This is a genomic window from Nocardia aurantia (assembly GCF_009604425.1).
GTDB classification, from domain to species: domain Bacteria; phylum Actinomycetota; class Actinomycetes; order Mycobacteriales; family Mycobacteriaceae; genus Nocardia; species Nocardia aurantia.
Genome location: NZ_WEGI01000013.1, coordinates 1 through 342,107, shown reverse-complemented (window position 1 = coordinate 342,107; position 342,107 = coordinate 1). Strand labels below are relative to the sequence as shown.

287 protein-coding genes, 4 tRNA genes, 1 rRNA gene, 2 pseudogenes and 1 riboswitch are annotated in these 342,107 nt (G+C 69.4%); of the genes and pseudogenes, 107 read left to right on the top strand and 187 right to left on the bottom strand.

What is annotated here, in order from left to right; genetic code table 11:
- The 3 genes from NRB56_RS29710 to NRB56_RS29700 form a co-directional block, all read right to left on the bottom strand.
- Positions 1–1,735 (bottom strand): condensation domain-containing protein (locus NRB56_RS29710; RefSeq protein WP_153347588.1); only part of this gene is annotated, 1,735 nt, incomplete at its 3' end.
- A gap of 379 nt (positions 1,736–2,114) precedes the next feature.
- On the bottom strand, positions 2,115–2,873 hold the full coding sequence (gene cobM, locus NRB56_RS29705) for a precorrin-4 C(11)-methyltransferase (protein WP_153347587.1): 759 nt from the start codon (positions 2,871–2,873) through the stop codon (positions 2,115–2,117).
- 68 nt (positions 2,874–2,941) lie between these two features.
- Entirely contained in the window at positions 2,942–3,367 is a 426-nt protein-coding gene (locus NRB56_RS29700) for a PPOX class F420-dependent oxidoreductase (protein WP_153347586.1), read from the bottom strand.
- A gap of 258 nt (positions 3,368–3,625) precedes the next feature.
- Here NRB56_RS29700 and NRB56_RS29695 point away from each other — a divergent pair, with 258 nt between their 5' ends.
- The 6 genes from NRB56_RS29695 to NRB56_RS29670 all read left to right on the top strand — a co-directional run bounded on the left by NRB56_RS29695 (position 3,626) and on the right by NRB56_RS29670 (position 8,228).
- A complete protein-coding gene (locus NRB56_RS29695; RefSeq protein WP_227838433.1) occupies positions 3,626–3,787 on the top strand; it encodes a hypothetical protein in 162 nt (53 codons plus the stop codon).
- A 74-nt stretch (positions 3,788–3,861) separates the two neighbouring features.
- Positions 3,862–4,224, top strand: coding sequence for a DoxX family protein (locus tag NRB56_RS29690; RefSeq protein ID WP_319943728.1), 363 nt, complete (start codon positions 3,862–3,864; stop codon positions 4,222–4,224).
- Between the two features lie 31 nt (positions 4,225–4,255).
- A complete protein-coding gene (locus tag NRB56_RS29685; protein ID WP_153347585.1) occupies positions 4,256–5,152 on the top strand; it encodes an RNA polymerase sigma-70 factor in 897 nt (298 codons plus the stop codon).
- Between the two features lie 134 nt (positions 5,153–5,286).
- A complete protein-coding gene (locus tag NRB56_RS29680; protein ID WP_153347584.1) occupies positions 5,287–6,258 on the top strand; it encodes an ABC-three component system protein in 972 nt (323 codons plus the stop codon).
- Entirely contained in the window at positions 6,242–6,496 is a 255-nt protein-coding gene (locus NRB56_RS29675) for an ABC-three component system middle component 6 (protein ID WP_153347583.1), read from the top strand. The genes NRB56_RS29680 and NRB56_RS29675 overlap by 17 nt, the downstream gene beginning before the upstream one ends.
- Positions 6,483–8,228, top strand: a complete 1,746-nt coding sequence (locus tag NRB56_RS29670) for an ABC-three component system protein (RefSeq protein ID WP_153347582.1) — start codon at positions 6,483–6,485, stop codon at positions 8,226–8,228. The genes NRB56_RS29675 and NRB56_RS29670 overlap by 14 nt, the downstream gene beginning before the upstream one ends.
- 58 nt (positions 8,229–8,286) lie before the next feature.
- Here NRB56_RS29670 and NRB56_RS29665 read toward each other — a convergent pair whose 3' ends face one another.
- Together NRB56_RS29665 and NRB56_RS29660 are read right to left on the bottom strand one after the other, a co-directional pair.
- Positions 8,287–8,904, bottom strand: a complete 618-nt coding sequence (locus NRB56_RS29665) for a LuxR C-terminal-related transcriptional regulator (RefSeq protein WP_153347581.1) — start codon at positions 8,902–8,904, stop codon at positions 8,287–8,289.
- Positions 8,901–10,055 (bottom strand): sensor histidine kinase, encoded by a 1,155-nt coding sequence (locus NRB56_RS29660; protein ID WP_319943727.1) that lies wholly within the window; start codon positions 10,053–10,055, stop codon positions 8,901–8,903. Before NRB56_RS29660 ends, NRB56_RS29665 begins: the two co-directional genes overlap by 4 nt.
- Before the next feature lie 151 nt (positions 10,056–10,206).
- Here NRB56_RS29660 and NRB56_RS29655 point away from each other — a divergent pair, with 151 nt between their 5' ends.
- Together NRB56_RS29655 and NRB56_RS29650 are read left to right on the top strand one after the other, a co-directional pair.
- Positions 10,207–11,253, top strand: coding sequence for an ABC transporter permease (locus tag NRB56_RS29655; protein WP_153347580.1), 1,047 nt, complete (start codon positions 10,207–10,209; stop codon positions 11,251–11,253).
- Positions 11,254–11,325: 72 nt separating this feature from the next.
- Entirely contained in the window at positions 11,326–12,042 is a 717-nt protein-coding gene (locus NRB56_RS29650) for an ABC transporter ATP-binding protein (RefSeq protein WP_153347579.1), read from the top strand.
- A gap of 304 nt (positions 12,043–12,346) precedes the next feature.
- On the opposite strand, the gene NRB56_RS29645 is transcribed toward NRB56_RS29650, so the two are convergent.
- The 6 genes from NRB56_RS29645 to NRB56_RS29620 form a co-directional block, all read right to left on the bottom strand.
- On the bottom strand, positions 12,347–14,401 hold the full coding sequence (locus NRB56_RS29645) for an acetoacetate--CoA ligase (protein ID WP_153347578.1): 2,055 nt from the start codon (positions 14,399–14,401) through the stop codon (positions 12,347–12,349).
- Between the two features lie 407 nt (positions 14,402–14,808).
- On the bottom strand, positions 14,809–15,630 hold the full coding sequence (locus NRB56_RS29640) for an HpcH/HpaI aldolase/citrate lyase family protein (protein ID WP_153347577.1): 822 nt from the start codon (positions 15,628–15,630) through the stop codon (positions 14,809–14,811).
- A gap of 57 nt (positions 15,631–15,687) precedes the next feature.
- Complete coding sequence (locus tag NRB56_RS29635; protein WP_319943726.1) at positions 15,688–16,203, bottom strand: MaoC family dehydratase; 516 nt, start codon at positions 16,201–16,203, stop codon at positions 15,688–15,690.
- The gene (locus NRB56_RS29630; protein ID WP_153347576.1) at positions 16,200–17,360 is read right to left on the bottom strand and encodes an acyl-CoA dehydrogenase family protein; all 1,161 of its coding nucleotides are present in this window, start codon (positions 17,358–17,360) and stop codon (positions 16,200–16,202) included. The genes NRB56_RS29635 and NRB56_RS29630 overlap by 4 nt, the downstream gene beginning before the upstream one ends.
- The gene (locus tag NRB56_RS29625; RefSeq protein ID WP_153347575.1) at positions 17,357–19,438 is read right to left on the bottom strand and encodes an acetyl/propionyl/methylcrotonyl-CoA carboxylase subunit alpha; all 2,082 of its coding nucleotides are present in this window, start codon (positions 19,436–19,438) and stop codon (positions 17,357–17,359) included. Before NRB56_RS29625 ends, NRB56_RS29630 begins: the two co-directional genes overlap by 4 nt.
- Positions 19,439–19,443: 5 nt before the next feature.
- On the bottom strand, positions 19,444–21,021 hold the full coding sequence (locus NRB56_RS29620) for a carboxyl transferase domain-containing protein (RefSeq protein ID WP_153347574.1): 1,578 nt from the start codon (positions 21,019–21,021) through the stop codon (positions 19,444–19,446).
- A 95-nt stretch (positions 21,022–21,116) separates the two neighbouring features.
- Between NRB56_RS29620 and NRB56_RS29615 the strand changes: the two genes are divergently transcribed.
- Positions 21,117–21,710: an SACE_7040 family transcriptional regulator gene (locus tag NRB56_RS29615; protein WP_153347573.1), complete on the top strand. Its 594-nt coding sequence runs from the start codon at positions 21,117–21,119 to the stop codon at positions 21,708–21,710.
- 11 nt (positions 21,711–21,721) lie between these two features.
- Here NRB56_RS29615 and NRB56_RS29610 read toward each other — a convergent pair whose 3' ends face one another.
- On the bottom strand, positions 21,722–22,165 hold the full coding sequence (locus NRB56_RS29610) for an SRPBCC family protein (RefSeq protein ID WP_153347572.1): 444 nt from the start codon (positions 22,163–22,165) through the stop codon (positions 21,722–21,724).
- 291 nt (positions 22,166–22,456) lie between these two features.
- On the opposite strand from NRB56_RS29610, the gene NRB56_RS29605 reads away from it, so the two are divergent.
- The gene (locus NRB56_RS29605) at positions 22,457–23,740 is read left to right on the top strand and encodes a TetR/AcrR family transcriptional regulator (protein WP_319943725.1); all 1,284 of its coding nucleotides are present in this window, start codon (positions 22,457–22,459) and stop codon (positions 23,738–23,740) included.
- A 67-nt stretch (positions 23,741–23,807) separates the two neighbouring features.
- Here NRB56_RS29605 and NRB56_RS29600 read toward each other — a convergent pair whose 3' ends face one another.
- The 7 genes from NRB56_RS29600 to mftF form a co-directional block, all read right to left on the bottom strand.
- Positions 23,808–25,865 carry an ArnT family glycosyltransferase gene (locus NRB56_RS29600; protein ID WP_153347571.1) on the bottom strand — a complete coding sequence of 686 codons (2,058 nt, stop codon included), beginning with the start codon at positions 25,863–25,865 and terminating at the stop codon, positions 23,808–23,810.
- 260 nt (positions 25,866–26,125) lie between these two features.
- Positions 26,126–26,836 (bottom strand): NUDIX hydrolase, encoded by a 711-nt coding sequence (locus tag NRB56_RS29595; protein ID WP_153347570.1) that lies wholly within the window; start codon positions 26,834–26,836, stop codon positions 26,126–26,128.
- A 135-nt stretch (positions 26,837–26,971) separates the two neighbouring features.
- Positions 26,972–27,112 carry a hypothetical protein gene (locus tag NRB56_RS29590; protein ID WP_153347569.1) on the bottom strand — a complete coding sequence of 47 codons (141 nt, stop codon included), beginning with the start codon at positions 27,110–27,112 and terminating at the stop codon, positions 26,972–26,974.
- 235 nt (positions 27,113–27,347) lie between these two features.
- Positions 27,348–52,184, bottom strand: coding sequence for a non-ribosomal peptide synthase/polyketide synthase (locus tag NRB56_RS29585; RefSeq protein WP_153347568.1), 24,837 nt, complete (start codon positions 52,182–52,184; stop codon positions 27,348–27,350).
- The gene (locus NRB56_RS29580) at positions 52,184–70,258 is read right to left on the bottom strand and encodes a non-ribosomal peptide synthase/polyketide synthase (RefSeq protein WP_227838452.1); all 18,075 of its coding nucleotides are present in this window, start codon (positions 70,256–70,258) and stop codon (positions 52,184–52,186) included. Before NRB56_RS29580 ends, NRB56_RS29585 begins: the two co-directional genes overlap by 1 nt.
- A gap of 583 nt (positions 70,259–70,841) precedes the next feature.
- A complete protein-coding gene (locus NRB56_RS29575; RefSeq protein ID WP_153347566.1) occupies positions 70,842–72,224 on the bottom strand; it encodes a GAF domain-containing protein in 1,383 nt (460 codons plus the stop codon).
- Positions 72,225–72,309: 85 nt separating this feature from the next.
- Positions 72,310–73,707: a mycofactocin biosynthesis glycosyltransferase MftF gene (gene mftF / locus NRB56_RS29570; protein ID WP_153347565.1), complete on the bottom strand. Its 1,398-nt coding sequence runs from the start codon at positions 73,705–73,707 to the stop codon at positions 72,310–72,312.
- 241 nt (positions 73,708–73,948) lie between these two features.
- Here mftF and mftR2 point away from each other — a divergent pair, with 241 nt between their 5' ends.
- Both mftR2 and NRB56_RS29560 read left to right on the top strand, forming a co-directional pair.
- The gene (gene mftR2, locus NRB56_RS29565; RefSeq protein ID WP_227838432.1) at positions 73,949–74,590 is read left to right on the top strand and encodes a mycofactocin system transcriptional regulator MftR2; all 642 of its coding nucleotides are present in this window, start codon (positions 73,949–73,951) and stop codon (positions 74,588–74,590) included.
- A 55-nt stretch (positions 74,591–74,645) separates the two neighbouring features.
- Positions 74,646–75,701, top strand: coding sequence for a ferredoxin--NADP reductase (locus NRB56_RS29560; protein ID WP_153347664.1), 1,056 nt, complete (start codon positions 74,646–74,648; stop codon positions 75,699–75,701).
- Between the two features lie 93 nt (positions 75,702–75,794).
- Here NRB56_RS29560 and NRB56_RS29555 read toward each other — a convergent pair whose 3' ends face one another.
- Both NRB56_RS29555 and NRB56_RS29550 read right to left on the bottom strand, forming a co-directional pair.
- Positions 75,795–76,592 (bottom strand): glutamate racemase, encoded by a 798-nt coding sequence (locus NRB56_RS29555; RefSeq protein ID WP_319943724.1) that lies wholly within the window; start codon positions 76,590–76,592, stop codon positions 75,795–75,797.
- A 30-nt stretch (positions 76,593–76,622) separates the two neighbouring features.
- A complete protein-coding gene (locus NRB56_RS29550) occupies positions 76,623–77,816 on the bottom strand; it encodes an NAD(P)/FAD-dependent oxidoreductase (protein ID WP_153347564.1) in 1,194 nt (397 codons plus the stop codon).
- A 157-nt stretch (positions 77,817–77,973) separates the two neighbouring features.
- On the opposite strand from NRB56_RS29550, the gene NRB56_RS29545 reads away from it, so the two are divergent.
- The 5 genes from NRB56_RS29545 (at position 77,974) to NRB56_RS29525 (ending at position 83,827) form a co-directional block, all read left to right on the top strand.
- Positions 77,974–78,321: an SPW repeat domain-containing protein gene (locus NRB56_RS29545; protein ID WP_153347563.1), complete on the top strand. Its 348-nt coding sequence runs from the start codon at positions 77,974–77,976 to the stop codon at positions 78,319–78,321.
- Positions 78,321–78,950 (top strand): TetR/AcrR family transcriptional regulator, encoded by a 630-nt coding sequence (locus tag NRB56_RS29540; protein ID WP_153347562.1) that lies wholly within the window; start codon positions 78,321–78,323, stop codon positions 78,948–78,950. The genes NRB56_RS29545 and NRB56_RS29540 overlap by 1 nt, the downstream gene beginning before the upstream one ends.
- A gap of 292 nt (positions 78,951–79,242) precedes the next feature.
- Positions 79,243–80,436, top strand: a complete 1,194-nt coding sequence (locus tag NRB56_RS29535) for a lipase family protein (protein ID WP_153347561.1) — start codon at positions 79,243–79,245, stop codon at positions 80,434–80,436.
- Between the two features lie 83 nt (positions 80,437–80,519).
- On the top strand, positions 80,520–81,467 hold the full coding sequence (locus NRB56_RS29530; protein ID WP_153347560.1) for a type IV toxin-antitoxin system AbiEi family antitoxin domain-containing protein: 948 nt from the start codon (positions 80,520–80,522) through the stop codon (positions 81,465–81,467).
- Between the two features lie 140 nt (positions 81,468–81,607).
- Complete coding sequence (locus NRB56_RS29525; RefSeq protein ID WP_153347559.1) at positions 81,608–83,827, top strand: hypothetical protein; 2,220 nt, start codon at positions 81,608–81,610, stop codon at positions 83,825–83,827.
- A 1-nt stretch (position 83,828) separates the two neighbouring features.
- Here NRB56_RS29525 and NRB56_RS29520 read toward each other — a convergent pair whose 3' ends face one another.
- The 9 genes from NRB56_RS29520 to hppD all read right to left on the bottom strand — a co-directional run bounded on the left by NRB56_RS29520 (position 83,829) and on the right by hppD (position 91,643).
- Positions 83,829–84,164: a DUF5615 family PIN-like protein gene (locus NRB56_RS29520; protein WP_319943723.1), complete on the bottom strand. Its 336-nt coding sequence runs from the start codon at positions 84,162–84,164 to the stop codon at positions 83,829–83,831.
- On the bottom strand, positions 84,161–84,376 hold the full coding sequence (locus tag NRB56_RS29515) for a DUF433 domain-containing protein (RefSeq protein WP_153347558.1): 216 nt from the start codon (positions 84,374–84,376) through the stop codon (positions 84,161–84,163). Before NRB56_RS29515 ends, NRB56_RS29520 begins: the two co-directional genes overlap by 4 nt.
- A 131-nt stretch (positions 84,377–84,507) precedes the next feature.
- On the bottom strand, positions 84,508–85,698 hold the full coding sequence (gene tuf, locus NRB56_RS29510) for an elongation factor Tu (protein ID WP_319943722.1): 1,191 nt from the start codon (positions 85,696–85,698) through the stop codon (positions 84,508–84,510).
- A 141-nt stretch (positions 85,699–85,839) separates the two neighbouring features.
- Complete coding sequence (fusA, locus tag NRB56_RS29505) at positions 85,840–87,942, bottom strand: elongation factor G (protein ID WP_319943721.1); 2,103 nt, start codon at positions 87,940–87,942, stop codon at positions 85,840–85,842.
- Between the two features lie 247 nt (positions 87,943–88,189).
- Positions 88,190–88,660, bottom strand: a complete 471-nt coding sequence (rpsG, locus tag NRB56_RS29500) for a 30S ribosomal protein S7 (protein ID WP_019932692.1) — start codon at positions 88,658–88,660, stop codon at positions 88,190–88,192.
- Positions 88,660–89,034, bottom strand: a complete 375-nt coding sequence (gene rpsL / locus NRB56_RS29495; RefSeq protein ID WP_153347557.1) for a 30S ribosomal protein S12 — start codon at positions 89,032–89,034, stop codon at positions 88,660–88,662. Before rpsL ends, rpsG begins: the two co-directional genes overlap by 1 nt.
- Positions 89,035–89,296: 262 nt before the next feature.
- Complete coding sequence (locus NRB56_RS29490; RefSeq protein WP_153347556.1) at positions 89,297–89,836, bottom strand: DUF3558 domain-containing protein; 540 nt, start codon at positions 89,834–89,836, stop codon at positions 89,297–89,299.
- 8 nt (positions 89,837–89,844) lie between these two features.
- Complete coding sequence (locus NRB56_RS29485) at positions 89,845–90,378, bottom strand: DUF3558 domain-containing protein (protein WP_153347555.1); 534 nt, start codon at positions 90,376–90,378, stop codon at positions 89,845–89,847.
- Between the two features lie 77 nt (positions 90,379–90,455).
- Positions 90,456–91,643 carry a 4-hydroxyphenylpyruvate dioxygenase gene (hppD, locus tag NRB56_RS29480; protein WP_153347554.1) on the bottom strand — a complete coding sequence of 396 codons (1,188 nt, stop codon included), beginning with the start codon at positions 91,641–91,643 and terminating at the stop codon, positions 90,456–90,458.
- A gap of 129 nt (positions 91,644–91,772) precedes the next feature.
- Between hppD and NRB56_RS29475 the strand changes: the two genes are divergently transcribed.
- From NRB56_RS29475 to NRB56_RS29460, 4 genes are read left to right on the top strand one after another with little or no spacing between them, the layout of a single operon-like run.
- Positions 91,773–92,288 (top strand): Lrp/AsnC family transcriptional regulator, encoded by a 516-nt coding sequence (locus tag NRB56_RS29475; RefSeq protein ID WP_153347553.1) that lies wholly within the window; start codon positions 91,773–91,775, stop codon positions 92,286–92,288.
- Between the two features lie 57 nt (positions 92,289–92,345).
- The gene (locus NRB56_RS29470; protein ID WP_153347552.1) at positions 92,346–94,199 is read left to right on the top strand and encodes a serine/threonine-protein kinase; all 1,854 of its coding nucleotides are present in this window, start codon (positions 92,346–92,348) and stop codon (positions 94,197–94,199) included.
- Entirely contained in the window at positions 94,199–96,109 is a 1,911-nt protein-coding gene (locus NRB56_RS29465; protein WP_194291031.1) for a serine/threonine-protein kinase, read from the top strand. The genes NRB56_RS29470 and NRB56_RS29465 overlap by 1 nt, the downstream gene beginning before the upstream one ends.
- A 5-nt stretch (positions 96,110–96,114) precedes the next feature.
- Positions 96,115–97,323: a DUF7373 family lipoprotein gene (locus NRB56_RS29460; protein WP_153347550.1), complete on the top strand. Its 1,209-nt coding sequence runs from the start codon at positions 96,115–96,117 to the stop codon at positions 97,321–97,323.
- A gap of 6 nt (positions 97,324–97,329) precedes the next feature.
- Here NRB56_RS29460 and NRB56_RS29455 read toward each other — a convergent pair whose 3' ends face one another.
- Positions 97,330–98,520, bottom strand: coding sequence for a transglycosylase SLT domain-containing protein (locus NRB56_RS29455; RefSeq protein ID WP_153347549.1), 1,191 nt, complete (start codon positions 98,518–98,520; stop codon positions 97,330–97,332).
- Positions 98,517–98,834, bottom strand: coding sequence for a WXG100 family type VII secretion target (locus tag NRB56_RS29450; protein ID WP_153347548.1), 318 nt, complete (start codon positions 98,832–98,834; stop codon positions 98,517–98,519). The genes NRB56_RS29455 and NRB56_RS29450 overlap by 4 nt, the downstream gene beginning before the upstream one ends.
- Before the next feature lie 185 nt (positions 98,835–99,019).
- Between NRB56_RS29450 and NRB56_RS29445 the strand changes: the two genes are divergently transcribed.
- From NRB56_RS29445 to NRB56_RS29420, 6 genes are all read left to right on the top strand, one after another.
- Entirely contained in the window at positions 99,020–99,994 is a 975-nt protein-coding gene (locus NRB56_RS29445) for an NADPH:quinone oxidoreductase family protein (RefSeq protein ID WP_153347547.1), read from the top strand.
- 33 nt (positions 99,995–100,027) lie between these two features.
- On the top strand, positions 100,028–101,140 hold the full coding sequence (locus tag NRB56_RS29440) for a winged helix DNA-binding domain-containing protein (protein ID WP_153347546.1): 1,113 nt from the start codon (positions 100,028–100,030) through the stop codon (positions 101,138–101,140).
- Positions 101,141–101,379: 239 nt separating this feature from the next.
- Positions 101,380–102,372, top strand: a complete 993-nt coding sequence (locus NRB56_RS29435; RefSeq protein ID WP_153347545.1) for an isopenicillin N synthase family dioxygenase — start codon at positions 101,380–101,382, stop codon at positions 102,370–102,372.
- Positions 102,369–103,007, top strand: a complete 639-nt coding sequence (locus NRB56_RS29430; protein WP_319943720.1) for a GntR family transcriptional regulator — start codon at positions 102,369–102,371, stop codon at positions 103,005–103,007. Before NRB56_RS29435 ends, NRB56_RS29430 begins: the two co-directional genes overlap by 4 nt.
- Before the next feature lie 94 nt (positions 103,008–103,101).
- Positions 103,102–103,878: an acyl-[acyl-carrier-protein] thioesterase gene (locus NRB56_RS29425; RefSeq protein ID WP_319943719.1), complete on the top strand. Its 777-nt coding sequence runs from the start codon at positions 103,102–103,104 to the stop codon at positions 103,876–103,878.
- An 87-nt stretch (positions 103,879–103,965) separates the two neighbouring features.
- Positions 103,966–104,358: a hypothetical protein gene (locus tag NRB56_RS29420; RefSeq protein WP_153347543.1), complete on the top strand. Its 393-nt coding sequence runs from the start codon at positions 103,966–103,968 to the stop codon at positions 104,356–104,358.
- 63 nt (positions 104,359–104,421) lie between these two features.
- On the opposite strand, the gene NRB56_RS29415 is transcribed toward NRB56_RS29420, so the two are convergent.
- Positions 104,422–106,092 (bottom strand): FAD-dependent oxidoreductase, encoded by a 1,671-nt coding sequence (locus NRB56_RS29415; protein WP_153347542.1) that lies wholly within the window; start codon positions 106,090–106,092, stop codon positions 104,422–104,424.
- A gap of 154 nt (positions 106,093–106,246) precedes the next feature.
- Here NRB56_RS29415 and NRB56_RS29410 point away from each other — a divergent pair, with 154 nt between their 5' ends.
- Positions 106,247–106,738, top strand: a complete 492-nt coding sequence (locus NRB56_RS29410) for a SixA phosphatase family protein (protein ID WP_153347541.1) — start codon at positions 106,247–106,249, stop codon at positions 106,736–106,738.
- A gap of 24 nt (positions 106,739–106,762) precedes the next feature.
- On the opposite strand, the gene NRB56_RS29405 is transcribed toward NRB56_RS29410, so the two are convergent.
- From NRB56_RS29405 to NRB56_RS29395, 3 genes are all read right to left on the bottom strand, one after another.
- Positions 106,763–106,963 (bottom strand): hypothetical protein, encoded by a 201-nt coding sequence (locus NRB56_RS29405; RefSeq protein ID WP_153347540.1) that lies wholly within the window; start codon positions 106,961–106,963, stop codon positions 106,763–106,765.
- Positions 106,964–107,040: 77 nt separating this feature from the next.
- Positions 107,041–107,805: a dioxygenase family protein gene (locus NRB56_RS29400; RefSeq protein ID WP_153347539.1), complete on the bottom strand. Its 765-nt coding sequence runs from the start codon at positions 107,803–107,805 to the stop codon at positions 107,041–107,043.
- 13 nt (positions 107,806–107,818) lie between these two features.
- Positions 107,819–108,439, bottom strand: a complete 621-nt coding sequence (locus NRB56_RS29395) for a GTP cyclohydrolase II (protein WP_153347538.1) — start codon at positions 108,437–108,439, stop codon at positions 107,819–107,821.
- A gap of 96 nt (positions 108,440–108,535) precedes the next feature.
- On the opposite strand from NRB56_RS29395, the gene NRB56_RS29390 reads away from it, so the two are divergent.
- The 3 genes from NRB56_RS29390 to NRB56_RS29380 all read left to right on the top strand — a co-directional run bounded on the left by NRB56_RS29390 (position 108,536) and on the right by NRB56_RS29380 (position 110,535).
- Positions 108,536–109,000, top strand: a complete 465-nt coding sequence (locus NRB56_RS29390) for a MarR family winged helix-turn-helix transcriptional regulator (RefSeq protein WP_153347537.1) — start codon at positions 108,536–108,538, stop codon at positions 108,998–109,000.
- A gap of 249 nt (positions 109,001–109,249) precedes the next feature.
- Positions 109,250–109,561, top strand: coding sequence for a GNAT family N-acetyltransferase (locus tag NRB56_RS29385; protein ID WP_153347536.1), 312 nt, complete (start codon positions 109,250–109,252; stop codon positions 109,559–109,561).
- Complete coding sequence (locus NRB56_RS29380; protein ID WP_319943718.1) at positions 109,558–110,535, top strand: pirin family protein; 978 nt, start codon at positions 109,558–109,560, stop codon at positions 110,533–110,535. Before NRB56_RS29385 ends, NRB56_RS29380 begins: the two co-directional genes overlap by 4 nt.
- 168 nt (positions 110,536–110,703) lie before the next feature.
- Here the strand turns inward: NRB56_RS29380 and NRB56_RS29375 are convergent, their stop codons facing one another.
- Positions 110,704–111,573 carry a helix-turn-helix transcriptional regulator gene (locus tag NRB56_RS29375; protein ID WP_153347535.1) on the bottom strand — a complete coding sequence of 290 codons (870 nt, stop codon included), beginning with the start codon at positions 111,571–111,573 and terminating at the stop codon, positions 110,704–110,706.
- Positions 111,574–111,933: 360 nt separating this feature from the next.
- Here NRB56_RS29375 and NRB56_RS29370 point away from each other — a divergent pair, with 360 nt between their 5' ends.
- Positions 111,934–112,929, top strand: coding sequence for an aldo/keto reductase (locus NRB56_RS29370; RefSeq protein WP_194291034.1), 996 nt, complete (start codon positions 111,934–111,936; stop codon positions 112,927–112,929).
- 50 nt (positions 112,930–112,979) lie between these two features.
- Here the strand turns inward: NRB56_RS29370 and NRB56_RS29365 are convergent, their stop codons facing one another.
- The 3 genes from NRB56_RS29365 to NRB56_RS29355 form a co-directional block, all read right to left on the bottom strand.
- Positions 112,980–113,450, bottom strand: coding sequence for a PaaI family thioesterase (locus NRB56_RS29365; protein WP_153347533.1), 471 nt, complete (start codon positions 113,448–113,450; stop codon positions 112,980–112,982).
- A 562-nt stretch (positions 113,451–114,012) separates the two neighbouring features.
- The gene (locus tag NRB56_RS38485) at positions 114,013–114,957 is read right to left on the bottom strand and encodes a hypothetical protein (protein ID WP_194291030.1); all 945 of its coding nucleotides are present in this window, start codon (positions 114,955–114,957) and stop codon (positions 114,013–114,015) included.
- A 32-nt stretch (positions 114,958–114,989) separates the two neighbouring features.
- Positions 114,990–115,751 carry a bestrophin-like domain gene (locus NRB56_RS29355; RefSeq protein ID WP_153347532.1) on the bottom strand — a complete coding sequence of 254 codons (762 nt, stop codon included), beginning with the start codon at positions 115,749–115,751 and terminating at the stop codon, positions 114,990–114,992.
- A 181-nt stretch (positions 115,752–115,932) separates the two neighbouring features.
- Here NRB56_RS29355 and NRB56_RS29350 point away from each other — a divergent pair, with 181 nt between their 5' ends.
- On the top strand, positions 115,933–116,286 hold the full coding sequence (locus NRB56_RS29350; protein ID WP_153347531.1) for a YrdB family protein: 354 nt from the start codon (positions 115,933–115,935) through the stop codon (positions 116,284–116,286).
- 69 nt (positions 116,287–116,355) lie between these two features.
- Here the strand turns inward: NRB56_RS29350 and NRB56_RS29345 are convergent, their stop codons facing one another.
- The 26 genes from NRB56_RS29345 to NRB56_RS29220 form a co-directional block, all read right to left on the bottom strand.
- Positions 116,356–116,817: a hypothetical protein gene (locus NRB56_RS29345; protein ID WP_153347530.1), complete on the bottom strand. Its 462-nt coding sequence runs from the start codon at positions 116,815–116,817 to the stop codon at positions 116,356–116,358.
- Positions 116,818–117,158: 341 nt separating this feature from the next.
- The gene (locus NRB56_RS29340; RefSeq protein ID WP_319943717.1) at positions 117,159–121,112 is read right to left on the bottom strand and encodes a DNA-directed RNA polymerase subunit beta'; all 3,954 of its coding nucleotides are present in this window, start codon (positions 121,110–121,112) and stop codon (positions 117,159–117,161) included.
- 109 nt (positions 121,113–121,221) lie between these two features.
- Positions 121,222–124,722, bottom strand: coding sequence for a DNA-directed RNA polymerase subunit beta (gene rpoB, locus NRB56_RS29335; protein ID WP_319943733.1), 3,501 nt, complete (start codon positions 124,720–124,722; stop codon positions 121,222–121,224).
- Positions 124,723–125,227: 505 nt separating this feature from the next.
- Positions 125,228–125,968 carry a hypothetical protein gene (locus tag NRB56_RS29330; protein WP_153347527.1) on the bottom strand — a complete coding sequence of 247 codons (741 nt, stop codon included), beginning with the start codon at positions 125,966–125,968 and terminating at the stop codon, positions 125,228–125,230.
- Between the two features lie 9 nt (positions 125,969–125,977).
- A complete protein-coding gene (locus NRB56_RS29325; RefSeq protein WP_153347526.1) occupies positions 125,978–126,865 on the bottom strand; it encodes a hypothetical protein in 888 nt (295 codons plus the stop codon).
- Between the two features lie 51 nt (positions 126,866–126,916).
- On the bottom strand, positions 126,917–128,158 hold the full coding sequence (locus NRB56_RS29320; RefSeq protein ID WP_153347525.1) for an MCE family protein: 1,242 nt from the start codon (positions 128,156–128,158) through the stop codon (positions 126,917–126,919).
- Positions 128,155–129,408: an MCE family protein gene (locus tag NRB56_RS29315; protein WP_153347524.1), complete on the bottom strand. Its 1,254-nt coding sequence runs from the start codon at positions 129,406–129,408 to the stop codon at positions 128,155–128,157. The genes NRB56_RS29320 and NRB56_RS29315 overlap by 4 nt, the downstream gene beginning before the upstream one ends.
- Positions 129,405–130,685: an MCE family protein gene (locus NRB56_RS29310; protein WP_194291029.1), complete on the bottom strand. Its 1,281-nt coding sequence runs from the start codon at positions 130,683–130,685 to the stop codon at positions 129,405–129,407. The genes NRB56_RS29315 and NRB56_RS29310 overlap by 4 nt, the downstream gene beginning before the upstream one ends.
- Positions 130,685–131,695, bottom strand: coding sequence for an MCE family protein (locus NRB56_RS29305; RefSeq protein WP_194291028.1), 1,011 nt, complete (start codon positions 131,693–131,695; stop codon positions 130,685–130,687). The genes NRB56_RS29310 and NRB56_RS29305 overlap by 1 nt, the downstream gene beginning before the upstream one ends.
- A complete protein-coding gene (locus NRB56_RS29300; RefSeq protein ID WP_194291027.1) occupies positions 131,695–132,765 on the bottom strand; it encodes an MCE family protein in 1,071 nt (356 codons plus the stop codon). Before NRB56_RS29300 ends, NRB56_RS29305 begins: the two co-directional genes overlap by 1 nt.
- The gene (locus NRB56_RS29295; protein ID WP_153347523.1) at positions 132,762–134,111 is read right to left on the bottom strand and encodes an MCE family protein; all 1,350 of its coding nucleotides are present in this window, start codon (positions 134,109–134,111) and stop codon (positions 132,762–132,764) included. Before NRB56_RS29295 ends, NRB56_RS29300 begins: the two co-directional genes overlap by 4 nt.
- Positions 134,108–134,947, bottom strand: a complete 840-nt coding sequence (locus NRB56_RS29290) for an MlaE family ABC transporter permease (protein WP_153347656.1) — start codon at positions 134,945–134,947, stop codon at positions 134,108–134,110. The genes NRB56_RS29295 and NRB56_RS29290 overlap by 4 nt, the downstream gene beginning before the upstream one ends.
- Before the next feature lie 29 nt (positions 134,948–134,976).
- The gene (locus NRB56_RS29285) at positions 134,977–135,771 is read right to left on the bottom strand and encodes an MlaE family ABC transporter permease (RefSeq protein WP_319943716.1); all 795 of its coding nucleotides are present in this window, start codon (positions 135,769–135,771) and stop codon (positions 134,977–134,979) included.
- A 46-nt stretch (positions 135,772–135,817) separates the two neighbouring features.
- Positions 135,818–136,858 carry an ABC transporter ATP-binding protein gene (locus NRB56_RS29280; RefSeq protein WP_319943715.1) on the bottom strand — a complete coding sequence of 347 codons (1,041 nt, stop codon included), beginning with the start codon at positions 136,856–136,858 and terminating at the stop codon, positions 135,818–135,820.
- Positions 136,859–137,253: 395 nt separating this feature from the next.
- Positions 137,254–137,640: a 50S ribosomal protein L7/L12 gene (gene rplL, locus NRB56_RS29275; protein ID WP_153347522.1), complete on the bottom strand. Its 387-nt coding sequence runs from the start codon at positions 137,638–137,640 to the stop codon at positions 137,254–137,256.
- 63 nt (positions 137,641–137,703) lie between these two features.
- Complete coding sequence (gene rplJ, locus NRB56_RS29270; RefSeq protein ID WP_153347521.1) at positions 137,704–138,264, bottom strand: 50S ribosomal protein L10; 561 nt, start codon at positions 138,262–138,264, stop codon at positions 137,704–137,706.
- Positions 138,265–138,685: 421 nt separating this feature from the next.
- Entirely contained in the window at positions 138,686–139,399 is a 714-nt protein-coding gene (rplA, locus tag NRB56_RS29265) for a 50S ribosomal protein L1 (RefSeq protein WP_153347520.1), read from the bottom strand.
- 76 nt (positions 139,400–139,475) lie between these two features.
- On the bottom strand, positions 139,476–139,910 hold the full coding sequence (rplK, locus tag NRB56_RS29260) for a 50S ribosomal protein L11 (RefSeq protein ID WP_019932645.1): 435 nt from the start codon (positions 139,908–139,910) through the stop codon (positions 139,476–139,478).
- 169 nt (positions 139,911–140,079) lie between these two features.
- A complete protein-coding gene (nusG, locus tag NRB56_RS29255) occupies positions 140,080–140,835 on the bottom strand; it encodes a transcription termination/antitermination protein NusG (RefSeq protein WP_319943714.1) in 756 nt (251 codons plus the stop codon).
- 112 nt (positions 140,836–140,947) lie between these two features.
- Positions 140,948–141,373 carry a preprotein translocase subunit SecE gene (gene secE, locus NRB56_RS38480; protein ID WP_319943713.1) on the bottom strand — a complete coding sequence of 142 codons (426 nt, stop codon included), beginning with the start codon at positions 141,371–141,373 and terminating at the stop codon, positions 140,948–140,950.
- Between the two features lie 31 nt (positions 141,374–141,404).
- Positions 141,405–141,477: transfer RNA gene (locus tag NRB56_RS29245), tRNA-Trp, on the bottom strand.
- Between the two features lie 250 nt (positions 141,478–141,727).
- Positions 141,728–142,771 (bottom strand): fused (3R)-hydroxyacyl-ACP dehydratase subunits HadA/HadB, encoded by a 1,044-nt coding sequence (locus NRB56_RS29240; protein ID WP_153347519.1) that lies wholly within the window; start codon positions 142,769–142,771, stop codon positions 141,728–141,730.
- Between the two features lie 210 nt (positions 142,772–142,981).
- A complete protein-coding gene (rpmG, locus tag NRB56_RS29235) occupies positions 142,982–143,152 on the bottom strand; it encodes a 50S ribosomal protein L33 (protein ID WP_019932641.1) in 171 nt (56 codons plus the stop codon).
- 59 nt (positions 143,153–143,211) lie between these two features.
- Positions 143,212–143,284: transfer RNA gene (locus tag NRB56_RS29230), tRNA-Met, on the bottom strand.
- A 93-nt stretch (positions 143,285–143,377) separates the two neighbouring features.
- A tRNA-Thr gene (locus NRB56_RS29225) sits at positions 143,378–143,450 on the bottom strand.
- 174 nt (positions 143,451–143,624) lie between these two features.
- A tRNA-Tyr gene (locus tag NRB56_RS29220) sits at positions 143,625–143,705 on the bottom strand.
- Positions 143,706–143,871: 166 nt separating this feature from the next.
- Between NRB56_RS29220 and NRB56_RS29215 the strand changes: the two genes are divergently transcribed.
- On the top strand, positions 143,872–144,363 hold the full coding sequence (locus NRB56_RS29215) for a YajQ family cyclic di-GMP-binding protein (protein ID WP_319943712.1): 492 nt from the start codon (positions 143,872–143,874) through the stop codon (positions 144,361–144,363).
- On the opposite strand, the gene htpX is transcribed toward NRB56_RS29215, so the two are convergent.
- Complete coding sequence (gene htpX / locus NRB56_RS29210) at positions 144,360–145,244, bottom strand: zinc metalloprotease HtpX (RefSeq protein ID WP_153347518.1); 885 nt, start codon at positions 145,242–145,244, stop codon at positions 144,360–144,362. The two genes, NRB56_RS29215 and htpX, sit on opposite strands and share 4 nt — an antisense overlap.
- A 144-nt stretch (positions 145,245–145,388) precedes the next feature.
- Complete coding sequence (locus NRB56_RS29205; RefSeq protein ID WP_153347517.1) at positions 145,389–146,411, bottom strand: polyprenyl synthetase family protein; 1,023 nt, start codon at positions 146,409–146,411, stop codon at positions 145,389–145,391.
- Between the two features lie 226 nt (positions 146,412–146,637).
- Between NRB56_RS29205 and NRB56_RS29200 the strand changes: the two genes are divergently transcribed.
- From NRB56_RS29200 to NRB56_RS29190, 3 genes are all read left to right on the top strand, one after another.
- The gene (locus tag NRB56_RS29200) at positions 146,638–147,915 is read left to right on the top strand and encodes a geranylgeranyl reductase family protein (RefSeq protein WP_227838431.1); all 1,278 of its coding nucleotides are present in this window, start codon (positions 146,638–146,640) and stop codon (positions 147,913–147,915) included.
- A 108-nt stretch (positions 147,916–148,023) separates the two neighbouring features.
- Positions 148,024–148,464 carry a helix-turn-helix transcriptional regulator gene (locus NRB56_RS29195; protein WP_319943711.1) on the top strand — a complete coding sequence of 147 codons (441 nt, stop codon included), beginning with the start codon at positions 148,024–148,026 and terminating at the stop codon, positions 148,462–148,464.
- Between the two features lie 59 nt (positions 148,465–148,523).
- A complete protein-coding gene (locus tag NRB56_RS29190) occupies positions 148,524–148,976 on the top strand; it encodes a VOC family protein (protein ID WP_319943732.1) in 453 nt (150 codons plus the stop codon).
- A 76-nt stretch (positions 148,977–149,052) separates the two neighbouring features.
- Here NRB56_RS29190 and NRB56_RS29185 read toward each other — a convergent pair whose 3' ends face one another.
- Positions 149,053–149,535, bottom strand: a complete 483-nt coding sequence (locus NRB56_RS29185; RefSeq protein ID WP_319943710.1) for a DUF2505 domain-containing protein — start codon at positions 149,533–149,535, stop codon at positions 149,053–149,055.
- A gap of 64 nt (positions 149,536–149,599) precedes the next feature.
- Between NRB56_RS29185 and NRB56_RS29180 the strand changes: the two genes are divergently transcribed.
- Both NRB56_RS29180 and NRB56_RS29175 read left to right on the top strand, forming a co-directional pair.
- On the top strand, positions 149,600–150,100 hold the full coding sequence (locus NRB56_RS29180; protein ID WP_406603544.1) for a DUF3592 domain-containing protein: 501 nt from the start codon (positions 149,600–149,602) through the stop codon (positions 150,098–150,100).
- A 91-nt stretch (positions 150,101–150,191) separates the two neighbouring features.
- Positions 150,192–151,334, top strand: a complete 1,143-nt coding sequence (locus NRB56_RS29175; RefSeq protein WP_319943708.1) for a glycosyltransferase family 4 protein — start codon at positions 150,192–150,194, stop codon at positions 151,332–151,334.
- A 534-nt stretch (positions 151,335–151,868) separates the two neighbouring features.
- Here the strand turns inward: NRB56_RS29175 and NRB56_RS29170 are convergent.
- Together NRB56_RS29170 and NRB56_RS29165 are read right to left on the bottom strand one after the other, a co-directional pair.
- On the bottom strand, positions 151,869–152,336 hold the full coding sequence (locus NRB56_RS29170; RefSeq protein ID WP_227838449.1) for a DUF4254 domain-containing protein: 468 nt from the start codon (positions 152,334–152,336) through the stop codon (positions 151,869–151,871).
- A 2-nt stretch (positions 152,337–152,338) separates the two neighbouring features.
- Positions 152,339–152,692, bottom strand: a complete 354-nt coding sequence (locus NRB56_RS29165) for a hypothetical protein (protein ID WP_153347513.1) — start codon at positions 152,690–152,692, stop codon at positions 152,339–152,341.
- 355 nt (positions 152,693–153,047) lie between these two features.
- Here NRB56_RS29165 and NRB56_RS29160 point away from each other — a divergent pair, with 355 nt between their 5' ends.
- A complete protein-coding gene (locus NRB56_RS29160) occupies positions 153,048–153,950 on the top strand; it encodes a helix-turn-helix domain-containing protein (RefSeq protein ID WP_194291026.1) in 903 nt (300 codons plus the stop codon).
- Entirely contained in the window at positions 153,940–154,134 is a 195-nt protein-coding gene (locus NRB56_RS29155) for a DUF397 domain-containing protein (protein WP_153347511.1), read from the top strand. The genes NRB56_RS29160 and NRB56_RS29155 overlap by 11 nt, the downstream gene beginning before the upstream one ends.
- 122 nt (positions 154,135–154,256) lie before the next feature.
- Here NRB56_RS29155 and NRB56_RS29150 read toward each other — a convergent pair whose 3' ends face one another.
- From NRB56_RS29150 to NRB56_RS29135, 3 genes are all read right to left on the bottom strand, one after another.
- Positions 154,257–154,754: a DoxX family protein gene (locus NRB56_RS29150; RefSeq protein WP_319943707.1), complete on the bottom strand. Its 498-nt coding sequence runs from the start codon at positions 154,752–154,754 to the stop codon at positions 154,257–154,259.
- A gap of 167 nt (positions 154,755–154,921) precedes the next feature.
- Positions 154,922–159,961, bottom strand: coding sequence for a molybdopterin-dependent oxidoreductase (locus NRB56_RS39370; RefSeq protein WP_227838430.1), 5,040 nt, complete (start codon positions 159,959–159,961; stop codon positions 154,922–154,924).
- A 144-nt stretch (positions 159,962–160,105) separates the two neighbouring features.
- The gene (locus tag NRB56_RS29135; protein ID WP_319943705.1) at positions 160,106–160,810 is read right to left on the bottom strand and encodes a demethylmenaquinone methyltransferase; all 705 of its coding nucleotides are present in this window, start codon (positions 160,808–160,810) and stop codon (positions 160,106–160,108) included.
- A 177-nt stretch (positions 160,811–160,987) separates the two neighbouring features.
- Here NRB56_RS29135 and NRB56_RS29130 point away from each other — a divergent pair, with 177 nt between their 5' ends.
- The 3 genes from NRB56_RS29130 to NRB56_RS29120 all read left to right on the top strand — a co-directional run bounded on the left by NRB56_RS29130 (position 160,988) and on the right by NRB56_RS29120 (position 162,774).
- Positions 160,988–162,004, top strand: a complete 1,017-nt coding sequence (locus NRB56_RS29130; protein ID WP_227838429.1) for an alpha/beta hydrolase — start codon at positions 160,988–160,990, stop codon at positions 162,002–162,004.
- A gap of 80 nt (positions 162,005–162,084) precedes the next feature.
- On the top strand, positions 162,085–162,351 hold the full coding sequence (locus tag NRB56_RS29125; protein WP_319943704.1) for a hypothetical protein: 267 nt from the start codon (positions 162,085–162,087) through the stop codon (positions 162,349–162,351).
- A 114-nt stretch (positions 162,352–162,465) separates the two neighbouring features.
- Positions 162,466–162,774, top strand: a complete 309-nt coding sequence (locus tag NRB56_RS29120) for a hypothetical protein (protein ID WP_227838428.1) — start codon at positions 162,466–162,468, stop codon at positions 162,772–162,774.
- Between the two features lie 121 nt (positions 162,775–162,895).
- Here the strand turns inward: NRB56_RS29120 and menD are convergent, their stop codons facing one another.
- The 3 genes from menD to NRB56_RS29105 form a co-directional block, all read right to left on the bottom strand.
- Positions 162,896–164,566 (bottom strand): 2-succinyl-5-enolpyruvyl-6-hydroxy-3-cyclohexene-1-carboxylic-acid synthase, encoded by a 1,671-nt coding sequence (gene menD, locus NRB56_RS29115; RefSeq protein ID WP_319943703.1) that lies wholly within the window; start codon positions 164,564–164,566, stop codon positions 162,896–162,898.
- Between the two features lie 244 nt (positions 164,567–164,810).
- Positions 164,811–165,257, bottom strand: a complete 447-nt coding sequence (locus NRB56_RS29110; protein ID WP_319943702.1) for a DUF6918 family protein — start codon at positions 165,255–165,257, stop codon at positions 164,811–164,813.
- Positions 165,258–165,344: 87 nt separating this feature from the next.
- On the bottom strand, positions 165,345–166,001 hold the full coding sequence (locus NRB56_RS29105) for a PaaI family thioesterase (RefSeq protein ID WP_153347509.1): 657 nt from the start codon (positions 165,999–166,001) through the stop codon (positions 165,345–165,347).
- 116 nt (positions 166,002–166,117) lie between these two features.
- Here NRB56_RS29105 and NRB56_RS29100 point away from each other — a divergent pair, with 116 nt between their 5' ends.
- The 8 genes from NRB56_RS29100 to NRB56_RS29065 all read left to right on the top strand — a co-directional run bounded on the left by NRB56_RS29100 (position 166,118) and on the right by NRB56_RS29065 (position 173,131).
- Entirely contained in the window at positions 166,118–167,017 is a 900-nt protein-coding gene (locus tag NRB56_RS29100) for a 1,4-dihydroxy-2-naphthoyl-CoA synthase (RefSeq protein WP_153347508.1), read from the top strand.
- 116 nt (positions 167,018–167,133) lie between these two features.
- On the top strand, positions 167,134–167,529 hold the full coding sequence (locus tag NRB56_RS29095; RefSeq protein ID WP_319943701.1) for a VOC family protein: 396 nt from the start codon (positions 167,134–167,136) through the stop codon (positions 167,527–167,529).
- A gap of 72 nt (positions 167,530–167,601) precedes the next feature.
- Positions 167,602–168,807 (top strand): inorganic phosphate transporter, encoded by a 1,206-nt coding sequence (locus NRB56_RS29090; RefSeq protein WP_319943700.1) that lies wholly within the window; start codon positions 167,602–167,604, stop codon positions 168,805–168,807.
- Between the two features lie 9 nt (positions 168,808–168,816).
- A complete protein-coding gene (locus tag NRB56_RS29085; protein WP_319943699.1) occupies positions 168,817–169,092 on the top strand; it encodes a hypothetical protein in 276 nt (91 codons plus the stop codon).
- 317 nt (positions 169,093–169,409) lie between these two features.
- A complete protein-coding gene (locus NRB56_RS29080) occupies positions 169,410–169,790 on the top strand; it encodes a DUF3349 domain-containing protein (protein ID WP_153347641.1) in 381 nt (126 codons plus the stop codon).
- A 62-nt stretch (positions 169,791–169,852) separates the two neighbouring features.
- The gene (menE, locus tag NRB56_RS29075) at positions 169,853–170,986 is read left to right on the top strand and encodes an o-succinylbenzoate--CoA ligase (protein WP_153347640.1); all 1,134 of its coding nucleotides are present in this window, start codon (positions 169,853–169,855) and stop codon (positions 170,984–170,986) included.
- A gap of 301 nt (positions 170,987–171,287) precedes the next feature.
- Complete coding sequence (locus NRB56_RS29070) at positions 171,288–172,295, top strand: ATP-binding cassette domain-containing protein (protein WP_153347506.1); 1,008 nt, start codon at positions 171,288–171,290, stop codon at positions 172,293–172,295.
- A complete protein-coding gene (locus NRB56_RS29065) occupies positions 172,292–173,131 on the top strand; it encodes an ABC transporter permease (RefSeq protein WP_153347505.1) in 840 nt (279 codons plus the stop codon). The genes NRB56_RS29070 and NRB56_RS29065 overlap by 4 nt, the downstream gene beginning before the upstream one ends.
- Before the next feature lie 96 nt (positions 173,132–173,227).
- Here the strand turns inward: NRB56_RS29065 and NRB56_RS29060 are convergent, their stop codons facing one another.
- Positions 173,228–176,578, bottom strand: a complete 3,351-nt coding sequence (locus NRB56_RS29060; protein WP_319943698.1) for a BTAD domain-containing putative transcriptional regulator — start codon at positions 176,576–176,578, stop codon at positions 173,228–173,230.
- 745 nt (positions 176,579–177,323) lie between these two features.
- Between NRB56_RS29060 and NRB56_RS29055 the strand changes: the two genes are divergently transcribed.
- Positions 177,324–178,193 carry a 1,4-dihydroxy-2-naphthoate polyprenyltransferase gene (locus NRB56_RS29055; protein ID WP_153347504.1) on the top strand — a complete coding sequence of 290 codons (870 nt, stop codon included), beginning with the start codon at positions 177,324–177,326 and terminating at the stop codon, positions 178,191–178,193.
- Positions 178,194–178,291: 98 nt separating this feature from the next.
- Here NRB56_RS29055 and NRB56_RS29050 read toward each other — a convergent pair whose 3' ends face one another.
- From NRB56_RS29050 to NRB56_RS29030, 5 genes are all read right to left on the bottom strand, one after another.
- Complete coding sequence (locus tag NRB56_RS29050) at positions 178,292–178,681, bottom strand: phage holin family protein (RefSeq protein ID WP_153347503.1); 390 nt, start codon at positions 178,679–178,681, stop codon at positions 178,292–178,294.
- A gap of 80 nt (positions 178,682–178,761) precedes the next feature.
- Positions 178,762–179,343, bottom strand: a complete 582-nt coding sequence (locus tag NRB56_RS29045) for a Clp protease N-terminal domain-containing protein (protein WP_153347502.1) — start codon at positions 179,341–179,343, stop codon at positions 178,762–178,764.
- The gene (locus NRB56_RS29040) at positions 179,343–179,564 is read right to left on the bottom strand and encodes a helix-turn-helix domain-containing protein (protein WP_153347501.1); all 222 of its coding nucleotides are present in this window, start codon (positions 179,562–179,564) and stop codon (positions 179,343–179,345) included. The genes NRB56_RS29045 and NRB56_RS29040 overlap by 1 nt, the downstream gene beginning before the upstream one ends.
- An 87-nt stretch (positions 179,565–179,651) precedes the next feature.
- Positions 179,652–180,737, bottom strand: a complete 1,086-nt coding sequence (cds1, locus tag NRB56_RS29035) for an L-cysteine desulfhydrase Cds1 (RefSeq protein WP_319943697.1) — start codon at positions 180,735–180,737, stop codon at positions 179,652–179,654.
- Complete coding sequence (locus tag NRB56_RS29030; protein ID WP_319943696.1) at positions 180,734–181,072, bottom strand: DUF4229 domain-containing protein; 339 nt, start codon at positions 181,070–181,072, stop codon at positions 180,734–180,736. Before NRB56_RS29030 ends, cds1 begins: the two co-directional genes overlap by 4 nt.
- Before the next feature lie 233 nt (positions 181,073–181,305).
- On the opposite strand from NRB56_RS29030, the gene NRB56_RS29025 reads away from it, so the two are divergent.
- Both NRB56_RS29025 and NRB56_RS39365 read left to right on the top strand, forming a co-directional pair.
- Entirely contained in the window at positions 181,306–181,545 is a 240-nt protein-coding gene (locus NRB56_RS29025) for a BldC family transcriptional regulator (RefSeq protein WP_019932599.1), read from the top strand.
- Positions 181,546–181,614: 69 nt separating this feature from the next.
- A complete protein-coding gene (locus NRB56_RS39365; RefSeq protein ID WP_319943695.1) occupies positions 181,615–181,818 on the top strand; it encodes a hypothetical protein in 204 nt (67 codons plus the stop codon).
- On the opposite strand, the gene NRB56_RS39845 is transcribed toward NRB56_RS39365, so the two are convergent.
- Positions 181,812–181,943, bottom strand: coding sequence for a hypothetical protein (locus tag NRB56_RS39845; RefSeq protein WP_264767074.1), 132 nt, complete (start codon positions 181,941–181,943; stop codon positions 181,812–181,814). The genes NRB56_RS39365 and NRB56_RS39845 overlap by 7 nt on opposite strands.
- On the opposite strand from NRB56_RS39845, the gene NRB56_RS29020 reads away from it, so the two are divergent.
- Both NRB56_RS29020 and NRB56_RS29015 read left to right on the top strand, forming a co-directional pair.
- Positions 181,935–182,291, top strand: coding sequence for an MFS transporter (locus NRB56_RS29020; RefSeq protein ID WP_153347500.1), 357 nt, complete (start codon positions 181,935–181,937; stop codon positions 182,289–182,291). The genes NRB56_RS39845 and NRB56_RS29020 overlap by 9 nt on opposite strands.
- 126 nt (positions 182,292–182,417) lie before the next feature.
- A complete protein-coding gene (locus NRB56_RS29015; RefSeq protein WP_153347499.1) occupies positions 182,418–182,732 on the top strand; it encodes a hypothetical protein in 315 nt (104 codons plus the stop codon).
- Here NRB56_RS29015 and dapA read toward each other — a convergent pair.
- Complete coding sequence (dapA, locus tag NRB56_RS29010; RefSeq protein ID WP_153347498.1) at positions 182,725–183,675, bottom strand: 4-hydroxy-tetrahydrodipicolinate synthase; 951 nt, start codon at positions 183,673–183,675, stop codon at positions 182,725–182,727. The genes NRB56_RS29015 and dapA overlap by 8 nt on opposite strands.
- A gap of 70 nt (positions 183,676–183,745) precedes the next feature.
- On the opposite strand from dapA, the gene NRB56_RS29005 reads away from it, so the two are divergent.
- Together NRB56_RS29005 and NRB56_RS29000 are read left to right on the top strand one after the other, a co-directional pair.
- Positions 183,746–184,633 carry a LysR family transcriptional regulator gene (locus NRB56_RS29005; protein ID WP_153347497.1) on the top strand — a complete coding sequence of 296 codons (888 nt, stop codon included), beginning with the start codon at positions 183,746–183,748 and terminating at the stop codon, positions 184,631–184,633.
- Between the two features lie 43 nt (positions 184,634–184,676).
- Positions 184,677–184,958 carry a hypothetical protein gene (locus tag NRB56_RS29000; protein WP_153347496.1) on the top strand — a complete coding sequence of 94 codons (282 nt, stop codon included), beginning with the start codon at positions 184,677–184,679 and terminating at the stop codon, positions 184,956–184,958.
- 49 nt (positions 184,959–185,007) lie between these two features.
- Here NRB56_RS29000 and NRB56_RS28995 read toward each other — a convergent pair whose 3' ends face one another.
- Positions 185,008–185,631, bottom strand: a complete 624-nt coding sequence (locus NRB56_RS28995; protein WP_319943694.1) for a hypothetical protein — start codon at positions 185,629–185,631, stop codon at positions 185,008–185,010.
- Positions 185,632–186,202: 571 nt separating this feature from the next.
- Between NRB56_RS28995 and NRB56_RS28990 the strand changes: the two genes are divergently transcribed.
- Entirely contained in the window at positions 186,203–186,847 is a 645-nt protein-coding gene (locus NRB56_RS28990; protein ID WP_153347495.1) for an SRPBCC family protein, read from the top strand.
- Between the two features lie 110 nt (positions 186,848–186,957).
- Complete coding sequence (locus NRB56_RS28985; RefSeq protein ID WP_153347494.1) at positions 186,958–188,607, top strand: thiamine pyrophosphate-binding protein; 1,650 nt, start codon at positions 186,958–186,960, stop codon at positions 188,605–188,607.
- 45 nt (positions 188,608–188,652) lie between these two features.
- Here the strand turns inward: NRB56_RS28985 and NRB56_RS28980 are convergent, their stop codons facing one another.
- The 14 genes from NRB56_RS28980 to hemL all read right to left on the bottom strand — a co-directional run bounded on the left by NRB56_RS28980 (position 188,653) and on the right by hemL (position 204,126).
- Positions 188,653–189,690, bottom strand: coding sequence for a pyridoxal phosphate-dependent aminotransferase (locus tag NRB56_RS28980; RefSeq protein WP_227838427.1), 1,038 nt, complete (start codon positions 189,688–189,690; stop codon positions 188,653–188,655).
- Entirely contained in the window at positions 189,684–190,730 is a 1,047-nt protein-coding gene (locus NRB56_RS28975) for a 3-oxoacyl-ACP synthase III family protein (protein WP_153347493.1), read from the bottom strand. Before NRB56_RS28975 ends, NRB56_RS28980 begins: the two co-directional genes overlap by 7 nt.
- A gap of 27 nt (positions 190,731–190,757) precedes the next feature.
- Complete coding sequence (locus tag NRB56_RS28970; protein ID WP_456320182.1) at positions 190,758–191,351, bottom strand: GTP-binding protein; 594 nt, start codon at positions 191,349–191,351, stop codon at positions 190,758–190,760.
- Entirely contained in the window at positions 191,332–191,724 is a 393-nt protein-coding gene (locus NRB56_RS28965; protein WP_153347491.1) for a DUF742 domain-containing protein, read from the bottom strand. The genes NRB56_RS28970 and NRB56_RS28965 overlap by 20 nt, the downstream gene beginning before the upstream one ends.
- A 9-nt stretch (positions 191,725–191,733) precedes the next feature.
- Positions 191,734–192,138 (bottom strand): roadblock/LC7 domain-containing protein, encoded by a 405-nt coding sequence (locus NRB56_RS28960; RefSeq protein WP_153347490.1) that lies wholly within the window; start codon positions 192,136–192,138, stop codon positions 191,734–191,736.
- Positions 192,131–195,193, bottom strand: coding sequence for a sensor histidine kinase (locus tag NRB56_RS28955; protein ID WP_153347489.1), 3,063 nt, complete (start codon positions 195,191–195,193; stop codon positions 192,131–192,133). Before NRB56_RS28955 ends, NRB56_RS28960 begins: the two co-directional genes overlap by 8 nt.
- Positions 195,168–195,809: a hemerythrin domain-containing protein gene (locus tag NRB56_RS28950; protein ID WP_319943693.1), complete on the bottom strand. Its 642-nt coding sequence runs from the start codon at positions 195,807–195,809 to the stop codon at positions 195,168–195,170. Before NRB56_RS28950 ends, NRB56_RS28955 begins: the two co-directional genes overlap by 26 nt.
- 1,339 nt (positions 195,810–197,148) lie before the next feature.
- Positions 197,149–198,108: a c-type cytochrome biogenesis protein CcsB gene (gene ccsB / locus NRB56_RS28945; protein ID WP_153347488.1), complete on the bottom strand. Its 960-nt coding sequence runs from the start codon at positions 198,106–198,108 to the stop codon at positions 197,149–197,151.
- 2 nt (positions 198,109–198,110) lie between these two features.
- Positions 198,111–199,754 (bottom strand): cytochrome c biogenesis protein ResB, encoded by a 1,644-nt coding sequence (resB, locus tag NRB56_RS28940; RefSeq protein WP_153347487.1) that lies wholly within the window; start codon positions 199,752–199,754, stop codon positions 198,111–198,113.
- Positions 199,751–200,578, bottom strand: a complete 828-nt coding sequence (locus NRB56_RS28935; RefSeq protein ID WP_153347486.1) for a cytochrome c biogenesis CcdA family protein — start codon at positions 200,576–200,578, stop codon at positions 199,751–199,753. The genes resB and NRB56_RS28935 overlap by 4 nt, the downstream gene beginning before the upstream one ends.
- A complete protein-coding gene (locus NRB56_RS28930; protein ID WP_153347485.1) occupies positions 200,575–200,856 on the bottom strand; it encodes a hypothetical protein in 282 nt (93 codons plus the stop codon). Before NRB56_RS28930 ends, NRB56_RS28935 begins: the two co-directional genes overlap by 4 nt.
- Before the next feature lie 530 nt (positions 200,857–201,386).
- A complete protein-coding gene (locus tag NRB56_RS28925; RefSeq protein WP_153347633.1) occupies positions 201,387–201,974 on the bottom strand; it encodes a TlpA disulfide reductase family protein in 588 nt (195 codons plus the stop codon).
- Between the two features lie 59 nt (positions 201,975–202,033).
- Positions 202,034–202,639, bottom strand: a complete 606-nt coding sequence (locus tag NRB56_RS28920) for a histidine phosphatase family protein (protein WP_153347632.1) — start codon at positions 202,637–202,639, stop codon at positions 202,034–202,036.
- A 149-nt stretch (positions 202,640–202,788) separates the two neighbouring features.
- On the bottom strand, positions 202,789–204,126 hold the full coding sequence (gene hemL / locus NRB56_RS28915) for a glutamate-1-semialdehyde 2,1-aminomutase (RefSeq protein WP_319943692.1): 1,338 nt from the start codon (positions 204,124–204,126) through the stop codon (positions 202,789–202,791).
- Between the two features lie 176 nt (positions 204,127–204,302).
- On the opposite strand from hemL, the gene NRB56_RS28910 reads away from it, so the two are divergent.
- The gene (locus NRB56_RS28910; protein ID WP_227838426.1) at positions 204,303–204,689 is read left to right on the top strand and encodes a hypothetical protein; all 387 of its coding nucleotides are present in this window, start codon (positions 204,303–204,305) and stop codon (positions 204,687–204,689) included.
- Here NRB56_RS28910 and NRB56_RS28905 read toward each other — a convergent pair.
- From NRB56_RS28905 to hemB, 4 genes are all read right to left on the bottom strand, one after another.
- Entirely contained in the window at positions 204,671–204,937 is a 267-nt protein-coding gene (locus NRB56_RS28905; RefSeq protein WP_153347484.1) for a hypothetical protein, read from the bottom strand. The genes NRB56_RS28910 and NRB56_RS28905 overlap by 19 nt on opposite strands.
- Positions 204,934–205,458 (bottom strand): hypothetical protein, encoded by a 525-nt coding sequence (locus NRB56_RS28900; protein ID WP_319943691.1) that lies wholly within the window; start codon positions 205,456–205,458, stop codon positions 204,934–204,936. Before NRB56_RS28900 ends, NRB56_RS28905 begins: the two co-directional genes overlap by 4 nt.
- Before the next feature lie 268 nt (positions 205,459–205,726).
- The gene (locus NRB56_RS28895) at positions 205,727–206,323 is read right to left on the bottom strand and encodes a hypothetical protein (protein ID WP_194291025.1); all 597 of its coding nucleotides are present in this window, start codon (positions 206,321–206,323) and stop codon (positions 205,727–205,729) included.
- A complete protein-coding gene (hemB, locus tag NRB56_RS28890; RefSeq protein WP_153347483.1) occupies positions 206,320–207,297 on the bottom strand; it encodes a porphobilinogen synthase in 978 nt (325 codons plus the stop codon). The genes NRB56_RS28895 and hemB overlap by 4 nt, the downstream gene beginning before the upstream one ends.
- Positions 207,298–207,499: 202 nt before the next feature.
- On the opposite strand from hemB, the gene NRB56_RS28885 reads away from it, so the two are divergent.
- Together NRB56_RS28885 and NRB56_RS28880 are read left to right on the top strand one after the other, a co-directional pair.
- Positions 207,500–208,294, top strand: coding sequence for a tetratricopeptide repeat protein (locus tag NRB56_RS28885; protein WP_153347482.1), 795 nt, complete (start codon positions 207,500–207,502; stop codon positions 208,292–208,294).
- A 274-nt stretch (positions 208,295–208,568) separates the two neighbouring features.
- On the top strand, positions 208,569–208,895 hold the full coding sequence (locus NRB56_RS28880) for a hypothetical protein (protein ID WP_319943690.1): 327 nt from the start codon (positions 208,569–208,571) through the stop codon (positions 208,893–208,895).
- 88 nt (positions 208,896–208,983) lie between these two features.
- Here NRB56_RS28880 and NRB56_RS28875 read toward each other — a convergent pair whose 3' ends face one another.
- The 5 genes from NRB56_RS28875 to NRB56_RS28855 all read right to left on the bottom strand — a co-directional run bounded on the left by NRB56_RS28875 (position 208,984) and on the right by NRB56_RS28855 (position 214,729).
- Positions 208,984–210,552 (bottom strand): bifunctional uroporphyrinogen-III C-methyltransferase/uroporphyrinogen-III synthase, encoded by a 1,569-nt coding sequence (locus NRB56_RS28875; RefSeq protein ID WP_153347481.1) that lies wholly within the window; start codon positions 210,550–210,552, stop codon positions 208,984–208,986.
- The gene (gene hemC, locus NRB56_RS28870) at positions 210,549–211,709 is read right to left on the bottom strand and encodes a hydroxymethylbilane synthase (protein WP_227838425.1); all 1,161 of its coding nucleotides are present in this window, start codon (positions 211,707–211,709) and stop codon (positions 210,549–210,551) included. The genes NRB56_RS28875 and hemC overlap by 4 nt, the downstream gene beginning before the upstream one ends.
- Before the next feature lie 141 nt (positions 211,710–211,850).
- Entirely contained in the window at positions 211,851–213,224 is a 1,374-nt protein-coding gene (locus tag NRB56_RS28865; RefSeq protein ID WP_153347480.1) for a glutamyl-tRNA reductase, read from the bottom strand.
- Positions 213,221–214,093, bottom strand: coding sequence for a redox-sensing transcriptional repressor Rex (locus NRB56_RS28860; protein WP_319943689.1), 873 nt, complete (start codon positions 214,091–214,093; stop codon positions 213,221–213,223). The genes NRB56_RS28865 and NRB56_RS28860 overlap by 4 nt, the downstream gene beginning before the upstream one ends.
- A gap of 375 nt (positions 214,094–214,468) precedes the next feature.
- Positions 214,469–214,729, bottom strand: coding sequence for a glutaredoxin family protein (locus tag NRB56_RS28855; RefSeq protein ID WP_153347479.1), 261 nt, complete (start codon positions 214,727–214,729; stop codon positions 214,469–214,471).
- A 60-nt stretch (positions 214,730–214,789) separates the two neighbouring features.
- Between NRB56_RS28855 and NRB56_RS28850 the strand changes: the two genes are divergently transcribed.
- Positions 214,790–215,803 carry an HAD family hydrolase gene (locus tag NRB56_RS28850; RefSeq protein ID WP_406603543.1) on the top strand — a complete coding sequence of 338 codons (1,014 nt, stop codon included), beginning with the start codon at positions 214,790–214,792 and terminating at the stop codon, positions 215,801–215,803.
- Between the two features lie 51 nt (positions 215,804–215,854).
- Here NRB56_RS28850 and NRB56_RS28845 read toward each other — a convergent pair whose 3' ends face one another.
- The 9 genes and pseudogenes from NRB56_RS28845 to NRB56_RS28800 form a co-directional block, all read right to left on the bottom strand.
- A complete protein-coding gene (locus NRB56_RS28845; protein WP_153347477.1) occupies positions 215,855–216,877 on the bottom strand; it encodes a lysophospholipid acyltransferase family protein in 1,023 nt (340 codons plus the stop codon).
- On the bottom strand, positions 216,874–217,947 hold the full coding sequence (locus NRB56_RS28840; RefSeq protein ID WP_153347476.1) for an NAD-dependent epimerase/dehydratase family protein: 1,074 nt from the start codon (positions 217,945–217,947) through the stop codon (positions 216,874–216,876). The genes NRB56_RS28845 and NRB56_RS28840 overlap by 4 nt, the downstream gene beginning before the upstream one ends.
- A gap of 205 nt (positions 217,948–218,152) precedes the next feature.
- On the bottom strand, positions 218,153–218,254 hold the full coding sequence (locus tag NRB56_RS28835; RefSeq protein WP_003402602.1) for a 30S ribosomal protein bS22: 102 nt from the start codon (positions 218,252–218,254) through the stop codon (positions 218,153–218,155).
- Positions 218,255–218,452: 198 nt separating this feature from the next.
- Positions 218,453–218,674, bottom strand: coding sequence for a helix-turn-helix domain-containing protein (locus tag NRB56_RS28830; RefSeq protein WP_153347475.1), 222 nt, complete (start codon positions 218,672–218,674; stop codon positions 218,453–218,455).
- A gap of 134 nt (positions 218,675–218,808) precedes the next feature.
- Positions 218,809–219,627, bottom strand: coding sequence for a pyrroline-5-carboxylate reductase (gene proC / locus NRB56_RS28825; RefSeq protein ID WP_153347474.1), 819 nt, complete (start codon positions 219,625–219,627; stop codon positions 218,809–218,811).
- A 19-nt stretch (positions 219,628–219,646) separates the two neighbouring features.
- Positions 219,647–220,546: a thioesterase family protein gene (locus NRB56_RS28820; RefSeq protein WP_406603542.1), complete on the bottom strand. Its 900-nt coding sequence runs from the start codon at positions 220,544–220,546 to the stop codon at positions 219,647–219,649.
- A 751-nt stretch (positions 220,547–221,297) separates the two neighbouring features.
- Positions 221,298–222,167 (bottom strand): sugar phosphate isomerase/epimerase family protein, encoded by an 870-nt coding sequence (locus NRB56_RS28815; protein WP_319943687.1) that lies wholly within the window; start codon positions 222,165–222,167, stop codon positions 221,298–221,300.
- 27 nt (positions 222,168–222,194) lie between these two features.
- Positions 222,195–222,449: pseudogene (locus NRB56_RS40560) on the bottom strand (hypothetical protein); the annotation flags it as partial.
- Positions 222,450–224,074: 1,625 nt separating this feature from the next.
- On the bottom strand, positions 224,075–225,070 hold the full coding sequence (locus NRB56_RS28800) for a Ppx/GppA phosphatase family protein (RefSeq protein ID WP_319943686.1): 996 nt from the start codon (positions 225,068–225,070) through the stop codon (positions 224,075–224,077).
- A 97-nt stretch (positions 225,071–225,167) separates the two neighbouring features.
- Between NRB56_RS28800 and NRB56_RS28795 the strand changes: the two genes are divergently transcribed.
- Together NRB56_RS28795 and NRB56_RS28790 are read left to right on the top strand one after the other, a co-directional pair.
- Positions 225,168–226,025 (top strand): hypothetical protein, encoded by an 858-nt coding sequence (locus tag NRB56_RS28795; protein WP_406603541.1) that lies wholly within the window; start codon positions 225,168–225,170, stop codon positions 226,023–226,025.
- A gap of 92 nt (positions 226,026–226,117) precedes the next feature.
- Complete coding sequence (locus NRB56_RS28790) at positions 226,118–226,681, top strand: NADPH-dependent FMN reductase (protein WP_319943685.1); 564 nt, start codon at positions 226,118–226,120, stop codon at positions 226,679–226,681.
- A gap of 108 nt (positions 226,682–226,789) precedes the next feature.
- On the opposite strand, the gene NRB56_RS28785 is transcribed toward NRB56_RS28790, so the two are convergent.
- The 12 genes from NRB56_RS28785 to NRB56_RS28730 form a co-directional block, all read right to left on the bottom strand.
- Positions 226,790–227,479, bottom strand: coding sequence for a response regulator transcription factor (locus tag NRB56_RS28785; protein WP_019932549.1), 690 nt, complete (start codon positions 227,477–227,479; stop codon positions 226,790–226,792).
- The gene (locus tag NRB56_RS28780; protein ID WP_319943684.1) at positions 227,476–228,732 is read right to left on the bottom strand and encodes a sensor histidine kinase; all 1,257 of its coding nucleotides are present in this window, start codon (positions 228,730–228,732) and stop codon (positions 227,476–227,478) included. Before NRB56_RS28780 ends, NRB56_RS28785 begins: the two co-directional genes overlap by 4 nt.
- 295 nt (positions 228,733–229,027) lie before the next feature.
- Positions 229,028–231,064 carry a CocE/NonD family hydrolase gene (locus NRB56_RS28775; RefSeq protein WP_153347472.1) on the bottom strand — a complete coding sequence of 679 codons (2,037 nt, stop codon included), beginning with the start codon at positions 231,062–231,064 and terminating at the stop codon, positions 229,028–229,030.
- Between the two features lie 285 nt (positions 231,065–231,349).
- Positions 231,350–233,416, bottom strand: coding sequence for a CocE/NonD family hydrolase (locus NRB56_RS28770; protein WP_153347471.1), 2,067 nt, complete (start codon positions 233,414–233,416; stop codon positions 231,350–231,352).
- A 253-nt stretch (positions 233,417–233,669) separates the two neighbouring features.
- Positions 233,670–234,416: a S1 family peptidase gene (locus NRB56_RS28765; protein WP_153347470.1), complete on the bottom strand. Its 747-nt coding sequence runs from the start codon at positions 234,414–234,416 to the stop codon at positions 233,670–233,672.
- A gap of 233 nt (positions 234,417–234,649) precedes the next feature.
- Positions 234,650–235,387 carry a phosphoglyceromutase gene (locus NRB56_RS28760; RefSeq protein WP_153347469.1) on the bottom strand — a complete coding sequence of 246 codons (738 nt, stop codon included), beginning with the start codon at positions 235,385–235,387 and terminating at the stop codon, positions 234,650–234,652.
- Between the two features lie 136 nt (positions 235,388–235,523).
- Positions 235,524–236,414, bottom strand: a complete 891-nt coding sequence (locus NRB56_RS28755; protein ID WP_319943683.1) for an ROK family protein — start codon at positions 236,412–236,414, stop codon at positions 235,524–235,526.
- 261 nt (positions 236,415–236,675) lie between these two features.
- Positions 236,676–237,347 (bottom strand): nitroreductase family protein, encoded by a 672-nt coding sequence (locus NRB56_RS28750; RefSeq protein WP_153347468.1) that lies wholly within the window; start codon positions 237,345–237,347, stop codon positions 236,676–236,678.
- Positions 237,348–237,386: 39 nt separating this feature from the next.
- Positions 237,387–237,908, bottom strand: a complete 522-nt coding sequence (locus NRB56_RS28745; RefSeq protein ID WP_153347467.1) for a type III secretion system chaperone family protein — start codon at positions 237,906–237,908, stop codon at positions 237,387–237,389.
- A complete protein-coding gene (mshA, locus tag NRB56_RS28740; protein ID WP_319943682.1) occupies positions 237,908–239,251 on the bottom strand; it encodes a D-inositol-3-phosphate glycosyltransferase in 1,344 nt (447 codons plus the stop codon). Before mshA ends, NRB56_RS28745 begins: the two co-directional genes overlap by 1 nt.
- A gap of 242 nt (positions 239,252–239,493) precedes the next feature.
- Positions 239,494–240,225: a nitrilase-related carbon-nitrogen hydrolase gene (locus tag NRB56_RS28735; protein ID WP_319943681.1), complete on the bottom strand. Its 732-nt coding sequence runs from the start codon at positions 240,223–240,225 to the stop codon at positions 239,494–239,496.
- Positions 240,226–240,335: 110 nt separating this feature from the next.
- Complete coding sequence (locus NRB56_RS28730) at positions 240,336–241,166, bottom strand: alpha/beta fold hydrolase (RefSeq protein ID WP_153347466.1); 831 nt, start codon at positions 241,164–241,166, stop codon at positions 240,336–240,338.
- An 83-nt stretch (positions 241,167–241,249) separates the two neighbouring features.
- On the opposite strand from NRB56_RS28730, the gene NRB56_RS28725 reads away from it, so the two are divergent.
- Positions 241,250–241,984, top strand: a complete 735-nt coding sequence (locus NRB56_RS28725; RefSeq protein WP_153347465.1) for an SDR family NAD(P)-dependent oxidoreductase — start codon at positions 241,250–241,252, stop codon at positions 241,982–241,984.
- A gap of 58 nt (positions 241,985–242,042) precedes the next feature.
- Complete coding sequence (locus NRB56_RS28720; RefSeq protein WP_319943680.1) at positions 242,043–242,891, top strand: LLM class flavin-dependent oxidoreductase; 849 nt, start codon at positions 242,043–242,045, stop codon at positions 242,889–242,891.
- Positions 242,892–242,955: 64 nt separating this feature from the next.
- Here the strand turns inward: NRB56_RS28720 and NRB56_RS28715 are convergent, their stop codons facing one another.
- Positions 242,956–244,206 (bottom strand): L,D-transpeptidase, encoded by a 1,251-nt coding sequence (locus NRB56_RS28715; protein WP_153347464.1) that lies wholly within the window; start codon positions 244,204–244,206, stop codon positions 242,956–242,958.
- Between the two features lie 65 nt (positions 244,207–244,271).
- Entirely contained in the window at positions 244,272–245,363 is a 1,092-nt protein-coding gene (locus NRB56_RS28710) for a UDP-N-acetylmuramate dehydrogenase (protein ID WP_319943730.1), read from the bottom strand.
- A 41-nt stretch (positions 245,364–245,404) separates the two neighbouring features.
- On the opposite strand from NRB56_RS28710, the gene NRB56_RS28705 reads away from it, so the two are divergent.
- From NRB56_RS28705 to NRB56_RS28695, 3 genes are all read left to right on the top strand, one after another.
- The gene (locus NRB56_RS28705) at positions 245,405–245,896 is read left to right on the top strand and encodes a DUF2505 domain-containing protein (protein WP_153347463.1); all 492 of its coding nucleotides are present in this window, start codon (positions 245,405–245,407) and stop codon (positions 245,894–245,896) included.
- 97 nt (positions 245,897–245,993) lie between these two features.
- A complete protein-coding gene (locus NRB56_RS28700) occupies positions 245,994–246,512 on the top strand; it encodes a DUF2505 domain-containing protein (RefSeq protein ID WP_153347462.1) in 519 nt (172 codons plus the stop codon).
- Positions 246,509–247,339: a class I SAM-dependent methyltransferase gene (locus NRB56_RS28695; protein WP_153347616.1), complete on the top strand. Its 831-nt coding sequence runs from the start codon at positions 246,509–246,511 to the stop codon at positions 247,337–247,339. The genes NRB56_RS28700 and NRB56_RS28695 overlap by 4 nt, the downstream gene beginning before the upstream one ends.
- Here the strand turns inward: NRB56_RS28695 and NRB56_RS28690 are convergent.
- Positions 247,313–247,921: a hypothetical protein gene (locus tag NRB56_RS28690; protein WP_153347461.1), complete on the bottom strand. Its 609-nt coding sequence runs from the start codon at positions 247,919–247,921 to the stop codon at positions 247,313–247,315. The genes NRB56_RS28695 and NRB56_RS28690 overlap by 27 nt on opposite strands.
- A 121-nt stretch (positions 247,922–248,042) precedes the next feature.
- On the opposite strand from NRB56_RS28690, the gene NRB56_RS28685 reads away from it, so the two are divergent.
- Complete coding sequence (locus tag NRB56_RS28685; protein ID WP_227838424.1) at positions 248,043–248,795, top strand: LmeA family phospholipid-binding protein; 753 nt, start codon at positions 248,043–248,045, stop codon at positions 248,793–248,795.
- 284 nt (positions 248,796–249,079) lie between these two features.
- Here the strand turns inward: NRB56_RS28685 and deoC are convergent, their stop codons facing one another.
- Entirely contained in the window at positions 249,080–249,715 is a 636-nt protein-coding gene (deoC, locus tag NRB56_RS28680) for a deoxyribose-phosphate aldolase (protein ID WP_406603545.1), read from the bottom strand.
- 160 nt (positions 249,716–249,875) lie between these two features.
- On the opposite strand from deoC, the gene NRB56_RS28675 reads away from it, so the two are divergent.
- Positions 249,876–250,502 (top strand): GNAT family N-acetyltransferase, encoded by a 627-nt coding sequence (locus NRB56_RS28675; RefSeq protein WP_319943678.1) that lies wholly within the window; start codon positions 249,876–249,878, stop codon positions 250,500–250,502.
- 24 nt (positions 250,503–250,526) lie between these two features.
- A complete protein-coding gene (gene purU, locus NRB56_RS28670; RefSeq protein WP_153347459.1) occupies positions 250,527–251,408 on the top strand; it encodes a formyltetrahydrofolate deformylase in 882 nt (293 codons plus the stop codon).
- A 170-nt stretch (positions 251,409–251,578) separates the two neighbouring features.
- Here the strand turns inward: purU and NRB56_RS28665 are convergent, their stop codons facing one another.
- The 5 genes from NRB56_RS28665 to NRB56_RS28645 form a co-directional block, all read right to left on the bottom strand.
- Positions 251,579–252,586, bottom strand: a complete 1,008-nt coding sequence (locus NRB56_RS28665; RefSeq protein ID WP_153347458.1) for an alpha/beta fold hydrolase — start codon at positions 252,584–252,586, stop codon at positions 251,579–251,581.
- A gap of 158 nt (positions 252,587–252,744) precedes the next feature.
- The gene (locus NRB56_RS28660; protein WP_153347457.1) at positions 252,745–253,038 is read right to left on the bottom strand and encodes a DUF2516 family protein; all 294 of its coding nucleotides are present in this window, start codon (positions 253,036–253,038) and stop codon (positions 252,745–252,747) included.
- Positions 253,039–253,118: 80 nt separating this feature from the next.
- On the bottom strand, positions 253,119–253,883 hold the full coding sequence (locus tag NRB56_RS28655) for a heparin-binding hemagglutinin (RefSeq protein ID WP_153347456.1): 765 nt from the start codon (positions 253,881–253,883) through the stop codon (positions 253,119–253,121).
- Complete coding sequence (locus NRB56_RS28650) at positions 253,880–254,386, bottom strand: helix-turn-helix domain-containing protein (RefSeq protein WP_153347455.1); 507 nt, start codon at positions 254,384–254,386, stop codon at positions 253,880–253,882. The genes NRB56_RS28655 and NRB56_RS28650 overlap by 4 nt, the downstream gene beginning before the upstream one ends.
- Positions 254,387–254,487: 101 nt before the next feature.
- Complete coding sequence (locus NRB56_RS28645) at positions 254,488–255,702, bottom strand: DUF445 domain-containing protein (RefSeq protein WP_153347613.1); 1,215 nt, start codon at positions 255,700–255,702, stop codon at positions 254,488–254,490.
- 326 nt (positions 255,703–256,028) lie between these two features.
- Here NRB56_RS28645 and NRB56_RS28640 point away from each other — a divergent pair, with 326 nt between their 5' ends.
- The 9 genes from NRB56_RS28640 (at position 256,029) to NRB56_RS28600 (ending at position 264,251) form a co-directional block, all read left to right on the top strand.
- On the top strand, positions 256,029–256,730 hold the full coding sequence (locus tag NRB56_RS28640) for a TetR/AcrR family transcriptional regulator (protein WP_319943677.1): 702 nt from the start codon (positions 256,029–256,031) through the stop codon (positions 256,728–256,730).
- Between the two features lie 106 nt (positions 256,731–256,836).
- On the top strand, positions 256,837–258,252 hold the full coding sequence (locus NRB56_RS28635) for an ABC1 kinase family protein (RefSeq protein ID WP_319943676.1): 1,416 nt from the start codon (positions 256,837–256,839) through the stop codon (positions 258,250–258,252).
- A gap of 75 nt (positions 258,253–258,327) precedes the next feature.
- Positions 258,328–259,569, top strand: coding sequence for a saccharopine dehydrogenase family protein (locus tag NRB56_RS28630; protein ID WP_153347453.1), 1,242 nt, complete (start codon positions 258,328–258,330; stop codon positions 259,567–259,569).
- A 273-nt stretch (positions 259,570–259,842) separates the two neighbouring features.
- Complete coding sequence (locus tag NRB56_RS28625) at positions 259,843–260,238, top strand: hypothetical protein (RefSeq protein ID WP_319943675.1); 396 nt, start codon at positions 259,843–259,845, stop codon at positions 260,236–260,238.
- Positions 260,239–260,298: 60 nt separating this feature from the next.
- The gene (locus tag NRB56_RS28620) at positions 260,299–260,889 is read left to right on the top strand and encodes a hypothetical protein (protein WP_153347452.1); all 591 of its coding nucleotides are present in this window, start codon (positions 260,299–260,301) and stop codon (positions 260,887–260,889) included.
- Positions 260,886–261,611, top strand: coding sequence for an ESX secretion-associated protein EspG (locus tag NRB56_RS28615; RefSeq protein WP_319943674.1), 726 nt, complete (start codon positions 260,886–260,888; stop codon positions 261,609–261,611). The genes NRB56_RS28620 and NRB56_RS28615 overlap by 4 nt, the downstream gene beginning before the upstream one ends.
- Positions 261,612–261,829: 218 nt before the next feature.
- Entirely contained in the window at positions 261,830–262,693 is an 864-nt protein-coding gene (locus tag NRB56_RS28610; RefSeq protein WP_153347451.1) for a PPK2 family polyphosphate kinase, read from the top strand.
- Positions 262,694–262,889: 196 nt separating this feature from the next.
- Positions 262,890–263,672: a DsbA family protein gene (locus NRB56_RS28605; protein ID WP_319943673.1), complete on the top strand. Its 783-nt coding sequence runs from the start codon at positions 262,890–262,892 to the stop codon at positions 263,670–263,672.
- Positions 263,673–263,675: 3 nt separating this feature from the next.
- Positions 263,676–264,251 carry a vitamin K epoxide reductase family protein gene (locus NRB56_RS28600; protein ID WP_153347450.1) on the top strand — a complete coding sequence of 192 codons (576 nt, stop codon included), beginning with the start codon at positions 263,676–263,678 and terminating at the stop codon, positions 264,249–264,251.
- A 6-nt stretch (positions 264,252–264,257) separates the two neighbouring features.
- Here NRB56_RS28600 and NRB56_RS28595 read toward each other — a convergent pair whose 3' ends face one another.
- Together NRB56_RS28595 and NRB56_RS28590 are read right to left on the bottom strand one after the other, a co-directional pair.
- Positions 264,258–265,379, bottom strand: coding sequence for a S1C family serine protease (locus NRB56_RS28595; protein ID WP_153347449.1), 1,122 nt, complete (start codon positions 265,377–265,379; stop codon positions 264,258–264,260).
- Between the two features lie 133 nt (positions 265,380–265,512).
- Positions 265,513–266,946 (bottom strand): DUF1254 domain-containing protein, encoded by a 1,434-nt coding sequence (locus NRB56_RS28590; RefSeq protein WP_153347448.1) that lies wholly within the window; start codon positions 266,944–266,946, stop codon positions 265,513–265,515.
- A 169-nt stretch (positions 266,947–267,115) separates the two neighbouring features.
- On the opposite strand from NRB56_RS28590, the gene NRB56_RS28585 reads away from it, so the two are divergent.
- Positions 267,116–268,168, top strand: coding sequence for an NAD(P)-dependent alcohol dehydrogenase (locus tag NRB56_RS28585; protein ID WP_153347447.1), 1,053 nt, complete (start codon positions 267,116–267,118; stop codon positions 268,166–268,168).
- A 699-nt stretch (positions 268,169–268,867) separates the two neighbouring features.
- On the opposite strand, the gene NRB56_RS28580 is transcribed toward NRB56_RS28585, so the two are convergent.
- From NRB56_RS28580 to aceA, 4 genes are all read right to left on the bottom strand, one after another.
- Entirely contained in the window at positions 268,868–270,127 is a 1,260-nt protein-coding gene (locus NRB56_RS28580; RefSeq protein ID WP_319943672.1) for a glutamine synthetase family protein, read from the bottom strand.
- 236 nt (positions 270,128–270,363) lie between these two features.
- Positions 270,364–272,679 (bottom strand): 5-methyltetrahydropteroyltriglutamate--homocysteine S-methyltransferase, encoded by a 2,316-nt coding sequence (metE, locus tag NRB56_RS28575; protein WP_153347446.1) that lies wholly within the window; start codon positions 272,677–272,679, stop codon positions 270,364–270,366.
- Positions 272,680–272,846: 167 nt separating this feature from the next.
- Entirely contained in the window at positions 272,847–273,707 is an 861-nt protein-coding gene (locus tag NRB56_RS28570; protein WP_153347445.1) for a 3-hydroxybutyryl-CoA dehydrogenase, read from the bottom strand.
- Between the two features lie 155 nt (positions 273,708–273,862).
- Entirely contained in the window at positions 273,863–275,149 is a 1,287-nt protein-coding gene (aceA, locus tag NRB56_RS28565) for an isocitrate lyase (protein WP_153347444.1), read from the bottom strand.
- 556 nt (positions 275,150–275,705) lie between these two features.
- Between aceA and NRB56_RS28560 the strand changes: the two genes are divergently transcribed.
- A complete protein-coding gene (locus NRB56_RS28560) occupies positions 275,706–276,953 on the top strand; it encodes an alpha/beta hydrolase family protein (RefSeq protein WP_153347443.1) in 1,248 nt (415 codons plus the stop codon).
- Positions 276,954–277,214: 261 nt separating this feature from the next.
- On the opposite strand, the gene NRB56_RS28555 is transcribed toward NRB56_RS28560, so the two are convergent.
- Both NRB56_RS28555 and NRB56_RS39355 read right to left on the bottom strand, forming a co-directional pair.
- Positions 277,215–279,929 (bottom strand): molybdopterin-dependent oxidoreductase, encoded by a 2,715-nt coding sequence (locus NRB56_RS28555; RefSeq protein WP_319943671.1) that lies wholly within the window; start codon positions 279,927–279,929, stop codon positions 277,215–277,217.
- On the bottom strand, positions 279,926–281,224 hold the full coding sequence (locus NRB56_RS39355) for an FAD binding domain-containing protein (protein ID WP_319943670.1): 1,299 nt from the start codon (positions 281,222–281,224) through the stop codon (positions 279,926–279,928). The genes NRB56_RS28555 and NRB56_RS39355 overlap by 4 nt, the downstream gene beginning before the upstream one ends.
- 238 nt (positions 281,225–281,462) lie before the next feature.
- On the opposite strand from NRB56_RS39355, the gene NRB56_RS28540 reads away from it, so the two are divergent.
- Complete coding sequence (locus NRB56_RS28540; protein WP_153347441.1) at positions 281,463–281,939, top strand: DUF1772 domain-containing protein; 477 nt, start codon at positions 281,463–281,465, stop codon at positions 281,937–281,939.
- A gap of 250 nt (positions 281,940–282,189) precedes the next feature.
- Here NRB56_RS28540 and mtnK read toward each other — a convergent pair whose 3' ends face one another.
- From mtnK to NRB56_RS28520, 4 genes are read right to left on the bottom strand one after another with little or no spacing between them, the layout of a single operon-like run.
- Complete coding sequence (gene mtnK, locus NRB56_RS28535) at positions 282,190–283,377, bottom strand: S-methyl-5-thioribose kinase (RefSeq protein ID WP_153347440.1); 1,188 nt, start codon at positions 283,375–283,377, stop codon at positions 282,190–282,192.
- Complete coding sequence (locus NRB56_RS28530; protein ID WP_153347439.1) at positions 283,374–284,408, bottom strand: ABC transporter permease; 1,035 nt, start codon at positions 284,406–284,408, stop codon at positions 283,374–283,376. The genes mtnK and NRB56_RS28530 overlap by 4 nt, the downstream gene beginning before the upstream one ends.
- Before the next feature lie 52 nt (positions 284,409–284,460).
- Complete coding sequence (locus NRB56_RS39350; RefSeq protein WP_227838423.1) at positions 284,461–286,098, bottom strand: sugar ABC transporter ATP-binding protein; 1,638 nt, start codon at positions 286,096–286,098, stop codon at positions 284,461–284,463.
- 16 nt (positions 286,099–286,114) lie between these two features.
- Positions 286,115–287,206, bottom strand: a complete 1,092-nt coding sequence (locus NRB56_RS28520) for a substrate-binding domain-containing protein (RefSeq protein WP_153347438.1) — start codon at positions 287,204–287,206, stop codon at positions 286,115–286,117.
- Positions 287,207–287,442: 236 nt separating this feature from the next.
- On the opposite strand from NRB56_RS28520, the gene NRB56_RS28515 reads away from it, so the two are divergent.
- Together NRB56_RS28515 and NRB56_RS28510 are read left to right on the top strand one after the other, a co-directional pair.
- Positions 287,443–288,075, top strand: coding sequence for a sulfite oxidase-like oxidoreductase (locus NRB56_RS28515; RefSeq protein WP_153347437.1), 633 nt, complete (start codon positions 287,443–287,445; stop codon positions 288,073–288,075).
- Positions 288,062–288,787 carry a ferredoxin reductase gene (locus NRB56_RS28510; protein WP_153347436.1) on the top strand — a complete coding sequence of 242 codons (726 nt, stop codon included), beginning with the start codon at positions 288,062–288,064 and terminating at the stop codon, positions 288,785–288,787. The genes NRB56_RS28515 and NRB56_RS28510 overlap by 14 nt, the downstream gene beginning before the upstream one ends.
- A gap of 15 nt (positions 288,788–288,802) precedes the next feature.
- On the opposite strand, the gene NRB56_RS40555 is transcribed toward NRB56_RS28510, so the two are convergent.
- Together NRB56_RS40555 and uraD are read right to left on the bottom strand one after the other, a co-directional pair.
- Positions 288,803–289,339, bottom strand: a complete 537-nt coding sequence (locus NRB56_RS40555) for a hydroxyisourate hydrolase (protein WP_194291024.1) — start codon at positions 289,337–289,339, stop codon at positions 288,803–288,805.
- On the bottom strand, positions 289,336–289,851 hold the full coding sequence (uraD, locus tag NRB56_RS28495; protein WP_319943669.1) for a 2-oxo-4-hydroxy-4-carboxy-5-ureidoimidazoline decarboxylase: 516 nt from the start codon (positions 289,849–289,851) through the stop codon (positions 289,336–289,338). Before uraD ends, NRB56_RS40555 begins: the two co-directional genes overlap by 4 nt.
- A gap of 78 nt (positions 289,852–289,929) precedes the next feature.
- On the opposite strand from uraD, the gene NRB56_RS28490 reads away from it, so the two are divergent.
- Both NRB56_RS28490 and NRB56_RS28485 read left to right on the top strand, forming a co-directional pair.
- Positions 289,930–290,553: a nucleotidyltransferase family protein gene (locus tag NRB56_RS28490; RefSeq protein ID WP_153347434.1), complete on the top strand. Its 624-nt coding sequence runs from the start codon at positions 289,930–289,932 to the stop codon at positions 290,551–290,553.
- A gap of 13 nt (positions 290,554–290,566) precedes the next feature.
- Positions 290,567–291,550 (top strand): XdhC family protein, encoded by a 984-nt coding sequence (locus tag NRB56_RS28485; RefSeq protein ID WP_153347605.1) that lies wholly within the window; start codon positions 290,567–290,569, stop codon positions 291,548–291,550.
- Here NRB56_RS28485 and NRB56_RS28480 read toward each other — a convergent pair whose 3' ends face one another.
- The 13 genes and pseudogenes from NRB56_RS28480 to NRB56_RS28420 form a co-directional block, all read right to left on the bottom strand.
- Complete coding sequence (locus tag NRB56_RS28480) at positions 291,551–291,928, bottom strand: hypothetical protein (RefSeq protein ID WP_194291023.1); 378 nt, start codon at positions 291,926–291,928, stop codon at positions 291,551–291,553.
- Positions 291,925–293,106: an aminotransferase-like domain-containing protein gene (locus NRB56_RS28475; RefSeq protein ID WP_319943668.1), complete on the bottom strand. Its 1,182-nt coding sequence runs from the start codon at positions 293,104–293,106 to the stop codon at positions 291,925–291,927. The genes NRB56_RS28480 and NRB56_RS28475 overlap by 4 nt, the downstream gene beginning before the upstream one ends.
- Positions 293,103–293,549 carry a cupin domain-containing protein gene (locus tag NRB56_RS28470; protein ID WP_194291022.1) on the bottom strand — a complete coding sequence of 149 codons (447 nt, stop codon included), beginning with the start codon at positions 293,547–293,549 and terminating at the stop codon, positions 293,103–293,105. The genes NRB56_RS28475 and NRB56_RS28470 overlap by 4 nt, the downstream gene beginning before the upstream one ends.
- 232 nt (positions 293,550–293,781) lie before the next feature.
- Positions 293,782–294,882, bottom strand: a complete 1,101-nt coding sequence (locus tag NRB56_RS28465) for an ABC transporter substrate-binding protein (RefSeq protein WP_153347432.1) — start codon at positions 294,880–294,882, stop codon at positions 293,782–293,784.
- A gap of 112 nt (positions 294,883–294,994) precedes the next feature.
- The gene (locus NRB56_RS28460) at positions 294,995–295,792 is read right to left on the bottom strand and encodes an ABC transporter permease (protein ID WP_319943667.1); all 798 of its coding nucleotides are present in this window, start codon (positions 295,790–295,792) and stop codon (positions 294,995–294,997) included.
- Positions 295,789–296,553, bottom strand: coding sequence for an ABC transporter permease (locus tag NRB56_RS28455; RefSeq protein ID WP_319943666.1), 765 nt, complete (start codon positions 296,551–296,553; stop codon positions 295,789–295,791). Before NRB56_RS28455 ends, NRB56_RS28460 begins: the two co-directional genes overlap by 4 nt.
- A gap of 188 nt (positions 296,554–296,741) precedes the next feature.
- Positions 296,742–297,527: pseudogene (locus tag NRB56_RS28450) on the bottom strand (ABC transporter ATP-binding protein); the annotation flags it as partial.
- Between the two features lie 87 nt (positions 297,528–297,614).
- Positions 297,615–298,016 (bottom strand): hypothetical protein, encoded by a 402-nt coding sequence (locus NRB56_RS28445; RefSeq protein ID WP_153347431.1) that lies wholly within the window; start codon positions 298,014–298,016, stop codon positions 297,615–297,617.
- A gap of 365 nt (positions 298,017–298,381) precedes the next feature.
- Positions 298,382–299,638: an MFS transporter gene (locus tag NRB56_RS28440; protein WP_153347430.1), complete on the bottom strand. Its 1,257-nt coding sequence runs from the start codon at positions 299,636–299,638 to the stop codon at positions 298,382–298,384.
- Positions 299,639–299,809: 171 nt separating this feature from the next.
- A complete protein-coding gene (locus NRB56_RS28435; protein WP_153347429.1) occupies positions 299,810–300,595 on the bottom strand; it encodes a DeoR/GlpR family DNA-binding transcription regulator in 786 nt (261 codons plus the stop codon).
- Positions 300,592–301,437: a carbohydrate ABC transporter permease gene (locus NRB56_RS28430; RefSeq protein ID WP_319943664.1), complete on the bottom strand. Its 846-nt coding sequence runs from the start codon at positions 301,435–301,437 to the stop codon at positions 300,592–300,594. The genes NRB56_RS28435 and NRB56_RS28430 overlap by 4 nt, the downstream gene beginning before the upstream one ends.
- Positions 301,434–302,330 carry a carbohydrate ABC transporter permease gene (locus tag NRB56_RS28425; protein WP_227838422.1) on the bottom strand — a complete coding sequence of 299 codons (897 nt, stop codon included), beginning with the start codon at positions 302,328–302,330 and terminating at the stop codon, positions 301,434–301,436. Before NRB56_RS28425 ends, NRB56_RS28430 begins: the two co-directional genes overlap by 4 nt.
- Positions 302,327–303,571 (bottom strand): extracellular solute-binding protein, encoded by a 1,245-nt coding sequence (locus NRB56_RS28420; protein WP_319943663.1) that lies wholly within the window; start codon positions 303,569–303,571, stop codon positions 302,327–302,329. The genes NRB56_RS28425 and NRB56_RS28420 overlap by 4 nt, the downstream gene beginning before the upstream one ends.
- A gap of 153 nt (positions 303,572–303,724) precedes the next feature.
- Here NRB56_RS28420 and NRB56_RS28415 point away from each other — a divergent pair, with 153 nt between their 5' ends.
- From NRB56_RS28415 to NRB56_RS28385, 7 genes are all read left to right on the top strand, one after another.
- Positions 303,725–304,633 carry an SIS domain-containing protein gene (locus NRB56_RS28415; RefSeq protein ID WP_319943662.1) on the top strand — a complete coding sequence of 303 codons (909 nt, stop codon included), beginning with the start codon at positions 303,725–303,727 and terminating at the stop codon, positions 304,631–304,633.
- Positions 304,630–305,553, top strand: coding sequence for an ROK family protein (locus tag NRB56_RS28410; protein ID WP_319943661.1), 924 nt, complete (start codon positions 304,630–304,632; stop codon positions 305,551–305,553). Before NRB56_RS28415 ends, NRB56_RS28410 begins: the two co-directional genes overlap by 4 nt.
- 259 nt (positions 305,554–305,812) lie before the next feature.
- On the top strand, positions 305,813–306,973 hold the full coding sequence (locus tag NRB56_RS28405; protein ID WP_153347427.1) for an N-acetylglucosamine-6-phosphate deacetylase: 1,161 nt from the start codon (positions 305,813–305,815) through the stop codon (positions 306,971–306,973).
- Positions 306,970–307,923: a hexose kinase gene (locus NRB56_RS28400; RefSeq protein WP_319943660.1), complete on the top strand. Its 954-nt coding sequence runs from the start codon at positions 306,970–306,972 to the stop codon at positions 307,921–307,923. Before NRB56_RS28405 ends, NRB56_RS28400 begins: the two co-directional genes overlap by 4 nt.
- The gene (locus tag NRB56_RS28395) at positions 307,920–308,765 is read left to right on the top strand and encodes a class II fructose-bisphosphate aldolase (RefSeq protein WP_319943659.1); all 846 of its coding nucleotides are present in this window, start codon (positions 307,920–307,922) and stop codon (positions 308,763–308,765) included. Before NRB56_RS28400 ends, NRB56_RS28395 begins: the two co-directional genes overlap by 4 nt.
- A 98-nt stretch (positions 308,766–308,863) precedes the next feature.
- Positions 308,864–309,067: a hypothetical protein gene (locus NRB56_RS28390; RefSeq protein WP_153347426.1), complete on the top strand. Its 204-nt coding sequence runs from the start codon at positions 308,864–308,866 to the stop codon at positions 309,065–309,067.
- A gap of 63 nt (positions 309,068–309,130) precedes the next feature.
- A complete protein-coding gene (locus NRB56_RS28385) occupies positions 309,131–309,607 on the top strand; it encodes a DUF4254 domain-containing protein (RefSeq protein WP_319943658.1) in 477 nt (158 codons plus the stop codon).
- Positions 309,608–309,844: 237 nt separating this feature from the next.
- On the opposite strand, the gene NRB56_RS28380 is transcribed toward NRB56_RS28385, so the two are convergent.
- A complete protein-coding gene (locus NRB56_RS28380) occupies positions 309,845–311,419 on the bottom strand; it encodes an ATP-dependent DNA ligase (RefSeq protein ID WP_153347424.1) in 1,575 nt (524 codons plus the stop codon).
- A 142-nt stretch (positions 311,420–311,561) separates the two neighbouring features.
- Here NRB56_RS28380 and ramB point away from each other — a divergent pair, with 142 nt between their 5' ends.
- Positions 311,562–312,971 (top strand): acetate metabolism transcriptional regulator RamB, encoded by a 1,410-nt coding sequence (gene ramB / locus NRB56_RS28375; RefSeq protein ID WP_153347423.1) that lies wholly within the window; start codon positions 311,562–311,564, stop codon positions 312,969–312,971.
- Positions 312,972–313,010: 39 nt separating this feature from the next.
- On the opposite strand, the gene NRB56_RS28370 is transcribed toward ramB, so the two are convergent.
- From NRB56_RS28370 to urtA, 6 genes are all read right to left on the bottom strand, one after another.
- Positions 313,011–313,703, bottom strand: coding sequence for a GntR family transcriptional regulator (locus NRB56_RS28370; RefSeq protein ID WP_153347422.1), 693 nt, complete (start codon positions 313,701–313,703; stop codon positions 313,011–313,013).
- A gap of 13 nt (positions 313,704–313,716) precedes the next feature.
- The gene (gene urtE / locus NRB56_RS28365; RefSeq protein WP_153347421.1) at positions 313,717–314,424 is read right to left on the bottom strand and encodes an urea ABC transporter ATP-binding subunit UrtE; all 708 of its coding nucleotides are present in this window, start codon (positions 314,422–314,424) and stop codon (positions 313,717–313,719) included.
- Complete coding sequence (gene urtD, locus NRB56_RS28360) at positions 314,408–315,196, bottom strand: urea ABC transporter ATP-binding protein UrtD (RefSeq protein ID WP_153347595.1); 789 nt, start codon at positions 315,194–315,196, stop codon at positions 314,408–314,410. Before urtD ends, urtE begins: the two co-directional genes overlap by 17 nt.
- A 317-nt stretch (positions 315,197–315,513) precedes the next feature.
- Positions 315,514–316,656: an urea ABC transporter permease subunit UrtC gene (gene urtC, locus NRB56_RS28355; protein ID WP_153347594.1), complete on the bottom strand. Its 1,143-nt coding sequence runs from the start codon at positions 316,654–316,656 to the stop codon at positions 315,514–315,516.
- 11 nt (positions 316,657–316,667) lie between these two features.
- A complete protein-coding gene (gene urtB, locus NRB56_RS28350) occupies positions 316,668–317,552 on the bottom strand; it encodes an urea ABC transporter permease subunit UrtB (RefSeq protein WP_153347420.1) in 885 nt (294 codons plus the stop codon).
- 87 nt (positions 317,553–317,639) lie between these two features.
- Entirely contained in the window at positions 317,640–318,917 is a 1,278-nt protein-coding gene (gene urtA, locus NRB56_RS28345; RefSeq protein ID WP_153347419.1) for an urea ABC transporter substrate-binding protein, read from the bottom strand.
- A 344-nt stretch (positions 318,918–319,261) separates the two neighbouring features.
- Between urtA and NRB56_RS28340 the strand changes: the two genes are divergently transcribed.
- Entirely contained in the window at positions 319,262–319,801 is a 540-nt protein-coding gene (locus NRB56_RS28340; protein WP_153347418.1) for a carboxymuconolactone decarboxylase family protein, read from the top strand.
- Here NRB56_RS28340 and NRB56_RS28335 read toward each other — a convergent pair.
- Positions 319,795–320,199, bottom strand: coding sequence for a nuclear transport factor 2 family protein (locus NRB56_RS28335; RefSeq protein ID WP_153347417.1), 405 nt, complete (start codon positions 320,197–320,199; stop codon positions 319,795–319,797). The genes NRB56_RS28340 and NRB56_RS28335 overlap by 7 nt on opposite strands.
- 108 nt (positions 320,200–320,307) lie before the next feature.
- Here NRB56_RS28335 and NRB56_RS28330 point away from each other — a divergent pair, with 108 nt between their 5' ends.
- A complete protein-coding gene (locus NRB56_RS28330; RefSeq protein ID WP_319943657.1) occupies positions 320,308–320,868 on the top strand; it encodes a TetR/AcrR family transcriptional regulator in 561 nt (186 codons plus the stop codon).
- A gap of 125 nt (positions 320,869–320,993) precedes the next feature.
- Here the strand turns inward: NRB56_RS28330 and NRB56_RS28325 are convergent, their stop codons facing one another.
- The gene (locus tag NRB56_RS28325) at positions 320,994–321,524 is read right to left on the bottom strand and encodes a MarR family winged helix-turn-helix transcriptional regulator (protein WP_153347415.1); all 531 of its coding nucleotides are present in this window, start codon (positions 321,522–321,524) and stop codon (positions 320,994–320,996) included.
- 151 nt (positions 321,525–321,675) lie between these two features.
- Here NRB56_RS28325 and NRB56_RS28320 point away from each other — a divergent pair, with 151 nt between their 5' ends.
- A complete protein-coding gene (locus NRB56_RS28320; protein ID WP_153347414.1) occupies positions 321,676–322,608 on the top strand; it encodes an NADP-dependent oxidoreductase in 933 nt (310 codons plus the stop codon).
- Between the two features lie 214 nt (positions 322,609–322,822).
- Here the strand turns inward: NRB56_RS28320 and NRB56_RS28315 are convergent, their stop codons facing one another.
- The gene (locus NRB56_RS28315; protein ID WP_153347413.1) at positions 322,823–323,677 is read right to left on the bottom strand and encodes an SDR family oxidoreductase; all 855 of its coding nucleotides are present in this window, start codon (positions 323,675–323,677) and stop codon (positions 322,823–322,825) included.
- 96 nt (positions 323,678–323,773) lie between these two features.
- Between NRB56_RS28315 and NRB56_RS28310 the strand changes: the two genes are divergently transcribed.
- Positions 323,774–324,172: a winged helix-turn-helix transcriptional regulator gene (locus tag NRB56_RS28310; protein ID WP_153347412.1), complete on the top strand. Its 399-nt coding sequence runs from the start codon at positions 323,774–323,776 to the stop codon at positions 324,170–324,172.
- A gap of 101 nt (positions 324,173–324,273) precedes the next feature.
- A complete protein-coding gene (locus NRB56_RS28305) occupies positions 324,274–326,001 on the top strand; it encodes an ATP-binding protein (RefSeq protein WP_227838421.1) in 1,728 nt (575 codons plus the stop codon).
- A gap of 98 nt (positions 326,002–326,099) precedes the next feature.
- Here the strand turns inward: NRB56_RS28305 and NRB56_RS28300 are convergent, their stop codons facing one another.
- Positions 326,100–326,969: a hypothetical protein gene (locus tag NRB56_RS28300; protein ID WP_153347411.1), complete on the bottom strand. Its 870-nt coding sequence runs from the start codon at positions 326,967–326,969 to the stop codon at positions 326,100–326,102.
- A 117-nt stretch (positions 326,970–327,086) separates the two neighbouring features.
- Here NRB56_RS28300 and sigI point away from each other — a divergent pair, with 117 nt between their 5' ends.
- Positions 327,087–327,938 (top strand): RNA polymerase sigma factor SigI, encoded by an 852-nt coding sequence (sigI, locus tag NRB56_RS28295; protein WP_153347410.1) that lies wholly within the window; start codon positions 327,087–327,089, stop codon positions 327,936–327,938.
- Positions 327,939–327,989: 51 nt separating this feature from the next.
- Here the strand turns inward: sigI and lpdA are convergent, their stop codons facing one another.
- Complete coding sequence (gene lpdA / locus NRB56_RS28290) at positions 327,990–329,393, bottom strand: dihydrolipoyl dehydrogenase (protein WP_319943656.1); 1,404 nt, start codon at positions 329,391–329,393, stop codon at positions 327,990–327,992.
- Positions 329,394–329,514: 121 nt separating this feature from the next.
- Between lpdA and NRB56_RS28285 the strand changes: the two genes are divergently transcribed.
- Entirely contained in the window at positions 329,515–331,602 is a 2,088-nt protein-coding gene (locus NRB56_RS28285; protein ID WP_153347408.1) for a prolyl oligopeptidase family serine peptidase, read from the top strand.
- 13 nt (positions 331,603–331,615) lie between these two features.
- On the opposite strand, the gene NRB56_RS28280 is transcribed toward NRB56_RS28285, so the two are convergent.
- The 5 genes from NRB56_RS28280 to NRB56_RS28260 form a co-directional block, all read right to left on the bottom strand.
- On the bottom strand, positions 331,616–332,476 hold the full coding sequence (locus tag NRB56_RS28280) for an alpha/beta hydrolase family protein (RefSeq protein ID WP_153347407.1): 861 nt from the start codon (positions 332,474–332,476) through the stop codon (positions 331,616–331,618).
- 120 nt (positions 332,477–332,596) lie between these two features.
- Complete coding sequence (locus NRB56_RS28275) at positions 332,597–334,837, bottom strand: NAD-binding protein (protein ID WP_153347406.1); 2,241 nt, start codon at positions 334,835–334,837, stop codon at positions 332,597–332,599.
- Between the two features lie 21 nt (positions 334,838–334,858).
- A complete protein-coding gene (locus NRB56_RS28270) occupies positions 334,859–335,491 on the bottom strand; it encodes a TetR/AcrR family transcriptional regulator (RefSeq protein ID WP_227838420.1) in 633 nt (210 codons plus the stop codon).
- A 421-nt stretch (positions 335,492–335,912) separates the two neighbouring features.
- On the bottom strand, positions 335,913–336,704 hold the full coding sequence (locus tag NRB56_RS28265; protein ID WP_153347405.1) for an HAD-IIA family hydrolase: 792 nt from the start codon (positions 336,702–336,704) through the stop codon (positions 335,913–335,915).
- 61 nt (positions 336,705–336,765) lie between these two features.
- Positions 336,766–337,800, bottom strand: coding sequence for a putative FMN-dependent luciferase-like monooxygenase (locus NRB56_RS28260; protein WP_319943655.1), 1,035 nt, complete (start codon positions 337,798–337,800; stop codon positions 336,766–336,768).
- Between the two features lie 298 nt (positions 337,801–338,098).
- On the opposite strand from NRB56_RS28260, the gene NRB56_RS28255 reads away from it, so the two are divergent.
- On the top strand, positions 338,099–338,641 hold the full coding sequence (locus NRB56_RS28255) for an SLOG cluster 4 domain-containing protein (RefSeq protein ID WP_153347404.1): 543 nt from the start codon (positions 338,099–338,101) through the stop codon (positions 338,639–338,641).
- Here NRB56_RS28255 and NRB56_RS28250 read toward each other — a convergent pair.
- The 4 genes from NRB56_RS28250 to rrf form a co-directional block, all read right to left on the bottom strand.
- A complete protein-coding gene (locus NRB56_RS28250; protein ID WP_153347403.1) occupies positions 338,635–339,018 on the bottom strand; it encodes a hypothetical protein in 384 nt (127 codons plus the stop codon). The two genes, NRB56_RS28255 and NRB56_RS28250, sit on opposite strands and share 7 nt — an antisense overlap.
- A gap of 95 nt (positions 339,019–339,113) precedes the next feature.
- Positions 339,114–340,520, bottom strand: a complete 1,407-nt coding sequence (locus tag NRB56_RS28245) for a glycine hydroxymethyltransferase (protein WP_319943654.1) — start codon at positions 340,518–340,520, stop codon at positions 339,114–339,116.
- A 16-nt stretch (positions 340,521–340,536) separates the two neighbouring features.
- Positions 340,537–340,620, bottom strand: a riboswitch (ZMP/ZTP riboswitch).
- A gap of 102 nt (positions 340,621–340,722) precedes the next feature.
- A complete protein-coding gene (locus NRB56_RS28240; protein ID WP_319943653.1) occupies positions 340,723–341,682 on the bottom strand; it encodes an NAD(P)H-dependent flavin oxidoreductase in 960 nt (319 codons plus the stop codon).
- A 302-nt stretch (positions 341,683–341,984) separates the two neighbouring features.
- Positions 341,985–342,101, bottom strand: a 5S ribosomal RNA gene (gene rrf / locus NRB56_RS28235).
- Positions 342,102–342,107: the final 6 nt, after the last annotated feature.

The following is a 342,107-nucleotide window of genomic DNA, read 5'->3' as shown; positions in this document are numbered from 1 at the left end:
TGAGCACACACACCGGATCGGCGCTGTCGAGAATGTAGGCGGTGCGCTCGACCGGGTGATCCGGATCGATCGGCACATACGCGCCACCGGCCCGCAACACCGCGTGCATACCGATCACCAGGTCCAGCGATCGCCGCATACCCAGGGCGACAAGCGATTCCGGCCCCACACCATCAGCGATCAACCGCCGCGCCAGCCGGTTGACCCGCGCACCGAACTCCGCGTAGGTGAGCGTGTCGTCCTCGAACGCCAGCGCGACATGCTTCGGAGTGGCCTTGATCTGCCGATCCAGCAACACCGGCAACGTGGTGACAGGAACGTCGTGCTCCGCGTCGTTCCACGCCGCGAGAGTCCGATCGAGTTCGCTCTCAGTGGTGATCGGCAACGACCACACGGCCGTCGCGGCGTCGGCGGCGGCGAAGCGCTGGAAGAATTCGAGGAACCGCGCGTGGTGGTCGCGCGTCTCGGCGTCGGTGTAGAGGTTCGGGTTGGTCTCGAAGTCGATGCGGGTGTGGGTGCCGCCCTCGGTCTGGTAGAAGTTGACGCCCAGATCCTCGATCGACCCGGTCGACAGCACATGCATCTGTCCCGACAGGTCACCCAGGGTGAGCTGGTCGTGGAACAGCATGATGTTCACCCACGGACCGAAGAACTCGGTCGACACCACCCCGTCCCCGGCGGCGTCGCGGCGGATGTCCTCGTGCCGGTACCGCTGATGCCGCAACGCCCCCGACACCTCGACCGTCACCTGCGCCAGCAACTGCGCGATCGTCGTCTCATGACCGACCCGCAACCGCAACGGCACGATATTCGACGTGGCGCCACCCGCGCGGCGCATCGCCGCCGTGACGCGCCCGGTCACCGGCAGGCTCAGGATGACCTCGTCGGTTCCGGTCCACTGCGCCAGATACGTCGCGAACGCCGCGAGCAGCAGGCCCGCCGGCGACGAGTCGAACCGGGCCACCGCGGCGTCCAGTTCCGCGTGCCGGTCCTCGGACAGCGCTGCCGAGACCACCCGATTGGCCGCGGCCGGCGGGGCCGACCGCCCGGTCAGCCCGGATCCGGCCTCGAGCCCGGCGACCTTCTGCGCCCAGTACTCGCGGTCCGACCGGAATCGGGGCGAGTCGCGGTAGGCGAGTTCGTTCTCGACCAGGGACCGCAGTCCGGAGATCTTCGCATCCGGAACCTCTGCCCCGGATACGTAGGCGGTGTAGCGCTCGGCGATCCGCTGCATGTTCACCATCGCGCCGAAGCCGTCCATCGCGATGTGATGCGCCCGCACGTACCAGAACCAGCGCTCATCGGACAGCTGCAATGCCACCGAGCGGATCAGCCGATCCGACAACACATCCAGCGGGCGCCCGTACTCCGCGCGCATCCACGCCACGGCCGCGGCCTCCGGATCCGACTCCCCGCGCAGATCCACATAGCCGACCCGGTCGTCGAAGTCGATGTCGACGTACTGCCGGGGCTCACCGTCGCGCTCGACGATCCGCAACAGACCGGACCCGAGCTCGCGGGAGGCCTCCAGCGCCGCGCGGCTCAGGAGCTCCACATCGAGGGCGCCACGCAGATCCACGTACTGCGCGATCGTGATCGGCACCTCGGGATCCAGATGCTGGGCATACCAGATACCGAGCTGCGCCGGCGACAGCGGGAAGAGGTCCGCCTCCGAAACCGGCCTGGTTACCTCGTTGCCAGCTTCGCCGTTTCCGCCGAAATCCAGCCGGTCCAACCGTCAACCTCGCTTCCGGAACACCCGCGTGGCGCTCCCCAATGGCACACCGACAGCGACGCTCACCTGTACCAGCGTGGCGCCCGCGTTCGGGACACACTTCGAATTTCAATCAGACAAAAACGCTCACAGGACGTATCCGCCCCATGGGCCGGTGCTGTTACATCGGACCGACCATGCCCGACGGCCACGGATAGACCACTCGCTGAACGTTGCTGCTGACCACCGGACCAATCTACCGTCCCCACACGGGCTTCGAGGCGGAAGGTTCATAGCCGACGTGCATCATAGCTGGACTTCGCGCCGAGATAGCCGAAACTCCGAGTACGGCAACCGTTTCGGACACTTCGGCCATACCCTCCGACCTGGACCGATCGAGTCATCCGGAGAGGGTGTGACGTTCGCGGGCCGGGTCGTACAGATGGGATTCGGCGCACACCGGCGCAGTCGCCAGCGCCCGGCCCACGAGTATCACCGCCGCCTGCCGCAATCCGGCCGTCTCCACCCGATCGGCGATATCGGCCAGGGTGCCGCGCAGGACCAGCTCCTCGGGCTGACTGGCCCGGTACACGACGACCGCGGGACAGTCGGCGCCGTACTCGGCGACGAGTTCGGTCGCGAGCACCCGGATCCGCGTGATCGCCAGATGGAGCACCAGCGTGGCTCGGGTGCGGGCGAAGCCGGCCAGCGCCTCCGACTCCGGCATCGCGGTGGACCGGGCCCGGGTGCGGGTCAGCACGACCGATTGCACGAGTTCCGGCACGGTGAGTTCGGCGCCGAGCCGGGCGGCGGCGGCCGCGTAGGCGGGCACGCCCGGGGTGACGTCCCACGGCACGCCCCGCGCGTCCAGGCGGCGGGTCTGCTCGGTCAGGGCGGAGTACAGCGACGGGTCGCCGGAACACAACCGCGCCACATCCTTACCCTCGGCGTGCGCCCGCACCAGCAGTTCGGTGATCCGATCCAGGTCCAGGTGCTGCGTATCGATCAGCTCGGCGCCCGGGGCACAGTGCGCGAGCACCTCCGGATCGAGGTAGGTGCCCGCGTACAGGCAGACCGGCGAATTCGCGAGCAAGCGCACCGCCCGCACGGTCAGCAGGTCGGCGGCGCCCGGGCCCGCCCCGATGAAATGCACGGTCATGATGGGTCCTTTCCGCAGCCGGGCCGGCGTCGTCGCAGTGTATGCACCGCACCGGCCCGGCCGATCCGCTACCCGGTCATGTTGAAACCGCCGAGGATCTTGCCGGGCCGCACCCGGACCACCAGCTCACCCGGCACCGCGTTGCGGCGGCCGAACTCCTCGGCCCGCCCCGCCCCCATGTAGCGGCCGCCGATCGCGGTGGCGGTGCGCAGCAGCTCCCCGGGATCCTCGGAGAGCGTGGCGACACCCTGTACCTGGAGATAGGCGTACGGCGGCGCCTCCAGGTCGACGCAGAGCGCGACCCGCGGATCCCGCATGATCGCCCGCCCTTTCGCCGTGCCTTTGCCGGTGTTGAACACCAGATCGTCGCCGTCGAGGAAGAACCAGACCGGATTGATCAGCGGCCGCCCGTCGGAAGACGTCACCGCAAGCTTGGCGGTGCGGGTGCCCTCGGTGAGGAACGCGCGCACCTTCGGATCGCTGATGGTGAACATGTTTCCTACCGTACGACGCCACTTCGCGTATTTCCGGCAACCCGGTCGTTTCGGGCGACCGGCGCGCGATCACCTCCGCCGCGCCGGACCGGACATGATGTCCGCCCCGGCGGTTGCGCGGAATTCTCTTGTGGCGCAGATTTTTTCAACGATCGGCAGCCGGATACACTGTGTTCCCACCCCGCCACCCAGGACCCGGGATACGCGGCCGCCCTACAGCGACAGGCGAAAGAGATTCTGGATCAACGGGATTCGCCGGTGTTCGATCCGGTGGACCGCGACCGGGTGGGCCGCGTGGCCGGCCTGGACCCGGTCGGCCTCGACCCGTTCGTGGGCGCCGGCCCGGACCACGTCACAGACCTGCGCACCAGGGTGGAGACGTACACACCCGCACTGCGCCCGGACCTACCCACACGGTGATCCCCGTCACAGGCTGTTACGGCCCCAGCGGCGGCGGTGTCTTCACGACGAACCGCTGAAACAAGGAGAACATCGTGAACATCGCCCTGTGGATCGTCACCGGACTGCTGGCCGTCGTGGCCCTGGCCGGCGGCATCACCAAGACGTTCCTGCCCAAGGAGAAGCTGGCCGCGGCACACGGCGGGGAATGGACCGCCCACGCCGCGACCGGCTTCGTCCGCACCCTGGGCGTCCTCGAACTGCTCGCCACCGCGGGCCTGATCCTGCCCCGGGCGCTGGACATCGCGCCGGTCCTGGTGCCGATAACGGCCCTGTGCTGGGTGGCACTGATGATCGGCGCGATGATCACCCACGGCCGGCTCGGCCAGTACGCGCTGGTCGTGCTCAACCTAGGCTATCTCGTGCTCGCGGCGTTCATCGCCTGGGGCCGGTTCTGACCGGAAGGGCACGCGGAGCGAGGATCGAGACATGCTCGACCATCCCGCGGACCCGGCGACCGAGACCTTCCTCGCCCACCGCAACCTGCTGTTCACCGTGGCCTACGAGATGCTCGGCTCCGCCGCCGACGCCGAGGACGTGCTGCAGGAGACCTGGTTGCGGTGGACCGGGGTCGATCTCGGCGAGGTGCGCGACCACCGCGCGTACCTGGTCCGGATGACCACCCGCCAGTCCTTGAACCGCCTCCGCACCCTGCAACGCCGTAAGGAGTCCTACGTGGGCCCCTGGCTCCCGGAACCGATGCTCACCACCCCCGACGTCGCCGAGGACGTCGAACTGGCCGAGAGCGTCTCGATGGCCCTGATGCTGGTGCTGGAAACGCTCGCACCGACCGAGCGCGCGGTGTTCGTCCTGCGCGAGGCCTTCGGCATCGACTACGACGAGATCGCCGAAACCCTCGGCAAGACCCCCGCGGCGGTCCGCCAGATCGCCTACCGCGCCCGCAACCACGTCGACGCCCGCCGCCCCCGCGCCGCGGTCACCCCCGCCGAGACCAGGGCCGCCCTGGACTCGTTCCGGCACGCCCTGGAGACCCGCGACTTCCGGAGCCTGCTCGACGTCCTCGCCCCCGACGTGGTCGTCCTCAGCGACGGCGGCGGCCGCAAACAGGCCGCCCTGCGCCCCGTCGTCGGCGCCGAGCGCGTCCTGCGCTTCCTCACCGGCGGCCTGACCCGCACCGCCGAAACCCTCACCACCGAACCCGTTGTCATCAACGGCAATCCGGCCCTGGCCCTCCGCCTGAACGGCGAACTCGACGGCATCATGATCGCCCGAATCGAGGACGCCCGAATCGCCGGCCTGTACTACATCCGCAACCCGGACAAGCTGACCCACCTCACCGCAGCGGTCCCACTGACCCGGCACTGAGAAACCCGTTGCGCGCGTTCAGATCACGGCAGTTCACTCGCCTACGCCGCGTTGATACCCAAGTGCTATTTCACCTGGTTTGCCGGTAACCTGGCTGCGGCGAACCGCACACGGAGGGCATGAGGGGGACTGCGATGGAGATACCGGTGTTACCGACCGCCAACTGGCTCGACTGGTACCGCAGTCGCCATCAGCAGGAATGCACCAGATCCGGCACCCTCTTCGAGAGCTACGTCGAGAAAGTGCTCGCCCGCTTTCACGACGACTTCGTCAACCCGGCCCCGACGGGCCGATTCGGCGATGGCGGATGCGACGGGCTGGCCGAGGCCGGGACGATCGCGTATGCCTGCTACGGACAACGGCCCGGCCGCGATGCGGAGCGCGAGCTCGCCAAGAAGATCGGCAAGGACTTCGCGCGGGCACTCGACCAGTGGCCGTCCTTCCATACCTGGCGATTCGTGACCAACGCGCCGATCGGCCCGAGGGCATCGGCCGTCATCATCGACCTTCAGCAAGCGCATGGCCCGGCCTCCCCGCGTCCACTGACAATTCGGCGCTTCGACACGGACAAGTTGTGGCTCGACATTGTCGCCGGACTGGGAGCGACAGTCCTCGACGAACTGTTTCCAGGAGCACCCGGCATCGCGAACATCGAACTCGCCGACCTGATCCCCCTGCTCGACTCGCTCGGCACCGCAAGTGCCACAGTCTCATCCGTACATCCTGTGCTGCCTGTTCCGGCAAGCAAAATGGATTTCAACGCACTACCCGAGGCCAGCCGTGCCGAGTTCAACTACGGTCGGCGTCTGGCGACCCGGATCGATCGGTGGTATGAGGACGCGTCGGACCCTGGACTGTACGACGCGCACGGCGACCGGTTCCGAGCCCTGTACTCGGAAGCACGAGCCGTCACATCGAATCCGGCCGAGATCCTCGAACGGCTGTACGTGGCGATCGCCGGACCGAATGTACGCATGGACGGCACACGGGCCAATGCCGCTTTCTCGGTGGTGTCCTACTTTTTCGACTCGTGCCATATCTTCGAGATGCCGGCCGTCACAGCGACGGCGTCGGAGGCGGAGGTGTCCGATGCTCTTGCCCACTAAGGGAGTATCGCCGGAGCGCGCCCTGATCACGGTCGGTTCCGAACTGCTCGAAGAACTCCACGCACCGATGTCGGTGTCAGCCCTGTGGGAGCGCTATCGTGTTCGGCGGCGGTCGTCGAGGACACCACGGCGGATCACCTTCGACTGGTTCGCACTGGCGCTCGCATCCCTCTACGCGATGAAGCTGATCGAGACCTCCGATGACGGGTACTTGAGGCGCGCCGATGTTTCTCAGTGAACTCTCCGCCTCCGACCGGCGATTCAAGACCCTGAGCTTTCATCCGGGACTGAACATCCTGCTCGCCGATCGCACTGCGGCGTCGGAACACGGGGAGACCAGGAACAGCAGCGGCAAGACAAGCTTCGTCAAGATCCTGCGCTATCTCCTCGGCGGAGACCTTCCCCCGGAGTTCAAGGCCACCGAACTGTCGGAACACCGCTTCACCGCACGGGTCGTACTCCCGGGACACAACCACGGCGATGCGGAGGAGGTATCCATTGCTCGCACAGTGTCCGCGAGCAACAAGGTTGAACTTTCCGGCTGGCCGGAAGTCGAGACGAATAATCCCCTACGCCTCGACGATTGGAAGGACTTGTTGTCGCGCAGCGTCTTCCATATCCCCGGAGACGTCACGCGCCCGACGAACGGCCAGCTGTGGGCCCAATTGATTCGGACGTACTTCGGTAACCCGATCAAGGGACACCATGCCGAATCCGATTGGGAATCCGGCGTCAAGTTGGGGTTCATGCTGGGCCTGTCACCGGAAATTCTCAGCCGGGCCGGTGATCTCGATCGGCTCGACAAACAGCGGAAGGCGATCCGGAAGGCGATCCAAGAAGGTGCCCTTGCGCATCTCTCTCTGGATGAGTCCTCCCTCCGCGCCCAACTTGCGACTGCTCGGCGGCAACGCGATCGGATGCGAGATGATCTCCGCGCGTTCAAGGTCGACGAGCGCTATGCGGATCATCAGCGAGAAGCCGATCGTCTTTCCGGCGCAATCCGGCTCCTCAACGATGAAGGACTCTCGCTGCAAAGGCGGGTGCGGGAGCTGGAGGAAACGCTGCAGGACGAGGTGACTTCGACCGCAAGCGACGACCTGACCGCTCGGCTCGGGCGTGTCTACGCTGAAATCGGACTGGTCCTGCCTGATACGGTCACGCGGCGCTACGAGGACGTAGCCGCTTTCCACGAATCCGTCGTGCGTAATCGACGACTGTTCCTCGAACAGGAATTGATCGCGGTACGGTCTCGGCTCACCACGATCGACCAGGAACGTCGACGACTGGACCAGCAGAGATCACAGGTCATGCAATTGCTGAGCGAAACCGTCGCACTCGATACGTTCCTGAGCGCGCAGCGCGATCTCGCTCAGCGTGAAGCCGACGCCGCCGATCTGGAACGACGACTCGATGCGGCTCAGTCGATCAGTATGATCAGCGACACGATCAAGCTGAAAACGGCTCAGCTCGTCGCTGCGATTCGAGCCGAGATGCACGAACGCGAGGAGCAACTCTACGAGTCGATCTCACTCTTCGGCGAGCTGGGTGCGGAGATCTATACCGATCGCGAGGCTTCGTTGCTCGTTTCCGCCGGCCCTAAGGGCATCCTCGCCGTCGAACCGCAGATCTCGGGTGACGCGAGTTCAGGAGTTCGCAGCGTCGAAACGTTCATGCTGGACATCGTCTGCACGATATCCGCGATCAAAGCGCAGCGAGCACCGCGGATTCTGGTTCACGACAGTCACTTGTTCGATGCCATCGATGGCCGGCAAGTCGCGTCCTGCCTGCACATCGGAGCAAGGCTCGCCGAAAAGTACGGGTTCCAGTACATCGTGACTCTCAACTCCGACTTCCTGGCTAGTGTCGAACTCCAGAGCAATGGAACCTTCGATCCACGACCGTATGTCCTCGACAGCCGCCTGACCGATGAGTCGGAGACCGGCGGACTCTTCGGCTTCCGTTTCGGATGAGCCCGGACTCGTTCCGCGGCGGTTCCACTGACCCGGCGATGAGATGCGTTGTGCGGGTTCAGATTACGCCGAGTTCGCGAGCGCGGGCCACGGCGGAGGTGCGGGACTTGACGCCCAGTTTCGAATAGATGTGCACCAGATGGGATTTCACCGTCGTCTCGCTGAGGAACAGGCGGCGGCCGATCTCGCGGTTCGAGTGGCCGTCGGCGACCAGGGCGAGGACCTCGATCTCGCGGGGGCTCAGGGTGGTGTCCGGCTTGCGGACGCGGGTCATGAGTTTGGAGGCCACCGAGGGTGAGAGCACGCTCTCGCCGGTGGCCGCGCCGCGCACGGCGGCCAGCAGTTCCGCGGGCGGGGTGTCCTTGAGGATGTAGCCGCAGGCTCCGGCCTCGATGGCGCCGAGGATGTCGGCGTCGGTGTCGTAGTTGGTGACCACCAGGACGTGCGGCGGTTCCGGGAGGGCGCGCAGCGCGGCGGTGGCGTCGACACCCGATTTGCCGGGGCCGAAGCGCAGGTCCATCAGCACGAGATCGATTCCGCCGGCGCCACATCCGGCCACCGCTTCCTCGGCGGTGGCGGCCTCCCCCGCGACGACGACATCGGGTGCGGATTCGAGCAGTGCGCGCAGGCCGGCGCGGACGATCGCGTGATCGTCGGCGAGCAGCAGCCGGATCATGCCGAATCCTCCAGCGGGAACGTCACCGTCACCGCCGTGTGGCCGGGTTCGGATTCCACATCCATACTGCCACCCTGCTGTTCGACCCGGCCGCGCATCGCGTTCAGGCCGAAGGTGCTGCGCGCGAACACCTCCGGTGCGATCCCGATACCGTCGTCGACCACGTCGAGGTGCACCGCGTCGTCGGCGTAGGTGAGGGTGATGCGCATGCGTTCGGCCCGCGCGTGCCGGACCACGTTCGACACCGCGCCCTGGGCCACCCGGACCAGCGCCGCCTCGATCGGCATCGGCAACCGCTCCGGGGTGCCCTCCACCAGGACCTGACCGTGCAGGCCCGGCGCGTCGGCCCGCTGCGCGATGCGTTCCAGCGCCTCGCTGAGGGACTGGCCGTCCAGCGCGGCCGGCGTGAGTTCGGCGATCAGCTGCCGGGTTTCGGCGAGATTGTCCGCGGCGGTCTCGCGGGCCAGCCGGATCTGTTGCAGCGCGGGATGATCCGGTGCGGACTGCTCGGCCGCGTGCAGCAGCAGCTTGATACTGGACAGTCCCTGGGCCACCGTGTCGTGAATCTCCCGGGCCAGCCGCTCCCGCTCGGCCAGCTTGCCGGCGGTGCGTTCGCGTTCGGCGAGAGTGGCCCGGGTGGTGAGCAATTCATCGATCAGCCGCTGCCGGTCGTCGGCCTCCCGGACCAGGGCACGGTAGCCGAGGCCGATGGCGACGGCGATCACCGCGGCGAGGACCGGGCCGATCACCCCGTCGACGGTCCAGCCGCGCTTCACCGCGAACCCGACCACCGCCGCGACGGTCGCGGCGACGACGGCGACGACACCCCAGAACCGCGGCAGCAGATGCAAATACAGGAAGAACAGGCCGAACACCAGATACACCGCGTCCGGAACCAGCGCCACCATGCCGAGCCACAGCAGCGTGAGCACACCCAGCCAGACCCGCGCGGCGGCGGGCCGTCCGCGGAGCGTGGCGCCTCCGGCGAAGTAGACGACGAGGAACGCGACGATCAGCGCCACGATCCCGAGCCGATGCGGCGTCCCGGGCACCAGCGCCAGCCCGGCCGCCACCGCCGTGAGCGCCACGACGAGCACATGCAGGCCGACCTGCAGGGCGGCGAAGACGGGAGCCAACGGGGACTGGTGCACCGTGCCAGCTTATGCGGGGTTATCGGCACGGCATCCATCGAAAGTCGGAACGGTCTCCACCGGTGGGACGGCGAGCGGTCCTGCCTCGGGACGACGGACAACCGTGCGGTGGGCCGATGACCGGCCGGGGCGTCAGCGGCAGGCTCGGGTCATGTACGTCGCATTGCGAGATCTGCGGGCCGCCAAGGGCCGATTTCTGCTCATCACCGCGGTGGTGATCCTGGTCGCGCTGCTGGTGACCTTCCTCAGCGGACTGACCGCCGGGCTCGCGCACCGGAACATCGCGGCGGTGCAGCGGCTGCGCGGCGATGCCGTGGTGTTCGCCGACACGGGCGCGGCGCCGTCGTTCGACTCCTCCGCGCTCGGCGGGGAGCAGCTCGCGGTCTGGCAACGGGCCGGCGGCCACGTCGATCCGGTCGGCATCGTCCGGGCACCGGCGGCTCGCAGCGGTACGGCCCCGGTGCCGGTGGCGCTGTTCGGGGTCGACGGGCCGAGCTTCGGCAATCGTCTCGCTACTTCGGGGACGGTGGTGCTGAGCACGGCCGCCGCCGGACAGTTGCGGGCGGCGGAAGGCGACACCGTATACATCGGCACGGCGGCGTTCACCGTGGCGGCGATCGAAGGGGACGACTGGTACAGCCACAGTCCGGTCGTGTGGTCGACCCTGTCCGATTGGCGGACAGTGGATCCGCGCGGAGGTGTGGCGACGGTGCTGGTGGTGTCCGGCGTCGGGGACCGGGCGGCCGCGAACGCCGCGGCGCACACCCGGACGACCACCGTGCCCGGCGCCCTCTCGGCGTTGAGTGCCTATCAGGCCGAACATGATTCGCTGACCCTGATGACGGTCCTGCTGTTCGTGATCTCGGCATTGGTGATCGGGGCGTTCTTCACGGTGTGGACGATGCAGCGCATCCCCGACGTCGCGACGCTGAAGGCGCTGGGCGCCACGACCGGATCGCTGGTGCGGGATGCTTTGGGGCAGTCGCTGTTCGTGCTGCTGGCCGGTGTCGGTACCGGCTCGGCCCTGACCGCCGCGGTGAGTGAATTCGTCGGAGCGCGAGTGCCTTTCACGCTGTCGACGACGACCACCCTGGTACCGGGCGCGGCACTGGTCGGCCTGGGACTGCTGGGAGCGGCAGTGGCACTGCGCTTCCTGGTGACAGCCGATCCGCTGGTCGCCCTACAGCGCGCACGCTGATCCAGGCGAAATGCCCGACCCACAGCGCATTCCGAACGAACTCACGACAACGATCGCTCGACAGGAGTTGCGATGACCTCGCTCACCGTATCCGACCTCACGCTCACCTACCCGGACGGTTCCGGACGCGTCACCGCGCTGGATCGGGTGAGCCTGCGAGTGGCCGGCGGCGAGATCGCCGCCGTCACCGGTCCGTCGGGTTCGGGGAAATCCAGTCTGCTGGCGGCGGTGGCGACCCTGGTGCGCCCCGAGTCCGGCCATGTGTGGCTCGAAACCGACAGCTCCACAATGGATCTCACATCGCTGAGCCGCCGTGCGGCAGCGACGCTGCGCCGCCGGTCGATCGGCATTGTGTTCCAGCAGCCGAATCTGATCCCCGCGCTCACCGCCGCCGAACAACTCGAGGTGACGGCCCACCTCGGCGACCGGCTGCTCATTCTGCCTCGGAGACGACGCGAAATACGCGACAGGGCAGCGGATCTGCTGCATCGCGTCGGCTTGGCCGGACACGAACACAAGCGGCCCGATCAGCTGTCGGGCGGTCAGCGGCAGCGCGTGAACATCGCCCGCGCCCTGATGCGCGAACCGGCCCTGCTGATCGTCGACGAACCGACGAGTGCGTTGGACACCCAGCGCGGCGCCGCGATCATCGATCTACTGGTGGAGATGGTCCGCGGCCGGCGCGCCGCGACCCTGCTGGTCACCCACGACCGCGATCACCTGGCCCGCATGGACACGGTCTACCGGATGACCGACGGCCGGCTCGAGGACACGACCGGGACCGACTGAAGGCGATTCCGCCGCCACGGCGCGGTCTAGGCGATTCCGCCAGGCCGGCGACCGTCCCACGACCAGGCCGGCGACCGTTCCACCACCAACCCAGCGACCGTTCCACCACCAACCCAGCGACCATTCCACCACCGGACCGGCGGCGACTCCACGATGGCCGGGCGATCGGTGCACTGTGCGCGGTCCGGTATCCCGAGCGATGGTCGTTGCCGATCTGGTCGCATATTCGATGGCAGACATTGCAGCACAACATAATTCGTCGTAGTTCGATTCTGTGCGTGATCGGCGGCACGGATCTCGGATCTCAACGAGTTTCGGGCGCGGCACCCGGATCACCGGGTGTCCGGAGTGCGGCGTACCAGTCGAGTAGGTCGGGGGCATCGACGGCGGTGCGGGCCACCACTTTCGACGGGTCGCCGCCCTGGATCAGTTTCTTGATCGGGACTTCCAGCTTCTTGCCGGTGCGGGTGTGGGGTATGCCGGGCGCGACGATGATGTCGTCGGGGACGTGGCGGGGTGAGACGTCCGTGCGGATCGCGGTGGCGATCTTATGGCGGAGTTCGTCGGTGAGTTCGATTCCGGGGGCCAGAGTGACGAACAAGGGCATCCAGTAGCCGCCGTCGGGTTGTTCGGCGCCGATGACCAGGGCCTCCGTCACTTCCGGAAGTTTCTCCACCGCCTGGTAGATGTCCGCGGAGCCCATTCGGACGCCGTGCCGGTTCAGGGTCGAATCGGAGCGGCCGTGGACGACGACGCTGCCGCGCTCGGTGATCGTGATCCAGTCGCCGTGCCGCCAGACGCCGGGGTACTTGTCGAAATAGGCTTCCCGGTAACGGGTTCCGTCGGGATCGTCCCAGAACGACACCGGCATCGATGGCATCGGGGCGGTGACCACCAGTTCGCCGACCTCGCCCCGCACGGGCTCGCCTGACTCGTCCCAGCAGTCGAGTGCCACGCCCAGGCAGGGGGCCGAGAGTTCGCCGGGCCACACCGGGACGGTCGGGGCGCCGCCCATGAACGCCGCCACCACGTCGGTGCCGCCGCTGACCGAATTCACCTGGACGCGTTCGCCGGCCGCGTCGCGCAGCCACAACGCCGACGACGGCGGCAGGGCCGAGCCGGTGACGCCCACGCTCCGCAGCGCCGACAGGTCGTGATCCCGGCGCGGCACCGCACCCGCCTTGATACAGCCGAGGAGGTAGCCCGGGCTGAGGCCGAGCACGGTCGTGCCGGTGCGGGCGGCGGCCGCCCACAACGCATCCGGCGCCGGATAGGCCGGACTGCCGTCGTAGGTGACGATGGTCGCACCGGCCAGCAGGCCGGCGACCTGGAAGTTCCACATCATCCAGGACGGGCTGGTATACCAGAAGAAGGTATCGTCCGGGCCGATGTTCGATTGCAGGACAACGGCTTTCAAATTCTCGATCAGGATGCCGCCGTGGCCGTGCACGATCCCCTTCGGCCTGCCCGTGGTGCCCGAGGAGTACAGGACCCACAGCGGGTGGTCGAAGGGTACCGGCTCGGTACGGAATCCGGCAGGGACAGAAAAGGTTTCGGTACCGATCGGATCGCCGGGCGCGGGGTCCGAGCGAGGGGGGTTCGCAACGTCTGCGATACGGTCGCCGGCCGGGGCCGGGGCGACGGTCGCCCAATCGAGGGTTTCCGGTATCTCGGCGCCCAGTCGGCGCACCAGTACGGTGGCCGTGAGGTTCGGCATTCCCGCGCGCAGCGCCGCGATGTCGTCGCGTTTGTCGTGGGCCTTCCCGCCGTAGTGGTAGCCGTCGGCGGTGACCAGCACGGACGGTTCCAGCTGGCCCAGCCGGTCCAGCGCCGCCTTCGCCGTGTAGTCCTGGCCGCAGACGCTCCAGATCGCGCCGAGGCTCGCGGTCGCGAGGAAGGCGATCACCGCCTCCGGGATGTCGGGGAGGTATCCGACCACTCGGTCGCCCACGGACACACCGAGTTCGCGCAGTGTGTGGGCGAACGACGCTGTCCTGCTGAGCATTTCGGCCCAGGACAGCTCGATCAGCGAACCGTCCTCGGACACGTGCACGATCGCCGGGCGATCGCTGCGGGCCTGCCGCAGCACCCGGTCCACGTAGTTCAGTCGGACACCCGGAAACCATTGCGCGCCGGGCATCTCCGTGGAGGCCAGCACGGTGTCCGGTTCCGGGCCGAGGTCGAAATACGCCCACACCGCGCCCCAGAAGGCGGCCGGGTCGGCGACCGACCATCGCCACAATGCGTCGTAGTCCGGGAACGCGGATCCGGTTCGCGCGGTCGCGAACCGCGCGAAATCCGTCACCTTCGCCCCGGCGACCTCCCGCTCCGACGGTACCCACTGCGGTTCCACGCCCATCGCACACTCACCTCCGGTCGGCACGGGCCCGGTCATCGATGGCGACACGCGACGGGCCCGGGGCAGCACACGCCCGGTCCCATTTTCCGTTAAACCAGCGTGATCGACACGGCTCGGCGGAAAACGACCGGCCACCCGAGCCGAGCGGACACGGCCAGAAACGACCGGCTACCGCACCGGAAACGGACACCTCAGAATCTGACGGGCACCAGGGCCGCGCGGAAACGTCAGGAACCGACGAAGTACCCGGGCCGCGAGGAACAGCAGAAACCGACGAGATGCCTGGGCAGCCACGAACGTCAGCGACCGACGAAACGCCGGGCCACCACGAACGTCAGGAACCGACGAAACGCCGGGCAGCCAGGATCGTCAGGGACAGACGAAACACCGGGGGCCGCGCGGAAACGTCAGGAAGCGACCGATGCCTCCGAGCGGCGCACGATGCGCTGGGCGTGTGCGACGACCGGGCCGTCCACCATGCGGCCCTCGTAGGTGAAGACGCCGCGGTGGTTCGGCACCTCGGCGAGAACCCGGCGGGCCCAGTCCAATTCGTCGGCGGCGGGGGTGTATGCCTCGCGTACTACGGCCACCTGGCTGGGATGGATCGAGACCTTCGCGTCGAAACCGCTGGCCACGCCGTCCTCGGCCTCGGCCCGCAGCCCGTCGAGATCGCGGATGTTCAGGTACACGAGGTCGAGGGCGAACCGGCCGTATGCCTTGGCCGCCAGCAGCACAGTCGAACGCAGCTGGACCGCGACGTCGCGGTAACTGCCGTCGGCACGCCGGCTGCCGGTGCCGCCCAGGCCGGCGACCAGATCCTCCGCGCCGGGCATCGCGCCGATCGCGTTGTCGGCCCGGATCGCGTCGGCGATGGTCAGCACGCCCAGGGGCGATTCCACCAGCGCGATCACCTGGTACGGAGCCAGCGCCGAGATCTGTTCCGCCGATTCACATTTCGGCAACATGACGTGGCGGTAGCCGGTGCGCGCGAGCGCCTCGAGGTCGAGGGCGTGGTCGGCGGTGGTGGCGCCGTTGACCCGGACCACCGTGCGTTCCGGGTCCAGCGGCGTGGACACCAGGGCGGCGCGGGCGGCCTCCTTGTCGGCCGCGGCGACCGCGTCCTCCAAGTCGATGATCACCACATCGGCCGCGGCGGCGGCCTTCGCATACCGTTCCGGCCGGTCCGCCGGGCAGAACAACCAGGCCGGGCCGGGCAGCTCCCACGTCATCGCGATTCTCCGTTCCCGAAAACTAGGTTCTCGGTTTTCGACCATAACATTCTCAAGCTATTCGGAGTCGGCCGGCCGCTTGCGGACCAGGGTCTTGCGGACCGCGGTGGCCACGATGTCACCGTGCTGGTTGCGACCGGTGTGCGCGAAGGTCAGGATGCCCTCGCCGGGGCGGCTCTTCGATTCCCGCTTGTCGGTGATGAGCGTTTCGGCGTAGAGCGTGTCGCCGTGGAACAGCGGCTTGGGGAACGCGATCTCCGAGAAGCCGAGGTTGGCGACGATGGTGCCCTGGGTCAGCTGCGCCACCGACAGGCCGACCACGGTGGACAGCGTGAACATCGAGTTGACCAGCCGCTGGTTGAACGGCGGCAGGGCGTCGGCGAAGGCCGCGTCCAGGTGCAGCGCCTGAGTGTTCATCGTCAGCGTGGTGAACAGCACGTTGTCGGCCTCGGTGATGGTCCGGCCGGGCCGGTGCTCGTACACCACGCCCGTCTCGAACTCCTCGAACCACAACCCACGCTGCACCACCCGGCGCGGCCCGGCGGACTCGCCCGGTGCCTTCGGTTCGCTCACAATCCCAGCTCCCGTCCGATCAGCAGCAGCTGCACCTCGGTGGTGCCCTCGCCGATCTCCAGAATCTTGCTGTCCCGGTAATGCCGGGCGACAGCGTATTCGTTCATGAACCCGTAGCCGCCGAAGATCTGGGTGGCGTCCCGGGCGTTGTCCATCGCCGCCTCGCTGGCGACCAGCTTCGCGATCGAGGCCTGCTTCTTGAAGGGCTTGCCGGACAACATCAATGCGGCCGCGTCGTAGTAGGCGGTGCGCGCGGCATGCGCGCGCGCCTCCATCCGGGCGATCTTGAAGGCGATGGCCTGGTTGCGAACGATGGCCTGCCCGAACGCCTCTCGTTCCCGCGCGTAGCGCACGCTCTCGTCGACGCAGCCCTGGGCGGCGCCCACCGACAGCGCCGCGATCGCGATCCGGCCCTCGTCGAGGATGCGCAGGAAGTTCGCGTAGCCGCGGCCGCGCTCGCCGAGCAGATTCTCCTCCGGCACACGGACATCGGTGAAACTCAGCGGATGGGTGTCGGAGGCGTTCCAGCCGACCTTGTTGTAGGCCGGTTCGGCGACGAATCCCGGAGTGTCGGCCGGCACCAGGATCGTCGAGATCTCCTTCTTGCCGTTGGAGACTCCGGTCACCGCCGTCACCGTCACCAGCCGGGTGATGTCGGTACCGGAGTTGGTGATGAACTGCTTGCTGCCGTTGATGAGCCACTCGCCGCCGTCGAGCACGGCCGTGGTGCGGGTGCCGCCCGCGTCACTGCCCGCACCCGGCTCGGTGAGCCCGAAGGCGCCCAGCGCGCGCCCGGATGCCAACTGCGGCAGCCATTCCAGCTTCTGCTTCTCGTTGCCGAAGCGGTACACCGGCATAGCGCCGAGCGAGACCCCGGCCTCCAGCGTGATGGCGACGCTCTGATCGACCTTGCCGAGTTCCTCGAGGGCCAGGCACAGGGCGAAGTAGTCGCCGCCCATGCCGCCGTACTCCTCCGGGAACGGCAGCCCGAACAGGCCCATCTCGGCCATCCCGGCGACCACCTCGTACGGGAAGCTGTGCTCCGCATCGTGTTTCGCGGAGACCGGGGCGACGACCTTCTGCGCGAAATCACGCACGGTCAGCGCCAGATCGCGGTACTCGTCGGGCAGTGTGCCCGTGGACAGGAAATCGGTCATGACTGGGATTCCTTCCCGTCGGCCCCGGCAGCGTCCGGACCGGCGCCGGACTCCGCGGGGGCGGGTGATTCGTCGGTGGCCGACGCGGCGGCCGGCACGATCCGGGCCAGCACCTGGTCGACCTGCACCTGTGCGCCCGTATTCACCAGCAACTCCACGGTTCCGGCGATCGGGGCGGTGAGCGTGTGCTCCATCTTCATGGCCTCGACCACGACCACCGGAGCGCCGGCGGCGACCTCGGTGCCGGCGGCGGCCGCCACCGCGATCACCGAACCCGGCATGGGACTGCGGATCTCGGCGTCGCCGACCTGTTCGGCGCCGGCGCGCACGCTCACCTCGGCGACCTCGCGCACGGCCACCACACCGGTGCCGTCGGCGATCCACAGCTGGCCGTCGTGCGCGGCCACCCGGTAGCCGCCGCGCACCCCGTCGATGGTGAGAGTCAGTGTGTCGCCGATGAATTCGGCACGCAGGGGACGCGGATCACCGTCGTCGAGCCGCACCGCGGCGCGATCGGGCCGGCCGGTGATCGCGACGTGCACGGTCCGGTCGCCGACCGTCAGCCGCGCCGTCACCGGCGCGGCGACGCCGAGCCGCCAGCCGCTGGGCTGCGCCCAGGGGTCCTGGGCCGTGCGCGGCCAGCGGTTCAACCAGTCGAAGACCGCCGCGGCGACGAACTGCGCGTCGGTGACCGCGGCCGCGCGGAAGTCGACCGCGCGCCGATCCAGCAGCCCGGTGTCCAGCCGGCCGGCCAGCACGTCGGGATCGGCGAGCAGGAATCGCAGGAAGTCGGTGTTGGTCCGCACGCCGAGCACGAGCGTCTCGGCCAGTGCCTGATCGAGTTTCGCGATCGCGCCGGCCCGCTCGGGGGCGTAGGCGATGACCTTCGACAACATCGGGTCGTAGTCGCTGCCGACCACGCTGCCGGTCCGCAGGCCCGAATCCACCCGCACCCCAGGGCCGGTCGGCTCCGAGAGCGCCAGAACCGTTCCGCCGGTGGGGAGGAAGTCGCGGCCGGGGTCCTCGGCGTACACGCGGGCCTCGACCGCGTGCCCGGTGAGCAGGATGTCCTCCTGCGCGGCGGCGAGCTGCTGCCCGGCCGCCACCCGGACCTGGCACTCCACCAGATCGACGCCGGTGATCAGCTCGGTCACCGGATGTTCCACCTGCAGGCGGGTGTTCATCTCCATGAAGAAGAACTCGTCGGGCCGGTCGGCGGACACGATGAACTCCACCGTGCCGACGCCGACGTAGTCGACGCTGCGCGCGGTGTTGCAGGCCGCGGCGCCGATGCGGGCCCGGGTGGCCGCGTCCAGCAGCGGTGAGGGGGCCTCCTCGATCACCTTCTGGTGGCGGCGTTGCAGACTGCACTCGCGCTCGCCGAGGTGCAGCACGTGGCCGTGCTGATCGGCGAGGACCTGCACCTCGATGTGCCGAGGGCGGCTGACGAACCGCTCCAGGAACAGCGTGTCGTCACCGAAGGAGGCCGCCGCCTCGCGGCGCGCGCTGACCAGCGCGGCGGGCAGATCCTCGGCGCGCTCGACCCGGCGCATCCCCTTGCCGCCGCCACCGGCGGACGGCTTCACCAGCACCGGGAAGCCGATTTCCGGTGCGGCGGTGATCAATTCGTCGTCGGTGAGACCGGGCCGGGCGATGCCCGGCACCACCGGCACACCGAACTTCGCGACCGCGTTCTTGGCCGCGATCTTGTCGCCCATGATCTCGATGGCGTGGGTCGGCGGGCCGAGGAAGACTATGCCGGCCTTGGCGAGTGCGGCCGCGAAGGCCGGATTCTCGGACAGGAAGCCGTAACCCGGATGCACCGCCTGCGCACCGGCGCGCACGGCGGCGTCGACGACCCGATCGATGTCGAGGTAGCTCTCCCGTGCGGGGGCCGGGCCCAGCCGCACGGCGGCATCGGCCTCGTGCACGTGCCGGGCGTCGACATCGGCGTCGCTGTAGACCGCGACCGAGCGAATTCCCATGTCGCGCAGGGTCCGGATGACCCGGACCGCGATCTCGCCGCGATTGGCGATCAGCACGGTGTCGAACGGGACGGGGTGGGATTTGTGCAGCATGCTCATCACATCCGGAAAACGCCGTAGGAGACCGGGTCCAAGGGAGCCTGCGCGCAGACCGACAGCGCCAGGCCCAGCACGGTACGGGTATCGGCCGGGTCGATGACGCCGTCGTCCCACAATCGCGCGGTCGAGTAGTACGGATTACCTTGCAGCTCGTACTGTTCCCGGATCGGCGCCTTGAACGCCTCCTGATCTTCCGGGCTCCACTCGTCGCGCAGCGATTCGGCGCGCACGGTGGCCAGCACCGAGGCGGCCTGCTCGCCGCCCATCACGGAGATCCGCGCGTTCGGCCACATCCACAGGAAGCGCGGCGAATACGCGCGGCCGCACATCGAGTAGTTGCCGGCGCCGTACGAACCGCCGATCACCACCGTGAGTTTCGGGACCCGGGCGCAGGCGACCGCGGTCACCATCTTCGCGCCGTGCTTGGCGATGCCACCGGCCTCGTAGTCCCGGCCCACCATGAAACCGGTGATGTTCTGCAGGAACACCAGGGGGATCTGCCGCTTGTCGCACAGTTCGATGAAATGCGCTCCCTTGACGGCGGATTCGCCGAACAGCACGCCGTTGTTGGCCACGATGCCGACGGGATGACCGTGGATCCGCGCGAAGGCGGTGACCAGGGTGCGGCCGTATTCGGCCTTGAACTCCTGGAATTCGCCGCCATCCACCGTCCGGATGATCACCTCGCGCACGTCGTAGGGCGTGCGCAGGTCGACCGGGACGACGTCGTAGAGCTCCTCCGGCGGCGCGGGCGGTTCCACCACCGGCCGAATCTCCCAGGGGGTGGGCGACTTCGGGCCCAGGGTGGCGACGATGCGCCGGACGATTCGCAGCGCGTCCTCGTCGTCCTCGGCCAGATGATCGGTGACACCCGAAACGCGTGAATGCAATTCGCCGCCACCGAGTTCCTCCGCGGTGACCACCTCACCGGTGGCGGCCTTCACCAGCGGCGGGCCGCCGAGGAAGATCGTGCCCTGATTGCGGACGATCACCGCCTCGTCGCTCATCGCCGGCACGTACGCGCCGCCGGCGGTGCAGGAACCGAGGACCGCGGCGATCTGCGCGATGCCCTGGGCGCTCATGGTGGCCTGGTTGTAGAAGATCCGGCCGAAGTGCTCGCGATCGGGGAACACGTCGTCCTGCCGGGGCAGGAAGGCGCCGCCGGAGTCGACGAGGTAGAGGCAGGGCAGCCGGTTCTGGAGTGCGACCTCCTGCGCCCGCAGATGCTTCTTGACCGTCATCGGGTAGTAGGTGCCGCCCTTGACCGTCGCGTCGTTGGCGACGATCACACATTCCCGGCCGGACACCCGGCCGATGCCGGTGATGATGCCCGCACCCGGCGAGTCGTCGTCGTACATGCCGGTGGCCGCCAGTGGCGACAGCTCCAGGAACGGGCTGCCCGGATCGAGCAGCCGATCGACCCGCTGCCGGGGCAGCAGTTTGCCGCGGGCCACATGCCGCTCGCGTGCCCGCGCCGGACCGCCGAGCGCCACCGCGGCCAGCCGCGCGCGGAGATCGTCCACCAATTCCAGGTGCGCCGGCCGGTAGCCGGCTCGGACCTCCTGCGAAACCGTCATCACGCCACCTTGCTGGGATCGGTTAGTCGCCAATAACTGGAATCCAAGATAATCTTGACTAACCGAGATGTCCAGATTTATCGCGAGGAGGAGCGATGACCAGCAGTGATGCTGTCGCCCCCACGCGCCGGGAGCAGTTGAAGGCACAGCGCCGGCAACAATTGCTGGAGGCGGGTGCCCGATTGATCGCCGACCGCGGCTTCCCCGGGGTCCGGCTCGACGACCTGGGCGCCGCGGCCGGGATCAGCGGCCCGGCGGTGTACCGGCACTTCCCGAACAAGGAGGCGCTGCTGGTCGAGTTGCTGGTGGGGATCAGCGAGCGGCTGCTCGCCGGTGGCCGGGCCGTGGTGGACCGGGCCGCGTCACCGCTGGAGGCGCTGTCCGGTCTGATCGACTTCCATCTGGACTTCGCCCTCGGCGAGCCGGAACTGATCCGGATCCAGGACCGCGATCTGAAGAATCTGCCCGAGCCGGCCGAGCGTCAGGTGCGCCGGACCCAGCGGCAATACGTGGAGGTCTGGGTTTCGGTGCTGCGCGACCTGCATCCGGGCCTGTCGGAGGCGGCCGCCCGGGTGCAGGCGCACGCCGCCTTCGGGCTGATCAACTCGACGCCGCACAGCGCGCCGGCCACTTCGGCCACCCGGGCGCGGCCGATCCTGCGCCACATGGCCTGGGCCGCCCTGGCCTGAGCCGGGCGCGGTCAGATGCCGCGCAGCTCGCGATCCGCGGTACCGAGCACCAGCCGCAGTCCCATCGCGAAGCCGGCCACCAGCAGCAGGGTGTACACGGGCCCGAATATCGGTGTGCTGACCTCGAATTCGGTGTGCCAGCGCACCCGGGTGCCGTCGGGCAGTTCGGTGAAGGTCAGATTGCCGTCCTGATGGAACTGCGGCGGAAAGGAATCGAGATTGCGGTAGCGCACCCACTTGGGCGGATCGTATTCGGTGATCTCCTGGGTGACCCGCCAGGCCGGAGTGACGATCAGCCGTACCGCGCCGACACCGTGTTCGGCGACGGAGCCGGGCCGGACCAGGGTGACGCGGCGGATGAACGGCACGCGCTGATAGTTGGTGACATCGCTGAGCCAATCGAACACGTCGTCGATGGGGGCGGCTATGGTGCGCTCGATGTCCATCGTGCGCATCGGCACTCCGTTCCGGCAGGGTGAGGGTGATCCGCAGCAGACTACGGCGCGGCACCCGTACCGCGACCGCACAACGAACCGAAACGATGCCGATTCGATATCCGCGGGCCGGCCGTACCGATTTCGAATACGCTTGCCACAGTTGATCTTTCACAGGGAGCATACAGACCGCTGCCACGGGCCCGGGGAAGGGCCGGCGCGGGCGGCCCGCCGGGCGCCGGCGGTGGCGCGCGGCGGCGGCGTCGTAGCCGCTGGCTACCATGACATGGACATGAGCGACAGGTCAGTATCGTGAGCCGCGCACAGCGCGACGTCAACCCGCGCAGCGACCCGCCCGGCAGCGATCCGCCGGAGCGGGTGATCCGCCGCCGCCCGAAGAATCGGCGCGCCCAGATCGCCGCCACCTCGGCGGCCGCCTTCGGCTCGCTGGGCTACCACGGCGTCAGCATGGAGGACATCGCCGCCCGGGTCGGCATCTCCTCGGCGGCCCTGTACCGGCACTATCCCAGCAAGTACGCGCTGTTCCGCGAGGAGCTGCTGCGGCTGGGCGCGGCGACCAGCGCGGCGGTGACGCTGCCCGAGGAGGCGGCCGACCGGCCGGCCCGGGAACGTCTGGAGCTGGTGGTCGACGCCGTCATCGCCGACACGATCGGCAACCGGCCCACGGTGGCGCTGGCCCGCTGGGAGCGGCGCTATCTGGACGACACCGACCGTGGGGTGCTCGACAAGCAGTTCGCCGGCGCGGTGACCGTGCTGCGCGATCTGCTCGGTGAGCTGCGTCCCGGCCTGGCGCGCCGGGACCGGACCGTGCGCGCGGTGGCCGCGATGAGCGTGATCTCCAGCATCGGCGATCACCATGCCGCCCTGCCGGTGAAATCGTTGACGGCCGTGCTGAATTCGGCCGTCTGGGCCCTGTTCGAGGCCGAACTCCCGGATGCCGCGGCCGATCACCGGCCGCCCCGCGCGGTGGAGATTCCGCAGTCGTTCAAACACGAACTGCTGCTGAAGAAATCGGTCGACCTGTTCCACGAGCGCGGCTACCCGAACGTCAGCGTGGAGGACATCGCGCAGGCGGCGGATCTGTCGGCGGCTTCGGCGGTGTACCGCTACTACCGCAGCAAGAGCGACCTACTGGCGGCCGCGTTCCGGCGCGCCGCCGACCGGATGTCCGCGGCCATCGGCCCGGCGACCGCCTCGACGCGCACCCCGGCCGAGGCGCTGGCGATGCTGATCGACCTGTACGTGTCCGGATGCTTCGCCGAACGCGCGCTGACCTATGTGTACTACGCCGAATTCGGCCACGTCCCGGCCGAGGAGCGGACGATGCTGCGCAACGTCCAGCGGCTGATCGTGGCCGAGTGGGTGCGCCTGCTGGTCGTGGTGCGGCCGGACCTGTCCGAGGCGCAGGCCCGCATCCTGGTGCAAGCCGGATTCGCGCTGGTGGTCGACCTGGGCCGATACTTCGGCGAGGACGACGCGGGCGGCTGCCCGCAGGAGCGCGTGGTGCAGTTGATGGAGGTCATCCTCTTCGGGCACCCGCTCCCCCGCGACGCCGGTGGCGCCGTCCTGCCCTGATCTCGTCCGACACACAGCCGGACCGGCGTTGATCGGAGTCCCGGCCGCCGGACCGCAGCGCCGCAGGTCACGGCCGGGGCGCGACGGTCAGGTCGTATACCTCGATTTCGTCGATCCGGCTCGCGGAGTAGTGGTTTCGCACCCACTCGGTGATCTGCGCGCCGGAAGTGGCCGGATCGCCGGTCCGGCCCTGCCGATCCGTCCGCGACCGGTACAGGAAATACCGAACCTGCCCGTCTGCGACGTACTGGCGAAATTGCGCCAGGGTAGGTGAATCGTCCCGCCCACTGAATCCGCCGATCGCCAAAAGCGATGCGCCTGTGCGCAATTCGATTGTACTGACGTCGGATGAGCCGACTGCCGCTGCGGCCCAGCGACTTTCAACCGCCGTGGCGAGTAGTGCATCCAATTGCGGTGCGTCCGGCGCCATCGTGCGGCCACCGGCGCCCGGCCGGACCGGACCGGAGTACGGACTGCCGCCGACGTGCGGTAGCGCGACGGTCCGCACGGTGTGGAACGCCGGACCCGCGAGCACGGAAAGCACTGCGGTGCAGGCGATCACAGGCATCAGATAACGGCGCCGATCGATGCCGACATGATCGACGTCGCGGCCGTCCGGCCGGTCGGCACCGGAGTGGGTTCGGTCGCCGGAGGTGCCATCGCGGGTCGAGGAATCCTCTTCGCGGACCGTGCCGTCCCCATCGCGGCCCGAGTGAGCGACCGGCACCAGCATCACGCCGGCCCATACGGCGACGATCAGTACCGTCCAGCGCAACCACGGGAGCCAGTGCGGCGTGTGGTCGAGCAGGACGAAACTCCAGGCGGCGCCGGTGACGGCCATCGCGGCCAGGGTCAGGCGGGCGGCCCATCGGTCGCGGGCGCGCCACAGGAGCACGACGCCGATCCCGGCGAGCGCCGCTACGGCCGGGACGAGTTCGACGGTGTAGTAGGTGTGGAAGGACTGCTTCATGAAGCTGAGCACCGCGCCCGCGCCGAGCAACCAGCCGCCCCACAGCAGCCGGCCGGCCCGATCCGGGTCGGTGCGTGGCGCGCGGCGGGTCAGCCACAGACCGGCGATCAGGCCCAGCACCGCGACCGGCAGCAGCCAGCCGAATTCGGTGGCCAGGCCGTCGCGCAGCAGACGGGTGGGCCCGGATTCGCCACCGGACATGGCGGCGAAATGCGACTGGGTGTGCTGGGCCGCCTGGCCGCCGTGGGTGGTCGTGGCGGCGCGGCCGTGGTGACCGAGCAGGCGGCCCAGGCCGTTGTAGCCGACCGCGAGCTGCCACAGCGAATTGTCCGTGGAGCCACCGATGTACGGGCGGGAGTCCGCGGGCCACAGTTGCACCAGCGCGACGTACCAGCCCGCCGAGACGACCACCGCGACGCCGGCGGTGAGCAGCCGCGCCACGCGTGCGCCGAGGCCCACCGGCGCCGCCACCAGTACGGCCAGCGCCAGCGCGGGCAGCACCAGGAACGCCTGCATCATCTTGGTGAGGAAACCGAATCCGATTGCGGCGCCGGACAGTACGAGCCAGCCGCTGCCCGTGGACCACCAGCGCGGATTCGCCGAGCTCAGCGACCGGACCACGCCGTAGGCGGCGAGTACCACCAGCAGGGTGAGCAGCGCGTCCGGATTGTTGTAGCGGAACATCAACGCCGCCACCGGGGTTACCGCCAGCGCCGCTCCGGCCAGCAGTCCGGCCGCCGGGCCGCCGCAACGCCGGACCGTGGCGTACAGCAGTGCCACCGTCGCGACGCCGAGCAGCGCCTGCGGCGCGAGCATCGACCAGGCGCCGAAGCCGAAGATCCTGCCGGACAACGCCATCAGCCACAGGGCGGCCGGTGGCTTGTCGACGGTGATGGCGTTGCCGGGATCGAGCGCGGCGAACAACAGCGCCTTCCAGCTGCGGGTGCCGGCCTGCACGGCCGCGGCGTAGTAGGGGTTCGCCCAGCCCGCGCCGCGCAGCCCCCACAGGTACAGCACGGCCGTCGCCGACAGCAGCCCGGCGAGGCCCAGCCGGGCCCAGCGCGGCTCGGCGCCGATCGGGATCGCCCGCTCGATCCGGACCGTCCGATCGACGGACCGATCCACCTCGCCGGCGACGCCGGAGATCGACACCATGGCCTGCCCTCTCTCCCATCCGATTCACCCGTACCGGCTGAGCGTATGGGGCACTGCCTGAACGGTCGCTGGGCCGACACTGTGAATATGCTGTGCGCCGAGCTCATCTCGCGCCGATCACGGTGATCGCCGCCGATCACGGCGCTGCGCCGGGTCATCTCGGATACGCACCGGGTCGTTCGGGACTCGCTCCCGGCACGATCGGGCCGGAACATCGGCGAGGCCGGAACGCGGACCGGCGGAGTCTGCGATACGGCCGGTCAGGAGGGCCGCATCATCGGCGGGTGCAGCGCGCGGGCCGGGCCGGCGCGGTACAGCCGGGCCGGGCGACCACCGTCGCGGCTGGTGGAGCGGCCGGTGGCCTCCACGAAACCGGGGGTGGTGGTCACCTTGCGGTGGAAGTTGCGCGGGTCGATATCGGTGCCCCACACCACCTCGTACACCCGGCGCAGGTCGGCGACGGTGAATTCGCGGCCGCAGAACGCGGTCGCCAGCGGCGAGTACTCCAGTTTGGCGCGGGCCCGCTCCACCCCGTCGGTGAGGATGCGGTGATGGTCGAACGCCAGCCGGCCCCGGTCCGCGAGCACCTGCTCGACGGACCAGATCGCCGCCGCACTGACCTCGGACCCGGCCGACGGCGCCGGCAGATTCGGGATCAGGGCCAGATAGGCCACGCCGATCACCCGCCCGCGCGAATCACGACCCGGCTCACCGTAAGTGGCCAGTTGTTCCAGGTGGATCCGGTCGGCCCGGATGTTGGTCTCCTCGCGAAGTGCCCGGACCGCGGCCCCGGAAAGGCTCTCGTCGGGCTCCACGAAGCCGCCGGGCAGCGCCCATCGGCCCCGGAACGGGGCATACAGCCGCTGGACGAGCAGCGCGCAGAGAGTATCGTTCGGGATGGTACGTGTACCGAGTGTCAGTACCACCAGCTCGACCGACACCGCGGCGTTCAGGCGAAAAGCATTGCCCATGGCCGCGATTGTAATCGTCAGCCTGACGATAAGGGAGCCCGGGGAGCACCGCGACGTGCCGGGTACGCAATCGTGGCAGGCACGTCGCGGTGCGAATGCGCGGGGTCGGGCCGCGAATTCCGCAGGCCCGCAGGCTCAGCCGATCCCTATCGAGGATCCCGTGGCGATGACGTTCGCGAGTGCCGTGAGGACCGAGGAGAATCCGGCACTTCCGGTGGCACTACCGGTGAAGATGCTGGAGAAGGCGGAGGCGAGGGCTTCGGCGCTACCGGTCATGATTCGTTGTCCTTTGCTGTCGTCGAATTGGTCGGAGTGGGTGGGGTTTACGGGGTGTACTTGATGCTCGAACCGGTCGCGAGCAGCGCGGTGATGATCGAGATGATGTCGGCTGCGGTCATATTTCCTTCTCCTTCTCGGGATGCGGCGGGCCGCGGTGAGGTCCACCGGGCTGCCGTGCGGGGCACGAGACGGCCCCGAGTTCGGATGCCGGGTGCGCTGCCCGGCGGGTGAATCAGTCCTGGCCGGAACGGTTCTCCCGGCGCTCCAGGTGGGCCGTGACGACCCGGCCGATGCGGGCGAGGGCCGCGTCGGCGGTCATCCGCCAGTGCGTCGCCTGCACCGCGTGGTTGCGCACGACCCCGTCGACGGCCTCGGCCCAGCCGGCCGCGCCGCTGGCGCCGGTCGGATCGTCCAGGGCGGCGGTGAAATACAGCAGCGTGCCCTTGAAGGGGCGCGGGCGGTAGTCGCCGAGCAGGCGCAGCGACTCGGTCGCCGCGCCGACCAGCCGCGTGAGTCGCCCGGCGCCCAGCGATGCGAACGGTTCCGGCAGGGCGGCGAGGTGTTCGGCCAGATCCGTGACATCCGTGTCCTGTTCCGGGTCCGGGCCGGGATCGTCGGCGTCGCCGAGCAATCCGCCGAGCAGTTCGCCGAGCGGCAGCGCGGCCGGTTCCCCGGCGGCGCCGAGCGTGCTGTCCAGGACGCCCAGCAGGGCCACCGACTGTCCCTCGGCCTGTAGCCGCACCGCCATCGCATGGGCGAGCACGCCACCGAGCGACCAGCCGAGCAGGTGATACGGGCCCTCCGGTTGCACCGCGCGGATCTCCCGGACGTAGCGCTCCGCCCACTCCTCGACGGAATCCGGCATCGACGACGCGGGATCCAGCGCGGGCGACTGCAATCCGTACAGCGGCCGGTCCGATTCGAGATGTGCGGCCAGACCCGCGAAGGACCAGGCGACACCGCTCACCGGGTGTACGCAGAACAGCGGCTCCCGGCCCGCGATCACACCGCGCGCGGTGATCGGCCGCAGCGGCAGCAGCACATCGAACGCGGCGCCGGTGCCGACCCGGCCGCGCTCGTCGCGCCATCGGGTCAGCTGCCCGGCGAGCCCGTCGGGCGTGGGCGCGGCGAACAGCCACGGCACCGGGATCTGTTCGCCCAGCAGCTCGGTCAGGCGCGCGGCCAGCCGGGTCGCCAGCAGCGAGTTACCGCCCAGTTCGAAGAAGCTGTCGTCCAGCCCGATTCGCTCGACGTCCAGTGCCTCGGCGAACGCGACACACACGGTCAGTTCGAGATCCGTGACCGGAGCGCGGAATTCCCGTCGCGGCGGCTGCGGCGCGGGCAGGGCCGCGCGGTCCACCTTGCCGTTGACGTTGCGGGGCAACGACTCCAGCTGTATCAGCACCTGCGGCACCATGTAGCCGGGCAGCGTCGCGGCCAGTGCGGCACGCAGTCCGGCCGGATCGATCGGGTCGGTGGCGGTCAGATAGCCGACCAGCATCGTGCCCCGCGGGGCCGTGACGACCGCGTCGGTCACCGCCGGCCGGGCCCGCAGCGCGTGCTCGATCTCGGCGAGTTCGATGCGGTGACCACGGATCTTGACCTGGAAGTCCCGGCGTTCGACGTAGCCGAGATCGCCGGTGACGGTGCGGTACACCAAATCGCCGGTGCGATAGAGCCGTTCGCCGGGCCGGTCGAACGGGTCGGCGATGAATCGCTCGGCCGTGAGATCGGGCCGGCCGAGGTAACCGCGCGCCAGCTGCACGCCGCCGAGATAGAGCTCGCCGACCACGCCGATCGGGACCGGGTGCAGGCGATCGTCGAGTACGTGGGCGCGCACACCGGGTTCCGGCGTGCCGATCGGGACGACCGGCCGCCGCTCGCCGGTTCCGATGCGGTAGCGGGTCACCGAGACCGCCGCCTCGGTCGGCCCGTACAGGTTGTCCAGCCGGGCCGTGGTGCGGGCGCGGGCCCGCTCGGCGGTGCCGGCGGGCAACGCCTCGCCGATCACCAGCAGCCGCCGTAGTGATCGCGGCAGCCGGTCGCCGGTGCCCTCGGTCAGCATCGCCAGCAGGGAGGGCACCAGGGTCAGCGTGGTCGCCTCGGCCGACTCCAGCAGCCGGAGCAGTGCGGCCGGATCGGTCCCGAGATCCGTTGGGGCGAGCACGATCCGGGCGCCGGCTCGCAGCGCCCACCAGATCTCCCACACCGACAGATCGAAGGCGGCCGAGGTGTGCCACAGCACCGCGTCGTCCGCGCGCAGGCCGTATTCGCTTTGCAGCCAGTCGATCTGATGTGCCACCGCGGCGTGCGGGACCGCTACGCCCTTCGGCGTGCCGGTCGATCCGGAGGTGAAGATCGCGTACGCCGGGTGTCCCGGACGCAGCGGGCGGACCCGTTCCGCATCGGTGACCGGGCCGTCCGGGATTGCGGGATCGATAGTCGAGATGTCCAGTACCGCCGCCCGATTCGCGGGCAGGGCCATCGGCGCGGTTCGCGAGGTGAGGATCAGACGCGGTGCGGCGGCGGCGAGTACGGCGGCCGTTCGCTCGGCGGGATGCGCCGGATCCAGCGGGATGTAGTATCCGCCCGCGGTCGGCACCGCGTACAGCGCGACCAGCAGATCGATGCCGCGCGGCAGTGCGAGCGCCACCGGCGTCTCCGGCCCGACGCCGTGCCCGATCAGGGCCCGGGCCAGCCGATGGACGCGAGCGGCGAACTCGCCGTAGCGAACCGCCGCACCGTCGGCGACGATCGCGACGGCATCGGGCGTGCGGGCGGCGCGCGCGTCGAACGCGGCGACGAGCGTGTCCGGCGCCGACACCGGTCCGGTGGCGTGCCATTCCCGCAGGCGCCGCACCTCGGCGCGGTCGAGCAGCGGCAGATCACCCACGGGCGTCCGGGGATTCGCGCAGACGGCGGCCAGCAGCCGGTGCAGCCGGCCCGCGAATCCGGCGACGGTCGACTCGTCGAACAGCGCCGCGGCATAGGTGAACGTGGCGGCCGCGCCCAGCGGCTCGCCCGCGCCGTCGTAGCGATCCGTCACCACCAGGTGCAGATCGAATTGCGACACCTCGGTTTCCACGTCGACGGTGGTGATGGTCAGGCCGGGCAGCGCGAAATCCGCCTCGGCCTGGTTGTGGAACGAGTAACCGACCTGGAACAGCGGATGGCGAGCGGTGGACCGTTCCGGCCGCAGGGTTTCCACCAGCCGGTCGAACGGCAGCTCCGCGTGCTCGAAGGCCGCCACGTCGGCGCGCCGCACCCGATCCAGCAGCGCCGGGAAATCGGCCGCCGGGTCGACGGTCGTGCGCAGGACGAGGGTGTTCACGAACATGCCCACCACGTCGTCCAGGTCGCTGTCGCCGCGGCCGGCGACCGGGGTGCCCACGGCGATGTCGGAGGTCCCGGACAGCCGGGCCAGCAGCACCGCGAACACGGCCTGCACCACCATGAACAGGGTGGCGCCGTGCTCGCGGCCGAGCGCGGTCAGCCGGGCGTGCAGCGCGGGGTCGATGGTGAAATCGACATGGCCGCCGCGAGTGTCGGCGATCGGTGGCCGTGGCCGATCGGCGGGCAGCACGAGCTGGTCGGGCAGGCCCGCCAACGTCTCGGTCCAGAACCGCACTTGCCGCGACAACACCGATTCCGGATCGTCCTCGGCGCCGAGCAGTTCGCGCTGCCAGCGGCTGTAGTCGGCGTATCGGACCGGCAGCGGCGGCCACTGCGGCGCCGAGCCGAGCCGGTGCGCGACATACGCGGCGGCGAGATCACGGGCCAGCGGCACCAGGGACGAGCCGTCGACCGCGATGTGGTGGATCACCACCACCAGTACGTGTTCGGTCGCCGATACGCGGAACAGTCTGGCGCGCACGGGAACCGATCGGGTCACGTCGAATCCGTCGCCGAGGAAATCGCCGATCGCGAGGGTCAGGTGCGCGGCGGACACGTCGACGGTGGCGAGGACGGGGGCCGGTGCCGCGTCCGGCGGCAGGATCACTTGCACCGGACCGGATTCCGACAGCGGATACCGCGTGCGCAGCGTCTCGTGCCGGGCGATCACGGCCGCGACCGCGGCCCGCAGGGCCGCCGGATCCAGTTCTCCGCTCAGTCGCACGGTGAGCGGGATGTTGTAGGCGGTGGACTGGCGGTCGAAGCGGTTGAGGAACCACATGCGCTGCTGCGCCGGTGACAGCGGGATCGGGCCCGCATCGGGCCGCGCGGTGAGCACGGGCCGGGACGATCCGGAACCCGCCGAATCCGCTGCCGCGAGCGCGGCGGCCGCCAGCGTCGCCACCGTGGGGTGTTCGAAGACGGTGCGGACCCCGACGGTCGCCGACAGCCGTGCGCTCAGGCGCGTCGCCAGCTGGGTCGCGGTCAGCGAATTACCGCCCAGGACGAAGAAATCGTCGTCGAGGCCGAGCCGGGCGCCGTCGAGGCCCAGCAGGGCCGAGATCGTCTCGGCCACCGCGCGTTCGGCCGGCGTGACCGGCGGCCGGAAGTCCGCCGAGCGGAAGACCGGTTCCGGCAACGCCTTCCGGTCCAGCTTGCCGACCGGGGTCAGCGGGACCCGGTCCAGCACGGTCACCGCGGCGGGCACCATGTAGGCGGGCAGCGACCGGGCGGCGTGGGCGAGCAGATCCGCCGGAACCACCGAACGGTTCGGTGCCGCGACGACATACGAGACCAGCCGAACGACCCCGGTCGAGTCGGTGTGGCCCACGGTCACCGCGAAGCCGACCGACGCGTGCCCGGTGAGGGCGGCGTCGATCTCGCCGAGTTCGATGCGCAGCCCGCGCACCTTCACCTGCTGATCGCCGCGCCCGACGTATTCCGGGACCGGACCGGCCGGACCGGCGGCCCAGCGCACCAGATCGCCGGTGCGGTAGAGCCGTTCGCCCGCCGGCCCGTACGGATCGGCCACGAACCGCCCGGCGGTCAGGCCCGGCCGGGCATGGTAGCCACGGGCCAGACCCGGTCCCCGCAGGTACAGTTCCCCGGTCACACCCGGGGGCACCGGTTGCAGCCGGGCGTCCAGCACGAGCGCCGACATGCCGTGGATCGGCGTACCCAGCAGGACCGGATCGCCCGGTTGCAGTGCCGGTCCGATGTGGGTGATGACGGTCGTCTCGGTGGGTCCGTAGGTGTTGTGGAAGTTCCGGTCGGCCCCCCACCGCCGCACCAGATCGGGACCGTAGCTCTCGCCGCCGACGGTCAGCTGCCGCAGGTCGGGTAGCCGCTCCGGGTCGAGGGTCCGCAGTACCGCCGGGGTGAGGAAGGTGTGGGTGATCCGCTCGGCGCGCATCAGCTCGGTCAGTTCGGCGCCGCCGTACACCCCGGCGGGCGCGACCACCAGGGTCGCGCCGGCGGCGAGCGCCAGCAGCAGTTCCAGCATGGCGGCGTCGAAACTCGGTGAGGCCACGTGCAATACCCGGGCGCCGGCGGTCACGGCATAGCGTTCCCGTTGCGCCACGGCCACTCCCGCGAGGCCGGCATGGGTGGCGACCACACCCTTCGGTACGCCGGTGGAGCCGGAGGTGTAGATCATCCACGCGGGGTTGGTGATCCGCACCGGCCGCGGCCGTTCGGCGGGTTCGAGCGCGCCGCCGGGGATGCCGTGCAGGCGGGTCGCCGTCGCGGCGGAGTCCAGGGCGAGCCAGGCGGCGTCGCCGGGCAGCCCGGCACGGTGCCGGTCCAGGGTCAGGCCGATCGTGGCGCCGGAATCGGTGAGCATGTGGCGGATCCGGTCGGCGGGATAGGCCGGGTCGACCGGCACGAAGGCGGCGCCGGTCTTGGCGACCGCCCACACCGCCAGCAGCCATTCCGCGCTGCGCGGGATCGCGATGGCGACGAAATCCTCCGCGCCGACACCGGATTCGAGCAGCAGCCGGGCCAGCCGGTTGGACTGTTCGTCGACGGCGCGGTAGCCGAGTTCCCGGCCGCCGCAGACGATCGCGACGGCGTCCGGATCGGGCGCGACCGCCGCGGCCATCAGATCGGCGAGGGTGAATCCCGGAACCGGCCGGGGGGCGTGCGGGCGCAGCAGCCGGGCCCGCTCGGCGGGGCCCAGGATGTCGATCGTGCCGATCGGCCGGTCCGCATCGGTGGTCACCGCGCCGAGGATCCGGCCGAACCGGCGCAGCAGGTCGGCCGCGGCGGATTCGTCGAACAGATCGGTGGCGTAGTTCACTTCGATCGGCAGGTACCCCTCGTCGTCGATCTCGCCGCCGACGGTGAACTGCAGATCGAACCGGGCCACCGGCTCGTCGAACGCGACCGGCTCCAGGACCAGGCCGGGAACCGCGTGGGTGGGTGAAACCCGTTGTGCGGTCAGGTTACTCAGCGTCACCGTGAACAGCGGATGCCGGGCCCGGGTGCGCGGCACCCCGAGATCGTCGACGAGCCGTTCGAACGGGAGCGCCGCGTGTTCGAAGGCGGCCAGATCCACCTCGCGGGTCTCGGCGAGCAGCGCGGCGAAATCGCGGTCCGCGGCGGGCCGGGTGCGCAGCGCGACGGTGTTCACGAACATGCCGACCAGGTCGTCGAGTACGGCCGCACCGCGCCCGGCGACCGGCGTCCCGATCACGACATCGTCGGTGCCGGACAGCCGGGCCAGCAGTACGGCCAGGGCGGCGTGCAGCACCATGAACTCGGTCGCGTTGTGCCGTGCGGCCGTCCGGGCCAGCCGGACGCCGATGCCGTCGCCGAGGCGGGCGCGGACCGTCGCCCCGCGCTTGGAGGCGATCGCCGGCCGGGGGTGGGTGGTGGGCAGGGCCGGATCGTCGGGCAGGTCGCGCAGCGCCTCACGCCAGTAGCCCAGGTGCTCGTCGGCGGTCTCGGCGAGGCGGCGGTGCTGCCACAGCGCGTAGTCGGCGTACTGGATCGGCAACGGCGCCCACGCCGGTGCGGTGCCCGCGCGGCGGGCGACGTAGGCCGTGATCAGATCGCGCAGCAGCGGATTCATCGACAGCCCGTCCGCGGCGATGTGATGCAGCACCACGACCAGGACATGGGTGTCCGCCGATTCCCGCAGCAGCAGCGCACGGACCGGGGCCTCGGCGGTCACGTCGAAGCCGGTGGAGATGAAGGCGGCCAGCCGTTGCGGCACCGGCGACTCGATGTCCACGTCGAACCGTGGCGAGACCGAATCAGGTTGCGGCACCACCTGATACGGCGCGCCGCCGGTGTCGGCGGGGTACCGGGTGCGCAGCGGTTCGTGCCGGGTGGCGACATCCCGGAAGGCGATCCGCATCGCGTCGTGGTCGAGTTCACCGAGGATCCGGACCGCGACCGGGATGTTGTGCGCGGGCGACGCCGGATCCAGCCGGTTCACCAGCCACATCGCCTGCTGCACCGGAGACAGCGGAATCCGCTCCGGCCGTTCGGAAATCGGCACCGGTGCGTCGTCGCCGGCGGCATCGGCGCCGCCGGCCAGCGCCGCGGCCAGATCGCGTACCACGGGGGTGTCGAACAGGTGCCGGACCGCGACCCGACGGCTCAGCCGATCGGCGAGACGCGCGGCGACACGAGTGGCCACCAGCGAGTTTCCGCCCAGGGCGAAGAAATCGTCGGACGCGCCGACCCGGTCCCGGCCGAGCACCTCCCGGTACACCTCGGCGATGTCGCGCTCGAAACCCGTTCCCGGCGCGGCGTATTCGACGACCCGCCCGGTGGGATCGCCGCCGATCCGGTCGATCGCGGGCGGCTCGGCGAGAATCGTTGTGCCGCCACTGTTCTGCCATCGCGCCCGGATCCCGGTCCGGAACATGCGGGCACCGGACGGATCGAACGGATCGGGCAGGAACCGCGCGGCCGTGGCACCGGGGCGGTCGTGATAGCCGCGCGCCAGGCGGCCACCGGCCAGGTACAGCTCCCCCACCGCGCCGGGCAGGACCGGATGCAATCGGGCATCGAGGAGGTAGGCCCGGCTGTTGGCCGTGGGGCGGCCCAGCGCGCCGCTGTCGCTTGCCGCGAGCCGGTGGGTCAGGGCCGCCGGCGCCTCGGGCCGCGGGTAGAACGCGTCGACCGGCGGTTCGCCGCGGACGGCACCCGTGGCCGGCAGGCCGGTGCGGATCACCCGCCGCAGCGACGTGCCGCGGTCGTCGTCCGGTATCGCGCCGGTGTATCCGGACGGCAGATCCAGCACGGAGACTTCGTGTTCCGTGATCAGGCGCGCCAGCGCGGCGGTGTCGGACCACGGGTTCGAATCGCCGGTCAGCACGATCGTGCCGCCCACCCGCGGTACCGCCAGCAGTCCGCAGAACGAGTCCGGATGCGGCAGATGGACATCCGTCGCGCCGAGCTCGAATTCGCGTTGCGACAACGACAGATGGTCGACCAGTGCCGCGTGGGTCAGCACGGTGGCCCGCTGCTCACCGGTGGCCGGCTCGGCCTGCACCACCAGCGCGGGATGACCCGGACGCAGTGCGGCCGTCCGATCGGTGTCGCCGAGCGGTTCCGCCGAGAACCGGGAGAGGTCGTGCGCCGCGAGTCCGATGTCGGACCCGGGTCCGGCCTCGCGGGTCACCACCCGCGCCGCCGCGAGGTGCGCATCGGCGGCGCTCGGCAGCACTACCGCGGCACCGGCTTTGAGAATCGCGTACACGGTGACGACCAGCTCCGGACCCCGGCCGACCCGTGGCAGCACCAGGGTTTCGGGGCCGACACCGAGCGAGACCAGCAGGCGCGCCAGCCGATTGGACCTGCCGTCGAGTTCGGCGTAACTCAGATCGGCATGATCGTCGCCCGTAGCGCAGCGGACCGCGATCCGATCGGGAGTGCTCGCCGCCTGCGCCTCGAACTCGTCCGGGACCAGTTCCGGGGGGAACACCTCGTGCCGTGCCGCGATGCCCGCGGCGATCAGCGCGGCGTGCTCGGCCACGTCCAGCAGGGCCGCATCGCCGACCGGCCGGGCCGGATCCGCGGTCACCGCCTCGACCAGCCGGACGAAGCGGGTCGCCAGCGCGGTGATCGTCCCCTCGTCGAAAAGATCGGTGGCATAACTCAATCGAAGATCGGCGCCGGTGACGGTGAGTTGCAGGTCGAACTGCCCGGACGCGACCTCCAGGCCGGTCTCGGACACCGTCAGGCCGGGCAGTTCGAGCGTGATCGGCGCGAGGTTCTGGAACACCAGCAGCACCTGCACGAGCGGATGCCGCCCCGCCGATCGCGGCGGGTCCAGCGCTTCCACCAGTCGTTCGAACGGTATGTCGGCGTGGGCGAAGGCCTCGAGCGCCTCGGCGCGGACCCGATCCACCAGCGCCGCGAAGGATTCGGCGGCATCGACGCGGGTGCGCAGCACCAGGGTGTTGACGAACATGCCGACGAGGTCGTCCACCTCGCGGCGGCCGCGGCCCGCGACCGCGGTGCCGATCACGATGTCGGCGCTGCCGGTCCACCGGGCCAGCAGCGCCGCGAACGCGGCCTGCGTGACCATGAACGGTGTTGCCTCGTAACGGTTCCCGATGCCGTCCAGCGCCGTGCGCAGGCGCGGCTCGATCGGGATCGCGACGTGCGCGACGCGATGCGACGGCGCGGCCGGCCTGGGCCGGTCGGTGGGCAGCCCGATGTCGGCGGGCATTCCGTGCAACCGCCGGCGCCAGTACCCGAGTTGCCGCGCGGCGAGCGACGCCGGATCGGCCTCGTCACCGAGCAGTTCGCGCTGCCAGTGCGCGTAATCGGCGTATTGGACGGCGAGTTCCGGGTGGTCGGCCGGGCCGCCGGCGTGCCGGGCCGCGTAGGCGACCGCCAGGTCGCGGGCGAGCGGGTTCAGCGAGAAACCGTCGGCGGCGATGTGGTGGATCACCAGGGCGAGCAGATGCTCCGCGCCGCCGACCGGTGCGAGGCCGATCCGCATCGGTACGCCGGCGGTGACATCGAAAGGCGCGCCGAGAAATTCGGGTATCGCGTCCGCGCCGGCGAGGTCCGCCAGGGCGACTCCCCCGGCGCCGACGCGCTGATATCCGATGCCGTCCACCTCGGGATACACCGTGCGCAGGGTGTCGTGCCGGGCCACCACATCGGCCCAGGCCCGGGCCAGGGCCGCGGTGTCCGGCACGCCGCGCAGCCGCAGGACCACCGCGATGTGGTGGGCGGAATCGGCGGGGTCGAATCGGTTGAGGAACCAGAGTCGTTGCTGCGCCGGGGACAACGGTTCGAGTTCCGCCCGCGGCCGGGCCACCAGCGGTGGCCGGACATCGGTCCCGGCTCGCGCCGCGACCGCGCGGGCCAGGGCCGCGACGGTACTGTGCTCGAACAGCATTCGCGGCGGGATGTCCGCGTCCCAGTCGTCGGCCAGCCGGGCCGCAGCGCGGGTAGCGAGCAGCGAGTTGCCGCCCGATTCGAAGAAGTCGTCGTCGGCGCCGATCCGCTCCAGGCCCAGCAGTTCGGCGAAGACGGCCGCGACCGCCGACTCCGCCGCGGTGCCCGGCGCCCGGAACCGGCGCGCCGCGAAGACCGGGGCGGGGAGCGCACGGCGGTCCAGTTTGCCGGAGCCGTTCAGCGGCAACCGTTCCAGCACGGTCACCACCGAGGGCACCATGTAGGCGGGCAGTCGCCGGGCCGCCTCGGCGGTGACGTCGCCGACGGCGAGTCCGGCGCCGGCGGCGGCCACCACGTAGGCCACGAGGTGCTCGCCGGTGTGCGGATCGGCGTGCACGACCACGGCCGCCTGTGCGACGGAATCCATTGCGGTGAGCACGGATTCGATCTCGCCGAGTTCGATCCGCAGGCCGCGCAGTTTCACCTGGAAGTCGGTGCGGCCCAGATATTCCAGTGCACCGGCCGGCGTCCACGCCGCCAGATCGCCGGTGCGGTAGAGGCGTTCGCCGGTGCCGAAGGGGTCGGCGACGAACCGTCCGGCGGTGGTACCCGGTCGCGCGACGTAGCCGCGCGCCAATTGCACACCGGCCAGGTACAACTCGCCGGGCACCCCGAGCGGCACCGGACGCAGCCGTGCGTCCAGGACGTACACCCGAGTGTTGAACACGGGCCGTCCGATCGGGACGGACACCGTGTCGGCGCCGGTCACCTCGTGCGCGGTGACGTCGACGGCGGCCTCGGTGGGGCCGTACAGGTTGTGGACCTGCGCGTCGCCGGCGGCCCGCAGCCGCTGCGCCACCGCGGCGGGCAGGGCCTCGCCGGAACAGAACACGTGGCGCAGGCTCGGGCATCGCGCGGCCGCCTCGTCGGCGAGGAACATCGCGAGCATCGACGGCACGAAGTGCACGGCCGTGACCCGCTCGGCGGCGATCACCTCGGCCAGATAACGCGGATCACGGTGGCCGTCCGGTGCGGCGATCACCAGTCGCGCGCCGATCTGCAAGGGCCAGAAGAACTCCCAGACCGAGACGTCGAAGGTGGCGGGCGTCTTCTGCAGCACCACATCGTCCTCGTCGAGGACGTACTCGTCCTGCATCCAGACCAGGCGGTTGACGATCGCCTCGTGGGTCACCGCCACCCCCTTGGGGCGACCGGTGGATCCCGAGGTGAACAGCACGTAGGCCGTGTGGCCGCCGCGCAGCGGGGCCCGGCGGTCGGCGTCGGACACCGGTCCCGGGTCGAGACCCGAGATGTCGAGTTCGTCGACGCGGATCGCGGGGACGCCGAGATCGGCGGCGTCGGCGGAGGTGGTCAGCACACAGACCGGATCGGCCACGTCCAGCACGTATTCGGTCCGGTCCCGGGGATGGTCCGGATCCAGCGGCAGGTAGCCGCCGCCGGCCACGGTCACCGCGTACATGGCGACCACGAGCTCCACCGAGCGGCGAATATGCAATGCCACCAGAGCGTCCGGGCCGACACCCAGGCCGATCAGGTGACGGGCCAGCCGATTCACCCGCCCGGCGAACTCCGCGTAGGACAGACTCGTGCCGTCGAATGTCACCGCCGGCGCCGCCGGGGTGTGCCCGGCTCGGTCGGTGAACATCGAGGCGAGGGTCAGTTCCCTGGTCCCGGCGGCCTTGCCGAGCACCAGCCGGTTCACGTCGTAGCCGGTGGCGTTCCAATTGGCCAGCACCAGTAGACGTTCGGCCGGGTCGAACAGGTCGATGTCACCCACGGCGATCGACGCGTCGGCGACGGCCGCGGCCAGGATCCGGCGATACCGCGCGGCGAACGCGTCGACCGTGGCCTCGTCGAAGAGGTCGGTGGCGTAACCGAGTACCGCGTGCACCACCGTGTCCGCGCCGGCGGCGAGCTCGGTCAGCGCCAGCGACAGATCGAATTGCGCGGTGGCGATAGGTAATTCGTAGGCGTCGACCTGGAGGCCGGGCAGCCGCAGGACCGTGTCGTCCCGGTGCTCGTAGGTCAGCAGGGTCTGCACGACCGGCGAATGTGCCTGCGAGCGAACGGGATCGAGCTCGTCGACGAGCAGCTCGAACGGCACGTCCGCGTGGGCGAAGGCGCGGACGTCGGCCTCGCGCACCGTGGCGAGCAGGTCCGCGAAGGTGTCCTCGCCGCGTACCGGGGTGCGCAGCACCAGGGTGTTGACGAACATGCCGACCAGATCGTCCAGTTCGGCGTGCGCGCGTCCCGCGATCGGGGTGCCGACGACGATGTCGCCGGTGCCGGACAGGCGGGACAGCAGTGCGGCGAAGGCGGCGTGCGCCACCATGAACGGCGACACCCCGTGCGCGCGGGCCAGTTCCGTGATCGCCCGGGTGGTCGGGGCATCGAGGTCGAATTCGACGGCCGCGCCCCGCCCGGAGGCGACGGGCGGGCGGGGCCGGTCGGCCGGCAGTTCCAATACCGGTGCGGCGCCCGCGAGCTCGGTCCGCCAGTGCGCCAACTGCCGCGACAGCACCGAGTCCGGATCGCCGGGATCACCGAGGATGTCCCGCTGCCACAGGGCGAAATCGGCGTACTGCACGGGCAGCGGCGACCACGCGGGCGCCGATCCGGCCACCCGGGCGCTGTACGCCACCATCAGGTCGCGGGCCAGCGGCCCGGCCGATACACCGTCGGCCGCGATGTGATGCACGACGACGGCCAGTACGTGATCCACCGGTGTGATCCGGAACAACCGGATCCGCAGCGGAATCTCGGTGCGCAGATCGAAACCGATCGCGGCGGTGTCGGATACGGCGGTCCGCACCGAGTCCGCCGCGATCTCGACCACCTCGAGCAGCTCCGATGCCCGCCCGTCCAGGGGAAGTACCAGCTGGGCCGGACCCGCCGCATCGGCCGGATAGCGGGTGCGGAGCGTCTCGTGCCGGTCGATCACGTAGGTGACGGCCGCGCGCAGCGCCGCGAGGTCGAGGTCACCGGTCAGCCGCATGGTGATCGGGATGTTGTAGACGGCGGAGTCCGGATCGAGCCGGTTCAGCAGCCACATCCGGCTCTGGGCCGCCGACAACGGGATTCGGCCGGGACGCGGCACCGCGCGCGGGCCCGCCGGACGGTCCGCGGCGAGGACAGCCCGGGCGGCGAGCCCGGCCACCGTCGGCGCCTCGAACACCTCGCGCACGGTCAACGCGCAGCCCAGCGCGGCATTCGCGCGCGCGACCAGTCGCATGGCCAGCAGCGAGTTGCCACCGCGGCCGAAGAAGTCGTCGTCCGCGCCGAACGGCGCGTCCGTCGCCAGCAGGTCGGTGGCGAGCGCGGCCAGTACAGCTTCGGCGCCTTCCCCGGGTGCGCGGAACGCGACTGTGGGAGCGTCGAATTCGACCGGCGGCAGCGCCCGGCGATCCAGTTTGCCCACCGTGGTGAGCGGCATGGCGTCCAGCACCACCAGATGCGCCGGAATCATCGCCGACGGCAACCGGTCCCGGAGCGCGGCCGAGACGGCCGTCGCGGACAGGTCCGCGCCGGTGACGTATCCGACGAGCGCGTCGGTGCCCGCCCGGTCCCGTGCCACCACCACGGCCGCGTTCGCGACACCGGGCAGTCCGGTCAGCGCCGCCTCGATCTCGCCGAGTTCGATGCGCTGACCGCGCAGTTTGATCTGGAAGTCGTTGCGGCCCAAATAGACGATGTCGCCGGCGGAGTTCCAGCGGGCGAGATCGCCGGTGCGGTACATCCGGGTTCCCGCGCCGCCGAACGGGTCTGCCACGAAGCGCTCGGCGGTCGGGCCGCCCTGCCCGTGATAGCCCCGCGCCAGCTGCACGCCCGCGAGATACAACTCGCCGGTGACGCCCGGTGGCACCGGATGCAGCCGGGCGTCGAGGATGTACGCCCGGGTGTTCCAGCAGGGGCGGCCGATGGCGACCTCGAATTCACCGTCGTCGTCGGTGAATTCGTGGAACACGGTGGAAATCGCGGCCTCGGTGGGGCCGTACGCGTTGTGCACCGAGCCGCCGACCGACTCCCGCAGTGCGGACCGCAATTCGGGGGTGAGCGCCTCACCGCCGGTGTGCAGGTGCCGGAACGATCGCAACGCCTCCGCCCGGCCCTCGGCGACCAGCGCCGCGAGCACCGAGGGTACGTGCTCCGCGATGGTGATCCGGTGTTCGGCGATCAGATCGGCGAGGTAGCTCAGATCCAGGTGCCCGTCGGGCCGCGGCAGGACCAGTGGCGCGCCGACGGTCGCGGGCAGGAAGCATTCCCACACCGACACGTCGAAGGTGAGCGGCGCGCGCTGCATGATGCGGTCGGCGTCGGTCACCTCGTATCTGTGTTCCAGCCAGCGCAATTGGTTCACGATCGCGCGATGATCGGTCGCCACGCCCTTCGGCTGACCGGTCGATCCGGAGGTGAACAGCACATAGGCGAGGTTGTCCGGCCGCAGGGGGCCGAGCCGGTCACTGTCGCGCACCGTGGCGCCGGACAGTCCGGCCACCGCCGGATCGCTCGCGTCGAGTCGCCGGATATGTTCCGGCAGTATGGTTTCCGCGCCACCGGCGGTCAGCACCAGCCGCGCTCCGGCGGCGGTGAGGGTGCGCGCCACCCGATCGGCGGGATGGCCGGGGTCGATCGGCAGGTAGGCGCCGCCGGCTCGCACGATCGCGTGCACCGCGACCACCATGTCGAAGCCGCGCCACGCCACCAGCCCGACGACGGTGTCGGGACCGACGCCCGCGCGGATCAGCGCGCGGGCCAACCGGTTCGACCGGCTGTCGAGTTCGCCGTAGCTGATCGAGTCGCCCTCGAACAGCAGCGCGGTGGCCGCCGGGGTGGCGGCCGCGCGGCGATCCAGCAGGTCCGCAAGGGTTTCCGGGGCCAGTTCGCGGTCCGTGGCGTTGCGCTGCTCGAGCAGCAACCGGCGTTGCGCCGCGCTCAGGAGATCCACATCGGCGGCCGCCGTGCGGGTGTCGGCCACCATCGCGGCCAGTACCCGCTCGAACATCGCGAGCAGGTTCGCGGCGGTGGCCGGGTCGAACAGGTCGGCCGCGTAATGCAGGTGGATGTCGATGCCCGCGGGAGCGCCGGTGTCGTCGTGCGCGGCGGCCAGCGTCCAGTCCAGGTCCGGATCGATGGGCGCGAGCGCCGCGTCGATCGGTTCGACGGCGAGCCCCGGCAGGCGCAGTTCGGCCGTCGCCTGGTTCTGCAGGGTCAGCATCACCTGGTACAGCGGCGAATGTGCCCGGGAGCGCGCGGGATTCACCGCGTCGACGACCTGTTCGAAGGGCAGGGCCGCGTGGTCGAAGGCCGCGAGGTCGGTCTCGCGCACGAGTTCCAGCGTCTCGGCGACGGTGGCGCCCGGTCGAATTCCGGTGCGCAGCACCAGGGTGTTGACGAACATGCCGACCAGGTCGTCGAGGGCCTCTTCGCCGCGACCGGCCACCGGGGTGCCGATCACGATGTCCTCGGTGCCGGACAGTCGCGCGAGCAGGATCGCCAGCGCGGTGTGCACCACCATGAACGGCGTCACCCGATGGGTGTCCGCCAGCGCGAGGACGGCGCGGTGCAGCTCACGGTCGAGCCGCCCGCTGGTCGCGCCGGCGCGCTGGGTGGCCACCGGCGGCCGGGGCCGATCCGACGGCAGCTCCAGCACATCCGGTATCCCGCGCAGTGTGCGGGTCCAGAAGTCCAACTGCCCGGCCAGGATCGAGGCCGGGTCGTCGGCGCGGCCCAGGACCGTGCGCTGCCACACCGCGAAATCGGCGTACTGGATCGGCAATTCGGCCCAGCCGGGCGACGTGCCGGCGCTGCGCGCGGCGTACGCGGCGAGCAGGTCGCGGGTCAGCGGACCGGCGGACCAGCCGTCGGCGGCGATGTGGTGCAGGACGACGAGCAGGATGTGCTCGCGGTCCGCGTCGGAGGGCCGGACCAGCGCGACGCGCAGCGGCACCTCACGAGTGACGTCGAAGCCGCGTCGTACCACCGCTTCCAGTACCGCGGGCACCTCGGCGGCGGGGACGGACGAGAATTCCAGTGGGACCGGGTAATCGGCGGCGGGCAGGATCTCCTGCACGGCGGCGCCGTCCCGTTCCGGATAGCGGGTGCGCAGCGTCTCGTGCCGCGCGATCAGGTCGCCGAGTGCGGCGCGCAGCGTGGCGACGTCCAGGTCACCGGTCAGGCGCAACGCGAACGGGATGCTGTACCCCGCGCCGCCGGCATCGAACCGGTTGAGGAACCACAGGCGCTGCTGGGCGATCGACACCGGAATCGCCGTATCGCGTGGCACCGGAGTCAGAGCCGGGATCGGCGTACGGACGTCGTTGTCCGGCAGCGTGATCCGGGCGGCCAGCGTACGGACGGTCGAGGCGTCGAACACCGTCCGCACCGGGACCACGGACCCGGTGGCGCGTGCGAGCCGAGCCGAGACCTGCGTCGCGGACAGCGAATTGCCACCCAGCACGAAGAAGTCGTCGTCGGCGCCGACACGTTCCACCGCCAGCACCGCCGCGAAGACCTCGGCCACCAGGATCTGCGCCGGGCCCACCGGCGGGCGGTACTCGGCGACCGTCACCACGGGCTCCGGCAGCGCCCGGCGGTCGAGCTTGCCGACCGGGGTCAGCGGGATCTTGTCCAGGATCACGATTCCCGACGGGACCAGATGTGAGGGCAGGCTGCGCGCGGCGAATTCGGTCAGTTCGGCCGGCTCCGGCGCGGCACCCGGGCGCGGCAGCACATAGGACACGAGAATCGCTGCCCCCGAGCTGTGTTCGCGGCCCAGCGTGGTCACGAAATCCACCTCGGGATGTGCGGCGAGGACCGCGTCTATCTCGCCGAGTTCGATCCGGACGCCGCGGATCTTCACCTGGAAGTCGGTGCGCCCCAGGTATTCCAGTTCCCGGCGGCCGCCGAACTCGAGCCACCGGACCACATCGCCGGTGCGATACATCCGGTCACCGGGCGCTCCCCACGGATCGGGCACGAAGCGCTCGGCGGTCAGGCCGGGCCGATTCCGATATCCGCGCGCCACACCGGGTCCCGCGACGTACAGCTCACCGGCCACACCGATCGGCGCCGGATGCAGGCGGGCGTCGAGGACCAGCGCCGTGACCCCCGGCAGCGGTGTGCCGACGGTCAGCGGCCGCCCCGGGGTCAGGTGTGCGCTGGAGACCGCGACGGTCGCCTCGGTCGGCCCGTAGGTGTTCAGGTAGCGGCGGCCGGAGTGCCACTTGGCCAGCAACTCCGGCGTGGTGACGTCGCCGCCGACGATGGCCACCTCGAGCTGCCGCTGATCCGCCGGATCGACCGTGCTGAGCACGGCGGGGGTGAAGATCGCGTGGGTGACGGCCTCGGTGCGCAGCAGCGCGGCCAGTTCCGGTCCGCCGATGATCCGCGGCGGCACGATCACCAGCGCGGCACCGGCCGACAGCGCCGAGATCCACTCCAGCACCGAGGGATCGAAGCTGGGTGAGCACAGTTGCAGGAACCGGTGTTCCGGACGCAGTCCGTAGGTGGTCCGCGCGTATTCCGCCAGCGCGGCCAGGCCGGTGTGCGTCACGGTCACGCCCTTCGGCGTACCCGTCGAGCCGGACGTGTAGATGACGTAGGCCGGATGCGTGGCCCGCACCGGCGCAAGGCGTTCGGCGTCCCGGACGGGAACGGACGCGGCCGCCTCGCATTCCCGCCGGGTGCCGGGCGCGTCGAGCGCCAGCCACGGCACCTCGTCCGGCAGCCGATCGGCGTAGGCGGACATGGTGAGGCCGAGCACGGCGGCGGCGTCGGTGACCATGTGCCGCAGGCGATCCACGGGATGGGTCGGATCGACCGGTACGTGCGCGCCGCCGGCCTTGGCGACGGCCAGGACCGCGATCACCAGTTCGGCCGAACGCGGCAGGGCGACGGCGACCAGCCGTTCCGGGCCGACGCCGCGATCGATCAATACCCGTGCCAGTCGCGAGGATTGCTCGTCGAGCTCGCCGTAGGTGATCGAGCGGCCCTCGGCGCGGATCGCGATCCGGTCGCGGCCCGCGGCGAGGCCGCCCGTGAGCAGGTCCGGCAGCAGTGCGCCGGGGGGCGGTCCGGCGACGCGATCGGCGGTCAGCGACCGGTACTCCGCCGACTCGATCAGTCGCAGATCACCCACGGGCGCATCGGGTTCGGCGACGATGCCGGCGAGCAGGCGCCGCAGTCGCGCGGCGAACGCCTCGATCGTGGTCGCGTCGAACAGGTCCCGGGCATAGGTGAATTCGGCGTCCAGCCCGGTGCCGGATTCCCGGACGGTGAGGAACAGGTCCACCTTGGTGGCGCCGACGGCGAGATCGACCGGGCCCGCGGTGATTCCGGGCAGTTCGACGGCGGGCCTCGGCAGGTCGTCGACGGCGAGCGCGACCTGGAAGACCGGATGACGCGCGGTGGAGCGCGGCACGTCCAGCAGTTCCACGAGTCGTTCGAACGGCAGATCGGCGTGGGCGAACGCCCGCAGGTCCGTGGCTCTCGTGTCGGCCAGCACCTGCCGGAAGCTCGCGGCGCCGGACACCCGGGTGCGCAGCACCAGGGTGTTGACGAACATGCCCACGAGATCGTCGAGTTCGGCCTCACCGCGGCCGGCCACCGCGGAGCCGATCACGACATCCTCGGTGGCGGCCAGCCGCGACAGCAGGACCGCCAGGGCGGCGTGCAGGGTCATGAACAGCGTGGCCTGCCCGTCGGCGGCCACCTGCCGCAACCGGTCCCGCACCTCGCCGGGCACGGTAAACCGGACCCGGTCGCCACCGAAGGAGGGCCGCGCCGGTCGTGGCCGATCCGCCGGGAGGACCAATTCGTCCGGGATGCCGGTCAATTCGGTGCGCCAGAACGCCGCCTGTGCGGCGATCACGCTGTCCACATCGTCCTCGCCGCCGAGCACCGCATGTTGCCAGAGCGCGTAATCCGCGTACTGGACCGGGAGTTCGGCCCAGCCGGGTGCGGTTCCGGCCGATCGGGCGGCGTAGGCGGTCATCAGGTCGCGGACGAGCGGGCCCGTCGACCAGCCGTCGGAGGCGATGTGATGGGCGACCAGCACGAGCACGTGATCACGGGCGTCGAGCTCGAAAAGACCGATCCGCAGCGGGATCTCGCGGGTGACGTCGAATCCGGCGGCGACCAGGCGTTCGATCCGTTGTGACAGTTCGGCCGCGGTCACGGTGGTGACGGTGATCTCCGCCGCGGTGCCCGGTCCGGGATGGATCACCTGATACGGCACCCCGTCCCGGTCCGGATATGAGGTGCGCAGGATCTCGTGTCGCGTCACGACATCGCCGACGGCCCGGCGCAGCGCCGGAAGGTCGAGGGCGCCGGTGAGCCGCACCGCCATCGGAATGTGATAGGCGGCAGCGGTTTCGGCGCGGCCGCCGAGCTCGAATCGGTTGAGGAACCACATCCGTTGCTGAGCCATCGACAGCGGAATCGACTCGGGCCGGGTCTGTCCGGTCAGGGCGAGACGGGCCGGTGCGGCGTCGGCGGCAGCGGCGGCCAGCCCGGCCACCGTCGGCGTTTCGAACAGCGCGCGGACCGGGACCGTCGCCCCGAGCATCCGGCCCAGCCGGGCGGTGACCTGGGTGGCGGCCAGCGAGTTGCCGCCGAGCGCGAAGAAGTCGTCGTCGCGGCCGATCGGCTCGCGTCGCAGGATCTCCGAGAATACCTGTGCCACAGCAATTTCGGCGCGGCTCCGCGGCGGCCGGTAGTCACCGGCGGTGACCTGCGGGATCGGCAGCGCCGCCCGGTCCAGCTTTCCGCTGCTGTTCAGCGGGAATTCGGTGCGGATCGTGACGGTCGTCGGGACCAGCCCTGACGGCAACCGGCCGGCCAGCGCGGCACGCAGCGCCTCCGCGTCCAGGTCCTGGCCCGGCGTCGGCACCACGTAGGCGGCGAGCCGGTCACCGTCCTCCCCGTGGATCAGCCGGGCGGCGGCCTGGCCGACACCGCGATCGGCGAGCAGGGCCGTCTCGATCTCGGCGAGTTCGAGGCGCTGGCCGCGGAACTTCACCTGGAAATCGGTGCGCCCGAGATACACCAGTTCACCGTCGGCGGTCCAGCGGGCCAGATCGCCGGTCCGATAGAGCCGTTCGCCGCGTCCCGAGAACGGGTCGGCGACGAATCGATCGGCGGTCAGGTCGGCGCGGCCGTGGTAGCCGCGCGCCAATTGCACACCGCCGAGGTACAACTCGCCGGGCACCCCGATCGGAGCGGGATGCAGCCGCTCGTCCAGCACGTAGACCCGGCTGTTCCACCCTGGTTCACCGATCGGCACCACCCGGAGGTCGGCCTCGGTGACCTCCCGGGAGGTGATCGAGACCGCGGCCTCGGTCGGGCCGTACAGATTGTGCAGTCGCGCGCCGCACACCGCGCGGACCGCGGCCGCGGTCTCCGGCGGGAACGCCTCGCCGATCACGAAGATGTCGCGCAGCGAGGCCAATTCGCCGGGCCGTGCGTGTGCCGCGAAAACCGCGAGCACGGAGGGCACGAAGTCGGTGACGGTGACCCGGTGGCGCGCGGTCAGTTCGGCCAGGTGCCGCGGATCGCGGTGCCCGTCCGGGCCGGCCAGCACCAGCGTCGCGCCGGCGCGCAGCGGGAGGAACCAGCCCCACTGCGAGACGTCGAAGGTGGTGGCAGTCTTCTGCAGGTACACGTCGGACGCGTGCAAGCCGTATTCGTCCTGCATCCACGCCATTTGGTTCACGATCGCCCGATGGGTGACGGTGACGCCCTTCGGCCGGCCGGTCGAGCCGGACGTGAACAGCACGTAGGCGGGATGATCGGGCTGCGGCGGCGCGGCGAGTTCGCCGTCCCGGATCCGGGCCCCGGAGTAGGTCGCGAGGACGGTCTCGTCCCACTCCTCGATCGGAACGCCCGGCAGCGCGGGCAGTCCGGAGCCCCGGGCGGTCAAAATCAGGCACGGCCGGGCAGTGCCGACCACATGCCGGATCCGCTCGGCCGGATGATCCGGATCGACCGGCACGTAGGCGCCGCCGGCGCGCAGCACCGCGTACAGGGCGACCACCAGCTCGATCGAGCGCGGAAGGGCCAGCACCACCAGGCTTTCCGGGCCGACCCCGCGCTCGACGAGCCGGCGCGCGAGCCGGTTCGCCCGCTCCGACAGCTCGCCGTAGGTCACCTCGGTATCGCCGGAGACCAGGGCCCGGGCGTCCGGATCGCGCCGCACCTGGGCGTCGAATCCCTCGTGCAGCAGCCGATCGGGTACCCGGTGCCCGCTGGCGTTCCAGCTCTCGGTGACGTAATCCGTTTCACCGGGATCCAGCAGGTTCACGTCGCCGACCGGCCGATCCGGATCGGTCGTGACGGCCGCGAGCAGCCGGATCAGCTTGGCCGCGAACTCCCGCACGGTCGCCTGCTCGAACAGGTCCGTCGCATAGGTGAATTCGGCCCGGTAGCCAGCGCCGGCCGTCGGCTCCGAGATCGTCAGTTGCAGATCGAATTTGGCGACCGTGACGGGCGCGTCCACCAGTTCCGCGGTGAGATCCGGGAAGTCGGGCGCGGCCACCGGGAGGTTCTGCAGGAACAGCGCCACCTGGAACAGCGGATGCCTGCCCCGGGAGCGCGGCGGGTCCAGAACCTCCACGATCCGCTCGAACGGCACGTCCCGGTGCGCGAAGGCCCGCACGGCGGCCGCGCGGGTGTCGGCGACCAGTTCGGCGAACGATCGATGCGCGGACACCCGGGTGCGCAGCACCAGGGTGTTGACGAACATCCCGACCAGATCGTCGAGGCCACGATCACCACGCCCGGCATCCGGTGAGCCGACGGCGATGTCGGAGGTGCCGGACAGGCGGGCCAGCAGGGCGGCCAGCGCGGCGTGCAGCACCATGAACGGCGTCGCGCGGTACCGGGCGGCCAGCCGGTCGACCGCGGACCGCAGCCCGCCGTCGATCCCGAAGGCCACGGCGGCGCCGCGATACGAGGACTCCACCGGGCGCGGCCGATCCGCCGGCAGGTCGAGCTGAACGGGCAGATCGGCGAGTTCGTTACGCCAGAAGGCGATCTGGCGCGCGGCCTCCGACCCGGGATCGATGTCCGCGCCCAGCCGGGCCTGCTGCCACACCGCGTAGTCGGCGTACTGCCACGGCAGGATCGGCCACGCCGGCGCGGTGCCGGTCCGGTGCGCGCGATACGCGGCGATCAGGTCGCGCAACAGGATTCCCATCGACAGCCCGTCGGCGGCGATGTGATGTACCACCATGACCAGCGTGTGATCGTCGGAAGCGCTGCGCAACAGTACGATTCGCACCGGTGCGGCCACCGTGACATCGAATCCGGCGGCGGCGAGTTCCCGGACGGCCACCGGGAGGTCGTCCACGGCCACCGGGATCGGATCACCGTGCACGGCGCGGACGGGCGCGATCCGCTGATGAGCGCCCTCGGCATCCTGCGGATAGCTCGTCCGCAGCACCTCGTGCCGGTCGAGCACGGCCGTGACGGCGGCGGACAGCGCGGCGACGTCGAGCGCGCCGCGCAGGCGCAGCGCCACCGGGATGTTGTCCACCGCGGCCGGATCGAACGCTCCGGTGCCGTCGAAACCGCTGCGGGCCAATCGGTTCAGGAACCACATTCGGCGCTGCGCCGGCGACAGCGGAATCCGGTCCGGGCGGGCGCCCGGTGCGGCCGGGACCCGGCCGCCGCGACCCGTGAGTGCCGCCAGCGCGGCCGGGGTCGGCCGGTCGAAGAAGTCACGGACGTCGACCGCCGTACCGAGCGCTTCGCCGATCCGGGCGATGGCTCGGGTGGCGATCAGCGAATTGCCGCCGAGGGCGAAGAAATCCGAGTCGGCGCCGACCCGTTCGACGTCGAGCAGGCCGGCGAAGATCTCCGCGACCGCGCGTTCGGCGGCGGTGCCGGGCACCCGGAATTCCGTTTCGGCGTCGCCGAATTCGGGCTCGGGCAGCGCACGGCGGTCCAGCTTCCCGTTGGCGCTCAACGGCATCCGGTCCAGGATCACCAGCCGCGCGGGCACCATGTAGGCGGGCAGCCGTTCGCGCAGTCCGGCGAGGACGGTCGCGGATTCGAGTGCGGCGCCGGCGACCACGTAGCCGATGAGATGGTCTCCGGAGGTCCGGCGGTGCAGGGTCACCGCGGCCTGCCGGATTCCCTCGTGCCGTAGCAGCGCGGCCTCCACCTCGCCGAGTTCGATACGCAGGCCGCGCAGCTTCACCTGAAAGTCAGTGCGGCCCAGGTATTCCAGCTCGCGCGGGCCCCCGTGCGGGGCGGGCAGCCGGCGCGCCAGATCGCCGGTGCGGTACATCCGATCGCCGGGCGCCCCGTCCGGTGCCGCGACGAAGCGTTCTGCGGTGAGCGCCGGCCGGGCGAGATAGCCGCGGGCGAGCTGGACCCCGGCCAGATACAGTTCGCCGACCACGCCGTCGGGCACCGGCCGCAGCGCGTCGTCGAGGACCAGCAGTTCGGTGTCGTCGGCCGCGGCGCCGATCGGGACGCCGGCGTGATCCGCGGCCGTGACCTCGTGCCCCGTCACGTCGACGGCGGCCTCCGTCGGGCCGTACAGGTTGTGCAGGAACGCGCCGCTGAGATCGCGGAAGGCCGCGGCGGTCGCGGCGGGCAGCGCCTCACCGGAGGCGAACACCAGCCGGAGGCTGTCGAGTTCCGCGCCCCCGCCCGAATCGGCCGCGGCCGAGACGAATTCGGCCAGCATCGAGGGCACGAAATGAGCCACGGTGACCCGGTTCCCGGCGATCGCCGACCGCAGGTATCCGGGGTCGCGGTGCCCCTCGGGCTCGGCGATCACCAGGCGGGCACCGACCTGCAACGGCCAGAACAACTCCCAGACCGAGACATCGAACGTGCACGGCGTCTTCTGGAGCACGACATCGGTGTCGCGCAGCGGGTAACGCCGCTGCCGCCAGCGCAGATTGGCGACGATCGAGCGATGCGACACGGCGACGCCCTTCGGGCGGCCCGTCGACCCCGAGGTGAAGATCACGTAGGCCAGGTGGTCCGGGCGGACGACCGGGTACGGGCCGGGTCGCTCCGAACCCGTTGCGTCCGTGCCGATATCGTCCAGGCACAGCACCGGCGCCGCCGGATCGAACGCGGGCCGGTCGGCGGCCGTGGTGAGCACCAACGCCGGAGCGGCCACGTCGAGCATGTATTCCAGGCGCTCGGCCGGGTGGTCGACGTCGAGCGGGACATAGGCGCCACCCGCCTTGTGGACGGCGTAGACGGCGACCAGCAGGTCGATCGAACGCCGGATCGCGATGCCCACCAGCGTATCCGGACCGACGCCGAGTGCCGTGAGATGCCGTGCCGTTCGCTCCGCGCGCCGGTCCAATTCGGCGTAGGTCAGGACCTCACCGCGGAATTCCACGGCCGGCGCCTCGGGCGTCCGGGACACCTGCTCCGAGAACAGGCTGGCGAGGGTCTCGGCCGGGGCCAGATCAGGTGACAGCACGTCCGCGGCGGCGTCGAGAGCATCCTCCAGCAGCGCCGCCAGCGCGGCGGCCAGCGCACCGTGATCCGAATCCAGCAGGCCGGGCAGCCGGTTCGCGACGGCGAGCTGTACGAGCGCGTCCGGGGTCAGCATGCCGCCGGTCGCGTCGGCGAGCGTGGCCACCTCGGTGGCGAGCGTGGCGTAGTCGACCTCGGAGTCGTTGTCCCGCACGGCGATCCGGCCCGGGGCCAGGCCGGCCACCGTGTCGATCAGATCGGGGAGGTCGGCGATGCCGTAGGCGGCGCGCAGGGCCGCCCGGTCGGCGGAACGGGTGAAGGCAACCGATTCGGCGTGGGACATCAGTGGTTTCCTTCCGAGGTGATCAACCCGTGGGCGCGATCGCCCAGGGTCCGCAGGATTTCCGCGAGTCCGGCGGCGCCGACGGCCGCCTGGATGCCGGGCAGCAAGCCGGCGAGCGCGATGTTGATCAGTGCCACGGGCGCGGCGGCGCCACCCATGGCCCGGCCGACGGCCTCGAGTTTGCGGTGCAGCACCGCGAATTCGACATCGTGGCCGCCGTGCGAGACGGCGACGGCGGACGGTGCGATCGCCGCCGCGGCGGCGATCAGATCCGGCAACCCGGCCGCGTCGGGTGCCGGCCCGGCGGACGCACCGGTGCGAGCGGAACCGCCGGCGGCACGCTCCTCGTCGGTGCGGATGTCGACGGCGCGGACCGTGATATCGGGATCGGCCGCCACCGCGGCCAATACGGCGAGCAGCCGCCGGGCATGGCGCTCGATCGTATCCGCGTCGAAAATGTCGGTGGCGTAATCGAATCGCAGATCCAGGCCCGGGTCCGCCGGGTGCTCGGCGACCGTGAGCTGCAGGTCGTACTTGGCCTCCGGCATCGCGGCGTCCAGCACCTCGACCGTCGCGCCGGGCAGTTCGATCACCGCGGGCCGCGCGTGCGCGAAGCTGAACAGCACCTGGAAAACCGGGGTGTGGCTGCTGGTCCGGCTGCGGCCGAGGGCCTCCACCACCCGATCGAAGGGCACATCGGCGCGTCCGAACGCGGCGAGGTCCTCGTCCCGGGTCCGGCGCAGCAGATCCCCGAACCGCTGCCGTGGATCGATATCACTGTGCAGGGCAACGGTATTGACGAACATGCCGATCAGGTCGTCGAGCGCGCGGTCACCGCGGCCGGAGACCGGGACACCGACGACGACGTCGCGGACCCCCGCCAGTTTCGCGAGCAGCACCGCGAAGGCGGTGTGCAGCACCGTGAACGGCGTTGTCGCGAACCGGCCCGCAACCTCGGCCAGCCGTGCGCCGAGTTCGGCGCCGACCGCCGCGGTCACCGTCGCGCCGCGCATATTCCGGCGCGCGGGGCGCGGCCGATCGGTGGGCACGGGCAACAGGTCCGGGACATCCGCGAGGCGGCGGGCCCAGTAGCCGAGCTGATCGGCCGCGAGACTACCCGGATCGGTATCGGCGCCGAGCACCTCGTTCTGCCAGGCGCTGTAATCGGCGTACTGCACCGGGAGTTCCGGCCAGGCGGGCGCGGCGCCGCCGAGGCGGCCGGTGTAGGCGGTGATCAGGTCCGCCGTCAGCGGGCCGAGCGAGAACCCGTCCCCGCTGATGTGGTGCACCACCACGACGAGGACGTGTTCGTCCGCCTCGACCCGCAGCAGTGCGGCCCGGATCGGCGGCGCGGCCGTGACATCGAATCCGGCGGCGGCGAATTCGGCTGTCCGGGCCGATATCTCGTCCCGGCGCACGGAAACCGGGCGCAGTTCGGGCAGGACCCGCTCGGCGGGCAGCACCTCCTGCACCGGTCCGTGCCCGGTGTCCGGGTACCGGGTGCGCAGGGATTCGTGGCGGCGCAGCACATCCCGGATCGCGGTGTCGAGTGCCACGAGGTCGACGGCGCCGGTCAGCCGCAACGCCACCGGCACGTTGTAGGCCGGCGAGCCGGGATCGAGGCGGTTCAGTACCCACATCCGCGCCTGGGCCGGCGACAGCGCGGCCGGTTCGCTCGACTCGCGGCGGCGCAGCGGCGGCCGGTCGACGGCCGGTTCGGCGGATTCGGCCCAGCGGGCCAGCAGTTCCACCGTCGGCGCCTCGAATACGGCGGCGACCGGCAGGTGTACCCGCAGCCGGGCACCGAGCCGGGCCGTGAGCCGGGTGGCCAGCAGCGAGTTGCCGCCGAGCCGGAAGAAGTCGTCGTCGAGCCCAGGTTCGGGGATGCCGAGCAGATCGGTGAAGCCGGCCGCCACCAGGCGTTGCGCCGGGGTCTCCGGGGCGCGGTATTCCGTCTGCGGCCGAGGCGGATCCGGCAATCGGCCGCGATCCACCTTGCCGTTCGCGGTGAGCGGCAACGCGTCCACGACCACGACGGCCGCGGGCAGCAGATATCGCGGCAACTCGCGCGCCAGCTCACGCAGCAGCGTCGTCTCGGTGCGCGCATTCGATTCGGGCACAGCGACATACGCGACGAGCCGGTCGTCCCGCAGCGCCGCCACCGCGGCGGTGACACCGGGCCGGCGCAGCAACGCTGCCTCGACATCACCGAGTTCGATGCGGAATCCGCCGATCTTCACCTGGAAATCCGCCCGGTCCAGGTACTCCAGGGTGCCGTCGGCCCGCCACCGGACGATGTCACCGGAGCGGTACATCCGCTCACCGGCCCGGAACGGGTCGGCGACGAACCGTTGCGCGGTCGTCCCCGCGCGGTCGCGATAGCCGCGGGCGAGCTGATCGCCGGACAGGTACAGCTCGCCGGGCACCCCGATCGGCACCGGCCGCAACCGGCCGTCGAGCACGTGAACCCGGCTGTTCCACACCGGTGCGCCGATCGGCACGGTGTGCTCGTGATCCTGGATCACCTCGTGCGAGGTGATCGACACCGCGGTCTCGGTGGGGCCGTACAGGTTGAACAGTCGGGCGGTGCCGCGGGCCCGGAATTCGGCGGCGGTGGCGGGCGGCAACGCCTCGCCGATGGCGAGGACGGCGCGCAGCGTCGGCGGCAGCGGTTCCGGCGACACCAGCAGCATGTTCACCAGGGACGGCACCGCGTGCAGCAGGGTCACCCCGTGCCGATTCATGTTCTCGCGCAGCAGATCCGGATCCCGCACGGCGGTGGGCGGGGTGACGATCAGGGCGCCGCCGGTGGTGAGCACCGACCAGAGCTCCCACACCGACAGATCGAAGGTCGCGGGCGTCTCCAGCAGTACCCGATCGTCCGAGTTCAGCGTGAATTCGGCCCGCAGCCACTGCAATTGGTTGACGACGGCGGTATGCGGAACCGCCACGCCCTTCGGCGTCCCGGTGGAACCGGAGGTGAAGATCAGGTACGCGGTGTTCGCGGGCCGCAGCGGGGCGAGCCGTTCACCGTCGGATATCGGCGCGGCCGCATATCCGGACAGCTCCAGCCGATCCAGCGGCACGTCCGCGGAGCCCGAATCGGGCACCGCGGCAACGTCTCCGGCGCGCAGTACGCAGACCGGCCGCGCCGCGGCCAGGACGGCGGCGATGCGCTCCGCCGGATGATCGGGATCGATCGGCACGTAGGCGCCGCCGGCCGCGGCGACCGCGTACATCGCCACCACGAGGTCCACCGATCGCCGAATCGCCAGGGCCACTGTGGTTTCCGGGCCGACGCCGAGGGTGATCAGGTGCCGGGCCAGTCGATTGACCCGGGCGTCGAGCTCGGCGTAGCGGAGTTGCCGCGCGGGCTCGCTCACGGCGTCGATCAGGGCCACCGCGTCCGGGTTTCGCCGCGCCCGGTCACCGAACAGGTCGGGCAGGGTCGCCGCGGGGACCGGATGATCGGTGCGGTTCCACTGGTGCAGCAGTTCGGTGTACGCCGGACCGAGCAGGTCGATATCGCCGATCACCGGATCGCCCTCGTCGGCGATCGTCGTCAGCACGCGCAGCAGCTGCTCCCCGATCCGTCGCGCGGTCGCGGCGGTGAACAGATCCTCGGCGTATCCGAGCGCGAGCTCGATGCCGGCCGCCTCGCCGGAGTCGGTGTAGTGGTCGACGGCGAACAGGTGCAGGTCGAATTGCGCGGTGCCCGTGTCCCATTCGAACTCCGACACCGACAACCCGGGTAGCCGCAGCCGCGCCCGTTCGTGATTCTGGAACGACAGGCCCACCTGCACCAGCGGGTGCCGGGCGGTCGACCGCACCGGATTCAGGGCCTCCACCAGCATTTCGAACGGCACGTCGGCGTGCGAGAAGGCCGCCACGTCCGCCGCGCGCACCCGGGTCAGCAGTTCGCCGAACCGTTGTCCGGGACGGACCTCGGCCCGCAGGACGAGGGTGTTGACGAACATTCCGATGACATCGTCGAGTTGGGCGTCGCCGCGGCCCGCGATCGGTGTTCCCACGGCGATGTCGGCGCTGCCCGACAGCCGGGCCAGCAGCGCCGCGTACGCGGCGTGCACGACCATGAACACTGTGGCGCCCGCTGCCCGGCCCACTCGCCGGAGGCGAGCGTGCACGTCGGGAGCGACGGCGAGCGCAACCCGGCTCCCGCGCAGGCTCTGCCGGGCCGGGCGCGGACGGTCCCCGGGCAGATCCCATTGTTCCGGCAGTCCCGCGAGCGCGGCGCGCCAGTGCGCGATCTGCTCGGCCGCCGTCGACTGCGGATCGGTTTCGTCACCCAGCAGCGCCCGTTGCCACACCGCGTAATCGGCGTACTGCACCGGCAGCGGCGGCCACGACGGCGCGCCGCCGTCGAGCCGGGCGCGGTAGGCGGCCATCAGGTCCCGGGCGAACGGTCCCACCGAGGAGCCGTCGGCCGAGATGTGGTGCAACACCGCGACGAGCAGATATTCGCCCGGCGCCGTGCCGAGTTCGTAGAGTCGTACCCGCACCGGCGGTTCGGCGGTCACATCGAAGGGGGTCGCGACGTCCTGCCGGATACGTTGTGCGACCTCCGCTTCCGTGATCCGTTCGGGGCCGCGCAGCAGCGGCGCGCCGACCGCCCGGATCACCTGTGCCGGACCGGAACCGGTGTCCGGGTAGACGGTGCGCAGCGACTCGTGCCGACCGGCGACGTCGTCCACGGCCGCCCGCAACGCCGCCACGTCGAGGGTTCCGGACAGGCGCAGGATCAGCGGAATGTGATAGGCGGCAGCGGCATCGCCCGACGCGGTGGTGGTGTCGAACCGGTTGAGGAACCACATCCGTTGCTGCGCGGGCGACAACGGGATCGAGGCCGGCCGCGCGCCTGCCCGCAGTGCCGGGCGGGCCCGCCCGGACTCGGCCGCGAGCGCCGCCAGATCGGCCACCCGCGGTGACTCGAACAGGCTGCGCACCGGGACGATCACGCCGAGCGCGGCGCCGATGCGCGCGACGGCGCGGGCCGCGGCCAGCGAACCGCCGCCGAGCCGGAAGAAGTCGTCGTCGGCGCCGACCGTTTCCACTCCGAGGATCTCGGCGTAGACGCCGGCCACCACTTCCTCGGCGGGGGTGCCGGGCCGGCGGTGCGCGGCGGTCTCGAACCGTGGCGCCGGGAGCGCGGCGCGGTCCAGTTTTCCGTTGACCGTCAACGGGATTCGCTCGACCACCACGATCGCCACCGGCACCATGTGTTCCGGCAGCCGGGCGGCGGCCGTGCGCCGCAACGCCTCCGGATCCACCGCGCCCGTGGCCACCACGTAGCCCACCAGCCGCTCGTCCTCGACCGCCGGGTCGCGCCGGACGATCACCACGGCCTCGCGCACCCGGTCGTCGGACAGCAGCACGGCCTCGATCTCACCCGGCTCGATCCGGAATCCGCGCAGGTTGACCTGCTGATCCGCCCGGCCGAGATACTCCAGGTTCCCGTCGGCCGTCCAGCGCGCCACATCGCCGGAGCGATACGCGACCGACCCGGCCGGGCCGTACGGATCGGCGACGAACCGGCCCGCGGTGAGCGCCGAGCGGCCGAGATAACCGCGGGCCGCCTGTCCACCGGATACGTAGATCTCGCCCGGCGCTCCGACCGGGACGGGCCGCAGCCGCGAATCCAGCAGGCGCACGGCCAGTCCCGCGAGCGCGCTGCCGATCGCCCCGGCCGGACCGGTCCCGGGATCGAGCACGTGCCGGGTGACATGCACGGTGGTCTCGGTGATCCCGTACATGTTCACCAATTCCGTTGTGCGCCCGTACCGCTCGAACCAACCGGCCAGCCGGGCCGGCTCCAGCGCCTCGCCGCCGAAGATCACCCGGCGCAGCCGGTACGGCGCCGGCGGTTCGGCGAGATCCGCGGCGACGAGCTGATAGAACGCCGACGGTGTCTGGTTCAGCACGGTGACGCGTTCGTCGATCAGCAACTGCCGGAACTGTCGCGGGGATCGGGTCACGAGGTGGTCGACGATCACCACCAGTCCGCCGGTCAACAGCGGTCCCCACAGTTCCCAGACGGAGAAGTCGAAGGCGTACGAATGGAACATCGTCCAGACGTCGTCGGGCCCGAACCCGAAGTGCCCGCGGGTGTTGTCGAGAAGGCGGATCACGTTGCGGTGCGGGATCACCACGCCCTTGGGCGTGCCGGTGGAACCCGAGGTGTAGATGACGTAGGCGGGATGCGCCGGACGCAACGCCCGGCGCCGATCACCGTCGGTGATCGGTCCCGAGTCCAGCCGATCCCAGGCGATCGTGTCGAGATCGATCACCGGGCCGCCGAACCAGCCGCGCGGCAACGCGGTCCCGCCGCTGGACAGCGCGCACACCGGACGCGCGTCGGCCAGCAGCCATTCGATGCGATCGGCCGGATACGCGGGGTCGACCGGAAGATAGGCGGCGCCGCTCTTGAGCACCGCGAGCAGCGCGGCGACCAGTTCCGCGGAGCGCGGCAACGCCACCGCCACCAGCGATTCCGGTTGCACCCCGGTGGCGATCAGCCTTCGGGCCAGCCGGTTGGACCAGGCATCCAGCTCCGCGTAGGTCAGTGAGGTCTCGCCGTCGCGGACCGCCACCGCATCCGGATCGAGAGCCGCAGCGGCCGCGAATCGTGTTGCGATCGTGGTGATCTCGGCGTGGTCCGCGTCGGTGATCGGCCACTCGTAGAGCGCGCGGCGCTGTTCCTCCGCGCTCAGCAACTGGATGTCGCCGACCACCACGGTCCGGTCGGCGGCGACGGCCGCCAGTACCTGTTCGAAGCGCCGGGCCAGGACGGCCACCGTCGGGGCGTCGAAAAGGTCTGCGGCATAGGTGATCTCGATGTCGAGCCCGCCGGCGCGGCCGTCCGAGCCGAACTGCTCGACCACCGTGAACTGCAGGTCGAACTTGGCCGCCGGCGCGTCCAGCGGTACCGGGCGGATATCCAGACCGGCCGCGTCGAACGCCGGGACGGTGAAGTTCTGGAAGGTCAGTGCCACCTGGAACAGCGGATGGCGGTGCGCGACCCGGGCCGGGGCGAGCAGCTCCACCAGCTGGTCGAACGGCGCGTCCGCGTGTGACAGCGCCGCGAGATCGTCGGCGCGTACCGCGTCCAGCACGGTCTCGAAGCGGCTGCGGACGTCGACCTCGGTGCGCAGCACCAGCGTGTTGACCACCATGCCGACCAGCTCGTCCAGGGCGGCGTCACCCCGGCCGGCGACCGGTGTGCCGATCGCGATGTCGCCGGTTCCGGACAGCCGGGCCAGCAGCACCGCCAGCGCCGCGTGCAGCGTGCTGAACAGGGTGGTCTCGTGCTTGCGCGCGAGTTCGCCCAGCTCGCTGTGCAGATCGGAATCGATGCCGAGGCGGTGGGTGCCGCCCCGGTGCGAAGGTGTCTGCGGGCGTGGGCGATCCGCCGGAAGGTCCAGTTGCTCGGGCAGGCCCGTCAGCCGGTCCCGCCAGTAGTCCAGCTGCCGGTGCAGTTCGGAGCCGGGATCGTCGGCGGCGCCCAGGGTGTCGCGCAGCCACAGGGTGTAGTCGGCGTACTGCGCGGGCAGCGGCGACCAGGCCGGCGCGTGCCCGGCCCGGCGGGCGGTGTAGGCGACGACCAGATCGCGCGCCAGCGGACCGAGCGAGAAACCGTCGGCGGCAATGTGATGCACGGTGATCGCGAGCACATGATCGTCCTCGGCGAGCCGGAACAGGATCGCGCGCAACGGTATTCCGGCGGACAGATCGAAGGCCGCCGTTGCGTGCGCGGCGAGCCGGTCCGCCAGTGCCGCCGAATCCACCTGCTCGACCGGCAGCGCGACGGGAACGCCGGTGAGCACGAGCTGCTCGGGACCCTCCGGACCGTCGGGATAGGTCGTGCGCAGCGACTCGTGCCGGGTGATCACATCGGTGAGGGCGGCGGTGAGCGCGTCCGTGTCGAGGGCACCACGCAGGCGCAGGGCCAGCGGAATGTTGTCCGCCGCCGCGGCCGGGCCCGGTTCCGTACCGGCCCGGTAGCGGTCCAGGAACCACATGCGCTGCTGGCCCGGCGACAACGGCACGCGAGGCGGCCGGGGGCGTGCGGTCAACGGCGGCCGGACGCCCGCCTCGGGGTGCTCCCGCAGCCGGGCGGCCAGCGCCGCGACGGTCGGAGCCTCGAACAGCATCCGCACCGGGACATGGGTGCGCAGCGCCGCACCGAGCCGGGCCGCCGCCCGGGTGGCGACCAGCGAGTTGCCACCGAGGCCGAAGAAGTCGTCGTCGCGGCCGATTCCGCTGCGCCCGTGCGGGATCGCGCCCAGCACCTCGGCGAACACGGCGGCCACGAGGCGCTGCTCCGCGGTCTCCGGCGCCCGGAACACCCGCTCCTCGATCGCGGGCGCGGGCAGTGCCGCACGATCCAGCTTGCCGGAGGCGTTGACCGGCAGGGCGTCGAGTACGACGAACGTCTCCGGGACCATGTACGACGGCAACCGCTGGGCGACAACGCTTCGCACCGCATCGAGATCGACCGCGGCACCGGCGGCCGGTACCAGATACGCGACCAGCCGGTCACCGGTGTGCTCCTCGGTGCGTACCGCGGCCACCGCGCGGGCCACCCCGGCGGCGCTCGTCACGGCCGCCTCCACCTCGGCGAGTTCGATCCGCAGTCCGCGCAGTTTGACCTGGAAATCGTTGCGGCCCAGATATTCCAGTTCGCCGTCGGCGGTCCACCGGGCCAGGTCGCCGGTGCGGTACATCCGGGTGCCCGCCCGGCCGTCCGGCGCGTACGGATCGGCCACGAACCGGTCGGCGGTCAGGTCCGCGCGGTTCACGTAGCCCCGAGCCAATTGCGCACCGGCGAGATACAACTCGCCGGTGACCCCCGGTGGCACCGGACGCAGCCGATCGTCCAGCACATAGCCGCGACTGTTGAGGACCGGGCGGCCGATCGGGACGAGATCCGGATCGGCATCGGTCACCTCGTGCCCGGTGATGTCGACGGCCGCCTCCGTCGGGCCGTACAGATTGTGCACCGCCGCACCGGTCGCCGCCCGAAGCCGTTGCGCCGGTGCGGCGGACAGCGCCTCACCGGAGGCGAACACCAGGCGCAGCGACGCACAGCGCGCGAGATCGACCGACTCCAGGAAGGCGGTCAGCATGGACGGCACGAAATGCGCCACAGTGACCCCGGATTCGGCGATCAGCATGCTCAACGCGACCGGGTCGCGGTGCGCGTCCGGCGGCGCGACGAGCAGCCGCGCGCCGACCTGCAGGGGCCAGAAGAACTCCCACACCGACACGTCGAACGTCGCGGGGGTCTTCTGCAGGACGACATCGGTTCCGGCGAGCCGATATTCGCGCTGCATCCAGACCAGGCGGTTGACGATCGCGGCATGCGGGACCGCCACGCCCTTGGGCCGGCCGGTCGAGCCGGAGGTGAAGATCACATACGCGGTGTCGGCCGGGCGCAGCGGCCCCCGGCGATCCGCGTCCGTCACGGGCGCACCGGAGTACTCGGACAGATCGAGCAGATCGAGCCGCACCGCGGTGATGTCCGGCAGCTCGCCCTCCGCACCGGCGACCAGCACACACACCGGATTCACGGTGTCGAGGATGTGCCGGATGCGTTCGGCCGGCTGGTCCGGATCCAGCGGCACATAGGCGCCGCCCGCCGCGACCACCGCGTGGATGCCGATCACCAGGTCCAGCGACCGCCGCAGGCACAGCGCGACCGGTGATTCCGGGCCGACGCCGCGATCGATCAGCCAGCGGGCCAGCCGCCGGACCCGGCCGGCGAATACGCCGTAGGACAGGGTGGTCCCCTGGAACGTCACCGCCGGCTGCCAGGGATCGCAGGCCACCCGGGCCTCCAGCAGCGCGGGCAGGGTCGCGCCCGCGTCATCGATGCCCGGCGCAACCGCGGCCAGCGGCCGATCGGTGTCGTTCCAGCGGCGCAGCACCAGTTCGGCTTCCGCGCCGGTCAGGATGTCCAGCGTGCCGATGCGTCGATCCGGTTCGGCGGCAACGGTTTCCAGTAGCCGGCACAGTCGGCGCGCGAAGACGTCCACGGTCGCGGCGTCGAACAGGTCGGTGGCGTACTCGAAGGTCGCGGCCAGGCCGTCGCCCTGTTCGGCCAGGGTGAGTTGCAGGTCGAATTTGGCCGTGCCGGTGTCGATGTCAAGCCAATGACCGGTCAGGCCGGGTAGTCGCAGCGGGGTGCGATCGATGGCCGGCAGATCGAGCATCACCTGGAACAGTGGGTGCCGGGCCGCGGAACGCGGCGGATCCAGTATCTCGACCAGTCGTTCGAAGGGCAGATCGGACCGTTCGAACGCACGCAGATCGCGGTCGCGGACGGCGGCGAGCTGGTCGGCGAAGGTGCGCTCCGGGGCGATCTCGGTGCGCAGCACCACGGTGTTGACGAACATCCCGATCATGTCATCGAGCAGCGGGTTCCCACGACCGGAAACTGGTGTGCCGAGGGCGATGTCGCGCTGCCCGGACAGCTTCGCCAGCAGGACGGCGAAGGCCGTGTGCACCACCATGAACAGCGTCGCCCGGGACTCCCGCGCCAGCGAACGCAGCCCCCGGACCTGTTCGGGGTCGAGTGCGAAGTGCCGCCGGGCACCGTGTCCCGAGGCCGTCGCCGGTCGCGGACGGTCCAGCGGCAGTGGCAGCAGATCCGGCAGCCCGTCGAGTTCGGCGGTCCAGAAGGCGATCTCCCGGCCGATCCGGGAATCCGGATCGTCCTCGGCGCCGAGCAGTTCCCGCTGCCACAGCGTGTAGTCGGCGTACTGCACCGGCAGCGGATCCGGCGCCACGACCTCGCCCTCGACCCGTCGCCCGTACGCCCGCAACAGATCCCGGACCAGCGGTGCGATCGACCAGCCGTCAGCGGCCAGGTGATGCAGCGCCACGGCCAGCACATTCCGATCGGCGCCGGAAAACCCCTCGGCGGCAACGGCTTCCGTCTCGACCCGCCACAGCGCGAACCGCAGCGGTACAGCGGCGGTGACATCGAAGCCGGGACAGGCGAATTTCGCTACGGCAGCGTCGATTTCGCTCTCCCGGACGGACCCGGTCCGGAATTCGACCTCGGCCTCGGGCAGCACCTGCTGGTGACCCACGCCGTCGCGGGCCGGATAGATCGTCCGCAGCGACTCGTGCCGGACGACCAGATCGGCGACGGCGCCCCGCAACGCGGCCTCGTCCAGCCGTCCGTCCAGCCGGATCGCGGCCACCAGCGAGTTGACCGCCGATCCGGCGTCGAACTGCTCCAGGAACCACATCCGCTGCTGCGCATAGGACAACGGCACGAACTCCGGCCGCGGTCCGGCCGCGAGCAGCGGCCGGGCCGATGCCGGCCCGGCTTCGAGGCGCGCCGCCAGGGCCGCCACGGTCGGCTGCTCGAACAGCGCGCGCAACGGCACATCGGTGCCGGACCAGGCCGACAGCCGAGCCGAAATCCTGGTCGCCACCAGCGAATTGCCGCCGAGGGCGAAGAAGTCGTCGTCGGCCCCGACCCGCGCCACCCCGAGGACCTGCTCGAAGACGGCCGCCACCGCGCGCTCGGCCGGGGTAACCGGCGGCCGGTGGGCGGCGGCCGCCACCACGGGATCCGGCAGCGCGGCGCGGTCGAGTTTGCCCGAGGCGGACAGTGGCATCGCGTCCAGCCGGATGTACACGGCGGGCACCATGTACGACGGCAGCTGGGCGCGCAATTGTTGCGGCAGAGCGGTTTCCGGCTCCGCAAGAGCGGTGACGAGATAAGCGACGAGCAGCTCGCCGGTGTCGTGGCGATGCAGCCGCACCGCCGCCGCGCGCACCCCCGGCTGTGCCGCGAGCGCCGACTCGATCTCGCCGAGCTCGACCCGCTGGCCACGCAGTTTGACCTGGAAATCGCTGCGGCCCAGATACTCCAGCACCCCGTCGCGACGACGCCGGACCAGGTCACCGGTCCGGTACAGGCGCGCGCCGGCCGTGCCGAACGGATCGGCCACGAATCGCTCCGCGGTCAGGCCCGCTCGCCCGTGATATCCACGGGCCAGCTGGATTCCGGACAGATACAACTCCCCCGCGACCAGATCCGGCACCACGCGCAATCGCGAATCGAGCACGTGGACGGCGCCCCCGCGCACCGGCCGCCCGATCGGCACCGGACCGGCGGCCGCCACCACCGGCGCATGCGTCGCGTGCACAGTGAATTCGGTGGGCCCGTACAGATTGTGCAGCTCGGCGCCGGACACTCGCGCGAACGCGGCCGCCACCTCACCGGACAACGCCTCGCCGGCGACGAGAACCGCACGCAGCGAGGCGATCTCGGCACCGGTCGCGCCCTCGGCGAACATCGCCAACTGTGACGGTACGAACGAGGTCAGCGTCACCCGATGAGCCGCGACGAGTTCGGCCAGCTGCCGGACATCTCGATGCGCCTCGTGCGGCGCGACAACCAACCGGCCGCCACCGCACAACGGCGCGAACAACTCCCACACCGACACGTCGAAGGTCGCCGGTGTGCGGAACAGCACCACATCCGCGGGCCCGATGCCGTATTCGGCGGAGATCCAGGAGATCTGGTTCGCCACCGCGGCATGCGTCACCGTCACCCCCTTCGGCCGGCCCGTGGATCCCGAGGTGAAGATCACATACGCCGGATGTTCGGGCCGCAGTCGGGCGAGCCGTTCCTCGTCCGTGACCGCCGTCGCCGTGCGCCGCCGGGCTGCCGGGCCGTCCACCGCAAGCACCGGCACGTCCCAACCGGCCACGTCGTCCTGGTCCGGTGCCGTCGCCGGACCGTCCGACCCGACCAGCACACACACCGGCCGCGCGGTGTCCACCACGTAGCGATTGCGCTCGGCCGGATGCTCCGGATCCAGCGGCACATACGCACCGCCCGCGGCGAGCACAGCGTAGACGCCGACGACCAGATCCAGCGAACGCCGAATATGCAGCGCCACCGTCTTTTCCGGGCCGACGCCCAGCGAGATGAGCTCGCGTGCCAGTCGATTCACCCGCGCCGAGAATTCCGCGTACGACAGCTCCACGCCCTCGTACACGACCGCGATCGTCTCCGGCGCCCGAGCCGCCTGTGCCGTGAAAGCCGCGACGACACTGGGCCGTTGGGGCCGGACCTCGGCTCGGACCGGCGACGGTGGCTCGCCTGCCGATGTCCGGCCCGGCGCCACGGCGGCAATCCCGCGCCCGTTGCCCGGCGTGCCGGTCGCATCCGAGTCCGCGTCGGCTGTGCCCGCACCGCTCGTGGCCGGGGTGGATCCGATCACCACCGAATCGGCTACCGCGTTCCCCGGCGCGGCGATGTTCACGGCGGCATCCACCGCTTCCACCACGGTCGTAACCAGGCCACTCGTGTTCTCGGCCGGCGCCGACGCGATTGCGATCGCAGCAACCTTCGGACCCGCACCGAGGTCGGCGCGCAGGTCGGCCGTCGCTGTGGCGGCTGTCGTGCCCGTCCCGGCGGCGGCCGCCGTGGTCGCGGTAGCCACGGCAGTCGTCCCCACGATGACTGGGGTAACTGCGGTGGCCGTCGTGGCCGTCGCGAGGATGCGGGCCAGCTCGGCGCTGTCCAGCAACGGCAGGTCGGCGATCGGGGTCGTGTCGTCGGTGACGGCGGCGCGCAGCAGGCGGACGAACCAGCCCGCGTAGCCGGCAATGGTGGCGGGGTCGAAAAGGTCTGTGGCGTAGGTGAATTCGGTGCGGATCCCCGCCGGTGCCGGACCTTCCCCGGGAGCGGCACCGGCGAAGCGCTCGGCGACCGTGAGTTGCAGGTCGAACTTGGTCGTCCCGGTGTCCAGGGTACTCGTGCGCACCGACACGTCGGGCAGGTCCAGCGGGTCCGGTTCCGGCCCGGCCGCCGACAGCAACACCTGGAACAGCGGATGCCGGGCCTGGGAACGTATCGGGTTCAGCGCCTCGACCAGCTGCTCGAACGGCAAATCGGCATGGGCGAAGGCGGCCAGATCCGTGGTGCGCGCGCGTTCCAGCAGCGCGGCGAACGGCTGCGCCGCGTCCACGGGGGTACGCAGCACCAGCGTGTTGACGAACATGCCGATCAGATCGTCGAGCGCGCGGTCCCCGCGACCGGCGACCGGTGTGCCGATCACGATGTCGTCGCCGCCGGACACCCGGGCCAGCAGCGCGGCCAGCGCGGCGTGCAGCACCATGAACACGGACACCGACCGGGTCCGCGCGTAGGCCGTGACGGCCGCGTGCAGGTCGGCCGGGATCTCGTGTTCCAGCACACCACCGCGTCCGCTCGCCACCGCGCGCCGGAGACGGTCCGCGGGCAGGTCGAGCTGGTCCGGGGCGCCGCCGAGTGTCTCGGTCCAGTAGCGCAGTTGCCGGGCCGCGAGGGAATCCGCGTCGTCCGGCGAACCGAGCCGATCCCGGTGCCACACCGCGTAATCCGCGTATTGCAGGGGCAGGGGCGACCATTCGGGCTCGGCGCCGGTCCGGCGCGCCCGGTAGGCCCGGCTCACATCCCGCGCGAGCACCGGCAGCGACAGCCCGTCGGCGGCGATGTGATGCAGCACGACCGCCAGCACCACCTCGGCGCCGGTATCGAACACCCGGGCCCGCAGCGGCTGCTCGTGCTCCAGATCGAAATCGGCCGTGGCGAATTCGGTCAGTTCGGCCGGCAGCGCGGTCGGCTCCATCCGGACCGCCTCGACCGGGGCGGCGGGCCGCGGCTGCTGGCGGGCGATACCGTCGGTGTCACAGGGGAATACGGTCCGCAGCACCTCGTGCCGCCACGCGACGTCCGTGACGGCCGCGCACAGCCCGGGTACCGACACCGCTCCGGTCAGGCGCACCACGAACGGCAGGTGGTAGGCAGCGCCGCGCTCGAGCCGGTTCAGGAACCAGATCCGTTGCTGCGCCGGCGACAACGGCACCAGCGCCGGACGCGGCCGGAGCACCAACCCGGTGTCCGCCGCCGCATCGGCCCGATCCCGCTCGATCAGATCCGCCAACTGCGCCACGGTGCCGGCGTCGAACAGGTCGCGCACGGTCAGGCGGCAACCCAGTTCCGCGTTCAGGTGCGCCGAAACCTGCGTCGCCACCAGCGAATTGCCACCGAGCGCCAGGAATTCGTCGTCCAGGCCCACCGGTTCGCGGCCGAGCACCTCGGCGAACACCCCGGCGACGGCCCGCTGGGCCGCCGTCTCGGGCGCGCGGTGGTCGCCGCCGCGCCGGGTAGGCGCGGGCAGCGCGGAGCGATCCAGCTTCCCGGACCCGTTGACCGGCAGGGCTTCCAGCACCTCGACGGCGGTGGGCACCATGTAGCCGGGCAACTCGCGAGCCGCGGCCGCCCGCAGTCGCGCGACATCGACTGCGCCGGGACCGGTTTCGACGACGTAGGCCACCAGCTGTTCGATGGCGGCCTCGGCGCGGACGACGACCACGGCCCGCGCCACCCCGGGGACCGCGCCGAGCACGGCCTCGATCTCGCCCAGTTCGATCCGCAGTCCGCGCAGCTTCACCTGGAAGTCGGTGCGCCCCAGATATTCCAGCTCACCGTGCGGGGTCCAGCGGACCAGATCGCCGGTGCGGTACAGCCGGGCCCCTCGCGCCCCGAACGGATCCGCGACGAACCGTTCGGCGGTCAGGTCGGGCCGGGCGATGTATCCCCGGGCGAGCTGTACCCCCGACAGATACAGCTCGCCCGGAGCGCCCACGGGCACCGGCCGAAGCCGGGAATCCAGCACGTAGAGCCGGGTGTTGAACACCGGAGCCCCGATCGGGACGCCGGCGCGGTCCGCCGCCGTCACCTCGTGGGCGGTGACGTCCACGGCGGCCTCGGTGGGACCGTACAGATTGTGCAGGGTCGCGCGGCTCGACGCGAGCAGACGCTGCGCCAGCGGCGCGGTCAATGCCTCCCCGGAGGCGAAAACGAGACGTACCGAGTCCGGCACCGCCTCGGCCGCGGGCACCCCGGACAGGAATGCCGCCAGCATCGACGGCACGAAATGCACGACGGTGACGCCGAATCGGGCGACGGTCGCGCGCAGCACGCCGGGCTCCCGATGCCCGTCCGGCTGGGCGAGGACCAGCGTGGCGCCGATCTGCAAGGGCCAGAACAACTCCCACACCGAGACGTCGAAGGTGGCGGGGGTCTTCTGCAAGACCACGTCCTGCTCGTGCAACCGGTAGGCGGCCTGCATCCAGAGCAGCCGGTTGACCACGGCGGCGTGCGAGATCACCACGCCCTTGGGCCGTCCGGTCGATCCTGAGGTGAAGATCACATAGGCCGGATGGGCCGGGCGCAGCGGCGTGGCTCGTTCGCGGTCCCACACCGGGCCGCCGGGCAGCGCCGAGAGGTCGAGCTCGTCGAGGTACACCGTGTCGCCGGCCGGATCGGCGGGAGCGTCGGCGGTGGTGGTCAGGACGCACGCGGGCCGCGCGGTCGCCAGCACGTACCGGTTGCGTTCGCCCGGGTGGTCCGGGTCCAGCGGCACGTAGGCCGCGCCGGCCGCCAGCACCGCGTACATCGCGATCACCAGCCGCGGCGACCGGCGCAGGTACAGCGCCACCCGGTCCTCGGGGCCGATCCCGCGCGAGATCAGGTGCCGCGCAAGTCTGTTCACCGCTTCGGCCAGTTGCCCGTAGCTCAGTGCCGGGGCGCCGTCGAAGCACAGCGCGACCGCGTCCGGGGTGCGGGCCGCCTGCGCGGCGAACAGCGCGGGCAGCGTCGGCACCGGCCCGCCCGCCGGGAGCAGATCGACGTCGGTGGCGTTCCAGGTCCGGACGCTGACCTCGCGCTCCAGCGCGGTGGCCACCTCGACCGAGGCCAGCGTGCGTCCCGGATCGAGTTCGACCAGCCGCCCCAGGAATCCGACGAATCTGGCGTGGTGCCGGGCGATCTCGTCGGCGCCGTACAGATTCGGATTGGCCTCGAGGTCGATGTGCACGCTGTCGCCGGCGCCGTAGTACACGTTGAGGCTGAGATCCTCGACGGGTCCGGTGGACAGCACGTGATACCGCCCGGCGGCGTCGCCGAGGGCCAGATCGCTTCGGAACAGCATGATGTTGGCGATCGGGCCGAACAGCGCGCGCCGCGCGGTGTGGGTGTCCCGGCCGGTGCCGCGGCGGATGTCCTCGTAGCGATACCGCTGCCGGCGCAGGGCCCCGGCCACTTCGACGCGGGTCGCTTGCAGCAGTTGGGCCCACGTCACGTCGCCGACCACCAGTCGCAGCGGCACGATGTTGGACAGCATGCCCGCGGATCGCCGGGCGACCGCGGTGGTGCGGGCCGTGACCGGCAGGCTGAGCACCACCTCGTCGCGATCGGTCAGCCGGGCGAGATAACCGGCGAAGGCCGCCAGCACCACCACCGCCGCGGTCGAATCGTGCGCGGCGGCAAGGTCGTTGAGATGTTGCACCAGGGCGTCGGGCAGGGCCCGGCCGAACACCAGATTGCCGGCGGCGCGCGGCGCGTTGCGCCCGTTGAGCGTGGTGGCGCCGTCGAGTCCGCGCATCCGTTCGGCCCAGTACTCGCGATCGCGCTCGAAGCGGGTGCTGTCGCGGTAGGCGTGCTCGGCCTCGGCCAGTTCCCGGAGCGCGCCCGGCGCCACCGGTTCCGGCTCGACGCCACGCAGGCGCGCGGTGTACCGCTGCGCCACCCGCATGGTGTTGGTGAGTGCCCCGTATCCGTCGAGAACCAGGTGGTGGGCCCGCAGATACCAGAACCAGCGCCGTTCCCCGACGCGCAGCACCGCGCCCGCGAACAGCCGATCGGTGAGCGGGTTCACCGGTGCGGTGTAGTCGGCCCGCATCCACTCGTGCGCGGCCGCAACGGGATCGCGTCGCGATCGCAGGTCGATCAGCGGAATGTCCACCGGCAGTGCCGGATCCACCACCTGGTGCGGCAGGCCGCCGCTCTCCTCCAGGCGCACCACCGTGGATTCGTACTCGCGGGCGGAGTCGATCGAAACCTCTTGCAACACAGCAGGATCGAGGTCGCCGTCGACATCCACGTACTGCGCGATGTTGACCGGCACGTCCGGGTCGAGCAGCTGGGCGTACCACACCCCGAGCTGCGCCGGCGCCAGCGGGAACGGAACGGACTCCGGCATGCCGTCGCCCGGCCCCCCGGCCGTGATCCCACCCAACTCCGAATCCTGCACCGGTGCCTCCTCGATGGCGAAATCGACTGTCGCCGAATCGATTTCAGGCAGCACGAATAAGGCCCCGGTACCTGTGACGGGCACCGGCAGCAGCGGACGCACTACCTCATACGCTTCGGCTCCACTCGCGTGCATCCACCCCGGAACCCGATCCGGGACAAGTGGATACGCGGCGAAACTGATCGTGGGTATACGAACTCGGTGACCCGTGGTCACCGATGTGGTGCGGACCGGTGCAGCCGGCGCGGTGGCTCAACCAGCTCCTGCGGAAAGCGGTATCAGCCCTGTGATCGTCCTCCAACGTGGTGGCCGGCGGAGTTCCTGACCCGGCCCGTGGTTCCTGCATCGCGTGGGTCCGGGACGTACCCGCCTCCACGCACAGCGAAGACTAGGCCCTGCAGAAATAAAACGGGAGGTTTTCATTCAAATCGGACTCGGTCAATTGTCCAGAATGTTTTGTGGTTCCACCACGACGTGCATGCGATCAGACGCGCGGCCCGGATCGGGCCGTCGCACGGTACGGTCGCGAAGCCTAGGAGCCGAAACGTTGCATCTGCGTTGCATCCGCGCCGAGGCGCCGGTCGAGCACCCGGATCTTGGCCTCGATCTGGGCATACAGCGGTGAATCGCGGTCCACGGCCGCCCGGTAGGCCACCCACGCCGGGGTGTCGTCGCGGCCCTCGGCGCCGGCGGTCCAACGGCTGAGCACCGCCGCGTCGCCGGAGCGCAACACCGCCGTACGCAGCCGGACCCGCAGCTCGTCGCGGATGTCCACGACCCCCGGCGCGGTCGAGCGCGGCAGCACCGGTCCGGTGTACAGCCGGACCGCGGCGTCCACATCGCCGGAATCGAGCGCCGCGCGCAGCGCCTCCACATCGGTGACCAGATGCACCCGCAGCCGGTACGGCCGGGACTCGAACACGTGCGGGCCGACCACCGCCCGCAGCCGCGACATCGCGGCGCGGATGGTGGCGTTGTCCAGATCGGTGTCGTCGAGCAGCAGGGCCAGATGATCGGCCGACAGGCCCTCCGCGTGCTCGGCCAGCAGCAGCAGGATCTCGGCCTGCCGTTGCGACACCGGCATTCGGTCGCCGTCCGAGATCAGTTGCGGCTGGCCCAATCCGAGCACATCGAGGCCGATCCTGGTCGGCGCCCGCTCCGCGAGCGCCGCGCCGCCGCGCGGCTCGCGGCTGTTGCCGCGATGCGGCTCGGCTCGGCTCGCGGTCAGTGCCAGGTCCAGTTCCGCGGCGATCGCGGCCGCCTTCACCAGGGCCAGGATCTCGGGGCGGGCCACCCGCGAACCGCCCGCGATCATCAGCACCCCGACCAGCCGGCCGTCCGGATCGTGCACGGGCGCGGCGGCGCCGGTGAGCTGATGCATCCGCTGCAGGAAGTGCTCCGGTCCGTGCACCCACACCGGCCGGCCGGTGCGCACCACCAGGCCGACCGCGTTGGTCCCGACCCGGCGCTCGCTGAGGTCGTCGCCCTCGCGCAAGCCGGTCTCGCCCGCCGCGGCCACCCGATCCGGCGTGCCGTGCACCGACAGCACCCGGCCGAACTGGTCCGCCACCACGACGATCAACCCGATCCGGGCGATGTCCTGCAACAACAGTTTGCCGATCAGCGGCATCACCGTGGTGATCGGATGACCGTCGCGGTACCGCTGCAGATCGCCGCCGCGCAACCCGCGACCGTCCAGATCGTCCAGCGGATCGACGCCGCCGCGCACGCTGCGCAACCAGGATTCGAGGATCACCGGCCGGAGCAGGCCGGCCAGTTGATTGAGCCGATCGCCGCCGAGGGCGAGGTAGCCGTGGGCTTGTGCTGCATAGGTTTCCAGCGCACCGAGCTGGGATCGCGGCTCGGCCCCGTGTTGCTCGTGCTCGGCCTCGCCGCCGATTGGATTGCTGACCATTTGCCTTTTCTCCCCCCTGCACTGTACCGGCGAAGCGAAACCGGGCACCCCCGAAGTGCCGCGTTTGTTCGCCAGGTCACAGCGGCTACAGCGGCGGCGCGGCCGAGCGTAGCGCCGAAACCTTCCGGGCGCGGACCGCCCCCCACCACAATCCGGTGCCGTAGGCCAGATCGTCGAGCCGCTTACAGGCCAGATACCGCACCGGGTCCAGGCCGCCGACATCGCGATGAGTGAACCAGTCGGCCAGTCCGTCGGCCACCGCCAGCGTCACGGCCGTGCGGCGGATCCGCCGGGAGAACACCATCGCCAGCGCGGTGATCGGCCAATAATGCCGGCACGACGCCGAAACCAGACGCCAGAGCCCGGCCCCGCAGCCGCGAGCGGTCTGGATGGCGGCGACCCGCGTCGGATTGTCCAGTTCGGCGAACGCCCGGCGTAGCCGGATCAGCGCCGTGACCACCGTGATCACCCCGCCGATCAGGCCCCAGCGGGACAGACTGGCCAGCAGCGCCGTGGCCACCACCAGCCACAGCGGCACCGCCAGCGGCGCCACCATCCCGCCGTGCCGGCGCGCCAGTGGCGCCACCCCGGCGCCCTGGGAAACCTTGCGCCGCAACCATTCCCGCAGAGAGACCGGATGGTCGCCGGATACCTGCGCCGCCGGTTCGTAGCGCAGCCGCCAGCCGGAACGTTCCAGCCGCCAGCACAGGTCGACGTCGGCGGCCGAGCGCATCGCCTCGTCGAAACCGCCCTCGGCCAGCAGTGCGCGCCGGCGCACCAGCAGCGCCGCGCCCGGCACGTACGGGACCGCGCCGTCCGGGGTCACCGCGGCCTCGCGGCGGCCGTGGTCCAGGGAGAACCGGGTGCGGTCGTACCGGCCGAGCACGCCGGCGTCGGGCTCGCGCGGGACGATCCGCGGCGCGACCAACGCCACCTGCGGATCGCTGAAATGCCCGAGCATCACCTCGAGCCAGCCCGCGCGCGGCACCATGTCCGAATCCAGGAAAGCCACGAATTCGGTGGTGGCCGCGCGCAATCCGGCATTCCGGGCGGCGGCAGCGCCCTTGCGGCGATCGTGCCGCAACACCGTCACCCGGCAGCGGCCGCGGCTGTCCGGAATGCGCACCGGACGGTCCGATCCGTCGTCGACGACCACCACGCTGTGCCCCCGCAGCGTCGCGAGCAGCCGATGCAGACCGGCGCCGTCGTTGTGCAGCGGCACGACCACGGTCACGTCGTCCAGGGCGGGCAGCAATCGCGGGCGGGGATTGCCCACACCGGAATCGAGCAGTCTTCTGGCGACCACGGCGGATTCGGTGTCGGTGACCTCGAGATATCCATCGCCGATGAGGGCCGCCGCCTCCGGCGCCAGGCGCAGCAATCGCGTCGGCGAACCACCGACGAGAAACCGGCCGCCGGAGTAGGCGCGCACCCGGGGATCGATGCGTACCCCGAACCCGTCGGGCAGTCGATCATGGCGCATTCCGGAGATGCTAAGCGCTGATTGCCGTTCGGAGTGCGCACGATCGAAAGCCACCACGAATTCGCGCCCCCACCTCGGCAACGCTCGCGACATGCCGGGCAGGCCCCCTACGGCCGTGGGCCGTACCACACCGGCCCGCGGGAAATACCCACGCTCTAGACTTCGGGGGAAACAGCCGGGTGAACAGTGGTCGTTTGTCGGCGACCGGGCCGATCGGACCCGGCCGCACATCAGAGGTGGCATGGGAGCGGGACATATGCAGACCAGCGGGGGCGGTAATACGCTGTCCGAATCCGAGATCGTCGAGGCCGCACTGCGAGTGGTGCGTGCCGACGGTGTCGAGAAGTTGTCCATGCGCCGGTTGTCCCGGGAACTCGGGGTTTCGCCGATGGCGCCGTATTACTATGTCGCCGACAAACGCGAACTGCTCGATCTCGTGGTCACCGCGGCGCTCTCCGGAGTTCGCCGGCCCGCGCCGGATTCCGGCCCTTGGCAGCAGCGGCTGCGCGAACTCATCGATCAGATCGACGAGAAATTGCGCAAACATCCGGGCCTCGGCGATGTGCTGCTCGACCAGATGTTGGGCAAACAGCTGGATCTCATCGCCGCGGTGATGGAAATCCTGTTCGACGCCGGATTCGACGACCGGAACGTGCTGTCCGCGTACGCGACCGTGCACACCTATCTGTTCGGCCGCGCCCGGGTGAACCCGCGTGATCGCTCCACCGCCGGGGTCACCCTGCCCGATCCGGTCGAACGGGCCATGCGGCACATCGGTGACCTGCGCGGCAAGTACACCTACGACTTCGGGATGGACGTGCTGGTGGCCGGTCTGGAGGCCCAGCTTGTCCGGCAGCGCGACGGCCACGTATCATCAAAATAGAACAGGTTCTAGTTTTTACCTGTCGCCGCGCACCGGCCCGCCCCGAGAGGACACCATGACGACCGTCGACGTACCGCACAGCTCGCGCTCGGCCGTGCTGCGGATCTCCGCGGTGATCCCCGAGACCGCCGACGCCTGCTCGGTGGTCTTCGAGGTGCCCGAGGAACTGCGGGAGCGGTTCGCCTACCAGTGCGGGCAGTTCCTCACCCTGCGCATTCCCAGCGAACTGACCGGATCGGTGGCGCGCTGCTATTCACTGGCGAGTTCGCCGCACACCGACGATCGGCCGAAGGTGACCGTCAAGCGGACCGCCGGCGGATATGCCTCGAATTGGGTGTGCGACAACCTGAGAGCGGGCGACACGCTCGAGGTGCTGCCGCCCTCGGGCACCTTCACCGTCAAGGATTTCGACGAGAATCTGCTGTTGTTCGCCGCCGGCAGCGGTATCACGCCGGTGATCTCGATCCTGAAATCCGCGCTCGATCGCGGCAACGGCCGCGTGGTGCTCGTCTACGCCAACCGCGACCCGGAATCGGTGATCTTCGCCGGCGAATTGCGGGAATTGGCGGCGAAACACCCACAGCGCCTGACGATCGTGCACTGGCTGGAAACCCTGCAAGGGCTGCCGAACGCGGAAGCCCTGGCCCGGCTGGCCGCCCCGTACGCCGATCATCGCGCCTACATGTGCGGGCCGAAACCGTTCATGGACGGCGTGCACGACGCGCTCGCGCAATTGGGCTTGCCGCGCAACCGAACCCACGCCGAGGTGTTCAATTCGCTGTCGGGCGACCCGTTCTCGACCGATTCACCGGTCGAGGTCAGCGACGAGGAAGCGGCCGACGCGGCGACCGTAGAGGTGGAACTCGACGGGCAGGTGCACAATCTGCGCTGGCCGCGCCGGCAAACCCTGGTGGACCTCATGCTGTCCAAGGGAATCGACGTGCCGTATTCCTGTCAGGAAGGCGAATGTGGTTCGTGCGCCTGCACTGTCGTGTCGGGCAAGGTGGAGATGGACAGCTGCGAAATCCTGGACCCCGAGGATATCGAGGCCGGATACATCCTCGGCTGCCAGGCGCACCCGGTCACCGATCACCTGAAAATCCAGTTCTGACCAACGGGATGCCGCGGCCGGTCACGGCGTCGTTGAACGCCCACGGTCACAGCGTCGTTGAACGCTCCTGGTCACAGCGCCGATGAACCGCGGTTACGTGGTCGGCGACCGCACGCCGCCGACCACGGTCCCCGCGCGGGCACCGAGTGCCCGGCCCGGTTCGAAGGCCGCCGCGCTGTCGGGCAGCGTACCCGGGCGGCCGCTGTTGAAGACGGTCACCGCGCCGGTGCCGCCGGCCGGGCGGCCGAGTGCGTCGATGCGCCGGATGGTTTGCGCCGCAACGGCTTCCGCACTGTCGAACAGGCGTACGCCCGGCGGCAGCGCCGCGAGGATCGCGGCCGTCACCAGCGGGTAGTGGGTGCAGCCGAGCACGATACCCTCGGTGCCGGCCGGGGTCTGCGCGACGGCCCGGACGATCGCGTCCTCGACGGCGGGCAGATCGCCACGGTCGATGGCGTCGGCGAGACCGTGGCAGGCGACGCCGACCACCTCGGCATCACCGGCGAAGCGGGCGATCAGGTCGGCCTGATACCGGCTGGCCGTGGTCGCGGCGGTCGCCCAGACCGCGACCGTCCGGCACGCGGCGGCGGCGGGCTTGATGGCCGGGACGGTGCCGATCACCGGCACGTGCGGGCCGACCTCGGCGCGCACGTGTTCCAGCGCGGTCACGCTGGCCGTGTTGCACGGCAGCACGATCACCTCCGCGCCGAGTCGCAGCGCGCGGCGGGTGGCCTCCAGCACCCGGTCGGTGACCCACTGCTCCGGCTTGGGGCCCCAGGGCGCGCCGTCCGGATCCAACTGCAACAGCAGGTCGAGTTCCGGCCGTAGCCGCCGCAGCCACGCTCCCGTGGAGAGCAATCCCAGCCCCGAGTCGATGAGCGAGACGATCACCCCGCGAGCCTATCGCCCCGGTGTGACGGTTCAGCGCACGGGGACGGCGGCCTTCGCGTTCTCCACCAGCTGGGCCCGTGTCTTCATCACCTGAGCGGGACGGCCGGCGCCGACCACCGCGGTGAGGACACCGTCGACGAAATAGTGCGCCAGGAATTTGCGGCCGTCGTCCTCGATGATCCGGACCTCGTCGGCGCCACGGGTGCTGCCCAGCACCTGGATCTTGACGTCGTACTGGTCGCTCCACACGTAGGGCACCCGCGGCCCGGCCGGAACCTCGCCGCCGAGCAACGCCGCGGCCAGCAGCCGGGCCTGTTCGCCGGCGTTGGTCCAGTGCTCGATGCGGCGGTGCGGGCCACCATCGTGCTGCCACGCCGCGACATCGCCGAGCGCCCAGACGCCCTCGGTCGTGGAGCGGCCAACGGCGTCGGCGAGCACGCCGCCACCGGAACGCGGATCCGCAAGCGGCACACCGGAATCCGTGAGCCAATCGGTCGCCGGCACGGAGCCGACGCCGACCACCACCAGATCCGCGTCGACGGTCTCGCCGTCGGAGAGCCGGGCGCCGCGCACGGCGCCACCCTCGGTGATCAGTTCCGTGACGCCCACACCCGCGCGCACATCGACGCCCTCGGCGCGGTGCATCCGCGCCACGAGCGCGCCCACCTGCTCGCCCAGGGCGGCGGCCAGCGGTTCGGGCTGGGGTTCCACCAGGACCACGTCCAGGCCGGCGGCGCGGAAGCTCGCGGTCAGTTCGCAGCCGATGAAGCCGGCGCCGACGATCAGCGCGCGGGTGGCGGCCGGGATCGCGGCGCGCAGGCGGGCCGCGTCGTCGTACTTGCGCAGCACGTGCACGCCCGGAATCGGCCCCTCGGCCAGGCCGAGGATCAACCGGGGCCGCAGACCGGTGGCGATGATCAGATCGTCGTAGCCCAGGACCTCGCCGTCGGACAGGGTCAACCGGCGGGCGGCCGAGTCCAGGGCGGTGGCGGTGACGCCGAGGCGCAGCCGGATGTCCTGTTCGGCGAAGAATTCGGCCGGTTTGAAGGTGGTGTCGTCGACCTCACCGCGGACGAACTGCTTGGACAGCGGAGGCCGATCATAGGGCAGCCGATCCTCGTCGCCGACCAGTACCACTTCGCCGGTGAACCCGGCCCGTCGCAGTTCTTCGGCGACGCGAAGGCCGGCCAGCCCCGCTCCGACGATCACGATCGCACGCTGCATGAAACCTCACTTTAATCCAAAGAGAGTGGCGTTCTCTCCGTGACGCCCACCATATCCGACATCGGTGCATAATCTTTCCCGCCGGAACTATTGATCGGGCGGTCAATCAGAGTTATACCGAAGGAGGCATCATTCGCCATCCTCGAGGAGGTACTGGATGTTCACCGAGAGTCGCGCGCAGGACTTCGTAGCCGTCGTGCTCGGCGTCTTCACCGCGCTGTCACCGATCTGGGTAGACCACAACAACCGGGCATTGTGGACCCTCATCGTCCTGGGTGTCCTGATCGCCCTGACGGGTCTGGCCCAACTCGCGAACCCGGCCCAGGCGGGGGCGGACTACGCGATGGGCCTGCTCGGCGTGCTGCTGTTCATCTCCCCCTGGGTGATGAACTTCCATGCGTTCAACGGCGCTTCGTGGACCGCATGGATCGTGGGCGTGCTGACCGTGGTCGTTGCGGTCGCAGCTCTTCCGCAGGTCACGGCGCGACGGCATACTGCCCTTTGATGCATGTGCCGAAGCCCGACCGAGCGGGGCGTCGCCGCAGCCGCAAGGTTGACGGCGACGCCCGTCAGCTCATTCTCGACGCCGCCGAAAACCTGTTCGCCGCACACGGATTCGACGCGACGGCGACGGCGGCGATCGCCGGGGCCGCCGGCGTGCCGAAAGGCCTGGTCTTCTACTACTTCCCGACGAAGGATTCGATCCTGTCGGCGCTGATGGCCGAGCGGGTTCCGCCGCATCCGCTCGCCGACATCAATTCCGTGATCAGCCCGGGCGATCCGGCCACCAGCCTGGTGAACCTGGACGCCGCGCTGAATCTGCGCGATCACCATTCCTCGGTGCTGCGGGTCATCATGTGGCGCGAGGCCGACACCCACCCCGACGTCCGGAAGCAGTTGCGCCGCATGCGCGATCAGCTGCTCGACGTCACCGCGCGGGTGTTGCAGGCCAGCGCGCCCGGGCCGGTGCAGCCCGGCACCCTGCGGGCATGCGCGGCCGCGTGGGTCTCGGCGATGCTCGCCGTCGCCACCACCGATCGGCTGCACACCCTCGACGGACTCAGCCTGCCCACGGCCGACGAGATGCTCGGCATCTCCCGGGTCGTCGCGGCCGGGATGACACATCTCGGGTGAGTCAGTGTTGCTAAATATTTGCTATATTCACGTTACGAGGATCTGAAACGCCATCCGCGAACATGGACACGCCGATGAATACCCTCGGCGTGTCGGCTGTTTGCGGCGTGTCCAGCTAGTTTTTACGGAGTTTCCGGACACCAGAGCGGCGTGTCGCACGGAAAACCTCGCGGTTGCTACTTGAATGCGGACTGCCCGGAGTTCACATTCTGCTTCACTCGCGTGGAGGTCATGGATGAACCGTCAGGCAGAACCCGCTCTACCTTCCCGGTCCCGGAGCACTCGGCGCGGGATGCGCCGCGTGCTGGCGGCGCTCGGCGGCACGGCCGTCGGGCTGGCGATGACCGCCACCGCCGGAGCCTCGCCGCTGTTCCACGCCCCGGATCCGGATCCCTTCTATTCCGCCCCGGCCGATCTGGAGGATCGCCAGCTCGGTGACGTCCTGGACGTGCGGGCGCTGCCCCCGCTGGCCACTTTTCCCGGCAGCACAGTCAATCTGGTGAAGTTCCGCTCCACCAATTCGCGCGGCGAACCGATCGCGGCGACCACGACGGTGGTGACCCCGTTCAACCATCCGGTGGACGGGCCGCTGCTGTCCTATCAGCACATCATCAACGCGCTCGGCGCGGAATGCGCGGTCTCGCACGAGCTCTACAGCAACGACCCCAACCTGGTCATCCGGGAAGCGCCCGCGTTGAACGGGGTGCTGTTGCAGGGCTGGAGCGTGGCGCTGCCCGACCATCTCGGCCCGCAACTCGCCTACGGCGCGGCGCGGCTAGGCGGGCAGATCACGCTCGACGGTATCCGCGCCGTGAAGCAGGTGGCCGCACTCGGCCTGGGCCGCAGCCGGGTCGCGATGGCCGGCTATTCCGGCGGCGGCATGGCGACGGCCTGGGCGGCGGCACTACAACCCACCTACGCACCCGATCTGGACATCGCCGGGGCCGCCTACGGTGGGGTGCCGATGAATCTCGTGACCATGGTGACCGCGCTGGGCGCCGACTCGCATCCGGCGTTCGGACTGGCGATGGCCGCCGCGATCGGGATGGAACGGGAATATCCGGACCGGTTGCCGATCAGCGAGAACATGAATGCCGACGGCCTGGCGGTCGGTAACCGGATGGCCAACAGCTGCACCAACGACATCATCGCCACCGGTGCCGGCCACTCCGTGATGGAATACGCGGCCAGCACGGCTCTGATCGACAGTCCCGATGCACGCGCCGTGCTGGAGGAGAACAGCCTCGAGTACTTCGACGGCATCCCGACCATGCCGATCTTCGAATGGCATTCGCCCGGAGATCCGCTACTGCCGGTGGACGCGATCGACCACACCGATCGACGGTATTGCGACGCCGGGGTGCGGCTACAGGTCGATCCGATCCCGATTCCGGAGCACATGACCACCGCGGTGGTGGGTATGCCGCTGGCGATCGATTGGGTGTCGGCCCGGATGAACGGCGTGCCGGCGCCGCGGAACTGCTGATTGTTTTGCTCACACCCCCGGAGTTGTCCACAGTCGTGACCGGGGGGCTGTAACCCGGATCGCGGGGTGGCCATGATCGGCATATGGCCACCCCGCAATCAATTTCCCGGCGTGACGCCCTCGCCGCCGGTCTGTCGGATACCGATCTGCACCGGCTGTGCCGCCACGGTCTGTGGCATCGGCTGCGGCCCGGGCATTATCTGGCCGTTCCGCCCACCGCGGTGTCACCGGCGCAGCGCCATCGGCTGCTGATCCGGGCCACCGTCGTCACGACCTCCGATTCCGCTGTGGTCAGCCATGTTTCCGCGGCGGTGCTGCACGGCCTGCCGGTCTGGCGGCTGCGGCTGGATCGCGTTCACCTCACCCGTAACCGGCGCAACGGCGGCCGGCGCGGCGCCCATCTCCTGGTGCACTCCGCGCTGCTCGAGCCGGAGGAGATCACGGTCGTGGACGGTATCCGGTGCACCACGGTGGCACGTACCCTCGTCGACCTGGCCCGCACCGAACCGTTCGAACAGTCCGTGGTGTGCGGCGACGGGGCGTTGCGGGGCGGTGGCACGAGCAGAGCCCGGTTGCACGATCAGCTGCACCGACTGGACAACCGGCCCGGTCATCGCAATGCCGCGGCCGTGGTGCGGTTCCTGGACCGGCGCAGCGAGAGCATCGGTGCATCGCGGAGCCGGGTCGCGTTGCGGCAGGCGGGATTTCCGGCGCCGGAGTTGCAAGCGCGCATCCTGTCGCCCGCAGCCGGATTCGTCGCGCGGGCCGACTTCCTCTTCCCGAAGATGGGCGTCGTCGGCGAATTCGACGGTGACCCACCGGGTTATGCGACCGGCGGCTCGCCCGTCGGGGCCACGGCCGCCGCCCGGCAGCGCGAGGCACGGCTGCGTGCTCTCGGCTGGTCGGTGGCCCGCTGGACCTGGGACGATCTCGACGAGCCGGGTGTGGTGGCACGCCGGATGGAGGCGGCAGCGGCGGCGGCCATGGGCAAACCGCGTACGGGCCGCTGGCTTCCGGCGCCGCGATTGTGATGCCGTCCTGCGCTGTCCCTGCGCACCGCGACGGCGAGCCGGTCGGAGCCGCAGTCGTGATCGGCGAGCCGATTCGCGGATCGCCGCAGCGTGTGGCCGTCTGGTCGCCATAATCGGCCGGGCAAGTAAGAATGGCGGCTATGACGGACGCCGATTTCGCAAGTTTCGCCGAACCGCAACGCGGCCGACCGGCGGGATACCGTCTGACCAACTCGGCCGGTGACTCGAACTCGGGATCGACCAACGGGCTCACGGGTTCCGATCCGCAGGGCACGGCCAACGGCTCCGCATACACCACGGGCCGCACCGCCCTCGGCCGCACCGACGGCGTGCAGTGGGGAAGGCCCGAATCCGGCATCGAGTGGAATCTGGCCTCCAGCGTGCCCATCGGGCCGAGCACACCCGCCACGGGGAGTACGCCTGCCACTCCCGACGGGCTGTCCGGCACCCCGGTCTCGAACGGGATGTCGAGCGGGCGGGGCAACTCGTTCGGTACGTCGAGTTCGCCTGCCGAATCTTTCGGTATCCCGGGCTCTTCGTCCGAGTCGTTCGGTACCCCGGGCTCGCCCCCGCCGTTCGGCACCGCCGGCCCGTCCGCCGCGCCGGGTGCACCCGGGCTCTCCGGTATGTCATCATCCGCCACCCAGGGCGCTTCCGGAATGTCTGGAGCGCAGCGCTTGTCGAGCACCCCGGTCATGTCCGGAAGCCAAGGTGCCTCCGGAACCACCGGCACCGCGGCGCCTTCCGCTTCGGGTGACAGCTCCGACAGCTCCGGCCAGCACAGCGCGTCCGTGATGGCGATGCTGGAATCGATCACCGAACGCGCCAAGGCCGAGCTCGCGGCAGCGGCGGCTCAATCCGACAGCACCGCAATCGAACCCGCGCAACACAACGGTTTCACGCCACTGGACTCGACCGCCGGGCACCACAACGGTTTCGGCCCCGGCTCGCCGCCGGATTCACCTGCCGCGCGATACAACGGCTTCACCGCAGGCTCACCGCTCGATTCACCTGCGGCGCAACACAACGGCTTCACCGCAGGCTCACCGCTGGATTCATCTGCGGCGCAACACAACGGCTTCCCTTTCGGCACATCGCTGAACGCACCTGCCTCGCAACACAACAGCTTCGCACCCGGTGCCCCGCTCGACTCGACCGCCGCGCAACCCAACGGTTTCCCGCCCGGAGCACCGTTGGACCTGTCTGCCGCGCAACCGTTTTCGGCCCAGCCGGCAATCGCGCCCGCGCCACCGCAACCCGAACTGCGGCACCGTATCTCGCCGGCGGACAACCCGCGGCACTCGTCCGAGCCGCCCGCCCACGGGCAGCCCGCGGCCCTGCACAATCCGGGTGTCACGCGCGACCCGCTCGCCCCGCCGGATCCACTGCCCAAGCGGCAACCGCTCATCCAGCGAGATCCCTTGGCGCAGCGGGACTCCCTGCCGCAGCGTGCCCCCTCCGCGCAACGCGACTCCCTGGCTCAGCGCGAGCCGCTCGCCGAACGCAAACCACTGGCCCAACGCGAGGCAGCGGCCCACCGCGAGTCCGCAACCCAGGCCGAGGCGGTGGCCCGCCGCGAATCCGTCGCCCAGCGCGAACCGGTCGCCCAGCGCGAACCCATTGCCCAACGCGAGCCCATCGCTCAACGCGAGCCCATCGCTCAACGCGAGCCCATCGCCCAGCGCGAGCCCATTGCTCAACGCGAGCCCATCGCTCAACGCGAGCCCATCGCCCAACGCGAGCCCATTGCTCAGCGCGAACCGGTCGCCCAGCGCGAACCGGTCGCCCAGCGCGAACCCATCGCCCAACGCGAACCAGTTGCCCAACGGGAGCCCATCGCCCAACGCGAGCCTGTTGCCCAGCGCGAACCCGTCGGTCAGCACGAACCGCTCCCCCAGCGCTCACCGATCGCCCAACGGGAGCCCCTCGGCCAGCGGACGCCGAGCACCTCTCGCGAAATATCCACTCCGCGTGAGCAATTCATCCCCACGGATCCGGCCCCGCAGCACTCACGGGAAGACCTGTCCGGGTCGGCCTCGGATCCGATCACCCGCCCCGAACCGATCGTCGGCACCGGATCCGGCGGCCGCCGCCGCGCCCCCGCAGGCGGCTCCGATGCGCTCATCGACACCCCCGCCGCCGTCGACGTGCACCTGGTGATGCAGTTGCTGCTGGCCAGCCACAACCTCGAGAACATCGCCGCGAAGGTCGAATCCGGCGACTACTCCCTGGCCGACTTCGTCCGCGCCGCCCATCGCACCCGCACCGCGGCCGTCGACCTGGTCTCCGCCTGGTTCGGCGGCACCACCCAGATGCGCGCCTTCGCCGAAGCCCTCCTCGCCGCCACCGAGGACTCCTGAATCAGCGCACCTCGATGAACCTCTCGCCGGCCGCCAACATGTGGACGACGGTCGGCAAGATGGGCAGAAACCCTTCCAGCAGAGCCTTTTTCGAACAATTTCCGGCACGTAGCCACACGACGGCAGGCGTCGAATCTCCGCCGCGGGAACGGCTGATCGTCACGAAGTCCTCGTCTTTCGTGACGATCACCGCCTCGAGTCTGGTGGCCTCCTCCCATACGGCGTGGTCGGAGGCCGAGGTCAGCTCGATATCGCAGACATGAATTGCGTCGTGACCTTCGCCGGTAATCGCACGTGCCAGTGCAGGCGGCAGCTGCGCGTCGACGAGAAACTTCACGCGGTTCGTAGGATCGGATGGTCAGCCTCGGCTGCGGCGAATGCCAGGCAGGCGCGGATGTCTTCCCGCTCGAGATAGGGATAATCCTCGAGGATCGAGTCCTCTGTCTCGCCGATGGCCAACAGTTCCAGCACATCCTTCACCCTGATCCGCATATTGCGAATACAGGGCCGACCACCGAGCTGGTTCGCGTCGAAGGTAATCCTGGTCATCGTCACAGCATACCGGCCGGGTGATGCCGCCCGGGCGAACAGCAGAAGGGCCGCTCCCCCTCGGGGAGCGGCCCTCGTGCGATCGTCACGTTCCGGGGAACGTCACTGTCGAGTTACGTTGCGGGGCAACGTCACTTGATGATCTTCGTGACGCGACCGGCGCCGACGGTGCGGCCACCCTCGCGGATCGCGAAGCGCAGGCCCTCTTCCATGGCGACCGGCTGGATGAGCTTGACGCTCATCTCGGTGTTGTCGCCCGGCATGACCATCTCGGTGCCCTCGGGGAGGGTCACGACGCCGGTCACGTCGGTGGTGCGGAAGTAGAACTGCGGGCGGTAGTTGTTGAAGAACGGGGTGTGGCGGCCGCCCTCGTCCTTCGACAGGATGTACGCCTGGCCCTCGAAATCGGTGTGCGGGGTGGTGGTGCCCGGCTTGATGACGACCTGGCCGCGCTCCACGTCCTCGCGCTTGATACCACGGACCAGCAGGCCGACGTTGTCGCCCGCCTGACCCTGGTCGAGCAGCTTGCGGAACATCTCGATGCCGGTGATCGTGGTCTTCGTGGTCTTCGGCTTGATGCCGACGATCTCGACTTCCTCGTTCACGTTGACGATGCCGCGCTCGACACGACCGGTGACGACGGTGCCACGACCGGTGATCGTGAAGACGTCCTCGATCGGCATCAGGAACGGCTTGTCGGTCTCACGGACCGGGTCCGGGATCGACTCGTCGACGGCGTCCATCAGGTCCAGCACGGACTGGGTCCACTGCGGGTCACCCTCGAGGGCCTTCAGGCCGGAGACGCGCACGACCGGCGCGTCCTCGTCGAACTCCTGGGCGGCCAGCAGTTCGCGGACCTCCATCTCGACGAGCTCGAGGATCTCCTCGTCGTCGACCATGTCCGACTTGTTCAGCGCGACCAGGATGTAGGGCACGCCGACCTGACGGGCGAGCAGCACGTGCTCACGGGTCTGCGGCATCGGGCCGTCGGTGGCGGCGACCACGAGGATGGCGCCGTCCATCTGGGCCGCACCGGTGATCATGTTCTTGATGTAGTCGGCGTGGCCCGGGGCGTCGACGTGGGCGTAGTGCCGCTTCTCCGTCTGGTACTCGACGTGGGAGATGTTGATCGTGATACCACGAGCCTTCTCCTCCGGCGCCTTGTCGATCTGGTCGAACGCGAACGCCGCGTTCAGGTTCGGGTACTTGTCAGCCAGAACCTTGGTGATCGCCGCGGTCAGCGTGGTCTTGCCGTGGTCGACGTGACCGATGGTGCCGATGTTGACGTGGGGCTTCGTCCGCTCGAACTTCGCCTTCGCCACTGTTGTCCTCCTGGACTTGTTGTTGCTTGCTTAGCAGCAGTGCGGTTGTTATTTCAGGGGGTCGTGCAAGCGCTCAGAGAGTCGCACGGCGTCCGATCGATCGCCCGCCGCGAACGGCGAACGATCGTTCGTCGGCTGTGATCACTCGCCGGTCGCCTTGGCGATGATCTCCTTCGACACATTGGCCGGAACCTCCGCGTACGAATCGAACACCATGGAGAAGTTCGCCCGGCCCTGGGTCTTCGACCGCAGGTCACCGATGTAACCGAACATCTCCGAGAGCGGAACCAGCGCCTTGACGACACGGGCACCACTGCGTTCCTCCATGGCCTGGATCTGACCACGGCGGGAGTTCAGGTCGCCGATCACGTCGCCCATGTACTCCTCGGGCGTGGTGACCTCGACGGCCATCAGCGGCTCGAGGATCACCGGACCGGCCTTGCGGGCCGCTTCCTTGAGGGCCATCGAACCCGCGATCTTGAACGCCATTTCCGAGGAGTCGACCTCGTGGTAGGCGCCGTCGAGCAGGAGTGCCTTCACATTGACCAGCGGGTAACCGGCGAGGACACCGTACTGCATGGAGTCCTGGATGCCGGCGTCGACCGAGGGGATGTACTCGCGCGGCACGCGGCCACCGGTGACCTTGTTCTCGAACTCGTAGGTCGCGCCGTCCTCGCCCTTGAAGGGCTCCAGGGCGATGATCACGCGAGCGAACTGGCCCGAACCACCGGTCTGCTTCTTGTGCGTGTACTCGAGCTTCTCGACCTTCTTGGTGATGGTCTCGCGGTAGGCCACCTGCGGCTTGCCGATGTTGGCCTCGACCTTGAACTCGCGCTTCATCCGGTCGACGTAGATGTCGAGCTGGAGCTCGCCCATGCCGCCGATGACGGTCTGGCCGGTCTCCTGATCCAGCTTCACGTTGAAGGTGGGGTCCTCCTCCGCGAACTTCTGGATGGCGGTGCCCAGCTTCTCCTGGTCGGCCTTCGTCTTCGGCTCGATGGCCACCTCGATGACCGGATCCGGGAAGGTCATGGACTCCAGCACGATCTGGTTCTGCGGATCGCACAGGGTGTCGCCGGTGGTCGTGTCCTTCAGGCCGATGACCGCGTAGATGTGGCCGGCCTGGGCCTCGGTGACCGGGTTCTCCTTGTTGGAGTGCATCTGGAACAGCTTGCCCAGACGCTCCTTCTTGCCCTTGGTCGAGTTGATGACCTGGGCGCCGGAGTCGACCTTGCCCGAGTACACCCGGACGTAGGTCAGCTTGCCGAAGAAGGGGTGCGTCGCGATCTTGAACGCCAGCGCCGAGAACGGCTCGGAGACGCTCGCGTCGCGGTGCAGGACCTCTTCCTCCTTGCCCGGGACGTGGCCGTCGGTGCCACCGTCGTCCAGCGGGTTCGGCAGGTAGTCGATCACGGCGTCGAGCATGGGCTGCACGCCCTTGTTCTTGAACGCCGAGCCACAGAGCACGGGGTAGAGCTCCGAATTGACGGTCAGCTTGCGGATGGCGCCCTTGATCTCCTCGACCGTGAGCTCCTCGCCACCGAAGAACTTCTCCAGCAGCACCTCGTCGGATTCGGCGATGGTCTCCAGCAGTTCCTGCCGGTACTCCTCCGCGCGCTCCGCCAGATCGGCCGGGATCTCGACGACCTCGTACTGCTCGCCGAGCTTCGTCTCACCGCGCCACACCTTGGCGTTCATCTCGACCAGGTCGACGATGCCCTCGAAGGTGTCCTCGGCACCGATCGGCAGCTGGATGACCAGCGGCTTCGCGCCCAGGCGATCCTTGATCGTCTGGACGGTGAAGTAGAAGTCCGCACCGAGCTTGTCCATCTTGTTGACGAAGCAGATGCGCGGGACGTCGTACTTGTCGGCCTGCCGCCAGACCTGCTCGGACTGCGGCTCAACGCCCTCTTTGCCGTCGAAGACCGCGACCGCGCCGTCGAGCACGCGCAGCGACCGCTCCACCTCGACGGTGAAGTCGACGTGCCCGGGCGTGTCGATGATGTTGATCTGGTTGTCTTTCCAGAAGCAGGTGGTCGCGGCGGAGGTGATGGTGATCCCCCGCTCCTGCTCCTGTGCCATCCAGTCCATCGTGGCCGCACCGTCGTGGACCTCACCGATCTTGTAGGTGATGCCGGTGTAGAAGAGGATGCGTTCGGTTGTCGTGGTCTTACCGGCATCGATGTGTGCCATGATGCCGATGTTGCGGACCTTGTTGAGGTCGGTGAGCACGTCCTGTGCCACGGAAATCTTCCCCGCTCTGTGTTTGGGCGTTCAGCTGTGTAGGGATCATCGGGAACGACCCTGACCATGACGTCCGGCCGGGTATCGGCTTTCGGTCATAGCCCGAGGCCATCACTTGTTCAACGTCGGGCGCGGCGTGGTAGTGCCCTGCCTTGCAGCGACACACGCTGCGATTCGGGCGACTGCGCCGCGGTGCCCGACTGTGACTCGCCTCCCGGTGCCGTTACTCGGCGATCCGGGAGCCGACTCACCAGCGGTAGTGCGCGAAGGCCCGGTTCGACTCGGCCATCTTGTGGGTGTCCTCGCGACGCTTCACCGACGCGCCCAGGCCGTTGCTGGCATCCAGCAACTCGTTGGCCAGACGCTCGACCATGGTCTTCTCACGGCGCTGCCGGGCGAAATTCACCAGCCAGCGCAGCGCGAGGGTGTTGGCGCGGCCCGGCCGCACCTCGATCGGCACCTGGTAGGTGGCGCCACCGACACGCCGGGGCTTGACCTCCAGCGACGGCTTGACGTTGTCCAGCGCGCGCTTCAGGGTGACCACCGGATCGGTGCCGGTCTTGTCGCGGGCCTGTTCCAGGGCGCCGTAGACGATGCGCTCCGCGGTCGACTTCTTGCCGTCGAGCAGGATCTTGTTGACCAGCTGGGTGACCAGCGGCGATCCGTAGACCGGATCGTTGATCAGGGGACGCTTGGGAGCGGGACCCTTGCGCGGCATTAGCTCTTCTCCTTCTTGGCGCCATAGCGGCTGCGGGCCTGCTTGCGGTTCTTGACACCCTGAGTGTCGAGCGAGCCACGAATGATCTTGTAGCGCACACCCGGGAGGTCCTTCACACGGCCGCCACGCACGAGCACCATCGAGTGCTCCTGCAGGTTGTGACCCTCGCCCGGAATGTAGGCGGTGACCTCCACCTGGCTGGTCAGGCGAACACGCGCGACCTTACGCAGCGCAGAGTTCGGCTTCTTCGGGGTCGTGGTGTACACGCGAGTGCACACGCCACGACGCTGCGGGCTCCCCTTCAGGGCCGCAGTCTTGGTCTTGGCGACCTTGTCGCTACGACCCTTGCGGACCAGCTGGTTGATGGTTGGCATAGACCGGCTTTCCTTATTAGTAACCAGGTGTCTGGAACTTCATGTCTGTGTTCAGTTGCCGCGTTCCTCGCGCCCCGAGGTCGGGCGTGTCGCGCGCAGTTCAGGACCCTTTTCCGGGGCACGCTGAAACCGTCGGCCGCTCTCGCTGGCTTATGTCCTGCTCACAACTTGCCCGCACGCATCCGGGCACAGCGGTCCACGATACCTGTCGGCGCGGCGGGGGGCAAAAAGGGGGTCCCCGTGCTACGCCGCCGGCGGATCGTCATCGGGCCAGGTTCAAGGTCAATTCCGCCAACTTCTTCGCCGCGTCGCACGGGTCCGGATGGCCGCCGCCGGGACGGTAGTTCACCCACCAGCCGATGATCCCGGTATCGGCCGCCGGCGCCATCACACCACAGGAGTCCGGATCGTTGGGGCGCCGGACCTGCAGCGACCGGCGGCCCTGCACATTGATGTCCGAGGTCTGATAGCCGAGCCGGTCGTTGTTCTGCTTCTCGTTGGCGAGTGAGCCCATCTCGTACCAGTTCAGCGTGGCCATGCCGTCGCCGCCCGGCGCGCCGGTCAGATCCCACATGCACACCGCGCCGTTGAAGGACGAATCGGCGCTGGCGGACCCGGTGGCCTTCGCGATCTCGTCCAGCTGGACCACCGAGCATTCACGCAACAGCTTGTCGAAGTTCATGTTCACGCTGCCGCTGCCACCGGCCGGTTGCGCGGTACCGGTGACGGTCCGCCCGCAGCCGGCCGTCGACAGTCCCACCACGACCGCCAGCGCCGCGACCACTACGGCCGGAGCTCTCATCGGCTGCCTCACTTCAGTCTCTGCACGGTCAGTTCGGCCAGTTTCCGGTTCTTGTCGCACGGGCTGCCGCCCTGGGACGGGAACAGCCCGGTGGAGGTCGACCACTCGAAGAAATCGTCGCCGAGCTGCACCGCGAGGTCGCAGATGGATCCGTCCGGCGAGGCGTCCTGGAAGCCCTTGTGCCCGCCGACCTCGATATCCTCCGGATTGCGGCCCTGCGCGGTGACCCAGGCGCGCTCGCGCCCGATCGGGCTGCCGCGGTAGGAGGCGAAGGTGACGCTCGGCGAGCCGATCCCGGCGGCCTGCCAATTGCAGCCCACCGAATTCTTGAACGCGCGGGAGACCTGGGTGAGGCCGCCGAGGTTGCGTACCTCGTCGTCCGTGGCATTGCCGCATTCACCGGTGAACGGCCCCAGCGTGGCCACCTTCGCCGGGGGCCGCACCGCGGGGGCGTCACCGCTCGACTTGTCACCCGACCCGCACCCCGCGAGCAATGCCGCCGCGAGGGCTGTCGTCGCGACGATCGCCGACGTGATCCGCATGCCTGGCACTCTACTGGGCGCGGGCACGGAAAGCAGACAGCCGAGTGGGGGCCGGGTAACGGCCCGCCGAACGTCCGTCAGAGGTTGCCGCGGGCCTGCTGTTCCCGTTCGATGGCCTCGAACAGCGCCTTGAAGTTGCCCTTGCCGAATCCCAGCGAACCGTGCCGTTCGATCAGTTCGAAGAACACCGTCGGCCGGTCGGTCAGCGGTTTACAGAAGATCTGCAGCAGATAGCCGTCCTCGTCGCGATCGACCAGGATGCCGCGGGAACGCAACTGCTCCACCGGAACCCGCACGTGCCCGATCCGGGCGCGCAGCTCCGGATCCGAGTAGTAGGCGTCCGGCGTGCCGAGCAACTCCACCCCGGCGGCGCGCAGCGCGTCGACCGCGGTCAGGATGTCATCGGTGGCCAGCGCGATGTGCTGCACCCCCGGACCCCGGTAGAACTGCAGATACTCATCGATCTGGGAACGTTTGCGGCCGGCGGCCGGCTCGTTCAGCGGGAATTTCACCCGATGGTTCCCGCTCGCCACGACCTTGCTCATCAGCGCGGAGTACTCGGTGGCGATGTCGTCGCCGATGAACTCGGCCAGATTGCGGAAACCCATCACCCGGCGGTAGAAGCCGACCCATTCGTCCATCCGGCCGAGTTCCACGTTGCCGACGACGTGGTCGACGGCCTGGAAAAGCCGGGCCGTCGCGTGTCCGGCGATCGGATCCACGGTCGCGTAGCCGGGCAGATACGGGCCCTCGTACCGGGAGCGGTCCACCAGGGTGTGGCGGGTGTCGCCGTAGGTGGCCAGTGCCGCGCTGCGGACGGTGCCGAACTCGTCGCTGTCGTCGTGCGGGGCCACCAGGACCGTCGCACCCTGCGCTCGCGCCCGCGCGACGCAACGGTCCACATCGGGCACCTCGAGGGCGATGTCGGCGATGCCGTCGCCGTGCCGCGCGTGGTGCGCGACCAGGGGACTGTCCGGATCGACGGCGCCGGTGATCACGAACCGCGCACTACCGCTGCGCAGCACGAAACCCTTGTGATCGCGATTGCCGGTCTCCGGTCCCGAATATGCCTCGAGCCGCATGCCGAACGCGGATTGCAGATAGTGTGCGAACACCGTCGCATTGCCGACCACCCAGACCAGCGCGTCCCATCCGATCACCGGGAAGGGATCGTGCGCGGAATCGTGATCGACCAGCCCCACCAGGCGACGCAACTCGCTGTCGCTGGGTACTTCGCCCGTCCTCGGCAGGTTGTCGGTAGTCATGTACCAAGGAAATCTCCGCGGCGCGGACTGGGCAAGACCGCTCGAATTCGCTCGACACGATGGTGAATTACGCCACCTGCACCGGGCTTTTGCTGGACACTTTGAACAGTTCACCGAACGGAGCCGCCGATGCCGCACCAGCCCGCCAAACTGGACGAACTGGACCTCGCGATCCTCACCGCCATGCACGAGTATCAGAAGGCCGGCGTGCTGGAACTGTCCCGCCGCACCCGTGTCGCCCGCGCGACCGTCCAGGCCCGCATCGCGCGGATGGAGGAGTCCGGGGTGATCACCTCCTACGATCCGCAGGTCGACGTGACGGCTGCCGGCTTCGATGTGCAGGCGTTCGTGACCCTGGAGATCGCCCAGGGCGCGCTGGACGCGGTAGCCACCGACCTGACGGCGATACCCGGCGTACTGGAGGCCTACGCCACCACCGGTTCCGGCGACGTGCTCTGCCGGCTGGGCGCCGACTCGCACACCGGTCTGCAATCGGTGCTGCTGAGCATCGACCGGAGTCCCGCGGTGGTCCGGTCGCACAGCGTGGTCGTGCTGTCCACGGTCGTCCCGCGCCGCACCCTGCCCCTACTCCACACCCTCGCCCCGGCGGGCAGTTCCCGGGCGCCGGCGTACCGGAACGGATAGTCGGCACGCATCCGGCAACGGATCGGTACCATAGCGGCAGCAGGGGAGGGCTGAGCCGTGAAACCGTTGGGGCCACACGATTTTCGCACGCTCGGCCACTACCACTTGGTCGCGGTGATCGGGCAGGGCACGATGGGCCGAGTGCTGCTGGGCCGCGCGCCGGACGGCCGGCTCGTGGCGGTCAAGGTGATCCACCGGCACCTCGCACAGACTCCCCGTTTCCGGGATCGCTTCCGGCTCGAGGTGCAGGCTTCACAGCGGGTCACAGGGGCTTATACCGCCGCTGTGATGGATGCGGATCCTGATGCGGGACAGCCATGGTTGGCGTCGGTTTATGTAGCCGGCCCGGCGCTGCGTGACGTGGTCGAGCGATACGGTCCGCTCCCAGTCGGCGGCCTCGGGCTGCTCGCGGGCGGGCTGGCCGCCGCCCTGCGCGAAATTCACCGGGCCGGCATGATCCATCGTGACCTGAAACCCGCCAATATACTGCTCGGCGCCGACGGCCCCCGGGTCATCGACTTCGGCATCGCCCACACGCTCGATACGGATCTTCAGCTGACCGGCGTCGGCACATTGCTCGGTTCGCCCGCCTTCATGTCTCCCGAACAGGCCGAAGGCCGTCCGCTCACTCCTGCGAGCGATATTTTCGCCGCCGGCGCTGTTCTGGCCGCGGCCGCCACCGGACGCAGCCCGTTTCTCGGTCCCTCTGTTCCGCAAACTCTCTTCAACGTCGTCCACCGGCAGGCGGACACCAGCGGAATTCCCGAGGCACTTCGGCCACTTGTGGATGCGTGCCTGGCAAAGGACCCGATGAACCGGCCTACTCCCGAGCAATTGCTGGAGATGATCGAGCGTATTCCGGTGAGTTCCGGATGGAGTCCGGCCGTGAGGCAGGAGATCTCCGCCCATCGGTCGGAGGCGAACCGGTGGGCTCGATCGCCGAACACCCGCAGGTTCGGCCGGCGGATGAGATGGACTGCCGCCGCAGCGGTTTCGGCTGTCGTGATCGGCAGTGCCATTCTCACGGTCGCGACGCACCGGCCGGCCGCCGTACCGGCGGATCCGCTGGCAGGCCGGACCCTCACGATGTCGGATGATCAACTGCGGCTCGTGGATACCTGCGCCTTGCTCGATTCGAACGTCCTCGGCGCACTCGGCCGGCCGAGTGCGCCGGAACCAGTCGATTCCTCGGTCTGCAGCACGAAAATCACGGCTGACGGCGGACGACAGGCGGCCCTCTCGATCGGCGTCGGCACCGCAGTGGCATCCGCAACGCCCGAGACGACCGCCGGGGTGCTCGCCGGTCGAGAGGTTCTCGCGACCTCCGACGCACCTCGGGCATGTGCCCGAACACTTCTCGTGCGTACCGAACCGAAACTCGGAATCGCCACCACTGTCTCCAATTTCGACGGTGATCCCTGCACTCTCGCCATGAAGACGTTGCGTGCGATCGTGCTACGACTGGTCACCGAGCCTCCGCAGGCGGCGCTGCCCCGTCGTTCCGTGGTTCGGATCGATCCCTGTGCTTCGCTGGATTCCTCGGTGCTTTCGTCGGCAGTGGCCGGACCTGCGGTCCGTCCCGCCGAGACGGACATCCACACTTGCACGTGGGCAGGAGACACTGTGGCCGTAACGATCCGGACCACGGAAACCCAACGCATGGACAACGACCCGCAGTATCGGCTGATCCAGGTCGAGGGCAACCCGATGGTCGCCGACTTCACCGCCGCACGGGTCGTCGCGCCGGACGGTACCTGCGCGACCGCCCGGGTCCAACAGGCGACCACCGAGAACCGCGCGGAGATCATCCAGGCGACGGCACAGCCGATCAGCGTGAACGCTCGTGATTCGGCATGTGCGATCACCGAGCGAATCCTGGTCGCCGTCATCGATCGGCTGGAGAACACCTGATGGTGACCCCGCTGGACCCAGGTGATGTCACGCGAATCGGCCGATACCGGCTGCTCGGCCTGCTGGGAAGCGGCGGTATGGGGAGGGTGCTACTCGGAGCCGGACCTGACGGCCGGCTCGTCGCCATCAAGCAGATTCACCCACATCTGGTCGCCGAGGGGGACTTTCGAGCCAGGTTCCGCCGGGAGGTGCAGATCTCGGCGCGGGTGTCCGGCGCCTTCACCGCCGCAGTGGTCGATTTCGAGATCGACTCCGAATTTCCTTGGTTGGCATCGGTTTTCGTTCCCGGACTGTCCTTGGATCGAGCGGTGACGGAGTACGGCCCAATGCCCGAGGAACAACTCCTGACGTTGGCGGTGGGCCTGGCCGCCGCGCTGCAGGCGATCCATCGGGTCGGGCTCGTACATCGAGACCTGAAGCCTGCAAACGTAATCCTGGCCGAGGATGGGCCGCGGGTAATCGACTTCGGCATTGCTCGCGCGGTCGATGAACGATCCGAGCTGACCGGAACCGGCTCGATCATCGGTTCGCCGGCCTACATGTCGCCCGAACAGGCGCAATCCGAAACCCTCACTGCCGCCAGTGATATTTTTTCCTTCGGCGTGGTGCTGGTCATGGCGGCCGCGGGGCGGAGCCCCTTCGCCGGTTCGACAGTGCCGGAGACCTTGTACCGGATTCTGCACGCCGAGCCGGACCTCCGGACGCTCTCACCAACGGTGCGCCGGCTGGTCGAACCGTGCCTGCACAAGGATCCCGGACTCCGGCCGACCACGGCGCTGCTGCTCGATCATCTGGGACCACAGCCGGCCCGCGCACAACCATGGACCAGAAATGTGCACGAGGCAATCCGGAGGAGCGCAGAACTGGCGGCGTCGGCCGCCGATCCTGAAGCCACGCTGGTGGCCGGGGCCGTCGAGAACTCAGGGCAGCCGCAGGCCGAATCGGCTTTCGATGACCCTGCGGCCGCCGGAGAGAGGCGCAAATTGCGCCGGTCGATCGGATGGTCGACCGCGCTGGCAGCCTTGCTCGCCCTCGTGATCACTGCGGGGATCGTGGTGTCGAACAGAGACGAGCCGGCCGCGACGATGCCTCCACCGCCCGGTATGACCCTCACCGCACTGCGGTCGATGGATGTATGCGCGCTCCTCGACGATCCAGTGGTATCCGGTCCGGGCACATGGACCAGGCCGCCGGCCTCCGAACAATGGGGAACATGTACCGCGCAGGACGGTGACCATCGGCTCGACATCGCCGTCGAGCGGACCGACGGCTTTCATGCTTCCGGGCCCGCGACCGGAGGCGTATTGATTTCGGATGCCGCCGACCGGGGCGAAGATTCCTGCACGCGTGGGTTGCGGCCGGCGGGAACCGATCCACAGTTCGGCGTCACGATCCGGATCAGCGGCGGGACCCCGAGAAATCGCTGCGACCTCGCAAGCCGGTTCGCTGCCCGAATCGCATCGCGCATCACCACCGCCTCCCCGCTGTTACCGGATATCCGACGATCGCTGGCCGGGCACGATCCCTGTTCGCTCGTCACCAACGAGACGATCGATACCAGGATCGGTAAACAGGTGGACGGCAGCGCCGTGGCCCTCCATTCCTGCGTCTGGAACGGCATATACACACTGACCGTGGACCTGGCACAGGGAAAGGTGCCGGATACGGGTTCGCGGCCGATCGGGCTCGACGGTTTCCTGCCGGACGAAAAGATATATGTCACCGAGTCCGAATTGAATTCACCCTCATGTACCCGAATGGGTGTTTATCGAATTGTCTCGGGTGGCAGAGCGGAAATGGTGACAGTGCGCGTCGAAAATCCTGCGGAGTCCGCGGTCGCCGGCATCCGTTGTATCATCGCGCAGGAGATCGTTCAAGACATCATGGCGAATCTTCCGGAAGTGAAGTGACCGGAATGAAGATCATCCGGGTCATGAGTTTTTTCGTCAGCATCATCGTTACGGCCGTTCTGCTCACCGGCTGCGCGACACGGATTCCGGGGACCGGCACACCGGCCGAAGTGGACGTCCGCGCTCTGGATACCGGCAGATATTCGTTCCGCGCACCCGAGCTGCCCCGGCTCGTGGATCGGACCGCCCAGCTGCGTATCGAGGCGGCCAGGCTTGCCGGTTCGGTGCTCAGCCCGTACTCGGTCGACCCGGCATATGCCGTCGGCGCCTCCGCAGAGGCGCACACGGACATCGGCAGCGTCACCGACTATCTCTATGAGGCCACTGTTCCGGTGCTGTCCGCGCACGGTTTCATCCTCGGGTTCTCGACCGGTTCCGCCGATACCGTGATGCCCCTCAGAAGGGCCGATTACGGCACCCACAAGCACGAGGGATTGACGGTCACGGTCTTGCGATTCCCGGACCGGGCGGCCGCGTTCGCGGCCGCCGGTGAGATGGATGCGGCAGACTTCGCGGCCGATCGGGAGAATGTCGCCGTAGCGATTCCGGAGTATCCCGGGGCCGCGGCACACTGGCGGCCATCGGTACCCACTATGGGAACAACCCTGGCGCGCGGCGACTTCGTCGTCACCGTCCTGGCGGACTCCCGCACCACCGATAGTGACCGGCTGGTCCGGATGACGCAGCGATACCTGGACGCCGAATTGCCGGAACTGGATCGGTTCGCGCCGACACCGTTGGACCGGCTGGACACCCTGCAACAAGATCCTGATCGGGTGCTGGTCCGGACCCTGCATGCCTCGCCCTACATCCCATCGCCGGACGGACAGGGTGAAGTGGTCTATACGCTGTGGGGCTATTCGAATTATGTTCTCGACCAAGGCAGTCGCCTACCGGTCCTCCAACGGACCGGCGTCGATCGCGTCGCCGTGACGCCCAACGTTCTGCTCTTCCGCACACGTGACGCCGACGCCGCCCGGCAGTTCGTCCGGGATTCGCCGGGCCTGGGCGATCCCGCGAGTCATCGTCCGGTCGACCCACCGGAGAAAGTGCCGGGCTCGGTCTGTATACGCGACCGCACCGCCGCATCGGCCGCCGAATTCCGCTGCTTCGTCTCGTACGGCAGATATGCGGCACTGCTGCTGGGCCAGCGGCTCTGGGAAACCCAGCAACGGACGGCGGCGCAGTACGCACTGCTCGCCGGCAGTTCATGACGACCTTCAGTACCCCCGATACGGGAGCCCCTGTGCGACCGCGACAACGCCCGGGACATTCTGCAACGAACCGTATCGGGCGATCGCATAACGACTTGCCGCGATGATGTTGTCGACCGGATTCCGAATATCGCCGTGACCAGGCGCCATATAGGCATTGAAAGTGCTGCCTATGGTCTGCATCAATCCGATGGACGGATGTCCGGCGGCGGCATTGGAGTCATAATTGTTGATCGCGTTCGGATTACCGCCGGACTCGTACTTGATAATCGTCGCAATCGCATTCTCGTCGATGGCGTCCGGCGGATATCCCATCTCGATGAGTACTTGTTTGGCTTGACGGATCCATTCGGCCTGGGGACCGCCGCTGTGATCGTGGGCGTATGCCACGGTCTGATATTCGGCCCCGGCAGGCGGGTGACCGATACCGCCGCTCTGCAGGCCGGTGCTGCCGCCTTGCAGACCGGCGCCGCCGTGGTGGAGAGCCATTCGCCCGGGCGAGGAACCGTTCACCTCGGCGGCCGGTGGAGGTGGTGCCGTGGGCGCCGCCGCGTCGATGGGAGCGGCCGGAGGTGGGGGTGCGCCGCCGGCGCCGGTGATCGGATCGCCGAGGCCCTCGTAGGCGGCGGCGATCGCCTTGCCTGCCTGGTCGACCGTTGTGATCGCCTGTTCGGCAACGCTTTCCGCCTGTTGCAGGGCGCGCATGATCTTCACCTGCCAGGCCAGTGCCTCGCCGTATTCGGTGCCGATCATGGCCTGCAGCTTCGCCTCGGTGAAGAGGTCCTCGTCGTGTGGGCCCCGGCGACTGCGGCGGATCCACTCGATGCGGGCGTCGGCGGAGACCGCGCCGGTCGGGCTCACCGTGTAGCCCGGAATGCCGGGGCCGGGCGGGTGTTCGGCCTGGTTGCGCAGGTCCAGCACGGTCTGCTTGGTGTGGACCAGGTTGTCGACCTGCTGGGTGAGGGCGGTCTGCAATTGCAGCAATGCCTGGCCGAGCGCCGAGGCCCGGGTCTTCTCGGTGACCAGGCGGTCGCCGGCGGCGGCCGCGGCGGCGCCGTCCCACCTCAGGCTCTGCGTCTTGCCGATGCCGGCCAGGATCGCGCCGTCCAGGTCGCCGGAGAGCTTGCCCACCGCGGCGGCGGTCGTCGAGAGTTCCTCCGGGGCCCACTTCTCGACATCCGGGATGGTCAGCGTCATGGATGCAGTCCGATCGTGGTCAGCTTGGCACGGAACTGCTCGTCGGTGACGTCGATGACCTTGCCGGTGTGCTCGATGCTGTCGGCGACCGTCGACAGGCGTTCGCCGACGCGGCCCAGCGCCTTGTCGATGATGGCGTGCAGCTGCGTGCAGGTGGTCTCCCAGCGGGTGCCGGGTAACGCGCCCGCCGCGTCGGCCAGACCGGAACGCAGGCCCACGATGGTGGCGGCCTCGTCGTGCAGCGTCTTGGCGAACGTATGCAATGCGACGGTGTCGACCCGCAGGGCGGCAGGCGGATCGTTCTTACCGGCCATGACTCCCCCTGAAGCGAAGACAGCGGCACACACGGTGGTGTGCAGGCGGCGACGACTGCGATACGGCTGGCTGAGAATAGCAAGATTCCGCCGGTCGGGGTAACGAAATGTGTTCCCCGGCGACCGTCCCGCACCCGCATCCGCTAACTTGAATCCGACGTCAACTGTGGAAGAGAGGCCGATTCATGCGCGCAGCCCAGGTCAGCAAGCTCGAGGGCCCGGAGTCCATCGAGATCGTCGACATTCCGGAGCCGGCACCGATGCCGGACGGCGTCGTCATCGACGTGCACGCGGCGGGTGTCGCCTTCCCCGACGTGCTGATGAGCCGTGGCCTGTACCAGATCAAGCCGGAGCTGCCGTTCGTGGTGGGCGGCGAGGTGGCGGGCATCGTGCGGGAGGCGCCGGCGGGGGCGCAGGTGCGGCCCGGCGACCGGGTGGTCGCGCTGACGCTGCTGGGTAATGCCCTGGCCGAGGTCGCGGTCGCGCCGGCTTCGCAGGTCTTCGCGCTGCCCGACGCGGTGTCGCTGGAGGCCGGCGCGGGGCTGTTGTTCAACGATCTGACCGTGCACTGTGCGCTGAAGACCCGCGGCCGGCTGGCCGAGGGCGAGACCGTGCTGGTGCACGGCGCCGCGGGCGGCATCGGCACCTCGACGCTGCGGATGGCTTCGGCCTTCGGCGCGGGCCGGGTGGTCGCGGTGGTCAGCAGCGAGGAGAAGGCCGAGGTCGCGCGGGCCAACGGCGCCACCGATGTGGTCCTGACCGACGGCTGGGCGGCCGCGGTGAAGAAGCTCACCGGGGGCCACGGCGTCGACGTGGTGGTCGATCCCGTCGGCGGCGACCGGTTCACCGACAGCCTGCGGTCGCTGGCCCCGGCGGGCCGGCTGCTGGTACTCGGTTTCACCGGCGGTGAGATCCCGACCGTGCGGGTGAACCGGTTGCTGCTCAACAACATCGACGTGATCGGGGTGGGCTGGGGCGCGTGGGTGCTGACGCATCCCGGCTACCTGGCCGAGCAGTGGGCCGAGGTGGAACCGCTGCTGGCGTCCGGGCGGATCGCGCCGCCGCGGCCGGTGCTGTACCCGCTGGACCGGGCCGCGGAAGCCGTTGCCGCCCTGGAGAACCGGGGCGCCCTGGGCAAGGTGGTCGTGACGCTGCGCTGACCTGTCGGTGCCCGGCCGTACAGTGGCCGCACCATGACACTCACCGATCGGATCCTGAACCGCACACTGTTGCGACGCCAGCATCTGCTGCGGCGCAGCGAGTTGCCGGTGCCGCGGATGTGTGAGCACCTGGTCGGCCTACAGGCGCAGGACGTGACACCGCCGTTCATCGGATTGTTCAGCCGGACGGTCGATTTCGATCCGGCGGCGGTGTCGGTGGGGCTCACCGAGCGCAGCCTGGTCCGGATCACGTTGATGCGGGCGACGATTCATCTGGTCACGCCGCCGGACGCGCTGCGGATCGCGCCGCATGTGCAGCCCGAACTGGAGAAGATCCCGTTCCGACGCGGTTTCAACGGCGGCGCGATGGTGGGGCTGGATCCCGAGGAGGTCCGGGCCCGGGGTGAGCGCGCCCTCGGCGCCGAGCCGACGCCGGCCGCTCAGTTGCGGCTCCGGGCCGCGGCCGAGTATCCGGACCGGGATCCGGGGGCGGTGGTGCAGACCTGGCTGTATCAGCTTCCCGTGTTGCAGACGCCGCCACGTGGACTGTGGCGCGACAACAGCCGGCCCACCTGGTCGCGCGTCGAGCCGTGGCTGGGCGAGCCGCTGCGGCCCGGCTATCCGCTCGCCGAGCTGGTACTGCGGTATCTGTACGCCTTCGGCCCCGCGAGCACCATGGACATCCAGACCTGGTCGAGGCTGGTCGGGATCAAGGAGGCCGTGCTGCGACTCGGCGACCGGGTGCGCACCTACACCGACGAGCGCGGCCGCACCCTCTACGACCCGGCCGACGCCGAACTCGCCGACCCGGATCTGCCCGCGCCCGTGCGCTTCCTGGGCTGGTACGACAATGTCTACCTCTCGCATCAGGATCGGCGGCGCATCGTGCCGGACGGGGCCGCACCGCCGTTGCGGCACATGGCCGCTCAGGTCGCGCCGATCCTGGTGGACGGGTATCTGTCCGGGATCTACAAGATCGTCACCGACCGGACCCGGGCCCGGCTGCGGATCTCGCCCCTGCGCGCCTGGACCGCCGCGGAGCGTGCCGAGGTCGAGGAGGAGGGCGCCGCACTGCTCGCGTTCCTGGCGCCCGAGCGGGAGCCGGCGATCGAATTGCTTTCCGCCGGAGCCGATCTCCGAGCCTGAGGCGACGCCCGTGCCTATCCGGAACCGGGTGCGGAGCCCTCGCTGTCCGCCCGGAGAACGGTGACGGGAGTGGCGAATCGGTCGCGAATGGCATCCGGCCGACCCCCGGTTTCGGCCCGGATCACAGCACATGTAATCGGCAGTGATCTTCCCGAAACACCGTTGCGATTGCATGTAATTATCGGCACCCACACTGGACCCGGAAAGCAATCGCACGACCGCACGACTCGGGAGCCCGCATGACCACGGAATACGATCTGTCCGAAGTGGATCGCGAGAAACGGATGGGCGGGCTCGGCGGGGAGACCGGCGACCGGGAGATCCGGGTGATCGATCTCGGCGAATTCAATTCGCGCCGTGCGGAGATCACCGAGGAGCTCTGGACGGCCGCCACCGAGATCGGGTTCTTCCAGCTCTCCGGGCACGGTATCGCGCCGGAACGGGTCGACCGCGCTTTCGCCCTGACCGAGCGGTTCTTCGCGTTACCGGAGCCGATCAAGGCGAAATACGCACTGGTGAAGGCGAAGAACTCGGGGTGGGAGAGTCGCAGTCAGGTGCGGCCGTCGATCGGGGTGCCGGATCGGAAGGAGTCCTATCAGATCACCCGGCCGAATATGGCGGGGTTGTGGCCCGGCGATGCCGAACTACCCGAATTCGCCTCGGAACTGCTCGATTTCGAACGGCAGTGCTGGACGGTGGCGATGCGGGTGCTGTCCTGCTTCGCGGATCGGCTCGGCTTCCCGCGCGACCATTTCACGGCAGCGCACGATCCGAGTTCCGAGCGCTATCAGAGCACGCTGCGGCTGCTGCACTATTTCGCGGTACCGCCGGAACTGTACGGCGTGCCGGGACACTGGCGGGCCGGCGCGCACACCGATTTCGATTGCCTGACACTGCTTTTCCAGCGCGACGGGCAAGGCGGGCTGCAGGTCTGTCCCGGCCGCGAGATGGACGGGCAGCAGTGGACCGCCATCACGCCGTCCTCGGCGCTGATCACCTGCAACATCGGCGACATGCTCACCCGGTGGAGCGACGATCTGCTGCCGTCCAATTTCCATCGGGTGCGGGGACCGGGCGCCGGGGAATATCAGGGCGATCGGTACAGCATCGCGTACTTCGCCCAGGCCGATCGGGATGCGGTGATCCGCGGACCGCGCGGCGGCTATCCGGCGGTGACCGCGGCCGAATTCATCGCCGCTCGGGTGGCGGCGAACTACCGCCCGCGGTCGTGACCGGGGCGGAGCTGCTCGGGCCGGCGGTGCATCGGGAACTGCGGCGGCTGGTGCTGGATGGCGAGCTGGAACCCGGTGCGCCGCTGAGTGTTCCGGCTCTGTCGGGGCGACTCGGAGTGAGCCGCAGTCCGGTTCGGGAGGCGGTGCAGCAGTTGATCGCCGAGGGGCTCGCGGTCGCCACACCCCACGCCGGGGCACGGATCGCGGTCCTCGACGATCGGCGCATCCGGGATGTGCTGGCGGTGCGGTCGGTGCTCGACGGGCTCGCCGCCGCGGCCGCCGCCACCCGGCTCACGGAGGCCGACCTCGGCGTTCTCACCGAGTCGTTGTTCGTGCAGGAAACGAATCTGCGGGCGGCCGCGGACCCGGTCCGGGACACCGCCGCGGATCTCGAATTCCACGCCTTCATCCGGGATCGTTGCGAAAATCCCGTCCTGATCGCAGAACTCGTGCGGCTGGAGGCCCAGACCCATCTGTATCGCGGCGATCTGTGGCGGTCGCCCACGAACCGCCGCAGCGCGCTGCGGGAACACCGGCGGATCGTCGAGGCACTCGAATCCGGCCATCCCACAGCCGCTCGGGAGGCCGCCGAAGCGCATGTTTGCGGGCTGATCACCCGGGTCGGACGGGGGTGAGGCGACCGTGGCGGTGTGACGTGCGCCCCGTAAAGTCATGGGGCAACAGCAACGCATGAAAACGCGGCACACCCGTGCAGCGCGAGGAGCTCCAGTGTCACTCGATCAGCCACTCGCCCCGCTTCCCCAGGAGGGCATGGGTTTCGCCGCGGCGTGGCCTGTCCGGGCTGGTGACGTGGATCCGTACAACCGGCTGCGGTTCGATGCCGTGGCGCGCTATCTGCAGGACATCGCGGAGGAGGAACTCCACTCCGGTTTCTTCGAAAACACCGACCCGAACTGGATCGTCCGGCGCACGGTCATCGATGTGGTCCGCCCGATCGTGTGGCCGGATCGGGTGGAGCTGCGCCGCTGGTGTTCGGCGATGTCGACCCGCTGGACGAATATGCGGGTGCGGGTCACCAGCGCCGGCGGGGGGCTGATCGAGACCGAGGGCTTCTGGATCAACATCAACGAGTCGACCAATATGCCGACCCGGATCAGCGACGAGGGCCTTGCGCTGCTGGCGCGCACCACCGCCGAACACCGGCTGCGCTGGCGGCCCTGGCTGACCGATCCGACCCCGCCGGACTCCGATACCGATCTGCCGTTTCCGGTGCGCGCCACCGATATCGATCAGTACAACCACGTCAACAACGCCGCCTACTGGCAGGCGGTGGAACATTTCCTCGTCGACTTCCCGAAGCTGGTGGCCGGACCGCATCGCGCGGTCGTCGAATACGTCGCGCCGGTGCTGGCCCGTCAGCACATCAGCGTGCGCAGCCGCTTCGAGCCGGGCGATCGCGGCACGGGTCATCCGGTGCTGCGACTGTGGTTCATCGTCGGCGACGCGGTGACCACCACCGTGCGCATCGGCCCGCTGCCGGGCTGACCAAATACCGTTTGCACGAAGTTTGCCTGTCAAGATGGATCCGGCGGCATCGGACCGCCGTGATCCGCGGACGGAGGAGAACTCGGCGTGCAGAAGGCTCAGCTCGTGTTACTGGCCGCGGCGGCGGCAACGGCCCTGACCGCCTGCGGGCACGGTTCCGATTCGACCACGCCGTCCACCTCGGTGACCTCGACGGAGACCGCCGCCGGGCCGCCGGGCACCGTGCCCCCGACCGGTCCCGGCGACGTGAGTTGCGGGCACGTGACCGACACCGGCGGGGTGGCCCGCACGGTCATCGCGGTGAAACGGACCGGCGGCCTGGTCGACTGTGCCGAGGCGATGCGCGTCGCCGGGGCCTACGTAAAACAGCGCGACCTGAAGAAGACGGTCGACGGCTGGGACTGCCGGGCGCAGCCCAGCGCGAAGGTGCCCTCGGTCTGCACCAAGGGCGGTCTGATGATCAACCTGCTGCCGAACTGAGCCCGCGCCCCGGCCGTTTCCGATCGATGCCGGAAACAGCCGGGGCGCGGGGGCTCGGTCGGATCAGCTGCGGGCGGCCTTGAGCAGTTCCTCGAGACTGGTGAACTTGACCCGGGGACGGCCACCGGCCTTGCCGGCGGTCTTCTCCGCGGTGTCGATCGCCTTCCAGCCCTCCCGGTCGACCAGATCCGGCTGCCGCTCGGTCAGCAGCGCCTTCAGCGCCGCCCGATCGCTGCGCGGCGCGGCGAGTTTGCCCTGTACGAAATCGGCCAGCAGATGCTCGACCGTCTCCGTCGCGTCGACCCGGTTGGAACCGATCACGCCGCGCGGGCCGCGCTTGATCCAGCCGGACACGTAGACGCCCGTCAGCGGCTCGCCGTCGGCCAGCACCCGGCCCTGCGCGTTGGGGACCACGCCCTCCCGCTCGTCGAACGGCAGATTCGGCACCGGCCGGCCCTTGTAACCGATCGAGCGCAGCACCAGCGAGGCCGGCAGCGTCTCCAGCCGATCGGTGGCCCGGGCGACCAGGTGCCCGGACGCGTCCGCCACCAGTTCGTTGTGCGCGAACTCGATGGACTCGACCTTGTCGGTCCCGTTGATCGCCGTCGGCGAGGTCAGGTAGCGGAAGACGATGCGCTTGTGCTCCGGATTGCGCGGGGCACCGGCGTACTCCTCCGCCAGCTGGTACTTCAGCTGCAGCGTCGGCTCGACCTCGGGATCGTCGAGCAGGGCCCGGCTCTCCCCGTCGAGCTCCAGATCGCCCGCGTCGACGATGACGTCCACATCCTTCAGGTGGGTCAGCGCCAGGAACTCCGGGGTGGTGTACGCCGCCTGCAGCGGCCCACGCCGGCCCAGCACCACGACCTCGCGGATGTTGCTGCCGCGCAGCGTGTCCAGGGCGTGATCGGCGATGTCGGTCTTCGCCAGCTCGTCGGGGTTCATGGTCAGCACCCGGGCCACGTCGAGGGCGACGTTGCCGTTGCCCACGATGACCGCCCGCTCGCCGGACAGGTCGAAGGTGCGGTCGGCGTAGTCGGGGTGACCGTTGTACCAGGCCACGAACTCGGTCGCGGAGTGGCTGCCGGGCAGATCCTCGCCGGGCACGCCCAGCCGGCGGTCGGTGGAGGCGCCCACGGCGTAGATCACCGCGTGATGATGCGCCACCAGCTCGTCGTGGCTGACGTGCCGCCCCACCTCGACGTTGAGGTAGTACTGCAGGGTGTCGCGACGGAAGGCGCTCTCGAACATGGTCGACACGCGCTTGGTGCCGGCGTGGTCGGGGGCGACGCCGGCCCGGACCAGACCCCAGGGGGTCGGCAGCCGGTCGAACATCTCCACCTCGACGTCGGCGCGCCGCAGCAGCTCGTCGGCGGCGTAGCAGGCCGCGGGGCCGGCTCCGACGATCGCGACCCGCAGGGTGCCCAGTTCCTTGGGCGGGCGGGCCGGGGTGCTGATCGGCTCGAAGTTCGACTCGAGTGGGTGCCGCTGGAAGTAGGCGGCGTTGATGTCGCGGAACCGCGACAGCGAAGCCACCAGATCGTCCTCGGAGAAGATGGCCTCCACCGGGCAGGCATCCACACAGGCACCGCAGTCGATACAGGTGTCGGGGTCGATGTACAGCTGCTCGGTCGTCGCGAACTCGGGTTGCTCCGGAGTGGGACGAATGCAATCGACCGGGCACTCGGGTACGCAGCTCGCGTCGTTGCAACAACGCTGCGTGATCACATAGGCCATATCTCGCAGATCCTCGAAACTTTCAGGGGATGTACCGCACCGGGGCTCGATGCGGAGCATGCTCCACGCTGGTATCCGTTGGGTTCCAGTGTGACGCCACCTTCAGTGTGCCTCGAGAGTGAGATACGTCTCTGTCCGGCATACGGTAGGAACCATGGCACGCACCTTGATCTTGATGCGGCACGGAAAGTCCAGCTACCCGCCGGGTGTCGCCGACCACGACCGGCCGCTGGCGCCGCGCGGCCGCCGGGAGGCGGCACTGGCCGGTGACTGGCTGCGTACCACCCTGCCGGAGATCGACGCGGTACGCTGCTCGACCTCCGTACGGACCAGGGAGACCCTGGCCGCCACCGGCGTCACCGCGCCCGTGCTGTTCGAGTCGTCGATCTACGAGGCGACTCCGCACACGCTCGTCGACCTGATCCAGCTCACCGACGACGACGTGGCCACCCTGCTGCTGGTCGGGCACGCGCCCGGCATGCCGTGGACGGCGTGGGAGCTGGCCGCGAATCGCGACTCCGGGCCCGCCACGGAACTGAGCCGCAAATTCCCGACCTCGGCGCTGGCCGTACTGGAATTCGACCGGCCCTGGGCGCGCGCGGACCCGGGCACCGGGGAACTGATCACGTTCCACATCCCCCGCTGAGCCCGTCCGGGTGCTACGCGCGGATCAGTGCAGCAGCTTGCCCCGCACGACGACGACCGCGCCGAGCAGAACCAGCACGATGAGTGCGACGAACCAGTTGGTCAGCCACCACACCACACCGAGCACCGCGACCACGGGCAGCAACGCGACCGTGGCGATGAACGGACTCTCCTTGACCGTCGCCAGGGCCGAGCGGGCCCTGACGCGGTCGATTTCCTTGGCCATGGCTCCAGAGTAGGGGAAATCGGCGCACCGCCGAGGGGCTGCGGGCCGGCGGAACCGGCCGCTGCCCGAGCGCATGCTCAGCCGAGCTGAACGGAGCGTTTCGCCAGATTCATCCAGAAGCCGTCGATCGTCGAGCGCAGCGTGGCCGAATCGGCTTCGCCCGCACCGAGAGTGACGAACAGGGGCGCGAAATGTTCGGTGCGGGGGTGAGCGACGGACGGGCCGGGCGCGGTGTGCCGGAAGTCGAGCAGCGCGTCGATGTCGCCGGCGGCGATCGTCTCCCGGCCCCACTCGTCGAATTCACGGGACCAGGCGGGGACGTCCGCGGATTGCAGGGCGCGCAGGTTGTGGGTGAAGAAACCGCTGCCGATGATCAGCACCCCTTCCTCGCGCAGGGGAGCCAGTGCGCGGCCGAGGTCGAACAGCCCGGCCGGGTCGAGGGTCGGCATCGACAGTTGCAGCACCGGGATGTCGGCGGCCGGATACATCTCGACCAGTGGGACGTAGGCGCCGTGGTCGAGGCCGCGGTCGGGGGCCTCGTGCACGGTACCGCCGAGCAGCGCACGAACCTTCGCGGCGAGTTCGGGAGCGCCGGGGGCCGGGTAGCGCACCCGGTAGTAGTGCTCCGGGAAACCCCAGAAGTCGTAGACCAACGGCACGGCGGTGGTGGCGCCGAGGGTGACGGGCGCGTCCTCCCAGTGCGCGGAGACCACGAGAATCGCGCGGGGGCGGGGCAGTTCGGCGGACCAGGCGGCGAGCTGGCCGGGCCAGATCGGGTCGTCGGCCAGCGGCGGGGCGCCGTGGCTCAGATACAGCGCCGGCATGCGGGTGGTTTCGGCCATGATGTGCTCTCCTTCAGCCGATCAATCGGATGGTATGCCCGGTGTGCTCCACCTTGGCGCGCAGATAGCGCAGATTGGTCGGGGTGGCGTGGACGCCGGTCGGCACCGCCGTGCGGACCCCGATACCGAGCGCCAGCAGTTGCCGGGGCTTGTCCGGGTTGTTGGTGAGCAGATCGATCTCGGCGAGGCCCAGCGCGGTCAGCATCTGCGCCGCCGGCGTGTAGTCGCGGCCGTCCTCGGGCAGGCCGAGCGCGGCGTTGGCCTGGTAGGTGTCCAGGCCGCTGTCCTGCAGGGCATAGGCGTCGAGTTTGTTGTAGAGACCGATGTCGCGGCCCTCCTGCCGCAGATAGAGCAGCACGCCGCCGATCTCGGCGATCCGCTGCACCGCCTCCCGCAGTTGCGGGCCGCAGTCGCAGCGGGCGGAACCGAAGACGTCACCGGTGAGGCATTCCGAGTGCAGCCGCACCAGCGGCACCCGGCCGGGGCGCGGCTCTCCGAGGAGCAGGGCAAGATGCTCCCTGCCGTCGCTGAGTCCGTCGAAGGTGACCGCCTCGGCGGTGGCCGAGTAGCCGTCACCGAAGGTGAGCGGGATGCGCACCCGGGTGCGGACCTCGGCGCGAGGGGCTGGCTCCATATGACTGCTCCGAGCTGCGAGACCTACCAGTTCAAATTTGAACAACAGGGTATCCGGTGGGGTTATTCCGGTCCGCGGCGACGGTAATCTCGGAATATGGACGGTGATCCGCGTTGGCTCGACGATCGGGAGCGCCGCGCCTGGATCGCCTTCCTCACCGCCGCCGGACTGCTCGGCCGTCGGCTGGACCGGCAGCTGGAACACGATGCCGGGCTCTCGCATCTGCAATACGAGATCCTGGTCCGGCTCTCCGCCGCCACCGGGCACGAGTTGCGGATGACCGAACTGGCCGACTCGCTGGTCGATTCCAAGAGCAAGCTCACCTATCAGATCGACCGGCTGGAACAGGCCGGGCTGGTCCGCCGCCGGTCCTGCCGCAGCGATATGCGCGCGGTGTACGCGGTACTCACCGACGCCGGCCGCCGCAAGCTGGAGCAGGCCGCCCCCGCACACGTCGCCACCGTGCGGGAACTGTTCATCGACGTGCTGACCCCCGAGCAGCTGGATGTGATCGGCACCGCGCTCGACGAGGTCGGCCGGCGGCTGCGCACCGAGCCCTGAATCCGAAACATGGTCACTTCCACCGCTTTCCGCGCGGACCCACGAACTCGGTTGTGCAGCACGCGCGAAACCGCCACACCCATGGTTACTATGCGACGGCCATGCAAGTGCCCGCCGCACCGCTCCCGGCCGCTCTCACCAGCACACCGATCGGCGGAACGGTACCGGCGCGTGAGTATGCTCTTGCGCGGCAACACAAGTCGGGCGACCAGGGGTCGGCAGGGTGGGTACCGGAAGGGGCACGCAGGCATGAGCGAACAGGCGGTGGCGACGACCGTCGTCCGCAACGACGCACAGCACCGCTACGAGGTGTGGTACGGCGACAAGCTGGCCGGTTTCGCCGAGTTCCGTGAGCGAGATCACGACACCGTGTTCGTCCACACCGAGGTCGACACCGAATACAGCGGTAAGGGCCTGGCCAACTCGCTGGTGCGGGAGGCGGTCGACGATGTGATCGGCCGCGGCCGCGGCATCGTGGCGCGCTGCCCGTTCGTCAAGGGGTGGCTGGACAAGCACCCCGACTACGATGCGCACGTGGTGGGCAAGGGAATTCAACGGTGAGCGACCTCGAGGTCGCACCCTCCGAAGCGGTGTGCGAGGCCGCGCCCGCGCCCGGCCCGCGCGCCGACCTGCATCCCGCGCGCGTGGTGCCGCTCGGCGGTGTGCGCGGCGTGAGCGTGGAACGTGTACTGCCGCAACGGGATCTGCCCACCGTCGGGGCGTGGTGCTTCCTCGACCACTTCGGCTCGCTCGCACCCGCCGAGGAGTTGCCACCGGATATCGATCCGCATCCGCACATCGGCCTGCAAACGGTGACCTGGCCGTTCGACGGCCGCATCCGGCATCGCGACAGTCTCGGTTCCGATGTCGAGATCGAGCCCGGGCAACTGAACCTGATGACCTCCGGTCGCGGGATCGCGCATTCCGAGTACACCGTCCCGGGCGCCCCCGCCGGACACGGACTGCAGCTGTGGATCGCCCTGCCCGGCGACCGTACCGGCATCGACCCGCACTTCGAGCAGCATCGCGAACTGCCGGTGTTCGACCTGCCCGGTCTGCGCGCGACCGTGCTGATCGGGACCCTCGGCGGCGTCACCTCCCCGGCCGTCGCCTATACCCCGATCGTCGGCGCCGATCTGACCCTCGAACCGGGTGCGACGGTCGGGCTGCCGCTGGATCCGGGCTTCGAGCACGCTGTCCTGGTGCTCTCCGGCGAACTGGTCGCCGGCGGCGTCACCGTCACGCCCGGACCGCTGCTGTATCTGGGCAGCGGCCGGGAGAGCCTGGAGTTGACCGCCGAGACCGGCGCGCACGCGGTACTGATCGGCGGCGAGCCCTTCGCCGAGGACCTGGTGATGTGGTGGAACTTCGTGGCCCGCAGCCACGACGAGATCGAGGCCGCCCGCACCGCCTGGGAGCGGCACGACACCAGCCGATTCGGCGACGTGCCCGGCCACCTGCCGGAGCAGCGGATCCCGGCACCCCCGCTGCCCAATCTGCGCCTGCGGCCACGAAAACGGCGGATCACCGGCTGAGTCGGGTCGGCGGGGGCGGCGGCCGATCATCCAGCGGGATCGGCGACATCGCCGCGAGCGTGCGGTGCGGTGGTCGGCGGTCCGGGACGATCCCGGCGCTGCGGGGACGGACAGCGCACAAACCGTCCGCGTGGTGCTCGGAACATTCACCGAGACAGCGGTTCTCGACTATCCGTGATCCAGAAGCCGCTCGGCCGAATCGCTTTCGTCCGACAACGACTGAGTTCCGATGACTCGCAACAGATCCAGCTTCTCCTGGGCGTCGCTACCCGGCCGCGGGTAGTACACCAGCAGCTTCTGGGTGGCGTTCGGGGTGACCAGGGTCTCGCAGATCAGATCCAGCATGCCGACCCGGGGATCGTGGATGCGCTTGGCATCGTTGAGCCGCACCCCGACCTCGTGGTCGCTCCACAGCCGCTCGAATTCCGGGCTCGTCGCGCGCAGGCGGCTCACCAGCTCGGTGACGTCGGCGTCGCCCGCCCGGCGGGCCGCGGTGGCGCGCAGGTCCGAGACGTGTTTGCGCGCGAGACGTTCGGCGTCGTCCGGAAATTTGGCGCGCACCTCCGGATCGGTGAACCAGCGCCAGGCGATGTAGCGATCCGGGCCGGTGTGCTGGATCCGCTCACCGGACATGATCATGTGCATCCGGTTCTGGGTCAGCACCTCGCCGAGGTCCGAGATCACGCAGGCGGGCGTGTCGTCGAGCTTGTTCAGCAGGAACAGCAGTCCGGGGCCGACGTGCCGATCGCCGCCGCGCGCGGGCGCGGTGTGCCCGCACAGGTGGAACAGGTGATCGCGTTCGTCGTCGGTGAGCCGCAGCGCCCGGGCAAGCGCGCTGAGCACCTGCACCGACGGCCGGGGGCCGCGGGACTGCTCCAGCCGGGTGTAGTAGTCGGTCGACATCCCCGCCAGCAACGCCACCTCGTCGCGCCGCAACCCCGGGGTGCGGCGGCGCGCGCCCGGCAGCAGGCCCACATCGGCCGGTTGCAGCTGCTCACGGCGGCGGCGCAGGAAATCGGCGAGATCGTCACGGTCCATGTGTTCCACTGTCCTCCCGGGCCGTGGGCGTAGCCAGGGATCCCCGATCCCGGGCAACCGAAGAACCGGGATCGCCGATGTGTACCCGGGGGACCAGCGGTCTGTGCACCTGGGGGATCACCGGTCCTGTGCACCCGGGAACGACCGGTCCTGTGCCGGGATCACCAGCCCTGTGCACGCGGGGAACGACCGGTCCTGTGCACGGGGATCACCGGCCGTGTGCACCCGGGGATCACGGTTCTGTGCATCTTGGGAATCGCCGATCCTGTGCACCCAGGGATTGCCGATCCCCCGATATCCGATCTCTGCCGGATCCCCGGATCGAGGGCCCAGGATGGAAGCATGACCAACTCGACGACGATGGACCGGGTTCAACTGGGTGTCACGGGCCCACTGGTCGGCCGGATCGGCCTCGGCGGCATGAGCATGTCCGGGGCGTACGGCGCCTCCGACGAGGCGCAGTCGATCGCGACCGTGCATGCCGCCCTGGACTCGGGCGCGACACTGATCGATACCGGCGACTTCTACGGCTTCGGCCACAACGAGATGCTGCTCGGCCGGGCCCTGTCCGACCGCCCGCGGGAGGACTACCTGCTCAGCGTCAAATTCGGCGGCCTGCGCGGCCCGGACAACAGCTGGGGCGGGTTCGACGGCCGACCGGCCGCGGTCCGCAACTTCCTCGGATATTCGCTGCAACGGCTCGGCGTCGACTACATCGACGTCTACCGACCGGCCCGGCTCGACCCGAACGTGCCGATCGAGGAGACCATCGGCGCGATCGCCGAGATGGTGGAGGCCGGCTATGTCCGCTACATCGGGCTGTCCGAGGTCGGCGCGGAGACGATCCGGCGCGCCGCGACCATACATCCGATCGCCGATCTGCAGATCGAGTACTCGCTGATCTCCCGCGGGATCGAACGCGAGATTCTGCCGACGACCCGCGAGCTCGGCATCGGCATCACCGCTTACGGAGTGCTGTCGCGCGGCCTGCTCAGCGATTCGCTGCGCACCCGCCCCGACTTCGATCCCGGTGACTTCCGCGCCCACAGCCCGCGGTTCCAGGGCGACAACCTCACCAGCAATCTGCGGCTTGTCGAGGCGCTGGCCGCGATCGCCGAGACACGCGGCGCGACCGTCGCTCAACTCGCGATCGCGTGGGTGCTGTCCCGCGGCGCCGACATCGTGCCCATCATCGGCGCCCGCACTCCCCAGCGCTGGTCGGAAAGCGCCGCAGCGCTGGACATCCGGCTCACCGAGGATGAGATCGCCGAGATCGAGGCAGCCGTGCCGGCCGAGCAGGTGGCCGGCGAACGCTACGCGACCGCGCAGATGGCGATGCTGGACAGCGAGCGCTGAAGCTACTTCCGGTCCCGCCGGACGTGGGTACTTCCGGTGCCGCCGGATGCCTACTTCCGGCGCGGCCGGATCACCGCGGTGAACGATGCCGCGGCCACCGAATTCCCGGTGTTGTCGGTGAGATCCACCGGCACCGCCAACTCGACGGACTGCCCGTCCTCGATCCCGGAGCGGGCCCGATCCAGTTCCGCCGCCGTCAATTCCGAGGCGGCGCGGATCGGGCCCGCTTCGCCCTTCGCACGGGCCAAATACTCGATCCGACCGTCCCTGGCGACGATGAACGCCTCCCCCATCAGATCGACGATCCCGGAGATCGCCGCACCCATGGCCGCCGTCTCGGCCAGCCCGAACAGGATCGCGGCGTGCAGATCACCGTTGTGATTGAGATGTTCCGGCTTCGGTTCGATCGCGACGACGCTGCGGCCCGGGAGATACTCCACCCCCTCGATCCCGGCGAACTGGATGAACCCGAGCTTCCGGAATCCGGCCATCACCAGTTCGCCCATGGTCGCGCTGTCCATACCAACTCCCGCCGCAAATGAAACGTGTTCTATTTTCTTACCCGGCGGGACGGGGATTGTCCACGCGCGGCCGAACCAGACCATGAGCTCGTACTGCGATCGCCGGGCGTGAAATATCCGCCGCCGTGCTCACAGTGAACATGAACAATCGTGCCGCCAGAGCCCTGAATGCCCTGTCGGGGTTCGGGATCGTGAAGCCGCCGGAGGGACTGACCGCCGGTCGGCGAGAACAGGCCGCGCGGGATCGTCCGCCGAGGCGCGGTGGTGACCCCAGGACGACCCGGTTGCCGACGCATCTCGGTTGCCGACGCAGACGAGTAATCAGGACGAACGACGGACGGCGCGGCCCCGGTGGGCAATCAGGCCGGGCGACGGGGCCGCAGCCGGACGGCACGGTCCCGGCGGACGATCAAGCCGGACGGCGGGGGCGCGGGCGGACGGCACGGTCCCGGCGGACGATCAAGCCGGGCGACTGGGGCGCGGGCGGACGGCACGGTCCCGGCGGACGATCAGGCCGAGCGGCGGGGGCGCGGGCGGGCGGACGGCGCGTCCCGGTGGACGATCAGGCTGGACGGCGGGGGCGCGGGTCGGCGGAGCGGACCCGGACGCCGATCAGGACGGTGGAGACCAGGACGACCATCAATTCCATGAGGTCCCAGGCGACGTCGTCCGTGGCCGGCGGTTCGGCGGCGACCGGGCGGGCCTGCCACTTCGGGGTCGGCGGGACGGGAACAGGCGGTGCCGGTGGTGGCGCTGGGGCGGCGGGGACGGGAGCCGGGGGCACGAAGACCGGCAGGATAGGCAGGGGTGGGGGGCCGAGTTGCAGGGGCAGTTCGGGGGCGGGCGGGGGCGCCGGCGGCAGGAGGCAGGTGATGATCGCGCTGCCGGTGATCGCACTGCCCAGGGCGGCGCTGCCGAGGCCGGAACCGCCGGAGCCGGTGCCCACCAGGCTGGAACCCCCAGAACCGAAGCCGACCAGGCTGGAGCCGCCCACGAGGCTGCTGCCGCCGGAGCCACTACCGGTCGCGCTGCCGGTCAGCACGCCGAGCAGGATCAGGCTGAGACCGGTGACCGCGCTTCCGGCACAGGCGGTTTGGACGCTGCCGGAACTCGGGCCGGCCGGTGCGGCGGATTCGACCGGATCGGCGGACTCGGCATGATCGCCGTCGGCCTCGGCCGGGGCGGTGCCCGGGAGGGGCGTGGCATGGGTCGACGGGCGGGACAGGCTTGTCTCCCGGCGGGCGGTCTCGTTCGCTGTGGCCGGTGGGTGCAGGCTCAGGGCGCTGCCGGAGTCGACACCACCGGCGTCGTCGTTGCCGATACCCGAGCCGGTCGCACCGCTGCCCGTACCGCCCGATCCGGTCATGGCGCTGCCGGTCGAGACGCCGGCGATCGGGCCGGGATCGGCCGGGGCGACGCCGCCGGCCGACAGCACCATCGCCACGGCACAGCCGCCGACCACTCGCACCGCACGCGGCCCGGTGCCCGGCACGCTCGCGAAAACCATGTGCATCAACTCGATTCGTCGAGGGAACACGGTCAGCCGATGTGCTGATAGCGCGCCAGCGCGAATTCGAACGCGTCGCGGGGAACGCTGATGGTGTGGGAGAACGGCCGCTCGAAGTTGTGGATCTGGAGCAGGGCCGAGGCGATCACCACACCGAGCAGGGCGGTCATCAGGGTACTGCGCCAGGTGACCCGGGTGCCGGAGAGCACCGGACTGAACAGCAGTAGCACCGTGCCGAATATCAGTGCGACATACAGGAATCCGGGCACGCCCTGGGCCGCGTCGACCCCGCGGTCGGTACGGGCGTCGGCCACTTTGACCAGGGCCGTCTGGGCGGCCGCTCGCGCATCCGTCGTGACCTGATCCTGCGGATGCTGCTGGGCGACGGTGTCGCGCAACGAGTCCAGCATCGACTGCGCGGACGGGCTGAGGCGGCCGTTGCGGCTCATGGTGGTCCACTCCGGGCCGACCACCTGTTCGGTGTAACCGCGGACCAGCGTCTGTACGCGATCCCGGTCGGGCTCGGCCATGTTGTGCGCCGCGAAATAGGTCTCGACCAGGCCCTTGGCCTCGGTGACGGTGTGATTGTGCGCATTCTGGTACTGCTGCCAGCAGATGACCACGATGAACGCGACGACGGCGGTGAAGAACGTCTTGATGACGTCCAGCGCCAGCGTGCCCGAGGCTTCGTCGTTGGTCTGCCGCCATGCGGCCGGGCGCATCCGGTCGCCCGCGACCAGGACCACCACCGCGAGCAGCGCCCCCAACAGGGCAGCGATCAGTTCCTGAACCATGCCGCAACTCCGTTCCGAGCCCCAACCAATTCATCAGGCAGCGTCGATCACCACGTATTCGGAGCCGTAACCCCCACGGATGGAACGAGATTCGCCGCGAGAGCACCGCTCTTGACAAAACAGACACTCATGCGAGAGCATTGCTCTCACAAGAGAACGACTGTCACACTCGGAGGTCCGAATGCTCACCGTTGCCAAGGGGACGAATGCCGCCCTGATGTTCTTCCTCGAGCTGGGCGCCCTCGGCTCGGTCGCCTACTGGGGCTTCACGGTGAGCCCGAACTGGATCCTGAAATTCGTTGCGGGACTCGGCGCTCCGGCGATCCTCGCAGTGCTGTGGGCACTGTTCGCCGCCGGCGGCGGTGAGAACGCCACCTACGCCCTGCACGGCATCGTCCGCGCGGTATTCGAAATCGCCTGGTTCGGCAGCGCCGCCCTCGCCCTCTACTCGGCCACCACCCTCACCCCTGCCCTGATCTTCGCCGGTATCTACGCGATCAACGCCGTGCTCCGCCTGATCTGGAATCAGGTGTGAAAGAAATTAACCACCGTCCACTCGGGTGGCCCAGTTCCACTACGGAGTCGGGCCACCCATGTGCGGGAACTACCTACTCTTCAGCTCATTCATCCCATCGAGGACTTTGTTCAACATCGAGACCACATGCTTATGCCGCACGTCACTGTCGGCTTTGAGCCATTCCAGCTTTCCGGAATGGTCCTCTTGGGTCACCTTGATATCAGAGAGCTCTTTGGTATGCACGGCCTGCACAGCCTTCACCTCGGCGACATCCGTCTTGATATCCGAGATGTCCCGAACATGGATCTCCTGAACGGCCTTGACCTCAGAGATATCCTTGGTCTGGACATCCAATTTGCCAGCGATCTCGGACAAGTCCCGGGAATGGACCGCCTGGACCGCCTTCAGATCAGCCAGTTCGACACTGTGTCCGGCCTGCTTCTCGAAGACATGCCAGAGACGACTGCTGGCCTGATTGACATCTGCTGCCATCGAGCGCACAAACGTTTCGACCGCGCTCAAACGATCCTCGACACCCGCATTGCTCATTCGGCAAAACCTCCATCTTGTTCCGGGTGCCGACTGCGCAATCGGCGATGACCTCCCGGGCATTGCTCACACTAAACGCCACCCGCGCGACGCGCCAAAGAACGACACTCCGCCCAAATTGGATTCGCACCCTTTCCGCGTCGTGCACACATCAATTCCGCCACAGGGTATTTCGACGAATGCTTATTCGATAATCCGGAAACCGAATATTCACGGCCCGGATCGAGGGCCCTCCGCAGTCCCCGCACGAAAGCCTCGCACCCCGAACATGAATCGGCCCCCGCTCCGAAATCCGGAGCGGGGGCCGATCACAGTTCACCCGAGGCAGGGCGATACGCGGACTACCGGTAGTCGCTGAACCCGTAGTCGTCCAGCGGCACCGCAGCACCCGTGGTCTGGCCGAAGCCGTCCGGGGTGTAGTAGGTGTCGTCGTAGGACGGCACGGCGTAGGCGGCCGCGCGGGCCTCCTCGGTCGGCTGGACCTGGATGTTCCGGTAGCGGTTGATGCCGGTACCGGCCGGGATCAGCTTGCCGATGATCACGTTCTCCTTCAGGCCGATGAGCTTGTCGGAGCGGCAGTTGATGGCCGCGTCCGTCAGCACTCGGGTGGTCTCCTGGAAGGAGGCCGCCGACAGCCACGAATCGGTGGCCAGCGACGCCTTGGTGATACCCATCAGCACCGGACGGCCGGCGGCCGGCTCGGCGCCCTCGGACACCACGCGCCGGTTCGAGTTCTCGAACTCGGCACGCTCGACCAGCGAACCGGGCAGGAACTCCGTCGCGCCCGAGTCGATGATCGTGACGCGGCGCAGCATCTGCCGGACGATGACCTCGATGTGCTTGTCGTGGATGGACACACCCTGCGACCGGTACACCTCCTGGACCTCGTGGACCAGGTGGATCTGCACCTGACGCGGACCCATCACACGCAGCACCTCGTGCGGATCGGCCGAGCCCTCGAGCAGCTGCTGACCGACCTCGACGTGGTCGTTGTCGGCGAGCAGGCGCTCACTGCCGTCGTCGTGCTTGAACACCCGCAGCCGCTGACGCTTCGACAGCTTGTCGTAGACCACTTCCTCCGAACCGTCGTCCGGAATGATCGTGATCTTGTAGAAGCGGTCGTCGTCCTCCAGCCGCACCCGGCCGGAGATCTCCGCGATCGGCGCCTTGCCCTTCGGCACCCGAGCCTCGAAGAGCTCCTGCACGCGGGGCAGACCACCCGTGATGTCGTCACCGGCGACACCACCCTGGTGGAAGGTACGCATGGTCAGCTGGGTACCGGGCTCACCGATGGACTGGGCGGCGACGATGCCGACGGCCTCGCCGACGTCGACCAGCTTGCCGGTGGCCATCGAGCGGCCGTAGCACATCGCGCACACGCCGGTGCCCGAGGTGCAGGTCAGCACCGACCGGACCTTGACCTCGGTCACGCCGGCCTCGAGGAGAGCCTCGAGTGCCGGATCGCCGAGGTCGTGGCCCTTCTCGACCACCACGTTGCCCGCGGCGTCGAGGATGTCGGTGGCCGCGGTCCGGGCGTAGGTGCTGGTCTCCACGTGCGCGTCCCGGATCAGCGAGCCGTCCGGCTGCTTCTCCGCGATCCGCACGATGATGCCGCGCTCGGTGGCACAGTCCGTCTCGCGCACGATGACGTCCTGCGACACGTCCACCAGACGACGGGTCAGGTAGCCCGAGTCGGCGGTACGCAGCGCGGTGTCGGCCAGACCCTTACGCGCGCCGTGGGTGTTGATGAAGTACTCCAGCACCGTCAGGCCCTCGCGGAAGGAGGACTTGATCGGCCGCGGGATGAACTCACCCTTCGGGTTGGTCACCAGACCCTTCATGCCCGCGAGGGTACGAGTCTGGGTGAAGTTACCCGTGGCGCCCGAGTCGACGATCGTGATGACCGGGTTGTCCGGCGGGTAGTGCGCACGCAGCGCCTTACCGACCTCTTCCGTGGCCTCCTGCCAGATCTTCACCAGGGCGTTGTTGCGCTCCTGGTGATCGAGCGCACCACGCTGGTACTTCTTCTCGATCTGCTCGGACTGCGCCTCGTAGCGCTCCATGATCTCCGCCTTCTCCGGCGGAACGAGCACGTCCGACATGGAGACGGTGACGCCGGAGCGGGTGGCCCAGTGGAAGCCCGCGTCCTTGAGCTTGTCGACGGTCTGCGCGACCACGATCATCGGGTAGCGCTCGGCGAGATCGTTGATGATCGTCGCCTGCCGCTTCTTCGGCATCTGCTCGTTGATGAACGCGTAGTCGTGCGGGAGCAGCTCGTTGAACAGCACCCGGCCGAGCGTGGTCTTGATCGCCCACGAATCGCCGCGCTGCCAGCCGTCCGGGAACTCCGCCGCCTCGATCTCGCGCGGCGGACGCTGATCGTTCAGGCGGACCTTGATCAGCGAGCGCACGGTGAGCTCGCCACGGTCGACGGCCATCTGGGCCTCGGCCGCGGAGGAGTACACACCGAACTCCGGCTCGTCGGTGCCTGCCTCCCGGTACTCGCCCTTCGCGCCCTCTTCCAGGCGGGTCAGGTAGTACAGGCCGGTCACCATGTCCAGACGGGGCATGGCGAGCGGACGACCCGAGGCCGGCGACAGGATGTTGTTCGAGGACAGCATCAGGATGCGGGCCTCGGCCTGCGCCTCCGCGGACAGCGGCAGGTGCACGGCCATCTGGTCACCGTCGAAGTCGGCGTTGAACGCCTCACACACGAGCGGGTGCAGCTGGATCGCCTTGCCCTCGACCAGCAGCGGTTCGAAGGCCTGGATGCCCAGCCGGTGCAGGGTGGGCGCGCGGTTCAGCAGCACGGGGTGCTCGGCGATGACCTCTTCGAGGACGTCCCACACCTGCGGCCGCTGCCGCTCGACCATCCGCTTGGCGGACTTGATGTTCTGCGCGTGGTTCAGGTCGACCAGCCGCTTCATCACGAACGGCTTGAACAGCTCCAGCGCCATCAACTTCGGCAGACCGCACTGGTGCAGCTTCAGCTGCGGGCCGACGACGATCACGGAACGACCCGAGTAGTCGACGCGCTTGCCGAGCAGGTTCTGGCGGAACCGGCCCTGCTTGCCCTTGAGCAGATCGGACAGCGACTTCAGCGGACGGTTGCCCGGTCCGGTGACCGGGCGGCCGCGGCGGCCGTTGTCGAACAGGGCGTCGACCGACTCCTGCAGCATCCGCTTCTCGTTGTTGACGATGATCTCGGGCGCGCCCAGATCGATCAGTCGCTTGAGGCGGTTGTTGCGGTTGATGACGCGGCGGTACAGGTCGTTCAGGTCGGAGGTCGCGAAGCGGCCACCGTCGAGCTGCACCATCGGGCGCAGTTCCGGCGGGATCACCGGAACGGCGTCGAGGACCATGCCCATCGGCGAGTTGCCGTTGGTCTGGAACGCGGCGACGACCTTCAGGCGCTTGAGGGCGCGCAGCTTCTTCTGGCCCTTACCGGTGCGGATGACCTCACGCAGGTGCTCCGCCTCGGCCGCGATGTCGAAGGTCTCCATCAGCTTCTGGATGGCCTCGGCACCCATCGCGCCGGTGAAGTACTCGCCGTAGCGGTCCTGCAGCTCGCGGTACAGCACCTCGTCCACGATCAGCTGCTTGGTGGACAGCTTGGTGAACGTGGTCCAGATCTCGTCGAGCCGGTCCAGCTCGCGCTGGGCGCGGTCGCGCAGCTGCCGCATCTCGCGCTCGCCGCCGTCCTTGACCTTGCGGCGGACGTCGGACTTGGCGCCCTCGGCCTCGAGTTCGGCGATGTCGGCTTCCAGCTTCTGGGCGCGGGCCTCCAGGTCCGCGTCGCGCTGGTCGGCGACCGCCTTCTTCTCGACCTCCATCTCCGCCTCGAGCGTGGACAGCTCGCTGTGCCGCAGCTCGTCGTCGACACCGACGATCACGTACGCGGCGAAGTAGATGATCTTCTCGAGATCCTTCGGCGCCAGATCGAGCAGGTAGCCCAGGCGCGACGGCACGCCCTTGAAGTACCAGATGTGGGTGACCGGAGCGGCCAGCTCGATATGGCCCATCCGCTCGCGGCGCACCTTGGCGCGCGTGACCTCGACGCCACAGCGCTCACAGATGATGCCCTTGAAGCGGACGCGCTTGTACTTACCGCAGTAGCACTCCCAGTCCCGGGTGGGGCCGAAGATCTTCTCGCAGAACAGGCCGTCCTTCTCCGGCTTGAGCGTGCGGTAGTTGATGGTCTCCGGCTTCTTCACCTCGCCGTAGGACCACTGACGGATGTCTTCGGCGGTGGCCAGGCCGATCCGGAGTTCATCGAAGAAGTTGACGTCTAGCACGTAACTTCCTTTCCCCTGTTCGGGTTCAGTATCGAGCAAAGTTCGCTAGTCCAGTGCGGTCGGCTGACCGCTGTCCCCGGGGGCAATCGCCCCCGGGGACCGAATCGGCTTACTGCGCCAGATCGTCGACCGTGGCAGCCTCGTTGCGCGACAGGTTGATACCCAGGTTCGCCGCGGCCCGCTCCAGGTCCTCGTCCTCGCCCTCACGCAGCTCGATCGCGGCGCCGTCCGAGGACAGCACCTCCACGTTCAGGCACAGCGACTGGAGTTCCTTGAGCAGAACCTTGAACGACTCCGGAATGCCCGGCTCCGGAATGTTCTCGCCCTTGACGATGGCCTCGTAGACCTTCACGCGGCCGACCACGTCGTCGGACTTGATGGTCAGCAGTTCCTGCAGGGTGTAGGCGGCGCCGTAGGCCTGCATGGCCCAGCACTCCATCTCACCGAAGCGCTGACCACCGAACTGCGCCTTACCACCGAGCGGCTGCTGGGTGATCATCGAGTACGGACCGGTCGAGCGCGCGTGGATCTTGTCGTCGACCAGGTGGTGCAGCTTCAGGATGTACATGTAGCCGACCGCGACCGGGTACGGGAACGGCTCGCCGGAGCGGCCGTCGAACAGGGTCGCCTTGCCGTGCTCGTTGACCATGCGCTCACCGTCGCGGTTCGGCAGGGTCACGCCGAGCAGGCCCTGCAGTTCCGCGTCGCGGGCGCCGTCGAACACCGGGGTGGCGACGTTGGTGTCCGACTCCTGGCCCAGCATCTCCTCGGGCAGGGCCGCGGCCCAGTCCGGGACGGTGCCGGTGCCGTCGGTGACGTCCCAGCCCGCCTTGGCGATCCACCCGAGGTGGGTCTCCAGGATCTGGCCGATGTTCATACGACGCGGCACGCCGTGGGTGTTCAGGATGATGTCGACCGGGGTTCCGTCGGGCATGAACGGCATGTCCTCCTTGGGGAGGATCTTGCCGATGACGCCCTTGTTGCCGTGCCGGCCGGCCAGCTTGTCGCCGTCCTGGATCTTGCGCTTCTGGGCCACGTAGACGCGGACCAACTCGTTCACGCCCGGGGGCAGATCGTCGTCGTCGTCGCGGGAGAACACCCGGATGCCGATGACCTTGCCGGACTCGCCGTGCGGCACCTTCAGCGAGGTGTCGCGGACCTCGCGAGCCTTCTCACCGAAGATGGCGCGCAGCAGGCGCTCCTCGGGGGTCAGCTCGGTCTCGCCCTTCGGGGTCACCTTGCCGACGAGGATGTCACCGTCGCGGACCTCCGCACCGATGCGCACGATGCCGCGCTCGTCCAGGTCGGCCAGCACCTCGTCGGAGACGTTCGGGATGTCCCGGGTGATCTCCTCGGCGCCGAGCTTGGTGTCCCGGGCATCGATCTCGTGCTCCTCGATGTGGATCGAGGTGAGCACGTCCTCCTCGACGAGGCGCTGCGACAGGATGATCGCGTCCTCGTAGTTGTGGCCCTCCCACGGCATGACGGCGACGAGCAGGTTCTTGCCCAGCGCCATCTCACCGTTCTCGGTGCACGGACCGTCGGCGAGCACCTGGCCGCGCTCGACCCGCTGGCCCTCGTCCACGATCGGCCGCTGGTTGGCGCAGGTGCCCTGGTTGGAACGCGCGAACTTGCGCATCCGGTAGCTGCGCCGGGTGCCGTCGTCGTGCATGACGGTGATGTAGTCGGCGGAGACCTCCTCGACCACACCCGGCTTGTCGTTGACCACGACATCACCGGCATCAACGGCAGCCCGCAATTCCATTCCCGTGCCGACCAGCGGCGACTCGGAACGGATCAGCGGCACGGCCTGACGCTGCATGTTCGCGCCCATCAGCGCGCGGTTGGCGTCGTCGTGCTCGAGGAACGGGATCATGGCGGTCGCCACCGACACCATCTGGCGCGGCGAGACGTCCATGAAGTCGACCTCGCGGGCCGGGACGTACTCCATCTCCTCGTTGCCGCGACGAGCCAGGACCTTGTCCTCGAGGAAGTTGCCCTCGGCGTCCACCGGCGAGTTGGCCTGCGCACGGATGTGCCGGTCCTCCTCGTCGGCGGTCAGGTACTTGACCTCGTCGGTGACCCGGCCGTTCTCGACCCGCCGGTACGGCGTCTCGATGAAGCCGAACGGGTTGACCCGGGCGTACACCGACAGCGAACCGATCAGGCCGATGTTCGGGCCTTCCGGGGTCTCGATCGGGCACATGCGGCCGTAGTGCGACGGGTGCACGTCGCGGACCTCGAGGCCCGCGCGCTCCCGGGACAGACCACCCGGGCCCAGCGCCGACAGGCGGCGCTTGTGGGTCAGGCCCGACAGCGGGTTGTTCTGGTCCATGAACTGCGACAGCTGCGAGGTGCCGAAGAACTCCTTGATCGCCGCCACCACCGGGCGGATGTTGATCAGGGTCTGCGGCGTGATGGCCTCGACGTCCTGGGTGGTCATGCGCTCGCGCACGACCCGCTCCATGCGGGACAGGCCCACGCGGATCTGGTTCTGGATGAGCTCGCCGACGGTGCGCAGACGGCGGTTGCCGAAGTGGTCGATGTCGTCGACCTCGACCGGAACCTCCACGCCGGCCGGCGCGGTCATGAACTTGTCGCCCTGGTGCAGACGGACCAGGTACTCGATGGTCGAGACGATGTCCTCGCGGGTCAGCACCGAACCCACCACCGGCACACCGGCGTTCAGGCCCAGCTTCTTGTTGACCTTGTAGCGGCCGACGCGGGCCAGGTCGTAGCGCTTCTCCTTGAAGAACAGGTTCTCCAGCAGGGTCTGCGCGGACTCCTTGGTCGGCGGCTCGCCCGGACGCAGCTTGCGGTAGATGTCGAGCAGCGCCTCGTCCTGGCCGGCGGTGTTGTCCTTCTCCAGCGTGGACATCATGATCTCGGAGAAGCCGTACCGCTCGACGATCTCCTCGGCGGTCAGGCCCAGCGCCTTCAGCAGCACGGTGACCGGCTGCCGGCGCTTGCGGTCGATGCGGACGCCGACGGTGTCGCGCTTGTCGACGTCGAACTCCAGCCACGCGCCACGCGACGGAATCACGCGGACGCTGTGCAGCGTCTTCTCCGTGGTCTTGTCGATGCTGTCGTCGAAGTAGACGCCCGGCGAACGGACCAGCTGGGAGACCACGACGCGCTCGGTGCCGTTGATGATGAACGTGCCCTTGTCGGTCATCATCGGGAAGTCGCCCATGAAGACCGTCTGGCTCTTGATCTCACCGGTGTTGTTGTTGATGAACTCCGCGGTGACGAACAGCGGCGCCGCGTAGGTCATGTCCTTGTCCTTGCACTCCTCGATGGAGGCCTTGACCTCTTCGAAGCGCGGATCGGAGAAGGACAGCGACATGGAACCCGAGAAGTCCTCGATCGGGGAAAGCTCCTCGAGCACTTCCTCGAGCCCACCGACCGGATCGACGACGTCGCCACGAGCGATTGCCCGTTCCCGCCAGTCCGGTGAACCGATCAGCCAGGCGAACGATTCGGTTTGTAGATCGAGAAGCCCTGGAACCTCGAGGGGTTCGCGAATCTTCGCGAACGACACCCGCTTCGGGGCTCCGGGAATACCGGCCTTGGTCTGGGTGGAGACTGCCAAGATGCGTCCTTCCAGCACCTCACGCGCGGGCGTGCGGTGCCAGTACGTACGTGGCACCGCGACGAACCGTCGCTTGTCTGCTTGCGTTCAGATTCCGGCTGGATACACCCCGAACGAACCCGAACAGCAGACAACGGAAGTAACACCACATGTTTGAAACGCCGCGTTCGAGGCATTTCAGCGGTGGGACTTTCGTAGTGCGATCAAGGAATGGACAGAGGGCAGCCAGCGCAAAGTCCAAACCTACACCCATACAGAAGGGGTGTCAAAGTACCACCCGGATCGAGTTCCGGCCCCCCGGCGCGCCGTGCCCCTCAGCGCTGGCTGCGATCAGGGCTTCGGCGGTCGCTCGACACACGGATCCTCGACCGCAGTCCCAGCTGCCGCTGTTGTGAATAGCGTGACTGGTCGGACGAAACTCGTCAAGTGGCAGCGCTGCGGCAACCGGCCCCGAACGAGGCCCGGAGCAGCCACAGCAGGGGTTGATCATGCCCTCGAGCTGCGGGAAAGGGAGAACCGAAAATTACCGATCGGTGATTTCAGCAGCCAGCCAGCGCCCGTTGATCTTCTGCATGTGGAGCACGATCGGCCCCGCGGCGCTCTCCTGCGGCACGCCGTTGCGGGCCGCGCTCACGGTCAATTCGATCAACAGTTCGGCTCGATCGCCTGTGAGCAAAGTCACGCCGATCGGGTCGGCCACGGCCGTGGCGGTGGATTGCGCCTGCTGGATCGCCGACACCGTGGTGTCCGCGAACTTGTCGAAATCGGCGAGCATCTTGCCGGTCACGACCTTGTGCACGGCGTCCTTGTACGCCGCCGCGCCCTTGTCGCCGGCGATCGCCTTGGCGTCGTAGGAGTAGACGGTCTTCAGGGCGTCCCCGGCGGCGGCTCGGACCTGCTCGGTCGCCTTCGTGTCGACGAACGCCGCGTTGCCGTCGCCCACTCCCGGCCGGAAGGCCGCGACCACGGCGAACGCGGTGAGAATCGCGGCCGCGAGACCCAGGCCGGTCGGCAGCAGCCAGGACCGGGTGCCGCGAACGGGCCGGACATGGCCCGCCCGGTCGCGGGCATACGCCCGCGCGGCGGCGTCGGGCCGATCGCGCCGGGCGGGTACCGACTTCGACCGGCCGGCCCCGGAGCGGCCGGGACGGCGACCGGCGGGCTCGTTCGGCGAACCGGCGCCGGTGGGCGCGGACGGGGTGGCGGCGCGGCCGGACGGGCGCAGGCGCGGCGAGACACGGTTGACCGGCCGTCGGGGTTCCATCGACATCTCCTACGATCCGGGCTGGGGCGCGGGCGTCGCGGGAGACGCCGGGGGCACGGGGATTCCGGTCGGGGCCGGCTGGGCCGGATTCGGCGAGTCCAGCGGGACCAGTTGTCCCAGCGAATTCGCCTGCTCGGCCTTCCAGCCGTCGCCGACCTTGGCCATGTCCAGCGACCAGGTGGTCCGGAACGACTCCGCGGGCACGCTCGGCGCGGACTGGGTCAGCTGCAGCACCACCAGAGCGGTTGCCTTGTCCCGCTCACTGTTCAGCGTGCTCAGCGAGGCGCCCAGCACCTTCGCATCGATCTTGGTCTTGGACTGCTCGGCGGCCTGTTTGATCCGATCGCGATTCTGGGTCAGCTGATCGAGCATCGAACCGGTCATCGACGACTTCATCAGATCGATGGAGCCGTCGATGTCGTTCGGGTTCATCGAGGACAGGTTGATCGCGGCCTGCCGGGCGGAATCCAGTGCGCTGTCCCGGGCCTCGGCCCGGGGAGCATCGGTGAAGTAGGCCGCCCGGACCCAGCCGACACCGAACCAGCCCGCCGCGACCAGCGCGGCCAGCAACCAGACAGCCAGCACAGTGGTGAGAATCGACCGGATCGGTGATACCGCCCGTTCCGCCGGGAGGTTCGCGGCAGCGTCCGTCGCGTACCCACCGGCGGGCTCGTCCGCGGGGCTCCCGGCGGACTCGTCCCGATCCCGCGTGACGGGTGCGTCGATGGACCGAGAAGCGTTGCCGGACAATGGTTTCGCCGCAGAACCGGTGCCGAGCGCGTCGCCTGCGGCGACCGGTCCCCCGGCCACGGCCTGCTCCGCGGAACCGTCCGGCGCCTCGGCGGGCGACTCGGCGGGGTCGGGCAGATCGGGCTTATCGGGTAGATCAGCGGTCACAGCAACACCCTAGCGTCGTCGTCTCGTCGGCTCCGCCGACTCGCCCTGCGCTCACCGCTTCGGGGTCACCCCCACCAGCGGAGCCAGCTGCTGGGCCAGCGGGGCCAGGTTCAGCTTGTCCGGATCGGTCTTCGGCTTGCCGTCCCACGGCTGGGCGATGTTCGGGTCGGCCAGGTCCGCGCGGTCGCCGCCACGCACATCGGAGATGCTGCCCTGCGGGGCGTGGCAACCGGCGTTCAGATCCAACGGGAAATCGTCGCGGGTGTCGTCGAAATCCGGATTCTGTGCCTTCATCTGCGCCAGGGTGCGCTGCGTGCCCTCGTAACCGAGGGTGCAGGCGGGCGGATCGTTGACCTCCAGCACCAGGCCGAAGTGGCTGGTGTGGTCGCCCGGCGCGGTGGCCGAGCCACCGACCGACAGGATCGGCAGCATCTGCAGCAGCGGCCGCAGCGCGTAGTACTTCGGCGAGACGGCCAGCAACAGCGTGCGCAGATTGGTGAAATCCGTGGTCAGCGCCGGACCGCTGGTGTCGAGCAACTGCCCGAGCTGATTGCCGGCGTCGGTGCCGGTGCCGATCAGCCGGCGGATGTCCGGATCGCTGGTGCGCAGTTGCTGGGCCAGCTGATCCAGGCCGGTGCTGAACTTCCGGATCGCCGGATCCTGATCCACCTGGGTGCCCAGCACCGTCCGCGCGTCGCGGATCAGATCGATGGTCTGCTGCAACGAATCCACGCCGGTCTCGCTGAACTTGTTCAGCGAGTCGACCAGGACGCGGAGATTGTCGCCCTGTCCGTCGAACGCCTTGCCCAGTTCGGTGATGGTGGTCGTGAGCGCCGGCAGATCGGTCGACTTCGCGAAATCGTTCACCTTCGCGAGCAGATCCTCCACCCGCACGGGCGCCTCGGCGCCGTCGATGACCGAGCCGTCGCGCAGGTACGGCCCGCCCGAGGTGGTCGGGAGCAGATCCACGAACTGCTCGCCGATCGCCGAACGGTCGGCCACCACCGCTTTCGCGGTCGCGGGCACCTTCGGCTTGCCGGAATCCATGTCCAGGGTCACCACCGCACTGTCGGCGGTGATGTCCAGTTTGCCGACCCGGCCCACCGGCACCCCGCGGTAGGTCACCTCGGCGCCGGTCGACAGGTTGCCGGTCCAGGCCATCTTGACCTGGACGTGGTACTGGCCGATGCCGACCATGTGATCGAGGTGGATGTACTTGGCACCGACGAACACCACGCCGAGCACGGCGATCAGCGCGAAGGCGACCAACTGGTTGCGTACCAGGCGGCTCATCTCTGCGGCACCCCCAACTGGTCCAGGATCGCGCCGACCAGATCCCTCCGGGCGGCGGGGGCCGTACCGGGCGGCGACGGCACCATGCCGGGCGGCAACACCGGCAGCAGCGACACCGTCGGCCAGCCCGGCCGCGCGCCGTTGCCGTTGTAGTACGGATTGCTCGGATCGACCGGCACGTCCGGGCCGTGCGGCGGCGGGAGGTACACCGGATCCGGTTTGCCCACACCGAGATTCGACAGGGTGTTGCCGATCTGCAGATCCACCGACAGCCAGGTGTTCACCGAACCGCCGAAGGCCGAGTAGATCGCCTCGTCGGAGAACGGGTAGGTCGGGATCAGCGGCAGCGCCGTGATCAGATCCGGCGCCGACCGGCCCAGCTCCTGCAGGGTCGGGCGCAGCGCCTGGAGATCCCGGATCAGGTTGTCCTTGCTGCGGTCCAGAACGTCGAAACCGGCCTTGCCGACCCGGTCCAGCTGGCCCAGCAGCCCGACCAGTTCCGGCCGCTGCTCGTCGAGAATCTTGATGCCGGCGGGCAATTCGTCGAGGATCGCCGCGACCTGGTCGGTCTGCCGGCCGACCCGGATGGACAGCGTGGCCAGACTGTCCAGCGCGTGATTGATGTCCTCGACCTGCTTGTTCAGCCCGTCGATGAGGGTGTTCGCCTGTTCCAGCAGGGAGCGGACCGTCTGCTCGCGGCCGCCGAGGGCCTTGTTCAGTTCGGCCACGATCGGCTGCAACTGCGCGACACCACCACCGTTGAGCAGCAGCGACAGCGCGCCGAGCACCTGCTCGATCTCGGTGGCCGTGCGCGTCCGCTCGACCGGGATGGTGGCCTGGTCGGACAGCGTGCCCTGTGCGGGTTCGGTTGTCGGAGTGGACAATTCGATGAACTTCTCACCCAGCAGATTGGACTGCCGCACCTCGGCGCGCGCGTTCGCGGGCAGCTGCACCGAGGAGTTGACCAGGGTGTGCACGACCGCGTGCCAGCCGTCGGCCGCCACCCCGATGGACTGCACCCGGCCGACGGCCACACCGTCCACCTTCACCGTCGACTGCGGGACCAGATCCAGCACGTCGTCGAAGTTCACGTCGATGTGCATGGGGTGCGCGCCGATGTCCGCGCCACCGGGCAGCGGGATGCTGTAGACCCCGTCGCCCGCACAGGAACTCAGCAACGCCGCGGACACGCTCAGCACGGTGGCCGCGCCGGCGGCCCGGATCGCCCGGCCGTCCTTGCGGAGACTCATCGCTGCCCACCTCCCTGCGACGGCGGGGCCTGATCCGACGGGGTGCCGGGAACCGTGCCCGGTACCGGATTACGCTGCTCGTTCGGTCCGGAAAGGATGCCGAACGGCAGCACCAGCGACGGCGTCTGCACACCCGCGGTGAGCTGATCGGTGATCGTCTTGCACTGATCGAGGACCGGCCGCAACTGGCGGCTGAGCGCGTCGAACTTCGGATCGCCCGGTACCAGCTTGCCCAGATCCATCAGCTGGCACAGGGTGCCGAACGGATCCTGCAGCTGGGTCAGGTTGGCGCGCATGTTCAGCGTGCCGGATTCGGCGTCGTGCACATTGATCAGGTTGCTCAGGGCCAGCGGCAGTACCGGCAGCGCCTTCGCGACGTCACTGCTCTGGTCGGCGAGGGTCTTGGTGAGCGTGGTCAGCGCGTCGGCGTTGCTCGCCACCAGATCCCGGTTGTTGTCGACGAACCGGGCCACATCGCCGAGGGCGAGCGACAACAGGTTCAGCGCCTGGCCCAGATCGGACCGCTCGTCGGAGAGGAATCCGGCCAGACTGGCCAGCTGGCTGTTGAACTGCCGCACCTGATCGTCGTTCACCGCCAGCGTGTGCACGAACACCTGCAGATTCTTGATGGTGTCGAAGATGTCGCCGCGGGCGTCGGAGAGGTAGCGGGCCGCGTGCGACAACTGGGTGAGGCTGTTCGCCAGCGCGTCGCCGTTGCCGGACAGATTCGCCGCACCCGTGCGGACCAGATCGTTGAGCGCGCCGTCCTTGTTGGCGCCGTTGGGGCCCAGCGCGTCCGACAGTTCGGTGATGCTCTTGTACAGCCGGTCCACCTCGACCGGGGTCACGGTGCGGTCCTTGGGGATGGTCGCGTTGCGGCCGAGTTTCTGGCCGCCCTTGTAGACCGGGGCGAGCTGGATGTACCGGTCGGACACCACCGAGGGGGTGATCTGCGCGGCGCGCGCATCAGCCGGCACGTCGTAGCCCCGGTCGACGTGCATGACCACCTTGACCTGCTCGCCCTGCGGCTGCACCGAATCCACCTTGCCCACCGGCACGCCGAGGATCCGGACGTCGGAGCCTTTGTAGATGCCGATCGAGCGGTCGAAGTAGGCGGTGATGGTGGTCCGGTTGTACTGGCCGAAGGCCCACCAGCCCACCCCCGCGAGCACCAGCACCAGCACGATGCCGAGCGCGAGCCCGATCTTCGTGCCCCGGCCGGCTTCCCGGAACGTGCTGCGCAGGTCGCGGCGGAACGGATTGCGCACGGCGGCCATCACCGGCCTCCCAGTTCCCGCACCGGCGGGCGGTCGCCCGGAATCGCCGGCAGCGCAGGCGGATTCAGGTTCACGATCACCGCGTCGAACCACCGGCCGTTACCGAGCACGTCGGCGTACAGGTGATAGAACGGCCCGGCCAGGGTGAGCGTGCGGGAGATGTTCTGCTGGTTGTCGTTGAGCATCTGGATCGACTTCTGCAGGTTGGTCAGGGCGGGGCCGATCTGTTCCTCGTTGTCGTGCACCAGCGTGCTGAGCTCGGCGGACACCGTCTGCGCGCCGGTCAGCAGCTGGGCGATGGCCTGCTGCCGCACGTTCAGTTCGGCGAGCAGCTGACCGCCGCTGGCCAGCAGCCGCTCGAACTGCTCGTTGCGATCGGCGAGCACCTTGGTGGTGGCGTTGGTGGCGGCGAACAGCTTCCGCAACTGGTCGTCGCGCTTGGCCAGCGTCTCCGACAGCCGCGCGACACCGTCGATGGATCCGCGGATCTGCGGCGCCGTCCCGGAGAACGCGTCCGACAGCACCCGCATGCTGGTGGCCAGCTGCTCGGTGTTCGTCTGCTGGATCTGCTTCGCCGCGTCGCTGAACGCGTCCACCACGTCGTACGGGGATATGGTGCGCGACAACGGGATTCGCTTACCGGGGTCGGCGGGCGCGGATCCGCGCGGGTCCAGCGCCACGTACTTCTGGCCGAGCACCGTCTTGATCTGGATCGATGCGGTGGTCTCGTCGCCGATCCAGGCATCGCGGGTGCGGAAATCGACCAGCACCCGATCGTGGTCGAGCCGGACGTCCGACACCGAACCGACCTTGACGCCGGCGATGCGCACCTCGTTGCCCTTCTTCAGGCCGGCGGCCTCGGAGAATTCGGCGGTGTAGTGGGCGCCGGCGCCGATGATCGGCAGCCGGTCCACGAAGAACACCGACATCGTGATCAGCAGGATCAGGATCAGTCCGAGTCCGCCGATGAAGGCGGGGCTGCGGCGGCCCAGCAGTGTGCGGTCGTCCATCAGCGGCCGCCCTTCCCGTGACAGCGCGGCGCCGGATTGGTATAGACCGGCTGGTTGACCGTCGGCAGGGCCGGGGTGTTCACCGTCGTACTGGAACCCGGACCGGCCACGATATCGATACCGCAGAGATAGAACTGGAACCACGAGCCGTAACTGGCCGCACGGCCGAGCTTCTCCATCTTGATCGGCAGATTCGCCAGCGTCTCGTTCACCTCCACCGAACGGTCGTTCAGCGTTCCGGTGAGCTGGTTCAACCCGGCGATCGACCCCTGCAGCGTCGGCACCGTCGGGACCAGCAGATCGGCGGTGGCCGAGGCCAGGTTGCCCAGCGACTGCACCGCCGAGCCGATCGTGCCGCGCTCGGCGTTCAGACCGGAGATCAGCGCCTCGGTGTTGACGATCAGATCGTCCAGTTCGCCCTCGCGGGCGCTGACCGCGTCCAGCACCTGATTCAGATTGGTGACGATCTGGCCGATCACCGCGTCCTTGTCGGCGATCTTGTTGGTCAGGCTCGCGGTGTTGGTCACCAGTTCGGTGATCGTGCCGCTCTCGCCTTGGAAGACCTGGATGATCTCGTACGACAACTTGTTGACGTCGTCGGCGGTGAGCGTCTGGAACAGCGGGCGAAATCCGTTGAACAGCGTGGTCAGGTTCAGCGCCGGATGGGTGCGCTCCAGCGGGATCGTGGCGCCGCGGGAGATGATCCGGCCCTGCTGCCCGGTGCCCTGCTCGAGCGCGATGTAGCGCTGGCCCACCAGGTTCCGGTACCGGATCGTGGCCGTGGTCGAGGCCGGCAGCGAACTGCGGTCGTTGAGTTCGAAGCGCACCTCGGCCTGATCGCGGTCCGCGATCGAGATCTTGGTGACCTTGCCGACCCGGACACCCGCGATCCGGATCTCGTCGCCGGTGTTCAGCGACGTCACATCGCTGAACCGAGCCCGGAACTCGGTGCCGCCGCCGGTGTAGTTGGCGATGCTCAGGCCGAGCACCGCGGTCAGGAACAGTGTCACCACGACGAAGATCGACAGTTTGATCAGCGGACCGCCGAGGCCGCGCAGTCCGCCGCTCATTTGACGCTCACCTCGCTCCCGCGCAAGGCCGGGGCCGCGATCCGGGTGACCCAGCCGGGCACCTGATCGGGCGAAACCCCGTTGGCCGCACCGTAGATCGCGCCCAGCGCGTGCTGCTCCGCCGGCGAACCGGCCGTCGAGACACCCGCGCCGTACACCGAGAACTGGGCCGGCGGCAGCGATCCGCCGTCCTGATCACCCGGGAACCGCGACGGCGGCTGATACGACCCGTCGTTCGCGGGCCCGCCCGGATACTGGCCCGAGTCGGTACCCAGCGGCCATTCCGGGAAGCAGGCCGGACCGCGGTCGTCGAACCAGCGCGGCTCGTCCTGATTGGGCAGGTAGCGGCCGCGCGGATTGACCAGCGAGATCGACACCCGGGAGCCCGGCACGTCGGTGCCCTTGCCGAAGATGTCGTCGATACGCGGCTTCAGCTGGGCGAAGTTCTTCATCGTGCAGGCGTAGGTCGGCGAATAGGTGGCCAGCAGTTCCAGCGCCTCTCGCGAATCGGCGGCGATGTCGATGATGTTGTCGTGGTTGGCGACCAGGAAATCGGCCGTCTTCGACGAGGTCGGCGTCAATACCTGGTACAGGGTGTCGATCTGCGACCGTTTCTGCACCACGGTGGCGTTCAGCGTGCGCAGGTTGTCGAAGGCGTCGACCAGTTCCGGCAGCGCGTCGGCGTAGGTGTCGGCCACCTTCGCGAAGCTGCGCAGATCCTCCTGCAGCGTGGGCAGTTCGCCGTTGAGGCCGCGGAAGATCTTGTCGAGCCGGTCGATGGTGTCGCCGAGTCCGGCGCCCTGCCCGCTCAGCGCCTGCGACAGCGAACCCAGGGTGGACGACAGGTACTGCGGCGGCACCGCTTGCAGCAGCGGCAGAATGCTGTCCAGCAACTGGCTGACCTCGACCGCGTTACCGCTGGCGTCCTGGTACAGGGTGGTGCCGGCGGTCAGCATGCGGTCGCTGGGCCGGTCCGGCCATTCCAGTTCGACATAACGCTCACCGAACAACGTCTTCGGCAGCAGCCGCGCGGTGACGTTGGCCGGGATCTTCGCCGCCTTGTCCGGCTCGATCGCCAGATGCAGCGTGACCTTGCCGTGGGTGGACTCGCTGGACCGCACCTCGCCCACGGTGACGCCGCGGACCTTCACATCGGCGTTGCGGGTCAGCGCGTTCCCGACCGTATCGGTGACCAGGTCGACCTTCGTCGTCTGCGTCCACACCTTGTTGTAGGCCGCGACGGTGACGCTCAGGAACGCGAACACCAGCACGAAGAACAGCACACCCAAGGTCCGGACCCGCAACTTCTCCGTGGCCCGCCACAACCGAACCCCCTCCGCGCTCATCCGGCTACTCGAACGGTGGTGGTGGTGCCCCAGATGGCGAGGCTGAGGAAGAAGTCGAGGATGTTGATCAGCACGATCGAGGCGCGCACCGCGCGGCCGACCGCCACGCCGACACCCGCCGGGCCGCCACTGGCGTTGAAGCCGTAGTAGCAGTGGATCAGGATGATCACGAAGGCGAACACCAGCACCTTCAGGAAGGAATAGAGCACATCCTCCGGTGGCAGGAACAGGCCGAAGTAGTGGTCGTAGGAGCCGCTCGACTGCCCGTTGAACCACACGCTGATCTGCCGCGAGGCCAGGAACGTGCCCAGCAGGCCGACGATGTACAGCGGGATGACCGCCACGAACCCGGCGATGACGCGCGTGGTGACGAGGAACGGCACGCCGGGTACGGCCATCACCTCGAGCGCGTCGATCTCCTCGGAGATCCGCATGGCGCCCAATTGCGCGGTGAAACCGCAGCCGACCGTGGCCGACAAGGCCAGGGCCGCGACCAGCGGCGCGAGCTCACGGGTGTTGATGTAGCCGGTGAGGAAGCCGGTGAGCACCCCGCTGCCGAGCGAGTCGAGGGCCTTGAACCCCTGCAGTCCGACCACGACGCCGACCGACGCCGACATCATGACGACCACGCCGATCGTGCCGCCGATGACCGCCAGCGCGCCGGAACCGAAGGTCACCTCGGCGAGCAGCCGCGTGACCTCCTTGCGGTAGTGCACCAGCGTCCGCGGGATCCACGCGATCGCCTTGGAGTAGAAGGACATCTGATCGCCGGCGCGATCGATGACACCGACCGGGGCGCGCAGGGCGCGGCCGATCCGCCGAGCTCCCCGGACCATCACCGGAGTGCGTTGTGTGACAACCATGTTCAGCCGCCCTTGGCCGGAACGACCTGGAGATACACCAGCGTCAGAACCAGGTTGACGAAGAACAGCACCAGGAAGGTGATCACCACCGACTGGTTCACCGCGTCACCGACTCCTTTCGGTCCGCCTTTCGGATGCAGACCCTTGTAGGCGGCGATGACACCGGCCAGCAGCCCGAAGATGAGGGCTTTGATCTCACCGATCCAGAGGTCCGGCAGCTGCGCGAGCGCCGAGAACGAGGCCAGATAGGCGCCGGGGGTACCGCCCTGCAGCAACACGTTGAAGAAGTAGCCGCCGCAGATGCCGACCACCGACACCAAACCGTTGAGCAGCACGGCGATCAGCATCATGCCCAGCACGCGGGGCACCACCAGCCGCTGCACCGGGTCGATGCCGAGCACCTCCATCGCGTCGATCTCCTCCCGGATGGTGCGCGAGCCGAGATCGGCGGCGACCGCGGAACCCGCGGCGCCCGCGATGATCAGGGCGGTGACCACCGGCGCGGCTTGCTGCACGGTCGCCAGCACGCTCGTGGCGCCCGTGAACGCCTCGGCGCCCAGCTGTTTGATGAGCGAACCTGTCTGCAGTGCGACCACCGCGCCGAACGGAATTGCCACCAGCGCCGCGGGCAGGATCGAGACACTCGCGATGAACCACGACTGTTCGACGAATTCGCGCCACTGGAACGGCCGGCGGAAAACCTTGCGGCCCACATCGAGAAGCAGCGCAAAGATGTTGCCGGCCTGAGCAAGACCCGACTCGACGGGGGTTCGCAGCCGCGTCAGGGTTTTGTTCACGATCGCGTATGTTACCCGCTAGTTGCCCTGTGTCATACAGGGGTTACTAGATCATTCCCGGATAGTCTGAAGGATTGCTCGTATAGGCGGGAAGCACCTGCGTATCGCCGTTCTGTTCCATGGATTCGCGGATCGCGACCTGGGCCGGATGCGGCAGGGTGTGCATGATTTCGAGGACGCGGCTGCGCCGCCGTTCGACGGCCTGCCGGAAGGGCATCCCGGGGGTGGCCTTCATCTGCGGGACGATGCCCTCGATCTCCTCGTGGCCGTTGTCGTAATGGCCGGCGTCGGCGAGCGCCTGCTCGCGCGCCATCTGCGCCTCGTCCTTCTCCTCGGACATACCGATCGGGCCCATCATGCGGCCGTTGAGGAACTGCTTGACCACCGGCTCCTCCGAGGTGAGCAGCACCTCACGCGGACCGAACATCACCAGGCGGCGACGGAACAGCATGCCGATGTTGTCGGGCACGCTCCGGGCCAGGTTGATGTTGTGCGTGACGATCAGGATGGTCGCGTCGATCTGCGCGTTGATATCGATGAGCAACTGGCTCAGATAGGTGGTGCGCACCGGATCCAGACCGGAGTCCGGCTCGTCGACCAGGATGATCTGCGGATCCAGCACCAGCGCGCGGGCCAGGCCGGCCCGCTTGCGCATACCGCCGGAGATCTCGCCGGGCAGTTTGCCCTCGGCGCCGAGCAGACCGGTCAGCTCGAGCTTCTCCATGACGATCTTCTTGATGTCGGATTCGCTCTTCTTGGTGTGCTCGCGCAACGGGAAGGCCACGTTGTCGAAGAGATTCATCGAGCCGAACAGGGCACCGTCCTGGAACAGCACGCCGAACAGCTTGCGGATCTCGTACAGCTCCTTGTTGGAGCAGGTGGTGATGTCGGTGCCGTCGATGTAGATCGAGCCGCGCTCCGGGCGCAGCAGGCCGATCAGGGACTTCAGGAAGACGGACTTACCGGTACCGGAAGGTCCGAGCAGCGCGCTGACCTCCCCCGAGGGCAGGGTCAGCGTGACATCCTGCCAAATTCGCTGCGAACCGAACGACTTGGTCACGCCCTCTGTTCTGACCTCGACGCCCACGCCAACCTCCACACTGTTCCAACGGTCCCCCCGCGGCTTGCCATCGGCATGCTCCGCTCGAGAACGAGGATGTGACGCGCCGCACTGGGTTCGGCCACTGTATCGCATACCGGTCGTCAAGCCTATCCCTACCTGACCGGCGGGTAAGTACTAGGGTTTTGCTCTTTATTATCGGGTCCGCACTGGTGAAAGCCACAAACGAGCATGAACAAGTTCTGTTTTCGACCACGTTGACGCCGGGCCGGAAACCCACCCGGCACCGTCGGCGCCGGAATGCGGACACCGCACCCGAAACCGGAAAACGGGCCGTACGAGAAATATGCCGCACCCCGGAAATGCCGCGGCGGGCGGCTCCCCGAGGGGAACCGCCCGCCGCGAACCGTGCGGGAACCGTCCTACTTGACGGAAACCTTGGCGCCGGCCTCTTCCAGCTTGGCCTTGGCGGCCTCGGCGGCGTCCTTGGCGACCTTCTCCAGGATCGCCTTCGGGGCGCTCTCGACGAGGTCCTTGGCCTCCTTCAGGCCCAGGCCCGAGACGATCTCGCGGACCACCTTGATGACCTGGATCTTCTTGTCGCCGGCGCCCTCGAGCACCACGTCGAACTCGTCCTGCTCCTCGACGGGCTCGGCGGCGACCGGGCCGGCACCGCCGCCGACGACGGCGACCGGGGCAGCGGCGGTGACCTCGAAGGTGTCCTCGAACACCTTCACGAACTCGGCGAGCTCGAGCAGGGTGAGCTCCTTGAACGCGTCGATCAGTTCGTCAGTGGACAGCTTGGCCATGATGTTTCCTTCCGATGTATGCCCCCGCCGCGGCGCGTGCCGGGTGAGGCGAGGTAGTGGGGGTTATTCCGCGTCCGCGGGAGCGTCGGCCTCGGCCGGCGCCGGAGCACCGGCGGCCAGCTTCTCCTGCAGGGCGGCGGCGAGCCGGGCGACCTGCGAGGCGGGCGCGTTGAACAGGCCGGCGGCCTGCGCGGTCTTGGCCTTGAAGGCACCGGCCAGCTTGGCCAGCAGCACCTCGCGCGAGTCGAGATCGGCGATCCGCTCGACCTCGGCCACGGACAGCGCTTTGCCGTCCATGTACCCGCCCTTGATGATCAGGGCCTTGTTGTCCTTGGCGAACTGCTTCAACGTCTTCGCGGCGTCGACCGGCTCACCCTCGATGAAGGTGATGGCGGTCGGGCCGACGAACAGCTCATCCAGGCCTTCCACGCCCGCCTCGGCGGCAGCGCGCTTGACCAGGGTGTTCTTGGCGACGGAGTAGGTGGCGCTCGCGCCCAGCGACCGGCGCAGCTCGGTCATCTTGCCGACCGACAGACCACGGTATTCCGTGACCACGGTGGCGGTGGAGCTGCGGAACTGCTCGGTGATCTCCGCGACCGCGGTGACCTTCTCGGGTTTTGCCATACTTCGCCTCCTCTCTGGATGTGTCGGTACGTATTTCGGCCTACCGGCACCGGAGGAGACTGCCCGGCGACAAAGCAAACGCCCCGGACGCAGGGCGTCCCGGGGCGCAGAAGAAAATACCGTGACCATGCCGCACGGGCACGATCCGCAATTTTCCCGACCTCGGCTCTCCCTGCGTGGGCCGCCGGCAATATCGCCGGACCTTCAGCTGCCTCGCGGCAGCGACCAACGGTCTTCGGTAGAACGATTGGGGTTGGTCATCGAACAGGCCGACGACCGTCAATCAGAATAGCCGAACCCCCGCCCATCTGCCAAAACGGGCCGGCCGCCGCTGCGGGAACACCTCGTGCGGCTCCGGCCGGAGTGCTGAAAAACCAAGGGCCGGTACGGAATTCCGTACCGGCCCTCGAGTTCTTGCGGACTACGCGTCCTCTTCGGTGAGGTTGCGGGTGCGGTTCGGGTCCACCGGGATGCCCGGGCCGGTGTTCGTCGAAATCGTCACCTTCTTGACGTAGCGGCCCTTCGCGGTGGAGGGCTTGACGCGCAGGATCTCGTCCAGCGCGGCGCCGTAGTTCTCCACCAGCTTCTTCTCGTCGAAGGAGGCCTTGCCGATCACGAAGTGCAGGTTGGCCTGCTTGTCGACGCGGAAGTTGATCTTGCCGCCCTTGATGTCGTTGACGGCCTTGACCACGTCGGTGGTCACGGTGCCCGTCTTCGGGTTCGGCATCAGGCCACGCGGGCCCAGCACGCGCGCGATGCGGCCGACCTTGGCCATCTGGTCCGGGGTGGCGATCGCGGCGTCGAAATCGAGCCAGCCGCCCTGGATCCGCTCGATCAGGTCCTCGGCGCCCACGGCGTCCGCACCGGCGGCCTCGGCCTCGGCGGCCTTCTCGCCGGCGGCGAACACGATGACGCGCGCGGTCTTACCGGTGCCGTGCGGCAGGTTCACGGTGCCGCGGACCATCTGGTCGGCCTTGCGGGGGTCGACACCGAGACGGACGGCGACCTCGACGGTCGCGTCGGTCTTGGTGGTCGCGGTCTCCTTGGCGAGCCGCGCGGCCGCGAGCGGCGCGTAGAGCTGATCGCGGTCGACCTTGGCGGCCGCCTCGAGATAAGCCTTGCTTCGTTTTGCCATGATTCTCTGTCCTCGAGTAGTTCAGACGTGGTTGTCGGGCCTGGCCGGCCCTCCCACCTGAGTGAGTCCGGGTGGACTACTCCGCGATGGTGATGCCCATCGAACGAGCGGTGCCGGCGATGATCTTCGCGGCAGCGTCGATATCGTTGGCGTTCAGATCTTCCTGCTTGGTCTTGGCGATCTCCCGGACCTGGTCCATGGTGATCTGCGCGACCTTGTTCCGGTGCGGCTCGGCCGAGCCCTTCTGCACACCGGCGGCCTTCAGGATCAGCCGGGCGGCGGGCGGGGTCTTCAGCTTGAAGTCGAACGAGCGATCTTCGTAGACCGTGATCTCGACCGGGATGACGTTGCCACGCTGCGACTCGGTCGCCGCGTTGTACGCCTTGCAGAACTCCATGATGTTGACACCGTGCTGACCCAGCGCGGGGCCGACCGGCGGAGCCGGGTTGGCCGCACCGGCCTGGATCTGGAGCTTGATGAGCCCGGTGACCTTCTTCTTCTTGGGGGGCATCTTTCTTCCTTGGTTCGGTTCCTCGGTTCGGCTGCTCACGGATTCCCGTAAGCCTGTTCCGGAATGCGCGCCCGCGCTCGCCCGTCCGACGACGAGCGGAGACAGCGGGCGCAACCCGGCAAGTGTAGTCGCAGCGTGCGCACGGACCCGAATCGGGCCGGGCGGCGGACTAGATCTTCGCGACCTGGGTGAACGCGAGCTCGACCGGGGTCTCGCGGCCGAAGATCGACACCAGGACCTTCAGCTTCTGCTGTTCGGCGTTGACCTCGGAGATGCTGGCGGGCAGCGTCGCGAACGGGCCGTCCATGACGGTGACCGACTCGCCGACCTCGAAGTCGACCTCGATGGTCGGCTTGACAATCGGGGTCTCGCCGGTGCCCTCGGCGGCGGCCGCCGCGGTGGTCGGCTTCTTCTGCTGCTGCGAGGCCGGGACCAGGAACTTCACCACGTCGTTGATCGACAGCGGTGAGGGCCGCGAGGTGGCGCCGACGAATCCGGTGACGCCCGGGGTGTTGCGCACCGCGCCCCACGACTCGTCGTTGAGATCCATCCGGACCAGGATGTAGCCGGGCAGCACCTTGCGCTGCACGTTCTTGCGCTGGCCGTTCTTGATCTCGGTGACCTGTTCGGTCGGGACCTCGACCTGGAAGATGTACTCCTCGAGACCCAGGTTCTGCACGCGGGTCTCGAGATTGGTTTTCACCTTGTTCTCGTAACCGGCGTAGGAGTGGATGACGTACCAGTCACCCGGCGCGCGACGCAGGGCGGCCTTCATCGCGGCGACCGGATCCTCGTCGATGTCGGCGGCAGGGGGGGCGGGCTCCTCCGTGGCCTGCTCGGACGCCACGGCGTCGCCGGATTCCTCCTCGACGACCACGTCGTCGGCCTGGAATTCGTCGGGTGTGCCGTTCTCCGGGGTGCTCACTGGGCACTCGCTTCCTGTGTCGTCACGTACATCCTCTGCGTGCCGGTGCGAATCCGGCGGATCGGTCCACCTGTTCGCTCGCGGCGGGACGGTTGCCGGCGCCGACGGTCAGCTAGCCGAACAGCCAGTTGACACCCTTGATGAACGCCACGTCCAACCCGCTGATGTACGAGATCATGAAGACCACGAACACCAGCACCACACTCGTATAGGTGACCATCTGCTTGCGGTTGGGCCAGATCACCTTGCGGAGTTCCGCGACCACTTCGCGCAGGAACTTCACCAGGCGCTTGAGCGGATTGCCCTTGCCGCCCTTCCCCGACTTATCGGTCTTGGTACTCGCCGAGGTGGAGGCCTTCCGCGCGGCCGACTGCGGCCGGCGCTCGAGGGTGGCGACCGAGCCCGTGTCGACGTTCGCGGACGATTGCGTACGAGCCCGCCGAGCGGACCGCTTGCCGCTCGGACGACTCACCGCGGCGGTGCCATCGCCTTCGTCCGGCGCATGCGCGCCGCGGCGAATGTCCCGCTCGTCGCTCACGTCGATCCTTTCTCGTCGCTGGCATCCAGTGCAGGGGCGACAGGACTTGAACCTGCAACCTGCGGTTTTGGAGACCGCTGCTCTGCCAATTGAGCTACGCCCCTTGGGCTGGACATCTCACCGTCGTCCAGCACCGTCTTATCGAGTTGTATTCCCAGTGTTACACAACACACGCGCCGCCCCGGCGGTCGCCGGCCCCGGCAGATCTCGACGAATCGAGTCCCGCCTGGAACCAGCCCCTCTCAGAGCAGCGCGCAGCGGCTGGTAACCCCAGATGCCTCACTCTACGTCACCGCCCCCGCGAAAGGCCAATCGGGCCGGGCCCGGCGGCCTGCCGCAGGTCAGCCGTACGACTCAGCTCAGCTGAACCGTCGCGGTGGCCCGGCCGAAGATCTTGCGGCCCTCCGACTTCGCGACGATCGCCACGACCGCGGTACGGGTCTCCGGATCGACCGACTTCACCTTGCCGGTGTACTCGATCTCCGCGGCCGCGTCGGCGGGCACGTAGACCGGGCTGGTGAAACGGACGTTGTACTCCTTGACCGCGCCGGGATCGCCCAGCCACGAGGTCACGAAGCCGCCGCCGAGGCCCATGGTGAGCATGCCGTGCGCGACACAGTTGTCCAGGCCCACGAGCTTGGCGACGCCGTCGCTCCAGTGGATCGGATTCGGGTCGCCGGAGACGCCGGCGTAGTTGACCAGATCGCCCCGGGTGAGGCGGACGATGCGCGCCGGCAGCTCCTGACCGGCGGCGACGTCCTCGAAGCGCAGCGCGCGGCCGGACGACTTCGCCGCGGGGGCGCGCACATCCTCGAGTTCGTCGGTGACCGGCGGCGCGCTGTGCGGGTCGTCCGGCGCCTCGGGCGTGCCCTGCATGAGCACGTTGCGCACGGCGTCGGTGAGATTCGGGTCGATATCGGTGCCGCTGCGCCCGATCAGGGTGGTGTAGGTGGTGAGCACCAGTTCGCCGCGGGAGGTCACGATGTTCTTGGTGACGATGATGTCGCCGCCGAAGGCCTGCCGGAAGGAGTGCAGGTAGACGTCGCAGAGGAGGCGGTCGCCGACCTGGATCGGCCGGTGGAACTCCAGGATCTGGTCGGTCTGCATGATCTGGCTCAGGTCGTACCCGGTGACCACGTGCTCGAACAGCTTCCGCTGGGCCAGGATGCCGACCAGGGAGATGAAGCTCAGCGGTGCCAGCAGGCCGTCGTAGCCGTACTCGCTCGCGACGCTCTCGTCCCAGTGCACGGGGTGGTAGTCCTGGACAGCGCGGGCGTACTCACGCACCTTCTCCCGGCCCACCTCGTAGTGGTCCTCGACCCGATAGTGATGACCGACCGCGGCTGCCGCGTTCACCGCCGGATCGAACTCTGCGGAAGTGGCCGCCCCGTCGGTCATGACGCCACTTTCCTCGGTGTTGATTGTCACGGAAGGCTGTCCCTATCTGACCCCGCTACCGGGGATCGGCGGAGGATCACTACCGCACTTACACCAAGTGCCGGAGCGGGATCGAACCCTGCTCCGGCACAGATTCTGCGCTCTTCTATGACGACATTCGCGACAGACACACCACGAACGTCGCGTGCGGCAGCAGTTCGCGTGGTGGTCCTAGCGGGATTCGCGATGCGCCCGGTGGCAACCGCAGTTCGGGCAGAACTTCTTCAGCTCCAGCCGATCGGGGTCGTTACGCCGGTTCTTCTTGGTGATGTAGTTGCGGTGCTTGCACTCTTCGCAGGCCAAGGTGATCTTTGGCCGGACATCGGTGGACTTCGCGGCCACGATATGCCTTCTTTCCGGTCAACCTGAGGGTCGAAACCTGAGGGTCGATTCAGTATGGGTAGCGATGGCCGGACTCGAACCGGCGACACAACGATTATGAGTCGTTTGCTCTACCGCCTGAGCTACACCGCCATACATATGCGCGGTAATGCGGCGGTGGTCGTCCCGGCCCTGTGGTTCTTCAGCCTCAGAGTGCCGAGTCGGTCACACACCGGCAATCCGGCGAGCCCCCTAACGGAATCGAACCGTTGACCTTTTCCTTACCATGGAAACGCTCTGCCGACTGAGCTAAGGGGGCATGGTCTCTGGCGCTCCGGTAAAACCGGGGCGCTGAAGCCTTGAACGAGGTTACACACTCCCCGGGCCCTACACCAAACCGAGAGGTCAAGGGGCATTTTCCGAGAGCGTGGCCGTTGATCCGGCCCTCGGAAGCCGAGAGCCCCCGTGGAGAGAACTCCACGGGGGCTCGGGGTGGCAGGTGAAGGATTCGAACCTCCGAAGCTTGCGCGGCTGATTTACAGTCAGCTCCCTTTGGCCGCTCGGGCAACCTGCCGTGCGCTGCGGTAGCGCGCTGAGCAGAATACAACGAACCCCCGGCCGGAATGCAAACCGCCAGGCCAGCGACCACGGCGCCGCCGCATACGGGGTGCCGGGGCGACTGCGGCCGGTGATCGGGGTAGAAATTCTGAGAACGCCGACCGTCAGACAGGAGCCGTACTGTGGCCGATTCCTCATTCGATGTCGTCAGCAAGGTCGATCGCCAGGAGGTCGACAATGCCCTCAACCAAGCGGCGAAGGAGCTCGCCACCCGATACGACTTCCGCGGCACCGGCGCCGGCATCGAATGGTCCGGCGAGGAGAAGATCGTGCTGACCGCCGAATCGGAGGACCGGGTGAAGGCGGCGCTGGACGTGTTCAAGGAGAAGTTGATCCGTCGCGACATCTCGCTGAAGGCGTTCGACGCGGGCGATCCCGCCGCCTCCGGAAAGGTGTACAAAATCACAGGAACCCTCGTGCAGGGCATCTCCACGGAGAACGCCAAGAAGATCGCGAAGAAGATCCGGGACGAGGGCCCCAAGAGCGTGAAGGCGCAGATCCAGGGCGAGGAACTGCGGGTCACCAGCAAGAGCCGGGACGACCTGCAGCAGGTCATCTCGCTGCTCAAAGGCGCGGACTTCGACCTCGCGCTGCAGTTCGTCAACTACCGCTAGTAGCGCCGGGTCCCGCCGGCCATCTCCTCCAGCCGCCGGATCCGGTCGGCCATCGGCGGGTGGGTGGAGAACCAGCGAGCGGCGCGGTCGCCGGCCCGGAACGGGTTGGCGATCATGAGGTGCGACTGGGCGGTCAGCTGCGGCTCCGGCGGCAGCGGGGCCGCCTGGACGCCCCGCTCCAGCTTGCGCAGCGCCGAGGCCAGCGCCAGTGGGTCGCCGGTGATCGAGGCCCCGTCCTGATCGGCCTGGTACTCGCGGGAGCGGGAGACCGCCAGCTTGATCAGAGTGGCCGCGATCGGCCCGAGCAGCGACACCAGCAGCACCCCGATGATGTTCGGGCCCTGCCCGTCGCGGTTGCCGCCGCCGAAGATGCCCGCGAAATAGGCCAGGTTCGCCAGACCGGAGATCACCGAGGCCAGCGCGCCGGCCACCGACGAGATCAGGATGTCGCGGTTGTACACGTGCGACAGCTCGTGCCCGAGGACCGCGCGCAGCTCCCGTTCGTCCAGGATCTGCAGGATGCCGGTGGTGCAGCAGACCGCCGCATGCCGGGGATTGCGGCCGGTGGCGAAGGCGTTGGGGGCGTTGGTGGGGCTGATGTAGAGCCGCGGCATCGGCTGCCGCGCGGCGGTGGCCAGCTCGCGCACGATCTTGTACATCGCCGGCGCCTCCGGTTCCGACACCGGTTGCGCGTGCATCGCCCGCAACGCCAGCCGATCGCTGCTGAAGTACGCGTAGGCGTTCATGCCGACGGCCAGCAGCACCGAGATCCACAGGATGGTGGGACTGCGGAACAGCGCTCCGGCGCACACGATCAGGGCGGACAGGCCCACCATCAGCCCGAAGGTCTTGACGCCGTTACCGAAACCGTGCGTGTGCAAAACGGAACCGCCTCTCTGTCGGCCTCGCGCGCCCCCGTTCGTCGACTTCGTTACACCAGGTCAACGATATGCGCCGACGCATGGTTCCTCGCGCCGGCGAGCGCGATCCGTGATGCCCGGGTGCCGGGACGCCGGACGATCGGCTCAGCCGACCCGTTCGACGGTGAACCGGACCAGCCGGTCCAGCGCCTCGTTGGCCGGGCCCGCGGGCAGCGCGGACAGCTCGGCGTGCGCGATGTCGGCGTAGCCCTGCAACTTCTCCTTCGCCAGCACCATGCCCCGCGACCGGGACAGCAGTTCCAGCGCCTCGGTGACCTCCGCGTCGGTCTCGAGCGGCCGGGCCAGCAGCGTGCGCAGCCGGTCGCCCTCGGCGCCCTCGTCGCGCAGCGCGTAGAGCACGGGCAGGGTGTGCACACCCTCGCGGAGATCGGTGCCGGGCGTCTTGCCGGACTGCTCGGACACCGAGGAGATGTCGATGATGTCGTCGGAGATCTGGAAGGCCGTGCCGACCGCATCGCCGAGCCGGGCCAGCCGCTCCACGTGGTCGAGGCCGGCGCCGGAGAAGGTGCCGCCGAACCGGCCGGAGGTCGCGATCAGCGAACCGGTCTTCTCCCACACCACCCGCAGGTAGTGCTCGACCGGATCCTGCGACTGCTTGGCGCCCACGGTCTCCCGCATCTGCCCGGTGACCAGTTCGGCGAAGGTCTCGGCGATCACCCGCACCGCGTCCGGGCCGAGGGTCGCGACCAGCCGGGAGGCGTGCGCGAACAGGTAGTCGCCCGCCAGGATGGCGATGTTGTTGCCCCACCGGGAGTTCACGCTCGGCGCGCCGCGGCGCATCGACGCCTCGTCCATCACGTCGTCGTGATACAGCGTGGCCAGGTGGACCAGCTCGACGACGGTGGCCGCGGTGATCAGATCCGAGTCGTCCGGCCGCGGGCCCAGCTGCCCGGTGAGGATGGTGAACAGCGGCCGGAACCGCTTGCCACCGGCGCGGGCCAGGTGCAGCGCCGCCTCCTGGAGAAATTCCTCCCCGTCGGACAGCTCGCTGATCAGCAGTTTCTCGACCTCGGCCAAGCCGGTGCGCACGGTCTCGGCGAGCTCGGGTTCGCCGAGATCGACCCCGGCGACCACCGTGCTCTCCTCGCTGACAGCCGATGCAGTCATGTCGTCTCCCAATGCCGCGTCCGTCCCCACACCACAGAACCTAGCGTGTCCCCGCCGACGACCGGTTGAACACCTTGGTGCTGCGACGAATCAGACAGTGCCGGAATCGGCCGAATCGCCGCGATCCGCCGGGCCCCGCGCCCTCGCACACGCTTCACCACGTGGAATGCGCGGATCGGCGCGGGCACGTCGACACCCGCGGGTGGCGGCTGGAAGGATTGGGCGCATGGGTGCCCCGGATGCCGAACGCGAACACGCTGCCAGCCCGGCACGCGCACTGCCCGATCGGGTCGACGTACTGGTGGTCGGCGCCGGTCCGGCCGGATCGGCCGCGGCGGCCTGGGCGGCGCGCGCCGGGCGCGATGTCCTGCTGCTCGATTCGGCGGTGTTCCCGCGCGACAAGACCTGCGGCGACGGCCTGACCCCGCGTGCGGTCGCCGAGCTGGAGCACCTCGGTCTGGGCGAGTGGGTCCGCACCCACACGGTCAACCGCGGGCTGCGGATGTGCGGTTTCGGCGCGGAGACGCTGCTGGACTGGCCGGACGGTTCGTTCCCGCGCTACGGCAGCGCGGTGGCCCGCACCGAACTCGACGACAAACTGCGCGAGACGGCGGTGTCATCCGGCGCCCGGATGATCGACGGCGCCCGGGTCACCGAGGTCGCCCGCGACGGGGACCGGGTCACCGGGGTGACGGTGCAGGCCGACGGTGCGACCCGCCCGGTCGCCTGCCGCGTCCTGATCGTCGCGGACGGGGTGCGGTCGCCGGTGGGTAAACTGCTCGGCCGCACCTGGCACCGGAAGTACGCGTACGGCGTGGCCGCGCGGGCGTACATCGACTCTGGCCGCAGCGACGATGAGTGGATCACCTCGCATCTGGAGCTACGGGATGCCGACGGCGCCCTGGTGCCCGGCTACGGCTGGGTGTTCCCGCTGGGCAACGGCCGGGTGAACATCGGCGTGGGTTCGCTGGCCACCGCGGCCCGGCCCTCCCACATCGCACTGAAACCGCTGTTGCAGCACTACGTTTCGCAACGCCGGACGGAGTGGCAGTTCGAGGGCGAGGCGCGCGAGGTCGCCTCGGCGCTGCTGCCGATGGGCGGGGCGGTGTCGACCGTCGCCGGCCGCAACTGGGCGCTGGTCGGCGATGCGGCCGGCTGCGTGAACCCGCTCAACGGCGAGGGCATCGACTACGGGCTCGAGGGCGGCCACATGTTGTCCGAACTGCTGGACGAGCCGGATCTGTCCCGGGTGTGGCCGCAGACGCTGCGCGCTCGCTACGGCCGCACCTTCTCGGTGGCGCGGCGACTGGCCGCGCTGGCCACCCACCCGCGCGCGGTCCCGGTCGGCGGCCCGCCGGTCATGCGGTCGAAGTTGTTGCAGCGCACAGCCGTTCGCGTGATGGGCAATCTGGTCACCGACGAGGACGCGGATGTCACCGCCCGCGCCTGGCGGGCGGCCGGGCGAGTGTCAATGCGCTTCGACGGATTACCTCCGTTCGCCTGAGCGCGACCGGCCGAATGAGCGAGCGATGAACGCCGAGCACACCATCCGGCCGGGGCGCCGGACGGCTCGGAAAGAGCGGGCAGGCGCGGGTAGTGGACGGGGCGGATCGTGAGTGGCGAGCCACCGCGGAATCTGCTCCCGCACTTGCGGCGAGCGCGCGATCTCGCGGATCGCCACTATGCCGAGGCGTTGGATCTGGCGGAATTGGCTGCGGCGGCGGGGGTCTCGAAGTTCTACTTCCTGCGCTGCTTCGCGGCGGTGTACGGGAAGACGCCCGCGGCGTACCTGGCCGAACGGCGGATCGAGCGGGCCCAGGATCTGTTGCGCGCGACCAACATCACGGTGACCGAGGCCTGCATGCTGGTCGGATATTCCAGCCTGGGGTCGTTCAGCCGCAAGTTCACCGAACTGGTGGGCATGTCGCCCTCCGCGTATCTGGCCAAGTTCTCCGCCGAGGGGGCGCCGCGCATCCCCGGCTGTTTCGTACTCATGCACGGACTGTCGGATCGCAAAACTCCGCCGGGAACCGATCCGGCCGCGGATCGGTGAAGACAGCAATTTCGGAGAAGCCGGTCGGCCGCGCACCCGCCTAGCGTGAACCCATGGCAATCATCACCAACGTGTCCCTGGTCACTGTCTATGTGACCGATCAGACCGCGGCGAAGCAGTGGTACATCGACAAGCTCGGCTTCGTGGAGACCTCCGACGTGACCATGGGCGAGGGCGGGTTCCGCTGGGTCACCGTCGCGCAGCCCGACCATCCGGAGCTGGAGGTGACGCTGATGCTGCCCGGCCCGCCGCTCGACGAGGGCATGGCGACGGCGGTGAGCCGCGCGCTGGCCGACGGCACCATGGGCGGGCTCGGCCTGCGCACCGAGGACTGCCACAAGGCCTACGAGGAATTGACCGCGAAGGGTGTGGAATTCGTGCAGCCGCCGTCGGAGCGCCCGTACGGCGTGGAGGCCGTGGCTCGCGACAACTCCGGAAATTGGCTGGTGCTGGTCGAACGCCGCGAATTCGATCCGGCGACCGCCGACTGGTCCACCCCCGAGGGCGACTGATCGGACAACGCGGTGCCCCCACCGGACAGCGCGAACGCTGTGCGAGGGGGGCCGGGTCGGTCTCGCGGACATGTTCTCAGGCGGTCGCGGCGGCCTCGAACTGCTGCTCGACGAATTTCCGTTCGCTGTTGAGTACCCGGTGCAGCAACTGTTCGGCCAACGGCTCGATCATTCCGCCGACCAACGGCACCGTGACGGCCACCAGACCGGTCACCTCGATCTCGGATCCGGTGGCGGTCGGCCGCAGGACGTAGGCGCCGTCCATCTCGGTCGCGATGCCCTTGGCGGTACCGGTGAAGGTGCCGCTCGCGGTCCCGTCGGCCAGCGGCCCCCAATTGTCGACGCGTTCGAGGACGAGTTCCGTGTTGAGCACCCGTTTGACGACCGAGGGGATCTTGTCCGGCCGGGCCCGTTCGGTCATCTGGATGCGGACGGTGCCAGGACCGTCCGGCCGGGACAGTTCGAGGGTCGCGGTAGGGGCGGTCGCGAATCTCGCGCGCCATAATTCGTCGGTCAGAATCGCCCGGTGCAGCTGTTCGACCGGGACGCGGTAAGACACGGTGAAGCAGAATTTTCGGGACATGGCCGCACACGCTATCGGAGCGATGGAATAGCCTTGTGCAGTGTCGGATACCAGCCAGTCTGATGATCAACAACCGTCCGGCCCGGTGCGTCTGCGCCGGACCCGGATCGGTGTGCTGGTGGCCGCCGTCACGGTGAGCGTGCTCGCGGTGCTGCTGGTGCTGGCGGCCTGGCGTGACGACTATCTGATCAGCTTCGACAAGGGCGTCACCAGCGGTGAGGTGCTGTCGGCGGGCCGGCTGCGCTCGGCGGTCACCTACGTGACCCCCGACGGCGTCACCCACAATCCGAAGACCGGGGTGCTGTACCCGACCCGGCTCACCGCCGGTGAGCGCATCAACGTCGAATACAGCAAGAAGGATCCCGAACTGGTCCGGGTCGCGGGACGCGACGCCCGGGTGGCGATCATCCCGGCCCTGTCGGTGATCGTGGTCTGCTGGGTGGTGGCGCTGCCGTTGTTGTGGGTGTTGCGCCGGTTCGGCCGCCGCGGCGATCCCGCTTCCCGGCTGCCCACACGCCGCCCCGCCGAAGCGGCGGCCTGAGGATCGCGGCGGCGGAATTGTTCGCCGATTTTTCGCGTAGGTGTCACGTCCGTGTGACGTCCCGGCGTGTCTGGTTGATCACACTCGAAGCGTGCGCGTAGCCATCGTTGCGGAGTCGTTCCTGCCCAACATGAACGGTGTCGTGAACTCCGTATTGCAGGTCCTGGATCATCTGGATCGCAACGGGCACGACGCCCTGGTGATCGCACCGGACACCTTGCGTGGCCGGCCGCCCGCGCCCCGCGAGCACGGCCGGTTCCCGGTGATCCGGGTGCCCGCGGTCATGGTCCCGAAGATCAGCTCGCTGCCGGTGGGCCTGCCGCAGCCGGTGATCACCGCGGCGATCAACGAGTTCGACGCCGATGTGGTGCATCTGGCCTCCCCCTTCCTGCTCGGCGCCGGTGGCGTCGGGGCCGCGCTGCGGCTGGACCTGCCGGCCGTCGCGATCTATCAGACCGATGTGGCGGGCTTCGCCCAGAGTTACGGACTCGGCGCGGCGCGGCGGGCGGCCTGGGCCTGGACCCGGCGTATCCACGTGCGCGCGGCGCGCACCCTCGCCCCGTCCTCGGCGGCGGTCGAGGATCTGGAGCGGCACGGCATCCCCCGGGTGCATCGCTGGGCCCGCGGCGTCGACATCGCACGTTTCACTCCCGCGGCGCGCTCGGAGGAGCGACGGGACGCGTGGTCGGCCGGGGACAAACTGGTGGTCGGCTTCGTCGGCCGGCTGGCGCCGGAGAAGCATGTGGAACGGCTCGCGGTCCTCGCCGACGATCCGGATGTGCAACTGGTCATCGTCGGTGACGGCCCGCAGCGCGCCCGGCTGGCCGAGTTGATGCCCTCGGCGATCTTCACCGGCGAACTCGGCGGCGCCGATCTGGCCGCCGCGTACGCGAGCCTGGACGTGATGGTGCACGCGGGCGAACACGAAACGTTCTGTCAGGGAGTGCAGGAGGCGCTCGCCTCGGGCATCCCGGTCATCGGCCCGGACGCCGGCGGCCCGCGGGATCTGATCGCGCACTGCCGCAACGGATATCTGCTGCCGGTGGATCGTTTCACCGAACTGCTGCCGAGCGCGGTAGCCGCCCTGCGTGACCCGGATTTGCGCATCCGATTCGCCGCTGCCGCAAGGAAATCCGTTCTGCATCGAACCTGGCCCGCGATCTGCACCGAACTGGTCGGCCACTACACGGAGGTGATCGGCGGGTCCCGGGCCGGGTTATCCCGGAGCGCCTGACCGACCGCGCGGCGGTCGCCGGGCAAAATCCGGCTATCGGGTGCTACTGGTTCCGGCATAGCCTGTCGCACCACTCGTATGCTGTGCGTCGACGCCTGTCGAGGGGGCGGTCACCCGCGCTCGGGCCGAAGGTGGCACGCAGGGTGCGGTCAGTGGCGAATGTGTTCGGGTCGGCGCTGAACTGCGTGTGGCCGAACTGGATGGAGATGTCGTCGAAGGCGGTCGACGGGACGCCGGGGCTGTACACGGCCGGCATACGCGGTTGCGACACGATCGTTCCGCCGAATGCGGTTTCCGCGAAATCGAATTCGCGGTCGCCCGCAATTCTCTACGCCGCAGCGGATTATCGGAGCTCTGATTCGCGAGGGCAATCCCTTCACTTCGGAACACCGGAGAACGGTTATCGCGATACCTGGGTGCGGAGAATCGAATCGCTCAGTTGGCGGGCGGCTCGAACATGGTTCCAGGGGTGACGACTTCGGCGAGGGGCTGGGCGGGCAGGAAGATCGCGGGGGGTTCCGCGATCCACCAGGGCTACCAGCATCTCGAGCGGGTGGTGTCGGCGGCGGCGAGCTCCCAGGGTTGGGCCGAGGGAAAACGGCGGCGGCCGGATTCGACCTCGGTCACCAGATCGTGGTAGCCGTCGGTGAGTTCGGCGAGAGTGGTCCAGGCGGCGTGCACCGCCAGGTCGGCGGGCGCGGCGGACAGCAGGAGCTGCCAGGCCCAGGCATGGGTTCGGGCCATGCGGTCCACGACGCAACCCAGCGATTCCGTGTGCAGGTAGGCGGCGGGGCGCTGGAATTGCTGGAGCACGACCCAGCGGTCGATCTCGCGGACCAGAGTGGCTCGGGCGCAGTCTATTCCGCGGAGGTCGACGGGGTCGGCGGTGAGCCTGGTCCGGTGCAGGCCGGACAGCCGCGCGATCGCGGGGAGGATCGGGTGGGCGAGATCGGTGCTGCCGCAGCAGGCGGCGATGACCATGTTCTTGCTCGGCAGTCGCATCGTCACCACCCCACCGCGCTGGTGCGGGCCCAGGTCTGGGGCGGGCAGACCGTCACCAGATCGAAGTCGTCGCAGACGAGTTCGGGGCGGTTGTCCACGTGCGCGAGGTCGAAGACGACGATCACCGGGACGTCGAGGCCGGCCGCGAGGCCGAGGGCGTAGCCGATCGGGTCGTCATGGTCGAGCGGGGGCCGCACCGTGTACAGCAGGCGAAAACCGTTGCGCCAGGCGTATCTCTGGATCTCCCGGGCGTGTCGTTCGGCGTCGGGACCGGAGATGTCGGTGCGCACGAATCCGACCGCGGGCTGTCGCGGCGGGATGGCACGGGTCGCGGGCGGCGGAGATAGCGGATCCATTGCGGTGGCAAGCATCATTATTCGAAATCCCCCGTTCTGAATATTCGGCGTCGAAGTGTTCGGTGGCCGGCGGACGGCCGGCTGCGACACGGGAAGTTTTTGGAGAAAACCCTTGGCTCGCAGCCGAAGTTGTCGTACCTTTCGTGGCAGAGGGTGTTTCGAGGCCCCGAACCTGCAGCACCACCCGGCCGCCGGTACCAAGCAGACCATGACCGGGACGAAAAGACCAGTGGAATTGGAAAATAGGTGGAAGTCGTGCGAAACCCCAGGATGCCACTCGATTTGCTGCAGCTAGGGAATGGATATTTATATTGCGGTGAGCCAATTTTCGAATATTCACTTTCCAGGGGGCACCATGGGTACCAAGAGGGACGAGATTCCTACGTCGACGCTGCCCAGGCGGCAGCTGGGACGTTTTCTGCGCGATGCGCGATCGGCCGCGGGACTGACCATCGTCCGGGCTTCCGCCCTGACCGATCTGAGTCCCGCAGGGCTGCAACGGATCGAGTCCGGTCGCGTGCAGAAGGTCCGTAAGCAGGACGTTCGCGCGCTGTGCGAGCTCTACCACATCGGCGCGCGTGACACCCGGCGCGCGGTGACTCTCGCCGAACAGGCGCGGGAAAGAAGCTGGTATTCCGATTTCGGCAATCTCTTCGACGAGACCTTCGGCCTGTATCTGGATCTGGAATCGGCTGCGCAGCAGATGATCTGCTACAACGAGCACATTCCCGGCCTGTTGCAGACCGACGACTACGCCGAGGCGATGATCGGCGCCTGCCACGACCGGGTTCCCGAGGAGGAACTCGAACAGCGGCTGGAACTGCGATTGAAACGGCAGAGTCTGCTCACCCGGAAGAAACTGCCGCTGACTCTCGATGTGCTGCTGCACGAATCGGCGCTGTACCGCCTCGTGGGCAACGCCGAACTGATGGCGGCCCAACTGCGGCATCTCGACAAATTCGCGGCGCTGCCCAACGTGTCGCTGCGCGTCCATCCGTACCGGGCGGGCCTGACGTGGGGAATCCTGCACGGCCCGTTCGTGATCCTGAGCTTTCGTCCCGACCCGAAAGGAGGTTCACCGGAACCCTCGATCGTGTACCGCGAGGGTGCACCCAGTAGCGACATCTACATCGAGCGACCGGATGAGGTGGATCGCTACACCGAGCTGTCCGCGGCCATCCGCGCGATGGCTCTCACGGAATCCGAAACACGAGACCTGCTCCGGCAGGTAGCAAAGGAATACGATCATGAGCACTGATACCTGGTTCAAGAGCTCGTTCAGCGAGACCACCCACTGCGTGGAGGTCTCGTGGCTGCCCGAAGGCGGTGTGGGCGTCCGGGATTCGAAGAATCCGAGCGGCCCGGCGCTGACCTTCTCCGGCGCCGAATGGACGGCCTTCACCGCCGGGGTGAAGGCCGAGGAGTTCGACCGCACGGCGTGATGCCGGCGGCTCGATAGCACGGAAAAAAGCGGTTCCGCCCCGACTCAACCGGGGCGGAGCCGCCCGTTCACGGTACCCGGGGCCACCGCGGCCCGATCACGGTCCCCCGGTATCGCTCGTGGTCAGTTGCGCGTGGCCAGTACCACCGCCGCGACCACGGCGGCGAGGACGATGGCCGCGAGGCCGTAGATCAGCCGCCGCACCCGCAGCACCGGCAGCGCCTGGTCGAGGGCCAGCCGGCCCGGACCGGCCAGCGCCAGGGCGACGGCCGCGGCCGTCAGGGCCAGTTCGTACTCGTACCCCTTCGGGGCGAAGAAGCCGTGTTTGGTGGCGATCGCGTTGATCATCACGCCGATCACCGCGGCCGCCGCGAGCGGGGTCAGCAGTCCGAGGATCAGGCCGAGACCGCCCAGCGCCTCGCTGAGACCGGCGATCACCGCCATGGTCTTCCCGGCCGGATACCCCTGGGCGGTGAAGTAGCGGCCGGTGGCGGTCAGGCCGTTGCCGTGGAACCAGCCGAACAGTTTCTGGGTGCCGTGGGCGGCCATGATGACGCCGATCACCACGCGCAGCACCAGCAATCCGAGATCGGTGGCGATATCGCCGGGTGCGGCGGTCACGGCATATCCCGGCGGGAGGGGCGAAGCGGTAGCCGACATGGTGCCGTCCTTTCGCGACGCGCGGCGGATGCCGCCTGACAGGGGGTCAGAGTAGGCGGGGCAACCCCTGGTCGGACGGAGCGGAATCGGTCCGATGCGAATTCTTTGCCATGAATTCGCCGGGCGGATCAGTAGACGTCGCGGACGTAGCGCTTCTCGGCGACGAGCTGTTTGCGGAAGGCCGCCGCGCCGTCCTCGTCGAGTTTGCCGTGCACACGCGCGATGGTCAGCAGCGCGTCGTCGACATCCTTCGCCATCCGGGCGGCGTCACCACAGACGTACAGATGACCACCGTCGCGCAGCCACGACCACAGCTCCGCGCCGTGCTCGATCATCCGGTGCTGTACATAGATCCGCTCCCGCTGATCCCGGGAGAACGCCAGGTCCAGGCGAGTGAGGAAGCCGCTGCGGAACATGTCCTCGAGTTCCGCGCGATAGTAGAAATTGTCCGCGGCGTGCTGGTCGCCGAAGAACAGCCAGTTCCGGCCGCGGCAGCCGAGCGCCCGGCGCTCGTGCAGGAAACCGCGGAACGGTGCGATCCCGGTGCCCGGTCCGATCATGATCATCGGCGCGTTCGGATCCAGCGGCGGCCGGAAATGCGGTGCGCGCTGGAGGAAGATCGGCACCGGTACGGTGCCGCAACGGTCGGCGAGGAAGGTCGAGCACACCCCGCCGCTCTGCGCGTAACGCACCACACCGACGGTCAACTGCACCTCCGCGGGCGTCACCGCCGGACTCGACGAGATCGAATACTGGCGCGGCTGAAGCTTTTTCAACACGCCGAGCCAGTCGACCGGGTCGGCCTCCACCGGGAAGTCCCGCAGCACGTCCACAGCCTGTTTGTCCCACAGGTAACCGTCGAGTTCGTTGCGATTGTCGCGCCGGAGCAGTTTGGCCAGCCGGGGACTCGGATTGCGGTCGGCGACGAAGCCCAGCAGGTCCGGCCCGGCCCTCGTGATGTCGAAACGGGTGCGCAACGCCTCCGCCAGCGGGACCGCCCGGCCGTCCGGCGCGATGGTCCGGTCGCCGTCCAGCCCGGTCACCTCGAGCCATTCCGCCACCAGCGCTTCGGAATTCGAGGGCCACACCCCGAGCGAGTCCCCCACCTCGTACTGCACGCCCAGCCCGCTCAGATCGAAGCCGAACTGCCGCACCTCTTTCGCCGCGCCAGGGCGGGACAGCAACTCGTTGCGCACGAGCCGCGCGGGCAGCGGCGACTGCCGGGTGAAGGGGGTGGCTGTCTTCCCGGGCCGCGTCGCCGTCGTACCGGCCGGGCTCACTGCCGGTGCGTTCCCGGCCCCGCTCACCGTGCCGACTGTCGCCGCCCCCACCGACCCCTGTGCGCTGGACGCCGAACCATCGGCCACCCACGCCGTTGCCGCCATAGAACCGGCCACACCCATCGCCATCCCGGGTTCGACCGCGTCGAGCACTCCGCCGGACCCACCGCTCAACACTGCCCCAGGCCCAGCGGTGCCCAGTACCGCCCCGGGCCCAGCCGTACCCAACACTGCCCCCCGCCCAGCCGCGCCCAGCACTCCCCCAGGCCCAGCGGTGCCCAGCGCTGCCTCGGGCCCAGCCGTACCCAACGCTGCCCCAGGTCCAGCCGTGCCCAGTACTGCCCTGGCCCCGGCCGTGCCCAACGCTGCCTTAGGTCCAGCCGTGCCCACCGCTGCGCCGAATACAGCTGTGCTCAGCGCGCCGGCAGGATCGCCCGTGCTCACCTCCGCGCCGGTCGGCCTGCTCGCGCTGTTCGACGCCATAGCCGGTCCGGCGGTACCCACTGCTACCGCCGATCCGGCTGCTCGCGGGTCGTCGGCGGCCGTACCACCGTCGGTGCCACCGCCCGCGCCGGGCGGCACGCCGAAGGTTGTCAGTACCTGGGCGAGCCAGTGCTCGGACAGTTCCTCGTGGTCGGGTTCGCTGTCGACTCGGGGCAGCATCCGGGTAGCGCCGAGTTTCGCGAGCGTGTCATCGATCCGGCGGCCGTAGCCGCAGAAGTCGTCGTAGGACGAGTCGCCCAGGGCGAATACCGCGTAGCGCAGACCGGTGAGCCGGATCACGCTGTCGCTCAGGCTTTCCCAGAAGTCTGCGCCGTTGTCCGGTGGGCCTCCGGTGCCGAAGGTGCTGGTGATCACCAGGGTGTCGCCGCTCAATTGCGCCGGATCACAGGAGTTCAGGTCCGACAACCTGGGCTGGAAGCCGGATTCGGCCAGCGCCGCTGCCACCGTCGCCGCGAGTTCCTCAGCGGTGCCGGTCTGCGAGGCCCACAGCACGGTGATCGAACGCTGCTGGACAACCGGCTGTGGGGTTGCTTCCGCCGCATCGACGGCTTGCGCGGGCTCGATCACCGCGGCCCGCGAGTACATCCCGGCGAGCAGCCCGTTCATCCAGACGCGGCGCGAGGGCGACAGCGGCGCCGATTCCGGTAGCACCGGCTGACCCTGCACTGGAATCTCTTGCAGGGCAGCGAGATAGCCGGACAGGTAGACCCGTTCCAGCTCGCTGAACGTCGGCGCGGCCGTGGTCTCGAGGCCGAGTGCGGCGGCCAACGGGTGGATCGGCGGTCGCGAATCCGTATAGGGCAGAGCGGTTCCCGGCCCGGCGGACGCGGCGAAGGGCCCGGCCGGAGAATTCACAGCGCTCGGCCCGGCCGAGACAGGAGCCGCGGCCGACGGCACACCCGCAGCGGCCGACCCGGAAATCGGGTAGCCGGCGAACGGCCCGGCCGCCGTAGAACGCTCGGCCACGGAGTAATTCGCGATCGACGCCGGCGCCGGGACCGCCCCGGTGCCTCCGGCCCCCGAATTGCCCACGAACGAACCGGCCGCCGGAACCTCTGCGGTCCCCGCCACCGGGTAACCCGCGAACGAACCGGCCGCCGGAACCTCTGCGGTCCCCGCCACTGGGTAACCGGCGAACGAACCGGCCGCCTGGACCGTGGCGGTCGGACCGGCTACTCCGGTAGTGGCCGGGACGGCGGGGTCCGACGGCACCGCGGCGACCTTCCGCAGGGCGACCGCGCAGGCCTTGAATTCGGGCTGCAGCGAGGCCGGGTCGACCGCGTCGTTGGTGACCGCGTTCACGGTCAGGTACTCGCCGTGCTCGTCGTTCCAGTGGAAGGGGGCGAAGCAGTTTCCGGGCAGCCCCCTGTCCTCGACGCGCACCGGGAGCACGGCGCGCCCGCGGCGGGAGGCGATCTCGAGTTGATCGCCGGGGCGCACGCCGAGCCGCTCGGCGTCGGCAGGATGGATCTCGACGAACGGATCCCCGGTCAGCTTTGTCAGTTTCGCCACCCGGCCGGTCTTGGTCATGGTGTGCCACTGGTGTTGCAGCCGGCCGGTGTTCAGCACGAACGGGTAGTCGTCGTCCGGCATCTCGGCCGGTGGCAGGTGCGGCCGTGGATGGAACCGGGCACGGCCGTCCGGTGTCGGGAACACCAGTCGCGGCCGGTGCCCGGACTCGTCGGCGAACGGTTCGCTGCCGTCGTTCAGGTAGCGAACCGGGTTGCGGCGCTGCGCCGGATCGGGGCACGGCCACTGCATCGGGCCCTCGCGCAGCGCGGGATAGTCGATACCGCGCAGGTCGTAGCCCGTCGCGGGATTGCTGAAACCACGTATCTCCGTGAAGATCTCGGCGCTGGAGGCGTAGTCGAAGCCCGCGAAGCCCATCGCGGTCGCCACCTGGGCGATCAACTGCCAGTCCGGCCGCGCGTCGCCCACCGGATCGGTGGAGCGCCGCAACAGCGTCAGGGTTCGCTCCGAATTCACCATCACCGCATCGGATTCCGACCACAGCGTGGCCGGCAGCAGCAGGTCCGCGTAGGCGGTGGTCGCGGTGTCGGTGTAGACGTCCTGCACGATCACCAGTTCGGCGGCCTCCAGGCCGGCGATCACGTTGCGCCGGTTGGCCACGCTCGCAACGGGGTTGCTGCAGACGACCCAGCAGGCCTTGATCTCTCCCGCGGCCAGCTCCCGGAACATCTCGATGGTGCCGGGCCCGGACTCGTCGCGGATCGTGCCCGGCGCCAGGTTCCAGGCGGTCTCCGTGAAGGCGCGGTCGGCCGCGGACAGCACGCTGCGCTGCCCGGGCAGCCCGGGGCCCATGTAGCCCATCTCCCGGCCGCCCATGGCATTCGGCTGCCCGGTGAGCGAGAACGGACCGCTGCCGGGACGGCAGATCGCGCCGGTGGCCAGATGCAGATTGCAGAGCGCGTTGGTGTTCCAGGTGCCGTGGGTGGACTGGTTCAGGCCCATGGTCCACAGCGACATCCATTCCCCGGCCTCCCCGATCCACTGTGCGGCCGTGCGGATGTCGGCCTCGGCCAGTCCGGTGGTCTCGGCGACCCGGCCGGGCGGGTAGTCGGCGAGGAATTCCGGCATCGCGGACCAGCCGGTGGTGTGCTCGGCGATGAATTCCTCGTCCAGATGGCCGTTCTCGGCGAGCAGGTACAGCAGCCCGTTCAGCAGGGCGAGGTCGGTGCCGGGGGCGATCTGCAGGAAAAGGTCGGCGCGCGCGGCGGTTTCGGTGCGCCGGGGGTCGACAACGATCAGCCTGGCCCCGGCGTTCAGCCGATCGACCATGCGCAGGAACAGGATCGGGTGGCAGTCGGCCATGTTCGCGCCGCTGACCAGGAACACGTCGGCACGATCGAGGTCGTCGTAGGAGCCGGGCGGGCCGTCGGCGCCGAGCGACTGTTTGTAGCCGGTGCCGGCACTGGCCATGCACAGCCGGGAGTTGGCCTCCAGATGGACGGTCCGCAGGTAGCCCTTGGCCAGTTTGGTCGCCAGGTACTGCGCCTCGATCGACAGCTGCCCGGAGACGTAGAGCGCGATGGCATCCGGGCCGTGTTCGTCGAGGACGGCCCGCAACCGGGCCGCGGCCTCGGCGATCGCGGTGTCGACGGGCACCGGGACCGCCGCCTGACCGCGGGCGTCCCGCCGATGCGCGGTGGTCATCCGGCCGGGTGCGCGCATGAGTTCCGCGTGGGTGGCGCCCTTGGTGCACAACCGGCCGCCGTTGACCGGGTGCAGCTTGTCGCCGCGGACCTTCGCGATGACCGGGGCGCCGTCCGCGCCGGGCCGGGTCTCGACGGTGATGCCACAGCCGACGCCACAGTACGAACACGCCGTGCGGGTGGTGCTCGGGGGCTCGGGTGACTCCGACATGAGTCCGATCATCCCGAGCACCGATTGCGCCGAATTTACCCGACGTTATCGGCACGTGACGATGCCCCTCACGATCGGCATCCGCGGCTGTGAGGTGTGACGAACGACACGAAAGACCTGGTCAACGACCCTTGCCGCGAACGGTCAGCCGAGTTTGTAGCCGCGGTGCAGTGCGACGATACCGCCGGTGAGGTTGCGCCACCGGACCGCCGACCAGCCCGCGTCCGACAGCCGCAACGCCAGCTGCGGCTGATTCGGCCAGGCCCGGATCGACTCGGCCAGATACACATAGGCGTCCGGATTACTGGAGACCGCGCGGGCGATCCGCGGCAGCGCGCGCATCAGGTACTCCATGTAGATCGTGCGGAACCCGGGGATCACCGGCGTGGCGAATTCGCACACCACCAGCCGGCCGCCGGGCTTGGTGACCCGCAACATCTCCCGCAGCGCGAGCCCGGTGTCGGCGACGTTGCGCAGCCCGAAGGAGATGGTCACCGCGTCGAAGACGTCGTCGGCGAACGGCAGCGCCATCGCGTCCCCCGCGACCATCGGCACCTGCCGGGACCGTCCCGCGGACAGCATGCCCTGGGAGAAGTCGGTGGCGACGCACCAGGCGCCGGATTTGCGGAGTTCGGCGGTCGAGACCGCGGTGCCGGCCGCGAGATCGAGCACCCGCTCGCCGGGCCGCAGGGCCAGCGCGGAGCGAGTCGCCCTCCGCCAGAACCGATCCCGGCCGCCGGAGAGCACGGTGTTGGTGATGTCGTACCGGCGCGCGACACCGTCGAACATCGACGCGACCTCTCGCGGCTGCTTGTCCAGCGAGGCTCGGAACGACTCAGTTTTCGCCACGACGAACCACCCTAGCGCGGTAATTCGCGGCCGATGTGCGCGGCGAACTCCCGGACACCGAATCCCCCACTTGCGTAACATAACCGTCTCGGTTTTAGATCACAGTCGCGAGCCGTCAGGGCGGCGGCTCGGCACATCTGTGAGGGTTGGGCGTTGCGACTCGGATTCGGCAGCCTGATGACTTTGGCGGCGACGGTTATAGCGGGCGTTCTGAGCGCGGGCGTTCCCGCCGGGGCCGACCCGGTCGACAGCCCCGGCGTGGTGTTACCCGCCATCAAGTCCCCGGACGGTTCCTACATCGAGAAGATCGAGGTGAAGGACAGCCGCAACGTCACCCTCTCGGTGCATTCCGCCGCGATGAACAAGACCTTCCCCGTGGATGTGCTGCGGCCGACCGACACCTCGTCGCCGCGCCCGTCGCTGTATCTGCTGAACGGGGCCGGCGGCGGCGTCGACGACGCGTCCTGGCAGTTGCGCACCGACGCGCTGCAGTTCCTGTCCGACAAGAACGTCAACGTCGTACAGGTCATCGGCGGCGCGTGGAGTTTCTACACCGACTGGATCGCCACCGATCCGGTGCTCGGGGTCAACAAGTGGCAGACCTACATCGGCGACGAACTGCCCCCGCTGATCGACGCCGCGCTGAACACCAATCAGGTGAATGCCATTGCGGGCCTGTCGATGTCGGGCGTGCCGGTGCTGGATCTGGTGATCGCGCATCCCGGCCTGTTCCGCAGCGCGGCCGTCTACAGCGGCCTGACCCAGACCAGTGACCGCGTCGGTCAGGACATGGTCAAGCTGACCGTGGAGACCTGGGGCGGCGGCGACACCCGCAACATGTGGGGTCCGACCGACAGCCCGCTGTGGGTGGACAACGACCCCTACGTGAACGCCGAGAAGCTGCGCGGCACCAACCTGTTCTTCTCCACCGGCAACGGCATCCCGGGCGTCTACGACCTGCCCGGCGGCAAGTTCCGGCTGGAGGCCCCGTCGGAGACTCCGAAGGTGGTCGCGCTCGGCAGCGTCATCGAGGCGGGCGTGGAATGGGCCAACCAGAACATGGAGAAGAAGCTGGACTCGCTGCACATCCCGGCCACGTTCGTGTACCGGGACAGCGGCACCCACTCCTGGGGTTACTGGCAGGAGGATCTGCACACGTCGTGGCCGGTGCTGGCCGCGGGCCTGGGCATCTGACCGAGCCCCTCGCACCCGCTCCTCGGCCGGTGTACGCGCGAATGTGCGTGCACCGGCCGAACGGTATCGACTCGTGACCGGTGAAAACCCCTGTCGGCGAGGAGAATCGGGTGATGAAGGGCGATCGGGTGGAGATCGTCGTCGACACCGGCGGCGGATCGAACACGTACGAGGTGGCGGCCACGCGCGCGGGCCGGCGGGTCGAGGTGCGCATCGCGCGCGGCATAGTCGAGGTGGCGGAGATCACCCGCAGTGGTTCGGCGGTGCGCACGGCCCGCTTCATGGCGGCTCGCACGCTGGCCCTGGTCGAATATCCGGCCGACGACGGTCCGCTGCCCGGCGAATGAGGGGTGCGGGAACCACGATCGGATCGCCGGGTGGTTGCCAGTCCCGGCCGGGGGGAGCATCCTCGAACTGATGGGCCGCACAAGCCCGTCCGGCCCCGCGGAAAGGAGCACCCGATGACCGATCGCACTCTCGCCGCCGGCACTCTCGGTGAAGTCCCGGAAGCCGATCTGCTGGAGCAGTCCGTCCCGGCCTATCCGGATGCCCCCGACGAGGAGGACACGCCGTCCGACACCACGGTGGCGCCGCAATACCCGCTGCCGGACGCGCACGCGATCCGCGAGGCCGACGACGCGGATGTCCTCGAACAGTCCGTCGCGGTGCCGCTGGCGGACGATTACGACACCGAATCCGGCGGCGACTACGACGACGCGCCGACGGGCTACGACAACCCGCCCACGGGCTACGAGGACACCGAATACTGAAAATCGCGCCCGGTACCCGTCCGCTCCGGCGGACGGGTACCGCCGATTTCGAGCCCGGCCGCCTTTCGGCACGAGGACGCCGATCGCGGGCCTCCCGCACCGCCCGGCGGCCTCCTGGTCCTCAGGAGTCGGCGATGCCCGCTCGGACCAGGGCGTGCAGTTCGCGCAGGCTGGATCGCTCGGTGGCGACCTCCAGCACTCGCATTCCGTGGGCGTGGCCGGTGAGCTCGGTGGCGAGTTGGGCGGGATCGACCTGGCGGTGCGGTACCCGGTAGGCCGCGCACAGCGCCGCCAGATCCATGCCGTGCGGGGTGCCGAACACTCGCTCGAAGACGCCGGCGTACTGCGGGTCGCCCTGTTCGAGCAGTTCGAAGATGCCGCCGCCGTCGTCGTTGGCGACCACGATGGTCAGATCGGCTGGTCGCGGCTCGCCGGGACCGATCAGCAGGCCGGATGCGTCGTGCAGGAACGTGAGATCGCCGATCAGCGAGATGGTCCGGCCGGGATGGCGCAGCGCCGCGCCGACCGCCGTCGACACGGTGCCGTCGATACCCGCCACACCACGATTGGACCGCACCACGACGTCGGGCCGGGGGGCCGAGACCAGTGCCGCGTCCCGGACCGGATTCGACGCTCCCAGTAGCAATTGATCACCGCTGCGCAGTGCGTTCATCACGACCGCCGCCACGTGCAGGCCGGTCGGTTTCGGATGCCGGGCCAGTTGTTCGCGTACCACGCGCTCGGCGGTGGCATCCGCCGCGCGGCACTGTTCGAGCCATTCCGGCCGGGGGGTGCCGCGCACCGCCGCGCGGGTGCCGGTGGCGATCACGTTGCCGGACACGTCGGGCCAGCGCGGGCCGGTGGTCAGCGCGAGGACCCGCACGTCGGGATCGGCGAGCAGCTTCGACACCTGACGATGCAGGGTGGGCCGGCCGGTGATGATCGCCTGTTTCGGCCGCAGCAGCGGCAGCGCCAGCGGATGCAGGGCCGGGCCGGAGCGCGGCGCGGTCGGCTCGGCGACGGTCGGCAGGCCCGCCAGTTCGGGCCGGACACCGCTGCCGTGCCCGGAGATCACCACGGTGTCCGGACCGAGGTCGAGGTCCAGCGGCAGATCGAGGGCGGCGAAATCGGTGGTGGTCCAGGCCGCACCGTTCGGCCGGCCCGCCGGAGCACCGTTCGGCCCGCTCACCGGCGTGCCGGCCGGGTGGCCGACCGGCTCACCGTCCAGCAGCTCCGGTACCAGCGGCTCGCGCAGCGGGATGTCGAAATGTACGGGACCGGCGTTCCCGGAGCGGGCGCCGCTGGCCTGGGCCAGCACCCGGCACACGGCCGAACGCCACACGCTGTTCTGCTGCCGGTAACCCTCCTCGGGCTCGGCCAGACCCAGGCTGATCGCCGCGCGCACCTGGTTGCCGAAGAAGCCGAACTGCTCGACGGTCTGGTTGGCGCCGGTGCCCAACATCTCGTAGGGCCGGTTGGCGCTGAGCACCACCAGCGGCTGCCGGGCGTAGTTGGCCTCCAGGACGGCCGGGCCGAGGTTGGCGACGGCGGTGCCGGAGGTCATCACCACCGGGACCGGGCGGCCGTCTGCGATGGCCAGGCCGAGGGCGAGGAAGCCGGCGGTGCGTTCGTCGACGCGCATGTGCAGCCGGAGCAGTCCGGCGGCATCGGCGGCCTGGAGCGCGAAGGCCAGCGGCGCGTTGCGCGATCCCGGGCACAGCACGACGTCCCGCACGCCCCCGCGCGCCAGCTCGTCGACGATGACCTGAGCCTGGGCTGTCGAGGGATTCACGTACTAGAGCCTTGCAGACCGGGGGCGGTCCCGGGGCGTCGACCCGATCACACCACCCGATAGTTAGGTTTGCTAACCTCTTCGGCAGAGCACCGGCGGCGGTCGGCCGGCAGAGCACCACGGCCGGCTCGCCGCCCAAGGGGATGCGCGAGACGTGAGCACACGCATGCCCGCTGAACGGCGAGCCCCGGATGCCGTGAGAACGTCGCGGCACGGGGTCCGCGACGGGTGACAGCCGCGAAATCTATGCGGCGTGCCGCTGGATCAGGTCACCCAGCCGCGGAAGCGCCTCGATGACATTCTTCTTCGCCGACGAGCGCAGGGCCGAGTAGGCCTTCTTCAGGGCGGGACGGTCGGACTTCTCGGCGCGGGCGTCGGTCACGGCGAGCAGCGACTCGGCGACCTGGTCCTGCTTGGAGACCAGGAGATCCGCGAAGCGGCCCGAGGGGGCGGCCTGGTACTCGGCCCAGTACGGCTCGAGCTGCTCGACGAACTTGGGCGCGAACGACTCCAGCGCGTCCGCGACGATCGTCGGGCTGACCTTCTTGATCGCGGCGTAGCCACCCTTGACGGCCAGACCGGACGCGCCTCCCTTGTCGGACACCTCCGCGTTCAGCACCTCCTGCGCGTCCGCCAGGAATGCGGAGCGCTTGGCGTCGTCCAGCAGGGATTCAGACAGTGCTGCAACCACTTTCAGGTTCCTCCGGTTCAAATTTTCGATGAGCGAGCGCAGGCAACTATACGCACCGGACGAACCCGACACACGGCTACGACCCGGCTACGGTTGCCACGGAAGCAATTCCACCATGAGCCCTTCGCAATCGGCCAGCACAGAGCCGGATTCGTCACGCAGGGTCGCAGTCACGAATGTCTTGCGCCCGTCCACCCGATCCACGGTCCCCTCGACCTCCAGGGGCGTGTGCAGCGGAGTGATCTTGCGGTAGTTGACATGTAGGAAAGCGGTGCGGCTGATCGGGCGGCCGGCGAAGTGCACCAGGAAGCCGAACAGGTCGTCGAACAGCAGCGGCAGCACGCCGCCGTGCACCGCGCCGTTGCCGCCGAGGTGATAGCGGCGGAACTCGCCGCGCATCCGAACCCCGGTGGGTCCGGCGGTCACCACGGTCCACGGCGGCATCAGCAGGCTGCCGCGGCCGGGCAGTTCCGGTACCCGCCCGGCCGGGCCCTGCAGTTCCGGCGCGCGGTAGGGCTCGAGCAGATCGATCAGTTCCTGGGCCTTGGCCCGCGCCTGCCCGAACACCTCGTCGGGTGCGTCGGCGGACACCGCGAGGTCCTGCAGGGTGCGCATGGCCTCGACGAACGGGCCGAAATTCGGGCCGGGCTGCGCGTGCACGACCTTCGGGAATCCGCCGTGCCGGTCGTACTGATCGTCGCCGGTCGCGCTCGCGTCTATAACCGGTTCTACACGTTCGCTCATACTTGCACGTTATCCGCGGGTCTTACGGCGTCAACACGACAGCCCGGAAAGCTCGGAATATCCGATCGAGAATCACAGCCGAGGCGGCGGACGGGCCGGACGGGCGCAGCGGCAGAATGGGTCCGGTGTTCAATCCGAAGCTGTGGGAGCCCGTCACGGGATTCGAGGACCTGACCGACATCACCTATCACCGGCACGTCGAGCAGGGCACCGTCCGGGTGGCCTTCGACCGGCCGGAGGTGCGCAACGCGTTCCGGCCGCACACGGTCGACGAGTTGTATCGCGCGCTGGATCACGCGCGGATGACCTCGGATGTCGGCGCGGTCCTGCTCACCGGCAACGGTCCCAGCCCCAAGGACGGCGGCTGGGCCTTCTGCTCCGGCGGCGACCAGCGCATCCGCGGCCGCAGCGGCTACCAGTACGCCAGCGGCGAGACCGCCGAGACCGTGGACAAGGCCCGGTCCGGGCGGCTGCACATCCTCGAGGTGCAGCGGCTGATCCGGTTCATGCCGAAGGTGGTCATCGCGCTGGTGAACGGCTGGGCCGCCGGCGGCGGGCACAGCCTGCACGTGGTCTGCGATCTCACCCTGGCCAGCCGCGAGCACGCCCGGTTCAAGCAGACCGACGCCGATGTGGGCAGTTTCGACGGCGGTTACGGCAGTGCGTATCTGGCCAAACTGGTCGGCCAGAAGTTCGCCCGCGAGATCTTCTTCCTCGGCCGCACCTACACCGCCGAGGACATGCACCACATGGGCGCGGTGAACGCCGTCGTCGACCACGACCGGCTCGAGGACGAGGCCCTGGAATGGACCGCCGACATCCTCGCGAAATCCCCGCAGGCGCAGCGAATGCTGAAGTACGCCTTCAATCTCGCCGACGACGGCCTGGTCGGCCAGCAGCTGTTCGCGGGCGAGGCCACCCGGCTGGCGTACATGACCGACGAGGCCGTCGAGGGCCGGGACTCCTTCCTGGAGAAGCGCTCCCCGGACTGGTCCCCGTTCCCGTGGTACTTCTGATCGGAAGCATCCCCTCCCCGGCCGGGCCGGATCAATAGGCGCGCCGGGCCGGATCGGTATGCGCGTGTGATCCGTAGCGGTGCCGGAGGGCGGGCCGGTATGCGACGCTCGCTGGTGTGGACATTCTCAGCAGCCGCATAATTCTGCGCCCAGCCAACTACGAGCAAACGGTGGTCTTCTATCGCGACGCCCTCGATCTGGCGATCGCGCGGGAGTATCCGGGCGGCACGGTGTTCTTCGCCGGGCAGTCGCTGATCGAGGTGGCCGGGCACCATCGCGCCGACGACGCCCCCGCGGGATTCGCGGGGGCGCTGTGGTTGCAGGTGCGCGACGTCGGCGACGCGATCGCCGGCCTGTCCGCGCGGCACGTCGAGATCGATCGGCTGCCGCAGCAGGAGTCGTGGGGGCTGATCGAGGCCTGGGTGCACGATCCGGACGGCGTGCCGATCGTGCTCGTGCAGGTACCGGCCGACCATCCGCTGCGGCGCGGACCCGATCCCATCCGGCGCTGACGCCGGCATCGATCCGCCGACAACTCGGTGACGCTTCGACCCCTCAGCTAATCTCTGGGGAACACTTGGGGCGTGTCCGCCGAACTCGTCATCCTGATCATCGTCGTCGTCACCGCCCTCGGCTTCGACTTCACCAACGGCTTCCACGACACCGCCAACGCGATGGCCACCTCGATCGCGACCGGCGCGCTGAAACCGCGTGCGGCCGTGCTGCTGTCGGGAGTGTTGAATCTGGTCGGCGCCTACCTCAGCGTGGCGGTCGCGGCCACCGTCGCGGAGGGCATCGTCCGGCTCGAGCACCTCGGCGGCGCGGATCTGCTGGAGATCGTGTTCGCCGGACTGGTCGGCGGCATCACCTGGAATCTGCTCACCTGGCTGTTCGGCCTGCCGTCGAGTTCCTCGCACGCCCTGTTCGGCGGTCTCATCGGCGCCACCGTGGCGGCGGTGGGCTTCGACGGGGTGATCTGGTCGGCCGGGAAACAGGGCGTGGTCACCAAGATCCTGGTGCCGGCCGTCCTGTCACCGGTGGTGGCGGCGCTGGTGGCCGGGATCGCCACCCGGCTGATCTACCGGATCACCGCGACCAGCGACCGTCGCGTGGTCGACACCGCCTTCCGCTGGGGACAGATCGGGTCGGCGTCGCTGGTGTCGCTGGCGCACGGCACCAACGACGCGCAGAAGACCATGGGGATCATCTTCCTGGCGCTGATCGCCTACGGCAGCCGGAGCCCGGCGGATTCGCTGCCGCTGTGGGTGATCACCGCCTGCGCGATCGCCATCGCCGCCGGCACCGCGCTGGGCGGCTGGCGGATCATCCGCACCCTCGGCAAGGGACTGGTCGACATCGCGCCGCCGCAGGGGCTGGCCGCCGAATCCACCAGCGCGGCCATCATCCTCACCTCCGCGCACTTCGGCATGCCGCTGTCGACCACGCAAACGGTCACCGGCGCCATCCTCGGCACCGGTCTGGGCCGGCCCGGTGCCGAGGTGCGCTGGGGCGTCCTGGGCCGGATGGTGGTGGCCTGGCTGCTGACCCTGCCGGCCGCCGCGCTCACCGGCGCCCTGTGCCGGGCGGGCGCGCACGCGATCGGTGGCCTCGCCGGGGTGCTGGTGGTGTTCACAGTGCTCATCCTGCTGGCCGGATATCTGTTCGCGCGGGCGCGCCGGCATCCGGTGCGCCCGAGCAATGTCAACGACGATTGGCAGGGGCCCGGACCGCCCGCTCCCCCGCCGGGTCCCCCCGCCGGGCCACGTCCGATGACCGAATCGATCGGCTAGGAGCCGCTCGTGCACACCTTGCTGACCGACCTGAAGGATCTCGGCCGGGTCACGCTCGCCGCGCTGCTGCTCGGCGCCGGACTGCCCGCCGTGTTCGCGGTCGGGGTCCGGTGGCAGTCGCGATACCGCGACCCCGCGACGGCGGCCTCGATCCGCCGCGCGGCCGGGGCGGGCGCGCTGCTCTGCTACGCGCTGGTACTCGGGATCGCCGTCGCCGGAGTCCTGTTCGTGGCCAAGGCGTTTCTCGCCACCCGGTTCGGTATCCACCTGTTCGGGCAGTCCTGATCCCGGACCACAGAAAGGTGACCCTCGTGCCCGATCCGACCCCGGCCGACCACGACCCGGCCGCAGGGGACTCCCGCCCGGCGCGGTCGCCCGGCGCGCCCGGTCCCGCACCCGGAAGTCCCGCGGCCGCCGGCACGGTGGAGTCCGGTCCGGGCGATACCGGGACGGAACCCGCGGCGTCCGGCGGCGAACCGGTGAACCGTGACGCTACCGACGCGGCCACGGCCGACTCCGGGAGCGGCGGCGACCGCACGGCGATCGGAGCCGGCGCACCCGGTGTGGTCCGGACGGCCACCACCGCGGCGGATGCCCTGCGCTTGCGCCGGCGGCCCGAGGGGGCGGAATCGCCGTCGGTTCTGGGCAAGGTGCTGTCCTGGCTGCGGGCCGGATATCCGCAGGGCATCCCCCGGACCGACTATGTGGCGCTGCTGGCGGTGCTGCACCGGCGGCTGACCGATTACGAGGTGCACATGATCGTCGAGGAGCTGGTGCACGAACGCGGCGACGACGAGGAGATCGCCCGCCACGAGATCGAGGAGGCGATCGCCCGAGTTGCCAAAGAGCAACCGGGCGAGGACGATATCGCTCGAGTGGCCTCCCGGCTCGCAGCCGGTGGATGGCCGCTGGGGACACCGTCGTCCGATTGGCCGACCTCGATCCATCCCCTTCCCGATAATCCGGAACCACGGACCCGTTGACTGGTGAACCCTCGACACATGACACGATCGCGAACGTGAGCAGCACCCTGCGGACCCTTCCCATGCCCACCGGCGCCGCGGTGGGTGAGGTCCTGCCGCACCTGCGCGAGGCGCTGGACGGCGGCGGTCCGGCCTGGCTCCCCATCCCCACCGGCGACCGCCGCGAGAGCCACCGGCTGTCCAGCGCGCTGCAGCCCGGTGAACCCATCGAGGACGATGTGGCCCTGGTGGTCACCACCTCGGGGACCACCGGCGTGCCGAAGGGCGCGATGCTGTCCGCCGCCGCGCTGCGGGCCAGCGGCGACGCCACCCACGAGCGACTCGGCGGCCCCGGGCAGTGGCTGCTCGCGCTGCCGACCCACCACATCGCCGGCATCCAGGTGTTGCTGCGCAGCATCCTGGCCGGTATCGAACCGGCGGTCCTCGACGTCTCCGATGGTTTCCTGCCCGACGGGCTGGCGTCGGCGGTGTCCGGGATGAAGGGGTCGCGGCGCTACACCTCGCTGGTGCCGACCCAGCTGATCAAGGCCCTGGAGGAACCGGCGGGCGTGGCGGCGCTGGCCGCCCTCGACGCGGTCCTCGTGGGCGGCGCCGCCACGCCGAAGCCGGTGCTGGAACACGCCCGCGAGCTCGGTATCACGATCGTGCGCACCTACGGCATGAGCGAGACCTGCGGCGGCTGCGTCTACGAGGGCGTGCCGCTGCGCGGCACCGAGGTGCGGATCGAGGACGGCCGGGTACTGCTCGGTGGCGCGATGCTGGCCAACGGCTACCGCGGTCTGCCCGACCATCCCGCCTTCGCCGAACCCGGCTGGTTCCGCACCGACGACGCCGGCGTCGTCGAGGACGGCGTCCTCCGGATCACCGGCCGCCTGGACGAGGCCATCATGACCGGCGGCCTGGTGGTGATCCCGCAGGTGGTCGAGGCCGTGCTCGCGAACCATCCCGCGATCTCCGAGGTGGTCGTGCTGGGGCTGCCCGACGATCGGCTGGGCCAGCGGGTCGCGGTCGCCGTCGTGCCGGTCGCCGGGGCCACACCGACCCTGGAGGAACTGCGCGACTACGTGGTGGCCGAACTCGACGCGGTGGCCGCCCCGCGCGAACTGTCCCTGGTCGACGAGATCCCGATGCGCGGTCCGGGCAAGCCCGACCGCGGCCGGCTGCGCGAACGCCTGCTCGCCGACTCCGCCCACTGAGTTCGGCGGCCCTTACGCACGGGCCGCACCCGCACGTCGGCCCGGGCGGCCGTCGTGCCGGTCGCCACACCGCTTTCGGGGAATTACGCGACCACGTGGCGCCCGGGGTCCGCTGCGGGCGGCCCCGTGCACCCGTGCCGGACCGGCCGGCCTCGCGTCTCGGCCAATTTCCGGTCGGACCTGCGCGGATCGCGGCCACTGTCGCCGCTGCCGGTTGGTGCGACAGCATGCAAGAAGACTGTCGCCGGAGCGCCATCACGGTGCAAGAGCCGTGCAAGACGGCCCCCGCACAGTTACTGGCATGACTTCTAACGCACCTGCTGATGTTCTTGCCATCGAGGCGGACGGGCTGGTCAAGGTCTTCGGGGAGCAGCGGGCCGTCGACGGCGTGAGCCTGACGGTGCCGCAGGGCGCCGTGTACGGCGTGCTGGGCCCGAACGGGGCCGGCAAGACCACCACCATCCGCATGCTCGCGACGCTGCTGCGGCCCGACGGCGGCAGTGCCCGCGTCTTCGGCCGCGATGTGCAGCGGGAGCCGACCGCGGTCCGCTCGCTGATCGGCGTCACGGGGCAGTACGCCTCGGTCGACGAGAAGCTCAGCGCCACCGAGAACCTGATCATCTTCTCCCGGCTGCTCGGCCTGAGCCGGGCCGATTCCCGCCGCAAGGCCGCCGAACTGCTGGAGGAGTTCGGCCTGACCGAGGCCGCGAACAAGCCGCTGGAGAACTTCTCCGGTGGTATGCGCCGGCGACTGGATCTGGCCGCCAGCCTGATCGCCGCCCCGCCGCTGCTGTTCCTGGACGAGCCGACCACCGGCCTGGACCCGCGCACCCGCGCCCAGATGTGGGAGACCATCCGCCGCCTGGTCCGCGAGGGCGCGACCGTGCTGCTGACCACCCAGTACCTGGACGAGGCCGACCAACTGGCCGACCGGATCGCGGTCATCGACCACGGCAAGGTGATCGCCGACGGTACCTCCGACGAGTTGAAGGCCTCGGTCGGACTGTCCGCCCTGCAGCTCACCCTGGCCGACCGGGACCTGCTCCCGGCGGCCCGCGAGCTGGTCGGCGAATTCCTGTCCCGCGCGGCCGGCAAGCCGGTCGAAGTCAGCATCAGCCCGGAGGCCGGGCGGATCACCGCACCCCTGCACGACGCCAGCGTGACCGTGGATCTGCTGATCCGGTTGCGGGACCACGACATCCGCATCGACGAGATCAATGTCAGCAAGCCGAGCCTGGACGAGGTGTTCTTCGCACTCACCGGGCACGGCGCCGAAGACCAGAACGAAGACGTGGAGGAAGCAGCATGACCACCACCACCATCGCCGCCCCGGCCCCCGGGCGGCACGCGGCCCGGGCGCTCCCGGCCGCCGTCGACCACATCTCGCTGAAGCAGACCGCGGCCAACTCGCTCACGATGGCGTACCGCGGCCTGCTCAAGATCAAGCACAACCCCGAGCAGCTGTTCGACGTCACCATTCAGCCGATCCTGTTCACCGCGCTGTTCGCGTACATCTTCGGTGGCGCGATCGGCGGCAGCGTGCACAACTATCTGCCCGTGCTGATTCCCGGCATCCTGGTGCAGACCGTCGTGCTGACCTCCGTGGTCACCGGCACCCAGCTGCGTGAGGATATGGACAAGGGCGTCTTCGATCGCTTCAAGTCCCTGCCCATCGCCCGCATCTCGGCCCTGGCCGGGGCGCTGATCGCCGATATGGCGCGGTACGGCATCGCCACGGTTCTCACCATCGTGATGGGCCTGATCCTCGGCTACCGCCCGGCCGGTGGGGTCACCGGTGTGGTGGTCGCCGGACTGGTCGTGGTGTTCTGCTCCTTCGCGGTCAGCTGGATCTGGGCGCTGGTCGGCGTCACCGGTAAGAGCGCGGCCTCGGTGCAGGGCATCTCGATGATGATCATGTTCCCGCTCACGTTCATGTCCGGCGCCTTCGCCCTGGTCAGCACCATGCCGGGCTGGATACAGGGGATCAACAAGGCGAATCCGATCTACTACATGGTGAGCGCCTGCCGGGAACTGATGAACGGCAACCTGTACACCACCAACCTGCTGTGGTCCCTGGTCGGTTCCGCGATCGTGATCGTGATCTTCGCTCCGCTCGCGGTCCGGGCCTACATGCGCCGGGCCTGACCCGCACCGCACTGTGAAATATCGCCCGCCGGACTCGGAAGAGTCCGGCGGGCAACGCTTTTCCCGGACGATCTCGATGACAGACCGGACCGGTTCTCACAGATCGGGGAGCTCGCTCAGTTCCCGCACCAGATCCATGATCCGGCCGGCGGCGGAACGTCGGCCCAATCGTGCTGCGCGCCTGCGCGGTTCGGCCATCGCCCGGTCGGAGGCCGCGTGCGGATGCCGGGCCAGATGCCGTTCGAAGCGCATCGAGGGGCTGTCCTGCCGGCCGGCGACCCGGGGCGCGAGCGCCAGCAGTTCGCGGCCGCGGTCCGGATATCGGTCCACCGCAAGCAGATACGAGCCGAGCGCACAGGCCACCGAGCCGATCTGGGGCAGATCGGGATACTGCGCGAACCGGACGAGCGTCTCGGCCGTCACCTGCCGCGCCAGGTCGGGCACCGCGTCCAGGCGGTCGTACAGGACATGCGCGTCGAGCACGGCGGCGGCCATCATCGCGTCACCGGGACCGGTCGGGGTCACCGGCGTCGGCCAGCCGTACAGCTGCAGGACCTGGCGATACCGTTGGAGACCGGCCTCGACGTCGCCCTCGGCGAGGGCGAGTTCGGCCCGGGCGCCCTGCACCGCGCCGCGCCGATGGTTCGGGCGCAGCACCGGAGCATCGGGATTCATGCCGTCGTCGACGTAACCGGCCGCGATGTCCAGCTCACGCCGGGCGCCGTCCAGATCGCCCATGCCGATCAACGCGATCGCCAGGAAGCTGCGGATCTCGACGGCCTCGTCGTGGGCCCGCAGCCGGTTCAGATTCTCCATGGCACGGCGGTAGTGCTCCGCCGCATCCACATCGCGACCGGATTGCCCCGCCAGCTGACCGAGATGCTGGGAGAGCATGGCCTCGGTCCAGATGTTGCCGGGCGGGTTGGCGGTCATCGCGAGTTGCGTGTCGCGCATGGAAAGTCTTACGTCACCGGCGTTTTCGAAGATATTCGCGCGCAGGTGCCACGCGGAGGAACGGACCGAGGGCTCGCTGTGCCGGGTCGCGGCGATGAGCAGCCGCCCCACCCGCCCGATGGTGGGCGGGCAGGACATCAGCTCGCCGACGAACCGGGTCAGCGGGTCCATCTCGACACCGGATCGCAGCAGCCGGCGCATCCGGATCCGCAGCCAGGCCAGCGGGCGCGGGGCCGGATCCGAGACCAGCAGGTGCATCGCCATCATGACGTAGGACAGCGCCTGCAGATCCGCGCCGATCCGCTCGGTCGGTACCGGTGGGGTCAGGTCGAAAACCCTTCGGCCCCAGGTCATCACCTCCATGTGATGACCGCGCATCATCCACAGCGCGCTCAGCACCGGGAACACCCGGTAGACCGTCTCGACGTCCTCGTGCTCCACCGCGTAGCGCAGCACCGAGGTGAGGTTGTCGAGTTCGGCGCCGACCGACACCACCACCGCGACCTGATCGTCGATCGGATAGCGGATCATCACGTCGACGGCGAAATCGCTTGCCCACTGCGACATCCGGCGCATCGCGAGGTCGAGCTCGCCCGTCCGGACCAGCTGCTCCTCGCCGAATTCCCTGACGGTTTCCAGCATTCGGTAACGGGTGCCGTCGTCCTCGTCGTCGAGCACGGTCAGCAGCGACTGGCTCACCAGACCGTCCACCGCCGAGATCGGATCGTCGAGATCGTCGGCGAGCACGGATTCCGCTGCGGCGAGGGTGAATCCGCCGGGAAAGCGGGACAGCCGGCGCAGCGCGATCCGCTGCGGTTCGTCGAGCAGATTCCAGCTCCAGTCGATCACCGCGTGCAGGGTGCGGTGGCGCTCCGGGGAATTGCGATCGCCGCTGCGCAGCAACGCGAATCGGTGATCCAGACGGGATTCGATCTCGGCGACGCTCATGGTGCGGGTCCGGGCCGCGGCCAGTTCGATGGCCAGCGGCAGGCCGTCCAGGGTGCGGCACAGTCGCACCACCACCTCCGGATCCAGGCGGGCCGAGGGCCGCACCGCGCGGGCCCGGGTGGCGAACAGTTCGGTCGCCGGGGAACCGTGCGCGTCGACCGCCAGCGGCGGCAGCGGATACACCGTCTCCGCGGTGATCTCGAGCGGCGCGCGGCTGGTGGTGAGCACGGTCAGCCGGTCGCAGACGCCGACCAGATCGGCGACCACCGCGGCGGCGGCGCCGATCAGATGTTCGCAGTTGTCCAGGATGAGCAGCATCGGCCGGGTCGCGACGGCGTCGAACAGCCGCCGTCGGGCGTCGATGCGCTGGCCGGGCCGCAGCGTGGTGGTCTCCGGCACGTATTCGGAGACGCCGAGGGTCGCGCTGATCGCGGCCTCCACCTCGGTGCGCGCCGCCTCCGCGTCGTCGGTGTCGGCGCGTACCGAGGCCAGTTCGACCAGGACCACCGGGAAACCACGGGCCGACCGCAGGCCGACCTCGTTGGCGACCCGGGTCTTGCCGGTGCCGCCGGGACCGAGGATCGTCGTGACCCGCGAGCTGTCCAGATGTTCCTGCAACGCGACCAGATCCTGCTCGCGGCCGAGTAGTGGATTCGGCGCCGAGCGCAGGCCGATGGCGGCCGGCGTCGCCGGATCGGGCCGCTCCGGTTCGGGGGCGGCGGGCCGGACCACTTCGCGCGTGGCGGTGGACATCGGCTCACCCCGGAGGATGGCGGTGTGCAGGGCCACCAGCGCCTGCCCCGGATCGGCGCCGAGCCCGTCGGCCAGCCGCACCCGCAGCGCGGCGAACACCTCGAGCGCCTCGTTGGCGCGGCCCGCGGCGGCCAGCAACCGCATCAGCGCGCCGTGCGCGGGTTCGTCCAGGGGCCGGTCGGCCGCGATCCGGCGAGCGATCGCCGCCGCGGTGGCGAGATCGCCGCTCGCCTCCCGGGCGGCGAGTTCCAGCTCGTCGAGTGCGTGCCAGCGGGTGGCGGCCAGTTCGGCCAGTTCCGCGGCGACCGCACCGGACGGCAGGTCCGCACCGGGTTCGCCGCGCCACAGGGACCGCGCCCGCGCGACCAGGGCCAGGCAGCCGGAATCGTCACCGGCGGCATGCAATTCGCGCGCACGGCGTTCCAGGCGGCGGGCCAGCGTGAGATCGACCTGCTCCTCGCTCAGCACCAGCCGGTAGCCCGCCGGGCCGATTTCGAGCACACCGTCCGGCAGCGCCGACCGCAGCCGGGAGACCTGGGTGTGCAGGGCGTTCATCGGGGCCCGCGGCGGCTGCTCGCCCCAGACGTCGTCGATGAGGGCCTGGGCGCTGCGACTGCGGCCGGGATGAGAGGCCAGCGCGGCGACCAACAGCCGGGCGCGGGTGCCCGAGAGCGCGGCCAGTTCGTGGTCGCGACGCACCGCGATCTCACCCAGCACCGCGATCCGCACCGATCCCACCCCCGCGACGCCCGGCCCGGCGGGATCGCGCCCATCACCGGCACCGGTAGCCACCGTGCCCGAATCGTGTCCGTCGCGAACGATCGCGAGCCGCGTGCCGGAACCGGGTTCGGCACCGCTCCCGGTCCCGGCGCGGGAATTGTGGCGGCCGTCACCCGCCGAATCGGTCCCGGGATCGTGCCGGTCGCGGCCCACCGACCCGGCTCCGGAATTGCGCCGGTCGCGGCCCGCCGACCCGGCTCCGGAATTGCGCCGGTCGTGACCCGCCGACCCGGTGGGGGGATCGCGCCGGTCGTCACCGGCCGGCTCGGCGCTCGAATCGGGCCGGTCGTGACCCGCCGGCCCCATTTCGGGATCGCGTCGGTCGCGGCCCGCCGGCCCGGCGCCGATCGGACGCAATCCCGCGCCGGGCGACGAGGGTGGCGTGCCCGCAGTGCCACCCGGCGCGGCCGCGAGTTCGTCCCTCGTCGGGCGCGGGTGTGTTTCCTCCCCGTCCGCGCGTGCCCGGGCCGGGGCATCGGCGCTGGGGGTGCCACGGTGATCTGCAGACATCCTGAAGCCATCGTAAGTGAGCGGACGGGGTGTCATCGGGTGCGTCCTCTCGTGGAACCGGCCCACCTCGGGGTGGACCGCACGGCGGACCGGCATCCCGACACCGGCTGCCATCGCCCCGACAGTGACTTGCCGTCAATTCTGACACTTTTTGATGTCATTGCGACACCTGTTTACCGTCAGTGGGAGCGGCGACGGGCGGCCGCATGCGATTCCCGGATGCCGGACGAGCGTTAGGCTGACGCCCATGGCTAGTGCAGCTCAATGGCTCGAAGGCGCCCGTCCCCGCACCCTCCCGAATGCGATCGCCCCGGTGCTGGTCGGCACAGGTGCGGCCGCATCGATCGACGGCGCGGTCTGGTGGAAGGCGCTGCTGGCGCTGGTGGTGTCGCTGGCGCTGATCGTCGGCGTCAACTATGCCAACGACTATTCCGACGGGATCCGCGGCACCGACGACGAGCGGGTGGGACCGCTGCGGCTGGTCGGGTCGAAGGTGGCGAGCCCGGCGGCGGTGCGCGGCGCGGCCGTGACGAGCCTGACGATCGCCGCGGTGGTCGGCCTCGTGCTGGCGCTGACGACGGCCTGGTGGCTGCTGCTGGTCGGCGCGGCCTGCCTGGCCGGCGCCTGGTTCTACACCGGCGGCCGGAAACCCTACGGCTACAGCGGGTTCGGTGAGATCGCGGTCTTCGTGTTCTTCGGGCTGGTCGCAGTGCTGGGCACCGAATTCGTGCAGGCGGAGCGGGTCGACCGGTCCGGGATCGTCGGCGCGGTGGCGGTCGGCGCGTTCTCCAGCGCGGTGCTGGTCACCAACAACCTGCGCGACATCCCGACCGATACGGTGACCGGGAAGACCACCCTGGCCGTGAAACTCGGCGACCCGCGCACCCGGACGCTGCACCTGGTCCTGATGGTGGTGCCGTTCCTGGCCTCGCTCGGCCTGGTGGCTCGCACGCCGTGGGCGCTGGCCGGGCTGCTGGCGATCCCGCTCGCGATCCGGGCCAACAATCCGGTTCGCGGCGGGGCCGGGGGGCCGGGCCTGATCCCGTCGTTGCGCGACACCGGGCTGGCGATGCTGGTGTGGTCGATCCTCACCGCGCTGGCGCTCTGGCTGGGCTGAACACACCGGCGACTCGGCCGAACACACCGCCCGGCACGGCCGCGGCACGCCGGAGGCCCGGCACCCACGGGGTGCCGGGCCTCCGGGGTATCGTGCGATCAGCTCCGCTCCCGGTCGGGGACGAAGGCGCCCAGCACCCAGTTCACGAGGCTGATGATGATGCTGCCGAAGACCGCCGCCCAGAACCCGTGCACCCGCAGGCCGTAGTCGGTGGTCTCGGTGATCTTCGCGGTCAGCCACAGCATGAGGGCGTTGATCACCAGCAGGAACAGACCCAGGGTGAGCACCACCAGCGGCAGCGACAGCAGCTTGATCGCGGGCCGGACCAGCGCGTTCACCAGAGTGAACACCACCGCCACGGCGATCACGACCAGGATCTTGCCGGTGGTCCCGTTCTCCTCGGGGCTGATGAGTTCGATGTTGTGCACCCAGTGGGCGGCGAGCCAGATCGCGACAGCGGTGATGATCAAGCGGATCACGTGAACCATGGCGCCATGCTACGGCCGAATGCGGCCGCGGATCCGGTGCGAATTTCGCGATCCGCGACGCATACGGGACGACCATGACATCAAACCGTCCGGTCCAGCAAATCTTCTACAGCTTGTCGTAATTGGCGGCTTTCAGCCGTTCCTCCTAGTAGCTCAATTGTTGCTGAATTGGCTGCTCGGAGTACGCCGAGCAGGAGATGCCCGGCCTCGATACGGTTGCTGTGCCGAAGTAAAGTTTCCCGGATCGACAGCTCCAGAGCCTTTTTCGCATCCCTGGCGACCGGCGTGCGAAACCCGGGCCTACCGGACAACCACCCCCACCGGCCGTCCGGCTCCCGCGCCGGGACCCGGTCGAGGGCGTCCTCGCCGAAGGTGGCCGTCAGACTCTCGCGCACCGCGTCGAGGTCGATCCCGATGGAACGCAGTGCGGCAGCGTCCTCTTCACCCAGCGGATTACCCGAACTCCTGCGATACAGGGCTTTTCGGATCTCCTCGGCCTCCAGGCCGTGTTCGGTGAGCACCTCCCGCAGGCCGTCGTCCGCGTTGCGCACGACGCCGAGCAGCAGATGCTCGACATCCAGCGACGGCGACCGCAGCTCGCGCGCCTGCTCCGCCGCCGTCATGACCGATGCCCGGGTCGTCTCCGCGAATCGTTCGAACATCAGCGGATCCCGCCTCTCCGGTTGTACTTCTGATGGACCGCTTGGCGGCTGACCTCGAGGGCATCGGCGATCGCCTGCCAGGACCAGCCCTGCTGCCGGGCATTGGCCACCTGGATCGCCTCCAGCCGCTCGAGCAGCCGCCGTAGTGCCAGGACCGCGCGCAGCCCGACCTGGGGGTCGGGACTGCCGGCGGCGGTCGCCAGCGTGGTTGCTTCGCTCATGAGTGTCAATTTACGTTGACACCTTGGGTGGCGTCAACAAAAATTGACATCCGCGGCGCGCGAACGCCCGGGACGATCGGCGGGGCCTCAGGCCGGCCAGGTCCCGGTACGGGTGAATTCGGTCAGCACGGCCGCGGGCGCGGTCAGGTCCAGGCCCTGTGCGGCGGTCCAGGCATCGTCGAAATACGTTCCGGCGTAACGATCTCCGCCGTCGCAGAGCAGCGTCACGACGCTGCCGGTCCGGGACCGCGCGAGCATCTCGGCGATCAGGGCGAAGGCGCCCCACAGATTGGTCCCGGTGGAACCGCCCACGCGCCGGCCCAGCACGGTGCCGGCGTGCCGGGCCGCGGCGATCGAGGCGGCGTCGGGCACCTCGATCATCCGGTCCACCACCTGGCCGATGAACGACGGCTCGACCCGCGGCCGGCCGATGCCCTCGATCCGCGACGGCATACCGGTCTCGTACCCGGGATCGCCGGTCTCGTAGCCGCCGTAGAAGGCGGAATTCTCCGGATCGACCACCGCCAGCCGGGTGGCGTGCCGGCGATAGCGGATGTAGCGGCCGATGGTGGCGCTGGTGCCGCCCGTGCCCGCGCCGACGACGATCCAGTCGGGCACCGGATGATCCTCCAGCGCCAGCTGCTCGAAGATGGATTCGGCGATGTTGTTGTTGCCGCGCCAGTCGGTGGCGCGCTCGGCGTGGGTGAACTGGTCCATGTAGTGGCCGCCGCACTCGGCCGCCAGACGCGCTGCCTCCGTGTACATTTCGGGCGGGCGCCGGACCAGGTGACAGCGGCCCCCCTGCGCCTCGATCAGCGCGATCTTCTCGGCGGAGGTCCGCTCCGGGACCACCGCGACGAAATCCAGGCCCAGCAATTTCGCGAAGTACGCCTCACTGATCGCCGTCGAGCCCGACGAGGCCTCCACGATGGTGGTGCCCTCGGTCACCCAGCCGTTGCAGATCGCGTACAGGAACAGCGATCTCGCCAGCCGATGCTTGAGACTGCCGGTGGGATGGGTGGATTCGTCCTTCAGGTACAACTGCACGCCCCACTCCGGCGGCAGCGGGTACCGCAGCAGATGAGTGTCGGCACTGCGCTGGCTGTCGGCCTCGATCAGGCGTACCGCGTTGTCGACCCAGTCTCGGGGTGTACTGCGATCGCAGTACTTCACCCCTGTTCCTCGCCGCGCAGCCGCGCGCGCAGCTGGGCCTTGTCGGTGCGGCGCTTCTCGTCGACCGCTGTGATGCTCTCGTTGACGTTGGTCCGCAGTCGCTTGAAGGCCACCATCGAGACCGGCAACGCGATGAGAACCGCGAACAACAGCGCCACGATCAGCGGGATGTCCACCTTCAGCAAACGCCCCACACCAGCGATGAGGGCGGCGATCACGGCCACCAGCAGCAACCGGGCCACCGTGTACAGCGCCAGGTTGCGCGCCAACCGCCGGCCCGCCGATGCCGGGGCCCGGTCGGCGGCGGCGTCCTCGGGTCGGGATGCATCAGTCACGTGACCAGCCTAGGCGACCGCCCGCGGCGGGACCGACCGGCCCGGGGCGCCCACGGCCCCCGTTCGCTGGAATTTAGCTGGTCGATGGAACGTTGCACGGTAATAGCCGTACGTATATCCGATTTGTCTATTACTCCCCCTTTACCAACGTCAGACCGTTCGAACACCTGGGGGTATCGGTGCAACGATGTCGCTATCTGATGAGGGACTGTCGATTACGGAAAGGTTTGCGAATGACTGCGATCACCGCGGCGAGCCGCACTTTGGGTTCCGTCTCCGTCTCCGGCCAGGAGGCCCTTCTGACCCCGGGCCAAGTGGCGGCGCTGTTCCACGTCGATCCGAAGACCGTCACCCGTTGGGCACACGCCGGACGGCTGGGTTCGCTGCGTACGCCGGGCGGGCACCGTCGCTTCCGGGAGTCCGAGGTAATGCAGCTGTTGAAGTCGCTGACCACCGAAGCGACCAGGTCATAGCACTTATTTCGATGTTGCGGTGCCGCGGGTACGCACACGCATTACCCTCGATAACAGGAGGTGAGTGACGTGGCGTACCTGTTGGCACTCATCGCGATCGTGTCCGTCGCGGTGTTGTGCTGGAAAGCATTCGGACCGGAACGAGCGCGCCGCATCGGCGCCGGCCGAGCGCCTTCCCGGCGCAACCGGATAATCGGCCCGGACGACGACCCGGATTTTCTCTGGCGCATCTCGCGCCCGCGCCGTGACGGCGAGCCGGATTCCGATCATTGACCGTCGGTCTTCGAACGGTCCTGTCCCGCCGCGGCGCGCAGCACCGGTAGGTAGATGTCGTCCACGATCTCGACCAGGACCCCGTCCGAGATCGGTTGCGGGGCCAGCAACATCGCGTGCCGCAACAGCGTGATCGGCAGCGCGACGATGCGCGGAGTCGCGGCACCGGTTTCAGCGCCGTCAATCTGGCGGTCATGGCGGGCGCCTACCTCGACATCGCGCCCCGGGACATCCCGCACGCCGGCAGCATCACCCGCATCGTCCAGCAACTCGGTGGCGCGTTCGGGGCGGCGGTGCTCGCGGTGATCCTGCAACGGCAACTGGCAACCCACCTGGCAACCCATCCGGCCGCGTTCGCCCACTCGTTCCTGTGGGCGCTGGTCTTCTCCGCGATCGCCTTCGTCCCCGCCGTCCTGCTGCCCGGGCGATCCCGCGCGGAGACAGCGGCCCCTGCCGTCACGGTGCCGGAGTGATCGCCTCGCCGAGCCCGTGGTTCGGTGGCGACGACCCGCAGCCGTCGGCCGGGCCGCCGGTGCGCGCGGGACGGCCGCCCCTTGCCGCGGTGAACCGCGGACGCGATCGATGGTTTCGTTGTTTCGATGCGAAGGAGTTTCTCGTGCCCGTTCTGGTTGTCGGGACCGGTCGCCCGGCACCGGCGCCCGGCTCGAACAGGCGATCGCGGCGACGGCACGGTCGCGCGGGCGAGGGTCGAGGACCTGCTGCGGCCGGAGGCGCACGGCACGACCTTCGAACTGTACGACGGGCCGGTGATGCCGGAGTGGTACGCGGCGTTCACCGCTCTCACGGTGGACCGGAGTCGCTGCCGCACAGCGTTTCAGGGGCCGGATTCCGTCGTGGTCGTCACACCGCGGATCCGATCCGCGGTGTGCCGAGCCGACAGCATCCTCAACTGAGCGGAACATTCTGCCGCACAACGGAACTGTCGGCATCCGCGCTCGCTCCGCTCCGGATCGGCGCGACGGGATCGAGTTCCGACAGCGCGAAAAGAGCTGCGGTGGTGGCGGTTTCGGTGGCAGGTAGTAGTGGTAGCCGGACCGCGGGGGTGGCAATGCGGCCCTGCGCGGCCAGTACTGCCTTGAGCACCACGGGATTCGGTTCCGCGAACAGCGCCTGCGCGAGGGGGACGAGGCGGTTGCCGAGGGCACGGGCCCGGTCGAGGTCGCCGGTGCGCCAGGCGGCGATCAGGTCGGCGTACTCGGCGGGGGCGACGTTGGCGCAGGCCAGGATTGCGCCGGTGGCGCCGAGGGCCAGCAGTGGTGCGGTGTACAGGTCGTCGCCGGCCAGGATGTCGGTGCCGGTGGCGCGGGCCAGGAAGGCGATCACGGTCTCGTCGATCCCGCCGGCGGCCAGCTTGAATCCGGCGACGTTCGGCAATTCGGCTATCCGGCACAGGGTTTCGGCGCTCAGCGAGCGGCCGGTGCGGTACGGGATGTGGTAGACCACCAGCGGGACCGGGCTCGCGGCGGCCAGGTGCCGGAAGTGCTCGATCACACCCTCCTCCGACGGCCGCAGGTAGTACGGCACCACGCTGAGCACCGCGGACGCGCGCGGATCCACCGCGGCCAGATCGCGGGCCGAATCGGCCGTGCCGTTCGAACCCGCGCCGACGATCAGCGGCACCCCGCGCTCCAGGCAGATGCCCGCGCAGATGTCGAGCACCCGCTGCCGCTCCGCGGCCGTCAGCGTCACGGGTTCGCCGGTGGTGCCGAGGGCGACCAGACCGGCCGCCCCGGCGTCGAGCGCCTCGCCGGCCAGCCGCGCCAACGCCTCGCCGTCGACCTCGTCCGTCGCCGTGAACGGCGTGATCAGCGGAACATACAAACCCGTGAACCTCATGGACCCAGCGTGCGGCCCCGGAAACGGTAGGTCAATTACGCCTTTCTGCATTCGAGCATAAGATGGTCTGATGCTCGATGTCCGGCGGCTGCGCCTGCTCCGCGAACTGGCACACCGTGGCACCATCGCCGCCGTCGCCGAGGCGCTCACCTACACCGCGTCCGCGGTGTCCCAGCAGCTCACGGCGCTGGAGCGGGAGGCCGGTGTCCCGCTGCTGGAACGGACCGGCCGCAGCGTCGCGCTCACCCCCGCCGCGCTGCGCCTGGTGGAGCACACCGAGACCGTGCTCGCGGTGCTGGAACAGGCCGAGGCCGAATTATTCAGTGGCCGTGGCGAACTCGCGGGCACACTGCGCATCGGCGCCTTCGCCACCGCCGCGCACACCATCGTCGCGCCCGCGCTGGTGACGCTGAGCCGGGACCATCCCCGGCTGGAACTGCTCGTCACGGAGCTGGATCCGGCGGACACTCCCGCCGCGTTGCGCGCCGAGGCCCTGGATCTGGCCCTGGTCCAGGAGTACGACTACGTTCCGCGCGGTCCCGAGACCGGTCTGGACTCGGACCCGCTGCTCGAGGAGGTGGTCTATCTCGCCGCCCCGGCCGCCACCGAGGTCGCCGCCCATCGGGACTCCCCGTGGATCGCGGGGACCCCCGGCACGCTCTGCCATCTCATGACGATCCGCGCGTGCGAGGCCGCCGGTTTCACGCCGCGCGTCCGCCATCACACCGACGATTTCGGCACCGTCCTGGCCCTCGTGGCGGCCGGACAGGGCGTCGCCTTCGTGCCCGAACTGGGCGCCACCACGGTTCCCGGAGCGGTGACCCTCACCCCGCTGCCGATCCGCCGCCGTACCCGGCTCGCCTACCGCTCCGGCACGGGCTCTCATCCCGCCATCGCCGCCGCCCGCGCCGCCCTGCACGCCGTGACCGCCCCGGCGGCCCGGCAAACGATCAGCTGACGAGGCGCATACTGAAGAGATCCGTACGCAACCGGAGGTGATCATGCGCAAGCAGCAGAACTTGTCGCAGGACGCGCGCCGCAAGCAGGAGACCGAAGCGGCCGCCGCCCGGCGTCAGCACCGTAACGACCAGGAATCCGATCCAGCGTCCGACTCTCGCGGGATTCCCGGGACCGAACCGCCGCCCCCGCTCCGGGAGCCATTGCAGGGCAAGATCGATCGCGAACGCGCGGCAACCCCCGCCGCCGACCGGCGACTGTCCCACGACGAGGCCGCCGACGCCGCCCGGCTGGCCAATACCGAACTCGAGGAGCACCCGCTCTGACCGTCGGCCCGCCGCCGCCCGGGAGCTTCCCGGGCGACGACCGCCCGGCTCAGATCAGTTCCGGAACCCGCAGGTGGGCCAGCGCCAACTCGAATTCACCGGTATCCAGGATCTCGACCCCGGACCGCATGGTGCTGTTGTCGCGCACGGCGTCGGATATCGGGCGGGTGTGGTCCATCGCCTCGGCGCTGTCGAACGTCTCCGTCGCCACGCCCTTTCCGGCGGCCCGGTCGACCAGCAAACTCGCGCTGCAGAACCCCTCCAGCTGCTGGATCGCGGGCATCGCCTGATAGCTGTAGTTCTCGATGGCGGCGTCGACCCGCGCCGGATCGAGCCGGCCCCACGTCACCCGCACGCGGGCGCCCGGCCGGGAGCGGTGGTCCCGATGCATCATCGCGACCTCCCACTCCTCGATCCGCGCGCGGCCCCGGAACACCTCGTAGGCGGCCCGGTCGCGGATCACGCCGACCTCGCCCTCACTGTTCCGCATGGTTTCCGCGGACTCCCAGGCCGTGGTCGCGATGCACCGGCCCGACTCGCGGTCCACCAGCAGCGACAACCCGATACACCCGGGAATCCGGGTCACCGCGGGCAGTACTTCGTCCTGAACATAGGCGATACCGGCATCGATCGCCGACAGTTGCGCCTCGATGGTCGTCGAACGTGCGAACACGTTTCACCCCTAGTGGTCGGGGCAGCGCCCGGCCGCGCCGCCGGTACTTCCCAGCGTCCTCCGCCGGGTCCGTACCGGCAATACCGCGTTGCCGGGTGGTGACAGGAGCGATGCCGCCCATCCGCGACCCCCGCTCCGACGAATGGCACATCGACACGAAAGGAGGTGACCCATGACTCGGCTCCTCGGCCCCGGCCCCAACGGCCAGTCGAACAACGAGAACTGGAACGAATTCCCGACCGGCGACGGCGGCGACAGCGACGGCAGGAACTGAGCATCCCGATACACGCCGGTGACGCGGCGCCCGGTGCAGGACCGGCCGGGCGCCGGCGTAGACCCGTAGGAGCCCTCGCACCCGGAAGACGAATTCTCCGTTCACAATTCGGAAACAATCGAGGGTCGCGCGCGGCGGTTGCCCGCGATCAGCTGTCCGGAGAAACATTTCCACACAACATGTTTCACAGCACGGGCGGTGGCGGCGCCACCACCGGACAAGCCGATGTTCCACGAATCCGGCAGTGGGAATACTTGGGGTTTGCCGCTTCTCGACTTCCGCGTAGGCTGCGATTTCATGCAGATCGATGATCAACAGCTTGCCGACATTCCCGGTCTGGTCCGGGGAGAGCAGATCGATGTCGGCGAGGTGATGGTGCGCGTCGCGGCGCTCACCAAGCCCTCCTACTCGTACGATGACGTCTACGGCGAGTATTGCACCGTGCAGGGTTACATCGACTGCCCGCCGCAGGCCGCCTACGAATATCTGGCGAATATTCACAGCCTGTCCGAATGGACTTACAGCACCCGCGATTTCGAGCCGACCGAACTGCCCGGCGTGTATCAGGGCATCGATACGCTCGGGATCGATACCAAGATCTTCATGAAGGTCGTCACCAATGCGGAGGCGCTCACCGTCGACTACCACTGCGCCTGGGACCAGGGCAACGAACTCTGGATGATCTACCTGATGCGCGTGATCCCGGCCGAACTGGTCCTCAATCGCCCCGGCTGCGTGGTGACGTGGACCAACTGCCGGCATCCCTACTACAACGAGAACCCCCATCCGGAAATCGCTCCAGCGAACCGTCCGCAGTGGGTGGGCGACATGTGGGGCATTTTCGGGGCGGGCCACACGATGGAGCTGAACAACCTCAAGGCCATTCTCGAGTACCGGCACCGGAACAACCTGGCGTTCGGCCCGCATCTGCTCGACAGCTGACCACGCTTTCACGTTCACCACCCGCCATCGCGACGCCGAAAGCATTGGTGTTCCGTAACTTTCAGCGTCCAGCACTTGTATCAGCGCCCCGGAGGTGGTCGTATACGGGGATGGAAGACTGGCGGGTGGCGGATTATCTCGTGCGAGCGTGTGCCGAACTGGGTGTCCGGTACTTTTTCGGGGTGGACGGCGCGAATATCGAGGATGTCTACGATGCGGCGGCCCGCTCCGTCGCCGACGGCGGCGCCGACGTCCGAGGGGTCGTGGCCAAACACGAATTCGCCGCCGCGACGATGGCCGACGGGTACGCTCGCGCCACCGGGGGCCTCGGTGTGGTGGTCGCGACGTCCGGCGGTGGCGCGATGAATCTCGTTGCCGGGCTGGCGGAATCATTCACCTCGCAGGTGCCGGTGCTCGCGCTGGTCGGACAGCCGCCGCGCAGCCAGGAGGGGCAGGGCGCCTTCCAGGACACCAGCGGCCGGGCGGGCACCATCGACGCGGCGCGGCTGTTCGGCGCGGTGTCGCGGTACTGCGCGCGGGTGGAGCGGGCGGCGGATCTGCCGGAGCAGTTCGCGGCCGCGGTCGAGGCGGCGCGGGGTGGCGGACCGGCGGTCCTGTTGCTACCGAAGGATGTGCAGCGCGCCACGATCACGGCCACGCCACCGCAGACGGCGCCACCACCACCCGCTGTCGATCCGTCCGGTATCGCCGCCGTGGCCGCGGCGCTGGCCACGGCCCGGTCGACCGGCAAGGTCCTGGTGATCGCCGGTGATCAGGTGGGCCGTGACGACGCGCGCGGCGCATTGCGCGACCTGGCAACGGCATTGGATGCCGCGGTCGGGGTGACGCCGGACGGGAAGGACGTGTACGGACCGCGCGAACCCGGTTTCGCCGGTGTCGCGGGCACGATGGGTCACCCGGAACTGGTCCGGGCGGCAGGGTCGGCGGCACTGTGCCTGCTGGTCGGCACTCGATTGCCGGCGACCGCGCAGATCCCGCTCGGGGATGTACCGCTGGCCGGCATCGGCGCCTCGGCGCCCTATCGCCCCGCCGTCCACGCCACCGCCGCGGACCTGTCCGTGGCGTTGCCGCAACTCACTGCCGCGGTACGCCGAATCGAAAGCGGCGCAGTCGTTCCCGCCGAACACGTCACCGCCACGAGCCGGTTGCAGCCGCCCGTCGCGACCGGTCCCGGGTTGCGCTATCGCGAGGTCATGGAGCAGATTTCCGATCAGTTGCCAACCGGCAGTGCAGTTTTCGCCGATGCCGGCAATACCGGTGCCGCGGCGGTGCACCATCTCGAACTGCCCGCCGACGGCCGATTCGGGCTCGCACTGGGCATGGGCGGGATGGGTTACAGCTTCGGCGCCGCGATCGGCGCGGTGTTCGCCACCCGGCGGCCCACCTATGTCATCGCCGGTGACGGCTCATTCTTCATGCACGGCATGGAAATACATACCGCGATCGAACACGCCCTGCCGATCACGTTCATCATTTTGAACAACAACGCGCACGCGATGTGTGTGGTGCGGGAGCGGCTGTACTGCCGAAACAGCGACGGCCGCAACCGTTTCGAGCGTGCGATGCTGGCCGAGGGGATGGCGGCGATGTTCCCCGGGCTACCCTGCCACTCGGTGCGCGGGCCGGACGATCTCCGCGCCGCGCTGGCGGATTCCGGCACCGGCCCCCGATTCGTGGCGATCGACTGCGACCCCGACGAGGTTCCCCCGTTCGTGCCGTTCCTCGCCGACGGTGGGTAAGCGGGTCGCCCCGGCGCGCGGCGCCCGCGAATTCCACCGCGCCGGTCAGCCCCCGACGGCTGCCAGGCTCGTGATGACAGCGTCGTTGGCGGCGCTGTCCCCCACGGTTATCCGCATTCCCGTCGGATATTGCTTGACCATGATCTCCGCGCGATCGAATGCGCCGGTGATACGGCGGGCGTGCCCGACGTCGCGCAATGGGAGAAATACGTGGTTCGCGGAACTGGCGGGTACGTCGTAGCCCAGTCGCCGGAGCGCGCCCGAGAGCCGATCGCGTTCATTCGTGATGGCGCGGATACGCTCGTTCAATTCGTCCTCGGCCGCGTAACAGGCGTGCACGGCGATTTCGGCGAGGTTGTTCATGCCGTACGGCACCTGCCAATGCGCGATACGAGCCGCGAGATGGGGTGCGGCGACCGCATATCCGACCCGCAGGCCCGCCAGCCCGAATGCCTTCGAGAAAGTGCGGACCACGACCACGTTCGGGTACGCCGCCAGCAGGGTCGTGATATCGACACGCTGATCCGACGGGGCGAAATCGATATAGGCCTCGTCGAGTATCACCACGATCCGGGTGTCGATCAGATCGAGAAAAGCCACCAGTTCGTGCTGAGGCAACCGGGTGCCGGTCGGATTGTGCGGACTACACAGCACGACCACCCCGGTCCGCTCGTCGACCGCCGCGGCCATCGCGGCCAGATCCTGCGATCCGTCGGGCATCAGCGGAACGATCACCGGCCGGCCACCGACCGTTTCGGTCAGCAGCGGATAACCGTCGAAGGTCGGCCCCGCCAGCACCACCCGGACGGCGCCGGATCCTGCCGCCGCACGGCCGATCGTGGGGACGACCGCCTGCAGAATGTGCAGGATCACGCCGGTGGCGCCGGCGCCGACGACGATCTGCTCGGGCGGGCAACCGATTCGGCCCGCGATGAGCTGCGGCAGCCGGTGCGGCAGGAATTCCGGATAGCGATTCATCGAGGCGAGCGCCTCGGCGAGGGCCCGGTGCACCGAGGGCAATGGGCCGTAAGGGTTTTCGTTGAGCGCGAGCGGAAATCGTACGAAGTCGTGCGTGGTCAGCATGAGCCGTCGCGCGACGAGAGTCTGCCGTCCCAGCGCAGCGCCGCGGCGGCGGCGAAATCTCCGGCATGCGCGAAACCCGCGAACACGACCAGGGATCCGTCCGGAACCAGCCCGGAGGTGACCGCATGGTCGAAGGTCAACGGCATGCCGGCGCCGAACAGATTGCCGCACTCCTCGAAGGTGTCCGGGTGGCGTTCCGCGGGCAGCCCCAGCGAGTCCCGCCAGTTCTGCAGGAACTTCCGGTTGGGCTGATTGGTCACCAGCAGATCCACCTGGTCGGTCGCCACCCCGATGCGATCGCACACCGCGCGAGCGACTTCCGGGACGATCTCGTTGCCCCGGCTCAGCACCTTGCTGATACCGGCCTCGGTGAATCCGATCCGCAACTGGCCGGGGCCGGCCTCCCAGTGCTGTCGCGGCGGGACGGCGACCGACGTCATATCGCCGGCATATTGCGGCAGATGCCGCGTCTCGATGTCGAGGAGCGGGGATCGGTCCGATTTCACCAGCCAGGCGACGCCCGCACCGTCCCCGGGAATGGCGGCCTGGGCAAGCGGCCGCACCTGATCCTGGTCGAACACCCGTCCGGCGGTATTCGCGATGTTGACGATCAGGGCCGATCGTGCCCGGGTTCCCTGCAGAATCTCGCGCGCCAGTTTGATCGCGTGGATGAAACTGGCGCAGCCGCCGTTGTGCAGGTCGATAAGCCATTCCGGCACGATGCCGAAGCGGGCGGCGATCTCACCACCGTTGCCGACGAACCAGGTGTCGGGCAGCTGGGTGTGCACGATCAGGATGTCGACCTCGTCCAGCATGTTCGCTCCCTGCCGTTCGAGCATCGGAGCGATCGCCCGCTCGGCCATGTCGGCGGGGGTTTCGCCCGGCCGGACATGGTGGCGGAAGCGGGGTGGATTGAACATGACGGCGGAGCCGCTGTCCCCGGTCTCGTGGAACCGGGTGAAGTAATCAGCCGAAATAGGTTCTCCGGGCCGGTAACTGGAGACATCGGCCAGGCTGACAGTGACGGTCACGTCGATCATTATTCCAATCGGATACTGCTGGTTGAGCTACACGCTGTCGGGGTCCCCGAGCCGATCGAGCAGATGCTCGGTGAGGCCGAGGAGCAATCGTTTGCTGGAATCCCGGCTGCGGGCATCGCAATACCGCAGCGGCACCTGTTCATCGAGATCGAGCGCCGCCCGCAGGTCGGCGATGCGGTACCGGTGCGCGCCCTCGAAGTAGTTGACTCCCACCACGAACGGCAGATTCCGCTGTTCGAAGAAGTCGATGGCGGCGAACGACTGGTCGAGCCGCCGGACATCGACGAGGACCACCGCGCCGAGGGCTCCGGTCGCGAGTTCGTCCCAGAAGAACCAGAACCGTTCCTGTCCCGGCGTGCCGAACAGGTAGAGGATCAGGTTCGGGTTCACCGTGATGCGCCCGAAATCCAGTGCGACCGTGGTGTTCACCTTCGACTCCACACCGGACAGATCATCGACGCCGTCGCTCTTGTCGCTGATCAGCTCCTCGGTGGACATCGGCGCGATCTCGCTGACCGAACCGACCATGGTTGTCTTGCCCACGCCGAATCCTCCTGCGATGAGGATTTTCGCCGACGTGATCTTCGGCGGTGCCATGGTGTCAGAGTTTGAGAAGACCATCACGTATCGCCCTTATCAAATCGGCGGTTTCGCGGTTGCTGTTTTCTGCGGCGTGCTTCGCCTGCGCCGAGCTGATGGTCAGATAACCGTCCGCGATGAGATCACCTACCAGAATTCTGCTCACCCGCAAGGGCAATCCGAGTCTGGCAGAAATCTCCGCGATCGCTCGCGGCTTTCGAGTGATCGAGAAGATTCGCTGATACTCGTGTTCCATTTGGCGCAAACGGGCATCCTCGGTGCCCTCGACCGCGACCACGATCGTGATCATGCTCAGTTCGGGTGCGGAATCGTGGGTACGCCCGCGAGTGAACCCATACAGCCGGACCAGCGGACCGGCTGCATCGTCGTACCAGGAGTCCTTTTCGCGAACCATAGCGGTCGATCATCTGGTCACGTTGCTGTGGCGTGGTTTCGAGGAAAGCCACGTCCCCATGCGCTGGACCGTCAGATTCATCTCGTGCGCGACCAGACCCCAATCCGCGGTGGCCTCGCCGAGGACGGCGATCGAGGCATTCGCGCCCGCCGATGTGACGAACAGCATCGCCTCATCGAGCTCGACCATGACCTGTTGCAGATTGCCCGCCGCGAACAATCGTCCGGCGCTGGTCCCCAGGCTCTGCAACGCCGACGCCATCGCGCTGAACCGTTCGCCGTCCTCGCGCTCGATCTGGGCACAGTGGCCCAGCATCAGCCCGTCGTTGGACAGCATGATGACGTAGCGAACACCGTTCAGGCGCTCCGCCAGATCATCGAGGATCCAATTGAACTTGCCGTATTCTTCAGTCATTCCACTGTCCTTCGCCGTCGGTCGCCGCCTCCAGCCGAGACCCGGCGGGTACGCCTGAGCGACCGAGCTTCGTTCCGGCTTGTAGCGAGGTCCACAGGTCGGTGGGCCGTCCCTGCCCCGTCGGCCTGTCCCGTTGCCTGCCGATACTGGGATGGACATCCGGCGCCGGCGGCCGCGGGATCACCTGTGTCTGCCGCCTGCGCTGGGGTAGCGGCGGGCCGTCGTACGGCTGCGACTCGTGGCCGACACCGATCGGATCCTCGCCCCAGGCCTCTGCGGTGGTCTGGTTCCCGTAGGAAGCGATGGCGCCGACCGGTTCGGGCTCCGGAGCCATCGGGACCAGGACCGGCTCGCCGGGATCGTCCACCGGCGGCAATCCGGGCTGCTGCTGCCCGACGAGCTGGTGCGACCAGCGCCGCAGCTCACCCAGGTTGTCCTCGCCGGTTTCACCGAGCTCGGCCTGCGGGGCCGAATCGTCCTCGACGGTCTCATCGGAGACCAGGTCGTACGGGATTCGCACGACACTGCGGATACCGCCGAAATCGGATTCGGTCAATCGCACGGCGACGTCGTGCCGCTTCGCCAGCTGGGCGACCACGAACAGGCCCAGGCGTGGGTCGGTGGACAGCGCCTCGATGTTGAAGTCCGGCGGATTGGTCAGCGCCTCGTTGAACCGTGCCATCTCACCCTTGGTCAGGCCCACGCCCAGGTCGGAGATCGCGACGATCACCGCCGAACCGCCCAGGTCACCGGAGATCTCGACGCGGGTTCGCGGCGGCGAGAAGGTCGCGGCGTTGTCGATCAACTCGGCCAGCAGATGGATGAGGTCGGCCACCGCCGAACCGACGACCCGTACATCGGGCAGCCGGACGATGTGGACCCGCGGGTAGTGTTCGGTCTCGGTGACCGCGCTGCGAACCAACTCGTGGAGCGGCACCGGGTTGCGCCACTGCCTGCCGGGCTGTTCGCCGCCCAGGATCACCAGGTTCTCGGCATTGCGCCGCTCGCGGGTGGCGAGATTGTCGAACTCGAACAGCATCTTCAGCGTGTCCGGATCGTCGTGGCGATGCTCGGCGCGCTCCAACTGGCCCAGCAGCTGGTGCATGGTGACCTGGCTGCGGTGCGCGATGTTGACGAAGACCGCGCGGACACCCTGCCGGGTGTGCGCCTCGTTGACCGCGGCGGCGACGGCGGCCGTCTGCGCGCGGTTGAAGGCGTCGGCGACCTGGCCGATCTCGTCACGGCCGAAGTCGAGTTTGGGCAATTCCTTGTCCAGGTCGACGGATTCGGAGCGACCGAGCTGATCCATGATCTTCGGCAACCGGGTCTCGCTGACCTGGAGGGTTTCGGCCCGCAGCCGACGCAGGCGCCCGATCAGGCGCTGCGACAGGTACGCCGCGGCGAGGAACGCGATCAGCGACAGCGCCAGGGCGGCCGCGCCACCCTCGACGGACTGCCGGGACAGTCTGCTGCCCTCCTTGTCGGCCACCTCGCCGGCATAGCGCAGGTGCGAACTCCACATCCCGCGCAGCGTGCTGCCGACCTGATCGGCCGCGTCCTGCCACTCGGCGGCGGGGGGCATGGGCGCAGTCGCGGCGGAGTCGCCGGTCCCCGTGCTCTCGCTGCCGTTGCCGGAGGTTTCCGACGACGATCCCGTGGACGAGTTGCCGGTCCCGGTCTGCCCTGTGCCGGGCGAGGAGGCACCGGGCACCCCCTGCGACAGCGCGCCGGGCGGAGACGTTCTCGGGGAGGAGGTCTTCGGGGCAGAAGATCCGGGGGAGGCAACACCCGGCTGCGACGTACCCGGTGCGGTGACACCCGGCTGCGACACTCCCGGGCCGGCGTTGGGACCGGCGGCGTTCGGACCAGCGGTACCGGGACCGGCGGCGTTCGGGCCAGCGGTACCAGGACCGGCGGCGTTCGGACCGGAGGCACCCGGACCCGCGGCACCCGACGGCGCGGCGCCACCCGGATGCGCGGTGCCGGAGGAGGACCCGCCCGGGCCCGAGGCACCCGGAGCGGAACTACCCGGCCCCGCGGCAGTGGACGACGAACCACCCGGGCCCGAGGCTCCCGGCTCCGACGGAGCCGCGGCCTCGAGGTCGGCCGTCCGCCGGATCAGACCGGACTCGATGGTGCCCATCTGCAGCCACGCCGGGCTCGACACCAGCGCCTGATAGCTCGCCATCTCGCCCGGCGTCAGCTCGCCGATGCGATTGTCGAGTTCGTAGCGGTAGAAGCCGACCAGTTTGCTGTACTCCTCCTGCTGGGAAGGAGTGAAACCGCCGTGGAACGCGCCGGCCGCGGCGAGCGAACTACTGCGGGACATCGCCTCGGCCGTTTCGAACAGGCCGATCTCGGTGTCCTGTTCATTCGCCGCCTCGGGCACCTTCGCCGTGCGGGCAGCCAGCCGGCCCGCGACGATGACGGTTTGGATGACCTTGTTGTAGTAGCCGTAGACCTCGTCGATCTGAGCCGCGCCCAGATCGACTCGCTGCCGAATCAGCGGCAACTGGCCGAATGTGGCCTGCATTTGCACGACGGCATCGCCGACGGAACCGTGGAAGAGTTTGATCAAATCGTTACCGGCGGCCATCATCGTCGGAATGGACGCGTTGAGTCGCGCCCGTTCCGCCGGAAGGTCCCCGGCGACGGATTGGTCTCCCGCGAGTATGAGCATGCTCGTGCGGCGCTCGTTTTGCACGGCTTCCACGAAGTCGAGCGCCGGTCCGGCCGTGTGGTTGATCGCGGTTGACCACTCCTGGATGGAGTCGGCTTGTCGCAAGAAGTAACCGGCTGTGCCACCACCGACAATCAGTAGCGACGAGCTGGGTATGAGCGCTATCGCCAGAACGCGGAATCGCACGCTCGGCGTGATCTTGAACACGCGCTTGATGTTATACATCCTGATCACATCAATCGTTCCCATCCCTGAAAGGGATTGGGCTGTCGTCGGACTCGGTGATGACCGGCACGAGCTTACTCGTATGGTCGCGAAAATTAATGGCGTACGGGTGTTCCCGGACGGATCAATCGACGGTGCCGAGCGCGGCACGCTGCGTGCGCTCGAGCCAGCCGCGGAACAGTCGCGCCATCGGCAGGGCGGGCACGCCACCCAGTTCGTCCGGCCGGGCCACGGACAGCAGCCAAGCGGGCATGAATCGCAACGTCCACAGTGGCGCGGTCTTGCGCATGTGGGTCTCGAAACCTTTCCAGATCTTCGTGTCCAGCGCCGGGGCGAGGCGGCCGATCAGTTCGGTCTCCTCGTCCGCGGCGTGCGCCACGAGCCGTTCGTGCACGTCCATCGTGATGCGCGCCAGCTCTGCCGCGACATCGCCACCTGCACCCAATTCCAGTGCGGTGCGGTGCCATTCGGCCAGGAACTTGTCCAGCTCCTCGTGCTCCGCGGCGAGCAGGGCGATCGATGCCTCGTCGGCGCCGGCGCTGCGCAGCCGGGGCCAGAGGTACTCGTTCTCACCCTCGTGGTGGTGGTTGATCAGCGTGTGCACCTGATCGATGTAGCCGCTCAGTGCGGCGCCGCGCGTCGCGTCCGGGGCCTCGGCCAACCGCGTGGCGGCGGCGGCGATCCGCGGCATATCGGTCACCATCGCACGGTGTGCCAGCAACATCGTCTGATGCCCACTGGGCAAGCTGGAAAGGGAAGTGCTCACAGCAGCTCCTGGAGAATTCCGGGTGTAGTCACGCCCTGCGCAAGGAATTGCAGAGGGCGTCGAAAAACGTTGCGGAGCATAGCTTCTCGAAGAATTTCGTCGTCCGCACTCTCCGCTCGGTCGAATCAATGAGAGACATTAACCCAGCCTCCCGACGATCGCCACTCCAACGAACGAAACCGTTTGCCGATCATCGGCGCCCTCCGCGCGGGACCCCGGGCACGGCGGGTGCGCACTGTAACCGCTTGTCAACGCTGGGAACCCGGCCGTGGGGCGGCGTCGCTCGTTGCTCCATCGCAGCCCGATACCCGATGCCGCCGCAGTCGGCGCGACAGAAACGTCGACGCCGCTTGTGATCTCGTGACCTGCGCACCGGCCGACGGAGGCCGGGTCGCACCGCGCCGGGATTATCGATCAAGGCCCCTGGAAACCGTGACGGACGGTCAGGCAGCGAAGATCGGACCTGCTCTCGAAGATCTTGCAGCACTTGAGTATTCGGTTCGAGGTCACCCGATCGGCAGGTACGGATCCCCGCCGCACAGGGCGAGCCGATCACAATCGACGCAGCGCTTTGATCGAAAATCACTACTGCACAAAATCTCTCGGACAATTTGAAATCGGTCGAGGAAATGGATAACCGGATTCGCCGGACGAGTTTCCACGACACGACGAGAATGTTTGCACCCCAGCATCTGCCGTCATAAATATAGAACCGGCGCCCGCAACGGATCGGGCAGTGTCGGTTGCTACCGACTGGAAAGATGTTCCTTCACAACGGAATCGAGTCGGGCACAGGTGGGCCGGCCCAGCCGTTCGTGTTGCCGCTTCCACTGCGTCCGATCGAAGATCGTTTCCACATGGCATCTTACAGCGTTGTGGAGCCGTAAGATGTTGGTGCACTTGATTATTGACTGCGAATCCTTCGAACGTGCTGCTGTTCAGCCGGTCTCGGAGCGCGGCGTCGCAGCGCCTGCACGTGCCCGCCACCAGCGGTGCTGCTCAAAGACGAGATTGTCTCCAGCAGAAACAAGTTCACCGAACGATCACTCGAACGACCTGCACCAGAAACGCTTTCGTATAGAAGCTTCTGATCGCACCACTGGATGGGCGCACCGGTCCACCCATGGTTTCGCAATACGTATTGCACGCGGTCAGATCGCCGGCGAGCGGGGAGCCACGGATTGTCACCACCGACACACGAACAGCCGGTGAGCCCGGCCGAACACCGACATCGCGCGCGGCCTCGCCGCCGCCGGCGCATTGCCACCGCCGATCGTCGCGGGGCAGGCATGGCTGCTCGAGGCGCGGCTGCTGCCGGACTACGTCCTCGCGGACGGCCTCAGTTCAGCCCGGCGTAGCTGTGCAGGCCGCTGACCACGATGTTGATGATGAACAGGTTGAACAGCATCGCCACGAAACCGGCGATGTTGATCCACGCGGCCTTGGTCTCCCGCCAGCCCGAGGTCGCGCGGGCGTGCAGGTAAGCGGCGTAGATGACCCAGGCGATGAAGGAGACGGTCTCCTTGGGGTCCCAGCCCCAGAAGCGGCCCCAGGCGGATTCGGCCCAGATGGCGCCGAGGATGATGCCGGTGCCGAAGATCGGGAACCCGATGATGGTGGTGCGGTAGGCGAGCCGGTCCAGGGCGCGGGCATCGGGGAGGCGGCGCGCGATCGCACCCAGGACGGTGTCGGATTCCGACCCGGCGGGCTGGCGCAGGCGCAGCAGGAACAGCAGGCTCGCGACACCCGACACCAGGAAGACACCGCTGCCGATGCTGACCACCGTGACGTGGATCGGCAGCCAGTACGACTTCAGCGCGGGCACCACGGGCGCGGCTCCGGCGTACAGCACGGTGCCGGCCAGGAACATCAGGATCAGGACGGGGACCAGCAGGAACGACCACATGCCGCGGTAGCGCTGATCGCGCAACAGGATCACGCCGAGCAGGACGGCGGTGCCGGTGGCCATCGTCACGAACTCGTACATGTTGCCGAGCGGGAAACGGTGGGTCGCGAAGCCGCGCAGCACGATCGACACGATGTGCGAGGCCAGGCCGACGAACAGGACCGCGAACGCCATGTTGCCGAAGCGTTCCCCCAGCGGTCGCGCGGCCGGTCGCTCGACGCGGCCGGGCACCCCGGCGCCGGCGCCGACCAGCGCGGGTTCGCGCTCCTCGGCCCGGCGGGTGTAGGCGGTGGCGTACTGGACCAGCAGCAGCACGAACACCAGCACGTAGACGACGATCGCCGACTTGAACGCCAGATCGCTGTAACCGGCGATGTTCTCGTCGATCGGCATGGTCACTGCTCCCCGTTCTGCGTGCCGGACGGTGTGCTGTCGCCCAGAACCGAGCTGCGCAGGCGATCGAATTCGCCACCCCAGCCGGCCTGGTCGGTGCGGGCCAGCCCGCCCATTTCTACTACAGTACGTCGTTCATCATCACCGGTCACCTCCGGGTAGGCGCGCATCCACACCCGGCGGCGCTTGAGCAGCAGCGATACCAGCAGACCGGCCATCATCGTCACCGCGAACACCAGCACCCAGTCCTGCGCCGGATCGTGCGACACCTGCATGTTGGCGAACTGCTTCGCGCCGTCGAAGGTCACCTTGGTGCCGTCGGCCAGGGTCGCCGACTCGCCCGGCCGCAGGTTGACCCGCTGTTCCTTCGCGAGCCGGCCCTGTTTGACCATCTCCGGATCCAGCGCGAACAGCGACTGCGCGCGGCCGGTGTCGAGTCCGGTCTCGCCGCGATAGATGTCGATCGCCACCGCCGGATCGTTCATCGCCGGATACGACGAGGTCAGCAGGGTGCCGTGCAGCAGCGCGGTCGGCGCGAACAGGCCCTCGATCGCGATCTGGTGTTTGCGCCGCTCCTCCTCGGTGCCGAACATGCCGCCGGGCGGATCGAAGCGCATGACGCCGCTGGACAGGAAGGTCGCGGTGTCCTCGGGCAGCCACTGCACGGTCTCGGTGCGGGTCTGCCCGTTCGGGTAGGTGACCGTGAAGGTCGGCGCGTAACCGTGGCCCTGCAGGTAGACGCGGTCGCCCGCGACCCGCAGCGGATGATTCACCTGGATGGTCGTGTCGCGCCAGGTACCGGAGGTCAGATCCTTGCCGGACTGGTAGGAGATGTTCGCGGTGAACATCTCGGCCTGACCGTTGGGCAGGTAGTCGGCGCGGAAATCCTTGACCCGCACACACATCGGCGCCAAGCCAGTGCCGTCGTTGACATTGCCCGCCCGGAACGAGTCGAACACGGCGGGCGAGGTGGTGCAGAAGCCGGGGCCGTTGTCGGCGACCACGACCACGTTGCCCTCGTAGCCGAACAATTTTCCGACCGCGAAGGCCACCAGCAGCCCGACCAGCGACAGATGGAAGACCAGATTGCCGAACTCGCGGAAGTAGCCCTTCTCCGCCGAGAGCGTGAGCTCACCCTCGCGGGTGCCGGTCCGCTGGATCACCCGCCAGCCGCGCAACCGGCCGCGCGCGGTGCCGATCACCTCCGCCGGCGAGGTCTCGACCGTCGTCGCGAAATGGTGCGGCAGGCGACTCAGGTTGCGCGGCACCGCGACCGGCGGGGTGCGCAGCGCGCGGTAGTGGTCGAAGACGCGGGGCACGATGCAGCCCACCAGCGAAACGAACAACAGAACGTAGACGGCAGTGAACCAGGAACTGGAGAACACGCCGAACAGCTGCAGCCGATCCATCCAGTGCCCGAGGGTGGGCCGGTCGGCGATGTACTTGTCGACCTTCTGCGCGTTGAGACTGCGCTGCGGCAGCAGGGCGCCGGGGATCGCCGCCAGTGCCAGCAGGAACAACAGCACCAGCGCGGTGCGCATGTTGGTGAGGCCACGCCAGCTGTTGCGCAGCAGGGCCGGCACTCGCCGCCGCGGCGACGGGCCGGGGCGCGGGGAGGTCTCGGGAGCGGTGATGGTGGTGGTCATATCGGCAGAGTCGTTTCGGAGACGAAGGCATCGCGCACCCACCCGACGAACTGGTCCCACCACCCCGTCACCAGGGCGATACCGACCGCGACGAGCAGGATTCCCCCGATGACCTGGATGGTGCGCGAGTTGCGGCGCAGCCAGCCGACCCCGCGCAGCGCGCTGGCCGACCCGAACGCCAGGATCACGAACGGCAGGCCCAGGCCGAGGCAGTAGGCGACGATCAGGGCGACGCCCCGGGCCGCGGTGGCGCCCTGGGTGCCGGCCGACACGGCCATCACCCCGGACAGCGTCGGCCCGAGGCACGGCGTCCAGCCCAGCGCGAACACCGCGCCGAGCAGGGGCGCGCCGACGACACCGGTGAGCCGCCGCGGGTGCATGCGGGTGTCGCGCTGCAACGCCGGGACCAGGCCGAGGAACACCAGTCCCATCACGATGGTGACGACGCCGCCGATCCGCTGCAGCAGATCGCGGTTCACGTTCAGGGTCTGGATCACCCCGAACACCGTCGCCGACGCCAGCACGAACACCACGGTGAAACCGGCGACGAACAGTCCGGCCGCGCCGGCGACCCGCATCCGGCCCGTCCGCTCGGCCGTCGTGACCCGGCGGCCGGTCACCTCGCCCACCGTGACCGGCGGCGCCTCGGCGCCCACCAGCCCCGCCAGGTAGGACAGATATCCGGGGACCAGCGGCACGACACACGGCGACGCGAACGACACCAGCCCCGCCAGCACGCACGCCCCCAGCGCCAGCAGCAGCGGCCCGGTCGCCGCGGTCTGCTGGAACGAATCCCCCACCGAGGCCAGCACGGTCACCGTCATCGCCGCGACCCCCGGGCCCGGCGACCGCGGACACAGCGCTTCTCGTTCACGTCCCGGGCAGGCCGGGGAGCGAGGATGCGGCGCGGACGGTGTTCCCGCACCAGCAGCACAGACCGGGCACCGTCCTCGAACCGATCGCCCGGGACGGAGAACTCATCGGTGATCGGATCCGGGGACACATCCGGCCGCTCCGGACCGGCAGCCGAATGCGGGGAGACATCCGGCCGCTCCGGGCCGACCGCCGAATGCGGCGAGACGTCCGGCTGCGCGCCCGACATCGGCAAGACATTTCGCTGTTCCGGCCACACCCGCGGGTAGGCGGCGGCTCGCCCGGCCTGGACAGCCGAATCGCGCGGCGACGCGAGGTCACCGGACGAATCCCGGCACGACGCACCCACTGCCGACGAATTCCACATCGACGTGGCGCCGGCAGACGAACCCCGCGGCGGTGTGGCGTCGGCAGGCGAACCCGGCGCCGACATGACATCGGCGGCGGAACCCCCCGCCGACACGGCGTCAGCAGACGAACCCCGCGCCGACGTAGCGTCAGCGGACGTGTCCCCGAACGGCACGGTACCGGTGGACGAGTCTCCGACCGACGTGGTCTCGGACTGTGATCTCGGCAACGCCGCCTCGGGTGAGCCTTCCCGGCCGGCCGCGCCCGGAAGCTCCGGCGGGAGTTGCGGGGCACTGTCCGCGGGTGCCCAGGAGTCCGGTCGCAGCTCCGGCGGCAGGATGCTGGAACGCCGCGTCGCCGCCGTGAAACCGGTCGGGTATCGGTAGGCGCAGGGAGTGGCGCGCGGAGTCCTCATGACCGGTCCTCCGCGGCGATCCGGTCGATCACCGGCTGCAGGTCCTCGGCGAGCAACGTCCGGAGGAACACCGCGGCGACCCGGTGGTGCCGGTCCAGTATCAGCGTGGTGGGGATGACGCTGGTCGGGAACTTGCCGCCGAGAGCGAGCAGACTGCGCATCTCCGGGTCGTAGATCGACGGGTATCCGACGTGGAAGCTGGTGACGAAGTCCTGCGCCTTGTCCTGCTGCGGATCGCGCACGTTGATCCCGAGGAAGGCGACGCCGCGCGTCTTCGACTGCTCGTACACCTTCTCCAGCGCGGGCGCTTCGGCCCGGCACGGTCCGCACCACTGGCCCCAGACGTTCAGCACGACCACCTGGCCCGGGAAATCGTCCACGGAGACGGTCTTCCCGGCGGTCATCAGATCCGGGCCGGCCAGGGTGCCGATGGTGCCGCGCGCCGACGGCGGGTCGTAGGCGATCTCGGTCTTGCCGCCCGGCGAGACGAAATCGAAGGTGCCGCCCTGCGCGACCGCGTCCTTACCGCTGGAACACCCGGTCAGCGCCGCCAGCACCGCACAGCACAGCAACAGCGGCACCAGCAGCCGGGACCGCCGCGGGCCCCCGCGGTCACGCTCCGCGGCCTCCGGCCCCTGCCCGCTCACGCCCCGGTCACCGACGGGTCCGACGCGCCGGCCGGCTCGGAGTAGACGATGTCGATGAGGGTGTCGCCCTGGTACACCAGCGAGGTCAGCGAGGCCAGCGAGCACTGCCGCTGGCGCGGGTCGTGCCACAGCCGCTTGCCCTCGAGGAACCGGCGCAGCGTCCACACCGGCAGTTGATGCGACACCAGCACCGCCTCGTGGCCGATGGCCTCCGAGCGGGCCTTGTTCACGGCGGCCAGCATCCGGTGCGCGATCTGCAGATACGGTTCGCCCCAGGACGGGGTGAACGGGTCGCGCAGTTTCCACCAGTGCCGCGGCTTGCGCAACGCGCCGTCGCCGACCGATACCCGCAGGCCCTCGAAGGTGTTGCCCGCCTCGATCAGGTTCTCGTCGGTGCGGATCGCCAGGCCATGGTGCGACGCGACCGGGCCGGCGGTCTCCTGGGCGCGCTGCAGCGGCGAGGCGACCACGAGCGCGATGTCGTGGTCGGCCAGGGTGCGCGCGACCGCGGCCGCCTGCGATCGGCCGGTCACCGACAGGCTGAACCCGGGCAGCCGCCCGTACAGGATGCCGCGCGGATTGTGCACCTCACCGTGCCGCATGACGTGCACGATGGTCTCGGCCACCGCGGTGTCCCCGGGCAGCGTCGCGGCCGGATCGATCGGGGCGGTCCCGGCCGCACCGGCGGGTTCGGATCCGGCCCGGACAGCCGGGGCGATCTCTACGGGTCCGGACTGCTGCTCTGCGTCGCTCACGCGCGGGATCCTTCGGGTGTGGCGGCCGCGGCGGCCGCGGCGGCGGCCGGGAGGGCGGCGGCGATACGGTCGAATGCGTCCTCGTCGAGGGCCGCGGAGACGAACCACGTCTCGAACGCGCTCGGCGGCGGATAGACGCCGCGTTCCAGCAGCGCGTGGAAGAACGCCGGGAAACGCCAGGTCTCGCTGGCTTTGGCGGTGGCATAGTCGGTGACCGGGCGATCGGTGAAGAACACGCTCACCATAGTGCCCGCGAACTGGACGACGTGGGCCACGTCGGCGGCGGACAGCGCCGCCGTGATCAGCCCGCCCAGCCGCTGCGCGTTGCGGTCCAGCGCCGCGTAGACCGCGGTGTCCGCGGCCCGCAGCGTGGCCAGGCCCGCCGCGACCGCGACCGGATTCCCGGAGAGCGTGCCGGCCTGGTAGACCGGGCCGAGCGGGGCCAGCCGGTTCATGATCTCGGCGCTGCCGCCGAACGCGGCGGCCGGCAGGCCGCCGCTCATCACCTTGCCGAAGGTGTACAGGTCGCCCGCGACGCCGTCGATGCCGTACCAGCCGGCCGGACTCACCCGGAATCCGGTCATGACCTCGTCGATGATCAGCAGCGCGCCGTCGGCGGCGGTGAGCCGGCGCAGGCCGGCGTTGAAGCCCGGCGCGGGCGCCACCGTGCCCATGTTGCCCGCCGCGGCCTCGGTGATCACGGCCGCGATCTCACCGGGATGCGCCGCGAAGGCGGCGGCGACGGCGTCCAGGTCGTTGTAGGGCAGCACGATGGTGTCGGCGGCCTGCGCGCCGGTGACCCCCGGGGAGGTCGGCAGCCCCAGCGTCGCCACGCCGGAACCCGCGTCGGCGAGCAGCGCGTCGACGTGCCCGTGATAGCAGCCGGAGAACTTCACGATCTTGCTGCGGCCGGTGTAGCCGCGGGCCAGCCGGACCGCGCTCATGGTGGCCTCGGTGCCGGAGTTGACCAGCCGCACCCGCTGTACGGGCTCGACCCGGGCCGCGATGGCCTCGGCCAGGTCGATCTCCCCGGCGGTCGGCGCACCGAACGACAACCCGCCGGTCGCGGCCTGTCGCACCGCCTCCACCACGGCCGGATGACTGTGGCCGAGGATCATCGGGCCCCAGGAACACACCAGGTCGACGTATTCGTTGCCGTCGACGTCGGTCAGGGTGCAGCCCCGCGCCGACGCGATGAACCGGGGTGTGCCGCCGACCGACTTGAACGCCCGGACCGGCGAGTTCACCCCGCCGGGGATGATCGCGGCGGCGCGTTCGTACAGATGGGCGGAGACCGACACTGCGTCCTCGATGGCGCGCGGAGAAGAACTCACGGCTTCCAGTGTCTCAGTTCGGCCTCGGCGGATCGACGACAGGGTGTAGTGGTCCGGGTCACGGGTGTCCATCCCCCACGACAACACGCCGGATCGCTCTGGGCCGCAAATAGTTCGCTGTCAGATTGCTGGTGCGTACCCTCTGGGAAACCACAGGCTCATGTCGGGAGGGATTCATGCGCAGGATCATGCTCGGAGCAACCGGTGCCACCATCGCCGCGGGCGCGGTGCTGTACGGCGCCGGAACCGCCGCCGCGATCGTTCCGGTGGCGCAGCCCAACGACGCGCGCGTCGGCGTCCAACTCGACCACAGCGAGACGAAGGCGCTGGCCCAGGGCCCGCTGCCGGCCCTGATCGGCATGATCGTGCCCGCCGGGCGGGTGGGCGCGGGCCTGCATCAGGACACCCAGCTGTTCAAGGACGACCGCGGCGGGGTGCACGCCTCGCTGCGACAGGTGATCATGGAGGCCGCCGAGCACCCGGACGGCAGCGTCTCGTTCTTCCTGGACGTGCCCGGCAGCCACGGGCCGCGGGTCCTGGACATCTACCAGCGCTGGGAGTGAACCGGGCCGCGGCGGGGCCGGGATACCGCGCGGACCAGCAGGTCCAGCGCGAACAGTCCCGCCGCGGTCGCGAGCAGCACCGACAGGCCCAGCCACGAGCCGGAATAGTGGGTGGAGGTGAAGGCGGGCTGATCGCCGTCGGCCACGAAGGCGGTGTGCCGGACGCCCGCGTGCCAGGCGTACACCGCGGCGACCGAGAAGATCGCGAAGAACATGATGTCCACGGCGATCCACAGCCACCGCTTCACGGGGTCTCCTCCTCGCCGTCGCCGGTGCCGCCGCCCGCGGGTCGCAGGGCTGCGGCCAGTTCCGCGCGCAGCCGCCGGTGATCGCGCGCCCACGCCTGCACCAGGCTACCGTCGAGCAACTTGAGCCCGATGCCCCTGCGCCGCCGCGGCACTCCGGAGAGTTCGCCGAGCGCCCGCGCCGATTCCCATTCCTCGTCGTCCCAGCTGTCCGGATCCCGCTCGGGCAGCACCTCGGCGATGCGCTCCAGCGGCAGGACCTCGGTGCCCTCACGCAGCTCGGTGTCGGTGAGTTCGACACCGACGTGCCGACGACCGGCCACCACCTGCAGGGCGACGAATCCGGCCAGCAGCACCGCACAGAACGCGAGACCGAACCAGTGCACCCGGCTGTGCAGGCCCAGTTCCAGGAAGACCACCAGCAGGCAGAGGATCGGACCGTAGGCGACGCTGCGCCAGCGGGCGCCGGGTTCGGCGAACCGCACGACGTCGGCGTCGTGGGGATCGAGCTGGTCGCCGGTCACGGACGAATCAATGACTCATGCCCGGAAGCAGGAGAACGGCGAGGGTGAGCAGACCGAGCAGGATCAGCAGGCTGACCAAGAGGATGTCTCGCCGAAGGCTTTGCGGCTGCTGAATGACCACTCGCATCGTTGCCTCCGCTTCCCCGGAGCCTGCGATGCGACGCGATCCGAGAATCAACGCTGCGCCAACGGCTTCCGGTTCCCAAGTCCACTGTGACAACTTTCACGATACATCCCGGCCGGTCCGTGACAAATTCGGCGGGGTGGTTCACCGCCCGAGGGCCCGGAAGAACGCGTCGGATTCGCCTCTGCGGCAAAGGAATACGGCACCGGCGGCGAGCACCGCCTGCAAAATGGCGGCGGCGCCGGCGAGCAGCGCCGCGACCCCTTCGGAACTCAGCCCGAAGAGGGTGCCGACCGCGCCGAGCACCAGCACCGCGGCGGCCGCCTCGAGCAGTGTGCGCGCCCACAGCCGGCCGCGCCGCAACTGGTAGGCGATCGCCACCACCCCGACCGCGAGGCCCAGGCCGAAGACGACGATCACCACCTCCAGCAGGGTCACCACCAGTTCCACCTGTGCGAGCGAGGTCTGCGGCTGTTGTTCGCGCATCTGGTCGTACATCTGCCGGGCCAGGTCGTGCCGGTGCGTGAACCGGTCCACCGCATCGGCGATCAGCCGCAGCACCCCGAAGGCGGCTACGCCCCACCACAATTGCAAGGCGGTCCGGACATCGGCGGGCGCGGGCGGCCGCGGACCGCCGCCGCCGGGTACGGAAAAGCCGCCGGGGCCGGGAGCACCCGGACCGCCGGGGCCGGGCAGTGGCGGCGGGAACGGCGGATACGGCGGCGGTGGTCCAGGATTCACGACAGCCAGTGCGAGGCTTCGGTGGCCCAGTAGGTGAGCACCAGGTCGGCGCCCGCGCGGCGGATGCCGACCAGCGATTCCAGGATGGCCCCGCGGCGGTCGATCCAGCCCCGCTCGGCGGCGGCGGTGATCATCGCGTACTCGCCGGAGATCTGGTACGCCGCCACCGGCACGATCGAGCGGTCGGCCACCTCGCGCAGGATGTCGAGGTAGGACATGGCCGGCTTCACCATCACGATGTCGGCGCCCTCGGCCAGATCCAGCTCCAGCTCGCGGATCGCCTCCCGCCGATTGGCCGGGTCCTGCTGGTAGGTGCGGCGGTCGCCCTGCAGCGACGAGCCGACGGCCTCCCGGAACGGCCCGTAGAAGGCCGAGGCGTACTTCGCGGAGTAGGCCAGGATGCCGGTGTCGATCCGCCCGGCCGCATCGAGTCCGGCGCGGATCGCGCCGACCTGGCCGTCCATCATGCCGCTGGTGCCGAGCAGGTCCGCGCCGGCCTCCGCCTGCGCGAGCGCCATCTCGACGTAGCGCTCCAGCGTGGCGTCGTTGTCGACCGAGCCGTCGGCGGCCAGCACGCCGCAGTGCCCGTGATCGGTGAACTCGTCGAGACAGGTGTCGGCCATCACCACGGTGGCGTCGCCGACCTCCTCGGCCAGCGCGCGCAGCCCGCGATTCAGGATGCCGTCGGGATCGCTGGCGAGGCTGCCCGTGGCGTCCTTGTCCTCCGGCCGCGGCACCCCGAACAACATGAGCCCGCCGACCCCCGCCGTCACGGCCTCCCCCGCCGCCTTCCGCAGCGAATCCAGCGTGTGCTGGTAGACCCCCGGCATGGAACCGATTTCCCGCGGCTCGGCGAGCCCGTCGGCCACGAACATCGGCAACACCAGTTGCCTTGGCTGGAGCGTGGTTTCGGCGACGAGGCGACGCATGGCTGGGGTACGACGCAACCGCCGCGGGCGGTCCATTCCGGTCATAGTCGCACGATACGCCCGCGCCGACCGCCCGTCGCGCCCGGTACCGCCGTTCCACCGAGCGTGACGGACACCACCCGCCGACCATGATCGCGCCGGTCACGGGCACCATGGACACGGCCCGGTTCGCATCCTCGGGAGCGGTAGCGCGCGGACGCTGTCGCCGATGATGGAGCGAGCCGAACGGTGACGGAAGGCGGTGCGGATGCCCGATGCGGACGACCGGGAGGATCCGGCTCGACCGGATCCGGGGCCGGCCGTGCGGGCACTGCGTGCGATGGCCGAGCGCGGCGATCCGTCGGCGATGCGGATGCTGGCCCAGCGGTTGCTGGATGCTCGTGATTCGCACGAGGCGCAGATCTGGCTGAGTCGCGCGGCCGACCTCGGAAGTTCCGCCGCGATGGGCACATTGGGCGCGCTCGCCCGGCGGACCGGCCGGATCGCCGAGGCGGTCACCTGGCTCGAGCGCGGCGCGGCGGCCGGAAACGACGATGCCGCACAGCAACTCGGCATCCTGCACCTGGAACGCGGCGACGTCGCCCGCGCCGAACAGTGGTTGCGGCCCGCCGCCGAGGCCGGCCTTCCCGAGGCGATGTGCAACATGGGTGCGATCGCCGATCGCCGCGGCCACGATGCCGAAGCCGAACACTGGTACGAGCGAGCCGCCCGAGCGCACGAGCCGACGGCCATGCGCAACCTGGCCATCCGTCTGGCTCGCCGCGGCGAGAGCACAAGGGCCACAGAGCTTCTCGTCGATGCCGCCCGGCGTGGCCGCGCCGACGCGTTCGCGGTCCTCGGCACGATCCACCTGGACCGCGGCGACACCGAGGCCGGCGAACGGTGGCTACGACGCGGCATCGAGTCCGGCGATCCCGAGGCCATGACGCGACTGGCACTGCACCTGAGGAAAACCGCTGCGGCCGCGGCGGAATCCGAGCAACTCCTGGAGCGTGCCGCAGCCGCGGGTCATCCCCTCGCCCTCGAGATTTTGAACCGTTGAGGCCCGGACCTTCCGCATTGCCGGTGACGGCTGCGAACATCGGCGATCGAATCACCGACCGGGCCGCCGCTCGGAACGGAAGTCGCCGCACCGCCCTGTTGATGCGCACCGCAGCGGGTACTCCGGGTGCATCCGAGCAACTCCGCGGCCACCGGACGGGCCGCGACCGCAGCGCAAAGGTCTTCGCGGCCAGCGTTTTTGTCGGTACCCCGCGATAGAATCGAAGAAGTGTTCGAGGAGATCGTCCAGGATCTCCGTGACGAGGGGAGGGCTCGTGGCCACCGTCATCAGAAGTTCGCAGCGACCGGGTTCGGTTCGGCCGTACGGTTCGGCGAATCGCTCCGATTCCAGGATCGTCGAACCCTATCTGCCGCTGGAGAAGCGGAAGCTCCCGCCGGGCCGCCCGCGCTCGTGGTATGTCGCGCACAACCGCAGGCTGAAGGCGATGCGCCTGGCCATCGCGCTGCTGGATTCGGGCATCTACCGCGCCGACCTCGCCGACAACGAAACCATCCGCCGCACCGCCGATCTCGTCGGCATCCGGCCGCCGTCGGACAAGACGTGCCGCTTGGTCCGCGACCTCATGCGGGCGCGGCGCTGAGCAACGGCCCGCCGGGCCCAGCAGGCCCGGCGGTCACCGATTCGATGGTCCCACCATCGAATACGGCTCTGAGGCAGCGCCTTTCGGACTACCGGCGGCGGCTCTTCTTGCGCGGCGGGGGCAGCAGGCCCTCGGCGCGGAGGTGGGCCGCGTGCTCGGCGAGGGCGTCCACCAGGGCACCGACCTGGGCGTTCTCGGGCTGCACGTCCACGCGCAGGCCGAATTCGACGGCGGTCTCCGCGGTCTTCGGTCCGATGCAGGCCACGATCGTGCGGGCGTGCGGCTTACCGGCGATGCCAACCAGGTTCCGGACCGTCGAGGACGAGGTGAACAGGACGGCGTCGAAACCGCCGGTCTTGATCATCTCGCGGGTCTCCGCCGGGGGCGGCGAGGCGCGGACGGTGCGGTACGCGGTGACGTCGTCGATCTCCCAGCCGCGATCGCGCAGGCCCTCGGCGAGGGTTTCGGTCGCGATGTCCGCGCGGGGCAACAGCACTCGGTTCACCGGATCGAAGACGTCGTCGTACGGCGGGAAATCGGCCAGTAAACCCTCCGAGGACTGCTCACCGCTGGGGACCAGTTCCGGATTGATGCCGAACGAGCGCACCCGTTCGGCGGTGGCCTCGCCGACGCAGGCGATCTTCACGCCGGAGAAGGCGCGGGCGTCGAGGCCGAACTCGCCGAACTTCTCCCACACCGCGCGGACGGCGTTGGTGGAGGTGAAAACCACCCACTGGTAGCGGCCGTCCACCAGGCCCTTCACCGCGCGCTCCATCTGGGCGGGGCTGCGCGGCGGCTCGACGGCGATGGTCGGCACCTCCATCGGGATGGCGCCGTGCATCACGAGCTTCTCGCTCATCTCGCCGGCCTGCTCCTTGGTGCGCGGCACCAGGACGGTCCAGCCGTACAGCGCCCGCGACTCCCACCAGGACATCTTCGAGCGGCGCTCGACCTCCTTGCCGACCGTGACCACCAGCGGGCCGACCAGTTCGGAGGCGGCGGCGTTGAGCGTGGCCAGCGTGGCCTCGATGGTGCGCTGCTGCCGGGTGGTGCCGCGCACGGTCACCGCGACCGGGGTCTGCGGCGCCAGGCCGTGTTCGACCAGCGCGCTGGCGGTCTCGGCCAGGTGGCCGGAGGTGGCGTGCAGCACCAGCGGGCCGGGCGAGCCCGCCACCGAGGCCCAGTCGACCTCGCCGCGCACATCGACCTCGGTGTGGGTGGAACCCAGCGCGATGCCGGCATAGGAGGGCACGGTGGTGCCGGACGGCAGGCCGGGCAGCACCTCGAACGTCATGTGCGACCGGGTGACGGCGTTGACCTCGGCGATCACCGAATCGGTGGTCAGCGGGTCGCCGGACACCAGGCGCACCACGTCGGCGCCGTTGCGGGCCTCGGCGACCAGCGTCTTGGCGACCTCCGCCGGATCGCCCAGCGCGGGACGCACGTCGACGGGACGCTCGCCGTCCGGGCCGGGCTCCACGGCCGACCCGACCAGGGCCAGCACTCCCCGGTCGACGTCGGGATCGGTGAAGGCCAGCTCGGCGCGGCCCAGGACCTCACGGGCACGCACGGTGAGCAACGCCGGATCGCCCGGTCCCGACCCGACGAACAGGATCCGACCGAGGTGCTTCTTGGTGGTGGCTCGGCTCACGCTCATTGAGTGTTCTCCATTGGGCTGGGGTTGCTGAAGTCTGCGGGGGTGGTGGCGGCGTCACTCTGCGTGAGCAGGTCGCGCGCCCCCAGCTCCAAAAGCTCGCGCGCCAGGGACCGGCCCAGCCGCTCGGCGTCCGCGAGCGGTCCGACCGCCGATGCCCGGAGTACGTCCGAGCCGTCGATCGCCGCCGCGCATCCGCGCAGCGACAGTTCCTCGATGAGCCGATCGTCGTCGTCGTACGACTCGACAACCTCGGCCAATGCGCCGACCGCGGCGTTGCAGCCGCCCTCCAACTCGGCCAGCAGCGCGCGTTCGGCGACGATCGCGGCGCGGGTGGCCGGATCGTCGAGCGCCGCGAGCACCTCGATCAGGCCGGGATCGTCGCTGCGGCATTCGACGGCCAGCGCGCCCTGCGCGGGCGCGGGCAGCATCTGGACCGGTTCCAGGGCCTCGGTGACGGCTTCCAGCCGGCCGAGGCGGGACAGGCCGGCGCGCGCCACCACGACCGCGTCGAGTTCACCCTCGGCGACCTTGCGCAGCCGGGAGTCGACGTTGCCGCGCAGCGGCACCAGCTCCAATCCCAGGCCGAGCGCCCGCAACTGGGCGATCCGGCGCAGTGCGGAGGTGCCCACCCGCGCGCCGGCGGGCAGTTCGCCGAGGACCAGGCCGTCGCGGGCGACCAGCGCGTCGCGCGGATCCTCCCGCGGCGGAACGGCCGCGATCACGAAGCGGGGATCCTGCGCGGTCGGCAGGTCCTTGTAGGAGTGCACGATCAGGTCGATGGTCTCGGCGGCGAGCTCGTCACGCAGCGCGGTGGTGAACACGCCGATGCCGATCGCCTGGACGGGTTCGGCGGATTTGTCACCGGCGGTCTTGACGACCACCAGTTCGGCCTGCTGTCCCGCGGCGATCAGCGCGTCCCGGATCGTGCCGGCCTGGGTCAGCGCGAGCAGACTGCCACGCGTGCCGATCCGCCATGGGGCCGCGGCGGTGCCGCGCGTTTCAACGGCGGCGGTGCCGCGCGTTTCCACCGCGGCGGTGCCGCGCGGTTCAGCAGCGGCGGTGCCGCGCGATTCACCTGCGTCGGCGCCGCGTTTCCGCAACGTACCGACTCCACCGGGTTGCGACATGTCCTGCTCCTGCAAGCTCGACTCGCTCATGCTGTGTCCTTCTTCGGCATGGACGGAGGGCCTGCGTGGTCACGCTCCGCTTCCGCCTCCGGCCCTCGGCCGCTCATGCCGCGTCCGTCCCGGTTCGCCCGGCCCCGCGCAGCCTGTCCATCCGGTCCCGCATCCGACCGGTCATGCGTGATTCCCCTGCTCGTGGCCGGGGGTGAAATCGTCGGCCAGCTCGCCCAGCGCCGCGATCTCCATCGGCGCCGCGACCGCTTGTGCCGCACCGGGTTTCAGTTCGAACAGTTCCCGCAGCGCCTCCGCGTAACTGCCGCCGCCGGGGGTGGAGGCCAGCTGTTTCACCCGGACGGTCGGCGCGTGCAGCAGCTTGTCGACCACGCGGCGGACGGTCCGGGCAACCTCGTTGCGCTCGGTGGTGGCCAGGCCCGGCAGTCGCCCTTCCAGCCGCAGCAGTTCGGCCTCGACCACCTCGGCGGCGCGCTGCCGCAGCGCCGCCACTGTCGGCGTCACCTCCGCGACGCGCTGGCCGGACAGATACTTCGCGAGTTCCTCGGCGACGATGGCCCGCGCGGCGAGGGTGTCCGCGGCGGCCGCGCCGGCCGCCGGATCGCGCTGCAGGGTCTCCATGTCGATGACGGTCACATCGGGCAGGCCGGCGACGGTGGTGTCCACGTCGCGCGGCAGGCCCAGGTCGCAGACGACCAACTGCCGCCCGGCCCGCGCGGCCAGCGCCCGGTGGACGTCGGCCAGGGTGACGACCGTGCCGACCGCGCCGGTGCTGGTGAGCACCAGATCGGCCTCGGCCATCGCGGACACCAGCCCGGACAGTTCCCGCGCGGTGGCGGGTACGCCGTGCATGGTCTCGGCGGTGTGCGCGAGCCGTTGCGCGCGCTCCAGCGTGCGGTTGACCACGATGATCCGGCCGACCCCGGCGCGCGCCAGATGCGCCGCCGCCAGGCCGCCCATCGCGCCCGCGCCCACCACGACGGCGGTGCGGCCGGCGAGGTCGCCGAGGACCGCGCGGCCCCGGTCCAGCGCGACCGACACCACCGAGGCGCCGGCCGAGTCGATCCCGGTCTCGCTGTGTACCCGCTTGCCGACCCGCAGCGCGTTCTGGGCCAGTTCGTGCAGGGTGCGACCGGCCGCCTGCTGCGCGTCGGCGGCGGCGTACGCGGCGCGGATCTGACTGAGTACCTGCTGTTCGCCGACCACCAGCGAGTCCAGGCCGCTGGCCACCGCGAACAGGTGCTCGGCGGCGGCCTCGCTGTAGCGGACGTAGGCGTGCTTGGTGAGTTCCGGCAGCGGCAGCCCGGAATGCTTGGCGAGCAGATCACCGATCTCGGCGAGCCCGCCGTGGAAGGCGTCGACCACCGCGTAGATCTCCACCCGATTGCAGGTGGACACGATCATGGCCTCGGCGATGTGCCGCGAGGCGAGCATCCGATCGGTCAGCTTGGGCCGGTCGTCCTCGGTGACGGCTACCTTCTCCAGCACCGCGACGGGGGCACTGCGATGTGACACACCGACCAGAAGCACGCTCATGGTGCAACCACCGATCCCTTGTTGCTTGGCTCCGTTGCCGTTTGCCCGGCTTGTGCCGCCGCCGTGTGGACGGCCTGGCACATCGCGGCGGGGGCCCCGCCGCGGCCGTGTCCCGTATGGCCCGGGGACCAGGTGACGGGATGCACCGTCGCGCCCGCCAGGCTGCGCGTCACCGGTTCCGCGGTGACGTCGCCGGCGGTACGCGCCTGCTCGAAGGACAGCATCTGCAGTTCGACGGCCAGGTCCACGCGACGGACCTCGACGGCCGCCGAGGACTCCAGCGTGATCGAACAGAAGCTGAGGATGCTGCGCAACCCGGCGGCGACCAGATCGTCGCAGACCGCCTGCGCGGCGGCGTCCGGCACCGCGATGACCGCGATGGTGGGGGCCAGTTCGGCGACCGCGCCGGACAGTTCGGCGACGTCGCGGACGACCAGCCCGGTGATCGGCTCCCCGATCAGCGCCGGATCCTGATCGAAGACCCCGACCATGCTGAACCCCCGCCGCCGGAAGCCCCGGTAACCGATCAGCGCGCGGCCGAGATTGCCCGCGCCGATCAGGATCACCCGGTGCCCGTCGGACAGGCCGAGCGCCTCCTCGATGCGGCCGCGCAACCGGGCCACGTCGTATCCGACACCGCGGACTCCGTTGGGGCCCAGGAAGGAAAGATCCTTGCGCAGCTTGGCGGAACCGACACCCGCCGCGACAGCGAGTTCCTCACTCGATACGATGAGCACACCCTCGTCGGCGAGCGCGGCGAGTACACGGAGATAGGTAGCCAAGCGGGTCACCGTGGCCTGCGGAATATCCCGTTGCACGGTCAGAGCCCTGCCGGAGACACCACCTGGTGTCTCGTGCTGCTCTGTCACGTCGTTCGGCTCCTCGTCCGGCCGGGATAAGTGTCCGGTTTCGCATCTCCGCCGACGCCGGGACAGCGCCGGTGGCGATTCATCGGGGTTCAGGGTGCTCCGCTGCCCGAGGCGGGCGGCTTGCGTGCCACCACCGTAACCGCTTGTGAAGCCCTGCACAAAGTCGGTGAATTCGGTCACTCTCACGCGCGCTGTTCTTTTATTCGCATCCCCCGCTACGGCGCGCGTGGATGCCCGGTTGTGCCCGGATATTCAACCTCGGCCGTCACTGCGGCTGCCACCCAACGCGCCGGAGCCGGCCTCGGCCGGTGTGGGCGACGACACACTTCTCGATGTCGCCCGACGCGCTGTCGTCGATGTCGCCCGACGGAGTCGTCAATGCCGCAGATCCGCGCGCAGACGCGGTTCGTCCACGTCGAAGTAGCTGTGTTCCCGCCCGTCCAGCAAAACCACCGGCAGCCGGTCGCCGAACTCCGCACGCAGACTCGGATCGGTCGCCGCGGCCGCGTCGACGTCGACGGTGTTCGGTTCGATGCCGAAATCCGCGCAGATCACTCGCAGTTGTGTCAGCGCCGTGGTGCACAATCCACAACCGGGGCGAGTCAGCAGTGTCACCGAATGTGTCGAATTGGCCATGAGATCCATCATGCTGGACCATGGACGCGGGGCGACGAGCCCCCGCGCGAGGAGGTACTTGTGCCGGAACGATCGAAGGATGCGAGGACGGGGTTCATCGCGGGCAGGTTCGGCGAGTTCCCGGCGCGTTGGAGCCAGAGCTTGTCCGACCAGCTCACCCGCATCACCCGCAGTCCGTTCGGCCCGAGCGAGGAGGAGGTGCGGGCCAACCTCGCCGGTGAGGCGAGCGCCGACGCCGCGCTCGCTCTGCACGACGCCGAGCTGGCAGAATCCGGTACCACGGATTTCCTGCCGCCGCGGGATCTGACCGCGGCCGCGTTCTTCGATGTCGACAACACGATGGTGCAGGGCGCGTCCATCGTGCATTTCGCGCGCGGTCTGGCCGCACGGAAGTATTTCAAAACCGGCGACCTCATGGATATGGCCTGGAAACAGGTGAAATTCCGGGTCACCGGCCGGGAAAGCCAGGGCGACATGGCCAGCGGCAAGGAGAAGGCGCTCGCCTTCATCGCCGGGCGATCCACCGCGGAACTGGCCGCGCTCGGCGAGGAGATCTACGACGAGATCATCGCCGACAAGATCTGGCCCGGTACCCGGGCGCTGGCACAAATGCATCTGGACGCGGGCCAGCAGGTGTGGCTGGTCACCGCGACCCCCGTCGAACTGGCGCAGGTGATCGCGAAACGACTGGGGCTCACCGGCGCTCTGGGCACGGTCGCCGAGAGTGTGGACGGAATGTTCACCGGACGCCTGGTCGGTGACATCCTGCACGGTCTCGGCAAGGCGCACGCGGTGCGCGCGCTCGCCGTGCGCGAGGGTCTGAATTTGAAACGCTGCACCGCCTATTCCGACAGCCACAACGACATTCCGATGTTGTCGCTGGCCGGGACCGCGGTGGCGATCAACCCGGATTCCGATCTGCGCGAGGTCGCGAAGAATCGCGGCTGGGAGATCCGCGATTTCCGCACCGGCCGCAAGGCGGCGAAGATCGGCGTGCCGACCGCGCTGGCGCTGGGCGCCGCGGGCGGCGCGGCGGCGGCCGTGCTCACCCGCAGACGCGAGGCGCAGGACTGACCTGCGATCGACGCGCGGCCCGGTGCCTCGGCCGCCGAACGGTTCCGATGCTCAGCCGGTGAACGGATTCCCGCGCCGGGTGAGCAGGTGGTACAGCGTCTGCTGGATGTTCTCGCGGACCTGATCGGTGATCTCGAACATGGTCATCGGATCGTCCGCCTCCTCCGGCGCGTAACCGGAGGTCGGGATCGGCTCGCCGAACACGATGGTCCACTTCGACGGCAGCGGTACCAGGCCCAGCACGCCCAGATGCGGGAACAGCGGGGTGACCGGGAAGTACGGCAGGCCCAGCAGCCGGGCGAGCGGCTTCAGATCGCCGATCTTCGGATAGATCTCCTCCGCGCCGACGATCGCGCACGGCACGATCGGCACACCGGTCTTCACCGCCGCCGACACGAAGCCGCCACGACCGAATCGCTGCAGCTTGTACCGCTCGGCGTAGGGCTTGCCGATGCCCTTGAACCCCTCCGGGAACACCCCGGTCAGTTCGCCGGAGCGCAGCAGCCGTTCGGCGTCGGCGGGGCAGGCCAGGGTGTGGCCGGCCTTGCGGGCCAGTCCGCCGAGCACCGGGGTCTCGAACACCTTGTCGGCGGCCAGCAGTCGCAGCGGGCGGTGACCCGGATGCCGATCGTGCACGGCCACCTGCAGCATCAGCGCGTCCAGCGGCAGCACGCCGGCGTGATTGGCGACGATCAGCGCCGCACCGGTTTCCGGGAGATGCTCGACGCCCTGCACGTCCACTCGGAACCACAACTTCGACAACGGCCGCAGCGACGGCAGGATCACCGACTCCAGCAGATGGTCGTCGAGGCCGAACTCGTCCACCCGATAGTCGCCGGTGAGCCGGCGGCGGGCGAATTCGGCGGTGCCGCGGATACCGGCGGTCACGGCGTCGCGCACCCGATCCAGCCGCAGGTCCGGACCCGTCGGCGGCGGGGTGGCCGCGGCCCGGCGGGCCGCCAGCGAGGTGACCGAACCGGCCGCGGGTTCACCCACTCGGCGCCGGCCCGTCGCTCGCGGGCGCGTCCCGAAGTCCGCGTCTCGTAATCGGATCACCTTGGCCACGTCGTTCATTGGTCTGCTCCCGCTCCGGCCCCGACCAGGCCGAGAAGTGTCGATTCTGCAGCGTCGATCCAGCGCGGATCGATGACGGGTCGCAACGCTGCGCCCCCGACGAAGTCGTCGAACGCCTCCACGGTCGTCCAGCGCGGCTGGAAGCCGAACTCGGCGCGCATCCGGGTGGTGTCCAATCCGCACCCGTAATGGAAATAGTCGATCTGCTCCGCCGTGAAACCTCGCATCACCGGTCCCATGAGCGCCCGGCCGACGGTGCGGAACGCGGTGAAGGGCACCGGCACCTCGATCCGCCCGGCCCGGCGGATCGCCTGGGACAGGGTGAGCGCGCCGTCGCCGGCGACATTGAACGTACCGCCCGGTGCCCGCGACGCCGCGTGCACCAATGCCCCGATCGCATCCTGCTCGTGCAACAGTTGCATGCGCGGATCGCGGCCGAGAATGGTGGGCGTGACCGGAGATCGGAAAATCTCCATACCCCGATCGACCAGTCGCGGACCCACTATCGGCGGAAATCGTAATATTGCGGCGGCGATATCCGGGCGGCGACGCGCCAAGCCGCGAACGAATCCCTCGACATCGATCATGTCGCGCGCGAACGAACCGCTCGGCGGCGTACGCGCGCTCATTTCCTCGGTGAATTTAGCGGGATCTTTGGGGCCGCAACCGTAGACCGCCGACGACGAGCGGACCACCACCCGGCGCACGCTGGGCGACTTGCGGCAGACCGCCAGCAACTGCATCGCGCCGAACACGTTGTAATCCTTCATGGCCGCCCGGCCACCGCCCGCGGGCGGCCGCGACAACACCGCCGGATGGACCACGGTATCCACATCGTGACCGTCGATCACCTTGCGTATCAACGGGTTTCGGATATCGGACCGGATGAACTCGGCGCGGCCGAAGCTGCGCAGCAGATCCGGCGCGGGCGTCCTGGCGTCGACGGCGAGCACGCGTTCCACCGTGGGGTCGGCGGCGAGGGCGGCCACGACACTGCTGCCGAAGTAGCGGCTGGCGCCGGTCACCAGCACGACCTTCGACACATGTCCGTCCCGAGCACCAACACCCATGCCGGATCCCACCTGTGAGGCCCCCGTTTCCGCCATTTCCGCGTTCCAGGGTAACCGTACCCACCGCGCCGGAGAGACTATTAACCAGCTTCTTACGATCACTTCCGCCGCCGGAAAACGAAAAGCCCGCCACCGAACGGTGACGGGCCTCGACAGCGAACAGACCGTTACGCGCGTGTTGCGAGCGCGCCGGCCGGATACCGTGTTACTTGCCGAGTTTGCGACGCTGCACGCGGGTACGGCGAAGCAGCTTGCGGTGCTTCTTCTTCGACATCCGCTTACGGCGCTTCTTGATCACAGAACCCATGGGGCTGTTCCTCGCGTTCTCTCATCTCCTCGGCGCGCACGCCGGTTTACGTACGCCCAGTGCCCGCGCTCCCGGTGCCGGCCCCGAAAGAGGGGCACCGGCAGGCGAACACGACGGTGGTTCATGGTACCGGGCCGACCGTGGCCGAACGAAACGGCCCCGGCCTGCGCCGGGTGTCGGACGGCCGGCCCGGAGGGGCTAGCCGGCGTCGAAATACGACGTCTGCAGATAGTCGTGGACGGCCCGCGCGTGCACGCGGAACGACCTTCCCACCCGCACCGCGGGTAGTTCGCCGGAATGCACCAGCCGATACACCGTCATCTTCGATACCCGCATCAGATTCGCCACCTCGGCGACGGTGAGGAACTGGGTTCCCCCGCCGAGCAGGGGACCACTCGCAGAGCTGTTTCCAGACATCATTGCGCCACTGACCTCCGGCACGTCCGCGCCGCCGGCTTCCCCACCAGCGGAACAGACACGCACGTGCTCCTTGAAGCTTAGCGTTGCCCGTGGGATTACTGCGACGGGTGGGAGAAATAGGATTCGATCGCCATTCAGCTCTCGGTCGCTCCCAGTTCGGCCGAGCGCTGCCGCGCGGCCGCCAGGGCCTCCCAGAATGCCGACCGCACACCGGCCCGCTCGAGCTCGCGCAGCGCGGCGGCGGTGGTGCCGCCGGGAGAAGTGACACCGGCGCGCAACTCCGCGGGACCCTGCCCCGCCTCGGCCAGCAGCGCCGCCGACCCCAGCAGGGTCTGGACCACCAGACGGCTGGTCACATCGCGGCTGAGGCCCAGGCCCACGCCCGCGTCGATCATCGCCTCGGCGAGCAGGAACAGGTACGCCGGCCCCGAGCCGGACACCGCGGTCACGGCGTCCATCTGCGACTCGGCGACCGTGACCACCCGGCCCACCGTCTCCAGCAGCTCGGTGACCTGGCGCAGTTCGGCCTCCTTGGCGTAGCGGCCCGCGGCGATGGCGCTCATCCCCTGGCCGACCAGCATCGGCGAATTCGGCATGACCCGGACCACCGGGAATCCGGCGGGCAGCTTGGCCTCCAAATGGGCCGTGGTGATCCCCGCGGCCAGCGAGATCAGCAACTGATCGCGGTCGTCGTCCAGCCCCGCCTTCGCCAGATCGGTGAGAACGGCGTCGACATCCTGCGGTTTCACGGCGACAACCAGCAGATCGGCCGCATTCGCGGCATCGCCGACACTGTCGGTGACCCGGATACCGAAGCGATCGGCGAGGAACTCCGCGCGAACCGGCAACGGCTCCACCACGACCAGATCCTTGCCCGGCGTCCCGGCTTCCAGCAATCCGGCGATCAACGCCTCACCGATCCGCCCGCCGCCGATCACCGCAATTCTCGTCATGGCGTCCAAGGCTAGCGGGCTACCAGGACGACTGCGGCAACAGTGCCAGCTGGCGGCTCTGCACGACGACCGCGCCGGTGGCGTCGACCACCACCTGATCCTCATCGAACATCCGCGCACCGATCTGCTGGGCCGTGCAGATCACACGCAGCCAGCCGGCCGCCGGCCGGCGGCGCAGATAAGTGGTCAACTGCACGGTAGGCGCCCAGCCGAACCGGCCGAGGTTCATGGTCACCGGCGGGCTGATGTCCCCGGCCATCAGGGCGAACAACGCGGCGACCTCGTCGTCCTGCTCGTCGCCCGGCCGCGGCCGGATCCACAACCGCAGCCGCGGCTCACCCCGCTCGCCCGCGGCGAACCGCGCCCAATCCCGATCCATGGCCATAGCGGCCCCCTGCGCGACGTGCACGATATCGCCCATCGGCGCCTCCGCCCCGTAGGACAGGGCGTCGGCGGGCGGCACGGCGGGCATATCCGCGAAGGTCTCCGCGGCGTACAACGGCGGGGTGTCATCGAGCCGCCCGAAGGTGAAGGCGGTGTGCACCAGGGTGCGGTCCCCCTGCACAAGATCCGCCTCGACCAAACAGATCTGGCGACCGGCCTTACGCGTACGGACGCTGAACTCGACCTCCCCGGGATCCGGTGCGCCGAGAAAGTCCGTGCTGGCCGCGACCGGAAACATGTCCTGCGCGCCCGGCGCGGTGCCGCGCAACCAGCGGGTCGCCGCCGCAGCGCTCGCGGCAACCATCGTGCCACCGTGCAACTTAGGCCCGATGGTCCAGATGTCCTCGATGAACCCGCGGTAACGACCGGTCCCCGCAGTGTCGGACGGTAACTCGGTCACCGCGCAGACCCGGGCAAAGGGCGCCAAGTCGGCCTCGCGGGCCGCCGACTCCGCCTGGACGGTCACTTCGGTCACCGCTGCTCCTCTCACCCGGCCGACCACATCGGCCCATCTCCCGTACAGCGTATAAGCGACGTTCGCCGCCCGCAGATTCCCCCGGCCCAGATGAGGCCCGCACCACACCCCCGCCCCGAGAACACCCAGCACATCCCGCCGGCCCACAAGAGGCAACCACCACGCCCCCACCCCGTGCCACCCCGGTCACCAATACGCAGGCACAGCACGCCTGCTCACAACCCGCCCCGCCCCTGCACGAAGCGGGGAGATCACGACGAGAGGAACCCCGGTCACCCATACGCAGGCCAACCCGCCTATTCGCAACCCACCCCGATCCTGCGCGGAGCGCGGAGAGCACGACGGCAGGGGCTCCGGTAACCAATAAGTAGGGACAACCCGCCTGTTCACGGCCCAGCCCGATCCTGCAAGGAGCCGGGAGAGCAGGACGGCAGGGGGTCCGGTCACCAACACGCAGGGGCAACCCGCACGTTCACGACCCGCCCCGAGCCTGCACGGAGCAGGGAGAGCAGAACGGGAGGGGCTCCGGTCACAAATACGCAGGGGTAGCCCTCCTGTTCGCGGCCCGGCCCGATCCTGGACTGACGGAGGCGGGGGAGCGAAGCGGAGGAGCCGGAGGAGGGAAGGATCGGGCCCGCAGGGCCGCGAACCCGCCGCAGCGAAGCGGAGGCCAAAAACACAGCCCGTCACCCCCAAGCAGGCCCAACAATCATTTTCACCCCCGCCGAGCCCAGCAGACACCCCCGAACCGTCAGTGCCGCCGACCGGACTCCGCCGCCGGATGCACCCCGTCGAGATGCAGCCGGGCGAACGCCAGCGCACGATGCAGCATCGCCGCGCGCGTAGTCGTGGTCCGCGCGTTCTGCGTATTGACCTCCAAAATCACATGCCCCCGAAACCCGCTGCGCGCCAAATGTTCACAGATCTCGGCGCAAGGCTGAGTGCCGTCGCCGGGAATCAGATGCTCGTCGTGCGCAGCGCCGCGACCGTCGGCCAGATGCAGGTGTTCCAAACCGGAACCCATCCGCTCGGCCAGCTCCCGGGCGTTCACCCCCGCAGTGGAGGTGTGCGACAAATCCAGGGTGTAGTGCGCAAACCCGACATCGGTCGGATCATAGGACGGACTGAACGCGGTAACCGACAGTCCAGGCCCGCCCCGGCGCTCCAGCCGCGCGGCCCCGGACCCCCGCCCGAACAGGGTGTCCGCCCGCATAGGAAACATGTTCTCCACCGCGACCAGCACCCGGCTGCGCTCCTCGAGAGCCGCGACCTGCGCGGCGAAGCCCTCGGCGTAACGGCGCTGCCAGCGGAACGGCGGATGCACCACGACAGTCCGGGCACCGAGCTCCTCCGCCGTGCGCACGCTGCGCGCCAGCTTCGCGATCGGATCCGACCCCCAGACCCGTTGCGAGATCAGCAGACAGGGGGCGTGCACCGCCAGGACCGGCATCTCGTACCGCCGGGAATACTCTCGCACGACCGCGGTCTGCTGGCTGGCGGACTCCGCCCAGACCATCAACTCGACGCCGTCGTACCCGAGTTCGGCCGCGTAGCGGAAGGCGGCCTCGGTGTTCTCCGGATACACCGATGCCGTCGACAATCCGACCCGGATCGTCCCCACCAGGCTCTCCCCACTGCCGGCCCGGGCTCAGTTGGTACTGAGCAGGAAGGCCAGCGGTCCCAACGTCACGAAAATACCGACTACGACGGCGATCACCGTACTGGTGATGTCGTCGGTGCGGCGCAGTACCCGCACCAGCGCGACCAGGCCGAGGATCACGACCATGGCCAGTGCCAGGGCGACGAACGGGAACACGTCCCACATCTTCTCGAAGCCCTTGAACAGCAACATACCCGCCACGGCGGCCCCGACGGCCTGACCGCCGAGCACCATCCACTGTCTGCGGTTCGGATCCATAGATCCCGCGCGGGACCAGGAGCGACCTGCGGCCGGTCGGCGCCGGCGGGCGGGGCGATCGTCGTCCTCGTCATCCAGATCCGGGTCGTCGTCGAGATCCGGATCGTAGAAATCGTCCTCGTCCTCGAGCTCGTCGAGATCATCGAGCTCGTCGACCCGGACGGCCGTGGCACCCCGGCGCGCGCCACGCCCACCGCGAAGCGGCTCACCGCGCCGAGGCGGTTCCCGGTCCGGCTCACCGCGCCGGGATTCCCGTTCGGCGTCGGCGCGGATCAGATCCCCGGCCAGGGTCGGGCCGGACAGCAGTTGCTGATCGCGACCGGCCAGCGACCAGACCGCCGTCGGCGCGCCGGCCACCTCGTCGACCGGCGGCGGCGGTGGCAGAGGCGGCTCGGACTTGCCACGCCGACGACCATCGTCGCGGGTCGGCCATTCGGTACCCGGCGCCGGCCGTTCCGGAGACTTCCGGCGCCGCGCCGACCATTCCGGCAGATCGGGCTCACCGGGACCGGGATTAGGATTCGGCCCGCGCCGCGCCGAACGCGGCAGCTTGGAGGGATCGAGGAATTCGGTGCGCTCACCGGCCGGGTCGCGCCGCTGGTCGGGCGGGATCGGCGCGGCGCCCGGAACACCCCACGGCGAGGCCTGGGCATCGGGACGGCCCGGCGGAGCACCGGGCGGCCAAGCGGGGCCCGCCGCGGGTCGCGGGCCACCGGATCGCGGCCCGACGGCTGGACCTGGTCGACCGTCGGGACCGGGTCGACCATCAGGACCGGCCACCGCACCGGGTCGACCATCAGGACCGGGTCGACCATCGAGACCGGGACGACCCTCGGGCTTGGGCCGGGCATCCGGAACCGAGGGCGCCGCCTGATCGGGTGCACGCCGCAGCGCAGGCGGTTCGGCCGCCTCCCTGGCCGCACCGCGGAACGGCTGGACGTCGGCGGTGTCCTCTTCCTCACGCCGCCGGCGACGGCGGCCACCGCGCGTCGGCGGGGGCACGGTGCCCTCGAGCTCGGCCACCGACACCTGATCCGACAGCGGATCGATGCGTTCCTGACGCTCGCGACGGGCCCGGCGGCTCTCTTGGGGCGGCGCGGCCTCGGGACCCGCGAACGGATTGTGGCGCTCACCCTCGGCCGGACTCGGCGCCGCCGGATCGGGCCAGCCGAAGCTGCCGGGCTCGCGCAACGCGGAATCCGGCATGGCCGGCGCCTGGTAGCGCACGGGCTCGCGGTCGACCCCCCCGAAGGGCGGCGCGGCGGCGGGTGCCGCCCAGGATTCGGACGCCGGCCAGGGTTCCGCCGCGGGCGCGGACCAGCTTTCCGGCGCGGGCGCCGGCGACAGCGGGTCGTACAACGAGATCGGACCCGACAACGGCGAATACGCCTCGCCCGCCGGCGTGCGGGCGCCCGGCTCGGGGCTCTCGTCGACGTCGGGCGCGGCGTGCGAGGACGAACCCTCCTTGACGATGGGCAGGTCCCCGGTCAGCTCGTTGACCGAGATGCCACGGCCGCCGCGGCGGCGCCGCCCGCCGCCGCCGGACGAGGGCGAGCCCTTGCCGTTGCGCGCCAGCAGTTCGGCCACCGACAGCTGCGTGGAATCGTCACTCATCGCGACACCGTTTCGGTCGGTCCGGGGACACCCGCGGGCCGGCCGTTACCGGCGCCCGGTTCTCTGTCCAGGTCGGTATCCAGTTTGCGCAGGATCAGCCCTTCGCGCAGCGCCCACGGGCAGATTTCCAGGGTGTCCAGGGACAACGCCCGCATACTCGCCTCCGCGACCAACGCGCCGGCCACCAGTTGCTGCGACCGGTCGGAACTGACGCCTTCCAGCTCGGCCCGGTCGGCGGCCGTCATCCGGGAGATGAAGGCGATCAACTGCCGCAGGCCGGAACTGGTGAGAATACGCCGCACCCGAGGGCCCGCGGCCGAGGGGGCGGCACCGGTCAACCGGGCGAGCGAACGGAACGTCTTCGAGGTGCCCACCGCCAGATCGGGGCGGCCGGGAACCAGCAACTGCTTGGCGGGCAACACCAATTCGGCGTCCAGCCAGTCGCGCAGCACCGCCACCCGGCGCTTGCCCGGCGGGTCCTCGCGCAACCAGTCCCGGGTCAGCCGACCGGCGCCCAGTTGCAGCGACAGCGCCACGTCCGGCGCCTCGTCCGCGCCGTTGCTCATCTCCAGCGAACCGCCGCCGATGTCCAGATTGAGGATGCGGCCCGCGCTCCAGCCGTACCAGCGGCGCACCGCGAGGAAGGTCAGCCGGGCCTCGTCGGCGCCGGAGAGCACCCGCAGGTCGACCCCCGTCTCCCGGCGGACCAAGGCCAGCACCTCGTCGGAGTTGGTGGCCTCGCGCACCGCGGAGGTCGCGAACGGCATCAACTGCTCGCACCCGGAGGTCTGCGCGATGCTGGCGAATTCGGCGACCGTCTCGGTCAGCCGGGCGGCGCCCTCGGCCGTGATCCGGCCCTCGCCGTCCATGTTCTCCGCGAGCCGCAACGTCGACTTCGTCGAGCTCATAGGCGTGGGATGGCCACCCCGATGGGCGTCCACCACCAGCAGGTGGACGGTATTGCTTCCCACATCGAGCACTCCCAACCGCACAAGAACACGGTACTGGGTTGGGCGACGCCCGGGAGCGGGTAACCCGATAACCCCCGCAACCGCCACCACAGCGACAGAACTGTTAGCGTCTGCCGATGTGACGGAACGCGCATCCGCGAAGCGGCCGAAGCGGCCGCTACCAGCGGCGAAGATCGACCCGGCACCCGAGGTGGGGCTCGACTTCCCGCGGGAGTGGATCGAATTCACCGACCCGGACAACGACGAGCACACCATCGTCGCCGATCTGACCTGGCTGCTGTCCAGCTGGACCTGTGTCTTCGGCACGCCAGCATGCCAGGGAATCATCGCCGGCCGCCCGGACGACGGGTGCTGTTCGCACGGCGCCTTCCTCTGCGACACCGACGACCGCAAGAAGCTCCAGCGAGCTGTGAAACTGCTCACACCCGCGGAATGGCAACTGATCGACGAGGCCCGCGACGACGAGGGCCGGGTCCGTCCCAAGCTCTACCTGGAGAAGGACGAACTCGACGACGAGCCGGCGCTGCGCACCCGCCGCTACGACGGCGCCTGCATCTTCCTCAACCGCCCCGGTTTCGCCGGCGGCCCCGGCTGCGCCCTGCACGTGATGGCACTGCGCGAAGGCGTCGAACCCCTGACGGTCAAACCGGATGTGTGCTGGCAACTTCCGATCCGCCGCACCCAGGACTGGGTCGACCGCCCCGACGGCGTCCAGATCCTGCGCACCGTGGTGACCGAATACGACCGCCGCGGCTGGGGCCCCGGCGGCGAGGACCTGAACTGGTACTGCTCCGGCTCCCCCGACGCCCACACCGGCACCCGCCCGGTCTGGCAGTCCTACGCCCCCGAACTCATCGAACTCCTGGGCCAACCGGCCTACGACGAACTGGCCCGCCACTGCAAACGCCGCGAGGGCCTCGGCCTGATCGCCGTCCACCCCGCCACCGCGGCCGCCGAACAGAAATCGCCGACCTAGCCCCACTCCCCCAACCCCGTGGCACCATCGGCCGTCGAAACAAGCCGAAGGACAACGGAATACATCACCCGCCGCAGAGCTTGTAATCACCCGTGGGCGTACACCTCCTGCTGATCTCCGGCAGCACCCGACCGGGCTCGACCAACACAGCAGCCCTGCGCACCCTGCAACAGGTTGTCCCCCAAGGCATTTCGACCCACCTCTACAACGAGCTGACCACCCTCCCCGCGTTCGTCCCCGGCGACGGCCCATCCCCGCCACCGGTGGCCCGTTTACGCCAACTATTGGCCGAAGCCGACACTGTCCTCTTCTGCACCCCCGAATACGCGGGCCTGATCCCCGGCAGCCTGAAGAACCTCCTGGAGTGGACCGTCGGCACCGCCGACCTCCACACCAAACCGGTCGCCTGGCTCACGGTCGCCACCCCCGGCCGGGGCGACGGCGCCACAGCTTCCCTGCGCACCGTCCTCGGCTATGTAGGCGCCGACATCATCGCCCCCGCCTGCACCCGAATCCCCATCCTCAGCGCCGACGTATCCGAGGACGGCACAGTCCCGAACCCGGAAATCCGCACCCACCTGGCAACCCTCGCCGCCACACTGTCCGAAGCCCTGGCGCACCCCGAAGCAAAGCCGAGGCACCCACCGACCCCGTGAGCACCTGGGTAACTCCCCGGGAAACTCCCACCCGCGCGGCACCCACGCAAGACCTGTGACCAACCCCCGAGGCTCCGGACTTGTATGGCCTGAAACCCGGAGAGGCGGTCAAGCTTCCAGTTTGTAGCCCAGGCCTCGGACCGTGACCAGGTGTTCCGGCTTGGCCGGGTCCGCCTCGATCTTCGAGCGCAACCGCTTCACGTGCACGTCCAGGGTCTTGGTGTCACCGACATAGTCGGCGCCCCACACCCGGTCGATGAGCTGGCCGCGGGTCAGCACGCGACCGGAGTTGCGCAGCAGGTATTCGAGCAGGTCGAACTCCTTCAGCGGTAGCGTCACCGGCTTGCCGTTGACCTGCACGGTGTGCCGGTCCACGTCCATCCGCACGGGTCCGGCCTCGAGCACGCCGCTCTCGCTGGTGCCGTCCATCTCCTCGCCGGCGCCGCGGCGCAGCACCGCGCGGATGCGGGCGATCAGCTCCCGCGACGAGTACGGCTTGGTGACGTAGTCGTCCGCGCCGAGCTCCAGCCCGACCACCTTGTCGATCTCGCTGTCGCGCGCGGTCACCATGATCACCGGCACGCTGCTGCGGGTGCGCAGCTGCTTGCAGACGTCGGTACCGCTCATCCCGGGCAGCATCAGGTCGAGCAGCACGATGTCGGCCCCGGACCGATCGAATTCCGCCAGCGCGGACGGGCCGTCGCCGACCACGGTGACTTCGAACCCCTCCTTGCGCAGCAGGAACGCGAGCGGATCGGCCAGCGACTCTTCGTCCTCGACGATCAGCACACTCGTCATCGGGTTGCCTCCACACCGTTGGGTCTGGCCCGCGCCACGGGGCGCGCGCCGGTTTCCTTCTTTCCCGCCTGGATCGCGGCGGGACTCTTCTTCTCCACCGGGACGGTGGAGACCTGGTCTTCGGACTCGACAGCGGGTATACGCAGCGTGAACGTGGAGCCGGTGCCCAGTTTGCTCCAGAGGGCGATCTCGCCGTTGTGGTTCGCGGCCACGTGCTTGACGATAGCCAGTCCCAGCCCGGTGCCGCCGGTCGCCCGGGAGCGGGCCTTGTCGGCCCGGAAGAAGCGCTCGAAGACGCGCTCCTGGTCCTCCTTGGCGATGCCGATGCCGCGATCGGTGACGGCGATGTTCACGTAGCCACCGCGTAGCGACCGGCTCACCGACACGTGCGAGCCCTTCGGCGAGTAGTTGATGGCGTTCTCCACCAGATTCGACAGCGCGGTCACCAGCAGGGTGTCGTCGCCGAGGATCTCGAGACCGCTGTTGGCGTCGGTGCTGACGGTGATCCCGGCGGCCTCGGCGGCGGTCCGGGAGCGTTCGATGGCCGCGTTGACGACGGTGTCCACGTCGACGGTCTCGAGTTCCGGCAGTTTCTCCGCGCCCTGCAGCCGGGACAGCGCGATCAGTTCGGTGACCATCTTGCCCATCCGGCGGGATTCGGCGAGCAGGCGCTGACCGAAGTGCCGCACCGAATCGGGATCGTCCGCGGATTCCAGCAAGGCCTCCGCGAGCAGACTCATCGCGCCGACCGGGGTCTTCAACTCGTGGCTCACATTGGCGACGAAATCGCGCCGGGTCGCTTCCATCCGCGCCTGCTCGGAATCGTCGTCGCCGAACAGCACCACGAAGGTGGATTCCTCGCGCGACAGCGCGCGGGCCACGCCGCGCACCGCGATGCGGCTGCGGCCGGGCATCGGATTCTTCGCGGTCAGGTCGAAGTCGACGTCCTCGCCGGTGGCGAGCACCTTCTCCACCGCGGACCAGGCGCGTTCGTCCAGCAACCGGTCACGGACCAGGCCCAGTTCCTCGGCGCGCGGATTCACCAGCACGACGTCGCGATATTCGTCGACGACCGCGATTCCGCTCTCGGAGGCGAGCACGATCAGGTCCAGAACCTGGGACATGGTGAGTCCGGAATCCGCCTCCCGGCGCTGCGCCTGCCGGGCGTTCACATAGGGGATGAGCAGCCCGCCGACCGCGAGGCCGACAACGGCCGCGAGTACTGCCATCAGCACGGCCTCGGGAACGCTCACAATTGAATCGTACGGTCGCCGATGCGTTTCCCGAGCGGGGGTCCGCGAAGTTTCCCGCAGGTCACAGGTACTTATGCGGCCATTAGCCGGGCGTTTACGAAAAATTCTCCCCGAAAACCGGTTCCGGGTTTTCCCGACCCTCCGGCATCGACAATGGTGCCACCGGCACTTTTCGTTCCGGCACCGGGGATCTCACGACCGGGCGACGCCGACGTGAACGACACCCTATTGTGACCGGCGGTATCCGGTGATGCCTTCAGCCGGCTCGGATGTGATTTCCGACTCCGGGCCGCGCTCACCATCCCGGATCGCCGTTCACCGGCAGGTGCACGAAGCTCGGCGCGGCCGGATCCAGCAGCAGGTGCTGCGCCAGCAGACCGGTGTCGAGCAGCACCGGCAGCGGCGACAACCCCTTCGGGAAGGTGCTCGCGTACACGTCCACCCGCAGCCGGTGCCCGGGTTGCAGCACCGCGTGCGCGGCCGCGACCTCGATATCGATCGGGGTGGGCTGTCCGGGCACGGTCGGCTGCCGGGTGTCCAGCGAGAGGTCGGGCACCGGCGCGGTGTAGTCACCGTCGGGTGCGCGCCGGCTGCGGGATTCGTCGACGAGGCGCAGCGAGGCCGTCAGCTGTCCGGTGGTCAGCACCCGCGACTGCCCGTCGGGGGCCACGTCGTTGACCGAGACCAGCCAGAATCCGTCGGCGGCGTCCTGCACGGTGTTCAGATGTACCGCGATCGGCCCGGAGATCGTGGTCGGCGCGGCGACCGGGGCGCTGGTGAAGGTCAGGCCGTTCAACTCGTGGACGCGATCGTCCTCGGCGCAGCCGACCAGCACGCCCGCGAACCCGGCGGACTGCTGGGTCGTGTCGCGCGAGCAGAGGCCGGCCGGACCCGGTGCGACGGTGAGCATTCCGATCTCCGGATCGGGTGCGGGCCGCAACGATCCGTCGTGCACGCTGCCGCCGCCGGTCCCACCGGCCGCCGCGGACAGGTACATCCGGCGATACTCGGTGCCCGGCGCCGGGAAGGAGTCCAGGGTGACCCAGCCGCCACCCTCCTGTTTCACGGTGATCGGGCCGAAGCGGTCGATCCCGTTGTCGATTCCCTTCAGCCACTTGTCGAACCACGCCCGCTGCAGCACGTCCATCCGCGGCGGCAGGCCGGGCCGGCCGGACTCGTTGCCGTTGCTGATGTGGTAACCGTCACCCATCAGCAGCTGTTTCCGCCCGGGCGGCAACGGGATTCGGTCGTAGACGTCGGATTCGGACAGCACGAACAGGTCGTGCCAGCCGCCGGAGACGAAGGTGGGCACCGTGATCCGGGACGGATCGGTCTCCCACGCCTGCCGGGTCGCGCTCCCGGAACGCAGTAGGTCCTGCACCTTCGGATCCAGTTGCGCGATCTCCGGTGTGGTGAAGGCGTTGATCAGCGCGTCGACGAAGGTGAACGGGTCGGCGAGCCGGTCGGCCAGCCACTGCCCGTCGAACCGGCCCGCGAGCAGCGACCCTACGTCGGGAATCAGCTTGGTGCCGTTCACGAGTCCGAGCCAGGCGGGCATGAAGACCGTGCCGACCGCGCCGCCGGGCGCCACCAGATCGCGGAAGGGGTTGCGGCTCGGCACCACCGGGAAGATCGCCTTCAGCGCGGGCGGATTCTTCGCCGCCGCCTGCAATTCGTTCAGTCCCGAATAGGACACCCCGGACATCCCGATATCGCCGGTGGACCAGGGCTGATGCGAGGCCCAGTCGATCACCTCGAGCGTGTCCTGCTGTTCGCGGCCGCGCAGGATGTCCCAATCTCCTTGGGAGAACCCGGTTCCGCGCACGTCCACCACGACCTGGGTGTACCCGCCGCGGATCAGCTGCCGATCGACGCTGAAGTTACGGGGCAGGCCGCCGCCGAGCGATCGGGTCAGATCGGTGACCCCGGACAGCGGCGTCCCGGACAGATCGAGATCGCGGGTGAATCGGATCAGCGCGTCCGAGAATCCCGGAATGCTCAGCGCCGCATCGGCGAACGCGGAGATCAGTTTGGTGTAGGGCGTCAGGTTCAGGACGGTCGGCGTCGGTTCGGCGAGCGCGTGCCCGGCGGCGTCCGCGGGGTGATAGACGTTGGCCTTCAGCACCACGCCGTCGCTCATCCGGATCGGCACATCCCAGTCGACGGCGATCCCCGGATAAGGCTGCGGGCCGTCCTCGGCCGCGGCCCACTCCGGCCCGGCGGCGCCGCCGTCGGGCCCGGACGGATCCGGACCCGCGGCGGCGAGCGCCGACCACGGTGTCAGCACGGCGGCGGTCAGGGCCACCAGCGCCAGGCGAAACGACATCCGCATCGAAATCGCGTCCTCCCCACCGGAACAATTTTCCCGAATCTAGGGCCACCGGCTTTTACGGGGTACAGAACACGAGGGAATTGGGAGAACGAACAACGCACCGCACCACGGGTTTGCCCGGGACCATGAGAATTCCGGGACGCACGCCGTTGTGCATCCCGGATCCCCGGATTCCGCCCGGCACCCGGAGATGCGGACGGCCCGGTCCACTACCGCCGGTGTCCGGCGCACCCCCGCCGGGCCGGACACCGATCGTCGGCGCCGTCGCGGACGGCGCCGGAGAACTCACCAGCCGGTCTCGCCGCGCAGCGAGATGTTCACGTAGCTGGGCGCATCCGGATCCAGCCGCACGTGTTCGGGTCGCAGGCCGGTGTCCAGCAGCATCGGCGTGATCGGCAGGCCCTTCGGGAAGTTGCCCGCGAACACCGACACCCGCAACCGATGGCCCGGCTGCAGGACCGCGCTGGTGGCGGGCAGCGCGATGTCGAGCGTGGTCGGCTCGCCCGGCTCGGTGGGCTCCCGCTTGTCCAGCGAGGTGAAGGCGCGCGGATCGGTGTAGTCGCCGTTGTCCGACCGGGAGCTGTGCGCCTCGTCGACCTGCCGCAGCGAGGCCAGCAACTGCCCGGAGGACAGCACGGTCGAGCGGCCGTCGGGGGCGACGTCGTTCACGGTGACCACCCAGTAGCCGTCGGCGGCGTCCTGCACGGTCTCGAGGTGCGCCGCGATCGGGCCGGAGATGGTGGTCGGCCCGGTGACGGGATCGCTGGTGAAGGTGAGCGCGTTCGTCTCGGCGATCCGGGAATCCAGTGCGCAGCCGTCCAGCACCGACAGCAGGCCCATGGTCGCCTGCGCGGTGTCGTTGGAGCACAACATGGTCAGGCCCGGCGCGACGGTCAGCTGGGTCACCGCCGGATCGGCCGCACCGCTCAGCGACCCGTCGTACACACTCGCCGCGGTGCCACTTCCGTTGGCGGACAAGTACATCCGGCGATACCGGCCGGGCTCGTCCGCCGGCTCCGAGGCGCCGAAACCGCCCTGGGTCACCCAGCCGCCGCCCTGCTGCCGCAGCGTCACCGGCCCGTACCCGTCGATCCCGTTGTCGATTCCCTCGAGCCACTTGTCGAACCACGCGCGCTGCAGGACATCCAGCCGCGGCGGCAGACCGGGTTTGCCGGCCTCGCTGCCGGAGCTGACGTGGTAGGTGTTGCCCATCAGCAACTGTTTCCGCCCGGGCGGCAGCGGAATCGCGTCGTAGATCTTGGATTCCGAGTAGGTGAACAGGTCGTGCCAGCCGCCGACGACGAAGGTCGGCACCCGCACCGCACTCGGATCACCAAGCCACGCTTGCCGATCCGAGGTGACGTCGGTGAGCAGGTCGCGCACCCGCGGATCCAGATCCTCGATGCGGGTGCTGCTGTAGGCGCTCAGCAGCACGTCCAGGTAGGTGAACGGGTCGGCGACCCGGTCGGCCAGCCAGCGGGTGTCGAAGGTGCCGTTCGCCAGCGCCGACAGGTCGGGCGCCCACTTCAGGCCGTCGACCAGGCCCAGCCACAGCGGGATGAAGTTGAAGCCGAAGCCGCCGCCGGGCGCGAGCACATCGTCGACCAGATCGCTGCCGGGCACCACGGGGAAGATGGCGCGCAGCGCGGCCGGTTGCCGTTGCGCGGCCTGCAACTGGTTGATGCCCGAATAGGACATGCCGTTCATCCCGATCCGGCCGTCGGACCACGACTGGCCGGCGGCCCAGTCGATCACCTCGACCGAGTCCTGCTGTTCGCGGTCCCGCAGCATGTCCCATTCGCCCTGGGAGAAGCCGGTGCCGCGGACGTCGACCACCACCTGGGTGTAGCCGCCGCGGATCAGGTTGCGGTCGACGGCGAAGTTGCGCATCTCGCCGTTGCCGACGGCGTTGAGCAGATCGCCCAGGCCGGACATCGGGCTGCCGTCCAGATCGATGCTCCGGAAGAACTCCAGCAGCGAATCCGACAGGCCCGGCACCGACTGCAACTGGTCCGCGACGGCCGACAGCAGTTTCGTGTAGGGCGTCAGGTTCACGATCACGGGCGTCGGATCGCCGATCGGCCGACCCGCGGCGTCGGCGGGCCGGTACACATTCGCCTTCAGCACCACGCCGTCGCTCATGGTGATCGGGACGTCCCAGTCGATATGGATGTTCGGGTACTCCTGCGGCCCGTCCTCGGCGGCGGCCCAGCCGATTCCGGCGGCGCCGCCGTCCGGGCCCGCGGTCACCGGGGCCGCGGTCGCGACGGACGGGGTCACCGCGGTGGCGAGGAACGGAACCGCCACCGCCGCGGCGGTCGCCGCCACTGTGGCGCGCAACGCATGCTTCATCGAACGTGATCCATCTCTCGCCGAACGGGACGAACGAGAGTGTATCTACCGACCAGTAGGTTGCAAACAGCCGTTAGGGCAATCGGAGGGAAATTCTCTCATCACCTCACGACACCGAGGTTCCGCGTCGAGGCAAACTCGCAGGCACAGCGCACACACAGGTTGGCGCGCCGTCATACCCGCCCCGGCCGAGATGCGACAGGGGCCACAGAAAAGGCCGAACGGCACGACCGCGCCGTCCGGCCCCTCCGGATCAGAAGATACGGAAACCCGCGCCGACCCCGCCGTGTGCGTTGATATCGGCGAGTACCGCGTTGATGGTGGTCGCCACCTCCGGCTCGTGCACCAGGTCACCGGCGCCCTCACACATCGGCAGCTCGACACTGACCGGGCCGGCCTCGACATCGGCCGCGCCGATCACCATCCCGACCAGCCGATCACCGAGCAGCACCGGCGCACCCGAGTCACCGTGGTTGGCGCACACCTGACTACGGAAGAACACCGGATTCGACTCCCACACCAGCCCGCAGGTGTAACCCGTGGTCCGGCCGTTCTTGCAGGCGATGTCGCCGACCCGCGGCGGCGCGCCGACCCCGTTGATCACCGACTGCGCGACCTGCCGGGTGGGCGCCACACGGGCCGGATCGAACTGGATCACACCCCAGTCCCCGCCCGCGCTCTTGTTGGCGATCGTGCCGATCACCCCCGAACGCACCGACTCCTCGGCCAGGATCCGGGCGCCGACCTCACCGCAGTGTCCCGCCGTCAGACCCACCAGCCGATTGTTCGCGTCGAAGCCGACCGCGGTGATCGTGCAGGCCCCGATCGAATCCGGATCGTCGAGCTGCTCGACGAAGACCCCCGAACCGCCGCCGATCACCGCCGGTCCGTCCGCGGCGGCCGTCCCGGCCCCCGCCAGCACCGCCGCCCCCGTGCTCACCGACGCGGCCATCAGCACCAGTACCCGACGAACCGCCCGGGCCCGGTTTGCTGCACCCATGTGTCATTCCCTTTTCTGCTCACCCGGATCGCGTTCCGGGAAGGATTCCCTCGCGCGCCCAGCGCACGGCCGCCGGAACGCGAAATCCCCCTTGGCAGAAAGTATTTCAACGGTCACCGAGCGCTGAACGGGGCAACGTTACCAGCCCCGCACCGATCCGACCAGTGCGCGTTTCGTACTTGTGACCGAAATGCGAACGCGCCCCGGACGTCCGGGGCGCGTCGCGAAAAACGCTATTTGGCACCCTGATTGGCCACCGCGGCCGCGCCCGCGGCGGCGGCCTCCGGATCCAGATACTCGCCCGGGCCGACCGGTCGCAGATTCTCGTCGAGTTCGTAACGCAGCGGAATGCCGGTGGGGATGTTCAGGCCGGCGATGTCGTCGTCGGAGATGTCCTCCAGATGCTTCACCAGCGCGCGCAGCGAATTGCCGTGCGCCGCCACCAGAACGGTCTTTCCCGCGACGAGATCCCGGGAGATGGTCTCCGCCCAGTACGGAACCATCCGCGCGACAACGTCCTTCAGGCATTCGGTGGCGGGCACGTCGATATCGGCGTACCGCGGGTCACCGTCCTGGCTGTACTCCGAACCGGATTCGATCGGCGGCGGCGGAGTGTCGTAGCTGCGCCGCCACAACATGAACTGATCCTCGCCGTACTGATCGCGGACCTGTGCCTTGTTCTTGCCCTGCAACGCGCCGTAGTGCCGCTCGTTGAGCCGCCAGTCACGCACCACCGGGATCCAGTGCCGGTCGGCGGCGTCGAGCGCGAAGTTCGCGGTGCTGATCGCGCGGCGCAGCAGCGAGGTGTAGACGATGTCGGGCCGGATGCCCTTCTCCTTCAGCAGCTCACCGGCCCGCTTCCCCTCGGCGATGCCCTTCTCGGTCAGGCGCACGTCCACCCAGCCGGTGAACAGGTTCAGGGCATTCCATTCGCTCTCGCCGTGGCGCAGCAGCACGAGGGTGTAGGTCATGGCGCCATCCTCCCACGAGCAATTTCCGGCCGCCGATCCGATCCGCCCGCGCCGATCCAGCTCTCGCACGCGCCACCGATCGCCGGCGGCTGCTCCGCCGCACCCGGTCGCTATCGCCACCGGTGACCGGGTCCGGTCAGTCGGCCGCGCCGCTCGCCAATACCCCCGCACCGACCAACGTGGCGCCGCCGGAGATCTCGGACGCGATCACCCGCAATCCCCGCGTGAATGCGAGCCCGGCATGCTCGCGGATCGCGACCCGCATCGGATCCCACAGTGGCGCACCGGATTGCGCGAAGCCGCCGCCGATCACCACCCGATCGATGTCCAGCAGCGCCGCCGCCGACGAGATCGCCGTACCCAGGGCCGTTCCCGCCCGCCGCAGCGCCGCGACCGCCACCTCCTCACCAGCATGGGCCGCCCGCGCGAGTTCCACACCCGTACTCCCGGCCCACCCCTGCGCGCGGGCCCACCGCACCGAGGACATCCCACTGGCGACGGCCTCCACGCATCCGCGACCGCCACACGCACACGGAACGTCGAAGCCCGGCACCACGATGTGGCCGACGTGCCCGGCATTACCGGTGTTGCCCACCGCGACCCGGCCGTCCACCACGATGCCGCCCCCGATCCCGGACGAGACCGTCATCGCCATCCCGTTGCGCAGCCCCCGCAACCCGCCGACGTGCAGTTCGGCCAACGCCAGGCACGCGCCGTCCACAGCCAGCCGGACCACCGCCCCCGGAAACAGCTCGCCGACCGCCGCGACAACCGGAAATCCGCTGTGCCACTCCGGAATGTTCAGCGGCGCGACGACCCCCTCGGACACCCGTACCGGCCCGGCCGACCCGATGCCGACCGCGGTCACGTCCCGCCCGCCGGCCACCTCGCGCAGCAGTTCCCGGCAGGCCTCCCACACCCGCTCGGCCGGAACCGGCACCTGCCGAACCTGTTCCACCGTCTCGCCTCGCACCACACCGGCCGCGAACTTCGTCGCCCCGATGTCCAGCGCCAGCACCGTAGTCACGTCGCCCTCTCCTCACACCTGCCGGACCCGGCCGGACCGGTCCCGCTGCTCGCTACGCATTCTGCGCCCGCAGGTCCGACCCGCCGAGCCGAGCACCGAGGTCCGGCCGGTACTGCCACATCGACCACCGGTCGCCACGCCGGATACCGCGACACGGCCACGCCGGCCGGCGTTCTCGCTGATCCACGGGCAGGATTCCGCACGGGAGGACCCCTCCCGATTCGGCGGGCCCAATAGTCGCCCGCGGCCGCGTGACGCCGGTCAGCCGGCGAACTGTTCGCCGTCGAACCGGTCGACCGTGGTGAAATCCTCGACGGCCGCCCGCCGCAGGCGCGAGGGCTGCCGGACCGGGTGGCCGAGCGCGACCACCGCGGCCACCGCGAACTCGTCCGGAACGCCGAGCAGCGCCTTCACCTGCGGCTCGGAGCGGATCAGCATGGTGGTGATCACGCCACCGAGCCCGAACTCCCGGGCGGCGAGCAGCACACTCCACACGAACGGGTAGACCGAGGCGCCGCCGGCGAAGGTGTAGCGGTCGAAGTCCCGGTCCATCGCGGCGAGCGCGCGCTGATCGGCGAGCACCACCAGCAGTGCGGGCACCTCGTGCAGTTGCTCGGCGAAACCCTCGCGCGCCACCGGCCGCGCCTCGGCCAGCGCGCGGGTCTCGGCCTCGCGGTCGGTGATCGGGGCCCACGCCACCAGCCCGGCACGGCCGAGCGCCAGGTAGTCGTACCAGCCGACGAGATACAGGTCGCGCAGCGCGGCCCGCACCCGCGGATCCCGGACCACGATCGCCCGCCAGCCCTGCCGATTGCCACCGCTGGGCGCGAAGCGGGCGGTATCGAGAATCCGGTACAGGGTCTCGTCGGGCACCGGCTCGCCGGTGAAGTCCCGGATCGCCCCCGTCGTCCGCAGCGCGTCGCTCAACTCCATACCCCGAGCGTATCCAGCCCGAAGTTCGGCGATCGTCCGCTACTCCGATTCGGCCACGCGCGCCTGCGCGTCCTCGTCGTCCACGAGGTGCGCGAACGCCCGCAGGTTGCGCAGCGACTCGCCCCGGGAGACGCGCCAATCCCATTCCCGCCGAATGGCTCCCGCGAATCCGAGTTCCAGCAGCGTGTTGAAGTCGTCGTCGGTGGCCTGGAGGATCTGGCCGAGGATGCGGTCCAGTTCGTCCGCGCTCACCGCGGAAGTGGCGATGCGGCCCACCAGATAGATGTCGCCCATCTGGTCCAGCGCGTACGCCACCCCGTAGAGCCGGGCATTGCGCCGCAGCATGAACGAGTGCACGCCGTCGGCGTTCTCCTCCGGTTTACGGCAGACGAAGGATTCGAACCGCACCCCCGGCTCGCTCACGGTCAGCATGACCGGGGTGCGGTACTTACGCTCGCCGGGCAGGATCGCGACGAATGTCTCCGGGGTGTCCCGGCTGTATTCGATCTCGTGGTCGCGCAGCGTGTCCTCGATCAGCTGCGCGGTCTCCGCGGCGGACATCAGCGCATCACCCCGATCCGGCGTCGCCACAACGCGCGTGATCGGGCCTGACCGTCCGCGGCGCCGATCGCCAGCCGCGACGGCATCCCGCGGAAGTCCTGCAAGGCGTGCGAATAGCTGTCGAGCAGGCTCTCGGCGGTGTGCTCCCAGGAGAAGTTCGCGGCGTGCGTCACGGCCGCCGTACCCATCCGGCGCAACCGCGCCGGATCGTCCAGCAGCCGGCGCAGCGCGGCGGCCCACTCGGGCGCGCCGTGCCCCGGCACCAGCAGCCCGGACACCTCGTCCCGTACCGCGGTCCCCAGCCCGCCGACCCGCGCGGCCAGCACCGGCGTGCCGCTCGCCTGGGCCTCGATCGCCACCAGGCCGAACGACTCGTTGTAGCTCGGCACCGCCACCACATCGGCGGCCCGATACACCTGCACCAGCCGCTGCGGCGGCTGCGGCGGCAGGAAGGTCACCCGATCCGCGATGCCGAGGGTCGCGGCCAGCTCGATCAACGCGTCCGGCCGCTCGAGCCCGCTACCGGACGGACCACCGACGATCAGCACCCGCAACCGACGGTCCGGTTCGGTGCGCAACACCTCGGCGGCGGCGCGGACCAGCACATCCGGCGCCTTCAGCGGCTGGATCCGCCCGATGAACGCCACCACCTGCTCATCCCGTCGGATACCCAGTTCGGCGCGCGCGGCCGCGGAATCACCGGGCCGGTACCGGGTCAGATCGGCGCCCGGCAGCACGACATCGATGCGATCCGGATCGGCGCCGTACAGGTCCACCAGCTGCCGGGCCTCGTCGGCGGTGTTCACCACCAGCCGATCGGCCTCCGCGATGACCTGCTTCTCACCGATCTCCCGGGCGGCCGGCTCCGGCGTGTCGCCCTCGGCCAGATAGGCGTTCTTGACCGCCGCCAGGGTGTGCGCGGTGTGCACCAGCGGCACCCGCCAGCGGTCCCGCGCCAGCCAGCCCACCTGACCGGACAGCCAGTAGTGCGAGTGGACCAGGTCGTAGTGTCCCGGCAGATGCCGGGCCTCCTGCCGCAGCACCTCCGCGGCGAACGGGCACAGCTGGGTGGGCAGATCGTGTTTGTCCAGCCCCTCGAAGGGTCCGGCGACCACGTGCCGGACCAGCACCCCCGGCGCTGCCTCCACGACCGGTTCGTCGTTCGAGGAGGTCGCCCGGGTGAAGATCTCCACTTCGACGCCGCGCCGCGCCAGCTGAAGGGCGGTTTGCAGCACGTAGACGTTCATACCGCCCGCGTCGCCGGTACCCGGCTGGGCGAGGGGTGAGGTGTGCACCGACAACACGGCGATCCGATGGGGCCGTAGGTCCGGGCGTTGACTCACCCCTCCAGTGTGCACGGCCGATTCCCGCCCGTATCGCGCGCTCCGCCATCGAGTGACCGCCGTCACAAGCCCGCACCTGTCCGCCGACCCCGCTCCTGTGCGCTTGCCCACACCCCTGACAACGGTCCCCGCGACCCTCCGGTTCGACACATGTGGCCGCGATACCCACCCGGACCGTCCCGAAACCGGACGTCAACGAAACTGGTTGCCGCCCAACGGATCAACCGGTCGATTCGCCCGGTTCACGCGGAAGTGACTGCACCGGAATCGCTTCCGGTCGGCGGATCGGTAAAGGTGAAGCACGCCAGGTCATTCGGCTCCGGCCCCGCCACGGCCAGCGGCGCACCACCGGCCGACCAGAGGCCGGAGCCGCCACAGGTCCGGTCGAATCCGCCGCCGGTCGCTCCCGCGAACGCCGCGACGGCCACCCAGACACCGTGCGCGGCGGCCACCTGCGCGGCCCGCTCCACGTGCAGGCCGGCCTCGTGATCGGCGTGCACCACACCGGCGACATACCCGTCCATCCCCAGCGCGGCGGTGCGGGCCGCGTGCGCGGCGATCCTGGTGTCACGGCAGACCGCCAGGCCGAGCCGCCACCCGTCCACCTCCAGCACGGCAGGCACGCCCGGCCGGAACCGCCGGGCCTCGGTATCGGCGAGGTACACCTTGCGGTAGCCGACCCGCACCCCGGTTCCGTCCACCACCAGCACTCCGATCGCGGGCCCCGGCACCGGCGCACCGGCCAGAGCGACCGTCCCGACATCGGCGCAGGCGGCGACGAGCGGAAGCAGCCGCGGATCGTCCGGCCGCACCACGTCGGCGTCGAGTTCGTACCCGGTCAGCGACAATTCCGGAAACACGACGACCCGCGCCCGTGCCGCCCGCACGGCCGCCACATGGGCCCGCACATTCGCCGCCACGTCGTGCGCGACGCACTCCGGTTGTGCCACCGCGATCCGCAACGGTTCCCGCACGACGCCACCTCCCGCCCGGCCGGCGGCACATCCCGGCCAGCCGCAGCATCGCCACCCGAGGCTGCCGCACCCATCCTCCACAACGGAGGAAATCGGCGGCGCCCGGGCATTCAGCGACCGGGCAGCCCGTCGACGAATTCGGTGACCTCGGTGGCGAAGCGATCCGGATCCTCGATGAACAGCCCGTGCTGAGCGCCCGCCCAGAACGAGGTCCGCGAGTCCGGCACGGCCTCGGCGGTGTAGCGGCCGTTCTCCACGGGCACCACCGGGTCCTCGAGGCCGTGCAACACCAGGACCGGGATGTCGAGAGTCCGCAGCGTGCCGGTGTTGTCGACGGTGCGATACATCAGGGCCTTGCGGACGTGGGGCGGCGTCGAGAGGCTCCCGCCGAACAGGCGCTGCGCGTCGGGCCCCTTGTCGCGGCCGGGGCCGGTGTTGGCGTTGCCGAACGCCGCGAAGCCGCGCATGGCCTTACCGGCGCTCTCCTCGAACACATCCGGGATCGCCTTGCGCATCGCCGGCCCGGGCTCCGATCCCGGCACCCCACGCCCGATCCCGGCCTGCGAACCGGAGTACACGACGCCCGCCACCGAACCGGTGCCGTAGCGCGCCAGATAGTCGGTGAGCACGATGCCGCCGTAGGACCAGCCGAGCAGCACCGCGCCGGTCTCGATCCGCTCGCCGGCCAGCACGGCCGCGACGTCGGCGGCCCAGTTGCGCGGATCGTCGTACCCGGTCTCGGGAGCGCCGGAGTAGCCGTGGCCGCGCAGGTCGACCGCGATCACCCGGAACCGGGCCGCCAGCAGGCCGGCGGCCCGGCCCCAGCACGACAGGTTGCCCGACCACCCGTGCAACAGGACCAGCGGCCGCCCGTCCGCGGGACCGGTCACCCGGTACACGATCGCGGTCCCGTCCTCGCTCACGACTTCCCGAATCGACATGCGGTCAGGCTAGCGGCCGGTCGTGGCGGTGATCACCGCCGCCGATCGGACCGACCGCGACGCGCAGGTCCTAAGCTCTGCGCATGACCTCTCGCACCGCCGTCGTCACCGGCGCCAGTTCCGGAATCGGGGAAGCCACCGCACGACAGCTCGCCGCGCAGGGCTATCACGTCGTCGTCGGGGCCCGGCGGCAGGACCGGTTGCGGCGGCTCGCCGACGAGATCGGCGCGACGGCGCTGCCGCTGGACGTGACCGACGACGAGTCGGTGCGCGCCTTCACCGAGGCCGTCGACGGGGTGGATGTGCTGGTCAACAACGCGGGTGGCGCGCACGGACTGGCCCCGATCGCCGAGGCCGACCTGGACGACTGGCGCTGGATGTGGGAGACCAACGTGCTCGGCACGCTGCGGATCACCAAGGCGCTGCTGCCGAAGCTGATCTCATCCGGCGACGGCCTGATCGTCACCGTCACCTCGATCGCCGCGCTGACCACCTACGAGAACGGCGGCGGCTACACCTCCGCCAAGCACGCGCAGGGCGTGCTGCACCGCACGCTGCGCGACGAGCTGTTGGGGCAACCGGTGCGGTTGACCGAAATCGCCCCGGGCGCGGTCGAAACCGAATTCTCGCTGGTCCGGTTCGAGGGTGACGCCGAGAGGGCCGCCAAGGTCTACCAGGGCATCGATCCGCTGGTGGCGCAGGACATCGCCGAGATCATCGGCTTCGTGGCCGACCGCCCGGCGCGGGTGAACCTCGACCAGATCATCGTCAAGCCGCGCGACCAGGCGAGCGCCGGACGGTTCGCGCGCCGCGGCTGACCGGCGAAAACCGTTCGGAGCGTGTTCTTTCCGTCCTCACCTCGGTAGCATCCGAATCGTGCGATTCGGATTGTCCGTGCCGAACCTGGGCGAGTTCACCGATCCGCGGCGGGTCGCCGATCTGGCCCGCCGTGCGGAGGACACCGGCTGGGACGGGTTCTTCGTCTGGGACCACGTGGTTTTCGCCTACGGCCCGATCGAGACGGCCGACCCCTGGGTGCTGCTGACCCTGGTCGCCGCGTCCACCACGCGAATTCGGTTCGGCCCCATGGTCACTCCCGTCGCCCGCTACCGGCCGGGCCCGCTGGCCCGCAGCACGACGACCCTGGACCGAATGTCCGAGGGCCGCTTGGTGTTCGGCGCGGGCCTGGGATTCACCCTGCCCGCCGAATTCGGCACCTGGGGTGAATCGACCCGGCCACGCGAGGTCGCCGACCGGCTGGACGAGGGCCTGGCGGTCCTCACCGGACTCTGGTCCGGCGAGCGAGTGGACTTCCACGGCGAACACCTGACCGCCACCGACGTCGCCTTCCGCCCGACCCCGGTGCAACACCCCCGCCCACCGATCTGGATCGGCTGCGACTGGCCGAACCGCCGGCCGTTGCGCCGCGCGATTCGCTGGGACGGTGTCGCCCCCACGATGGTCGACCCCGCCGACGGCTCGTGGCGGCCCACCCCCGCCGCGGTCACCGACCTGGTCGCGGCGGTCGGCGAACTACGGGACAGCGACGCCCCGTTCGACGTGGTGATCACCGGCCGCACCCCCGATGCCGAGCCGGACGCGGCCCGCGACACCGTCGGCGCCATCGCGGCCGCCGGCGCCACCTGGTGGATCGAGGGCTTCCGCCCCGGCCCGGGTGAATACGACACGGCCGTCCGCCGCATCGAGGCGGGCCCGCCTCGCTGAACCCGGATCGCCACCGATCGCCCTGAGCCGACGGCGTAACGGCATCCGAGCCGGGGAACGGGATCTAGCGCCCGCCCACGGCCTGCGGCGGCAGCGGGGTCGCCGACACCGCCCCGCTCGGCTCACCGTGCAAGGCGGACAACGACTTCCAGGTGTCCCAGTCGATGGTCCAGTCGTAGATGTCGCCGTCGGCGGCCGACAGCGCGATCGACGTGCCGGTCACCTCGACCGGGTCGCCGTACAGCGCGGTCGGGAAGAACTTCTGCGCATCCTCGGTGCTGAGGTTGATGCAGCCGTTGGTGACGTTCGAATTACCTTGCGCGGACGCCGATTCCGGATTGGCGTGGATGAACTCGCCGTTGTTGGAGATGCGTACGGCCCAGCGTTCGCGAACATTGGTGTAGAACGGCGGATTCGACATCATGAAGTCCTCGTACTTCTCCGTCACCACGTGGATGCCGGAGCGCGTCACGTTGCGCGACTCGTTGCCCTCGCCGTAGCTGCACGCGAAATCGAAGACGATCGCGCCGTCCCGGACGACCTGCACGCGGTGGCTGGAGGCGATGCCCTTCACGATCTGACTGCGGCCGATCTTGAACTGCGAGGTGAGGTCGCCGTAGCCGTAGGCGCCGTCGCCGAGGTCGAGTCCGTACAGCTTCGCCCCGAAGGTCACCGCGGTGCCGGGCTGCCAGTAGTTGTGCGGCCGCCAGTGCGCGCGGGAGCCGCCGTTCTCGTCGGGCAGCCAGGCCCAGCCGCCCTCGGTCTCCGGCGAGGTGGTGACGGTGAGGGCCTTCTCCACCGCCGCCTTGTTCACGACGTGGCTCTTGAACTGGAGGATCAGCGGCGCCGCGATGCCGACCTCCTGGCCGTCACCGATGTTGATGGTCGCGGGTACGGACTGCTTCGGCGCCAGCGTGGTGAATTTGCCGGAGATCGAGACCGACTTCCCGTCGGTGCCGACCGCGCTGCCGTTCCACGAATAGGAGGCGTTGTAGCCGAGCGGCTCGGTGATCTTGTAGCTGGTGCGATCCGCGGACAGCTCGCCGGTGACCTCTTTACCGGCGGCATTGGTCAGCGCGATCTTGTCGATGTGCCCCTCGGACACGGTGGCGGTGACCGGCGCGACCGGGCTGATGTTGGCGCTGCCGTCACCGGGCTCCAGTTTGACCTTGACCGTCGGTCCGGCGGTGGTGGCGGGCGCGGCGGTGCCGGGGGTCGACTTACCGTTCGAGCAGGCCGCAGCCACCGCGGCCGTAGCGACGCCGGCTGCCCCCATCAACAGGGCACGACGACTCACAGCTGCTCGGGCGTTCATTTTCTCGAATCTACCGCGAAAAAATCCCGGCCCCGGCGGCCGACACCGTGGCAAATACCACGCTCTCAGACTGTAACGCCGACGGTCACCGGTTCGGGCACCAGCCGGACGCCGAAGCGCCGCTCCACTCCGTCGCGGACGGTCCGGGCGAGTTCGACCAGATCGGCGGCGGTGGCGGCGCCCCGATTGGTCAGCGCCAGCGTGTGTTTGGTGGACAACCGGGCGGGCGCGTCGGGGCCGGGGAAGCCTTTCGCGAAGCCCGCGCGCTCGATCAACCAGCCCGCGGAGAACTTCACACCGTCCGGCGCGGGGTAGGACGGGACTGTGACATCCCCCACATATGCGGCAATCGCGTCCAGAATCCGCTGCTCGGCAGATCGTGGCACCACCGGGTTGGTGAAGAACGAGCCCGCGCTCCAGGTGTCGTGGTCGGCCGGATCCAGGACCATGCCCTTTCCCGCCCGCAGCCGCAGCACCGCCGCCCGCACATCGGCGGCCGGCCGGGTCTCCCCTTCGGCGGCGTCGAGCGCGCGAGCCAGTTCGCCGTACCGCAGCGGCGCGCTGGCGCCGTCGGCCCGCAGCGCGAATTCCACCGCGAGCACCACCGCGGCCGAGCTGTGCTTGAGCACGGAGGTGCGATAGCCGAAGCCGAGTTCGGCGGGCTCGGCCCAGCGGATGTCGCCGGTGGCGCGGTCCAGCAGCCGCACCCGCCGGATGGTCTGCTCGACCTCGACACCGTAGGCGCCGACGTTCTGCACCGGCGTCGCGCCCGTGGAACCCGGAATCCCGGACAGGCATTCCAGGCCGCCGAGCCCGGCCGCGACGGTCGCGGCCACCACGGCGTCCCAGTCGGCCCCGGCCTCGGCCAGCACGTGATCGTCGCCGATCCGCACCTCGGTGGTGGCGATGCGCACCACCACCCCGCCGAATCCGCCGTCGCCGATCAGCAGATTGGAGCCGCCGGCCACCAGCAGCACCGGGATTCCGGCCGCGTCGAGGGCGCCGACGGCCGCCACCAGAGACTCGGTCGTGGCGCACTCGGCGACCGTCGCCGGACCACCCACCCGGAGCGTGGTCAACTCCGCCAGCGGCACCGAATCGCGCAGCCGCGCACCGGTTGCCGACAGCAACGCGCTGACGTCCTGGAACGACACCACCTGATGTGTACGCACGAATACAGACGGTAGCGTGTTGCCTCATGGCGACACCCCTGGCGTACACCGCTACCTACTCGCATTCGGCCGACGTGGTCCGTGCGGCAATCGCCTCGGAGCAGTACTGGAAGGACCGGCTCGCCGAGGTCGGCGGGCCCGGCGCCCGGCTCGAGTCGTTCGAACTGACCGGTGAGGTCCTGACGGTCCGGATGGTGCAGACCATCGCGGCGTCGGAGCTGCCGGGCTCGATCACGTCGGTGCGGCCCGGCGACATGATCATCCCGCGCACCGAGGTCTACACCGCCGGTTCGAACACCGGCACCTTCGAGGCGCACGTGGACGGCGCGCCCGCGGAGGTGAAGGGCACGGTCACCCTGACCGAGAACGGATCGGGCACCACCGCCACCGTCGAGGGTTCGGTGCATGTCGCGGTCCCGTTGTTCGGCAAGAAGATCGAGGCCGTGGTTGCCGAGAAGCTGCTGGAGCTACTGGCTTCCGAGGCCACCTTCACCGATACCTGGATCTCCCAGCACTGATCGCTCGTACCCGGCACTCCGGAACCGGATTGCCGACGCGGTCATAATACGGCCGCGGCGGAAGAGTCGTGAGTCACACCAAGTACCCTCAACGCCCATGACCCGCCGACTGAACTACTCAGCCCGCTTCCCGCTGCGCACCACGAAAGAGGTGTACGCGCTGCTGTCGGACCGCGCCTACTGGGATGCGCGGATGGAGGAGATGCGCAAGTACTCCCCCAACGAGGTGGTCTCCCTCGACGCGGGCGACAGCGGGGTGACGGTCGTGCTGGAACAGGTGCTGCCGCGGGTCATGCTGCCGGATCTGGCCCAGTCGATCCTGCGGCGGGACATGGTGATCACCCGGCGCGAGGTCTACGGCCCGTTCGGGCCCGAGGTGTTCGGTGAGTACGTCGCGGAGATCCCGGCCGGTCCGCCGGGCGGCCTGGGCGGCAGCATGCACCTGTTCGCCACCGACACCGGGTGCACGCTGCGGATCACCAATATCGCCACCGTGCAGATCCCGTTCCTGGGCGCCAGACTGGAGCAGCTGATGCTGGTCAGTCTCGTGGATCTGCTGCGAGCCGAAGCGGAGTTCACCAAGCAGTGGCTGGACGAGCACAACCCCCTTTCCTGAACGACGCCGACCCGGCCCGGGCCGTCGGCCGCAAGCCGGTCGGCAGCATCACCCGCGGCACCACCGGGGTGAACCGGCTGCGCCGCAGCGACCGCCGGCTGATCCACGACGAACTGGTGACCGATCGGCTGCGACGCGCGCCGGATCCGCTGGTCGTCGACCTCGGTTACGGCGCCAGCCCGGTGACCACGCTGGAACTGGCGGCCCGGTTGCGGCGGGTGCGGCCCGACGTCCGGGTGGTCGGCCTGGAGATCGACCCCGATCGGGTGGTGCCCGGCCGGGACGGGGTCCGGTTCGCGCGCGGCGGATTCGAACTGGCCGGGCTGCGCCCGATGCTGGTGCGCGCGTTCAACGTGCTGCGGCAGTATCCGGAGGAGGCGGTCGCCGGGGCCTGGGCCACCGTCCTCGGCAACCTCGCCCCGGACGGGCTGCTGGTCGACGGCACCTGCGACGAACTGGGCCGCCGCTGCGCCTGGGTGCTGCTGGATCGATCGGGTCCGCGGTCGCTGACGCTGGCCTGGGACCCGTTCACGGTGGACCGCCCCTCCGATGTGGCCGAGCGGCTGCCGAAGGCGTTGATCCACCGCAACATTCCCGGCGAACCGGTGCACGCGCTGCTCACCGCCGCCGACCGGGCCTGGGCCCGCGCCGCGCCGCTGGCCCCGTACGGGCCGCGGGAACGCTGGCGGGCGGCCGCGGATCTGTTGCGCGAGAACGGCTTTCCGGTACGGAACTATCGCCGTCGACTACGCGACTGTGTGCTCTCGGTGCCCTGGTCGGCGGTGGCGCCGAACCCGTCGTCAGGCCCGCGCCAGGGCCCGGCGTAATCGCGCGGCCGTCTGCGGCGGCAGGATCGCGGCCGCGTGCCGGATCTCGGCGCCGGCGCAACGGCGGATCGCGAGGGCGTCGGCGACCACCTCGGTCAGCGCGTCCTGCCCGATACCCGCCTCGGCGAGGTCGAGCACGGTCCGCACCGGAGTGGTGACCAGGAAGGTGCCCGCGGATTCCACGTCCCGGCCCTCCAGCGCGCGGCGCAGCACCACCAGCCCCGGCGCGCTGGGCAACCGCCCGTCGCCGGCCGACATGTGCACGAATCGCGGTCGCAACCGGCCCAGGCCGTGCAGTTCGGCGGCACTGTGATGGGAGACCGCGGCCGCGCCGTCGAACCACGCCGACCACATCGCGTACTCGTCCAGCGGGCCCGGTGGCCACTCCGTCATCCGCAGCAGGCCCACCCCGACCCGGATCACCGAGCCGTCGTCGAGTCCGGTGCGGATCCGGGCCTCGCACCGGGTGCGCCAGACCAGGCGGGTGGTGAAATATCCGGCATGCCGGCGGGCCAGCTGCCGCAACGCCCACCAGTCGGAGTCCGGGTCGCGATAGTCGTTCATAGCAGAATCGCCGGACATGTGATTCAGATTACTCGGCGTGGTATGGCCGCAGGCCGTAATCGGCCCGGACCGAGAATTTGGCCGTGCTCTCAGCCGCGCCACAGGGGTGACTCATGATTGCTCGGGAAGAATCGCGGACATGAGTTCGTACTCCGACGACGGCGCTGCTCCCACGGTCGCCATGGGTGGGCGTCCAGGTGGCTCCCACCTGCGCCGCAATCTCCTGATCGCGGGGGTGGTCGTCGTGCTCGTGGCGGTCGCCGCGCTGGTCGGCGCGGAGACCTATTACCGCAAGCACTACGCCGATTGCATCGCCGCCCAGGCGGAACACGACCTCGGCTCCAAGGTGACGGTGCATTTCGGTGCGAAACCGCTGCTGCTCACGGCGATAGATCATCGGGTCGGCTCCGTGACGATGAACAGCGACGACGCCAAGTTCGGCCCGGCGGTCGGCATGAAGGTGCACGCGAAGATCAACGACGTCCACCTGCTCGACCGGGGTGCGGACGTCGGCAGCAGCAGCGCCGACGTCACCTGGACCGACGAGGGCATCCAGCAGACCCTGAAGGGCATGGTCTCCGACGTGAAATCCGACGCGTCGACCGGCACGCTGACGGTGAAGGTGCTCGGCGGCCTGGCCGATCTGCAGCTGAAGCCGCAGATCGTCGGCAATCAGATCCAGGTCAACACCGCGTCGGCCTCGCTGCTCGGCATCGGCCTGCCCACCGATCTGGTCTCCGGCATCGTCGACGTGATGACCCAGAGCCTGCAGAACTATCCGCTGGACATGCATCCGACGGCCGTGCACGTCACCGACGACGGCCTGGCTGTGCAGCTGAGCGGCGGCGCGTCGCAGTTGCAGGTCGATCAGAACGCCGATACCCGCTGCTGAGCACCGAGCCGTACCGCGAATGCGGGCTCGGGCACTCCGTGTTCTGACGCCGGGCCGGGAAGGTGTCGGCCGCCGCCGAGCCGGGAAGGCGTCGGGTACAGCCGAGCCGAGAAGGTGCCGGGTACAGCCGAGCCGAGAAGGTGCCGGGTACAGCCGAGCCGAGAAGGTGCCGGGTACAGCCGAGCCGAGAAGGTGCCGGGTACAGCCGAGCCGGGAAGGTGCCGGGTACAGCCGAGCCGGGAAAAATGTTCGACACGGCCGAGCCCGGAGGCGCCCGCCGCGACCTACTCCGGGAACCCGGCCAGCACCTCGCGCGAGCGGGACAAGCCGAGCCGGGTGGCACCCGCGGCGATCAGCTCCGCCGCGGCGGCCGCGGTCCGGATCCCGCCGCTGGCCTTGACCCCGAGCTTCCCATTGACCGTCTCGGCCATCAGCCGCACCGCGTGCACGGACGCGCCACCCGCGGGATGAAATCCGGTGGATGTCTTCACGAAATCGGCCCCCGCGCGCCGCGCGGTGTGACACACCGCGACGATCGCCGCATCGGGCAGCGCCGCCGATTCGATGATCACCTTGAGCAGCGCCCGGTCGCCGATCGCCTCCCGCACCGTGATGATCTCGGCCAGCACCGCGTCGTAGTCGCCGGCCACCGCGGCGCCCACATCGATGACCATGTCGACCTCGTCGGCGCCCTGCTCGATCGCGAGTCGCGCCTCGGCGCCCTTGACCAGCGCGTGGTGCTTACCCGACGGGAATCCGGCGACGGTCGCCACAGCCAGGCCGGGCGCCCGCACGGGCAGCATCGACGGCGACAGGCACACCGCGAAGACGCCGAGCGCCCGGGCCTCGTCCACGGTCGCGGCCACGTCGGCCGGGGTGGCCTCGGGGGCGAGCAGGGTGTGGTCGATCAGCGCCGCCACCGCCCGCCGGGTGAGTTCGAGGGGGATGTCAGCCACGAGTGTGCAGTCTGGCACACGACGGCCGCGACGTTGCGGGCCGCCGGTCCCGGCGCGCACACTCGAAGCAACAAGCCGACAGCTGCACACCGCGAAGCACTCCCGGGCGGAAGGAGAGGTCATCGTGCTGATCCGGCGCGAACGGGCCGGCGACATCCTCTCCATCGATGCCGTGCACCGGGCCGCGTTCGCCCGCGCGTATCCCCGCGGCACGGCCGGCCGGCCGGCCCAGACCGATCCCGCAAAGGCCGATCCGGCGGCGATCGATCCAGCGGCGGTCGATCCGGCTGCGGCGGAGGCCGATCCGGCTGCGGCGGAGGCCGATCCGGCAGAGGTCGATCTGGTCCACCGGCTGCGCAGCGACGCCGGCTGGATGCCGACGTTGTCGCTGGTGGCGGAGTCGGCCGCCCGCGTCGTCGGGCACGTCTGCCTCACCCGCGCCGGGGTGGGCCGCTTCCCGGTACTGGCGCTGGGCCCGCTCGGCGTGCTGCCGGAACGCCAGGGTGCGGGCATCGGATCGGCCCTCGTGCACGCCGCGCTCGGCGCGGCCGACGCGCTGGACGAACCGCTGGTCGGCCTGCTCGGCAGCCTGGAGTACTACCCGCGCTTCGGCTTCCGGCCCGCCGCCCGGCTGGGCATCGTGCCCGACGAACCGGCCTGGGTGTCGCATTTCCAGGTGCGACCGCTCACCGCGCACGAGCCCGGGATGACGGGCGAGTTCCACTACGCCGAACCCTTCTATCGGCTGTAACCGCCATCCTGCGAGGATGGAGCGATGAGCTCCACTTCCGACGACCGGCGTTACGTGCTGACCCTCGGCTGCCCGGACCGCCCGGGCATCATCGCCCGGATCACCTCGTTCATCGCCGAGTTCGGTGGGTCGATCGTGGAGGCCGGATACCATTCCGACCGGGAGTCGGGCTGGTTCTTCACCCGCCAGGCCATCCTCGCGCCGACGGTGCCGTTCCCGCTCGACGAGCTGCGCGCGCGGTTCGCGGCGGTGGCGGCGGAGCTGAGCCCCGAGACGGACTGGCAGGTGCTGGATTCCGCCGCCCGCCGGCGCGCGGTGCTGCTGGTCAGCAAGGACGGTCACTGCCTGCACGACCTGCTGGGCCGGGCCGCGAGCGGCGAGCTACCGGCCACCATCGAGGCGGTCGTCGGCAACCACCCCGATCTGGCGGACATGACCCGGGCACACGGCGTCAAGTTCCATCACGTGCCCTTCCCCCGCGACCCCGCCGAGCGCGGCCCGGCGTTCGAGCAGGTCCGCGCGCTGGTCGACGCCCACGAACCGGATGCGGTGGTACTCGCCCGGTTCATGCAGGTGCTGCCCGCCGCACTGTGCGAACACTGGGCGGGCCGCGCGATCAACATCCACCACAGCTTCCTGCCGTCGTTCGTCGGCGCGCGGCCCTACCATCAGGCGTTCGCGCGCGGCGTGAAACTGATCGGCGCCACCTGCCACTACGTGACCCCGGAGCTGGACGCCGGCCCGATCATCGAACAGGACGTCACCCGCATCGACCACGCCGACACCGCCCGCGACATGGTCCGCCAGGGCCGCGACATCGAACGCGTCGTGCTGGCCCGCGGCCTGCGCTGGCACCTGGAGGGCCGGGTACTGGTCCACGGCCGCCGCACGGTCGTCTTCGACTGAGCGCGGCCCACCGGACCCACCACGCGGCAACGGCTTACCCGGCGGCCTGAAACTTGTTGCCGCTCATCATGTTTCATACCCAGGGCAGGATCCCGCACCGTATTCCGCGCCAGATGGGTGCGGGAACCTGCTCCGGGTACGACCCGGTGGATTCGCGCCCGCGACCGTCGTCAGGCGGTGGCCTCCGCGCCGCGATGCGCCGCGACCAGCACCCGTTCCAACTCCGCGTTGAATTCCGCGTACGCCTCGACATTGCCGAGATGTCCGGTGTGCAGCACCCGGTAGGCATCGAATGAGCCTGCCCGCGTGAGCATTTCGACCAACCGCCGGGAATGCACCGGCGGCGTGAGGTCGTCGCGATCACCGGCGATGACGGTGGTGGGCACGGTCAGGTTCTCCGCTGCCCGCCCGAGCGCGAGATCGCCCAGTAGCAGCCCGAACATCCCGCGCACCGTCGCCGGGCACGACCGCACGATCGACAGCGCGAAGTCGGCCACGTCCCCGGTGGACGCCAGCGTCATCACCTGCCGGCGAAAGGCCCAGCGCACCGGCGGAATCGGCGGGAACAGCAACTGCGCGGCCAGACCCCAGCGGCCCAGCCCCTGCGGCAGCGGGATCAGCCCGCGATTGAAGACCGGCAGCACCGTGGTCTCGGCGATCAGATTGCCGGGGGCGGTATTGGTCAGCACCACGGCCGAAGCCTGCTCGGCCACTCGCTCCGGATGCCGCGCCGCCCACGCCTGGATGGTCATCCCGCCGAGACTGTGCCCGACCAGCACCGCGCGCTGCCCGGGCCGCAACACCGCGGTCAGGACGGCGGCGAGATCGTCGGCGAGCAGTTCCGGCGTCGGCGGGACCGGGCCGAGATCGCTGCCGCCGTGGCCGCGCAGGTCGTAGGCGACCATGCGATAGTTCCCGGCGAACGCGTTGATCTGGGGGTTCCAGTACTCGAGGCAGCAGGTCCAGCCGTGCACCAGCACGACCACGTCCCCGTCGGCGGGCCCGTAGGCGTGGACTCGCAGGCGGGTGCCGTCGGCCGCGGTGACCGCGGTGGCCTCCGACGCGACGGCCGGTGGGTTGAACGCCGCGGTGGTGTAGCGACGCGTGCGCAGGCCCACTCGGTGGGCGCGCAACCGATCACGAATCCGATCCTGGATCGGCGAGAACACCGCCGGCATCCGAACACTCCCTTGTGCAACGAACTGTGTGTTACCTAATACAACAGTAACTTACTGACACAGTAACTTGCCCGGGCGATGCCGACCAGAGCGGACAACAGATCAGTGAACCCGCACAACGAACAGCGGCGGGCGCATGGGAGATACGACAAGTCCCCTTACCAGCGCGGGCCGCGCTGCACCTCGTCGACCTTGGGCCGCACGTCGGCGAGGTAGACGCCGGTGGCCACCACCGCGGCCAGGCCCAGCAGCCCGATCGCCGTCTCCGCCAGCACCAGGAAGGCCAGCGCCACCCCGAGGATGGTCAGCCAGATGGGCTTGGTCAGCTTGTCGACCGCGGTGAAAGCGTCGGACCGCTGCCGGACGGCATGGATGAGCGCGAAGATGGTCGCCCCTACGGCGGCGAGCCAGATCAGGGTGAGAACGCCATGAGTCAGGGACACGGCATCCATGATAGGAGCTTCCGCGAGTACGCCACCGCCTCCGCGCACGGGGATGCGCGGAGGCGGTGGGACGGATCCCGCGAAGGCGGTTACTGGTCGGCGGGCTTCCTGGGCGCGGCCTTCTTCGCCGAAGCCTTCTTGCCGGCCGCCCGCTCGGCGGCGGCCTGCACGGCCGCGGCATCGTCGGCGGCGGCCTGTTCGGCGGCGGCCTGCTCGGCGAGCACCTCGGTCTCGGTGGTCACCCCGACGACCTCGCCGTCGACGACCGGCACGACGTCCTCGCCCCGATCGGCCTCCTCGACCTGGCCGGTCCGGCCGCCCAGCAGGCCACCGACCTGCCCGGACACCTTGCCGAGCACGCCCTCGGCGCGGTGGACGACGTCGTTGTAGACGCCCTCGACCTGGCCGATGCGCTCCTCGACCCCCGGGGTGGCGCGCAGCCGGCCCACGGTGACCTCGCCGCGCTCGGCGAGCTCGGCGTACACGCCGAGGAACTGCTGGTAGTACTGGTCGGCCAGCTTGCGCAGCTCGTCCGGGCCGAACCGGTCGTTGAGCTCGGCGGTCAGCTTGCTGCGGGTCTCGGCCGAGCTCAGCTTGGCCGGGTTGTACCTCTCGCGCAGCTCGGCGATGTCCTCCGGCAGCCGCTGCCGCAGCGTCCCGATCTGCTCCTGGACATCCGCCGGCAGCGTGGACAGCCGCTCGCGGGCCTCCTCGACCCGGCCGCTGACATCGGTGCCGCCGGCACGGCCACGCACCTTGTCGACGACCTCGGTGACGGCGGCGTAGAGCGCGTCGCCGGCGCCGACGGTGGCGTACAGCGATTTGGTGACGGAAGGAGTGATGGTGTCGGTCATGATGTTTCGTTCTCCTGGCTGATGGGGCCAGGGCTCTCGACGGTTGCGCCGCCGTCAGGACTCTCGAAGGCGGCGCCGCCGCCGGAGTTCTCCCGGCGGAACGATTCGTAGATGTCCAGCAGGACCTGCTTCTGCCGTTCGGTGATCACGGTGTCGGCCAGCAAGGCGTCCCGCACCGGTCCGTGCGACCTCTGCTCGAGGAAGCCGGCCCGCATGTACAAGACCTCCGAGGACACCCGCAGACCCTTCGCGATCTGCGCGAGCACCTCGGCGGACGGATTGCGCAATCCGCGCTCGATCTGACTGAGATACGGATTGCTCACCCCCGCCAGCTGCGCGAGCTGACGCAGCGATACCTGAGCGGCTTCTCGCTGCGCCCGGATGAAGCCTCCGATGTCGTGTGCCGCGTTGGCTACGCGGCCCACCCGATCTCCGGCGACCGCGGACTGTTGTTCCGCGGATTCCCCGGTCGTCCGGTCGGAAACCTCGGGCTCCTGTGCCATGACTCACCTTCCGGCGGTTGTGCCGCCGATTCTAGGACAGGGTGCTAGCTCTTGCAAGCACTCCAGTTAGCACCCCGTGACATGGGGTGTCGCGTACCCGATCAGACGGCGAACACGAGGTGGGAGAGGGTGTAGATCACCAATCCGGCCAGCGAGCCGACCACCGTGCCGTTGATCCGGATGAACTGCAGATCCCGGCCCGCTTGCAACTCGATCTTGCTGCTGGCCTCGTCGGCGTCCCAGCGGGCGACGGTGTCGCTGATCAGCGTGGCGATCTCGGCGCCGTAGGTGACCACGAGATAGCGCACGCCGCGTTCCAGCCAGGAGTCCACCCGATCGCGCAGTTCCGCGTCGTCGGCCAGCCGGTCGCCGAGTTGCTGCACGTTCTCGGTGACCTTGCGGCGCAGGGTGCTGTTCGGGTCGTCGGCGGATTCCAGGATCATCCGCTTGGCCGCCCGCCAGGTGGCGCGGGCCATACCGGTGATCTCCTCGCGGCCCATGATCTCCGCCTTGACCCGCTCCGCTTTCTTGATCATCGCGGGATCGAACTGCAGATCGCGCGCGAATTCCTCGAGGAAACGGTTCACCGCGACCCGGACCTCGTGGTCGGGCTGCGAACGGATCTTCCAGGTGAATTCCACCAATTCCCGGTATATCCGTTCCGACAGCAGCACATTGACGAATTTCGGCGCCCAGTTGGGGGCGTCCCGCATCACGATGCGATCGAGGGTCTCCTGGCTGCCCAGCGCCCATTGGTGGGCGCGCTCGGCCAGCAGGTCCAGCAGCGCGGCCTGCCGGTTGTCGGCGAGCAGTTCGGCGAGCACCCGGCCGATCGGCGGTCCCCACTCCGGTTCCGCGATGCGCTTCACGATGGTCTGGTCGATGATCTGCTCGACGTCCTCGTCGCGCAGCGCGCCGACCACCGCGCGCAGAATCGTGGACGATTCCTCGGAAACCCGTGCGGCGTGCTGCGGATCGGCCATCCAGCGGCCCAGTCGCAGCGAGATCTGCGCGGAATTCACCTTGGCCGCGACGGTGTCGGACGAGAGGAAATTCGCCCGCACGAAATCGCCGAGCCCGGCGCCGAGTTGATCCTTCTTCTTCCGGATGATCGCGGTGTGCGGAATGGGCAGCCCGAGCGGATGCCGGAACAGCGCCGTCACCGCGAACCAGTCGGCCAGCGCGCCGACCATGCCGGCCTCGGACGCCGCGCGCACATAGCCCACCCAGGCGCCGGCGCCGTGCGCGCTCAGCCAGCTGCACAGCAGATAGATCACGGTCGCCGCCACCAGGAATCCGGTGGCGACGGTCTTCATCCGACGCAGATCGCGGCGCTTGCCGGCCTCGTCGAGCAATCCGGCGAACGAGTCCGGCGGCGGGGACGGTCGCCGCGGCGGCCCCGCGGCCACGGCGCGTGGCGGCGGCCCGGCGACGGCACCGGGCTCCACCAGTACGGGGCTGCTACCGGCTGAGTGCTCCATGATTCCATTCTGCTGGGTCGCGACGGCGGTATGCGCGCACGGCCACGCGACGGGAAGACGAACGGCGGCGAGGCCGAGGACTTAAGCTGGGAGTGCCCCATTGCCATCGGCTCTCCCATCGACGATAGGAGCCCGTCCTGTCCACCGAAGAACTCGTCGACGTGACGCGCACCCCGCCGGCGCGCGGCGGCCGGGTGGACGGCCGCAAGCGGCGCTGGCACCAGCACAAGATCGACCGGCGCGAAGAGCTGGTCGACGGCACCCTGTCGGCGATCCGCAAGCGCGGCGGCGACCTCGGCATGGACGAGATCGCGGCCGAGATCGGCGTCTCCAAAACGGTGCTCTATCGGTACTTCTCCGATAAGAACGATCTCACCCGCGCCACCATGGAACGGTTCATCGAGACCACCCTGATGCCGCGGATCTACGAGGCGATCAGCGAGGACCAGGACGACTACGAGCTGGTCCGCAACACCCTCGCCGCCTACGTGCACACCGTGGACGCCGATCCGGACGTGTACCGCTTCATCATGGGCAACACCTCCAGCACCGACAAGACCACGCTGGCCGACTTCGAGCGGTTGTTCGCCGATGTGGTGGCGGCGGTCCTGCAGGACAAGGCGTTCGATCGCGGCGTCTCCACCGAGGGCGTCATGCTGTGGGCGCACGTGCTGGTCGGCGGCGTCCAGCTCGCGGTGGACTGGTGGATCACCAACCGCACCATGTCCAAGGACGCGATGCTCGACCACCTGACCATGATGGCGTGGAGCGCCATCGAGGGCATGGTTCGCGCGGGCGGTTCGCCCGAGCGCTTCAACGCGGTCCCGCACCGCCTCCCCACCCCCGACGAGCAGCTGCCCTGACCGTTCACCCCGTATTCGTCCGGACCTGTCCGCGGACCGCCGATCTCGTTACCCTGATGATCGGTGAATCTGCCGGATTCCGGCCCAGGACGCGGGGAGACCGACGGTGAAGGACGCAGGGAAGCGGGCCGCCGACGCGGTTCCCACGTCCCGTTTGGCGCGCGGCACGAAACTCGGCGCGGTGGTCGCGGGCAACGTCCTTCGCGCGCAGCGCGCCCGGCGGTCGATGCGTGGCCGGTCCGAGGAGGTCCGGGCCCGGATGGCCGAGGAGTCGATGCTCCGCTCCACCGAGCAGATGGTCCTGGTGCTGGGCACCATGAAGGGCGTCGCGATGAAGCTCGGGCAGATGCTGTCCGTGCTGGATCTGGATCTGGTGCCACCGGAGCATCGCGAACGTTTCCAGCGCCGGCTGGCGGTGCTGCGCGACAGTGCGCCGAAAGTGTCCTTCGACACCATGCGCGCGGTCATCGAGGAGGATGCCGGCCGGCCGCTCACCAAGCTGTTCGCCGAATTCGAACCGGAACCGGTGGCGGCGGCCTCGATCGGCCAGGTCTACCGAGCGCGGTTGCACGACGGCCGCGAGGTCGCGGTGAAGGTGCAGTATCCCGGTATCGATCGCGCGGTCCGCGCGGATCTGCGGAATCTGACCATGTTCCGGCGGGTGCTGCAATCGGCGATGCCGTGGATCACCCCGGCGGTGCTGGACGAACTGCGGCTGAATCTGGAGAGCGAGCTCGACTACGTCGCCGAGGCGCGCACCCAGGCCGATATCGCCGATCTCTACGCCGACCATCCGTTCATCGCGGTGCCGCGCGCGTTCCCGGAGTTGTCCAGCGCGCACGTACTGGTCAGCGAATACTTTCCCGGCTGCGATTTCGCGCAGATCCAGCAACTGCCCGCCGCCGAGCGGGATCGGGTCGGCGAGATCGTCTACCGGTTCTACGTCGGTTCACTGTTCACCTTCTTCGAGTTCTGCGGGGATCCGCATCCGGGCAATCTGCTCCTCGGCGCGGACGGCCGGGTCGCCTTCCTCGATTTCGGGCTGTTCAACCGGATGAACCCCCGCGATGTCGGCTTCGAGGCCGAGGGCATCCGGGCCGCCGCCGAGGACCGCGCCGAGGATCTGCGGCAGTTGCTGATCGAGCGCGGCGTCATCGAGACGCCGGCGGAGGTCACCGCCGAGCAGGCCCTCGAGTACGTGCTGTCGGCCTCGGAATGGGTGGCGGTCGACGAGGAACTCACCATCACCCCGGAGCTCGCCAGCGGCGCCTTCCTGCTCGCGGTGGATCCCCGGGCCGGGGAGTACTCCGGGATGCGCCTGCAGAATCTGCCCGCCGAACACCTGTTCTCGCGGCGCGCCGACTTCCTCACCTTCGGTGTACTCGGCCAGCTCGGCGCCACCGCCAACTGGCATCGCATCGCCCGCGAGTGGCTCTACGGGGATCCGCCGGTCACGGAACTCGGCAAGGCCCACCACGCCTGGCTGGACCGGCGAGGCGGACGACCCGCGCCGCGCCGGTAGCCGATACGGTAGGTATCGGACAACGACGGCCGGATCTCGATCGCGGGCCGCGGCAGGCGACCGGATGGGAAATTCATGACTGACCGGGAATTCGACCTCGTGCTGTTCGGTGCGACGGGATTCGTGGGCGTACTGACGGCCGAGTATCTGGCCGAGGCCGCACCGGAGGGCGCCCGCGTCGCACTGGCGGGCCGGTCGCTCGACAAGCTGGCCCGGGTGCGGGCCGAACTGGGCGGCGTCGCTGCGGAATGGCCGCTGCTGCAAGCGGATTCGACCGATCAGCGCAGCCTCGACGAACTGGCCGCGCGGACCCGCGTGGTGGTCAGCACGGTCGGGCCGTACCTGCGCTACGGGCTGCCGCTGGTCCGCGCCTGCGCGCAGGCCGGCACCCACTACGCCGATCTCACCGGCGAGCCGCTGTTCGTCCGCGACTGCATCGATCAGGCGCAGGAGCGGGCCGTGGCGACCGGCGCGCGAATCGTGAATTCCTGTGGCTACGACTCGATCCCGTCGGATCTGAGCGTGTACCAGCTGTACCGCCGCACCGTCGCCGACAACACCGGCGAACTCACCGACACCACCCTGGTCGCCTGGCTGAAGGGCGGAATGAGCGGCGGCACCATCGATTCCGCGCGCGCCATGATGGAGGCGGTCGCCGCGGATCCGGGCAAGGCCCGGGTGCTGTCGCATCCGTATTCGCTGTCCCCGGATCCGGCGCTGGACCCGGAGGTGGGCCGGCAGACCGATCAGGCGCTGCAGCGGGCGTCGGCGATCGACGGCAGCCTCGACGGCTGGGTGTCGACGTTCGTGATGGCCGCGCACAACACCAAGATCGTGCGCCGCAGCAACGGCCTGCTGGGCTGGGTGTACGGCAAGAACTTCCGCTACCGCGAGGTGATGAGCGCGGGCCGGTCCCGGACCGCGCCGCTGGTGGCCGCCGGCATGGCGGGCGGCATCGTCGCCGCCACCGCCGCCGGCGCCGTGCTGTCGCGGGTGTCGGCCGGGCGGCGGCTGCTGGACCGGGTCCTGCCCTCGCCCGGCACCGGCCCGAGCGAGAAGGCCCGGCGCAGTGGCTGGTTCACCATGAAGACGTTCGCGCACACCACCTCCGGCGCCAAATACGTGGCCACCTTCGCGGGCGCCGGCGATCCGGGCTACCAGGCGACGTCGGTGCTGCTCGGCGAGTCCGGACTGTGCCTGGCCTACGACGACCTGCCGCCGCAGACAGGCATCCTGACCCCCGCGGCGGCGATGGGCGACGCGCTCACCGAGCGGCTGCGCGCGGCGGGGATGACCATCGAGGTCGAACGGGCCTGAACCCCGCGGCCGAAAGCGACCCGCAAGCTACAGCCCGCACGGCCCCGGCACCTAATCGCCGCGCGCGACCCGAGACACCGCCGTGCGGCCGAGATCTACCGCCGGGCGGTCCGAAACTGCGGCCGCGCGCGGCCCGGAAACTGCCGCCACGCGCGGGCCGAAAACTGCCGTCCGCCGGGCACTTCGGAGCCCATCGGGAACCCGAGGGGTTCCCCGCACCGCCGGGCTACGGTAGGGTGCCGGACCATCGGCGGTCGGGAAGGGGACCACACGGTGGCTATTCCGGAGATCGGGCAGCGAGCCGCGCGCGAACTGTATTCGGCGGCATTGGAATCCAACGGTGAGGCGATCCTCGAGATCGCTCCGGACGTGGCGCGGGACCTGGCCACGGCCTGTTCCCGGCTGGTCGACGACCTGCAGGCGGCGCGTCTGGACAGCCGGACCGACACCTTCGGCCCGGGCTTCGGCGCCCTGCCGTCCGGGCGGGCGCTGGCCCGCGGATTCTCCGGTAAGGCAAGTGAATTCGCCGACACCGTGACCGCGTTCCAGCAGGCCGCGCTGCTGCTCGAGGCGGCGTTCCTGGCCGCGGGCAAGCAGTTCGCGGAGGCCGAGGCGGCCGGCCACGCCGCGTTGCGACTGGTGGCCGGCGACGACGAGGCCCGGCGCTGACACCGCCGTCCGGCGGCGCGGAACACCGACGAAACCCATCGGCAGACAAGGACATCGGCGATGCGCCCGGACGGACCAGCGGAGAACACGGACGCACCGTACGTCCCCGACCGTGAGATATTCGGCGGCTACAGCCATCGGGAGATCTGGGAGCTCGTGCACGAGCGGCTCGACCCGGGTGCGATCGGCCAGGTGGCCGAAACCTGGCAGCGGCGCGGCGAATTGATCGATGAGGCGTTCCACGCCTTCGCGGCCGCCACCGACGCCGGCCTGGCGCGCTGGTCCGGCCGCACCCGCCAGGCCGCCCTGGAGGCGACCCGGCAGTTGCTGAGCCACGGCCTGGCCGCGGCCGACGCCTGCGCCGCCCTGCACCGCCTGCTCGCCGCGGATTCCGAAGCGGCACAGACGATCCGCGACGCGATCGCCGCGCCTCCCCCGCCCTATCTGCCGCTGGCGGATCCGGCCGCGGAGGCCGTGCACGGCGCCCGGCGCCGCGCCGAGTACGACCTGCGGGCCGCCACGACGCTGGCCGACGTCCGCGACGTCATGACCTACCGCTACAACCCGACGCTGCCCGCCTCCGGCGACAGCGTGCCCCGATTCGCCCCGCTGCCTCCGGATTCCGGCCCCGGCGAAGGGCCGCAACGGTGAGATGGACGCTGACCCCGGACGAATTCACCCACGTCTGGGCCTCGGAGACCGGGATGGATCGCCGGCCGTATCCGGTGAACATCACCCCCGCCGCCACCGTGCGCACCGAATCCGAGTACGCCGCACTGGGTCTGCGTTCCCGGTACGCGCGCAACACCGATCCCGACCTGACCGCCGCACTGATGCTGTGCGCCCGCGCCGACGCCACCACGATCACGGTCGCGGGCGAGCGCTCCGGCGATCCGGAACGGATCCTGGCCTTCGCGGCCGTCGTGCACAACCACGCCGGAATCCTGGTGGCCCGCACCGACACCGTCTCCGTCTCGGTGTGTCACGCCCGCGCGGTGGGGGAACGCCTGGTGACGGTGATCGGCTCCGCGCCGGCGGGCGTGCAGGGGCCGCTGCGGGAACCGCAGGACGCCGTGCTCGGTTCCGCCGGCCTCGCCCCCGACGGCAGCCCGGACGAGGGCACCGCCGCTCACTTCCGCCGCAAGCTGCGCTCCCCGGTGGACGCGCGCGGATTCCTCACCGTCACCATCGCTCCCGACGATCCGATGTCGCCGCCGACCCGGCACCGCACCTGGCTCGATTTCACCGGCGACGGCCGGTATCTGCTCACCACCGCCGCCGATCTGACCCTGACCCCGGTGTCGGATCTCGACTTCGCCGAGCAGTTGCTGCGGCTGGCCGGCATCGAATCGGCATCCCAGCCCTACCTCTGATCGGGCCGCCGAAACCGCCACAGCCGTCCCGTGGGCCGGATATAGTTGCTGTTGCTTCGCCTCCCAGCTCAGTGGGAGACTCGCCCCCGGCCTCGAATCCCCTTCGGGCCGGGGGCGTCCTGCGTTCCGGGCCGCGACGTTCATGCCCGCACCCCCGGTCGATACCGATGCGTCACCTGTGTGTTCCGATATCGCCCTCTCCCGTTCATACTGCCCCCATGGCAAAAACTAACTGGTCAGTTCCGGTGACCGAGGCGCTACGGGCAGAGGGCGTCCAGGTCGCCGAGTTCGACGCCAGCGCCACTCCGGGTTTCCGCCCCGACAAGAAGCTGGGTGCGAAGAAGACCGCGGAACTGCTGATCGAGCAGCGCCGCCCGGTGCTGGCCGATCTGCAGGAGAAGCTGTACGCCAATGGCCGCAGCGGTGATTCGCGCAGCGTGCTGCTGGTGTTGCAGGGTATGGACACCTCGGGCAAGGGCGGCATCGTGCGCCACGTGATCGGCTCGGTGGATCCGCAGGGCGTCGATCACGCCGCCTTCGGGGTGCCCACCGCCGAAGAGCGCCGCCACCACTACCTGTGGCGGGTTCGCCGGCAGTTGCCCCGGCCCGGGCAGCTCGGCGTATTCGATCGCTCGCACTACGAGGACGTGCTGGTCGTCCGCGTGCACGACATGGTGCCGCCGGAGGTGTGGCGCAAGCGCTTCGCCGAGATCAACACCTTCGAGCGCAAGGCCGCCGAGAGCGGCATCACGATCGTGAAGGTCGCCCTGCTGATCTCGCTCGAGGAACAGCGCAAACGACTCGAGCAGCGGCTGGACCGCCCCGAGAAGCACTGGAAGTTCAGCCCGAGCGATATCGACGAACGCGCCCACGTCGCCGCCTATCAGGAGGCGTACCAGGAGGTCTTCGATCTCACCGACACCGAGTACGCGCCCTGGTACGCGGTCCCGGCCGACAGCAAGTGGTATGCCCGGCTGGCGGTCACCGAACTGCTCATCGACGCCCTGGGGACGTTGAAACTCGACTGGCCCGCGGCCCACTTCGACGTCGAGGAGCAGCGCAAGCGACTGCGCAAGAGCTGAGTTCGCGCGCCGCGATGCCGCGCGCGCCGGACCGTCCGGCGGCAGTTCCCCGCTCACCCGTCTACGGGCCTGTTCTGCGTGTTCTCTCAGGTTGGGCAACCATGATGTGCCCGGGCGCGTCTGCGACCAACCGATCCCGAGCCCGTAGGATCGGCCCGGGCGCTACCCAGTGGTCCGGTGAGCACAGGAAGGCGTGGTGAACGCAACGGTGAGCAACAATCCGCGTGGGAAGAACTCGCTGGCGGCGGTGCGGGGGACCAACCGTTCGCGCACCATCGCCGTCCAGGTGGCGGTCGCGGTCGTGCTGATCGCGCTCATCGCCGGCATCGGCATCGGCATCGCGATGCACAAGTCGAACAGCAACGACGCCGGCCCCACCCCCGCGGTCACCGCCCCGCAGTCGTCCGGCGGCATCGGCGGCGCGATCACCGACAACGGCTCCATCCGGATCGGCAAGCCCGGCGCCAAGGTCACCGTGCGCGTCGTCGCCGATCTGCAGTGCCCGGCGTGCAAGGCGTTCGAGGCGGCCAACGGCCAGGTGATCGAGGACGAGGTGAACAACGGCACCGCGGCGGTCGAGTACAACATCATCGCCTTCCTCGACAAGATGTCCTCCGGCACCCGGTACTCCTCGCGCGCGGCCAACGCCGCCTACTGCGTCGCCGACGCCGACCCGTCGAAGTTCCTGCCCTGGCTGATCACGATGTACCAGAAGCAGCCGCCGGAGAACGGCACCGGCCTCACCGACGAGACCCTGGTCCAGATCGCGCAGGACGCCGGCTACACCGATCCGGCCACCGCGCAGTGCATCACCGACCACAGGTACGACAGCTACGTGCAGAAGGTCACCAAGGATGTGCTGAACAGCGGCATCCAGGCCACGCCGACCGTCTTCGTGAACGACAAGCAGATCGGCACCTCGGCCGAGTTGATGCAGAACGGCGGCCTGCGGGCCACCATCGAAGCGGCGGCCAAGTAACCGATGGCCGGCCCTGTCGCCGCACCCACGCGGTCCGCGTGGATCCTGCTGATCGGCTCGTTACTGGGCTGGATCGCCGCCGTCACCCTGACGTACGAGCGGTTCAAACTCTTCATGGATCCGAACTACAAGCCGTCGTGCAGCATCAACCCGATCCTGTCCTGCGGTTCGGTGATGGCGACCCATCAAGCCGCGGCGTTCGGCTTCCCGAATCCGCTGATCGGCGTGGTGGGGTTCTCGGTGGCCGTCACCCTCGCGGTGCTCGCGGTGGCCGGACAGGGCCTGCCGGCCTGGATCTGGGGTGGCCTGTGGATCGGTCTGGCGCTCGGCATCGGCTTCATCTGCTGGCTCATCTTCCAGAGCCTCTACCGCATCAACGCACTGTGCCCGTACTGCATGGTGGTGTGGGTGGTGACGCCCGCGCTGCTGGCGGTGGTCACCGACCAGTTGTGGGGCGACGCGCGCGGCCCGCTGCGGATCGTCGCCGAATGGCGCTGGACCGTCGTGGTCGTGTTCTACGCGGTGGTTCTGCTGCTGGTGTTCCTGCGCTTCCAGGACTACTGGACCTCGCTGTTCTGAGCCGGCTCAGCTGGGTGGCCCCGCGGCCAGCACGACCGCGACCGTGCGCCGCGAGCCGTTCGGGTCGGTGAGATCCAGATGTACGGTTTCGGCCGGTCGGTGCGTATTCAGCGCCGCCCGCAGGGCCTGCACCGAGCCCACGACCCGGCCGTCGATGCCGGTGATCACTTCACCCTCGGACACGCCGGCGGCGAACGCGGGCTGACCGTACAGGCTCACATCGACGCGTGCCCCGGCCGGACTGTCCGAGGTGACGACGCCCAGCGTCGCGGTCGGGCCGATGTGCACCGCGTCGGTGGGGGCGCCCGAACGGATCTGCCGCACCACGTTCATGGCCGTATCGATCGGCACGGCGTAGCCGCTGGCCCGGCCGGAGGCCCGGGACAGTTCCCCGGACGCCGCGGTCACCACCCCGACCACCGCGCCGTAGCGGTCCACCAGCGCGCCGCCGGACTGTCCGGCCATCACGGGCGCCGCCACCTCGATCAGGCCGGTCAGCGCCTTGCGGGACATGTCGGCGGCGTTGCGGGCCACGATCGAGGAGTCCAGCGCGGTGACCGAGCCGGTGAACGCGGTCGGGCTCCCGGTGCCGCCGGCGTTGCCGATGGCCACCAGTTCGTCGCCGAGCCGCAGCACCCCCGAACTCCCGATCCGGGCCACCGGCAGCCCGTGCGCGCCGGTCATCGCCAGCAGGGCGATATCGGCGTCGGCGTCGTAACCGATCACCGTCGCCGGGAACTCGGTGCCGGTACCCAGATCGCCGACCGTGATCGTGTCGGCGCCCTTGACCACGTGATGGCTGGTCAGCACCTCTCCGTCAGGCGTCAGCACGATGCCGGTACCCGCCGCGGCGACCCCGCTGGGCCGCAGCAGCACGTCGACGTTCACCAGATCCGGTTCGACGGTGTGCGCGACGGCGGTGGCGTCCATCGGCGGCAACGGCGGCCCGTACAGCGCCGCGGAGGCGCCGCGGGACTGGCCCGCCCAGTCCGGCAACTCCCCGCGGTAACCGAGAAACGCGGCCAAGGCCAGGACCACGACCAGCAACGCCGCGGCGGTCCGGACCGTCCCGCCCGGCCGCTCCGATTCACCGGTGAACCGTCGCTCGTCGTACCGTGGCTGGTACATGGCCACTCCCGCGGGTCTGCGCCGGTCGGGCTCGGCGAATGGATGTACCTTCCAACGTGCCCCGAGCCCGGCCGTTCGCGCAATACTTGTTTACTGCTGTGTTACACCACGTCTGCCACGTCGCCGGTGCGGTTCAGTTCACCGGCGTGAGCGCGGGCGGTTGCCAGGTGCCGTCCAGCGCTTCGGGTTTCGGCGCGTACAGTCGCATGCTCAGCGAGAACGTGCCGGTCGCGGGGATCGGCAGCCAATGCCCCGGCGCGACGTCCGGCCCCGGATCCTCGTGCTGTACCGCGATGGTCACCCGCCCGTCCGGGCCGGGCTCGACCGGGGTCTGATGCCCGACGGAATAGATCCCGGCCGGATTGTCCACCAGATAGTTGTCGGATCCGTACGCGGTGAGCGACCAGAACGCCGCCGTCGGCGGCAGCTGATCCCGTTCGAACCGGATCCGGTAGCGACGGGGGGTGCCGTCGGCGTCCGCGACGCCGAATGTGCTGGGGTACACCGCATCCTCGGCGAGGTTTGCGCCGAGCCCGACCTTGGCGGTGTAGGCACGCAGGTCGTAGTCGGTGCCGTAGGCGCCGACGTTGGTGGCGAAGATCCAGCCGTTCTCGTTCTTCGCCGCGGGATTGTGGTACTCCTGCAACCGTTTCTGCGCCGCGGCGATGCCCTGGTCGAGGGCGTCGGCCGGCTGTCCCTCGACCGTGCCGCCCGGCCGGACCCCGATCGCGGCGAACCGCTTCATCGCGATATCGTCCGCTGCCGCAGGCGGATTCGCGGCCAGCACCGCGCACATCCGGTCGAAGAAGGTGCGGCTGTTCATCCCACTGACCACCTTCGGCGGCGGGGTGCCGGTGGCCATGGTGGCGCCGGCGACCGGCGCGACCCGGCCCGCGGTCCAGGCGCTCAACGGCGCCAGCACGATCCGATCCTGCAAGGCGTGCACGGCGTCCAGATCCGCCGGACCGTTCACCTGGGTGCGGCCGATCATCCACACGGTCGCGGTGGGCATGTCGAGACGAGTCACGTTGTCCGGCAACGCCCCCGACCATCCCGGGCCGGCGATCGCGTAGGTGAACGTCGATTGCCCCTCCCGCACTCGAGGTTTCACATTGCTCGGGTTGTGCACGGTATTGGTCCAGGCATCCATCAGCTGCATCAGCCAGTACCGGTCCGGCCCCATGTCCGGCACCTGCAACACCATCGGTTCCGGCCGGAGATCCAGCCACGCACTGGTGTAGAGGGTGTCGAGGTTCATCCGCACCACACCGTGATCGGCGGCGGTCGGCAACGTGCGGGCGTGGAAGAGGGCATTCGGCGTGCCGCTCTGCTCGCGGGTCACATCCATCAGCACCAGCGGATAGCCGAAGACGTACGCCTCGGCGGCGACGGACACCGGATCGGCGGCAGTGGTGGTGCCGGTCGCGGAACTGTTCCCGGTCATGACCGGCGCGTTCTTCTTCTCCGCGTCCCCGCAGGCGCCGAGTCCCACACCCACCGCCAGCGCCGCGCCCGCACCGAACAACGAACGACGCGACAGCGCCACACCGAAACCCCTGTGCTGCATGCCTGCTCCTTCCGGATTCCGGCCCGTCGGTGGCCGCCACCGTACAGCTAACCGGAAACCGGCCGCCCGATCCGGCACCGACTCAGCTCGGCGACCGGCAACATCGCGCTCGGTTTCGTGGCCGTTGTGGCACTTGCGTCCGAATTCATGCGGCGGTAGGCATGGTGCCATGAGTACAGCTGCCGCATACGCCGTCAACTCCGCCGACGGCCGGTTCGAGAAGACCACGATCCAGCGCCGGGACCTGCTCCCGCACGACGTGCTGATCGACATCCGGTACTCGGGCATCTGCCACTCCGACATCCACACCGCGCGCAACGAATGGCACGGCACCCGCTACCCCTGCGTGCCCGGTCACGAGATCGCCGGCATCGTCGCCGAGGTCGGCTCGGCCGTCACCCGGCACAAGGTGGGCGACCGGGTCGGCGTCGGTGTCATGGTCGACTCCTGCGGCCGCTGCGAATTCTGTCTCGCCGGCGAGGAACAGTACTGCGCCAACGGCAACACCATGACCTACAACGGCGCCGTCCCCGAGGAACTCCAGGCCGGCGGCTACACCCTCGGCGGCTACTCGTCGCAGGTGGTGGTGACCGAGAACTTCGTCGTCAGCATCCCCGAGGGTCTGGGCCTGGACCAGGCCGCCCCACTGCTGTGCGCCGGCATCACCCTGTACTCACCACTGCGCTACTGGAACGCCGGTCCCGGCAAGCGAGTCGCCGTCGTCGGCATGGGCGGCCTCGGCCACGTCGGCGTGAAACTGGCGGCGGCGATGGGCGCCGAGGTCACCGTACTCAGCCAGTCGCTGAGCAAACAGGAGGACGGCCGCCGCTTCGGCGCCCGGCACTACTACGCCACCAGCGAGCGCCAGACCTTCAAGGACCTGCGCAACCACTTCGATCTGATCCTCAACACGGTCGCCGCCGACCTGCCGATCAACAACTACATGCGCCTGCTGAAGACCAACGGCACGCTGGTGATGCTCGGCCTCCCCGACAGCGCCCTCACGGTGCAGCCCTTCACCCTCAGCAACAACCGCCGCTCCCTGTCCGGCTCCACGATCGGCAGCGTCGCGGAAACCCAGGAAATGCTGAACTTCTGCGCCGAACACGGCATCGGCCCCGAGATCGAGACCATCACCGCCGACCGCATCGACGAGGCATACGACCGAGTGGTAGCCAGCGACGTCCGCTACCGCTTTGTCATTGATGCTGTAACTTTTTAGCCTCCGCTTCGCTCCGGCGGGTTCGCGGCCCCCCTAGTCTCGGTCCTTCCCTCCTCCGGTCAGTCGCTGCGCTCCCTCCCTCCGTCAGTCCAGGACCGAGACGGGCCGCGAACAACTTTGTGCGCCTTCAGGATTGGATGCCTTCGCGGTTGGGTCCACGGCTTCGCTCCCGAGTAGTGCTCGGCTCTGCACTTGGGCGGGCCGTGCCTGCCAGGCCGTGCCGTGCGAGGCCGGGCCTGCCCACGCCGGCAAGACGAGGGCCAGACCGGGTTGAGCCAGGCCGTGCCGGTCCGCAAACAACTTTGTGCGCCTTCAAGATTGGATGCCTTCGCGGTTCGGTCCACGGCTTCGCTCCCGAGCAGTGCTCGGCTCTGCACTTGGGCGGGCCGTGCCTGCCAGGCCGTGCCGTGCCAGGCACTGCCCGGCCCTGCCCACGCCGGGCAAGACCAGGGCCAGACCGGGTTGGGCCGGGCCGCGCCGGTCCCCGAACAACTTTGTGCGCCTTTGAGATTGGACGCCTCGCGGTTCGGTCCACAGCTTCGCTCTCGAGCAGTGCTCGGCTCTGCGTTTCGGACTGCGCTGCCCGTACCAGCTGTGCCAGGCTGCGCGCGCGGGGCTGGCCGTGCCCGTGCCGTGCCGTGCCGTGCCGTGCCGTGCCGTGCCGTGCCGTGAGGGAAGTCTCGACCTTTGCTGGGGTGTTCAGTAGCGCCAGCGGGTGCGGGTGATGATCTCCTCCGGGCTGAGGTCGGCGAGGGTGGCGATCTCGCCGCGGCGGACGGTGGCGATGGTGTCGATGAGGCCCGGGCCGAATGCGTTGCCCAGCACGGCATCCGCTTCCAGGGCGGCAACGGACTCGGCGAGGGTGGTGGGCAGTGCGTGGATCCCGGCGTCGGCGCGCTGTTGTGGGGTCAGCGCGCCGGGGTCGACGCCGACCGGGGTGGGCAGTCGCACCTCGTCGCCGAGCCCTGCCGCGCCGGCGGCGAGTACCCCGGCGAGCAGCAGGTACGGATTGGTGGTGGCGTCGAAGCACTTCACCTCGAAGTTCGCCGCCCGGTCCCGCTCACCGGCGCAGCCACCGACGTACCGCAACGCCGCCTCCCGATTCTCCCTGCCCCAGCACGCGTACATCCCCGCCCACTGCGACGGCTTCAACCGCAGATAGCTTGCGACGGAAGGGCATCCGACCGCCGTGAGGGCAGCCAGATGCCCGAGTACACCGGCCGCGAAATGTTCCCCGGCCTCGGTCAGCCCGAACGGACCGTCACCCCCGGACATGGCATTGACGCCGCCCCGCCACAGGCTCAGATGTACGTGGCCACCGTTTCCGACCGCATCGGGAACCACCTTGGGCGCGAACGAGACCCGCATATCGTGCGCTGCCGTGATCGCCCGCACGGTCTCCCGCACCAGCACCAGGGTGTCGGCGGCCCCCACCGGATCGGTTGCGGCGAAGGACACTTCGAACTGACCGGCCGCATACTCCGGATGCACCTGGTCGACGGCCACCCCACTGTCGCCCAGCGCGGTCATCACATCCCGCAGATAATCCGCCAGCCCCACCACCCTGGCCATCCCGTACGCCGGCGCCGTGGTCACCGGGACGAACCGATCGTCGGCGGTGGGCCGCCCGAGCACCCACTCCACCTCGAACGCCGCCCGCACCGACCACCCACCCTCCGCCAACTCCGCCACCTGCCGCCGCAGCAACAATCGCGAATCGTGCGGATGCGCACCCCCGTCCTGGTCGTACCGATCCGCCGGCGCCCAGGCCCACCCCGGCAACGCCGCCAACATCACCACGCGATCCAGATCCGGATGCAACCGCAGATCCCCCACCGGCCCACCCGCATACCGCCCCGCCACGATGCTGTCATCGGACAGATAGACGTCGAACACCGGCGAGGCCCCGATCCCCCACGCCGCGGCATGCGGAAACCGCTGCACCGGAACAGTTTTCACCCGAGTAATCCCCCCAGTATCGATCCACGTGACCGCCACCGCCACCACCCCCCGCTCCCGCAACTCCCCTGCGATCCCCTCGGCCCGCCGCCGCCACCGCTCCCGAATCCCCTCGGTCAAGGTCTGCCCACTGCCGCTCAACGCGCCGCCTCCGCATCGCTGTCTGATACCCGGACACACTGCATTCGTCGCCGAGCCCCACGACAGTGGGAACAACTTTCACCCGCGGAATGTGCTCAGATCGCGGGTGGGTTCTTCTGTTCCGTGCGGCGGCGGACGCGGCGGGCGGCGGCGACCAGGTTGCGGAGTGAGGGTTCCAGTTGCCAGTAGTGGCGGGTTTTCAGGCCGCCGTCGGGGTTGGCCCAGAGACGTTCGGGGGTGATGGCTTCGGCTGCGGCGGTGAGTAGTTCGTCCAGTTCGTCGATGTCGGGGATGCGGGCCGAACGGCTTTCGTACACACCGGGTCCCACGCCGTGGGAGAGGCCGTGGCCGTCGGCCGCGTCCTCCTTCAGGGCGTTCAGCACCCATTCGATCGAGCGGGTGGCGACGATCGCGGTGACGTCGGCGTCCAGTTCCTCGATCGCCTGGACGATCTCCGCGCGGCCGGAATAGGCGATGTGCGTGTGGATCTGGGTGTCCGCGCGCACGCCGGAGGTGGCGAGGCGGAAGGCGTTGACGGCCCAGCGCAGGTATTCGCGGCGGCCGCCGGTGCGCAGGGGCAGCAGTTCCCGGATCGACGGCTCGTCGACCTGGATGATCGCCACGCCGGCGCGCTCCAGGTCGGCCAGTTCGTCGCGGATGGCCAGCGCCACCTGGTCGGCGGTCTCGTACAGCGGCTGGTCCTGGCGGACGAAGGAGCGGGCCACCATCGTGACCGGGCCGGTGACGATGCCCTTCACCGGTTTGCCGGTGAGGGACTGCGCGTAGGTGATCCAGTCGACCGTCATCGGAGCCGGCCGGGACACATCGCCGTACAGGATCGGCGGGCGCACACAACGGGAGCCGTACACCTGCACCCAGCCGAAGTGGGTGGTGGCGAAGCCGTCCAGGAGTTCCGCGAAATACTGGACCATGTCGTTGCGCTCGTGTTCGCCGTGCACCAGCACGTCCAGGCCGATGTCCTCCTGCAACCGGATCGTCGATTCGATCTCGGCCTCGATCCGCTTGCGGTACTCGACCGTCGACAGCCGGCCCTCGCCGAGTTCGTAGCGCGCCTGCCGGATCGCGTCGGTCTGCGGGAAGGAGCCCAGCGTGGTGGCGGGCACCGGCGGGAGGTCGAGCCGTTCGCGTTGCGCGACCCGGCGCTGCGCGTACGGCTCGCGTTCCCGCATCTGCGGGGTGACCGCGTACACCCGTTGCCGCACAGCGTGTTTCTGCTTGAAGTGCACCTCGCGCGGCCGCTGCCGCCACCCCTGCGAGGGCCCCTCGGTGAGGGCCCGCGCCAGCGAAACCACTTCCAGCACTTTTTGTTTCGCGAAGGCGAGGCGGTCGGCCACATGGCCGTCGATGTCGTACTCGACGAGCAGGTCGTAGGGCACGTGCAACAGGGTGGAGCCGGTGGACACGACCAGATCGGGGCACACCTGCGACAGCTGGTGCAGGTACTGCAGCGTCACGTACCGGTCCGCGCGCCACACATTGGTGCCGCTGATCACGCCCGCGTACAACCGCTTTCGCCGGATCCCGGGTATCGCGGCCAATTCCTCCGGCCGGATCCGATGTGCGGCGAGGTCGAGGCCGATGGCCTCCACCGCGGTGCCCGCCAGGATGCGCACCGCCTCACCGAAATCACCGTACTGGCCGGTGACCAGGATTCGTGGCCGCAGCGGCGCGGTCGAAAGTCGTTGGTACACATCCTCGAACGCGGCGAGTTCGGCCGGCGTGCGATCACTGGTGAAGCAGGGCTCGTCCAGCTGCACACAGGTCGACCCACGCTTGGCGAGGATCTCGAGCAACTGTTCGTAGACCGGCAGCAGCCGATCCAGCAGGGCCAACCGGTCGAATTCGGTCTCACCGGGCACCCGCCCCGCCTTCGACAGCAGCAGCAACGACACCGGCCCCAGTATCACCGGCCGCAATTCGATCCCCGCCGCCAGCGCCCGATCGAACTCGTCGAGCAACGCCTCGGGATGCAGCGAGAACTCGGTATCGGCGTCCAACTCCGGCTGCCGGTAGTGGTAGGTGGAGTCGAACAACCGAACCAGTTCCAGCGGAGGCAGATCCGGCCGCCCCCGCGCCATCAGGAAGTAGAAGTCCAGCGGATGCAAATCGTCACGGTACGGTTCGAACCGCTTCGGCACCGCCCCGAACAACAGCGCGTTGTCGAGCACATGATCGTAAAAGGAGAAAGTGTTCCCCGGCACCTGAGTGAGCCCGGCCGCGTGCAACTCCGCGAACTGCGTCTCCTGAATCTCCCGCCCGGTCGCCAGCAACTTCTCGCGCGACAGTTCGCCGTGCCAGTAAGCCTCCAGCGCACGCTTGAGCTCCCGATGCGGCCCGATCCTCGGATACCCCAGGATGCTGGACCCGAAGCCATTCGCGACGTTGACCATGAGCGGACTCCTCTCAGCGCTGCGTTCCCGCGTCACCCGTTGCGCAGCTGGTCGCCGGCGCCTGATCCGGCGAGTTGGTGAAACCTGTTGTGCCGAGCCTGATCACGAACGAGACCACCTCGGTGCGAGTCTGACGAGCACCGTTCGCGGAGCGAAGCGAGGCAAATCTAATAACTGTAGAAGCCGGCGCCCGCCTTCTTGCCCAGCAGGCCCGCCTCGACCATGCGCATGAGCAGCGGCGGCGCCGAGTACAGCGGCTCCTTGAACTCGGCGTACATGGAATCGGCGATGGACTTCACGGTATCGAGCCCGACCAGGTCGGTCAGCGCCAGCGGGCCCATCGGGTGGGCACAGCCGAGCACCATCGCCTTGTCGACGTCCTCCTTGGTGGCGAAACCGGATTCGACCATCCGGATCGCCGACAGCAGATACGGCACCAGCAGCGCGTTCACCACGAAGCCGGACCGGTCGGCGGAGCGCACCACCTGCTTGCCGAGCACGGTGGCGGCGAACGTCTCCGCGCGTTCCTTCACCGCCGCACTGGTTTTCAGCGTGGTGACCAGCTCCACCAACGGCAGCACCGGCACCGGGTTGAAGAAGTGCATGCCGACCACGCGCTCGGGATTGGCGGTGGCCACCGCGATCTTCATGATCGGGATCGAGGAGGTGTTGGAGGCGAGCACGGCGTCCGGATCGGTGACCACCTTGTCCAGCTGCGCGAAGATCGAGGTCTTCACCTCCTCGTTCTCCACGACCGCCTCGACCACCAGCTGACGGTCGGCGAAGTCGCCGAGGTCGGAGGTGAAGCGCAGCCGCCAGGCGGTCTGCTCCCGCTCCCGTTCGGTGATCTTGCCGCTGGACACCCCGCGATCCAGCGACCGCAGGATGCGGGCCCGGCCGGCGGCGGCCAGTTCCCGGGTGGGTTCGAAGACGAGCACATCCACGTGCGCCCGGGCGCAGACCTCCGCGATGCCGGCGCCCATCTGTCCGGCGCCGACGATGCCGACGCGCTGAATCTTCTCGCTCATGTCCGCTCCTGCGTGATTCTCATTGGTGGCGGCGGTTTCTCAGGTGGTAGTGGCAAGGGCCGGGATCCAGGTGTGCAGCTGGATCCCGGCCCGAGCCGGCCGCCCACGGGGGGCGACGGCGGTTGTCCCGGATGCGAAACGGGACAGCCGCATTCTCAGTGGAACTGGCCTTCTTCGGTCGAGCCCTTCAGCGCCGCGGTCGAGGTGTTCGGGTCGACCGTGGTGGCGATGGTGTCGAAGTACCCGGCGCCGACCTCACGCTGGTGCTTGGTGGCGGTGTAACCGCGCTCCTCGGCGGCGAACTCGCGCTCCTGCAGCTCGACGTAGGCGCTCATGCCCTCGCGGGCGTAGCCGTAGGCCAGGTCGAACATGCTGTAGTTCAGCGCGTGGAAGCCGGCCAGGGTGATGAACTGGAACTTGAAGCCCATGGCGCCCAGCTCCCGCTGGAACTTCGCGATGGTCGCGTCGTCCAGGTGCTGCTTCCAGTTGAACGACGGCGAGCAGTTGTAGGACAGCAGCTGGTCGGGGAACTCGCTCTTGACCGACTCGGCGAACTTGCGGGCCAGCTCCAGGTCCGGGGTGCCGGTCTCCATCCAGATCAGGTCGGAGTAGGGCGCGTAGGCCTTGGCGCGGGCGATGCAGGGCTCGATGCCGTTGCGCAGGTGGTAGAAGCCCTCCGCGGTGCGCTCACCGGTGATGAATTCCTGGTCGCGCTCGTCGACATCGGAGGTGATCAGGGTGGCGGCCTCGGCGTCGGTGCGCGCGATGACCACGGTCGGGGTGTCGGCCACGTCGGCCGCCAGACGCGCGGAGGTCAGGGTGCGGATGTGCTGCGAGGTCGGGACCAGCACCTTGCCACCGAGGTGGCCGCATTTCTTCTCCGAGGCCAGCTGATCCTCCCAGTGGGTGCCGGCGGCGCCCGCGGCGATCATGGCCTTCTGCAGCTCGTAGACGTTGAGCGCGCCACCGAAGCCGGCTTCACCGTCGGCCACGATCGGGACCAGCCAGTTGTCGACCGAGGTGTCGCCCTCGACGCGGGCGATCTCGTCGGCGCGCAGCAGCGCGTTGTTGATCCGGCGGACCACGGACGGCACCGAGTTGGCCGGGTACAGCGACTGGTCCGGGTAGGTGTGGCCGGAGAGGTTCGCGTCACCGGCGACCTGCCAGCCGGAGAGGTAGATGGCCTTCAGGCCGGCGCGCACCTGCTGCACGGCCATGTTGCCGGTGAGGGCGCCGAGCGCGTTGATGTAGTCATCGCCGTTGACCTGCTCCCACAGGATCTCGGCGCCGCGACGAGCCAGCGTGTGCTCCTCGACGACCGAGCCCTGCAGCTTCACGACCTGCTCGGGCGTGTAGTTGCGGGTGATGCCCTTCCACCGCGGGTTGGTGTCCCAATCCTGCTGGATTTCCGCAGCGGTCTTGGGGGTGCCGACGTTCGACATCGTGACTCCTGGTTCTCGTCGTGCCCCATGTCCGAATCTCACGACCGCCGGTGCGGTTGCTGGGCGGTCGGCGCGGCGGCGCTGCCCTGGGTCCGGACTCTGCTGGAGCGGCAATTTGCAGGCTTGCTAGGCCCTTCTGTTGTACTTCCACACGATGGCACAGGAAAAAATGGCCGTCTACCTGTTACAAGTGTGAATACGAGCTAGCTTTGACGGCCCATCTGCCAATTCTGTGAAATTTGCGGATTGCTTGCCCGCCTCAAATCTACTCGCCGGTAGCCCTGACGTGCGGTTTTGCGTAACGGTCGTACTGTTTTCGTGACCGTCCGCGCCGCTCGATTTTCGCCGTCGAGGCTCGGCGATGTGAGGACGTTCACAGGCTGATCGTTCCATTTGGACTGTGCGCCACGCCACGATTGATCTCCCCTGGATTGTGCTCTGCGCACAATTCTAACCCGGTGCGCAAGCCCCTCCGCGGCACGAGGGACCGATTGGTCCGGTTCGGGGGCGAGACAGGCGATACTGAGCCCCGGAAACCTGCGTATTGAGGAGAACGATGCGGAAACTGTCGACCACCGCGGCCACGCTCGCGGCCGCGGCGCTGCTGGCCACCGGGGTATCGGCGCTGTCACCGACGGCGACGGCCGACCCCGGCACCCGGTCGGCGGCTGCCGACAACAGCGCCCAGGCGACCGCCGGCGGTGTCGCACAGTCCGTGGCCACGGACGGCGTCGCACAGTCCGTGGCCACGGACACCGGCACCCTGACCGAGGTCCTGCCGCTGGCACCCGCGGCCACCCTGCCCGGCTCGGCGGACGCGCACCGCATCCTCTACCGCACCACCACCGCGGGCGACGCCGCGACCGTGGCGAGCGCCGCCGTCTACTTCCCGCCCGGCCAGCCGCCGGCCGGCGGCTGGCCGGTCATCGCCTGGGCCCACGGGACCATCGGCCTGGCCGACGAATGCGCCTACAGCATCGCCGGGCCGGGCGCGGTCGAGCGCGACTGGGCCTACCTCGGCGCCTGGCTGAAACAGGGCTACGCGATCGTGGCCGCCGACTACGCCGGGCTCGGCACCGAGGGCGACCATCCGTACCTCAACGGCCGGGTGGAGGCCCACAACGTGGTCGACGCGGTGCAGGCCGCGACCGGACACTGGGACACCCTCTCGCATCGCTGGGTGGTCGTCGGCCAGTCGCAGGGCGCCGGCGCGGCGGTGACCACGGCGCGCTACGCCACCGAATTCGGCGGCCCAGGGCTGGACTACCGCGGCGCGGTCGCCACCGGCACCCCGGCCTACATCGAGGACGTGCTGGTCACCCTCGGCCCCGGCGTCCCGCCGGTGGCGCTGCCCGCCGGTGTCACCGCCTACACGCTGTACATCCTCAACGGGCTGCGCACCAGCTTCCCGGATCTGAACATCGACTCGTACCTGACGGAGACCGGCCGCTCCTGGGTCGACCGGGCGCACGACGAATGCCTGCTCCCGCTGGAGGAGGAGTTGCGGGCGCACAAGGTGGCCGGCGGCGACCTGTTCGCCCGTCCCCTGGCCGATCTCCCGAACGCGCACGCCCTGCTGCACGACTACCTGGGCCTGCCCGAGACCGGCTACGACCGCCCGCTGTTCCTGGGCCAGGGCCTCCAGGACACCGACGTGCTGACCCCCGAGACCCTGCGTTTCATCGGGGTACTGACCGCCAACGGCCAGCCGGTCACGGCGCGGACGTATCCGACCGACCACAGCGGCACCGTCAACGCCTCGCTGGTCGACTCGGTCCCGTTCGTACGCAACCTGTTCCGCTGAGCCCGCCGCCGGACCGGTCCCCGGGGGCCGGTCCGGCGCACGGAACACACTGCCCGCCAAGTACTCTCGCGGATCACTTGCGCTGTCGCCAACGACGAGACGATCCGCGACCGTCCATCACTGGTACCGCGGCAACAGGATTCGACCCGCGTCCGTCGTTTCGGAACCGGATGTGCCGCGCATCGAGCACTGCGGAGCGACAACCTCATCCGGTGCGCGTCGGTCACCGCCGCCCAGAAGGTGAATGTAACCCTCTGCGCTTCAGCGGTTTTCGTCGATGAGTGCCCAGATGCGATCCGCGGTCATCGGCAACTCGCGGGGCCGCACCCCGATCGCGTCCCGGATCGCGTTCGCCAGCGCGGGTGCGACCGGGTTGTACGGAGATTCGCTCATCGACTTGGCGCCGAGCGGGCCGAGCGCATCGCTGGTGTCGGCGAAGTACACCTCGGTGATCGGCAGGTCGGCGAGCTGCGGAATATGGTAGTGGCGCAGGGTTTTCGTGCGAACGATGCCCTGTTCCACCCGCATGTCCTCGTACAGCGCGCTGCCGACGGCCTGTGCCGCTCCCCCCTCGACCTGGCCACGGCACTGCCGCGGATCGAGGACGGTACCGGCGTCGGCGGCCTGCACCGACTGCAGGATCCGGACCTGCCCGGTCTCGGCGTGCACGGCGACCCGGACGGCGTGCACGTTGAACGACACCGAGCGTGGGCTGCCGTCGTGCTCGGCGGTGGCGCGCAACGGTCCGGCGGCCAGCAGTTCGCCCGCGGTGAGCAGCCGGTCTCCGCAGCGCACCCCGTCGGCCCCGAGGCTGCCGTCGCGACGGGCGAGAGCCGCGGCGCGAGCGAGGATCAGCTCCCGCAGGCGAGTGCACGCGGCGTGTACCGCCTTGCCCGCCACCACGATTCCGGTGGATCCGAAGGCGCCGGTGTCGTGTTCGGTGACATCGGTGTCGGCGTGCCGCAGGCGGATCCGGGAGACATCGGTGTGCAGCGCGGCCGCCGCCAGCCGGGCGTGCACGACCGTGCTGCCGTTACCGAATTCGGCTGTGCCCACGCGGATCTCGTAATCGCCGTCGCAGAGCAGCACCGCTTCGGCGGTGGCCCGGTGGCCGCGCGGCGGGATGGTGGCGATCATGGCGGCGGCCATCCCCTCGCCGACCAGCCAGCGTCCTTCCGGCGCCCGCACCCCGTTGCCGCGGCGCAGCGCCGCCTCGGCCAGATCCAGGCACTGGTCCAGACCGTAACTGCCGAAACCGAGATCGTCGTCCGGCGTGCAGGCGCCGCCGATCAGCTCGTCGCCGGGGACGACCACGTTGCGGCGGCGGAAGTCGAACGGGTCGATGCCCAGCCGCCGGGCCAGTTCGTCCATCGCGGATTCCAGCGCGAAACCGACCTGCCCGAGTCCGTAGCCGCGGAAGGCGCCCGACGGCAGGTTGTTGGTGTAGACCGCCCGCCCGTCGACCCGTTTGTGCGCGCACCGATACAGCGCGACCGACTCGCTGATCGAATGGAAAAGCACTCCGGCACTGTGGTTTCCGTAGGCGCCGGCGTCGGAGAGGACATCGACGGCGAGCGCGGTCAACCGGCCCGCCGCGTCGGCGCCGACAGTCACGGCCACCCGCATCGGATGCCGGCAGGGCGCGGAGGTGAACTGATCGGAGCGGGTGAACTCGTACCGCACCGGCTGCCCGGTGCGCAGCACCGCCAGCGCGACCAGGTCCTCGGTCAGCATCTCCTGTTTGGCGCCGAAGCCACCGCCGACGCGGGCGGCCAGCACTCGAATCCGATTGCGGGACAACGCGAATATCCGGCACAGCTCATCGCGCACCAGGAACGGCACCTGCGTGCTGGTGCGGATCACCAACCGGCCGGTGTCATCGATCCAGCCGACGCTGCCGTGCGTCTCCAGATGCACATGCTGCACCCGCGGGGTCCGCCACACACCCGTGACGACCTCCGCGGCGGCGGCCAGGCCGGCGTCGAGATCCCCCGTGCTGCCGTGCACCTCGGCGACGAGATTGCGCCCGGCATCGGCGATGCGGGACGTGCCGGGCTTGTCCCCGTGCAGTTTCGGCGCCTCCGGTCGCAGCGCCTCCCCCGGATCGAAGACCGCGGGCAGCGGCTCGTACTCGACCCGGATCGCGCGGCAGCCGGCACGAGCGAGGTCGAGCGTATCGGCCACCACCGCCGCGACCCGCTGCCCGGCGAAACGCACCACCCGATCGAGGATCACAGTGTCGTCCGGATCGTCCTCGCGCAGTTGATGCCGGGCGGTCGAGAAGGCGAAGGCCGGACCGTCGTCGGCGGTGAGCACCGCGCGCACGCCCGGAATCGCCTCGGCGGCGGTGGCATCGATCGAGACGATCCGCGCGTGCGGGTACGGGCTGGTGACCACCGCCAGATGCAGCGCCGCCGACGACGGCCCATCCACACTGTGGTCCGCCGCCGCCCCCGCCCGGCACGGCTCGGTGTCCAGGGTGAACGGCTCCGTGCCGGTGACGATCCGCATCGCCCGCGGCCCGGCCGGCTGCCGGGGCTCGTCGTCCGTGCCGAGCACAGCGGCCGCGATCGACCGGTAACCCGTGCAGCGGCACAGATTTCCCTTCAACCGATCCGGCAGTTCGGCCGCCGTCACCCCCGCGCGGTCGAGTTCGCTCGCGGTGACCACCATTCCCGCGGTGCAGTATCCGCACTGGAACGCGCCCGCCTCGGCGAACCGGCGCTGCACGGGATGTGGATCCTCGACGGTCCCGAGCCCCGCGGCGGTCGTGACACTGCGCCCCTCGGCCCGATAGGCGGGATAGAGGCAGGAATGCACCGCCGCGTCGTCGACCAGCACCGTGCACGCCCCGCAGTCCCCGGCGTCGCACCCCTTCTTGACCGCGAATCGCCCGTGCTCGCGCAACAGCGTGCGCAGGCACTGCCCGGGTCGTGGCTGCGCCTCGATCGCCCGACCGTCCACCTCGAACTTCACGACCGCACCTCCCCTAGATCGGCCAGCACCGCACGACCGAGCACCGTACAGACATGTCGCCGCCAGGCGGGCGTGCCGTGTGGATCGTCGAACCAGAGCCCCCGATCCAGATCCAGAATGGTTGCCGCCAATTCGCTATCATCCGGAACCGAGCCGAATTCGAGCACCACCGGCCGCACCGTCGCCGCGCTGAGCGTGATCGCACAACGCCCATCCGCATCGCGTCGCCCCATCACCACCGCACCGGAACGCCCCAACGGCGCCAAAGCCACCTTCCGAAAAGCGATGCGGGAGCGCAGCTTCGCCGCATCGAGCCGGATCGACCGAAGCACCTCCCCCGGTCGCAACACCGTCTGCCCCGGCCCGATGACGAACCGCGCCAACGGAATCGAACGCTCACCGCCATCCGGTGACCAGATCAGCGCGGTCCCGTCCAGCGCCACCAGCGCGGCCAGCACCGCTCCGGCCGGCAATCCGAGGCACACGTTGCCCCCGACCGTCGCCGCCCGCCGAATCTTGTACGACGCCACCAGCGCCCGGCAGGCGAGCGGAAACAATTGCACGGCAACCCATTCCGCGGGTATCCGCACCGAATCGGCACCCGGCTCGGCCGAGCCGGCGGTGGCGACGTCCCCCTGCCCGCGGTCGCACCGCTCCGCGGACTCGGCCGGTACGGCGTCCTGGGACAGTGGGCCGCCCCGGCCCGGCCGCGCGAGAGCTCCGGCCGACCGCGATCCATCCGCGCCCGGCACAAGCCGCGGATCAGCGCTACCGGGACGGGACGCCACCTCGTCGGCACCCCGGGTAGCGAACAGTTTCGCGGACTCGACCGGTGCGGACCGCGAATCGCCGCCGTCCGTCCGCTCCGCCGCTTCAGCGGTACTCCGGGTCCCGGCGTCGGGCCGCGCCACGCGACCGGAAGGAGGCTGCCCGATATCCGTTGTCATGGGCAGCGCGGCATCGGCAGCCGCGGTGGACGGGGCCACCGGCACGCCGGAAGAGGTCGTCACGCCCGGGGACGCTGCGGCGATCGGTGAGCCCATCATGGCCGTCATCGCCTCGGCGGCCTCGTCCAGTTCGGCGAGCGTGCAGGTGGCCGCTATCTCCAGACCGGCGGCGGTCACGACGAGCGCGGGCCAGTCCAGCGCGGTGATGTCGACCAGCCGATCCAGCCGGTCCTGCGGCTCCGAGAACAGCCAGGTGCCGCCGGCCAGTACCGCCGAATCCGGGCCCAGCGCATCGAGATCGGCGCGATTCCGGGCCACGATCACCTCGCGGATCGTGTCGAGATCCATCCGACCACCCGCTTTCCGCCGAGCCACAACCGAATCGGCGACCGGCCCGACCGGCCAGGTGCCGATTTCCACCTTAGAAGGCAATAGTTGCGCCGAGGTTGCGGAACGCTCCGACAGGTTGCGTCGGCGTTACCCGGTCGGGCAAAAATCTAGCATCGCTAGACATTCTTGCGGGCGAGATTTACAGTCGGTACATCAACTAGCGCTGCTAGATTTTCGAGCACACAGGAGACCGGACATGCTCACCACCATCGGCCAGATCGCCGCCGCCGTGGCCATCCTCGCGAACGCCGTCGTCTACGGCACCGATGCCTGCGCCGCGCTGATCATGCGCTCGTCCTACCGGAAACTCGATGATGCCGCCCTGACCACGGTGGCCGGTTGGGGTCACTACTACGGCGACCGCCGGATGCCGCCCTTCGGCATCGGTGGCGTCGTCGGCACCCTGGCGACCCTCGTCCTCGCGGCCGCCGCCGGACACGCCGGTGCGGCGATCGGCGCGGGTATCGCGCTCGTGGCGTTGCTGTCCTGGCTGGCGTTCTACGCCCGGGTGGCCAAGCCGATCAACACCGCGCAGAAGGAAGCCGCCCGCACCGGCATCATTCCGCCGAATGCCCGTGCCCTGCAAGACAAGTGGGACAGCATCCTCGGCTTCCGGGTCGGCCTGCAGGCTGTCGCGCTGGCCGGCCTGTGCGCCGCGCTGGCTTTGCTCTGAAACGCCGGACGCCGGACGCCATGGATCGGATGCGGGGATCGGCGCGAAATCGGCCCCACCGGCGAGCAACCAGCTCCATCGGTACCGGCAGCAACCACCGTGACCGACCACGGTGGTTGCACATCACTTCCACGGAAACCCTTGTGCCCTGCATACTCAGAATTTCGGCACCAGCGGCAGGCCGGTCCGGTCCACACCCACCGCCCGACCTGATCGCCGGTGCGGGACCGGTCAGCGCCCCCGCCGCTCGTTACTCCTGGACCGAGCCGAGTACAGGACCGGCGAGGTCGTCGACCAGCGCCGCGACATCGGCGGGCGTGGCGAGTTCCGCACGGCGCAGGACCAATTCGCGGCCGACGAGCAGGGCGTGCCGGGCCGCGGTCGCGTCGGGCAGACTGTCCAGGTCGGTGAGGTGGGCGTAGCCGATGATGCGGCGGATCAGTTCCGCGCCCGCGAAACCGAGCGAGTCCGCCCACACCCGGCGCAGGAATCGATCCAGGTAGGCATCGTCGAAGAAGGTGTCGGCACGCTGCGGCCACAGCCGGCGGAACTCCGTCTCGAAGGCCGCCCAGCTGCGCGCCAACTGGCCGGCGTGCTCGCCGACGGCACCGAGGACCCGCGCCCGGGATTCCGCCGCCACCAGGTTCCCCCAGTACAACCCGAGGTCGAAGCCGATCGGGCCGACGTAGGAGAACTCCGGATCGAACACCCGGACCACCTCCGCACCGGCCCGGTTGCCGACTATGATGCTGCCGGTGTGCAGATCGCCGTGCAGCAGCGCCTGCGCACCGGACATGAACAGGTGGCGCAGTTCGGCGATCTCGGTGCGCAGCGCCGCGTCGGCGCGGTAGGCCGCGGCCAGATCGGCGAGGTCGGGATGCCAATGGTTGTGCTCGTGCTCGAGGTAGGGCTCGGACAGCACCACGTCCTCGGTGATCTTGCAGAGTTCGGGATTCACCGATTCCGCCAGCAGCGCTTTACGTTCCGCCGACGTCATACCGAAATCGCTGGTGGCGAAGGACAATCGGGCCACGAACAGGCCGATCGCGTCGGACGCGCCACCGTAGCCGCCACCCTCGTTGAGCACGGTGCGCAGCACCCGCAGATCCGACATGTCCTCCATGACCAGGACGTAATCGGCCGGGTCGTAGCCGTGGACCACCGGGATCGTCTCCGGCGCCACCGCCGCCACCGCCCGGTAGGCGCGGGCCTCGGCGTCGGCTCGGGCGGGACTCAACGGCCACGAGGGCCCGGCGACGCGCACCCACGGGAGCGCCTGTTTCACGGCGAGACTCCAGCCGGCGCCGGTGGCGATGAACACCCGATTCAGATTGCCGTCGGACACCTCGTGCACCGCGACCTCGCCGGATCCGTCCCAGTGCCCGTGGTCACGGAGATAGCCGGGGATGTCGGCGGTTTCCAGCAGGCGGTGGCTCATGAGCGTCTTCCTCGCGACAGGGTGAAACTGAACACCAGCGCGATGATCAGCACCGCGCCCTCGACGACATCCTGCGTGTAGTAGGGCAATCCGGCGATGGTCAGCCCCGAGGAGATGATGCCGATCAGCACGGCGCCGAGCGCGGTGCCCCACGCGTTCGGCTTGCCGCGGCCGAGCACCGAGGTGCCGACCAGCGCGACCGCCACCGCCTCCAGCAGCTGCGAGGTCCCGGCGGACACGTCGCCCTGCCCGATCCGGGCGGCCAGGATCAGTCCGCCGATCGAGGCGAGCACCCCGGACAGCACGTACGCCAGCGCCCGGTACACCCCCACCCGGATACCGGCCAGCCGCGCCGCCTTCGGATTCGCGCCGATCGCGTACAGCACACGCCCCCACCGGGTCCGGGCCAGGAACACCCAGGCCGCGACGGTCAGCACCAGGAAGATCAGCACCGATACCGGGATCCCCGCGACGCTGCCCCGATCGATCTTCAGGAAGCCGGCGGTGAACTTGCCCGGCGCGGTGTGGCCGTCGGGCAGCGTCATCCCCGGGGAGATCGACTGCCCGTCCACCACAATGAGTTTCAGGCCCTGGATGACGAACATGGTGCCGAGCGTGGCCAGCATGTCCGGCACCTTCAGCGCCACGATCAGCAGCGCGTTGCCCAGTCCGGCAACCACACCGGCGGCCAGTACGACCAGGATCGCGATCGCGCCGACCTGGTTGTAGACCACCATCATCTTCGCCGCGACCGACACCGCGAGCCCGGCGACCGCGCCGACCGACATGTCCATGCCACCCACGGCCAGTGTCACCGTGACGCCGAGGCCGAGCAGGGCCGCGACCGAGACGTAGCGCAGGATGTCCAGCAACGTCGCCGAATTGCGGAAGGCCGGTTCGCTGGCGCTGAAGTAGGCGAACAGCGCGAGCGTCACCACGATGAACCCGTACTTGATCACGAGGTCACGCATCCGTCCCGGCACCGGCGCGGCGGTGGTGGTGGCAGGGGCGGGAAGCTCGGTGGCGGTCATCGCGGAACTTTCGATCGGATCGGGTTCGATGGCAGGAATTCCGGGTGCTTGCTCATACGGCGCTTCCCGCCAGAGCGGCGATCACCTGGGCACCGGCGATGTCGTAACCGTCCGCGCGGATCTCGCCGTCGGCCAGCACGATCACCCGGTCGGCGACCTCGAGCACCTCGTCCACATCGGCGGACAGCAGTAGCACCGCGGCGCCGTCGGCGGCCAGTTGCCTTGCCTGCCTGCCGATATCACGCCGAGCGCCGATGTCGACGCCGCGGAACGGCTCGTCCAGGATCAGCACCCGTGGCGGGTGCGCCAGCCAGCGCCCGACCACCACCTTCTGCTGATTCCCGCCGGACAACTCCTCGATGAGACTCGCCTCGCCGCGCGCGACGATGCCGAGCCGCTCGATGGTCCGGGTACCGAGATCGCGTTCCCGCCCCCGCCGGATCAGGCCGAACACATCGGACAATGCCCGCAGGAACGGCAGCGAGAGATTTTCCGCGATGGACCAATCCGGGATCAGCGCGTCGACGTGCCGATCCTCCGGGACGAGATGCACCCCGCGCGCGATGGCGTCGGCCGGATGCCGGGGCCGATACCGCGCACCGGCCAGTTCCAGCGTCCCCGCGCCGAACGGATCGGCGCCGAACAGCCCCCGCGCCAGCTCGGTCTTCCCCGCCCCGAGCAGCCCGACCACCCCGGTCACCTCACCGGCGCGAATGTCCAGATCCTGCGGCTGCCGCTCCGGCAGCAACGACACCCCGCGCAGCGACAGCACCACCGCACCACCACCCGGCCCGGCCGACTCCGGCCGCACCACCTCGGCGAGCCGCGAAACCACCTGCGCCGCATCAGCTTCCGTCGCCGCATCGACCGAGACCACGGCAGCACGAGCGCCGGGTACACCGCCCGGCGACCGTTCCTCCGGTGCCGAAACACTTTCCGCCACAGTGTTTCCACGTTCCAGCATGGCCCGCAACGCGGTGTCCCAGTCGAACGGCTTGGCCTGCTCGGTGATCAACCGGCCGTCCCGCAGCACCACCAAACGATCTGCCAGCGTGTCGATCTCGCCGAGCCGGTGCGATACGTACAGCACGGCGATCCCGTCGGCGCGCATCCGGTCGACGATCGTGAACAGCCGCCGCGCCTCGGCCGCCGACAGCGCGGCGGTGGGCTCGTCGAGGATCAGCAGCCGCGGCCGCGTCGACAGGGCCCGCGCGAGCAGCAGCAACTGCTGGTCGGAGATGCCCAGTTCCGCGACATCGCGACGCAATGTCCGCTCGCCCCAACCGAGTTCGAGCGTGGCCTGGATCTCGCGCGCGCGGGCCAGCACCTGCCGGGTGTCCAGCCACGGGTTGCCGCGGCCGGCCGCGATCCGCTCGAACACCAGATTCTCGGCGACCGACAGTCCGGGCACCACGCCGTCGGCGATGTGCTGATGGACGGTCTGCACACCCAGCTTCCGCGCCACGGCCGGACTGCGCAGCTCGACCGGCTCGCCGTCGATGGACACCTGCCCGGTGTGTTCCGGATACACCCCGGAGAGCACCTTGATCAGGGTGGACTTCCCGGCGCCGTTGGCGCCGAGCAGCGCGGTCACCGCACCGCCGGACACGTCCAGGGACACGTCCGCCAGCACCGGCTTCCCGCCGAAGGCCATTCCGACGCCGCGCAACGCGACCGCCGTCGCGATCATCAGAGCACTGCCCGCATCAGTAGGAGACGACCGGGATCCAGTTCGCCGCGCTCACCTGAGCCAGGTTGAGCTCCGGCAGCGCCTTGCGCAGCTGGTCCATGTTCGCGATCTTCTTCGACACCAGCAGATCCCGGGTGATCGCCACCGCGGGGAATTCGACGGTCTGCTTGTTCAGCTGACCCGCCAGCTGCAACGCGGCGGTGCGCACGACGGCCGCGCCGACCGCGGACGGATCGGTGCCGGCCGTCGCCACCCAGGGGCTGTTGTCGGCGGTGATGATCTGGATGTCGGCGTTGGACACGTCGGCGCCGACCACCTTCACCGAGCTCTCCAGATGCTTGTTCTGCACGGCGAGCGTCGCGCCCTTGGCCAGCTCGTCGTAGGGCGCGAAGATGCCCTTGACCTCGGGATGCTGGGTGAGCGCGGCATTGATCAGCGGCACGTTGTCGGTCACGGTGGAGTCGGTCACCTTGCCGACCTTGAACGCCTCGGTCCAGCCCTCGCCGCCCTTGGTCTGCTGCCACACGGTGTCGCGGCGGTCCAGCGGCGCGAAACCGGCGACGTTCACGTAGCCGACCGGCACGTTCTTGCCGACCGCGGACTCCAGCGCGCCGAGTGCGGCCTTCGCGATGTCCGCGTCGCTCTGCGTGGTGGTGATCACCTTCGGGTTGGTGGTGGCGACGTCGTAGCTCACCACGGTGATGCCCTTGGCCACGGCCTGATCGATCAGCGGCTCGATGGTCGCCGGGAAGCCGTGGTCGACGATGATGGCGGTCGCGCCGGAGTTGATCGCCTGGGACAGGTCGGTGGCCTGTTTGGCGTTGTCGGACTGCGCGTCGTAGACGGCCAGGTCGATGCCGAGGGCCTTGGCCTGCGCCTTGGCGCCGTTGCCCCACTGTTCGAAGTAGTCACCCGCACCGCTCTGCCGGACCAGCGCGACCTTCACCGCGCCCTTGTCGAACGGCGCCGGCTTCGGCCCGGTCGCCTGACCGACCGACGGGGCGCTGCTCCCGGTGTTGCCGGTGGTGGAATCGGACTGCGAGCAACCGGTGGCCAGCAGAGCGCAGGACAGCACGGCAGCGGCGGCGACCGCGGTGAAACGGGGCATGGTGGGGCTCCAGCAGAGAGAGGAACTGCGGTACGACGGGACCGCAGGGCCGGGGCGACGATCCGCCACCGGGAGGGACTCGCGAGGTCGATCAGGGCCGACGACAGCTGGCCGTGGTCGACCGCAGCAAATCCACGTACAGCCGGCGCGTCAACAAAAGCGCAGACATGATTGCGATCTTGCCTGGCAAACTGGACGGACGTCAAAGTTACCGGGCCCGCATCTCAATATATGGGATGATCCGACGTGTAGGCTGGCTCGCCGTGATCGTCACCCGAGGGTTCCGCAGCCGCGGCACCGACCGCGACCCGCGCCTGCCTCCCGGGCAGTACGACGCGGGGCAGTCGTGGCCGGTGCTGTCCGCGGAGGTGACGCCGGAGCTGTCCGCGGCCGACTGGACCCTCCGGATCGACGGCCTGGTCGCCACGCCTCGCACGTGGACGTGGGACGAGGCGCACGCGCTGCCGCGCTCCGAATACCGCGGCGACATCCATTGCGTCACCGGCTGGTCCCGATTCGGCGTCCGGTTCGCCGGCGTCGATCTCGACGAATTCCTCACCGCCGCAAGCCCGCTGCCGCGGGCCACCCATGTCCTGGCCCGGTCACACACCGGCTACACCACCAATCTCCCGCTGGCGGCGGTCCGCTCCGGCCGGGCCTGGATCGCCTGGGAGGCCGACGGACTCCCCCTGACCCCCGAGCACGGCGGCCCGGCCAGACTGCTGGTTCCGGGGCGGTACTTCTGGAAGAGCGCCAAGTGGATCACCGGCCTGCGGCTGCTCGATCACGACGAGCCCGGATTCTGGGAGCACAACGGCTATCACAACGAGGGCGATCCGTGGCGCGAGGAACGCTATGCCGGCGACTGAAACCTTCACCGTCCCACCGCGATTGGTGCCCAGCAACCGCGCCGCGGCGGACTTCCGCCCCGCGACCCTGATCGGCGTCCGGCCCGAGACCGCGACGATGTCCACCTTCCGCTTCGCGGTACCGGACTGGCCCGGACACGCACCCGGGCAGCACGTGATGGTGCGTCTCACCGCCGCCGACGGCTACACCGCGCAGCGCCACTATTCCCTGGCCTCCACCCCCGGCGACGCCGGGTACATCGAACTCACCGTCGACCACATGCCCGGCGGCGAGGTGTCCGGCCATCTGCACACCGTCGCGAAACCCGGTGACACCGTGGAGATCAAGGGCCCGCTGGGCGGCTTCTTCGCCTGGCCCGGCGACCGCCCGGCACTGCTGCTCGGCGGCGGCTCCGGCGTCGTCCCGCTGATGTCCATGCTGCGGCATCACCGCGAAGCCCGGCTGAGAGTTCCACTGCGCCTTGTTGTTTCGGTCCGCTCGCCGGAAAACCTGCCCTACTCGGGCGAATTCGGCGCGGAGACGACCGTGATATACACCCGCACCGAGGGCCGGCTACACGCCGGACACCTGAGGGCGGCGCTGGCCGAAACACCGACCGGCGGCTGGGAGGCCTACGTCTGCGGCGGCAACGGCTTCACCGAACACGCCTCCCGCCTGCTCGTGGCGGGCGGACAACCCCGCGACCGCGTCCGCGTCGAACGCTTCGGCTGACGGAACTCCCGAGCTTCAGCTGCCCCGATAGGTCGAATACGCGAAGGGCGACAACAACAACGGGATATGCAGATGCCGTTCGCCGGTGATGGTGAAGGCCACCGTGATCTCGGGATAGAAGGCGGAGACACCCTGCGCGGCGAAATAGGCGCCCGTCTCGAAGCGCAACCGGTGCACACCGGGAACGAGATCGTCGCCCAGACTCGGGATGCGGCCGTCGGCATCGGTCACGGCCGACGCCAGCATCACGATGCCGCTCGGCACCACCGCCGGATCACCGGGCGCCGCCGGATTCCCCGGCAGCCCGGCCGTCGCGCCCCCCGCGAGCGCGGTGGTCACGTCCTCCGCCGAGACGGCCGGCACGTCCCCGGCCGATACGGTCGTCACATCACCGGGCAGCCCGACCGTCGCACCCCCCGGCAGCCCTGCCGGCTGCCCGGTCGTCGCGTCCCCCGGGGGCGCGTCGGGGTCCGGCCCGAACAGGGTGACCGCGATTCCCGCGGCCGGAACGCCCCGGACGGCGTCCAGGACATGTGTGCTCAGCGTGCTCAACGTGGCTCCCCGGGGTCGGCGCCGAACAGCCGGCGCAGGCGAATGCGGTTGATCTGGGCCAGTTCCCCTCGCACGATACGTCGTTCCGTGGCCGGGTCGTTGCGCAATCGGGTCAGCAGGATCTCCAGCAGTTCCCCGGCCGATCGGCCGGTCGCGCGGACCAGGTACACATGGCCGAAGGTGGCCTCGTACTCGCGATTCCACGCGGCGAGCGCGGCGCGGACGTCCGCGCCGGCGTCGGCGACGCCGGCCTGTTCCCGCCGCGAAGACGGGTCGTCCGAACGGGTTCCGATGCGCGGATGACCGGCGAGCGCCCGGTCCAATTCGTTTTCGGACAGCTCGGCCAGCGCCGCGTCGGCCGCGCCGAGCACCGCCTCGACGGTGGCATAGGGGCGGCGCGCGGCCACCGCACGGGCCCAGGCCGGGGAGGAGCAACATTTCAGCAGCAGTTCGATCGCCACGGGCTCCGGCAGCGTGCCGAAGTCCTCGAGAGCGATCACATCGGTGGTCACTCGATCCAGCTTCGACGATCCCCGGCAGTGGTGCCACTCGGACAGCGAAGATCACGGATCTGGACTACCCTCGCCGCCATGACCCTCGGACGCTGCGACGGCATCGTACTCGCCGCCGGTGCGGGCACCCGATACGGACGACCCAAAGTGCTGGCGGCCGACGGTGACTGGCTGCGCTCGGCGGTCGCGGCGCTGCGCGACGGTGGTTGCGCCGAGGTGGTCGTGGTCCTGGGCGCCAGCGGCCCGGCGCGCGCCTCGGCGAGCGGTCGATGGCAGGTAAGCGAACAGCCCGCAATCGAACTTCCGGCGGGCGCGCGGCCGGTCTGGGCGGCGGACTGGGCGACCGGAATGTCGGCCTCGCTGCGGGCCGGCCTGCGCGCCCTGGCCGAGTCCGGTTCCGCCGCAGCGGCCTACGCGGCGATCATGCCGGTCGACACCCCGGACGTCGGGCCCGCCGTCGTCGCCCGGGTCCTCGCCGCCGCCCGCACCGCGTCCAGCGGGCTGGCCCGGGCGGTGTTCGGTGAAGCCCCCGGACATCCGGTGGTCATAGGACATGAACATTGGACAAACGTGATCGATTCCGCACGAGGAGATTCGGGCGCAAGGGCGTATCTGGACAAAAGACCGGATATGGTGGCCGTCACGTGCGACGATTTGGCGACGGGACGTGACCACGACTACCCGCACCTTCGTGCACAGTGATCGGGAGCCTGTGATGCGCGACATTCTCGAAGATATGATGCGGGTGTGGCAGAGCGGCCGAGTCGGCGGCCTGGCGACGCTCGTCCGCACCTTCGGCTCGTCTCCCTTACCGGTGGGCTCGGCGATGCTGGTGGACCCCGACGGCGGGGTGCACGGCACCGTGTCGGACGGCTGTTACGAGGCGGCGGTACTGGAGACGGCACGGATCGCCGCGGCCACCGGGCGGCGGGAGCTGCGGCGCTTCGATCCGACCTCCGGCCTGGAGGTGGGCACCGACTGCGGCACCATCGACGTGTTCGTGGAACCCTTCTCCCGCGGCCATTTCCCGGAGTTCCCGACCGTCGCGCAGGAGATCTTCGCGCACAAACCGGTCACGGTGTTCACCGTGGTGTGGCACACCGATCCGGAGGTCATCGGCCAGCACCTGGTCACCGAGCGCAAGCACAACACCGAACTGGTGTCGTTACCGGAGTCCGACATCTTCGTCCGCTCGTACACCGCGCCGCCGCGCATGATCATCTTCGGCGCCAACCCGTTCGCGTCGGCGCTCACCGTGCAGGCCCGGCTGCTCGGCTACCGGGTCACCGTGTGCGACGCGCGTGAGGCCTTCGCGTCGCCGCAGTCGTTCCCGGGCGCGGAGGTCGTGGTCGAATGGCCGCACCGGTACCTGAACGCGGAGGCCGCGGCCGGTCGCATCGACGGCTCGACCGCCCTGGTCCTGGTCTCCCAGGACCCCAAATTCGAGGTCCCCGTGCTGACGGTCGCGTTGCGGCTGCAGGACTTCGGTTATCTGGGTGCCCTGGGCTCCCGCAACGCCCACCTGCGGCGGATCGAGGCGCTGCGGGCCGGTGGATTCGACGATATGACCCTGGGCCGGCTGTGCGCGCCCGCCGGCCTCGACATCGGCGCGCACACCCCGATGGAGACCGCGATCGCGGTCGCCGCCGAGATGCTCGCCCTCCGGTCCCGCGCGACGGCCACCATGGCCGCCGCCTGATCAGCGCAATCGCCTGCCGTACAACGAAGTACGCGCCGGCTCGGTGACCGGCCCGTCCGGCAGCCGGGCGAAGGTGGCCGCGGCGTCGCCGCGGAACTCGTCGGCAGCCACCACCATCCGGAATTCCACCACGCCCCGCCGGACGATCGAAGGCTCCGCCCGATCCACCGTGTATTCGACGAATTTCCCGGCGATCTCGCCGCCGTCGGCCCGCCAGATCCCCATCCCGCCGCTGTCGCTGGTGCCGCGGTTGCCGAGATCCGGATTGGACTGCGCCATCGTGCCGTCGGCGTGAAAGGTCATGACGTGGTGCGGGAACGGCGCATCGGGCGCGGTCACCTCCCACACTCCGACGATCGGATGCGCCTGCGAGGTCACAGCCGGCACACCTCGGCCAGCGCCGCGACGCCCCGATCGATGGCCTCGATCGGTACCGCGGAGAAACTCAGCCGCAGGGTGTGGGCGTGGTCCGCGCCGCCGTCGGCATAGAAATGGCTGCCCGGCAGGAAGGCGACCCCGTGGTCGAGCGCGGCCGGCAACACCGCGCCGGCGTCGAAACCCGGCGGTCCCTCGACCCAGACGAACAACCCGCCGTCGGGAACGGTCCAGCGGAATTCCGGCCCGAGGTGTTCACCCAGCGCACCGGCGAGCCGGTCCAGTTTGGCCGCGTAGTGCTCGACCAGCCGTCGCCGGTGCGCCGCCCGCGTGGGCCCGCCGAGGAATTCCGCGGCGAGCGCCTGGGTGAAGGAGGACGTCTGCATGTCGATGCCCTGTTTGAGCACCAGCACATCGCGCAGCAACGCCGGCGGCAGCACCGTGATCCCGATCCGCAGCGCGGGCGCGACGGATTTCGACAGCGAGGTGAGGTAGGCGCAGAGCCCCGGCACGAACGAGGCCAGCGCGGGCACCTCGGTCCCGCGGTAGCGCAGTTCCGCGTAGACGTCGTCCTCGATCACCAGCGTCCGGTGCCGCCGGATCACCTCGGCCGTCCGCGCCCGGCGGTCGGCGGGCATGGTGCGGCCGGTCGGGTTGTGGAAGGTCGGCATCAGATAGACGAAGGCGGGCCGGTGCCGCCGGATCGCTTCGTCGAGCGCGTCGGGCAGCACCCCGGATTCGTCGCAGTCGACCCCGATCACGGTCGCGCCGTGACTGCGGAACAGCGTGACCGCCGGTCCGTGCGTAGGGGTCTCGACCAGTACCACGTCGCCGCGGTCGAGGGTCGCCAGGCAGATGTTGTGCAGGGCGCCGGACGCGCCGGTGGCGATGTGGATGTCGCCGATCGCGCAGTCGATTCCACGCTCGGACAACAGTTCCCGGGACAGTGCCTGCAATGCGGGCAGGCCGCCGGTGAGCCCGTACTGCAAGGCGGCCCGGCCCTGCCGGTCGAGCGCCGCCGCGGTGAGTCCGGCGATCGACTCGACCGGCAGCAGGGCCGGATCCGGCGCACCCGCCGCGAACGAGATCAGATCCGGCCAGCGCGCGGCGGCGGCGAACAGCTCATCGATCGGCCCGCTGCGCGTGGCCACGGCGGCGTGGCTGCGCTTGTGTTCGTTCACGCCGTGACCGCGAGTTCGGCGCGCAACCGCGCGGCGACCGCGGCGGCGGCCTCGTCGTGCTCCGGGGTCAGCACCACATCGTCGTTGAACTGCGGGTCGGTTCGCATCTCGACGGCGACGAGGTCGTCCGCGACACCGAGATTCACGGCGACGTGGACGACTCCTTCGGGGATGTAGATGAATTCGCCGGGACCGTGGAAGTACGGTTCCAGCTCGGGACCGATCAGCGTCGCCGCGTCGCCACGCAGGCAGAACACGACGATCTCACTGTGGGCGTGGTAGTGCGCCCGGGACATCCCGCCCGGCGGCATGTACACGGTACCGGCCGAAATCCCTTCGGCTCCACAGACTTCCGTGGTGATACACGGCGTGAGCCGTTGCCGCTGCGGACCGAACACTTCGGCGGTGTCGGCCGACCGCACCACCCGGACGGATTTGACCATCCGACTCATCTCACATCACTCGCAATCGCTCCGGCTCGGTGATTTCGCCCCGAACTATCGGGCATCCCTGCCACACAGACAATTCCCAGCTTCGGGAATGACGGGTGAACCGGAGACGAGCGCGCTGGTGGCGCGGCCACCGGGCCGAAAAAGGTGACGCATCATACATTTGCCGGAGGTCCGAACGCGGTACCACACCCCGAGGCCGGCTCGGGGTGCGTCCGCGATCCGATCAGCTCTTCAGCTCCGGATGCTCGGCGTAGACCTCTTTCAGCACGGACAGATCGAACAGCTGATCGGCCTTGATACTGATCTTCGCCTTGCCGAGGGCCTCGATGTTCTGCGTGACCAATTGATCGGTGATGGTGAACAACCCGTTGGCCTTCGTGTCGGCGGAGACGACCAGATCGTTCTGCGCCTTCGCCTCCGCGGTCTGCTCGGCGACCTCCAGATGCTGATCCTTGCCGTAGACCTCGGCGGCCAGCCGGGCCGATTCCGCCGGATTCGCGACGGCGTCCTTCCAGCCCTTGATCTCCGCGACCAGGAACGCCTTCAGCTTCTCGCGATCCTTGTCGATGGTCTCCTGCCGGACGGTCAGCGTCTCGGCCACCAGTGGCAGCCCGTAATCCGCGAACAGGAAGTTGGTGTTCTGGAAACCCTTGGCCGCCAGCGTGATCGGCTCGTTGGTCACGTAGCTGACCCAGCCGTCCACCTCACCGCTGGCCAGCGGTGTCGGATCGTATTGCGCCGGAACGATGGTGACGTCGCTGGGGGTGAGCCCGTTGGCCGACAGCAGCGCGCCGAACACCAGCTGGTTGCCGTCCTGCACGCCGATCTTGCGGCCCTTCATGTCCTGCGGCGACTTGATCGGCTTGGCCGCCGAGCTGACGATGCAGAAGGGGTTCTTCTGATAGGTGGTGCCCACGATCTTCGCCGGCAGGCCCTCCAGCACGGCCGGCGCGGTCAGCATCGGGGCCGACATGCCCAGCCAGACCTTCTTGGTGTCCAGACCGGCCTCCACCGTGGTGCCCGCCGCGCCACCGGCGATCAGATCGACCTTCCCGAAACCGGCGTCCTTGTAGTAGCCCTTGCTGTCGGCGAAGAACTCGCCGGCGAATTCGATGTTCTTCAACCAGGACAACTGGATCGCCACGGTTCCGAACTTCGAACCGTCGGCCGAGGTGCCGCCGCCACCGGACGAGGACGAGTTCCCGCATGCGGCAAGCACTCCGGCACCGCCTGCCACAGCTCCGGCGAGTACCGAGAAACGAAGGAAGGACCGACGGTCCACGGCGAACTTCTGGGCCGGCAAGGGGCCTGTCACGCGAGTCATGTCGGAAATGTAAGGTGTTTCGATTTCGGATACTTTGCTTTCGGTGCGACAGCTGTGTATCCCAGGTAAATGCATTGTTCCCGCGATGTAAAATTGTGTGCTGCAAGTAAACTCAGGACCGGCCCGCCTCCGGTCCGAACCGGGCCAGCACCAGGTTCTCCAGCACGCCGACGATCGCGTACAGCAGCACCGATACCAGCGTGACCAGCACGATCGAGGCCCACAGCTTGTTGTACTGGAAGCTCGCCACGGCCCGGATCATGCTGGAGCCCAGCCCCTTGCCGCTACCGAGCCACTCACCGAGCAGTGCGCCGATCAGCGCACCCGGCACCGAGATCCGGGCCGCCGCGAACACCGTCGGCAGCGCGGCCGGCACCGCGACCATGCGCAGCGCGGTCCAGCGCGAGCCACCGTAGACCGCGATCAGCTCGACGGCCTGCTGTGGCGCCCCGCGCAATCCGGTCATGATCAGCACCAGTGCCGGGAACAGCACGACGATGGCCGCCATGGTGGTCACCCCGCCCGGACCGCGCCCGCACACCAGCACGATGATCGGCGTGAGCGCCACCAGCGGCACCGACCTCAGCAACAGGGCCACCGGCATGAACGACCGCTCGGCGGCCGGCACGGTGACGAACAGCGCCGCCAGCGCCAGCGCCGCCAGCATGCCGACGCCGAACCCGAGAGCGGCATCCTGCAACGTGATCCGCAGATCGGCCAGGATCGCCTGCCGCGCGGTGTCGGCGGTCGGCCCGGTGATCAGATACCGCCACACGTCCGCGGGGGTCTTGCCCACCCGCGGCCCGACCTGTGGGAACGCCTTCAGGAAGACGGTCCAGATCACCCCCATGAGGATCACCGAGATCAACAGGGGGAAAAGGAATTTCGCGATTCTGCGCACCACGTTCACGCCCGTGCCTCCGCTCCGGTCCACGGCCGCAGCGCCCGGGCCAGCAGGCTCACCAGCAGATAACCCACGCCCGCCAGCGCCGCCGCGGCCAGCGCCATCCCCCAGGTGCGGGGCACGTTGTAGGAGTTCTGCGCGGCCGTCAGCGCCACCCCGATCCCGGTGTCCACACCGCCCAGATATTCACCGAGGATCGCGCCCAGCACCGCCGACGGCGCCGCGATCTTCAACGCCGCCAACGTGTTCGGCAGCGCCGCGATCAACTGCACCCGCCACAGCCGTTGCCAGCGGCCACCGCCGTAGGCGCGCACCAGATCCAGGCTGGTGCGATCGGCCGAGCGCAGCCCGGCCACCGTGCCCACCATGGTGGTGAAGAAGCAGTACATCCCCGCCAGGAACACCGTCGGCGTCCGGCCGCCGAAGACCACCAGGATGATCGGCCCCAGCGCCAGCAGCGGGGTGCAGTAACTCAGGATCGCCAGCTGGGTGGCCAGCGATTCGATCGGCGGTACCAGCAGCACGAGGACCGCCAGTCCGATGGCCAGCACGTTGCCCCACACGAACCCCTTCAGCGCGCCGAGCGCGGTGATCCGGAAGTTCGGGCCGTACAGTCCCCAGCCGTCGGTGTACATGGTGTGCAGCACCGTCCACGGACCGGGGATGGTGCCACCGGCGACCTTCAATTCGGCCAGCAGCCACCACAAGACGATCAGGGCCACGACACCGATCGCGCCACTGAGGCCCCGGCCCGCCCGCCCGTTCACCGGGCGCCGTCCAGCGATTCGGCCGTGGTGCCGTCGGCGGCCCCGGCATCCGGCGACTCTGCCCCCGTGCCGCCCGAGGTCCCGGCGGCGCTGCCGTCCTGCGGCGCCGCCCCGATGCCCTCGTCCGCGGCGATCACGTCCGGTGCCGCCGCGGCGATGTCCAGCGCCTCGGCATCACCCTCGATCCCCCCGTCGCCGTTGCGCCCGAACAGCAGTTCCGACAGATAGTCGTGCAACTTGTGGAATTCCGGCGTGCGCATCATCTCCGGCGTCCGCGGCCGCGGCAGGTCGATCTCCACCATCTGCACGACCCGCCCCGGCCGCGGGCTCATCACCGCGACCACGTCGGACAGGAAGACCGCCTCGGCGATGCCGTGCGTCACCATCAGGGTGGTGGCGGGCTTCTCGGTCCAGATCCGCAGCAGTTCCAGATTCAGCCGCTGCCGGGTCATGTCGTCGAGCGCGCCGAACGGTTCGTCCAGCAGCAGCACCGTCGGCTTGACCACCAGGGCCCGCGCGATCGAAACCCGTTGTCGCATACCGCCGGACAGCTGCGCTGGCTTGGCCTTCTCGAAGCCCTGCAGGCCGACCAGCTCGATCAACTCGGCAATCTCGGCCGGCTCCACCGGCAGCCCCGCGACCTGCAACGGCAGCTTGATATTGGATTCCACACTGCGCCACGGCAACAGCGCCGAATCCTGGAAGGCGATCCCGAACTCGTGGCGGCGGCGCAGCTCGGCCGGGGTGGAACCGTCGATGCGCGCCGTCCCGGCGGTCGGCGTCTCCAGACCGGCCAGAATGCGCAGCACCGTCGATTTCCCACAGCCCGAGGGCCCGAGCAGCGACAGAAAGGCGCCCTGATCGGTGTGCAGGTCGACCGAGTCCAGTGCCGGCACCGCGCGCCGACCCACCCGGAAGGTCTTGCTCAATCCGCTGATGTGAATGCCGGTGGCGGCGGCGGTTTCCGAACTCATCCCGTCACAGTAGGAGCACGTGGTTGCACCGGCATTGCGAATCGGCACACCAGGTTTCGCCGATGTTACGACCGTGTTCGGAACGGGCTACCAATCCTCGAACCAGTCCCGGGCGGCGGGCCGGAACATCAGCACGATCAGCCCGATCGAACCGGCCGGTCCCAGCCAGCCGGGCGGGTGACCCATCGTGATCGACGGGACGGTCCACGCCATGTTCAGGGCCGCCAGCCCGATCGCGCCGATCCGGATCCCGCTGCCGACCGCGCCGAAGGCCAGCGCCAGCAGGCCGAGCAGCCAGCTCGGCACGAAGGCCAGCGAGGTGACCAGCGCCGAGCGGGTACCGAACAGCCATCCGGCCGCGGCCGTGCACACGATCCCCATCAGCGCCAGGCCGAGCGCGAGTACCTGCGCCGAACGCACCGCGGCGGGCATCCGGCAGGCATCCATCCCACGCGCGACCGGATCGGGTCGAAACCCGTTGTCGGACATCCACCCTCCCATCTCGCCGGCGCGGCGCCACGCGGGAGGACACCGGCACGGACAGCGACATCGAGCGTTGGGGCACGAGCACCGGCCCGAGCTGCGCCGGGGCAGTCACACGGCCCGAGCGGACTGTAGCGTGCGGACCGACCGGTACGGGGACAACGCGCGCAAAACGCCCGCCGCCGATGGTTTGTCACAGCGGATTCGCAGAGATACGTGAAGCGTTTTCACAGTTTCGGTGGAGACAGTGTCAGGTGATCGGCGTGACCCCGCACAGCTCCGGGTGGTCGCGGCGTTCCGAAGTTCCGGACCGCCCTGTCGCCCCGGGCGGTCCGGTTTTCACTGCTCGCACCGCGAACGCGTTCCACCGTTCACGTCGCCAGCGCGACCGCGATCTCGGCATCGGTGCGGCCCTTGGTCTCCGGCACCCAGTGTGCGACGAAGCCCGTGCCGAGCAGGCAGACCACGGCGAACAGCCAGAACGTGCGGCCCTGGCCGATGCCGTGGATCAGGGGCAGGAACGATTGGCTGACGGTGAAATTGGCGAGCCAGTTCACCGTCGTGCACAGGCCCGTGCCGCGGGCCCGCATCGGCGGCGGCAGCAGTTCCGACACCAGCAGCCACACCACCGGGCCCGTGCCGATCGCGAAGGCGGCCACGAAGGCGAGCAGGCAGATCAGCGCGGTGACGCTGCCGCCGGGCAGGTCCCAGCGGAAGCTCGCGCCCAGCGGAATCAGCGCGATCGTCATGGCGACCGTCGAGATCAGCAGCAACGGCCGGCGGCCGGCACGATCGATCAGGGTGATCGACACCTCCGTCATCACCACGTTCAGCGCGCCGATGTAGACCGAGTACAGGATCGAATCGGTCGCCGCGAGCCCGGTCTGCTCGATGATGGTCGGCGCGAAGTACAGCACCGCGTTGATGCCGCAGAACTGTTGCAGGACACACAGGCCGGTGCCGAGGACGACCGCCCGCCGCACCGGCGACCGGAACAGCGCCCGCAGCGGTGGTTGCGGCGCGCCCTCACCGCGGCGGCGCAGCCACGCCGGCGATTCCGCGACGGTCGGCAGCGCGATCAGGAACAGCACCACCGCGATCAGGCCCGCGCCGAACATCCGGCGCCAGTCGCCGGACGCCGCGAAGGCCAGGTTGACCAGATAGGACACCAGCAACCCGAGGGTCACCATGAGCTGGTTGATCGAGCCGAGTCGCCCGCGGTGCGCGTCGTCGGCGATCTCGGACAGATAGCTGGGCACCACCGCCGAGGCCAGGCCCGCGGCGACGCCCTGGGCGACCCGCGAGAGCAGCAGCACGCCGACGTTCGGCGCGAACTGCGCCAGAACCAGGCCGAGGCCGAACAGCACGCCGGCGGCGAAGAGAGTGGGCTTGCGGCCGAAGCGGTCCGCGCACCGGCCCGCGATCAGCGCACCGGCGGCCGCGCCGAGCAGGAAGATGGCCACCACCGCGCCCTGCGCGCCGGTGCCGAGCCGGAATTCGCGGCCGAAGTACAGCTGGGCGCCCGCGACGACGCCACTGCAATAGCCGTAGAGGAAACAGGAGAATGCGGCGATCGTGCCCCACCGCAGCCGTTGCCGGTCGCTCGTTCGATCATCGGACACAGCCATTCGGCAAATATACGGCTATCAATACCATGATGCCGGGAAGAGCGGTTCGCACCGTGCGATCGCGAGCTTCCGGCCCCGACACCGGTTGCCCGCACGTCGGATGATCGACTTCCGGCTATTTTCCGAAGGCCGCGAACGTAATTCCGCGGCCGACCGGTCGGCACGCGCGGCCTACACCAGGTCGACGCGCACCCCGGCCGCGCGGATCTCGGCGACCGCAGCACGATCCGCCGCGGTGTCGGTGACCAGCACATCGATGTCCTCGATCGGGCAGATCCGGGCCAGTGCGGTGCGCCCGAGTTTGTCCGCGGTGGCCGCCACGATCACCCGATTCGCGCGCCGCACCATTTCCGCGTTGACGCCCGACTCGCCGAGATGGCGGCATTGCGCGCCGCCCGCCGCGGAGATCGCGTCGACACCGAGAACGAGGGTGTCCAAATGCAATTCGGCCAATGCGCGCTCCGCGAGCGGGCCGTGCAATTCGTAGGATTCCCGCCGTGCCATTCCACCGAGGCAGATCGTGCGCAGATGCGGCCGCAGCACCATTTCGCCGGCGATATTGAGGGCATTGGTCACAATCGTGGGCTGCCGGCCGGCGGAGGTGGGCAGGTCCGGCCGGCCGGCCAGCGCTCGCGCCACCGCCGTCGTGGTGGTGCCGCCGTTGAGCCCCACCACGGTCATGTCCACCAGCGCCGCGGCGTGTTCGGCGACACGTTGTTTCGCCTCGTCACCACCGCGGTAGCGAGCCGGCAGGTCGTAGGCCACGGCGGTGGCGACGATGCCGCCGTGGGTACGGGTGGCCAGTTGCTGATCGGCCAGTGCGGTGAAATCCCGGCGGATCGTGGCGGGCGAGACACCGAGCCGGTCCGCGGCCTCCTCCACCGACAATCGGCCGGTGTCGGCCAGCAGCGCCAGCAGGCGATTCCATCGTCGCGGCCGATCGGCGGGCGCGGTCATTTCACGCTGCCGGCGGTCAGACCGGCCACCAGGCGCTTCTCGATCAGTGCGAACAGGATGACGACGGGCACGATGCCGACGGTAGAGATCGCGAAGACGTATTGCCAAGCCGTGTCGTACTGCCCGATGAACTTGGTCAGCGCCACCGACAGCGGCTGATTCTCCGGCGTGGTCAGGATCACCAGGCTGGCCGCGAACTCGTTCCAGCAGGAGACGAAGGCGAAGATGGTGGCCGTGACGATGCCCGGCCACACCAGCGGCAGGCTCACCCGGGTGAGAATCTGCCACCGGCTCAGCCCGTCCAGGGCGGCCGCCTCCTCCAGTTCCACCGGTACGCCGCGGAAGAAGCTGTGCAGGATCCACACCGCGAACGAGAGATTGAACGCGCCGTCCACCAGGATCATGGCCAGCCAGGTGTCGTTGATACCGAGTGTGAAGAACTCCCGCAGCAGGCCGGTGACCAGCACGGTCGGCTGCAACATCTGGGTCACCAGCACCAGCCCCAGAAATGCCGCCTTGCCCGGGAACCGCCGCCGGGCGGTGTGGTACGCCGCCGGCACGGCGGCGGCCAGCACCAGCAGCGTGCCACCCACCGCGATCACCAGGGTGCTGACCAGGTTGAACGGCAGCGGGGTCTCCGGGGTGTGCCACACCGTGGCGTAGTTGTCCGGGCGCCACTGCTGGGGCAGATAGGTCGGCGGGATGCGCAGGATCTCGGCGCGCGGCTTCAGCGAACCCAGCACCATCACCAGATACGGCAGCAGGAACAGCGCGGCGAGCACCGCCCCGACGGCGGTCAGATCCCAGCGCCGGCGCCGCCGCCGATTTCCGGGCACGGTCACCGCGTCTCCTCCCCCGCCGGCCGGATCAGCTTCACGTAGACCGCGATGATCACCGCGATCAGCGCGAAGTTCAGCACGCTCATCGCCGCGGCGGTGGCGAGTTGCTGATTCTGCCGGATCAACTTGAATGTCAACGTGGTCGTGGTGTCGGCGTCGAAGCCCGCGATACTGCCGGTGAGCACCTGCAGGATCGGCAGCGAGTTGAACGCGTTGATCAGATTGATCACCGTCGCCACCGCCATCGCCGAACGCAGTTGCGGCAGTGTGAGATACCGGTATCGCTGCCACCCGGACGCCCCGTCGACCCGCCCGGCCTCGTCCACTTCCGCCGGAATCGCCTGCAGCCCGGCCAGAATCGTGTACGTGGTGAACGGGATCGACACGAACACGGCCACCCCGATCGCGACCAGGAATGCCGGGCCGGCCTGCTTCGTGAACCCGAAACCCCGGTGCAGCACCCCGATGTCGACGAGGAACCGGTTGGCGATGCCGACATCGGGATCGAGCAGGTAGTCGAACACCGTGGTGGTCATCACCACCGAGGCCGCCCACGGCACCAGGATCGCCAGCCGCACCGCGGTCCGGCCGGGAAAGTCCTTGTTCAGGAACTGCGCCAGCGCCGCCGACAGCACCAGGGTGATCACCACGACCGCCACCGTCCACACCAGGGTGTGCGCCAGGATGCGCGGTAATTCCGCCAGCGCGAACAACTTCCGGAAGTTGGCCCAGCCGGCGGCGCCGCGATCGGCGCCGTAGGCGCTCAGATCCCGGGTCGAGGTCCACAGCATGTACCCGGCCGGAAACCCGACGATCGCGGCGATGAGCACCAGCGCGGGGCCGACCCACGGCAGCGCGCGCAACGCCGCCGCGGCTCGGCTCGGGGTGCGGCTCAACTCGCCGCCTGCTGGATCTTCTGCAGCACCGCCGCGGGATCGGCGCCCTGGGTCACGGTGCCCAACTGCTGCCGGATAGCCCCCTGTACCGCACCCCATTTCGGGTTGTTACTGGGATAGAACCTCGCCGACGGCAGGATGGTCGCGAACGCCTTCGTCACCGGATCGTCCGCGAGGGCCTTCGCACCGGAGACGGTGATCGGGATGAAATGCTCACTGGAGACGAAGGCGGAATACACGGCGGGAGAATAGAAGTAGGTCAGGAATTTCTTGATCGCCTCCTGTTTCTTGCCGTCCTTCTTGAAGGCCATCAGATGATCGGCGACACCGAGTGTGGACGGATCGCCGGATTTCGTCGGCGAGGGCGCGGTCGTATATTTCAGCGCCGGATTCTTCTGCGCGATCTGGCCGATGGTCGGCGGCAGTCCCTCGATCATGCCGATCTTGCCCTGGATGAAGGCGTTGATCACGTCGGCGCGGTTGGTGGCGCCCGGATTCGGTTCCGTGGCACCGGCATCGGCGATCGCCTTCATCGCCTGCACGCCCTCGAGGTTCTGCGGGGTGTTCACGGTGATGCGGTCACCGTCGGACCAGTTACCGCCCGCGCCGAAGGTCCAGATGGAGGTCTCGCCCTGCGCCTCCTCGCTGCCCAGCGGCAGGCCGTAACCGGAGACCCCGTTGCCGAGCGCCTGGATCCGCTTCGCGTCGTCGGTCAGTTCCGCCCAGGTCTTCGGCGGTGCGGCGACCCCGGCCGCGGTGAACAGGTCGGTGTTGTAGAACAGAGTCCGCGCGGAGGCGAACAGCGGTAGCGCCCACTGGGTTCCGGTGATCGAGGCGTTCTTCGCGAAACCGGGCTGGATGTCGGCGATGACCGACGGATCCACCACATCCGCGGCGGGATAGAGCAATCCGTCGGTGGCGTAGGTGGAATAGGCGTCGATGTTGAGGATGTCCGGCGTCGTCGATTTCGACTGCAATTTGGTGCGCACCACATCGTTGATGGAGTCCCAGGACTCCGTCTGCAGCGTGACCTTGATGTCCGGGTTCTGCTTCGAGAAATCTCCGATGATCTTGTCCCACTCCGCTTTCGTGCCGTCGCTGTAGACCGGAGCGAGGAACGACAGCGTGTTCGGATCCGAATCGTCCGAGCCGCCACCGCCGAAGCCGCAGGAGGAGACGGCCAGTACCAGCCCGGTGGCCAGGATCAGCGACGAGAATGCGTCGCGGAGTGGGTGTTTCACGATCTGAGCCTTTCGGAGTGCACACCCGGCGATGCGAGGCGCGGATGCTGGAGCAGAGAATCGACTGGTCCGAATTTAACGCTTCACATGATCGAATGTGACTGTTTCGCCTGTAAATTTGACATGAACGATCACCGGGCCGATCCTGGTGACGTGTCGACCTCCGCCGATCGCGATCCCGCTCCCCATCTGGCCACCGAGGTGGCCACCCAGCCCGGCGACTGGGCGCGCGCCGCGGCGATCGCCGCCGAACATCGGGCGCTGCTGCCCGCCATCGGTGAGCGCTTGGCCGTGATCGGTTGCGGCACCTCATTGTTCATGTCCCGCGCGATCGCCGCGCGGCGCGAGTCCGCGGGCCTCGGTCCCACCGACGCCTGGCCCGCGGGCGAGGTGCGCCGGCACGACTACGACCGGTATCTGGTGATCTGCCGATCGGGCACCACCACCGAGGTGATCCGGGCGCTGCGCGCTCTCCCCGCCGGGGTCCCGCGCACCGTGATCTGTTCCAGCCCGGGCACGCCGGTGCTGGAGCTGGCCGATCCGATCCTGATCGACGAGGTCGACGAGCGGTCGGTGGTGCAGACCCGGTTCGCCACCACGACATTGGCGATCCTGCGCTGGCATCTCGGCGAGGATCTCACCCCGGTGATCGATCAGGCCCGCGCGGTATTGGCCGAGGATCCGGCCGTCGCGCTGGCCGAGGTCCGGCGGGCCGAGCAGATCAGTTTCGTGGGAATGGGTTTCGCCGCCGCGCTGGCCGAGGAGGCGGGCCTGAAGTTGCGCGAGTCCTGCCGGTCCTGGACCGAGGGCTATCTGGCCACCGAATACCGGCACGGTCCGATCAGCATCGCCGGTCCGGGCCGCGCGGTCTGGGCCCTCGGCCCGGTGCCTCCCGGCCTGGCCGACGATATCGCCGCCACCGGAGCACATTTCGAGCATCGCGATATCGACCCGATGGCCGACCTGGTGCGGGTGCACCGGCTGTGCCTGCTGCGCGCCGCGGATCTCGGCCTGGACCCGGATCACCCACGCGGCCTGAGCCGTTCGGTGATTCTCGGGTGACCGCCGGCCCGCCGGATCTGGTCCTCGCCGTCGACGTCGGCGGCACCACCACCAAGGCCGAGATCACCGACGCCGCGGGCACGGTCCTGACCACCGGCACGATCCCCACCCCGCACGGCCCCGCCGCCTTCGACGCGATCGAGGACCTCGGAGACCGATTGCTGACCGAACTGCCCGCCGCGCAACGGATCCGCGTGGACCGCGCCGCGGTGGTGCTGCCCGGCATCGTGGACCCGGTCGGCGCGCGAGCGGTGTTCAGCAGCAATATCGGCTGGCGCGACGTCCCGCTCGGCGACCGCTTCACCGCGCGCTGGCGCGTACCCGTCCTGCTGGAACACGATGTCACCGTGGCCGGTTGGGCCGAATGGCGGCACGGCGCGGGCCGTGGCCACGACAACGTCTGCGTCCTGATCCTCGGCACCGGCCTCGCCGGCATCCTCGCGGTGGCGGGCCGCCTGATCCGCAGCGGCCCCGGCGAGGCCGGCGAATACGGCCACATCCCGATCCGCCCGCACGACGGATTGCCCTGCCCCTGCGGCAACGTCGGCTGCGTCGAAACCGTGGCCGCCGGCGGCGCCATCGCCCGCGCCTACACCGCCCGCACCGGCCACGACATCCCCAGCGCCGCAACAGTCTTCGAGCGCGCCCCGCACGACCCGATCGCCCGCGCGGTGATCGACGACGCCGTCGACGCCCTCGCGACGGGCCTGCTCGGCATCCTGCACGCCACCCGGGTCGACCTGATCGTGCTCGGCGGCGGCCTCTCGGGCGCGGGCGACATCCTCACCACCGCCTTGCACACCGACCTGTCGCGACGACTCCGCGTCGTCCCGGTCCCCGCGGTCACGCTGGGCGCCTTCGGCATTCGCGCCGGTCTGATCGGCGCGGCCCACTACGCGCGCGCCGGAGCGCTGGAATGACGAGCGGCAACCGATCCAGCGGCGGCGGCCGGTCGGCGCGAGCCGGTGGCGGCGCCCCCGGACCACGCACCGACATCGCTCGCTCCGCCGTGGTGCACCGTGCCGACCACAGCGAACCACCGGGTCGGGCGAGCGACCCGCGTCGTGGGCACGGCACGCGGCGCCCGGAATGCTGTTTCGCGGTGTCCCGAGGGCATCCACCAGCGGCCGGCCGCAATCGCGTACTCGCCGCCGCCTGTCGGCCGTCCGGGATGGCGCGATGACCGACGATCGCGACATTCATCTCCGGGGCCGGATCGTCACCTCCGCCACGACCTTCGAGGACGGCGTGGTCTCGGTCCGTGGCACCCGTGTTCACGAGGTCCGCGACAGCGCGGAATGGGCTGCGCGGCACCGTGACCTGGTGCTACCGGAATTTCTCGGCACCGTGGTTCCTGGGCTGGTGGACATCCACAACCACGGCGGTCTCGGGCATCGGTTCGACACGATCGATGTCGAGGAGGCGCGAGCAGCAGCGGAATTCCATCACGCCCAGGGCACGACCAGCGTCGTCGCGAGCATCGTCACCGCGCCGGCTGTGGAGATGGTCGCGCAGACCGCCGCTCTGCGGGAACTGGCCACGGCGGGCCTGGTCGCGGGTATCCACGCCGAAGGCCCCTTTCTGTCCGAGACACGGTGCGGCGCACAGGATCCCCGTTTTCTGATCGATCCCGATCCCGAGTTGATCGCGCAGCTGGTGCGGGCCGCGGGCGGGTGGCTGCGGGTGATGACGCTCGCGCCGGAGCGTCCCGGATTCGACCACGCCGCAGCGCTGCTGGCGGAACACGGGGTGGTGGTGGCGCTCGGGCACAGCGATGCGAACTATCCGGTGTTCCGGGCCGCGCTGAGGCCCACCGGGACCGGGACGCTGGTCACCCATCTGGCCAACGGCATGCCGCCCCTGCACCATCGCGCGGCGGGACCCGTGGCCGCCGCCCTGGTGGCCGCCGCCGCGCGACAGGCCACCGTGGAACTCATCGGCGACGGGGTACACGTCGATTCCGGTTTCGGCACATTGGTTTTCGCCTCGGCGCCGGACCGGGTCGCGCTGATCACGGATGCGATGCAGGCCGCCGGGATGCCCGACGGCGATTATCGGCTCGGCCCGCAGACGGTCCGGGTGACCGGCGGGGTGGCGCGGATCGCGGGCGGTTCGATCGCCGGCGGCACCGCGACGCTGTTGCGCTGCCTGCGCTGGGCGGTGCGCGAATGCGGGGTGCCGCTGCCGGTGGCGGTCCGGGCGGCCACCGCGACGCCGGCCGCCGCGGCCGGATTGCCCGAGGTCGGCGACCTGCGGCCCGGAATGTTCGCCGACGCGCTGATTCTCGACGACGCGCTGGAGTTGCGGCGGGTGCTACGACGTGGACAGTGGTTGTCGTGATCCTCACCGTGACAATGAATCCGGCCTACGACACCACTTATCGGGTGGAGCGGCTGGAACGCGGCGTACAGCAACGGGTGCTGTCGGTGCAGCAACGCATCGGCGGCAAGGGCATCAATGTCAGCCGGGTGCTCAACCAGATCGGAAAGTACTCCCGGGCAACCGGGTTCGCCGATCACATGTTCGCCGCCGCGGCCGAGCTGGAACTGCCGGTGGATTTCGTGCACGCCCTGCCGTGGGTCCGCCGCACAGTGGTGATCAGCGAATCCGAGGACGGCAGCGCCACCGGACTGTGGGAACCCGGCCCCCGGGTGAGCGAGCTGCATTCGGTCGAGCAACTGCGCGTTCGGGTTTCGGGCCTGCTACCCGGCTCGGGCGGGCTGGTGGTGTCCGGTTCGATGCCGGGCGGCGTCACGCATTCCCTGCCGGCGGATCTGGCCCGGATCGCCGTGGCGGCGAACGTTCCGGTCATCTGCGATGTCGACGGCGCGGCGCTGCGGTACGCCGCCGAGGTGCCCGGCGTGGTGCTGATGCCCAGCCTGGACGAGCTGCGCGGCCTGGTCGGCGACGATGTGACCGGACCCGCCGACATTCCGGCCGCGGTCCAGCCGTTGATCGCCGCGGGGGTGCGGGCGCTGATCGCGACCCTCGGCGCGGACGGCATGGTCGCGGTCACCGCCGCCGGGGCTTGGTCGGCCACCCTGCCGGAACCGTTGGCGGGCAATTCGACCGGCGCCGGCGACGCCGCGGCCGCCGCGGTCATCGCGGCCCTGTCGGGCGGCGGCGCACCGGACTGGCCCGCCATCCTCGTCGACGCGGTCGCCACGTCCGCGGCGGCGGTGGTGATTCCGGTCGCGGGCGAGATCGATCGCTCGCTGCGGGAGCGGCTGACGCCGACGGTCACCGTCACCGAAATCCGTCCCGCCGCCCAGGAGGCCGCATCGCCGTGACCGAGACATCCGTGCCCGAGCTACTCGCGGCGGCCCGCCCCGGCGCGCTGGCCGCCTTCAACGTCATCACCCTGGAGCACGCGGAGGCCGTCGCCGCCGCCGCGGAATCGGCGAAACGTCCCGCGATCCTGCAGATCTCGGAGAACACCGTGCGGCATCACGGTGGCCTCGCCCCGCTCGCGCGGGCCTGCCGCCAGATCGCCGCCGACAGCTCCGCGGCGCTGGCGGTGCATCTGGACCACGCCACCACCGCCGAGCTGATCGAAGCCGCAGTGGCACTGGGCATCACGTCGGTCATGTACGACGGCTCCGCCCGCACCGATGCCGAGAACCGTTCCACCACAGTCACTGTCACCCGATGGTGTCATGCCCGCGGCGTCTTCGTGGAGGCCGAACTCGGCGCGGTCGGCGGCAAGGGCGGCGCCCACACTCCCGGTGTGCGCACCGATCCGGCCGAGGCGGCGGCCTTCGTGGCCGCCACCGGCGTGGACGCGCTGGCCGTGGCGGTCGGTTCCGAACACGCCATGCGGACCCGCGACGCCCGCCTCGACGACGCGCTGATCGGCCGGCTCGCGGCGAGCGTACCGGTGCCGCTGGTCCTGCACGGTTCCTCCGGCGTGCCCGACGCGGGCCTGCTCTCCGCGGTCCGGCACGGCATGTCCAAGATCAACCTCGCGACCCGGCTGAACATCGCGTTCACCGGCGCGGCGCGAGCGGTACTGACCGAGGACCCCGCCGCCACCGACCCCCGGCGATATCTCGCCCCGGCCCGCCGCGCCGTCCAGGCCGAGGTCGAGCATTTCCTGCGCCTGCTGGATCCGGCCGCGGCGACCGCCGCCTGATCCGGGCACCGAAGTTCGGGTGCGCCACCCGCGCCGGTTCCGATGCCGGACGGGCGAAACCCAAAGCCGCCGAGACTGATCGAGGAACGGGAGATGTGATGAGAAACCTCGTCGTATTCACCACTGTGATCGCGGGTGTGCTGGTGCCGATGGGTTCGGCTGCCGCGGAGTCCGTCTCGGCACCCGCCGCCGCGAGGGCGTCCGCCGTGGCCACCGGTTCCTCCTCCGAGGACGTGTTCTGCGCCGTTCTCCGATTCCTGAAGGGTGGCTGGGCAGGGCAGCCGGCCGACTGCTCGTTCTGATGAGTCGCAGGTCAGCGAATGTTGTTGCCGATCAGAAATATTGGACGTGCATCATCAGCTCCCGTGGAACCGCTCCCACCGAAACACCGCCTGCTGGATGCCTGCCGTGGCCTGCCGGTCGAGCACGGCCCGGACGCACACTTCGTGTTGCGCTGCGCCTGCCGCCTGGCCGAGTTGCACGAGCAGCGCATGGCCACCGAGCCGGGCACTGTCACCGAGATCGACCACGACCGCGCCCGGCTGGTCCACGACATCGATCGGTGGGTCGCGCGCGAGTTACCCACGGCGCACGGAGGCGCCCGCATGCACACCGAGACCGTCGGCACCGTGATCGACCGGCTCGCCCAGTTCTCGGCCCAGGCCTATTCCACGCTGCTCGGCGCGCCCGAGTGGATGGTGCACGATGCCTGGCGCCGCTTGTCGGAACTGGCGGTGGCCTACGAGGATCTGGCCACGGAGGTCTCGACCGGCGTCTGCCGCCTGCCCGACTTCAGCGGTCACCACGAATACGAGCGCGGCCCACGCGAATTGGAACATTGACCCTCGCGGCGCCGGCGAGGGAGAACACCGGGGGCCGCCGGCGCACCGGATGAGGAAGGACGGTGACGTCGGCGGCCCTCGAGCTGTCGGCGCCCCGGCGAGGGATGGACGGTACCGCCGACTTGGGGATGGCGGATCAGGGCAGTTGATCCGTGTCGGTTGCCCGACGCATTTCATCCTGCGCGCGGAACCTGAACAAGTCCGTGGACAGACCTGTGAACTGTCTGGCAGTCGCGCTCACTGTGCGCCGGGCTGCGGCGGGACGGCCGCGAGCCCCTCGGGCAGCAGGGCCCGGACCGCGTCGATGGTGTCCGCGTCGGCCGGCTCCCGGTCGGGCCGGTACCGCACGACCCGGGCGAAACGCAGCGCGACGCCGCCGGGATAGCGCGGGCTGACCTGCACGCCGTCGAGCGCGATCTCGACGACCAGCTCCGGCCACAGGTACACCGTGTGCTGATCCCGGGACCGCTCGTGCAGCGGGAATTCCGTGGTCTGCCACTGCAACAGCGCGTCGGTGAGACCCTTGAACGTCTTGCCGACCATGATCGGCTCGCCACCGGCCGGATCACGCGCGCCCAGATGCAGATTCGACAGATAGCCGGTGCGGCGGCCGTAACCCCATTCAGCGCCGAGCACCACCAGATCCAGGGTGTGGGTGGGTTTGATCTTCTGCCAGGTGCGGCCGCGCCGGCCCGCTGCGTAGGGCGCGGCCAGCGATTTGATCATGATGCCCTCGTGGCCCGCGGCCAGCGCGCCGTCGAAATATTCGGCGGCGGACTCGGCATCGGGATCGACCAGCGCCGGAATCGCGTGCCGCCGCGCCACTCGCAGCAGCGCGGCGCGCCGCTCCCGCAGCGGGGCGTCGAGGAAGTCGATGCCGTCCAGATGCAGGCAGTCGAAGAAGTACGGGTGCAGCAGCAGATCCCGGGCGGAGGTGATCTCCGGTGCGGCGCCGGGCTCCACGGTGGCGAACCGGCTCATCGTCTCCTGGAACGGGCGGGGCCGGCCGGAATCGGTGAGCGCCAGCGTCTCGCCGTCGAGTACCACGCTCTCGCACGGCAATTCGGCCACCAGCCGGACCAGTTCGGGCACCCCGGCGGTGATGTCGCGCAGCGTGCGGGTGAACACCCAGACCTGGGAACCCTTGCGATGCACCTGGATTCGGGCGCCGTCGAGTTTGTGCTCGACGCTGACATCACCGTCGAACTCGGCGAACGCGTCGTCGAGGGTGGCGCCCGGGGCCGCCAGCATGGGCTGGATCGGCCGCCCCACCTCGAGCCGGAACTCGGCCAGCGCCGCCGCGCCGCCGGTGAGCGCGGCCACCGCCGTGACCGGCAGCCGGCCGGACAGCATGGCGGCCCGGCGCACGGCTTCGACCGGCACCCCGGCGGCGACCGCGACCGCCTCCGTGACGATTGCCGCCAGCGCGCCCTGGCGCAGCTCGCCGGTCAGCAACCTGATCAGGAAATCGCGCTCGGCCGCCGTGGCCGCGGACAGCAACGTAGCCAGCAGCTCGCGGCGGCGGGCCGCCGATCGGTCGCCGTTGATCGACGCGAGTTCGGTGAGGGCGCTGTCGACCGCGGCGACGGTGAGCGTCGGCGTGCCGGCCGGCGTGACCTCGACCGCCGCCAGCGTGCGCCACCCGGCGCCGACCCGGCCCTGCGGCAGCTCCCCGGACACCCATGCCACGACCTGGGCGACCGCCTCCGGCCCGGCCCGGCCGACGAGAGCGGCCAGCGTCGCGATCTTGGCCTTCCGCGACCGGGTCGCGCGGACGTCCGCCGAGGCCGTCACCACCTCCGAGAGCAGCATGTGTCGACCGTAACGGCAGGGACCGACAGGTACCGCGGAACCGGCGTCGGCGCGGCCGTCGGATCGATGATGTGACATGTCGCGCACCCTTTTGTTAATTGATTCGTTGGCAAGCGTGCGAAACAATCCATAAACTGGACGAATGGCCAAAACTTATGTCGGCGCGCGATTACGTCAGCTGCGCACCGAACGAGGGCTGAGTCAGGTCCTGCTCGCCAAACAACTGGAGATCTCGGCGAGCTATCTGAACCAGATCGAGCACGATGTCCGGCCGCTCACCGTGCCGGTCCTGCTGCGCATCAGCGAGGTCTTCGGCGTCGATCCCACCTTCTTCTCCTCGCAGGACGACACCCGGCTGGTGGCGGAGCTGCAGGAGGTGGTGATGGATCAGGAGCTCGGTATCGAGGCCGACGCCCAGGAGGTCGCCGACATGGTCTCCGCGCATCCGGGCCTGGCCCGGGCCATGGTCAACATGCATCGGCGCTACCGCAACACGACCGCCCAGCTGGCCGCGGCCACCGAGGACCGCTTCGCCGACGGCAGCGGCACCGGCTCCATCTCCCGCCCGCACGAGGAGGTCCGCGACTTCTTCTACCAGCGGCAGAACTACATCCACGAATTGGACACGGCCGCCGAGGAACTCGCCGTCCGGATGCGCTTCCACGGCGGTGACGTCGTTCGCGAGATCGCGCGCCGGCTCGATTCCGCGCACGGGGTGCAGATCGTCGAGCGCATCGACCTCGGCGAGGGCGTGCTGCACCGCTTCGACCCCGAACAGCGGCGGCTGGAGATCGCCCCGCACCTCTCCGGGGGTCAGCGGGTGTTCAAACTCGCCGCCGAACTGGCCTATCTCGAACAGGGCGACCTGATCGAGAGATTGGTCGACGAGGCCAATTTCGCCTCCGAGGACACCCGGCGGCTGGCCCGGCTGGGTCTCGCCAATTATTTCGCCGCCGCGATCGTGCTGCCGTACAGCCAATTCCACGAAGTGGCGGAGGATTTCCGGTACGACATCGAACGATTGTCGTCCTTCTTCATGCAGAGTTACGAAACCATCTGCCATCGATTGTCCACGTTGCAGCGACCGAAACTGCGCGGCGTCCCGTTCTCCTTCGTCCGGGTCGACCGCGCCGGCAACATGTCGAAACGCCAGTCCGCCACCGGATTCCACTTCTCCTCCGCGGGCGGCACCTGCCCGTTGTGGAACGTCTACGAGACGTTCGCCTATCCGGGCCGGATCATGACCCAGATCGCCCAGATGCCCGACGGCCGCAACTATCTGTGGATCGCCCGGACCGTGGAACGCCGCGCCACCCGCTACGGCGAACCCAGCAAGACCTTCGCCATCGGCCTGGGATGCGAACTGCGACATGCCAATCGGGTGGTGTACGCCGACGGCCTGGATCTGGTCGAGCCGAAGGCCACCCCGATCGGCGCGGGCTGCCGGGTCTGCGAGCGCGCCAACTGCCCGCAACGCGCGTTCCCGCCACTGGGCAAATCGCTCGATATCAGCGAACACCGCAGCTCGATCTCGCCGTACGTGCTGCGCTGAATTTCCCGGCCGGAGCGATCCCGCGCACCCGGCCCCGGATCAATCCCGCACAGCCTGGCCCAGGCGGGTGAGTGCGAGCGCCTGCCGAGCTCTGGCGAGCACGTGATCACGGGAGCTGGTGATGTGCGCGAGCAACCCCACCAGCGCGGTGTCGAGATCCCCGGCGAGCAGGTGCTCCGCGATCCGGATGTGCTCGGTGGTCATCGCCGCTATCCGGTCGGCGGCGGGCACGTCCAGCGCGCGCACCGGCCGGACCCGGGCCTGCACCGTGGCGAGTGCCTCCACCAGCGAGGCGTTGCCCGCGGCGGCCAGCAGCGTGGCGTGGAACTGCTCGTCCGCGACGACCAGATCCGGGCCCGGGTCCGGGGTTCGCTCGGACCGGGCGCGCCACAGGTCCAGCTCGCGGCGCACCGCGAGCTGATCGTGCGTCGCGTTCCCGGCGATGACCCGCTGAATTCCCCTGCCCTCCAGAATCATCCGCAGTTCGAACAGATCCGCCAGTTGATCCAGCCGGGGCCGGTAGGGGTACAACCCGTCGGCGTGCCGCTCCAGCAGGCCGTCGGCGAGCAAGCGGGCCAGCGCCTCCCGCACCGGCGTGCGGGAGACCCCGTAGATGTCGGCGAGGCGTTCCTCGGCGAGCCGCTCCGACGGCGACATCGCCCCCGCGGACAGGTCTCGGAGCAACGAGCGGTAAACCTTCTCGCTCAACGAGTTTCGACCTTTGCGCGGCATCCGCGAATCCGGATCAGATCGCCATGGCCGCACGGACCTCGGTGGCGGCGTCGGAACCACCTGCCCCCGACGAGGTGATCCGCCCCGACCGCAGCACGTAGTAGCCTTGCGCCGCCTGCAGCGCGAACCCGATGTGCTGCTCCACCAGCAGCACGCTCAGGCCGCCCTTGCCGCCCGTGGTCCGCTGCGTGAGATCGATGATGGTGCGCTCGATCTCGGCCACCACCGACGGCTGGATGCCCTCGGTCGGCTCGTCCAGGATCAGCAGCCGCGGCTCGGTGATCAGCGCCCGCGCGATGGCCAGCTGTTGCCGCTGGCCGCCGGACAGTAGGCCCGCCTTCCGGGTCAGCAGTTCGCGCAACGCCGGGAACAGATCCAGCGCGTCATCGATCAGCGCCTTGCCGTTGCGGCGCCCGTCGGCGACCACCTGCAGATTCTCCGCGGTGGTGAGCTGCTGGAACGACTGCTGCCCCTGTGGCACATAGGCGATGCCGCGGCGCACCCGCCGCGACGGCGACAGCTTCGAGATCACCTCGTCGTCGAACCGGATCTGCCCGGACCGGACCGGAAGCAGTCCCACCACCGCGCGCAGCAGGGTGGTCTTGCCGGCGCCGTTGTGCCCCATGATCGCGGCCACCCCGTCGTCCGGAACGGTCAGCGACACACCGTGGATCACCTCGGTGCGACCGTATCCGGCATGGATGTCAACGAGTTCCAACATCGGCGACCTCCTCGGTCTCGGCGTAGATATCCCCGGCGGCGGCGGTGCCGAGGTAGACCTCCTGCACCTTGCGGTCGGCCTGGACGTGTTCCACGCTGCCCTCGCTGAGCACCCGGCCGCCGGCCAGCACCGTCACCGAATTCGCGAACGCCCGCATGAAATCCATGTCGTGCTCGACCACGATCACCACCCGGTCGGTACCGATGCGGCGCAACAGATTTCCGGTCTCCTCGCGCTCCTCGGCGCTCATGCCGGCCACCGGCTCGTCCAGCAGCAGCACCGAGGCGTTCTGCACCAGCAACATGCCGATCTCCAGCCACTGCTTCTGCCCGTGCGCGAGCACCCCGGCGGGCTTGTCCCGCAAGGCTTCCAGACCGGTGGTCTCCAGCGCCGCCTCGATACTCGGCAGCACCGATCGGCGCCGCCGCAGCAACGTGAGCGCGGAACGCCCCGCACCCGCGGCGATATCGAGATTCTGCAACACCGTCAACTGCTCGAACACGCTCGCGGTCTGGAACGTGCGACCGACCCCGAGCCGCGCGATCTGGTGCACCTTGCGGCCCAGCAGTTCCGAACCGGACTTCTGCGCCGACCCGCTCGCCGGGACCAGCCCGGTGATCGCGTCGATCAGCGTGGTCTTACCGGCCCCGTTGGGCCCGATCAGGAACCGCAGATCACCTTGCAGGACAGTCAGATCCACGTCGGTGACGGCCTTGAAGCCGTCGAAACTCACCGACAGACCGCGGATCTCCAGATACTCGCTGTCCCCCATCCGAACCGACGCCGGGGTCGGCCTGCCCGCTTCGGCCACCACCACCGGCTCGGCCACAGCGGCCGAATCGGTGTCCGCCGGCGCGGTCGCGTCCTCGGCCGGTTCCGGCACGGCCGGTTCCTCAGCCTCGGCCGCAGCAGGCTCGGCGCTGTCGATCACCGCGGCAGTCGGCTCCGCCGCGCGCTCGGCCACGACCGTTTCCGGCGCGGCAGCCTCGACAGTGTCGAGCTCCGCCGGAATCGGCTCCGCCGCAGCAGTACCGGCCGCGTCGTCGGCGCGGACGCCGTCGGACGCGGCGGGAACGGACTCGTCGCTCATCACGCCTCCACCTTCGCGGGATCAGTGGACTCGATCGGGGGCGTCGCCGTCGCTACCGGCAGCGGGACCGGAACGGCTTCGGCGAGGCCGGGCCGCACTCGCTCCAGCAGCCCGCGCAGCAGCGGCCCGAAGCCGGCCAGCCCGGCCGGGATGAAGCCGACCACCAGCACGAACAGCGCACCCTGAAGGTAGGTCCAGCCCGAGGGGAAGTGCTCCGAGAAACTGGTCTGTGCCCACGCCACACCGATCGCGCCCAGGACCGGGCCGAGCAGGGTGGTGCGGCCGCCGATGGCCACACCGATGAGGAACACGATCGAGGGCACCACCCCGATGTCCGCCGGGGAGATGATGCCGACGATCGGCGTGAACAACGCCCCCGCGATACCGGCGAAGAAGGCCGCCGCCACATAGGCGACGATCTTGATGTTGGCCGGGTCGTAGCCGAGGAACCGCACTCGCTCCTCCTGATCGCGCACCGCGACCAGCAGTTCCCCGTAGCGGCTGTGCATCAACTGCCGGGCGATGGCCACCACGATCAGCAGCGCCGCCGCGGCGATGAAGAACAACATCCGCCGGTTCACCGGATCGCTGAGCCGGAAACCGAAGAAGGCCCGGAAATCGCTGAGCCCGGTGAACCCGCCGATGGACTGCTGCCCGGTGAGCAGGATCGCCAGCGCCGCGACCAGCGCCTGCGACAGGATCGAGAAGTACGCGCCCTTGACCCGCCGCTTGAAGACACCGAAGCCGAGCAACGCCGCGACCAGTCCCGGCAGGATCAGGATCGCGAGGATCGCCACCGGCCCCGAGGCCATCGGCCGCCAGTACGCGGGCAGCGTGTCGATTCCGGAGATCTGCATGAACTCCGGGACGTCCTGGTGCAGCCGCGCCGCGTCCGCCAGTTGGAGATGCATCGCCATCAGGTACGCGCCGATACCGAAGAACACACCCTGGCCGAGCGTGAGCATTCCGCCTCGGCCCCAAGCCAATCCGATCCCGACCGCGACGATCGCGAAGCACAGGAACTTCGCCAGCAGATTCAGCCGGAAGTCGCTGAGGGCCGCCGGCGCCAGCACGAACAGCACGACCGCGGCGAGCGCGAACCCACCCACCGTGCGCAGCAACGGATTCCGCAACACACTCATGCCGCGTCCGCTCATGCCAGGCTCCTCGTCCGGACGGTGAACAGACCCTGTGGCCGGGCCTGCAGGAAGATGACGATCAGCACGAACACGATCACCTTCGCCACCGAGGCGGTGGTCGAGTACTCGATGAACGAATTCAGCAGTCCCAGACCGAAGGCCGCGAGCACCGTGCCCTTGATCTGCCCGAGCCCGCCGATGACCACGACGAGGAAGGCGTCGACGATGTAGCTCTGCCCGATGGTGGGGCTGGTCGAGCCGATCAGGGTCAGCGCCACGCCGGCCAGCGCGGCCAGCCCGGAGCCGATGAAGAACGTGCTCACATCGGTCAATCGGCTGGAGACACCGCTGGTTTCGGCGAGGCTGCGGTTCTGCACCACCGCCCGGATCCGCCGCCCCAACGGGGTGGTCTTCAGCACGGCGGCGAGGACCACCACCACGACGATCGCCAGCACCAGGATGAAGATCCGGGTCTTCGGCACCACGCTCCCGGCGATGCTCAGACCGCCGGTGAGCCAATGCGGCACCACCACGTTCTTCGCCGGGGCGCCGAAGATGTCGCGCACCACCTGTTGCAGGATCAGCCCGACGCCGAAGGTCACCAGCAGGGTGTCCATCGGCCGGTCGTACATCCAGCGGATCAACGTCATTTCCAGTACGGCGCCGAGTATCCCGCCGACCAGGAAGCCCACCGGCAGGGCCACGATCAGCGCGACACCGGCCGCGTGGATGACTTGTTCGACGACATAGGTGGTGTAGCAGCCGGCCATGATGAATTCGCCGTGCGCCATGTTGATGACGCCCATCTGTCCGAACGTCAGCGACAGACCCAGCGCGGCCAGCAACAGAACGGAGCCCAGACTCAGCCCGGTGAAGAGCTGTCCGATCGCCACTTCCATTGGGGTTACCTCGATTTCACTTCGTTCCGGTATGGGGCCGCCGGACCTGCCGGCGACCCCACACCGCCCCTCATCGACGGCTGTCGGTTACTTCAGGCCCTTGGCCCAGTCGTAGGACGTCAGGTACGGGTCCGGGATGATCGGCTTGCCGGAATCCCACACCGTGTAGATCAGGCCGTCCGGGTGGATCTCGCCGATCCGGGCGGTCTTGGTGATGTGGTGGTTGCTGCCGTTGACGGTCACCGTGCCCTCGGGGGCGTCGAAAGTGACTCCGTCGGCGGCCTTCTGGACATCGGCGACGGCGAACGACTTCGCCTTCTCGACCATGTTCTTCCACAGGTACACCGAGGTGTACGCGGCTTCCATCGGATCGGAGGTGGGCTTGCCCGCCCCGACCGCGGCCTGGTACGCCGCGACGAACGCCTTGTTCTGCGGGGTGTCGAGGGTCTCGTAGTAGTTCCAGGCGGTCAGCTGCCCGGCCAGGAACTGCGGGCCGATACCCGCGGCCTCCTCCTCGGCGATGGACACCGAAACCACCGGCATATCAGCGGCTTTCAGGCCGGCGTTGCCGTACTCGCGGAAGAAGGCGACGTTGGAGTCACCGTTGAGGGTGTTGAACACCGCTCCCGCCTTGGCATTCCGCACCTTGTTGACGATGGTGGAGAAGTCGGTCGAGCCCAGCGGCGCGTAGTCCTCGCCCTTGATCTCGATGCCGTTGGCCTGCGCGTACGCCTTGATCTCGCGGTTGGCGGTCTGCGGGAACACGTAGTCGCTGCCGACCAGGTAGAGGGACTTGATGCCCTTCTGCTTCAGGTAGTCCAGCGCCGGCACGATCTGCTGGTTGGTGGTGGCGCCGGTGTAGAAGATGTTCTTGCTGTCCTCCAGGCCCTCGTACTGCACCGGGTAGAACAGCAGCGAGTTCAGCGCCTCGAACTTCGGCTTCATCGCCTTGCGGCTGGCCGAGGTCCAGCCACCGAAAACGGCTGCGACACAGTCGGAGCTGACCAGCTTCTCGGCCTTCTCCGCGAACGTCTTCGGGTCCGACGCGCCGTCCTCGGCGACGATCTGGATCTTCTTGCCCAGCACCCCGCCCGCGGCGTTGATCTGATCCACCGCCAGCTTGGTGGAATTGGCCACCGTCACTTCGGAGATGGACATGGTGCCGGTGAGCGAGTGCAGTGAACCGATCTTGATGGTGTCCTTCGAGGTGTCCACGCAGGACTTGGCGGCCTCGCCGGAACCGGCATCGTCCTTGCTACCGCAACCGGCCACCAGCACGGCCGACAGTGCGAGTGCCGTCGGCACCGCCAGCAGACGGGCGGCACGGCGAACGTGACCGCGACGAGCGGCACGAGATACTGACATGGGCGGACCCTCTTCTCACTTCATCAGGTGCTCGGCGGCGCGCGTGCGCCGCCCGGACACGCTCGCCGCCCTCCGGCCGTTATCGGTATACCGGCCCGTTGTATACAGCGTTTGTATCCGTGCGACGAAGATTAGGTGGATTGTGTTGCGCGAGAATAACCCTGGATAACGCGCCGATGTCCGCCCGTGACGGTTGCATTGCCGATGTTTCCGGGAGATGAACGGTCCAATGGTATGCCGGAAAGGTATCGCCGGGCCGGTCACGAGGTTTGCAGGGCGAACGCTCCCTGCGACGAACCCGTCGAATCACCGACCGGAGGGGTCCGCTTTGTTACGGTGGGCCCATGGAGTCGACAGGGCCGCGGATCGCGCCGGGCCGGCTACGCGAACTGGGCCCGGTCAACTGGCTTGCCTGGCAGGCGCTCTCGCGGGCCGCCGGTACCCCCGACGCACATCTGTTCAGTACCCTCGGCCGCACCGGCGGCCTGTTCCGGGGCTGGCTGCACTACTCGGGCAAGTTGATGCCCGGCGGCCGTTTGCGCCGCTACGACAGCGAATTGGTGATCCTGCGGGTCGCCCACCTGCGGCACTGCGAGTACGAGACCGACCACCACATCCGCCTCGGCAAACGAGCCGGCGTCACCCAGGAGATCCTGGACCGCCTCCGCGAGGGCCCCGCGGCCGCGGGCTGGTCCGACCGGGAGCGCGCCCTGCTCACCGCCGTCGACCAACTGGTCGAGACCCGCGACCTGACCGACGCCACCTGGCAGACCCTGGCCGCCCACTACGACGAACGCCGCCTGATCGAAATCGTGCTGCTGGTCAACCAATACGAGGGCCTGGCGAGCACCATCACCGCCCTGCGCATCCAGACCGATCACTGAGCCCGGTTGGGCGGCACCGCCTTCCGATAGCCGATGCGCCAGCCCTGCGGTTCGCGCCGGAGCACGTCCTCGTAGGTGCCGGTGCCGGTCGAGCCGTCGGCCCCCACGGCCAACGCCTTCGAGCGCGCCCGCACCTCGTCACCGTCACGCCCGACCACCACGATATTGGTGACATGGTGCCCGATCGGATGCTCCTCGGCCTTCGCGGTGCGCACCACTTCCCGCATCGCCGCCAGCCCCCGGATCGTGCCGTATCCGAATCCACCCACGTCCATCACCACATCGTCGGTGAACACCTCACCGAGCCGATCCACGTCGCGATCGTCGACCACATGCCCGTGCAGCGCGATCACCTCGTGAATCGCGATCCGATCCGCCGCCGAAATATCAGAGTCCATGATCGAAGCCCTTCACTACAAGTGGGGAGTTCCCCGGTTATGTCCCCGCTAGGCTAACCGGGGAACTCCCCACTAAGCAAGATGTTGTCACCACCACGAAGGAGAGGCGTGCCCGACCGACCGAAACGCGCCGACGCGCGCCGCAACTACGACCTGGTACTGACCGCCGCCAAGGAGGTGTTCGGCGAGCTCGGCGTCTCCGCCCCCCTCGACGAGATCGCCCGCCGCGCCGGCGTCGGCAACGCCACGATGTACCGCCACTTCCCCACCCGCCGCGAACTGGTCATCGCCGTCTACGCCGACGAGGTCACCGCCCTCGCCGAACTGGGCCGAACCCTGGAGACCGAAACCTCGCCCGCCACAGCCCTGTTCACCTGGCTGCGCGCCTTCGTCACCCACGTCGCCACGAAACGCGAACTACCGCTGGCCATTCCCGACGACACGGACGGCCATCGCAGCACGCTGTACCGGGAGTGGCACGACACCATGCGCGCAGCCGCCGCCGAATTGCTCACCCGCGCACAGCGATCCGGTGAGATCCGACCGGACCTCGCCCTCGCCGACCTGCTCGCCTGCGCCACCGGAATCGGCCACGCCGCAGCGGACGACCACCAGGCCGACCGCCTGCTCACCATCCTCCGCCGGGGCATCACCGCCCCGGGATCCTGACCGCGATCGGCAGGCGCACCCGAGCGCATTCACCGACGGCACACACCGCGACCCCCACCGGTTTCGGCCCAGCCGGTTCGCGTCGACGACCGCGCCGCCCGGCCGACCACGCCGGGCAACCGGACTCAACCCTCCGTACCGGAGGCGCGGCGGCGTTTACGCGGCGCGGCGGAGCGGGCCGGTCGGGTGCGCATGTGGTCACGCACCCGCGTCATGATGTCGCCGAGGTGACGCAGATCCGCGCCGCTGAGCGGATCAATGAGCAGGCTGCGGACGAGTTCGACATGGCCGGGCAGGACGCGCGCGATGAGTGCCCGGCCCTCGCCGGTGAGCGTGACAGCGGTCGCGCGGTCGTCGTCCGGGTCGGGGCGGCGGGTGATCAGACCGGCCTTCTCCAGCAGCCCGGCCTGGTAGGTCAGGCCACTGCGGCTGTAGACCACACCGTCCGCCAGCTGAGTCATGGTCAGCGAACCGGCCGCGTCCGCCAACCGGGCCAGAAGCTGGAACTGCACGTAACTGATGCCACCCTCGGCGCGCAACTGCTGCTCGAGCTGATATTGGAGCAGGTTGACCGACTCCAGCAGCACGAAATAGGTGTTCAACTGCGCGGGTTCGAGCGGCTGAACCCCCTCGGCGGCCGGCTGCGTCTCGGACATCTCCCCAGCCTATGTCGGTGCGAATTCAAAGCATCACGACCGGACCACCGTGACGGTCGTCACATGCACATCCGGGATTACTTCGGATTCGAAGCAAGTTACCGTCAATATGCTTCGATTTCGAAGCAGTAGCGACAACCGAGGAGTGACCATGAAGGCAGTACGTTTCCACGCGTACGGCGACACCGACGTCCTGGTGTACGAGGAGGCCAAGCGTCCGGTAGCGGGCACGGGCCAGGTGGTGGTGCGGGTAACCGCGACCGCGTTCAACCCCGTGGACGCCGCGATCCGCGCGGGCTACCTGCGCGACGCGTTCCCGCTGACATTCCCGCACACCCCGGGCATCGATGTGGCCGGGGTGATCACCGAGGTCGGTGCGGGGGTCGACGGATGGCAACCCGGCGACGAGGTGGTGGCCTTCCTGCCGATGAACGAGCCCGGATCCGCCGCCGAGTACGTCCTCGCGCCGGCCGCGACGCTGGCCGCCGCACCGAAGAGCGTGGACCTGGCGGACGCCGCCGCCCTGCCGTCCGGGAGCCTGACGGCCCGGCAGTCCTTGTTCGAACACGCGGAGCTGAAGTCCGGACAGACCATCCTGATCAACGGTGCGGGTGGTTCGGTCGGCGGCTACGCCGTCCAGTTGGCCCACCGTGCCGGCGCCCTGGTGACCGCTACCGCCGGCCCGCGCAGCGCCGACCGAGTGCGCGCCTACGGCGCCGACCGCATCATCGACCACACCACCACCCCACTGCCCCAGGCTCTGGCCGGCAAACGCTTCGACGCCGTCCTCAATCTGGTTTCCACCACCCCGGAGGAGACCGCGGCCCTGGTGGACCTGGTCGCCGACGGCGGAGTGTTCGTCAGCGCCACCACCCCGTACACCGCGGATCCCGGCCGCAATGTGCGCACGGTACAGGTCTTCGTCCGCAGCGACGCCGACCGACTCACCGAACTGGTGCGACAGGTCGACACCGGCGACCTGAAAATTCATGTCGCCCAACGCCGCCCGCTGTCCGACCTGGCGGCCGTCCACGCGGAAGCGGCCGCCGGACGACTCCCCGGCAAGACGGTGCTGATCCCCTGACCCGTCACCCCGACCGCTCCGGCCACCGCCGGGACCCCCGACAGTCCGATACGGGTCCCGGCGGTCGCCGCGCACGGAGCCCGCGGCACGAGCCCGGTATATGCCGACCCGGCACCCAGCCTCACCGGCACCGGCGGAAGTACGGCACAACGCAATATCCCCGATCGAAGCCCTTGCCGCACAGCCGGTCCGGACCGGACACGGAGTTGGGCCCTCAGCCCGCCAGCGCGTCCCGGAACACGTCGGCGACCGGTGCCGAGGGCCGCCCGATCAGCTTGTGCAGATCGCCGGTCGCGTCATCGAGCCAGCCGTTCCGCAGCCCGGCGTCGGAGTCGGCCAGGATCTGCGCGAAACCTGCGGGCACACCGTTCTTTTCGAGCGCCTCGGCGTACTCCTCGGTGGAAAGATCCTGATAGCGAACGGTTTTGCCGGACACCTCCGAGATGACGGCCGCCAGCTCGGTGAGCGTGAGGTGCTCGTCACCGCCGAGTTCGTAGACGGCCCCGGCATGCCCGTCCTCCGACAGCACCACGGCGGCGGCCTCGGCGAAGTCGGCGCGGGTCGCCGCCGCCACCCGGCCGTCACCCGCGGCGCCGTAGAGCACGCCGCCCTGCAGCGCCGGTTCCAGCCCGCGCAGGTAGTTCTCCCAGTACCAGCCGTTGCGCAGGAACACATGCGGCACGCTCGACGCGGCGAGCGCCTCCTCGGTGGCGCGATGCTCGGCGGCCAGCAGCATCGGGTTCTCCGCGGCCCGCAGGATCCCGGTATACGCCACCAGTTCCACGCCGGCCCGCTCTGCGGCCCGGATCACATTGGTGTGCTGCGGAATTCGCTTACCAGGCTCACTCCCGGACACCAGCAGCAGCCGCCGCACCCCGGCCAGTGCCCGATCCAGCGATTCGACATCGTCGTAGTCCCCCTGCCGGACCTCGACCCCACGCTCGGCCAGATCGGCCACCTTGCCCGGATCGCGCACGATCGCGACGATCGGCCCGGCCCCCCGGCGCAGCAGCGACTCCACGACGAGACGGCCCAGTTGTCCACTGGCCCCGGTGACGGCAACGGTCATGACTTACCTCCAGCTCTACATACCGAACATCTGGCACTAACTATTAGTAAGTACTACAGATTCCCGCAGAACAAAGCAATAGGTAGCATCACTCCCATGGACAACGGGCACGACACCGCGGCGGAGTGCGCCGACCCGGGGTTGGAAGCCGACGTCTTCGCACGTAACTGCACCTCCCGCCCGGTTCTGCAGAACGTCGCGAGCCGCTGGGGAGTCCTCGCCCTGGTCGCACTCCTGGACGGCCCCTACCGCTTCAGCGCGCTGCGCCGCCGCGTCGACGGCGTCAGCGAACGCATGCTCTCCCAGACGTTGCAGACCCTCGAACGCGACGGCATGGTGCACCGCGAGGTCCAGCAGGCCATCCCGCCGCACGTCGAGTACACGCTGACCGACCTCGGAACCGAAGTGGCGCAACGCCTCGACGCCCTGATCCACGTCCTGGAATCCAACATGGACACGATCCGCGCCGCCCAATCCGCCTACCACCGCGACTGACCCGGCCACCCCGCTCGACTCTATCATCGGACTCTATCAATCGTGTGTCAGAGTGATAGAGTCTCGCGATAGAGTGAGAGAGTGCATCGACAGGGAGGGCGATGGAAACGGCCGCGCTGGTCACACTGATGCGGAAGATCGGCGGCGACCTGACCGAGGTCGAAGTGAAGTCCGCCGCAGGGGGGCTACCGAAGAACATCGCCGAGACCCTGAGCGCTTTCGCGAACGGAAATGGCGGGTTGATCCTGCTGGGCCTCGCCGAACAGGACGGCTTCACTCCCGCACCGGGATTCGACGCTGAGTCCATCCGCACCGCGCTCGCAGGCGCCTGCTCCGACCTCATGGATCCGCCTCTGCGGGTCCGGATCGATATAGAGGAATTCGAGGGCGCGCTGATCGTCGCCACCCAGATCCCCGAGCTCGACCCCGTGGATAAACCGTGTTTCGTCAAGGCGCGCGGCCATTACCAGGGCTCCTTCATCCGCAGCGGCGACGGCGACCGAAAACTCAGCCACTACGAGGTCACGCAACTACTGTCCAACCGAACACAACCGATCCATGACCTCGAACCGATCACCGATGCCGCACGCGCGGATCTGGACGACGATCTCGTAGCGCGTGTGGTCCGTCGCGCCAAGCAACGCCAACCGCGTGCGTTCGGGCACCTGGACATCGACGAGGCACTGATCCGGCTGAACGCGCTGACTATTGTCGGCGGTGTTGTGCGGCCCACTCTGAGCGGCCTGCTGTGTCTGGGAAGTTATCCACAGCAATTCTTCCCTCAGCTGTTCATCTCCGTGGTGGCGCTTCCCGGCTCGGAGATCGGCGAATTGTCCGCCGGCGGTGCCCGTTTCCTCGACAACGTCAGCCTCGACGGGCCGATACCGGTCATGCTGGCCGACGCGTCGGCAGCGCTGCAACGCAACATGCGTAAAGCAGCGGTGATCAACGGATTGTTCCGGGAAGATCGTTACGACTATCCCTTGGATGTCCTCCGTGAGCTGATCGTCAACGCCCTGATGCACCGCGACTACAGCCCGGGTGCGCGAGGCACACAGATCCAGATCGAGCTGTACCGCGATCGTCTCGTCGTCAAGAGTCCGGGTGGGTTGTACGGCAATGTGATCGGCCCGCTGCTCGGAACCGGCGAACAATCCTGCTCCTCGAGGAATGCCGCCCTGGCGAAATTGCTGTCGGATCTCCCCGCCGACACCACGGGTGATCACGCCGTCAGCGAGAATCGCGGCTCGGGATTGCCCACTGTCATGGCGACCTTGAGGCGGGCGGGCATGAGCCCAGCCGCATTCGACGTGGCACCCGGTCACGTTCATGTCACAGTTCCTCGGCATGCGCTGCTCGATATCGACACGATCGAATGGATCGGAAGTCTGGGTCTGGACGGCCTCACCGAGAAACAGCATCTCGCGCTGGCGATGATGCGCAGCACCGGACGGGTCACGAATGCGATGCTGCAAGCCTGGGGGATGGATCGCACTACCGCGAGATCCGCACTGAAGGATCTCGTCGACCGCGGTGTCGCCACCGCCACCGGTGGTCGTCGATATGCGAATTACCAGCTGACGGTCCCGACCGAGACCGCCCGGCCCGATCGACGATCGGAACCGGACTCGGCATCCGGAACCGACAACGACTTCGATGCGATCGTTCAGGCCATCCGAGCCGGGCACAATACGGCGAGATCGCTGGAAACCGCACTGGGTATGGGCTACCAGACCGTGCTGCGGCGTCTGCGAAAGTTGGTCGATGCCGGTGTGGTGGAACGGGAATTCGCTCGCAACAGCTCGCGCCAGCAATACCGTTTGCTCTGACCCGCACCCGATCGCTCGAACGGCGCAGTGCCTGTCGGCTCGATCCGCACCGCCCGTTCCACCCCACCGCGAGCGGCTCGCGCGCAGCGGCCGGCCGCTCACGGCTGCCGGGTCAGCTCACCGGTCGTGAGCGAGAAGTGGGAGCCGTCGGCGGCCACCCCGGCGGTGATCGTGTTCTGCCGGTGCCCGTCGGCGGCGGCCGACCAGAAGGTGCGGGTGACGCCGCCGCAGGACTGGGTCGGTGGGTCGAGTTCGGCGGTGTTGCCGTGCGCGTCGAAGGTCCAGTCACAGCCGTCCGGGGTGCGGGCGACGAGCGTGTCGCCGGGTCCGGGGCGGAATTCGAGGGTGCCGGTCACCGGGGTCGGCACGGTGACCGGGGTCGCACCGGTGACCTGGGCCAGGTTGATCAGGCGCGGCGCGTCGACCGGATCGAAGAGCCAGGTGCCGGCGAAGGCGCGGACGGTATCGTCGCGCCGGCCCGCGGCGGCGCGGGTGCGGCGGCCGTCGGCGAGCTCGAACGAGAAGGTCGCGCCGCCCTGATAGCTGTTGGCGTGCATGGTTTCTCGCTCGTGGTCACCGTCGGTCTCGACGCGCCAGCGGTCGATGTTGTACTCGGAATCGATGATGTGGTTGAAGCAGTGCTGGTCGGTGGTGGCCAATTCCATTGCCGCACCGTCGATCCGGAACCGCCAGGTGCAGCCCTGATCGGTGTGGCCGAGGATCTCACCGTTGTCGCCGTGGCTGAACACCACGGTCCCGATCTGCGGGAAGGTCGCCGGAAAACCGCCGAGGTCGAGGGTGGCGATATCGGTCATGGTGGCCCGGTCGGGCTGGTCGTAGTTCCAGACGCCGAGGTAGGGGGCGGCCGGGTCGGGGTCGGCGGTGGCGGCGCCGGGTGCGGCGAGGGCCAGCGCGACGGCGGCGACGGCGAGACGGACGATCGAACGGATCTGTGTGGTGTGGGTCATGTACACAGGACGAGAACGAGGAACCGGAAGTTACCGTGATTGTTCCGGTCCTCGCGGAGACTGTTCCCGGGCTCGCCGAGTGGTAACTTTCCGGCCCGCCGTCTCGTCCTGAACCATATGGACATGTCCCGCGAATTCACCGACACCTGGCGGGCCCACCGCATCCACCTCGTGGACCTGGCCTTCCGCATCCTCGGCGATATCGGTGCCGCCGAGGACGCGGTACAGGAGGCCTTCACCCGGCTGGCTCAGGCGCACGACATCGAGGACGAACGCGCCTGGCTGACCGTGGTGACCGGCCGGCTGTGCCTGGATCAGCTGCGCAGCGCGTGGCACCGGCACGAGAAACCCGCGGACCCGGCCGATCTCACCGCCGCCCTGCCGCTGCTGCCGGCACCGGTGCCGGATCCGGCCGACCGCGTCACCCTCGACGAGGAGGTCCAGCTCGCCCTGCTGGTGTTGTTGCAGCGGCTCGGGCCGGCCGAGCGGGTGGCCTTCATCCTGCACGACGTGTTCGGGCAGCCGTTCGAGCTGATCGCCGACACCCTCGGCCGGCCCGAGGGCACCTGCCGGCAACTGGCCCGGCGGGCCCGCGGCAAGATCTCGGACGCCGATCGGATATCGAAAGCCGTTGCCGCCGAACAGCATCGAGCTGTCACGGAACGTTTCATCGCCGCCTGCACCGGCGGCGACCTGGACGCGCTGGTCGCCGTCCTGCATCCCGACGCGTGGGGTCGCGCCTCGTTCGCCGCCGGCATCGGCCTGGAGCCGGTGGTCAGCCACGGCCCGCACGAGGTCGCGACGACCCTGCTGCCCTTCTACGGTCCCGACGTCACGATGGTGACCCACCCGCACAGCGACCGGCCCGCCGTCCTGGCCTACCGCGACCGCAGGTTGTTCGCCGTGCTGGTCCTCACCATCGCCGAGGAGCGGATCCTGCGTATCGAAGCGACCGTCGACCCCGCCTGAACGCGAACGCCCCGGGACGAACCGTCCCGGGGCGCCTCGGTGTTCCCGCGATCAGAAGTTGATCATGTGCCCGGCCAGACCGTGGATGGCCTCCTGCAGGGCCTCGCTCAGGGTCGGGTGGGTGTGGACGTTGCGGGCCAGCTCGTTGACCGTCAGGTCCCACTTCTGGGCCAGGGTCAGCTCGGGCAGCAGCTCCGAGACGTCGGGGCCGATCAGGTGCCCGCCGAGCAGTTCGCCGTACTTGGCGTCGGAGATCAGCTTCACGAAACCGGTCGCGTCGCCGAGGCCGTGCGCCTTGCCGTTGGCGGTGAACGGGAAGTTCGCGACCTTCACGTCGTAGCCCTCGTTGCGGGCCTGCTCCTCGGTGAGACCGAAGCTCGCGACCTGCGGCTGGCAGAAGGTGGCGCGCGGCATCATCCGATAGTCGCCCAGCGCCATCGTCTCCGCGCCCGCGATGGACTCGGCGGCCACCACGCCCTGCGCCTCGGCGACGTGCGCCAGCTGCAGTTTCGCGGTGACGTCGCCGATGGCGAAGATGTGCGGCACGTTGGTGCGCATGTAGTCGTCGATGGCGATGGCGCCGCGCTCGGTGAGCTGCACGCCGGTGGCCTCCAGTCCGTAGCCCTCGACCCGCGGCGCGAAACCGACCGCCTGCAGCACCTTGTCGACGGTGACCGTCTCCACGTTGCCGGACTTGTTGTCCTTGATGCTGACGGTGACCTTGGTGCCGTTGTCCTCGATGGACTGCACCGCGGCACCGGTGCTGATCGTGATGCCCAGCTTCTTGTACGCCTTGGTGATCTCCTTGGAGACGTCGGCGTCCTCGTTCGGCAGCGCGCGGTCGAGGAACTCGACGATCCGCACGTCGACGCCGTAGTTCTTCAGGACGTACCCGAACTCCATACCGATGGCGCCGGCGCCGACGATGAGGATCGAGCCCGGCAGCTCACGGGTGAGGATCTGCTCCTCGTAGGTGACCACGTTCTGCGACAGCGAGGTGCCCGGGAGCAGTTTGGTGATGGTGCCCGTGGCGATGATCACGTTGTCGAAGGTGACAGTCTCGGTGCCGCCCTTGCTCAGGTCGACCGAGAGGGTGTGCGGATCGACGAAGGTGCCCTTCCCGTCGAGCTCGTCGATCTTGTTCTTCTTCATCAGGAAGTGGACGCCCTTGACCCGGCCGTCGGCGACCTTGCGGCTGCGGTCGAACGCGGCGCCGAAGTCGAAGCTCGCCTCCCCGGAGATGCCGAACGTCTTCGCTTCCTTGGTGAAGATATGTGCCAGTTCCGCGTTGCGGAGCAGGGCCTTGGACGGAATGCACCCGACGTTCAGGCACACGCCGCCCCAGTATTTCTGCTCGACGATCGCTGTTCGCAGGCCGAGCTGAGCTGCGCGGATCGCGGCGACGTAACCGCCGGGACCAGCGCCGAGAACGACGACATCGTAGTGGGAAGTCACGGCTTCGAGCCTAACCCCGCCCCGGATCGGACATTCAGCCAACCTCCCCTACCGCGCGGTAGGACGACGCGAGGTGACCGACATGTCACCGGCGTCGGCCCGGTCGGCCACAATGGCAGGCATGACCGGCGTCGACGCGCAACAGACCGATCCATATCTCTGGCTCGAGGAGGTGACCGGGGACCGCGCCCTGGACTGGGCCCGCGCCCACAACGAGGTGGTGGTCGAGCACTTCGCCACCTCGGATCGGTTCTCCGGACTGGAGCATCGCATCCTCGACATGCTCGACACCGACACCCGCATCGCCTACCCGACCCGCCGGGGCAGCCGGCTGTACAACTTCTGGCGCGACGCCGAACATCCCAAAGGACTGTGGCGGCGCACCACATTCGAGGAGTACGCCACCGACGACCCGGCGTGGGAGGTGCTCATCGATCTCGACACGCTGGCCGCCGCCGAGGACGAGAACTGGGTGTGGGGCGGCGCGGCCGTGCTGCGTCCGGAACAGTCGCTGGCGCTGGTCAGCCTGTCCCGCGGCGGCGCCGACGCCAAGGTGATCCGCGAATTCGACATGGCCACCAAGCAGTTCCGGGAGCCGCCGAGCCCGGACGACGACACCGCCGACGGCTTCCACCTGCCCGAGGCGAAATCGCAGCTGCGCTGGATCGACGCCGACAGCGTCTATGTCGGAACCGATTTCGGCCCCGGCTCGCTCACCGATTCCGGCTATCCCCGCATCGTGAAACGCTGGCGCCGCGGCACCCCGCTGGAACAGGCCGAGACCGTGTTCGAGGGCGAGACCGGCGACGTGATGGTGTCCGCCGGATACGACCGGACCCCCGGCTACGAGCGGCATTACGTCGCCCGCGCCACCGACTTCTTCAACGAATCGGTGTACCTGCTCGAGGACGACGGCAGCCTCCGGTTCATCGACGTGCCCAGCGACGCTTCCGAATCCTGGTACAAGGACTGGATGCTGGTGCGGCTCAAGACCTCCTGGACTCCGGAGACGGGCGACGGCACAGCGGTCACCTATCCGGCGGGCGCCCTGCTGGCCATCGGCCTGGAGCGTTTCCTGTCCGGCGCACGGGATTTCGACGTCGTGTTCACCCCCGACGAGCACACCTCGCTGCACGGCTACGGCTGGACCGAGAACTATCTGGTACTCATCACCCTGGAGGACGTGCAGACCAAGCTGTACGTGGTCACCCCGGGCGACTGGCAGCGCTCGCCGCTCGCCGACGCCCCGCCGATGGCCACCACCAGTGTCATGAACCTCGATCCGCTCGAGGGCGGCGACGAATTCATGCTCATCTCCAGCGGTTTCACCACTCCGGGCACCCTGCTGGCCAGTTCGGTCGGCGGCGACACCACCCCGCTGAAGCAGGAGCCGAGCTTCTTCGACGCCGAGGGCATCGTCACCGAACAGTTCTTCGCCACCTCCGACGACGGCACGCAGGTGCCGTATTTCGTGATCCGGCACCGTGATCGCATCGGCACCCCGGGTCCGACGGTGATGTCCGGGTACGGCGGCTTCGAGGTGTCGCGCACCCCGGCCTACAGCGGCGCCTCCGGCATGGGCTGGCTGGAGCGCGGCGGCACCTGGGTGATGACCAACATCCGCGGCGGCGGCGAATACGGTCCGCAGTGGCACACCCAGGCGCAGAAGGCCGAACGCCATCGGGTGTACGAGGACTTCTCCGCCATCGCGAAAGATCTTGTCGCCCGGGGCATCACGACCGCCGCGCAGTTGGGTGCGGTGGGCGGCAGCAACGGCGGCCTGCTGATGGGCGTCATGCTGACCCGGTACCCGGAACTGTTCGGCGCCATCGTCTGTCAGGTCCCTCTGCTGGACATGAAGCGTTATCACCTGCTGCTGGCCGGCGCCTCGTGGATCGCCGAGTACGGCGACCCGGACAAGCCGGAGGAGTGGGAGTACATCAGCAAGTACTCGCCGTACCAGAACACCGACCCGGATCGGGCCTACCCGCCGATCCTGTTCACCACCTCCACCCGCGACGACCGCGTCCACCCCGGCCACGCCCGCAAGATGGCCGCGCTGCTGGAGGAACAGGGGCACACCGTCTGGTACCACGAGAACATCGAGGGCGGCCACGGCGGCGCGGCCGACAACAAGCAGATGGCGTTCCAGGCGGCGCTGATCTACGAGTTCTTCACGCAGAAGCTGCTCGACGAGCAGGCCCGCTGACGGCCCCTCCGCTTCACAGGTCGCGCAACCAGGTCTCCACCCGCGTGACCGTCGACCCCGGATCGGTGATCCATCCGTTGTGCCCCAGCCGATCCGGGTTGTGCCACTTGGTGATCCGGGCCCGGGGCAGCTTCGCCAGCAACTGGTCGGCGGAGGCCCGGGGGGCGAGCTCGTCGCCGCGCAAGGTGATCGACAGCACCGGCAGGGTCAGCCGGCCGATCCGCTCCTCGTAGTCGATGTCCGCGTCGACGGGGACGAATCGGCCGGTCCGGGCCAGCCGGGCCCAGTCGGAGATCAGCACCTTCGACTGCCGGCCGAACCCACCGGCCGTGATCCGATCACCGGGCCAGTACCCGAAGAGGTTGGCCGCCAGCGACACCACCGTCGGCCCCACCACCATCCCCGGCCCGGCGAGCCCCCGATAGCCGCGATGATGCGGGGTTCCGGAGGCGATCAGGATCAGTCCCCCGAGCCGGCCGCGGATCCGCGCCGCGTACATCATCCCCAGCTGACCGCCCAGGCTGTGCCCCAGGAGAATCGGCGTGCTCGCCGGAAACCGGTCCCGGATCGCCTGGAACATCGCCGGGAAATCGACGGCGACCAGCTCGTGATACCCGTACGCGCTCGACGGCCCGGCCGCCGGCCGGCTGTCGCCGTTGCCACGCAATTCCCCGATCGCCACATCGAATCCGCGCCCCGCCAACTCCCGCGCGAAATCGCCGTAATACAACCCCGGCACCCCCAGCCCCGGCATGATCACGACCGCCGCACGCGGTGAATCCGCCGTGATCGGATGCCGATGCGACCCACGCGCGGGCACCATCCGCACGGGAACGGTACTCCCGTCCGGCAACTGGATCGGCACAGTCTCCATGCGCCGCCACGCTACCGGGACGAGCCGCACCCTCTCGGCCCACGACACGGCCGGCTGTGACAACGCCTCACGAGTCCCAGCACCCGACCGACGGTAGGAACGGGCACCAAGGGCGTCGGCCTAGACCACCGGATCAGCCTGTTCGCTCGAACCAGCCACCGTCGGCGGCGTCAAAAGAGATTGCGCTTCGGCAGGTTTCACCACGCCCACCGACTCCGGTCCCGCGAGGGTGGTCGGCTCGACCGACTCGGCGAGCGATTCGGTGCGCGGCGGCTCCCGCACCACCGCGAGCAACTCCGATCCCTGCGCGTGACTCGACCCGATGGACTCGGGCAGCGTCCCGGTATGCGGTGACTCCCTCACCGCGGCCGCGTCGGCAGACACCGATCCCACCACGGCGACAGGCACAACGGAATCGGGCAGCGTCCCGGCGCGCGGCGACTCCATCGCAACAGCCGCGTCGGCAGACACCGTTCCCCCCGGAGCGACGGACGTAACGGACTCGGGCACCAACCCGGTACGCGGTGATTCCCTCACAGCAGCCGCGTCGGCAGACGCCGGTCCCATCACGGCGACAGACGTAACGGAATCGGGCAGCGACCCGGTACGCGGCGACTCCATCGCGGCGACCGGGTCGGCCGGTCCCGGTTCCGCGGTGCTGATCGGTGGGGCCGACTCGGCCGGCAGGTCGAGCGGCTGCTTGCCCGCCGCGCCCGAGTCAGGGAGAGTGCTTGTCGTACAGAGGGTCTGGAGCTCATCGAGGCCGGCTCGGGTGGCGATCGCGATGAGATGGTTGCCGGGGGTGAGGACGGTGTCGGGGGGTGACTGCCAGCTCGGTTCCACGCCGACGGCGCGCTGGACCGCCAGGACCCGGGTGCGGCCGGGCAGGGTGGCCGCGCGCATCGGGCGGCCCGCCAGGGCGGAGCCGGATTCCACCGGGAGTTCGGCGACCAGCAGGGTGGTCCGCTCGATCGTGAGCGTGGCGATCACCCGGCTCTCCACCAGCGCCGCCGCGAATTCCGGCGCGGCCAGCTGGAACACGCTGCGCGCCACGGCCTTCCGCAGACTGCGCTGGACCCGCTCGGCGAGGTCGTCGTCGGACAGCCGGATCACCACCCGCAGGTCGTCGCGGTAGGACTGGCCCAGCATGGCGGCCTCCAGATTCACCGCGTCACTGTTGGTGGCCAGCACCAGGGCCCGCGCACGGGCCACTCCGGCGGCGTGCAGCGAGTCCTCCCACGTGGCCTGGCCGTACACCACCGGTACGCCGAGCGAGCGGGCGAGTTGGGTGCCGCGCGCGTCCTCCTTGTGGTCCAGGGCGACCACCCGGACGCCCAGATCGCTGAGCTGCTCGACGATGCGCATGCCGACGTTGCCCAATCCGGCCACCACCACGTGGTTCTCGTACCGGGACGGGTCCGGGCGGGCCGACGCCGTCAGCTGCGCGCGCAGCACCCCGCCCACGACCAGGGCCGTCACCACCGGTGTCATCGCCAGGCCGATGAAGGTGACGGCCAGCTGCAACGTTTTGAACACCGGGCTCTTCTCCGGCTCCGAACCGGCGGCGCCGGCCGCGTCCAGCAGCGTCTCGTACACCGCTGCGCCCCAACCGGTTCCGGTCACCACCAGCAGACAGCAGCCGAGCGCCACCAGGCACGACATCACCAGCATCAGGCGAATCAGACTGTTGCGCATCAGATAACGGAACACGCCGAGCCAGCGACGACGCCGCTCCGGCGAATACGGCACCCGCGTCGCCAGTGCCAGTGTGCGGTCGGCCGGTTCGCCGGGGCCGACGAGTTCGACACCGTCCGGATTTTCCCGGATCCCGCAGATCACGGGATGAACAGAATCCGTCTCCGATTCGGTGACATAGAGCGTGCGTTCACCCAGCCGCAGATAGGTCACCGCCCGCTCGCCCAGCGCGGCGGCGATGAACGACGGCGCCGCCATTTCCGAGATCGACAGCACCACGCAGTCGGCGAACAATGTTCGGATTCGAAATCCCAGGCCGGTGTTGAACATTCGGATCACCAGCCGGATGCGCGGATTCATCTCGGATGCGCGCAACGCGGTATGGAAATTCTCGACATCGCCGTTGTCCAGCAAGGCCAGCGCACGTGCCTCGGCCACCCCGGCGTCCCGCAACGTGGCCTCGTCCGGCCGGGCGGCGAATACGACGCGCACCCGGTCCAATGCCCGCAACAGCCCGACCCACTCGTGATCCGGTCCGGGAACCACGGCCGTCACGGTGCCCTCGCCGTATCGCTCCAGCAATCGCACAGCCAGCTCGTGGACGAGCGGATTGCCACCGCACAGAACGAAATTCGGTACACCCGCCGCCGTCCCCACCGCTTCCATCCTGGTGATGCTACCGATCACTCAAGCACTGACGGCGCCGATGATCACGCGACGCAGGACCTGCGCCACGTCCGACAACGGCGGCCTGGGATCCGAACCGCTCCAGGCATCGACGACGTAGTTGACCGCACCGATGATCGCGAGCGAGCGCATCTCGTAATCGCCGGAAGGGATCTCACCGTGCCGAGCCGCGTCCTCGGCCGCACCGGCCAGCAAAGCGCCCCAGGCACGGCGCAATTCGAGCCGGAACTTCTCCACCTTGGGGCCCGCGCCGACGACTTCGACCAGCGCTACCCGCGCCTTGCGCGGATCCTGCCCGATCGACTCGATATAGGCCCGCACCGCCGCATCGATGGTCTCGACCGTGGCGCTGTCGGCATGCGCGGCCAGCGCCTGCGACACCGACTCCCGCGATGCCCGGTCGATCTGCTCGTACAACTCCAGCAGCAACGACTCCCGCCCGGTGAACTCCTCGTAGAACTGCCGCGAGGACAGTCCGGCATCTTTGCAGATGGCCCCCACCGAGCTGTTCGCGTAGCCGTCCCGCGCGAACACTGTGAGACCCGACTCCAGAAAACGCGCACGTCGCTGCCGCTGCCGGTCTTCTACGGGCTGTCCGGCGTACATCCTGCCCGTGTTCGTTTCCTGTGACATTGCGCCAGACAATACCGAAGGCCCCGATCCGGTTGTCAGGGATCGGGGCCTTCCTTTCCGGCTTCATGAGACTTCATCATTAGCCGAAAGTTGGCTGTATGACTTAACCTAACGCGGATGAGCCGGTGCCGAGTGCCGTCACCAAGTTGGCCGCTAAGTTGAGCAGGCTGACGATCGCATCCATTACGCACTTCTCTCTTCAGACCATCTGAATGAGATGATCACTAACTGTTTGCCACGCACACGCTACTTGCATACCTTCGACAAGGGAAGACCTTTTTTAATAATTCTCATAGTTTTTATTCGCGCGACATTGCACAAGCGCCCGATCGATCCACAGGATGCCCGTCGGCGCGCGTTCATCACACGACAAGAAGAATGATTGAGAGGAATTTCATAGACTAATTTCCGCGATTCGGGTTTACGCCGATGCATCGGGTATGCCCGCGAGTACGTCCGGCAGATCCGCGATCGAGTCGACGACATGGTCCGGCGGCGTCGACGCACCCACCAGCACGGCAGCGCGGAACTTCCCGGTCCGCACCAGCACGCCTGTCATCCCGATCCGTTGTGCCGCAAGAACATCCGAGTACAGATCGTCACCGACCATCACGAGATCGGTGGGCGGGCTGCCGATCAGCTCCGCGCAGGTGCGGAATCCGGTACCGGACGGCTTGCCCACCACCGTGATTCGCGCCCGCCCCGCCGCCTCCAGGCCCGGCAGATAGACACCGGTGTCGATCCGCAGCCCGTCGCCGGTGGCCCAGGTCGTCCCGCCCTGCATGGCGACCACGGGAACACCGTCCAGCATCAGCTCCACCACCCGGCTGAGGGCACGGTGGGTGAATTCCTCCCCGGCGCCACCGAGCACCACCACCTCCGGACGATCGTCGTCGCGCGATATTCCGGCCAGGTCCGCCTCGACATCGCCATGATTGAGCACCCAGGCCCGCGCCCCCGGATGCTCCACTCGCAGATAGGCGGCGGTCAGCCGGGCCGCGGTGACGATCTCCTCGTCCTCGACCTCGATCCCCGCCGCCCGCAACCGCTCCGCGATCCCCGCACAGGTGACCGAGGTGGTGTTCGTGAGAAAGGCCCGGCGCAGCCCGGCGGCCCGGATCCGGCGCAGCGTGGCGGCGGCCCCGGGAATCTCCCGCCAGGAGGTCACCAGCACTCCGTCGATGTCGTACAGGACGCCCGCCACACCCGGCATGCCCCGAGACTACCCGCGCCGGACCGGGCGGGATCGTGCCCGCGGCGGTCGTTCCCGGCAGCTACCTTCGCGCTTGCGACGCCGGCGCCCGGCCGCCGAGCCGCGGGACGACCTCGGTCGCGAACAGCTCGATCGAACGCAGCGTCTCCGCGTGACCCGGATCGACCGGATGCACCTGGATCATCAGTTCGGTGGCCCGGCTCAGCACGGTGTCCGCGGCCAGTTGCTCCGCGACGTCGTCCGGGGTACCGACCCAGCAGTCGCGCAACACCTCGGCAACGGTGTCGGCCCGCTCCGGACCGCCACCGTTGCGGCGCTGCCAGGCGAGGTGCCGGGCGGCGCCCCGCTCGGCCAGTGTCCGCGCCGACGCGCGGTCGTCGGCTACGAACACGCCACGCGACGCCCCGATCCGCGGGACGGCGCCGGCGGGCAGCGCGGCGAGATACGCGTCCACCATCGGCTCCTGGAGTTGCCGGAGCGTGGCGCCGGGCGAATCAGCCGCCCGCGGCTGCGACTTCGACAGCAGCAGACCGTCCCCGGCGGCGCCGGCCCGCTCGGCGCCGGACACCGAGAACGTCGCCTGCCACAGCCGCCGCGGCAACGTGCCGCCGGGCGGATTCAGCCGCCGGTCACCCAGCAGCGGCGCGCCCGACAGCGCGGCCCGCAGCCGATCCAGCTTCTCGGCATACACCCGCTGCCGCTGGGGTCCGGGCACCCCGAACAGATCGAACGCGTGCCCCGAGCCACCGGCGCCGAAGCCGAGTTCGAGCCGGCCGCCGGCCAGGGTGTCCAGCACGGACGCGTCCTCGGCCACCCGGATCGGGTCCTCCAGCGCCAGCGTGACGATCGCCGTACCCAGCCGCAGCCGCGGGAACCGGGCCGCGACGTGCGCGAGGAACACCAGGGGCGAGGGCAGGCCGCCCTCGTCCGGCTCCAGATGGTGTTGCGCCACCCAGGCCGTCTCGAAGCCGAGCCGCTCGGCGGCCGCGATCTGCTCCAGCGCATGCCGGAAGACCGTCGCCGCGTCCTCGTCGGCCGGGGAACGTACGAGCCGGGTGAACAGGCCCAGACGCTCGGGAATCCGTGCGGAGGTCACTGCACCGCCTTTCGGACGGGCGTCGCGAACGGCCGGATTCTCGATCAATTCGGACGCGGTACCGCGCAGGACGATCCCCGCGGCGCGTCACTCGGGGTGCGCGACCGAGCTCGGCCTGCTTGTTCGTCGATCAGGATAGCCAGACGTATCGGACCGGTTGGTCCCGGTCGGTCGTTGGTCGGCGCGATCGAGTTCCAGGTGCGTGGAATTACGCGCGCCGACGACCGGCGGGCCGGGCACCGACGCCCGGCAAACCGGCCTCGGGCCACGGATTCCGGGCGGCTCCGGTCTCGTTAGGATGACCGCCGTGCCCACCGGACCGTCCGTACCCGACCCGTCCCGGCCGGCGCCGCAGATCGCGGTCTGCGGCCCCCGCGACTGCACCGAGCCGGAGGCCGCCGCCGCCCGCGAGGCCGGTCGGCTACTGGCGCGGGCGGGCGCGGTGACGCTCTGCGGCGGTGGTTCCGGCGTCACGGCCGCGGTGGCCGAAGGCGCTTCCGGCGCAGGCGGTTTCGTTGTCGGCATCCGCCCCGACACCGACCGGGCAGCAGTGTGCGCGGGACTGTCCGCCGTGGTCTACACGAATATGGGCGAGGCCCGCAACGCGATCCTGGTCGCGTCGGCGGACGCGGTGATAGTGATCGGCGGATCCTGGGGCACCCTTTCGGAACTCGCGCTCGCCCGGCATCGGGATCTCCCGGTGATCACGCTGGGCGGCTGGTCGATCGTGGACGCCGACGGTGCTCCCGTCGCCACCGCTCACGCGGCGAGGACCGCGGCCGAGGCGGTCGAGTTCGCGCTCGCCGCCTCCGCCGCTCGGCTCGGCAATCGAAATCAGTAGTCGCACAACTCGATCCAGCCACCGGCAACGGGGCCTCCGACATCCCGCATGTACAGGCCCGCGCCCGAGACGTAGGGCACCGCCAACTCCAGGACACCGGCCCGATAGACAGCCCACTTGTTGTCGGCGCTCCGCAGCAGCGTCGCCTGCTCCCCGCCTTCCAGGAATCCGCTGAAACTGAAGCTGTGGCTTTCGCTTTCGATCACGCCGCGGTCGACGTAGGCGTATTGGTAGGTGTAGGCGTAGAAGTAGCCCCAGTCGTCCAGGGTTTCGGAACAGCTTCCGGAGGTCGAGGACGAGAACGACGCTTGCGCCGTCCCCGTCGACGCCCCCCACACGACAGCCAGCGACATCGCGGCCAGCAGTATCTTCCGCATAGCCGGAATGCTAGGGGCACAACCTTTTCGGCGACCTTACGATCCGCATAACGCGGCAGCGCCCCGGGACTCCTCGGCAGGGCACGCAGCGACGGTCAGCGCAGATCCAGGCCCGGGTACAGCGGATGCCGGGCGAGCAGTTCGGCCGAGCGGGCTCGCACCCGCTCGGCGACGCCGTCGGCCAGCGTGTAGCGGGCCTTGCCGGTCGGGGTCGTGGCCCGCAGCACGGTATCGAGGAGACCGGCTATCTCGTCCATACCCGTCGCGTCGACACCCCGGGTCGTCAACGCCGGCGTGCCGACGCGAATCCCGGTGGTGTACCAGGCGCCGTTCGGATCACGCGGAATCGCATTGCGATTCGTGACGATACCCGCGTCCAGCAAGGCGGATTCAGCCTGGCGCCCGGTCAACCCGTAACCGGAGACATCGATCAGCACCAGGTGGTTGTCGGTGCCGCCGGTGACCAGTCGAGCGCCCCGACGCAACAGCCCGTCGGCCAGCGCGCGGGCATTGTCGACCACCCGCTGCGCGTAATCCCGGAATTCCGGAACCCGCGCCTCGGCCAGTGCGACCGCTTTCGCCGCCATCACGTGCGGCAGCGGGCCACCGAGCACCATCGGACAGCCTCGGTCCACCTGATCCACCAGACCGGAATCGCACAACACCAGACCACCGCGCGGCCCGCGCAGCGATTTGTGGGTGGTGCTGGTGACGATATGCGCGTGCGGCACCGGATCCTCGTTGCCGGTGAACACCTTCCCGGCCACCAGCCCCGCGAAATGAGCCATGTCCACCATCAGCGTGGCACCCACCTCGTCGGCGATCTCCCGCATGATCGCGAAGTCGACGCGCCGGGGGTAGGCGGAGTAGCCCGCCACCAGGATCAACGGCCGGAACTCCCGGGCCGCCTCCCGCACCGCCGCGTAATCGAGCAGACCGGTCTCGGGGTCCGTACCGTAGCTGCGCTGATCGAACATCTTGCCGGAGATGTTGGGCCGGAACCCGTGAGTGAGGTGCCCACCGGCGTCCAGCGACATACCCAGCATGCGCTGATCGCCGAGTTCCCGTCGCAACGTCGCCCAGTCCGCCTCGGTGAGATCGTTGACCTGCCGCACCCCGGCCTGTTCGAGGGCGGGCACCTCGACCCGCTGCGCCAGCACGGCCCAGAACGCCACCAGATTCGCGTCGATACCCGAATGTGGTTGCACGTAGGCATGTTCCGCACCGAACAGCGCGCGGGCATGTTCCGCCGCGATCGACTCGACCGTGTCGACGTTGCGGCAGCCCGCGTAGAACCGCCGCCCGATCGTCCCTTCGGCGTACTTGTCGGACAGCCAATTACCCATCGCCAGTAGAACCGCGGGCGACGCGTAGTTCTCGCTGGCGATCAGCTTCAGCGACTCGCGCTGGTCGTCGAGTTCCTGCGCGATCGCGTCCGCGATGCGCGGCTCGACCGCGCGGACGACATCCAGACCGGATCGGAACGCTTCGGATTCGGACACCTTCGAGCCTCCTGTCGGTAGAGGCCCAGGCGCGCGGCAAGCACGGGGGCCGCTTCCCGATGGTCGATTCCATCCACAGGCGCCAGTCACGGCCCGGGACCACCATACCGCCGAACGCGTCATCAGGGGCGGCCAGGACCCTTCGCTGACCGGCGAGTCGGCGCCGGGCGTGCCACGGCGAATCTCAGCGGCCGCCGGGAATTCAGCGGCCGATACGTGCCAGCGTTCGTTCCGCTTCGGCGGCGATGGCGGCGACGATATCCGCGGCAGGCTCGATGTCGGCGACGAGGCCGACCGCCTGCCCCGCCCAGACGGGGATCACCGACACGTCGCCGCGCGCGGCCGCCTCTCGATACTCCCGCAGCGCCTCGGGGGAGCCGCGCAGTTCCTCATCGCGATCCCGCCAGCGCTCCAGAAACGCGTTGCGGAGCGTGCGGGCCGGATAGTTCGCGGGCCACGGCGCACCGCGAGCGATATCGAGTGTGCGATTGATCTCGGTATCTTCGCCGTCGGCAGCCAGGAGCGCCTTACCGATCTCCTCGGATACCAGGGCCTCCGGGCTCGCCTGGAAACGAGTGCCGATGAGCGCGCCCGCCGCACCGAGCGCGAGTGCCGCCGCGAGTCCGCGGCCGTCACCGATTCCGCCGGCGGCGAGCACCGGGATCGACCCGGCCAGATCGACCACGGCAGGAACGAAAGACATGGTGCCGATTGCCTTCTCACCGCTGTGCCCGCCCGCGTCGCCACCCTGGGCCACGATCACGTCGGCACCGAGATCGACGGCCCGCCGGGCCTCCTCCCGATCGGTCACCTGGAGGACCAGGAGCACGCCTGCCTCCCGCACCGGATCTGCGAACGGGGTGGGATCCCCGAACGACAGCATCACCGCCGCCGGTTCGTAGGACAGCGCGTCGGCGATGGCGGCCTCGGTGATCGCCCACGTCAGATATCCGATACCCCAGGGCTTCTCGGTCGCGGCACGAGCGATTCCGGCCTCGCGGCGCAACCATTCGCGGTCCCCGCGGCCGGCGCCGATCATGCCGAGCCCACCACCCTCGGAAACCGCGGCGGCCAATGCGCCGCCCGCCTCGCCGCCCATGGGGGCAGACACGATGGGATACCGGAGGCCGAGCTTCTCGGTGAAAACAGTCCGCAAGGTCACTCCTCGATTCTCCCGCCAGGCTCGTAAGAAGCGATCGCGGGGAGTCGAGTTTCTTATGAAGAAGCGACACAGATGTTTTGATATCTGTTGTCGTCGAATTGCACTGTGGACGCGAAAGACGGTTCCCGGCCGCGATGCGCTGGGAGCCGCCGGTACAGGTAACGGCCGCCGGCACACGTGCCGGCGGCCGTTCGTGTCTCCTCGTGGAACGAGTGAAGGAGACCCATCACTGGGTCCCCCTCGTCTACACGTGAAAAGCCGTGAGGGGGACCCGATCTCGGGTCCCCCTCACGGGAAATATGTTCCGGCGGTGTCCTACTCTCCCACACCCTGGCGAGTGCAGTACCATCGGCGCTGGCAGGCTTAGCTTCCGGGTTCGGAATGGGACCGGGCGTTTCCCCACCGCTATAACCGCCGTAACTCTA

Bases quoted from the DNA above. Each gene is read 5' to 3' on its own strand.
- NRB56_RS28875 (WP_153347481.1), bottom strand. From the start codon at position 210,552: ATGAGCGTGAGCCGAGCCACCACCAAGAAGCACCTCGGTCGGATCCTG.
- NRB56_RS29170 (WP_227838449.1), bottom strand. From the start codon at position 152,336: ATGCGACTGCCGAGCAAGAACATGGTCATCGCCGCCTGCTGCGGCAGC.
- NRB56_RS28380 (WP_153347424.1), bottom strand. From the start codon at position 311,419: ATGCTGCTCTCGGAGGTGGTGACGGCCTCGGCGGACGTCCGCGCGACC.
- NRB56_RS28650 (WP_153347455.1), bottom strand. From the start codon at position 254,386: ATGGCACAGGAGCCCGAGGTTTCCGACCGGACGACCGGGGAATCCGCG.
- rpsG (WP_019932692.1), bottom strand. From the start codon at position 88,660: ATGCCGCGCAAGGGTCCCGCTCCCAAGCGTCCCCTGATCAACGATCCG.
- NRB56_RS28255 (WP_153347404.1), top strand. From the start codon at position 338,099: ATGACCGCCGTGCCCACCGGACCGTCCGTACCCGACCCGTCCCGGCCG.
- NRB56_RS29365 (WP_153347533.1), bottom strand. From the start codon at position 113,450: ATGGACAGCGCGACCATGGGCGAACTGGTGATGGCCGGATTCCGGAAG.
- NRB56_RS28310 (WP_153347412.1), top strand. From the start codon at position 323,774: ATGGACAACGGGCACGACACCGCGGCGGAGTGCGCCGACCCGGGGTTG.
- NRB56_RS28910 (WP_227838426.1), top strand. From the start codon at position 204,303: ATGCGCAGGATCATGCTCGGAGCAACCGGTGCCACCATCGCCGCGGGC.
- NRB56_RS29105 (WP_153347509.1), bottom strand. From the start codon at position 166,001: ATGAGCGAACGTGTAGAACCGGTTATAGACGCGAGCGCGACCGGCGAC.
- NRB56_RS28920 (WP_153347632.1), bottom strand. From the start codon at position 202,639: ATGCGGCACGGTGAGGTGCACAATCCGCGCGGCATCCTGTACGGGCGG.
- NRB56_RS29640 (WP_153347577.1), bottom strand. From the start codon at position 15,630: ATGACGTGGGAGCTGCCCGGCCCGGCCTGGTTGTTCTGCCCGGCGGAC.
- NRB56_RS29685 (WP_153347585.1), top strand. From the start codon at position 4,256: ATGCTCGACCATCCCGCGGACCCGGCGACCGAGACCTTCCTCGCCCAC.
- NRB56_RS28835 (WP_003402602.1), bottom strand. From the start codon at position 218,254: ATGGGTTCTGTGATCAAGAAGCGCCGTAAGCGGATGTCGAAGAAGAAG.
- NRB56_RS29015 (WP_153347499.1), top strand. From the start codon at position 182,418: ATGCGAAGGAGTTTCTCGTGCCCGTTCTGGTTGTCGGGACCGGTCGCC.
- NRB56_RS29120 (WP_227838428.1), top strand. From the start codon at position 162,466: ATGACCGATCGCACTCTCGCCGCCGGCACTCTCGGTGAAGTCCCGGAA.
- metE (WP_153347446.1), bottom strand. From the start codon at position 272,679: ATGGTCAACGTCGCGAATGGCTTCGGGTCCAGCATCCTGGGGTATCCG.
- NRB56_RS29355 (WP_153347532.1), bottom strand. From the start codon at position 115,751: ATGGTTCAGGAACTGATCGCTGCCCTGTTGGGGGCGCTGCTCGCGGTG.
- NRB56_RS29630 (WP_153347576.1), bottom strand. From the start codon at position 17,360: ATGACCGATTTCCTGTCCACGGGCACACTGCCCGACGAGTACCGCGAT.
- NRB56_RS28440 (WP_153347430.1), bottom strand. From the start codon at position 299,638: ATGGCTGTGTCCGATGATCGAACGAGCGACCGGCAACGGCTGCGGTGG.
- NRB56_RS29655 (WP_153347580.1), top strand. From the start codon at position 10,207: ATGTACGTCGCATTGCGAGATCTGCGGGCCGCCAAGGGCCGATTTCTG.
- ccsB (WP_153347488.1), bottom strand. From the start codon at position 198,108: ATGCCGATCGACGAGAACATCGCCGGTTACAGCGATCTGGCGTTCAAG.
- mftR2 (WP_227838432.1), top strand. From the start codon at position 73,949: ATGGGAGCGGGACATATGCAGACCAGCGGGGGCGGTAATACGCTGTCC.
- NRB56_RS29455 (WP_153347549.1), bottom strand. From the start codon at position 98,520: ATGACGCTGACCATCCCGGATGTCGAGAAGTGGGCCCCGGAGGAACTC.
- NRB56_RS28655 (WP_153347456.1), bottom strand. From the start codon at position 253,883: ATGACCGACACCATCACTCCTTCCGTCACCAAATCGCTGTACGCCACC.
- NRB56_RS28585 (WP_153347447.1), top strand. From the start codon at position 267,116: ATGAGTACAGCTGCCGCATACGCCGTCAACTCCGCCGACGGCCGGTTC.
- NRB56_RS29460 (WP_153347550.1), top strand. From the start codon at position 96,115: ATGAAGATCATCCGGGTCATGAGTTTTTTCGTCAGCATCATCGTTACG.
- NRB56_RS28510 (WP_153347436.1), top strand. From the start codon at position 288,062: ATGCCGGCGACTGAAACCTTCACCGTCCCACCGCGATTGGTGCCCAGC.
- NRB56_RS29665 (WP_153347581.1), bottom strand. From the start codon at position 8,904: ATGATCCGGCTGCTGCTCGCCGACGATCACGCGATCGTCCGCGCCGGC.
- NRB56_RS28960 (WP_153347490.1), bottom strand. From the start codon at position 192,138: ATGACTGAAGAATACGGCAAGTTCAATTGGATCCTCGATGATCTGGCG.
- NRB56_RS28630 (WP_153347453.1), top strand. From the start codon at position 258,328: ATGACTGACCGGGAATTCGACCTCGTGCTGTTCGGTGCGACGGGATTC.
- NRB56_RS28335 (WP_153347417.1), bottom strand. From the start codon at position 320,199: ATGGACTCTGATATTTCGGCGGCGGATCGGATCGCGATTCACGAGGTG.
- NRB56_RS29615 (WP_153347573.1), top strand. From the start codon at position 21,117: ATGACCAGCAGTGATGCTGTCGCCCCCACGCGCCGGGAGCAGTTGAAG.
- NRB56_RS28750 (WP_153347468.1), bottom strand. From the start codon at position 237,347: ATGGAGTTGAGCGACGCGCTGCGGACGACGGGGGCGATCCGGGACTTC.
- NRB56_RS29205 (WP_153347517.1), bottom strand. From the start codon at position 146,411: ATGACTGCATCGGCTGTCAGCGAGGAGAGCACGGTGGTCGCCGGGGTC.
- NRB56_RS29350 (WP_153347531.1), top strand. From the start codon at position 115,933: ATGCTCACCGTTGCCAAGGGGACGAATGCCGCCCTGATGTTCTTCCTC.
- NRB56_RS29680 (WP_153347584.1), top strand. From the start codon at position 5,287: ATGGAGATACCGGTGTTACCGACCGCCAACTGGCTCGACTGGTACCGC.
- NRB56_RS28965 (WP_153347491.1), bottom strand. From the start codon at position 191,724: ATGGTTCGCGAAAAGGACTCCTGGTACGACGATGCAGCCGGTCCGCTG.
- proC (WP_153347474.1), bottom strand. From the start codon at position 219,627: ATGACGAGAATTGCGGTGATCGGCGGCGGGCGGATCGGTGAGGCGTTG.
- NRB56_RS29345 (WP_153347530.1), bottom strand. From the start codon at position 116,817: ATGAGCAATGCGGGTGTCGAGGATCGTTTGAGCGCGGTCGAAACGTTT.
- NRB56_RS29490 (WP_153347556.1), bottom strand. From the start codon at position 89,836: ATGAGAGCTCCGGCCGTAGTGGTCGCGGCGCTGGCGGTCGTGGTGGGA.
- NRB56_RS29005 (WP_153347497.1), top strand. From the start codon at position 183,746: ATGCTCGATGTCCGGCGGCTGCGCCTGCTCCGCGAACTGGCACACCGT.
- NRB56_RS28435 (WP_153347429.1), bottom strand. From the start codon at position 300,595: ATGACCGCGCCCGCCGATCGGCCGCGACGATGGAATCGCCTGCTGGCG.
- cobM (WP_153347587.1), bottom strand. From the start codon at position 2,873: ATGACCGTGCATTTCATCGGGGCGGGCCCGGGCGCCGCCGACCTGCTG.
- NRB56_RS28610 (WP_153347451.1), top strand. From the start codon at position 261,830: ATGGCAAAAACTAACTGGTCAGTTCCGGTGACCGAGGCGCTACGGGCA.
- NRB56_RS28990 (WP_153347495.1), top strand. From the start codon at position 186,203: ATGCAGATCGATGATCAACAGCTTGCCGACATTCCCGGTCTGGTCCGG.
- NRB56_RS28265 (WP_153347405.1), bottom strand. From the start codon at position 336,704: ATGCCGGGTGTGGCGGGCGTCCTGTACGACATCGACGGAGTGCTGGTG.
- urtE (WP_153347421.1), bottom strand. From the start codon at position 314,424: ATGTTGGAACTCGTTGACATCCATGCCGGATACGGTCGCACCGAGGTG.
- NRB56_RS29370 (WP_194291034.1), top strand. From the start codon at position 111,934: ATGGACCGGGTTCAACTGGGTGTCACGGGCCCACTGGTCGGCCGGATC.
- NRB56_RS28745 (WP_153347467.1), bottom strand. From the start codon at position 237,908: ATGTCCGCCGCGGAGACCGCGCAGCTGATCGAGGACACGCTGCGCGAC.
- NRB56_RS29315 (WP_153347524.1), bottom strand. From the start codon at position 129,408: ATGAGTCTCCGCAAGGACGGCCGGGCGATCCGGGCCGCCGGCGCGGCC.
- NRB56_RS29320 (WP_153347525.1), bottom strand. From the start codon at position 128,158: ATGAGCCGCCTGGTACGCAACCAGTTGGTCGCCTTCGCGCTGATCGCC.
- NRB56_RS29050 (WP_153347503.1), bottom strand. From the start codon at position 178,681: ATGGTTCACGTGATCCGCTTGATCATCACCGCTGTCGCGATCTGGCTC.
- NRB56_RS28770 (WP_153347471.1), bottom strand. From the start codon at position 233,416: ATGAAGCATGCGTTGCGCGCCACAGTGGCGGCGACCGCCGCGGCGGTG.
- NRB56_RS28760 (WP_153347469.1), bottom strand. From the start codon at position 235,387: ATGACCTACACCCTCGTGCTGCTGCGCCACGGCGAGAGCGAATGGAAT.
- aceA (WP_153347444.1), bottom strand. From the start codon at position 275,149: ATGTCGAACGTCGGCACCCCCAAGACCGCTGCGGAAATCCAGCAGGAT.
- NRB56_RS29445 (WP_153347547.1), top strand. From the start codon at position 99,020: ATGCGCGCAGCCCAGGTCAGCAAGCTCGAGGGCCCGGAGTCCATCGAG.
- NRB56_RS29575 (WP_153347566.1), bottom strand. From the start codon at position 72,224: ATGGTCAGCAATCCAATCGGCGGCGAGGCCGAGCACGAGCAACACGGG.
- NRB56_RS29160 (WP_194291026.1), top strand. From the start codon at position 153,048: ATGGGTACCAAGAGGGACGAGATTCCTACGTCGACGCTGCCCAGGCGG.
- NRB56_RS28275 (WP_153347406.1), bottom strand. From the start codon at position 334,837: ATGGAAGCGGTGGGGACGGCGGCGGGTGTACCGAATTTCGTTCTGTGC.
- NRB56_RS28980 (WP_227838427.1), bottom strand. From the start codon at position 189,690: ATGCTGACCACGCACGACTTCGTACGATTTCCGCTCGCGCTCAACGAA.
- NRB56_RS29375 (WP_153347535.1), bottom strand. From the start codon at position 111,573: ATGGACCGTGACGATCTCGCCGATTTCCTGCGCCGCCGCCGTGAGCAG.
- NRB56_RS28830 (WP_153347475.1), bottom strand. From the start codon at position 218,674: ATGATGTCTGGAAACAGCTCTGCGAGTGGTCCCCTGCTCGGCGGGGGA.
- hppD (WP_153347554.1), bottom strand. From the start codon at position 91,643: ATGACTACCGACAACCTGCCGAGGACGGGCGAAGTACCCAGCGACAGC.
- urtD (WP_153347595.1), bottom strand. From the start codon at position 315,196: ATGGGGGACAGCGAGTATCTGGAGATCCGCGGTCTGTCGGTGAGTTTC.
- NRB56_RS28985 (WP_153347494.1), top strand. From the start codon at position 186,958: ATGGAAGACTGGCGGGTGGCGGATTATCTCGTGCGAGCGTGTGCCGAA.
- NRB56_RS29295 (WP_153347523.1), bottom strand. From the start codon at position 134,111: ATGAGCGCGGAGGGGGTTCGGTTGTGGCGGGCCACGGAGAAGTTGCGG.
- NRB56_RS29515 (WP_153347558.1), bottom strand. From the start codon at position 84,376: ATGACCAGGATTACCTTCGACGCGAACCAGCTCGGTGGTCGGCCCTGT.
- NRB56_RS28270 (WP_227838420.1), bottom strand. From the start codon at position 335,491: ATGTCACAGGAAACGAACACGGGCAGGATGTACGCCGGACAGCCCGTA.
- NRB56_RS28855 (WP_153347479.1), bottom strand. From the start codon at position 214,729: ATGGCCAATTCGACACATTCGGTGACACTGCTGACTCGCCCCGGTTGT.
- NRB56_RS28620 (WP_153347452.1), top strand. From the start codon at position 260,299: ATGCGCCCGGACGGACCAGCGGAGAACACGGACGCACCGTACGTCCCC.
- NRB56_RS28645 (WP_153347613.1), bottom strand. From the start codon at position 255,702: ATGAAGACCGTCGCCACCGGATTCCTGGTGGCGGCGACCGTGATCTAT.
- NRB56_RS29675 (WP_153347583.1), top strand. From the start codon at position 6,242: ATGCTCTTGCCCACTAAGGGAGTATCGCCGGAGCGCGCCCTGATCACG.
- NRB56_RS29625 (WP_153347575.1), bottom strand. From the start codon at position 19,438: ATGCTGCACAAATCCCACCCCGTCCCGTTCGACACCGTGCTGATCGCC.
- NRB56_RS29305 (WP_194291028.1), bottom strand. From the start codon at position 131,695: ATGGACGACCGCACACTGCTGGGCCGCCGCAGCCCCGCCTTCATCGGC.
- NRB56_RS29670 (WP_153347582.1), top strand. From the start codon at position 6,483: ATGTTTCTCAGTGAACTCTCCGCCTCCGACCGGCGATTCAAGACCCTG.
- NRB56_RS28595 (WP_153347449.1), bottom strand. From the start codon at position 265,379: ATGTACCAGCCACGGTACGACGAGCGACGGTTCACCGGTGAATCGGAG.
- NRB56_RS29400 (WP_153347539.1), bottom strand. From the start codon at position 107,805: ATGGCCGAAACCACCCGCATGCCGGCGCTGTATCTGAGCCACGGCGCC.
- NRB56_RS28305 (WP_227838421.1), top strand. From the start codon at position 324,274: ATGGAAACGGCCGCGCTGGTCACACTGATGCGGAAGATCGGCGGCGAC.
- mftF (WP_153347565.1), bottom strand. From the start codon at position 73,707: ATGCGCCATGATCGACTGCCCGACGGGTTCGGGGTACGCATCGATCCC.
- NRB56_RS28705 (WP_153347463.1), top strand. From the start codon at position 245,405: ATGGCGACACCCCTGGCGTACACCGCTACCTACTCGCATTCGGCCGAC.
- NRB56_RS28845 (WP_153347477.1), bottom strand. From the start codon at position 216,877: ATGAACGACGTGGCCAAGGTGATCCGATTACGAGACGCGGACTTCGGG.
- NRB56_RS29545 (WP_153347563.1), top strand. From the start codon at position 77,974: ATGTTCACCGAGAGTCGCGCGCAGGACTTCGTAGCCGTCGTGCTCGGC.
- rplJ (WP_153347521.1), bottom strand. From the start codon at position 138,264: ATGGCAAAACCCGAGAAGGTCACCGCGGTCGCGGAGATCACCGAGCAG.
- NRB56_RS29290 (WP_153347656.1), bottom strand. From the start codon at position 134,947: ATGGTCCGGGGAGCTCGGCGGATCGGCCGCGCCCTGCGCGCCCCGGTC.
- NRB56_RS29535 (WP_153347561.1), top strand. From the start codon at position 79,243: ATGCGCCGCGTGCTGGCGGCGCTCGGCGGCACGGCCGTCGGGCTGGCG.
- NRB56_RS28470 (WP_194291022.1), bottom strand. From the start codon at position 293,549: ATGGTCAAATCCGTCCGGGTGGTGCGGTCGGCCGACACCGCCGAAGTG.
- NRB56_RS28325 (WP_153347415.1), bottom strand. From the start codon at position 321,524: ATGTCCGAGACGCAGCCGGCCGCCGAGGGGGTTCAGCCGCTCGAACCC.
- NRB56_RS29040 (WP_153347501.1), bottom strand. From the start codon at position 179,564: ATGAGCGAAGCAACCACGCTGGCGACCGCCGCCGGCAGTCCCGACCCC.
- NRB56_RS29450 (WP_153347548.1), bottom strand. From the start codon at position 98,834: ATGGCCGGTAAGAACGATCCGCCTGCCGCCCTGCGGGTCGACACCGTC.
- NRB56_RS29645 (WP_153347578.1), bottom strand. From the start codon at position 14,401: ATGGGCGTGGAACCGCAGTGGGTACCGTCGGAGCGGGAGGTCGCCGGG.
- NRB56_RS29525 (WP_153347559.1), top strand. From the start codon at position 81,608: ATGACGGACGCCGATTTCGCAAGTTTCGCCGAACCGCAACGCGGCCGA.
- NRB56_RS28520 (WP_153347438.1), bottom strand. From the start codon at position 287,206: ATGCCCCGTTTCACCGCGGTCGCCGCCGCTGCCGTGCTGTCCTGCGCT.
- NRB56_RS28560 (WP_153347443.1), top strand. From the start codon at position 275,706: ATGCGGAAACTGTCGACCACCGCGGCCACGCTCGCGGCCGCGGCGCTG.
- NRB56_RS29550 (WP_153347564.1), bottom strand. From the start codon at position 77,816: ATGCAGCGTGCGATCGTGATCGTCGGAGCGGGGCTGGCCGGCCTTCGC.
- NRB56_RS28530 (WP_153347439.1), bottom strand. From the start codon at position 284,408: ATGACCGCCACCGAGCTTCCCGCCCCTGCCACCACCACCGCCGCGCCG.
- urtA (WP_153347419.1), bottom strand. From the start codon at position 318,917: ATGTCAGTATCTCGTGCCGCTCGTCGCGGTCACGTTCGCCGTGCCGCC.
- NRB56_RS28370 (WP_153347422.1), bottom strand. From the start codon at position 313,703: ATGCCGCGCAAAGGTCGAAACTCGTTGAGCGAGAAGGTTTACCGCTCG.
- NRB56_RS29200 (WP_227838431.1), top strand. From the start codon at position 146,638: ATGGGTGCCCCGGATGCCGAACGCGAACACGCTGCCAGCCCGGCACGC.
- NRB56_RS28280 (WP_153347407.1), bottom strand. From the start codon at position 332,476: ATGGAGACTGTGCCGATCCAGTTGCCGGACGGGAGTACCGTTCCCGTG.
- NRB56_RS28465 (WP_153347432.1), bottom strand. From the start codon at position 294,882: ATGACTCGCGTGACAGGCCCCTTGCCGGCCCAGAAGTTCGCCGTGGAC.
- NRB56_RS38485 (WP_194291030.1), bottom strand. From the start codon at position 114,957: ATGGTTTTCGCGAGCGTGCCGGGCACCGGGCCGCGTGCGGTGCGAGTG.
- NRB56_RS28885 (WP_153347482.1), top strand. From the start codon at position 207,500: ATGCCCGATGCGGACGACCGGGAGGATCCGGCTCGACCGGATCCGGGG.
- NRB56_RS28515 (WP_153347437.1), top strand. From the start codon at position 287,443: ATGATCCGACGTGTAGGCTGGCTCGCCGTGATCGTCACCCGAGGGTTC.
- NRB56_RS28340 (WP_153347418.1), top strand. From the start codon at position 319,262: ATGGAGTCGACAGGGCCGCGGATCGCGCCGGGCCGGCTACGCGAACTG.
- purU (WP_153347459.1), top strand. From the start codon at position 250,527: ATGAGCTCCACTTCCGACGACCGGCGTTACGTGCTGACCCTCGGCTGC.
- NRB56_RS28725 (WP_153347465.1), top strand. From the start codon at position 241,250: ATGACCTCTCGCACCGCCGTCGTCACCGGCGCCAGTTCCGGAATCGGG.
- NRB56_RS28570 (WP_153347445.1), bottom strand. From the start codon at position 273,707: ATGAGCGAGAAGATTCAGCGCGTCGGCATCGTCGGCGCCGGACAGATG.
- NRB56_RS29300 (WP_194291027.1), bottom strand. From the start codon at position 132,765: ATGAGCGGCGGACTGCGCGGCCTCGGCGGTCCGCTGATCAAACTGTCG.
- NRB56_RS28485 (WP_153347605.1), top strand. From the start codon at position 290,567: ATGCGCGACATTCTCGAAGATATGATGCGGGTGTGGCAGAGCGGCCGA.
- NRB56_RS29310 (WP_194291029.1), bottom strand. From the start codon at position 130,685: ATGGCCGCCGTGCGCAATCCGTTCCGCCGCGACCTGCGCAGCACGTTC.
- NRB56_RS29130 (WP_227838429.1), top strand. From the start codon at position 160,988: ATGACTTTGGCGGCGACGGTTATAGCGGGCGTTCTGAGCGCGGGCGTT.
- mtnK (WP_153347440.1), bottom strand. From the start codon at position 283,377: ATGAGCCACCGCCTGCTGGAAACCGCCGACATCCCCGGCTATCTCCGT.
- NRB56_RS29465 (WP_194291031.1), top strand. From the start codon at position 94,199: ATGGTGACCCCGCTGGACCCAGGTGATGTCACGCGAATCGGCCGATAC.
- NRB56_RS29485 (WP_153347555.1), bottom strand. From the start codon at position 90,378: ATGCGGATCACGTCGGCGATCGTCGCGACGACAGCCCTCGCGGCGGCA.
- NRB56_RS28730 (WP_153347466.1), bottom strand. From the start codon at position 241,166: ATGTCGATTCGGGAAGTCGTGAGCGAGGACGGGACCGCGATCGTGTAC.
- NRB56_RS29390 (WP_153347537.1), top strand. From the start codon at position 108,536: ATGGACGGTGATCCGCGTTGGCTCGACGATCGGGAGCGCCGCGCCTGG.
- rpsL (WP_153347557.1), bottom strand. From the start codon at position 89,034: ATGCCAACCATCAACCAGCTGGTCCGCAAGGGTCGTAGCGACAAGGTC.
- menE (WP_153347640.1), top strand. From the start codon at position 169,853: ATGCCCACCGGCGCCGCGGTGGGTGAGGTCCTGCCGCACCTGCGCGAG.
- NRB56_RS28300 (WP_153347411.1), bottom strand. From the start codon at position 326,969: ATGACCCACACCACACAGATCCGTTCGATCGTCCGTCTCGCCGTCGCC.
- NRB56_RS29240 (WP_153347519.1), bottom strand. From the start codon at position 142,771: ATGACCGACGGGGCGGCCACTTCCGCAGAGTTCGATCCGGCGGTGAAC.
- NRB56_RS29055 (WP_153347504.1), top strand. From the start codon at position 177,324: ATGGCTAGTGCAGCTCAATGGCTCGAAGGCGCCCGTCCCCGCACCCTC.
- NRB56_RS28700 (WP_153347462.1), top strand. From the start codon at position 245,994: ATGACCCGCCGACTGAACTACTCAGCCCGCTTCCCGCTGCGCACCACG.
- NRB56_RS28970 (WP_456320182.1), bottom strand. From the start codon at position 191,351: ATGGTCTTCTCAAACTCTGACACCATGGCACCGCCGAAGATCACGTCG.
- NRB56_RS28715 (WP_153347464.1), bottom strand. From the start codon at position 244,206: ATGAACGCCCGAGCAGCTGTGAGTCGTCGTGCCCTGTTGATGGGGGCA.
- NRB56_RS29065 (WP_153347505.1), top strand. From the start codon at position 172,292: ATGACCACCACCACCATCGCCGCCCCGGCCCCCGGGCGGCACGCGGCC.
- NRB56_RS29165 (WP_153347513.1), bottom strand. From the start codon at position 152,692: ATGGATCCGCTATCTCCGCCGCCCGCGACCCGTGCCATCCCGCCGCGA.
- NRB56_RS29415 (WP_153347542.1), bottom strand. From the start codon at position 106,092: ATGGCCTATGTGATCACGCAGCGTTGTTGCAACGACGCGAGCTGCGTA.
- NRB56_RS29620 (WP_153347574.1), bottom strand. From the start codon at position 21,021: ATGACGGTTTCGCAGGAGGTCCGAGCCGGCTACCGGCCGGCGCACCTG.
- dapA (WP_153347498.1), bottom strand. From the start codon at position 183,675: ATGAGGTTCACGGGTTTGTATGTTCCGCTGATCACGCCGTTCACGGCG.
- NRB56_RS29595 (WP_153347570.1), bottom strand. From the start codon at position 26,836: ATGGGCAATGCTTTTCGCCTGAACGCCGCGGTGTCGGTCGAGCTGGTG.
- NRB56_RS28540 (WP_153347441.1), top strand. From the start codon at position 281,463: ATGCTCACCACCATCGGCCAGATCGCCGCCGCCGTGGCCATCCTCGCG.
- NRB56_RS29410 (WP_153347541.1), top strand. From the start codon at position 106,247: ATGGCACGCACCTTGATCTTGATGCGGCACGGAAAGTCCAGCTACCCG.
- NRB56_RS28865 (WP_153347480.1), bottom strand. From the start codon at position 213,224: ATGAGCGTGCTTCTGGTCGGTGTGTCACATCGCAGTGCCCCCGTCGCG.
- NRB56_RS29600 (WP_153347571.1), bottom strand. From the start codon at position 25,865: ATGGTGTCGATCTCCGGCGTCGCCGGCGAGGTGGATCGGTCCGTCGAT.
- ramB (WP_153347423.1), top strand. From the start codon at position 311,562: ATGGCCAAAACTTATGTCGGCGCGCGATTACGTCAGCTGCGCACCGAA.
- NRB56_RS28930 (WP_153347485.1), bottom strand. From the start codon at position 200,856: ATGTCGGGCGCGCAGCCGGACGTCTCGCCGCATTCGGCGGTCGGCCCG.
- NRB56_RS28445 (WP_153347431.1), bottom strand. From the start codon at position 298,016: ATGTCCGACAACGGGTTTCGACCCGATCCGGTCGCGCGTGGGATGGAT.
- NRB56_RS29540 (WP_153347562.1), top strand. From the start codon at position 78,321: ATGCATGTGCCGAAGCCCGACCGAGCGGGGCGTCGCCGCAGCCGCAAG.
- NRB56_RS28590 (WP_153347448.1), bottom strand. From the start codon at position 266,946: ATGCAGCACAGGGGTTTCGGTGTGGCGCTGTCGCGTCGTTCGTTGTTC.
- NRB56_RS28665 (WP_153347458.1), bottom strand. From the start codon at position 252,586: ATGCCGGCGGTGTTCTCGCCGATCCAGGATCGGATTCGTGATCGGTTG.
- NRB56_RS28690 (WP_153347461.1), bottom strand. From the start codon at position 247,921: ATGTCCGGCGATTCTGCTATGAACGACTATCGCGACCCGGACTCCGAC.
- NRB56_RS29405 (WP_153347540.1), bottom strand. From the start codon at position 106,963: ATGGCCAAGGAAATCGACCGCGTCAGGGCCCGCTCGGCCCTGGCGACG.
- NRB56_RS28840 (WP_153347476.1), bottom strand. From the start codon at position 217,947: ATGGGTGTTGGTGCTCGGGACGGACATGTGTCGAAGGTCGTGCTGGTG.
- NRB56_RS29440 (WP_153347546.1), top strand. From the start codon at position 100,028: ATGACACTCACCGATCGGATCCTGAACCGCACACTGTTGCGACGCCAG.
- NRB56_RS39370 (WP_227838430.1), bottom strand. From the start codon at position 159,961: ATGTCGGAGTCACCCGAGCCCCCGAGCACCACCCGCACGGCGTGTTCG.
- urtC (WP_153347594.1), bottom strand. From the start codon at position 316,656: ATGAGTGTGTTGCGGAATCCGTTGCTGCGCACGGTGGGTGGGTTCGCG.
- resB (WP_153347487.1), bottom strand. From the start codon at position 199,754: ATGACCACCACCATCACCGCTCCCGAGACCTCCCCGCGCCCCGGCCCG.
- NRB56_RS28600 (WP_153347450.1), top strand. From the start codon at position 263,676: ATGGCCGGCCCTGTCGCCGCACCCACGCGGTCCGCGTGGATCCTGCTG.
- NRB56_RS29070 (WP_153347506.1), top strand. From the start codon at position 171,288: ATGACTTCTAACGCACCTGCTGATGTTCTTGCCATCGAGGCGGACGGG.
- NRB56_RS28935 (WP_153347486.1), bottom strand. From the start codon at position 200,578: ATGACGGTGACCGTGCTGGCCTCGGTGGGGGATTCGTTCCAGCAGACC.
- NRB56_RS29045 (WP_153347502.1), bottom strand. From the start codon at position 179,343: ATGTTCGAACGATTCGCGGAGACGACCCGGGCATCGGTCATGACGGCG.
- NRB56_RS29385 (WP_153347536.1), top strand. From the start codon at position 109,250: ATGAGCGAACAGGCGGTGGCGACGACCGTCGTCCGCAACGACGCACAG.
- NRB56_RS39350 (WP_227838423.1), bottom strand. From the start codon at position 286,098: ATGATCGCGACGGCGGTCGCGTTGCGCGGCGTCGGAATGGCCTTCGGC.
- NRB56_RS29650 (WP_153347579.1), top strand. From the start codon at position 11,326: ATGACCTCGCTCACCGTATCCGACCTCACGCTCACCTACCCGGACGGT.
- NRB56_RS39355 (WP_319943670.1), bottom strand. From the start codon at position 281,224: ATGGATCTCGACACGATCCGCGAGGTGATCGTGGCCCGGAATCGCGCC.
- hemB (WP_153347483.1), bottom strand. From the start codon at position 207,297: ATGACCGGAATGGACCGCCCGCGGCGGTTGCGTCGTACCCCAGCCATG.
- NRB56_RS29700 (WP_153347586.1), bottom strand. From the start codon at position 3,367: ATGTTCACCATCAGCGATCCGAAGGTGCGCGCGTTCCTCACCGAGGGC.
- NRB56_RS28765 (WP_153347470.1), bottom strand. From the start codon at position 234,416: ATGGGTGCAGCAAACCGGGCCCGGGCGGTTCGTCGGGTACTGGTGCTG.
- NRB56_RS28660 (WP_153347457.1), bottom strand. From the start codon at position 253,038: ATGGATGCCGTGTCCCTGACTCATGGCGTTCTCACCCTGATCTGGCTC.
- NRB56_RS28775 (WP_153347472.1), bottom strand. From the start codon at position 231,064: ATGCGGATGTCGTTTCGCCTGGCGCTGGTGGCCCTGACCGCCGCCGTG.
- NRB56_RS29395 (WP_153347538.1), bottom strand. From the start codon at position 108,439: ATGGAGCCAGCCCCTCGCGCCGAGGTCCGCACCCGGGTGCGCATCCCG.
- NRB56_RS29100 (WP_153347508.1), top strand. From the start codon at position 166,118: ATGGGTCCGGTGTTCAATCCGAAGCTGTGGGAGCCCGTCACGGGATTC.
- NRB56_RS29155 (WP_153347511.1), top strand. From the start codon at position 153,940: ATGAGCACTGATACCTGGTTCAAGAGCTCGTTCAGCGAGACCACCCAC.
- NRB56_RS29435 (WP_153347545.1), top strand. From the start codon at position 101,380: ATGACCACGGAATACGATCTGTCCGAAGTGGATCGCGAGAAACGGATG.
- NRB56_RS29025 (WP_019932599.1), top strand. From the start codon at position 181,306: ATGACTGCGATCACCGCGGCGAGCCGCACTTTGGGTTCCGTCTCCGTC.
- sigI (WP_153347410.1), top strand. From the start codon at position 327,087: ATGGACATGTCCCGCGAATTCACCGACACCTGGCGGGCCCACCGCATC.
- NRB56_RS28405 (WP_153347427.1), top strand. From the start codon at position 305,813: ATGACCGACGATCGCGACATTCATCTCCGGGGCCGGATCGTCACCTCC.
- NRB56_RS29590 (WP_153347569.1), bottom strand. From the start codon at position 27,112: ATGACCGGTAGCGCCGAAGCCCTCGCCTCCGCCTTCTCCAGCATCTTC.
- NRB56_RS29585 (WP_153347568.1), bottom strand. From the start codon at position 52,184: ATGTCCCACGCCGAATCGGTTGCCTTCACCCGTTCCGCCGACCGGGCG.
- NRB56_RS28685 (WP_227838424.1), top strand. From the start codon at position 248,043: ATGAGTTCGTACTCCGACGACGGCGCTGCTCCCACGGTCGCCATGGGT.
- rplA (WP_153347520.1), bottom strand. From the start codon at position 139,399: ATGGCAAAACGAAGCAAGGCTTATCTCGAGGCGGCCGCCAAGGTCGAC.
- urtB (WP_153347420.1), bottom strand. From the start codon at position 317,552: ATGGAAGTGGCGATCGGACAGCTCTTCACCGGGCTGAGTCTGGGCTCC.
- rplL (WP_153347522.1), bottom strand. From the start codon at position 137,640: ATGGCCAAGCTGTCCACTGACGAACTGATCGACGCGTTCAAGGAGCTC.
- NRB56_RS29330 (WP_153347527.1), bottom strand. From the start codon at position 125,968: ATGGAACCCCGACGGCCGGTCAACCGTGTCTCGCCGCGCCTGCGCCCG.
- NRB56_RS29610 (WP_153347572.1), bottom strand. From the start codon at position 22,165: ATGCGCACGATGGACATCGAGCGCACCATAGCCGCCCCCATCGACGAC.
- NRB56_RS29580 (WP_227838452.1), bottom strand. From the start codon at position 70,258: ATGCCGGAGTCCGTTCCGTTCCCGCTGGCGCCGGCGCAGCTCGGGGTG.
- rplK (WP_019932645.1), bottom strand. From the start codon at position 139,910: ATGCCCCCCAAGAAGAAGAAGGTCACCGGGCTCATCAAGCTCCAGATC.
- NRB56_RS29560 (WP_153347664.1), top strand. From the start codon at position 74,646: ATGACGACCGTCGACGTACCGCACAGCTCGCGCTCGGCCGTGCTGCGG.
- NRB56_RS28785 (WP_019932549.1), bottom strand. From the start codon at position 227,479: ATGACGAGTGTGCTGATCGTCGAGGACGAAGAGTCGCTGGCCGATCCG.
- NRB56_RS28490 (WP_153347434.1), top strand. From the start codon at position 289,930: ATGACCCTCGGACGCTGCGACGGCATCGTACTCGCCGCCGGTGCGGGC.
- NRB56_RS28285 (WP_153347408.1), top strand. From the start codon at position 329,515: ATGACCGGCGTCGACGCGCAACAGACCGATCCATATCTCTGGCTCGAG.
- NRB56_RS28250 (WP_153347403.1), bottom strand. From the start codon at position 339,018: ATGCGGAAGATACTGCTGGCCGCGATGTCGCTGGCTGTCGTGTGGGGG.
- NRB56_RS29475 (WP_153347553.1), top strand. From the start codon at position 91,773: ATGCCGCACCAGCCCGCCAAACTGGACGAACTGGACCTCGCGATCCTC.
- NRB56_RS28975 (WP_153347493.1), bottom strand. From the start codon at position 190,730: ATGATCGACGTGACCGTCACTGTCAGCCTGGCCGATGTCTCCAGTTAC.
- NRB56_RS28315 (WP_153347413.1), bottom strand. From the start codon at position 323,677: ATGACCGTTGCCGTCACCGGGGCCAGTGGACAACTGGGCCGTCTCGTC.
- NRB56_RS28390 (WP_153347426.1), top strand. From the start codon at position 308,864: ATGAGAAACCTCGTCGTATTCACCACTGTGATCGCGGGTGTGCTGGTG.
- hemC (WP_227838425.1), bottom strand. From the start codon at position 211,709: ATGAGCGAGTCGAGCTTGCAGGAGCAGGACATGTCGCAACCCGGTGGA.
- NRB56_RS29000 (WP_153347496.1), top strand. From the start codon at position 184,677: ATGCGCAAGCAGCAGAACTTGTCGCAGGACGCGCGCCGCAAGCAGGAG.
- NRB56_RS28320 (WP_153347414.1), top strand. From the start codon at position 321,676: ATGAAGGCAGTACGTTTCCACGCGTACGGCGACACCGACGTCCTGGTG.
- NRB56_RS29530 (WP_153347560.1), top strand. From the start codon at position 80,520: ATGGCCACCCCGCAATCAATTTCCCGGCGTGACGCCCTCGCCGCCGGT.